The sequence below is a fragment of the Fimbriimonadaceae bacterium genome (assembly GCA_019638775.1).
In the GTDB taxonomy this organism is placed as follows: Bacteria; Armatimonadota; Fimbriimonadia; order Fimbriimonadales; family Fimbriimonadaceae; genus JAHBTD01.
In genome coordinates this window covers 173014-634386 of record JAHBTD010000002.1, presented here as the reverse complement: position 1 = coordinate 634386, position 461373 = coordinate 173014, and the positions used below count along the sequence as shown (strand labels likewise).

Here is a 461373-nt window from a genome sequence, read left to right as displayed (position 1 = left end):
TAAGGTGCAGGGAGGCTCACGGTTGAGGGGTGCCCATCTTATCCGAAAAAGTGAAAGGAAGGGAGTCGACTCTTATTTCCCTTCCAAGAAACCTGCGACATCCTTCTTAAACTTCGCCAGGCACCCTTCGTCGATATACATCATGTGTCCGGCTTCGTAGTACGCCGTGCTGATGTTCTTCCTCAGCGACGGGTCCAGGCCGAGGTGGGCCAGCGTGTACTCGGTCGCATAGTACGGCGTTGCCAGGTCGTAGTAGCCCGACGCCACAAACACCCTCATGTGCGGGTTTTTGGACAGCGCCGACCGCAGGGCCTCGCTCGTGTCTGGGTGTCCGGCAGCCGCGTCGCCGTAGGTCCAGTTCTTCCACAGCTCGCCGGGGTTGAACACGTAGTACGGCACGTCCGATTCCCAGCCCAAATCCCGCCGCAGATAGTCGTTGATCATCGCCGTATACGGAGGCAGGATCATCGACATGGAAGGGTCGTGCTCTGGGTTTTCGGTAGAAGCATTCTCGTCGATCCCCTTGAAGCGACTGTCGAGGCGTCCAACCGTGCGCTTCTGATCGCGCAACAGCTGCTTGCAGAAGCGGTGGATGTTTACGCGCAGGTCGGTGGCTTCGATGTATGCCCGGCTCAACCCGGTCAGCTGAACCAGCTTCTGCACGATCCGCTTCCGTTGTGCCTCGGGGATGGAGTCGCCCTTGGCAAGGGCGATCAGATAATCGTTCTCGACGAAGGCTTCGGCCTCCTTGAGCACGGCTTCGAGCGACCGATTGCCCGAAAGCTTTTTGTGATACCAGGCCGTCGCCGTGTAGGTGGGCAGGAACAGCAGGTAGGGAAGGTCGTTGCCCTTGTTGAAGCGGGCGGTCTGGAAGTTGAGGATGCTGCTCACCAGCACAATGCCGTTGAAGGCGATCCCCTTGTCGATCAGGTGCCCCGAAAGCCCCGCCGCTCGCGTGGTGCCGTAGCTCTCCCCGACCAGGTACAGCGGGGAAGCCCACCGCTTGTAGCGGGTCAGATACAGCCGGATGAATTCGCCGATCGACTCCACATCTCCCTCAAGGCTCCAATACTTCTTGCCGCCGTCCTTCTTTGCCGGGCGGCTGAACCCGGTTCCGACCGGGTCGATGAACACCAGATCGGTGTGCTCCAGCCAGCCTTCGGGGTTGTCTACCAGCTCGAAGGGCGGGGAAGGCATGTCCCCGTCGGGCATCATCTTGACGCGCTTGGGGCCGACCGCGCCGAGGTGGAGCCAGACCGACGACGAGCCCGGGCCACCGTTGAAGCTGAACATCAGCGGTCGTTTGGCGGGGTCCTTCACGCCCTTCTTGGTGTAGGCCATGAAGAAGATGCCGGCTTCCGTCTCGCCGAATTCGTTTTTGAGCGGGAGCATTCCGGCGGTGGCGGTGTACTCCAGGCTTCCTAGCTTGTGTTCGGTGACGACGGGGTCCTTCTCGGTGTCGAGGGGGTAGGTGTCTTCCTTCTTCTCTTCCTTGGCCTCGGCGGGCTTGGTGTCTTCGGGCATGCGTGGAGTTTACTTAGCTCGGCTTCGGATTTGGAACGGCTTGTTCGCTGTGCTTGGTTCTACGTGTTTCCTGTACCATATCTGAGAGTGGAGGATTGGTTGGCAGAACGCTTAGCTTGCTGGACCGTCTGCTAAATGGGAGCCATCATGGGAACTGCCGCAACTGCAACTGCCTGTTTCTTTCTGGCGCTTTCTCAGACGCAGTTCAACGCGGAGGTCGACAATCTCTGTAAGGCGTATCCCAATGACAAGACCGTCGCAAAGTACGGTGCGAAGGCTATCGAGCCGCTTGAAGCAGTACTTCGAGGCACTCGTCCGGGTAAAAAAATTGGCTGCGCCAGAGCTCTCGCCATGATCGGCCCGCCTGAAGCACCCAAGCTTTTTGCCAGTCTTCTATCATCTTCAGACAAGGAAGATCAGCTAGCGGGGATGTGCGGCTTGGGTGTGTTGAAGGACCCACGCGCCGTCCAGATAGCAATTCTCGAACTTGAAGCGGGGCGCAATGAACTGCTGGCGATGGACGTCCTTGCAAATTGCAAAGCAGAGGAGGGCATTCCCTTGCTTATCGAGCGCCTTGCCAGGGACCCTGCTTTCGATACTTATGACAGCCTTCATGCTGTATCTATTTCGCACAGTACAGGCCTTGTCGCAGCTATAGCGCTTGGTCGATACGGCAAAATCGCTGTCCCAGAATTGAGACTTGCTTTGGAAAGCAGGAATAAGACTATTCGCTACCGAGCCGCGCAGGCGTTGCAACATATCCCAGACAGCGGCTTAGCCTCGAAACTGATTGCTCTATATGAGCAAGACCCCGACATACAAGTATCGTCTGCAGCGATCCTGGCAGCAGCAGCTACTGGCGATAAGCGGGTGATCTCTGCAGTGTTAAGGAGAGTGGATAAGCGTAATGTCGGAGCCGACCTCCTTGCCTTAGGAATGGCAGGTGGAGACGAGCAGATTCCGATTTTGGAAGAGTACCTATGGAAGGCTGAGCTTGGTGCGGCAGAAGGACTTGCCGCGATGGGTAGCGACAAGGCGCACAAGACTCTTGAGAAAGCTCTTTTGAACAGTCCAGAAGAGTCAGCGATTGGCAGCCACGTCTCGGACGCACTTGCCCTGTACCCGAACTTCAAACTTGCACCTGCAATGGTACAGGCTTTGCGTCTGGGACGCGGCGATCCTTGGTCCCTCCAAAGGATACTCGCGAATTTTGGGGTCAAAGTCATTCCCCTGCTTCAGCCAATGATCGATTCGTCAGACGAGCAGATTCAATTATTCGCTTGCAATATCGTATGTATGATCGATGACGTTCGTGCTTTCTCAGCAGTTTGGAAGTTAGCTCGGGACTCTAAGCGTATTTACTCGACTGACGCAAGGTGGCGGCTTGGCCAGCTCATTTTTGGGAACAAGCCCTTTCCCGAAGACTGGTTCAGTCGCAAACTCTAGCTGGCTCCAGGGTTGTTAGACCCATGCTGACCCTAGAGACTTTTCTTCACTGTTCTGGTACCATCGCAGCGTTACGATTCACAGCCTTGGAATTCGCTTGAAGCCTTCTGCCTAACGGCCGGTTCTCACTACGAACTCAATGCCCACAGAACCGGAACAATAAAATATCAGGAGGCCATACCATGGCAACAAAGACACTTTACGTCGGAAATCTTCCGTACTCCACTTCCGAGTCCGATCTCGTGAATCATTTCAGCGCATACGGCGGCACAAACGCTCGCATCATCGAGGGTCGCGGCTTCGGCTTCGTCGACATCGATGCCGATCAGCTTGAGGCAGCCGTTGCCGACAAGAACAACAGCACCATTGACGGTCGTACAATCACTGTGAACGAGGCACGCCCGCGCGAGCCCCGATCCGGTGGTGGTGGCGGCTACGGTGGCGGCGGACGTTCGGGCGGAGGCGGCGGCTACGGCGGCGGCGGACGTTCGGGCGGCGGCGGCGGTTACGGTGGCGGCGGACGTTCGGGCGGCGGTGGTCGTTCGGGCGGCGGCGGACGCTGGTAAGTTCCGACACATAGAATTGAGAATCGGGCTGTGCTCAGTAAGAGCACAGCCCGTCTTTTTGTTTGGGAGCGGGTTGCACATTAGCTGTCGGCCAGCAGCTATCAGCTATCAGATATAGAAAGTCTGAGATGGAAAGAAGCTTATCTCTTCCTTTTTCGTAGCAACGCCAATGCGCCAAAACCAAGAACTGCCATCGTAGCAGGCTCGGGCACGGCCTCCACCACAAAAGCCGTGTGAACGGAGCTCGGTGCATTGCCTACGTCGTTCCAGGTTGCAAGTCGGTTATTGCCTTGAGCAAAGAACGAGAGCCAGTCTTCCGCTCCTCCCCAGTTGTTCGGCTCTCCGCCTGCCCAGGAAGAAAAGCCCCAAGCCTCGCCGGTCACCCAAGACCAGCCGCCGATTGGCTCGGAAGATCCGGGCACTTGAAAGCCGCCAAGGTACGGACCTTCGTTGTTGCCTGCGCCGTCGATCGCCCAGAATTGCGGCGCATCGGCGAGCGAAAACACAAAGGCGTTTTCTGCGGCTGAGGTAATCGTCGCTAGAGTTCCACTCATGCCGTTTGGCGCGACCATTCCTTGCGCGGCAGCGCTTGCCGCTCCCCAAGATCGATCAGGGCCAGAGATGAGCACCACGTCGTAGAAGTGGCCGTTGCCCGACCATTGCACCCAAGCTGCCTGCGAAGCTGCCGCAGCGACCGTGCCGATTGCTATCAAGATAACTTTTTTCATAACTCCTCCTCGAAATTCACAAGAACAAAATTCGGCGGTCGCCATCGCCAGCCGCAAGGGCATGTTTGACTTCTGCCTCTGCAAAGGAGTCTACGAACCGACCGTGAAACAGCGTGAAAGTTGCGCGAAGGCGGAGCATGGCATCAAAAAAGCCGGATGCCATTAGCATCCGGCTTTCAAGTGAATTGCAGATTGCTTACTTGCTTCGGCGTCGGCGGATCAGCGCGAGCGCGCCTACACCAAGGATCGCCATGGTTGCGGGTTCAGGGACCGCGTTGAATGTTCCTGAGTAAGTATTCTCGTGCACGGCACCCTGGGCCATCAACTGCGTCAGCGTCTTTCCAGGGATGAACTGTGTCGAAAGCGTCACCGTGTGAGTGTTCGAGTTTACAAACTCGATTAAACCGGCGTTTGATCCTGTGTAGCTGATATTCGACAGGTTAGTGTTTCCGTTGACGTTCAAACCGGACTGCGTGCCGAACGTAAAGACGTCCTGCCAGTTCAGGTCTGCCGTGAGCGTGTCCAAACCATCGAAGATGCTGAAAGATCCCGTTCCGCTGACTGGAGCAGTTTGTACGCTTCCATTGATCGTGATCGCACCAACCGTAAACGTGCCGCCGATATTGCCCTTCAGACCGTTGAGCGCTCCGTTGCTGGAGTTGCCAACGACAAAGTCAAAGCCGTTGCCCGCAGCAGGGAAAGTGATCGTGCGAGCGTTGTCGCCATCAAATCGAATCAGTGCGCTCGGGTTACCCGGCTCGCTCACAAAACTAAAACTCAATGCGTGAGACATTGCCGGCGCTGCGAACAACACCATCATTGCACCAAAAATAAGATTCCTTTTCATATATCCAACCAACCTTTTTAATTCCCACGTCATCGGGGCAATCTAACAGGGTAAGTCTATCAGATTGATAGATGTTCCCGGGAGATTGAGACGCGAACTTCGTGCCAATTGGTCCTTATCGTCGGGGTTTCTGGTGAAATTGCCAGTTAAGATTTGGAAATTGGGCCAGATGCTGGAAAACGAACACAGATAACCTTATGCCGTTTACAAGCTAGACTCATTGAATCTATGATGGGTGTCGTTGTGCCGCTCGTATAATAGTCCAATGGATGGGGCGGTGAACAGAAAGGGACAAAAGAGGAGACTGATTCTTCTAAATGATTCTGCGCTTCGTGTCAATGAAGCGCTTGAGGCAGAACAATTTGAGCTGGAGCGGCGGCTGCAGCCCGTGTGGGAAGCGATTCTTGACCCCAAGACCAAGACACCCTTTTCCGTCATGTTCAGCGGCGGTTGGGGCACGGGCAAGACTTCTGCGATGGCGTGGATGGATGCCTTCCTCAAAGGGAAAAGCAAAGACGCGGGAGTGAAAGTGGACACCTGCTGGTTTCACCCTTGGAAATACCAAGAGCAGGAAGACGTTTGGAAGGGCCTGATTGCGGAGGTCATCATTGCTTCGGTCAAATTCGGAGACTCTAATACCGAGAAAGCGCTCAAAGCCGCTAGGCGTTTTGGGGCCTTTCTAGGTGGGGCATTTGTGCGAACTCTCGGTAGCCTGCAGCTTGAAGCGAAAGTCAGTGACCCTTCCGATTCATTGGGAGCATCGGCCACCCTCGACATGAAGGAAGCCCTCAGTGGCATCATGGATGAATACAGCAAGCACGTCACTCCGCAGGCCGCTTATTTCAATGCTTTCGAGCACGCCTTGGCAGAGTGGATTAAGCTTTACTATTCCGAGAAAAACTCGCGCATGGTCATCTTCATCGACGATCTTGACCGTTGCCTGCCGAACATCGCGCTGCAGGTACTTGAGGCGATCAAACTGTACTTGAACATCCCCAATGTGGTCTTTATCGTTGGCGTGGACAAGTTGGTGATCGACGCCATCGTCACCAAGCGTTATGAGGACATGGTTGGTGAAGTACGCCTGAAGGACGGGATGGAAGCGAAGGCTAAGCAATATCTGGACAAAATGTTCCAGGTTGAGGTTCACATCCCGCCTAGCGACCATGCCGTCGTCAAGTTTGTGACGGCGCAGCTTGAAGGTATGCCTTTCTGGCTTGAGCTTTCTGAGGAGCATCGCGGAATCGTCAAGGACGTGTTGCAGGGAATGGCAGGGCTCAATCCGCGCGCGGTTGTCCGTGCGATCAACTCGGCGATCGTCGGGACGGGCAGACAGGGGGCACAAGATGTGGAAAGCAGCGACCGCTCGCTCCTGCTGGCGCAGGGGATGCAGGATGCTTTGATCCGACAGGTTTGTTCGGGTCTTGATACGAAGAAGCTGTGCACTGAAGCTGGATGTGAAACCTGCCCTGACCCAACTGAACTGATCCTCCATCGATCAGGCCGCAATTTCCTCCGCGCTTGGAGTCGCGCTGTCGCTGGTGGCGGGAAATCGCTTTACTTAGTCCATAGGTCGAGCGAAGTGGCCCGCACCACTCCAGATGAGATCTCTGAGCCTGTTCGCCATAATCAGGGCACGAAAAAGGCGGGTGATAAAGAGTCGACTGAGGCTGAAAACAGAGAGCGGCATCTAGATGCGGTAGCAAAAGCGCACCGCGAATACAAGCCGTTTCTTTATGTGGAGTTGCTCGGATACCTTGCCCGCATCCAGTTTCCTGAAGAAGAAGGTGAGGAGGCTTCGGTCCCTAGAACTCGCGAACTTACGGATGAGGAGAGGCTGGAAATATTGCGTCCATTTCTTGCGAGGTCCTTACAGGTAGCGCCGAGCGTAATCACAGTTGACGATGCCAAGCGCATCATGGTTCTTAATCTTGAGTTCGACGAGGAAGTGTCTGACTCCATTCTTGAGTCATTTTCCTTCCTTAGCCAGTTGCAGACGCTTCACCTTTCCGGGACTCAGGTCTCGAACCTTTCCGGGCTTTCCTTCCTTAGCCAGTTGCAGACGCTTCACCTTTCCGGGACTCCTGTTTTGGACGTTTCCGTGCTTGCCTCCCTGACACAGCTGCAGACGCTTGACCTTCAAGACACGCCTGTTTCGGACGTTTCCGCGCTTGCCTCCCTGACCCGGATGGAGAACCTCAATCTTTCCTATACGCGGGTTTCTGACGTTTCCGCGCTTGCCTCTCTTACCCGGCTGGAGAACCTCGATCTTTCCTATACGCGGGTTTCTGACGTTTCTGCGCTTTCCACCCTGACCCAATTGCGGAAGCTCGATCTTTCCTATACGCGGGTTTCTGACGTTTCTGCGCTTTCTTCCCTAACCTTGCTTAACGAGCTTTACCTTCACAAAACTCGGTTTGCTGATGTCTTAGCGCTTACCTCTCTGACACGGTTGCAGTGGCTTAATATTTCGGAGACTCAGGTTTCTGATGTCACTGCGCTTTCTTTTCTGACCCAACTTATTGCGCTGTCCCTTTCCGGGACATCGGTTTCTGACGTTTCCGCGCTTTCCGATCTGACCCAACTCAGGACACTTTATCTTTATGGTACGCAGGTTACTGACCTCTCTGCGCTCGCATCCCTGACCGAATTAAAGGAGCTTTACCTTTCCCATACCCAGATCGACAGGCTGTCATTGACCGACGGCTACAAAGCCCTCGTCAAGAAAGGCGTCATTATCCATGATATCCGATAATTTCTCTCCATTGCCTCATGCCTGAGCTGCCTGATATCACCATCTACGTCGAAGCGTTGGGGGAGCGCATCGTCGGGCAGCCGCTGGAGCGGCTCCGCATCTTCAGCCCGTCGCTTCTCAAGACCGTTTCGCCTAGCTCGAAGGACCTTGAAGGCCAGTGGGTGACCGGGGTTGAGCGGCTGGGCAAGAAGATCGTCGTCAGCTTCCACAGCGGGAGCCTGCTGGTTCTTCACCTCATGATCTCGGGGCGGCTGCTGTGGTTCGACACGCCGCCAAAAAGCTTCCGACCGGGAGGGAAGAGCACACTCGCGGTGGTCGAATTCCCCAGCTCGCACCTGCTTCTCACAGAGGTCAGCACCCACCACCGCGCCTCGCTCTGGATTTTGAAGAGCAGGGAAGAGCTGCCCGCGCTCGACCCCGGCGGGATCGAGCCGTTGGAGTGCTCGCTCGATGAGTTTCGACATGCATTGACGAGGGAAAACCGAACCCTGAAAAGAGCCCTCACCAACCCCAAAGCCTTTAGCGGCATTGGCAACGCCTACTCCGACGAAATCCTTCATGCGGCGCGGCTTTCGCCTGTTCGGCTGACGCATGCCCTCAAAGACCCAGAAATCGAAACGCTCTACAAAGCGACGCAGGAGACGCTGGTTCACTGGACCGACGTCCTGCGCAGGCAGTTCAAGGGAAAATTCCCAGGAAAGGGGAAGATCACGGCCTTTCGCCCGGATTTTGCCGCGCACGGGAAGTACGGCAAGCCTTGTCCGGTTTGCGGCAAGCCGATTCAGCGCATTCGGTATGCCGAGAACGAGACAAACTATTGCGCCGTATGTCAAAACGAGGGACGCCTGCTCGCCGACCGATCTCTGTCGCGCCTGCTGAAGGACGATTGGCCGAAGACGGTGGAGGGGTTGGTGGGGGAGGGGTGAGCGATCAGACGTGGGGCGTGAGGCCCAAGGCCCAACGCCTAACGCCTAACGCCTAACGCCCAACAAACTTATGAAAGAATTCACCAGCCATTCAGGACCCTGGGTCGGGCAATCGATTCAGGAGGGGTTTCGTCTCACTGAGAAGATCATGATCCTCTTCTCGGGGAACCACTTTGTGGGCGAAGGTACCGATGTCGATGGCGACTTCAACCTTGAGGGTGAATACGACCCTTCGGACCAGATGGTAAATATCGTTCGTCGGTACACACGCGTCACTCGAAACGAAAACCAAGTCGGATATCCGTTCATTTACATTGGAAAGTGGAACGGCTATGAGGTGACGGGACGCTGGATGATGAGCACAAGTCCGGCTCAGGGTGGCCCTTTTGAGATGTGGCCCGAGAGCGAAGAAGAGGCTCAAGAGCGCGCAATTGAACAGCATGTTCTCGAGCAGGAGTTGGTGATTGGCCCAGCGAGATAAGCATGTGCTCGACTTCATCTGTATCCGGCTTGGGCTACGGAGCTAGCCGTTGAATCACCCAGCCGTTTCCGTGCAGCCGATACTCAAAACGGTCGTGCAGCCTTGCTGGGCGGCCTTGCCAGAACTCAAACAGGCTCGGTATGAGCCGATAGCCGCCCCAGTTTTCCGGGCGTGGCACCGAATCTGTGCTTGCCTCACTCAGCTCCTCGACCAACTTTTCAAGCTCTATCCTTGAAGCGATTGGTCTGCTTTGCGGGCTTGCCGCCGAAGCGACCTGGCTTTCGTAGGGTCGGCTCGCAAAGTAGGCGTCCGACTCTGCTGCTGCCACCTTTTCGACACGTCCCTCCACCCGAACCTGCCGCTCCATCTCAGGCCACCAAAAGGTCATGCAGGCTCGCCCGTTGCCGGAAAGCTCCTCCGCCTTGCGGCTTTGGTAGTTGGTGTAGAAGATGAGTCCGTGGTCCAGCCCGCGCAGGAGGAGCATCCGCCCGCTAGGCTGTCCGTCGTGGCTCACCGTGCCCAGGCACATCGCGGAAGGTTCGGGATGTCCGGTCTGACGTGCGGCCTCGATCCATTCGCGGAGCATCAGGATGGGGTCCGGCCCGAGCATAGATTCGTCCAGGCTCAGACTGGCGTATTCCTTCCGCGCGCCGATATAGGCGTCTCCGCTCATGGGGAAAGGGTACCGCTTGTTTGTAAGGGGTGTAAGGAGTAAGGGTGGTAAGGGCGGCGGTTCTGAACGATGAACGATGAGGGATGAGGGATGAGGGGCGAACGATGAACGATGGGTGCGAGCACGAAAGCGATCTGTCGCTGAGCAACCTGCCAACAACTTGCCAACCACCTGTCAGTCTCCCGCCAACTCCCGATAGAAAACCAACTCGCCCGACTCTCCTTCTGCTGAACCCTGGCTCGGCACGAAGTAGGAGACGGCCATACCCGGCTTGCCGTTTGGCAGGGTGAGAGAAGTGACCGACGGATTGGCGAAAGAGGTCGAGCCCTTGTGAGACTTGATGGCAAGCTGCTGCCACTCCCCAGACTCCTTAAGCAGAAGAATTCGCCAGGACGCCCAGTCGTGCTTCCTCAGCTGCCCCTCCAAAATCGTCACTCTCCGACCGCCATAGGCGAACTGGTCGCGGTCCCCGATGTTGCCGCGATAGGTCGATTCCAGCGCCTCATTCCAAACGGCAAACGGCTTGCATTGCCAATCCTTAAACCCAGCCAGCGTGCCCGAAGCCTGACGGTCCACGTCCCGGTTTCGATAGTAGTGGAAGCCGATCTCCAGCAGGGTCTCCTCCCAGGGCAGGTCCCGGCTTTGCGGGCGGATGTTGGGCGTTCCCTCAGCGGCTGGAGAGAGCGTGCGCGGAATGTCGAACGTCTTGGCGGGCTGGGCCGACTGCAGCCGATCCAGGCTGTCGTACCCCGCAACGTGAATCCAGTTGCCTTCCGGACCGTCCTTCTCCCAGGCCAGAATCCACCGCTTGCCGTACCGGTAGATCGTCCCTTGATGCGCGTGGGAGTCGAGAGTGACGACGTGCTTCCAGTTCAGCAGATCGCTCGATTCGACTAGGCGCAGCTCGAACACGCCGTCTTTGAGCGAATGGTGTACGCCGATGTAGCTCTTGGGGCCGACCTGCTCGACTTTGAGACAGTCCAGCCCTGCGCCCTTGTCGTCCTTGGCGGCATAGCGATAGCCGTCGGCCTTGGTCACGTCGCTGAGAATGTCGATGAGGGCTTTCTCGTCCAAGCTTGGCGCGGAGAGCATTAGGGCGAGCAAGGCAAGCATCTTCCTATCTTACTCAGTAGACAAGTGTCCCAGTGCCTTGCTTCGGCGCCGGGTAGTCTCAGCGAACGTATATGAGGGTGATTCTTTGATTCGAAACGGCGGCGGAAGCTCGGGGGGTGAGCAGCCGGCGAAGGTTGACCGCGCGATCATGCGCCGCGTTTTCGGGCTGTTTTTGCCCTATAAGCGCGACGTGATCCTTACCGGCATCGCCGTTCTGATCGGCGTTCTGCTGGGTATCGTTCCGCCCTACTTCGTCCAGATCATCATCGACGACGGCATTCAGTATAAGAACCTGAACGTCATCGCCACCTATTCGCTCATGACCGTTCTGGTCGTCCTCGCGGGCGCGGGCATGACGCTGCTGTACGGCTATTGGAGCGTGGTGATCGGGCAGAAGATCATGTGCGATCTTCGTCTGAAGCTCTTTACCCACCTGCAGAGCATGTCGCTCAAGTTCTTCACGAACACGCGCACGGGCGACATCCAGACCCGCCTCATCAGCGACGTTGCCGGAGTTCAGACCGTCGTCAGCAACACCTTCACCGACCAGCTTTCGAACATCGCGATCGTCATCTCCACGGCAACGGCGATGTTCATCATGGACTGGAGGCTCACCCTGCTGAGCGTGGGAATGGTGCCGTTCTTCGCAGTGATCGGGCAGAAGGTCGGCGACTATGCCAGGAACGTTCGCACGGGTGTGCAGGAACAGACCAGCGAACTGAACTCGATGATGCAGGAGACGCTTTCCGTCAGCGGAATGCTCCTCACCAAAACCTCCGGCGATGCCCGCGTGATGATGGAGCGGTTCGACAAAGAGAACAAGGAGCTTGCGCGCTGGCAGGTGAAGGCGTCCATCGTGATGTACCTTTTCTTCGGGATGATCCGGCTCATCACCCAGCTCGCGCCCGCCTTGGTGTACTGGCTGGCGGGGTTGCTCCTGATCCGCAATGGAGACACGAGCATCACCGTCGGTATGCTGGTCGCGTTTACCGGTCTGCAGGTGCGGCTCTTCTTCCCCCTGACCGCTTTGATGGGCGCGCAGGTCGAGATCATGAGCTCGTTTGCGCTGTTCTCCCGCATCTTCGAGTACATGGACCTCCCGCGCGACGTCAAGGACGTCGAAGGGGCCAGAGACGTGGATATGGATCGCGTGAAGGGCGAGATCGAGTTTCGGAACGTCTCGTTCAAGTACGAGGAGGGGCAGGAGTCGAACACGCTCAGCGATGTCAGCTTCGACGCCAAGCCGGGACAGCTGATCGCGCTGGTCGGGCACAGCGGAGCGGGAAAGACCACGCTCACTTATCTCATCCCCCGACTCTACGACCCGGACCAGGGGCAGGTGCTTTTGGACGGTGTGGACCTGCGCGACTACAAGGTCGATTCGCTGGGCAAGCTTTACGGTGTGGTGACGCAGGAGACCTACCTTTTGCATACCACGATCAAGGAGAATCTGCGCATCGCCAAGCCCGACGCCACCGACGAAGAGCTTGTGGAGGCCTGCAAGGCCGCTGCGATTCATGACCACATCTCTTCGCTCCCCGAAGGCTACGACACGGTTGTAGGCGAGCGCGGCTACAAGCTGAGCGGAGGCGAAAAGCAGCGCATCTCCATCGCCCGCTCGATCCTCAAAAATCCGAAGATTCTTATCCTCGATGAGGCGACATCCGCGCTGGACACGCATTCGGAAAGGCTCATTCAGGGGTCGCTGTCGAAGCTGATGGAGGACCGGACCACCTTTGCGATCGCCCACCGGCTTTCGACCATCGTCGCCGCCGATCAGATTCTCGTTCTGGAGAAGGGACGGGTCGTGGAAAGCGGCACGCATCAGGAGCTGCTGGCGAAGAAAGGGGTCTATGCACGGCTCAGCAAGGATCAGTTCTTCGACGAAGGCGATGAGAAGACGAGCGAGCCTGCGTCGGTGGGTGAGTAGGGGCCATCGACCTCGATGACCGAGAGCCTTTGGACACTGAGGACAGTGTCCCTCCAGCGCAATGGCAAGCAGACGGTCTGCGCCTGCAGATTCCTCTCCCTTGAGGGAGAGGCCGTGAACGAAGAGAACGGGGTGTCGAAGATCCCGCGTGCGGGGAGGGTGCCGAAAGCCTATAACCCCGCCCTCAGTTCGCTTCGCTCACTGGTCCCTCCCCACTGGGGAGGGAAGGATTGGGTCGCTGCATCCTCTGGACTAGGCTGGAGGGTCATCGTCCTCGATGACCGAGAGCCTTTGGACACTGAGGACAGTGTCCCTCCTGCACGTTCAAGATGTCGCGGCAGTCATCCCTTCCCCCTGCGTTTAGGGGGAAGGGACCTGCGAACGAAGTGAACTGAGGGATGGGGGTTGCGCACGATGTGCCGCGAGCTTAGGCCGGAACCCCCACCCCCTGCCCCTTCCCCCTCGCTTCGCAGGGGGAAGGGAAGGATGCCCCCATTCAAAAGACCATAGTCCACGCCTAGAAACTCGGGAAGATAGTATTCTGCAGAGCGACATGCAAAACCCGTTTGCCATCGCCCAAGCGCAGCTAGACCAAGCAGCAGAACTCCTCAATCTTCCCCCAAACGTCCACCAACTCCTGCGCGAGCCAATGATGGAGCTTCATGTGCAGATTCCCGTGCGTATGGACGACGGCTCCACCCGAGTTTTCAAGGGTTTTCGCGTGCAGTACAACGATGCGCGTGGCCCGTGCAAAGGCGGCATCCGCTTCCACCCGGAAGAGACGGTGGATACCGTCCGTGCGCTGTCGGCGTGGATGACCTGGAAGACGGCGGTCGTCGACATTCCCCTCGGCGGGGGCAAGGGCGGCGTGATCTGCAACCCCAAGGAGCTTTCGGAAGGGGAGCTTGAGCGGCTGAGCCGGGGATACATGCGTGCGGTCGGACACAAGATCGGCCCGGTCGTGGACGTGCCTGCGCCCGACGTTTACACAACCCCGCAGATCATGGCGTGGATGATGGACGAGTACGAGAAGATGAACGGACATCATGCGCCTGGAATCATCACTGGCAAGCCTCTTGAGCTCGGCGGTTCTCCAGGTCGAGGAGACGCTACGGCGCGGGGAGGGATGTATACGCTCCGAGAAGCCGCAAAGGCTGTAGGAGTTGATCTATCAACCGCCAAGGTCGCAATCCAAGGATATGGGAACGCGGGTATGCACGCGCACGAATTAGTGACTTCGATGTTCGGTTCTACGGTCGTTGCAGTGAGCGATTCAAGGGGAGGCATTTTCAGCGCGAGTGGTCTTCGACTAAAGGATGTTATGGAACACAAGTCGAAGACGGGCTCTGTCGTTGGGTTCAAGGGGAGCAAAACGATCACGAATGAGGAGTTGTTAGAACTGGATGTCGAAGTCCTCATCCCTGCCGCACTAGAAAACGCGATCACGGCCGACAATGCGGGCGATTTCAAGGCGAAGATCATTGCGGAGCTTGCTAACGGGCCCACAACCCCGGAAGCCGATGACATCCTACACAGTAATGGCGTTTTTGTTATCCCCGACTTTCTCTGCAATGCTGGCGGTGTGACGGTCAGCTACTTTGAACAGGTTCAAAACGCCTCGCTTGATCGCTGGAAGATCAGCTATGTTCACGAAAGGTTGGATGAGATCATGACCGATGCCTTCGGCGCCGTCTACTCCATGCGACAGGCTAAGAATGTCCACACACGTCTTGCCGCCTACCTTGTGGCTGTCGAGCGCGTGGCTGAGGCCTGCAGGATCAGGGGATGGGTCAAGTGATTTTGGATTTTGGATTTTAGATTTTGGAATGTATCCGCATTCGGGCTTTCCGGTGTAGAGTGTTCAGCCAAGCATGACAGACATTCCATACCACTCCCAAACAACCTTTATCCAAAATCCAAAATCTAATAGCCCCCATATTGCCTAGCCCCGCAACCCGTCCCTTATACTGGCCGTAGGCGCAACATCCCAAAGGAGGGAAAGCGATGATCCTGACAAGCTTAATTGCAGCGACAACAATTCTCAGCACAGCTCCCCAAGATACATGGGAGCTCAAATCTCCATTTACAAAAGGTTACGAGGCAACCTACACCTGTAAGGTCAATGTAGATGCCGGCGGGCAACAGCTCGAAGCAAACTTCAATCAGCTCATCAAAGTTGCCGATGGTGGTTCGGGGAAGCCTTGGAAAGGCACGATCACTTGGCTCGACATCATGGTGGATGGCAACGCAGCGGGAGATCCGCCACCTTGGGATGTGAAGTGGTCCGAGGATGGTTCTGTGTTTGCGACTCCAGGAGACATGGGCGATGATATCCGCAGAATGCTCGCGCCATTAACTTTCCTTTACACAGGCAAGCCGGTAGCTAAGGGCAATGCGTGGAAAACCCAAGTCAAGGCGGAAGAGAAATCAGCCCCGGTGGTGGAATACAACTACGAATCCCTCGGGCAAGAGGCTGTCAACGGCAAAGATGCGATGAAGTTTAAGGTGACCATGAAAGAGGTCGCCGACGAGGGCGTTTCCGCCGATGGGACTTGGTGGGTCGCTAAGAACGGCGTCGTCGTTAAGTTCGAGATGAGCATCAAGGATTGGCTGGTACCGATGGCGGGCGATCAGCGTATGGCTGCGAAAGTGGTCGGAACTCTCAAAGGCTGATTTCGATTAGCACAGGCTGGTTCACCGGTAGAATCAGCCCATGCCAGCGCGTGACATCCGGGTCCTCTATGTTGTTCAGTCGGCCCGGATGTACGGCTCTCAGCGCTCCCTGCTGGATATGATCGTCGGCCTGCGCGGGCACGGCGTCGTCCCCTCCGTAGCCATTCCAGAAACGGGACCGCTGACGGACGCGCTCCAAGAGCTTGAAGTCCCCATTCACGTCCTTCCGCTCCGGAACTGGCTGAACAATCGGGGCTATTTCCAAGCCATCCGCAAGCGTATGCTGAACCGGGTTCAGGCAAAAGGTCTTGCCCAGCTTGCACGATCCGAGCGGATCGACCTCATCCACACGAACACGATCATCCTGCCGACCGGAGCGATGGCGGCTCGGGAGCTTGGCATTCCCCACTTATGGCACGCCAGAGAGCAGCTGAGATCACACGGAAAGCCACTCTTCCTCAGGCCTGACGCGCGGGTCCGGGCGTTGGTTGCCGAGACGACCCATGCGGTCATCACCCCATCCCCGACGAACGTCCCATGGCTGAGGCGATACGTTCCGGAGTCGCTAATCCGGGCGATTCCCAACGGGCCGCTCGACGAAGAGGCAAAGCAGCCCTTCGTGCCAAAACCGCCTTTGGAGGGTCGTCCGGCGAAGATCGTGGTGATCGGCAGGCTTGGTCCGCAAAAAGGCACCGAGGATGCGATGCGGGCGGCAGCTCTGCTGAAGGAGCAAGGCATCGCCACCGAGTGGACCTTTGTGGGCTCCGGCGAGCCGAACTACGAAGCCAAACTCGCCGATCTGGTTGGGGAGCTAGAGATCAAGGGCACGGTACGATTTGCCGGATTCCAACGGGATGTAGCTCCTTACTATCGCGAGGCCGACATCGTTGTCATGCCGTCTCACGCCGAGACGTTTGGTCGCGTGACCGCTGAGGCGATGGGGTTCGGCTGTCCGTTGGTGGCGACGCGGATCCCGGCGACTCAGGAGATCGTGGAAGAAGGGCAGACGGGGCTGCTCTATGCCGTGGGTCAGGCGCAGGATTTGGCGAATGCGATCGGGGTGCTGACGGAGAATGCCGAACTGAGAAGTGAGCTTGACGAAGCGGGCTACCGGGAGGCGTGGGGGAGGTTTACACGCCAGCGGCTTGGTCGGGAGATTGCGGGGATGTATGCGGAGGCCCTGGGTTGCAGGCGGTAACCCCTTCCCCTGCCCAGGCTGGAGGGTCATCGTCCTCGATGACCAAGAGCTTTTGGACACTGAGGACAGTGTCCCTCCAGTGTGTTCAGGAAGTCGCGGCAGCAATCCCTTCCCCCTGCATTTAGGGGGAAGGGACCTGCGAACGCAGTGAGCTGAGGGATGGGGGTTGCGCACGGTGTGCCACTAGCTTGGGTTGGAACCCCCACCCCCTGCCCCCTTTCCTTCCTCGTGCTGCTCGGTGGAGCCACCTCGCTTCGCAGGGGGAGGGAAGTCTGTTACCCGCCCCTAAAAGGAATCCCCGCCCCGCGCATCGAATAAACTCTTCCGACCGCCCATGAAACCCTTCCGACTCTTCGTTCCATTGCTCATCGTCTTTCTTGCGACCGTCGCTCCCGCCCAGCGCGTCACCACGGCGTCGCTTCTGCGCGAGATGTCCGACCTCTCCCGACTCTCCACAACACCCAACCCCGCCTACACCTGCGCCCAGGCCAGCAGCTATGATCGGGCCAGCGTTCGGGAAGGGACGCCGGAGTGGTTCGCCAATGCCGACTACGGGCAGTACATCCGAAAGGAGACCAACGCAGGACGGACGGAATGGGTGATGGCGGATTTGCAGGGCCCCGGTGCGGTAGTCCGCATCTGGTCAGCAAACCCCAACGGGGTCGTGCGCTTTTACTACGATGGCGAGGCCGAGCCCCGGCTGACGGCAAAGCTTGACGGCCTGCTGACGGGCAATGTTCCGCCGTGGGGCGAGCCGTTTGCCTACACGGCAGCGCGCGGGTGCAACCTCTACTTCCCGTTCCCCTACAGCAAGAGCCTCAAGATTACCATCGACGAAACGGGACGGAACACCAAGGGGCTCTACTATCACGTCAACTTCCGCACCTACGCCAAGGGCACGGTCGTGGAGACCTTCGATCCCAAGCAGCTCGCGAGCCTGAATCTGCCCAAGTCGCTGACGGCCCCGCCGGACCAGCCAGGAAAATCCAACCCGTTCTCCATCGCGCCTTCGCAGGCGATGGGATGGTCGCAGGGGAACGGCCCAGCCGCGATCCGCCTGCTCCAGCTCAAGATCGACTTTCCCCAGGTTCCCGCTGAGACGGCCTGGACCGACCCGCGCCATAAGCACAATATCCTGCGTTCGTTGGAGCTTCAGATCGACTTTGACGATGAGACCTGCGTCCGCATCCCCATCGCCGACTTCTTCCAGACCGGCACCAAAGCGAACGCTTTCGACACTCTCCCGGTGTCGGTGAGCGGGAGCGAGTTCACCGCGCGCTGGCCCATGCCCTATGCGCGGCAGGCGAACATCCGGCTTGTCAACCACGGAAAGGTCGCCGTGACCGGAAGCCTCAGCCTACGCACTGAGCCTTTGCGCTCCTTTGCCGGACAGATGCACTTTCATGCCCAATGGGGCTACGACTACAAAGGAAGCCGCCCCATGGCGGACATGGACTTCGTGCGCACTCGCGGCGAGGGCCGCTTCGTCGGCGCGGTTTTGACGGTCGCCAACCCGGTCCGGGCATGGTGGGGCGAGGGCGACGAGAAGGTCTTTGTGGATGGGGAGGAGTTTCCGAGCACCTTCGGTACGGGCACAGAGGACTACTTCGGCTATGCGTGGTGCTGCAACCTTCCGTTCGTCAAGCCGTATCACGCACAGCCGCAATGCGACGGCCCCGACAACTTCGGCTATGCCGTCAACTCGCGCTGGCACATCTTCGACGACATCCCGTTCACCAAGAGCCTGCGCTTTGCCATCGAAAAATGGCACTGGGCGAACACATCCTCCGAGTTCTCCTTCGCCGCGTTCTGGTACGCCAAGCCGGGCGGCAAGCCGACCGCCGAGCTCGACCCTGACATGCTGCGCTTCCCCGAGGTGAGCCTCAAGCACGCGCCGAAGGACGCCATCGAAGCCGAGTCGCTGCGATTCTCGGCGAACGGGGGCAAGACGGAGGTTCAGCAGATCGGAGGCCCCTCCGACGAAAAGCAGATATGGTGGATGGATGCTGCGGTGGGGAACCGCCTGACCGTGGCGATACCGAGCCCCGGCGCAGGGAAGTACCGCGTCCGCATGAACGCCTGCATGGCGACCGACTACGGTGCGCACCGGCTCTATATCAACGGCGTTGAGGCGGGGATCATCGACTTCTACAGCCCCGACCTGATGTGGAAGGAGTTCGACCTTGGCGTCTTCGACCTCAAGGCCGGGGAGAACACGCTGACGGTCGACTTCATCGGGAGCAACCCCGCCTCCAAACCGAAGCGAAGCATGTTCGGGCTCGACTGGGTTCATTTGAAGCCCGTGATAGAGGGATGAGAGCGTTCATCGCTGCACGGCTCGACAAGCCTGTGACAGAACGATTGGTCCAAATACAGGGCTTGCTGAAGGCGCCTATGGATGCGGTGGGTTTCAGGCCGACCAAGCCTGAAAAGATGCATCTCACCTTTGCGTTCATGGGCAACCTCGCCGAAAGAGCAGTCGAGCCGCTTCACGCTCGACTTCGAGAGCGATTATCGAGCCTTCAACCTGTGACAGCACCATTTAAGCCTCATGCGGTGGGGCCCTTTGGGTTCGGACACCAGGACCGTGTGATGGTGGCCTGCTTGGAATTTGATGGCGAGTTCCTGACGCTGAGTGCGGAAATCCGGTCTTCCCTCGTTGAGTGCGGAGTTGAGTTTGATCTGAAGCGGTTTTGGCCGCATGTCACGGTTGCCCGTGGCCGTCATACTGTGCGACAAAATAAGTGGTGGGGGCTTGCCGGTGCTATCGATCTGCCGCCGATTCCGGATTTGAAGATTCGAGAGGTCGTGCTGATCCAGAGCGTCATTGGCTCGGCCGGGGCGAACTATTCAGACCTCTTTACGGTGAGTTTGGGTGGAATTCGCGGTCCTGCATGAATCGCGGATTCGACAGATTCCTGTAATCATAGACCGGCAACGATAGAACGTTGCCCTCCCGACGTGGGGCTTCGGCAAGGTACTTTAACTCCCCATGGGCGAAGTAGAACCGGATGTGGTCGTGGTAGGCGCAGGCGCAGCTGGGATTCTTGCCTCACTGCGAGCTGCCGAGCTTGGCGCAAAGGTGCGACTTTACGAGAAGAATAACAGGATCGGCATCAAAATACTTGTCTCGGGGGGAGGGAAATGCAACATCACCCACGATGGAGAGGTTGAGGATGTTCTGCGTGCGTTTCGACCTAAAGAGGCTCGCTTTCTGAGACCCTCGTTCTACCGGTACACCAATCGCGATATCGTGGACCTGCTGGTCAATGCAGGATTGGAAGTTTATACTCGTCCCGATGGTCGAATCTTCCCCACAAAGGGGGATGCAAAGCAGGTTGTGCGTATCTTGGGTGACCGTCTAGTTCAGGCAGGGGTTGACGTGCGGCTAAGTGCGCCAGTAAGCGAAGTCTTATTCGATGAGCTAGGTGTTCAGGGGCTCGTGGCGGGGGGTACTCACATCCTCTGTCCTCGCATTGTGCTTTCAGTCGGCGGTAGCTCCTATCCTGCTTCGGGCACCACGGGTGACGGTTGGCCTTGGGCCAAGGCTATGGGGCATACCATTGAAAAGATTCGTCCTGCACTCGCCCCCATCGTCACTGACCCCGAACCTGCCTTTACTCAAGGATTGTCCCTCCAGGAGGTTTGCCTGAAAGCCCGACAAGCAGGCAAAGTGATTGAGAAATGGACTGGAGACATGGTCTTTACCAGGCATGGAGTCTCGGGTCCATGCGTTCTCGGAGTGAGCCGCGTTGTCGCTGAAAGGATGAGTGAGGGGAAGATCTCACTTGAAGTGGACCTTGCCCAGGCGAATAGCTTTGAGCAGCTACACGCGATACTGGATGCCTTTATCGCTGAGACCCCCAGGAAGACTCTCGGTGAGTTCGTAAGGCGGTTTGCTCCCGAGGCACTTTCGGATAGTGTTCTTGAAAAGGCTGGCTATGTTCAGGGGACTGTCAATGCGAACTTCTCCAAGAAGGTCCGCAATAAGCTAATCGAGTTGATCAAGGCGTGGCCCCTAGGGAATGTCCATCATGTCCCCATTGAAAAGGGGGAGGTCGTAGCAGGGGGAGTTTCTCTTGATGAAGTGGACCCACACACGATGCGTTCGCTCAAGATGAGGGGTCTTTATCTTTGCGGTGAGATACTGGATATTGCCGGCCCGATAGGAGGATACAACCTTCAGGCGGCTTGGTCATCCGGGTATGTTGCAGGCGAAACGGCGGCGAATGATGCTTTGGAAGGATAGTTTGATGCAGAACTCAGGTGAAACGGTTTGACGGAAGACATCAAGCGTCACCAGCTCGACTGGAAAATCCTCATCATTGCGACGTTCTTGTATGCGTTCGGGTTCTCGATCTACGGAGGAGTCTTTACGAACTTCGCCAAAGATATCGTCAATGCGACCCCATTGCAGTACGGCGGTCTGGAATCGATCCGCGAGATTCCAGGATTGTGTGCCGCGCTAATGGCAGGCATCCTGGTGGCACTTGCCGAAGCTCGGGTGGCGGCCTTGGGCTTGGCGATCATGGCCATTGGGATCGGCCTAACGGGTCATTTCACCGATTATTGGCCCCTCGTAGGGATTACCGTTCTTTGGTCGATTGGATTTCATACATGGTCATCGGTCGCACCCGCGATTACCCTGAATCTATCGAAGGGTGCTAACAGCGGGAAGAACCTCGGCAAGATGAACGCCGTGTATGCGTTTGCGAACCTAATAGCGTTGGGATGCGCGCTCATTCTGGCCAAAATCGCTTCGCTGTTTTCGTGGCCTCAGTTCACTCGATACAACGTTTATTATTACATTGCTGGCGCGTCGATCTTAGCTGGGGCCGTTTTGTGCATGACGTTGTCGCACCACTCGTCGGGTCAAAAACGCCAGCCCATTATCGTGCGCCGTGAGTACGGCTTGTTCTATCTTCTGACCTTTCTCGAAGGGTGCCGAAGGCAGATTCTAGGCACTTTCGTGTTCTTTACCCTCGTGAGCGCGTATGGCCTGCCACTGAGGACGATGCTCGTTTTGCAGTTCGTTAGTCTCGTTCTCTCGGTAGCAGTATCGCCAGCGGTAGGCAAACTGATAGACAGGATCGGAGAGCGCAAGCCCTTGACGGTTTATGCTGGGTTGCTCATTCTGGTGTTCGCCGGTTATGCTCTCATCCCCAATGTTTACATCCTCTGCGGGCTCTTTATCGTCGATCGCGTGATCCAAGCGTTTAGCGTGGGTTACAGCACCTATCTGCAAAAAATCGTCCGGCCTGGAGAGCTTACGCCGAGCGTAGCAATGGGCGTCACGATGAACCACATCGCTGCCGTAATCATCCCGGTCACGGGCGCGTGGCTTTGGCAGCACTACAAAGACTATACGATTCCGTTTTGGATTGGAGTTGGCGTGGCTGTGATCGCCTTATTCTCAAATCAGCGACTGCCCGATCACCCCACTAAAAACGACCCCGAGCCGACGCCCGCTTAACCGTTCCGTGATGTCCGCAAGAGCATATCAAGCTGCTTTGCTCGTGGATGATCTGGATCGAGCAGCAACGCTGCGCGCACGAGATCGTGAACAGATTTCATTCTCTCGGCTTTAAAGTCCTTGATCTGCTGTTCGGTGTACTCAGAACCATCATAGTTTTGCTGAACAAGTTGAAGCTTGATGGATGCAAGCTGAGCCATGTACGTTGCCAACGCCCGCCCATAAGCATCGTCGGCTTGATACATTTCCTGGTAAGCCTTCGCAACAGCCTTGTTTCCGTCAAGAAGCGTAACCGCGTAAGTGGCCTCGATTTCGGCTTTATCGTACATTCGCTCCTTTTCAAGAGCGCGCGAACTAATCCAGTGAAGTTCTGCCTCGACAATCTTTAGCCGCTGATCAGGCGCACTAAGTGGGATCGTGCCGATGCCGTCTTGTGCCCATTGGTGGGCCTGCCCGTTCTCGCCCAGAGCCAAGTAGCTCTTGGATAGCCCAACGAACAGCGTGATGGCCTCTGGTCTAAAACCGATAAGACCCTTGGTTAGGGCAGCGCCGCGCTTCAATTGGTCGATATCTTCGGGTGTCAGTTTTTCACCAGAATCAAACTTGGATAGTGGGATTAAGGATAAGTCTTCGGCTTCCTTCACCTTCACTGCGTACTCCGAACCTGACGAAATGACAGGCGCTTGATAGGGGTCGCTCTGACATTGCGAGTTCCAAATAAACCCGACTGCTCCAGCGAACACCAGTATCATCGCAATTGTCTGCCACTTCATACGGACCCTTTATACCGCGCTATCACACAGCGACGATGTTGACCAGCTTGCCTGGGACAACGATGACCTTCTTGATCTCCTTGCCATCGGTGTGAGTCTGGACTTTGGGCGAGGCTTTGGCCTGTTCCTCGAGAACCGCATTGCTTGATCCAGCGGCGACCTCAATGGTGTCTCGAAGTTTTCCATTCACTTGCACGGCGATCTTGAGTGTGTCTTCCACCGCAAGCTCGGCCCGCCATTTTGGCCAGTCGGCGTGATATGTAAAGCCGGACTTCCCGAGCGACTCCCAAAGTTCATCAGCGGAGAAAGGTGCAGCCGGGGAAAGCAGCAGTGTCATTGTCTCGACAGCCTCGCTGAAGCAAAGCTTGGCCTCGTCGCTCGGCGTATCACCCGCCTCCTTGAGAGCTTCGTTGAGCGAATTCAGGCAGGTCATCATCGACGAGACGTAAGTGTTGAACGCGAACTTCTCAATGTCCTGCGTGGCCTTATGGATCGTCTTGTGGACTTCGCGCCGGATCTTTGCACACAACGGATTCGTCGGCGTGTTTGGCATAGACATCCGCCAGTTAGGATCGTACCAAGCCTGAACTTCATGGGCAAAGCGGAACAGCTTGCCAAGGAACCGTACACATCCTTGGGCGTCGTCGCCCGACCACAGCACTTCCTGCTCAAACGGGGCGACGAACAGCAGGTACAGGCGCATAGCATCCGCGCCAAGCACATCGACGGCCTCTTCCGGCGTGATGACGTTCCCCTTCGACTTCGACATCTTCACCCATTTGTAGAAGACCTGATCTTCTGCGAGGGTTTCGGCCTCCGCCTTCGTGATCAAGATTCCGTCTTCCCCGACCTCAAGCTTTTCGTTCTCCTTTGGCTTCCGGTAAGGGGTGTTGGCGAGGAGCATCCCCTGGTTCATCAGCCGCTGGAACGGCTCCTTCACCGTCACGAGCCCGGCGTCGTACAGCACCTTGGTCCAGAACCGCGCGTACAGCAGGTGCATGACCGCGTGCTCGGCCCCGCCGACGTAGCAGTCCACCGGCATCCAATACTTTGCTTTGTTCAGATCCCACGCCTTCTCATCGTTGAACGGGTCGCAGAATCGCAGGAAATACCACGACGAACAGGCAAAGCCGCCCATCGTGTCGGTTTCCCTTCGACCCAGTGTGCCGTCCTTGTCCGTGACGTTCAAAAACTCGGGAATCTGCGACAGCGGGGAAGAACCGTCTCCGGCGGGCTCGTAGTTCTCAACCTCGGGGAGCAGCACAGGAAGCTGATCGTCAGAAGCTGGATGCATCTCGCCGTCCTTTGTGTGGATCATTGGGATCGGGCAGCCCCAGTATCGTTGGCGCGAGATCAGCCAGTCGCGGAGGCGGTAGGTGACCTTGCGTTCGCCGATGCCCAGGCCTTCGATCCATTCGCCGAGTTGATCGGTGCCTTCGGAGAATGTCAGCCCGTCGTACTCGCCCGAGTTGGTCATGCGTCCATCTTTGGACTCGAACGGGAGTTCGGGATCGTCGTCCCCCAACGTGATGACCTTCTTAACTTCCAGCCCGAATTTTTGAGCGAACTCAAAGTCGCGCTCGTCGTGCCCAGGCACTGCCATGATCGCGCCCGTGCCGTAGGTCGCCAGCACATAGTCGGCAATCCAGATCGGTACCTTCTTCCCGTTGGCGGGGTTGATTGCATAGGCTCCAGTGAACACGCCGGTCTTCTCGCGGTTGGTTGCTTGGCGGTCGGTGTCGCTCAGCCGCTTGGCGTTTTCGCGGTACTCCTGCATCGCGGCAACGTGCTCCGGCTCAACCATCTTCATCAGTTGTTCGACCAGCGGATGCTCGGGCGCGAGCACGCAGAAGGTCATGCCAAAGATCGTGTCGATGCGGGTGGTGAAAACGCGGAAGTTGAGCTGGCGTTCCTTGGGGCGAACTTCGAAATCGGCGAGGAAATCGGGCTCAATCTCGGATTTTGGATTTTGGATTTTGGATTCCGCCGGCTGATCGCTGATCGCCGATTGCTGATCGCTCACAGATTCCCCACCCCCTGCCCCCTCCCCATCAACGCTTCGCGTTGACAAGGAGGGGGTGAAAACCTGCATCGCAAACTCAACACCCTCAGATCTTCCGATCCAGTTGCGCTGCATGTTCTTGATGCCGTCGGGCCATTCCACCAGGTCCAGATCGTCGATCAGCCTCTGCGCATATTCGGTGATCTTGAAGAACCACTGCGGGATCAATCGCTTCTCGACGGGGGTGTTGCAGCGCCAGCACAGACCGCCAACGACCTCTTCATCCGCCAAGACGGTCTTGTCTTTCGGGCACCAGTTCACCGCCGCGAGCTTCTGGTAAGCCAGCCCGCGCTCGTACAGCAGCTTGAAAATCCACTGCGTCCACTTGTAGTAGTCCGGGTCGGAGCTGAAGAACGACCGCGACCAGTCGTAGGAGACGCCGATCAGGTCCATCTGGCGATGGTAGGTCTCTCCGTACTCCTGCACCATCGGCGCGGGGTGCGTCTTCTTGGCGATAGCCTCGTTCTCGGCGGGCAGACCGAAGGCGTCGAACCCCATCGGATGCAGAACGTTGTAGCCCTGCATGTACTTCATGCGGGCGAGCACGTCGGTCGGGACGTAGTTGCGGCAGTGCCCCACGCTCAGGCCCGCGCCGCTGGGATAGGGGAAGAAGTCGAGGGCGTAGAATTTCGGATGCCCCGGCTCCTCGCGCGTCTTGAAAAGCTCGGCCTCAGCCCAGCGCTGTCTCCACTTGTCCTCAAACGTCTTCGGCTCGTAGCGTTCTGCCATAGAAGCGAGAGTTTATCTTAGGCTGAAGGCGTTGGGCGATTGGCGTGGGGCGTTAGGAGTGTTTGGGGCGTTGTCAAGTTGCTGTCAATCAGTGCTGTACGCACGTGAATGGCGATCAGCAATGTTTGACAACGAAAGAGCCATGAAGATGAGTATCCGACCACCTGATAACCACTTGATAACAACCTGCTAACCACATGCCAACGCCTTCACTCCGGATGCCACACCACCGCATCCATGACGACCCGACCCTCAACGATCGGCACGCCTTCGCTCTCCAGCAGATTCCGCTGCTCAAACTCCGCATTCGGGTCTTTTTTGTACACGGGCATGGAGCCGTCTTTGGCGACAACGCGCCACCACGGCAGACCAGGGGGACAGCTTGCCATCCACCGTCCAACAATGAAACCACTTACTGGCGTCCTCAAGGCACGCCCAAGGACGGAGTAAGGAACACACCGCCCTTCCGGGATTTGCGCGACGAGCGCGTAAAGCTGGTCGGTAGCTTTTTGCCGAATTTCGCTCAATGAACCCACCTTACCGACCGTGGTGACGCACCTTCAATCAGCTCGGCAGTTGAGTGGCAATCGGCTACGTCCAGTGCGATCAGTGGTCCGTCAAACCCAACCTGCATATCCCACCCTTCGCGCCATAGCGAACGAGCGCCCATCGTCGTTGCCATATTCCAGACTTCTTCATGTGCGAGTCGCTTGTCGCGCAGGCCACCAACTTGCAAGGCAGCCCGCATCTCGGCAAACATATCGATAGCACCGGAACTGGCTGCAGAATCGAGCCCAAGGCCTACGTCGATCCCGTGATCCAGCAGCTCTCGTATGGGAGCCAGCGGGCTCTGAAGGGCTAAGTTAGAGCGTGGGCAGTGCGCGACCGTGACCTGGGCCTTGCTCATCTTTTTGATATCTGGCAACGAAAGGTCGCAGCAGTGAACAAACTGCGCCCCACGTCTGACGAGGCCCAAGAATTCAGCAGTTCCGAAGATTGTCTTACCGAGGTGAAGTACGGGAACGTCAAACTTTCTTGCAAGTTCGGCGAAGGGTCCAGTTCCGTCGTGAGTGAGTTGGCTCTCATAAACCGTTTCACCGATATGGATGCTAAACGGCTCTCCCGACTCTCCGAAACGAACGAGGGTCGATTCTTCATTGGTGTAGATGGCATGCGGCGACATCACAACCTGTCCTTCGAAACTTGCTTTGTTGATATCGGCTTTTGCTGAGACAGCGTTCCATTTCTCATCAGGCGATTCGTGTTCGAGGAACGTGATCACTTCCTGAAAGATGATTCCCCCTATTCCAACCTTCGATAGTGCTTCACCCGAAAACGGACGATCACTGTGCTCGCCGATCAAGCCGACTCCAGTTGCTTTGTTCTCTTCGGCAGCGAGGAGACAAGCTGCACGGACTTCTTCCATTGACTGCGATTGTTTGAGTTCTGTGAGCTTTCTGATCCAGGCAAAGAATTCATTTTCCGCAATCTTGCCCTGCAACCCCCTGTATTCAAGGTGGGAATGAGCGTTGACGAAGGGAACGCTCAGCACATATTCGTCGGGAATTCCTGTGTGCGGTCGTATCTCGACGATGCGACTGCCTTCGCGTACCACTTCAAGACCGATCTCCAAAACACCCGAGACGATGATCCCGTAGGGACGAAGGATTACAGCGGTGTCGCCCATGCTTGTTGAAGTTGGCTCCAGGCAAGCGATTTTACATGGAAATCGGCAAACAACGTTGTGTAGCGATATTGTCTTAGCTTCTTCGTAAAGGTCGCAAAGTCATCACTGGCTCGCAGTACGCCCTCGCTGCCATGCCAATGCCCGGCTGCGTCAAACATCACATTGATATCGACAAGCCTTTCGAGTCCGGTTTGTGAGAGATACCGAAACCCTATCTCTGTCCTGTAGAAGTAACTGGAGCCGTAAGTTGCATACAGACTGGGGGCGCTGGAGAGAACATCTGGGTAGTGGTTGTCGAGCACTTCTGTGCCGTTATCCGCCGGACATTTGAAGAGCTCACGGTTCTTCACGTAGGTTTGCAAAGCCTCATGAAGCATAGGCATGCCTTGGATTCGGGCAAAGTATTCGGGGTTGTGCTGCCAAATGCTTGCGACGTATCGGTCGGAAGCGTCGAGCGCATGGGGGAAGAGATCGTCGTAGTCGCCCATGTACATTGCGATGGATTTTCCGATCTGGCTGAGGTTGCTCACACACGTGGTTTGCTTGGCTGAAGCCTTCGCTCGGGCAAATACAGGAAAGAGAAGCGCGGCAATAATCGCGATGATCGCGATGACAACCAGCATCTCAATGAGCGTGAACGCGCGCCTCATAGCTTTCATTACGTCGAAATAGCCGGGCCATAACGCCCAAACCAACGTAGAATTGTGTCTCTATTATGGGCCATAATTAACGTTCGCGCCGACTCCGGCGCAGGGAAATTGCTTTGGCAAAGACCGTTACCTTCAAGCCAGAAGAATTATTTGCGCGCTCCTATGCGGACCGACTCATTCTGAGTCAGCTCACGCAGATCGAAGCCGCCATCAAGCTCAGCGAGCTTGCCGACCGCTTGTCCAACTCGGGCATGGGGCTGTCGGCTGTTCGTTCGTTGCTTGCATCTAACCCCGACAAGTTCATTTTTCACGAACGTCGATGGGTTCCGACCGCCCGAATCGAGGGACAAGGCAGGCCGTTTAGCGAAGCCGCAAGGCTACTGCTTGAGCGTTTTGGCGGGCCGATGCCCGTCGAAGAGGTCGCCCTTGAGCTTTCGCGAGCTCGCGGCGAATCGTTCGAGAAGCTCGTCGGCATGCTTTTGCCGTACCTGCACAAGGACCCGCAGTTTGTGGTGTCGCCGAAGGGCAACGTGATGCTCGCAGATTGGGGCTTTGTCGCAAACGACGAGTCGATTGAGCGGGCATACCTACTGAACGGTGTCACGGAAGAGGACGTTGAGCCTGCGGAGAAGAAGCTGGCTAAGATCGACTTCCGACAGCCTGGCGCTGTGGCGGAAGCTCTGAAGATTGCCGCTCCGATCTCGCTGAAGGCGCTTGGCGCGGTGGCGTGGAAACAGCTTTCGCCCCAAACTCCCCAGTCGATCCTGCTTTATAACGCAAGCAAGATCGTCGGCGAAGCGATTGACATGGAGAACTATGTCTTTGGCGCGGATGGCATCGTTTACCCGCTTGATGAGGCGAAGAAGTGGGTCAGCATGGCGCTAAAGGTTGCCGATAAGATTGCCCCCACGATTGAGGTTGAGGATATCGCCCCGATCGACGTTAAATCCGACGACGTGACGAAGATGATCAAGAAGATCAACGCGTCGGCAGATTCCGTCACGGCCACCAAACTTCTCGAAGAGTTTTACGAGATCACGCCCAGCAACAAGACCTTCCCCGACGACCTTGCAAACCTCAAGGACGCTCTGACGGCGGACAAGGCGATTTGGTGGGTTGGCGCGGACAGGTTCCGAAAGCCGGATTCTGCGCCGGATTTCATCTACAGCATCCCCGATCCTTTCCAGTACGTTCAAACGGACAATTTGAACGAAGAGGGCGATTTGGTCGATGTGGAGTTGACCGACGACGGTCTCTCCAGCTCTTTGCGCAAATTGCTGCAGCACCCGCTCGCAACCGACGTCTTGGACGAAGACCCCGGCCTTCAGCCCAAGTCGAGCGGAAATGAGACTCGGCTTGTGCTCAAATCGATCCACAGAGAGCTCGGTACTTTCCCGATGTGTCAGTTCCCGCAAGGCTGGATCGACGCGATGCCGAACATTCAGGAGCTCATCTTTATCGACCCGAACGGTCGAGAGCTTCAAGTTTGGGCGAACAACCAGGCAAGGCTGCTTTTCAATTTGATCGACTGGTGGTATGAGCAGGCTATTGAAAGCGGCTCTGTTTTCATCCTCACCAAGACGGCAAAGCCCAACGTTTTTGAGTTCGCATGGGAAGATCAGACCGATCCGCTCCTTTACATCAGTTCGCAGCGGATGGAGCAACTTCGCGAAATCCAGGCGGGCATCGAAGGAAAGAGCACGCTCGATCTTCTCGTTGAAGTAATGGGACATTGGCCAAAGGGCGCTGACTTCCTGACTCTGCTTGCTGAAGTTAACGTCGTGCGTCGAACGACTCGGCGACTGTTGGCATCGCTCCTGAGCAGCTATCAGTGCTTCTACCAGCGAAGCGGCTCGCCGGTGTGGCATTTTGACTCTAAGAAGATCGACCTTGGATTCGATAAGGCGAAGAAGAAGTTTATCAAGAAGGACTAAGTTCAGACCGCATCCTAGCGGTTGAGGTATAAAGCAAACCGGTTCGAACATGGCAAATATTAAATCGAGCAAGAAAGATATCAAGCGCAGCCAAAAGAAGGCTGCACAGAACCAGTCGGTACGCACGGCTCTGAAGACCTACATCAAGAAGGTGAAGACAGCAGCCGACGCCACCACGGCTAGCGATGCCCTCAAGAAGGCAGTGAGCGCGATCGACAAGGCCGCAGAGCACGGCACGATTCACAAGAATCAAGCAGCTCGACGCAAGTCGCGCGTTGCAAAGGCGGCAAACAAGGTCGCAGCCGGAAGCTAAGCACAGGTTCAGATTCTGGATTTGAAAGCAGCCTGCCAAATTGGCAGGCTGTTTTCTTTAGGAGCGTAGTGGATTTGTAGTCTTACTGGCAATAGCGCAGCAATTTTTTCGTTCAGAAGCTTGAATAGGCTGGCGGAAGGGATTTTAATAGTGGATACGTCCAGTTTCGCGTAACATAGGGTTGCATGTGTCGGGCAAAGCCCACGAAAAAGCGAAAAGTAGTCTGCGTTTCGTTTGCAGCGATCCTCATGCTGAGTTGCATTCTGATCTTCACTTCGCAGATTGCGTCCAAGCGCGAACCGACAGGTATGCAACAGGCATTATATGAGCTTTCCAAATCAGATTATCTATCGGCTCCTTTCATTCTCACAAAGGATTTGAATACCAGAGAAATTCGACTGATCAAACCCGATGGCAAACCTGGAGATTCTGGTGAGTTGATCGCACGAATAACTTTCAAAGACTCCGGCTTCAATGAGGTGAATGCAGTATTGCCCGTGAAGCCGATGGATGGTTCAGTCGATCCCAGGCTTGCAGAAAACATCTTTGCGATGTATCAATGGATGTCTGCAGAGATGTCCACGCAACACAAGTATGAAGTGGAGTACTTCGGTTCAGCGATAACGCCCCTCCCAGCCAAGCCCGACGGAAGGTTTTCCCTAAATCTCATTCGTGAAGCGGATGGCACCTACTCTGTGAAATGAGTAAGCACCCTGAGATTGCACCCTCCAGCGTCGTTAGAACCGTTGTATTCTAAGATCAGGGTTACATGAACCGGTTCATTCTGATCGAGAGGTTTGTGATCGGGGTGGTGCTTCTGCTTATCGCATGGGGCGGATTTTGGTTTCTCACTAGGCCAGAGCCGCAGTATGACCCTGAGCTGTACGGTCTGTGGATTCCTGTGCACCCGGAAACGCAAGCGGCGCTGGAAAGAGAGAGACGAATTGCGAAGGGCACGGAAGATCCGGCCGCGTTATTCCGTCCGTTTGAACCCAAATACGCTGTGGACTTGCAAAAGGGAGTAGGTCGCTTTTATGTTTACTGGAAGGAACCGGGTTTGTCTAATCGAAGGGGTGGCCGTCTCATGTGGTACTGCACTGAACCAGGTGTTATGTATATCTCCTCAATAGGCGACCACGGGGAGGTCCAATATCGCAAAGTCCGATACCGCATTGATGGTGACCGTCTGCAGTTTCTAGATGCGCCAGTAGGGATAAGTGTCCTCGACAGCGAGTACGTGAGGGCATCGGCGGCAGAGGTCGCTATTCTCTCATCGGGAACGAAGCCTAAAGTGGGGCCTTGATGTGACCGCAACCTGGAAAGAGTCTTCGAGTTTCGAGACCGATCACCCGCACCCGAAACGGTTACCCAAAGAACTTCGTCAGACCTTCGCTGAGGGCTTTGGCTGTGAAGTTCACCAAGGGGATGCTGCTATCGTAGGGCATTCTCGTCGGTCCGATGATCGCGATCGTGCCTGCCTCGTGCTCTCCAACATAGAACGTCTGTTTCACCACAGATAGCTTTCGTAGCTTTTCACTCCGGTTCTCACGTCCGATAGTGACCGTTCCAGTCTGGTCGCTCGTACCAGAAAGGGCCTCATACAGCGCCTCCGGTTCTGTGAGAGCTGCAAGGAGGTCAGAAAAAGCTTCAGCATCTCGTCGAAACTCCGGCTGACCGAAAAGGAACTCTTCGCCTTCTGTTACCAGCTTGCCGCGAGTGCGTTCTCGGCTGATCGAACGAAGTACTCCCCAGATGATCTGCAGCAGTTTATCGGCTGTCGAATCTTGTGCTCCAATCGGCGCTTTGACGCGCTGTAGTTGTCGCAATAGCTTGCCAGCAACGGATTTGTTCACCAAGGCATTGACACTGCCAAGCTCGTCGAGAGTAAGTCCCGGCGGAATCTCAACCACTCGGTTCTCAATATGACCGTTCGAAAGCACCACGACTAACAATGCTTGCACCGGCCCTATAGCGCTCACGATAACGCTGCGAACGGCAAGATCGCGCTCGGAGTAAGTTATCGCCGCGCTTAGTAGCTGCAAGAACCGACTCAGTGAAGCCGTCGTGTGAGCGAGAACTTGTTGCAGCGTCTCCCCTTCGTCTGCGTGACTGCCTACGGCCTCTTTCGACTTTTTGGGCAGGCTCGACTCAATGAGGTGATCGACATAGAAGCGGTAACCTTTGTCGCTGGGAATTCGCCCCGCACTGGTATGCGGCTGTTCAAGATATCCCTGATCTGACATTTCGGCGAGCTCATTTCGGATGGTCGCGCTTTTTACGCCCAGATCGTACTTCTTCGAGAGAAGTTCGCTCGAAATTGGCTCCGCCCCGTGAACATACTCGATGATCACGGCGCGAAGAAGAAGCTGTTTACGGTCGCCAAGTTCTGACATGTATTCGTTCGTTAGAGTCTACTTCCTGTTTGCAGCATGGGCAGGGAAGGGCTTGACGAGCAAGCGTCGCAAGTTGTGTACCGAATAATGTCTTGTGCGGTTGTTGCGTTCCTGAGCCCCAGGCTATCCCATCTACGGGGAATCGAGGCGTGATGGAAGCCACAAATTTGCGTCAGAAAAGTTCATGGAATATGCCTACAATAGGATCAACGATGTGGATGTCCCTCCTGTTGCCTGTGATCGCAGCATCAACTGCAAGCGCCCAGACAAACGAACTGGATCGATTGGGTGTGCCAGAAGGATGGAAGGAACCTGGATACAACAAAGTTGTTTGGGTTGATTCGCCGAACTACAATGCACGACCGTTAGATATGCCCATCGATACAATCGTCCTACACCACACTGCAAACTCAAGCCTCGGGAGTGTGGTCAAGTGGTTCGCAATGCCCGAGAGTCAAGTCAGCGCGCACTTTACGATAGGAAAGGATGGCAGCATCGTCCAGCATGTCTCTACCTTTATGCGTGCGTGGCATGCGGGGGTTAGCCGTGACTTCTTGGGCCGAACGAGCGTGAACAGCTTTAGCATAGGCATAGAGATGGTGAATCTTGGGGACGGAAAGGACCCGTGGACCAAGGAGCAGGTTGAGGTGACCAAGTATCTAATCCTGCACCTGCGTATGCGATTCCCAGAGTTAAAGTACATCACGAGCCACGAGTTTATCGCAGTCCCGCGTGGACGAAAAAGTGACCCTCTTGGGTTCCCCTGGGATCAGATGAAGGACACCGGCTTGGAATTGGTTTACGATATGTCCAAGCGCACGGACCCGCCAGGAAGCGAGCTCATCGGAGTTTGGGACGAAAAAGCTCTCGCGCTGACTTCAGCCATCGCCGATCGTTGATTGCCGATTTTCCCTAAACCGCAACAGTCGCAAGATCAAAGGCCTGCTCCAGGTCTTTGATCATGTCAGCGGGGTCTTCGAGTCCGCAGAACAGCCGGATTACGTAAGTTTCAGCGTTCCAACCGATCGGCTTAATTAGGAGAGGCACGACTAAACTTTCGTGTCCGCCCCAGCTAACGCCAAGCCGAAAGAGTTTGAGCGCGTTGCAGAGTCGTTTTACATACTCGGGATCTTGATTCGTGGGGACGAACGAAAGGAGTCCCCCAGATCCCCGGCAATACTTCTTATATAGCTCGCGCTGCGGATAAGTTTCGTGGCCAACATGCATTAACTTATCGACAGCAGGCTTGCCAGCAAGATAGTCTGCAACTATGTTTCCTGCGAGCTCGTGCTGCTTGAGGCGTACGCGAAGTGTCCGCAGTCCTCGGTGGACCATCCATCCGTTAAACGGGGAACAAACAGAACCAAAGAAGTTGACTTCCCACTTCGCGAGTCGGTCTACGCGCTCTTGAGTCGTACAGACTGCTCCTGAGCAGGTATCCGAGTGTCCAGCCAAATACTTGGTGCAGCTATGAATCACCATATCAACGCCATGATCGGCAGGATTCATATGGAGGGGTGAGCTGTAGGTGTTATCCAGAAGGGTTGGAATTCCTTTCTCTCTTGCGTACTTCGTGATCGGCTCGATGTCTTGCAGTCGGAAGATAAGGCTGCTCGGAGCCTCCAGGTAGATCATCGAAGTTTCTGGGGTGACGGCATCCAGGACGGATTCAACCGTAAGACCAGAGACATACGTATGGGAGACGTTGAAGCGTGGAAGATACTCTTCGAAAACCTGTCGTGTGGTTCCATAGCAAGTATCGACGGCCACGACATGCGAGCCAGCTTCAATACATGAAAACAGGCATGCCGTGATTGCTCCCATTCCGTTGCCGAACATCTTGCAAGCCTCGGTGTGTTCAAGCGCAGCAAGCTTGTTTTCGACTGCGGCGACGGTGGGATTGCCAACTCGTGAATAGTGCCAAGGCGGCCCGCCAGGATTATCCTGCATCGTCGAAATGAAGGTATCGACGTCGTTGAAGACAAAGGTAGATGTGTGTATGAGGGGTGGGGCTACCGCGCCAAGGTATTTCTCTTCCTCTCCAAAATGCTGCAACAGTGTGTCTGGGCTAGCTTCGCCGTGGATGTCCATATCTCATCTGTTTTGTAGCAGAATCCGTATTTGTTTTTCGCTGAATTTGGGCATCCTGCCGTGAATTCTGCAAAAACACTCAGCCATAGGACTTCGAGCCTCCAGTGGATACGCCGAAATGGTATAATTTCTCGCCTGCCGACGGAACACACTATGCTGCCTTCCCCAGATATCCTCAAGAATTTTCCCGAAGGGAAGTTCGTATTGGCAAACCTTGCCGCCAAGCGTGCGAAACAACTCCGCGAGGGTGCGCCTCCGCTTGTCAGCATCGATTCCAATCACCCGCTCACGATCGCACTTGCGGAGATCGCTGCTGGCAAAATCAAGGCGATTCTGCCTTCGGTCGATGAGATGGGTCGCATTGAGCAGCCAGAGATGGCGGTTCTACCCGATGAACTGGCGCCCGAATTTGGAATGCTTCTGCCTGCCCTTGACGAGTCGGAAGTAGCTCTTGTCGAAACGATTGGCGAAGACGACCACGACGGAGACCACGATTCTGATGGCGACTCGGACGATTCTGCCGAGCCGGTATCCCTGTCCGACCTTGTTGAAGGCACTGACGACGAGATCGAGACTGAGCCCAGCGACGACGACACTCTGTCGCTTTCCGACATCGCCGATCAGGAGACTGGCGAAGAAGAAGAGTCTGAGAGTGATTAAGGCTTTGAGCCGCTAAGGATCTATGCGCGACCCGTACGAGGTACTCAGCGTTTCGCGAGACGCCTCTGCCGACGAAATCAAGTCGGCCTTTCGGCGTTTGGCTCGTGAGCATCATCCCGACGTCAACCAGGGCAATCCCGAATCCGAGGAGCGATTTAAGGAGATCGGACAGGCCTATGCCGTCCTGTCCGACCCCGAAAAGAAGGCTCGGTATGATCAATTCGGCACCGCCGAAGAGATTCCAAGCGGCAATTTCCAAAACTTTGGAGACTTTGCCGACATCTTTCAGATGTTCTTCGGCAATATGGCGGGCGGGCAAAGCCAGCGCAATGTTGGCCGCGATGGCGACGATCTAAGAGCCGACATCAAACTTACTCTTCAAGAGGTCATTACTGGTGTGACCAAAGAGGTTTCATATCGACGGCAAGCCAAGTGCGGTACCTGTGGTGGCAAAGGCACGGAAGGCGGTGTTGAACCCGATGTTTGTACGAACTGCAATGGAGCAGGGATGGTGGGTCGGATGCAACAGACCATCTTTGGAACCGTACAAACTTCTGCGACTTGCCCGACCTGTCGCGGTGCAGGCACGATCATCAAAAAGCCATGTAACGTCTGTCGTGGACAAGGGCTCGTCGTTGAAGAAGCCAAAGCTACGGTCGATATCCCTGCAGGAATAGAATCTGGCACCCGAATTCAAATCCCAGGAAAGGGAAGTGACGGCACCGGATACGGGATGTCCGGCGGGCTGTACGTCTTTATCGAAGTAGAGGAAGACGAAAGGTTTGAGCGTCACGGTCAGGATGTTGCAATGCGTTTAAACCTAACTTTTTCGCAGGCTGCAATGGGTGATGAAATCTCAGTCGAGGGGATTGACAGCGATTACGATGTTGAGGTTCCAGCTGGCACGCAGCCAGGAGAGTATTTGAGAGTTCAAGGGGCAGGTTTGCCACCGCTTCATGGTGGGCGAAGAGGCGATCTCGTACTCGTCACGAATATTGCTGTCCCAGAAAAGCTGACCGAGGGCCAGATTGAACAGATCAAGAAGCTTGCCGAAGCTTTTGGAGAACCCATTCCCAAGGGCAGCAGTGGGGGCGGGCTATTAGGTGGCCTGTTCAAAAAGAAGAGATGACCGTTTGGATCGAGATCAAGGCCGTTCTCGACTCTGCGCCCGAAGATTGGGCGATCCTCGCCGATGCCTTTGACCGCTTTGGCTGCCCCGCAACGATCATTGGAGAGAATCCTCCATCCATCTCGGCTTATCTGGTGTCCGTTGCTGGAACTTCTGCACAGGTTGAAGCTCTTTCAAGGGAGTTGCGATCATTGGGAGCCCGAGAGATCATCACCTCAGAGGTCAACGAAGAAGATTGGGCTGAGGCGTGGAAGAAGCATTTTAAGCCCAGGCGGGTCGGGAAGAGATTTGTCGTACGGCCCACTTGGGAGGAGTTCGAATTCCAGCCGGGCGATATCGACATCGTCCTGGACCCTGGCCAAGCGTTCGGAACGGGCGATCACCCCACGACCCGAATGTGCCTTGAATTGCTGGAAGCCGAGCAAGTAGACGGGTCGCGCGTCCTTGATCTCGGCTGTGGCAGTGGCATACTCGGAATAGGAGCGTTGAAGCTTGGTGCGCAATGCGTTCTCGCTGCCGATATCGACCCTATTTCGGCCGAAGTTACGGCTCAAAACGCCGAAATCAATAATGTGGTCTTGGATGTGGTTTGCGGTGACGGATTCGAACATCCCTCTTCTCAACAACCATGGGATTTGATCCTGAGCAATATTATCAGCGCAACCTTGATCCGCCTAACACCCCAAGCATGGGCACATCTTCGCCCAGGCGGAAATTGGATTGTCTCCGGGATTATCCGCGAAAACTGGCTCGCAGTCCTTGAGATGGCAGAACGCGGTGGATTTCAACTTGTTCGCAAGCTTGACAAAGGTGAATGGGTGGGGGCTACGCTGCAAAAGCCAAGAGTGATGTGATGCCAAAGAAGGGACTCCCCATCCGTGCGCTTCCGAGGTTCTTTATTGAGGGCTTGGACTTGAGTGGACCCTTCGAAATCCCGGCGGAGGAGTTTGCAAAGATTCACAAGGTGCTGCGACTCAGCACTGGCGATGAGATCGCCGTCCTTCCAAACGACGGGCGGCTTGTTCGATGCGAGATTCAAGGACGCTCCGCCGCTCCCATCGAAACTATTCTTCCAAACTCTGAACCGGATATCCAAGTCACGCTTGCTCAGGCGCTTCCCAAAGGTGACCGGATCGACACGATTGTGAGGATGTGCACCGAGATCGGCGTAGCCAGAATGGTTTTCTTTCCAGCTGAGCGCTCGGTCGTGAAGTGGGATGATAAAAAGATCGAAGATCGTTTGCGCCGGATGCGAGCGGTCACGAGAGAATCGGCCGAACAGTGTTTTCGGAGTCGTTTGCCCCAAGTGTCCTTCGCGCCTTCGCTAAAGACCGTTCTGGAGGAGATGAATCAAGCCATCGTCCTGAGTGAGCGTGAAGGGCTTGAAAAGGCATTTGCCACGACTATAAGAGAGCGTATATCTGCTGGTTGTCGGGAGTTCACGCTCGTTGTGGGACCAGAGGGTGGATGGGCCCCAAGAGAGCTCGCCCTGATCGGCGATCGTGGTGTGACATTGGGGCCTCTCGTCCTACGAGCGGACACCGCTGGGCCAGTCGCGGCAGGCGTCGTTCTCCTTGGTCTTGGTTCCTGAGCTTAGGTACCATTCACCTATGCGAATCGATGGCCGAAGGCCCGACCAACTCCGCCCCGTTACCCTCGAAAGAGGCTTTGCCAAGTTTGCCGAGGGCTCGTGTTTGATCAAGATGGGAGAGACCCATATGCTCGTGACTGCGACAGTCGAAGACCGTGTTCCCCCATTTCTCAAGCACTCCGGTAAAGGATGGGTCACTGCCGAGTATTCAATGCTTCCGAGGTCGGGAAGACAGCGCAACCAGCGAGAGATTGGCAAGGCCAATGCAAGATCACAAGAGATTCAGCGTTTGATCGGACGTGCAATGCGCGCCATCGTAGATCACGAGTCCCTCGGAGAGAGAACGATTACCCTCGACTGCGACGCGATCCAGGCCGATGGGGGCACGCGAACCGCTGCCATCACGGCGGCCTACGTTGCCACCTACGACGCGATCCGGTGGATGAAAGATCAGCGTATGCTCAAATCGATGCCGCTTGGAGAGCCGACGGCAGCTGTCAGCGTTGGCATTTGCCGTGGGACCGAACTCCTCGACCTTTGCTACGAGGAGGACAGCACCGCCGACACAGACATGAACGTGGTGATGACCTCTTCCGGCAAGTTCGTTGAGATCCAGGGCACTGCCGAACAAGAGCCTTTTTCTGCAGAGACGCTCGGCAAAATGCTTCGATTGGCAAAGCAGGGCATCGACGAATTGATCGAAATGCAGCGAAAAGTTCTGGAGATATGATCGAACGCTTGGTCATTGCTACTCACAATCTCAAGAAGGCGGGCGAGATGGTTACAATCCTCTCGCAGCGCCTGCCCGGGCTCAAGATTCTGACTCTTGCAGACTTTCCCGGAGCTCCAGAGCCGGAAGAAACAGGGTCCACTTATTGGGACAATGCCGCGATTAAGTCGGCTTCTGCCGCTGATTTCACAGGTGAGTGGTGTATAGCCGATGATGCGGGTTTGGAGGTTGACGCAATGGGCGGCGAACCGGGATTGATGTCGAAGCGATTCGCCGGTGAAGAGACACCGTTTCCGGAAAAGATGGCCATCATCCTTGATCGCCTAAAAAATACGCCGGTCGAGCAGCGAGGAGCCCGTTTTCGGTGCTGTGTGTCGATTACACCGCCGTCCGGAGTCTCGGCACCCGCATGGCAAGACTCTCGCAGGATTGGAGAGTCAGTGGTCTTTGAGGCAACCTGCGAGGGACGCATCGCTAATGAGCCAAGTGGTGGCGGAGGTTTTGGCTATGACCCTATCTTCTTTCTTCCTGAACTCGGTTGCACCATGGCAGACTTAACCGCCGAACAAAAGCACAGTATCTCACACCGTGGAAAAGTGCTGTCGACCGTAGGAGATTATCTTGAGCAATTGATCTCCTCCGTGAACCCAGCAAGCAGCCCGCAATAAGCGCGCCGTTAACCAAAAATGATTCGGCCCCGCAACTTTACGCTGCGGAGCCGAATTTGTTGATTTGCACTGAAAGTCTAGCTGCAGGCCAGATCTTCAGAGTCTCCAATCTGTGTTCCAGGCACACCATGAAGGTCGTTGTAAGGAGCTGCCGGTGTGTTTGGAGCTGCCTCAAGTTGGCTGATCGATTTATAGTAAGGGTTGGACCAACTGTAGTACGGAACGTTCGGGCGGTCAACGCCGGTCGCAGGTGTAATCCCACCGTTTGGAATGCCATTCCATTTGTGGAATTTCGTATGCCCGTCGGCGAAGTTGATGACAAGGCCATCATTATGCCGCGCAACGCCCATAAACTTGTTATAGGTCAAGCCCACTCCCTTCGCGGGATTGGGGAAGCTGGCGTCAAGGATGTAAGCATCAAAGAACATGATCGTTCCGACGACGTCAGGCAGAGCCGTTTGAGTCCATACCGGCGAATACTTTTGTAGAACGCCAGGTAGGAACGGTGAGCACAGATTCTCGCCGAACAGCCCAAGGTTGGGCGCATAACTTGCGAATTGAACGCCCTGAGAGCCTGGGACATTCGTCAAGTTCACCGAGTTCAGTCGCTTTTTCCAGTCCTGCTTTTCAGGGTCGGCTGGGCTCACATAAATGTTGACATTCTTCATGTACGGCATCACTGCGTCGTACACAGAGAACACGATGGGTCTGGGGTCCGGAGCCACAGGTGCCATGATATAGGCGCTGTTTGGATAGTAGTCGTCGTAATCTGGACCATAGAGCAGGCAGCTTGTCGCGATCTGCTTCATGTTTGAAACGGACTGCGTTTTCTTCGCCGCATCCTTCGCCTGAGCAAAGACGGGGAAAAGGATAGCCGCCAAAATCGCGATAATCGCAATGACGACAAGCAGTTCAATCAAGGTAAAAGCTTTCTTCATTCATCCTCCACGCTGATAGATGAGCTGAAGGCCTCGAGGCTACGGTTGCCGCTCTTGCCCTCAGCGGTTGTCTATGATAACGCAAATATTCGTCAAAAGGCACTAAGTAATTACCAGCATTTGTTTCAGGGGGGCTGCCCTATCTGCTGTGTTGCGTACAATTGCGCAATCTTCATGTTCCAGGAAGGCCCGCTGCTTTCAAGACCCAGGTTTCCAACAATGGACTGGCATTCTTCCGAACCTACGGTAAACTCAACTTATGACTTCCTTAACGTCTTCGGGCACGACTGAGCGTGACCGCGTTGAAGTCTTGGGGTTGCCCGTCGATCGCGTCACGATGTCGCAGGCATTGGAGACGATTGAAGGCTTTATTGCCGAAGGCTCTCCACATCTCGTTGTAACGGCAGATTCAAGTGGGATCGTGCAGGCGCAGACTGACCCCGAATGGTTCGGAATCTTTGCCGAAGCCGATCTTGTCACGCCTGATAGCATCGGCGTAGTTTGGGCAGCCAAACGTGCGGGCAAACCGGTCAAAGACAGAGTCAGTGGCGTCGATATGGTCGATCAGATCTGCAAGCTTAGCGCGCTGAAGGGATACAGGATTGTCTTCCTTGGCGCTGCACCAGGTGTTGCCGAGATGGCTGCCGAAGCTTTGCGGCTCCGACATCCTGGTTGCAATATCGTGCACGCGAGGCACGGGTATTTTCCTGCTGATAGCGACGAGGTTGTCGCCGAGGAGATCGCGGAGCATAAGCCCGATGTTCTCTTTGTGGCGATGGGTATCCCTCGTCAGGAGAAGTTTATTCGACACACTCAGGAGATCATCAAAGCTCCGGTAGCGATGGGTGTTGGCGGTTCGTTTGATGTTTTTAGCGGAAAGACAAAGCGTGCTCCCAAGATCATCCAAAAGCTCAAGCTCGAATGGCTGTGGCGAACCCTGCTGAATCCGTCCAAGATCAAGAAAGCCAAGGCCCTGCCGAAGTTTGCCTGGCTCGTCATCAGGAGCAAGCGTTGAAGGTCTACACAAAGACTGGAGACAACGGAACGACGGGATTGGTTGGTGGGCAAAGAGTAGAGAAGAACAGCCTCCGAATCCACGCCATCGGAGAGATAGACGAATTGAATGCTATTGTGGGTGTGTGCAGGGTTTCCGCCTCAGTGAACTCAATCGATAGCGATCTTGCCCGGATTCAGAACCTACTTTTTGACGTGGGCGCAGAACTGGCAACGCCTGACGGCTCAAAATTCAACAACAGCCGAGTCGATCAATCCGATATCGAATGGCTGGAACGCTCGATGGACGAGAATACGGAAAGACTTGAGCCCTTGCGCAACTTTGTGCTCCCCACAGGCTGTCCGCTAGCCGCGAATTTGCATTTAGCCCGAAGCGTATGCCGTCGAGCCGAGCGCGTCATGACGTCATTGCATCAAAAAGAGCCAGTACGATCCGAGCTTTTTGTATTCATCAATAGGTTGTCAGACTGGTTTTTCGTAATCGCACGAATTGCGAACAGCCTTTCAAACGTCGAAGATGTAAAGTGGAGTCCACGAGGGTAATGCATTTATGATCACAACAGTCTTAGTCACGGCGCTTCTTGCGGTGGGCCAAATTCAAGGTGGCGGTCAAGCAGGCGGCGACCAAACGCCGAAAGTGAGCCCATCAGAACTGCTGTCGAAGATGTTCGCGCATTATGCGTCGGCCAAAACTTTGAGTGGGCGAATCACGCTCACGACCACCGCCATGAACCAAAGCGGAAAGATCGTCACAGACGTACAGTACGAATATCCCAACAAGATTTACATTCGCCAACAAAAGAACGTCGGAAATGCACGGTCGTGGCTTCTCGTCTCCGATGGGAAAGCGTTTAGCTACGATGCGCCCGACCTGCCATTCGTAAAAGAAGATCAGCGCCTTGCGGAAAGAACGAAGACCCTTGGAAAGGATTTTGGCGTTAAGGAGATCTACGGCATTGGCGCCGTAAACCTTGGAGACCGATCGACTGCGCTCGACATTCTCATCTCCCGAAACGAAGACCTCAAAATCGCGACACAGCAATGGCAGACCGTTGTGTACAAGGGCATGATCGAGTACAAAGAAGAGAAGGTCCATGTCGTTACCGGCGATTGGCGTCTCAATCAAGCCACCCCCTCAACTGGCCAGTACCGCTTTTATCTCACCGATCAAGGTGAATTGAAGCAGTTTGCCAAAACCGAAAAGGTCGGATCGACAACTGGACAGTCGGTTGATGTTCTCTTTGTTTGGGAAGTTGAGGCTGAGGTCAACGGCAAGGTTGATCAGTCATATTTCAGGATCAAATAAAATAGGACTAAACATACTCGACAAAAGAGTAAAGTTTGGTAAGATGTTCTGTGGTGGCTCAGGTCCCCACAGAACATTTTTGTTTAAGGTACGTTAAAGGTGAGCGTGAACGCTTCGGCAACCTCCATGTTGGATTTCGCAAAGGTCAAAAAGGGCATGCGTGCAAAAGTCGTGCAGGTGCCCAATGACGGACCGCTTGCGAAGCGGCTTCAAGAGATGGGGCTTGTTGAAGGAACTCAGTTCACGGTAGTCAAAGTCGCGCCATTGGGTGACCCCATTGAGATTGACTTGCGCGGATATCGTCTTTGCCTCCGGAAACGTGAAAGCGCCGGCCTTATGGTCGAACTGGTGGAATAGTCTTGAGCGACTGTCACGGCACCTCAACAGCGACTGTACGCGACGTACGACAGCCACTGGTCGCGATTGCAGGCAACCCAAACGCGGGCAAAACCACTCTGTTTAATGCCCTAACAGGCTCTCACCAAAAGGTAGGGAATTACCCCGGTGTCACCGTCGAGAGTGTTACGGGCACCCTCAGGCTTGATGGAAAGGAGATTGCTGCAGTTGACGTTCCTGGTCTGTACAGCATCGACGCCGTTTCAGAGGATGAGCTGGTTGCCGTTGATGTACTGAAAGGCACAATCCCAGGCTCGAGACGGCCAGACCTTATTGTCTATGTCATGGACGCCGGGAACCTCGAAAGGAACCTCTTCTTCTTCTCTCAACTTGCCGAAGCCGACTTTCCGATTGTTGTTGCCCTTACCATGACCGACCTGATAGAGCAGTCGGGTGGCACGGTCGATGTCCAGAAGCTTTCGAACCTGCTCGGTGTTGACGTCATCCCCGTCGTTGCCCACAAGAAGAAGGGGATGCGCGAGCTATTCGAAGCGATTGAGCGGAACATTGCCGAGCCAAGACACGCAAACTGCGAAATCGGTTTTCCGATTCAACTTGAAACGAAAGTTGCAGCATTGAAAGAACGGCTGGCACGGTCGGGGCTTGACTATGGGAAGTTCGAGATTCGGCAGGCACTGCTTGGAAACAATCCCGGATTGTTTGAAGATCTTGCCGAACTGCAAGAGCTCGAAGAGGCCGTTCACCACGCGAAGGATGAGCTTGCCACCGAAAACTTAAACCAACCGACGCTTGACCTCACAAGCAGATACAACTGGGCAGCAATGGTCAAGCTGGCAGTCATCTCTGACGAAGGCCATAAGCCGATGCGCAGCCTAACCGACCGCATCGACAACATCCTAACCCATCGTGTTTTCGGCGTGATGGTTTTCATTGGCGTCATGTATTTGGTCTTCCAGTCCATTTACACACTCGCAGGACCGTTGATGACCGTTATTGAGGACGTGATTGGAGGGCTCAGCGACCTCGTCGCCGGTTGGGTTACCGGAGCTCCGGACTGGGTGCAGTCCCTTATTGTTAAGGGGTTGATCGGCGGCGTCGGCGCGATGCTTGTCTTCTTGCCCCAGATCCTGATCCTTTTTTTATTCATCTCCATTCTAGAGGGCACAGGCTATCTTGCCCGCGCAGCGTTCTTGATGGATCGCCTCCTAGGCTGGTGTGGGCTCAGCGGCCGCGCGTTTATCCCGCTTTTGTCAAGTTTTGCATGCGCGATCCCGGGCATCATGGCGGCAAGGGTCATGCCCGACCAGAAAAGTCGTTTGGCGACGATTCTCGTGGCGCCATTGATGAGTTGTAGCGCGCGCCTTCCCGTCTATCTGCTTTTGATCGGTGCATTCATCGAGCCCAAGTACGGCCCAGCGTGGGCAGGATTCACGCTCTTTGCGATGCACTTTCTGGGGCTGATTGTGGCCGTGCCGATCGTGTGGCTTCTGAATCGTGGTGTGATCAAAGGGAAGCGACTTCCGTTTGTTCTTGAATTGCCGCCCTATCAATGGCCGAAGTGGCGTGATGTGTGGCTCGCAATTTACTTCCGTGGGAAGCTGTTTGTAACCACAGCAGGAACAATCATTGTTGCGCTATCCATTGTCATCTGGGCGACGCTCTACTTCCCACGCAGCGAAGATACTGCAGCCCGGTTTGAAGCTGCATACGTGACGGCTTACCCAGACGCAACGGAGAGCGAGATCAGCCACCACGTCGAGGGCAAATTGATGGAGCAATCGCTTCTGGGACGATTTGGGAAAACAATCGAACCTGCGTTTGCCCCCGCTGGCTTCGACTGGCGTTTGAGCACAGCAATCTTAAGCGCGTTTCCTGCAAGGGAAGTGGTTGTATCTTCAATGGGGATCATCTTCAACCTTGGCGAAGAGCAAGACGAGACTTCAACAGACTTGCGAGATGCAATTCAAAAGGCGACTTGGCCCGACGGCAGGCCGCTGGTTACGCTTTGGAGCACGATATCACTGATGGTTTTCTTCGCACTTTGTTGTCAGTGTATGGCTACTCTGGCGACAGTAAAACGCGAAACGAACTCGTGGAAGTGGCCTTTGTTCATGTTTGTCTACATGTCAGGCCTCGCGTACATCTTCTCAGTTGCAATTTATCAGTTTGGACTTTGGATCGGAGGGTAGGGAAGGGCCGCAAGGTAACTACCGGCAAACCCAGGTGGGGAGTCTCCGGAAGCTACTCATCATCTTCATCTTGCGCGGGATCATCGATGGAGCGGATACCAGGCCCAGGTAGGTCAGGAAGCTGAATTTCGTGGGCAAAGCCAATCTCGGCCTTCTCACGCACACGCAACTCTTCAGCGCGTTTTTCAGCCCCTGGAGAGACGGGCCAAAGCGTTTCTTCAGTCCAATAGCTCTGAAGAAACTCCTCCCAAACCCGGCCATAAACCTTGATCGTTTGTGCAGCAAGGTTCTTCCAGTGAAAGTCGGTCTGTAATCGCTTGCTTGCTGCCGCTTGCAGCTTTTTCGCTCTCGCCGGATCATCCAACACCCTCTGAATGGCCCAAGCCAGCGAGCCCGAATCATCGGCATAGCTGAGAGTTCCGGTCCTGTCGTGAAGCACGACCTCACGCAAGCCGCCCGCATCGCTGGCAACCACGGGCACGCCCGCCGCCATCCCCTCCAACGCTACGATTCCAAATGGCTCATACAAGGAAGGGAAGACAGCAACGTCGGCGCAGCGGTAGAGCTGATGGAGCGAGCGATTGGCCATGAAGCCGGTGAAAAGCACCTTATCGCTGAGCCCATACCAATGCACGAACCTCTCGAACTTTTCTCTGTTACCACCGCCAACGATCACAAATTTCGTGTCGGGATTGTGCGACAGCACTGCGCTTGCCGAGTTCAGCAGGACTTGAATGCCTTTCTCACGCACAAATCGCCCGACGTACATGACGATCTTTTCGTGGGGAAGAGCCAATTTGGCACGCCAGGCAGCCCGCTCATGCTTCGGCCAATCGAAGTCGAACTTTGCAGCATCAACCCCGTTAAAAACGACATCAATCTTGTCCTCTGGCACGTTGAACGAGCGCTGAACCTCACCTCGCATGAACTCGGAGCAGACTATCACTCGCCATGCCTCATAAGTGAGCCAGTACTCTTGCTCATGGATGTACCGCTGAACTTCCGTGTGGATGCCCTGATTTCGACCTTCTTCGGTTGCATGAACGGTGGCGATCATCGGCAGTTTGTATTCGTACTTCAGTTCGCGGGCCGAGTCCAACGAGAGCCAGTCGTGGGCGTGGAAGATCGTCGGCTGTCCGCCATGTCGCCAATCCTCAAGAAGCCGCCTCACGCGCCGTTCGGTAGCACGATTCAATAGTTGAATCTCGTGAACGAAGTTGTCGGGCTCAGCATCAAGATGAACCCGGTGTACGCTAACTCCACTTGGCTCCACCTCTTCATCAGGCGCATTTGGCGTGAACTTGGTGACGACATGGACCTCAACGCCTTGTGCTTGAAGCTGCTGAGACAGGTCTTTGACGTGTGGACTTATGCCGCCCACGATGCGCGGAGGATATTCCCAGGAGAGCATGATCACGCGCATTGGAAACTTGATGTTACTTGATTCAAGGGAGGTCTATCGGGCAGCTTCAAATCAACTAAAAGATGAAAGGAAACACATCAGATCGTGTAGAAGCTTCTAACGAATCTTCAACGAAGGACACATAAATAGATGAAAAAGAACCGTTCACTCGTGATTGCGGCTACGGCCGTGTCCGTTCTCTCCATCGGGCTCTACGCCTACTCAACGGCGCAGGAGACGCGTCCTGATAGTTCCTCGGCGGCCCGAAGCGCAACGATTAAGCGCATGACAGTGAAAGTTGTGTGGGGAGACCCCGAAAAACCCTCTTGTACGACGACGCTATCAATGGATGAAGGCACGTCGGCAAAAAGCCGTCACTATGGCGTTCAATCATACAACAGCTATACAGTTCGGGTTCGTGGGACGTCGAACGCAGATGGCACGATTACGGTCGACATCGACTCCGAAACGTACACAATACAGAACGACATTGAGCGGGTTATCTTCGAAGCAGGGTCGACAATCACGGTGTCACCGAATGTTGAGACTGTGATTAGGGAATCTCCACGACTAGCCATAACCGCCTCAGTGCAGTAAGTCAAAATGTCATAGCGTCAGACTTCAGAACCGACTCAGCTAACCCGAACAAAAAGTATTGGGGAAGTTATGAAAGTTGTTCGATTTCCGTCGTGGGCAGAGCGACGAAGGCGCAATCGGGGCATTGCCTGTATTGCCATACTCTCTGTCGGCCTCATTGCATGGCTGACTATCGGCTTTACAACCAAACAGCCGCTTTGGTTGTACTTTGTAGGATTGGGCGCGATGGCTCTCGCTGGTCGGCTTTCCTCAAGTGTTTTCTCATGCGGACTTGGTGCGTCCGGCGAGAAGCGCGCCGAAACAGCGATCAGCTCGCTCGACGATCGCCATTGCCTGATCCGCAACTGGACGCCCGACGACAGCGGAGGCGACATCGACCTTCTCCTGCTCGGACCATTCGGTACGCTGGTCGTTGAGTGCAAGACCTATTCCGTGCCTGTCCGCTGCGACGGCGACCGCTGGACTTGCCGACTTCATACTGGAGAATGGAGAAAGATTGGCAGCCACTCGCAGCAGCTCGCTCGAAACGTCAGCCGTATCAAAAGGCTCACTGGCGGCCCAGTCTACGGCGTGATCGTCTTCAACGACCGCGCCGACCTTGCTGTCAAGAGTCCGACGGCAGAAATCATCCGACGGCGCGAACTGCTGGATCATGTGAAGGCACTGCCGGAAGCCAAGCATACTGACATATCTCGCATCGAGCAGGCCATTTTCGAAGCCTCACAAACCCAGCCTTACCCTAAAAGTCCAGACCGGAGTCGACGCTCCGCCTTTGCCACACGCAGCGCAGAGCGTTTTATACGCGACGTCGGAAGTCGTGCTGTCTTACTGGTCGTCGCCGCAATCCTGCTGGCAAACATAAAAACCGTAAGTGATGTCATCGGAGGATTCCTTGCTTCGAACATTCGGCTCGCACCTGTAAAGGAGGTGAAGCCGGTAGTCGAAAAGAAGAAGACCGCGACAAAGAAGTCCGAGCCGTCGAAGACAAGGGATAATTCCAGCGCAAAGAACGAGTCAAAGCTGTCGCGGCAGTGAATTCACCCGCAATCCCAACAGGGGAAGCGGCTCTCAGTATGTAATAGTCATAATAATGATTATCGGCACATATATCAGTCTCGAATCTCTTCTCTCTATCACTGCCTCACTTGCTTAATCTGGCTCTTCCCAATGAAAAGCGCCCCAAACGATTTCTCGTCTGAGGCGTTCGGGGCTTTTCGGGATAGAGAGAGCTTTACGCTGTGTGAATATAGAAGTCGTCGCTAAGTCGACGGTCCAACATTGTGGCCGCGCGGTCGCAGCGTTCCAAAAGGTCTACCGCTCGTGCTTCCGGCTGGGCCGCCCGCGACTTCTTGGCCAAATACAGAGCCGTCATTCCGAGACCAGCCGCCAATAAGATGGCTGTGATCGGAAGAGCGCTGCTCTTTTTTTGGCACTTTTCGCTGTTTTCGGGCGCCATATTGATATCACCTACATATAAGTTCAAGAAAGGATCGTTCCTTACTACTCTTTCGGACAGATTTTTTTGCTCTTTAGGTTGCTTTGAGGGCTATTTTCAGGCCTTTTTGCCTGGATAGCATACAGATCGGTGCGTTTTTGGCAAAGGGAGACATGATTTGATGCGATATTAGGGGCAAGAAAGGAGCGTTATCAGGTTGCCGACAAATCTTTAATAGGTGTTGCCAAGTTGGACCCCCGCCTTCCAACCATCTGCCGACAGCATCCACATGCCAAACGGTAAACTTCCCTATCTATGCTCGACAATTTGACGCGGCGTCTATCCGACATCTTTATCGGCCTGCGGCGCAAAGGCCGTCTGAATGAGGCCGACGTCAACGAAATGCTCCGTGAAGTCCGCGTCGCGCTCCTTGAGGCCGACGTCAACTTCCAGATCGCCAAGGACTTCATCGCCAAGATCAAGGAAAAGGCCGTCGGCGAGGAGATCTATGGGAGCCTCACTGCCGACCAGACGCTGATAAAAATCGTCCGCGACGAGCTGATTGAGCTGCTCGGGACAAGCTCCACCCGGTTCAACTGGTCCTCTTCCCCGCCGACGGTCGTGCTGATGTGCGGCCTTCAAGGCTCCGGTAAGACCACAACCACTGCAAAACTGGCCAAACACTTGCAGGACGAAGGCAAAAAGGTGATGCTTGCTGCATGCGACATCCAGCGCCCCGCCGCGATCAAGCAGCTTGAGGTGCTCGGCGAGCAGGTTGGCGCGCCCGTCTTCGCTAAGACCGACGGATCACGCCCCACCGACATCGCGAAAGAAGCCCTTAAGCGATGTCAGCACCTCATGCTTGACGTGCTGATCATCGACACGGCAGGCCGGTTGACGATCGATACCGGACTGATGGAAGAATTGCAGTCCATCCACAAGGCAACAAAGCCGAGCGAGGTTTTCCTCGTTTTGGACTCCACCACCGGCCAGGAAGCGGTGAGCGTTGCCCAAGCCTTCCACGAACGCGTGCCGCTTACGGGAGCGATCTTCTCAAAACTCGACGGCGACACTCGCGGTGGCGCCGTGCTTTCGGTGCGTGAGGCCACCGGCGTTCCGGTTCGATTTGTCGGCGTCGGCGAACAGACCGACGCCCTCGACATCTTCTATCCCGACCGCATGGCTCAGCGAATCCTCGGCATGGGCGATGTCATGGGCATCATCGAACGGGCTGAGCAAGCGATCGACCAGGACGAGGCCAAGCGGCTCGAGCAGAAGTTTAAAAAGGGCGGTGGACTGGACTTCCACGATATGCTTTCCCAGTTCAAAACCATCCGCAAGATGGGTCCGATCCAGAACGTGCTCAAGATGATCCCTGGGCTTGGGGCTCAGATTCCCGAAGACGCCCTCGGCAAGGTCAACGACAAGCAGATTAACCGAATCGAGGCCATTATCCTCAGCATGACGGCTTTTGAGCGTTCAAATCCGGATATAATCAATGGCTCGCGGCGGAAGCGCATCGCGACGGGTTCAGGAACCTCGGTTGAAGAGGTCAACGCCCTGCTCCGTCAGCTTTACGAGATGCGCAAAGGCATGAAGCAGATGATGCAGATGCAGAACAAAATGCAGAAGCGCCGACGCCGATAAGCGATTTGAACGGGAATACCGACCAATTGGAGAACGAACGCAACAGTGGTAAAGATTAGACTGCGACGAATGGGCAACAAAGGCCGACCTTTCTACCGAGTAGTGGTAGCCAAGAGCACGGCTGGCCGAAACAGCAGCTTCATTGAGAATTTGGGAACATACAACCCAATCTTGAAGCCGACCCATATCGAAATCAACGAGGACCGCGCCCTGCATTGGCTTATGCAAGGAGCTCAGCCGACGGAAACGACGGCGATCCTCCTCAACAAAACGGGCGTTCTCGATAAGTTTTTCAGCGAGAGACCCTCGGCAAAGAAGGACTACAAGTTCCTCGACAAGCGCACGGCGGCAACGTCGGTGAAGTCCGTCATGGAAGTTCCGACAGCCAAGGTTGAAGAGGCTGCGCCTGCTCCGGCTCCTGTTGAAGAAGCGCCGGCAGCGGTTGCGGAAGCTCCTGTCGCAGAAGCCGCTGCAGAAGAGCCCGCTGTTGAGGCAGCTGCAGAGGAAGCCCCGGCAGCAGAGGCTGAAGCCGCTCCGGCTGAAAAGGCTGCGCCTGAGGCGACCGAAGAGAACGCATAAGCTCTTCCCTAACAATCCAGGATGGAAATCATGAGCTATCGAGAATTTGTTGAATCAGTGATTAAGGGTGTTGTCGAATATCCCGAGCAGGTGGAGCTCGACGAAGAAGTCTCCGGCAATACCCGAACGTTTATGGTGCGCGTCGCCGCCGAAGATGTCGGAAAGATTATCGGCAAGAGCGGACGTGTCGTCCAGGCGATCCGTCTTGTGGTCAGCGCCGTTGCGGCAAAGTCGCGAGAGAAGGCGTTTGTAAAGATCGTTACGGAGAATTAATCTCCGCCTGAGTAAGGATTGTAAGGGGTAAGGATCGTAAGGCTGCAAGTCCGAAATGAGGCACTAACCCAGATTCTGGGGGCCTCCGAACTTGCAGCCTTTTTTGCTTTTTCGTCGGGTCCTTTTCAGGCTTTGCCTCCTTCCATCCCTTACGCCTTACTATCTTTACAATCCTTACTCCTTACATCCCCCAAACGAGGTGCGCTATCTCCCGCCTAATCCGCGTCGGCCAAATTGTGGGTGCATTTGGCATCAAGGGCCAAGTCAAAGTTTTGCCGCTCACGGACTTTGTCGAGGCCCGATTTGACCCAGATGCTTCCCTCTTTCTGCATGGCGAAAAGGTGGAGATGCTTGACATCTCCGAGCACAAGGGACATCTCATCATCCGCTTCAAGGGAGTAAACGACCGTAATCAGGCGGAAACTCTGCAATGGGAGTATCTGGAAGCGCCAGAGGACGAGCGGCCCGAGCTCGACGAAGACACTTTCATGATCGACGACCTGATCGGGCTGGAAGTGTTTACTTCCTCAGGTGAGCGGCTTGGCAATGTCTCTGAGGTTCTTTTGTATCCGGCAAACGACCTTCTGGTGGTCGGGGAGCACGAAATCCCGATGGTAAGGGAGTTTGTAAAGGAGATTGACCTTGAGAAAAAACGGGTTACGGTTGAGCTGATTGAGGGGATGTGAGCGCGCGTCGCGGTCCCGCAGCGACCCTTAGCCGTCCACCTCCTCCCCGGTACAATTGAACCTATGTTTCTCGATGAAGCCCTTATAGAGATCGCTTCGGGCCGTGGTGGCTCGGGAGCGGTCAGCTTCCATCGGGAGAAGCACGTCCCCCGGGGCGGACCCAACGGCGCCGACGGCGGCAAAGGCGGCGACGTCATCTTCATCGCCGACCGTGGCAAGCGTACTCTCTACGACTTCAGCTTTCAGGCCAAGATTGAAGCCCAAGACGGAACCCACGCCCTCGGCAACAAGAGCGGCAAGAACGGCAAAGACATCAAGATTCGTGTTCCTGTCGGCACCGTCATCACAAACGCTGAGACAGGTGAGGTGATCGCCGATCTTCGGCTCGACCGCCAGAAAGCCCTTGTGGCTAGGGGAGGGCGCGGTGGACATGGAAACAACCACTACGTTTCGAGCGTCCGTCAAGCGCCGAACTTTGCCGAAAAGGGTGAGCCCGAACAGCGGTTTAACGCCAAGCTTGAGCTCAAGCTCCTTGCCGACATCGGTATCGTCGGCTTGCCGAATGCCGGAAAGAGCACGTTCATCGGCGCAGTAAGCGCGGCAAAACCAAAGATCGCCGACTACCCTTTCACCACCATCGTGCCAAACCTTGGCGTGGTCTTCCATGGCGAGAACAGCTTTACCGTTGCCGATATGCCGGGATTGATCGAAGGAGCAAGCGCCGGTGTGGGCCTGGGGCACCAGTTCTTGAAGCACGTCGAGAGGACGGCAGCTCTGCTGCACCTTGTTGAAGTGTGGCCGATGGATGAATCCGATCCGGTAGAAAACTTCCAGAAGATCGAGGCTGAGCTCAAAAACTACTCGGAAGACATCTACAACAAACCCCGGCTTGTTGCCCTTAGCAAGATCGACATCTTCCCCGAAGAGGAGTTGGCAAAGTTGGTGAAGAGGTTTGAAGAGATTGGGGTCGAGGTCTTCCCTATCTCCGCTGCGGCAACTCAGGGCATGGAGCCCCTTCTCTACCGAATGGATGAGTTAGTGCAGAGTGCAACACGACAAGAAGAAGAGTTGGTCATCACCGTCAAGTCTGAACAGAAAGACGAGGATTGGGGCACGTGGGAAGTGGTGGCGACCGATGATGGATTTGAAGTCACAGGCACGAAGGTGGCGCGCATGGTGGCGATGTCCAACCTCGACAACTACGAATCGGTACGCTATCTCCACAGACGCTTGATGAAGATGGGGATTATCGACAAGCTCCGCGACATGGGCGCCGAAGAGGGCGACAGCGTGAACATCGGCGAATTCGAGTTCGCTTTCACTGACTATTAATCATGCGAATCGGCATTTTTGGCGGCACATTCGACCCTCCTCACAAGGGCCATATCCAGCTTGCGAAGGCGGCAAAGGAGCAGTTGGAGCTTGACGAACTTATCCTTGTGCCTGCTCATCGCAACCCGCTCAAGAAGCTGCGCTCCGTTGCAACAGCAAAACAGCGGCTAGAGATGGTCAAGCTTGCAATCGGAAACGAGCCAGGGATTGTGGCCTCGGACATCGAGATTGCACGTGGAGGCGTGAGCTATACCATTGACACGCTGTTCGAGCTTCAGCAGGCGATTCCTGGGGAGTACTGGCTGATCTTGGGTGGTGATACGGCTCGAGGATTTGAAAGCTGGAAGGACTGGCAGAAGATTGCGTCACGCTGTAGGTTGGGGGTTGTCGTTCGTCCGCCAGAGACATGGCAAAGTATGATGATGCGCGTCACTCCGAACCTTCGCGAGAAAATTGACAGGATCGATGCACCCCCGATGGATATCTCCAGTTCAGCAATTCGGGCCGATCTCGCTCGAGGGGAGCGATCGCTTTCGTCTTTGCCAACAAAAGTGCTCCAATATATCCTGGAGAACAAGCTCTATATCGAAAAGCGGTAGCTCGTTCTGTGATAGCCACAGGCTCCAAAACCGGGCCGGTTAGCGAGTCTGAACCCACATTCCAAGGTATAAGAATCAAGCCGTTTCATCAAACGACCCCAACACACGCATGACATCTCAAGAAAAAGTAGACAAGATCGTTGAATTTGCCAACGACATCAAAGCCGAGGACGTCGAAGTTCTCGACATTCGCTCCAAGACGCCGATGGCCGATTTCTTCGTCGTTTGTACAGGAACGTCCGATCGACACGTCAGCAGCATTGCCGATCGTGTTGCCGAGAAGCTCCGAGAGCTTGGCGAACGTCCTTTACGTGTAGAAGGTGAGACGACGAGCTGGGTTCTGCACGATTATGGCGATGTCTGGCTGCACGTAATGCGCGACGAGCAACGGCAGTTTTACGATCTCGAAACGCTGTGGAAGTCTATGCACCCGAATCCCGACCTTCTCTAAATCGGGCGATATGCAAGTCGAATTCAACGAGCAGCAGTTTTGGACCGAGCTCAAGAAGCTGGTCGACACCATCAAACGGACGAAGGATCCGCTCACCCTTTCCGGCCTGAACGAGGCGCTTGATGCTCGGCTAAAGCGAGCCATCGGCAAAGCCACTTACCTGCCGAAATCGGTGAGCGACAATGAGAAGGTCAAAGCTGCTTTTGGCGATTTGCCGATTGAGGACGATACCGAAGAGGTTTCCCCTGTGATGGCTGCGGTTGATGCGGCAGAGAACGCCGAACCACCCTCCAAAGACACTATCGCCGAAGCTGAAAACCTCATTCGTCAAGCCCGAGTCGCCTCGATGCGCAATGATCGCAAGGAGGCTGTCGAGCTTCTACGCAAGGCGGCTTCGCTCGCTCCAACTTCTGCACCGGTTTTAGAGGCTCTGGGAGATGAAGAGGCGGCAAACCGCAACATCGACGAAGCGATGAAGCTATACAAGCGGGCTCTGGAGCTTGACCCCAAGAATATCGGGCTTGATCGAAAGCATGCGAACCTCGTTTTCAACCGCACTCAGGGCGAGTTGGTGTCGTCCGGATTCATCGCCAAGATGGAAAAAGAGGAAGGTTCTGCAAGCCCAAAGGCAGCCATGTTTCTTTCGGTGTTCGTCCCTGGCCTTGGTCACTTCGTAAGCGGGCGCGTGCAGCGTGGGGCCATTTACGTTGGACTTATTCTTTTAGCCTGGGCGATTGTCTTTACCTTCGGTTGGAACAACGTGGCCTATATCTTTTCCGGCCGTCCTGCCAAAAACCACATCTCATTTATTGCCTTCATCATCGCGATTGCCGTGCATTTGGTCTGTATTTTTGATGCGTATGCCGGAGCCAAGGTTGAGGCGGTGACCCGAGTTCGTCCAGACAGGCCAAAGCCACCAAGCGACTTGCCGTTTGAATGAGAAGAAGTAAGGGTTGTAAAGCGCCCGCCCGATTTCCATCCTGTTCTCCTTACAATCCTTACCCCTTACAACCCTTACTGCTATGCGCCTACTTCCCTAACGACTCTCTCGTCGCTTTCAGCTCCCGGATCAACTCCTGCTGTGAGACCGTTGCGGTAAGGTCCGACCGCGTTCGCTCGATCACCGCCCTCAGCGCATCGCAAGTTCGGCGCAGGCCGCCTGTCATCGCGTCGGGATAGTCGAATGTGATGAGATCGTCGTAGATCGTTTCCATATAGCCGAGAATGCGCTCCGCCTCCGCCAACCTTCCATGCCGCATCTCGTCTAGGGCAAAGCGCCGACATTCGCTCGCGGCCTCTCCCATACCGTTCAGGTAGGCCATCGGCATCACGCTGAGGTCAGCTGGGCCTGGAAGTGGCTCGTCCTTGACAATCGCAAGTACAGCAGCGGCCTCAACCATCTCTTTTTCAGCATCGTGTAGAAACCCGGCGTGATAAACCTCGGGCGCGGGGGCCAGGGCATCCTGAGCGCGTTTGGCGATGGCTCGGGCCTCCAGCAGAAGCGCCTCCGCCTCGTCAAACTGGTGACGGTGGATATGTCGGATGCACTTTGAGGAGGTCTGAATGAGCGCTCGCGACGCCTTCAAGCCCTCTTCCCTGCCCTCATGCATGCGTTGAGCGGTACCGCGAATGTTCGTAAGGATCTCTTCCCAGCCAGTTTGGTTCATCTCCCAAGATGTTACCTACCATAAAGCCCCTCCCTCGCCAACTCCGAAGGATTGATGAGGGAGGGGTTGGGGAGGGAGAACTCACTTCATCAAACCCACCTTTCGCAGACTCCGATGATCTCGATAGCCGATGATGATATGGTCATGCACCGGGATATCCAGCCGCGCTCCAATCTCGACCAACTCTTTGGTTATTGCGATGTCTTCCGGGCTGGGTGTTGGGTCGCCGCTCGGGTGATTGTGCGCCACGATAATGCTGCTGGCGCCTTCTCGAATTGCTTCTCGAAAGACTTCCCTCGGCCCAACTACCGACATCGTAAGAGTCCCAATGTGCACCGTCGCTGTTCGCAGGACTATGTTCTGCGAGTCCAGCATCACGACCACAAAGTGTTCTTTCTTCTCGCGTTCCAGATACTTGAGCTGTTCGTAGACATCCTCGGCATCGTCGACCGTCGCAGGATCACCCTTCCCCGCCACTGCCGACCTTCTGCCAATCTCAATTAAAGCCGCCATGCGTGTGGCTTCATAAGGATCAGCAGAAGCATAGTTTTGAAGCTCGGCGACACTCAGTTCGCCCAGCCTTTGTGCTTTGCCGATCCCTGGCAACACCTCAAGCGCGACCTTCTCCATCGCGGGCAGCTGTTCAGGTCGTTGTGCGAAGGCCAGGGTGAGGAGATCAACGACGGTCCCGGCAGAGATCCCCGACCGTTGAACCCGCGAATAGGCAGTTTCCATTTGGGGGATAGTTTATTGCAGTGTGATCGTCGAATGTAAGCACATTGACAGATCAAACGACTACTTAACCTGGTTTCGAGGGTTCTTCACCCCTGTGGTTAGCTTATTACTGACTTCTCGTTTGACCCTGGCGGCTAACCGAGTATTGTGTTTCTCAGTAAAGTCTTGAACGACCGCAGGATTCTTTTTGGCCAATTCTCGCAAGGCCCATGAAAGAGCCTTGATGATCGTATCTTCTCGATCATCCACATGTAGCTCACAGATATAAATCGTCTTTTCGATGAATTCGGGATGCTTCGCAGTCGCGCGGCTCAGCTTGATGGTGCTGACAAGCGAAGTTCTTCGCCACCAGACATCCTGCAAGCGGGCCCAAGCTTCCACAGTCTGATCGGAAATCTGGCCTTTCAGCCACGCGGGGCCTGTAAGCTCGCAGGCAAAAACATCGACGTCCCACCAAGAGGCAAGACCCTCGCCCAGCCTTTCCAGCTCGACCTGATTTAGCAAGGCGAATGCAGCCTTGTGCCGAGCAACGAGCTCGTTCGAGATGAGACGATAGCGATATCCCTCAACGCGTTGGAGAGCGTTGGCGAGCTCAAGCACCTCCCTTCCCGACTCTTGCTTCACTTCCTCCAGGACTTCGCGCATGATGGAGCGCAGGGCGCCGGTCTGTCGCGCTTTTCTGTCTTCGATGCGCTCGACGATCTCTGGAAGTTTGGCCTTGACAAGAGCGCTATCAGTCATCTCACCGCCCAACGTCCAGTTGCTCAATCATTCAATAACGCGCAGGCCGGTCAGCTCCCGCTTGACCGAGCCCGAGCCTTCGGGTGGTTCCGACCACATCCCATCTGCCTTCAGCAGTTCGATCAGCTCGTGAACGCCGTCTTCCTGCGGAATGCCGTTCTTCACGATCTGCTTCTTTCGGTACAGAGTGATCTTGCCACCCGCTGCGCCGACGTAGCCATAATCCGCATCCGCCATCTCGCCAGGACCGTTCACGATACAACCCATCACCGCGATGTCCAGCCCGACCAGGTGCTTGGTGGCTTCACGGACCTCATGCAGCACGGTCGGGAGGTTGAATTTGGTGCGTCCGCAGCTGGGGCAGGCGATGTATTCGACTTTGGTCTTGCGCAGGCCGAGCGACTGCAGGATGTCGTAGCAAACCGGAATTTCGTGGATCGGGTCTTCGGCAAGGGAAACGCGGATGGTGTCGCCGATCCCCTCCATCAAGAGAGTCGCGATGCCCGCAGTGGACTTGATGCGGGCGTACTCGCCGTCTCCGGCTTCGGTCACACCCAGGTGGATCGGGTAGTCCATTCCCTCTTCGTCGAGGCGTTGGGCGAGCAGCCGGTTTGCGGCGACCATGATCTGCACGCGGCTGGCCTTCACGCTGATATTTACGTTCTCATAGCCGTGCTTTCGGCAGATGCGGCAGTATTCGATCGCGCTCTCCACCATCCCTGCCGGTGTGTCGCCATAAGTCACCAGCATCCGCTCGGAAAGCGAACCGTGGTTGGTGCCTACGCGCATGGCACGGCCGTACTTCTTGCAAGCCTCGATGACCGGGACAAAGCTCTCTTCGACCGCCGCAAGCTCCTCCGCCCATTCACTCGGGTCGTAGGCAAGCTCATTGCGGAGCTCATCGACCGTCTTGTCTTCCCCACTTCCCCGCAGGTCGATCTCTTCCCCGGCGCCCGTCTGCTGGGCGCGGGTGCCGTGCCGCTTGAACACGAACAGGCCGGGATTGACGCGGATCTCCTCCACATACTTCGCCGCTTCCACCGCGATCGCCGAGCCCTGGTGATGCACGTCGGCGGTCAGGGGTACGTCGCGGTACCGCTCCTTCAGCTTGGCCTTGATCTCCTCCAAACACTGCGCTTCGCCGAGGGTCGGCGTGGTGACGCGCACCAGCTCACAACCTGCCTGGTGCAACCCGATGATCTGCTCGACGCAGGAATCGACGTTGCGGGTCTCTTCGGTGATCATGGACTGCACGAGGATCGGGTGCCCGCCGCCCATGAAAACCTCCCCGACCTTCACGGTCCGGGTTTTACGGCGGGGATAGAGGATTTCGGGTTGCATTTTGGATTTGCGACTTTGGATTTTGGATTCCCTTTTCTGATTACGGTTCACGAATCACCGTTCTCCCCCATTATGAATGAGTCCGCAGAAGTTGGGAGGGCAACTGCACCCTTTGGGACGGCGCGAATTCAATAGCTCTCCACCGTGGAGTGCCACCAGCCTCGCAATCTAGATGCTAAACAACTGTTATCGGCCTCAGAACAACAGAACGCACTCTGTGAACCTATGCATGGGCCAACTCTGACTAATCAAAAGAACTATGCGTACAGGCTCTCGACGCCTCAATAATTGGCTCGTCAGACGAATAGAAATATTTATACAATAATCGTATAATCGAACAGATGGATGTTGCAACATTTTTTCGCCTGAAACCTCGTGCCAATGTAGCCGACTCCGTGAGTTGCATAAGCGAAAAATTCGGCATCCCATTTAATAACGAGGCTATCGATGTACAGGATGGCGACCGTGTTGGTCGGATCTTTGTGTTCCATAAGGTCGCCCGACCTGACGAACCACAATGGCTTGAGTTCATTGAGTCGGTTGCGAATACAACTTTTCGAAATCGCAGTCATAAGAATGTTGTTCACTCCGCCTTGCTTCTTGTCGAATACAAGGACAGCCTCTTTGCAGTCAGCTTTAGTCATGGTCATCACGCAGCAAAGCGCTTGACCATCGAGCGTAGATTTGGAGTCGTAACTGCCGCTAATTCAGCCACAACAAGCGAGATACGAGAATTCGGTGCCTATTCACACGGTGTTTCCTCAAAGAGTCGTACCGAGCGTCGCTCAAAAGCAGGAAGCTTAAGAGTATTTGATTTTCCAAAATTCGCAAATCGGATCAACAAGTTAGCAGTAAAAGTCGATCTTGAACGCCCGTTCATCATTCAAGGCGGCACTGGCGTGAGATTGCCTGCCCCGACGTCAGTGGAAGCGCTCTTCAACACACTTGATCTACTTGAATCGTGGTGGAACGGCGGCAAACATGCTCATGACCAGATAGAGGAGTTGGATAAGATTTGGGAAGAGGATGACCCTGATATTCTTTCGGTTTTAAACGCGGCCCTTGAGAATTGCATTGCTCAAGCTGATACAGCAACCATAAGTCTCTGGACACCAGAAGATGAAGTCTGGAACGCAACTGGTCATGAACTCATAATTCGGACAAGAAGCAAGGGTCACATACCGCTCGACATCGAGTACTTGCTTAACGCGTACAATAGCTATCTGCCACATGTTAGAGAAAGCGACCAAATCATTCTAAGATCACTTTACGATGATAATAAGCCTCACGATCGTCCGATACGAGAATTGTTCTGTATTGAATTAGAGCCAGGACATCAGATTCCCGAACGCTATATCTTTGAAGACAATACCTGGTTTGGTGTAAAGGAAGGAGTGCTTGAGGGATTGAGACTAGACATAAATAGACTTATCCAACAGAGTGAGCCCATTTCATCGACTCTTGCACTGCCTCACTATATTGAAGAGGATTCCGCAAATGGTGAGGATCTTTATATTAGAAATGCCGAAAATGACGATATAATCGGCACTCATCTTCGTACTTTCCCGATGGAAGGCGGGGTGTCTCGAATAGAGTATTCCGACATGGTGTCCAGACATCGAGCACTCTTGCACATCAAGCGCGGTCAATCATTTGGTCCAGTATTGAAGGTATGCGAGCAGGCTATTGACGCCGCTGAGGAACTTCGAACGAATACACATCAAAGGGAGATATTAACTACGGCTTTTTCGGTCATATTTGGAGAGCAAATTACGATTGAAACCAATGGAACGTGGGTTGTTGGTATTGTATTGATATTGAGGCGACCCGAATTGTTTCTTCAAACTGCGGGATTGAGGACCTTGAGTTGCATCTCAGAGTATGCAGCACAAGTAACGCAAGCAGGATTCGTACCGTCACTGATCCTTGTCAAAGACGATTCTTTGCGTACGGCAAGGCCCTTGGCAAGCTGAACCCACCCTTAACCCAGCCCTCAAAATCCCGCCAGGTATAATCACCCCATTCTCGCCTCCGATTGCCAACGACGCCAGCCGGACCGTTTACCTCCCCAACTCGAGCAATCAAATATGAGCAATCAGCGCGTTTTTCTCTTCCGCGAGGGCAATGCAACCATGCGTGACCTCCTCGGCGGAAAGGGTGCGAACCTCGCCGAGATGACCAACATCGGCCTCCCGGTTCCCCCAGGTTTTACAATCACCACCGAAGTCTGCACCCAATATTACGAAGCAGGCAAGCAGCTCCCCGCCGGACTTTTTGACGAGATCAAGACCGCCGTCGCCGACGTGGAGAAGCATATGGGCCGGAGTTTTGGCGGCTCCACCAAGCCGCTTCTGATGTCCGTACGTTCCGGCGCAAAGTTCTCTATGCCGGGCATGATGGATACGGTTTTGAACTTGGGCCTCAACCCCACCACCCTCGAAGCCCTCATCGCAGAGACCAATAATCCCCGATTCGTGTACGACTCTTATCGCCGCTTCATCATGATGTTCTCCGATGTCGCGTTTGGAGTCAGCAAGCACGAATTCGACGAGCACATCTTTGCGAAGTACAAGGCAAAGGTCGGGGCAAAGAACGACCTTGACCTCACCGCCGATCACCTCAAGGAGATTTCGCAGCAGTTTCTGGATCATGTGAAGGCCAAGGCTGGGCGAGACTTCCCCACCGACCCTTACGAGCAGCTGGCTCTTTCGGTGGAAGCCGTCTTTCGAAGCTGGAACAACGATCGTGCGATCATCTATCGCCGAACGGAGAAGATTCCCGATGAGATCGGTACCGCTGTTACCGTGCAGTCGATGGTCTACGGCAATGCCGGCGACGACTGCGGCACGGGCGTTGCCTTCACTCGCGACCCTTCAACCGGCGAAAAAGCCCTCTTTGGCGAGTATTTGATGAACGCCCAGGGCGAAGACGTGGTTGCTGGCGTGCGTACCCCAGTCCCGATTAGTGAGCTTGAGAAGCAGAATCCGGCGGTCTATGCCGAATTCGTCCGCACGTGTGACCTCCTTGAGGCGCATTACAAGGACATGCAAGACCTTGAGTTCACCATCGAGCACGGAAAGCTGTTTATGCTCCAGTGCCGTGCCGGAAAACGCACCGGCCCGGCAGCAGTGCGAACGGCGGTGGAGATGGTGGGCGAAGGGTTGATCGACAAGGAGACGGCTATCCAGCGCGTCACCGGATCGCACCTTGACCAACTCTTGCACCCCCGCATCGACCCAGACTCTTTGGAAGGTGCAACTCTGCTGGCCACCGGACTTGCGGCATCCCCGGGTGCAGCCGTTGGAAAGGCCGTTTTTGATGCCGATACGGCAGCTGAGCTCGGCGTTCACGGCGGAGCTGGCGAAAAGGTGATTCTGGTTCGCGACGAAACAAACCCCGACGACGTGCATGGCATGCTCGCCGCGCAGGGCGTTCTCACAGCGCGTGGAGGTAAGACCTCCCACGCGGCTGTTGTTGCTCGTGGATTTGGAATTCCTTGTGTCGCAGGTGCGGAAACTCTGGAGGTCGACACTCACAGCAAGCATTTCCGAGTCGGCGGGCACATCGTCAAAGATGGCGAAACCATCACGATGGACGGCAGCAGCGGCAATGTATACCTTGGCTCGCTTAAGCTCATCGCTCCTGAAGTTAGCGGCTCCTTTGGAACGCTCATGTCGTGGGCAGATGAGATTCGTGTGCTGAAGGTTCGGGCAAACGCCGACAACCCTCGCGACTCCAAGCAAGCCCTCGACTTTGGCGCCGAAGGCATCGGCCTTTGCCGAACGGAGCACATGTTCTTTGAGTCGGACCGACTGCCCTTGGTACAAGAGATGATCCTCACCAAGGATGAGTCGGTTCGCAAGGAGATGCTGGATAAGCTTGAAGTCATTCAGCAGCGAGACTTCGAAGGCATTTTTGAGGTGATGGAGGGCAAGCCCGTCACCGTTCGCCTTATCGACCCGCCGCTCCACGAATTCTTACCCTCGCACGAGACGCTTGTTCGAGAGACGACCGAGCTTAAGACGCGATTGGGTTATGCCACGCCCAACGACGACGCTCACTCCAAGATGCGAAAGCAATACGAGGAGAAGATGAAGCTGCTTGCCGAGGTCGAATCGATGAAAGAGATGAACCCGATGCTGGGTTTGCGCGGCGTTCGGCTCTCCATCATCCTCCCCGGACTGGTTGTTATGCAGACTCGGGCGATCCTGCAAGCCGCTGCCAAGCTGATCAAGCAAGGCAAGACGATTCTTCCAGAGATTATGATTCCGCTCGTTTCGACCGTGAACGAGCTTAGGGTTGTGCAGGGTCAGCTTGAGAGCGTTGCTAAAAGTGTTGTGAAGGAGCAGGGCGTCAAAATCCCTTACACCTTCGGAACAATGATCGAGATTCCCCGCGCAGCTTTGACCGCCGGAGAGATCGCCGAGTATGCCCAATTCTTCAGCTTCGGCACGAACGACCTCACCCAGACGACGTTCGGCTACAGTCGAGACGACGCCGAGGGCAAGTTCTTGCAGCGCTACGTCGAGCAGAAAATCCTCCCCGTCAACCCGTTTGAAACCATCGACATTGCTGGTGTTGGACGGCTGATGAAAATGGCGGTTGAGGAAGGTCGCAAGTCCCGCGAAGGCTTGAAGTGTGGCATCTGTGGTGAGCACGGTGGCGATCCACAGTCGATCTACTTCTGCCATGAACTGGGCCTAGACTATGTGTCCTGTTCACCGTTCCGGGTTCCGATTGCCCGTCTTGCGGCTGCTCAGGCAGCGATTCGGGATCGGGTTAAGGTGACGCTGGATAAGTAATTGGTAATGGGGATTCGTTCTCCGTCTAAACAGGCTTCTCCGTGACCCCATTGAGAAGCCTGTTTGCTGTATCCTAAGCCTAATCTAATGAAGCGACTTTTCTTCCTGACACTTCTTACTTCCCTTCTTGTCGCCGGGCTTGGTTGCGGAGGCGCGGCTAATTCCGGTAACGCACGAATCCGTTTCATTCACCTAGTCGCCGATGGCCCTGCGCTGGATGTTTTTGCCGACTTTAGCGGCGATCCTCTTGCGACTGGGAAGGTCTTTAAGGAGGCGGGGAGCTATCAAACCACTAAGTCAGTGGCCCAAAACATCGACGTCCTGGTGAGCGGCACGTCAAATCTGGTCACTTCCCTGCCGATCACGCCCGGTCAAAACGAGAAGCTTTCGTTCTTGCTGGTTGGCACGAACGCCGGAATTGGAACGCTTTTGCTCAGCGATAACACGTCAGCGCCTGCCACCGGCAGCGTGAAGTTAAGGCTTGTTTTTGCGGCACCTGCCGTTGGCCCCGTAGACGTTTACATTACGGCTCCGGCTGACCCTCTTCCACTCAATCCGAATTTCAACGACATGGCTTTTGGCAGTCAAACCGGCTACCTTGAAGGGCCCGCCGGAAGCTATCGTGTGCGTATTACCGGCGCGAACAACCAAACCGTTATCCTTGATAGCGGGACGATTACCCTTGCCGCTGGCAACATCAAAACGTGGATAGCGGTGGATAAGAACGGTGGTGGATTGCCTTTGCAGGGTGTTCTTTATACGGATTAAGTCTCCTGCTTAACTTTGTCCAAGTGATTGGAGGCAGGTGCTGATTTATTGAAAAAATTATCACCGTTTGTTAGTTCTGTTTCTTCCTCCCTCTTCTATTAGATATGCTGGTACTTAGGCATGCACAAACTATTGTGCTACGGTGCCACGGGAGGCAAAATGCCAGAAAAATGTATCACGTTGCCTGATGCCGAGAATGAAGCGCAGGCCGCCCTGAGGGGGGTTCTTCAAGAGCTTAACTGGGGGATTGTCCTTTGTCTTGGTGTGAACGCACAACAAGCCTTCGACATGGCGTGTGGGTTCTGTAAGCAAGACTTCATGCGATGTTCTGCGATGCTTGCCAAAAACCCGGCTCACATTCGACCGATTGTGGAATCCCTAACAGGCGGTGACACGGTCAATTGGGATGAATTTGGACATCGAATCGTCGTTATCGACTGGAATGACAGCGTTGTGAAGCTGCTGAGCATCACGCAAGCAACCAGTGAAATCCGAGTTTTGAACGCCTGCTTGATTGCATCAGGGGGCGGACATTGATGAATCGTCGACTCCAGATCGGCCTACTGACTGCCCTACTGAGTGCTTTCGGCAGTTCGCAGATCGGTCCTGACTACCGCATCCAGTCGATAACGGAGATCACACCAAAGGGTGATCGGATCAAGCTTGCGGATTCTCATGTTATCGATACGAGAACACATTTGGAGGTCGTGATCGATGCCAAAGGGCTGTTTATGGACTTAGCGACCTCAGAACAGAAGCAAAGGGTGTCTCAAAAGCTTGAATACCTGAGCAAAGTGTTGAATCTCGGACTCGTTGGACAGGACGTCATTTCCGAAGCGCTCAAGATCATCAATGAGACATCTCTGAACCCGTTATCTAGTGAACGCCAGTTCTCAGTCGAACAGACTGCACGCATCACGTCGAAGCTCAATGGGTACGTCAGTTCAGTAATCGGCGTGCTCGAAGAAAATAGCGAGCTTGAGACAAAAATCAGCGAGGCTATCCGCAAAGCAAGACTTGCCGATCCGGAAAATGCGGTCATGGCTTCGGTTGCTGCAATTTCAGACACGTTGATCATTGAAGGATCGCAAATCTACTCCGACCTACAAGCTGCTGGTGTCCGGCTTCGTGTTCATCTGCGGCACTTTCGCGACGACGATGCTTCGCGCCGATATGAGGTCAAGGCGCTTGAGCCGCTAACGGCGGCCGATTTGGCAGTGATTGAGAAGCTGCGGCAAGCTTTTCCATCCGACAAGATAACAAGTGTCGACGACTTTGTGAAGTCCTTAGTTGATGGTGTCAAAGGCGAGCTTCAGCAACAGGCGACTGCGCTGAAAGGGCTTGTTGATGGCAACATCAATGCTCAAAAGGCAAAGCTCGACGAACTGAAGACTAAACTTGGCGAGGCATGGGGACTGGTTGAAGGGGCGAAGAAACAGGCGAAAGACAGATACGATAACTTTGTAAAGCGAGTCACTGATCTGCAGACTAAAGCGGAGGATCTCGTCTCAACGATCGGCAAACTGCAAGGCCAGGCTCCAACGAACGATCTCATCCAATTTACTTCAAAAATCAGGAGCGATTTTGAATCGATTGCATCAGAGCTGAAAGGGCTTCCAATCGAAGCAAAGTCTCTTTGGACTGATCTGACGAGCCTACTTCTTACGACCGCAAACGAAGCTGAAATCCAAGCGAAGACCATCGTAGCAGGTTTGCAAAGCTGGGTCAGCGATCTGCCCAACGTTTTCAAGCAAACGATTATCGACGCGACACAGATGATTTCCAAGCTCAGCCGCAACATTCTGCAGCGGCTCAATTTCGCCGCAAAGATGCAGCAGATCGGGGAGTCCTTTACAGACGTCAATTCGCCTATAGTCAGACTGACGAACGACGAAGGAAAGCTTGGATCCTTATCTGACACCCTCGTATCGGGAGATGAACTGTTACTGAATCTACAGGCCATGGGGCAGGATGATGCCGTTCTCAAGGATTACCCATCAATCCGACTCTATTGCTACAAGATCGGAACGCGGTCTGACCGTCTTATCACGATAGGATTCTTTAGCAAGACCGAAGGATCGGGATTGAGATATGGCATCGCCGTCACCGACGTGTTCAAGATGGGCACGCGCAAAAGCCTGCAAGCGAACCGGCTCATGTCATTTGGCATCGGGCCCTCGCTGGCTTTCCTTGATCAGGATGGGAACGACCAGCAAGAGTTTGGTATTGGGCTTGGGGCTTCATTCTTAGACGACCGGCTTATCGGAGGCTACGGATACAACATCGGCCTAGGGCGTGGCTATTATTGGATTGGGTTCCGACTCCCCGTCCGAACCTAATTTTTGGCATAATGACTGAACAGGCAGGACTCCCATTTGGATGTCCCGCCTGTTCTTCTTGGACTTGTTGCGTTAGCTCGTCTAAGCTCAGCACACTTTCCTTCACCGCGATTTTGGCTTATCATGAGTCTGTACCTTTAGGGGAGGACACAAATGACAACCATTCAACAAACTTCGTTCGACGAGGCGCTTGCCGCGTTTCCGTCAAGCGTCCGCGACGATATCGCAACCATCAAAACAACTAACGGCGTCTTGACAGCCGATCGTGTGGAGAAGATTTGCACGACCATCGGTGCGGAGATAGGCACGTTGATGATACAGCTTTTGCCTGTTGCCGCCACTTACGCCATCGTGCCTGTCTCAAACTACCGAGTCGGCGCGGTGTCGCAAGGTATGCCGGTGGGAGGCTGGTCAAGCCTCTACCTGGGCGCCAACTTTGAGTTCGTCGGTCAGGCGCTCAGCTTCACAGTTCACGCCGAACAAGCCGCAACGAACAATGCGTGGCTGAACGGTCAGCAGGGGCTCCAGTCGCTTGCGATCTCTGCTGCACCATGCGGTTATTGCCGCCAATTCCTGTATGAGTTGGTTACACAGCCTCAGTTCAATATTCTGCTGCCCACGGGGCAGGGGGATAACTACACCCTGAACCCACTTACCTATTACCTTCCAGATGCTTTTGGGCCACGCGATCTTGGCCTCACAGGAGGTCTGATGGACCCGAAGTACTGCACGCATGCGCTCAAGCTCCAAAGCGGTTCTAACGATCCGCTTGCACTTGCAGCGCTTGCCGGCGCCCAAGGTTGTTATTCGCCGTACACAAAGAGTTACTGCGGATGCGCCGTGATGACGACGAGTGGCGCGATCTTCCAAGGTCGATATGCTGAAAATGCAGCCTATAACCCAAGCTTGTCTCCTTTGGAATCTGCCTTGTCGTTTATGAACATGAGCCAGGAGAATCCCGGCGCGTTGTCGATTCAAAGGGCAGCTTTGGTGACAGTCCAGTCGCCTCCGGCGGATCAAGTGGGCGCGACGACCGATGTTCTGAGCGCCTATACGAAAGGTCAGGTGAAGTTAGAAACGTACATCGCTGTGCCAGTGTAGTCCAAACGCCTGCATCGCTTTGCATTTCTGAGCAGTCTCTGTAGGATATAAAGAGAGAAGCCGGGGACAAGAACTTGGCGAAGAGGATTCAAGCGATGCAGGCAAAGCTCACCGAAGGCGAAAAGATCCGTCATGTCTTGAGGCGGTTTGGGATCGGGGCGGGAAGATACGTCCGGCAGCCCTATGAAAAGCTCGGATACGACGGTACCGTCCGGGCGCTGCTCTATGACGACACCGTCGATGAGGGATTCCCTGTTAGCCCTTGGTCTTTTGCCACCGACGATACTGGCAAGATCGATCCCGCTGCTTATCGCTTGGCAGCTTGGTGGGGTTTGCGGCTCTTCATGACCAAGCGTCCGTTGCAGGAAAAGCTTGCTGTCTTTTGGCACGATCACTTTGCTTTAGACTATGAAAAGATTGGTGAATTGCCCACAATGGCGAGCTATCTGGAGATTCTGCGGACGCATGGTCGTGGCAAATTCCGCGATCTGCTAAAAGCGATCTTCCACCAGGGAGCTCTGTACGTCTCACTGGATAATCATGCCAGCAATAAGATCGCTCCGAATGAAAACTTCGCCCGTGAGCTATTCGAGCTCTATACGATGGGCGTCGGCAACTATACAGAAAAGGATATTCAAGAGGCCGCCCGAGCACTTACAGGATGGTCATTGCATTATCTCGGCACAGGGATCGAGACCCGATTTGATATTCTTCGCGAAACGGCGGCTCGACACGAAATGGGCGTTCTCAACGTCTGCTATGTCCCGGCTATCCATGACGAGGGTGAGAAGACGATTTTCGGCAAGACCAAAAACTTCACCGCCGAAGAGGTCTTGGACCTCGCTGCCGACCATCCCGCAACGGCTAAGTACATCTGCAGGAAGCTGTGGAATTGGTTCGCGTCGATGGAAATCAGCAACTCGACACTCGAAAGACTGACGAGAGCCTGGAAGCAGTCGGACGGAAACATTCGAGCGGTGTTGACAGCCATCGTGGAGGACCCAGAGTTTTGGTCAACGCAATGCGTCGGACAGTTGCCGAAGAGCCCAGTTGACTTCACCGCGGGCCTCTATCGCTGTTTTGCCTTAGGACCAGGACTGCTAGACGCTTACGGCAAACCCAAGGACGACTTCACACCTGTCCCTAAGACAATGCGTGACGGCGGGGCTGGATTGCACTACTTGATGACCCTGCAAGGAATGTCTTTGTTGCTTCCACCGAATGTCGCGGGCTGGGATTGGGGTGAGGCTTGGCTAAGCACCGATAGCTTGCTGCAAAGAGTGAAGCTCTCTGGAGTGATTTTCTGGGGAGGAGGCGAAGACCGCCCGTTCGCGGTGCTCATGGCAGCAAAGCTCTTAACTGACGATAAGGTCAAAACGCCGGATGACATCGTGGTTGGGCTTGCCGATATTCTGGACGTGCCACTCACAACCGACCGGCGAGCGCTTCTCGTCGAGGCTTGTACCAAGCACGGTGGATTAGCTGCCCTTTCGGAAAAGAATCGCGCAGCAAATCTCTTTGCCCGATTGAGCCAGATAATGTTTGGGATTCCTGAGTTTCAGCTTTGCTAATCTCAGTGACACTTAAGCAGCTTCTTCTTCTGGTGGTAAAGAACCACGGCGAATCTCTGCGAGCTGATCAGGAGAGGTCGCAAGGTAAACTTCGACTACTCTGGGATCAAAATGGGTTCCAGAAAGGGATTTTATGTGTTCGCGCACCTTGGCCTCATTCCAAGCCTTTCGATAAGGTCGGTCTGACCTCAGCGCGTCCCAAACGTCGGCAAGTGCAAAGATGCGAGCCAGCAAGGGAATGCTGTCCCCTTTTAGCCGGTCAGGATATCCCTTCCCATCCCATCGCTCGTGGTGATAAAGGGCTACGGGGAGAGCCTCTTCTATAAACGGGATGTCCTTGAGCATATTGTATGCAAGTACAGGATGTGTCTCCATGATCTTGCGTTCCTCTTGCGTGAGCGGACCTTCCTTGAGAAGGATTGAGTCGGGAATCCCAACTTTGCCAATATCGTGCAGTAGTGCGCCGCGCCTCAGATGGATGAGCTGGTCCTCGGTAAGGCCCATCTGTTCGCCAATGTAGCAAGAAAACTCGGTGACGCGGCGGCTATGCCCCTCCGTCTCATGATCGCGCAGATCAAGCGCCTTTGCCCAGCCCTCAATAGTTGAGTCATAGGCGTTTTGAAGAGCTTCAGTACGTTGAACGACGCGGTTTTCAAGGTCGACATTATGTCGGGCGATGGAGTCGCGTTGATCAAAAAACGCGCGTATGAGGAGTGCAATTCGCGCAAACTCATCGTCCTTTTCGATCATCCTTTTTAAGCGTTCTGGATCGTCGCTCTCTAATCCGACCAAGATGGACTTGAGCGGCCTTCCTACCCAAAGGAGAATGCACAGGAAGACAAGCCCGGTCATCGTTCCTGCAAAGAGGAGAATGATGCTTGTTGCTCTACTCAAACTAGAACGCATTTCCCATGCGAGCTTGTTTGGCGCTGAGAAGTGTACAAATGCGACGGGCTCTCCACTTGGACCAAGCAAGGGCTTTGATTCAGAAGTTGGAATAAGCTTTTGTTGTGCAGATGTTTTGCTCTTGTCTGAGTTTGCGGCGTACTCCTTGAAGCTGACTTCTGCATTTGCAAGCTCCCCAAGTGATGCTAAATCGGACACACGCCAAGGTCGGGAAACAATGAAGTAGCCGTAGACTTTGCCTGATCGCTCAAGGTCATCAGAGCCGTGAATTGATGTCCCTACGATCTCGTCATAGTGGTCTTCGTGCTTGATGAAGAAGCGACTTACATTTTGACGGCTCGTAAACTTGTCCTTGACAAACGAAGGGGACATGGACTTGCCAAAGAGATCGGCAGTGTCCGCAACAGAATAGGAGTGAATGAGTTTTCCGTCGGAGTCAAAAACCCACAATGCCGATGTATGCATCGTGTTCGTAGAGGTGTTAACTTGCTCGGAGATGAACTTTTGGTCACGTGTCGATATATAGTCCGCAAAGTCGTCCCAGAGTGTGTAATCTAGGATCGTTGTGTCAAGCTGTTTTAGCCGTGTATCGAGAACGCTGGAATACACACGCAGTCGTTCTTTGCGCGATGCGTCAACGAGGTGCAAAAGGTTTTCTTGCTCTGACATATGCCAAGCCGTCGTACAAACCGCAAAAGCCGCTGCGACAAGCACAAAAAGCGCTACGATGCGAAATCGCACCGAGCGCATGCCTCTTCCTTTCCGTTCGTCGGTTCCCTCGAATCGAACCATCTTAAGTTACGCATGCTTAGTCATGCGTACGCACCTGCTTTGAGTTGATTCACTTGCAGTTCTTGCAAGTGGAAGCTCTCCCCGCAATATTCTCGGGTTAAAAAGACGTGATTCTCACCTGTTTAAGGACAATTGTTAAGGAATTCATCGCCGAAGTTTCATCTATCATAAGAATGACCAGTGGATATAGACGATGCCATATGTAATTGAACTTGAAATAGATGATCCTGGGGCATTGGCAGTGAAGGCTCTATTAGATCGCGTTGAGGCTTCCGGCCTTCCAACATATATTGAGCGTGTCGGTTACAAGGCGAGCATTCCACTCGCAGTGTTCGGGCAGCTCGACGCATCACATATGCGCTTGGAAATCAAGAGATACGCGATGGGTTTGAAACCGTTTGACTTAAATCTTTCCGGCGTTGGCGCTGGATGTGATCCCCGGATCGCTGGCTTGACCTGTGATGAGACTCCAGAATTGAAACAAGCCCATGTCGGCATATATTCCTTTCTGCGCAAAGTTGGGCAGTCGCCGCGCAAAGAGTACGAGCCCGGCAGTTGGGTTCCGCTCGTGCCCCTAGGCGAGAACTACAACCCCGTTCTGGTTGAGAGGCTACGCCGTTTATCGGAAGATTGGGAAATGCCAATCAAGGCCCACGTTGCGAACGTCCGGGTGTCTAACGTAAACCCTTCGCGCAGTCAGACGATTTTTCACGTCCAATTAGAATCGGGGGCGGTCCGTGACCGCTCATAGCCCCAGCCGATAGAATACAATCATCACTGATGGCCAGTAGCACTGAGAGGACCGAACAGGAAGTACCGCGTTTTCTTGAAGCGCCAACGGTCGTACTCAAGTCAAACTCACTATTCGCGAAGCGGGCCATCATCCTTTGCATCGGAATGATCGTCGCGTCGGTTGGTTTGGTTGCCATCGTTTGGCAGCAGATGGCTGGAAGCACCAAGGGACAACTTTATCTCGGTGTAGCTCTATTGCCGACCGTGTTGCTGGCGATCATGATGATCTTCAGCTATCGTGCCGCTCGTGATCGGAAGCCTATCCTTATCTTAACTCCAAAGGGCTTCATATCCAGTTACAACAATCTTGGAACGGTGCCGTGGGATCGCGTCAAGTATCTCCGAGTAAGTCAAGACAGCCTCTTTCCCGAGATACTGATCTCTTTAACCGATGACGCTCTACGAGAAAGACCCTCAGATGACGCAGCCGTTCAAGCGCAAAGCTCCACTGGTAACGCTCTTTCGATAGGGATTGGACAAATTGCTGGGACAAGGACCGAGGTCATTGCTGAGCTAAAACCCTACCTCAAGGCGTTCGCGAACGATGGTTCGGCGGAGGATCGGTAGCGACGTAGAAATGGTTTGCCCGCGCTGTGCTAAAGAGAACGTGGATGAGAACCGCTTCTGCGGACGATGCGGGCTCGATTTCACACAATATGAAGCCACGCCCGCTGCACCCCTAGAGGACGATGTCTTCTGTTATCGGCACAAAAAAACGGCAACGCGACTGCGCTGTGGGCGATGTGATCGTCCCATCTGCGTCAAATGTACAGTAATGGGACCTGCCGGACCGCGCTGCCCAGAATGCGGAAAGATGCAGATCCCCATTCGAGGGCGGGCAATCCTTCACGACATCAAACGGTCTGTCTCACGCATCTTCCGCGTTAGCCCAATCACCTTCTACTTGATCTTTATCTTAATCATCTTCCTTGGCGGCTTCCGAAGCTGCGGCAGGATGCAAAGGTCAGAGCCGCCGATTCAATACGATCAAGATAGTCAGCCAGTTGAAAGCGACAGGTCGTAACTTCGGCTCAAATCTCACGACAAGATTCAATAGTCGAATTCAGCCACGACGAATGTATGATCGCTTGGCTTTTCGAGCGCTCTCGGTTCTTTGTCGATGATACAGCTTGTGCAAAGATCAGCCAGCCCGCGCGTGGTGTAAATGTGGTCGATTCGCCACCCCAGATTTCGTTCAAAACACTTGGGAATTACAAATTCCCAGAAGCTATAGTGACCTGGTCCTTGGGTGAACTTACGGAACATGTCGCTAAAGCCCCAGTCCGTGATCTTATCTAGAGCGGCAAACTCATCGGGATGATGTCCAACCGTGTTGAGCATCTTAGGAGAATCGAAAACGTCGTCCGGATGCCGCGCGATGTTGATATCTCCCATCCAGAGCACATGCTGAGTAGGAGAGTAATGGCTTGCCACCCAATCGGCAAACTTCGCCAGCCACTTCATTTTGTATTCGAACTTCTCAGAACCGACGGCAGAGCCGTTTGGCACGTACGTATTGATGACCTGAATGCCCTGGAAGTCGACGGCGATGATCCGGCAGTCTTCCGGCATCAGCGGATCGCCAAAACCGGTCGTTACGCCACCAAGGGGCTCGCGTGTCACAAGCGCGACGCCGTTGTAGCTCTTCTGCCCGTGAATCGCCACATGCCATCCTGCATCCTCAAAGGCGCTAACCGGAAACTTGTCATCTTCAACCTTGGTCTCTTGAATGGCGAGCAGGTCTGGTTCGTTTTCGGCTAGCCAATCGAGAGTGATGTCTAGGCGTGCGCGGATGGAATTGGCGTTGAACGTAGCGAACTTCATGGGCTACATTTTACGCTCTGAGGTGCGGAGTATGATCGCGCACCCTTTCAAATCGCAAGGCAGTATGTCAGGTGCGATGAGGTGTGATCAGTTTGTAGCTGTACCAGGAAGAATCAGTGACCCCAGGATCATTCCGGCGGTCTGACAAACGGATTTGGCTTCAGCTCAATCTTCTTCACCGACTGCAGATACGCCACCATCTCGTCTGCCTTCTTCCCTGCCAACTGCCCATGAAAGTGCAGATTGAAGCCGTGCGGTCCCCGAGCATCAATAAGCTTGGGTTGTAGTGTGAGGAATGCTTTGACTGCTTCAAGCTGCCCCATCATAGCCGCCGTAAAGATGTCGATCCGCGCGCCACGCTCAAGAAAAACCTCCACGATGTCGTGCCTTCCCATATGAGACGCTCCACCGAGGCCACTTTCCCAATCTCCGCCGCCCCAGTCGATGAAACCGTTGATCAGCATCGGCTCTTTGTCGAGTAGTTTCTTGGTCATGTCCAGGTCGGAGTGAGCGTAGATGATGAAGTCCTGTATGAGCTGCCGGTTGATCTGTGGCCTCTTCCAGGCCGGTGCGAAACCGGGCGCTGGATAGTCACGCTCAAAAGGCGCTTCTGTGGGACCGGCGGGCTTGGCTTGGTCCTGACCACGCGCCAGGGTCGTCGCCGAGGCAAAGGCTAGCCCTGTTCCGGCTGCGAGCAGAGATCTTCGAGAAATTGAATCAAACATTTTGCATTCCTATGGCTTTGCTTTGTTATACGACATGTAGCAAGCTCCGAGCAGCATCTGCACGACAATCTGCACGTAATACAACCCTTTTAGATATCCCCCAGTTACCTGGCAAATTTAACAGGACTTAACATTTGTACTTTATGTTAAATTTAGAATATCTTTATCGGGGATTTAAATATGAAAAGAGTTTCTCTGTTCCTTGGGGCGATGTTCGTGGTGGCTGGCGCGAACGCACAAATGCTCATCATGCCGGATAGCACGAACAACAGGCTCGTCGCCTTCGATCCATTTAACGGCAGTGTGGTGAACTCAAACATGTTCGCCCTCGCTGGCGGGACTCAAATCCACGCCATGCAAGTCGGCAACGAGATTTGGGTCTCCGAGCAGATTGGTGATCGAGTTTCGCGGTGGAGCTTTACGGGTACGTCCCTTGGTTCCATTAGTGGCGCGCTGGATAACATTCGCGGCATGGGCCTGATCGGTGGCACGGTTTTCGTCACTAATGCAGGCACGGGCAATGGCGCTCCCGGCGCTGCCGTGCGTATGTTCGATACCTCGGGAGGCAGCCTTGGCCACTTCCTTACTCCGAACGCGCCGAGTCCCTTCGGAATCCTTTCTCACCAAGGTGGAATGCTGGTCAGCTCTTCCAGCGCAAACGACGACGTACACCGATATTCGCTCGCTGGATCGTCACTTGGTACCTTCCACAACTCGGCTTCCCTGAACTTTGGTGAGCAGATGGACTACGCGCTGAACGGCGATGTTTTGGTCGCTGGCTTCTCGTCGAACAATATTGTCCGCTTGGACCCCAATACTGGCGCTCTCATCAGCTCCTTTACGGCCTCCGGCGCGCGAGGCGTTCATCAGTTGGGTAACGGAAACATCATGTGGACAAACAGCGCAGGCGCTCACATCTTCGACGTCAACACTGGCGGCTCTTCGCAGGTTTATGCTGGCGGTGGGCGGTATCTGGATCTGCTCGATCCGGTACCAGAGCCAGCGACGATGATCGCGATGATTGCAGGTGTTTCGGCTTTGGCCCTGCGTCGGCGAAAGAAAAAGTAAGAAACCGTTACCGAGCATAGTTTGCTCAGCCGCTTCCTAGATATAGGAGGCGGCTGTTTGCTTTGAAAGCTATATGCGGAGCTTCCTATAGTCGGTACGTACTTTATGGAGTTTTTCTGTAAAACCACCCTCCGTTAAAAACTGCTGTTCCAACTGTCTCAAAAGTTGATTGAGGAGGTAATTCGTTTGGTGGATGATACAGATCGCAGTGTTGGCTGCGTTCGAAGGGCCTTTCTCTTCAATGTATGCCTTATATGTCTTATAGGACCTATCTTCCCTGTATGATAGCTTGCGAATGTACCGTGCCTTGGCGTGTTCTTTGAGCCAGCACTCCAGATTGTTCTGTCGAAGGAAGTCTTCATAGTCCAGAAGAAGCTCTTCGAGGCTGGCGCGTGCTATACCGACCAGTTTGAGTTCGATCTTTTTTGAAGTGCCGGAAGCCATGCTTCCTTCGGCAATGTTCTGTTTGCCGCTTCTTGCGGCCTGCACCATCTGGTCCACCGTGCGTGACTTCTTATCAATGTAGAGCCTGGTGAAAGCGACCGTTGAATCGTAGACCAGTTCTGCCATCTGATAGGCTTTGAGGCCGCGATAACCGCCGTGAGGACCGATCAGAGGCGTGTCGTCTTTCACACTTTCAGGCTATCAGACAGGCAATGAGGATGTCAATATATCAGTAGACATTTGTTTCAAGCGCCTCTAAAAAGGATAAGTCCTATAGGACGTATATGACCTACAGGACTTATTTTCCAGTGTGCTAGCACTCTGCCGAACGTTGAACTTCTCTCTTAGAAATCCATTCCGTCCATGCCGCCGCCGGGCATTGCCGGGGCTGACTTCTTCGGCTCGGGCTTCTCCACAACCAACGCTTCCGTCGTCAGCACCAGGCCTGCAATCGACGCCGCATTCTGCACCGTTGACCGCGTCACCTTTGCCGGATCGACGATGCCGGACTTGACCATATCCACGATCTCGCCGTTTACAGCGTTCAGACCGAAACCAGCCTTCGCGCCGCGAACCTTCTCGACGATTACGGAGCCCTCAAGGCCCGCGTTCTCGGCGATGGTGCGCAGAGGCTGCTCGAGCGCGCGCTTCACGATGTTCACACCGGTCTGCTCGTCGCCCTCCAGCTTCAACTTATCCAGAGCGCCAGCCGCAGCCAGGAGCGTCACGCCGCCACCAGCGACGATTCCCTCTTCAACTGCTGCACGGGTTGCCGAAAGGGCATCCTCGTAGCGGTGCTTCTTCTCTTTAAGCTCGGTCTCAGTGCTTGCGCCGACCTTGATGACCGCCACACCGCCGCTGAGCTTGGCAAGTCTCTCTTGCAGCTTTTCGCGGTCGTAGTTGCTGTCGGTCTTCTCAATCTGAGCCTTGATCTGAGCGATTCGGCCCATGACGTCGGCCTTCTTGCCCGCGCCTTCGATGATCGTCGTCTCTTCCTTGGTGATGATGATCTTCTTCGCGGTGCCGAGCATGTCGATGGAAACGTTCTCAAGCTTCGTGCCGAGGTCCTCGCTGATGAATTGTCCGGCTGTGAGCACGGCAATGTCTTCGAGCATGGCCTTGCGGCGATCGCCGAAACCAGGAGCCTTGACGGCAGCGACCTGAAGGACGCCACGGATCTTGTTCAGAACGATGGTTGCCAGGGCGTCGCCCTCGATATCCTCTGCGATGAGAAGCAGTGGCCTGCGAGCCTGAGCGGCTTTCTCCAAGAACGGCAGGAACTCCTGCGCGTTGCTGATCTTCTTCTCGTGGATGAGGATGATCGGGTTCTCAAGAACCGCTTCCATGCGCTCGGGGTCGGTGACGAAGTAGGGGCTGATGTAGCCTCGGTCGAACTGCATACCTTCGACAACTTCAAGGTTCGTCTCACGGCCCTTCGACTCTTCGACGGTGATAACGCCGTCCTTGCCAACCTTGTCCATAGCCTCGGCCACGTGCTTGCCGATCTCATCGTCGTTTCCGGCGATGGTGGCAACGAAAGCGACCTGCGCCTTGTCCTTGATCGGCTGGGAAGACTTCTTGATGTCGGCGACGACAGCCTCAACAGCCTTGTCGATTCCGCGCTTTACAGCAATCGGGTTTCCACCGGCAGCAACGTAGCGAAGACCTTCGTTAACGATAGCCTGGGCCAGAACGGTGGCGGTGGTGGTGCCGTCTCCGGCAACATCGTTGGTCTTGGACGCAACTTCCTTGCAGAGCTGGGCGCCCATGTTCTCATAAGGATCTTCGAGCTCGATCTCCTTGGCAACGCTGACGCCGTCCTTGGTGATGGTGGGGCTTCCCCACTTCTTATCGAGGACGACATTGCGGCCTTTGGGGCCGAGGGTGACCTTAACTGCATCGGCGACTTTGTTGACGCCGCGCTCAAGCGCACGACGTGCGTTTTCATCATAAAGTAAGTTTTTTGCTGGCATTCTTTTTGTTTCTCCTTGTTTTTGAAATCTCTGTTTGGGTGGTAGAAGTGGTAAAGGTTGTAAGGGGTAAGGATTGTAAGTGACGGAAGTCAGAACCCTCCGTTGTCCGAGCCGTACGTGGCGACTTCTTCTCGGACTCTTCCGACTGTTAGCCGATTCGTCAGGTTATAGAGCTTTCTGCCAAGATCGTCGATGTTCGTTTCGATCCTTGAAATCTCCTCTGCCTGCACCAAATTCAAATCGACCGAAAGGATGAGAAGTGTCTCGACTTCGTTCAGCGACCCTCGGGCAATTCTCAGGAACTGCGCGAAGGAAGCATCCGTGTTTCGCCCCCAACCTTCTGCGATGTTTGAAGGGATCGAGATGGCGGCACGTCGGAGCTGGCTGATGATGCCGTATTGCTCGTTCTGCGGATAGCGAAGTGTGAGTTCGTAGACTTCGGCGACTAACTCGCGTGCGAGTTGCCAAACATCAAGGTCTTTGAATCCTCCCTTTGCTTTCGTACCCTCCATCCTTACAACTCTTACCCTTTACAATCCTTACGCTCACTTCACAACAGCGTAAATCTGATCCTCGCTCAGGATGGTGTAGTCCTCTCCTTCGAGCGTGACCTCATTTCCGCCGTACTTGCTGAAGATGATCTTGTCGCCCTCCTTTACACTCGGCTTCACGCGGTCTCCGTTGTCAAGAATGCGTCCGTCGCCGACGGCGATAACCTTGCCCTCCTGGGGCTTCTTCTGGGCAGAATCAGGAAGGAAAATTCCCCCTGCCGTCTTGTCGCTGGCTTCGACAATCTGCACGACGACCTTATCTCCAAGCGGTCGTAGTTTTGACATATATGTTCATTTCCTCCGAATTGAAATTTTTTAGCAGTCCCAAGTTGGGACTGCTAAATTATACGCTCGCAGACTCTAATCAGGCAAGGTGGAATTGGCAAATTGGGACCGTGAGTGCTAAAGGCCATATCTGCGTTTTTGTTTGGTGTGAGTGTGCGTAAACGTAAGCATGAGTAGATTCACACACTCACAAAACCGGCGGTGACGAGGCGCTGCCCTCCGTGGTCAGCTCCTATCCTTTCAAACCGTCAATCAACTTCTTTGCGGCTTCGGTCCCCACAAAGCTATCCCCAGACAAGCTCTTGAGAGTCTGACCGTAGTATTGCGGCGTGCCAAGCCGAACGTGCATCAGCCTTCACTACGTCTTACTCGCGAGTGATGGTTGCGTGCTGGGTATTGCTCGTAAGTATTTGACAGCAACCTTCATTGAAATCAGATGAGAACACAAACTCGACACATGCACGGCAGGATCGTACAGCGCATGATCGAAGCCGTGACTCACTATCAGTCCGGGCCACTTAATATTCCTGATCTCGCCCTGACCGCAGGCCTATCGCGTTGGCATATGGCCCGAGTCTTCCGCGCTCAAACTGGCGAGGCGCCCTCCGACTTTCTACGTCGTATCCACCTTGAACGCGCGGCTCACCGACTTCTAAACTCCTTCATCTGCATAGCCGAGATTGGCAAGGAGGCAAGCTACAAAAACAGCCCCAGCTTCACGAGGGGTTTTATCAAGGCTTTTGGAATGACTCCCTCTGCATTTCGTGCTTCAAGCCTGTCAGATTGGAGGCTGCCTTCAGCTGCCGAAATCCATTGGCAACCGCATCCCGAGTTTGCCGCTTACAGCCCGGTTGATCTTCAAAAGGATGGAGCGGATGTGGAGATCCTTGGCGCTGATGCCTTCTCCTTTGGCGCACATAGAGTCCATGGAAGCTATCACAAGGCCCATCTGCGATGGAAAGAGCTGTTCGCAAATGAGCTGAAGGACAGAGTCTTGCCTCACGGTACAAGATTCCTAACCCTCTACAATGACTCTCCAGAGAATGTGCCCGCCGACGAGCTCCGAATAGATTTGTGCGTCGTGCGCCCAGATGGAAGGATTGAGCCTGGACTTAAGCCAAGGGTAATGCCAGCCGGGTCCTATGTGCGGACGAAGGAGTTGCTTTGTGCGAAGCCAGCAAGTATGGCCTGGTGCCCAATGCTGCGCCATTGGGTACCTAAGAGTGGATCACGCCCAAAGAATGTTCCATCCTTCGAAGAATCGTTCGTATGTCCAGCGGCAAGCGAGCAGTTCCCGATGAGGCTCTATGTCGGCTTAGAGATCGATCTTGGGTCGCAATGATCATTAAGCGTGCTTGAATTGATTCGCGCAAGAAATGCTAATCGCAAGCCGTAGATGACGGCTAACCTTCCTATGAGATGACCCCAACACGAACCCAAGGAGCCGATCTATGAGAATTCAAACTCGGCACATGCACGGAAGGATTGTCCAGCGAATACTCGACTTCGTCCTCACCCATCCATGTGGGCCTTTGCGAATTCCTGACTTGGCCCACACAGCGGGTTTATCCCGTTGGCACATTGCCCGTGTCTTTCGTGCTCAAACCGGGGAGTCCCCGTCCGAGTTCCTCCGCCGAATCCGGCTCGAAAGGGCTGCTCACAGGCTTCTCAATACGAAAATCGCGATTGGAGCGATAGGTTTTGAAGCAGGCTACCAAGACAGCCCTAGCTTCACCCGAGCGTTTTTGAAAGCCTTCGGAACTCTTCCCTCGACCATGAGAGCCAAAAAAGAGATTGATTGGCAACTCCCCTCAGACTGCGGCTTTCATTGGAGAGCGACATCCGCTGTATCCGCATACAGTCCCGTTGAACTTACAAATCGAGGACCCGAAGTCGAGATCATTGGGGTTGATGGCTTTACGGTCGGACGTAAAAGAATCATGGGAAGCTACTCAAACGTCCGGCAGCGATGGATCGACCTTTACGATACTATCCTAAGAGATCGGAACATGCCCGCCGGGACCCGCTACCTCGCTATCTACCATGATTCGATTGACAGGACACCCATCGAACAGCTACGACTCGACCTGTGTGTGGTACGCCCTGACGGCCTGGTTGAACCTGGACTAGAGTGTGGGAAGATGCCAGCCGGGACATACGTTCGCTCAAAAGACTTTTTCTGTGGAGAGGCTGGAAACGACACTTGGTGTCGTATGTCGAGACACTGGATTCCCTCTATTGGTGCACGTCCTCACAACGTACCGGCTTACGAGGAATCTCTGATCTGTCCCGCACTCCACGCTGACCCGCCCATACGAATCTACATTGGTCTTGAGATCGACTTAGAGCCCGGGCGTTAGGCCATCTGAATCCGTTCGCATGGACTCACCAGATTAGGCTTGAGATGTTCTATCTTCTCCGCGATATATGCTTCGACCTCGTCGTTAAGGTGCGCTCTCGACAGGTAAAGGACATCGTGAGTTGTTTGTAAAAGTAGTGCGACGGGTGTTGATTCCATTTGAACGAATTGATCCCACGGATTGAACCATTCACTTTTGGACGGACTCAACATCCGTAGCCCGGTGTCGTCGATTCGGTAGGTGTACTTCGCAGGAGTCATGTAAAACCGAGACCCATCCTGAGTCTTGCCATAACTTGCCGCAATACCTTGAATGAACGTCACAACAAAGACCGCTATGGCAAACCACAAATACATCTCAGTGGAAAGGGGGTTGCCAGAAAACACGAAAACCGCAGTGAGTGCACTAATTGAAGCAACCGTCGCGGGATAAGTTAGCCAGCTTATGATTCTGCTTGAAAGCAGCAACCGTGAAACGTAGGATTTACCCATCCGCCAGTACAAATCTTGATCGACCAGTACTTCAACCGAAAAGGATTTCTCGGATAACTCGACAGCATCGTCAGACACTCTGTATCTCTTCTGTCATTCGCCAGAATCTCCTTTAAGATATTCCCCCAAGCAACGCTAAAAGCGGCAATCTATGCATCCGCGCACCAGCGGCTAATCAGGATTCGAAATGCGTGGCTAACCTATTGATGCCCGCTACAGACAGCCCCTTAAAAACCAGGATGTAACACGTCTTGGCGGGCATACCGACTGTTGAGAGCTTGATGAACAACGCTCCGAAGGTTAAGTGAAAAATGAAAATTCTCAAATATGGACTGCCAGGGCTGGCAATTCTAATCTCTGCACAAGGAGTGTCGCAGGCATTTATCAATGGTGATTTCGAGGGCGGAACGATGACGGGCTGGAATATCGCTACAACAACCAACGGCACCTATAAATTTCATGCCGTCGTTCCGTTTGATATGAATGATGCCGAGCCTGGGGGCGTGTCCCTTGCTGCTCGATTCAGTGTAGGACAGATCACAAACGAATCGAATATCTATCGTGGAATCACTGTAACTCAGAACCTTCTTCTCGAAGCAGGAACGACGTATCGCTTCTCTCACGACTGGGCTGCGCGCAATTACTTCGTCTTTGACAACTTCGACGGTGGGAAGTTCAACCTGATTGTGGATGGAGCCTCTATCGCTGAGGCGGACACTATGAACATCTTTACGATGACGACCGAATACGGCAAGCTTGAGGGATTCTTTACGGCAACGGAAACTCGACAGTATTCGATCGGTTCACAAATCACCCGCAGATTCCCTATCCCACCTGGATCGGAGTTGATCCTAGGTCAGTACATCGATAACTTTCAAGTTGAGGCTGTTCCAGAGCCAAGCTCGATCTGCCTTTTGGTAGGCGGCATCGGCGTCCTCGCCGCGAGACGACGAAAACGCGCTTTATAGACTGATCATTCAATAAACCCAACCAACAAGGGGCGCCGGCACTTGTGCTTGGCGCTCCCACCTTTTTTACGAAGTTGCAAGTACGCCAAAGGCTCCTGAATCAAAGCGACTGCAGAGTCTGATCCAACCGCATTACCAATTCGTCAATGTCTTCTCGCGTAACGCTCAAATTGGGACGCATTCGCACGGTCCGCTCGCCAGCCCCAAGCAGCAATAGTCCAAACTGTTCACGTGCTGTCTTTATCAACTGACCTTTTAACTCGTCTGTCGTCAAGGAGAAAGCCTGGTAGAGGCCCATGCCGCGAATGTTCATCACTCGGTCGGGATGCATCGCTTGCAGGCCGCGTAGCTTTTCGGCAAGGTATTCCCCATTTTCAGCAGCTTTGGCGATAAGCCCTTCCTCCTCAACGATCTTGTACTCCTGCACGACGCGCACCATGTCGGCGAGTGTGCCGCCCCAAGTAGAGTCGAGCACTCCTACATCCTCCAGAGGTTCGCGCATATACACCACGCCAGAACCGAACTTCTTCCCGGTTGCTATAGCCATTGGTGGATGGGGGAGATCAAAGTGGTCGATGGCGAACATCTTGCCCGTCGCGCCAAGTCCAGTCTGCACTTCATCAAATCCAAGATAAACGTCGTATTTGTGCGCAAGCTCGCTCAAACCTCGGAAGAACTCAGGAAGAGCGACCCGATTCCCCCCAGCGCCCTGCAACGGCTCAACGATAATCCCTACGATCTCGTGGGCCATTTGCTTGAGAGTCATCTCCGCCATCTGGAGCGCCTCTACGGTGCGGCGCATGTTTTCGGCTGGTGTCTCGTCATTGTCGATCGCTGGGAATGGCAGTTTCACATTCCCGCCCGTCATCAGCCCGTGGAAGTCTTTTGTGCCGACCGGATCCATCGTATGGGTCACGCCAAGTGCATAGACTGTGCGCCCGTGGAAGGCGCGATCAAAATACACAAAGCGTCGGTTTGTCACCGACTTCCCCGCTTTCAGCTTCTTGGCGTGGAATTTGGCGACGAAGAACTTCATCATGTTCTCAACCGCCTCCGCACCAGAATTGACCGCATACATCTCAAGGGTCGGTCCCTTCATAGATTCGGGCGCGAGTTTGTGCAGCAGCCGATAAAACTCCAAGCATTGCGGGGTGAGAAAGTCCGGATTGGCGACTTTGTTGTTTGCGGCGAGAGCCAAGCGCTTCACATAATCGGCCTCATAGAGTCGGGGGTGATTGTGCCCTATCAGCTTTGACCCGAAATAGGAGCACCAGTCGCGAAGCTCCTGCCCATCCACGGTCATAACTTTGATCCCTTCGCACTTCTCAAGATCCAGCACGAAGGGATACGGCTCCAAGATGACGTAGCTGTGGAGCTCGTCGAGCATGGCTTTGGAGATTGGACCGGGAAAAGTGGTTGGTTTCATTTCAGCTGCCGGGGAGATCACATCTCTAGTGGTACCAGCCGGGTCAGTGATTCCGGTACCCCCGTGGGGCTAATGGGTGAGCGCCCGATATGGGATTAGTGAGACTGGTAAGGAAAGGGTGATCCCATTTTGGGGGCCACCGTGAGCCGAAAGTGGATACATCACCAAGTGCTTCCTAAAATCGGCTGCTACATCTATGTCCCAGAATCCAAAATCCAAAATCCAAAATCCTAAACTCTACTCCTTGGATTTCCGTTTAAACTTCCACCGCCTCACCACCGGTGTAAAGTACATCCCCACACCGCTGATGGCAAGCGTTAGAAGAATCACCGCAACCACAGGAAGCCAATATGCGTGCATCCAATCGGCAAAAAAGCTAAGGTCATGGATGTCTTCGGAGAGCTGATCGTTTCGGGACGAGACGCTTAGCACCTCTCCCGTCTTGCCATCGACCTGGATTTCATGGTAGCCCCTTTCGCTTAGAACCTTGAAGATGTTCTTCGAGGGTCGATAGTCGACTCGCTCAATATCTGCCCAAACCTTTAACTCTGCTATTCCGAGAGCAAAAACGGCTTCCCCAACTTGGTTCATGGGCACAACCTCTCCAAAGCTCTCCATTTTCGCGCCCTTGGACGAAGGAGGTTTTATCCAGCCAAAGGTGTCTTTGGTGGCGAGCAGAAAGCCGGTGACCGCGATGATTGCGAGGAACAGTGCGGCTATGAGTCCGATGATTTTGTGGAGTGAGCGTGTGAAACGAAACATGATGGAGTTACCCATCAATACTACTCTCTTGGGCAAATCTTCTCCACCCGCTGAACAATTCGTATCCGTGTTTGCACTCAGGCTCAAAGGAAGATCGAATGAACAACAAGTATCGGAATTTGAACCAGCTCAACGTCCAGAAACCGTGCCCAAAGGAATGGGATGCCATGCACGGTGATGACAAGAAACGATTTTGCGATCACTGCCAGAAACACGTCCACAACATCTCTGCGATGAACAAAGAGGACGCCGAAAGGTTATTAGCAAATCGAACGGGAGCTATATGCGTTCGGTACACGCAGGAAGCTGACGGCAGACTCGTCACGACCGATAGGCTCTCAGGATGGCGCAAGTTCGCTTTGCTAGCTTCGGGAGTAGCTGCAATCGTCGGGCTTAGCGGATGTCAAATGACGACAACGGGTGAAACGGCAGGGTCGGCGCCTGATGTCTCAACAAATCGGGCACTCGTTGGCGAAGTCCCCGCTCAGAACACGACGACAATGGGTAAAGTACCCGTCCAACCCGAACCCTCAACCAGCAGTACGACCAATCCCGCACTACAAGACCAGAGTTCAACGACAGGTGTGATCGCAGCCCCAGATCAACCCCTGATAAACAACCCGAAGGAAGTCATAGGCGATGTCGCCCCAGTTCCACCACAGAAACCAGCCAAACCTTAGCCAAGGGCTTTGCCTGCGTTCCTAAATACGAACGCAGGCAAAGCCAACAGGTTATCCTAACCGGGTGTTCCCACGGCTTCTTCTGCGCCCATCTCAACAACCGCACCACTGACGGTAGGCTTCTGAATCACGAAAAGTGTCGGTATGCCCGAGGTGGTCGTTGTCAGATAGTTGTCTTTCCTTGGGCAGATCCACTGTCCCGAGTAAACGTTGTTTGTGATATAGACGGCATCGCCAAATCGAATGACGTTATCTGCCGACTTGTCTTGCTTGTGGATCGTCCACTGCTGTTTGCTATAGCCAGGAGTGTAGTAATAGAGTGCAGGCGTTGCCCATGCCCCGAGTGTGTTGTAGCCGCCTGCCGCACTCTCCGTGGTCTGAATGCATATCTGAGAACCATCGGTGAGCTGCCCCGACTGTCCGCTTGCCCCGACGATCTTCAGAGTTACTGGCTTGGAACCAATGGTGGGATAGTATTGAGCTCCGCTAGACAGCGGGCCAATGTACTGCAAGCCACCCTCAACACTGAGCTGAATCGGCACGCCGTACGTCACCGCAGGCTGTGGTGCAGGCTTCGGCATCGCGTAAGTCTCGGTGTAGATCAGCGTTCCTTGCGGATTGGTCGGGGGCTTGTCATACCAGGACGGGAACTCGTAATATGACACCGACACCGCATCGGTCGGAGTCTTTCGTCCAGCAAAGTCAATGACTCCGTAGCTGTGCGAATAGTAGCCGTATTGGTTCGGTTTGAGCTGATACTTGGTGGGATCAAGGTATGGAACGTTCGGATAGTTGACCTTATACGGAGACTGATCGAACGCCTCTTCAAATGCACTTGCTCCAACCAGTCTTCCCTTCTCCAGTCCGAAGATGCCGTTTTTGAAGAGCACAAAGTTATGCTCGTGCCCCCAAAGCCAAGCCGCTACATTCTTTTTGAAGTACGGTTGAAACACATCAATGAGGAAGGGATTTAAGAATGGAAACTCCGATTCCGATGAGTACATTCCGTTGATCGCTGTGTTAGCCGAGAACACTTGATGGTGCGATAATAGGATCGTTGCACCCCCGAAGTTGTCAAGTTTGTCCCGATGCCAAGCGATCTCGCTGTCTTGCAGCCAGGGCCCAGCATAGTAGGGGTCAACCTGGTTCTTCGGGTTTGAATCTTCATAGCCCGTGTCCATAGCAAGGAACTGCCAACCGTTATCTGCCGTTCGCAGACAGAAATAGCTCGCTGGCTGCATCGCCGTGGGCATGCCTGCATTGAGCCCGGCAAGCATGGGATAGAACCCATAACCAAGGGCGTAATAGTCGTGGTTTCCAGGAATGGTGAAAACAGGAATACGCTTCCCTTTCCCTAACACTTCGTCAAAGACTTTCGTAAACACATCCGCAAAGTTGGTCATGCACTCTGTGGGCGTGCCCGAATAGTAAATGTCACCCACATGGATGATGGCCGCTGGCTTGTGGTTGACCATCATGTCCTTCACAAGCGCAGTCGCATCGGCCATACCGGTTCCCCAGTCGCCAATGATTCCGACCTTAGCGTCGTTCGGGATTTGCCACTTGACGACACCGTAGTTGATGTTGCCACCGCCCTCTTTTTGCCAGTCGTTATAGAGGAATTTGCCGAGATGCAAAGCGTAATACTTTGCGTAAACAGCCGCGCACTCTAAGAACTTAGGGTCTTTGTCGCTGAAAGGCCAATAGGATGCGCTGAAAGCCTTTTCGTCTTCTTCTCGACCCTCTGCCTTAGCATCGCCAATCTCAAAGCAGAGTTGGGACAGATGGGTGTTTAAAGTGTGTGGGTCGCTCAGGTCCTGAGCGGTAAACAAACGCTCGGTCTTTTCATGCCGCGCGGTAACAAAGTCGTTGGTCGCTTTGACCATGGGATGTTCAAAGACATCCAGTGGGCAAGGTTCGGAATTGGTCGTCTCAGCAAGGTCTTTGCGAGCGACTTCTGCCACGGCTGACTGCCATAGCGATAGTTTTTGATTACTGACACGTACGATACTCACGTGCTGCCTCCCCAGCTCAATTCCAAGACGATGTCGGGGATTGAGCCTGCACTCATGGTATCACTCAGTCACGAGAAGGTCAAGACAGACGAATCCTTCGGGCTCAAGGAACCAGTTGGAAGGAATGAATCAGCTGATACGCCCGAGATAATCACAATACTCATAGACTCTGCATAACGAACTCGAAAGAAGGTCCCATCGATTTGTGCCGGATAACTAGGTCTGTTGCTGTGGTCGTAGGCCAAACGATCCCAAGGGATATATACAACTTTGTCAAATTTCCGTTGCTAAATGCACCTTGACTAAATCGCCGCCAAAAAACTGTCGAATAATCAAAGAGGCCTGGTAAAAGAACCGAGGATTTTTCACAAGTTTCCCCCTCATGAGATTATTTGAGCATCGCGTAGCACGCGCTGTTTTGGCTGCTGGATCCCTCATCGTTTTGATTGGGCTTCTGGGTACAAGAATCGCTTCGACAGATGAATTGAAGCGGTTGTTCGATAACATCCACTGGACTGCGGGTTATTCCACAGCCGCTATCCTGAGCTGGATTGGCTACAAAATGGCCGATGAGTTGCACCGAAGGCAACTCATCTTCTTCTCACTTGGCCTGACGTCGTACGTCTTTGGGCAGATCTGCTGGGATATCCAGGTTGCTACCCATTGGAACCCGTTTCCCGGGCCATCCGATCTGTTTTTTCTGCTCTATCCAGGTTTCTTTATCTGCGGTCTTTGGCGCTGCATTAGGCTTTCCGAGCGTGGAAAGCGACGCCTTCCCGTAATCATCGACGCTGCCCTGATGATCGCGGCGATGCTAGTCATCACTTTAACGATCTATCTTCCGCGTCAAGGCGAAACCCCACCATTCAAATTCCTCGTCCTGACTATTTATCCAGTTATCTTTGTTGCAGCAGTCGCCCTCGGCTTGCTGATTATCTTCTATCGTCGTCCAAAGTGGGGGATCGGATGGCTTTGCTTGATTACAGGGGCAGTAATAAATGCTGGCCTGTGGATGCAATGGAATGTAATGACACTGGACGGCACACTTGCCGATGGAACTTGGTTCAACTTCAGCTTTTCAGCCGTGGCGATTCTGATAGGAATCGGAGCCTTCTATTGGCGTATCGAGCCTTCTGAAAGCAATCGATACAGGCGGATTTCGGAATCAACCGTTGCCTTCTTCCCTCTTTTGGCCGTTATCTCGGCAGCGACCGCAATCATCCTTGGATACACTTTGCCTCATCTCACCCCAAACGTACGATTTACGATCGAGATTGGCGGGTTGGCAATCGTGATCCTTGGCGTCGTCGCTCAAGGTCTGCTGACAAGCGATCTTCGCGTTAGCAAAGACCGCTTGGAGCTAGCCGCAAGAGCATCCGCCGATGGTATTTGGGACTGGAATATCCAAGGGGGTGAGACTGTATATTCAGAGGGCTATCGTAGGATGCTTGGCTACGAGAGCAACGAATTCCCGAACGTTGACACCTCATTTTTTAGCCATCTCCATCCGGAGGACGAACCGCATGTGCGAGCTGCCCACCGAGCACATCTAAGAGAACGGAAACCCTACGCAACTCGATATCGCCTACGTACAAAATCCGGCGATTGGCGGTGGTTCCAATCGAAAGGCCAAGCACTTTGGGACGACAACGGAAAGCCTTATCGCATGGTCGGCTCGATCATAGACATTACTGCGCAGATTGAGGCTGAAGCCGAGTTGCAACGTCAGAAAGCTCTGGGTGACTTGATCCGCAGGATTCAGGAAAGCTTTATCCGAGACTCCGATCCGCAAAAGGCACTGTCGTCGCTTCTCCCCGACATGCTCAAAGTCACTGGCTGTGAGTACGGCTTCATCGGTGAAATCCTGTACTCCGCACCCGACGTGCCCTATCTCAAGGCTTACGCACTCACTGACATTAGCTGGAGTGATGAGATCAAAAAATTCTACGAAGAACATGCTCCCAGCGGACTTGAGTTTCACTCTCTGAACACACTGTTTGGCTATTCAATTGTTCAAAAGTGTCCCATCATCTCAAACTCTCCCAAAACCGACCAGCGTAGTGGCGGCCTTCCCCACGGTCATCCTCCCCTCAACGCATTTCTCGGCATACCTCTAATGAGTGGGAATGAAATGGTAGGTCAACTTGGCCTTGCTAACCGAGTCGGGGGCTTTGATGAGGCCTACATCGAGAGTATTCAGCCCCTAGTTCAGACTCTTGGCAGCATTATTGCAGCTTGGCGCGCCGATCGGGCACGTGTCGCAGCTGAAGAAGAGTTGCGGTGGTCAAACGCAACCCTCCTCTCTGCGGAGCGTATCGCGCGTATGGGACACTGGGTTCGCGACCTTGAGAAAGACGAGTCGACATGGTCCGACTCGATGTACCAGTTGATGGGAATTGAGCCAGGCACCGCTCCCAGTCCAGATATTGCCCGCCTACACATCGCCCCCGAGTATGTGGATGAGTTTAATGAAAACCTTGCCAAAGCCCGCGAAAACGGAGTGGGATGGGATCACGAAATTGAGCTTCTAGGCGAGAACGGTCGCAGATTCTGGGTGCGCGGGATTGCAGAACCTATCTTGCGTGACGGCAAACTAGTTGGACTTCAGGGCGTGCTCCAAGACATTGACGACCAGAAGAAGGCAGAGACCGAACTTCAACGAGTGAATACAATGCTCAAGTCTGCTGAGCGAATTGCTAAGCTAGGGCATTGGTACAACGATCTTGTCAAAGGTGAATTGTACTGGTCCGACACGATGTATGAATTGGCAGATCTGGACAAATCTATCCCTGCTTCCGATGCTACGGGCAAATCGATTGTTGTCCCCGAGTACTACGACGAATTCATTCGGCTTGCAGTACAGGGTAGAGAGAAAGGAATCCCGTGGGAATATGAGTTTGAGATCATACGTGGTGATGGCGAGCGCATCTGGGCTCGGGCGATAGCTAGTCCGATCTTGCAGGATGGAAAGCCAATCGCTGTGCAGGGCATTCTTCAGGACATCAACCAGGAAAAGCAGGCAGCGATTGCATTAGCCAAGAGCCGTGAAAGTTACGAGCTTGCTTTGCATGGTGCCGAGCTTGGTACCTGGGATTTGGACTTGCCAACTGGCACAGTGTCGATGAACACTCGGTGGGCAGAAATGGTGGGATACTCAACTACGGAGCTCGGCGCCGAAATCACTGCCGAATCTCTTGAGAGACTCACCCACCCAGAAGACTTGCCGGCAGTTCATGCTGCGATGGAGGCGCATTTAAGCGGTGCGTCGCCCACTTATGAAGTCGAGCACCGCCTTCTACACAAGAACGGGCAGTGGATATGGGTTTTGGACAAGGGCAGAATCTGTGAACGTGACCCGGATGGCAACCCTATTCGAATGAGCGGAACTCATCTCGACATCACAGAACGTAAAGAGGCAGAACATCAGATTCACCAAATGAATCTGATCCTGGAGCAAAGGGTTCAAGAACGAACAGCCGAGCTGCAAGCCGCAAATGCTGAGCTGGAATCCTTTGCCTATTCTGTCTCACATGATCTCCGATCCCCGCTCAGGGCACTGGATGGCTTTGCGAAGGTCCTCGGAGACGATCTTGAGGGTCGAGCGACAGAAACCGAGAGCCACTACTTACGAAGGATTCGCGCCGCAGCTCAGCGCATGTCGAGCATCATCGACAGCTTGCTTGCGCTTTCAAAAACAACACGCTCGCAACTCACTATCGGCGCGGTTGATCTGTCGGGTATTGCCAAGAGCATCGCCAGTGACCTTGCGATTTCTGATTCGGCAAGAGTAGTTCAGTGGGAAATTCAGGAGGGGCTAACGGTGACCGCAGACCCCAATCTGATGAGGAATCTTCTTGAAAACCTTCTTGGAAATGCTTGGAAATACTCTGGTAAGAAGCCAATTGCTGAGATACGGTTTGGCCTTCACGAATCCACTCCAGCGGAAGACATCTTCTTCGTCCAAGACAATGGCGCTGGGTTTGACATGGCTTACGTGGAGCGAATGTTCAAACCGTTTCAAAGATTGCACCGCATCGATGAATTTGATGGCACAGGCGTGGGCCTAGCGACTGTTTATAGAATCGTCCAACGGCACGGAGGTTGCATTCGAGCTGAAGGAAGCGTCGGAGAGGGTGCTACAATATTCTTCTCGATACCTCGACGCTGAAGGCAACAATGAGTTCCGACCCAATACTTCTAGTTGAAGATAATCCAGACGATATCGAACTGACCCTAATCGGCTTTCAGCGGAGTCGAATCGCAAATCCAGTGGTTGTGGCACGGGATGGACAAGAGGCTCTCGACTACCTTTTTGGTACGGGCGAATGGGCCGACAAAGACCCCCAGCCTCTTCCTGTACTCATTATCCTTGATCTGAATCTCCCCAGGATCCCTGGGCTTGACGTCCTCAAAGAACTTCGGCAAAATGAGCGCACGAAGTGGGTGCCCTGCGTCATTTTGACCACATCGGTTGAAGAGTCTGACCTTATTGCCAGTTACAGCTTGGGTGTGAATGCCTACGTCCAGAAGCCGGTAACGTTTGAGGACTTTCAAGAGGCTGCTGGGAGGCTCGGACTGTTCTGGCTGTTGATGAACGTTCCGCCCCCCACCCCGCTGAGACTGTCGGACAGCAAACCCTAACGTGCATTCCGGGTTTTGAACCTAAATACTTGGTGGACCGTGTAGGGCTCGAACCTACGACCCGCTGATTAAGAGTCAGCTGCTCTGCCAACTGAGCTAACGAAGCGATGTAAAAGTCGTGATTTTGAACCTAAATCGGGCGATTTTTCCTCATTTTCGCGCGATTCAGGGGACGAACAAATGACGTTAGAGCAACTTACTCGCCAAAATTCTTTGAACCTGACACTCGACACCGCTTTGCGCGAATTTGACCTTCATCAGAGGGTTTCGCGGCACTCGCCAAGGACCCTTGAATACTACGACTTTGCCCTTGGCCGATTTCGGTCGTGGCTCGAAGCCCGAGGGGTGCAAGCGCTTGAAGAGGTCGGCGCGTCACACATTCGGGAATTCATGCTCGACCTCGAAGGGTCGATGAAGCCGAATAGCGTTCATGCCATCATGCGCGGCGTTCGTGCGCTCTTTAATTTCCTTGAGCGTGAAGAGCTTCTTGTTTCAAACCCTATGCGCAAGGTGAAAATGCCGAAGCTCGACCAAACGATACTCCCGGCATTTACCGAAACCGAGATTGGCCTTCTTATGAAGGCCACCCAGGGGAAAGACTCCAGGGACGTGCGGAACCGGGCGCTCGTTCTGACCCTGCTCGACACGGGCCTCAGATTGGCCGAATGCGCGGCTTTGAAGGTCGGAGACGTGAATACCGACACCGGACTTGCCAAAGTGCTTGGAAAGGGCAGAAAAGAGCGTGTAATGAGGCTCGGGGCCAACTCGCTCAAGGCGTTTACCAAGTACCTGCGTATGCGTGGCGGAAAGGTCGGGGACACGCTTTGGATTGGCCGTCAAGGCCCTATGACGGCACTGGGGATAGCTGAGACGATTGAGAAGCTCGGGAAAGCGGCGGGCGTTCACGCTCACCCGCATAAGTTCCGTCGGACGTGCGCTTTGATGATGCTGAGAAACGGCGCTGATATCTTTAGCGTTCAACACTTGCTCGGCCATGCCGACCTCGGCGTTCTGAGGCGCTACCTCGCTCAAACCGATGCAGATATTGTGAAAGCTCACGAGAAATGCAGTCCGGTGGACGGCATGAATTAGCTCTTGCAGGCATTGAGTTTAGCTACGTTCTCACGCGATGCTGGCAGGTTCCAAAACCCTCGTCAGCATCGCTTCTATGTACGTGTTTTTGTCTTCGACCTGAAAGAGCACGTTCCGGTCTTCGAACTCTCGTTTCTCGTCGCCTGCCCACCACCCAATGGACTTGAACGGAGTTGTTGCGACAATGAACGAGTTCAGAACTACGGATGGGTCATCAAGGCGCACTTCTAACTCTTTGATGGTCTTTGAGAACTCAATCTTGGGGTCATTCAGTCCCGACAATTGGCGGATGCCCTTGGGGTCGATGAAAGTCACAAACTGACGGTCGCCCTCGACCAACCAGAGAATGAAGTCAGGATAGAAGTTGCCAGCCTCGAAAAAGCCTATTCCGCGCCCCCGACTCATATTTCGCAGCAAGTAGAGTTCGCGTCCGTTGAAAAAGTCTCGATTGCCCTCGTAGAACTTGCGTAAGTCCTCGACAAAGTCTTGCTCGCCAACATTAAGTGGCACCGGTGAAATCTCCAAGACCTTATTCTTGAGATGTAAAAGGGGTCGATACAAATGGCGAGAGAAGCCGAGTGCAACGAGCGAATCGAAAGACCAGCCATCTTCTCTCAGCTGGCCGGACTCAATCAACGCCTTCAGCTCGTTGAGCTTTGTAATGACTTCCTCTCGCCCTTGGTCCACCCAAATCCGATATTGCTGGATGAAGTTCGGGTCATCAGGGGTGATTTCCCGATATTGGGTGTGAGGGCGCTCGAACTCCGCCTTTCGGTAGAGATAGAGTCGCTCGACGTACTTCTTGAGAAGCGCGACCGCAATTTCCTGCCAACGGCGCACCCTGCCAAAGTCCGTGAACTCCAGTTCGGCTTCGGGGATATAGAGGGTGTACCAGTCATCCCGCTGGAGCAGTTCAATGACCGACTCGCGAGAGAGGTTGAGGTTGTACCAAGACCGCTCTGCCTTGTAGTTCTGGAGCTCAAACCAAATCTCGTCGAGGTTGAAGAATGCCGTGTGCATTGGGGAGAACTTGTGAGTCTCTAGTGCAATCTCATCCGCAGGTCGACCAGCCCCTTTGCTCTGCTGCGCCTGAATCTTCGGATACCAGTTCAGCGAGACTGGAGCCAATCCGGGGAAGGGCGGTTCGAGATGAGGCTTCTTGCCCTGGCGTTTGAAGTCAACGTCCTTTGGCACATCAAGCACTTTGAGTTTCTTCGACCCAAGGTTGTTGATGACGGGAAGCTCGAACACGTCCTCGAAATCACCAGGAGGTACACCCTCCGCTTCGAGCATCTCCTTGAACTGCGTCATGTAGTCGGCTCGGACACCGAAAACGTTGAGGGTCTCAAGGAACCGCAACGACTTGGGCGGCTTCGGATTCAGGTCAAGCATCGACGAGCGTTTCAAGCTCATCGCGTGACCCTTTAGTCGGACCCCTCGACCAAACAATTGGATGATTTGTGAGCCCTCCGAACGACCGATGTTCATGAGCCCCATCGTCGAAACTCGCCAGCTATTCCAGCCTTCCGTGAACTTACGTGAGCCAATCAAGACGTTGACGCCAGAGTCCTTGTTGTTCAATCGAGCGAAGACCGAACCGCTGAACTGCTTCTCCTCGGTGATAAGTCCAGCCTTTTCGCAAACGGCATGGAGCTTCGGAGCGTCACCGACATTGATGACTCCAAATGGCACGTTATCTCCAAGCCGGAGGGTCAGTTCACCGTCCGAACCCTTGAGCAAGTCGACGTGGAGAGCCGCTTGGAACGGAGCATTGAACATGAGCTCCAGGATTCCCGCAAATGCTTGTTCTGCGGTCAATCCCACCGTGTTCAAGTAGTCGAAGGCACCCGAGCCGAAGACAGGTCTGCCTTTCTGGTCACGCAGTGTACCGTCGTAGTTTAGGAGTCGACTTAGCCTCGATTCTGATACGGACCGGTTCGAGATGAACTCTTTCAGGAACAGCAAAACCGACACCACGTCGGAGGCGTCCCGGTCGGAAAGCGTCTTGGTTACGCTGCCACCAACAAAGATGGCGAGTGGCTTTTCGATGAGAAACTTTGCGAACTCCTCCCGCCTGTCTTTGTGCAGCCGAAGCTGCTGATAGAACGATAGTAGACACGCAGACAGATAGAGACTTCGAATCTCGTCGTCGTCATCGTTGGCGAGATTCAGGATTCGATATTCCTTTCCGTAGCCGTCACGATAAAAATATTTGTACGAGTAATCAAACAAGATGCACTTGGCGTACTCCTGCTCCAGCTTGGTACGGTTCGCACCGGTCGAGGCCCGAATCACCTGTCCGAACGTCGCCGAGTATTCAAATGAGAACCCCTGCTCGGAGAGCCGACGGCGCATTTCCATCCAAGTACCGTCACTACCAGCGCCTCGATGCCCCTCGTCGACCAGCACCAAGTTATTCCCTTCAAAGGCTTCGATGGCGACCGTCTTGTCGCCCATCTCTTCCTTGAGCTTCTGAATCTCGATGATTTCTACTGCGTTACCTGAGAACAGAGATGCCCCATCCTTTCGGAAGATGTCCGCTTCCATGCCAGACAAAGCAAACTCCTCAAGATGCTGCCGCGAAAGCCCTTCGTTGGGCGTAAGAAGGATGATTCGGTTCAAGTCTCGCTCGCGACCGTGTTCCTTCAGATAGTGCTTGTACTGAAGGATGTTGACGTGCATCAATAGCGTCTTTCCAGACCCCGTGGCGCTCCAGAAGGCGAGCTTGCGCAGGTCTTCCAGCTTGTATGGCTCGATGCCCGCTCCGGTCTCTTGGCAGAACTCTCGCGAGAAGACGTTCAGCTCGCTGAGCAGTCCATGTGGGTCGCGGAAATAGCGGTCGAGATAAATTTCTGCGAAGAGCAGGCTCAGATATTGGAAGTATTTCCAGCCTTCGAATTTCTCGTGCTCTGCGACGCTCGCTTGGGTGTGGCGAAAGATGTTGTTGTCATAGCGAGTGAGGTCGTCGTTCTTAACGCCTGAATACTCAACCGTGCGCCGCAGGAGCTGGCTTAGAAACTTGGAGGTGTTGTCTTCTTCCCAACCCTCATGCTCGGGTTGCTTCAGGTCAGCCGCGAGGTCTTCAAACTGCTTGGCGTCGAAGAGCGAAAGCAGCCAGCGCACCAGGACCAGCTTCTGGTCAAAGCGCATGGGAGCGGTCAACATTTGGCGTTGCCCGCCCGACCCTCTTGGGCGGCCGCGAGGCATCAGCGGCCACTCTCCAACGTGGACACATTGGACTCAAGAGCCACCGGCTCAAGAATCAGCATTAAGTCTCGACTGACCGCATAGTCTGACGCGAGTTCTCGAAGCCTCGTGACCATCTGTGGCGGTTCATACTTCGCACGTTGCTCAGCTTCATTCCACTTTTTTTCGAGAAGCGAGGCTAGTTGTTTGAGCCGCCCTGCTTTTTCTCTTACGATGGTCAAGAACGAATGCGCAAGAAAGGGTTCATCCAGCATTTGAAGGGCAACCGCTTCAAGGTGAAATGCAAGCTCTATTCTTCCCAACAATGCTTCTAGTCGCTGTACTTCAAGAGCCACCTCGATGGTGGACTTAACGGGAAACAAAACAGCCTGAATCCAGGTCGGGTCTTCGATTCGCCGAAACTCGGTCTCAAGAAGATTGCGCCAACCGATTCGGAGCTGTCGGAGCTCATCGACCACCGAGCGGCAATTGACCTTGGCATAGTCGTCAAGCGGTGCGCGTGTCCAGCGCAAATACTCGAAGCAGGTTTCGAGGCGAGCCATCTTGTCAGCATCGTCGATGTCCTGAAGTCGCACGACTCCACGCTCGATTCTCTTTGCGGACTTCGATAGCTCGTGATTCGATAGGATGTGAGCTCCTGTCACGAGGATGAGCCAACCTTGACAGGCAATTTGAACTGCGCTTGGATGCACGATTCGGGCGAATCCGATAGACTTGCCGTTTTGAACCGCAACAGCCAGTTCTTGCCCTTGAGACATCATGAGCTGCGCAGCATCACTTTGCAGAAGTGGCTCCACATGGGGAGCAAAGGCAGCGAACCTTGAGCTCAGCGTGATACCGAGCGAAGTGGTCGACGCCAACGCTGATGTAACATCCTTGACGAGTTCTAGCCGTAGGTCAGGGTGCTCAGCAAAGACAGCACCATCCAGACTCGCACGCTTCAGGAAGTCTTCGAATGTCATCGAGACAAGGCGGCTTGGTGTGTGATGAAGCTCCAACTTTGAGACAGCAGAACTTGACATTTCGAGCAACGATGTCTGCTCTGAAAGCTTCTCGTCAAGTGATTTCTGCCCCTCACCAAGCGCCTTCAGATGCTTGAAAGCGACGACGCCGCCTCCAAGAATCGTGGCAAGGAGAATGACAATGACCCAGAGCAGACTGGTCAAATGCCCTCCACATCCCACATTAGACGGTGGAACTCTTCCTCGATGAGGCGGACTTTCCAGGTTTGGTCGTCCTTTCTCAGGTTCTGCAGGTTGTTGTCGCCGTTCACGTAGATGACATCGAACTCCTGGTCGAGCGTGTTGTAGGCTTGCTTGCCAAAGAACTCGTCGAGCTTTTCGTTCGGGTTCTCGGTCGTGTCGCGCCAGATGATGAGCGCCTTGTCGCCGTTCTCGCTGTTGCCTTGCCCTGGCAACCGACCAGTGACAATATGGAAGCCGCGAATCACGTCCATCGTGTGGACGCGGAGCCCGAGAAGCCAGTTGAACGTCTCAACCAGGTCAACGTTGACTTCCCTCGTCTCGCCAACGGTGTCAGCGGCAACCTTAAGCTTGTACTCAAATGGATGGTCGAAGGATTGAATGTTGAGAGTTGACAGACTACCGCTCGTTTCCGCATTCAGTATGTAGCGGAGCATGTAGCCTTCTCGTACGCCATCATTCGAATCCACAAGTTTGGCTTGGTCGGGGTTGGGCGAGCGAAATGACAGGTTAGCCAGTGAGTCCTCGTAAGCTTCAATTCGAAACACTTTTATGAAACCGGACACGCCATCCATTGCCTGCGGCTTGCCCGCAGTCCATGAACTGGAATACATAGCCTTTCTGAGGCGAGGGACAAGAACCGTGTCAAAGTAAGTGCCCATTTCAACCAGCAAGAAGCGTCGCTTGCCTAGGTCTTCACGATTCAAGGCTATGACAGCGTGACCCGTTGTGCCTGAGCCAGCGAAATAGTCGACCACCCAACCGCTTGGCTTACCGCCTAGTGAGGCAAGAACGCTGTCTCTGACGGTATAGAGTGATTTCGGATACGACACCGGGGCATTGGGAATCATCTGGTTAAGCAGCTGAGTTCCGTGGTTGTTTGCCGAGTAGCGGGCGTCGACCCAATTTGACTTGTAGTTGAAGGTCTTCTTCACACGCTTTATGTCAATCACACCTCGTCGCCCGAGCTGATGTACTTTGAGTTCGTGCTTTACGCTCTCAACCGTCTGTCTGGCGAACCTCCACTTGCGTTCGATGCCATTGGGGTCAACGGGGTAGACAGCGATGACACCACCGTCCAGCTCGACATTGATTGGTGGATGGCAGTCCTCTGGGCAAACGTCTCCGAACCCCTCGACTTCACCGTCCTTGACTAAGATTGGGTAGAAGCAATTGGCGGCCGCAGTCCTAAGTGACTCATCGCCAGTGACATCACGGAAATTCCGGTCATCCCAGTCATCTGGATTCTCACGCGTCTGTTCTGCGATGTAACGTCCTGGTCGAGGATAGACGAAGTATGCATATTCGTGGGTAAATGAGAAGTTGTCTCCCTGCTGTCCCGATGGGTTGTGGTTTACGACAATACAGCTCTTTTCAAAGCCTGGGAAAAGATTGGAAATGAGCTGCCCTAGGCGCTCCTGCTCCACTTCGTCAATCGCAACTACCAGCACGCCGTCCTCTTTGAGGAGGTGCTTTGCCGGTGACAATCTGTCTTGCATCAACGAGAGCCAGGATGCATGCTTATAATCGTTCTTGTACAGAATCTCCGATGATTTGGCGTTGTATGGCGGGTCTATGTAGATGCTTGAAACCCTGCGCTTAAGATAGCGCGACGTCAATCTCAAGGTTTGAAAATTGTCACCTTGGATGGCGAAGCCGGTGATAGTTTCATCCAGCGAACTCTGCGCTCCGATTAATCTGACTTTGAAATCCTCACCGAAGTGCCGAGTGTCAATGGTGAGATTAGGGTGCGACTTCAGAAAAGCTTCAGTAACTGGGGTCGAATACCCCTTGGCTTCGAGCGTGTCCTTTAAGTCTTCGATTGCGAAATTACGCAACCAATCTTCGATTTGACACTCGTTCTCGATGATAGCCGGATACAGCTCGATTGGCACTAGGTCGAGAGTGACGAGATAATCGCAGGAAACCACGAACTTCTTCTTGAGCCAGAGCGCCTTTTGGAACTCTTCCAGTTGAGCGAGAAACTCTATGATTTTGCTGGCGACCCGACGAATCGCTCGAACTTTCGCGAGATATTGCTCGACCTTCGGTGCTGCTTCGTTCTCGATGTCGTCGAGGTGCATTACTTCGTTCTTAATGTAGAAATCGAGCTCCCGACGCAGGAATCCGCCTAGGTCTTTGTGGATGAAATAGTCGAACGTGTTTCGGGCGGTGAAGTCGTTCAACCGCTTCGCAAGGATGGTTCGATTCGGGTCTTTGTCGGTTGGTATGGTCAGCAGAGCTTTCCAGCTAGCTGGGGCAGCATCTAAGATGATAGTGATCGCTGCCTCAGACAGGTCTTTCTGCTTTCGATTTGCCGAGTCGTTCCGATACTCGAACCGGATGATGAGCTCGCCGTTCTCTTCGACGACCGGGTTCTCCTCTGAGAGGATGAAGACGCGCTTCTCCTGCTCCTTATTGTTGTCCTTTTCAGTTTGAGCTTCAACCAGCTTGAAGTGCACCCGCCGTTGTCCTTTTTCTGGGCCGACCTTGAAGATGAAGTCGCGGAAGTGCTCGGCGGTCTTGATGTAATACTGGTCGGCGTTTGCCCAGTGGAGTTTGACTTCTTCGCCCTCATAGGGGATGGCATAGACGCCTTCCTTGTACCGGCGCAGGCTCAGGAAATCACCTTCATCGTAGTATCGGCGGAAGAAGCTATAGAGGTGGTTGAAGACTTCTTGTTCAAGCGCCCCAATGTCTCCGCCACCGGCATACTTGGCGCGAAGCTCTTGAACCTTCGGACTGTCATCGGGATTCATCCCTGCGTCACGAATTTGCTTTTCGAGGGTAGTAAGTTCCTCTGCTCCAGCCGTTTCAATGTCTCCCTGAGCAGTTGCGAGAACTGACTTGACCTGCGGCAGCAAATCCTTCTCCAGGAATCGGACAATCTCGTCTCGCTTCGAGTTCATGATTCGGTAGATGCCGAAATCGAGGTCCGCCTGGTCGAGCTGGAACATCTCGGTCAGCTTCGCGAGCAGCTTGTCGTAATTAGAACTCATTCGTTGCCTTCTTCCTGGCCATTATCGTTAAACTCGTCATCCTCGTCGCTATCGATAGCTTGCCGCGCGATTCTCTTGCCGGTTGCCTGCTCGATGTGTTGCAGCAAAGCTTCCTGACGTGCCTCGAAATGAGCCGTGAAGTCATCGGCTCTCATTGCGGCAACATCCACCAAATGAGATTGCAGAATTTCATCTAATCGACCTTCGTCCATCCCCATTGAACTGCTTAGCCTGCCGAGGTATTCGGAGGGCGTCCGACCGCCTATGATTCGATTCGTCTTAGCCGAAAGCGGTGTTTTGTTGACGATGGAGTCGTAGAGCCGAGCGTCGATTCCTCTCTTTCTGCAGTAGTCCTGAGGAAAGATGTGGTGAACGTCGATTTTATCATCAAAGTAGAGCTGGAGGTCGATGGGGTCGCCCGTCCGAAAGTCCAAGCCCCCGTTGCGTATCAGTATCGCCGAGAGCCCCTTGTACGCTGCGCTACGCCTCGTTCTCAATGTATGCAATCTTCCTGGCGAAAAGTTGCACTCTTGGACCGTGCTCGGCTCCTCTCCTCCGTTGACCCAGGCTAAGACTTCCGGCAGGTCCTTTGCAAATCGGCTTTCCACCGTACTGCCGTAGAGCTCGCCAAAGACGCCACACCAGTACCATCGGGTGAGCTTGCTTCGCACAGCATCCGACTCTGCCTTATCTCCGAGCGCAACGTATATGGCAGCCAGTGGGACAAGCTGGGTTGAATAAGGCAGTTGGTCGGAGCTGAATATCTTCTCCCTCATCAGAAACCGAGCCGCGCTCTCGAATCCTTGGGTTACTCGGTCTGCCCACTGCTTGTAATCGGCGAGACGCAATCTCAGTATGTCTGCCCGCTTGCAGCTCACGGCCGATTCAGGGCTGGATTGCTTCCTGTGCCATGTTGATAAAAGGGTGACCGTCGACAGGAAATCGGGAGCTGTGACCCCCCTTAAGACAGGCTGTTTGCGCAGTCTGTCGCCCCTCCCATCCCCGACCTTCTTCCCCGTTGGACTTCGCGCCCCTTCCCAATCCTCCCGAAGGTCAAATTCTTCTGCCGCGAAGGTCGCAGTGACAAGTTCGAATACGGTCAGTGAAACACCGCCGGTATTGACCTTCTCGAAGACCTGACAGACGGCATCCTTGGGAGTCTGCTTCTTTAGGAGAATGACCGGGACTTGGTACTTTCTAAATGCTTCCAAGACATTCTGCTCGAAGTCATCGAAGAGCTTTGTCTTCTCAGGAGCATGCTCCCAATGTTTGTTAAACCCGGCTCGCCAGTTGTAAGTATGGAAGACTTGATTGAGGGGAAACAGCAGCGCCTCATACTCGGAGTCTGCGTTCGAATAGTCCACCAAAACTTCGTTCCGGAAGTTGCGCACCTTTTTGTCGGCAGGGATTCCAATGATGGCTTCTTCACGGTCGCCATCGGGGTCGAGCGATGCTTCCATTTTGATGTAGTAGAGGCGGTCGAGCGCCTTTCCTCTTGCATCCCGAGTCCTCACTGCTTTGGCTAAAAAGACCGATTGAAACAAGGATGTGAGCCGTTGCTGACCATCGAGAATATAGCGGTCTGGATTCACCCCCTGCTCAAGCTCTACGCCTTCGACCGGACGAGGCTTGAACTTGACATCCGGGTTGCCTGTCTCCAACATCATGACCGCACCAATTGGATAGGAGAGCGAAATGCTTGCCAGCAAGCTGCGAATGTGTGAGTCGTCCCAAACCCAACCGCGCTGAAACTCGGGCAGCTGAGTCTTGCCCTCTGAAATGCCCTTAAGCAGGGCATCAAGGAACTCTTTGTCACTAGAGAAAGCAGTGATTTCAGCCATCAGACAACTCTCCAGCGAATAGTGAACAGGTTTGAGCTTTGTGTCTTTTGCTTCATTCGCTTTTCAAGGGCTCCAATGAGCTGGTCACGCTTTTCGATGATTTCGTCCTCAATTTCAAAAATCCTTTGACGTTGCTTGCGTTGCTTCTGCTCAAGGTCCCGGATTTTATTTTGAAGTGTGAGCTGCTCTTCGGTCGTTGGAGCCTGTCGCGCTTGGCGGTTTGTTTCTCGAAGCTGGGCTTTGATGTCCTTGAGTTCCTTCTCAGCAGAGAGAATCATGTCGTCCGCCCAATTCTCCAGCCGTTCTCGTTCCTCGTTCATGAATCGGTTATTTGCCTCGAACGATTGGTGCATCGTTGCTTTCTGGTGTTGGGTGGATTCGGCATTCAGCCGGTCAGGCATTTGCAAGTCGTTTATCTCGTGTACTTGTCCGCGGCAGAGAAACATTTTCTCAAGCACTTCCTGGTCTATCGAGGCACCGTCATCCGAGAACCCGGAAAGCAAAATATATTCCTCACGTTCAAAGGCGTCGATGATGAGTTTATCAAGTGTCATCCAGCCTGACTTACCTCTAAGGTCTTCAACAACGCTCATACGAGTCGGGTGGCTTGAAATATCAAACGTCACGTTGGCAAGTGGCGTTGCCCCGGCCTTTGCTTCGTCAACGACATATTCCCCAAGAGGATGTGAGAGTCGATACAGAAATTCTCCATCCACATTTTCTCTGCTCTTTGAAATGAGGTGGTACTTTCCAGCCTTAATGTCTGGACGTGGTGCACCAGTCAACTCGAACGCCAGCTCGTCGTCATCAAACTTAGCGGAGTCCGAAATAACGTGCTTTGTCAGCAACCAGAATTGCTTCCCAAATCGGTCGAGCTGTTGCTTAGTACCTTCAAGCTGGAGCCGAAGACGCTGGTGAATCTCTTCGTCAAAAAACTCCAGCAATAATTGTCTGGTCGACGTCATACGAGCTTGTATGCTTGATTCAAGTTGCTCGCGAAGGTCTTTGAAAGCCGCTTCAATTTGGTCGGGCGTACGGCACGATTGGTATATATCGTAAACTCGTTTTTCGAAATCGACACCGGACTCAATACTTCCCAACACTTCGTCTGACGCCCCAAAAACGCCATCGAAGAGTTGAAACTTTTCTTCGAGCAGTTCGAATGTGCGTTGGTCGGCTGCATTCCTCTCATTAACAAAGTTGATGACCACGACGTCATGCTTTTGACCGTACCGGTGACATCGTCCGATTCTTTGTTCAATGCGCTGAGGATTCCATGGAAGGTCGTAGTTTACGACCAAGGAACAGAACTGAAGATTTACTCCTTCGGCGGCGGCTTCTGTGGCGACGAGAATTTCGGCGTCATTTTTGAAGTGGTCGATGATGGCCGAGCGAGCGTCAACGTCTCGCGACCCTGTTACGCGACCAGTGCCTCTATTTTCGATGACCCAACGGTCGGCTAGTTTTTTTGATTCTTCATCGTTGTTTGAGCCATTAAAGGTTGCGACCTTTCCAGCGAATCCGTTGGCTTCAAGGAAATTTCGGATGTAGGTTTGGGTGCGGCGTGACTCGGTGAAAATGAGGGCTTTTTTTGCAGCGCCATTTTCCTGCATCTTCGTAAATCCGATTTCAAGTGCGCTCAGAAGCGCCTTTGACTTGGTGTCAACCCCTATACCTCTCGCCCACCGAATGTACTGGTCGAGCTCTTGTATTTCTGCTTCGAGTTTTGCAATATCAATTGTGGGTATGTCGGCCTCGGGCTCTTCTATGTCAAGAGATTCCTCTAGGAAGTCGTCTTCGTCAAGGTCTTCTCCGGCAATGACTTTGTCCACCAAATCGCCTTCGGGGACGCCTGCCTTCAGTTCAATCAGACGCTGTCGTATGATTTCAAGAGTGCCAGCTATTGCGGGAGAAGAAGATGCAAGAATCTTCCTCAATCTCAGGGTCAAGAGCACTCGCTGGCGATGCGGAATACTAAATGTCTCGGCTCGTTGCAGGAAGCTGGAAATAGCTTCATAAAATGCGTGTTCGTCGTCAGTTGGTCTGAACGGTCTGGTTATCGCTTGTCTGTTCGTGTACTGGACGTATTCCAATACGTCCTTCCTAAGCGTTCTTTTGCAGAAACCTCGAAGGCGCGTCTTGAGGTCGCTTAGGTCAGCATCGGCTCCACCATATAGCGACCGGAAAACGGATGGCTCCCCAAACATGTATTCGTCAATTATTGACGACATTCCAAAGAGCTCCATTATTGAGTTCTGGAGTGGTGTTGCCGTAAGGAGAATTTTCCGGGGCTCTTCAACTGCGAATCGGATAGCTTGCCCAGTCTTGTTGCTTGGCTGATGAGCATTTCTCAGCTTGTGTGCTTCATCAATAACGACCAAATTCCACCCTATTGACCGAATCTCGTCCTTCATCCTTGCAGCGAAATTCAACGAACAAATCACTACTTTGCCGCAATCAAAGGGACTGATTGAGCCAGCCTTCTTTGCAAGGTTATAGGCTCGGGCATCCAACAGGATTGAGGGCAAGTTAAATTTTTCATCCAGCTCGTTTGCCCATTGTTTTCTGATTGAAGCAGGACAAATGACTAGAAGCTTTCTCTTGCGCTCAGCCCACAGTTGGCATAACACTAAACTCGCCTCGATAGTCTTGCCGAGCCCAACCTCATCCGCAAGGATAACACCCTTCGAGACAGGGGACCTTAGCGCAAAAAGAGCGGCCTCAATCTGGTGTGGGTTTAGGTCGACGTTGGCGTCAAAAAGCGCCATTGAAAGTCTTTCAAGTCCCTCGCGAGAGGCTTGTCTCGTCAAATTGTGCGCAAAGTACTTTGCGTGATACTCAGTTGTAGCAAAAATGTGGCACCCCAGTCATAGCAATCGGTAGCACTACCGCCTGCCCTGCTGGGGCAAAGATTTGGCTCTTCAAGTGACAGGTCTGATAGAGACCCAGTTTAGTTGAATGCTCGTCTTAAATCTCTTCCCCGTTTACGCAGAACGCCCGAGAGATTACCGAATCAGTTGCTCTAAGGTGAATCTCAAATTGCCCCACGGTTGTGCAGAGTTTCAAAATCCTTCATAGAAGCCAGACCATAGGCATGACTGACAACCCTTGCAAAACCTGACTCTGGCACTCGTGTTTCCACCATCCAGCAGGGCCGTAGAGCCTCTCTTTATGCCTTGCATGAGGCAAATCACCTATCAGTATTTCAAGGCCCTGAGAGGGCCATTCTGGGGCTCTTTCAAACGTCTAAATAGATATGGGCAGTTGGTGCAGCGGGCGGCAATGGACGGCTCGAAAAAGGTGTGTCGAGGAGTGTGCTTCGTTCGATGTGGATTCGCTCGTCGAGACGGTTGAGTTCCTTGAGATTTGCCCTCTTATCTGGTGGCGTTATGACGGTGAGGACCCTCAATGGGGCAGCTGGGTTGAAAGGGACCCCGGCGGGCTGCTCATCGGCCTTAAACGCGGGAAGATTTGCGAAGGTGACGTTTATCCGGTCGAAAGGACTTCCCTGCCGAACGGTGGCTTTCGCAACTGGTGGATTTGTCCCGGTTGCAGCAAGCGCCGAAAGAAGCTCTATCACACACCCGATTACGCGGCTCTTCGGTGTCGAGTGTGTTGGGGGCTTCGTTACCAGTGCCAACGGCAGAACCATCGTTGTCCGCGTTACGCGATTAACGGGCTCGGAACCATGGCGTATGAGCTTATGACCGAAGTTGCGGTGATGGACCGTTTGGAGCGGCGTTGGGCTTATCAGAACAAAAGGAATCAAAGACGGAAAGACCGGCGCGGTCGAGTCTGATGTCGCGGCGATTTCGGTAAATCTGGGAGAAAGTGTGGAGCCACAAAGCAGGCCCGTACAAATTCGTTTTGGCGAATAGACCGAGTGGGACAGTGTAGTTGTTACATATGTCTCTTGTGACTTAAACACTTGTAAAGACAACTTAGGCGTAACAGTAACATGTGTCTACAACTCTCGACACGGGTTATTGAACCTTTAATGAGTTCCGTTAGTGATACTCAGGACGAGCTTTCCTCTACGCAACCCTGCAAATTCTCTTACTGGCAACCAGGACAAATGTCTCAGGTTCACTCAAGTTCACGCTAAGTCCACGTCCAGAGTCATTACACGCCAGTTCGGATGTTAGCCCATCAGCGATGTTTTTCACACAGAATCATGTACCTTCCGTGCTTTTTTCAGAATATCCGAAGAGTCCTTTTCGCATCTTTCTGAGACGCTTTACATTTGTAATGGGGATGGCATATAGTTATAGGTCCGATGGCGTGCCTTTATCGTGGATTTTGCAAAGATTCAAGGTAAACTTACACTTCGTTCAGAACGATTCTTGAATTCAGGTCTCGCAATCTGTTCGACTCGCGCGATTTCGCTACAACAATTTTGACTCTTTGGGTCATGGTGCTGGATAATCGCGCTCCACATCGTGGCCCATTTCTGTTTTTGAGGTGAGGCCCCTGACGAACTAAAAAGCCGACCGGGCCCCGTTAAGGCCCGAATCGGCATGTCTAAAACCCTTCAGGAGCAATAGACATGTTTCAGTGTAATCAAAAAAGTAAAACGAAAACAGCATTTAAGTTCAAAACACGGCATCAGACCCTTCACACTGCGGAGGGTCGAGTCATCGCCCGAGTACAAACCGACGACCAGGGTCGGCTTTATTCGACCAAGCGTATTTCGGTCGAACGCCACCAACTCCGAACGCCACCGGCCTTTGCCATGGACGTTTCGGCATTGAACGAAGCTCAGAAGCTCGGAGTGAAGTATCACCAGCTCCAAGACCGAGAAACCGGCCAATACTTCGTGGCTTGGCACCATGATTTTATCAAGCACGGTTTTCCAGTAAATCGGGGTTTCAATCCTCAAACGGCTTTGGGGCTTGCATGGTGGCAAAAGCGGCCTCAACCCTCCGATTATGGACCACAGCCGAAACCACCGGCGGCGGCGCTTCAACAAGACCTCTTCGGTGATGGTATGGGGGTGGCGGCGTGAGCAACCTCAATGAAGCAAAGAGGCTGCGAAGCCTTGGCCTCAATGTGGTTCCTGTGGCTCACAGAGAGAAAACTCCAAGCATTGCCGACGGAAACGGGAGAATTCGCCGGATAGCGTGGAGCGGTTACCAAGCGAGCATGGTCCCTGAATCGAATCTCGAAAGCTGGTTCTCTCGTGATATCGGCATGGGTGTCATGTGTGGTGAAGTCAGCGGCTTTCTGTGTGTGCTTGACTTCGACCGAGAGGGGACTTATGAGGCCTGGAAGGGCCTCTTCCCCGCTTGGGCGGCTGTACTGCCGACCGACCGACGTGGGGACCGATATCACGTCTATCTTCGCACTGAGGGGCCTTTGCAGTCCTCGACCTTCAGCCTTTGTGGGGACCACCAGTCATGCGGTGACCTCTTAGCGCAAGGGAAATTCGTCGTCATGCCCCCGACCATTCATCCCGAAGGCGAGACTCGCGTTTGGGTGAATCCTATTAAGGAACCGATTCCGGTCGTTTCTTTGGCTGAACTCGGGGTCGAGGTGCCGATACGTGCTTCTGTTAGTCCGGCAGAGAGAGTTCAGGTCGAGAGAGCGCCCGATGGTTCTATGCGGCCAGGAGACTGGTTTAACGAGAACGTTTCTTGGCGAGAAGTCTTAGAACCCCATGGGTGGGACCTCACGGGCATATCAGGTCGAAAGGAGTATTGGCGAAGGCCAGGGGAAAGGGCCGGTACTCATAGCGCGGTTGTAGGGTTCGCAAATAAAAACCCGAATTGGTTTTTCAACTTCTCACCTAACTCTCACCCCTTTGAGCCTAACAACTGCTATTCGCCGTTCGCGGCGTACGCGCTTTTGAACCATGGCGGAGATTTTTCGAAGGCGGCCAAGGCCATCTTTGAGGCTCGAAAATCGACCGTGCAACTTCATCATCCCTCTATAGAAAAAGAAAGTTGGGAAGACCTCGACTTTGCCAACTTTTCTTTTTGTGGTGACTTCCAAGATGAGAATGGCGAGGGCTTGGCAGTCCAGAGCTTTGAGGAGGTTTTTGTGGCTATGCCGGAGTACATGCAGGAGAGCGAGGAGCGTGGCATGGATTGGATAGTTGAAGGGCTTTTGCCTGCTACCTTTCTTGCCCTGCTTGCTGGAGGGTCGAAGGCTGGGAAGTCGTGCTTTGCGACGGCTCTGGCTATGGCCGTGGCTAAGGGTGAACCGTTCCTTGGCCTTCCGACGACTCGGTGTCCGGTCATGTGGTTGGCGGTCGAGGAGAGTCAGACCGAGCGGGCTTTAGTGCTGAAAGAGTATGAGGTGACTTCAAACCTGCTTATCAGCCACTACAAGTTCTGCCTCGAAAAGCCAGCGGACATGTATCTGTTGCGGCAGTGCATCCGTCAGTCAGGGGCTCGTCTTCTGATTATCGACCCTCTCTATGCAGCCACCAATACTGACACGCTCTCAGACGGTCGGCAAGCTCGGAAGGTCCTCACGGGCCTTAAAGAGCTTTGTGCCAGTGAGAGAATCGCCTGTGTGCTTCTGCATCACATCAATAAGAACGTTGCGTCTGGCATGAACCGTGAACGTATGGCCGATTCCAACCAAATTCTTGCGGCGGTCTCTCTTGACCTGCTCATGGAGCATGAAGAGAACTCCGACGGAACCCGCTGGATAACGCTTCATGGCGCGGGTCGAGGCGATTTCAGCCGTCGGGTTTGGACCATCTACTCTTCGGGACCGGCTTCGTACGAGTTGCGAGAAAAGCCCGATGGAGTATCAAAGTCAAAGTACTTTGCTGATGAGAACATCTTGAGTGAGCTTCGAGAATGCCCTGAGGGGCTCACCAAAGATGAGTTAGTAGAACGAACAGGCCAAAACGCCAAAACCCTCGGGAATCGGCTTTCAGAGCTGAAAAAGGGGCGAGCTATCAAAGTCATTGGCAAAAAGCGCCGTGCTGATATCTACTCTCTGAGTGAAGAGCAAATCGCGGCGTAGATTTCGCGGCGAAAACGTGTATCATAGAGCAGCTGATTCGCGGAAAAACGGGGTGTTTTCGAAACGCTTTGTTAAGGAGTCAGTTGCTCCATTTAGGTTCAAAAAAGGCGTTGGTGGACCGTGTAGGGCTCGAACCTACGACCCGCTGATTAAGAGTCAGCTGCTCTGCCAACTGAGCTAACGATCCAACGTGAGGAGTATTATACTCCCAACGGTTTGCAGGATCAATTTCCTCCCCTCCAACCGAGTCGTTAGGACCAATTCCACGCCATGAGCTTCTCCATCCGACTCGCCACCCAGGCCGACGCCATCGCCGCCGCTGAAGTTGTCCGTGCCGTTTACGACGAATACGGCTTCACCTGGGACACCGGTGGCTACCATTCCGATCTCTACAACCTCCAGAGTCACTATATCGACCAAGGTGACTATTTTTGGGTGGCAGAGGATGAATCTGGAAAGATCGTCGCCACAAACGTCCTCACCTTCCATGAAGCTATACCCGGCTCCCACGGACACGTGGTCAAGCATGGTAGCAAATACAGAATTGCGGGCACCGAATGCGCGCTGAACAGGCTTTACGTCCACCCGGATGGCCGCAGGCAGGGGATCGGACAAGCCATGATGCAGGTGACGATGGATGCGGCAGCCGACCGAGGGAAAACGGCCATCGAAATCTGGAGTGACAAGAAGTTCGAAGACGCCCACCGGTTGTACATGCGTTTTGGAGCGCTCATTGCTGGTGAACGGATCTGCGATGACCCCGATGAGAGCCCAGAGTGGGGCTTGTTCTTAGAGCTGTAAACACCCGAACGTGCAACTGATCGGCACAAAAAAATGGGGCCGGATGAACCGGTCCCCAAAAGCATGGAAACGTCCCTTATCTTTCCATGCAAAGCCTAAATTGTCGTGATCGTCAAAAGTCGTTAGAAAGTCGGAGGCTTCTTCCCGCCACCGCCAGCCTTTCCAGTCCCAGCACCAGCTTTGCCAGCTCCTGCTTTCCCGGCATCGCCGCCGCGTCCTGCTCCGGGGCCTCTCTGAAATCCGTTCTCTTTAATCCACTTCTGCCAAGCTTCCTGATACTTTTTGTAGGTAGCTTCGCCCATGACCTTTTTATAGGTTTCTTCGTGGGTCTTACGAGCCTCGCGCATGGTATCCATGGCTTTTTGACGCTGTGCTTGATCCATCTGTTGACCCGGCTTGCGGGCATCTCGGAGCTTCTTCGTAACAGCTTCTTGCTTGTCGTCAGCGGCTTTAAGCTTCGTCATCTGGTCTTTGCTGAGCTTCAGACTGGTGAGAATCTTCGTCTTAGCTTCAGTCATCTTCTTGACCATGGCTTCGCGGTCGGCCTGGCTCATGCCCTGACGGTCACCTTGGCCTTGACCGGGCTTGCCCTGTCCGCCTTGCCCGCCGTTCTTGGGTCCTGCCCCCTGGCCAAATGAAGTCGTCATAGCTGCGGCGAACGCAGCGACTGCACAAATCGTAAGAAACTTTTTCATCCTAATTTCGAACCTCCGATCAGTATCTAACCGGCTAAACGACAAAAGGAATCCAAGGTTCAGTGATATGCTTCAAAGGTTCTAAAAAAAGGACCGTGCCGCAGATTTGGTGATGAGTTCGTGAATTGCATCATTGCGCGATGCCTCAAACTCTGCAGTCGTGCCAAGGAATGTCAGCTTGCCGCCATCCAAGAATGCCACGCGATCGGCAATCCGAAACACAGAACTCACGTCGTGGCTCACCACCAGACTCGTCACGTGATACTTGCTGTTCACTTCGGCAATCATCGAGTCGATGGTATAAGCCGTAATCGGGTCTAATCCGGTTGTCGGCTCATCGTAAAGCATCACTTTAGGACGAAGCGCCAATGCTCTTGCGATGCCAGCTCGCTTACGCATACCACCACTTAACTCAGCCGGCATCAGGTCCTCCGTTCCGCCAAGACCCACCGTCTCAAGAAGCTCCTCACACAGCGCAAACTGCTCGGATTTGCTCAAATTCGTATGCCGGCGAACGCCAAAGAGCACATTGTCACGGACACTCAGATAGTCAAACAGCGCGGCGGATTGGAACACCAGCCCCATCTGCAGCCGTGCTGATTCGGTGTTAGCTGAAACATCGACACCACCCACTTCAATCTGGCCCTCGGTTGGGCTTATCAGGCCAGTGATGCATTTGAGCAGCGTGGTCTTCCCTCCCCCACTGCTGCCCATCACCGCTACGATCTCACCCTCCTTGATGGCCAAATCAATCCCGTCGAGCACGGTCTTCTTGTCAAACCTCTTAATGAGTCCGGTTACAGAGATCGCGCTCATGATTATTCAGTGGTACGCCGCAGACTTGTTGGACTGACTCCAAAGCGCTGTGTAAAGGCGCGGCTAAAGTGTGAAAGTCCTGAAAAACCTACTGTTGCGGCGACCTGAGTAACGGGCACATCACCCTCCACGATCAAGATCTTGGCTTGTTCAAGCCGAATCCCGATCAGATAACGGTGGAAGGGCTGTCCGGTTGCCTTCCTAAAGAGATACCGGAAATGACTCGTGCTAAGCCCAAGCTGCTCGGCTATATCATCGTCCGCTAAATCCTTCGAGTAGTTGCGGTTGATGAGGTTGATCGCGCGGTCCATCAAGCGGTCACCTTCCGAGGAAGGTTCACTCATAGCACTCGTAGCCACATCTTCGGCAACTCTGCGGGCTTCCCTGGCGATGTCAGACAGTTCGGACAGTTCGTCGAAAGCTCGCGCGGTCTGCAACTGAATCCTGTGCATGCTCCTTGAGCCACCCATCTCAAGCATTGAGGCTGTTACAACCGCAATAAAGGTAAGCGCTTCTCCACGAGCCTCGTCGAGATCATTCGCGCTCAAGACCGCATGCTCAAGCTGGTCAAGCGCCCTGCCAAACCGCACACGATCGCCTACCCGCATCACCCCAGGGAGATCCGATAGCGAAACACCACCACCACCAGAATGAAACGGGCAACCGCTTTCACCAGGTTCGTACTCCAAGATAACGTCAAAGAGAACAAAGGATGCTGGCGTCCCCAAGTCACGAAAGTGCATCGTCGTTGGCGCAGGTCCGTCAGGAACATCTACGGATAACTCATCAACCCGATAGGTTTTCCCTGAAATCCTTGCCGAACCCACAGCGCGCAAACTAGTACCATCGCCAAGAATTCGGTCAGCTCTGTCAAGCTCCTTGGCGTCGTCATAATGGCGACGACTCAGCAGGTCGATTCTCAACAGCGGCTTCGCCTGGTCACCGACCGTAAACATCGCCCCTATCGAGCCTGAACCCTCAATCGCCGCATCGGCCCATTGTGCAAAGATGCCAACAAGATAGACCCGTACTAACCGCTCCGGCGTCTCAGGAAGGTCAATCTGTACCGAAAAAGGGAGGGCTCGGTCTGGGTGCCCCCGAGTAGGGCCGCCGTTACTTTTCCATGCGGGCAACCCCGATGGCTCCAAGGGCAATCCTTCCCCACCGTTGTTCCACGAGATATCGGAATAGCCCCTCCCAAATTCGGCAAGTACGAATCGGCTTTTCTTAGGTCGAACTCTCATGCTTAAAGTTAGAAGCCGTGCATCGAAGGCACGGCTTACTCAGGATGACGTCAAGGCACCCTATTTGGGTGCATTTTCAAGCTTCAGCGTGGTGTGCGCCAAGTGCCCAAAGAGGTTGCTACGAATTCCCTTCACGCGCGGGCTGATCAACTCAGCATCGCGTTGGTAGTAGATCGGCACGATTACAGCATCGTCCAGACCAATATCCTCCGCTTGAGCGTAAAGCTGCTTGCGTTTCTCTGGATTGAGTTCGGTATCCGCCATCGCACAAAGCCGGTCGTACTCCGGGTTGTGGTGATTCAGACGGTTCTCAGGCCCGTAGCTAGCCAACAAGAAGCTGAGATAGTTCTCAGGGTCCAGATAGTCGGCGGCCCATCGCATATGCACAAAGGGCTGTTTCTTGGCGTTATTCTTCTCAAGGAATGCGCGCCATTCCATCGTCTGCCCCTTTGCGTCAATGCCAAGGTTCTCCTTGATCATCCCTGTCACAGCAACAGCGACCAACTGAATGTCTGGGTAGCTCTCTCGATAATAGATCGTGAGCTGAGGGAAACCCTTCCCGCCCGGATATCCGGCCTCAGCGAGTAATTGGCGCGCTCTATCGGGGTCATACGGAAGCGCCTTCGCATCCTTTCTGTGCCCAAAAACACCCGGAGGCACCAAGCCATTGGCGACGCTGTTCACGCCCTTCATGAGGCCGTTAACAATCTGATCCTTGTCAATCGACATCGCAATCGCTTGGCGTACGCGCTTGTCGCGGAGCGGAGGAAGAACATCGGCGTTGAGACCGATGTACCAAGTAGAAGGTCGCTCAAAGAGCACCAGGTCACCAGCAATCGCCGGGTCCTTCTCTACACCTTCGATATCTTGCCGCTGAAGCTGCACAAGGTCAATCTCTCCTGCCTTGTACTTGTTCAGACGAGTCGCAGCATCTTTGATAACCGGGCGCTCGATCTTTGCAACGGGCGATTTACCGCCGTGATAGTCCTCAAAAGCTTCTAGAACGGTCACCTGCTCCTGGACATATTCGGTGCATTTGAACGGCCCAGTGCTTACCATCAATTCCGGCTTGTTGATTTCTTGCCCCATCGGAACGATGTCTTTATCGAGCACCGCACTGACGATGAACGTCAGCTTGCCCAAGAAGTAGGGTCGAGGCTTGTCGATGGTGATCGTCAAGGTGTACGGATCAACGACCTTGATGCCAGTGATGTCGTTAGCTGTGCCCGCGCACTTTTCACGGACTCCAACGATATCGGTCAGGTACACACCCGCAGTCTCGTTCGAAAACTTGTTGGGGTCGGTCTTGTAGCAGTTGCGCTCGAAAGTCCACTTAAAGTCCTCAGCCGTCACCTCTCGTCCGCTATGGAACTTCACGCCTTTCTTGAGATGGAACGTATAAACCGTGCCGTCTTCCGATATATCCCAACTCTCAGCCAGTCGGGGCTCAACCGTATTCTCGGTGCTCCATCCGACGAGGCCCTCATAGACGTTTTGCAGAAGGTCGATCGTGTCTCCATCCTGCACAACACCTGGGTCAAGGGTCGTTGGGTTGTTGGGAATCGGATATCTAAAGACGTCTCGTTGAGCGCTCTTTACACGATCCGAAAAGTTGCCTTTGCCACATCCAGCTACAGCCAAGAGAGCGGCGAACACCAGCAGAATTCCTGTGTACCTCATGATTAAGGCTTAGTTTACACTCCATTTGTCGGCAGGTTCGCGATAACCTGCTCGTTTGCCTGTAAAGCGCTTTCGGCAAAGTGCCTCCAAAACGAAAAGAGCGCTCTCAGGCTGTCTTCGGCGTATTTCAGTTTTGGCGGCGGCTCCTCAATCTCAGCGACCTTGGCAAGGCCATAAAGCACCTCAGCGCGCACAAGAAAACGATCTCGGAATTCGGATGCTTCGTCCGAGGTCACATACCCACCGGCAGACGGCGATACAAACGCTTGAGCTTCCTGTACCCCTACTCCAGATACAACAGACAAGTTCCAAACGGGTTGAAAGCCACTCAACTCCATCAGCTTCAGCTCAGCCCAAATTAAGCTCACAATTGGGCGTTCAGCGACCTCGATGTAGCGTAGCGCCTCGACCAAAAATCGAAAAGCCTCGGGAGCTTCTTGCCCGTGGGGTAGCACAGCAGCCGCGATTTCAGTCAGAGCCAGTGCGAATGTGAGTCTGTCGTAGTCCGCGCGCAAGCCTGGGTAGGAGGTGATCGGTTGTGCCTGCGTAACGAACCAGGTCTTGCGCCCCGTGGCCAGATTCATTGAGCAAACCGAAAGAGGCTCGGATATCCCTGCGAGCCTAGACCCGTGCTTGCGAGCTCCCTTGGCAGTGACGTCCATCACCCCAAGTTCGGCAGTCAAAAGAGTAAGACGCCGGTCGCTTTCTCCAGCGTCCCGGCGTCTTAAGACGATTGCATGTACGTTTGCAGTCGCCGACAGGTCTTAGCCTCCCGTAAAGATTCGCAGCAGCGAATCGCGGAACCACTCGATCCACACGAAGTACATGCGGTCGATCAGGAGGGCGAAGCGGGTCATAACGGTCGATCCGAAGATCGCGCCGAATCCAACCATCAACAGCCAGCGCCCCAGAACGGTTGTCTTCACCATCATCTTGTTCTTGATGTCAAAGCTGAACAAGAAGTAGCTCATGACGCTTAGGAGCGTGATGAGGAAGATGATGTTGTTGACCGCTTGGCTGAGGAATACATTCTCGGCGGCGTGTTGCGTGATTCGAGCAGCATCCGCTGCACTTGCAGAGGATGGAGCAATCGGCATTGTCAGCGAATCCCACGCGGTCGGCACAATCGGCTTGAGCGAGTCTTCGATCTGTGGCTTATAGCGCGTGATCCAAGCATCAAGTTGCTGGCCAGCCCAAAGACCGAGGATAACTCCCACCGGGATGCGGCTGATCCAGTTGTTCTTCTTGCTGACAACGAAATACGCCATGATGCCGAGAGGCAGCAGGAGTGCATATGCCCAATATCCTGGCATCGCCTCGTTCCCCTCGCTCACGATCTTCCCGGTCATCTTGTCGTACCAAGTCGCCTTAAGCGTCTCTGCAAAGAGGGCGACCGCGCCCCAGCCTCCAGCCAGGCCAAGGAAGATGTGCTCAACCGTCCTGTAGAACTTGTTCTCTCGGTAGAGAATGCTGTACAGGCCAAAAGTGCAAAGCACGCCAACAGTCAGTTTGATAAAGGTGTAGCTGATCACTTGCGTGCCCCTCTCTTAGTCAAAAACATACCGACGTTGCCAACTATAACGGCTAAGACCATCAGAATCATCGCCGTGTGGAGCGAGCCGTAATAGCTCATTCCCCTGGCATATCCCGCTCCTGGCAAAGGCGGCGCGGGATCACCGGGCACGGTCATCGCCCCGTTGGCTCCGTTGGGATCGATGCCTTTCACCATCATTGCTTCGAGTTCCACGACACCAGCCAACCCAATCGCAAGCCCCTTCACTTGATTCGACTTGTAATAGTTCAGGCTCTCAGGGCCCATAACTCCCGTAACCGTTGCGGCGACCGTCACCTTGTCACCAAGACGTTCGTTGATGATATCAATCGTCTTCGAGCCCGTAAGGTTCAGAAGAAGCGGAAAGTCTCCTACTCCCTTGATATGGGATAGCACCGGCGATTCAAAGACGGGACGACGAACATTGTTTGGATCTAAGTCTGTTCGACCGTTCCAAGCCGTACGAACGTTGTTTGCCATCGCTTTCGCAAGGGCTTCGCCGCTCGGGAAGTAGCCGAGATCCACCCAGTCTTCCCACTTCTTGTACTCCGTTTTCTCCAGGGCTCCTCGCTCAGCGTTGATCCGCTTGATGACGTCACGAGCGACCTGAGGAGCCTGAGGGTCTGCCACGCTGATAAGAGCAAATTTGATTTTTCGCTCCATCAGGATCCGAAGGACCGCTTCAAGCTGACCCATGCTCTCGCCGCGAGTCGACTTAGTAAAGTCAGACTGCAGAATAATCGACGAACCCTCGGGCAGCTTCATCAGCACCCGATAGAGCGATGCCGTGCTCGGCGTAGCTGTGATTGGAATCTCCGTTGGGAAGAAGAGCGGAATCGAGGCCAGAACGATCAACGTCGCATATAGCCACTGACGAGGAATCATCGTCATCTTTTCAACGAAGCTCACTTTGGGAGTGGTCTGTTCTTCAGCCATTAGCTCGTCCCTCCAGTTTTTTCAAGGCTAAGCCACAGTCGCAAGCCCATCGCAAGCGTTCCAAGGCCAATGCCGAAGTCCATCGCCCGGATACTCGGGGTTTGGATGTTATCCCTCACCCATCCTGAGAGCGCGGAAAGTTTTAAGTTGTTTAAGAAGTTGTTGACGTCGCCTCCCGTTGCGCTGTTGATTCCATTGTCGATACCCATCACAAGCGCTCCAAGGAGCGAGAGGATCATCAGCAAGGCGGCAGCGAGAAGAATCGTCGATTCTATCGAACGGATTCTAAAGGCTCGATAAGCCGCGCTAAGAATAAAGAAGGCGATGATAGAGAACATGCCTGCTTCCATCTCTTGCAGCATGCCGTCGAAAAGGAAGTCTTTACCCGCATAGGCCAACGTCGTCGTGATATCGAACGTTGCTGGCGCATTCTGCGTGTACATGTCCATCGTCATGTAGAACGTCGCATAACCGAAACCGATCATCGCGATCATCGAAATCAGCAGAACAAGACTGTATGGCCAGTCAGGCTGCATCTTGAACAGCCGCCGAACGTGAATCCTCGCAAGGGAGAAGATTCCCAGACCAAGGATAAACGCCACAAGAATGTTCGTGAAGTCGTTGACGATCGGAACCGCGTCGCTGATCCAAAAGCCAACGTTTTCAACGAATCCATCAGGCAAGTCATTCGGGCCTCTGAATGCGGGTTTAGGCCAAAGAAAAGCCACAACCCAGAAAGCGCCCGCAACAAATATGAACGCGGCTGTGATTGGACCGCGGGCTCGGGTTGGCGCTTTGATCAAGGCAAAGATCAGAGCGACTCCTATAGCCAGGCCCATCGCAGTTTTCAGCCACAGCGCCGAACTGCCCGCAGGCGCGTTCCACATATTAAGTGCTTGTCCAAAGTACATCAATTGGCGCCTCCTGCGGCTTCAGCGGGTGCCGGTTCGGGAATCTCCTGAAGTCTTGACTTATATTCTCGAATCACACTCACCTCGCCCGTCTCAGCGTCTGTGACCACCAGGTCCTCATAAACTCGTGTGTATACCCCCTCTGAAACGGTCCATGAATGCCACACTCCAGTGACATCTGCGACTGCGTCCTCACCTCCGGCAACCGGGGTGGTCGCTCCAGGAATCTCAGTCGCTCTCAGCCTTGCATAGTCCTCAATCGAGGCGTACTTCTTTTCCCCAGAAACGGGCTGGCCCTTGACGATCGTGGCAGGGTTAAAAAGCATCTTGACCGTCGTTTCGCCCTTGCGCATTTTGTGCGCATCGTCCGTGACCCGGGTGTAATCGGGTGTCACCTTGTATTGGATAGTCGTGTTCAACTGAGCTGTGTTTACGAACGCGCCGATGATGATCATCGCCATGAGCGTTAACTTGCCCCAGTCTTGACCGATTAAACTTCCCACAAGGACCGGCTCTCGGGTCAGGTACGCGCTTGCCGCATAGAACTCGTCCGCAATAAGAACGTAGTCACAAGCCGCGATAAAGAACGGCGTCTGTGTGTTCTGCGTGGAGCCAGCGATCTGGATCGCGCCAATCGCATTTGCCGATTCGGCAAAGATCAGCGATTCAGCGAAGAACTCACCCAGGAAGAACGTTGCCGCTGTTTTTTCACGATTGATAATTCCTGAAACTGCCGCCGCAAAGGCGAACTGCCTGTCGCTCAAGAAGCGCACCGAATCTGGATCGTAGCGATCCATCATGCCCTCGCGCTGATAAACGTCTCTGACGATCTCTTGCGCCACCGTAAAGACTGGAGGCACCGCGCAACACACCCGAATTGGGGTTGCGAATCTTGCCGCCATCTTTGTGACGTGAGCGAAGATGTTGAGCGCTTGCATCGAGTTCGCGTTGAGGTCTCCCAAACCAGGCACCATCAGGACGGGGCGACCCATCTCAGTGGCACGTCCAACAGCTTCCTCAATAGCGTTCAATCCGGAAATACGGCGTATGAACAGATCTTTCCCGCGCTTCGAACGGGCGATATTCACGAGAATAAACGCCGCGATCGACAGCACGATAAGGATTCCAAACCAACCTGTGCTGAGGTATTGCATGACTTACTGACTAACTCCTTCCGCGGGCGCGGGCTTCTTCTCCAGTTCTTGGATCAGCAGCTCCACGTTCTCGCGCTTGGAAAACACTTGACTATAGTTGTCCAGATTCTCAAATCCTATGAGAGGGACGAGGAAAGGTGAAAAAACGATGGAAGTCTGTGCCGCAATATTCGACAGCGGCCTGTTCATCTCCAAAAATAGAATAGCTGGCGCTTCCATATGGCGCTTCTTGATCTCATGAGCCGCCTTGCTTACAAGCTCCTGAACCTTTTCGTCGCTTACTTCCTCAGTCCAAAAGTCCAATTTCTCCGCTCCATCGTTGAGTTATTGCGTTTAGGACGTCTTCCTTGTTCCCATCGAATCGCAAAAAGACACCACGAAACTGGCTCAGTTTCGATTCCTTCTCCAAAGGCGATAGTTTAACACCCAAATCCGATGCCAGAACCCGCTTCACTGCGCTCCACTCCATCGCGGTCGTGCTCAACCCGACTCTTGCCGAAGCGCGGTGATCATCTATCCGATACTTGATTGGCATCCAAAAATCGGCGGTCGCCAGCATGATCGCAACAAACCCGATCACCCCCATGACGAGGCTTTGCAGCAGAAAGATACCGACCAGGCCCGCAAAAAGAGCAGCTGTCAGTACCACCCAGAACTTCTGGGGTTGCTTTTTGTGAAGCCGAATCTCCCACACAAACGCATTCCCCGAAGCAGTAGCTTCAGAACGCGTGTTGTCGGACGTGTGTTCGGCTTGGGTCATAGGCGAAGAATCTCCCTAACTGCGTCTCTTTAACGCCAGTCCTTGAAGAGTGTGCTAATCGAAACGTTGTGGTGAATCCTTCGGATCGCTTCACCGATAAGGGGCGCTGATTCAAGAACGGTCAGCTTTGGAAACTCTTTCTCGGCAGGAATTGGAATGGTGTCCATGCAGATCAGCTCACTAATGATGCTGTCCTGCAATCGCTGCGAGGCGTTGCCGCTCAAAACCGGGTGTGTGCAACATACGACGACATCTTTTGCGCCGCGCTTCATCAAGGCTTCCGCACCCTGAACGACCGATCCGCCGGTGTCGATCATGTCGTCAATCATTACGCACTTCTTGCCTTCAACATCACCAATGATCTCGACGATGTCCACTTTGTTAGGCTCGGGACGTCTCTTTGCAATGATGGCCAAGGGGGAATGAAGCATTTCAGCAAGCGCTCGGGCTCGCGAAACACCGCCCACGTCCGGGCTGACGACGACGATATCCTGCTCTTGATAACCGTGCTCAATCATGTACTGACCGATGATCGGGCCGCAATACAGATGGTCAACTGGGATATCGAAGAAACCCTGAATCTGCTCGGCGTGCAAATCCATACAAACGATTCGATGGGCTCCTGCAACTTGGATCAGGTCGGAGATCAGACGTGCTGTGATCGGTTCGCGGGGCTTGATCTTCTTGTCCTGGCGGGCGTATCCAAAGTACGGCATAACCACCGTAATCCTGCTCGCCGATGCACGACGGAATGCGTCGAGCATGATGACAAGCTCCATGATCGTATCGTTCACGGGTGAGCAGGTTGGCTGGAGGATAAAGACGTCGTTGCCTCTCGCGCTTTCATTCACCATAACCCGCAGTTCGCCGTCACTAAAACGTGTGGATGTGATGTGCCCGAGATCGACGCTCAGGTAATCGGCGACCTTATTGGCAAGGTCGCGATGGGCGTTCCCAGAGAAAATCTTCATTCCGGAAAGTTCCGACGTGCTCAGTCCGTTTGTTTGCGCTTCCGCCATTTTTGTGCCCATTCTTCCTTCACCTCCTGCCGCGCCCGGCCTAAGCCCAGCGCGTCTGCAGGAACGTCTTCGTTGATCACACTGCCCGCGGCAATGATTGCCCCATCACCAATGGCAACGGGGGCGATAAGTGTAGAGTTTGACCCAATAAAGGCCCCCTCGCCTATGGTTGTTCGATATTTTTTATAACCATCGTAGTTGCAGGTGATCGTTCCGGCTCCAATATTGGTCTCCGAGCCAATCGTGGCATCGCCGATATAGGTCAAATGCGACACAGAAGCCCTCCCCCCAAGCTCTGCATTCTTGATCTCGACGAAATTTCCCACCTTAACGCCATCACCCAGCGATGTCCCCGGCCTGATGTTCGAGTACGGGCCAACTCGGACATCATTTCCGAGCTTGGCACGGTTCATATGGCTCATCAAGACGGTGCAGCCAACGCCAACGGTGCTGTCTTTTATCATCGTTGACGGACCGATCTCACAAGATTCACCAATAACACTCGCTCCGAGGATATGTGTCATCGGAAAGATCACAGTTTCCGCCCCTATCTGAGCGTTCGCAGAGATGTATGTGGTGTTGGGGTCCACCACGGTAACTCCGTTCAGACAATGTCTCCGGATGACTTGTTTCCGATAAGACTCTTCAGCTTCTGCCAACTGCCAACGATCGTTCACTCCAAGGAGAATCGATGGTGGGAAACTCCTCGTCTCAACCCTGCCACCAGACTCAAAAACAGCCTCAACGATGTCCGTCAGGTAGTACTCACCCTGGGCGTTTTTGTTGCTGAGCGTCGATAAGAGCCTAAACAGAATCGAAGCATTGACACAGTAAAGGCCGCTGTTGACCTCTTTGATCGCCTTGATTTTAGGATTGGCATCTTTCTCCTCAACGATCTTCGTGGCGCGATTATGAACATCGCGGACAACGCGTCCGTAACCTGAAGGATCCGGGAGATGAGCGGTTGCCATGGTAAGGTCCGCATGAGCCTCGCGATGCTCCTCGACAAGCGCTCTAAGCGTAGCCTCGTCGAGCAGAGGAGTATCGGCAGCACAAATTACCACGGGCCCTTCAAATGTGCCCAGCGCCGACTCCGCCATCAGCGCGGCGTGTCCCGTCCCGTTCTGTTCGCGTTGCCAAACATACTCAAAGCCGTCGCCGAGGGCTTCGATCATCAGATCGCCACCATGCCCGACCACTACCACCACCCGCTCAGCCCCAGCGCTTTTCAAAGTTTCACCAACAAGCTTCGCCATGGGCTGTCCACAGATTGGAAAGAGCCCTTTCGGAAGCTCGGACTTCATCCGAGTTCCCTTCCCTGCGGCGAGAACGATAGCGGCTAGCGCGTTGCTTGGCATAGATTCGGTGACCTGACCTTGACGAAAACTTAACGGTCCCTACAGTTTTATCACGATTGGCCTCTTCTTGGCTTGAAAACGCACCGGTTTGGCCCCGTCTTCGGTAAAAATCTAAAACATGGCCCTGCATCTGGTCGATCATCCGCTTGCTCAGCATCTCCTGACCTGCTTGAGAGACAAGGATACTGACCCGGCATTCTTTCGCCGGTATAGCCGGATTCTCACGACGCTGCTTGTCTTAGAGGCAACTCGTTCGCTTGACACACAGACCAAAACAATCGTCACTCCTCTCGAAAACCATATGGGCTCGCAACTATGTGGAGGCCTTGCCGCAATTCCAATCTTGCGTGCTGGGCTAAGCATGCTCGAACCAGTCGTTGATCTTTTCCCCGATGTCGCGGTTGGATATATAGGCTTGGAACGCAGCGATGCAACTGCCATCGCCCACAGCTATTACTGCAAGCTTCCTAGCCTTGCTCACAGAACGGTCCTTTGCCTCGATCCGATGCTCGCAACCGGCGGCTCCGCTTCCCAAGCCATTTCCCTCATTAAAGCCAACGGAGGCGCGAAAATCGTCATGGTTTGTGTCGTCGCAGCTCCCCAAGGGATAGAGAAACTTTCTACAGATCACCCGGAAGTTCCGATCTACTCCGCCGCACTCGACCGTGACCTGAACGACTTGAAATATATTCTTCCTGGACTCGGAGACTTTGGCGATAGACTCTACGGAACAATGTAATGCTAAACCGACGCGCTCAACTCAGTACAACGGTGCTCTGCACAATCGCAACGTTCGACTTGCTGACGACGATCATGCTCGTTATGGTGGGAATGCGCGAAGGCAATCCTCTCTTCGCCTGGCTTCTCAATTACGGATTTGTAGCCTTCGCTGTCGGAAAGCTGGTACTGCTCATCGGCCCAATCCTCATCCTTGAGTGGGTGCGGACCACCAAGCCCAAAACCGCCGAGCAAGGGACCTGGGTGGCCGTAGGGTTTTATGCATTGCTCTACGGTTGGCAAATCATCACGCTTCGCGCTGGCACAGGTCATTAAGAGTGCACATCAGTACAATCTTCGCAACTTTCGAGAAGCGTGGGAATCCTCAGCATGATATGATTCACCCAAGACGTACAGCGAGCGTCGGGAGAAGTTATGAAGAAACTGATTGGAATTCTTGTATTGTTCACGTCCGTTTTGGTCTCAGCTCAAGACCATATGATGGACATGTCACCACCCAAAGAGGTGTCGAAGCTTGACTTCATGCTAGGCAAGTGGACCGGATCCTACACCTCTTATATGGAGGGCATGGAGATGTCCATGAAGGGCACCATCGTCACCAAGAAAGCTGTAGGCGGTCGGTACGTGCAGAGCGATCACACCTACTCGGGCAAAGGTATGCCGGAGATGTCGGGGATGCATATGGCCTCCTACGATCCCGAGACCAAAGAGTATTTCGGCTATTGGTTCGATTCAACAGCTCCCGGTGCGATGGAGATGCGCGGCAACTTTATGGGCGCAACCTTGCGAATGGTCAGCAAGCCAACCGCCGTGCCCGGAATGCCCGAGCCGATCGTCATGAGAGCTTGGTACACAAAAGTGAGTGCAACCAAAATCGACTTCCTGCTGGAAATGAAAATGGGGAACGATTGGGCTCCGATGATGAAAGGAACAATGACGAAAGTCAGCAAGTAAGAACTACTCTGAGATGTGGTCAAACAAAAACAGCCCCCTCACTTGGTGAGGAGGCTGTTTTGCCATCGGGCTGACCGCAAGTCCAACGATAGAGTTTAATCTTCATCTTCAGAGGGGTTCACAGAGCCTGCGACCGCCCCAGCTGTTGTGCTCTTCGGGACGACGGCCTTCTCGTTTCTTGCGATGATCTTCACACCGCCACCGTAATAGCTTGTGCCAAGCTTCTGCTTCTCAATTTGTACGCCGTCACGAAGAAGAATTCGGTACATGACGATCTGGTGTCCAGCGCTTCCCTTTTCAATCACTTTCTCGGTTCCTGCCGGTACGGTTGCGTCATCGACGTACTTCACCCCACGGCTCCAAGATTTGTGACCTTCGCCCACAATCTTGATTTCGAGCGAATGATCCTTTTGTCCAAGGACCCTGAATGTCAACTTTCCTGGTGCATACGAGCTTGAGATCGCAATCGGATACGACAGGGTGTTCTGGAAGCGAAAGTCTTTCGTGCCCCAATCGACGGTCGCATCCCTACCAACCGGAACATAAGCCACCGGCATAGAATGGTTGGTCCGCTCAACGATCTTGAGGTTGCTAAAGAGAACCGCGTTGTAGAGTGTGGTGCTCACTTGGCAAATGCCACCCCCAATTCCAGTGTCATGCCGTCCATTTACATAGACGCCGGCGAGCTTGTATCCAGCCTTGAGCGTGCGCTGTCCAACTGTGTCGTTAAAGCTGAATGTTTCTCCCGGCATGAGGATCGTCCCGTCAAGCTTCGACGAGGCGAGTTTGAGGTTGCCACAACGAGAGACCTGGCTTGTAGGAAACTTCGTCGAGAATTCTGCCATGACCTCAGTGATCTGGGATAGCTGATCATCGGGCACCCTTTTCGGCGCCTCTTCAATCGGTAAGACGACCGCGCCGTCACCCTTGAGAGCCTCGACGACGACATCATGCAGCGCAGTTTCATTCAACTCATAGCCGCTGACTTCGGGCTCACGAGTGATGATGCCCTCTGCAAAAGTGACACGAGCTGGCCTCGGATCGCCAATAGCCTTCTGGACATATTGCGTCAGAGTCTCAAAGTCCCCGTCGATCTTTACAAACTTAACGTCAAACTCTTGCTTGGGTTCGTCGGTACTCTGGATTTTTCGTTTGAGAGAATCACCAAACGTGTCGAGTGGTAACTCGGCAACGCTCGCTTGGTCGTCAAGCTTGATCCCTAGCTTCGAGAGCCGAACATTCATCGGCTCTTTCTTCGATCCGTCGACTCGCACAGACAATTCGCGTAGCTTCTCGGTCTCCCACCAAACTCGCAGCTTCTTTGCCGCAGCCTGCTTCGACAATCCGCCAACGGCTACGATTCCGACGTACGTGTTCGGCCTAATGACCTCTTCAAACCGAAAGGCCATGACGGTTAGCGAGCCGCCAACAACGAGCACACAAACCAAAGCTCCCAATAGAAATTTTTTCATCCTTGACATCTCAAAAAACGCAATCCTTTTCGGCAACAATCCTTGAACCTATATTGTATGACCGTTGTCTACCAAAGAGTGTTGGCAAATTAGGCACTTTTATCCACTTCTTTGCAAAAACCGTGACCCTGCCGACAGGAAAGCGGTTTCGGTACACTTCACCCATGCCTAAGCTTGTTTGGTTAAACGGTGAAGTGACGCCGCTCGAAGATGCAAAGACGCATGTTTCGGACCATGCGCATCTTTACGGCGACGGGCTCTTTGAGGGAATCCGGTTCTACGGACGCAAGATTTTTAAGTTCCACGAGCACATGGAGCGCTTGTATCACGGGATTGGATATCTCGGCTATAACATGCACATCTCACGAGAGCAGCTCACAGAGATCGTGCTGGATACCTGTAAGCAGGCTGACCTTGTGGATGGCTATATCCGCCTGAATGTAACTCGGGGCTACGGACTTGGGCTCGACCCCAAAGCGGTCGAAACCCCTCCAAGTGTGATGGTGATGGTCTCCACACTCGCGCTCTACCCACGCGAACGTTACGAGACGGGCCTCACGGTAATGACCTCTCCGTTCCGGGTCATTCCACCGGACAGCCTTGATCCTCGCCTAAAATGCATCGGTCGCTATGCCTCCAACATCCTGGCAAAGCAGTATGCCAACCGCATCGGCGCGGGCGACGCGCTGCTGCTGAACCATCAGGGCCAAGTCGCAGAGGGCACAGGCAACAACATCTTCATCGCCCGAAATGGGACTGTGCATACCCCGCATCCTTCTTGTGGAATCTTGCAAGGCATCACGCGTAACTCGGTTATCGAGATGGCACGGAAAGACGGCATAACGGTCGTCGAAGATTTCCTGTCACCGATGGACTTCTATGCTGCCGACGAAGCGTTCTTTACCGGCACCGCAACCGAAGTCATGCCGATGGTGAGCCTTGATGGAAATAAGATCGGTTGTGGTAAGCCAGGACCCATCACCCAAAGGATGATGGAGCTTTTCCAGGAAGCTATTCTTGACGGAACACCGTTCTGATCCATGAGTAGATCGAAAAAACCTTTCTTGCTCACCCGTGATGGCGAGTCCGAAGCTCTGTCAGCCGACGAGTTACGGGCAAAGCATCCCGAACTGTCGCTGACAACTTCCTTGCTGGCAATGCGTCCACCAAGGCGGTTGGCAAACGTTTGTCCATCATGTGGCTGGACCTCGCAAAAGGTCGAAGAGACCGAACGCGTAGGCTGTCCACTCTGTTATGAATCCCTGGATGCGCCGATTCTGCGATCATTCCGGGCGGGTAAGTCGTCCAAAGATAGCGGGCCTGGCTCCAGTTAGGTATCGTATATAGGCTCAGGAGACTCAAAGAATGCGTGGTTGGTGCTTAGCGGCTCTATTTATCTCTTCACTTTTCGCGATTGCCAGTTGTGGCGGTGCGTCCGGCGGGTCAGGAACTCCAGACCCCATGGCTCGCTTCTTCAACGGTAGTTCCGATTCTGGGCCGCTTGATTTCTGGCTCAACGACGATAACAAAGCTCCCTCGATCTCATTTGATACCGCCACCCCCGCGTTCGAGGAAGTTAAACCCGACGAACTCGACGTAATCTTGAATTCTGCTGGAGTTCAGGATCAGCTTGATGCCCTGCTTTTCACCTTTGTGAAGGACAAGGATTACATCATCGCCGCGCTAGGGTTGGAAAACTACGGCAGTGAACCTTTGAAGCGTCTCAGGCTTGTGGTTCAGGAAGTAAACCGAAAGTTCATCAACGGCAACGTTTCACGCCTCGTCATTTTCCACGGCTATAACCGAGAAACTGGATTTGAAACCCCCGAAGTTGATTTTCAGAATCCGGGCAGCAACCCACAATTTAAGGTTTCCGAAATCGCCTTTGCAGCCGCAAAGACAGCGAACATCACGTCAGGCGTACAGAACTTTGAAGTTCGGACATCGGGTACCGAAAACATCATCGTGACGGCCACTCATAACCTTCTCCCCGGGAAGACCTATGCAGTATTCATCCTGGGACAGGAGAACGGCACCGGTGACTTCACCCCCAAAGTCACCTTTATCGAATTGGAAACCCGGCCCTAATCCTCATCATCTTCATCGAGAGATGAGATTGGACGCAGCAGCGAGATAAACCTCGCCACGAACAGGCTCAACAACGCAAGGCCAAAAAACGCCTGTAGGCTGGCTATAAGACGGAGTACACCGGTCGGCCTGAGATCTCCGTACCCAACCGTGAGCTGAGTCACCGCGCTGAGATATAGGGAAGAAAGCGTGTCCTTGCTCGCCCAGGGCGGACCGATGAGATTCCTGTTGATTTGGTAAACGATCGCAAAAGCAAAAATGAGTTCTAAGTAGTTGATGAAGCCCAAGATGATGCTTCTCACTGTGGAGCTGATCTTGTATTCGGATGTGTAATGCGTCTTGTATGGGTCGAAGAGGACGATCCGCCCCGCCGTACACACGATGTCCACAATCCGCCAGACGGCATACCAAAGCGCTATCTGCGAAAAGGTCGATCCTGCTGGATGAGTCTCGACCCACCATGTGCAGGCCCCAGTTGCCACAAGCAGTGTAAACACCATGGCGTCTGTCATCGCCGGCTTGAGAACATTGTCTGGCATTCCGAGGGCTCGACCAAGGCCCATAAAACCACGTTTCAGCAGCAAGCTTGGGTATGTTGCCGCCGTTAGGACATGCCCAATTGCAGGAGTTATCCACCCCCGCTGAGAAAGTTTAATCTCGGTATACGGCTTCCAGCCCATCGCCGCCGCTATTCTAACCCACTCTTGCCTCACCTAAACGGCCCGAGTGTGGAAAACCCAAGTTCATTCAGATTCGGATTCCTGGTAAATTAACCCGAGCGGTGGGGGGACCCTCATAGCTCACAACTCTAAAGCTCGTGCGTCACGAAAAATGCAATTTTGCCTGAATCGCTAGGCGCCCGCATCTTTTCGAAAGACGCACTCGTCCATTCCATGCAAGAGAACGCAAGTCGAGACACGATAGCCGAAAGGCGCTGGTTAGCGGCCTTGGCCAAGGGTGATCCCACGGCCTTGGGGGCTCTATACGAAGTGTATGGAGATCGAATTTTTCGCTACACCTATCGCATGTTGGGGAATCGTACCGACGCGGAGGATGCAACGGCGGAGACTTTCTTGAGAGTGCTCAAGAAGTCAAATGAACTGCGCGCTGATGGCGCTTTTCGGACCTGGTTGTTTCGCATAGCGAGAAATCTGTGCATTGACCGGCTAAGACAGCACAAGCTGATCGAACTGCCGAACGATGCGCACGATTCAGGCTCTGAAGATCGCGCAACGCTCAGGATCACCGTTCATCAAGCTCTTGCCGAGCTCCCTGTGGAGTACCGAGAACCCTTGGTCCTCTGCGATCTCGAAGATATGCCTGCGCGAGAAGCTGCTGACCTTTTGGATATCAGCGTTCCTGCGTTAAAATCAAGGCTATACCGAGGAAGAAGGGCGCTCAAGGATAAACTCGGAGGAGCATTGGAGAAATTAAGATGAGCACAGAGTTCTATCGCAAACTGGTGGATCTCTACGCTGGTGACGAGCTTCCGGAAGAGTTGGAGGCTGAGCTTTTCAAAGCCGCAGCCGAAGACCCGGAGCTAAGAGCAGAAATGAAAGCCATGAAAAGAACGGTTGACCTTCTGCACAATGAACCAGCGCCAGAGATGACTGAAGAGTCGTACCAGCGCATCCTGATCAAACTCTACACCCGAGGTGTAGACGTTCAACCGAAGTCCCCCACCCCGGAGTACTTACAGTACTATCTCCCGATACAGGGGTAAACGATGAGTATGAAGCTCGATTGTCCACGTCGTGAACTATCAGAGGCCCTGAGCCTCACCAGTGCGGCCACTAGGTCGAATTCGCCGACTATGATTCTCCAGAACCTCAAACTTGAGGCTCATGACGGAGGGTTACGCGTTCTTGGATGCGATGGCGAGATGTGGATCGAGCGCGAGTTGGCTTGCATGGTCCACACTCCCGGAGCCGCTTGTGTGCAAGCGCGCCTGCTGAGCGATCTGGTCAGTTCCCTACCAGATGGCGACGTACAGCTTTCCATCCTGGACCATCACGGAATGCTCCTTCAGCAAGGTGCGTCCGAATACCGTGTGCTCACCCAAGACGCCGTAGATTATCCGGAACCCCCGGCCTATGGTGGCGACGGTGAATTGACCATGAACATGGGCACCCTAAGGGCCGCGATCGAGTCTGTAGACTTTGCCGTATCCGCCGATCAGCACCGCCCCATCCTAACCGGAGTTCAGTTTATCTACGACGGTTCTACGCTGACCCTTGTCGCGACCGACACCCACCGACTCGCTGTAAAACGTCTGGAGCAGCCTGGTATTGGATCAAACCTCACCTGCGTTGTCCCCGACAGGGCGTTGAAAGCGATCCGGAGCCTCCCGATTGCCGATGAGGACAACATCACCATTCGTTTTGGAGATGGCAGGCTCGGCATCGACGCAGGCGGTTCAAAAGTCGTCGCTCAGCTCCTCGCCGGAGCTTATCCAGCATGGGAGCGTGTCGTCCCTTCCGAGATCACCAGAACATGGCAGTGCGAAGTCGATCAGCTTAAAGATCGCGTCCGTCGATGTTTGATCTTGGCCCGTGATAGCGCCAACCGAGTGAAGTTCAAAGGCGACGGTACTCACATCCTTATCTCTGCACGGAGCGAGGAGAAAGGTGAAGCCAAGGAAGAGGTCGAAATGATCGCCACAAATGGCGATCTGGAGATCGCATTCAACGGCAAGTACATCCTTGACGCTCTTGACCATGTGCCGGGTCCCGGCGTGAAGATCGAAATGATTGAAAACTCCCGGCCCGCCGTGATTCGCACTACCGATGGCGACGACGGCTACTTCTGCGTCGTCATGCCAATGGCGCTCGGATAAGACATACAAGCTCAACGAAACACCGAAGGATCAAAGTGTCCCTCGGTGTTTTGTTATTTACCGGTCAAGAATTGGCTCAGTTGTCACTCTTCTAGCGGCAAACTTTGTAAACCTGTTCTATACTGAAAATGTCGCTATGGGCAAGGTTGACTCCAAGCAGAAGTTGAAGCTCCCCGCGGCACTCCGCGAGGAAGACCGTCTCGTCAAAGCATTGTCAGATGAGACGATGCCCTTGATTGTGAATCTTCTTGGTCAAAAGTGGGCTCTCCACATCCTCTACTCCTTGCAAAATGGCCCTTGTCGATACAACGGTCTGTGCCGAGAATTCGGCATCAATCCCGCGACCCTCAGCGAACGTTTAGGGGAGCTACTCAAGTACGGCATTGCAATCCGAACCGTGCTCGAACCTGGGCCACCACCCGTCGTTCAATACACACTCACACCTAAGGGACACGAACTCGCTAAGATATTCGAGTACCTGGACGCTTGGACCCACTCTACAGACTTCAAAAAACAAAAATAGCGACTTTTAATAGGCATAGCGCCTTACTTTTGGATTTCTGACGTTCCCTTCTCCCCCTTGCATCATCTAAACTCTCCGGCTCTGCCTCCTCGGGATGGGAAAGGAGCAAGAACAATGAAAGAGATCGAAAACGTACCGGTATGGGGAGACCCCATTGACGAAAAAGCGGTGAAGCAGATTCAGACCTGTGTTCGCGGCGCGTTCGCCGGTGCCCTCATGGCAGACCATCACGTTGGCTATTCCATGCCGATTGGTGGAGTCGTGGCGTATTGGGATCAGATCAGCCCATCCGGAGTTGGATATGACATCGCATGCGGCAATAAGGCCGTTAGGTTGGATATCCCCGCCAAGGAGGTCGTCTCCAATATCTCTCGAATCATGGACGATATCTTTAGTCAGATCTCGTTCGGAGTTGGGCGGTGCAACGACGAAAAGGTGGATCACGAACTCTTTGATGATAGGGCCTGGAAACTGCCAATGATCCGTCAGCACAAGCAGATGGCTTCGAACCAGCTTGGGACTGTCGGAAGTGGAAACCACTACGTCGACCTTTTTGTCGACGAGGAGGATCACATTTGGTGCGGAGTCCACTTCGGCTCGCGTGGAATCGGACACAAGATCGCGTCTTTCTTCACCGAAGCAGGCGGCGGAGCCGACGGTATGTTCGTCGAGCCCGTCATTCTGCATGAAAAGTCCGCGTTAGGAGAGGACTACCTCGAAGGAATGCGACTTGCAGGGCGCTATGCCTATGCAGGACGCGACTGGGTTTGCGACAAGGTCGCCAAAATTCTCGGCGCGAAGGTCGTAGAGGAGGTTCATAACCACCACAACTTCGCCTGGAAGGAAACTCATGACGGTCAGGAGGTCTGGGTTGTCCGCAAGGGAGCGACCCCGGCGTTCCCGGGGCAGAAGGGCTTCGTTGGTGGGTCGATGGGCGACATCTCGGTGATCCTCGAAGGCGTGGAAAGCGAGGAGTCTAAGAAGGCTCTGTACTCGACTGTCCATGGAGCGGGGCGCGTTATGTCGCGCACCAAGGCAGCCGGAAGGTTGAAGAAAGGTGTCCGCCAAGGCGGCGAGGTCACACGCGAAATGATGCACGAATGGGTTGAGAAGCAGGGCGTCGAACTAAGGGGTGCAGGCACAGACGAGTCGCCGCACTGCTACAAGCGACTGCCTGACGTGCTCAAGCATCACGCGCCAACGGTGAAGATTCTGCACACCCTGCGCCCAATCGGCGTAGCTATGGCGGGTGCAAACGAGTTCGATCCGTATAAGGATTGATCTTGGAACGTCGTCAAGGGGTTGGCAGGTGGTTATTAGGTAGCTTTCAGGTTGTAATTGAGGCGACTCATGACAACCTGTCGGCTACTTGTCAACAATCTGCCAACGTCCTAAGATCACCCGGTTGCACGATGTCGCAGCGGAACGGCAGGCAATTCCAGACTCTCTTGGCCAGATGAAGTCACTTTGAGAAGCCGGTCCAGAATCACCTTCACCGCTCCCGCGACCGGAAAAGCGAGCAACATGCCAATGATGCCGAATAACGCACCACCGCTGAATGTCACGAACATGCTGACAAGTGGATTCAAACCCACAGAGCGTCCGACCATCCTTGGATAAATCAACATGTCGAACCCGCGATCAAAGACCAGATAAACCGCAAAGCTGACCATCGCCAAAGTCCACGACGAACTGAACTCAATTCCATAGAGCGTCGTGTTTCCACTCAAACCAATGGTCAAGATCATGATGATCGACGAGATGATTGGCCCGATGTAGGGGATCAGATAGATGGCCCCGAAGAGAATGCCAAGCAGTATCCCGTACGGAACTTGTAGGATGGTGAGAATGATCGCCATCATCACCATGTACAGAGAAATGGAGATGGTAACACCCCGGAGGTAGTTGGTAAACACGCTGCCGATGTCTTGCAGCAGTTCCACTGTCTCTGCGCGAATAGAAGGCGGGATCCACATTGCGCTTCGGCGCTTGAAGCGATCCATGTCCGCGAGCATAAAATACGCGAGCAGAGGCGTAAAGATGAGCAGGAATAGCTGCGATCCGAGACGCCCAATAACCCCAAGAATGCCAGTAAAGAACCACTCAAAGCCCTTGGCGATCTCTTGCTGTTGAGGCTCGATGTAGCGGTCGTAAAGCTCCTGCCGAGTGTGGGGCAAACCCAGTGTGGTGAGAATCGGCTCGACCTGTGTGAGCAGTTGATCGGTAAGACTTTGCCTTGTCTTGTTCTCCGCAATCACGGCTGGGTTCCACTTCACATAGAAGTTTAAGCTCGGGTCTTCCGTGGTTAACTGATGGCTTATCGCCTCAACCTGCGTACTAAAATTGGAAAGCTGCCCACCAATAACCGGGGCCAGATAGAACCCGACGACACCCAATATCCCGAAGAAGATCAGGAACGGCGTCATAATCGCCTTCCCTTTCGACCAACCCCTCATCCTGAGCTTTTTGATCGATGGATCGAGTAGGGAGGCAATAATAAAAGCCAAGATGAATGGCAGGAGAACCATCCGCACCATGTAAAGAAAGGTGACGGTTATGATGACAAGCGCTATCCAAAGCGCGATTCTCCACCAGCCCATCTTGGCTGTATCTTACCTATGCGCCCATTTCTTCGACGAGCTCTTTGGCATTTCTTTTTGCTCTTTGCTCAGAAATCCACTCTTCAGTCTTCCCTTTGAGCTCCTTAAGCTTGCTGGAAAGCTCCTCACGGGTCTCAGATCCCGCCTTTGGCGCAAACAGCATTCCCGCAGCAACTCCAATCAAAGCACCGACCCCTACGCCGGCAAGAAGGTAAAGCATCGCATTTTTTTCTTCAGATTCACTCATAGTTTTTTCTCCTTCGAAAGGTTTGTTCTATTTTACGCCTTTCTGCCCCTTCCGTCACGGTAAATCAGCGGGGCGAGTCTGAAACAGGTCCTTCTCTTCAGTATCGGTAGTCCCTCTCGGCTTGCCTCACCGGTAATCACATCAGAAAAACTCGCACGTTGAATAGTTCGCGGCGCAAAAACCTTGAAACTATCGGATATGATTCTGTAAGAAGCCATGCGTCTAATTCATTTACTCCTCGCCACATCTCCTCTCGCCGTCGCTGCGCTTGCTTATCAGGTGCAGAATGCCCAAGTTTCTGCTCATACCGAAGTTCTGCAAAAGGCCCCATCTGTGATGCTCACAGTAACGGCTCAAAAACTCGGAGGAGCGCCCGATGAATACACGCTCTCTTTCTCAAAGCCGAACCTCCTAAAGCTTGAATCCAGTTCGCGCACATTGGTCAGCGATGGCACGATGGTGTGGGATTACGACAAGAAAGCAAAGACGTACACCGAAGATGCAGCCTCACCCGGGGTTCTAAAAACTCTCTTGTCTGCCGACAACCTTTGGATTTGGTCTGCCTTCTTCGATGCGGATTTTGCAAAGAGCATCTCCTCTGCCAAAGCTGGAGCGAGCCGAAATCTGAAAGGCAATATGGTCAAGGAGCTCACTCTGACCCTTGCCAAGGACCAGCGCAAAGAGATCACATTCTATATTGACGAGAAGCTCAAAGTCGCCCGAGGAGCGATCATCAAGGCCAACGACACCGAGATGATCTACAACGCGATCAAGCTTGAATTGGGCACTGCACCACTGCCCGCTGGCGATTTCACCTTCACCGCACCCACTGGCGCTACCAAACTTGATAAAGCTGCCGCAGCAGCAAATGGCTTGAAGTATGCCGATGTAAGCAGCTTCTTCTCGACAAACTGCGGCCCTTGCCACACGCAAAACATGAGTGGGGGTCTTCGTCTCAGTTCGTATCAAAGCATCATGCGAGGCGGACAACACGGCGCCATCATTGTTCCTGGCGACTCCAAGAATAGCAACCTTTTCAAGTACCTCCGTGCTCAGGGAAGACCCCAAATGCCCCCAGGAGGCATGGTCTCAGATGAGAACATCGCTAAGCTTGAACAATGGGTCGATGCAGGCGCGAAAGAATAGCCGCTATTGAGATCATCAGCCGTTAGGTGCATTCAATTGCATCTAACGGCGATCTGCTCAGCCAGACAGGTAACTCCGAATGGCCCGCGTCCATACCCTTGGCACTGTCCGCGCAAGGCGCAACGCCTCCTTATGGAGTTCCATCGCCTCGTCGTGCTTGTCCAGTTGATCCAAGAACTTGCCCATCGTCGATGCCGCAATCCCAATATCCATCTCAATAAGCCTGCGATAGTAGTTACGTCGAGTCTTGCCAAGCTTCTTGTACAGCACATCCCATCTCGGCAGAATGTGATCTTTCAGTAAGTACCGCTGCGCTTCGTGAAACTTATAGCCCGCATTCGCCAAGGACTCGCTCCGTACCGAATAGCGCACCAACTTCTCAGGCATATGAACAAAGTTGCCCTGCGGACCCAAGATCAGCCACCCGTACCAGTCTGAACAACGCACGGTCTCCGGGATAAAGTTGCCTGCCCTGAGCATCGCCTCACGTTCAAACACAGCCGAACTCGCAATCACCCAGTTCGTCGGCAGTATGTGGTCAAGAACGTGCTCGATCTGAGGAATGATCTTGTCCCGTGGCACGATCTTGCCATTGTCGTAGTGAAACCAACAGTCGGTATGACAGAGCACTGAATTCGTAGCCTCAATAGCTTCGACCTGCTTCTCTATCTTCTTTGGCTCCCAGAAGTCGTCGTGGTCCAAAAAAGCGATGAAGTCACCCCTCGCCTCTTCGACCAGCACTTTGCGACCAGCGCCCAGTCCTGCATTCTCTTGACGGATGACACGGCATCCAAGCCCCTCCGCAATCTCGCCAGACCCGTCTGTTGACCCGTCGTCAACAACAAGGATCTCTTCAATCGGAAAGCTCTGGTCAATCGCCGTTTGTAGCGCATCGGCAAGCGTAGCCGCGCCGTTATAAACCGCAAGGCAAACGCTAACTGAAGGCATAAATGCAGGATACCGCTCGTCAACCCAGCCAACCGTCGATCCGTCCCGGTACAATGCTCGCCAGCAACGATGCTGGCCCGCACTCTCATTCTTAAAACCGCCGCCCTTGGGCCGGTCGAAAAACTTGTTCGCAAGTCTTTTCTATTCAGACCCCTTGTTCGCCGCTTCATCGCTGGGGATACCGTTCAAGACGGGCTAGTCGTCGCTGATGAGTTAATCAAACAAGGCTTCCGAATCTCGCTGGACTACCTCGGCGAGAACACAACTACAGTCGAAGAATCACGCGCCGCTGTCGATGCCTATATGACCATGCTCGGTGAAATCGCCGAAAGCAACTGCACGCGCCCCGTCGAGCGACGAGCAATCTACGCGTCTCAAGGTTCGGAAAAGCCTGTCGAAACCTGCAACGTCTCAATCAAACTGACGCAGTGTGGGCTCGACCAGGGCGATGGATTCGCCGAAAAGAACTTCCGCGAACTGCTTGATCTCGCCAAATCTCTCGACAACTTTGTCCGAATCGACATGGAAGGCTCCGATTACACCGAGCGGACCATCAAAATCCTCGAAAACGTCTTCCCATCCTTCCCAAACACAGGCACCGTTCTTCAGTCTTATCTCCACCGCACACCCAACGACATCCAAAAGATGATCGACCTCCAGATGCGCACGCGAATCGTAAAAGGCGCCTATCTTGAACCTGAGAAAGTTGCGATTCAAGACAAGAAACTGGTTGATAGGGCATATGTCGAAGCAGCCCAACGGCTCATGCTCGAAGGCAACTTCCCCGCTATCGCCACCCATGACGCAAAGATTGTCGATGAGTTAAACGCCTTTGTGGCCGAAAAACGGATCGACAAGAGCCGCTTTGAATATCAGATGCTGTTCGGAATCCGGCGAGACCTCCAACAGCGGCTTAACAACGAGGGTTACAACGTTCGTGTCTATTTGCCCTTGGGCGATAGCTGGTACCCCTACTTCACCCGGCGGCTTGCCGAGCGCCCCGCAAACGCCTTTTTTATCCTCAAGTCGCTGTTCCACAGATAGAGGTTCCCTGGTCCGCGCCCGAGAACTATACAGAGGTACCATAAACCACGGACATGAGCGACACGCCCACCAAGATCCGCCTTCGTATCCTTCGCCAGACATCGCAAAACGCCGAAAGCTTCTGGCAAGAGTTCGAAATCCCTTATCAGCCGAATCTCAACGTCATCTCCACGCTCATGGAGATTCGCAAGAACCCGCAAACCGCGAACGGTGTGCCTGTCGATCCTCCTGCGTGGGAAGCAGCCTGTCTTGAAGAGGTGTGCGGCTCCTGCACCATGAACATCAACGGTGGAGTGCGACAGGCTTGCACTGCGCTTATCGACGATGTTGGCGATAAGCGCGGAGATACCCTCCACGTCACGCTGGAACCGATGAAAAAGTTTCCTCTCGTGCGCGATCTTATCGTTGACCGTTCACGGATGTTCGAAGGTCTTAAGAAGGCGAAAGGCTGGGTTCCGATCGATGGTTCTTACGACCGAGGTATGGCCCCAGCGCAAGACGATCATGTTCGGCAACTGCGATACGCCCTATCGCGCTGTATGACCTGTGGGTGCTGTCTTGAGGCTTGCCCCCAGATCAACGAAAAGTCGACGTTCGTGGGTCCGGCAACGCTCGCTCAATCTCTGCTCTTCAACCTGCATCCGGTTGGGAAAACCCTCGAAGCCGACCGTATGGAGTTTCTCACTTCCGAAGAGGGCATTACCGGCTGCGGAAACGCTCAGAACTGTGTGAAGGTTTGCCCCAAAGGCGTCCCTCTCACCCAAGCCATTGCTCAGCTCAATCGGGACACCACTGTTTACAAGATCAAGAAGTGGATGGGCTTGTCCTAAGAGTTAAAGTTGCTTTCGGCGTAAGGCGCGAAGCGTGTTGGAGCTTCATGCGTCCAACCCAAACACGCCCCAAGGCGGAACCGCCCGTCCCACCCAGGCGTAAAAACACAAGAGGTATCCTATCCCCATGACACGCAGACTCTCGATCCGTGCCGTATTTGCCATGATAGCCGTCGCCGCATCGTTGTTCGTTTTTGCCCAGGTTGGAACCAATATCCCGACCGCCAAAGCAACGATGGACGCCAAGACGACAAAAGCGGGAGCAGTCGCCAAGGGCAAAGTCGTTTTGACTTTTGCTGAGGGTTGGCACGGCTATCAGAATCCGCCGATGGGAGAGTATGAGATTCCTGTGAAGGTTGAGTCTGCAACGAAAGATGTCAAGATCAAAGTGACCTACCCCAAGGGCATCGTGAAGGACTTGATGGGCGCTACCACAGCGGTCTATGAGGGCAGCGTTGATATCCCGTTCGAGTTCACAACTTCGAAAAAACCCGGCGATTACAAAGTCAAGATCAAAATCAGCTACCAACAGTGTAACGATTCATCTTGTCTGCCTCCAGGGTCCATCACGCTTGAAGTACCGGTAAAGGTCGTTAAGTAATGCCACGCGGTCCGTTCTCACTGGGCCGTTACTCGATCGGAGGCCCCCAACTTACGATTGTAGGTGGACCGTGCCTAGCCGAATCTTACGAGGTGTGCTCTTCGGTAGCCCGTGAACTTGCCCGCATCTGCATCGAGCTAGACTTTCAATATATCTTCAAGGCCTCGTTCGACAAGGCCAATCGCACGTCAGCAAACTCACAAAGAGGAATGGGAATTGATGCGGGGCTTGACCTGATCAAACGCGTCGCCGACGAGGTCGGTGCGCCTTGTACGACCGACGTCCACCTTCCCGAACAGGCCGGTATCGTCGCTCAAAGGATCGACCTTCTTCAAATTCCCGCATTTCTCTGCCGCCAAAGTGACTTGCTGCAGGCCTGCGCTGAAACCGGCAAACCCGTCAACGTCAAAAAGGGACAATTCCTTGCCCCATGGGACGCCAAGAACATCGTCGAGAAGCTTGAGGCGTTCGGGGCTAGCGGCATGATGCTCACGGAAAGAGGAACCTCCTTTGGTTACAATACTCTGGTCGTCGACATGCCTGGACTGGAAACGATGCGATCCTTCGGCGTACCCGTTTGTTTTGACGCAACGCACTCCGCTCAGCGACCAGGCGGAGCAGGCTCCTCTTCCGGGGGCAACCGGGAGACGATCCCTGCAATGACGCGAGCAGCTGTTGCCGTCGGTGTTGATGCGTTGTTCCTTGAGGTCCATCCCGACCCCACCAACGCCCTTAGCGACAAAGAAACCCAGTGGCCCCTAGCCGATGCCGAACGGCTACTGAGAATGGTTTCCGAGATTCATAAAGCGACAAAAGAAGTATCAGCCCGTTAAGGCAAGCCCTGCAGCAAACTCTTCGAGAACTGTTCGTACTTCATCAACTCGGTTGCATTGCGTAAGTCGATTCCGTGTCTCTGCGGCTCCAACTTCGCCCTTGATGTACATCGGAACCTGACCACGCAGATGCCGCGTCGCGTACATTTCTGACTCGTCAAACTGTGCTTTGGGCAGCGCCAACGCCTCTTCCCAAGAATCCACTTCCGCTTGATAGGCAACCATCAGCTTTAGATGCTCAATAGCAGTGTCGATCCGCTCTCGGATCGTTGGCATCGGCGGAATCTCCTCACCGGCAAGCCCAGCCTGAATCCGGGCGAGAGTCCACGGATTGGAGATCGCTGCCCGCCCCACCATCACGCCATCCGCGCCCGTCTCGCTAAGCAAACGAACGGCATCCTCCGGAGTCTTGACGTCGCCGTTGCCGATCAGCGGCACGTCAACCGCTTTTCGCATCTCTGAAATGAGCCGCCAATCCGCCTCCCCTTCAAAACCCTGCTTTGCAAAGCGTGCGTGGAGGGTGATCATCTTGGCCCCAACCCCTACAAACCGTTTTGCGAGTTCAGGAGCCGCATAGAGTGAAAAGTCCCAACCCGCCCGCACCTTAACCGTCACCGGCACCTTAACAGATTTGACGACCGCTTCAACAATCTTCTCGGCAAGCTCGGGATCCTTGAGCAAAGCCGCCCCGGAGCCAGTCTTGCAAACCTTCGGTACCCAGCAGCCCATATTGATGTCGATGATGTCCGCCCCGTGAGCCTCGCAAAGCTGGGCCGTCTCCGCCATGATCTCCGGCACCCCGCCAAAAATCTGGATGCCCAGCGGGCGCTCGTCAGGATGGATTTTGAGCTTGCGGAAGGTCTTCTTGGCGTTGTAGTGGATCGCCATCGCGCTCACAAACTCGGTAAACATCAGCCCTGGATTGCCGACCCGCTTGGCGATTAACCGAAACGGAAGGTTCGACACATCCTCCATTGGGGCAAGGATGAGCCGGTTCTGAATGGGGATATCGCCGACGTGGAATGCAGGGGCCATGCGGTCTCTATTATGAAATCATCGGAGATGAGGAGTCGGGATAGAGGACCGCGATAGCGCCACACACTCCTTCCCCACCCCACCACGACTGCACCAGGGCAATGAGGAGGTTGTATGCAGGGTAAAAACAGACCGAGATGGCAAAACAGCTCAACGTCGGCCTCATCGGCTATCAGTTCATGGGCAAAGCCCACAGCAACGCTTACCGCCAAGCCAATCGGTTCTTCGATCTTCCGATCCAGATCGGTATGAAAACGATTTGCGGACGCACAGAGTCCGCCGTCAAGGCCGCCGCCGACAAGTTCGGGTGGCAGGGCTACGAGAATGATTGGCGAAGGGTGGTTGAAGATCCCGCTATCGACATCATCGACGTCTCCACTCCCGGCGACAGCCACCACGAAATCGCCATCGCCGCCGCACAGGCAGGAAAGATCGTGTTCTGCGAAAAGCCACTCGGGAATACTCTTCAAGAGGCAAAGGAGATGCTAGAAGCCGTGCAAAAAGCCGGAGTCTCTCATGCCATCTTCCACAACTACCGAAAAGCCCCAGCTGTGGCCCTCGCCAAAAAGATGGTCTCAGAAGGACGGCTCGGCACGATCTACCACATGCGAGCGACCTATCTGCAAGACTGGATCGCCGATCCCAACTTCCCGCTTGTCTGGCGATTACAAAAGGAAAAGGCGGGTTCGGGGACACACGGAGACATCAACGCCCACATCATCGACCTGGGACGCCACCTCCTCGGTGAGTTTGAGCAAGTGACGGGTCATTTGCACACCTTCATCAAGAAGCGCCCACTAGTCGGTGCAACGGACGACCGTCTCGGTGCTCAGGCAAGTGCCGAGATGGGAGAAGTCACCGTGGACGACGCAGCTATGTTCCTTGCCACGTTCAAAAATGGCGCGCTTGGCACTTTCGAGGCATCGCGCTTTGCCGTCGGCAGAAAAAACTATAACAGGTTCGAAATCAACGGCTCTAAGGGCTCGATCGTCTTTAACTTAGAGCGTATGAATGAACTTGAGTACTACAATAACGACGACCCAGAAGAGACGCATGGGTTTCGAGTTATCCAGGCTACCGAAAGCAGTCATCCCTACGCAGGCAACTACTGGCCGGTCGGACATATTATCGGATACGAGCATACATTTGTAAACCTGGTCGCAGATGCGATCATGGCTATCGACAAAGGAGAACTTCCCTCCCCAAATTTTGTCGATGGTTATGAAAATCAGCGAGTTCTCGACGCCGTCGAAAAAAGTGCCATTTCTCGAACCTGGGTGAACTTGTAACAGAAAGTGAAGTAGAATGTAAAAGATTCGCGTAACGCTGTCAAAGCACAATCGTTTGATGTGTGAGGGCAGCGACCGCTGCAAGGATGGAGCGGCTTTTTGAACCTTTTAGGTTGAGGAATGGGTGCAATTGACCCATTATCAAACGTATAGAGGTTTGGGGACGCAAACGAATAAGGACGAGTTCATGCGTCGAAGTATCAGGGCAATCGCGTTAGGGACAATCTGGGTAGCACCGATCTTGGTGTCTGCGCAGGTGCCTTTTGATGCTGGGACCACCCCAGAAAACTCCGCGAACGACCTCGCCGTCGGTGGAAGACTCACCAGCGACCTCATTCTCATCAAGAGTTCAACGCCCACTATTCCTCTGCGCTATGGCAGCATCGTCGCCAATTCAGAACGCATCGAGTTAGGCGGACGTGAGTTGGTCAGAGGCAAGGATTACTCCATCGACCTTGAATCCGGTGTGGTCTATCTGATGGTGCCGGTCAAGAACGGTCAGTCGATGGTTGCCACCTACCGCTACAGGCCCGACGCACAGAAGGAACTCTCTGGACTTTTCAGCACCGGCGGAGCGCCCACTTTCAAATTTGACCTGATGCCCGGTGGCGTCAAAGCTCTCGTGGGCTTTGGCATGACGGAGCGAGGCAAAGACGGCAACGTCATCAGCTCCAACGTCTACGGCCTCAACAATGCTTTCAAGTTCGGCGGAGCTGGAAAACTCGGTGGACTGATGCTCTTTGCAAGCCGAGAAGAGAACTCTGTTGAATCGAACTACGAATACAGAGAAAAGAAAAAAGCAGAAGACCTGGGTAGCTCAAGCTTCATGCACCAGCAGCTTGAAACCAAGATGCTCGGCGGCAACGTCGTCCTGTCCTACCAGGACATCAGCAAGAACTTCACCGCCTTCAGCGCCGTTGCCGATGCCGGATACGATCAGAAAACAGTCGATCAACTCAAGAAAGAACGCGGTCTTGAACGAATGTCCATGGGCATTCAAGACATGAACTTGGGAAGCTCGAAGTTCAGCGGCGGTTTCAAAACAGTCGGTGACGGCGACAACAGCATCGAGTGGCGAAACTACGGCTTCAAATCGGGCGGACTGCAACTCAACTACAACAGCCAGACCGTCGATAAAGGATTCAATCGATTTAAGGACCTTGCCGAAGCGGACCGCGCCCAGCTTCAAAAAGAAGCAGGCATGTCGCGCCAAACGATGAGCGGACAGTTTGCTCAAAAGACATCCAAGGTCTCGTTCGAAATGAATCAGGTTAGCGATCCGAACGAGAAAGAGATCGTTCGTCGCTCCCTATCACTCGACACCACAGGCTTCAAGCTCTGGATAGGAGACCAAGAGGTCGAAAGCGGATTCAGCCGTATGAGCAGCCTCCTTGCTCCCGAACAAGGCATGTACGGCCGTGAAATTGGCCTCAGCCGTCAGTGGTTCGGAATGGAGACCGGCTTGCTCGGCAAGAATATGCTCGTCCGTTTCGAGCAGAAATTTATCACATCAAAGTCCGGCGACTTCAAGAGCGAAGATGTCTCCTTCAAAGGAAACGGATGGAGTCTTGAACACGCGACCCGCGACGTTAGTGCTGGATTTACAAACCTCAACTCGATGCAAGACGCCGAGAAGAAGGATCATGCTCAAGTCGTCGCCAACATGTACGACCCCAAAGGCGTGGCGCTTCAAGGTGATGACATCAACCGCTTCCTTGGCACACGCGGACTCAGCCGATCGCTTACCCGATTCAATGCCGAGCCCTTTAAAGCTTGGAAGTTCAGCTTTGATGCACTCAAGCTCGAAGGTGCGAAGGACGAGGCGTCCGTAGATACTTACGACGTTCAGGGTCCTGGCTTCAAAGCCAAGTATCGAAAGCAAAACCTGGGGGCTCAGTTCAATGAACTTGCCTCGCTGATGAATGTTGAACGCCAACGACTGGGAACACTGCAAGGGCTCGACCGAACTGATTTCGCCTTGGCCTTCGATTTCAACAAGAAATCGAATTTCAGCTTCTCGAATATGTCTGCCGAGTCTGCAAACTCAGGCGGAGCTTCGCGCACATCCCTTCAGTACAACGATCCGAATCTAAGTGTTCAACTCAATGCTCGGAACGTCGATCCCCAGTTCGATGGAGTCAATAGGTTGGTTGATCCTGAAAAGGACCTTCTCAAGACCATGCAGGGCTTCCAGCAGCGCGATGCTCGCATCGTGTGGAGACTGATGCCCGGACTGAAGCTTGATTCATTCGTATACGAATCCAACAACGGGATGACCGAAGAAGCCAGACTCATCCAAAACACACGAGTCGATTGGGCGCTTGACAAAAACACCGCGTTCACGTTCCAAACCGCCGGTACCAAGAACGCAGATCCTCTGAAAACGCTTTTCGAGAGCAACCTTCAACAATTTGCTGTTAGTCGCACTATGGGATCGGGTGGAAAGTTCACCTACCTGCACGAGACGCAGGATTTCAATGGCGTTGATGCCAACCGGCCCGACTACGATAAGCACTATTTTGCCTACGAAGCCAAGCTTAATCAGAAGACTTCCCTGCGCACAGAGCAAACTCGCACAAGATTCGATAACGGCGATAAAGAGAACGTCAGCACTAACGTTGTCACGACGGAGATTGCCAAGAATGCGGGTGTCAGCGTTACAGATACCCACATCGACCGCGAAGGAGACGAGCGCGACGAGACACGACGACTCTATGGTTTCTATTTCGATCTTCCCAACGGAATGCGCATCAGCTATGGTTATAACCGACAGATGAACGGGGCCAATGGAGCTCTTCAATCCACGCTCGGAGTGACGGCTGGACAGATCGGCGGAATCAGCGTTGACCAGGCCAACTACAACACAAACTCGGTGGACGGACAATACAACAACGCAACAAGCAACTTCCAGATTTCGACCAAGAAACCGCTGACGCTAGGCTTCCTCCACAACTTCCAGATTTCTGCAGGCTCCGATACACAGTCACAGAAGTCGAACTGGGTGAAAGAGAACAAGCAGCTCGCCGTCGGGTTCAACATCGGCTCGACCGCATTCGGCTATGCGTATCGCAGTCAGATGCATCAGTCCGGTTACCGAGCCATCGACAGGGCGTTCAGCTTTAAGACCGATCAAAACGAGAATCGCGTGTTCCGTGCGGCAATTGATTACAAAATCAGAACATTGCCTTGGGGCGAGAACGTGATGATTCGTAATTTCGGTGTCTACCTCAAGCCGGCAAAAGACATTACGCTCAGCAACGTTGTCAGCACAAACCCAGAGGACAAAGCGAATCCGAATCAACTTCTTGGCTCTGTCGCCACTAAGCGACAGGACAATCAATGGAAGCTCGAATGGAAGCGCGATCAGAACTTCACACTCAGCGGTCAATGGCTGGAGCAGCAGAACTATTCTGAGGCTCTCGTTCGACACGCAGGATTGAACCTCACGCTTTTCCAAGGCTCGGGCTCACCGCTCACGCTTTACTACGGAATGCGGCAGAGCGGATGGGATGATCGCAAGACCTCGCAAGAATTCAGCCTTAGGTTCGACCAGCGACCTGGTCCCAACCAGGTTTTCAGCTTCTACGTCGGCAACGTGAGCTATCAGAACTTCACGCCGAACGGCTACAAGAACACCAACTGGACAGTCCGCTTGGATTACCAGTTGAGGCTCAAGTAAGGGCTGGTTAGTTTCCCCAATCGTAAAGCAGAGATCAATTCCAATGCATGTCGCTGTCACCCAGCGCGGCTTGATGGTAGTTTAACTGTCCATCGTGGTAGGTGATGTGGCTTGCACAGTGCGCCGCAAGTTTGAACGGACTCGTCGGTTCGCCATGTGGCAATGGAATCACGCGTTCATACTGGTCTTCTGGTAAGGCTTCCCAGGCATCAAGGACTTCCTGCACCGAAGAATTGAACTCACTCACGGCATAATCCCGATTTTTGTACTCTTCGGGGGCCATAATCCAACCGTCCATTTTGAAGGGCGCAGGCTCCTCACCGCGAATTCGTGCTGCAAATCGACGATTGACGAAAATGACCTCATACGTATAGTCGTAGGGGCTTCTCGCAACTCCCCCGAGAGAGTTCGCAAGCGCCTCCTCTGACATGGCGGCAAGGTCGCCCGCATAGCAAGCGGCAGCAGTTCGAATTCGATCGGATATGTGGGCTTTGATGTCAATGGCCATAGCGCTGTCCTTCATCCCTGCCAAAACAGGTGTCTATGAGCTTACACGATACTGCGCCACCGCCACTCTTTCAAGCCTGATTGGCAGGTAATGTTGGATTGATGAAGCGCGTCCTTCTTGCCGCCAGCGGCGACTCCCGGCTCCCTGCCAACCAGCTTTGCTGGCCCACCCAAGAAGCGATGGAGGCCAAGCTGAAGTCGGTGCTTGCCGGCCTTGGCTGTGAGGTCCACCGCGTCCATGAGTACGACCCCCAGGCCAAGCACGGGTTTTTGGATTCGCAGAAGGCTGGGCTAGCCGCCTTTGCCGAGATCGACCGGACCGCGCCGATCATCGTCGCAGAGAGCGTGTGGCAGTACAGCACCCACATCCTCCCCGGCCTCATCAACCATCGCGGGCCGATCTTGACGGTCGCGAACTGGTCGGGGCAGTGGCCAGGACTGGTCGGGATGCTGAATCTGAACGGGGGTCTGACCAAAGCCGGGGTCAAGTATTCGACGCTCTGGAGCGAGACGTTCGACGATGAGTTCTTCATGCGCGGGCTGAAGGAGTGGCTGGAGACGGGAACCGTCACCCAGGACGCCTCCCACCTGCGCCCGTTCGACCCCGCCTCGGTGTCGGGCGAGGCCGCGTCGGTCGCCAGCCGTCTGCGCGAAGAGCTGCTGAGAGATGGGGCCATCCTTGCCGTCTTCGACGAGGGCTGCATGGGGATGTACAACGCCATCATCCCTGACGAGCTTCTCTTCCCGATGAACATCCACAAGGAGAGGCTGTCGCAGAGCGCGCTCCTGTTTGGGATGAGCCAGGTCACCGACGCCGAAGCCGAAGCGGTCTATCAATGGATCGTGGACAAGGGGTTCACCTTCCACTTCGGACCCGACCCCGAGAACGATCTGAGCAAGAGCCAGGTGATCGAGCAGTGCCGGATGTATATCGCCGCCGCCCGAATCGCCGACGAGTTCGGCTGTGCCGCGCTGGGCATCCAATACCAGCTCGGTTTGAAGGATATGTGCTCGGCGAGCGATCTTGTGGAGGGTTTGCTGAACAACAGCGACCGCCCGCCCGTACACAGAGCCGACGGCTCGATCATCCGGGAGGGCGAACCGTACACCCACTTCAACGAGGTGGACGAGTGCGCGGGGGTGGACGGGCTCTTTACCCAGCGTATCTGGACGGCCCTGAACCAGCCGCCCGAGAACACCCTGCACGATCTGCGGTGGGGCGATATCGACCGGTCGGGGACGGTGGACGACTATGTGTGGGTGTTCGAGATCAGCGGGGCGGCCCCAGCGGAGCATCACGGCGGCTATGGCAAGAGCTTTGGGAAGCGGCAGGCCAAGATGTACTTCCCCTATGGCGGCTCAACGCTGAGCGGCGTGGCCAAGCCGGGAGAGATCGTTTGGAGCCGCATCTATGTGGAGCCGGGCAGGCTGTGTATGGACATCGGGCGTGGGCATGTGGTGGAGCTGCCGGAAGCCGAAACGCGGCGGAGGCTCGACGGCACCACTCCCCAATGGCCGATCATGCATGCGGTGCTGCACGGGATCAGCCGCGATCAGATGATGGCAAAGCACAAAGCGAACCACATCCAGGTGGCGTACGCGCATGGGGCTGAAGAAGCTGATCGGTGTATGCAGGCTAAGGCGGCCCTTGCGCATTCGCTGGGGATAGCGGTCAGTGTTTGTGGGGTGTAGGGGGATAGGACTTATGGGACCGATACGTCCTATAAGCCCTACCTAAAAACATAGAGGCTTACCTTTCCCGGTCAGCTTCTTACTCCCGACCCTTATGCTCCCGAATGAATGTCGGAATGTCCAGATCGGACTCGTCAAATACGCCGCTGGAGTCGATGTTCGACCCCCTCGATGCGCCGGAAGTTCGCTCCACCCCGTTGTTCGGTACAGGAGGAATCTCCCGCTGAGACCGAATCACGGGCTGAGGTGAACTAACCGAACTGCCTGTTCGAATATTGTACGTCGAACCCGTCTCATCGACCTTTGCCTCCGATTCGGGAACAACCGCAGTCGGCGTCGGCTGAACCTCGGAGCTGCCGATCGAGTAGGTGGCATCGGCGACCTTGCGACCTTCAATCGTATACGGGTTAAACCCAGTCGCAATCACGGTAATGCGAACAGAACCGTCCATCTCAGGATCGACCACCGTACCAAAGAAGATATTCGCCTCATCGCCATCGCAAAGCCCGTGGATAAAGTCCATCGCTTCCGTGGCTTCGGCAAGTGTGAGGTCTTCCCCACTCGTGATATTCACGAGGAGGCCCTTAGCGCCATGAATCGTCTGCTCAAGCAGCGGGCTCGCGGTTGCCGATTGCGCTGCCTGAAGCGCGCGCTGATCGCCGACGCCATAGCCAATGCCCATCAATGCCGGTCCTGCATCGTTCATGACCGCTCGGACGTCGGCAAAGTCTACGTTGATCTGACCAGGAATTGTGATGATGTCGCTGATGCCCTGAACGCCCTGTCGAAGCACATCATCGGCTACGCGGAAAGCTTCGCGGAGCGTCGTCTTGCGCTCGACAACGCTGATAAGTCGGTCGTTTGGAATCGTGATAATGGTATCGACACGGCCGATCAGCGAAGTCACGCCGTTCTCGGCGAGTCTTGCCCGTCGGGGTCCTTCAAAGCTGAACGGACGAGTCACAACCGCTACAGTCAGCGCCCCCATCTCCCGAGCAAGGTCAGCGACCACAGCTGCCGCGCCCGTGCCCGTACCACCGCCCATACCGGCAGTGATAAAGACCATGTCGGCACCTTCGAGCATCTTTCGGATGTCGTTTTTGCTCTCTTCGGCGGCCATCTTCCCGATCTCGGGATTGCCTCCCGCGCCCAAACCGCGAGTAAGATCTTTGCCTAGCTGGACCTTCTTTGGGGCCCCCGAAAGGTCGAGGACCTGGACATCGGTGTTCATTGCGACGAACTCGACCCCCTGAATTCCCGCTTCGATCATGCGATTAACGGCATTTGAGCCGCCACCGCCAACGCCGATGACTTTAATGACTGCGCTTTGTGTTTTCACGATTCCGTCCTGGTCCATAGCTAAAGCCGGTAGAACCGACTCCACAATTCAAAAAAACAGCCGCCGAACAAAGTTCGGTCGGGCCCTTTTGTCTTTACATCTTACGCTTTGCCACCCATCAGTGACAAGAACGTTCTTATTTTATCCTTCCAACTACCGTCAACTGTTGCCGGTGCGAACTCATCATGTTGACATTCGAGACCAAAGGTCGATAAGCCCACCGCTGTAGCAAGCTCAGGCCTGTTCAGCCCTTTCTCTCTCTGACCACTCAAATGAGGTTCTTGGCTGGAAACTTTCATGTGCTGAAAAACGCTCTGGAAGAGTTCGGCTGTCCCCGGTATGAGCGATGCCCCGCCGGTCAGTACGATTCCTCCCGGCAACATGCCAAAGAATCCGCTCTTTTCAATCTGCTGGCGAGACATCCTCGCCAACTCTCGCATCCTGCTCTCGATGATCTCCGCAAGTACGCGGCGCTGGAGGTCACGCTTATGAATCTGCCCAAGCTGCAAAACGCCAACGATCTCGTCTTCGTTCGCCATCTTAGCCCAGGACAAACCACCTTCGAGCTTTAAACGCTCAGCCTCTTCTGGGCTCGCCTTCAAGAGCTTGCTAATGTCCGAGGTGACAAGCTGCCCGCCAATCGGCACAGACGCAGAGAAAGCCACGCTCTCGCCGAAGAAAACAGCAATCTCGGTCGACCCACCGCCTATATCGATCACCGCTGCGCCAAGGTCGCGCTGCTCATCGGTTAGCACAGCAAGCCCGGAAGCCAGCGCCTTGGGCACCAACCGCTCGATCTTGCGACCTGACATCTCCACGACCCGCTCCAAATTCTGTATATGCGTGGCCTGACCGCTCACGAGGTAAGTGTTAACCTCGAGGCGTCCGCCACTCATCCCTATCGGCTTTTTAATCCCGCGTTGCCCATCAATGCGAAACTCACGGGGAATCGCCTGAATCTGCTCTCGGTCGGGTGGCAATGAAATCTGACGACTGTGGTTGACAACCTGCAAAACGTCATCGCGTGTGATCGGCCTTGTTCGCGGGTAGATCGGTACGAACCCCTGAGAGTTGATGCCTTCGACGTGCGCACCGCCAATCCCAACGACAAGGGACTCTATGGATTCGTTGGTATCGGATTCGACGGCACGACAAACCTTATCAACCGCCTTTGCCGCTTCTTCCAGATCGGTTACAACGGCTTTGCGAACACCCTTACAATCCGTCGAATGCCAACTTTCGACCTTGATGCGTCCGGTTTCGGTTAGCTCAGCCGCCAGACACACGGCCTTCGTGCTCCCCAAATCTAAAATATGAACGCGCCCTGATCTCATGTTGACTTCTGCTGCTGAATCTGCTCTTTCATTTTGGCGCGTTCGCGATTGTCGCGCCACGTCGTCAGCAAGTATCGCCTGATTAAACTCAAGTTTGTAAAGATACGAGTGCCGAGGATGATCACGGCCGCAAGAGTCAAATTTGCGCCAATCTGATCGCCAAGCCAAGCAAGTATAAACGAAATCACGACGTTTGAGATGAATCCCGTGATAAAAACGTCGTTAGAAAACTTCCCTTCAATTCCTGCGCGAATCCCGCCGGTCACCGAATCAAGTCCAGCAACACATGCGACAGCCAAATAGTTGCCGCTCATGCCGGTGACCGCCCCAAGGCCGATGTACTGCGCCAGGATTGCTCCTAGCAGCAGTGCGACGATGGGGATCAGGATCATCATTACTTCGAATCCTCAGCCTTTACTACCGTTGCGAATTTAGTTGCGGTAGGACCGTTGTAAGCAGGGAGAGAGTGCTTTTCGACCTTTTCAATCTGCACCATATTGGCGCTGCTCTGTCGAATCGTATCAATAACTCGCCCCGGAGTATTCAAAGCGCCGATCAAAAGGTCAGGATCGCCAATTGCTCGAATACGGACGGGAGGAGCGATGCGCACATTGTCAACGAGGATCGTGTTACCAACGCATGTAAACGACGACCTCGCGACGATGCGTCTGTTATTCACGCTCAGAGCCTCTGCACCGCCTGCCCACAGTTCATTCACAACCATCGTCACGTCTTGGTCGTGGATGATATCGTCCGGCACAGCCCCAAGAGCGCTGTTGGGAGACGCGTTGTCGCGCAGGGTCACCGTCACTCCCGGCCCCTCAACTTCTGTGAGACCGGCGAAGTTCTTGATGTCTTGAAGGTTCTCGTTCAGAACCTTGGTCATCTTGGTGTTGTCGCCCATCGCGTTTTCAAGCTGCGTCTTCTCTTTGCGAAGCTTCTCAACCTCAGCCGCAACCTTTTGATAATCCGCCTGCATGTCGATGGTGCCAGCACGGATTCGACTTTGTTGAGAGGGGTCAAGCAAAGGGATGCGTGAACCACGCGACTGCTCGGTCAACCAAGCGGACATCATCATAAACCCGAGCAACAGCGACAAAATGCTGACCGGGATCATCCACGGATTTCGATTCACTTTTGATACAAACGGGTTCATTGCGTTGCTCCTTGGCGCGGTACATACACGGGACGGTCGGGATTTGTTAGCCGAATCTCTCTCGATCGACGAAGCAAGTCGGGATTCTCCTTGAGTTGCTCGTCGAGGACACGAAACTTGTCATCGAGACGGCTCATGTCACCGAGCCAAATCTGGGTACTTGACCCAGTATTTAAGCATACGGTTCCCGATGAATCAAGGACTATGCTCACTTCGTCCCCTATATCGCTCGCTCCTACCCTCTTGCAGACGTCGGCAAGCTCCTTTGCATTCCACGCGCGCAAGACCGTAAAGCTAGGATCCTTCACACTCTCGGGCAAAGAAACCTTGGGCACGGAGAAGGCATAAGGAAGTTCAAACACTTGCCCTTCCGAATCAATAAAAGCCCCGCTCACCCCTTCCAGTTCCCCGACAGGCTTTCTATACTCAAGCTCAAGTGTCGCCCTACCAAAGATGTTGCGGCGAAAATGCGCCAGCCGCACCGCTGGATTCTTTAAAACCTGCGATTCGACACTCCATGGATTCACCGTTAGCGCCGGTCGACCCCGGAACTTTGCCGAGATCGAATCCAGACGCACTTTCTCGTACTCATAAGCGCCTTCAATCCTGACCGTTCGGATAGAGGTAAGCGGACTCAGTGCCAAACCGATAGCGATGCTAAGCCCAAGAAGGAACCAGAGCGCCTCTGCCTTGAACACGAACTTTCTTCGCCGCTTACGCCTTCGCCGCATGTCTCGTCAACGCGTCCCTAACGATCCAATCCACCAAAGTATTAAAGTCGATCCCCGCAGCTCGCGCGCTGTTGGGCAACAAAGAGGTCGGGGTCATCCCCGGAAGTGTGTTGACCTCTAGAATTGCCAACTTGTCCTTGACCACGATCATGTCCGTGCGTGTTGCCCCATCGCAACCAAGCGCTCTGTGAGCTTCCAACGCTTGCCGCTGAGCCTTCTCAATAAGATTGACGGGCAAGCGGGCTGGGACGATTTCCTCCGTTGCGCCGGGGGTGTATTTTGAGTCGAAATCATATCGTCCGCTCACAGGCGTTATCTCCACCGGCGGTAATACGCGGTCGCCCAACACCGGCACAGAGATCTCCATTCCCGTCAGCCACTCCTCGACAAGTACTCCCCCCTCAAAGGCCAAGGCTTTCCGCACCGCATCCTGCAAGTCTGCAAAAGATTCCACAAAACTCAGCCCAACCGTGGAGCCCTGAGAATTCGGCTTGACGACAACCGGTACCTTGACCGTGATCTCTTCTTCAACCGAATGGACTAGCTGGCCCTTCGGCACAAGCAGGCCAGCATGCTCAAGAATGGTCTTTGTCGCCTGCTTGTCAATAGCCATCGCACTGGCTTGAAGCCTGGAGCCGGTATACGGGATATCGAGCAATTCAAAAAGGCCTTGAATGGCCCCGTCCTCAGCATGGGTGCCGTGAACGGCAAGGAAAACGACATCGGGCCGATTTGGACCGACAAATTTGGACAAGTCACCCTTTGAAAGAAGCAAATCCGAGACATCGACCAGCCAGGCGTTATGCCCCATCTCACAAAGTGCAGAGTGGACAGCATTGCCCGAATGAAGAGAAACTTCACGCTCTGGGCTATCTCCACCATAAACGACGGCTATATTGAGCGTCGCCATCCCACCCTGTAGATACCGCTCCACCGAGTCCTTGCCCAACTCCTTGATGAGAGCTCCGCCGAACTCCGAGATATTGCCCGCTCCCATCGCCAAGATAACATCTCCTGGCTGCGCCTTCGCTGCGACAAAGCGAGGAAGCAGATGTCTTACAGGCACATAGTCCACTGAGGCCTGCACCTTTTCAGCAATCCTTGCCGAGCTAACGCCTGGAATCGGCGCTTCCCGTGCGGGGTAGATGTCGGTGATAACAACATGATCTGCCGCGCTCAACGCCTCGGCAAACTGGGGGATCAAATCCTTCGTGCGGCTATAGAGGTGGGGCTGGAACACAGCAATCAACCTCCGCCCCGGATAGCCATCGCGCACAGCGCTCAGGCTCGCCGCGACCTCTGTCGGGTGATGGGCATAGTCGTCAATCACCGTGATGTCGCCATCTTGCAGAACTTGCAACCGTCGCTCTGCTCCATGAAACGACTCCAATCGGCGCATGGCCTTTGCCGTTTGATCAGGGCTCATCCGCAAGTACTTCCACACCGCCGATGCCGCGCCCGCATTCAAACGGTTGTGCTCGCCCGGAATTCCGAGAGGCCAATGAACCTTGGTATACGACTCATGCTTGCCCTCAAAAGCCGTTCCGATCTCCTTAGCCCCCTCGTCATCACCGCAGTACACGAGCAGTCCACCGTCCGGAATGCTGTCCACGAATCGCATGACGCTCGCCTTCAGATTCTCGTAGTCGCCATGAAAGTCGGCGTGGTCCATTTCTAAATTTGTGAGAACTACCACTTGCGGGTGAAGATCGTGGAAGCTGTCATAGGCTTCGCAAGCTTCAACGACGGCATAGTCGCTCGTCCCCGCGACAACCGAGGTTCCAAACTCGGGAATCACAGCGCCAACGACGATTGTTGCGTCGATTCCCGCCGCTTGTAGGCTCGCGCCGATCATTCCTGTCGTTGTCGTCTTGCCGTGCGTTCCCGTGACAGCGATGATCTTCTTGTCCTTCAAAAGCCAGCCAAGAAGCTGCGAGCGTCGATAAAGCGAACATCCGTGACGAATCGCGCCCTGCACTTCAGGATTGGTCTTCAGGTCGATTGCGTCGCTCAAAATAACTTGATCGAAGGGAGAGATCGTGTCTTCCGCGTGTCGTAGGTGGACTTCAATGCCTTCTGTAAGAAGGCGAGTGGTCATATCCGACGGCGTAGAGTCTGAGCCCGCGACCGCGCATCCTTGTGCCTTAAGCATCAATGCCAGAGCGCTCATTCCGGCTCCACCAATGCCTACTAAAAAGAAGCGCTTGTGGGGCGTCAACTCTTCGGTAGAGGCAAACGCGGATTCGATCTCGGCTCTCGTACGCATGGGGTAATAGGATTATGGCATCCGCCAGCTAGTTGGCATCAGCCATCGGCAAATAGCATGTCCCCAACCGTGCAGCACGGTTAACGAATTCCTCTAGTTATCACCAGACAGCAGACAGCCGATTGCCGACTTCAAATCTATCCTCCACAACAAGATACATGGCCCGCATGACTCGCCAAGAAGGTTGGAAGACTCGTCGTTGGCTTAAACGGCGCTCCAGTTCGAGTGATGATCTGCCCAGGACGCTCACTTGTCATCTCACCGTTATTAAGAACAGATCGCCCGTTCACAATCACATAACGTATCCCCTTGGAAAATGATCTGGGGTTCGTCGGTGTAGCCGTGTCGATAATGCTGCCCGGGTCGAAGAGAACCAAATCGGCCCTCATTCCCTCCTTTACCAACCCACGGTCCTTAAACCCAAACCGCTTCGCGGGAAGCGAAGTCATCTTTCGAATAGCTTCCTCTAAGCTAAGGACCCCTGCTTTACGAACGTAGTGTCCAAGCACTCTGGGAAAGGAGCCCGCACCCCGTGGATGGGAACCTCCTATCGCACCGTCCGACGAGAAACTCGTCAACGCCCACTGCATAAACCGAACGATATCGCCCTCTGCCATCGCTGTAACGATGACGCTTGCACGGCCCGACTTGCCTGGCCCGTAAGTATTCAGCACGATCTCCTGGATGATCTCAGCGGGGTCTTGAGATGCGGCATCGGCGATCTCTTGGATCGTCTTCCCTGCCCAGTCTGGCTTATAAGTGCATTCCGCCAGGCGAATTCGGCTGGCGTCTCCAAGATCACGAATCGCCTGCTTCCAAACCCCTATCCGGTCCCAATCACGACTTGGAGTCAAAACAGTGATGCCACTCTGCCAGTAGGTGTAAGGATAGATATCGGCGCTGACATCAACCCCTCGTTTCCTCGCGTCCTCAAACAGTGCAATCGCTTGCTTTGACTGCCCCCAAACCGATGGCAACCCAAGCTTGATGTGCGAAATCTGCGCTGGAATCTTGGCCTCCTCGGCAATACGGATCAACTCCTTGAAGCTCGCCAGGGCATTCGTATCCTCGTTCCGAACGTGGCTGATATAGGAGCCTTTGTACTTGGCCGCGATTTTGGCGAGCTCAATCACCTCGTCGGTGTTGCTGAAAAACCCGGGGTTGTATTCGAGTCCACTGGACAGCCCCAAAGCCCCCGCCTTCAGGTCAGCCTCCACAAGCCCTTTCATCCGTTCGATCTCTTCGGGGTAAGCCCATCGCTCGAAATCATCCCCCCCAAGCACGTGGTTGCGAATGCCACCATGTCCGGTAAACGCAGCAAAGTTGATGGCGGGCTCAGCGTTCAAAATGCGCGTCATCGCATCGGTATAGGGCTCGCTCCAGATGCCGTCCTGACCGACCACAGCAGTGGTGATCCCCTGCCGCACTTGAGATTCGGCGCTGGGGTCATCGGCAATGCCGAAGTCGGCGTGGGAGTGGGCGTCGATGAACCCAGGAACAAGGACGAGGCCGCTGCCATCTATCAGCGGAGATGAAAATTCCGCAAGGTGCACATGCTCAGGACCACACTTTCGGACAAAGACGATGATGCCGTCCTTCACCTTAACGCAGGCGCGGTAGGGTGCACTGCCAGAGCCATCAATCAACGTGGCATCGTGAATGAAATAGTCGTGTCGATCGAATTCTCCCGTAACTCCCAAGCCCAATGAGAGCGCTGATAGCAAACACGTAAGCATCTATTTCTCCAGGTCGATTGAGTCTACTGTGAGATGATAGGAGCGGGCATGGGATAGTAACGCACTCTTGGAAATTCTCCCAAAGTCTCTATGCCAAGAACCTCTGCAACAGAAGGTGGAAGTGATGCGTCCCTGTCTCCCGCTTTGGTGAATACCGCCCGCGATCATAGAATCGCGACCGCAGTCCCTTCTGCACCAACTCCACAATTGCCTCATCCTCCCGCTCAACGCGGTCCAAATCGCCGCCCGCTCCTTGGCCCAGCTTCGACTCATCCCACAAATAGCGGATAAACGACACTTTGGTCAGGTCGGGAGCAAGAGGGCGGACCACGTTGATGGAAAGCCCCCACGGGTAGAAGTTGAACATCATGTTCGGGAAAACCCAGAAGTAGTAAGCCGAGATAAGTTGGCCCTCGTCCGGGTGCCCAGCCGGAAGATCAAACCCCATCTCACCTGACTTCCCCACCCCGAGCTGCAGGTTGCAATAGTCGAACAGCTCGCTCGTATAGTTTCCGTAATCCAAAGTTTCGTTCAGCGAGGCGTGGATGTAGGGGATGTGAAAGCCTTCCAAATAGTTATCGACATACAGCGCCCAATGCCCCCGCACCATGTAATCCCGACCCTGCTCCGGCACATGCTTGAATTCGTTAAAAGGCAAGAATCCGACCCTTTCTTGCATCGGCCTTAGCCACTCTTCAAGGGATGCAGCAGGGTTCGTCGAGACATGCGCAAATTTGTGCCAAAGCTCCATCGGGACGTGTGTGAGGTTGTCCTTGTCGCACGGAAAACCTTCGCACCCTTCAAACTCCGGCATGAACTGAAACTTCCCGTCCAGCCCAAACCGCCGTCCGTGATATCTGCAGCGCAGCGAACGCTCAACCCCTGCGCCCTCGACCACGATGTTTCCACGATGGGTGCACACGTTCGAGAGGCAGCGTAGCTGGTCATCCATATCTCGCGCCAACATCAAGGGTTCGTTCATCAACCCTTCCAACAGGGTAAAAGGCCAGACCTGCCCCGGCACCTTCAGGTTGTCGGTGTCGGTGATGAACTGCCAAGACCGCGCGAAAACCTTCTCCTTAACCTCTTCGTACACGCCAGGATCGGTGTAAAAGTCCGCTGAGGGTGTCCAAGCCTTGCCGATTTCAGGATGGATATCCAGGTGCATCACCCGATTATGGCGTTTCCTGCCAGGTTCAAAAACAGAAATGCCTGCACCGTTTTGAAACAGTGCAGGCATTCAAAATCTTCGCAGGGCCAATTAGACGTTTCGCGAAAGAAGCTGCTCAATCACAGGCTTCGGAGCCGCGCCGTTCATCTTGTCGACGATTTTGCCGCCCTTGAAGACCAGCAGCGTCGGGATGCTCATGATGCCGTATCGCTCCGCAATCTCGGTCTCATTGTCGATATCGACCTTGTAAACCTTTGCCTTTCCTTCATATTCCGATGCCAGCGCCTCAATCGACGGGCCGATGGCTTTGCACGGGCCACACCATTCTGCCCAAAAGTCAACCAGGACAGGAACGTCCGAGTTGATGACCTTCTCTTCAAATTCTGAGGTTGTAAGCGCTAAGTTCGATGCCATTGTGTTGTGAATCTCCTTGATTTCCAGCTTGATAAGGTATACCTTTAAACCAAGACGCCGGGAAAAGTTCCCGCGATTTACGCTGGGACTCGTGACCTATGGGTACAAATGCGCGTCCATATAACACGGAAAGCCAAGCCGACCAAGTCAGGAGGATTCAAGTTTGAAGCTCAAGTGGATAGTATTAGCCGTTAGTGTAGCAACCGTCAGTGGCATGCTCGCATCGGATGTCGTCGCGCAGGCCAAGGCCGCGCCAGCCAAAGCCGCCCCGAAAAAGATCTCCCTCGTTGGAATCTCGCTTTATGATACGGGTGCAACCGTCGTTGCCAAATACGGCAACCCGTTCGAGGTACAAGCCGTATCTCTCGGCGGTGGAGCCATCGGCCCAGCCGGTGGTCCTGGTGGTGGACGCGGGCCGAGCATCGGTACTGCAGGCCCCGGCGGAAGCGCACCAAACGCAGCAATCGGGCGGGAAGATATGCGACCCGGCGGTTTCTTCGACAATGAACTGTTCCGTCAGGGAGCAGCTATTGGCGACGAAGGCAACGGATTCAACATTCCGTCAGGCCGAGGTGGCCCTCCCGTAGGCGGAGCCCCTGGTAGCGGTGGCGCTGCAGGCGGAGACGCGAACAGCGATCGCATTCTCTACACACGATGGATCTACAAAGTTGGCAACAGCAAGTACGCCTTCGTGTTCGATAACAGCAACAAGGTCGTTCAGATCGAAGCTGTTGGAATGAGCGATTCCCGAGTGAAGACCGCTGCTGGCGTAGGCTTCGGAGCAAAATTTGCCGATCTGATCAAAAAGTACGGTGCCCCCGAAGGCTACGAGATGAACGGCGATGCAATCGTCGTCCGATATCTCAAGACCCACAAAGTAGTCTTCCGACTCAATCGTCTTGGCAAAGATAAGCCTCATGTCGTGACAGCAGTTGTTGTCGCCGGCGGTAAGGCGTAGAATAGATGCGTGGCTGACGAGAGAGACGACATCCGTGCAAGGATCAATATCGTCGATCTCGTCAGCGAGCGTGTAAACCTTCGCAAAAGCGGAAAAAATTGGACGGGACTTTGTCCGTTTCACGACGACAAAAACCCGTCCTTTAATGTGTCTCCCGGAGTAGGACGCTACCGTTGTTGGTCGTGCGGAGCTGCCGGAGATATCTTCGACTGGGTGATGAACACCCAAAACGTCGAATTCGGAGACGCTCTCAAAATCCTTGCCGACCGCGCAGGTATCGAACTCAAACGAGGAGCCGGTCCCTCTAAGTCTGTACGCAAAGAGCAAGTCGCCCTCATGGAAGAAGCCCTCGCATTCTTCCAAGAGATGCTCTCCCGAACCCCCGAAGCCATCGCTTACTGTGAAAACAGAGGCCTCACCGAAGCCGTCCTGAAGGAATGGGAGATCGGATACGCACCAACCGACAACACGATGCTCGCCTCACGTTTAGGCAAGGCCAAGCTCAACCTGGCTATGGGAAAAGAGCTGTTCCTCGTTGACGGTGACCCCAATTTTGGTTATCGCGACAAGTTCACCGGCCGACTCATGATCCCCATCCGTGACGAGCGCGGAGAACTCGTCGCCTTTGGTGGACGCATCATCGGCGACGGCATCCCCAAATACATTAACAGCTCCGACACTCCCCTCTACAGAAAGAGCAGAGTCCTGTACGGCATGAACAAGGCCAAAGAGGTGATGTCAAAGTCACGAAAGGCGGTTCTCGTGGAGGGTTATCTCGACGTTATCGCCTGTCATCGTGCAGGGGTGACCACAGCCATCGCCTCCCTTGGAACTTCGCTCGCCGAGGACCACGCTGCCCTCCTCAAGCGTTGGGTCGATCAAGTCACTATTCTCTATGACAGCGACACAGCCGGGCAAAAAGCCGCCGACCGCTCAGCATCCATTCTCCAAGAACACGGCATCAAAGTTCGCGTCGCTCTCATGCCCCCGGGAGAAGACCCGGACACTCTTCTCCGCACAGCCGGTGCTGGCGCCGTGATGCAGGCAGCCGAACGTGGCATTACTCCCACAGAATTCAGACTCAAAGAGGTCGAATCCAAGATTGACCCCAATAGCGATGAGTTCTGGGAAACTGTCGCTCAGGTTCTGATCGCTTCCAAGTCGTTGAAGGAAGTCGAACGGCATGTGACCGAGCTCGCCGCAAAGTACCTTGCTAATCAGCCCGAACGAAGCGCCCGAACCTCCATCTTTGCCCGCATCGAGCAAGTAAGACGAGCCGCTAAACAGAGACGAACGAACGCATCCAGTGTTCCGGTACCCGTTCAAATCGAAACGAAAACACTTACCAACCCCGAGGCTGTGGTTTGCAAAGCCTTTGTAGAAGACGATTTACGCTCCCTCGCATGGCGTGCAATTGTCGATGGTGCGCTCGGACGCTCGTCTGCCGGTATCGCCATCACTGAGGCAATCCGATCCGCCTTCCCCGATGAAGCCCCAGTAGGCCACGCATCTCAATGGCTGCACAAAGTCGAGCCCGAAGAGCTGCGCGTCATCCTATCCGACACCGAGTCCGACCCCTTGCTTGCTCAAATCACGCTGTTGTCATTGCAAACAACGGTAGCCCATCTCAAAAAAGATTCAAACCGCTCAGAGCTCCGCGAACTCAAAGCATCTGAGCCCAGCGACGAAAAATTGAAAAAAATACAGGAAAAATTGGAACAGCTGAAGAATCCATAACAAAAAGCACAATCGCTCTCTTTTTCTTGGAGATCGCAAAAACCTGTTGTACAGTAGGTGTGCTTTGGGCAGTCTTAGGGGGCTGGCAATTGTTTATGGTGGGACGAGCTATAGGCGGTAATACGTCAGAGTTCGAGGAAAACGCTGGAGGCGAGATACGGGTCATTACTCCATCGACTCATTTCGAGGAGTTGCCCACCCAGATAGGAGAAGGCTTTCTGGATGAATCTCAGAATGGTGTAGCGTTTGCCGACGAACGTAGTGAAGATGTTGGGTTGTTCGATGAAGCTTTGCTGGAGGACTCTGTCCGAGCTTGGCTAAAGAAGATCGGGCGAACCTCCCTTTTAACACAAGAGCAGGAGATCGAAATCGCTCGCGCAGCTCAGGCAGGCTGCGACAAGGCAAAACGATTGATGGTCGAGGCCAACTTGCGCCTCGTGGTCAGCATCGCCAAGAAGTTTGTCGGGCGTGGCCTCTCCATGCAAGATCTTATTCAAGAGGGCAACGTTGGACTGATGCGCGCCGTCGAGAAGTTCGATTACACGCGTGGATTTAGGTTCAGCACCTACGCCACTTGGTGGATTCGACAATCCATCTCAAGGGCAATAAGCGACCATTCGCGCACCATTCGTGTGCCGGTACACACCCTCGAAGCCGTCAATAAACTGCTCAAATGCGCCACCCAACTTCAGCAGCAGCTAGGACGAGAGCCAACCGAAGCCGAACTTGCCGACGAGCTTCAAGTGCCCGTTGAGAAAGTTCACGAGTTCCTTCGAGCGATCATGGAGCCTGTGTCGCTTGAATCTCCGGTTGGCGATAGCGACGACGCTTCCCTGATAGAGTTTGTCACCGACACGACGGGCGAGACCCCCGCCGAAGCCGCGATCCGATCAATGGTCAGATCGCGCATCGAGAATCTTCTTGAAACCCTCGGCGAGCGTGAGAAAGAGGTTATCGCCATGCGATACGGACTGTCTGACGGAAGGTCGCACACTCTTGAAGAGGTCGCAAAAGCGTTCAACGTCACCCGAGAAAGAATTCGCCAAATCGAGCAAAAGACCTTGAAAAAGCTCAAGCACCCCTCGCGTGCAAGAAAACTGCTGGAAGTCCTGGAGTGACATCTTCCGCGCAGTTCGCGTCTCAAACTCTATTCAGAAGCGACTTTCGCTTGTTACAATAAGTGTAGAAGGCAATCTCGTCACGAACGAGAATTCAAATTATGGACAAACTTGATGTAATCATCCCCGCTGGGGGCAAATTGGACGATAACTTCGCGCGCGTCGTAGGTACGCACAGCAAAGCGCTCATCAAGTTTGAAAAGCGAACGATCCTTGAGTCAACCATTCAAGCGTTGCGCGAGTCCGACCGGATCGACAGAATCATCGTCGTTGGTTCATCTGAGGTGATTGAAAGCTCCGCCGTTGCCGAAGCTACCGATGTCCTTCCCGAAGGCGGTTCTGGACCGGAGAATATCTTCCGAGGGCTTGATGCCCTTATGGAGACCTCCAAACAGCCGGAACGGGTGATTATCACAACCTGCGATCTGCCCTTTATGACTGGAAAGACGGTTTCGAATTTCCTTGATCTTTGCCCCGATGGGATCGACTTCTGTGTCCCCCTCATCTCAAAGGTCGACTTTGAGGAATCCTTCCCAAGAGCCGAAGCAACTTTCGTCGAACTCCGCGACGGCATCTACACCACCGGGTGTATGTACAACGTCGACACGAGGGCGCTCCGAAAGGCTCTCCACCAAATTGACACCATCTTCAAGCGACGCAAGAGCAAACTCGGAATGGCGAGGGTTCTCGGCTTCACATTCGCATGGAAGCTGATGAACAAACACCTTGTGGTGTCCGACATCGAAAAGAAAGTGTTCGACATGCTCGGGTGCAATGGCCGTGCAATCCACGACAGCCCTCCCGAACTCGCGTACGACGTAGACTACATCGAGGATTACCACTACGCGCTGCAAACGTTCCAGTCGCTGCGCAGCGCTGTGCCCACTTCCTAACGAGCCAGATCAATGGTGATCGTGCCCATGGCTACCATGGTCATGCCCGTGTCCATGTTCGTGGTCATGCCCGTGTTTATGGTCGTGGTCATGGTCGTCGTGATTGTCCAAGACTTTGCACTTGAACAGGTCTTCACTCTCGGTCGCACTGATCAGCGATTTCGACCACTGATCGGCACCTTCGGTAGTTAAGATCGACGGAGCCACCTTGAGCAAGCCCGTTAAAACCTGATCCTCTGGGAAGATCTTCAATCCTGTCACGGCAGTTGCCCGCATCAACTTGAATTGCCCCGTGTTTCGATAGCATAGAGCAAGCCACCGAAAGGCGTCTTCGAGTGTGTCTTGGTCAGCCTCCGTTAGTTTGTCACCCAGTGCAAACCCTAGACGGACCGCCTTTGATAGGAATACGATCGCGTCATCAAGCTCTTGTTGGCGTGTGATCTTGAGCCGTGCTAACTCCACATGCAAAGTCAAACTCTTGGGGTTGTTTCGAATCCCTTCCTCTAAAAATGCCAAGGCCTTCGCAGTAGCGCTATCCGACCTTTCCCGAGCGATGATGGAAGCGCCAACCTGCCAACCTGTCACAAACTGAGGATCGAGCCAGGTCATCAAACGGAACAGAGGCAGCGACTGTTCGGGGTTGTTGTGATGATGCGCCTTCATATCGGTGAAGGCAGAGACCGACCGCTCCACATCCCCAAAAATGCCTCGAAAATCGCGGTCTTTGGTGGGAATCGTGGTGACGTGGGTCTCTTCGTCTCCCATGATCTGATCAGCGGTCCCCACCCCTTTGTGGCCCGCCTTCAGTTCGGCTTCGGTGAGCACCCGCATCTCCACGCCGTTGTGGAGGTAAAGGTCGGCCCGGAGCCAGAGGTACGAAGATGCGCTAGTGCGAAACTGCCCCAGAAGGCTTGTCGAGCCGTGCGTCTCGTGCGCGTCCAAGCCCGACGGTGGCGCGGGGGGCTGAACGGTGTCTTTGAGGCCGGAAACGCCCATGCCAGCGGCACCAATGGCCGTGACTGCGACAATCGGAACGAATATGCCCTTCATCGCTTAAACCGCCTGCTTTCTGAACTTCCACCAGCTCAGGCTCAACATCGCCCCTGAGTAGATCACCATATAGGCGAACAGGAAGCCCATCACCCACGACGGGACCAAGCCCCAGTTCGAGTTGGCAACACGAGAACCAAAATCGAAGAGGTGAACCTGTGGAAGAGCCATCGTGACAAACTTGAAGATGCCCTGGACCGCCGGGGCGGCTCCATCATAGGCCATCGTGAGTCCGCGCAAAATCATCGCCGATCCAAACGCGAGCACGAAACTCATCGTCGCTGCGGCTGCGGGGGTCATGTACGTGCTGAGCATCACGCTAATGCTGCAGATCACGACCAGGCCCATCATTTTGGCGACGATATATTGCAGCATCGTCGCCTCAAAGTGGACATGGAACATCATCAGCGCCAGTCCAGTGAGGGTCGTTAAGATGAGGAATCCGGTCCAGGTGACGATCACCGACCCGATCAGCTTGCCCATTAAGAGGTCGAAGCGGGTGATCGGACGCGAAAGAAGCGGATAGAGCGTGCGGTTCTTGATCTCTTCGGGGAGCATCCGCGAGGCAGTGAGGACTGCAATAATGGTCGAGAACAGCCCCAGAACGGTCGCTGAGAGGTCTTTCGCGAACGCCTCAAGCCCATTTAGGCCAAAGAATCCGAGCGCGCTAGCGCTGACCACAATAAGAAATCCGAGAATGCCGACGACATAGAGGTCCTTGCGGCGGATTGACTCCAGCCAAACTCCTCGCGCCAGCGCTTTCCAAACCTGAATCTTCATGCTGCCCTCCCGATGGTCTCGACAAAATAGTCTTCCAAAGAACCTTCCTGAGAAACGATGTCCTTGATCTGTCCGCCCGAACCCTGAACTCTCGAAATGGCCTCGATCAAGCCTTCTTTTGTGTCGAAGTGAGCTGTATTCCAGCCCTCAGGCTCCGAAGAGATCTGCTGGGTCAAGTCGATAAGGCTCGCATTTCCGGTGAATGACACCGAGAATTGGCGCAACTCGTTCTTCAGCTCGTTGATGTCGCGCTCCTCAATCAGCTTGCCTTGGTGGATGAGCAACAGACGGTCGCACAGCATCTCGACCTCGCTCAGTTCGTGGCTGGAGAAGAAGAGAGTGCTTCCCTGCTTCTGGCGGTCTTTGAGGAGGTTCCTCAGCTCCTTTCTGCCGATGGGGTCGAGGCCGCTGGTCACTTCGTCGAGGATGAGGAGATCGGGGTTTCCGAGCAGCGACTGGGCGATGCCCACACGCTGGAGCATGCCTTTGCTGAGTTGTCGATTCTGCTTCGTCATCGAGTTTTGCAGACCGACCAGTTCCAGAAGTTCTTCCGATTCGTTCAGCAGGGCCTTGCCGCGCAAGCCTTGAAGCTCGCCGTAAAGCCGCATTGTCTCCAAAGGCGTCAGATAGGGGTAATAGAGGGCAACTTCGGGCAGATAACCGCATTGTTTCTTGGCTTCCAGAGAACCTGCCGCAAGTCCAAAGACTTCGCATTCTCCGCTTTCCGGCTGAACAAAGCCCATCAGAGCCTTCAGCGTGGAGCTTTTTCCGGCTCCATTCGGCCCCAAAAATCCAACCACTTCACCCGGTTTGACCTCAAAAGAAAGACCCTGAACGGCGTGAACCCACTTCCCGTTCTTGGCCCGATATTTTACGTGCAGATCACGCACACCGATAGCACAACTCATCCTGGTACAAATATCGGCAAGTTCAAGGATTACTTGAGGGTTTGCGCAAAACTATTGCGTTAAGGACTCAGAACCCCCTCCCTGCCTATACAAAGTCGTGCTTGCTTGCAAGCATGTGATTTGCGGGAACCCCCTCCTTGCCTCGACGAAGTCGTGGTGTGGCTCCACCGAACAGCGTGAGGAAGGAAAGGGGGCAGGGGGTGGGGTAATTGAGAATTCTGCAATACAATAAGTGAATGAACCGGCGGCGTGCTGTTCTACTGCTTGCAGGCCTAACATTGTTCAGCCTCTCAATGGTATGGGCTTCTCGACCCCGCTGGCCTGAAGAATCATGGCTATTCCTCGAGGGACGCAAGCCGACGAAAGTTCAATACTTCGGAAGTGATTCGCCGGCGCTGAGAGAAATATGGCGTAATCCGGTCATCCCTAACAGGACTTGTAGGTTAACCACTTACGAATATTGGACAGACCATCTCACAGCGATGACTACAGACTTCTCCGAACTAGATCCTGGAAATGGACAATTGGAGGCTTTTACAATCGACGGGAAGAAACATCTATTTCCAACTTTCGGCTTGCTTAGTATGGAAGGCTACGAGTCCAAGGGCAACGACCTCCCCAAACATGCCGGCCAGACAAAAGTTAAGATCGTTATTTACCGTATTGCTCCGCCAACTCCCATAGAATCCGCTTGGGCTTGGCTTCGAGACACACTTTGAAAGCAAACGCACCCGATTGCAATAAATCTATGAAACGCTGGAAGATCGCTGTGATCATCTTTGGTTTAGGAGGACTTGCTCTCTTCCTGCGTTGGGGTCTCACTGAGCAACCCGCCGAGCAATCTTGGACGTTTCTGAAAGACGCGAGACAGGTTTCCGAAGAGCGCTACACCCCGATCTATACTCTTGATGGCGACGATATCTTCTTTAATTCATCATCCATGCCCTCTGTGTTTCCAAGGCATCAAGGCCCACCAATGTGGCAGTATGCCCGGAGGACGACCTACGTCGTCCAAACCAACCCTTACGAGGTCATTCGGGAGCTTCGTGGCTTGTTTCCCCCAGACACCTTCAATACTTACGACCTATGGGATACGAACGGGGCTGTTGTAGAGAACACCCAAATGAGGGCATATATCTGGGCCAGCCGCTACGACCCTGTGCGCGGTATGGCGGAAAAGGACAAATCTTGGATTCATGTTGTAGTAACAAGCGGGATTGAGCAGCCACGCCTCCAAAAGCTGTGGTCTTTCCTAACTGAGCGATGATGAACCGAAGAAACGCTGTCCAACAATGAGCAAGCAGGCAAGGCTGTAGCTCCTTTAGTGAGAATCACCCTCATTAACCCGCAACCAGACCCCTTCTCCACTATGCACAGCAGAATTGATAACCCCAAACACCTGTATCGTCGTATAGTAAAAAGATGCGGCTAGATGCTCACCAACACTTCTGGCATTACGACCCCGCAGAGTTCGGCTGGATCGATGATTCCATGTCGACCATCCAACGTGACTTTCTCCCCTCCGACCTCAAACCCATCCTCAAAGAGAGCGGCATCGACGGCTGCGTTGCCGTGCAAGCGCCCCAAACGCTCAAAGAAACCGAATGGCTTCTGGAACTTGCCGACCAGAACGACTTCATAAAAGGCGTCGTTGGGTGGGTCGATCTCCGCTCGCCATCAGTCTGGAAGCAGCTGCACGGCTTCATCAAGAACAAGAAATTCAAAGGCGTAAGGCACATCGTGCAAGCCGAGCCCGACTCCGATTTCCTGCTCAGGCCGGATTTCAGCAACGGCATCGCCGAGCTATCAAAACACAACCTGGCCTACGATATCCTCATCTTCCCTCAACACCTGCCTTGCGCCATCCAATTTGTCGATCACTTCGCCCGCCAGTGCTTTGTCATCGACCATCTCGGTAAGCCGCACTACACCGAAAAGGGGATCGAGCCCTGGGCATCGCAAATGAAAGAGATCGGCAAGAGGCCGAACGTCTATTGCAAGCTAAGCGGCATGACCACCGAAGCTGACTGGAAAAAATGGAAGCCTGCCGACTTCCAGCCGTATATCGACACCGTGCTGGAAGCATTCGGCCCCAAACGCATCATGTACGGCTCGGACTGGCCCGTCTGCCTAGTCGCAGGAACATACGCTCAAACTCTGGACCTCGTTCTAAAAGCGATCAAGAAGCTCAGCGCGGACGAACAGGCTCAAATCCTTGGCGACACCTGTGCAGCCTTTTATCGAATCTGAGTCTTCGATGAAAATCAGCCAACAGCAATCTACAATCTACAATCGTTAATCGCAAACTAATTTGGTGGGCCCGGGGGGGCTCGAACCCCCGACCAAGCGGTTATGAGCCGCCTGCTCTGACCACTGAGCTACGGGCCCACGGCAGAAGCGGATGATACCCCGTCCGACCGAGCTGAGGACAGGAACTCCGCCACTTCGCGGTCGCTCTTCAAATGAACCACAGGCACCTCGGGGCCATGCTGCATTCGCAGCGACTCGATGCGAGGTCGGTTGACACGGTCGAACCTCCAGATAAACGCAATGACTTTCGCAAGCCCGCACAAGCGGTGTGCTTCACCGCGTTTGAATACTCGCTTGATGGCCCGCCAATAACACACGAGCTTTGGAAGTTCCAGCCAAACTATTATCGTGGCACGAGGCAGCCGAATATCGAAGGTCGCAGCCGCAAAGTTTCCGTCGCTGATCCACTTTTCGCGAGCATGCGCTTCCTCCATCAGGGTCCGAAAGGCAGGGACATTCTCATGGCTCCAACCGGGTTGCCAGATCGCATCTAGGCAGATAACGGGCGCATCTATCCTCTCGCCAAGGAGTCGGGAGAAAGTCGTCTTTCCGCTGCCCCCACACCCAAGGATGACGATTCTTTGCATTTCGTCTGGCCTCATGAAGAGATACGGCTCTTCTTCAAGCTTACATCGCCAACTCGGTTCTACGATCTCGGATTACGGATTACAGATCACGCATTACGGATAGCTGGTAGCTGATAGCTCACAGCAGATCGCCACTCACTCCCCTTCTTCGTCCTCTGATCGTCAATCACTGCGCCCTTGCGCATGGGGAATCGGAACAGTCCTTTATCCAACCCCTTCCCTACCGAGATCCACCGAATGTCCTCTTGGGTCAGCGGATCAACCGGTTCAGACACCCAGTCGGGATACTGATTGTGAAGGTCTTGAAAGTACTGCTTGTTGTCATAGGCGATGCGATGAATTCGAGGTTCGCCACCAGATTTGTAGTAGAAAGTGACCGTGCCCGACTTGGTCGATTCGAACGTTACCGCCTCTTCGTTTGGTCCGACCGGAGCCTTCTTGATAAATCCATCCGGCTTGACTAGCTCCTTCATTCCCGCCTCTCCTGCCAGAACAAAGGACAGCAGCGAAACCTCTCCACCCTGCTGATTCAGCCCGACCGATGACTCAAAAATCGTCGACTTCAGGTCCCGATAGACCACAGGAGTCTCGCCATCCAGCCCATCTACGATCACCTTCTCACCGTCAGCGATGTACCGCATTCCCTCGCCCCAATAGCCAAACGTCTCGAACCTAAACTTCGATGGGCTTTCGTACCAAATCTCCCGTCCACTGTCGGGGTACATCGCTCCAACTTCCTCATCTTTCACTGTGCGGACAATGTAGACGTGAACGTTATTGAGCTTTGACCCGGCTTCAAAAATCTTCTTAAGCATGGGCTCAGCCGAGCGGTCGGCGGCTGGCTTCTTCGCCTCATCCTGCTTCACGCCCTCTTGCGGAGCGCTTAGCAGGCCAGAACACAACAGGATGGGGGACAAAAGTGTCGAAACAAGCATTGCATCTACCTATCGAAATCGGTTCTCTGCCGATGGCTGGGAATAAACCCGCTATGGGAATATACTATGATGCATCACGACAGTGTCGTCGAGGTCCTTCCTAAATGAGTTCGCCTGTATCAACTGTTCCCTCCGGCTGCGACTTCTACTCTTCAACGCCCGAATCAATCTTTTCCGTGGAGCAGTTTGGCTCCGACGAGCAGCTGATGATCCAGACGGCGGAGCAGTTCATGCGGAACGAGGTGATGCCACACCTGGAGAGGCTGGACAAGCAGGAGGACGGCCTGATGCCCGAGCTGATCCGCAAGGCCGGAGAACTGGGCTTGACGGGCGTCGACGCACCAGAAGCCTACGGTGGCCTCGGGCTCGGCAAAAACCTCGCCGCACGAATTCTCGAATACATGAGCCTGAACGCATCGTTTAGCGTCACGTTCGGGGTCACCACCGGCATCAGCCAGGTTGGCCTTTCGCTCTTCGGTGCCGAAGAGCAGAAACAGAAGTATCTCCCCAAGCTCATCTCCGGTGAATGGATTGGCGCCTACTGCCTTAGCGAACCGAACTCGGGCTCCGACGCTCTCTCTGCCACTACTCGGGCCGACCTCAAGGATGGCAAATGGATTTTGAACGGCACCAAGATGTGGATTTCCAACGCCATGTGGGCCGAGTTCTTCCTCGTGATGGCCAAAATAGACGGAGACAAGTTCAGCGCCTTCTTGGTCGAGCGTGACTTTCCCGGCGTCCATATCTCCCGCGAGGAGCACAAGATGGGACTCAAGGGTTCCAGCACCGCGAGAGTCGTGTTGGAAAACGCCGAAGTCCCGCTTGAGAACCTTTTATACGAACCTGGAAAGGGCCATCATGTCGCCTTCAACGCCCTAAATCTCGGAAGGTTCAAGCTCAGCTCAATGTCGATCGGTCCGGCTCGAAACGCGATGGAAATCGCCGCCGAGTATGCCAAAGATCGAAAGCAGTTCGGCAAGCCGATCTCCGAATTCGGCCTCATTCGCCAGAAGTTTGCGATGATGGCCACCTGGTTCTACATCGCCGAATCCATGATCTACCGAACTGGGGCGATGATCGACCACGCCTTCGATACTTGGGGCGGAACTATCGACGGCAACCGCGCCGCCGCCGAAGAGTACGCCGTCGAATGTAGCGCCTGCAAAGTCCTCTCCACCGAGCTTGAAGCGCTCATCGTCGATGAAGCCCTCCAATGCTACGGTGGCTACGGATTTACCGAGGAATTCCCCATCGCCAGACACTACCGCGACGCCCGCGTCAGCCGTATCTACGAAGGAACGAACGAAATCAACCGGCTCTTCCTCGCCGACCGCCTCATGCGCCGGGCCCGCGATGGTAAGGCCTCCATGGAGTCGGCCAACGACAGTTTCATCAGCGAGCTTGCAGGAAAAGCGATCCGGACCGAACCCTCCGATCAGATTCGGCTAGGAGCCCTCTCCGACCTCTTGATGCTGCAATACGCAGAACAGTCTGCTCGGCTAAGAGCGGTCCAAACCGGCGGAAGGAATGCTGAGCTGTACAAATCAGCGCACAACTGGCTGAATGTTCAGGCCGCTTCCGCTTTCCAGGTGGTAACCGGAGAAGCGATCAGTCTCCCCAAACCCATAGCCGTCGATCTGGACGCCCTCGGCGCAATATAGCGGCACAACAATACCACGGGTCAACCAGTAAACAGAGGGCCGTAATGCTCTACCAAAGGCTGGTTTGAAAGAACCCGATTGGCACCATCAAAGGACTATCTATAGCTTTAGAGCTATCATTCAATACCATCACAAGCCTCTTAAGACCAACGTAATTGCTATTTCAATAGCGGTTGAAGATCGGCTATGTGTTAGAAACAAGAAAGTGGTCGCGTTCTTCTATCGGTTCGATTAGACTGTATTCGAGAAAGCACAGGCAGGCAAAACCTATGAGCGACATTGGTGAAACACCGACTATTCAATCAGCAGATACAATCGCACAGGAACTGCCTGTCGAAAACACGAAAGCACCGACAAGAGATGAAGTCATTACCGCACAGATCGCCGATGCGATTGACCGGGGGTTTGATGTCAAAAAGTGGATACGTGATATCGTACGATTCATCGGATGGCGTCAGGCCGTTTATCTCCTGTTCGGCTTCGGAGCAGCTTGGGCCCTCGCATATTTCGGCTTTCTGAGCGTTAAACAAACGCCGAAAACGCAAGCCGAAGAGGCACTTGGCGTGTACTCGATTGAAAGAATTGACAGTCGCGACGACAAGAACGCTTCCCCTCCTACAGAGTTTATTGCCGAAGCAAAGAGCTCAGTCCTCATTACCGGCTTTAGCGCCTTTCGAACGGTTGAAAATAACCCCGACACGATTCAAAAGCTCCTCGACGACAAAGTTGATATCTACATGCTAGTACTCGACCCTCGTTCGCCCGACGTTGCCAAGGAGCAAGAGTTAGACCCAAAAGCCCCCGTCAAAAAGAATCAAATGACCGCTATAGAAACGGTGGTAACGAAGTACGCTAATAATCCAAGCTTCCATCTGCGATTCATGAAAGCCATGCCTGGCATCACAGGGATCGTCGTCGATGCTGAGATTGAGCCGCGCTCTGCACGCCCACGATCAACCGGCGGAAAACTTAGGTACCAAATCAAAGGCTTCAGAATCCCGCAGCGCAAGGGATACGTCATTCAGCTAACACAATCTTCAAAAGAAGATAACCCGATGTTCAACCTATTCTGGGAGGACTTTCGCACCCAATGGAAGTGGGCACAGCCAGCTGACGAAGTACTGCCTGCCATCGGCCTCGTCCGCAGACAATGACCAACGAGTGAGTCGTCAAAACAGGCTACATCCCCACATTCCTGCGGACGTAAATAGTTCCACTCTCATACGCATCCACCACCACACTCCCATCCCAAGCCGTGCAATATATGCGTTTACGCACCGTGTAATCGGTAAACACTTTCGACTTTATCCCCGCCTTAACCGTGATCCTTGGCCTCGTGCTGCTGATCGCCCCCTGCAATAGGTCAAGAATCCCGACATTCGGATGCCCATAGCGCCAAGTTGTGAAGGGATTGCTGCTCCCTTCGCCCTCATTCCACTTGCCACACGAAATGAGCGCTGCCTTGGGCGTTACAGCGTCAAGAAAGGATTGTGTTGTCGCATTGCGAGAGCCGTGGTGACCAACAACCAAGATGTCGCTATCCAGTGGACCACCAGAGAGGTACCGCATCTCCAAAAGCTCAAGTTCATGCTCCTCCGCATCACCCGTAATCAGCAATGACGATGCGCCAAGCGCAATTCGAAAGACCATGCTGTGATTGTTCTGGTTCTCAAATTCAGATACAGGCCAGCCTGGGTTCACCCTCATGCTGCTTGCGAGCACGTGAACCCGAGGGTCGCAGTCATCGCAAGTCAAAGGATCAACATCAGCATCTGTGTATCCGTCAGCAGTACCTTGCGTCGTAACTCGGTGATCGTCGACAATTCGCACGACAGTCGCGATGTCGCCATCGCGGACCGCCCGGAGGATCTTATTCAAAGATGAGGCGCCTGAACCAACCACGTCTCCGTTGAACAAAAATCTCTCGACCGTAAACTTCTCAGCCAAGGGCAACAAGCCCAAAGCGTGATCCTTATGGCTGTGCGTTAGCGCCATGACCTTAAGCGTGCGATTCAAATCAGGACGTAGATTGAAGAACCACTCCAGATACGAAATCAGATGATCGACATCCTGCGTGCTGCCCGCCCCAGTGTCAACCAACATCGCTCCACATTTGAATTCAAGCAGCGTGGCTGATCCTTGCCCAACGTTAATGCAATGCACGCGCATCCGCCCTACTTCAAACGCGGATCCAAGGCTTACGAAAAGAAAAAGTACAACGCTCAAAAAGAGTCGAATCGGTCTTGTCATGAAGTCACCACCCCAAAGCTATCGCTGAACCCATTCTAATGGATTCTCAATCGCAAATGAAGTATCTACGAATTCCTTAACCGTCGCTCTGTTTCTTGGGCTAAGATCGACTTTGAGGATTGAGTCATGAAGAAGTACATGCTGGTGTGCGCTGTTCTAACCATAACACTTTTCGGCTGCTCTCAAGAAATTCGCAAACCGAGGATTCCTCCTGCCGAAGTAACGGGACATTGGAAGGGAGAGCTAACCGATGGCAGGGCCAAGGCTGAAGGCGAGTACACCGCCGAGTTCCGAGCCGACGGAACCTTCACCATGAAGCAAGGCTCAGCCCAAACCACAGGCAAATACACCGTCGAAGGCAACCACGTGAACCTAATGATTGAGAACTTGAATGGCATGGCTATCCCAAGCGGTGGAGCAGCCAACTCTCGTGGGCTCGATGTGTCAGCGGATGGAAAGTCAATGGCCGACGCAGGCGGAACAGGGTCGCTAACTTGGGTGAAGCAATAATCTGGGATCGCTGATAGCCGATCGCTGGAAACGACTCCCATTGATGAACAAATCCCCCGCCAAATAGCACCTATTCATTAAGAGGAGCTTCTCATGTCCACAACACGCCTAAATCTCACGCCCCTTATCCTTCTTGCCCTTGCCTCCACCTTCATGCCGGGATGCAGCAAGGCCGATGCCCAAACTTCAACCGAGGTCGTCAAGAACGGACCTCGCCAGATCGAACTTCTGGTCTACGCCAACGACTTTGGCATGGTCCGCGAAACGCGCGACGTCGACCTCAAACAAGGCCGGGTTAAGGTCGGCCTGCAAGACGTCAGCAAAATGCTCGACCAGAATTCGGTCCTCTTCAGCTGGCCCGACAAGACCGACGCCCAGGTCGTTTCCAGCACTTACGACATCGGGATTGGCAACAGCGCACGCCTCCTGGAGCGCTTCGTCGGCAAGGAAATCGATCTCGTCTATCGAGGCGACAACGGCAAAGAGAGCGAGCGTATCACCGGAATCTTACAGGTCGCTGAGCCTGGAAACGTTGTCGTAAAAGCTGGCGACAAGTTCATCGTCAACCCGAACGCCACTATCGAGGCCTCCACCGGGTCGGGAATCGTCGCCATTCCTCAGCTTTCCGCCGAAATCGAGAGCAAGGCCAACGCCACGGCAAAGATGGGCGTGACCTACCTTACAGGCGGCCTATCCTGGCATGCCGATTACACCGCAACCCTCGTTCCCGGCGTGGAAGCGATGGGCCTTGAATGCTGGGCCACGGTGACGAACATGACTGGAACAGACTTCCCCAACGCGAGCATCAAGTTCGTAGCAGGGTCGCCAAATCGCGTCCTGGCTAACCGTTCCTCATGGGGCAGCACCACTGGGGGAGGAGGCTTTGCTACTAATGACCTTGCTAGGAAGGAACGGATAAGTGAAAGCTTCGGTGCCCCCGAAACCATGGGTGAACTCTACGCCTACCCCTACAAATCCACCGCTACCATCAAGCAGGATCAGATGAACCGAGTCCGCATGATGGGCGCCGACAAAGTCACCATCATCCGCGACTATAACATCCGCCTGCCCTACATCTACCGAGAAGGCTTCTACGGAAACCCCGACCAACGCCTATCCGCAACCCTCGCCCTAAACTTCACGAACGACGAGAAGTCGGGCCTCGGACTTCCCTTGCCCGGCGGATCAATGCGCGTCTACGAACCTGACAAGGACGGCAACATGCGCTACATCGGCGCGGCAAGCATCTCCGACACCCAAAAGGATGCCCGCGTAAACGCAACTTTGACGAATGTGTTCGACCTCTACGCCCTTGCCAAGCAGACTGCCGTCAAGAGAATCGACAAAAAAACCGTAAGTCGTCAGCTTGAGGTAAAGCTCTTCAACGAAAAGGACACCACTGTCGAACTGAGACTGGTCCAAGACTTCGGCGGTATCTGGAAGATCACCACTGAATCTGAGCCGAGCACAAGACTCTCGGCGAGCATGGCTCAGTGGAAAATCAAACTGAATCCTGGAGAAAAGAAGACGCTGAGCTACACAGTCGTCGTGGGATAAATTTAGGAAGTGGGGCGATCAGGTTGCTGTCATCTGCCAAGATCGCCCACTCTGTACCCTAGCTACTCACTCATAGCTGCTAGCTGGTTTACTCTTCTGCATCAATAACGTCAGGCTCCATCTTCCCAACCTCGACGTTCCACTCGTCCGCCCAATGTCGACTCTGAGCCGTCGACGGTCGCATACACATCACGACGTGAACCTGTGGTTCTTCAGGGCTCGCCTTGCTTTGTGAAATCTCTATCAGCAGATCCGCCATCCGCTTACGAAAACTATCGGCCTGCGACCGAGAAAGCCGCTTGACGACACGAAGATAGGCAGAAAAGTCGTGGACAGACTTCTCATGCTCCATCAATTCGTACATCATCGCACTCTCACGCGTGATCGTGCGCATCATCGCCGCGAATGCCTTCTGTCGGTAGAAGTTGTACTCGGGTGTTCCATCCTCACCCATATCACGCACTTGAACCCCAGTTCTGACAAAGAGCTTCTCCAGGCGTGCATGACGTTTGCGAGTACTCACGGGAATGATCAGACCGACCCGAAGGAGTTCGTTCACATGATAGTGAATGGTCTGCGCCGACTTGCCCAAATCGCGCGAAACGTCAGATGCCGAGATCGGTTCCTCAGCCGTGAAGGACCAATACACACGGTTCCTCACGGCAGAAGCTAAAACCTTAACTTGATCCAAGTCAAAAACCATCAAGTCTATTTGCCCAGGAAAGAGTGTCATATTAAGTTGTTTCAACCCACCCTGCTCTAATTCCTTGTGCATTTTGGAATACGTATAAGTTCCTTGCCCTCATATGCAGCCTGCCCGAATCAATAAACGGCCCAACTGCTAAAAACGTTTCCAAATAAGCTAAGTTCATCCAAACTTTTGCATCAAAAGACTTATTCCGACGGAGATCGCCAGTTGAACCTATCCCGGCCCGGTTAAGCCTCGGTCGGTATAATCACCTATGGCTTGGGAAAATTTTTCTGATTGGCTGAACCGTCCGATCTTGCAGATTGAGGGGTTCACTCTTACAGCGGCGTTTATCGTCAAGCTTATCCTCCTCCCCATCATCGTGTTCTTCGTCGCCAAAATGGTACGAAAACTGGTGAACCGCTCCCTAAAAAGAGTGCACACACTCGATGACTCCACCCGAACCCTCGCAGGAACGCTCGTTTACTACGTTGCACTTGTACTTGGTGTGGTCTGGGCGTTCGGACAGCTTGGACTAAGCACCAGCGATCTCGCCGTCTTTACAGGCGCTCTTGGACTTGGTATCGGTCTCGGCTTCCAAGACGCTGCCAAGAACTTTCTAAGCGGTCTCATCATGATGTTTGGGCGTATGGTCAAGCCGGGCGACGTTGTCACAGTCGAAGACACAACAGGGCGAATCCTTACTATTGGGATCTATTCCTGCGAAATCATCACAACCGCAAACGGGACCGCGTTTCTCCCCAACGCAAGCATCCTCGGCAGCAAGTTCATCAACTGGTCGCACGACAACGAGGAGCGCTGGGTCGAGATACTGGTCGGTGTCCACTATAACTCTGACCTTGAATTGGTGACCAAACTGCTGCTGGAAGCTGGAGAAGGCCTCGCAAACGTCAATCCAGAAGCAAACCGAGTGGTCTACTTGCGCGGATTCGGCGATAACTCGATCAACTTCTCAGTCCACTTAAAGAGCACAGAAGTGATGTTCCCCAATCGCGTTCTCAGCGCATACAACTACCGGGTCGCCGAGTTGTTTGCGAAACATGGAGTGGTCTTCCCTTATCCGCAGCGCGACCTCTACATTCACCAAATGCCCGGCATGCAAGCCTCCGATACCGAGCCTGTGGCCGTATCGTAGTTCGTGCCGCATCAGCAATGAAAGAAGAGGCCCAAATCCTTGGGCCTCACTGCATCCTGTAAGCCTCACTCCTCGTCTTTACGGTGTCACACCTGATCTACGATGCAACTACTATCGGATCCTAATGCCTGGATTGGTTTGCTCACGCTGACTATCCTTGAAATCGTCCTTGGCATAGATAACATCGTCTTTATCTCGATCCTTTCGGGCAAGCTGCCCAAGGAACAGCAGCCCAGAGCGCGGAAGCTTGGCCTTGGCCTCGCTATCATTACCCGTATTGCCCTTCTGTTCTCAATCGGCCTCATCATGCGCATGAGTGAGCCGTTCATGCACGTCTTTGGCAAGGGCATCTCCGGACGCGATCTGATCCTGATCATCGGCGGTATCTTCCTGATCGCCAAAGCCGTTCACGAAATCCACAACAAGCTTGAAGGCGAAGAGCACGAAGCGGCAACTGTGAAAAAGGGAGGCACGATGCTCAGCATTATCCTCCAAATCCTCGCCATCGACCTCGTCTTCTCTATCGACTCGGTCGTCACTGCCGTTGGAATGGTGCAGTACATCGAAGTCATGATGGCCGCGGTCATCATCTCAGTCCTGTTCATGCTCGCCTTTGTCACCAAGGTCAGCAACTTCATCGACGCGCATCCAACCGTCAAAATGCTCGCGCTGGCGTTCTTGGTGCTCATCGGTGTAAATCTGCTCGCTGAAGGCTTCGGCGCACACATTGAAAAAGGCTACACCTACTTTGCGATGGCGTTCTCAATCATCGTCGAGATGCTCAACATCCGATTGAGAAAGAAGTCGTCAAAACCCGTGGAGTTGCGACACAACTACCCTTCAATCGAGTAGGAGTTGGAATAGAGAGCTGAGAGCTAAGGGCTGGGAGCCGAAGAGTTCTATCCCTGCCTCTCATTCCCAGCTCACAGAGCCAAGCTCCCAGCGACTATCTACCAATCCCTAAGAACTCTGCCACCCGATCCAGCCTATCTTGGTCGTACCGATCAAGCGGCTTCGGTTCTCCACTCAGCGCAAGGTCAGACGCCGTGCCGGAGTGCAGAGAATAGAGGTCGATCAAGGCAAGGTAGAAGGCGTTTTCTGGGTCAAGCTCACTGGCAAGACGCATGCTCTTAATCGCCTCTGCCTTCTTCCCTGCCCCCCAAAACGCGACCGAAGCTCGTAAGTAGAGGTGATCGTCTCCCGGGGATCTATCCACCGCCTCCTTCATGGGCCGCAGTGCATCCTCAAACCGACGCAACTCGATCAGCAAATCTGCAAGCCAAAACCAGTAGAACGGATCCGTCTCGCCAATCTGAGCGGCTTGTTCTGCTGCACGCACCGCCAGCTTGTATTCCCTGATCTCCCGATATGCCTCCGCGAGTTTAAAGTAGTGAAAAGGGTTCTTCGAATCTTTCTTCGAGGCGCTGGTGAGGTTTTCGATGGACTCCCGAAACTTTGCGTTTCTCCGGAGGATGTCGGAGACGCCAACCTGCGCATCGGTTGCGCCTTTGTTAGCGCGAAGCGCGAGCTGGTACTCGGTGATGGCTTCGTCCTCCCTATCGGCGACATCGTAAGCCGCTGCCAGGTTCAAATGCTCCTTTGCATCCGGGTTGGGTGTCTGCTCAAGGGCCTTCTGAAAATGCTTGATCGCAGCATCAAAGTCGCCGTCTTCAAGACACTGCTCTCCAAGTGCGGCGCTCTCGTCAGCGTCGCGCCCAACCTTGGTAGAGGCGACTCCCGGCTTGACGTCACGAACGTCGTCTTCGAGAATGCCAAACAGTTCGTTGATGACTTTGCGAGGATCTTCCATGCTTACTTGGATTTTACGTCCACAAGCAGGATATCAAGCTCGCGAATCGACCTTGTGCTCATGCGGTCGATCGGGCGAATCTTCAGAGTTGCTGGGTAGCTGCTGCCTGAGAGCGGCACAGTTGTAAGCGAAAACTGCTCCGAAGCTCCTGGTTCGAGGCGGTACTTCATCAGTCGTACCTCCTCTTTAGGCTGCAAAAGGGGAGTTCGCACAACCCTCTCACCCATCGCGAACAAGGCTCCGGAATATCCCGCGCTCGCCTCAAAGACGACTTCAACATCCGTCGCCGTGTCCGTCGAGTTCGACAGTCTGGCTTCAATCTTGTAGGTCACGCCAAAGTTGCCATCGAGGTTCGATAGTCCGTCTGCCCGCTGAATCGCCTTTTGTCCAAGTCTCACGAACCCGTAGGCCTTCCCAACCTCATACTGAACGGTTTCGATCTTGAACGGATTGGGATAGATATGAGCCGACGTTGGGGTCTCAAGCTCCACAGAGTTGCCGAGCGGAATGATTCCAACCTGCTGCCAAGGCGTCGGACTCGCAAGCGCAGCCTGCCATCGCGCATCCAGCGCAAAAGGCCAAATCGCATCGGCGCGCACCTGCATCGTTTGGGGGCCGCTCACGATCTTCAGCGAACAAAGCCCGCTCACCGTGTCGTTCACGTTAAACCGACGCAGGGTCAGTGGAAGCGACGATCGCGGCGGAACGATAATCACCTCACCCGAACTATAAATCCAATTCTTGACGAACTGCTCCGCAGCCTGAATACCCGCCAAAACCGGGTTCTTCTCCGGGCTGCTATCGCCAGGGATGACCATGATCCGCGCTGGCTCATCGGAGAGGTTCAAAATCCGAGCCCGGAAGAACAAAGGCCAAGTCGAACTGTTGATATGGTGATAAAGCAAACGAGCGGGCTCGCCCTTCTTGAGGTCGGCAACAAAGAGCGTTCCTGTGGTCTTCACAGTCTCGGGGTGGTTGCAATACCAGAGCTCTGACTCCTGCATCTTGCCTACGTTCTCGTTGCGAACCGTTACGGTGACCAAACCCTCGTTCGTCATGCTCTCCGAGCCCGAAGCTCGAATGCGGATATTGTAGGACTTAGCCTGGCCCGTCAAGATTTGCCCAACTTCCGGAACTTGATAAACCCAGCGCGCATCTGGCTCAGCCTTAAAATTGCTCTCAATCGCCGTCCGAATCGCTCCTTGAACAGTCGCTGTTGTTGCAGGACCACCGCTCACAAACGCACTGAACGTTTGCGGAAACTTTGCTGCCATCGGGACGACACGCACCGGGATGCTCCGAATGTTGTTCTTGATCGCTACCACAACTTCAGCGCTTCCGTAGTTGCCGCCGGTTAGAATGATCTGGCCCGTCTTTCGGCTCACCTTGACAATCTGTTCATCTGAACTTTCAATGGTCGCCGTCGAAGCCAAAGAGCCGACAACGGCAACGGGCTTCGTCATCCCGCCAGTAATCCGAATCTGGCTTGTGTCCAGTTGTAGTTCAGGCAAGGCGATCGCCTCTTTTAGCTGTGCGGACCACTGATTCGCAAGCGCTGGGATCGTCGTCTTATAGGCCGAGGCTTCTGCGCCATCTACCGCCAAAACTGTCTTGCTGCCAATTCGGATGTACCAGCCCTTTTTCGTCTTTGAGACGCTAACAGAACCGGACCCGATAGACTTTTGAAGCGCCTTCTGCAAGGCTGTCGCGTCACCCGATGTGTTGCCCGCCTTAAAAGTAATGACCGGCATTTCATTGACGAAAACAGTAGGGCCCTCTGCGCGCACCGTCGCGGCCCAGCTCGCTGAAACAACGAACTGAAAGATAAAAATAGCAAATACAAATCGTGCGCCGCGCATACCGCTCTCTAACCCCGCACAGGATACCTGTCAAAGTTGCCTGCAGGTTCATTATCGGTTGTTAACGATTCAATAAACATACACTCAAAGGCAGGTTTGTGAAGACTTTCTTGCCGCTGTGTGTTTTAGATTTCTTGAATCTACCTCCCCCTTTAGACTCTGCAAATCCGCTCATATGCTCCAAATATGCAGTTCATTTGAAGAACGTTTCATGATTCGCTTTCCAGGCTAATGATCTTTCAAGCTCAAACTAAACAACCTACATCGTCTCTTCTGGCTCAGCCGAAGAAACCCGCCGTCACGAAGCACAAGTCCTCAGATTCACCGATGCAAAAAATGACCTACCATTTTTCAAGGAACCCGGTAAAATAGGTACAGCGTCGCGGTAAGCATCGCCTCCTAGTTAGCGTCTCCGGTCAGTTCATCCGCGATGCTTCAGCAAAGAGAGTTACGGCTTCTACCGGACCGGAGAATATAGAATGAGCAAGCGCCTATACGTTGGCAACCTGCCGTACACAGCCGGCGAGCAGGATTTGATGGATCACTTTGCTGATTTTCAGCCCAGTTCTGCACGAATCATCGAAGGCCGTGGTTTTGGCTTTGTCGATGTCGAAGACGATCAGATGGACGCTGCAATCGAAGCCAAGAACGGCTCCGATCTTGGCGGACGCGCCCTCGTAGTCAATGAAGCTCGCCCACGCGAAGATCGCGGACCACGCGACTTCGGCGGTGGTGGTGGCGGAGGCTACGGCGGTGGAGGCGGCGGTGGTCGCGGTGGAGACCGTGGCGGCTTCGGCGGAGGTGGTGGTCGAGGCGGCGGCGGTGGTCGCGGTGGAGACCGTGGTGGCCGTGGCGGTGGCGGCGGAGACCGACGACGTTACTAAGCAGACTTAGAACAAGCAGAAACGGACATCGAGTTTTCGATGTCCGTTTTACATTGTCATCCTTTCCCCTAATGCCCGCTCTGCCAGGTGACCTCGCCAACCTCATTCGGCATGACAACGTCAGGATGATGTGGCTTCACACGCACGATATATCCTTTGTGCCCGGACTGCGAGCAGGAAAGCGTGCCAAAGAACGTATGACGGCTGCCTTCGCCCTCAATCCTTTCCAATACCAACGGCTCGATGTTGATCAGATCGCGGTTCGGTCCAACATCCCCAACAAGACCCTCGACACGGACTTCATCAGGACTAAACGGTCCAAGTTCCACCGTTGCCTGAATCTGAATTGAGGTCCCAACTGTCGTCCTCCTGGGAGCATTGTCGTTAACCTCATGAATGCGTACCTTCCCCCACTCTGAATCGACCTTTGCCTGCCATTGGATCGCTGATTTTGCTCGCTCCATTCCGTTGCCCGCAAGGTTGCCATAGCACTCACTCGCCGGTACATAGAATCGTCGCCCATAATCCGATACCATTCTCCCCGTGCAGAACTGAGGTGCGAGAATCATGATCGACCGTTTGATCATCTGAATCCACGCAGTCGGAACTTCTGAGCCCATCCTCGAATAGAACTTCGGTGCGATCTCATTCTCCAAAAGCCAATAGAGCGAACGGCTGTCGAAAAAGTCTTGCTGCCCTTGGTCAGAATAGTCTCGGCGCTCGCCGATCGACCAGCCGACTCCCGGCATATAGCCCTCATCCCACCAGCCGTCGAGTACGGAGCAGTTGAGGCCGCCGTTCGGCACAACCTTCATTCCGCTCGTACCGCTTGCTTCCAGAGGGCGCCTCGGGTTGTTGAGCCACACATCGACACCCTGTACGAGAGACCGTGCCACCGACATATCGTAATCCTCCAAGAACACGATGCGCGACGAAGTCCCCTCATCCCGGATGAAGTGATACAAATCCTGGATGAGCTTCTTTCCGCCATCGTCACGGGGATGGCTCTTTCCTGCGACCAGAATTTGAACTGGCCTTTCTGGGTGAAAGAGAATCCTCTTCAACCGCTCAGGATCAGAAAGCATCAAGGTCGCACGCTTGTAAGTCGCAAACCTTCGCGCAAAGCCGATGGTCAGGAATCGGGGATCAAGAATTTGATCAAATGCGCTCAGTTCAGAACGGTCGCTCCCCCGATGTTCAAGGGCCCTTTGCAGCCACACTCGGGCATTCCGAACCAAATCACCGCGTTGATTCTCCCTCGCCTCCCAAAGCGCTGCATCGGGAATGTCGAGCACACCCTCCCACAAAGAAGCATACTCCGGTCGCCGACGCCAACTTGGGTCAAGGTAACGGTCAAACAGTTCACCCATTCTCCGACTGATCCAAGTAAGTGTGTGGATGCCGTTCGTAACGGCCTCAATTGGTGTCTCATCTTCGGGATAGTTGGGCCATTTCTGCTGGAACATCGAGCGCGATACGCTCGCGTGAAGTTTTGAAACGCCATTGATGTAGTTGCTGTTCTCGATGGCGAGCAATGCCATATTGAACTTCTCACCCTCGTTCTCAGGGTCCATCACGCCAAATGCCACAAACTCCTCAAACGAGATTCCCAGAGCCTTAACCGCACTCGCCGTGTATCGCTCAAGGAGATCAGACGGGAACAGGTCAAACCCTGCCGGAACCGGTGTATGCGTCGTAAAAACGCTGCTCCCAACGATCACCTTGCGCGCGGTCTTAAAGTCGCACTGGTTGTCAGACATGAACTGGCGAATCCGCTCAAGGATCATAAAGCCCGCATGGCCCTCGTTCATATGGCAAACCGTGGGGTTAATGCCAACTGCTCGCAGAGCGCGCATACCACCCACACCAAGAATCATCTCCTGAGCAATGCGCATCTCCTCATTGCCGCCATAAAGCGTGTCGGTAATCTCTTGGTCGCTCGGAGCATTCTCCAGTACGTTGCTGTCAAGCAGATAAAGCTGAACGCGCCCTACGTCTGCCCGCCAAATCTGACAAACGATGGTCCGGTCGGGAAACTCCACCTCCACCCGTAGCGGTTGTTGATTCTCGCCACGCATCAAAGTTAGCGGCATCCGGTAGAAATCGTATTGAGGATAGTGCTCCTGCTGCCACCCGTCCGCCCCAAGCACCTGACGGAAGTAACCCCGTGAATACAGCAAACCCACACCGACCAACGGCAAGCCAAGATCGCTCGCTGCCTTCAAATGGTCGCCCGCCAAAACCCCAAGCCCGCCCGAATAGATCGGCAAAGACTCGGAAATGCCAAACTCCGCGCAAAAATAGGCGATTCGCGTTTCCTCGCGCTTGCCGGGGTAGGCCTTGTCGAACCAGGGCTCCTCATCCAAGTACTTCTGAAGGTCGCCCGCGCAGTAGTTCAGCTCTGCCAATATCGAAGCATCTTGCTGCAAGCGATCCAAACGCTCTGCCGAGAGTGAGTTGATAAGCTGAACCGGGTTATGCTCAACCCTCTCCCAAACATCCTTGTCGATGCTCCTAAAAAGCTCCTGAGTGGGGTGGTGCCACGTCCAACGAAAGTTAGAGGCAAGCGCCGAAAGTTGACGGAGGCTCTCCGGCAATTCCTGGATCACTTCAAACGACTGGGCATACTTGGGATGTTTCATTGTGGTGGCAGCGCCTGCACGCTGATCCTATTATCGGCTCGAATTCAATGTACCTTTGCATCCGTCTGAGCGGTTGTCCCGGTAATTCTTACAGCAATAAGTGTAGGCCGTCCGCGCTGGTTGCCGCCTGTTCACGCCCTTGCCAAGCCCATTCTAGGGTAGAACCACACTTGTCTTATGCTGAAGATTCAAGACTTGAACGTGTATTACGGGGCCATTCACGCCCTCATGGGGATCAACATCGAGGTCAACCAGGGTGAGATCGTTGCCATCATCGGCTCAAACGGAGCGGGAAAGAGCACGACCCTGCGCACAATCAGCGGTCTCCTGCGCGCTAAGTCCGGTTCCATCCACTTCAAAGGCACCGACATCACGTCCAAACCTCCGCACGAGATCGTAAAGCTTGGCCTTAGCCAAAGCCCCGAAGGTCGCCGAATCTTCACCAACATGTCGGTTCAAGAGAACCTACAGCTCGGCTCGTTCATTCGCAAAGATGCAAACATCGGCCCCGACATGGAAGCTGTCTTGACCCGCTTCCCCCGACTCCGCGAGCGCTTCAAGCAGAATGCCGGGACCCTTAGCGGTGGTGAGCAGCAGATGCTTGCCATTGGTCGAGCCCTCATGTCTCGCCCACAGCTTTTGCTGCTTGATGAGCCAAGCCTTGGCCTTGCCCCTAACCTCGTCCGTGAGATTTTTAGCATCGTTCTTGACCTAAACAAAGACGGATGCACCGTCCTCATCGTGGAGCAGAACGCAAATAAGGCGCTTGAGATCGCGCACAGGGCCTACGTTTTGGAAACCGGCAACATCATCCTTGCCGACACCGGAAAAGCCTTGCTCACAAATCCCAAAGTCAAAGAGTGTTATCTGGGCGGTTAAGCGCAATGGCGGTTATACGCTTCGAGCCTTTATCCGACCAGCACATTCCCGCGATCCTGGAGATCGAAAAGGACGCCAATTCTGCACCTTGGTCGGAGCGCTCTTTCAAGAACGAGCTCACCAACGCCCAAAGCGTCTTTGCGGTTGCCCTCATTGGTGCTGCTGTCGTTGGCTACGGCGGGGCATGGATCGTCGTCGATGAATCCCACATCACAACCGTCGCCGTCCACAAAGACTATCGAGGGCAAGGTATCGGCCTCAAGATCATGCGTGAAATCCTCAAAGAGTCGAAGCAGCGCGGGGCCATCTGCTCAACTCTGGAGGTCCGTGCGAGCAACCAAGCCGCGATTCACCTTTACGAAAAGCTCGGCTATGTGCTGACAGCCTCACGAAAGAAGTACTACCCCGACAACAACGAAGACGCCGTGATCATGTGGCTGCACGAAATGTGAGGATGATGAGTCGTGAATAGTGGGTCGTGAGGCGTGAAGCGTAAGGAGTGAGAAGTTGACAGACATCTGATCCCGTACCATAGAATCTCGATTCCCGACTTCCGATCTCTGATCTCGAACTTCCAATCCAAAATCCAAAATCCAAAATCCAAAATCCAAAATCAAGACTCCCCCATGCTCCCCCCGACCTTCGACCGTCCCATCCTCGCCATCGAGACCAGTTGCGATGAAACCAGCGCTGCCGTCCTCGTGGGAATGGACGTGCGCTCAAACATCATCGCAAGCCAGATTGACCTCCATCAGAAGTGGGGTGGCGTGATCCCTGAACTCGCCGCCCGAGCCCACGTCGAAGCCATCCTCCCGACCCTTGAAGAGGCGCTATCCGTAGCAGGCATAGCCAAGGAAGAGCTTGGCGCTATCGCCGTAACCAACCGCCCTGGCCTTGTCGGTTCGCTCAGCGTCGGTGTCACCGCTGCGAAAGCCCTCGCCTACGCGCTCAAGCTCCCTCTCATCGGCGTTCACCACCTCGAAGGCCACATCCTCTCGCCGCTTCTTGCGAAGCCTGACCTTCCCTTTCCCCACATCTGCCTTCTCGTCAGCGGTGGCCACACGGAGCTTGTTTTGGTGGAAGAAGTGGGACGTTATCGGCTGATCGGGCAGACCCGCGACGATGCCGCTGGCGAAGCCTACGACAAGTCGGCAAGGCTCCTCAACCTTCCCTACCCCGGTGGAAAGTCGATCCAGGAGCAAGCCGCAGACGGCAACCCCACGCGCTACTCATTACCGAAAGGGTTAGAACGGGAAGAGACGCTCGATTTCAGCTTTAGCGGGCTCAAAACCGCCGTGCTTAGGCTCGTACAAAACGAAGGGACCGCCCTGAGAGTCCCTGATGCTGCTGCCTCAGTCCAGGAGGCGATCAACTCCATCCTCAGCCGAAGGTCGATGGAAGCCATCGAACAATCGGGGGCTAAAGCGCTCACCCTCGCCGGTGGTGTCGCCGCGAACATGGACCTGCGCAAGAGGCTCGAAACAGAGGCCCACAAACTCGGCATTCCCTTCGCCCCCGCTCCGCTGGAGATGTGTACCGACAACGCCGCTATGATCGGTCTCGCCGCAACCTTCAGACTGGCTCAAGGTGAATCGGACAACTGGGATTTAGACTGTTTGGCTAACGACAATCTGCCGAGGTAGGTTACTTCCGCTTCTTCTTTAGAACGGCCCAAATGATCGCAACGATGAGCACGATCCAAAAGATTCTTCCTGTCCATTGACCGAATTGGTAAGCGGTTTGCGCGAAGAGGATTTCCAACATCCACGGATAATATCCCAGAGCGGTATGGGACAACAAGACACTGAAATAGAACCTCCGCTATTGCTGTCCCCACCATCGCCATTTCAGTCCAAACTCACGTAGAGGATCGTTTTTCTTGGACACGCTAGCTTCACCAACCCAATCAGCAACACTTTCAGGATAGTATTTTTTCTTCGTGGTATGAATGCCAACTCTCTTGAATTTGCCATTTCTAAGCTCAAATTCAAAGAGTTGGTACTTGTGCGGCCCACCATGGGGCTCAACATCTGGAAGATACAGATAATCCCACATGTAAAGCCCTCTTGAAGTCGGCCCCCAGCCACCGTAATCGCTGAAACTAAGATCGTTTGAGGACTTTAAAATCTTGGGACCGCTGGCGGTTAGTTCGTAAGGGACAATTTGGCTGTACCCATAGACTCCAGACTCCTCGGCGAGAGTTACGAAGAGGATCGTCTTGCTGGAGATTACGCGGCTAAACAAGATCGGTCTGAACTTTCGAGATCCATGATCATCAGGCCAGGTCCCCGATGGAAGGGTGAGTTGAATTCGATGAGTGCCCTTCGGGCTTGTCGTGCGGATGGCTACTGTCCCAGTTTTGAACGGAGTATCCGTATAACAGGTTGCCGTAAACCCCTTGCCAGCAACCGTCAACTGTTCATGATAAACCGGTCCCTCAACGGAAGAAGCGGCTACACAAAGCATGAAAACAGCTCCGATCATAACTCAACTCCTGTAAGAAATCTTATTTCTCCAATATCCGTGCGACTCACTACTCACACCTAGCTACTCACGACCCTCAACTCACGCCATCCCTCTTTACGAGCTTTGCTCCTTCGCGCACTTTGAGAGAAATCCCATTTCTCCAATCCCCAGCGACTTACTACTCACACCTAGCTACTCACGACCCTCAACTCACGCCATCCTTTTTTTGCGAGCTTTGCTCCTTTGCGCACTTTGCGCGAAATCCTCTCTCTTCTATCTCCCAGCTACTCACTACTCACTCATAGCTACCCGCTACTCACGACTCATCGTACGTCTCATACGGATCCGGCATCTCCACATATGTCAACTGATCCACCGACACCCCGTTCCAATCAAAAGCGTAATACTTCCGACCCTTCCGCGCCATAACCTCACGCACCAACTTCGCCCGACCCTTGGCCCGAGTGTTTTGCGGCGGGTCCGTCATCGCATCCACGATGTCCAGATCGTCCAGCATCCGCTCGGTCTGCCCCATCTCCTGCAACGCGTGGAACAAGCTCTGATCCGGGTCGATGTTGTGATACTCCAAGTCGATGGATTGGAGGGCGTCATCCTGCCAGCCCAGCCCCTCCGACTCCATATACTGCTCAACCACCTTCTTCTTCGCCACCCAATCGACCTTGTCGGCAAGCGCCATCGGGTCCTTCTCCAAGCCGTCCAAGATCGCCGCCCACTCGTTCAAAATCCAATCGGTCTGTTCGCTCTCCCCCCGAAACCGCTCGGCAAGCTTGAGGTACTCCCGCTGCAGGTCAATCGCCGTGATCGTGGTGCCGTCGGCAAGTTCAACCAGCCACTTGTACTCATCGTCTCTGCTGACTGTCCTGAGCGCAAAAACCGGCTGCGACAGCAGCAACCGCTGCGGAACCGCATTCTCCTCAAGCAAAGCCACCACAAGCGAAGTCGTCCCCACCTTCAGCGCATAGGCATACTCGTTTTGGTTTGCCTCGCCATATAGCAGGTGCAAGCGCGTTCGCCCGCCATAGGTGTAAAAGTGCTCCCACTTCGGGTTGATAATCGCGCGGTTAAACCGCACCCGGCTCGCGATGGTCTTCAGAATGTGGTCGGCGCGCTGGCTGAGCTGATAGTTCACTGAATCGTCGGGCAAAACCCCATAAACGTGGCTCACCCAAATGTAGTCGATTGGGTTGTCCACCACCTCCTGATAGTTCGGCCGAAACGCATTAGCCGAGAGCACATGCCCGCCCACTCGCCCAACGCCCGCATAAATCTGCCGAGTGACCAAGAACGGATAGAACATCTCCACGCGCTCCGTGAGCAATTCGTCGTTCGCCTCAACGAGGTAGTTCTCGTGGCACCCAAAGGTATGCCCGCCAAAGTGGTCAACCGAGTTGTTATAGATGCAGACGTCGTCAACGAGGTCAAGCTCTCGAATTGCTCGGACGATGTGCCTCTGCCCCGCTCGGTCGTTGGCGACAAGGTCTTTCAAAGACCGACATTCGGCAGTGGCGTATTCGAGGTGGCTCCCAACCGCATCGATATACAGCCGGGCTCCGTTCATCAAGAACCCGCCACATTGGGCAGGCTCAAAAACCTCATCCCGCGAATGAATATCCATCGCCCCGAGCTTCATATCAAAGAACACATAATCCTTGATCAGCTCGACAGCCGCCTCGGGCGAGCCAAGATTCTCATCCGCAACTAGGCAGCCGTACTCCGTTTCGACTCCGAAAACGCGATCGGTGCGCGGACGATCCATGAACCTATTCTATGTTGCATCCTGGCCCCGCGTCACGCGATAGGCACAAAAAGACGGTAAAACATCTTCATGATCGAAGAGGCGATGGCGCATCTCAAGAGCGTTGATCCGGTTTTAGGAAAGGTGATCGACGTTGTTGGACCCGCCCAAGGCAGACAGCACATCGGCGTTGGCGACACCTTCGAATACCTGGCCCACGTGATCATCTTCCAACAGCTTGCCGGAGCCGCCGCAAGCACCATCGAAAAGCGTTTCATCGCCCTTTTCCCAGACTCCCCATTCCCCAAACCCGACGACATCCTCAACGCCTCCGAGGAGTACATCCGCAGCGCAGGAATCTCCCGTCAAAAGCAGGGCTATCTACGCGACCTCGCGGCCCGTGCCAAGCAAGGACTGCCCACCATGAAGGAGATGATCGAAATGGACGACGAACATATCCTTGAATCGCTCACCCAGGTGAAGGGGATCGGGCGGTGGACCGTCCACATGCTCATGATGTTCCGCCTCGGCAGGCCCGATGTATTGCCCATCGATGACCTTGGTGTACGCAACGGCGCGAAAAAACTCTACGGAATGGATGGCGGCTGCAGCATCAAACAGCTCGAAGAGATCGCCCAACCATGGCGGCCCTACAGGTCCATCGGCAGCTACTACATGTGGGAAGTCTTGGAGCTCAAGGACTTGCCGAGCTAAGGGCCAAGCAGCTCGTGGCTGGGAGGGATCGTAGATCGTAGATCGTAGATTGTAGATTGCTGATCTCTGATTTCAGATTTCCGATCGCTGATCGCTGATAGCAGATCGCTGATAGCTGATCGTTCATCACTCATCGTTTCTCCCTATCGCCCCCACCCTTCCCCAGGTATCCTGATCCTTCGCTTATGCAAGCCTTCGTCCAGTGCGCGAACTGCAAGAAAATCCTTTTCTCGGTCGAATTCGAGCAGGCCCTACGTGTCTGTCCCCATTGTGGACACCACCACCGCCTCAGCGCCAAAGAGCGCATCGCTTGGACCTTCGACCCCGACAGCTTCCTAGAGGTTGACCAGGAGCTGCGCTCCGGCAACCCGCTCGGCTTTCCCGATTACCCCGAGAAGCTGGAGGGCGCCGAGAAGAAAATGGACATGCACGACAGCATGGTCGCCGGCCTCGCCAAGCTCGACGGACTGCCCGTGAGCATCGCCGTCGCCGACTTCAGCTTTATGGGCGGCTCGATGGGCTCGGTCAATGGCGAAAAGGTCACGCGCACCATGGAACGGGGAATCGACAGCGGCATGCCCGTGATCGTCTTCTGCGCATCCGGTGGCGCAAGGATGCAAGAGGGGCTTTTGAGCCTGATGCAGATGGCCAAGACCACCGCCGCCGTTCAAAAATGCCGCGATAACGGCATCCCCTTTATCACCGTTTTTACCGACCCCACCATGGCCGGGGTCCTTGCCAGCTACGCCAGTGTGGCCGATGTCATCCTCGCCGAACCGAAAGCGCTCGTCGGGTTCGCCGGAGCCCGCGTCAGCAAACAGGCCGGGGTGAGCAAAGTCCCCAACGACTTCCAAACCGCCGAATTCTGCCTTAGCCACGGAATGATCGACAAGATTGTCCACCGCCGCGACATGCGTGCGACGCTTTCGCTCCTAACCAAAATGCTCGGAGGGCACCTAACTCATGGCCGCTAAATCCTGGAAAGAGTGGGAAAGACCGCTCATCGAGCTTGACGATAACTTAGCCAAGCTCAAAGAGCAGCTCCCCAAACTGCCGCAGCAAGAGCGCGCCGCGATGGAAGAGCGCATCGCCGAGATCGAGCAGCGCCGAGACAACTATCTCAACGTGATGTACAGCCGACTTGGGCCTTGGGAGAAGGTCCTCGTCGCGCGAGCCGAAAAACGCCCCTACACCCTCGATTACATCACCGCCATCTTCCAGAACTTCACCGAACTCGACGGCGACCGCCGATTCGGAGCCGATCACGCCATCGTGGGCGGACCCGCGACCTTCGATGGACGCCCGGTCATGATCGTCGGGCACCAAAAGGGTCGCAACATCCAAGATCGGCAGTATCGCAACTTCGCCATGGCGAAGCCGGAAGGCTACCGAAAGGCGATCCGCCTGTTTGAGATGGCCGACCGGTTCCACATGCCGGTTATCACCTTCATCGACACGCCCGCTGCCGACCCCGGAGTAGAAAGCGAGTCGCGGGGCATCAGCGAGGCCATTGCCGCCTCCATGCTCAAGATGTTCGAGCTCACCGTACCGGTCGTTTCCGTCGTCATCGGCGAGGGCGGTTCCGGCGGAGCCATCGGCATTGCCGCGGCCAACCGGGTCATGATGCAAGAGCACGCGATCTATAGCGTCATCCCGCCGGAAGGTTGCGCCGCGATCCTTTGGCGCATGCCCGAAAAAGGCGCGCAAGCCGCCGCCGCGCTCAAGCTCACCGCCCAAAGCGCACTTGAATTTGAATTGGTGGATGAGATCCTTCCCGAACCCAAGGGCGGCGCACACCGCGACCCCGTGGAAGCCGCAGCAACGGTGAAAGATGGTATAGCTCGGTCACTGAAGGTGCTGGACGAGTTGGACGGCGAAGCGCTGAAAGCCGACCGCTATGCAAAATTCCGTGCAATGGGACAGATGAGAGAGGATTGAGGGAAGCTCCCAGCAGCTCACTCCCCGCGTTCTGATGCTTTAGTACTCAAAGACTTAAAGCCCATTTTTTGCCGAAAAGCCTAAGTGCTGATCAAATGGTCCCTAGTTTAAGCCTCAAGACTACATGTCGCCAGAACCCATAATTGACGTATGTGTGTCTTGTGCCCTCAAATCAACTCCCTAAGGTATGCTTATTTCGTCATGTGGCATACTTGCTAACATCGGGGGGTCATCAAAGTGCCAATAACCCAACAGCAATGGGCGGTCATCAATACAACTCAAGATGCTATCGCACATGATGCGGCTACACATATACGTGTCGTTGCAGGTCCAGGCTCAGGAAAATCTCAAGCGATTGAGAAACGCGTCGAACACTTACTTGCATCAGGGGTAACACCTTCCACCATTGCAGTTGTCTCATTTACACGAGCATCCGCACGTGATCTGCAAACACGTGTTCGCAAATCCTGTGAAAAAAAGGGATATCCCCAGGTTGAACAAGTTTCCATATCAACTCTACATTCACTCTGTCTGACTGCACTTCGCTCAGCTGGCCTTCTCAGCAGATTTCCTGTTGATCCAATCGTACTAATGGATTTGGAGTTAAAGAACTTTTACGATCCCGAATTCGGCCAGTGTGCCGGAATACCAAGTACTCGGAGGCGAACAGATATTCGACGTTTTTTTGAAGCATTTTGGAGCACAGGGCAACAGAGTGCTCCAACGTATGTGTTACCGCGAAACGGAATCGCGATCACTACTGACGAGCAACAAAAATTTCAAATATTCCACAATCAATCCGCTCAAGTTTACGCTTGTGTGCTTCCTGGAGAAATTGTTCGTGAGTGCGTTGATCAGATTAACGCAGGAGCACTGGATATTGTCCAAATTCTAAACATCAAGTATATGATAGTTGACGAATATCAAGATCTAAATCCTGCCGATATCGAGTTTATTGACATCTTGGCTACTTCCGGAGTTAACGTCATGGTAGCCGGAGATGATGATCAGAGCATATACAGTTTTCGACATGCTTCTCCACTTGGGATACAAAACTTCGTGGCGAAGTATCCTCAATGTAGCCAGCACGCCCTTAATACATGTGTACGATGCTCAACGGACATTCTTGCCGCTGGTGTGTCGCTAGTAGTTTCATCACCAATACCCAATCGCATTCCTAAGACTCTTGTCTCAGCTCACTCCACAGCAAGTCCAACAGTAAATGGAACCGTTGTCAGAGCGGTTTTCAGGACACACAGAGATGAAGCTACGTTTATTGCCCAAAGTTGTGAACAGTTACTAGCGTGTGGCGTAGCAGCAAACACAATATTGATACTTCTGTCTAACTCGAAGCTGTTATGGTCTCCTATACAGGACGCGTTACTAGAACGCGATATTCCGTTTGAGTATTCGGGAGATGAAACCTTTGCTGACTCAATTGCTGGCATTGTTGTCCAGTGCCTACTACGTATCTCTACATCCTTAAAGCCTACAGGGGTGTCTGACGATTATGTTGCTACCAGAATGTTGTTTGGCAGTCTCTCCGGTGTTGGCATCTCATCTTGTGAACGGCTACGGGATTTTATTTTGCAGACCCCTAACACTAACTACCAGTCTATATTCTACACATCTCAGATAACTAAAACTGGTAATAGCAGACTAGATGGTGCAATATCGCGCTTGAGGAAAGTATTATCGACCATTTTAGCATGGTCCAAGTCTGATACCCTTGACATGAGACGAGATGAAATTGCTAAGGTTCTTCAAGATATTCTTGGCACAGCTTATATAAGTGATTGGATGCAGTTTTGTAATACATTGCCAAGTCATTTTACCTTAGAGGAAACGAAAAATTACACGATGACTGATACTATTGAACAGCAATCAACTTTAGTATCGGAAAGCTATCGGCGAATCGGTGAAGATCAACCGATCGCAGAAAAGGTAGTCCCAGCTATTCGAATTATGTCAATGCACGGGGCAAAGGGATTGACTGCAAACGCTGTATTTATCCCCGGGCTAGAGGATGGCGTTTTACCTAACGACTATCAGAAGCCGTACCCATATCTGATGAGCGAAGCAGCAAGATTACTATATGTATCGATAACCAGAGCAAGAGCATGTTGCGTGATGTCTTATGCACGATATCGGGCTGTATTTGGCAACTTGCAAAATCAAATACCATCTATATTCCTTAATCACACTGGCGGAGGCACAATTGATAGAACTAATGTTCCATTAACTCAGATCGAAATTGCTGCGATATTACGCGACATTAACAATATGCCTCAGTGATGTTTTCGGCTACACCAACACGTCCTCAACCAACTCTCCGAAGACGTCGGTCAGCCTAAAATCCCGACCCTGATATCGGTACGTCAGCCGAGTGTGGTCGATCCCGAGCAGGTGCAAGATCGTGGCATGCAGGTCGTGCACACTTACCGGATTCTCGACGATGTTATAGCTATAGTCGTCGGTCTTTCCATAAGCCATTCCCTTCTTCACGCCTGCACCGGCCATCCAGATGGTGAAGCAGCGCGGGTGATGGTCGCGCCCATAGTTCATCTGCGTCAGTTCGCCCTGACTATAGACCGTACGCCCAAACTCTCCGCCCCAAATCACCAGCGTATCGTCCAGCATCCCCCGCTGCTTTAAGTCCTTCACCAGCGCCGCCGACGCCTGATCGGTATCTCCTACCTGACCCTTAATCGCCTTGGGCAGCGTGTCGTGGTGGTCCCATCCTCGGTGGAAGAGCTGCACAAACCGGACTCCCCGCTCGGCCATGCGCCGCGCAAGAAGGCAGTTGTAGGCGTAGGTTCCGGGCTTCTTCACATCCGGGCCATACATCTCCAAGATGGTCGCCGGTTCTTTAGAGATATCCAAAAGGTCGGGCACCGAAGTCTGCATGCGGAATGCAAGCTCATATTGAGAGATGCGCGTGTCGATCTCCGGGTCGCCGCTCACAGCCTGCTTGATCTTGTTCAGGCCCATCAGATCGTCGAGCATGTCCCGCCGGGTGCTCTGGTCGATCCCGTCGGGATCGTTCATAAACAGCACCGGATCGCCGGTATTGCGGAATTTTACGCCCTGGTGCGCGGTGGGCAAGAACCCAGAACCCCAAAGCCGGTCATACAGGGGCTGATCGTCGGGGCGGCCTGTGCCGATGGAGGTCAGGACCACATAAGCGGGCAGGTCGGCGTTCTCGGTCCCCAATCCATAAGACAGCCAAGAGCCGATGCTGGGGCGTCCTGCGATTTGGAATCCAGTCTGGAAAAAGGTGACAGCGGGGTCGTGGTTGATGGCGTCGGTGTGCATCGAGTAGATGAAGCACAGCTCGTCGACGATCTCGCCCATGTGCGGCACAAGCTCGCTCATATAGATTCCCGCTTGGCCCTTCTTCACGAACTTAAAGATGCTGGGAGCGACCGGGAATGTCTTTTGCCCGCTGGTCATGCCGGTGAGGCGCTGGCCTTGGCGGATGCTGTCGGGCAGGTCTTCCCCGCGCTTCTCGTTCAGGACGGGCTTGTAGTCGAAGAGGTCCATCTGCGAGGGCGCACCGCTCTGGAAGAGGTAGATGACGCGGTTGGCTTTGGGCTTGAAGTTAGGGACGCTGGGCAGCCCGCCAAAGCGCTTGCCGTCGGGGCCGAAGCCGTTCAGGTCGAAGGGGAACGATCCGTTTGTTTTTGGGCCGACTGCGGCGAAACCATCCTTCACAAGGAGTGTGAAAAGCGCACCGAGCCCGAGCCCAGCCGAGCGCTTGAGAAAGGTCCGCCGGTTTACGGCGTCTTGCATGGTGAGGATCTTGATCGGGTCCATATCTATCGGGCTCCTCGATGAGTCAGGGTCAAGGCTAATTCAGACGGATTCTCTCCACGTGAGGAGGAGATTCGGTGGTTGGTCGTCGTGTGCTGCACCATCGTTCTACTCCTTCGTGAGGGTCTCGTCCAGGTTCAAAATCGTGCTCGTCAAGACCATGTAGGCGGCGAGCTCAGCCGTGTCCAAGGCCGGGTCAACTTTGCTCTCGCCGACCATCATCAGCTTCTTAGCCGCGTCTTGATCTTCGCGATACTTCGCAAGTCGCTTCTCCAGTCCAGCCATTAGAATCCTCATTTCATTCGGCTTTGGCGCGCGGCATAAGACGACTTTATAGACGAATCGGATGCGACTCTCTGGGGTCGATCCACCCTGCTTAATCGCTCGCTGCGCAAGCATCTTTGCCGCTTCCAGGTAAGTCGGCTCATTCATCAGAGCGAGGGCCTGGAGGGGGGTGTTGGTGATGGCACGGCGCACCCGGCAAATCTCACGCGTGGGCACGTCAAAGAGGGTCATATTGGGCGGCGCAGCGGTGCGCTTCCAGATGGTGTAGAGGCTGCGACGATATTCGCTGCCGTCGGTAGCGTGTTTGTAGTTCAGAAGGTTTCCGTAAGCCGAGGTCTCATTCCAAAGGCCATCGGGCTGATAGGGATAAACCGACTTTCCTCCGATCTTCTCCTTGAGCAAGCCACTGACCGCAAGGGCGCTATCGCGCAGAATTTCGGCTTGGAGCCTGAATCTTGGACCTCTCGCAAGCAGCCGGTTCTCGGGGTCAATGTTGAGGAGAGCGGGGGTCACATTCGATGACTGTCGGTAGGTCGCACTCATCACGATCTCCTTGATCATCGCCTTCAAATCCCACCCTTTGGCGACAAAGTCGGTAGCTAGATAGTCGAGGAGTTCTGGGTGGCTTGGGAACTCGGCGCGGGTGCCGAAGTCTTCGCTGGTCTCCACAATCCCAGTACCAAACAACCGCTCCCAGAGGCGGTTTACTGCAACCCGCGATGTAAGCGGATTCTTGGGGGACACGATCCACTTCGCTAGCCCCAGGCGGTTGTTTGGGGTTCCGGCGGGCAGACTGCCGAAGACTTTTGGAATGCCTGCGCTTACGGGTTCGCCCAGCTTGTCGTACTGTCCACGAATGAGGATGTGAGCTTGGCGCGGCTTGGGCATCTCCTTCATGACCATCACGCTGGGAATCTGCGATTGGAGCTTTACTTTTTCCGCGATGGCATCGTCGTAACTCTTGGCAAGGGCAGCAAACTCGGGGTCTTTGTCCTGCAGCCACAAACGTGCGATCGTGCGCTTTTGGTCGGCTGTGCGCTGGTCTTTAGGGATGGCCAGAAGAGCGGTTGCGGGGTGGGAGCTTGCCAGCGACGCGACTTCGCTCGCGGTTAACGCTCGGCTGTAGATGGCAAGATCGTCAACCTTGGTCTTAATGAAGGTGCCTGGGGTTCGCCGCCCGATCTTGGTGCTGACAGTGGTCCGGATTGAGCCCTTCAAGCTGTCGCGCTCGGCGTCGTGCCCCACCTCTTTGCCGTTGATATAAATCTTGATCCCTTCTTTTTTGCCGGTGCCGTCGTAGGTGATGAAGACATGGGACCAGGCATTGAGAGGGATTTGCTCTTTGCTGATGACTTTGACGGCATCCTCCGACCAACTGCTGATGAAATGAGGAGCGGGCCTGCGGTCAACCATAAAGAGGTCCCAGCCCCGGTAGTTGTTGCCCTCATCCATACGAGAAACGATGGCGCCATTGGCTTCGATGGGATAGACCCAGGCTCCGTAGCTGAACTTATCGGTGCGGTCAAAGTCGCCGGCATTGCCAAGATCGACGTAGCCTTTGTCGCCCACGGTCACCGAACCTGACACTCGGCCTGGCTCGTAGACCACTTCGCCGCTTGCCTTGGGTTGGGGAGCGGAGCCGGTAGCTTGGAGTTTCGGTCTCAGTTCGTAACGTCCAACAAGGCCGTCGTTGAGGCTCGGCAGAGGCTTGTTGCCAGGGAATGTCCAGTCTTGGGCGGGCTCGATACTGGCGGTGACCCGGGCCTCCATCTGCTTTTCGAGCGTTTCTGTCTTCTGCTTGAGTTCGCGCATCCTTGCAAGTTGCTCAGGATAGGGAGCTTCGATGAAGGGGGGATGATTGACGGCACGCTCTTCTCCCGTGCCCGATTCGGGCACGTTGTTGAAGTAGGAGTACATGCTGTAGAACTCTTTTTGACTGATGGGGTCGTATTTGTGATCGTGGCAGCGCGCGCACCCGGTTGTAAGGGCAAGCCACACGGCTGAGGTGGTTTCTAGGCGGTCGATGACGGTCTCGACTCGCCATTCCTCGGCAATAACTCCACCTTCTGTGTTGATTCGGTGGTTGCGGTTGAATCCGGTGGCGATGACTTGGTCTTCGGTGGGGTTCGGGAGCATGTCACCGGCGAGCTGCTCCAGCGTGAACTGGTCGTACGGCATGTTGTTGTTGAAGGCGTTGATCACCCAATCGCGCCAACGATATTGATAGCGCTCGTAGTCGGCTTGATAGCCGTTGCTGTCGGCATATCGCGCGCCATCCATCCAGTCCATCGCCATCCGTTCACCGTAGCGCGGAGAGGCGAGGAGGCGATCCACGACCTTTTCGTAAGCTTGCGGAGAGCTGTCGGCAAGGAATGCGTCGACTTCTTCAGGCGTTGGGGGTAAGCCAGTGAGATCGAGCGTGACGCGCCGGATCATCGTAGTTCGCTCGGTTTGAGGAGAAGGCTTGAGGCCCTTTCTCTCCAGTTCGGCGAGGATGAAGTAGTCGAGCGGCTTTTTGGGCCATGCTTTGTCTTTTACGGTTGGCAGGGGCGGCTTAACGGGGGCCACAAACGCCCAATGTTGTTTGTATTCTGCGCCCTCGGCAATCCATTGCTTGAGCAACGCTTTCTCCTCGGCAGAAAGTGTTTTCTTGCTACTGGGCGGAGGCATTTGGAAGGGGGCATCGGCATTGATCCGAGTGAGGATAAGACTCTTATCGGGCTTGCCGGGGACGATGGCATGCTGGCCGTTTCCGCGAAGTGCGGTAGCGCTCTCGCGCGTGTCCAGTCGCAACCCAGCCATGAGCGAACCGGGGTCGCTGCCGTGGCATGTGAAGCACTTGTCGGAAAGGATCGGGCGGATGTCGCGGTTGTAGTCGATCTTGGTGCGGAGCTTTTTCGGTTCGGGCTGCTTTTGGGCATCGGCAGGGAGCAGGGCAAAACAGACAGCCCCTAGCGAAGCCAATGCAGGCAAGACTTTAGCAGCGATGCTCCTGGTCGTAATCTTTCTCAACATGAAAGGCGTCCTCGGGCAGGCGGAGATCCCTCGTCGTTGAGCGCCTCTGCTTTTCCCTTATGTTCGCAGATATTGGACGGATAATGGAACCGTTTTGGAGGTTTGTTTGCCTTCCGACAGTTGGAAAGAGCCAGCAGCAAGCGTGAACCGCTTGAGCGGGGTATCTTCCGAACCAGCCATGCCCGAATCGCCCCACCGCATCCAGGTTATCGACTCTCATACCGGCGGAGAACCTACGCGGGTGGTCATTGGCGGCTTCCCCGACCTTGGAGATTTGCCGCTTAAGGCCAAGGTAGAGACCCTACGGTTCGACTATGATCGTTACCGGGCTGCCGTCATCGAGGAGCCTCGAGGTTCGGATGTGCTTGTGGGGGCGCTGCTCTTGGAGCCGGAGAACTCGAACCACACGGCTGCGGTGATATTCTTCAACAACGCGGGATATCTGGGGATGTGCGGGCACGGGACGATCGGACTGATCGAAACGCTACGCCATTTGGACTGGATTCACGAAGGGATACACACGATTGAGACTCCGGTCGGGATCGTAGAGGCGACCCTTGAGAAGGATGGGCATGTGTCCGTCCAAAACGTGCCCGCCTACCGCTTTAAGAAAGATGTGACTGTGAACGTGCCGGAGATTGGGAAGGTCGTGGGGGATATTGCCTACGGCGGCAACTGGTTCTTTTTGGTTTCCGATCATGGGCAAGATTTGTGTTTGGGCAACGTTGAGCGCCTGACAGAATGGTCGTGGCAGGTGCTCCGTGCGCTTGATAGACACGGCATCTACGGCAAAGATCGGGCGCGGATCGACCACATCGAGCTCTTCGGACCTTCAAAAGTCGCCGATTCCAAGAACTTCGTCTTGTGCCCTGGCAAAGCCTACGACCGTTCACCGTGCGGTACGGGAACGAGCGCTAAGATGGCTTGCCTCGCCGCCGATGGCAAGCTGCAACCGGGCGAGATTTGGCGACAAGAGAGCATCATAGGGAGCATTTTTGAGGGCAGCTACTCGGGCGATGGTGGCATGGTAATCCCCACTATTCGGGGCCGCGCCTTTATCACGGGCGAGGCAACATTGATCCTGAATCCTGACGATCCCTACCACTGGGGATTCCGCTGATGGCGGACCGCGTGGTGGTGATTGGGGCGGGGGTGGTTGGCTTATCGTCAGCTTACTTTTTGGCGAAAGAGGGCTTTGAGGTCATAGTCCTTGACCAGAATCCACCGGGAACGGAGAACTGTAGCTACGGCAATGGTGGCATGATCGTGCCCAGCCACTTCACTCCGCTTGCCGCGCCGGGAATGGTGCGCCTCGGGCTCAAGATGATGCTCAATCCCAAAGGCCCTTTTCGCATCAAGCCGAGCCTGAACCCCGAGCTGATTGGGTGGGCGTGGAAGTTCATGCGTTCGGCGAACCAAGCGCATGTGGATCGCTCAATGGGCGTCATCCTTGAGCTTAATGCGGCGAGTAAGAAGCTCTACGAAGAGTTTGCCAAGATGCCCGGTGCAGAAAGTTGGGGCTTCACTCCAAAAGGGTTGTTCTCGCTCTGCAAGGAGGCGGCGACTTTTAAGCACGAGACGGAGATCGCTAAAAGGGCGCAAGATTTAGGATTGGATGCAGTCGCTTTGAGTCCCGATGAGCTGAAGCAAGCTGACCCGAATATCACGATGGACGTAGCCGGGGGAGTGCATTTTCGTGACGATGCGCACATCTCGCCCCACCAGTTCATGACTTGGCTGCGTGGTCAGATGGCGGACTCTATAAAGTTCGTTAGCGGTGAGGCTGTTGCCGGATTTGAACGAGCAAATGGGCGAATCTCGGTTGTGAAAACGACCAAGAACTCTTACGATGCCGATCTGGTGGTGCTGGCAGCAGGCGCATGGTCGGGGCAGCTTGCGCGGGGATTGGACTTGACGATCCCGATGCAGGCAGGCAAGGGCTACAGCTTTATGGTCGAGCATCCGGTTGAGCTTCCCCAGGTTTGCGCAATCTTGGTCGAAGCCAGGATCGCTGTCACGCCGATGGGTGGGCAGTTAAGGTTTGGCGGAACGATGGAGATAGCCGGACTCGACCTCAGCATCAACTCCACTCGCATACAAGGATTGAAAGAGAACATCCCGCGCTACTATCCAAAGTTCAAGCAGGCGGACTTTGGTGGCAAGGTATGGGCAGGGCTGCGGCCTTGCTCTCCCGATGGTCTTCCCTATCTTGGCCGTACCGCGAGAATCCCGAATCTCATCTTCGCCTCCGGGCATTCGATGATGGGGATGAGTATGGGGCCGATCACAGGGAAAATCGTATCTGAGATAGCGACGGAGAAACAAAGTGAGATTGAGATTAGTTTGTTAAAACCAGAGAGGTATTGAGGCGCATCAATCAAACAAGGAGTTACGGCCCCGTTAAGAGCTTCAAGTAATAGAACCAAGCGATCTCGGACTGGTAAAGCCGTGCTAAACTGCCGCACTCAGAAGGAACCTCAAAAGGTAATCTTTAGCCCTCCATGCAGGTTAACTTTTCCGGCGTTTTTCCCGCCATCACAACCCCATTCAAATCCGACGGTTCGGTCGACTACGATTTCCTCCAAAAGCACGTCCGCTGGCTTATCGAAGAGGGCAACCACGGCATAGTCCCCCTCGGTTCTCTCGGGGAGGGCGCGACTCTAACACACCAGGAAAAGCGCGATATCCTCAAGGCCTGCGTCGAGGCCCTGCCGGATTCACCCATCGTCCCGGGCATCGCCGGACTCAGCACCGCCGAAGCCTGCAGCCTGATCGAGGACGCCGCCAAGATTGGATGCAAAGGCGCGATGGTCTTGCCGCCATATGCCTACAGCACCGATTGGCGCGAAATGCGAACTCATGTGGAGATCGTGATGCGGGCGACCGATCTTCCCTGCATCCTCTACAACAACCCCGTCGCGTACAAAACAGATTTCGTGCCTGAACAGGTCGCTGAGCTTGCGGCAGCAAATCCGAACATGAAAGCGGTGAAGGAGTCCAGCACGGATGTGCGCCGGGTCACCGCCATTAAGGCGTTGATTGGCGACAAGATCACGCTAATGGTTGGTGTGGACGACGTGATCGTGGAGGGCATCAGGGCCGGAGCGACGGGCTGGGTCGCGGGTCTGGTCAGCGCGTTCCCGAAGGAGTCGGTGGCTCTCTGGCGGTGGACTCTGGATGGCAAGGATAAAGAGACCGATGAGCTGTATAAGTGGTTCTTGCCTTTGCTCAGGCTTGATACAGTTCCTAAGTTTGTCCAACTCATCAAACTCGTGCAAGAGATGGTTGGATGGGGGTCCGTAACGGTACGCCCGCCCAGATTGGAGTTGACGGGTGCGGAGCTTGCGGAAGCGAGAGCGGTGATCAATGAGGCGTTGAAGACCAGGCCAATGGTCTAATGAGGGGATGGTCCAGTCACGTGGCACGTCCGTCTCAGGCGTGCGTCCCATGGGCGTCTCGCCCATGCACTCGAACCGTGACAGAATAATGTGACAGGTAATTTGCCTGAGCACAAGGCCATGGTCGAGACGACCGTGGGAAACATGGGCGAGACGCCCATGCTATGAAGAGCATGCTAAAAGGACTTTCATTCATCGGAATCAGCCGCGGGTCAGCCGGGGGCCAGCGCTTCACGGTCAAGAGCCGCCTTACTGGGGAGAGCCTATCTGGAGAGTTCCACACTGCCCTGCAAACTGAGGTCGATGACGCGGCGACTCTTGCAGGCAAAGCCTTCCCTACTTTTGCAGCGGCAGGCAGGTTGAAGAGAGCGGAGTTTCTCCGTGCAATTGCGACGCAGATCGAGGCCGGAAAGGAGGCCATCATCCAGCGAGCAACGCATGAAACAGCCTTGCCAGAAGGCCGCATCATGGGTGAGATTGGGCGGACCTGTGGGCAATTGCGATTCTTCGCCGCGATCCTCGAAGGCGGAAGCTACCAAGACGTGCGCATTGACCACGCAGACCCCGACCGTCAGCCTCTCCCCAAGCCCGACGTCCGATCTATGAAGCAACCGATCGGTCCTGTCGCCGTCTTTGGCGCATCGAACTTTCCTCTCGCGTTTGCGGTCGCCGGAGGAGATTCGGCATCCGCTTTGGCAGCTGGGTGCCCAGTCGTTGTCAAGGCTCACCCCGCACATCCTGGTACTTCGGAACTCGTCGCGAACGCGATTGTTGCTGCGGCCCAGGAAACCGGCATGCCCGAGGGTGTGTTTTCGATGCTCTTTGACGAGAGGTACGAGATCGGCCAGGTGTTGGTGCAGCACGAATCTATCAAAGGCGTTGGGTTTACAGGATCGCGGTCAGGTGGACTCGCTATCCAGAAGCTCGCCCAATCACGCCCAACCCCGATCCCGGTTTATGCCGAGATGAGCAGCATCAACCCCGTGGTGGTAATGCCCGACAAGCTCGCAACCGACCCCGAGGGTTTCGCGACGGGACTTCATGCCAGCGTAACACTTGGAGTTGGGCAGTTCTGCACGAATCCTGGAGTGGCGTTCATCGTTGGCATGGAGGGGCTTGAAGCGTTTAAGTCCAGATTTGCCCAACTGATGAGCGAGACACCTTGTGGAACGATGTTGACAGAAGGGATCGGCGAGCACTATTTGAGGATGGTTCGGCGGATCTCCGGCTTAAAAGGAGTGACGCCGATTGTATCGGCGGACAAGCCGGGGGAAACGTCTGTGTTCGAGGTTTCGGCAGCTACGTTCATGCACGAAAGCGAGGTGCGCGATGAGGTGTTTGGACCGGAAACGCTGCTCGTGATTTGTGACTCCATCGAAGAAGCAGCCCAAGCCATTGCGGTCATGGAAGGACAGCTTACGGGCACGATCCATGCGACTCCCACTGACCTTGCCCACGCTGCGCCAATTCTGAATGTACTCACACGAATAGCGGGTCGCGTGATCTTAAACCAGTTCCCAACTGGGGTTGAGGTATGCCAAGCAATGGTGCATGGCGGACCGTTCCCGGCAACGACCGATGGGCAGTCCACATCGGTCGGGGGAAGAGCGATTGACCGCTGGCTGAGGCCGGTTTGCTATCAGAACTTCCCGAGAGAGTTGTTGCCGAAAGAACTCCGTGGGTGAATCGGTACACAAGCACCAACGGCTTGGAATAAGTCTCATCTTTGGGTGTATCACTTTTGCGGCTCTACTATCTGATTGTTCTCTTTTGTTTCATAACGCATGTCATACATCATTCAACATCAACTTAACACTGACTTCAGTGGATAATACGGGCAAGCTTAGATTGCACCATAAACGCTGTCATATAGTACGCCTCACTCTTCCTCGTCAGAGGTCTGGGAGTCTTCATTTGCAGATACGGCTAACCTTTCTCTATTAACATTCATCTTCAGTTCCAGTAAAGACTCTTTAAGCATTTGCCGCCCTATGCTCGCTCTCGAACGCACTGTTGCTGGAGACGCTTGTATCAATTCGGAAGCAGCTTTCATTGTAACTGCCTCGAAATCCAATAAAATTACTGGCTCTCTGTACTTCATTGGAATACTACCGAGCGCTTGATGAACAATGTGCTTTGGATAACGATAGTGGAGTTTATGAACAAAGGGTGCTTCCCGGTCTTCTGCCAATAATTCCCATTGTTGCTCTATCGAGTATAGATACTCGCGCGTTAATCTACCTAGTGCAAGCAATTCTTCCAATATGTCCTCTGTAGGTCTGGAGGGACTTATCTTATGATCTTCCTGCGACAAGATGGTAGCTACAGCGTCATCCAAGTCAGGCCACCACTTTTCAAATACACTGTCAAGAACAGCTGGATCCAGCCTTTGTTCTTCAACTTGCCCATTTATTGTCATTACAACTTTCTTGATTTCATCTTTATTGAATACTGCAACATTTAGGTTAGCTAAAGGACCTGTCAATTCAGATGGCTGCATATCAAAAAGTAGAGGAATTAAACGTGGCTTTCCTATTTTTGTAGCAAGTGCTCCCGCTTCAAAGAGCATCCAAGGTCGATCGCGATTCTCTTGCGTTATGAACATAATGCCCGTCTTGGCTTCCTTGAGATTTTCATTAATTTCTTGAAACCAAAAGCTTCCCTTTTCAATGTCGTCTGGAGAGAAAAAAGGAGTGACTGCTTGTACGACGCTTTGAATCCACTTGTCAAATGCTTCCGCCAGGGCCTTACTTCTATCGCCTGACCAGCTAAGAAATAACTTCATTTTCCAATTCTGTCGAAAAAAATCGGAAAAGTAAACCTGCTGGCATTCAACTCAAATGAAAAGTATTTTCACTTGCTCTTCCTGCGCTACCAAAGCCCATTCATCAAGCCTACCGATAAACGGCAATCGTCATGCTGCTCATTCCGTCCATGGTCATAATCTCAGCAGCACCCAGCATATCGATGCCATTGGGCTACGTTGCACCAGCGATGCTAGAGCCGTCCTGCATCCCCTGCTGCGCATAGGCTCCCTCGATGTTGTAGCCTTCGCCTTGAGTACTCCTCTGGGAGAAGTAGTTCTCATCCTGAAAACGCAGGCCTTCAACAGCGGTCCCCAGACGATCTCTCGAAGAGCCATGTCCCGAGCCTTCTCTTTGGGTTGCATCAGGAGCCAAACCAAGCAAGCGACCGCGACAATGATGAGAAGTCCTCCCTGCAAAGAGAGAAAATTCGCGAGCTAGAATTCCTTCCTCAAGATCGAATTGGACATCGACTTCTTTTGCTCTTCAATGGGCCTTCCTAACTATCGCACAGCCTCCACCATCATCTCTCCCGGTTTGCATCTCACTCGCAGGTGAGCATCAGGCATACCTGCCGGTACTGGCCTGCAACCGTGCCTTCATCAATTATTCTCCCATCACTTTGACAACGACTCGCTTTCGCCTTTGCCCGTCAAACTCGGCGTAGAACACCTGCTGCCAGGGACCAAGGTCCAGTCCGCCGTTGGTGATGGGCAGGATCACTTGGTGGTGCATGATAAGGTTCTTGAGATGGGCTTCTCCGTTATCTTCTCCAGTCTGGTGGTGCCGATAGTTTGCTTTGGGGCACAACCCGTTTAGCCAGTCCTTGATGTCCTCAATCAGGCCATATTCAAGGTCGTTCACGTAGACAGCAGCGGTGATGTGCATGGCGGAGACAAGGACCATCCCCTCCTGCACGCCAGACTCCATCACGATCTTGGCGATCTCGTCGGTGATGCAGACGAACTCTTCCTGCTTTTGGGTCTGAAACCAGAGGTATTCCGTGTGGGCTTTCACGGAGTTGAGGATACTCGGGGGAATTGCAGTGTAAGGGTTGTAAGGAGTAAGGATCGTAAGGATAATTGCCAATTGGCCGCCCGAGCAACGAAACTCTAGTCTCGGAATTTTGGTTTTCGAGACCTAATCTTTACAATCCTTACTCCTTACGATCCTTACCGGTCACATCTTCACTAACCGACGTTTCATAATTCGAGAGTGCTCCGCTCCTTCGCTATTCTGCTGCTCAAACTCGAGTTTTTGGCGTTCTTGGCGGCGGGAGTTGCGTTTGCGAACGTTCCTTTTTCGGCGTTGGGTTTCTTCGGGCTCATCGCCATCCCAGACGCGTGGCAGTCCAAGAGCAAAGGCATGCGCGGTTGGGCAACGATTGGCCTCTTCGGGCTGCTAGGCTGGGCTGCTTTCACAACTTGGCAGTCGCCTGAGCACGCGCTCGGCACGATGTCGGCACGAGGGACGAAGATCGCTCTGCTGGGATTGGGCACGCTGTTCGTGGTGCTGTTCGTCACGCTATTGGTCGTGGCAATGACCAGGCCCAAAAAGCGATCTTGAGCCTGGTACCGGCCGTTTAACCCTTGGTGACAGGGTCGCCCGATGTGAACTCGAAGCTGCCATCGGCAAAGTCAACGCTTAGCGATGTGCCGTCTTGGATTTCTCCCGAGAGCAGCTTCTGCGCGAGCGGGTTCATGATCTCCGTCTGGATCGCTCGCTTCAGCGGGCGCGCGCCATAGACCGGGTCGTACCCGACCACCGCGATCTCCGCCGCTGCCGCATCCGTCAGCGTCAGCTCGATGCGTCGGTCGCGCAGCCGCTCTGCCAGCAGGCCAAGCTGAATCTTCACGATCTGCTTGATCTCGTTCACGCCCAGCGGTCGGAAGACGATCAGGTCGTCGAGACGGTTGACGAACTCGGGCCGGAACGCCAGCCGCACCTCGTCCAGAATCCTCTGCTTGATCTCGGAGAAGCCTGCGTCTGCGCTCACCGGGTCGCTGTAATGGTGCGATCCTAAGTTGCTGGTCATGATGACGATGGTGTTCTTGAAGTCCACCGTGCGGCCCTGACCGTCGGTGAGCCGACCGTCGTCGAGCAGCTGCAGCAGGACGTTGAAGACCTCGGGGTGCGCCTTCTCCACCTCGTCCAGCAGGACGATGCTGTACGGCCTTCGGCGGATGGCCTCGGTCAGCTGGCCCCCCTCTTCATAGCCCACGTATCCCGGAGGCGCACCTATGAGCCGGGCCACCGAATGCTTCTCGCCGTACTCGCTCATGTCGATGCGCACGATGCTGCGCTCGTCGTTGAACATAAACTCGGCGAGGGCCTTGGCGGTTTCGGTCTTGCCCACGCCGGTGGGGCCCAAGAACAGGAAGCTGCCGATAGGGCGGTTCGGGTCGGCGATGCCGCTGCGCGAGCGGCGGATCGCGTCGCTGACGATCTGCAAAGCCTCATCCTGCCCGACCACGCGCTTGCGCAGGAAGTCTTCCATGGTGAGGAGCTTCTGCATCTCGCCTTGAAGGAGTTTGCTGACGGGGACGCCGGTCCAGCGGCTCACCACTTCGGCGATGTCTTCGCTGTCCACCTCCTCCTTCAGCATCTTGCCGCCTGCCTGAACCTTCTCCAGCAGTTTCGTTTCGTCTTCGAGCTGCTTTTGGAGGGTCGGAATGCGCCCATGCTGAATCTCGGCGGCCTTGGCCCAGTCGGAATCTCGCTCGGCCTTCTGAAGCTCCAGCCGGAGGGTGTCGATCTCCTGCTTGATCTTCTGAACGGCGTCGATCTGCTCCTTTTCCTTCTGCCATTCCGCACGCATGCCGACTGCCTTTTCCTGCAGCTCGGCGAGCTTCTTTTCGGTGGTCTTCAGGCGCTCTTTGCTGGGCTCGTCCTCTTCCTTGCGAAGGGCCTCGCGGTCGATCTCCAGCTGCACCAGCTGCCGCTCCACTTCGTCGATCTCTTGCGGAACGGAGTCGATCTCCATCTTCAGCCGCGAAGCCGACTCGTCGACGAGGTCGATGGCCTTGTCGGGCAGGAGGCGGTCAGAGATGTAGCGGTGGGAGAGGGTTGCGGCGGCGACGAGCGCGGAGTCGGTGATGCGCACTCCGTGATGAATCTCATAGCGCTCTTTGAGCCCGCGCAGGATCGAAATCGTCTCCTCGACGCTCGGCTCGCCCACGTAGACGCTTTGGAAGCGCCGCTCCAAAGCCTTGTCCTTCTCGACGTACTGGCGGTATTCGTTCAGCGTGGTCGCGCCCACGCACCGCAGCTCTCCTCGCGCAAGCATCGGTTTCATCATGTTGCTGGCGTCTAATGAGCCCTCGGCCTTGCCCGCACCCACGAGCGTATGCAGCTCGTCGATGAAAAGGACCACGCGGCCTTCGGCATGCTTGATGTCGTCGAGCACCGCCTTGAGGCGATCTTCAAACTCGCCGCGATACTTCGCACCCGCCACCATCGCGCCCAGATCGAGCGAGATGATCGACTTGTTGCGCAGGCTCTCCGGCACGTCCCCGGCGACGATGCGCTGGGCAAGCCCCTCCACAACGGCGGTCTTGCCGACGCCCGGCTCACCGATCAGCACCGGGTTGTTCTTGGTGCGGCGGCTGAGCACCTGGATGACGCGGCGAATCTCCTCGTCGCGCCCGATCACCGGGTCCAGCTTGCCTTGGCGGGCTTTGGCGGTCAGGTCGATGCCGTACTTTTCCAGGGCCTTGTAGCGGTCTTCTGCGTTGGGATCATTGGCCTTGCGCCCTCCGCGCAGGTCTTCGATCGCGGCTTCCAGCTCCTTGGCGGTCACCCCCAACCGCTTTAGGATCTTTCCTGCCGGGCCGGTGTCGCCTGCCATCGCCAGAAGGAAGTGCTCGGTGGAGACGTACTCGTCTTCGTTGGCGTCGGCGAGCTTGAAAGCCTCGTTGAAGAGCTGGCTGATGCGACTGGACATGGACGAGCCGTAAGCCGCCCCGCTGCCGCTGACCTTGGCGATCTGGTCCAGCTCTTTCTGCGTCTCGGAAAGAACGGTGTCGGCGTCGACGCTCAGCTTTTCAAGCAGGGAACGGACCACGCCGCCCTCCTGCCGGATCATCGATGCCAGCAGATGTTCGACGTCGATGGTCGAATGCTGGAGGTCGGAGGCTAGCTGCTGAGCTCCCTGGATGGCTTCCTGCGCTTTGATGGTGAGTTTGTCGAATCTCATCTCGGTTCTGTATACATGAGTCTATAAGACTCAAGTTATCTTATGATATCTATTATAACGCTTTCTATTTTCGGAAGTTCCGGCAGAGTGGGTTAGTCCTGGGGAATTTTGGGGCTTGGGAAACTGAATGAAAGCAACCATGCCACGGACTGTGGCTGTGCAACTATTATTCAACCTAAACCAAGCCAAATCCGTTCTAATATATTGAGAATGAAAATCGGGGAAGCGACTGCTGACAGCTGGGCAAGAGCGCCGCGCCATATCATCAGGCGCGAAGTTTTTGAGCGCTGGGATCTTACGCTCTTCATTTTGCTCCTTTGCTTCTGCGGATATCTTGCCTCGAACCCCGCTCGGATAGGGCTTCCGACGTTCAGCCCAGTGGTGGTCTTTGGCGTCGCATTCCTTGCCAGCGGCTTCGTAAAGCAGACGCTCAAAGCCGCTATCGTGAACAGCGTCAGCTACCTCAGGCTGCCTGAATTGAAGAAGGAGCTGAGAGGGCGCAAGGCGGTGCGTGTCGAACTCAGGATTGTGCAAGGAGGTGTGGTGACGGGCCAAGACAGGGGTTGGCTCGCGATGAATCATGAAGGTTTCATCTTTGTGGGACTGCGTACAAGGGCTGCGGTCTCGCGCTCCTACATCAAGTCGAGCAAATTCAAGCGCGGTCTGCTGGTCGACCGCCTGCGGCTTGAGCTTAACGGTCCAGTGAGGAGGGGTCAGCGGGTGCTGGTGGATTTCATGGGTGACCGTTTTGGAGAGGATACAGCCCTTAGGGATATCAAGTCTGTGAAACCGCTGATGGATGACTTTGTGCCGGAAGAGTACGAGCCGTTCGAGCTTCCGCTAAAGGTGCAGGAGGAGCGTTTGTTCAAGCCGTTCTTTCTAGCAAACGAGATTGCCGCCGGCGTTGTGCTGGGAGCTGCCTATTGGCTGCTCGCGATTCTGGGAGCGGTGGGTAGGAAGCCCTTGGAATCGGCAGATTCCGTACCGCTTTTGGTTACAGCCTGTCTGGTGGGCACCATGCTGACGAGCAGCCACACAATGATCGCGCTGGTGCGAACCTGGCGGCTACGGCGGGCCGGAGTCCAGGTGTAGCTATGGACCGTGCGGTAGCATCGTCAGAATGGAGGCCGGATCGAGAGGAGCGGAAGCGATGGGAGTCGCGATGCAGACTGGCTCGAAGCGTTGTCTTTCTTACGTTTCCGGTAGGGTTTCTGAGTCTGGGAGTTGGGAATATTCTTGAGGCAGACGACTGGATACGTTATGGGCTGACTTACGCCATCTTTCTCTTGATGTTCGCCTTTGCCTCCGGCTTTCTTCTTAGGAATCCTCCGTATGAAAGCGAGGAAGAGGACATCCTGCAAAAAAAGCCAGCGGACGATCTTTCGGCTCTCGCTTGCGTCAACATCGAAATCTGGCAGGGCGGGAGGCAGACCGGCACAGACAAAGGATGGATGTGGCTGGAATCGTCTGTTTTCCGTTTTGCGGGTCTGGTCAGCGACTTGAACCTTGCCAGCAAGGATGTGAACGAGGTTCAGCTAAAAGAGGCAAAGCATTCGAAGCACATGCTTCTTTCCTTGAAGGAGCCTGGAGTCGAATTCAAGATTGAACTCATCGAAATTGGCGAGTACGACGAAAGCTATCGATATCCGGGCCTTGTCTCAGATTTGCAGAACTGGTCGAGACAAGGACACACAACGCTCGCTCGCTCGAGATTTCCTCGTGAAGTGCAGAGGCGATACTGGCTCGGGCGGGAAGACAAGCTGCGGTGCTTGTGGGTTAGCGTGGTCGCGGTCGCTTTGCTTGGTGCTTCGGCATACGTTACTGCAGCAGACCTTGCAACTTCCCAATCGGAGCTTTGGAGATACTTCCTCATTTTGTGGGGAGTCTTATCGTTCCTGGCGATGACGTTCATTTGCTGGGATGCAGTGGTCAAAGCAAAGGCCATGCGTGTATTTCGCAAACTAGGCTTAAACCTGTCGTCGGTTTGAGCCGCAGCGATACTATGAATCAGATTGTTTGTCCAGCCTCTAACCACAAGCTTGTCAATCACCTTACCAATACAGAACGCTATGGATACCTCACACGCCCAGTCAACAAGCTTGCTCGTTGACAAAAACAGTTCCACATTTACTCTGTGATTTACATTCTGTTTCAAGTATTATCTCGTCGTGAGTCAAGTAGACAACAAGTTCATGCATTTACTGAAGACGCATTTGGCGACCGCTTTGGTACTTGCTGCTATTGGTTTATTCGTTCTTCTGACGAGCGCTCTCTTTAAGGCGAATCAGCCAGGACAAGAGCAGACGAAAGAGCTCATCATTCATTTGATGACCGTTGTCATTGGCCTTATCCCCTTGACTATCATCTACTACCTTGAGCGGTTTGTTGGAACCACAACTGCTCTAAAGAAGAAACTTGACGCGACTTCCTACAAGGTGGAAAGAATCACATCTCGACTGGGCATACAGGAAGGAGGTCAGGATGCTGCATCGATGGAGCGAAGTCTTACGATTCTTAGCAACGTTCTCGAACACAACATGTCCGGCGGGTTCGGGACGCTTTTACACAAGACGATGAGAAGCAAGGATTCTGAATTCAGAACCAAGGTCGTCGAACTGTTTTTCGGAAGCGAACACGTCGTATCCGATGTGCCCCCCGATGTGTATTTACGCATTCTGAAGGAGCTAGCCGAGGGTTGCACCTCATACAGAACGATTCAAAAGAACTCCTTAAGCTGGTTTTTTGATAAATCTGGCATCAACTTCTTGTCCGAGTTAGGCAGCATTGCTCATTTGCAGCAGCCCAATGTTGCCTACAGAATTTTTGTTCTTACTAGGGAAGAGTCCGAAAAGATGGACAAGGATATACAAGATCCAAAATATGCAGAAGCGTATCGAGCAGCTTGTGGTCCTTGGACCTCTCGACGCGTTGTAGAAGATGATCTTCGTGAAGAGATTTTGGATGAAGACACCCTTGTATGGCATCGAGATGTAGTCTTGTTAGACGATGTCTTGGAGATCACTTACGACGAGAAGAGCAGGCAACTCACCTGGCGTGGTGTTTATCACAATGACCCAACAGTAACGTTTTTCCGCCGTGTTAAAGAGTATGAAACTGCGATGTCAACTCGAAGCAAGATTATCTCGGTGCTTTAACACTTGATCCAATCTGAAATTCTCTAAAACGCCACACTCTCGCAAGTAATCTCAATTCCTGAGCCGCTTGCTTCCGCAGAATGCTACTCACTACTTCCCAATACAAAAGTCCTTAAAGATCCGGTCGATCATGTCCTCTCCGGCTGTCTCGCCTGTAATCTCGCCAAGCGCTTGAATGGCATCCTGCAAGCCGACCGCGACAAGATCATCCGGGATCTCCTCTGCATCAAGCGTGTCAAGTGCAGTGGTGATTGCGGCGCGGGCGCGTTCGAGATGAATCTCGTGGCGTGGATTGATAAAGATGTGAGAATGCTGTTCCGCGTTGGTTTGGAGACCCCGCGCCCAGCCGCTGAGCTGTTCCAACCCCAACTGCTCAGTTGCAGAGAGAGCAATCCCCTCCTCAATCATCGGCTCCAAATCGGATTTGTTGGCGATGAGGATGTGCGGGCGTGTGAGCTTAGCGAGGAAATCGCGGTCGAGCTGCTCCAATCCTATGCTCGCGTCGTACACATACCACACATAATCGGCGTTCTCGGAGAGCTTTAGGCTTCGCTCGACACCGATTTTCTCCACCTGTTCGTTCGTTTCACGCAGTCCGGCAGTGTCGATCAGAACACACGGCAAACCGCCCAGAACGACCTCTTCCTCCACATAGTCGCGCGTGGTGCCAGGGATGTCGGTGACGATGGCGCGATCCGCCCCGACCAGCGCATTCAGCAAAGAAGACTTGCCCGCGTTCGGCGGTCCAACGATGGCGATGCGCAGGCCTTGGCGAAGAATGCGTCCGAAATGAGCGGTATCCAGCAGCCTGTCGATGCTGCTTCGCACGTGAACCAGCTTGAAGGAGGCTTCGGTGCGGTTGAGCGGCCCGACCTCTTCGCTGAAATCGACGCTGGCTTCGACGGCGGCAAGGACGCCGATGACCTCGCGGGAGAGCTTGGTGACGGCTTCCAGCAGCGCACCATCCCGGATCAAAGCCGCATGGCGCAGCTGAGCTTCCGACCGCGCTTCGATCAGGTCTTTGACAGCTTCGGCCTGGGTGAGGTCGATGCGACCGTTGAGAAACGCCCGCTGAGTGAACTCGCCAGGATCGGCCATGCGCGCTCCTTGACCGATGCAGGCTCCGACCAGGCTTTGCACCGACGCTAGCGAGCCATGAATCTGCAGCTCGACGCTCTGCTCCCCGGTATAGCTCTTCCCTTCAGCAAAGGGAAGCATGAGGCCGTCGTCACCGGTGGACACCTTCCCGTAGACCGCCCTCCTTTCCTCGACCTGCTTGGGCCAAGGCTCGAACACCCGGCTGCCGATCTCCCAGGCCAGAGGACCGGATAGGCGCACGATCGCCACCGCGGCGGGCTGGCTGCCGGTGATCGGGGCGATGATGGTGTCGGTGAGGCTGGGCATGGCTGTATGGAGATTGTGGCTGATAGTGCATCATACGAACATAATGAGAAAGATTGTCATAGATTGACATTCACGGCATAATAGACGTAGGAAGAATCATGCACGTATCTCTAACTCCCGAACTTGATGAATATGTCCTTCAGAAGGTGAAGACCGGACGGTACAACTCCGCGAGCGAAGTCGTGCGTGAGGCGTTGAGGTTGCATCAAGAAAATGACGAAGTGAAACGGATTAGACTGGACAAATTGCGAAACGAGATTCAGCGAGGCGTAGACGATCTGGACGCTGGGCGTTTTGTTGAAGCGTCTGCAGAAGAGCTTGCTGAATTAATCTCGCAACGCGGACGAAAGCGTCTCAATGCCGCAGATAACAAGCGTAATGCCGGCTAATCGTTATCAGCTTTCGGATGCAGCAATTGAGGACCTGGACGCGATCTGGGAGAGCGCTGCTCTGCAGAGCGGAAATCTGGACATCGCCGATCGTTTGGTCAGATCTATTCTTTCAGAACTTGACTTTCTCAGCGAGAACCCCGGAGCCGGGCATCTGCGTGAGGACCTCACAGCAAAGCCGTTTCGCTTCTGGAGCGTTTATAGTTATCTCATCGTCTATCATCCCGACTCAAGACCGCTTGGGATATATCGGGTGTTTCACGGAGCTATGGACGTTGCGGCAATTTTGGCGGGATGACCTAGTTGGCAGACAACACCGGTTCACCGTCATCATTCAACCGACTTCAGCTATAGTGCAACTAGATACTTAGCAAGGAGTGCGGTATGAAGAATCGGCTTTTTCGACCGTCCGGTAGACAAGATTGGGCGAACTTAAGGGGGCCATTTTCCCAACCGAGATTCTGGATTGGACTTGCAGCATCATTGCCAATGGCAGCGTTATCCACCGTTGCAACCTGGCTACTGTTGGCTTCCCTGTTGATCGCACCGAGTGGCTGGATCGTATATTTCTATGCTTGCGTTGTCGCTTTATGGTCTTGGTTTTGGGTGAAGTCATACCGTCGGGTCCTCGACACGATGAGACATCTTCGTGAAGTGGGCGCTCCGTTTCCGCCAATTAACCTAAAAGGAATGTTGGTTACCTTGTCACTTTTCATGGCGATTGCTGCTTTGCTTTTGCCAACGATGTGTACTTTTGCAATACAACCCAAGAACCGTGCCGAGCGGGCTTTTTTGGCAAACGAGTTCAAGGCCAAGACACTGCCGTTCCTCCCCGACCTACGTTAACCCAAGCACCAATTTCCTAGGCACACTCTTCACGTCAATTCCGGGAATAGCGGAGAATATCCTCAGTGCTCGCGACACTCAACATTCTGTTTTGGATTCTGCACACCGGGCTGGTGGCGTTCAACGTCTTTGGCTGGATGTGGGAGCGCACGCGCCGATGGAACCTAGTTACGCTGGGATTGACGCTGGGTTCGTGGGTGGGGATGGGCGCTTTTAAGGGGATCGGCTACTGCCTCTGCACCGACGTCCACAGCAACATCCGCCGGCAGATGGGCATCACCGACGATCCCCCGACCTACGTTGGGCTTCTCATCCGCAAGGCCACCGGGTTCAACCCCAGCACCGAGTTCGTCTACTGGCTTTCTGCAGGGGTCTTCCTAATCAGTCTTATCGCCTCAGTTTCGTTAAACATTCGGGACAGTCGCCGCCGTAAAGCCGCCGCGCTTCGTCCCTAAACAGAGCCACTCATGCCAGCCTATCGCGACAAAGCTTCTTGGTATCTCGGACTCTCGTCCTACTGGTTCGCTACCAGCTACAAGTGGTTCATTCTGCTGCTGCTGGTGTTGCCGGGCCAAGTCGAGAAGATCGTCCCCGGCGGAGAAAAGAGCGCCTATTGGGGGATGATCTTTGCGGTTGGGGCGATTTGGGCATGTGTCGGACCGTCCATTTTTGGCTTTTTGAGCGACCGCGCCAAGGTTGGATTCGGCGCGAGGAAGATGTATATCGCCGTCGGCTGCGGAATGACGCTGATAGCGCTCGGATTCCTTGCCGACGCCAAGAGCATTCTTGCGCTAACACTTGGCTACCTGCTGCTTCAAGTGGCCGACGACGTGGGCACCGGCCCCTACAGCGCGCTTATCCCCGAGCTTGTGCCCGAGCATCGGCGTGGCAGAGCCAGCGGAATGATGGGGATGCTCCAGGCTTTTGGGCAGATCGCCTCGGCGCTCGCCGGTATTGCTCTGGGCGATGCGATGCTTATCTACATCGGCGTCGGTGTGGTGAACGTGATCTGCGCGGTGTGGACCATCTACACCATCCGAGGGGCTGAGCCTATTCGCCACGAGTCAGCCGAGGAGCCACCGGCACGAGAACGAGCTACGTTGAATGGATTTCTGAAGGGGTGGATCGAGCCTTGGAAGCATCGCGATTTCTTTTGGGCGTGGTTCACGCGGTTCTTGAATGCGCTGGGCTTTTACCTGGTCCAAAACTATTTCAAATTCTATCTTGGCGACCGCGTCCTTGATGCGGATCGGAAGGCCAGAGCATTCGGGTTCACTTTCAGCGAGGATATAGTGCCGATCATCATCGCGCTCACGATCTCGTTGATGGCGATTATCGGTTCCATCTATGCGACCAAGGCTGCGGACGTGGTCGGCCGCAAGCGGATCATCTATATCGGCGGGTCGATCATGTCGGCGATGATCGTGCCGTTTGCACTCTTCCCGAATTTTGCCCTGATCTGGGTTCTGTCGGTCTTCTTTGGTCTTGGCTACGGAATGTTCCTTTCCGCAGACTGGGCATTGGTTGCCGACATCCTGCCAAATAAAGAGGCGATGGGCAAGGATATGGGCGTTTGGCAGATGAGCAACTCGGTGGTGCAGATCTTTACCGGCATCACCGGCGTTCTGATTATGTGGGGGAATAACTGGAGCGCCGGGATGGGCTATACGGTTTTGTACCTGATCGCGGCCGGGGCGTTCTTCTTGAGCACAGTGCTGGTGCGCAAGATTCAAGGGTCAACTTAAAGACTCGGAATGGGTAAGGCGTAAAGGTCGTAAAAAGGGTGATCAAGATCGAAAGTTGACGTTCTTGCCGGGTGATTCTTATCCCACTCCTTACCCCTTACCCCTTACGAAACTTCCCTTCCATGCCCATAGGCCGGGAGCCCAAACGCCTCGGCAACCGCCTCCAGCGTCTCCGGGCAGAAGTAGTACGTCCGCAGCTCGGTCACTTCCCCATCCCGGACCGTCAGCCGGGTGACCTCGGAAACCGCCTTGCTACCGTCCTCCAGATGCTTGAGATAGAGCGCCAGCGGCTCGCCGCCATGCCAAAAGACGACGGCCTCGCTGGCGTCTTCGTCCTCAATCGTGTGCTTCATGCTGGAGCCCTTGGCCTCGTTGCGCCCACGCTCTTCGGCGATGCCGACGATGTTCACCCGGACGTCTTCGTGCAACAGCGCGCAAAGGCCGTCCAGATCGCGGCGGTTAAAGGCGTCCACAAACTTCTGCACGACCTCCGGAACATCCTCTTTGCCTGGGAGGCTTTCGGGCGGTGCGGAGGCGAGCGACTGCCGCGCCCGGTGCAGCGCCGCCTTCACGGCCCCTTCGGTCATCTCAAGCATTTCGGCGGCCTCCTTTGCCGTAAACTCGAACGCCTGAGTGAGCAGAAAGACGACCCTCTGTCGCGGGGGCAGGGTCGCCACCATCAGCTCCATCGCGGCGTGGCCCTCGGCGCTCAGCCCTTCGTCCATCGTTTCGGCGGCATCGTCTTCGTGCGGAGGAGCCTGGTCGGGCCGCAGCTGGTCGATCCAGATTCGGCTGGCGATGCGAAAGAGGTAGGCCTTGGGGTTGGTCGGCGACCACACCCGGGCCAGCGCGCCGAACGCCCGCAGCAGGGTCTCCTGCACCAAGTCTTCCCCGTCCCAGATCGACCCGGTGAGCCGGCGGCAGAACCGCCAGAGGTCCGGGCGCAGCGGGGCGATATGGGCGTCAAACGCCCTTTTCTGCTCGTAGATCGCCTTGCGCAGGGCTTTCAGTTCGTCGGGTGCGGTGTCCATCATCGGAAGGCTAAACGGGTTTTGGTGTGGGAAAGGGTACGGTGGTTTAAAAAACCTATCACTTTGGATGTTACTGGGCAAGTCAGCAAGAGAAGACACTCTGGAGTACAAAACATGATCTAAACTAAAGGGACGAAATGGAAGACTTGCTCAAGCGAATCACCGTCAACCCTGCCCAATGCGGTGGGCGCCCGTGTGTGCGTGGAATGCGCATCCGTGTGGTAGATGTGCTGGAACTTCTGGCGAATGGCCTGAAGGAAGAGCAGGTTCTTGAGGAGCTTCCTGACTTGGAGTCTGAGGACATCCGTGCTTGCATCGCTTTTGCGGCCCGCCGAATGAATCATCCGGTACTTGTCGCATGACTCTTTGGCTTGATGCGCATCTGTCGCCTGCATTGGCCCCTTGGATCGACGCCAACTTTGAGTGTAAATGCGTTGCCATCAGGGACTTAGCCTTGCGTGACGCATCTGATATTGAGATATATAATCAGGCAAAGATTGCAGAAAACACCGTCGTAGTCGTCAGCAAAGATTCTGACTTCGTGGATTTGGTAATTAGACTTGGCTCGCCACCACAACTCCTTTGGATCACCTGCGGCAACACCTCTAACGAAGCGCTAAAGGTGATTTTCAAGGCAACTCTGCATCAGGCCATTGAACTTTTAAAACAGGGTGAATCCTTGGTAGAGATCGGGCCTGTTTGAACGGAGTGGCTCTATCGTGGGGACCTCCCACCCCTTTATCCCCTCCCTCCAGTTCCGGAAAAATGGAAGGAGGGGAACAACATAGTTTTAGATGCCTCAGGGTGCGCACACATAATCATTTTTTTCTGCCTCAACATGCAGCCCTGAGGCTAAAACCAACGACTCCACTGCCTGTTGTGTGAATCACCCGATTCTGGTGGCATAACGCTACAGAACCCCCTTCTCGTAAACGACGAAGCCTTCATGAGGAGGGGGCAGGGGGTGGAGAGAATCCGATCTTGTTCTCTCGCAAAGTCGCCAAGACGCAAAGCCAGATCGGCTGACTGTGGCAGTGGATCTGTCTGCGGAGGGATCGGACCTCCCTCCCCTAACCCCGATTCGTCGGGCAGGCTAGGGGAGCAGAATCTCGCTGTCTTCTTCTACGCCTTCTTCAGCCGACGTCGGCGCAAGAACGGAAGCAGGCCAAGACCCAGCACGGCCGCGCTGGCAGGCTCTGGCACCGGCTCCGTCACGTTCACCGTGAAGTAAAGCGGATTCGACTCATGCCAGTTCTCCGACTCGTCCATGAACCCATAGAGCACACGCGGGCTCGGGTCCGTGTCGGGGTTGAAGTCGTGCATCCCGATCTGGTTCGTGGGTTTGATGGTGACGCCAAAGATGTCGCCTGCATAGTTCAGGCTGCCGGAGGCGATCCAATCCATGAACGGCGTCGGCAGAAAGGCGCCGTCGATCGGGTCGGTGACATTCGGCAGCATGGCGCTGTACATGGTGTAGCTCCAGCTCTCTGTACCCCCGACATCCCGAGTTGCCGTTCCGGTGAAGTAATAGACAGTGTCCGAACCGGGCAAAGGAGCAACCAGGTTAGGCTGGTCAAGTGTGATGGTGAAGGCGGCTTGCGCGCCTGCCGACAGCATCATCGCGACGACGAATGGGAAAAGTCTTGCTCGCATAATCCCTCTAACCTCCGAAAACTCCAAAAATTGTATCACTTTGGAGTTAAAGTGCAATATCCTATCGCCTGGCAAACTTGCGGGTTTGCGTTTTCAGCGCCCATGCCTCAGCACGCTTGCGTGTTGAGGTTGCAGACCCCCTCCTTGCCAACGTCGCAGACTTGGTGAGGAGGGGCAGGGGGTGGAGAGAATCCGATCTTGTTCTCTCGCAAAGACGCAAAGCCTGATCGGCTGACCGTGGCAGGGGCTTCTGTCTGCGGAGGGATCGGACCTCCCTCCCCTAACCCCTCCCTCCATTTCGGCTCCGCCAAGATGGAGGGAGGGGAATGCCAAAACTACTTCACCGGCCATTTGGGCAGCACATGCGCCAATGGCTTATCCGACCGATAGCCCAGCTCATATTCCGCTTGCATCAGCGTGTGAATCTCGTGGGTGCCTTCGTAGATGATCGCGCCTCGGGAGTTGCGGAAGTAGCGCTCAACCGGGAATTCGTCGGAGAACCCATATGCCCCATGAATCTCAATGGCCTTGTTCGCCGCGTCGAACGCCGCCGCGCAGTTGGTCCACTTCGCCATGCTGCATTCGCGGGTGTGCCGCAGACCCTCGTTCTTCATCCAGCCAACCTTGTAATACAGCAGCCGTCCGATCTCCCTTCCCTGCACCATCGAGGCGATCATCTGCTGCACGAGCTGCTTCTTGCCGATGGCTTCCCCGCCGACCGTGCGTTCGTTGGCATACTTCACGCAGGCATCCAGACAGGCCGTGATGATGCCCACCGCGCCTGAAGCGACCGTGTAACGGCCGTGATCGAGGGCCGACATCGCGACCTTGAAGCCGTCGCCCTCTTGCCCGATCATGTTCTCCTTCGGCACGCGAAGGTTGTCGAAGAAGATCTGTCCGGTGTTGCCCGCGCGAACGCCGAGCTTGCCCTTAATTGGGCGGCTGGAGAATCCGGTGCGGGTGCGCTCTACGATGAAGGCGGCATACCTCTTCCTCTCCCCTCCCCCTGGACTAGGGGGAGAGGGCAGGGGGTGGGGGTTCGAGGTGGACGTCCCATCCCCTACCCCTTCCCCCTGCGCTTGGCTAGAGGGGGAAGGGTGTCCGGAATCCACAAGCTTGGTAATCACCAAGAACTGGTCCGCATAGTCGGAAAGGGAGATCCAGGTCTTCTCACCGTTGATGACGTACTCGTCACCGTCTCGGCGGGAGGTTGTTTGTAGGTTCGCCGCGTCGGAACCTGCGTTCGGCTCGGTCAAGCCAAATCCCCCAACCAGTTCACCGGTCGCCAGCTTGGGCAGCCAGCGCTGCTTTTGCTCTTCGGTGCCCCATTGAAGAAGCGTAAGGCAGTGTAGGCCGCTATGGACCGACATGACCACTCGGGCGCTGGTGTCGGCCCGCTCAAGCTCCTCACAAACGATGCCGAGGCTGATGTAGTCGGTATCGGACCCGCCGTACTTTACCGGAATACTGACGCCCAGCAGACCCGCTTTGCCCATCTTGGTGAGGCTTTCGCGATCGGAAGTGTGGTTGCGGTCGCGCTCGGTGAGGCCAGGAAGGACTTCGTTTTGGCCAAATTTATAGGCGGTCTCGCGGATGAGCTCGTGTTCGGGCGTCAGGTCGAAATTCATGCTGAATATGGTACCGGGGACAGGCCGCCTGACGTTGGGGCGAAGCGCACTCTCGTATACGGTCTTGTCTGCAATAAAGGCAAGAGGGCTGACAAGTTCTGCCAGCCCCTTTAGTTGAGAGCGCTTGATACGCCCGCTCTATTTGGTCTTGCCGAATTTTGAAGGTGACTTGTAGTTCTTGAGCTCGGAAGCGAGCGTGCTGTCTGGATGGCAAGTCTCCCAACTTGCCCCATTAAACAGCCACAAATCTCCGCTGCTCTTCACCCATAGAAGTGTCACGAGTGTCGTATCACTTTCGAACGTGATCGGGACACCCTTGGAACTCGGCTTACCAGCCACGCCGGTTGATCGGACAACTCCAGCGGTACTTGTGCCGACAAGAGAAAGTTTTCCCTGAGGGATCGATCTCTTGACTGCGGTGACACGTCCTCCAAGAATGTGCTTAGGCAGAATTGAGAGAACTCTGCCACTACGAGCATCCACATCAATGATTTGCGTGACGCGCCCATCATCGAATGTCTGATCAGCGATAGTCACCCTTAGAATCGGCTGAGCGATCCGTTGGTCAATCAGCGTGAGGTGATCTGGCAGCAACTCGTTCGCGACCTGTGGTCCCCAGTTTGGCATTCCAAGCATCAGCTGAGTCTGTACGACCTTGCCAATGGGAAAGGGCTCGAAGCGCGAGTAAGCATTCTTGGCGGCATCAACGCAATCTTCAGCCGTAGCTAACTTACTTAATGCAAGTTTGCTGTGGTCCATCCAAGGTCCAAGATACGCTTCTTTTACAGCTCCTGTAGACCGGCTGACCTCAATTGAAATCAACTGAGTCGACAAAAACTTGCCGTACTGTGCTTGAACATTGAACCTGAAAGTATGATCACCGTTGTGAACCTCAGTGTCATAGCCATCCGCTTTCATACCGATCTCAGCCAGAAAATCAGTAGCAATCTTTTCGCACTGCTCTTCTGTAAGGAGATCGTATAGAGCACGTTTCTCATCAGATCGATAAGAAAGGAGACGGCCATCCCGATTGAATATCGTTACCGACGCATCCCCTAGCCAGACTGTGGTTGTGTTTGCTTCTACTACCACGGATGCCTTGTTCTGCTTAAGCAGCGTAGCTGAACGCAGATCAACTCCCTTTGCAGCGTTGAACTGAACCGCAGTCTTGCTGACTTCAAGCGCTCTTGTTTTGAGCCGATCAGACAACGACTCTTGTCCCCTCGTCTGAGCAATTCCTGCTGAGCAGGCAATGATCAGGACAATTGATAGAGTTATGGTGAATCGAACCAGATGTACCATTCTGTAAACCTCCCCTGTGAGTCCACTCTCGGTGCAACTCTTTCGGCTGCATGAAGATAGACTGATTTCCAAGTTGTAAGGGTATCGCCACGAAGTTGCATGGGCAATGGAAAATTGTTCACGTCTAGCGGAAGATAGAGCGCATTCGCTCTAACACGCGCACCCTCAGCGGCGTGGCCTTGATTCAACATGCTGAACAGCGTCGTGGCATGATTTTCAAAGCTCACAGTAGCTCCTGTTACGACATCCTTACAATCTGTCGTAAGAATTCCCTCGAAACCGAGATACACACCATCGACTGGTCGACGCCGGAAAGCCCAAGAGGGGTCAGCGCCACCGCCTAAAGTGTCACAACCATAGACGATAATCCAGCTGTGTTGAGGTGTCGCCTCATTCGGATTGAATGCGCCTGTTGCAGTCCCTATCTCATTCCATGGCAAAAAGCCGCTTGGGATGATAAGCCCAGTAACAGGATCCCAGTGACCGTAGGAGTCGAAGAGTCCTCCACCAGCTCCGTGCGTATTCACAAAGACCCCAGTAGATTCTCCGAGCTCGGCTAACGCCTGGGCTTTGTTCATCAATGGTCCTCCAGAGACCAGGTAATTCGCGGACGAAAAGTTTGATCGGCCTGTGTTTACTAAGCCGTCAATCCTTGCTTGAAGATTTGGAGGCCAAGACCCTCCATTTACCGTAACTATCGTCTTCCAAGACGCCAGCCTATTGTATGCCTTCGGGTCGATCTGCGTTTCGCACACAGTCGAAGCGATCCACTGCTGGTTCTTGAAGAGCGCGTAATAGCACTTCAAAACAACCGGAACATCGGCATTGTGCGAAAAGTGGTTGCTCGCAAACCTTGCCGGAGGCGGACCGTACAACTGGACTAACTCAGGGTCTTCTGGAACCTGAGCAAACAAATCAGCAAAGTTGAAGTCGTCCGTTGGTGCAAAGGCATAAAGCCCAGCGCCAGCTCCTCCCCCCGGAGGATCGCCAACACCGCCGCCTGTGCCACCCGTACCGCCGGTACCTCCTGTGGTTCCAGTTCCTCCTGTCGTTCCCCCAAGGGGGTACGTCTTGTCATAAATCTCGACGCCGCCAATCTTCAGTGTCGCTCGGAAGAATAGGGCATTGTCAAAGGGTGGGTCGCCCACATAGGCACCGTTCAAACGTGCGCCAGCGCCCGCCCCGACAGGAACAAACGTTCCCGAGATAGGCTTGCCCGCGGCAGTAACGCCGGGGATGGATACCAAAGCCCAACACTTAATGTTGCCAACTACCACTATGTTTTCACCATAGGTGTCAGCGGAGGACCTTGTTATCGCTAAGATAAGCAAACTTGTTATTAAGAAACAAGTAATGGACTGAAGTTTATGTCTCACATTAACCTCCCTGCATGGATTATAAAACCGATAGCGTCATTTTTCAAATCAAATTTGCTCCACTATTCAAAAATGTGGAAAAACCATTAATGTGTGCCTTCTAGTTGCTAAGTAATTGGAACAACTAATGGCACTGCGGAAGCAACCGGTTGACTTCATTCTTCAAGCTCAGACCTCCGAGGTCTTCTTCTCTTGGTGAATGTGGGGGTGGCTATCGGAATCCACGATTTAGTCCAAGTTCCTCTGGCAAGTTAGAAAAGGCCTGACCAACCGTTGTAAAATGGTCGCAGCCAAGATCATGCCGAAGCGCCAGCCTTTCTCAACATCTCGCCCCTGGAATCATGTTCGCCCGCATATCCTCGTCGTTGCATGTTCCGACGGGCGTCTGCAGGAGGCCACCGACGAACTTCTCAACGAGAGGTTTGGCATCGCCCACTACGATCGTTTGTACTTGCCGGGCGGACCGGGTGCGCTCGTGCAGGCCGGGGGGCAGTTCACACGGTCTTCACGCATCAAAGATGAATTCCTCTTCTTGTTGAAGGCGCATGAGATAGAGGAAGTCGTTTTGATGTTCCATGGGCCAGCCGAGGATGGCCCTGATGAAGCGATCTGTGCCGACTATAAGCGTGTGTACTCCACATACAACGCGGAAAGGATCAGGAAACAGCAAGAACTCGACACAGAGGAGATCTTGCGAGGAACCCTTAAGGCCTTCCCGCAAGAGCATGTGTTTGTGTATCGCCTTGAGGTCACGCGATCACGCGGTATTGACGTAAAAAGCATTCTCTGATGCTCGTTTGCGTGTCCTTTCACCTATCCAAGTTTTCAGGCTACTTGCCTTGAACGCAGAGGCAAGAAGATTGGATGCTCATGTCCGCTTTTGCCCAAACTTTGGCGAAGTGTGATTCTGCCGTTGCCGCGGCTTCGGCCTTTCCTTGGGCTCGCAACGCTTGCCCAAGACCAAAAAGCGACCAGCCATTCCCAGGGAGCCGTTTTAGGTCATCTCGATAGACCTGCTCGGCTTCGGCATGTCGTCCAGCCTTCAAAAGCACCGCTCCAAGAGTATGCCGAACGGGCTGAATCCAGTCGGGTGGTTCGTCGTACCGAAGCTGGTCTTCAGCTTTTACGCCCTTTTTCAACTCGGCAATGCTGGCCTGTATTTTGCCCTCGGCAAGCAGGATTTCCCCGTTCATTAGATGTGTCGCAACGGTGAGGATATCCGCCGCCGCATTGTTTCCAAAGGCCGCATCCTTGGGCACTTTCTTACGTGCCGCATAGAACATCGACTGCTCAGCTCTTGCCGCTTCAACCATTCCCATTGCAGCGTAGGACACGCTTCGAGCCTCATGCTGTAGTGACCTCGCAAGCGGAAAGTAATCAGGAACGAGCGGCATCGCAACAATCTCTTCCCACTTGCCAAATCGAACGCGACCCTCGAATGGCGATGCCATGAAGCCATCGACGAGCGGAGCCATCTCCTTCAAGACTTCGTCGGGGAAGATCGTGATCACGTCATCCATCGCCTTGATGGAAAGTTCACTTTGGCCAGTCATCATCGCAGCAAAAGCGAGCATGTGATGGTTGTGCGCCATATAGACTCGATAGAAGCCCTGACGCTGAGACTTAGCGCGGTAACTCTTATCGGCCTCGATTGCACGTAGATTCGCGGCAACGGCTTCTGCCCAACGTCCCGTGCGGACATCGATATGCGAAGGCATGTGGACCATGTGCCCAAGCCCGGGTTGCAGGAACCGAAGCCGGTCGGCTGCCCCAATCGCCTTCTCTGGATTAGGGGAGGCCTCCATTGTGTGGATGTAGAGGTGGTTGGCTAGGGGCTGCTTCGGGTTCAGCTTCATCACCGCTTCAAGGGTTCTCCGTATTTCGCTAGTCCCCGGTTGTGGGCTGCCGTCCGGCTTCCACAAATCCCAGGGCCGAAGATCCATCATCGACTCGGCGAAAAGCGCTCCGACATCGGCGTCTTTGGGGTGGGCTCGCCAGACTGTTCTCATCGCAGCGGCATAGGCCTTGTCGAGGGGGCCACGGTCAGCGGAGGGGTTGGACGAAAAACGCTTCATCGCCGCGCCTATGAGGTCTCGCTCGACCTTGGGAGCTTTTGGAGCTAAAGCGTTGGCTTTTTGGAGAGCATTCCATGCGGTCATGGCGTTGGCAGGGTCCACCATTGGGTTGTTGATGTGCGGGCCGTTTGCCGTCGCTATTCCCCACCAAGCCATGGCGCAGGAGGGGTCGAGATGCGTGGCCTGCTGAAAAGAGCGCGTGGCTTCGTCGTGGTTGAAAGCGAACAGAAATGCGAGCCCCTGATCCACATACTTCTGCGCATCTGGACTCGTTGTCTGGACTTTGCGGTGGAAGCCACCCAGCCCTTCGAACAACGGCTCCAACGATTGAGTTGGTGCCGCAATGGGTGCACCTAAACCAAGGATTGCAACAAGAGACGTCAGCAAGCTCATAATCCCTCCGATATTCAGTTCCGCAATTCAATTCTACAGGAAAGCAGCGACGCCGAGGCCACTGAAAAGCTGAAGCGCTTGGGAACTGTCTCCTGCAACTTGCTGCCAATCCAAAACTCTGCGTGCCCATTGAGTCACGCCGTTACAAGGTTTAGACAATTCGGTACAAGGCAATTCAATCGCCGTGATTGCATCCTGTATCAGCATGAAATTCGTGTCCCTTACACTCGTCGCCCTACTGCCTCTACTTTCTTGTTCACACCGGCCAGACAAACTGGAGCAGAAACCGGGCACACAGGCAAAAAGTGTCCGCATCCTCTTTATTGGCAACAGCCACACAGGGAACTGCGATGTCCCCGGTATGGTGAGGCAAATGATGGAGTCGGACGGGACGGGGACACCGGTTTACACCGAATCGATTTTCACGGCTTTCTTAGAGGACGCAGGTCAGAACGTTCAAACGCAGAATCGCATCAAGAACGGAAAGTGGGACATTGTCATCTGCCAGGCCGTCAAGCTCAGCTCCTCGCACCAGTATTCTTACCCACACGACGGGGCGATTAAGATTGCCAAGCTGGCTGCGGATACCGGAGCGAAGACTTACCTCTTTGCCGAATGGCCGCGAAAGGGTTGGGACGAGACGGAGTACATTCTTGGGGTTTACCAACAGGTCGCACAGGCGTCAGGCGTCAAGGTCATTCCGGTTTGTCGGGCGTGGGACATTGCCCTTAAGAAGAATCCGAATCTTGATTTGTGGCTACAGGACGGTAATCACTCTTCCCCGCTCGGCGCTTACCTAGCCAGCGGAGTGATCTATTACTGGCTCTTGGACGGCATTGGACAGCCTCGATATATTCCAGCCGGGCTTGTGAGCCGCACCGCCACACAAATGCTAGCGATTGCCAAAGAGACGCATCAACAGTACGGGAAGTGAGAAGACTCTGAATCACGATTTACGATTGACATTTACAATTGACGATCGCCCTTTTAGATCCGCGATCTCCAACCTCAAATTCCGCCATAGTTGATGGCCTGCCGCGACTCATTCGCGCTATTATTAAGCCACCTCTTCTGAGGGTGTTTAGCCATGCGCATGACTCGTCGCGACTTTCTAAAAGCTTCTGCTGCAACCACTCTCGCAGCTTCTCCGATGGCCCGCGCACTTGCCCAAGGCGGGTCGGGGCTTGTTCTTGGAAGCGGTGAGTTCCGCTACGAGTGCGTTCACGATTGGCTCACTCCTCCGCCAGGAATGGCTTTTGGCGATACACATGGGGTGGCCCAAGACAGTCAGGGGCGGATTTACGTCGCTCATACCGTTCATGGCAGCAGCAAGAGCTCCGATGCGATCTGTGTCTACACGGAGAAAGGGAAATTCCTTCGCTCTTGGGGTTCGCAGTTCAAGGGTGGTGCCCACGGCCTCGATATCCGACGGGAAGGGACAGAGGAGTTCATCTATCATTGTGATGTCGCACACCGCAAGTTTTCGAAGACAACGCTTGACGGGACGGTCATTTGGGAGATAGACGCACCCAAAGAATCGGACAAGTACGCCCAAGGCGAAGCCTTCATCCCGACCAACGTTGCCTTCTCCCCGAACGGAGATTTTTATGTCGCCGACGGATATGGGTCGAACTGGATTCACCACTACGACCGAAGTGCCAACTACCTAAAATCGTTTGGAGGGCGCGGCAACGCTCCTGGGCGGGTAGCCCAACCTCATGGCCTGTGGCTCGACAATCGCGGGCGAGAGCCTCTGCTTGCGGTTGCCGATCGTGGAAACCGTAGGATTCAATACTTCTCGCTTGATGGAGAGCACCACTCTTTCAGCACTGCAGGCATGCGGCTGCCCTGTCATTTCTCCATCCGTGATGGAGTGATGCTGGTTCCCGACCTTGAAAGCGTCATTACCCTTTTAGACCCGCAGAACAAACCCATCGTGCATCTTGGCGACGGCGCGCCGAGCGGCCTGCGAGACAAGCCAAGGGCGGAATTCATCCCCGGAAAGTTTATCCATCCACACGATGCGATGTTCCTGCGCAACGGCGATATCTTGGTGGCGGAATGGGTGCCGATCGGGAGGGTTACCCTACTACGTCGCATCTTCAGCTAGACGGAGTCTTCGAGCTGCCTTTAAGAGTCAATTTGAAGCTCACCGGGCCTTGCTAATGGCTGGGCGGTATGCCTCAGCGAACGTCTCCTAAAGGGCCCAGTCTGGTATCCTAGAGTTCATCGGGCCGAGAAACATTCTGCTGTCGCGAAGCTTTTTTAGGGGATAATTCGTCACAGAGTTGGCAGCGTCGCCGAAGCTTAAATGTAACGTTCTGGGGACTGTTACAAGCACTCCAAAAACCTCGCTTCCCCGCCGCGAGGAAAGTTGCAATTTCGGGATATTGACTTCTGGGTACCGAGCAAAATCATGACACCAAGAGAGGCCGTACAATTCGTTCTTGATAACGAAGCGCAATTCGTAGACATTCGCTTCACCGACCTTTTTGGAATGTGGCACCACTTCTCAATGAATGCGGGCCACTTCAGCGAAGACATTTTTGAGGATGGTTTGGGCTTTGATGGCTCATCCATTCGTGGCTTCCAGAGCATCAACGAGTCCGACATGCTCCTGGTTCCCGACCCTGCCACCATCTTCATGGACCCGTATACCGAGCTACCGACCGCGGTCGTGATGTGCAACATCGAAGACCCGATGACTCGGCAACCCTATTCTCGCGATCCACGCTATGTGGCCAAAAAGGCCGAGGCTTACCTCAAGTCGTCCGGCATTGCCGACACGGCTTTTGTTGGACCGGAAGCAGAGTTCTTCCTGTTCGACCAGTTGCTCTACAACGCCAATCCGCACGAGATGGGCTTTAAGATCGGAAGCCACGAGGCGCACTGGACGAGCGCGGACGAAGGTTCGGCAGGTTTCACGATTCGACCCAAGGGTGGGTACTTCCCCTGCCCGCCGGTGGATAAGCTGCAAGACGTCCGCAGCGAGATGATGGCGACAATGATCCAAACAGGTTTGGATGTTGAGGTCCATCACCACGAAGTTGCCAGCGCCGGCCAGTGTGAAATCGACCTCCGCTTTAAGCCGCTCTTGGAAATGGCTGACAACATCCAGAAGTACAAGTACGTCGTGCGCAACACGGCCTACCGAAACGGTTTGATCGCCTGCTTTATGCCAAAGCCGCTCTATGGCGACAACGGTAGCGGCATGCACGTTCACGTTTCACTCTGGAAGAACGGCGAGTCGATGATGTATGACGAGACGGGCTATGCCGGACTTTCGGACACGGCTCGCTTCTTTGTAGGTGGTTTGCTCAAGCATGCTGCAGCGCTTTTGGCCTTCTGTGCGCCGACAACGAACTCCTACCGACGACTTGTTCCGGGCTATGAAGCCCCGATCAACTTGCTGTACTCACAGCGAAACCGCTCGGCTTGTGTTCGTATCCCGATGTACAGCAAGTCGCCTAAGGCTAAGCGAGTTGAGTTCAGAGCGCCGGACCCCAGCGCCAACCCATATCTCGCCTTTCCGGCGATCATCATGGCTGGCCTGGACGGTATTCAAAACCGGATTGAGCCGCCAAAGCCGCTTGACAAGGATCTCTACGAACTGCCCGCCGAAGAGCGCGCAGGAATTCCGCAAACGCCAGGTTCGCTCCGAGCGACGCTTGAGGCGCTTGCCAGCGATCACGAGTTCTTGCTAAAGGGCGACGTGTTCACAAAGGACCTCGTTGAGACCTATGTTGAGTACAAACTGAAGCACGAGTGCGACGCGATTGCATTGCGCCCGCACCCGTACGAGTTCTTCCTGTACGGCGACATTTAAGAGCCGTGCTGCGAAAAAGAATGCGCTGGATGCTTATTCATCCGGCGCATTCTTTTGTAAAGGGTAAGGATTGTAAGGAGTAAGGGGGAAGATCTCCAATCTCCAATCTCCAATCTACAATCTACAATCAAAAACTCGTGTCGATCATCTCTTCCCTGCCCGTTTCTGAACTCTTGTACAAGGCATCGAAGATCGCATTGAGGATGAGCCCATTCTCTCCCGGAACAGGTGAGGGCTTGTTCTCCAGAATAGCGTTGACGAAGGCCTGAACCTCGGCAGTGTGTGAAGATTCCACTCGCGGGACATTGATCGGTTTCAGATTGAAAAGCTGCTTATTCTGCTCAGTATAAAGCTCAATGGGATTTTCCCCGTAAGGGTTGACAGTCGCTCCTGACTTTGTCCCAAAGAGGTGAGTTCGGAACGGATCTCCATCGAGGTTCGCCATAAACGAACTCTCCAGATTCACGACCGCGCCGTTGTCGAACTTGATGAGCCCAACCGCAAAGTCCTCTACGGTGTACTTCGTCCGGTCGTAATCGCCCCAGTTGTTAAAGAGGTCGGGGTTTGTGCCGAGCACGTCCCAAGTCTTACCAAACGCCGACACGGGTTTGGGATAGCCCATCAGATACAAAGTCAGATCAAGGATGTGTACGCCAATGTCGATGAGCGGACCTCCGCCCTGCTTCTCCTTGTCGATGAAGACGCCCCAACCCGGAACACCACGCCGACGAAGCGCCCAAGCCCGCGCGTAATAAATGTCTCCCATGTGCCCCGCGTCGATGTACTCCCTCATAAACCTTGCTGGACCGCCAAATCGAGATTGGAGCCCGACCATCAGAATCTTGTTGTTGTCCTTGGCAGCACGGCACATCCGGCGCGCTTCATCGGAGTTCATGGCAAGGGGCTTTTCGCAAAGCACGTGGACACCCGCATTCACCGCATCGACTGTTGGATCGACATGGTAAGCGTTTGGCGTGGCAACTGAAACAGCATCAAGTTCGCCTTCAGCCAGCATCTTGCGATAGTCGGTGGTGACGTTAGGAACGTTAAACTTCTCTGCGGCAGCCTTGGCAGTGTCTGGGTTCACATCACAGACCCATGTCATTTCACAAAGGTCAGGCATGCTTGCATAGCCTGGCATGTGGCATCCTTGGGCGATTCCGCCACTCCCAATAATTCCGATTTTCAGCTTCTTGGACATGAATAAATCAACCCGCGTATGAGGGGCTCCGAACGCAGAGAATACTCGAAAGGAACTCTGGGAATGACATGATTCAACGGAGAATCCATCAAGCTAGTTTGTGGGTTCGGTGGCAGCTTCTTGACCCGACTCTCCAGGCTCGTCGTCGGGCAGTGGTTGGGGTCCTTGACGGAAGGCAAGCCAGCCGCCAATGATAGCGATCAGGGCAAGCCCCGTCCAGAAAACCAGCGGCTTCATTTCGGGAATCGTAAAGCCCAGCGGGTTCAGCGGGTTACGCTCGTTGAACCACCGAACGCAGGTGTGTCCGCCCAGGAACAGTAGTTTTATGCCCGCCCAGCCCACAAGGATGTACGCCACATGGTCGAGCATGGGGTACTTCTCCAAGAGTCGGAGAAACACGTTTGCGATAAATCTCAGCAAGACGATGCCAAGCACTGCGCCGCAGTAAACGACCCAAATCTTATCGCGATGGGGCTCTATGGCAACGGCGACGAGGATGCTGTCGATCGCGAACGCGAGATCAGCAAGCTCCGCGTAGAGGACTGTCACCCAAAAGCTCGCCCCTGCAAGCCCTTTCGCCTTTGCACCACCGCCATTTGTGTTCCAGAAGTGCTTGACCATCAAAAAGATCAAGTAGGCCGCACCGATGAGCTGAACCCACCATAAGCTGATGATGAGGTTAGCAGCGAGGATGGCTCCCAAGCGGAAGGTGAACGCGCCCGCCATGCCATAAAAAAGCGCTTTGCGTTGAAGTGGCTTTGGGAGATGACGGACGATAATCGCCAGGATGAGTGCGTTATCCGCCGAGAGAAGCGCCTCAAGCAGGATCAGAAAGGCAACCTTTCCTAAGTCCGACGTCTCAAAGACCTGGTTAAACATGGGAATACAGACTCACGAAACCGACGAATTCGGCCCGTAATGGCTGACATTCTGCCACAATTCCGCCGGTTGATGGATCAAGCCCCATATTGAGGATACTTATGCCTACGTACGTTTACGAATGCTCATCATGTAATGAAACTTATGAGGTCGAACAAAGAATCACGGAAGACGCTCTGACCGATTGCCATTGTGGAAGCTCAGGCACGGTGAAGAGAATCATCCAACCTGTGGGCATCGCTTTCAAAGGCGGGGGATTTTATGTAAACGATGGGTCTTCAAAAACCCCGACCGCTCCCTCGGACGCTCCTGCCGCCGAAACAAAATCAGCAAAAGCGGAGGCTAAAGAAACGCCCAAGGCCGACGCCACGCCAACTTCAACTTCCAGCGACACAACTGCCCCAGCAAAGGATAAGTAGCCTGTTTCGGCTCGATCCTGGCGGATTCGTTTATCCGATTTTCCGAAGACACTCGTCGATCTTGGGCTGGACCCGCTCGCGCAGGAGTGGATCAAGAGCCATCGACCTGCGGAAATCCTCCAATGCAGTCGCGTAGTTCCCCTGCTTTAATAGGACATCACCCCTTGCGAAGTAGGTGTAAGGGTCGTATGGGTCGAGTCCGATAGCATAAGTGAAGGCATCTACCGCGCCAGCGGTTCGGTCAAGCTGCATTCGGTACAACCCGAGATACTGCCAATAATTCGCTACCATCGGGTTCATGGACACCGATTTTTCGTAGTCGTCGATGGCCTCGGCGAACCGACGCATACTCGCGTATGCCTGCCCTCGAATGGAGTAGGCGAATGCGCTTTCGGGACTGTATTGCACACCCTTGGTTGCGTCGGCTACCGCCCCTTCCGGGTCGGTATCGAGTCGAAGATTTGAGCGCAGGAGATAGGATTCGGGGCTCTTGGGGGCCAGCTGAATCCCTTTGTCCGCCGATGCCCGGGCTTCTTTCAAGTAGCCAAGCGACCCCTGGGCAACCCCCTGCCAGTAGTAGCCGCGCGCGTCTTTGGGCTTGGCCTTGACGTAGCGCTGGGCATCAGTGAGCATGGTCTTCCAATCCTCTTGGTAGAGCGTGGCGCGCATTTTGAGCAGGAGGACATCACTTGCTGTAGGGTTCCGCTTGAGGATTCTCTCAACTTCGGCAGCCGCCCCTTTGTAATCTTTCTTGGATAGCAGGAAAGCGATGGTGCCATAGCGTCCTGATATGATCTCGCCATTGGCAATCTTGTCTCCGTTTACAAACGCGGCAGGTCCGCCAGACGAAATCTTGCCCGTCTTGCTTCCAGCTGCACTGCGAACACCTTTAGCGCGGGCTGCGGAAACCACTTTCGCCGAACCCGCTTGACCGTAGAGGGTCGCGCTGGAAAAGATACCGCCCCAAACATTGACCTCTCGCATCCCTCCATCCTTGACGATCCGCTGCCCGATGGGCGTAAAGGTTCTTTTAAAGTCGTAATGCTGCACAGAGAGTGGAGCAATATTGTCCACCACTTCTTGGACAATGTCCTGACTGGGATCTTGCTTTAAGATCGCGAGAGCTGTTGCCAGTCCAAAGATTTGCCGCAGTTTATTAAGCTGGATTTCGGGATGCTCTTCCTGGATTCTTGCCAAGTGGCGTGTGACATTTGACGCGAGGCTCTCCATCATGCCCCGTCCAGGTCCTGATGAAGCTCCTGTGCCGCCGATTGACATCGGCTCAGTTCGTACCACGGGCTCCGCAGCGAACCAATAGATCGAAAGACCATCGCCTCGCTCGACCTCGATATCCGCCGGAAACAGCTCTTTCGGCACGAACCAAAACCGCGCCGCGAAACCACCGACCGGTCCAACTGCCTCGCTGAGCAGATCGGGCAGGCTTTTTACGCCTTGGGTGCGCAGGTGGCCCATTATCACACCTTTGAGGGCGTAGTCGATCTCAAGCAGTCTTAGCGATAGGAGCGTGTCTTGAAAGGAATCCGGGAGACCGCCGATACGCCCCCTGTGCGGTTGCGTGAAGTCAAATGGGTCGGGATCAATGCTCACGTACGGCGTCGTTCCCAACTTGCCGATGGAGGCGCACAGTGCGATGAGATTATCAGGATCGATGGGAGTATGCCCAGAGACAATGGACCCGATGAGAAGCACATCCCGGCTCACCTTATCGACTGCGACGCCATGAATGTCGGTCAAGCGGTTCAGTTGTTCCCCTCTCGCGAGCTTCTTGATCGATACCACAGCAAATGAAGTGAGTCTGTCGGCGTTCGGTTCTGGGGCTTTGGCGATGGCAGCGGCAAGGTCGGGAACATCCGCACGAACCATGACTCCACCGACTTTCTCCGCAGCGACCTTGCTTGCGTAGGGCGCGACCTCTTTGCAGCGTTTGCCCCACTTTACGAGGTCGATCTCGATCTTTGCGGGGCCGAGTTTCAATCCAATTCCGACCGGTCCCTTCTCATCGTTTCCAATGTTGATGCCGATCGAGTAGAACGTCTCCTCCAAACCGGTTTCAAGTTGGAGCCCCTTGACGTTGTCGTATTTGAACTTGCCACCAACACCCGTTCCCTTGAGATAGATCACACCGTTGCCGGATACCTTCTTCCCGTCGGGGCCGTATTTGAACTCGCCCGCGATCGCGACAGCGGTGCTTTCATTCTTTCCAAGTCCAGTCTCAATGTTCACATTAAGCGTATCGCCCGATTCAAATCCGCTGACAACCTTGAGGTAGGAAGGCAGGGGTCCGGCGGTTGAGGTGAACGCTTTTGGTTCGACTTTGAGGGTGATTCCCCACTTCTGGTAGGTGTTGGCGAGCCCGCGCAATCGCTGACTGTATTTGTCCCAACTCTCGCCTTGGCCTCGGGGGGTAAAGGCGAGCGCCTGACCGGAGATCAGAACCAGCGCTCCGAGAAGCGTCAGCTTGGCGGCGAATCTAAATCTGTAGCGGTTCATGCTTACGTCAAGTGTAAGCCAGAAACAGTCGATTTCCGACCGGATTTGTATGTCTGCAATCGGTGAGGAAGACTACTTGCGATCTCGTTTACTTGGGCAATGAGGCACGGAACTTAGCGAGTTCGTCTTTTGTCGTCGGCACTTTGATTTCGCCCGACTTCACCTTTTCCGCCACAGCATCGATCTTCGCCAGATTCTCATCGCCGATGATCTCCTTTGTAAACCTCATTGGGCTTAGGCCAACTCCACCGCTCGCCAGGTCATAGACCTTGATCTCAGGCGAAAAATTCCCTTCTTTGAGGTCCTTAATCGTTGAGAAAACAGCCTCATCGACGTTCTTGATCATAGAGGTGAGGATGATGCCCTCATAAAGCTCATCCTGATCGCTATCGACTCCAATGGCGTATCTTCCGCGCTCATGGGCAGCGTTGAATACTCCTATCCCGGCTTTGCCTGCGGCGTGATAAACGATGTCTGCCCCTTGAGTGTAGAGCGAGATGGCCGCGATCTTGGCAAGGTCGGCATTATTCCAGCTATCTGCGTACTTATCGGGGAGCATCTCCACGCTCGGATTGGCTAAATACGCCCCGGCAGCGTAGCCGCTGTAAAACTTCTCGATCAGACTGATTCTCTGCCCGCCTACGAAACCGAGCTTGTTCGACTTGGTCATGAGCCCGGCAAGGTAGCCGGCAAGAAAGCTTCCCTGCTCCTCATTGAAAATAAGGGAGCGGACGTTCGGGAGCTCGACGGGAACGTCAACGATGGCGAAGTTTGTCTCGGGAAATTTCGAAGCGCTGGCACGAAGCGCGGTCTCCATATTCACGCCAACGGCGATGACAAGATCGCAGCGAGCCTCGGCAAGTGCGGAAAGGTTCGTCTCGTAATCCTTCTCGCCCTGGCTCTGAATCTCTTTATGCTCGACACCAAGCTCTTTGATCGCCTTATCGATTCCACGAGCCGCGCTGGCGTTGAATGACTTATCGTTCTTGCCACCGGAGTCATAAACGATCCCGATAAGCAGCTTCTTTTCGGCGCTGCCGGTCGAAGAGCCGTTCTGAGCCTCTTTGTCTCCGCATCCGAGCGCACATAAGACGGTCAGTGTGAGCACAGCAAGCCCTATCAAACTCCATCGTTGTGTGTTGTGTCTCATGTTCCTAGCCACCCTTTCACGAGCAAGGTAAAATCTTGTCCAAGTATGGCGCAGTCTGTGTGTTATGATGCACCGGCGTACGCCCGAACGAGGAGTTTTCGTATTGTTGACCTGTCACCTGACAAAGCTTGAAACCGCGGTCGATCAAATTAAGAAGGCCTATCCGAAGATGAAGCCGACCGACGCTGCGCTGATCGCATCGGCGCTCGTCATCACCGGGCGTCACGCTATCGCCCACTACGAAGGCGAGAACTACTACTGGCCCGCCGATTACACCAAGCTCACCTCAGCGATGGTCAGCCACATCAACTCCATCTCTGACGAACTTGAGCCGCCGAAAAAGACCAAGACGGCTGTCGAGGAAGAAGCGGTTGTCGTTACCGTCGGCCTCAGCCCGAACTACACGGCGGGCGAGGAGAGATTGCTGGACCGGAAAGACCTCAAGGCAACGCTTAGCGACGTTCTCCAGGCTGGCGTTGAGTTTGTCTACTCCCCCACCGACGTAGGCTGGCAATGGGCGCTTGAGCGTGCGAATTGGAGCACGGTCACCGGCACCGAGGTAAGCAAGCGGATTAAGATCAAGGCGAGCTTTACAGAAGGTGCGGTTGGTGTTGAAATGGGCGCGACGACCAAGAAGCGTCCGGCAAGCCGAAAGAAGAACATCCCACCACCCCCTCCCACTCAGCCTGAAGCTGAAGAGGAAGCCTCTGGAGACTCTGCTTCGGAAGAGTAAGAATTCTCGTCGCTAACAGCTGGCATCCAAGGCTTAAAGCTTTCGTAAAAACCACTTCAAAATGCGCCGCTCGATCGAGCGGCGCATTTTTTGTCCCGCCGACATATAGCCGAACTCGTGCGTGTCCTCATACTTCTCCAGGGCTTCCAGGACCCGCAGCTGCTTCCAGTACACCAGGAACTTGCTGTAAAAGTGAGCGTGGAAGATGTACGGCTCTACATAGCGCACGGCATGGCGTCGGCACACATAGTTGCATTCGTTGGTGAGCACGTTGCACCTTAGCTTCCCAATCAGCCCAATCCCAGAGTTCATATAATCGCTCTCCTCAGGGGCCAGATAGCCGAAGTTCTCCTTCGCCATCGTGATGCCGATCAGCGGCTCGTCGGGATAAAGCTTGCTCTTGCGCTTGAGGCCAAGCGCGTCGTACTGCGGGATCAGCTCACGCACCTTCTCAATAAAATCCAGGCACTCAGGCGTGCGCTCGTAATAGACAAACCCGCTGTTGATGCGCCCGATCCGCTCGATGCTGTGCTCCTTGAGCATCGTCGGCACGTCGCGATACCAAAAGCCTTCGGTCGTCCAGTGCCCCTGCACGACAAAGCCCTTCCCTTCGCACTCTTCAAACACGCGGTCCATGCGCTTGAAGACCAAGGAATCCGCGTCGATAAAGATCACCTGGTCGGCATCGGTCACGTCCAGTCCGTCCAGCTTGGTGCAGTAGGCGTACTCAATCGGCTTGGTCGGCGGGATCACATAGTCGTAATAGCGCTTCCAATCCACGCCCTCAATGTCGGTGATGATCGCCCGGGGCGTGAGATCACCGATCAATGCCAGCGAACGCGCCAGACCCAGCGCCATCTCGCCGTAGCGCGGATGCCCGATCGCCTGCGTGAGGATCACACGCTTCTTCTCGCTCACAGCTTCCCCGCCATCTTGAGGAGTCGGCGGTCGATGGACCGCCGCAGCTTCATGGTCGGACGCAGAAATCCAAACTCCGTCCGGTCTTCGATCTTCTCCAGCTTCTTCAGCTTGGCCAGCTCGCGCCAATAGATCAGGAAGTTGGAATAGCGCGAGGCATGGAAGATATGGGGTCGGAAGAAACGGGTGTGGTAGCTCCGGCTGACGAAGGAGCACTCAGCTCGCATCACATCCATTTTCAGCTTCCCTTTCAGCCCGACCGCCGTGTTCATAAAGTTCAGTTCCGCCGGAGCGACGTGCCCGATCCCCGTCTCCAGCATCGCGATCAGCACGCAAACCTCTTCCGAGGCATTCCCCCGGAACAACTCAAACCCGGTGCTTCGATAGTCTTCCTGAATCTCCAGCATCCGCTTGAGGAGCTTTTCATAGGCGGGCGTTCGTTCGTAGTAGATCATCCCACCGTTGAACCAAGGGGCTTTCTCAACCCCGAACTTCCGGCAAATCTCAGCAACGTCCGCCCCGTGCCAACTCCCTTCGCTGTGCCAATCGCCGTGGATCATGAAATCGCGGCCCGCGCCGTAGTCGAAGATCGGACCCATCCGGCGAAAGGCGAGACAGTCTCCGTCGATGCTCAGCACCTGATCGGCGTCCAGATGCTCGAAGGCGTACAGCTTGTCCAGCGCAGAGCGACCCCGCAAGGGCGGCAGCACGTAGTCGAAGTACCGCTTCCAGTCATAACCCTCGATATCGGTCACGACGGCGCGGGGGGTGAGGTCCCCGATCAGCGCCAGCGACCGCCCCAAACCCATCGCCATTTCCGCGAATTTGGGCTTGCCCGTGGCGACCGTGTAGATGACCCTCTTCAATTACAGCCTCTTGGTGATGTGGCGATAGACAAACCGGAATGCCTGCCTCGCCCGTACCCGCCACCAGGGTGTGTAGCCCTGCAGATGGCGGTCTTCGTAGCGTTCGAGACGTTTCAGCGCGTCAAGCTGACGCCAGTACACCGGAAAATGCCGCAGCGATAGGGCGTGGAATAGGTACGGCTCGACGAATCGGACCTTGTTCGACCGCACCAGATACCGGCACTCCCCGCGCTTGATGCTGATTCGAGGGAATCCGATCAGCCCGGACGCCGTGTTCTGAAAATCCATCTCTTCGGGGATGAGCGACCAGTTTGGGTCCTGCATCATCGCCAGCATCATCGTGACCTCTTCCGAAACCTTCCCCTGCCGATACCGCTCAAAGCCGTACTTGTCGTAATCCAGCGCGATGTCGCGCATCTTCGCGATCAGGGCTTGAGCTTCGGGGGTGCGTTCGTAGTAGATCAATCCTCCGTTGAACTTGGGGAGCCGGTCCTTCCCAAACCGCTGCATGGTTTCCACAACGTCCCCGCCGTGCCACTTGTCAGAGTTGACGTACCACCCTTGCACCCCCAGCGTCATCCCTTTGCAGTACTCAAAGATGTCGTCCATGCGCTTGAAGGCGATCATGTCGCAGTCGATGGCAAGGACGGCGTCGGCGTCGGTGTGATCAAGGGCCGTGAGCTTTTCCAGCCCGTCGCGGTCTTTGGGCGGTTGAATGACCTTGTCGAAGTAGCGGCTCCAGTCGTAGCCCTGGATGTCGGTCATGATGACCCGAGGCGTCGTGTCGCCAAAGAGGCTCAAAGAGCGCCCCAACCCCATCGCCATCTCGGCAAACGGCTTCCTGCCAAGAGCAACGGTGTAAACGATCCGCGTCATTCGATACGTCAGTTTACCGGGAGTCTCTTTGGGAGCGTTCACAAGTGGCCAGCAAAGGGTTGGCAGGTAGGCGGCAAGTAGCCCATGAGTTGGTGAAATGTAAAAGCAATCCGGAATTTGCCAAAGGAATAGCCGGACTTCCTCCATAACAACCACGAACACCCTGGCAGCCCAGAAGCGTCTACACCACAACAGACCACCTGCCGACCATCTGCCTAAAAAAATGATCATCCCAGCACAAAACGCGTTCTGGTACCCTAGCCCGGTGCGAAAGGCAATCTTTATCGCCGCTTGCGCGGTACTCGCCTCTATCAGCGTCGCCCAAACGCGTCAAGGCATCTACCGCCCCTTAAACAGCGCCGGACTTGCTTGGTCAATCAACGAGCACCACGGTCTGCACTGGGACGGCAAGCCTTACATCCCAGTTGGTGTCCGGCTCGGCCCGGACCTTGCCAATCTCGACGCGATCAAGGCCGCAGGAATCGGCGATGTGATTGTTGAGCTCCCAGCCAATGGCGTAGGCTGGAAAGATACGATCTCGCGGCTTGAAAGGGCAGGCATGCGCTACATGATTGCCATCACTTCGATCGCACCGCTAGCGACTGGCGTTGTCGTGGAGCCCCAGGGCTATCGATTTGTTGGGATCACGGAAACAAAGCGTATACGATTTCCCCTACCTGGCTGCCAGTACGCTTACATGGTCCTCGCGATCCGGTCGGACGGACAGATTCAAAAGACCGGGCGCGTAAAGATCGAAAACGGCTACTTCGATCAAGAGATCACGCCTCCCAACGACCTCGACCACGTCCTTCTTGTTTATCCCGAAACCATTAGCGCCGCTTATGTCGATTATTGGGGCGGAATGGATAACCATCGGGACGGGATTCTTACCGCTCTCAAGACGACGCCTCTGGGGATCGGATTTCGAGGGATTATCAACCCGATGGGGCAAACCGTAAAGCTCAAGTCCGAACGTGGGTTGGTTCCAACCAGTCCTCTCTTCCGATTTGAACTGGCGCAGTATCTGCAAGAACGATATCGGAATTTCCAGACTGCCGTGCGGTCCTGGTCACTCTCAACCCACGATCTGGATACCTTTAACGACCTATCGCGCCTCGTGCCGCTTTGGTCTGGCAATCGCGGTGTGGGGTTGCTTTGGGATACGGTGAGCAATCGCACTTATGCGTGCGACAATCGCAAATCGACTGTCTGGGAAGACATTGAAGCCGTCTTGCGCAATTCTCAATCTCGGCGACTCCAAAGATTGATCACAGCCATCAAGCAGGTCACCGACGTTCCGGTCATTCAAGAGTGGGCAGGATGGGCACCGGCATATGAGATGCAGGCTCCAGCGCTAGACGGGATCGGTGCCGTTGCAGAAGGCACGAGCCCCAGCCAACTGGCAAACTCGGTCGGAGGAGCGAGCAGTTCGATCTTGCGCTGGCGACAGCCGGGTATGTTCTTGCTCACCGATTACAATCTGGACATCGACAAGGAAGCTCCGGCGGCTCTTGGATTAAGCCTCGACGATCTTGCGTCGATGGGAACATGCGGCTGGTTTGTTCGATCTTCCAATCTCAGCGTCATCCAAACCGTCGGACAGGAAGCGCTTAAACGCTCAACCGATGCGAGCGTAATGCAATGGTCGCCGAAACCGCTTTATTATCCTGAGAGCGCCCACTACCCGGCCTCTTCGCAGCGATTGCCGGGTGGCTATTGGTGGCTGCCTGCGCCATTGCCGGGCAACCGGGTTGACTACGGGTCCGAAATATCGGGCTATCGTGTCGAAGCGCCGGACGGGGCATTCTATGTTCTTTGGAACCGCAATGGAGCCAAGCGAATCAAAATTCGATTCTTCGACCCCAAAAAGCCAGTTTTCGTGACGCTCGACGGTTCTGACCCCAAGCCCAAAATTCACCGCAACGCAGTTGAGTTGACGCTTGGCGAAACACCGATCCTCATCAGAGGCACAGACGAGATTCCAATTCCCGAGCCCTCTCTGAACGAGCTCGTCTTTAGAATGGGCCAGCTTTCCGCTCTTGCCGAAGGGATGCGCAACGATGTGCACGACATCATATTCCTGTTCCGTGATGCCTATTCGGGAGTTGATCGGAATCCTGGTGGTTCCTACACTGTCATGCGCGAGCAGTTCAATAAGCTCTCGTTGCGCTTGGCGCGATACAGCTGGATCGAAGCAGAAAGCTGCAAAGAGACGAATTTCAGCGAGGCAAAAAGCATTCCTGGCACAAGCAACGGACTTGCCCTTAGCCTACAAACGCAGATCGTTAGCCCCGACGCTGTGTATACAGCAGAGTACAGCCTGCAAGCACGGTCGCTCGAAGACGTGGATGTGTGGGTGTCGGCAAGAATTCCACGAGAGAATCGCCGCGACTTTTCGGTCGATGTCGGCGGGCAGATACTACGAATCCATAACGAAGGGCTTAGCCCATACAACGGCGGATTCATTTGGTATCGCATGGGAACGACCAAGCTCGCTCGCGGAGTCAATAAGCTGCTCCTTGAGATGCGCGCACCCGAAGGCGTGGACATGGCGGTTGACGCCATCCTCATCACCCAAGGTGGATTCGCGCCGAGAGGGCCGTTTATTCCCGACGCGATTCCGTTCGGTCCTACGCCCGATAAGCCCTTGAACTAAGGAGCCTTGCTCGTTTCGATGAACGGGTTAGGTCGAGTTTTGAACGACTCCTGCGAGAGTCGTTCTTGCTCGGTGTAGAGCTCAGGATCTAGGTCGGCTTTGCCGTAAAAGCAGTTCTCCTGAGCCATGCGAACGGCCCACCCGGCATCACCATAGCTGTAGTGCCACCATTCGTCACGACAGTTAGAAAAGCCTGCACTAAGCATGGCTTCCACGAGGATCATCCGCATTTTTGTCGCCTCTGGTGTTAGCCCATACGAATAGGTCGGAGCAGCGCGGAATCTGTCGTAAGGTGCCCAAACATCGATCTGTTCGCCTTCGTTGTCCAGCAAAACAACATCGACCGCTGCACCTGTGCAGTGCCCAGGCGGAGTAGGCTGATCGATGGGAGCCACAAACCTCAAGATGGTGCGGCGAAGCTGAGCGTAGTCGCGGTTAGGATAAGCAACCTTGGCACAGGCGAGCATCCAATCATAGATTCGAACTTGCCGCTCGAAAGGCCGCCATGCGTCAATGACTCCAAGTCGCATCCCCTCGGGCAGATTTTCACTTGCCTGGTGAAGCATTTCGCAAACGACCTTGCGCAAGTATGGGATGACCGTTGTTCGGAAGATAACGACCTCAGGCGCATATTCCAGAATCGGGACAAGCGGGTCGCCGTTCTCGACTTCACGAATCTTGTTGAGTGCGGAGATCGGCTCGGGTCGGCCTTTTGTGCGGTCCCATCGAACCGTCAACTCTGAGGCTCCTGCATTCCACCGCCACCACCACTGCCGGGAGGATTGGTTGCCGGTCCGGTCGGCTTCTTTACAGGGACGTCGATAGAGTCGTTGGCTTGCAGCACGATGTCTGCTTGTTTACCCTCTCGAATCTTGTTCAGGTCTACCTTCTGGCGCGTTAACGCGCCATTTACCCTACGCATGATCGATATCTTTCCGAGTTCGGCAAGGACAGTTGTTCCACCCGCCGCTTTTATCGCTTCGGACAGAGTCATTCCTTCGCGAAAGTCAAGCAAGCCTTGCTTCTTCACACCGCCATTGATGGTCACATACTGCGGCTCCGGCTTAAGAGGCACGATGACCACATCACCGGACTTGAGAGGAGCGTTGTAGTTGAGTTCAAAGTTGATCGTGTCTACCGGTTTGCCATCCCTTTCGATGCGAATCTTCTCGGCATCCGCACGATTCATCAACCCACCAGCCGATTCAATCGCCTCTTTTGCCGTGATCCCGGCACGGTAAGTGATCACACCGGGCCGATTCACGGCCCCGAGGATGGTGATTTGCGGCACGGAACTCAGTTCGGCGACAAACACCTGGTCGCCGGGCTTTAACTTCGTGTTGCGGGCAGCAGAAGCCGATAACGACGCATCAAGGTAGAGCAGACTTCCATCAATCGACCATATCTCTACATTTTCGAGATCGGCACGGTCAGTGGGCACGGCAAGGCTTAGGAGATCCCCAAGCGTCGCATCACGCCAGGCCTGGACAGAGCCAGCCTTTCTGAATGCCCCAGTAAAGCTGATGGGGTGGTCTTTTGTGACGATGCGGCGAACAAGAACTTCGGAGGGCTTGCCAAGTTCAGCGAGGGCCTTTTCGATCGCCGTACGAGTCTCCACTAATCCGAGTCCACTCACGGGCACGGAACCGAGATTGGGGATACGAATGGAACCATCCGACGTCACCAAAGCCTCGAAGGGCGGCTGGGCAGTTCCTGACAAGAGAATCTCGATGCGGTCTCCCACGTTGAGCGGACGGGATCGGTACCCTGTACGTGGCTCATGGGCTACGGCGAGCCCGAGACAAAACAGCAGTCCTATGAGAATTGAGATTTGCCGCACAGTTACATTTTAACGGATATGGTCGGTCAGTCGTGTCGCGCACAGGCGACTGTATGCACAGCGGGCTTGAATCAGGAGAAAAGGGGGGATGGTGCCGCAAGCCGGACTCGAACCGGCGACCCAAGGATTTTCAGTCCTTTGCTCTACCAACTGAGCTACCGCGGCATCCTTGTTTCGATGGCGAGGATGACGGGACTTGAACCCGCGACCTCCGGCGTGACAGGCCGGCGCTCTAACCACTGAGCTACACCCCCGCGCGAGATCGGATTATACCAGTGCCCAAGAAGATTTGCACAAGCGGGAAGGGCCCATTCGGGACGTATTTCACACCGCTACTGGCTGGGGGGCTTCGTTCAGCAAAAGCCAGTACATCACGACGTTCAAAATGGTCTCAGAGAACTCAGCTGCGGTGTCCGGTTTGAGGATATAGCTGTTGGCTCCTGCGTCGTAACACTCCTCCACCTGCTTTGGAGAGTTTGAAGCCGTTAACACAACCACGGGAATGGTCGCCGTATCGCTGTTAGAACGAATACGTTGGAGAACTTCCAGACCGCTGAGCTTAGGAAGTTTGAGGTCGAGCACGATCAATGAGGGCATGCTGCCGAGGGGGAGCTGTGAAAAGGCTCCACGGCGCATCAGATAGTCCAACGCCTCTTGCCCATCGCACGCGACGACGACCTCGTTGACGACGTTATTCTTGCGCAGGGCGCGCAAAGTCAGTCGTTCGTCATCGACATCATCCTCAATGAGAAGGATCAGTTTATTTTTCGGCGGTACCAGCATTTCTTCTCGGGCGTCTCTTTCGGCGGACAACGTCACCATTTCCGCACCAAGTCCATTATAGCGGTGTTACGCTCCTGAGACTATAGTGCTTTTTGCGACCTTTATGCATATTCTTTACTGCGTAGAAACTCTCGCAGAATCCGTCCTTGGTGTTCGCCGTCCAGCAAAAAGGCGTCATGTCCATACGGGAGGTCAATGTTGTGCCACTCGGCGTAGCACCCCGCATTCTGCGCTAATTCAAGCAATTCCTGGCTCTGGTGTGGTGGGTAGAGCCAGTCGCTACTGAAGCTGGTAATCAAGAATCGGGCATCCGACGGCCCAAACTTACGGCGGTCAAAGTAGTCGATTGCCCGTGTCAAAAATAGCACACTATTGGCATCAAATCTTTTTGTAAATTTGTTACCTTGATAGGACAAATAGCTCTCCACCTGGAACTCAGGTGTGAATGAATATTCAAACTCACTCTTGTCTTGCAGTCGTCTGGCAAACTTAGAATCAAAGGCCGCCTCCGACAAAAACGATAGATGCCCAATCATGCGCGACACCGCAAGACCGTCGGCAGGGGGATCGTCAGGCGCATAATCGCCGCCCTTCCACTTGGGATCACGCATCACAGCTTGCCGTGCGGCTTCGTTGAAGCCGATCTGCATCGCACTGTGCGCGGCACAGGAGGCAGTTAGCCATACGTTCGTCACCCGTCCAGGAAATCTGAGCGCCCATTCCAGAGCTTGCATGCCACCCATCGACCCACCAGCGGCTCCGTAAAGTCTCTGAATTCCCAGGCGATCCATCAGCCGAGCTTGAACCTCAACCATATCGCCAATGGTGATCATTGGGAATCGAGAGCCATAAGGGTTTCCATCTGCGGCAAGAGAAGATGGACCCGTGGTTCCCTGGCATCCCCCCAGCGCATTTGTGCTGATGACAAAGTATTTGTTGGTGTCGATCGGCTTATCGGGACCAACCAAACGATCCCACCAACCCACAGCATGCGAGTCACCCGACAGAGCGTGACAAATGAGGAAAGCGTTGTCCTTGTTTGCAGAAAGCTCTCCCCACGTTTCGTAGGCGACTGTAACGGACTCAAGGCGTCCGCCAGCTTCACAGTCCAGCGCGCCGACGTCGGCATACTGACGCTCGTCGGCAACGGCCGCAAGCCGCTCGTTCTCCTGAAACAGTGCGGGATCGATGTTCACGTGAGAGGATATTTTAGCTGGTTGGCGGGCGGGCGGTCATGAGAAGTGAACCGCGTATGGTGAAGAGACAGTTGTAAATCGCTAAGTGTGAGACAGAGGTCGCGGTGGAATCCTTCGAACTGCTTTCAGACTAGCTCACTGCCCCTAACTACCACGACTCACAATTCACAATTCACAATTCACAATTCACAATTCACGATTCACCATTCACCATTCACGACTCACGACTATCTATCCATCACGCTTGAAAGCGGGGCGATTGGGCTGACCGCGCACGCCCTTGACCTGCTGATGGAGAGGCTTTTGGAGGTCGATATTCTCGTTTGCAAGCTGTTGCGCCGCAGCTTTGCCGACATGCAGCTCCACCAAGCGCTCAAACTCACCAGGGTCTTTGGCCTTCATGCGCGCGTCGTCGTGCTTCACCAATCCACGCTCCACCAAAGTCGCCAGCGACTGATCGAGCGTTTGCATCTTCTGGCGTGAACCGGTTTGGATCATCGAATTGATCTGGTAAGTCTTGTTTTCACGAACGAGGTTGCGTACGGCCGGCGAAGCAACCAGGACTTCAAAGGCGGCAACGCGACCACGTCCATCAGATCGCTTTACGAGCGTTTGGGAAACAACACCCACCAAGTTCACTGACAGCTGCATACGGATCTGCTGCTGCTGGTGAACAGGAAAAACGTCGACAATACGGTCCACCGTTTGAACGGCATCGACTGTGTGCAAGGTGCCAAAAACCAGGTGCCCGGTTTCGGCGGCTGTGATCGCTAGGTGAATGGTTTCCAGGTCACGCATTTCGCCCACGAGAATGACGTCGGGGTCTTGGCGCAGGACGTATTTGAGAGCGTTGGCAAAGCTAAGCGTATCAACATCCAGTTCCCGTTGGTTGATCAAAGATTCTTGATCGTCGTGAACGAATTCGATCGGGTCCTCAACCGTAACGATATGCTCGGCATGATTGCGATTGATGTGGTCGATCAGGGCCGCTTGGGTGGTGGACTTGCCAGAGCCAGCGGGTCCCGTAACGAGGACGAGGCCCCTTGGCCTCTCGACAAAGTCATAGCATGCAGCGGGGAGCTGCAAAGTCTCCATCGTTTGGATTTCGTAGGGGATGACACGAAAGGCCGCTTGAACAACCCCTCGTTGCTGGTAGAGATTTCCTCGAAACCTCGAAAGACCCTTGATCTCCAGCGCAAAGTCGAGCTCAAGTTCAGCTTCGTATCGGGCGATCTGTTGTGGGTCTAGGAGCTTGTAAACGGCAAGCCGAAACTCTTCGGGTTCGTAGTGAGGCATATCCTCGATCTCGATGAGATCGCCGTGAACCCGTAGATAGGCTTTCCCGGTATCGGTCTTGAAGTGCAAGTCCGACCCGTCTTTTTCGACACAGAGCGTCAGGAGGTTCTCAATGGCTAGCACTGGACACCTCCACAAGACCAAGGTTCGTCGCCCGACGTTGGAAGTCGGACGGGTTGCTGCACTTTGCTAAAGCATGCTCGTAATCAATCTGCCCATCCTTTAACAGGTCAAGCAAGCAACCGTCGAGCGTTTGCATCCCAAAGTCGATACCGGTTTGAATGTCCAAATAAAGCTGGTGTGTCTTACCTTCTCGTATCAGCGTTCGGATCGACGGCGTGGCGGTCATGACCTCAAAGGCGGCCACCCGCCCCTTTCCATCGGTGGTCGGCAAGAGCGTTTGAGAGATGACGGCCTGCAAGGTCACGCTGAGCTGAGTTCGGATTTGTGCCTGCTGCTCGGGTGAAAAAACGTCGACAACGCGGTCGATCGTTTGAGCAGCGTCGACGGTGTGCAGAGTCGAAAAAACAAGGTGTCCGGTTTCTGCGGCGGTGATCGCAAGCTGAATGGTTTCCAGGTCACGCATTTCACCGACCAAAATCACGTCGGGATTTTGCCGCATTACATGTTTCAACGCCCCGGCAAAGGAATGTGTGTCCGTTGCAAGCTCTCGCTGGTTCACGATACTTTGTTTATCGGCATGAACATACTCAATCGGATCCTCAATCGTCATGATGTGGAGGCGCTTGTTGACGTTGATCTCGTTGATCATCGCCGCCAAAGAGGTTGACTTTCCTGAGCCTGTTGGCCCCGTAACAAGGACGAGTCCCCTCGGCAACATCGCGATGCTTTTACAAACCTTCGGCATGAAGAGCTCGTCGATTGTACGGATGTTAAAAGGGATGACTCGGAAGACAGCGCCAACTTTGTGGCGCTGCCAAAACATGTTGACGCGAAAGCGAGCCAGACCCGGCACGTGATACGAAAGGTCAAGCTCCTTAAAAGAATGGAGCTTCGCCCTTCGTTCCTCGTTCAGGATTCCAAGCAGGAGTTGCTTGGTCTCCTCCTCATTCAGGGGGGGATAGTCCGCCTTGTGAAGATCGCCGTGGATGCGCATCACCGGGGGATGCCCCGCTTTTATGTGGAGGTCGCTGGCCTCTTTTGACACCAGATCTCTTAGCAGATCATCGATATTCAAACTCAACCAAAGGGCTCCTTTATCGTCGAAGCAACTGCTTCAGCTCCGATCCGACGCCAGCGTAAGCCACCGCCATCTCTTCGGATATCACACCTGCTTTGACATACCGGAGCAGACTTTGGTTCATAGTCTGCATTCCCCAGAACTCGCCTTCGTTCATGTGGTGATAAAGATCGTTGAAGTGTCCGTCCTCAATCAGCTTTGCAATGGTAGGGTTGATGATAAGGATTTCGGTGGCGCAAACGCGTCCGTTTCCGTCTGCCCTTGGTACAAGCTTTTGCGAAACGATGGCTTTGAGTGAGCCGGAAAGTCGTTCGCAGAGGTAATCGCGCTCGTGCGGCGGGAACATGTTCACGATACGGTCCATGGTCTCATACGCGCTCGAAGTGTGAACGGTTGAGAAGACCAAGTGACCGGTTTCACCGGCTTGCATAGCCGTGTTAAACGTCGTAAGGTCACGCATTTCACCGACGAGGATGACGTCGGGAGCTTCACGAAGAGCGGCACGCATCGCGGGAAGGAAGTCGTGCGTGTCGATACCGATCTCTCTCTGAGTTAAAAAGCTCTGCTTGTCGGAGTGGACAAATTCAATCGGGTCTTCGACCGTGACGATGTGGACCGGACGTGTTTCGTTAATCTGGTCGATAACCGCCGCAAGCGAAGTGGTCTTACCGGAACCTGTCGGTCCGGTGAAGAGCACTAGCCCTTGTCTGATCTTCGAAAACTCTTTGACGACGGGCGGAAGTCCAAGCTCTTCGACGGAAAGAATCTGGAGAGGAATAACACGACAGACGATGCCCCATACTCCGCGCTGAAGGTGGATATTGGCACGAACGCGACAGTAGGTCCCGACCGTAAACGCAAGGTCCATTTCGAGATTCTCGTCGAACTGCTTGAGCTGCTTTTCAGTCATCAGTTCCGAGATCAGCCGAACCGCATTTTGTTCGTCGATCACGGGCCATTCACCTGGCAACGGCTTGATCTTGGCGTGTTGCCTCATTACTGGCTTAGCGCCGCCACGAACGAAAACGTCGGAAGCACGCTCGTGATAACCGACCTCGACGAGCTCACGAATATTAATGGTTGACGGGTCACGCATACCTTTATCCTGGGAGTCAATATCTACAAAGCTCCGCTACCGACGAACGGACGGCCGCTTTGCAAGAGCTAAGTATACCAACGCACCGGCTGATAAACCGGCCATGAAAATCGCAATCCAAACATACGTTGGCAATAACCCTGCAGGCTCTGACGGAGTGTCAGACGACTTTGGTTCAACACGTCGATTCGGATACGTAATCTTGTTTGGATCTTGAGTCAGATACTTGACCGAATACTCGATTCCCGGGGCACCCTCTTGAGATGGTGAAGGAACGATAATCGCTTGAGAAAGGAAGGCGTCGGGCAGGTCGTATCGTTTCACCGTGTTTTCGTTCGGAGCCTCACCGTCGAAAAGGATCGTAATCCCCTTCAGCGTGTACGGGGCTGGGGCTCCGGCAAAAGCCTTCAGGATCGGTTCGATGCGCAACTCGCCTACCGATCTTTCAATCAGACCGTCAACGGCAAAACGAGCTTTTAGGAACCGAAGGGCTGGGTTCGTCGGGTCAATCTCGGCATAACCGACGGTAAGACCCCTCGGAGTTGATTTCAATAGCTGTCCGAGTGTGTCGATCTGTTGACGAAGGAGATCCGGCGGGTAGTTAGGGTCCAGAGCCGTGATCTCAACCATGTCTGCGGTAAGCGGATGCTCCGTCACCACGACGTTGATACCAGCATCGACGCTAAGGACGCGGTCCTGCGCCCTCACCGTTTGCAGCAGCATAAGCAGAGCCGCCAAAAAGACGGTGCGGTGAACAAGCTTGCGCATATATTTGGACTCTACCCTTCAAACGAAAATGATACTTTCGACGTTTAGAAACAGAAACATGCAACGAAATGCGGAATCTTACGTCTAAGACGGAAGATTGAACCCAAAAAGATGAGGTTCTAGGCAACATTGGCATTTTGGCCAATAAAGACGTGTGCAAAGCCCGCTTGCCGGGCTATAATTGCGACTCAACAAACAACATGAGCGACCTTAACGAAGCCAAGAGAGCAGTTGAAACAGACTCGGATTCGAGTTCAACGATATTCCTTCTCCCAGAGGGATATAAGCGGCTGCGCGACGAGTTAGAGCATTTGACTCTGACACGACGCCCAGAGATTGCCGATCGCATTCGCGAGAGCCTCCAGCATGGAGAGTTTAGCGAGGACAACAGCGAGCTTGATGAGGTTAAGTTTGACCAAGCGATCGTTGAAAGCCGTATCCAGGAACTCAAAACGATCTTCGGCAACGCTCAAGAGCTCAGCACATCCGACATTCCGACCTCATACGTTGGTATCGGTTCGCGAGTCTCTCTCAACGACGAAGCCTTCGGCGAGAAGTTCACGGTCCGGGTAGTCACGATCTACGAAGCCGACCCGAACGCCGATCTCATCAGCAACGAATCGCCGCTCGGCGTTGCGCTCATGGGTAGCCGCCCAGGCGACAAGATTGAGTTTGAAGCGCCTGACGGCCCACGAGCTTATTCTGTCATTTCAATAAGCCGTTAATTGCGGACCACCAGGCCGTCGAATTCGCCTCTATTTAAGCTGTGCGTACAGTTGACGCAGCCAGTTGTGGCGCGCCTCCGCCAACTCGATCAGATTCAACAGAGAAAGATGTTCAAAGTCTTCCGAATCTGCGGGGGTGCGCACTTCGCGCTTTAATCCTTCGACAAACGATTTGCTGCTTGCCACCCAGCTCTTTACGACCACAGCACGCGACTCTCGTTCGATAAGGCCAAGGAACTGCGTCCTGGCTCGAATAGGATCATGAAGAGCGGCAAAGTCGTCGTAAAGAGGCGTGGAACTTAGCCAAGCGGAAACTTCGGTCTTGCCATCCGGTGTGAGTTCATACTCGGTTCGTTGACGATTGGGGGATCCCGCTCGTCCGCTCTCTCGAACAAGGCCGGCAGTGCCCAAACGCCTCAACGCTCGATAGATTGAGCCGCTTTCGGTGCTCCACTGGCTGCCCCTCATCCGACCCATAAACTTACGCATTGCGTAACCACTTGTGACTCCGTTAGCAATCATTGCCAACACGAGATGTTCTAACTCACTACATTTTGCTGCTATTCGCATCTTGCTTTTGCCCAATCCGACACGCGCCGGAGTTTCTTCAATCTTCAACTATGCAACCTGAAAAGGATAACTCATTGAAGAAACGAAGATCAACTGGAATCTTTGTCCCAATTTTCACAAGATTCTATGATTCGCTGTGTCAGAGAGGTATGATTTTCGTATTCCCCTCTTTGGAGCAGCGTAACAACATGTCAAAAGACAGCCCGTCATCAATACCAATGCCTCGTCACCGACGAGGATTCAAGGCCTTTTGGGTTGAGGTTGTAAGGGAACTGAAGAAGGTCAACTGGCCACCGCATCGTGAAACGAATCGTCTCACGGGTGTTGTTCTTATCGTTTGTGGAATGATCGTGGCTTTTCTGGTCATTTTGAGCAACATCGTTGCCTTCGTCTTCCACTTCATCACGACAGGATAGTTTAGAGATGCCTAAGACTTGGTACGCGGTTCACACCATCGCCGGACATGAAAACCGAGTTCGAGACGTTTTAACTCGCAGAGCTCAGGTTGCCGGACTGTGGAACCTTGACATTTTTGAAGTGCTGATCCCGACAGAGAAGGAGCAGACCACACGCGGCGGTAAGCGCGTCGTGCGTGATCGCAAGGTCTTTCCAGGCTACGTACTGATCCAGATGTCGATGACAGACGACGCCTTTAAGCTCGTCAAATCCACAAGCGGAGTTACAGGATTCGTCCAGAGCGGCAACAAGCCCGTCCCTCTCGAAGAGGTTGAAGTACGCCGGATCATGACCAACCTTGAGGAGAGCCAAGAGGCACCCAAGGTGGCCTGGCACGTTGGGGACACGATTCGAGTTGTCGAAGGACCATTCAGCGAGTTCACAGGAAGGATCGAAGAGGTGAACGCCGACCGCGAGAAACTGAAGGTACTTATCAATATCTTCGGTCGCGATACGCCAGTCGAGCTGGATTTTACAAACGTCGAGAAGCTTTAACAGTTTTTTCTGGGGACGGTAAAATTTCGTCCCCCCTTACGGCGTCCCTTCGTAGGACGCCATTTTTATTACGATGAGTCTACAAACCGAACAAGAGTCTGTATGGGAAGTAGCCGAGGCTGACGAAATCGCCGAAGCCAAGCTTTGCCAAGCTTTGAATATCTCTTCCCTGCTGGCCCATGTTCTGGTGAATCGCGGCTTTTCCGATCCCGAAGCTGCCTATAAGTTCCTGAATCCCAAACTTGACGACTTACACGACCCGGCAAAGCTTCCCGATTACAGCGCAGCGGAGTCAGCGATCCTTGGGGCTATCGAACGCCGAGAGAAGATCTTCGTTCATGGCGACTACGATGTAGACGGCGTAAGCAGCGCCGCGTTGTTTACGCGATTCCTCCAAAAGATCGGGGCGGACGTCACGACCCATGTTCCCCACCGAATCAAAGAAGGCTACGGCATCCACGAATCAGCGGTAAGCGATGCTAAGGCCGAGGGGGCGAAGCTCTTTCTCACGTGCGACTGTGGGATTACAGCATTGGAAGCGGTAGAAGCTGCACGCAGCGAAGGCATGACGGTGGTGGTTACCGATCACCACACCGTCGGCAAAGACCTCCCCGAAGCCCATGCCGTCGTGAACCCGCATCGCGAAGATAGCGAATATCCTTTCCAGAATCTGAGCGGCTCAGGTGTGGTTTTTAAGCTTTGCGCTGGCATCACACGCTCGCTTGGACACCCTTTGGAAGCGTATTACCGCGCTTATCTGGACTTGGCCGTCCTTGGAACCGTTGCCGACGTGATGCCCCTTGTTGACGAGAATCGCATTATCACCAAGTTCGGACTGGAGCGGCTTAAGGAAACAAAGAAGCCCGGATTGCAGGCGCTGATGCGCGAATCAAGAATCAACGTCAGCAACGGCGAGAAGCTTAAGACCTTCCACATCGGATACCAGCTTGGGCCCCGATTGAACGCTGCAGGACGGATAGACGATGCCGACATCTCGCTTCGTTTGCTATTGAGCACGGATCAAAGCGAGTCTGATGGACTTGCGGCGAGACTCGAAGAACTGAATAACCAACGCCGCAACGATCAGCAAAGCCTTGTCGATGAAGCCCGAGAGATGGTTTATAGCATGGGCAAACAAGACGCATCGGTGATCGTCGTGGGCAGCCCAAACTGGCATCCTGGCATTATCGGGATCGCCGCCGGCAAGCTTGTCGATCACTTCCGACGACCAGTGTTTGTTGTCTCGATCGATTCGCAGAAAGGCATCGGAAAGGGGTCTGGAAGGTCCATTCCGGGCTTTAACCTGGCTGAAGCTATTCGGGCACACCCCGACCTCCTATCCGGTGGAGGACACGCCATGGCAGCTGGCTTTGGTGTGGATGCTAATCGACTCGAAGAAGCGGCAGATGCGCTCGCAAAGTATGGTGCCGTGGAGATGGCACAAGCCGACTTCTCGAAGATCTACAAGGCCGATGACGAAGTCTTGGGGCGAGATATCGAACTTGACGCCGTAAACTCCCTTTCCTTGCTGGAGCCGTTTGGCGATTCAAACCCCGAGCCGCAGTTTATCGTTCGCAACGTGGCAATCGAGCAACTGCGTCCATCGAAGAGGCCCGAGCATATGCTTCTGACCGTGCGCACGCCGGACGGAGTGATGGTTCGGTTCACCGCCTTTAACTCAGCAGAGCGGATGGCTGGACATGGTAAGGGTGTCTGGGCGGATATGCTGATCTCGCCCTATGTGGACACTTACTACGGAAGGCCGGAAGTGAAGTGGAAGCTGAGGGATTATCGGATTATCTCGTAGCTCATCGCTGAGAGTGAGCAGCTGCTTACTGCGATTCCTCTAAGATCGACCCAATCCCCAATCCCCAATCTACAATCTACAATCTACAATCTACAATCCACAATCTACAATCAGCCATCTACCCCTGTCCGATTGTAATTTCCAGCTTCAATTCGGCGTTGCTTCGGCGAATCTTAAAAGTCACCTTTGAGCCAACGGCCTGCTTTTGCATCACCTTTGCAAAGGCAAATTGATCCTTGATCGGTTCACCACCGATCTCGGTAATGATATCGCCACGGCGCAAGCCACCTGCTTCGGCAACCGATCCACGCGTGACTTCAGTGATCTGCGCACCCGCGTCCTTAGCGTTGTTGCAGACAATCCCTATCGCCGGATGAGCGGGCTTGTGGCTGGGCGACAAGAACCCTTCAATCACGCGCTCAAGGATATTTGGCGCCACAGAGTAGGCCACTGTGAGTTCGCCCGGACCGTATTGATTGATGCTGACTCCCTTCACGTTTACGCCGGTACCCCCGCCGCCACCGCCAAAAGCGTTCCCGATGGCGTTGTCCTGGTTGATGACTTCGTTATCGGAGAGCGTCGCACCGACGACCCCAACAAGCTCGGCGTCAGATGTAAAAACAAGTGCGCCAGCAATCCGCTGCTGGGAAGCCTCAAACCGAATTTCGCTGAGTGTGAACATTCGCCTGGTCGGATTGATAATCCCAACTCGTTCCTTAGAGACAAGTTCTGCTCGAACCGGGCCCGACGTGAGAACGGCAAGCAAAGAGACTCCTGCTCGTTTATCCTCCACCATCGCTCGTACCGGCTTAAAGCCCGCAGCGACACCCTTTTGCTTCAAAACAAGAAGAGCGAGCTGTGTGGGCTCATCAACGGAGATCACTTCCAACTCCACATTTGCCCCAGCGCTGGTTTGGGCAAAAAGGAGTGGAAAACGGACAGCAGATCGGTGGGCGATAAAGTAGCCCTCTTCGTTGATGCAAGCGGCAACTCCGCGCGGAACCGTACCGTCCATGACCATCACGGTCGATGAACGGATCACGTTCCAGGCGCTTTGCTCAGCCTGAGTGAGCTGCTTTTGCGACCCTGTAAGGGCCGTCGCAAGCATTAAAGTACTAACCACTGATGCTAACATTGCTGCTTGAACTCTGCTCTACCGCCTTACGAGCGCCCGTCTTCGAGTCGTTCTCCGGCGTGATAAGGATAATCGGTTCTGACGCGGACATTGGCATCGGTTCTACCAAGGTCGTCATGTGTGAGCCACGAGCGGCTGCACCGCCCGCTGGCGTTGGGCTCTCATCGAGCGTTGCTGTCTTATTCAAGATCGCGCTCTCAATTCCTGCCAAGACGATCGTTGCCTTCTTGCTGGTGTTGCGCTTGCCTCGTGGGGCTCTACTCTGCGGCTGTTCTGGCGTTCTCATGGCAATGGTTGTCTCGGAGATGATGCCTTCTGGCTTCTCCTTCTGACTCATCGCAATACCCTGAAGGGCCGACATCGCCGGATCCTTGAGGAGCTCAAACGACCGCGCGGGTGTGTTTACCACGAGCGAACCTCCCGAAGGAAGAATCACATTGGGGTCTCCCCCACGGTTCATAACAAAAAGTGTTGCAAAGGTGAGGGCTGCGGCTGTGCCGGGCATCCAAACCCAGGAGAGCCAGCCTGCTTTCTTCTTCGGCCTGTTCAAACCCTTATTGAGAATGGCGTGACGAAGTCGCTCGGTAGAAAGCTGGTGATCCGGCACTTCATTAAGCTGCTTGAGGTCTCTTCGCAGCGCCTCGAAATCGGAGACAAACTTCTCCGCTTCGGTGTCCTTGGCAAGCTCTTGGCGCAACAGTTCGGCCTCGCTTGAATCGAGTTCTCCGAATGCGTATTCAATCCACTTGCTCTCGTTGTTGTTTTTCATGGCTTTTCATCCCCGAGCAAAGGCGCAACACGGTCGCGCAATGCTCGACGAGCCCGTAAAACGCGAAGTTTGGCGCCCCCTACGGTGCAGTCCAAAATCTCCGCGATCTCCGAATATTCTTTTTCCTGTATGTCTCGTAAAATGATCACGTTCCGGTGGTGGTCCGGAAGGGCGTTCAGGGCCTTGCGTAAAGCGAGCACCCTCTCATCGGCGGCAAGGTTGTCCACCGGGTCATCGGCGATGTTCTGTGTCATCCATCCGAGCGCTCCTGAAGCCTCCTGCTGCTCCAAAGCCTGACGTCGGGTCGACATTCGTGCCTGATCGGTGCACAGATTCATCACGATACGCAGCAGCCAGGTCGTAAACTTCGCCTCGTCGCGGTATCGCGGGAGGTTCTGATAAGCCCTGACAAACGCCTCTTGTACTAAATCTTCGGCATCATCGCGCCGGGGCACCATCTGGTAGGTAAAACGGAAGACCATCGTCCGGTGACGCTCGAACAGTCGCTCAAACGCATCGAAGTCGCCATTCTTGGCACGCATTACAAGACCTTCATCGCTGTCGCGGTCAATTCCGATGCTATGTGTTCTTGGTGCGTATTCTGTTGCAGTCAGGCCAGTCACAAGATCTTCCACCTTATCTTTTTCTTGCTGGTCTGACGTCAAAGAAAGCCTCCGGTTACGCTCATTCGCGCAAGGTCCCACTAGGATAATACGTGATTTAGGACGCAGTCTGTACGTGGATCGGTTCCCTGCCCAGGTTCAAGCAGGACCCGGCTCCACCTCTAGCAGGATAGTTACGGGCCCGTCATTGGTCAATTTCACCTTCATATCGGCTCCAAACACTCCCGTTTCAACCCGGTGCCCCAAAGACTTTAACTCCTCGACAAACCTGGCAAAAAGAAGTTCACCCTTCTCATAAGGTGCGGCCTCCGTAAAGCTCGGGCGTCGGCTTTTTCGAGCATCACCGTATACCGTAAAGTTGGAGATTGCCAGAATCCCAACGGGCTCACCGACATCCCTTAGCGCAAGATTCATCTTTCCATCCGCGTCATTAAAGATTCTTAAGCCGCTAACTTTGTCAGCCAGCTTGTTCGCTTCACGCTCGGTATCGTTGGCGTGTGCTGCGCATAGGACGAGGAGCCCTTTTCCAATCTGACCAACCGTCTTGCCTTCAACATCGACTTGCGCTTCGAGAACGCGCTGCACAACGGCCTTCACTTTGCGGCCGTCCTGCCAAAGACGCGCAGGATGCTGATCACGTCGGCGAAGTTGCCGATCTTGTTCATCACTTGGCTAAGATGCTCCGTGTCCCTCAGTTCGATGGTGATGTCGATCTCGGCAGTCTGATTGGGGAGAGTTTTGATGCGAGCGGCAGAAACATTAACACCCGACTCGCCAAAGATTGTGCTGATATCCATCAACAAGCCCTGACGGTTCATCGTCACGATCTGCAAAACCACCGAGTAGAGCCGACCGTCGGAGGGCCAACGCAACGGCAGCAGCCGCTCAGGTTCCACAGATTGATACCGCATCGCGTTAGGGCAAATTCGTCGGTGGATCATGATGCCGCGCCCACGCGTAACGTAACCCACCACGTCATCACCTGGCACTGGATCACAGCACTTGGCCCGTTTGACGAGGACTGTGTCGATGCCATCTTGAGTGAGTGTGAGTTGACCCTCTTTTGTTTTGGAAGTTGAGATCGCGTCGGTTTGACGCTCGTCCGGGATGATGCCGCGCAACTTCGAGGCAACACTTTGAACAGAGATGAGACCAGAGCCGATTTTTGCAAAGACATCGGTTGCGTTTTCACAACCTTCAAACTGATCCATGATCGGTGTGAATTTGTCCTCGCCAATGAGCTTCTTTGGGTCGATCCCCAAGGACTTCAGCTCCTTCTCCAGCGCGTCTTTGCCACGCTGGGCATCGACGGTCTTCATCTGCTTTCTGAAGTGGGTTTTGAGCTTGCTCCGAGCATTGGCAGACTTCACAAACTCCAGCCAGTCCATGCTCGGCTGGGCATTCGAGCGGGTAATCAGCTCAACCACGTCTCCGTTTTCGAGCTTGCGGTGCAAAGGCACCATCACCCCGTTGACGCGTGAACCGACGAGTTGGAGCCCAAGCTGGGAGTGGACACGGAACGCAAAATCGACAGGAGTAGAGTCTTTGGGAAGGTCGATCACGTCGCCTTTCGGAGTGAAGACAAAGACTTGCTCACTAAAGAGATCGGTTGAGATCGTCCGCAGGAAATCGCTGCTCATGCGGGCGTCGGACGACCAGTCGAAGAGCTGTTCGCGAAGCTGTCGCAAATGAATCGCATCCGAGCCCGAACCTTTGCCCTCTTTATAGGTCCAGTGAGCGGCGACGCCGTACTCGGCAATTTCGTGCATTTTGTGCGTGCGAATCTGCACCTCCAACGACTCCCCGCTCGGCCCAACAACCTTCGTATGCAGCGATTGATAGCCGTTTGATTTAGGCTTGGCAATGTAGTCGTAGAACAGGCCGGGAATCGGCATCCACAAGTCATGAACCACGCCAAGCGCGACGTAGCAGTCATTGGATTCCGCGACGACAATACGAACGGCGAGCAGATCGTGGATATCTGAAAAGTCGAAGCCGTGCTTCGCCATCTTGCTGAAAATTGAGTAGAGATGTTTGGGGCGCCCTTGAACCTCAGCCCCTTTGATCCCCTTTTGTTCGAGCCGTTCTTTCAGCAGCAGAATCGCTGTTCGCAGTTCCTCCTCGCGTTGACCTCGTGTCTTAGCAACGAGTTCCGAAACCTTCTTGAACTCCTTCGGATGCAGTTGACGGAACGAGAGGTCCTCGAGCTGCCATTTGATCTGCCAAATCCCAAGTCGGGCGGCTAATGGAGCGTAGACGTCAAGCGTCTCGTTCGCGATTCGAGTTCGCTTTTCAGGCGGGAGTCCGTCAAGCGTCGTCATGTTGTGGAGGCGGTCAGCAAGCTTGATGATGATGACGCGGATGTCCTTGGCCATCGCGAGCAGCATCTTGCGCAGAGTTTCGGCGGCCCGATGGGTTTCTGCCCTCGCGCGTTGGGTGTCTGTCGCCCCTTCGATCGTGCTGAATTTGAGCTTGGTAACACCCTCGACGATATCAACGACATCTTGCCCAAAAGTTTCGGCAAGCATCTCTGCTGTGTATTCGGGATTGTCTTCGAGAACGTCGTGCAGAAGCGCGGCGCAGATGGCATCGTCATCCATCTTGAGCTCGGCAATCGTCATCGTGACAGCCAGTGGGTGGGTCACATACGGTTCGCCCGTGCTGCGCAGCTGCCCTGCATGCGCCTTCTCGGCAAGGTAATAGGCATAGCGAATCTTCGCGAGATTGGCATCAGGCCGAGTGTCGCGAACCATATCGAGGAGCTCAACCAGGTCTTGGGGCTCCTCCCACTGATGGCTAATGTCGTAAGGCGCAGCAGACATACGAAGTCGTGGGTTTCCTCAGGCTCAGCGTTGAGCCCGGAAGGTACTACAGTATATCGCTAATGATCCGCGTGTGAGTCGGTTCGTCGCATACGAGCAGACAGTATTCCCCGCACTTCTTCGGCCTGCTCAGGGGTATCGACCGCAAGCTCACTCTCAATGCCCTCAGACATGGCGATGCCAACTCCATTCTCAAGAAACCGCAGTTGCTCTAAACTCTCAGATTGCTCCAAGTCACCCATTGCCCAATGTGTAAACTGCTCTAAAGCAGGCTGTCGGTAGGCGTAAATCCCGATATGTTTCTTAAGTGGCGCACGCCGTTGATTGCGGGGGAACGGGATTGGATACCGGCTGAAATATAAAGCCCTGTCCTGGCCATCGGTGACAACCTTGACGACAGCTGGATTTTCCTCTTCCTCAGATGGGCACTCACAGTACGATGTTGCAACTTGGCGCTTGGGGTCATCGACCATAAGGCGAGCAAGCCGCCTAATGGTAATGGGATTGATAAGCGGCTCATCTCCCTGGACGTTGACGTAATAGTTGGCTCCCACCGCACGGGCGACCTCTGCAACGCGGTCAGTCCCGCTCGGGTGATCGTAGGACGTAAGCATCGCTTCAGTCCCAAAACCAACACAAGCTTCTATGATTTCCTGGTCGGGAGTCGCTACGATAATCCTGTCTGCCATCCCGGATTCACTTGCAGCCTCACAGACCCACTGAATCATCGGCTTGCCACAGAGGTCAACCAGGGGCTTGCCAGGAAAGCGGGTGCTTGCCATTCTTGCCGGGACGACGATTACACAGTCCATCACGAAGAGGATACTACTCGCCGTTGGGAATTGCTCGAACTTCCGTCTCGACATCTGCCGTTGGCATGATCGGACCTTGCTTGGGCGAAAGGAACTTTGCAATAACATTCCGAGCGACCGGCGCGGCAACTTTGCTGCCGTGTCCTGCAGCTTCGACGATCACCGCAACAACGATTTTCGGCTGGTCGATTGGGGCAATGCCGACAAACCATGAGTGCGTTTGTGAAGCCTTCGCATGTTCCGTGCTGCCTGTCTTTCCGCCCCAGACCACATTAGGAATAGGAGGGATGCCGCGCCCCGTTCCACTTTGCATCACATGAGTCATGGCGTCTTTGAGCTGACGCCAGAAATCACCTGGCAGATCCACCTTCGCAAGCACCTCGGGGTTTTGGACAATTGTCTTATTTTCAGGGCCAGGAAGAATCCGCGCTCTCACCAAATGCGGACGATAGGAAACACCGTTGTTTGCCACAAGCGCAGCGATGCACGCCATTTGAAGAGGAGTCGCCGCAAGAGCGCCCTGTCCAATAGACATGTTCACGGTATCCCCCGGATACCACCTCAGGTCTCGTTTTTCGAGCCATTCTTGAGTTGGGACAACTCCCTCATCCTCTGAGGGCAGATCGATGAGCGTATCCTGCCCAAGTCCGCACTCCAGAGAGGACTTCTTGAGCGCTTCAGGCCCGATACGCATACCAAGGTCGGAAAAGTACGTGTTGCAGGAAACCGTAAAGGCACGATCAAAGCTAACGGCCCCGTGGTTGCCAAGGCACTTGGAGAGCCTATTTCCAACCTTGTAGTAGCCGTTGCAGACGGTGTAGTGCCGTGGATCGAAAAGTCCGTTTTGTGCGGCAGATATGGAGTCGACAATCTTAAAGGTCGAGCCGGGTGAATAGTGGGAAAGAACAGCCCGGTTATAAAGCGGCTTGTCCGGGTCGTTGATGAGTGGCTCCCAGTCTTTCTTTGAGATTCCCCCTTCAAACAGTTTGCTGTCAAAGGTCGGTGCGCTCACCAAACAAAGCACTTCGCCGGTATTGGGATCAAGCGCCACAACCGCTCCCTTCCTTCCCCGCAACTGCTCATAGGCGTACTTTTGAAGCTCATCGTCGATGCTCAGGATCAGTTTTGTTCCGGGTACTGCGTTGTCTCGCTCGACGACTCGTTGAGGTCTCCGACGGGCATCAACCTCCATTCGCTCAAGCCCAGGCACACCCATCAAGGCCGTTTCATACTGATACTCGACACCATTTTTGCCCACGTAATCGGGAGTCTTGATGCCAAGAGCTTCAAGCCGCTGGACATCTTTTTCACTTGGGGTCCACACATAGCCGAGGATATGGCTGTAATTCAGCGTATCCGTGTACGTCCGCATGGGGATGTACTCCACGCCAACTCCAGGCAGATACTGACCAGCCTCGGCGATCTTAGTAGCCTGTTCGATCGGTACGCCGACAAAGATTGGGACCGCGATATAGGGTCGAAATGCGTTGTCGTTAACCTTATCCTGCAGCTTTGTCTTTGACGTGCCGAGCATCTCTGCGATCTTGTCGAGCACCCACGGGTTCTGGTTGATGATGGCTGGCTTAGCGGTAAGGACGATCTGAGGCTTGATTCCCGCAATCAGAACGCCGTTGCGGTCATAGATCAAACCGCGAGGGGCGAGCTTCGCCACGCTTGTGGTTCGCATTGTGACGGCACGGCTTTGGAGTTCGTCGGCCCGAACAACCTGCAAATACCAGAGTCGGAGAAAGATAACGACAAGCCACACCCCAACGACGATGAGAAACCACATCTGTCGCAGGTCAAGTTCAGGCCTTCGGGGGGCGTGGATAACGGACACTCTTCATTGTACTAACGCCGAAGAAGGTACAAGTTGATCCCAGATGGCCAAAATGGGCCTGAAGTACACCCTAAACCGGGGCGCAAGCTAATGCCTGTGCGCATTTGGGCCGTGCAACGGGCACTTCCCTTTTGGCGCTTGGCTCTTCTTAAACTTGCGTGTCACTGTCTCTGGGCAGTAGATCGTCGCCTGCTGACCGCTGTCCACGCAAATCTCTTGCTCAACCGTGGCTTCGACCTTGGGATCGCCGATCGGCTTCACAGGGTCTCGCTTGATCGTCCCTTGGCTTGAGGTTGCCGGAGGCGTTGCGCCATCCCCAGCAGCCGGTGGGGCGGTCGTTCCAGGTCCCGTTGCAGGCGCCGATGTAGTCGTGGGCGGTGCGTCTGCTGGAGCCGGGTCGTTGCCGTTGGTGGCGCCCGCCACGTCATCGACGGGCGGATCCACGGGAACCGGCTCAATGACGTCGCTCACAGGCGGCAGACTATTGGATCTTGGCCGAGCTTCGCCATCGCCGAACTTATCGACGACCTTCTTCATCACGCCAACCCAAATCTGAACAGTGACCTTTCCACCAAAAACGCCAGTCATCGGGTCGTAAACCCAACGGTCGCCGCTGCGCCGTTCGTTGGCGACCCATCCAATTCCGAGATAGTTGTTTGTGTATCCGCAGAACCAAGCGTCTCGGTTTTCCGAGGTTGTTCCGGTCTTACCTCGGGCGTTTGGCACGGACCGGGCGATAGTTGCTGTACCCCCAGTGACGACCTTGCGCAGAAGATCATCCATCCAACCGGCGACTGTGGGATCAAGCTGGTTCTTGCGGATGGTCGGTTTAAAGTCGCGGATAATGCCACCGCTTGGACCTTCGATTCTCGTGATGCCGTACGGCTCAAAACGATCCCCCTGTAGCATGAATACTGAATAGCCTCGGGCCATCTCAAGAGGGGAAACTGCGCTTGAACCCAAGACCAGGGGGAGAACAGGGTCCAGTTCCGAGCGAATACCAAAAACGTCCTTGCCGTAACTTGCGGCAACCCTTGGGGAAACCATCTGGCAAACGTGCGCAGCCGCTGGGTTCAGTGATGCGGCGAGTGCGGTAGTGACCGAAACAGTGTCCCCATACTTGCTGCCCCCTTTGGGCCAGAGAATCTTCCCACGTCGGGGATCGTCTATGACGAGAGGTGTGTTGGGGATGTAGTCCCTCGGTCCGAGAATTCCAGTCGAAAAAGCCGCTGCATAAACGAACGGCTTGAATGCCGAACCGGGCTGTCTCCGACCTTGAGAGATCATGTTGTACTGGTTGTGTTCATAATCCACCCCGCCAACCATTGCGATGATCTTGCCTTCGTAGTCCGTCAGCACAAATGCGCCGGTCGTCACCTTTTGCTTTCGATACTTCTTGACGATTTCTCGAACTTCATCCTCTGCGACCTTTTGAATCTCAGAATTGAGAGTTGTGTAGATCTTAAAGCCGCCCTTTGAGATCTCGTCCTTAATCTCGGGGGCAAGTCGGTCTAGCTGATCGAGAATATAGCGAACATAGTAGGGGGCGCTAATAATGCGCTCACCGCTGCCAAACGATCTCTTGGCGAGCTTTGGCTTGTCCTCAAGCGCCTCTTGGTACTCCTCTTCCGTGATCCAATTGGATTCTCGCATCTCGCGGAGAACATAGTTCCGTCTTTTGATCGAGGCTTCAAGGTCGTCAAAGGGGTTCACTTTGCTCGGGCGCTGCACCAATCCGGCGAGCATCGCCGCTTCGGCGATGGTGAGCTTATCGAGCTTCTTATCAAAGTACACATCCGCCGCAGCTGAGACTCCATAGGCTCCCGCTCCGTAGTAAACCTGGTTGAGGTACAGGGTGAGAATCTCTTCCTTGGTCTTGCGCTTCTCGATTTTCATCGCGAGCGCCATATCTTTGATCTTGCGGTCGAAAGTCTTCTCAGTAGACGTGTACAGTCTCTTGGCGAGTTGCATCGTGATCGTACTTGCGCCAGGGGATTTTCCACCGGAGGCAGTGTTCTGAACCGCTGCTCGTGCCGCGGCAAACCAGTTCACGCCTTGGTGCTCATAGAACGTCTTGTCCTCAGCCGCAAGCGTTGCGTTCTCAAGGACCTTGGGAATCTGATCGAACTCTACGTAGCGTCGAAACTCTTCTTGGAGGCGATAAAGAACCTTACCGTCGGCAGAAACGATGGTCGAAGGTGAGGAGTTCGCAATAAGGGCTTTCTTGCTATCGAGGTCTTGGACGATGGGGTCGGCCCAGCTCAGCGCGGAGTTCATTCGGTAGCCGAAGTAGCTGAATCCGAGGCATGAGAAGATAAACAACCAAATCAAAGTTGCGCGAAGTATTTTCCACCAGCGTGGAATACGCTTCTTGGTTTTTCCGCCTGAACGGACTCGTGTGCCTGTAGCTACGCCCACAACTCTAATATGACGGATTGGCGATGGAACTAGTTTCCGTCGCTCGTTTTAGGCCCACGCGGGGTGGGTGTTAAGCCTCAGGATTCTTAACCTTGTTTTCCCATCGCTCGAACTCGCGATCGGAAAACTGTCCGATGATCACAAAGCTCTTCGATCCCTGAGTCCAGGTATGGATGCGAACCTCTTTCGGGGCCATCCTCTTAAGCTTCTCCATCTCGACCGAGCCAAGTACTTGGAAGAACGTCACGACCTTTTCTTTGTGCCGATATGCCTGGAACAGAGCTTTCTGATCGTCGTGCTGCATCACACGCACGCTCTGCAGAGCGAATCCTTCGGATGCAGGCAAGAAAGCTTGATCAAATCCGTTCTCTTTCATCAGCCGACGGGAAACATCCTCAAGGCTGAGATACTTCGCGCCTTGTCGGCGGATTGGGAAAATGTCTCTTGGGTTAAACCGGGGGCTAAGGTCGATTCTTACAAACTCGAATCGTCCGTCCACTGAACCGACTTGGTTATAAAACTCTCTTTTGAGGAGAATCCCTGTTTTCGGTTCGATCCAGAATCTTTGCAGCGGATTGCCCTTCTTATCGCTAACTTCGACAAGCTCCGTCTTTTGTCCGGCAACCGTTCCTCCGTCGCCAGTGCTAACGTCGACAGAGCCGCTCTTGATGGCCTTAAGCATCCCATAGAGCCGTTCGGTCAATTCGTCGTACCGTGCCGGGGCGACCTCAATCTCATTACGGTCGGGGAAATACTGATGTCTAGTTTTGCCGTCTTCGGCAATGACTTGACCGGCGAACTTGCTATCACGAGGAAAAGTAATTCGCATTCGTGAGCCGTTGCGCAGGATGTACTCGGTATGGCTAATCCATTCGGATCGGCGACGAAACTCCGTTTTACGCTCGCCAGAATAGGTGTTCTTCTGCGCCCGCTCCATCATCTTCCGCAAGATCGGCGGCGCAGATTCGAGCAACTCTTTGAGTTCTTTGTCTTGACTTGACGATCCTGAGTCACGGCCTCCGCGAGAACTCTGGCCATCGAATTGAGCGACAGCCGTGACCGAAACGAAGAGCAGGCAAATCGCGAATACGAGTCGATATAGATCGGAATGACGAATCGTCATAACGTTCCGAGATCAACCTCCGTCCAATCCTCTCGTGGCTGTACCGAGGTTGGGTTGTGATAAGTCGCGATCGTTGAGCCGTTTAATTCGGCGACGGTCGCCGCTTCTTGGTGAGCGGTGATCAACGACATCTCGATAGGCGCTTTGTAGGGTCCAGCCGGGACGGTAGAAGGCTGCTGCACCCAAACCATAACCGCCATAGCGCCCGCCAAGCTCAATCCGACTGCTGGCTTAAGAGCTAAGAATATGCGCTGACGTCGCTTTCGTTTCGCAGACTCTACGACGAGTCTCGAATTCAGATTTCCTCGCCATGCGAGATTCAGCTCTTCTCCGGGAACGCTCTCGACTGCGTGAGACACAGTCTGCTGTGCCTTGCTTTCGAGCAACGCATCCAGCCGCGCCTCTTCCTCACGCGTCAGCTTCGCTTCCTTGAGCATTTTTGTTATCAAGTCCTTTTTCATCGTCTTTCGCTCCCTTCAAAGTTCAAATAAGTCGTCATCACCTGCTGCAGGTGCGCCCTCGCCAGGAAGAGTCGGCTTTTTACCGTGCCGATGGGAATCTTCAAAATCTCCGCGATCTCTTCATATTGTAGGCTTTCTCGGTCGTGGAGCAAGAGTACCGATCTCAGCTTTTCGCTCATTCCGGCGACTCCGTCCTCAACGACTTTTCTCAGCTCGTCGTCAAGCATTCCCGTTTCTGGATTCCAGCGCGAATCGGCGACTTCAAAAGCGTCGTCCGTGTCGGCGAGCCCATCCAAGGCATACTCAATCGGTCTGCGGTCGGCTTTTCTTGCACGATCGATGCACAGGTTGTGTGCAATCCTGAACAGCCACGTCCTGAGGGAGGATCGCCCGTCGAAACGGGAGATGCTTTGGTAAGCACGAATGAACGTCTCTTGCGTGATGTCCATCGCCTCTTCCCGGTCGTGCACCATCCGGCGTACAAATCCGAAGAGCCTATTCTGAAAGACGTCCACCAATTTGGCGAACGCTTCATCATCCTGCTTACGACACCGCTCAACTAACGCCAGCTCGGTAGCACGGTCGTTTGATGAGCCTTGCCCTAAGTCCATGCGCAGACAGAGCTCCATACTTTCATAGGGGGAAGACGAGGACCGATTTGGAATGTTCAATAGTCCCGCTCGAAAAGGGTCGAACCGGTAAATTCACACGAAAAAGCAACTTACCGGTTCCTACGCAAATTGCCTTACAAACGTATCCCGACCGCGAATGCAAATCCGTTCAAGCGGTCGCGTGAGTTGCCAAAGTACTTGACTTCGGCAAAGAGGGGGGACTTGCGCTTCATGAAGTCGTATCCAAGTGTCGCCTGATACGCAAACCTCTCGTCTCGAACCGTGATCGTATCGGAACCGGACTCACGAAAATCCTTGTTCAGAGCGATCCCTGCGCCCACCGACCAGTACCACTCGTCATTGCGGTGGACCCAGTTCAACAAAATCGGGATGGCTCCCATCTTGCCCTTTTGGTAGGCATCCACGGAAAGCGCGAGGCTTGTCGATGACCCAGAATTGGCATCGAAGCTGAGGTCGCGCAACTTCCAGTCAAACCCTCCGAAGAACCAAGACTCTCCCTGGTCTTTAGCGACATTTGTACTGGGGCTAAACGTGCCGATCCGCACCGAGATGCCCACCGGCTTGGTAACTTGGGCAACGATTGACCCCGCCAGAGCCGCGACAATGACGATGAATAAACACTTTTTCATCCTGATAACTTCCTCCTAATGTCGAAAAGACGCGACCGAACATAAAACGACGCGCCGAAGTTGAAAACCCTAACTCGCTGCTGTAACAAGAATCTCATACGCCAGCCGCGCTGTGTCGCACAAATCCTTAATCGCGATGAACTCGTCGTGTGTGTGAATCTTATCCATTCCCGTGGCAATAACGATTGAGGGGACGCCCTTTGTGTTGAAGACGTTTGCATCGCTGCCGCCCAACGTGGTCCGCAAGGTCGGCTCAAAACCCAGCTTCTTGCTTGCAGCCTGCGCGAACCTTACAACGTCGCTGTCTGAGGAGACTTCGTAGGCGCTGTAATGCCGCTTGTAGGCGATCTCACAACCTGCGCCAAATGCCGCAGCAGCCTCCTCGAAGCACGCTCTCATGTGATTCACTTGCGCATCAAGCTCCTCTGTATTGGTGCTGCGCGCCTCACACTTCATCGTGACGGACGCCGGAATGACGTTGGTCCCCGACCCGCCGTTGATCGTGCCCACGTTTGCGGTCGTCTCAGGTCCAATACGCCCGATCTTCATCTTGGCGATTGCATGGGCAGCAACCTGAATCGCGTTGATCCCCTTTTCCGGGTCCTTTCCAGCATGAGCGGGCTTGCCGATGATCTTCACATCGAGCTTGTCATGCGTGGCCGTCCGCGTCACGAATGTGCCGACAGGAGGACCCGTATCGAGCACGTAACCAAAGTCAACGTCGAGGTCCTCGATCTTAAGGGCGTGAGCGCCCAGCAGTCCGATCTCTTCAGCACAGCTGAAAAGCAGATAGACATCGCCGTGCGGGGCTCCTGTCTCCATCAAAGCTTGAACAGCTTCTATTGCGGGTGCCATTCCTCCCTTGTCATCAGCGCCAAGGATGGTGTCCGATTCGCTGAAGAGCACCCCGTCCTTCTCTCCAATAACCAGACCCGCTGTCGGTTCAACCGTATCGAAGTGAGCCGAAAGGAAGATTCTCGGCGCACCCGGTTTATTGCCTGCGAGTTTCGCGATCAGATTGTTTGCGTTTCCGCCAATTTGCTCACCACCGTCATCCTCCCAAACTTCAAGTCCCACCTTCGTGAGATGAGCTTTAACATAGGCGACACAGTCGCGCTCTTGAAGCGATGGGGCGTCGATTAGACAAAGCTCTTTGAAGAGCTTGACGAGGCGTTGCTCATTGATCATTCCCCGAATTGTATCTGGTTAAGCAGTTGTGCGGTTTGTGAGCCGTACTGCCACACTAGTCAAGACCTTGTCACAGCGCATTTCTGACCTAGGAACCGAGGCGTCACAGGTAACATTCTGCGTCCATGGCAAAGCATAAAGTCACGGTTAGTGGATTCGGAACTTTCGACGTTGAGGATGGCGCGAAACTGGCCTACGCCATCGAGCAGGCGGGGTACGACATCAGCCATCGGTGTGGTGGAAACGCCCGATGCACGACATGCCGCGTCAAGTTCGAGACTCCCGAGCCGCCGATGGGGCAGGTCGAACACGACTGCCTTGAAGAGGATGGCGTGCTTGGGCAGTTCCGGCTAAGCTGCCAGTGCCGAGTTCACGGAGACATGTCCGTGAAGGTGCTGATGCCAGTCCACGAGTGCGAGTGGGATAACCCAGGCATTGACCTGGAGCCATAACCACTCGTTGCCCACCGCAAGAGGTTGTTGCGCGTGACCCGAGCAGGGACTATCTGACGCATCCATCCGGCATCCAAGTCAAAATAACACTATGTGGCCCATTCTCATCATCGTGGCTGTCGTCCTAATCGGGGCGATACTGCTGTACAACGGCCTTGTGCAGATGCGCCAGCTCACAAGGAATGCCTGGGCCGACGTTGACGTCTACCTCAAGCGGCGGGCGGAATTGATCCCCAACGTGGTCGCCAGTGTCCAAGCCTACGCCAGCCATGAACAGGCCCTGTTGGAAGGGCTTGCCGAAGCACGCAGCCGGGCAATGGCTCTACCGGGGGCAACTCTCGACCGTGCCGATGCCGAAGCCACTGTGGGAACCAAGCTGGTGAACGTGCTTGCCCTCGCCGAGAACTACCCTAATCTTAAGAGCAACGAAAACTTTTTGGAATTGCAAAGCCAGCTTAAAGAAACGGAGAAGCTGATCGCAAACGCAAGACAGTACTTCAACGCTTGCGTGAGGGATTACAACACAAAAATCGAGGCCTTCCCCTCCAACCTCTTCGCAAGCCTTGGCGGATTCAAACACGCTGACTTTTTCGAGCTCGAATCAGTTCAGGAAAGAGAAGTCCCAACCGTCAACACATGAAGTTCGTTCGCAGCCTCCTAGCATCACTCCTATTCGCCTTCTTGGCGGTCGTTGGGGTCGGTCAGTCCTTTACAACCTCTATCTTTCGCGTTGACGCCGAGATCAAGCAAGACCGCACATTGCGTATCGCAGAGACGATTGAAGTCAACTTTACGAAGGCTTCTCACGGGATCGTGCGCTGGGTGCCCGTCGACTACCGAGCGCGTAACGGCGAACAAAGAAGCATCGGGCACAAACTCATCTCCGTCACTCAGCACAGAGTGGATGAAGAGGACGGCTCGGTTCGGGCGAATCTCTCACACACGATCGACCAAGGTTGGTGGAAGCTTAGGGTGGGTGACGCAGGCGTGGAGCTCCTCGGGCGCGTGCGGTACGAGTTGGTGTATGAACTCACCGGCACGCTTACCGACTTCGAAGCGACCGCTACTTCGGCAGCACACAGTGAACTCGTTTGGAACTTCATTCCCGTCGGTTGGGCCACAGAGATAGACAAAGCAAGCGTGTCCGTTCGCTTCCCATCTGGTGGAGAAATCCCACCGAGAGTCCGGTACATCGTCGGACCGTCTGGCGCGAAGGACGGGGTCGAGATTTACGGTCCTGGCAAGCCTATACAGGGCAAGATCGAGCTCCTCGAAGCTACCCTTACCGCGAACTCAACGGAAGCAAGCGTTATTGGCCCGCTGCCAAAGCAGCATGGAATGATGACCTCCCTTGCGATGAGCAAAGGATCGGTGGACTGGGAAGGCGCCTACGTACCTCAGCAAGGCATAGACGGTCAGCCCACTGCTTCCGATCAAGATGAGTTGGTGGTAGGTTGGGGTGAGCCCATGCCTCCCGGCATGGAGAATCTTTGGAACCCACTCGGACTACTTCCCTTTGGGATCCTGGCGGCCCTAGCCCTCCTCTTTCGCAAGCTCTTGGGGTTGCCCAAGCAAGGTCCCCTGGTCACTCGGTTTGAGCCACCTGATGGCATCGGCCCAATCGAGGGCGGATATCTAATCGACGGCGCTTTCCATGCTCGCGACTTAACGGCGGGCATCATCAGCCTTGCCCAAAAAGGCGTCATCCGCCTCCACCTTCCTGCCAGCAAAACAGAACCAGACTCCACCTCCTACACGCTCGAACTCCTAGACGGATACGACAGGCAAACGCTCACCAATGCCGAGCAGAACCTGCGCGATGCCCTCGAAGGTTTCGGCCCGATGATCACGCCTGAACAGCTTCGCGGCAATTTCCGACTTGGTTATCAGTCAGTTCAGCGGGTCGTGCAAAACAACGCGATTAGCCTCGGCTTGATGCGAGCGAACCATGGCTGTGTTCAGGGTTGCGGTTGCGTCAGTGCGATCCTCGTGGCGCTGCTGTTGGGTGCTTTCACATTTAGCTTTGGTCCGGGCTGGGTGATGCTCGGATCGTTCGTCGGACTGCTTTTGCTTGGCCTTGTTTTCCTCACATCGAAAATGCACACAGCAAAAGGAGCGGCGATTCAGCATGAGCTCAAGGGTCTTCGCGAATTCATCTCGCGGGCCCAAAAGGATGAGCTGAATTCCATGTCGGCAAGGATGCCGCTGCAAGCGCTCTTCGAGACTCTTCTTCCCTATGCCGTTGCTTTCGGCTATGCCCAGCAATGGACGACGGCTTTCCGTGATTTTCACCTGAGTCAGCCGGAATGGATCGCTGCAGAGCCAAGCTACAGCTACGACGCCTTCCTATGGTCTGCGGTGTTAGCCGATACATTCACAACTTTCGATCATGATTGGACAAATGCCATGACGCCCGCCGCGCTCTTCGAGAACAAGGGATTCCCGACAGACAACTCTTGGAGCGATGGTTCGGGGAGTTCCTTCGCTTCGGGCGACTCCTCATTCACAGACTATGGCTCGTCCGATGGCGGCTTCTCGGGAAGCGATTCCGTTGGCGATGGCGGTGGTGGGGGCGGCGGAGACAGTTGGTAGGCAGCGACGGACCGAACCATCGGGTACATTGATCCTCGTGTCGAAGCTCCTTGCCGAGTCCATTATTCGCGATGTCCCCGATTTCCCGAAGCCGGGAATCATGTTTAAGGACATCACCCCGGTTCTCCTCCACCCGCCCGCATTCACCGAAGTCGTCAATGCTCTACGCGACGACGCTCGTTCAAAAGAGGCCGACATCATCGTCGGAATTGAAAGCCGTGGTTTTCTCTTTGGTGTCCCCATCGCGCTCAGCCTTGGCTTGCCGTTCGTGATGGCGAGGAAGCTTGGCAAGCTGCCGGCTGACAAGATTTCCGAAGAGTACGCGCTGGAGTACGGGACAAACACGGTCGAAATGCACTGCGACTCTGTACAACCCGGTCAACGCGCCTACGTCGTGGACGATCTGTTAGCAACGGGTGGCACGGCTGCTGCATCAGCTCGACTTATCGAGCGGCTCAACGGCAGTGTTTGTGGGTTTGGCTTTATGGTTGAACTGGGCTTTCTGGGTGGACGTTCGATTCTCCTCGAATATCCCATCACCTCGCTGATTGAGTACTAACACGGAGCGCCATGCCCGAACACGAGCCTTTGATGATCGCCGTCATGGGCCCGACCGCATCCGGCAAGACAGCTCTCGCCGAGCGTATCGCCGAACGTTACAACGCCCAACTCTTTGCGGCTGATGCTTTTCAGGTGTATCGAGGATTCGATATCGGTACTGCGAAGCCTGCCCAAAAAGACAGATACAGGCTCGTAGACATCAAATCACCCACCGAGTCCATCGCAGTGGGAGAGTGGGTTCAGCTTGCGGTTGATGAGCTTGTTCCCCTCTACGAAAAACGCCGTAATGTCGTCTTTGTCGGCGGCACCGGACTTTACGTCCGTGCCCTCTTCCAAGGCTATGGGGCTCTTTTTCCACCCGCCGATCCCGAGACGCGGGAGAGGATTCGGGAGCGCGAAGCCGCCGGAGGGATGGAAGCGCTCGTTCAATGGTTGCGCGAGATCGACAAGGAGTCCTCAGAGCGGATCGACATTCATAATCCGGTGCGCGTTAGACGTGCCATCGAAAAGGCCCTTTGCCCAAAGGTGGAAACTTTATTCTCTGTTCCACCTTATAAACGGGTAAAAATGAGCCTCCAACCGGATAAAGACGATCTCAATTTGCGTATCAAGAACCGCGTAAGCGAAATGGTGCAAAATGGGTGGGTGGCCGAGGTAGAGGCTCTTCGCAGAGCCGGAATTTCGGACAATGACCCCAGCATGAGGGCAATTGGGTACAGGACACTCCTGAAAGTCTGCACGGGTGAAATAGCGTTAGAGCAAGCGATTGAAGCTACAGAAATCGAAACGAGACAGTACGCGAAACGTCAACGGACGTGGCTGCGCTCGGAACCGGACGTGAGAGTTATTCCCAGATTCGGCGATACTGAAGAGGCTTTCAGCGAAGCTTGCCAATGGATTGAAATTATTTAATGCAGGGATAGAGAATGGCTAAGTCGATTAATTTACAAGATATGTTTCTGAATCAGGTCCGCAAAGAGGGGATCGGAGTTACGATCTACCTAACGAATAGCGTTCAGCTTCGAGGGCAAGTACGCGGATTCGACGCATTTACGGTATTGCTTGATTCTCCCGGAAAACCGACACAGTTGGTCTATAAGCACGCGATGGCGAGTGTGGTGCCCACGCGGCAAATCTCCACCTATCGGCAACCGAACGACAACCACCACGAGGAAGAAAGAGAAGATTGATTCCCTTCGTCAAGATGCACGGAATCGGCAACGATTTCGTTATGCTTGACAACTTCACCGGAAAGCACGGCGACGTTGACTTCCAAGCGCTGGCAAGGGCGACCTGCGACCGACATTTTGGGGTTGGCGCTGATGGCCTAATCGTGGGCGAATATGGGGACGGCGCCGATTTCCGGATGCGAATGTGGAACCCCGACGGCTCCGAGAGTGAGATGTGCGGAAACGGCATCCGCTGCTTCGGATTGATGCTTCACGACAAAGCTTTGTTCGACAAGCGGAGCGTCACCGTAGACACGGGCGCAGGTGTCTTGACTCTCGTCAGCGAAAAGCCGGGGTGCTACACCGTCTCGATGGGCAGCCCCCGATGGACACGTGCCGAGATTGGAATGTCGGGAAACCCCAAAGAGACCTTCATCAACCAGCCGCTTTACAGAACCGATGGCCCCCTTCACGGAACAGCTGTCTCGACGGGCAATCCTCATCTGGTCATTCGCGTAGAGGATGTGCAGGCCGTTGAGTTGCATACGCTGGGGCCGCTGCTAGAGTCTGACCCCTTGTTCATCAATCGAACAAACGTTCACTTTGTGCAGGTCCAAAACCGAGAACACGTCATTCAACGAACCTGGGAGAGGGGTGCAGGGGTTACCCTTGCCTGCGGCACTGGTGCGTGCGCTGCTGTCGCTGCGTTGCACCGGCAGGGTTTTGTTGAACCTAAATGCAGTGTACGACTCCCCGGTGGAGAGCTCACTATCGAACTCAAGGACAATGTCCTCTGGATGACAGGTCCGGCAACGACTGTCTTTGAAGGCGTCTGGTCCGATTAGGCAGCCTTGGACCACTCGGAAAGGTCGGCTTCCGTCATCGTATCGAAATGTACAACGCGGTTCTTGCCCGTACCCTTTGCCATGTAAAGCGCGGTGTCACACCTGCGCAGCAGCGCGGCTCCATTCTCGTCGGGCTGAAGAGTGGCAACCCCAACACTAACCGTGATTTGCCGCGACTCCCAAACGAAATCTGCAATCGCGTTCCGTACATCTTCTGCAGCTCGAATGGCCTCATCTGGTGAAAAGCCCTTTAGCAGCACAGCGAACTCCTCTCCGCCGTAACGCGCAACTGAGCCCCGATTGCCAATCGCTTCATCGGCTAGCTTTGCGACATTACGAAGAACTTGATCCCCAGCAAGGTGCCCGTAGTTATCGTTAAAGCTCTTGAACGAATCGACGTCCATCAGAATTGCTGAGAGCTTTGTTTCCCCTTCGGCAAGCATCCCGTCCAGCAGTTCATACATCTTTCGATGGTTGATGAGGCCCGTTAGCCCGTCAGTCTCGGCGAGCCTTTCAAGCTTGCGATTCGCCTCTTCTAACTTCGACTTCTGCTCGCGAATCTCTTGCATGTGCCATTCGACTTGTCTTTCGGCAAGGACCCTGTCCGTAATATCGATGTTCGCACTGATCGCACCGACGACGCTGCCGGTGCCGCCTGTGAGCGGAATAACGCTACAAACGAGGAAATTCTCTTCACCCTTCGCATTAACGTATGTCCATTCCCGATGGGCGATCTCTTGCCCAGCAAGGACGGCTTCTACCGTCGCACCATTCCACAGTTCCGACGAGCTCTCCCCCATTACATCCCAGATCGTGCGCTCCATGGCTTCGAAAGCAGCAACCTCGAAGAGAACCTCAGCTTGCCGATTCCACTCACGAATCTTCCCTTCGTTGTCAAAGGTAAACGAAGCAACGGGAAGGCCACTAAAAAGCTCCTCGAAACGGCGAGAAGCGATAGTTAGGCTCTTGTTGGCAAGTTCGAGGTTAGCCTGAATCCTTTGAACCTTTCTCTGATTCTCGTACGCTGCCTGCTCCATCTGAGCGATGCGCGCAACACTACGAAGCTTGGCGATGAAATCCTTCTTTTCGAGAGAAGGCCGTGGCGCGGCTCCGAATGCTTCCGCTTGTAAAATGGCTTCGGAAATCTGAGGTGTGGTTCCGCCATAAAGGACAAGGTGACGGCGGATAGGCCCAGGCAATTCTGACAACTGGCGGCTCAGTTCAAGCCCACTCATCTCCGGAAAGAACCGATTTGCCGCAACGATGCGAATATCATCTCGAAGACACAAATCTGCTACTGCGGCAGCATGCTCTGTGTGTTGTACTTCAAATCCCGCATCCTTGATCTCAACGGATAACTCATCTGCAAGCGACAAATCGCTCTCTACTAACAAAATCTTGAACGTATCTTGCGTAGCCAACTCCACCACGAAGCAACCCCTTTCACCCAATCATAAAAACGGCGAGCCATACGACTCGCAGTAATGATGATTGTCGGGTTCATGAACTCAAATCTACAGCCAAAATTGGAACTTGATAGAAGGAGAGACTGCTATGTGCCCCTCGTGTTTCCAAAAAGATGAATGTGCATCCGTGGAGAGATCCTATAGGAGCGCTCTTGGCATATGGGCAACAGCAGCGCTTCCCGCCTTGTGAGCGTCTCTGCAGACGTTCCTTCAGCCATGAGCATCGTGTGCTGACGCGCTTCTTCATGCAGGGTAGCTAAAACCGCCTCGATTTCATCCAGATCGCCAAGTCCTTCGTCGGGGTTTACGACGAACTTGAGCTGGTAGGAATAACCCTCTACCAAGCGTCTCAGCGGTTCGAGATTAGAGCGCAGCTTCTCGTGACGCTCTGTCCAACCAAATCCCGCTTCAATTCCCGGCTTCGAATTCGAGAGTTTGGGGCTGATCGACATCAACCCGCAAGGAACATTACGAAAAACCGTACCCGCTGTCTCAATCGTAATGTGGAATCCCTTCTTGCTCAGCCGCTCACAAAGCGGCTCAATCGCATCAAACAGCATCGGCTCACCGCCCGTAAGCACCACATGTTCGACACAGCCCTTTTCAACGGCCTCTTCGATCTCCGGAATGGACATCGTCGGTCCTTCAGGATTCCAGCTTGCATAGGGAGTGTCGCACCACACACATCGCAGATTGCAGCCACTCACCCGCACAAATGTAGACGGCGTGCCAGCGAGCGTGCCCTCACCCTGAACGCTTGTAAAGATCTCGGCAATCCGTAATTTATCCATTTCGAAGATGCTCGAGCACAGGGTCTTCCATGCCCAGGGTTTGGAAAGCCGCCGACCGTATGAGGCAAGCGTCACATCGTCCGCAAGCTTTGCCATCGGCGTCAGGATCGTAGCACGAGTGAGTCATTCCAAAATCCACGCCAAGCTCGATGCCCGTACGGATAATCTCTGGCTTACCCATATCGATCAGGGGCGCGTGAATGCTGAAGCTATCGCCTTCAACGCCTGCCTTAGTGGCAAGGTTGGCCAACTGCTCAAAAGCTGCGACGAACTCAGGTCGACAGTCAGGATAGCCGCTATAGTCGACGGCATTCACACCGACAAAAATATCCCTTGCACCAATGACCTCGGCGTATCCAAGCGCAATCGAAAGGAAAACCGTGTTTCGTGCTGGTACGTAAGTCACCGGGATGCCCTGCTCCATCTCTTCGCTTGCTCGATCCTTAGGAACGTCGATGTCGTCGGTGAGAGCAGAACCACCGAGCCCGGCAAGGTCAACATGCACCTCGCGATGCTCGACTGCGCCGAGTATCGCCGAGATTCGCCGCGCCGATTCAAGTTCTATCTTATGCCTCTGACCGTACAGAATGCAGAGCGTGTGGACGTCAAAACCCTCCGATTTGGCAAGAGCCAAAACGGTAGCGGAGTCCAGGCCCCCACTCAGGAGCACGACGGCAGAAGGCATGAAGGAAAGGTACCCGCGAGAGCCTACTTAGGGTTGGGAACGTAGGCTCCTCCTCGGCACTGCTTAAGGTAGTTCATCCCATGAACTTGACCCGTCATCTCCAGTTCATCGCGATAGATGTGATCGTGCCAACCTTCGATGTCGATGGCCCCACGGAAGCCACTTTCTCGAAGGATAGAGATGACATCTGTCCAATTCGTGTCGCCAAATCCCGGCGTTCGGTGTTGCACCACGGGCAGCCCAGACCGGTAGCCGTGCTCCTTAATCACATCCCAGTTGATCGTCGCATCCTTTCCGTGAACGTGGTACACACGCTTGGCATACTTGCGCAGGTTCGGGATCGGATCAACAAGGCTGTACATCTGGTGGCAAGGCTCCCATTCCAATCCGATAGTTTCTCCAGGGATTTCATTGAACATCATCTCCCAAGCTCGCGGGCAGTGGGCGATATTCCATCGAGGCGCGCTCCAAGTTCCCCCCATATCACAGTTCTCAAATGCGATCTTGACACCCTCACCTTCGGCGACCTTGGCGAGGTGACCGAAGACCTCTTTGTACTTCGGCATAGATTCATCGATTGGCTTATCCTCTAACGCGCCCGCAAATCCACAAACCACCTTTGCGCCAAAGAGTTTTGCCGACCGGATGACCGTCTCCCAATCCTTCGCAGTCTGCTCATCTTGGAGGGGATTACCATAGATTCCGATGCTGCTGATGATCGCCTTATCGCCCAAGACGTCCGCCGATTGCTTGGCGAACTCTTCAAGGTTGACGTCGTCGATAAACCGCCACAGAGTCAACTCAAACGACTCAAAACCGTGGGGCAAAATAGCCCGCAGATAGTCGATGCCGTTGCTAAAAGGGGCGAGTGTTCCTATACGGATGTCTTGATGGTGCTCTCGGTTCATGAAAGATCGGCTCCGGCGCGATGCTGCGCCGCGCGAAGGTTACCAGAGCTTGGTTTTGAATGGGAACGTCAGACGCGACGAAAACCCATGAAGAGGGCAAACAGTCGCATGGCTGCGGTAGAGGCCCATCGCTGAGTCGTGTCGATAGCCCCGCTCGCCCAATCCGGCAGTTGCCAGTCTCCAATGTATCGTGCCCGTGACTTCGGGGGATTTGTGTTCGCCGACTTGCCAAGCTCACGCAACTTAACGTTGAGCGTGGTTTTGAGTTTCCGCTCTGTCTTCTTCCCGCCCACAACTGCTTCAGATGTGCTGGTTGAATCGGTCACCACCCGAACATCCTTTGCAACGCCTCGCTTCAGGTCGAACTTGATCGTGCCCGTTCCTTGCATCACGGTCGTCACTTTTGCGTAGGCGCTTTGCTTGGTCGCATTGCCACCCGAGGAGTCTTCATAAGTCAAATTCGTCTGGTCCAGCTTTACGTCGAGGTGCAGGGTTTCGCCTTCGAGCTTGGAAGGGGTGACCGTATAAGAGATTTCTGATCCGTTGAACTGACGCTTGAAACTCCAACTCTTCCCGACTTCGATTCCCGCGGCTGGAAACTCGACGGGTAGGTAGCTAATCTCTGGAAAGCGCTTCACGTCGAGCCCAGGAAGGGTTACGGGAGGATTGATGTCCGGTGCGTCAGTCTTTAACACCTTGCCCTGTGGGCTCATAGAAATCGTGGTCTTTGGGAAACTATCACGAACTTGATCAAGACCAAACGGGAGTTCAGCTCCCCCAAAAATCACTTTCGCGCTTGTGAGATCGCTGGATGCTTGCGGGTTCCCAGATGCGTCGCGCTTCTCCCCGACAACCAGCACACCCAGCTGGATTGATGCGTCTCCGTTGATCCCACCCATGATCGGGAGAAACCCCTGGAGATCCACCGTCATGTCAAAGTTCAACTTGGAACCTGGCGGAAAACTGTATGCAGCAGGCGTTATCAAGGCGGCAGCGAGTATCGTTAGCATGGAGATTTCACCCTAATCTGTGTCAATTGTACGAAATATGACGTTCACGGTCCTATTTGATACGCTATACAATATGCGCTAAGTACGAATTCAGGCCTTTCGCCGTCTGAAAGAGAGCTGTTATGCCGTTGCCACCTCTACCCGCAGGAACCGTGTTGCAGGGACGATTCCGTATTGAATCCGTCTTGGGACGTGGCGGGTTCGGCATCGCCTACAAAGCCTTGGATCAAGCTCGTGGCGACATATGCGTGATCAAGGAGCTTGCGCCGGAAGGCGCCCTAAGAGACGCAAAAGGCGTCATCCACATGGAACAGCTTGGCGACGGGCATGACTTGCGGATGCGTCAGACCTTCCTCCAAGAAGCAAAGTTGATGCAAAAGCTTTGCACCAACCGAATTCCAGAGGTCCGAGCCTCATTCACAGAAAACGGCACTGCCTACTACGCATCCGACTACATTGAGTCGGCGTTACCACTATCGGAGCGTCTGGCCCAAAAAGGACGGCTTTCGATTGCTGAAGCCGAAGAGACACTTCGCGACCTCTTAGAGACGCTGGAGGAAGTGCACGACAAAGGCACGCTGCATCGAGACATCAAGCCCAGCAATATCCTGCTTGACCAGCAAGGCAGAGCGTATCTCATCGACTTTGGTGCCGCCCGTGAATGGTTTGCCGACTGTCGCGCAGCCCAAACCGTGATCCTCACGGTGGGCTATGCGCCTCCCGAACAGCTCTCGGAAAAAGCACGACGTGGACCAGCTACCGACTTATATGGGCTTGCCGCGACACTTTATCATGCTCTGACCGGAACGGCTCCCCCCGGCGCTGGCGATCGTATGTCAGGGACGGCTGTTATCCCAATTGAGCGCCTCCGTCCCGATGTCTCCGATGGCTTAAAGCGAGCCATCGAAGCTGGGCTTGAGATGAACTTTAGCGCCCGCCCGCAGACCGCAAGTGACATGCTCGCCATCTTCGAGGGGCGTGTGGGCAGTGGAATGCTGGCAAGCATCGAGGACTTTGATCAGCGACGGCTTGAGCTTAGCAATCTGCGCTTTCACAAGATGGAATGCCCAGAGTGCACAGGCCTGCTGGAAGTGCCCCGCCCCTTAAAAAGGCTGCAATGCCCGGTCTGTCGGGATGGTATGGTGTCCATCCGACACATCGATCCAAAGCTTTGCCCAGTATGCAAAGCATCACCGTTGAAAGAGGTGAAAACACACAGTAGCCTGACCACGTGTCCAATCTGTCGATTCGGTCTGATGATGCCGATCAAAAAGGGGCTCTTCAAGCCTGTCTCTGAATTAGCTTGCCAAGAATGTGAGGCGAGATTCAGCCCAAGCGGCGATGTCTTGACCCTCACCGACCCAGGGAACCACGAAACCAATATTGAGCCCGACACTGCGCTCTCCTTGAGTGAATGGCAAGCTATGGCTCGGCGCAGTGATGAAATCCTCATCTGCCAAGGCTGTGAAGCTCAGTTCGATGCACAGATCGATGGGCGATATACGCTGGTTGTTCCAGAGGCGATGAGCCGTTACAAATCGCTCTATCGCGATGAATGGGCTCGTGTAGCCGCCAACCTGCCTCCTGGAGCGGGCAACTCCGAATGCGACAGCTGTGGGGCCGATTACTTTATCGAAGGCGATCAGATCACGCTTATCGACGCCGCCCACGATCCTTACGATTTCCTCCACGAGTTCCAAGGACGACTGATGGCGATTGAGGGAATGAGGTGGTTTGGTGTTGGAAAGACCAGCCCCCACGGCGGTCTCGTTTGCCAAGACTGCCTGTGTGAGTTTGATATCGACGGTGCTTATCACCGCTTGCAAAGGACGAAAAATCCGGGCATGAGACGCTACTTAGGGCAACCTCTCGTGATGGAAGATTGGCATCGGGCGGCCCGCAACCTGCCGCTCATCGCCCAGGTGACAGACTTTGAGACGGGGTTTGGCCTTGCTATTCGAGCTGCTTACCACGAAGGACAGATCGCCTTTGACGGGCGCGAAGAGTCCAAGTTGATTTGGCGGTCGAATGCGGTTCGCTTCGATCTCGTCGAAGGAGAATGGACCGAGGTCGGGAACGGAAATCTGACGATTGATCTGGACGAAATCACGTTCGGCGGGTTGCTGAAAAAGTGGAGAGTCCCGTTCGACGCCATCGTAGGCGCCGACTTTCAGGACACGGCTTTGATCCTCAACATCTCCGGTGAGGCGAATCCCATCAGCTTCCGAGTTCCCGAAGTCGAACTTACGGCAAGCATGGAATCGGGAACGCGAGTGATCCTTCTGAATGCGAGCGACCTCACAATGCGGCTGCGCAAAGCACAGCAAAAAGTCGCCAACATGGTCTAGACCGCGATATCCGCACTTCACAGCTTGCGAATTTCCCGTATCTTTTGCAGCTTCCATTTTTGCGTTATCTCTTCAATAAAGGGTAAGCATCGTACATGAGCCTTTTGTGGGGCATCGACCTTGGTGGAAGCAAGATAGAGGTGTGTGCCCTTGATCCTGCTGACTTGTCGAACCCACTTATCCGCAAGCGTATTCCAACCGAAGCCAACAAGGGATACGGGCATATCGTCGATGCGGTCGGTGGCCTTGTTCGATCAGCGGCAAAAGAGTTGGGTGAGCCTGAACCGAGGCAACTTGGGATTGGAACTCCTGGGGCAATCGAACCCGCAACCGGGCTGCTCAAAAATTCGAACACAGCTTGTTTGATCGGCAAACCCGTCCGCGAAGACCTTGCCAAAGCTCTACAAGCAGAGGTGCGCATGAGCAATGACGCAAACTGCTTTGCCCTAGCAGAGGCTCACCTTGGGGCTTCACGCGGCTACAAAACATCCTTTGGCGTCATTATGGGTACCGGCGTTGGCGGAGGAATGGTCGTCAACGGGCAAGTGCTGCATGGAGCAAATGGAATTGCCGGCGAATGGGGACACGTCGTTCTCGATCCTTATGGGCCCGCTTGTTATTGCGGGCAGCGCGGTTGCGTGGAAACCTACCTACGCGGTCCATCGGTGGAGCAAAGGCACGAGGAGAGGACGGGAGAGAAGCTTTCGTTGAAGGAGATTTCCGAGCGTTACGATACCGACCTTCAGTGCCGTCGCACCATCGCCGAGATGTGCACTCACTTCGGAAGATCGCTAGCCCTGGTCGTGAATATCTTTGACCCTGAGATCATCGTTCTGGGAGGCGGTGCGGGGCAGGTGCCGCATCTGTACACGTATGGCGTAGAGCACCTGCAAGCTCATGCATTCACGAAAGTATTCACGACAAAGGTCGTGGCTCCTGAGCTCGGCGATAGCGCCGGTGTGTTCGGCGCGGCGATGCTCTGGGCAAGAAGCGAAGAAGCAGAGAACTGACTCCAAGCTAACTAATCACAGGTCACCGATCACCGAATCACTGCGCCTAGCGTCTCTTCGCCGCTTCAAGCTTTCCTTTCGCCGCGACGAAGAGTGGCAGATCGGCATCTCCGCTTTTAAGCGCATCGACAACCATGCGATAAAGCCGCATGGCCTCTTTGCTATCCCCCTTCTTTTCGGCAACCTGGGCAAGTCCGTAGATTGAGTATGGGCTGTTGGCTCGGTCAGTAAGAGCGATATCAAAACACTTCTTTGCCAGGTCAAGCTTCGAAGTTTTTAGCAGCGCCATCCCCATTCCTTCTGCAGCCGGGCGGGCATAGTACGGCGGCTCAGTATAGGGTTGCTTCTTCATCACTGCCTCAAGCTCATCGACGAGAGCCTCAACCCCAGCGCCATCGTTGCTGGCACAAGCCAGATAGGTCTCCGCTTCGATGCGGTAAAACTGATCGTCATCGAACTTGCCTGAGCTTGCTGCCTTCGATTTGATGTCGTCGACGATAGTGGCAGCATCCTCGATTTTGCCCGCTTCAAACGCTGACATGGCTTTGAAGAATGTCGTGGCGAGGGCTCCAGCCCGGATCGATTTAGCTTCGAGCATCTCATTCAGCTTCGAAAAGTCGCTCGTGCGCCAAAGAATGTAGGTCGTGTTGTTGCGTGAAGAGTCAGCGGCTAGTTTGAGAGCCTCTTCCCTCCTGCCGACCTCGACAAGCGCGGCGATAAAGAAGTCGGTGTTGTGAAAGAAATTCCAGTTGCCGCTCGACGTACCAACCAGCTTGTTGTATTTTTCGTCGGCTTTCCGGGCGGCTTCAAAAGAATTGACCGCTTTGTCGTAAAGCCCACACCGATAGAAGATGTGTCCAGGCATATGGATCAGATGCCCGCAATTCCAGGCGATTTTTCCAAGCTTCTCCGCACTGTCCAGCGCATCCTCGGGCTTGGGACTCCCTTCGCATGCGTGAATCCAGTAGTGGTGAGCACCCGTGCTGTTAGGATCTAGTTTGAGGGCTTCCTGTGAAAGCTTGCGAGCTGCGGCCATCGCCCCAATAGGTTTGCCATCCTCGCCATAACCTCTGCTTAGGTTCGTCTGCACATAGATTCCGGCAAGAAGAACCCTTGGCTCAACCTCTTGTGGATTGCGTTCGCAAATGTCGAGCATGGACTTCTCGAACTCTTTAAATGCCTCGGGAGCGCCGGAGGTCCAAATCTTCCAGGACCGTATCAGGTCTTGCTCCAACATAGTACAGCCCTCCATCATCCGCACTGCACGGTCGATCGCCCCTTCACGCTCGGCCTTGTATGTGTTGTTTCGGTACCAAGGATTCTGCAAAACTGCGTGAAGCCCCCACCACCCCATGGCAAAGCTGGGGTCGATCTTCACGGCGTCTCGGAAAGACCGATGGGCTTCTGTCCAATGAAATCCGTGATAAAAACAAAGGCCCTGCTCGAACAGCTTCCTGGCTTCTTCTGACTTTGTGGTGACCTTGAGCGTCGTCTTGCCAATCCCTTCCACCAAAGTTCCCTCAGGAAGCGCGGTGAAATTCTTGAAGTCCATCTCGCCGTGTTGAGCAGTCACCCAGACGGCACATAACAAAGCGGCAACGCAGGGGAGGATTCGTCGCATGTTTTAAGTGTACGAAGAAACGAGCCCTATTTCCTTCCAAAAATCGAGGGCTTGCGCAAAATCACCTATGTACAGACAAAAAAATAGCGGCTTGCGCCGCTAAGAACTTCTTTGTTGTGTTTGCTATCCTGCCCTCTGTAACCGTATTGAACGGTCCGTTGGAATAGTCTTGATACGAGTATCGGAGCGCTTCCCCGTATCTTTAGGGGGGAATGAGTCCAAAGAGGCGATACTTCAAAAAATCGACATTCTAAGGCATAAGAAAAAGCAAAAAAGCCCCGCATAAGCGGAGCTTTCTTAAATCTATCTATCCGGGCAACGTCCTTATCTGGCGGGACCCTGCGGACCAACTACTTCCGGCGCTGAGGAGCTTAACTGCCGTGTTCGGGATGGGAACGGGTGTGTCCTCCTCGCTATGGTCACCCGAATAGAAACCTATTCGGACCTTGAAATTTACTCTCAAGATCTGCGCTTCAAGCGCTTAGAAAGTTGCACATGATTTTATAGGGATAGACCAAACACGTAGTAGCTTCATTAAAGCCCTCGGACAATTAGTATCACTCAGCTCAATACATTACTGCACTTACACATGTGACCTATCAACCAGGTAGTCTTCCTGGGTCCTTACCTTAAAGTGGGAAATCTCATCTTGGGGCGTACTTGGCGCTTAGATGCTTTCAGCGCTTATTACATCCCGACGTGGCTACCCAACGTATGCTCCTGGCGGAACAATTGGTACACCAGAGGTCGGTTCACTCCGGTCCTCTCGTACTAAGAGCGACACCCCTCAAATTTCCTACGCACACAGTGGATAGGGACCGAACTGGCTCACGCCGTTCTGAACCCAGCTCGCGTGCCTCTTTAATCCGTGAACTCCGGAACCCTTGGGACCTTGTACAGCCCCAGGATGAGACGAGCCGACATCGAGGTGCCAAACCATGCCGTCGCTATGAGCGCTCGGGCAAGATCAGCCTGTTATCCCCGGGGTAGCTTTTATCCGTTGAACCCTGGCGTGCCCACGCACCACCAGAGGGTCACTTAGCTCGACTTTCGTCCCTGCTCGACTTGTTTGTCTCGCAGTCAAGCGCACTCTATACCTATACGCTCAACGGCTGATTTCCAACCAGCCTGAGTGCACCTTTAGGCGCCTCCGTTACTTTTTGGGAGGCGACCGCCCCAGTCAAACTACCCGCCTAAGACTGTCTCCACACCGGATGACGGTGCAGGTTAGAAAATCAGATATACAAGGGTGGTGTTCCATTGGTGCCGAAGCTCCCACCTACGCTCTACATGCATAACCAATTCTCAATCTTAAGGTGTAGTAAAGCTCCACGGGGTCTTTCCGTCCTACTGCGTGTAACCCGCATCTTCACGGGTGCTACATTTTCACCGAGCTTCTCGTTGAGACAGTGCCCAAGTCGTTACGCCTTTCATGCGGGTCGGTATTTAGCCGACAAGGAATTTCGCTACCTTAGGACCGTTAGAGTTACGGCCGCCATTCACCCGGGCTTCGATTCAATGCTTTGCTTGCGCTAACATCTCCTGTTAACCTACGGGCATTGGGCAGGCGTCAGCCCCTATACTTCGGTTTTCACCTTAGCAGAGACCTGTGTTTTTGGTAAACAGTCGCCTGGGCTGCTTCGCTGCGACCCTCTTTTTTACGGAGGGCACCCCTTATTGCTAACTTACGGGGTCGTTTTGCCTAGTTCCTTAACGAGAGTTCTCTCGAACGCCTTAGTCTCCTCGACTCACCTACCTGTGTCGGTTTACGGTACGGTCAGATACAAGGTATTGCTGTGGAGCTTTTCTCGGCCCCCCTCAGTCCCACTTTTGTCCCTCCGAAGAGTTTCATTACCCCGACTCAACCTTTATGCCATCATTTCTGAAGGCCCAGTCTTGTCGTAGCCCGCAACAACCAACGGTGCGGGTTGGAACCTCGAGAAGCGTCCCTCCATTGCCCTTGCACTGGGTCAGGAATATCAACCTGATGTCCATCGGCTACGCCTTCTGGCCTCACCTTAGGGACCGCCTAACTTCCGTCTGACGAACATAGCCGGAAAAACCTTAGGTTTTCGGCGGACAGGATTCTCACCTGTCTTATCGCTACTCATGCCTGCATTCTCACTACTGTACGCTCCACCAGTGCTTACGCTCTAGCTTCACTGCATACACTACGCTCCCCTACCGATCATCTTACGATGATCCCGAAGCTTCGGGAGATGACTTTAGCCCCCTTACATTGTCCGCGCGAGATCACATTCGGCCAGTAAGCTGTTACGCACTTTTTAAAGGGTGGCTGCTTCCAAGCCAACCTCCTGGCTGTTTACGCGATCTCACTTCGTTTCACACTTAGTCATCGTTTAGGGCCCTTAGCTGTCGATCTGGGCTATTTCCCTTTTGACCACGGATCTTATCACTCGCAGTCTCACTGCCATGCTTATATCACGGTATTCGGAGTTTATTTGGGTTCGGTAAGCTGGTAGGCCCCCTAGCCCATTCAGTGCTCTACCCCCGTGATACAACGCATAACGCTGCACCTCAATGCATTTCGGGGAGAACCAGCTATCTCTGCGTTCGATTGGCATTTCACCGGACTAACCACAGCTCATCCCGAGATTTTTCAACATCTATGAGTTCGGCCCTCCATGTTGTGTTACCAACACTTCAGCCTGGCCATGGCTAGATCACGCAGTTTCGGGTCTACTGATACCGACTTGACGCTCTATTCGAACTCGGTTTCCCTCCGGCTACGCGTCTAAGACGCTTAACCTTGCCGGTACCAATAACTCGCAGGCTCATTCTGCAAAAGGTACGCCATCACACTTGAATGGATTGCTCCAAACATGGTGCTCTGACTGTTTGCGGGTGTCGCGATTTCAGGTTCTATTTCACTCCCCTCCCGGGGTTCTTTTCACCTTTCCCTCACGGTACTGGATGCACTATCGGTGACAAGCCGTATTTAGCCTTATGCGGTGGTCCGCACAGATTCACGCGGGATTCCTCGTGTACCGCGCTACTCGGGTGCCATCTGAATTCGAAATTAATTTTTAAGATACGGGGCTCTCACCCTCTGTGGCAGAACTTTCCAATTCGCTTCTCATAAATCTGTTTCGTTTCTTTTCTAAGCCTCTCGAATTCAAGGTCACCTTACGGTTCCCTGAATTCGGAAGACTTAGTGATGGTCCCACAACCCCAGCCGGCAAGCCGACTGGTTTAGGCTCTTCCGCTTTCGCTCGCCGCTACTTACGGAATCTCTTCGATTTCTTTTCCTCAGGTTACTTAGATGTTTCAGTTCACCCGGTTCCCTCCACACCGCCTATGTGTTCAGCGATGGGTAGCAAGGTATTGCCCTGCTGGATTCCTCCATTCGGATATCTCCGGATCTTCGCTTTCGTGCAACTCCCCGGAGCGTTTCGCCGCTTGCGCGTCCTTCATCGGCAACTTGTCCCTAGGCATTCGTCGCGCACCCTCAAAAGCTTATTCTTACGAAGCTGTTCTCTACGTGCTCGATCTATTTCCTACAAAATCTCTATGCAACTTTCAAAGGGCTCGGCGCTGGCCACCGTTCGATGCGAAATCGTTCAGCGGCAAGGGGAGATGATACCAGCCCGCGCTCCCAGTGTCAAGGTCCCACCCACAATTCCATGCATTTGGGACCCAAGATAAGGACAATTCGCGCGCACGTGCCCGCGGACGCTAATTTTCACCCTGAAACAAGCACATATCCAACGCTCCGCTGGTCCTATCAAACCCGCTCAAAGCGGCAGAACAGAGTAGGACCGCCACGTCAGAGACCTGCTTAACCCGTCAGGGTTAGCCTCAAGACAGGCTCCATGATGATCGTATGGCTCGCCCCACCGACCGCGAAAACTTTCTTCCCTTTTCGCACCAAATCCACCATTACACGCGCCCAGTGATCATCACGCACCTCATTCGCAACATTCGCCAGTCGGTTCAGATACGTCTTCTCATCGCCAGGCCACATCATCCGCTCATCCATCTTGCGCCAGTCTGGACCGTCGGGAAAGTCCTTCTTCCATAGCTCGTCAAGGTCCTTCAACGTCTTCAAGCCACTCTGAATCCCGTACTCACTCGCCCGACGGCTAAGCATAAAACCCACAATCGTATCGGAAACCCCCTTGTCACCCGCATTGCGGCGATCGCTCAGATATCCGCGCAAGGTGATCCACATCAACGCCCTCTCGGGCGTCTCGGTCTTTGCCAGCGCTGCGCCCTCAGCCTTGGCATCGGGCTCTAAAGAGTAGATCGGAACGCCGCTCCTGTGCGCCAATCCATAAATATAGTAAGGCTCGCCGCGCTTCACCGCGTCCTCAAGGCTGCCCGAAAACGCGCGCAGTCGGCTCTCGACAAGCGCCACATCCGGCTTCATCTCGTTCCACAAGGCTTCGATATTCTTGAACTGGGGATTGGCTGGATCGCTGGTGTGCTGCACACCTATAAAGAGGAGTCGTCCTTTGCCTTGGCTTAGGTCGAGGACATACGGGAAAGTGGTCTTTGGGTAGATCGCGTCGTGTTCAGCGCTGGTTCGCCTTGTGCCCTTAAGCTCGATTGAGGGGTCAGGAGAGTACACGGAAGCTCCGGGGTAGGTTTGTATCCAGCCGCTGAGACAAACTGCCCCAACCGTCCCAACACCCGCCAACAACACACTCCTACGCATAAGGCCGTTACGCTCTGACCACGGGCACGGTTGCGAAAGTCTGGGACATGTGATTGGATTTTGGATTTCGATTCAGTACTGGAGATCACCGATTACGGATTACGGATTACGGATCACGATTCACGATTCACTACTCACAATTCACGATTCACGATTCACGATTCACGGATTACGAATCACGGTTCACAAATCCAAAATCTAAAATCTAAAATCCAAAACCCAAACCTCCCAATGGTTGGCACCGCGTCAATTCAATCCAAAATCCAAAATCGAAAATCCAAAATCGACATGGGTCCTTGCGCCTGCGGCCCCGCTCCGGGCATAATTTGCCGTCCGACTACTTCAGACCCGGCGCTTCCCTGCCGATGGTAAATAGGTCGGGCGACGTTAGATATGCCGATGTAGCTCAGCGGTAGAGCAGCTGTTTCGTAAACAGCAGGTCACCGGTTCAAGTCCGGTCATCGGCTCCATTTCACTCTGTGTCCATTCCGGGCTCAAAAGACTTTATCAGTCTTCGTGCCCAACGTGGATGACCTCAACCGTCGTGGCAGTCAAACCAGAAACTAACCCGTGAATCTGTGGTTGCTGATGCCAGAACTCAGGAATCGGGTCTGTTTGACCTAACCCAAGTGCTTTGCGCACCTGTTCTTCCGTAAGCGCAATGCTCTTGGTATCTCCATCGGGATTCTCCTTGTAGTGGGCCTTTACTGGGAAGTTCATACTTCTAGTGACGGCCTTCGGATAACGCACATTCCCAAGGTAGGACTCATCGCTCGGACCTCACTTCCGGCCAAGCCGATACTCCGCAAGCTCCGCCTTAGCCTTCACCCCGACTTCGGCAAGGTGCGCCATCCAGGACTCTTTATAGGGTCGCAAAGCGCTCACGATCGCCTCTGAAACAGCCAAGTCCCGAAACCACTTCTTATTTGCCGGGATCACATGCCACGGCGCGTGTTCGGCGCTACAGTGGTGCAAGGCATCCTCAAACGCCGTTTGATACTTCTGCCAATTCTCGCGCTCCTTCCAATCGTTCACCGACAGTTTCCATGCCTTGCGAGGGTCCTTTTCGCGTGCAAGAAGCCGCTCCTCCTGTTCTTCGGGCGTGATATGGAGCATGAACTTAAGAATGATCGTGCCTGAATCGGCAAGCAGTTTCTCAAACTCATTGATCCGCTTGTATCGGCTGCGCCACTCCACCTCAGGGATCAGTTCGTGAACGCGCACAACCAAGACATCCTCATAATGCGAGCGGTTGAATATGGCGATCTCACCCTTCGCGGGTGTACGTTGGTGCACTCGCCAAAGGAAATCATGAGCCAGTTCGATTGAAGTTGGAACTTTGAAGGGGTATACCTTCGTGCTTTGCACGTTCACAAACTCAAGAATCTGGTTGATTGCCCCGTCTTTTCCCGCCGTGTCGGGACCCTGAAACACAAGCAGCAGACCGTTCTGTCCAGTCGCAAAAAGCAGTTCCTGCAGCTCTGCCATCTCTTCGCCGAGCGCCTTCGTCAGCTTCTTAGCGGCATCCTTCTCAAGGCCAGCGTCAAAGTTGGGGTCGATTGAACTTAGGTCTACCTTAGCTCCAGGCTCAACCAGAACGGAATAGGGCATGGCGTAGTTTAGCCTTTCAAAGCATCATCGCGGCCTTATCGGGAACACGTAAATGGAACGTTGCCCCCTTTCCGGGCTCGCTCTCACAAGTGACCGAACCACCTATCCGCTGGATGGCCTTCCTCACGATGGCAAGCCCTACACCCGTGCCGGGATAGGCATCCACCCTTTCAAGCCTTTGAAAAATCTCAAAGATTTTCTCGCTGTACTTTTGCTCAAAGCCGATACCGTTATCTCGAACCGTAATCTCACAGACTGGGCCATCAAGGGCGGCTCGAACCACAATACGCGGCGAAGGCTGACCCTTAGAGAACTTCACAGCATTGTCAATGAGATTTCTCAAGGCCATCGCCACCCCATCCGAGTCGGTACATATCTCAAAATCCGCAATGTCAACTTCAATCTCAAACCCGTTGTTCGCTTGAGCGAGATGCAGGTCGTCAAGAATGCGCTCAACAAGAGTGGGAAGATGAATCGTTGTTTCGGTAATTGCACGTCGCTCGAATCTTGAATAGGTCAGCAAGTCCTGAATCAACTGCGACATTGTGAGAACGGCGGCTTCAACTCTTCCGATGTACCCTTGGGCCGTCTCATCCAAGACCTCCACATAGTCCTCCTTCAGCATCTGGTTATAGCCCGCAATGGCCCTCAGCGGCGAACGTAGATCGTGTGACACGGAATAAGCAAAGGTCTCTAGTTCTTGGTTCTTATCTTGAAGCTCCTGAGTCCTGTCGGCGACCCTGGTTTCCAACTCTTCGTTTAGCTTTCGTAGGAGAAGTTCAGCCTCACGCCGTGCAGCTGCTGTGATGAGCTGAGCCACTTGATCGGCGATAATCCCGACGAAGGTCTTCTCATCGGATAGCCATCTCCGAATCTCACCGACATGCTCAAAACAAACAATCGCGACGACTTTTCCTCCCACTCGAACAGGGGCATCGATGAGAGAACTGATCCTTAGTGGCAAGAGATACTCACCCGTCAGTTCAGCAGTGCGCTGGTCCGACATCGCATCGTCAGCATCAATGAACCTCCCGTCGCGAATGCTGTCGAAGTAGCGAGGAAAATCGGAAATCTTTAAGTTCCCTTCCGTATCAGCCTCCTGCCCAGAAAGTAAGTGCAGCACCTGACACTTCAACTCCGACTCGTCATCCTCAAACATCCACACGGATGTTCGTTCAACATCCAAAACCTTGCCCGAAACTTCAGCAAGGACTTTCAAGCCGTTCGCCAAATCTCCCGATGCCACCGCTTCATGCGTTGCTATCTGAATGATGCAGTCGGCTTGCTCCTGTGCTCGGATAGCCGATTCCTGCAGACGTTGAGTCTCTTCCCTAAGCCTGGTTACATCTCGACCGATTGCGAAGGCGTGTTCGAAATTGCCTGGGTCGACAGATATCCGCCAGTTAATCCATCTGGTATTGCCCTCAGCATCCAAAAACCGCAAAAGCCCATCGTCAATGTCTTCTCCACTAGCGATGCGTTTCACCCATGAACGTACTATTTCACGATCATCAGGATGTGTGTAATCTTCAAGAAGATTCCCGCTAACGTCATCGCTGGATTGCCCAACCCATTCTGTAAATGCTTTATTAACTCCAAAAATCGGACCTGATCGATCAAAAACGACGATAGCATCAAGTGAAGCCTCAAAAAATGACTCCATTTCACGTTGTATCTTCTTACGCGTTGCGAGCTCAATCTGAATTTGGCTGAGGTCTTCGTGATGGTTCTTAATCCATATGTACTGGATTACTCCAATCGCCACAAAAGCGATCGCATGTTGACTCAGGTAAATCCAGTCCGATATCGGCACTACCGGCTTAGATAAATAGCCCGTGCTTACTGCCAACACGGTTCCAAGTATCACCACAAATCCACCCAAGAGATTTGCAACGCCAACACGTATCCCAAGCAGCATCGAAGAAAACAAAAAATGGATGATATAAAAGGATACTGTCGAGGCTTGAATACCTCCTTCTCGCACAACAAGGGAAGATATGATGATGAATCCAGCGACAACGCTAACCCAGCTGGCTCCTTCATAATCGCGCTTCTTTACCAACCATAATTGGCTAAAGAAACATAGCCAAATGACAACGGGAACGAGTACGGGTATGTTATGAGGCAATTGCGCCTGAAATATCGTTGCTGTTGCCAATAGCCCGCCAGCGAGCCAGACGAACAGCATCGATCGTAAAAGGTCGTAGCGCCTTTTCTCACTAAGCCCCCTTTCACGCTCCCAAAGCTCTAGGCTTGCTCCATTCTCCAGATCGTTCTTCCCCAAAAACAGACCTCCTGAAACTAACAAGAGTTAATCCGGCACAGCTCGAATGAGCCTGTCATCATGTTACAATACACTATACGTGGAACAAGTTCGTACTTCAAGTCCTAATATGGGGCTCTAAAGTTTTTGTTGAATGCCCAGGGAAGCTTTCGCATTGTCAAACACCTCCTGAATCCCCAACTTATAAACTTGCCTCAAGGCTTCTTCAGCGGGACGAGTACCCATCACACGAAGCTTAAACTCACCCCACAAGGAGTTGTCGCCAAAAGCTGCAAGCAGCTTCCCCAATCTTTGGCCGCCACCAAGCGACATCAGATACTTCCCTATCCAGCTTGACTGAGCATAGGCTCGGTGTACGGCGCGAGACTGGTCAGGGTCGCCGATGGCTCCCATAAACGCCACATCCAAATCATCAGGTCCAAGCCAAAGCTCCTCGTCCTGCTGCGCCTGAGCAGCGTAGTCTCGAATGAGCGAGTCCGAAATTGCCATTGCAATGGCCTCATCGAGCCAAGTTGGGCAAGACTCCTCTGTCAATTGCGAACTGACAACGTGGCAATACTCGTGCTTAATCGCGTGATAGAGCTCATTGGGACGGTCCAGCAGGTTCTCCGGCAGACAGATCTTGTGATACTTCTCTTTCTTGGTGTGGTAGCCAAACCGCCCCGGAGTCCAAGGCGTATCCAACTCATCCAAAATAACCGTCATCAGTACCTTCGGCTGTTCCGCAAACCCGAGAGCCAAGGCCGTTTCTTGGATTGCTCGCTCGGCTACATCACGCAGAGCATCCCACCGCTCCTGCGCAAATCCCTGGCTCATCTCAAGGCTCAGCCAACCGTTCTGGTCCTCCCAGAAGGAGCGTTTACGAGTCTCAAGCTCGGCTTCCAACATGCGCAAGAATCCGACACCTTGTCCGCTCGAGTGGATTCCCAGTGATTGGGCGACCTCCCACGCGACATCAAGGCGGTCGGCTTTGTATTCGGAATGAACCTGCTTCCAGATCATGCCGTCACCCACGCTGCCGTAAGTGAACATGTGATTCTCCCACCAACGATCGTTGAACATCTTTGAATCGACACCTCGACGCTTCCCATTTCGCTCTTGCAAACTCTATGGTAATAAGGACGTCCAAAACGCAGATTCCTTCCCTGGAAGTTGGCCAGACCTGACAGTATTCAGCCAAGTTCAAGCCTGCAGGTTGGGCCAGACGCAAAAAGGATTCGGCGTAGCCACTGCGGAGAAGCTACGCCGTAGAGAAACCGGAACAAGAGTGCACGGTCTGTTACTTGACGATGCCTATGTCAAAATATGCACCGCGCGTCAGGCCGCTGCTATCTCGAAAATTGAAGCCGATCTCGATGGAAGCACGCTTTACTTTCACCTTTTGTGACCTCAGCCACCCATCAACTTCCCCCGGATTCTTAAGGCCAAGCTCCCGAAACCGGGGCTTGAACCAATCGATCAACGCCTCTTGGGCTGATGAGTCAAAGTCCGCAAAGTCCTGCTCTTTGTCGCCAGCCTTGAGGAGTCCTGCCGCTTGGGACAGCCGTGACAAAAGGCCGTTTATCCTCTGATCAATGAGTTTTTCTCGTTCGGCAACCTTCGCACGAATGATTTTCATCGCCTGGTCGACCATGAGCGTCTGATCCGCTCCTCCAACGTTGTAACCCTTTAGAAGGAATACCAAGCTGTCTTCGGTGTATTTCTCTCGTATATTCTCCGGAACACGAACGCTCGGATCGTCGTTCTCAATCTTTTCAAGGAGCTTGGCCCCCTCTACAGATGAAATGACCGACCCATTAACACTCGCTGATCCCTGCCCTGGACGGATTTCTGCCTGATGCATTTTTCCCTGTCCACTGATTTGAATCTCCGCGTAGGGTTCGATGCTTATCTTAGCCTCCGGCGCTTGCATCATATTCCAAGCGATCGGGAGCTTGATGCCAGACTGGCAAACGATATCAACAACGGCTTCCTTCTCTCCCGGGGACATTGAGGACAGCTCAAGTACGATGGGCAGCTTGCCTCTTTCAAGCATTCTAAGTAGGGTTTCGAGGTTACGCTGGCGTTCTGTGTAGAGCAGTCTGTCATCAATGACGAAGGCCGTGGTCTTCCCTTCTTCGACGGTAAACCGAAGACGCCCAGCTTCCTCAGCAAGCTTAGTCTTGTCCAGACTGGAAAGCAGCTTGTCGTTGCCTCACGGTCTCGTGAAGCAACGACAAGCCGGAGCCAAGTACCCGAATCCTGTGCCGAACTTGGGCCGCCCAGCATCAAAAGGACGAAACTCAGAATCGAGAAGGCATGAATACGCATTATCTCCCCCTAAAGTCTATTGCGTATTGTACGAGACAAGCCTTTAGAACTGATGAATCGGGAAGCCCTTTGTGAGCTCGATCACTTCCCCTCTCACCGCTGCAAGCTCAGCTTCATCCTCATGTCCTCGCAGGGTGCGCCCGATCAGCTGAGCGATCCGTTTCATCTCCGGCTCCTTCATGCCGCGTGTGGTGACGGCTGGCGTGCCCAGCCGAATGCCGCTGGTGACGAACGGCTTTTCGGGGTCGAACGGGATGGCGTTCTTGTTGCAGGTGATGTGGACAGTGTCGAGCACGTTCTGCGCGAGCTTTCCGGTGACGCCGAACGGCCTGAGATCGACCAGCATCAGATGGCTGTCGGTGCCCCCGCTAACGATGCGGAAGCCCTCTTCGATCATCGCGGCGGCCAGCGCGGCGGCGTTCTTCTTGATCTGGGCTTGGTAGTCCTTAAAGCTGGGCTGCAGAGCCTCCTTAAAGCAGACGGCTTTGCCTGCGATCACATGCATGAGCGGGCCGCCCTGGATGCCCGGGAAGACCGACATATTGATCGGCTTGCTCAGCTCCTCATCGTTCCAGAGGATCATGCCTCCGCGCGGACCGCGGATGGATTTGTGGGTGGTTGAGGTGACCACATGGCAGTGCGGGACCGGCGAATCGTACTCGCCCGCCGCGATGAGGCCGCTGTAGTGGGCCATGTCGCACATGTGCATCGCTCCCACCTCGTCGGCGATCTCGCGAATCTTCTTGAAGTCGAACTGTCGTGAGTAGGCGGTCGCGCCGCTGACGATGATCTTCGGCTTGTGCTCCACGGCAGCTTTGTGGAACTCGTCGTAGTCGATCAGCTCGTCGCCCTCGCGCACGCCGTAAGGGACGATGTTGTACATCATGCCGCTGAAGTTCACGTGCGAGCCGTGGGTGAGGTGTCCGCCGTGGGCGAGGTTCATGGCCATGAGGGTGTCGCCGGGTTTGAGGAAGGCAAAGTAGACCGCCATGTTCGCCTGCGCGCCGCTGTGAGGCTGAACGTTGGCGAAGTTCGCGCCGTAAATCTGCTTCACACGCTCAAGAGCAAGCGTCTCAACCTCGTCGACGACTTCGCATCCGCCGTAATACCGCTTCCCGGGGTAGCCCTCTGCGTACTTGTCGGTCAGGACCGACATCATGGCTTCCCGCACGGCAAGGCTGGCGACGTTTTCGCTGGCGATGAGTTCGAGGTTGTGCTCCTGGCGCTGCTCTTCCTTGGCGATGAGGTCGGCGATCTGAGGGTCAACCTGGGCTAGGGGCATGCGGTGTGCGGCAAGAGTCGGGGAAACGGTGGCCATGCAGATATTATAGATTGGGCCGGGCACACAACATGTGTGGCACGACAGCACCGCCTCACAATCCACTGTTCAGTGACTTCTGGAGATCCTCCTCATCCTTGGTATAGAGGTCCCCTTCCCCCTCGACGGTGGCTCCGACCGAGCAGCGAGAGGGTGGAAGAGGTCGGGATGGGGGTGGCACCTGGCTACCACGTCGGTACCACGCTTTTCGCTACCCAAAACCTGTGACATACACACTATCTACAAACTGACGTCCCCTTCCCCCTCGACGGGGGAAGGCCGGGATGGGGGTGGCACCTGGCTACCACGTCGATACCGCGCTTTTCGCTACCCCAAACCTGTGACATACACACTATCTACAAACTGACGTCCCCTTCCCCCTCGACGGGGGAAGGTTGGGATGGGGGTGGCAACTGGCCGCCACGCTTGTACCGCGCCTTTCTCAATCCGAGCCTGATGTCGCAGGCCTCGAGGATCGCTTGCACCACAGCCTCAGCATCCTCGTAAACCTCTTCGTTCTTAAACCGAAGCACAAGGATGCCAAGCTTTTCAATCTTCTTCTGACGCGAGGCGTCAGAAGACTCCTGGCCCTCATGGACAGAGCCGTCAAGCTCGATAGCAACCCGCACCTCAGGGCAAAAGAAGTCAACGACGAGCAGATGCTGCTCGCGAAAGCGATAGCCTGCCTGCTTGCCTTTTAAATGATGCCAAAGCATCCGCTCAGCGTCAGTCGCGCTGGCGCGGTTGTCGCGAGCGAACTCGACCAAACGCTTGCTCTTTCTCGGCATGCGTCTATTTAACACCCGTGGCTTACGCCTGTGCCACCCCCACCCCTGCCCTCCCCCGTCAAGGGGGAGGATGACGTTCCTTTGAGGCTGCAACCTCAGGCCGGTGTGCGTCGCCGAGAAGTGCAGTGGCTCACGTCCGAGTATCAGATGAGCTCTTAGAGATCGTCCCCTTCTCTCCCTCTGCTGGCTTAAAGCAAACCGCGCGTCTGCCCCGGCGCTACCGCGCTTTTCGCAACCCCAAACCTTTGAAACACCCTCAATCTATGAACTGAGGCCCCCTTCCCCCTTGACGGGGGGAAGGTCGGGATGGGGGTGGCAACTGGCTACCACGTCGGTACCTCGCCTTTCGCTACCCAAAACCTCCGACACACCCTCTACCTATAAACTGAGGTCCCCACCCCGTCAAGGGGGAGGGAGACCTTGATTCAGAATTTGCGGAACGCAACCAATGACTCAGTGCGCTCGTCAACTCTTCCAACGACCAACATGAGCGACACCGACCCCTACCAAGGCTGGCAACCCCTAAAGCCTGTCACAGCAGAGCTCAACGAATTCAACCTCAGCGCGCCGTATCTTCACAGATATGTAAGTCACAAGCAGTACTACTCGCAGGATGCCCCCAACAAACTCCGCGCCAGCATAAAGATCGAATCCGTGCTCGTCATAACAGCTCAGACCGACCTCTATTCGGCGGGGCTCGTGGGCCAGGCAGAAGACGCAAGCATGAATCTTATGTCCGTTGATGGCAAACCTCTTGGAAAGGTCATCCGCAACGGGTACTGCTGGTCGAAGGGAGTTATCCAGCTCACCGACCTCGGCGAGCACCGATTCCGCAGAAGGCCAGACAAGGGCTGCGACTTCCTGAACCCCAACCTGGAAACCGTGCTCACGTTCTACTCAGCCTGGCAAGACGCCAAGACCGAGCAGGACATTTCTTTTTATGCCCAATGGCCTGCCGAGAAGACCCTGCCCGACCACTATCCCGTTTATGTAGCGGTCGGACTGCTTGTCTATGCGTGGTCGCTCTACGTTGAATCGGATGGAACTTAGTCAGGGAGTAAGGAAACTCTTCCTCGAAACACATTGCATCCGCCAACTCTCACCCTTGCCACAATCGCTCAATACACACAAGACAGTTGCATTCAGACTTCCAAAAAGTGAACAATCGAGCTGGCATGAGAATGTTGATATACTTTTTGGTGGTACTTAGTCTTTTTGCTGTAGGTTTTGCCGACGGTCAAGCGCCTGTGGACAAAACAAAGGCAGAGGACAAGCTCTGGTGGATATTCCTGAACAAGGGTAAGAATCCCAAAGAGGGCGTCTCCCAGGATCAAGTTTCAAAGTGGCAAGCCGAACATGTCGCTAACTTTGGGACGCTCGCAGGGCAGGGTCGATGCTTTGCCGCGGGACCGCTGGGGAGTAATGGCTTTATTCGTGGCACAGTCGTCGTCAAGGCAAAGGATAAGGCCGGTGTGGCGGATTGCTTCAAAAACGACCCGTTTGTCCAAAACGGATTGCTCGATGTGGAGGCTTATGCCATCCTCACGCCCGAATCGTCATTCAAGAAGCCCAAGGAGCCGTTTGCGCTCGCCGAGTTCACCCTTGTGATCTTCAAGAAAGGACCAAAGTGGACGGCGGAGCCTTCCCACGATTTATCAACCCGCCAAGCCGATCATGTCGCACGATTGCAAGCGATGCTAAAGACGGGCGATCTTGCCATGGCAAGCCCTCTGGCAGAGGGTCAAGACAAGCGAGGAATTTGTATTTTCTGGTCGAAAGACGCTAAGGAAGTGGCAAAACTGCTCGACGCGGACCCGCATGTCGTCGCAGAGCACCTCATCTATGAGCTTCACCCGCAGTACATGGCAGATGGGGTCTTTGGCGAGCGTCCGGGTAAAGACTAGCCTGGAATCGGCGTTAATCCTTGGTCTCAGTTGCGGGCGCAGCTGCCCCATCAGGCGTGAGTTTTGCCTTGCGCATCTCCCAAAAAGTGCCGACCACGATCATCAGCAAGGCAACCCCTGCTGCGTAAGGCAACGCTGGCTCGACAAAGATCAGGAACTTGTTCCCCGCCCACAACAGAACACAAGCAATGAGCCCAATGATGCCCCAACGGATGATTTGATTCTTCGGCATGTACTTCTTCATCGTATCACGGATTCTTGGTAAGCGTTAGCAAGTTGTTAGGAACCACCTGCCGACGACTTGCCGACTACTTGCCGACTACTTGCCGACACCCCTAAATCTCAAACTCACACCCATCCCACCCTGGGCTGATCCCGTGCGGGTTGAGCGCTTCTTCTAGCTCGGCGTGGGTGCCGTTGCCGTTGTGTGAGTGGTGCGTCGTGTAAACCGGTCCTTTTTCGGCGAGCGTTCCCATCTCGCGCAGACGGTTTACAACTTCGATGCAGTCTTTGATGTCCAGGTGGCCCCAATACTCGGTCGGCACAAAGCCTTCCGTGCATTCAAGCACCAGCCCATCCAGCTTCTGGCCCTTCAAAAACTCCCAGGTCTCTTCGCGCCACATACCGGTATCGGTGGCGTAAAGCAAGGACTTCCCCTCCGATTCGATGATAAAGTTATGGCTGTCCTGCTCCAAGTCGTGGTAGGCATGGATCGGCGTCACTCGGTAAGCGCAGAAGCTCACCGGCTCAAAGCTTCGAAGGCGCATGACATCCATCGGCCACTCGGGATATTCATACTCAATCGCTTCACACATCGTTTCGTTCGCGTAGATGGTGAACGGGAGTTGATCCAGATCGGTGAACGGGTACAGCGCGTACTGAATCTCTTCCAGGGCGAAGTGATCCGCGTGATTGTGGGTCAAAAGCAGAGCGCACCAGTCCAGGGCGCTCGTGCCGTCCCTCTGGAGCTGCATCAGCGTTTCGGGCGGCAGGTCAATCTTTAAACAGCCGTCAACGATTGCCGCGCTTCGGGTGCGAATGTCTTTGCCCCCATGTTCGCGCGCATAGTTGCTCACCCGGTCCTTGCTAAACATGCCCGGGATGCCATCGGCTGCGCCTGTGCCCAGTAGTCGAATCTTCATACTAAAAGTCTTCGAATGACCACATCACGAGTCCACTGAGGAGCTTCGGATAGTAGTAGGTGCTCTTTTGCGGCATCTTCTCACCGCCAAGAGCGATCAATCTCATGTCTTCATTGCTCGGCGGATTCATCAGGAATGCGGCTCCGCCATCCTTAGCCGAGGCCAGCGCCTCGTCGGGGTCTCGTGTGTATGAAAAGAAGTCAAGTCCACTCAGACCCAACAGTCTCTCAAAAATCACTCTATGTAGGATTGATACGTCCAGAAGCTTCAAGCGCTCAGACTCGGGACCTTCGATCCAGTTCAGAGCCTCTTCAGGGCGGTCCAGCGTCAGCAAAAGTCCCACTCCACCGGGCAAAGCAACTCCAATCACTCGCGTGTCGGGAGCTTGCAATCGCTTGAGTTCAGCCAACAGCTTGTCGTTCGGAACCCTGCGTGTGTTGAAAAAGGCCTGAAATTTTTGGTCCAGCTCCATCAATCCGCACGGGAGTTTGGGGACGATGCGGTGGGTCGGGAGGATCACCAAGCCCGGATCAGCCATCGAGCCGATCGCCATCATCATGAAATCTTCCGCGACAATGCCATCCCTTGCCCCGACGCTCTCCCGAAACGTGCAGGCGGTTTCGTAACGATGGTGCCCGTCCGCGATCCATAGCCGCTTGTCGGCGAGCTGCTGAGTAAAGGTGCGGCAGACCTCTTCGTCTTGGATCAGCTCGAATATCTGCTCGACGTCCTCTTCACTGGTAAGTCTTCCCACCTCGGTTGCAGGAGCCGTAGAAACGGTGTTCTGGATGGAACCGTCGGGGTCCTCATACAGACCATAGATCGACTCCACATGCGTCCGAGTAGCTTCGAGGAGCCTCAGTCGGTCTTCCTTGTGCTTGGGGAACGTCTGCTCGTGGGGGAGAACAACGCCCTTCTCGTAGGGTTCGGTCTTGAGAAGCACAATCACCGACGTCCGCGTCAGCTTCTCCGGCTCGCCAGGAACATTAAATCGTTGAGTGTAGCGGTAATACGTGGGTTTATCCTCTACTTCGAGGATGCCTTCGCGCCTCCAGTCCGCGATACGTGAGGCGCTCCGCATGTACTTGATAAATTTACTGCGGTCGTCATCCTGAGATTCAGGAAGGGTGACAAGCACTGCGTTGTGCTCGTTCTGTGCGGCAAGGGCTTCGCGTTGGGTGGGAGAAATGACGTCGTAAGGTGGCGCGATGAGGCTATCAAGACTGCCGGCCTTCGCTGCGAAGCGTAATCCGCGGAATGGTCGAATCTGAGCCATTGCACAGCCATTGTAACCAAAGGATCGCTACTTCGACTGGTAAACTCACTTTGTGGACGCTGAAACCCTGCTTTGGTCCTACCGAGACCTAACAGATCGGCGTTTGAACGAGCTTCTTCCCCCAGCCACTCAATCGCCCGTCGAACTACACGAAGCGATGCGCTATTCGGGCGCCGCCCCCGGGAAGCGCCTTCGTCCCGCCCTCTGCATGGCGTGCTGTGAAGCCGTTGGGGGCAAGCCTGAAGATGCTGTCGATGCTGGGTGCGCCATTGAGCTAGTCCACGCTTTCTCCCTCATCCACGACGATCTCCCCGCCATCGACGATGACGAACTGCGCCGAGGCCGCCCCACGTGCCATGTCCAGTTTGGAGATGCGATCGCCATTCTCGCCGGAGATGCGCTGTTCTCCCTCGCCTTCGAGGTTCTAAGCCACTGTCCCGGCGAGCCTAGCCGCGTTCTGCGCTCGCTCCAAGTCCTCGGAAGCGCCTCTGGATCGAGCGGTTTGGTTGGCGGAGAGGTGCTCGACGTCCTCAGCGAAGGCCAGCCTGCCACCGCAGAACTGATCGAACGGATCCACCGGCAAAAGACCGGTGCGCTCATCGCGGCAAGCTGTGCCATCGGCGCAATACTCGGAGGTGGCTCCGACAGCCAAGTGTCCGCGCTTGAAAACTTTGGACAAAGAATCGGACTCGCGTTCCAAATGGCCGACGACATCTTAAACGAGACCTCCACGCCGGAAAAGCTTGGGAAGTCGGCAGGTTCAGACCGGGAGCGCCAAAAGGCCACCTATCCAGCAGTCTATGGACTAAGTGAGACACGGGAAAAGGCTTGCCAACTTGTCGAGCAGGCGGTCAATAATCTTCCCGCAGGAATCGATGAGGCAGGGCATTTGCACAGCCTCGCTTGGTATGCGGTTAATCGACTAAGTTGAACCTGACATATCCAGGCAAACACGCCAGTTTTCAGCCAACGAAGCTAGATCGCCAATACCAAATCCGATAATTCGGCTTATGCGTGTTCTATCTTTAATCGCTGTGGCTCTTGCCACCGTAGGTGTGCTGACAGGGTGCAACTCAAAGGAGGCAGCGCTTTCCGCCGCTGACTTTGCATCCAGCGTTTCCAAATCGTCAAACGAGACTTCCTCGAACGGCTTCCTTGTTGGAACCTGGAAGGGCGAAGTTCAGATGCCCGAACTGCCTGCCGACGATCCGGCCGCAGCCATCGCAAAGGGCATGGGTGACATGTTGGCCAGCTCAATGCAGCTGGAACTCATGGATGACGACAAGTTCCGCCTGAGCGCTCTCGGCTTCCCAATCGAGGGAGACTTTGTCCGAGAAGGCAACAAGCTAAAGCTCACTCCCGCCAAGGTCTTGGGCATGACCGTTGACGAGTTCAAAGCGATGTCGGCCTCAAAGGGTCAGGCAACGCCAGACAAGGACGAATTCACAAAACCCCTTACCCTGACAATCAGCATGGACGGAAAGGAGCTTGTTGCTGAGCCCGAAGAAGGCCAAGAGAAGAATGGCTCTCTAGTCTTTAAGCGAGACACCTCGGTAGTCAAGACGGAGCGTCTTACCGAATCGGGAGATTCGAAGAGCGAAAAGACCCTCGTCGCGAGCGGCACCGATATGTCCGTTGTCGGACACTTTGGTGTTGACCTTCGCATCGACGAATCAAAGCTCTCCGAAAAAGACAAGGCTGAATTACCGATGGCAAAGGCCATGATCGAGGCATCGACGCTTGATATCGCATCAGATAAAACGTTCCGCATGACGCTCGTAGTAGAGGCATCCGGAAACTGGACGATCGAAGGCAACATCCTCACGTTGAACATCACTCACGCAATGGGAATGAAAACGACATCAAGCGAGCCGATGAAGCTCAAGATTCTCGACGGTGGACGAACGCTCAAGGCATTGCAGAGCGCTTCGGCAGGCACAGCCTCAAACCCGCTCGAAGATTCTTTCTTCTTTGTCAAGAAATAGGCACCCAATCTTTTACGGCCAGCGGATTGGAAAGATGCCTCTTTCCAATCCGCCTTTTCATGTGCTACCCGAAACCTAACACGGCCTGAGTTCGTCAGTCCCAATGCCATGACAAAACTCGGCCTCTTTGCGGTTGCTATCGCTTTAGCCTCGGTCCTGCTTGCAATTGGAGGCTGTGGAAGCCAAAACTGCGACGACCTGATCGGAACTTGGAAGATCGAAAGGAAGCCACCTAAGGTTGACCCTAATAACCCATTTGGCGCGCTCGCGGAGGGCTTTGGAAACATGCTGACCGAAGCAATGACCCTTGAGATCAAGCCAGAAAACAAGTACACGATGACCTTGGCCTTCTTTACGGTCGAAGGCACAGCCAAGCGCAGTGGCAATACGGTCATTCTCACACCCGAGAAGTTCATGGGGATGGAGATCAATAAGTCGAAAGATAAGGATTCGTCTGCCCTTGCAGCCAAAGACGATGCCGAAAAACCAATGACTTTGCAAGTTGGCGGCGACAAAAGCACTCTGACCATACTTCTTGATAACGGCAAGCCCGACGATCAAGCGGTCTTTAAGCGGCAGACGGAGTAAGGTCGGATGCCCCAAGGCTAACGCTTACCGGCCTGCAAGTATCTCTGCATAAACCGCAGGATCGCAGTTGCCACCACTCACCACACAGACTACTTTCCGGCCCCGGAACCTTTCCGGTTCGACGGTCAACGCCCCGATCCCCAACGCTCCAGTCGGCTCGGCTTTAAGGTTCGCAAGTAAGAACAGATCTCGCGTCGCTTGCTTGATCGCTTCCTCAGGCACTTCAACAATCCCAGTCAAACCGTCCTTCAAGATTTCGTAGTTCAGATTTCCAAGACTGATCGTTCGCGCCCCGTCAGCAACTGACGGCGGTTCAAATTCATTGAAGATCAAGCGCCCCTCTTTCAGCGATCGCGACGCATCGTTAGCCATTTGGGGCTCGGCGGCAAAGACCTCTACCGGATGCCCATTCTCCTTGAAACCAAGCACCAACCCCGAGGTTAACCCCCCACCTCCGACCGGAGCGATGACCGTATCAAAGTCAAGGCCGCTTTCATGAAGCTCGTGGGCAAGGCTTGAATTGCCTTGAATGTCGAGAATATCGTCAAATGCGCTGGCGATGTACGCGTCGGGATGCTCTGCGGCAAGTTCAGCGACGCGCTCAGCACGGCTCTTCTCACGCGTTTCAACCAAGTCCGCCACTGCGCCAAACTCGCGAACACAGTCGATCTTTACCTTTGCCGAAGTTGCAGGCATCACCACGATTGCGCTCTTTCCAAGCAGCTTGCAGGCATAGGCCAAAGCCTGCCCAAAGTTGCCAGAAGACGCGGTAACGATCTTCTGTTGGGGGACATTGAGGGCAAGATTGTAAGCCGCCCGAAACTTGAAGCTTCCCGTGTACTGGAAAGTTTCGCTTGCGATGGTGACGTCAATCCCTAGCGCATCACGAAGTCGGGGCGCTTCGATAATCGTTGTGTGACGAACCATCTGGCGCAAGGGCAAAGGCGACTTCGTTTCCGGCATTGGCGTACGCTATTATGGACTTAAGAAATTCAGAATCATCTCAACCTAATACAAGGTAGGGACGTCTTTCTTAGCAAGATGATAAATCGGCACGATCCTGATAGTGGAAAGGAGATTTCCCTCGGGTGCTTTATCTTCGGAGGAGTGATCGTTTCCGTGCTAGGAGTCTTCTTTTCATTGTTCCTCTATTTCGGAGGAGCCGCACGCTATATGCAGTCGGCAGGGAGCGATCCAGGATTGTGGGCTTTGCGTGGCCTCGGTCCGGGGATGATCTTGCTGGGGCTGCTCTCGACGGGTGGAGCCCTCATCTACGGTTTGCATAAAGCAAAAACCCCGTCGTCTGGCAAAGGCATTCAACAGACGGACGCCCACACTCGTGTCGTCGGCAAGTTCGCTTTTCGCGAAGGTGAGATGCTCACCAGCGATTGGCAGTGGGAAGCCTATGACGATGTCGAGTTCTACGTCAAGCTTCAAATGAGCGATCAAAGGATCATCGAGTTTCGATGTGCGCAAGAGACTTTCGACAACTGCGGTGATGGTCTGTTTGGCGAAGCAGTTTATGATGGACGCTGGCTTGGAAGGTTCGTTGCCTATGTCGGTGGGGCAAGCATGCCCCGCGATCCATTCGTGGATAAAACGCCAGAGTGATCCCCATCCCTCACCCCACGAACTTACACCCCTGCAAAACGATCCAACAACGCGCAATTGACGTACAAGGCAATTGGGTCGGCATAGCCGTACACTCCTTGCATGTCCCTTTCATCGAAATGGCTTGTTCTCGCTGCGGTTTGTGGCGCGGTTTGCATCACACCGTCAGCGAAGGCAAGCTCCTATCTCATCTCCAACTTCACCGGCAACGAGGTGCGCCTGCACAACAACGCCGGTGCGTACGTTCAAAGTCTCACAGGCTTTGCCGTCCAAGGATCGCAGGCGGTCGTAACCGGCCCCGACGGAATGCTCTACGTTGCCGATGAGGGCAACCATAGCGTCCATCGCTACAATCCCGCGACAAAGTCTTACATCAACACCTTCGTCACTTCCGGCCAAGGAGGACTCAACGGCCCTACCGGACTGACGTTCGACTCCTCCGGTAACCTTCTGGTCGCCTCGTTCAATACAAGCTCAGTCCTCAAGTATCAAGCGGGCACCGGCGCAAGCCTGGGCCAACTTGTAGCTCCCGGCCTAGGTGGCTTGAGCGGCCCCGACGTTGGATTGACAGTCGGCCCCGACGGCAATCTCTACATCCCCAGCTTCTGGAACCACCAAATCCTCCGATACAACGCCAGCAACGGCGCTTTCATGGGAGCCTTTGTCACTTCCGGATCGGGTGGACTGACTCAGCCTCGTGTGATGCTCTGGAAAGGCAATCACATGTATGTTTCAAGCGATTCGGGCAACAAGGTCGTGCGATACGACAAGACAACCGGCGCTTTTGTCGATACCTTTGTGACGGCAGGCTCCGGTGGTCTTGCTGGCGCATCGGGAATGATCTTCGATGACAACGGAAATCTGCTTGTGACTTCGTGGCGAAACAACCGAGTCCTGAGGTTTAGCGGTTCCACCGGTGCTTACCTGAACGACTACATCGGTTCGGGCGGTGGCTTGAGCGGCCCGACGTTCATTGCCGCTGTTCCAGAGCCGACCACGATGGGCCTCTTCGTTCTTGGCGCGGCGTTCATTGCAGGCCGACGGCGTGTTGCTTCCGTTAAAAAGTCTTAATGGAAGCCGTCCGAGTAATCTCCAGAAAAGCATGAAAGTGTTCGATATCGGCGAGCATCACGGCCAGCCTGAATATTCGCGACGGGTAGGGGGAGTCCACTTTGCCCTTACCCGTCGTGGCGCGCGTACGACTGTCGCCGAACACTGCCACACGACGGCTACATTCATCGCCCTTATCGGTGGGCAGCACCACTGGACCAGTAACGAAGGCAAGATCAGATGGTCGCTTCCTGGCATCTGGTACTTCCGCCCACCAATGCTTCCCCACACGCACGAGGCCTGCCCCACCGACATCCGCAGCTTGGGCATCCAATTCCCGATTGAACTTTCACCCGCCCTCGCGTCCCATACCGACGCCTACGTCCTTGATCACGCCATCGGTAGAAGCATCATCGACGATATCGCCGAGAACCTCTCCGCCAAAGACGCGGGCTCCGATCATGCTCTGCTTGGATCGTTCCACCGCCTCATCGCCGCATATCTCCGGCACAAACGCCCGCTGCAAGATCAGAACGTCCGGCAATGGCTCGCATCGGCAAGGCAATGGCTAGACGAGCACTATCTGGAGCCTGTCCAACTCGCAACCTGTGCAAATGCGATAGGTTCACATCCCTCCCATCTTGCCCGGGCTTTTCGAGCCGCTTTTGGTCAAACGGTCGGGGACTATATTCGCGACCGCAGGCTCGAATGGGCTTTCGATCAGCTGCGCAAGAACGACAGAAAAGTATCGGAGATAGCGGTTTCGGCTGGATTTGCCGACCATGCCCACTTCAGCCGGGTCTTCAAGGAGCGGTATGGCAAACCGCCTTCCGACTATCGCTTGCGTGATCCAGAACCTGCATCAACGTAACTGACATATCGACAAGCAGTTTCTTATGACCCATTGATTACATTTGTAGTCATTGTGTTATCATGGAGTCATGATTACGCTTGTAGTCGTTCTCACCGGTTTGCTGACTGTCCAAGACTCCGTTCTCGCACGAGAACCGAAACTTAAGGACACTGTAGAGCTTCGATCCGAAGCAGGCAGTATCGGAGAGTTTCTCACGCAGGTAACCGCCAAAACAGGAGTCAAGCTAAAGGCATCTCCAACTGTTAGGGATGACCGCCTGGTTCTTTTTGCCCTTGGTCCTGCGCATGACACTCTGGAGCGAATCGCCAAGCACTTCGATTGGACTTGGGAGATCGACACCGACGGCACGTTAACCCTAACACAGACTCAGGCGCAAAGGATTTCGGAAGCAAAGGCACGCGAGGAGCAGGCCTTGATACCCCTACTGCGCTGGCAAGCCGAGGCGAGAAAGTCGTTGCAAAGCAACGTGGCCACAGAGAAGGATAAAGAAGCGTTTCGCCTCTTCGTCCAGCGGGTGATGAAGCACCGAGAGGGCTACAACCCCGTCGCGATGGAGAAGGAGGAGCATTCGCGATGGCTGCAGGCGGACGTGGAGATCAACAACGAGCGGGTGCGCTACATCCGCCTGTTCAACCCCGCCAACCAGGCTGCCGACGCCTTCGCTGCCAGCCTGTCGCGCGCCGACCTGCTCAGGCTGGATCGGGACGGCAAGATCGTCGGCGCATACTATCCCGGCGTGATCCTGAACCCGCTCCTCAGCAACGCTCAGACGCAGATGGGGCTTCTCGCAGACCGCCTCTCTTCCCTGCCCACGAACGCAGACGGACTCTCGCCGGAAGCCCAGACCGAGCTCGACCTTCTCAAGCTCCGGCTTCCCCTCAACGCCTTCAAAGCAGACGAGATCCGCAACGGACTGATCGAAGTCAGGACGGAGGGGCCGCTGCACCCGCTGGACCCCTCGGGCAAGATTCCACAGCAGGTCATTCTGATCGACAGGCAGGGCCGCCCGCTGTATGAAGAGCGCATCTCCAGCCGCAGCTATAAGGAGGAGACTCCGCTGCCCAAAGTGGTGGCCCAACATCCTGTGCTGGAGGCTCGCATCGACCCGTCCGAAACGCTGACTGGCATTCTGCAGAGCTGGATAGAGTCGAGAACGCTTCTCAGCCGGTTTCGAAGCTCCACGACCAAGGTTCATCCTTCGGCCCAGCTAGCACGGCTGCTTGTCGAGATCGCCTCCTCTGCCAAGGTGAATCTCGTCGCCGACTGCCTGGATACGGAGGTGTGGTCCGCTTCGCCCAAGCTGCCCATCACGATGCTGCGCCATGCGATGGAGGCATTCTGCATCCATGCCCAGGCCGACTGGGATTTCGACGGTGCATGGATTTCCGCCCGAACGAAGTATTGGCAGGCGCTGCGACCGCAGAGCGTCCCGACGGAAACGCTCTGCAAGATCCGCGACCTGCTTGCGGCTGCTCCAGCCCAGCTGAACGCCTTTGCCGATGCCGCCGCGCTGGTGACCTATCGACAGTCGCGCGGCGCGATCGCCTCCACACTGTTCGCGTCGGCAAGCCGCAAGGGCGTCGCGGCCTACACGCTTGAATTCCAGTACCCGCACACGTTCCACTTCCTTCGGTTCTTAGGGATGCTCTCTCCCGCAGTGCGCAGACAGCTTTTGGAAGGCAGCACGCTGAGCTATGGCAGCCTGCCCCCCGACCAGAAGGAAGCGATCCGCCTCTTCCTGCTGCATTTCAGCGTGCAGCACTGGCCGATGATGGGCTACAGCTCAGACCCGGCCAGCCCCGATATGCGCCTGCTCGCGCAGGTGTGGCCCGACTTTGACCCGAAGGAAGCGACAAAAGCGGGCCCGATGGAGCTTCTGAAGAACGGAGTCCCGGGCGGGCTCTCCATCTCGCTGCACCGCAGTCCGGCGGTCGCCTATGAGGTTCGGGCAGGCGGTAGTTCGGCGGGCCATGTTGCGACCGAGAATATGCTGCGGATGTTCGCTCTGTCTGAGCAGTACCGGCAGGACTACCGCCTTGGACAGCGAGATACGATGGAGGTCAGGAGCGCACAGATGGATCGGTACACCTTTACGCTGCGCCCGAGCGCCCGCGAGACGATCGGTATGCAGCTGCAGTTCGGGCAGCCAGGGTCGGGGAGCTTTACGCCCTATTCCCAGCTGCCAGAGGAGTTTCGCAAGAAGTTGGAGGGCGAAGGGGGTTAACACGGGTCAGTGTCGTCGCCAGACTCATCATGAGGCTGACGTTGAGGGGAGAGTCTCAAGCAGCGCTTGCGACGCGTGATAAGTGCAATAGATCGCGTACGCCGAATAAACTGGCGCAATGAAGAACTTGCTTCTCGGCGTTTGTCTAACAGTTCTTGCCTTTACCGGCTTCTCTGCCTTCGCTAAGGAACCAGAGGCTCAACAATACAAACTTGAGATGACTGTAGAGTCCTCGCTGCCTTTCGACCAAACAATCGAGGCTCTCAAAATGGCTGGAGCGGCTGAGAAGTACGGCTTTCAAGGGCTTCATCCGCTGTCGGACATCTTGGCAACGAAAGGCTTCCCTCGCGAAAAGCTATACATCCTCGAGATTTGCAACCCGAAGTCGGCATCAGATTCATTGAAGAACGATGTCATGACGGGCTTGATGATGCCGTGCCCGATCATGATCTGGATGAAAGGCGATAAAGTCATGGTCACCACTTTTGATACACGAGCGATGGCCAAGATGTATAGAGGAAAAGACATGGCTTCCATCGGCGATAAAGTGTACAAAGACCTGAGGCTCATCCTTTCCGCGGTCGCAAAGTAAACAAGCTCTCCATGCCTTGTAGCGCGGAGAGCTTGAATCTTGATGATGCAATCTTAGCCTAACTTTCGAACCGCCGCGAGCACATCCTCTTCGTTCGGGATGCACTCGAGCTCCAGCACGCGCGCATAGGGCATCGGCACATTCAGCCCGCCCACACGCCCAACCGGAGCATCCAAATCGTCAAAGCAGTCTTCACTGATACGAGAAGCAATCTCCGCCCCAAAACCACCGCTCTTCCAGTCTTCATAGACGACCACAGCACGGTGTGTCTTGCGGACCGAGTTGTAGATGGTCTCAGTGTCGAGCGGAAGCAGAGAGCGAACGTCCACAACTTCGGCGTCGATACCGTCCTTCTCCAACTGTTCCGCAACCCGAAGGCAGACGTGAACCATACGGCTGTAGCAGACCAAAGACAGGTCCTTCCCTTCCTTCACGACGTTGGCCTTGCCGAATGGGATCGTGAAATCGCCGTCTTCGGGAATCTCGCCCTTCAGGCCGTAGACGCCGGGGTTCTCGGTAAAGACGACCGGGTTGTTGTCGCGTACCGCCGTCTTGAACATGCCATAGGCGTCCAGCGCGGTCGCAGGAGCGACGACCTTCAGGCCGGGAACGTGGGCGTACCACCCCTCAAGCGAATGGCTGTGCTGAGCAGAAAGCTGGTTGGCTGCGCCGCCCGGTCCGCGCAGGACCATAGGAACGGTCACCTGTCCGCCCGTCATGTAGTGAATCTTGGCGGCGTGGTTAATCATCTGGTCCATCGCCAAGATCGAAAACGACATCGTCATCATCTCGACGATCGGTCGCAGACCCGTCATCGACGCGCCGATCGCCATGCCGACGATTCCCGGCTCAGTGATGGGTGTGTCGATCACTCGGCGGCCCACGCCATCCTGAATCTCAGGATGCGGGGGCTCCAGCAGCCAGTCTTTGGGCTGGATGCAATATCGGTCGAAAAGCCCTTCCGTCACTCGGAAGGTGCCTTTGTAGGCGCCGATGTCCTCACCCATGATGAAGACATTCTCGTCGCGATCCATCTCCTCAATGATCGCCTGACGCAAAGCCTCTCGGTAAGTCAACGTAGCCATCAGTGCCCCACCTCCGGCGACATGTCATCGTAAACATCGGTATAAACCTGGTCGATATCGGGGAACGGCGACTTGTCGGCCTCTTCATAGACCCAATCGGCTCGCTCCTCCTCCTCAACGTCAATCGCTTCCAGCTTCTCGTCGGTGGCGATCTTGTTGTCAATCAAATACTTGCGGAATCGGGGAAGCGGGTCCAGCGGATCCCACTTATCCTCTTCTGCCTTTGTTCGATAAAGCGTGCGGTCGTTGTCGGCAGCGCCGTGACCCATGTAGCGATAGGTGATCGCTTCTACCCAGACCGGCTTTTGCTCCGTTCGAACGTAGTCGATAATGCGCTTAGAATCTTGCAGGCACTGGACCAGGTCCATACTGTCCAGCCTCTCGCATTTCATATCAAACGGGATGCCGCGCTTGCTGAGGTCAGGATCGGCTGCGTGTCGCTCAAGCGCCGTGCCCATCGCGTACTGGTTATTCTCGACGATGAAGATGATCGGCAGGTCCCAAAGACCGCACATGTTCATGGTCTCAAAAACAACACCCGCGTTTGCTGCGCCATCACCCAGATAGCAAAGCGTGACGCGATCCTCTTTGCGGTACTTGGCAGCAAGGGCCAGTCCGCCTCCGAGGGGGATGTGCCCGCCGACGATGCCCCAACCACCGAAGAAGCCCTTCTCGATGTCGTAAAGGTGCATCGAGCCGCCCTTGCCACGGCTGAGACCGCCGGAGCGACCCATGATCTCCGCCATGCAGGCCACTGGATCGGAGCCGAGTAATAGCGCGTGTGCGTGGTCGCGGTAGGCCGTGATGACGTAGTCATAACCCTTGCGGATGTTGTTGAGCCAGCCCACGGCTAACGCTTCCATGCCGATATAGACATGAAGATAGCCCCCGGCTTTGCCCGTCCGGTAGGCGATGTTGCACTTCTCTTCGAAGCGCCGGATGAAAACCATTTCTCGGTAGAACTGCTCCAACTCTTGGGCAGAGTAAGGCAGCTTGACTTGCGCTTGTTTGGCCACGATGTTCCCTGTGTGTTCTCCCTAATGGAGGTTATCGGTAGAATTGCGGATTCGCCCAGGTTCGCTGCGCCATTGAAGCGCTGGCCGACTGGGAAGTTATACCCGCTCAGCCGACTTCGCGGAGGTTGGGGACCGGGCCCGAGTTCTTCGCCAGTGTCGAATAACTGGAATAGGGGACCGTCTTCGTTGGGAGATCCAGTCTAGTCCCAGCCGCCCCAAGGTCGTCGACCATCTTGTCCAGAGCCGAAAATAGCAGGACCGCATGGTGCCGGTCGTGGATAATGTAGTTTAGATACAGTGCGAGGCCCTAAGAAATGGCAACCCGTAGAAGAAAGAGCGCCCACGAAAAACTGATTATTGACCGCGGCCCCGAGATCGCAGTCATGGACAAACCTTATGCCGGAGTCCCTGCCGGCAAAAAGGTGTTGGTGCCTACCCCAATGCAGGTCAAGGCATACATCGAAGCCATCCCCGCCGGGCAGATGCGAACGCCGACGGAGATGCGCGAAGACTTGCGACGCGAATTTGATGCTGATGCAACCTGTCCGCTCGTCTGTGGTATTTTTATCCGCTTGGTCACGGAAGCGGCGATGATCGATCTCTCGGAAGGCAAAACCCTAGACGATGTAAGTCCGTTCTGGCGAATCGTAGATCGGAAGTCACCTGTGGTGAAGAAGCTGAACCTTGATCCAGATTGGCTGGATCAGCTGCGGGCGAATGAAGCTAGTTAGGTCAAATCGTCTGGCTCTAATGGTTTTCGAGCACCGTGCCGGACGCTTAAAACATGAACTTCTTTCTCGGTCTCTAGGATTCTAAAAATTACTCTGTAGACGCCGGATCGCTTTCCAAATAGTAAGTGGCGAAGATCAAATCCTAGTTTGATCGATTCAGGGGCGACCGAACACCGCCCAGGCATCTCAGACAAGGTGCCAATCTCCATACGAAGTCTACGAACCCACTTATCAGCGGCTTCCGGGGCCCGCTCTGCAATGTAGTCATGTGCTTCAATGATTCCGACTTCCGCACTCGGCTGAAGAATGATCTTATAGCTCATTTTTGGCTTCAAACTCGGCGAAGAATTCCTCGGCAGGTCGTCCTTTGCCTTCGAGCGATTCCTTTAGGCCTTGTCGAATCGCTTCCAGATCTTCAGTGGCCTGCACTTTGTCCAACAGAGTCTGATAAGCCTCGGCATCCTGCACAACAAGCTTAGCCTTGCCGTTCACAGTCAGGACGAGAGGCTCTTTGCTTGCCTCAAGCTTCCCGACGAATGCTTTCGAGTTCTTCTGGAAATTGGTCAATGAATCAACGGCTGTGGCTTTAATCATATTCGCTCCATCATGGAATAATCTGCTTATTCCATGATACGCCAATTATTGCGCCCGGATTCGGCGGCCCAACATCAGTTTTTACAAAGTGGCTGAAGAAATTGGGCGCTGTCTCGGTCCTTATATCAAGAACCGTCATGGACGCCGAGGCCGCCGCTATCGAACGCACACTACCCCTCCGCCAAGAACACGATGCCAGTACCGTGATCGAGCGCAGACGGGACTACGTATACAGGCTTGCCCTCGCCATCGTTTCGAACCCGGACACGGCGCAGGACGTCGCCCAGGAGGTTCTCTTGCGCATCAGCAAGAACCGGAACACTCTGCGTGACGAGCAGGCTGAGATCGCTTGGGCGCGGAAGATCTGTGTCCGGTGTGCCGTCGATGCGCTGAAGGTGCGCAAGTACGAGGACCTTTCGGATGTTCATGAAGATACGAACAACCTTGAGCGGCCCATCCACGTTGCCGACGTGCTGAGACGGCTCCCCGAAGAGAGTCAAGCCATCCTCGCCCTTGCCTACTTCGAGCAGCTCAGCTATCGGGAGATGGCGGAGGCACTGGGGGTGCCTGAAGGAACCGTTGCCTCGCGTCTGAACACCGCAAAAGCCCAGTTTAAGAAGCTGTGGGAGGAATCCTGATGCCAAAAAAGCCATTTGAAGAAGCTCTCAAAGCGCACTACCGCTCCATAGAGGACGCTCCCGTGCCGTCAATGACACTGCCTGAGACCAAACGCCGGACATCCTTGTGGCTCTCCATCGCTGGTCCTGCCCTTGCAGGTTGGGCGGCGGCTCTGCTGCTGGCGTACTTTGGCAGCGCTGCTCCGGCAACGCGTGAACCTTCGGGCAACCCGATCTTGAGCCACCAGATGGCCCAACTGCGCATTGATGAACCAGCAAAACTCGGAGGCCGATCTTGAAGCCCCTATACAAAGCCATCCTTTTCGCACTAAGCGCATTCGTAGGCATCACTCTCCTTCCCCAGACTCGTGTGATCACACTCAAACAAATTGCGATGGTGAATCGCCCCATCCCACCGTCGGAACAGGTGTATGAACATGCACTCTGGTACGCAGAAAACATCAATCAGGTCGAATTCGATACATCGACGGTTGACGGTCAAGCAGCCAAGGCACTTGCAAATTCTGGAACTTTTGAACTTGGCGATCTTCTAGGCATCATCGAAGCCAACCCCGATCGTTCAGACCTCAAGAGAATGTTCACACGGCTCGCTTCGATGCCTATTCGGACACAGTCCCAGATCGACAAGATGTCCGAAGAGAACCTTGCCCAGTTGAAGGGCAACGCAAGCAGGATCCTTCTCTTCGCCGATGAAGCGAAAACTACCGATCCCAACGACGGCTTTTGGTTCATTCGTAAGGCAAATGCACTATGGATACTGGGGCGCTACGATGAGGCGAAAGAGGCTTGGATCAAAGCGAGCGAATGCACTGAATACAACGACGGAACTTCCGAACAAGCCAAGCTTATATCTGAGCAGCTAAGAAAAGCAGGATACGAGAGTGCAGACCACGAGGCCGCTGCCTACGCCATGGTTCTGCTTCCTCATCTTTCCGATATCAGAAAACTGAGCGAAGAACTCCCAGAAGACAGCACCGATGACATGCTAGCAACTGCGAAGATCGGCAAACTGCTGACAATCAAAGCGCCAAATCTGATTACTTCATTGGTTGGCACCATCCTCATTGCCGACATGGCTAAACCAAGCGCGAAGGAAAAGCCCTCAATGACCAAAGCAGAGGAACTCGACAGCATGACTTCCTCAGACATTTTCACATGGGGAGTAAAGGCTCACAAATCACTATCGGGAAGCACGATCTTCCCTGTTGACGAGGCTACATTCGAGAGGACTGTCGTGCATTCACGATGGTCTTCGCTTTCATTTCTTGGTCTTGTCTGGGGTGTTCTGTTTGTCTTGCTAAGTGGCCGCTTCGCGCAGAAAAGGAGCGAGGATTTTAAGCCCTACTGGATCATGAGTCTCTGGCCGCTAACCACTTGGCCTTGGGCTGTTGAGATGATGGACCCTACGCGCTATATGTTTTTTTGGCTATCCCTTGCCGTCTGGATTGCTCTTGTTGCGGTCATCAGTCGATTCTCATCGCTCCATAAGTTCGAGATATGGATAGCACTTTCGGTAGCGGCTGTTTGTAGTCTTCTAGTTGGCGGTGGTTTCCCACTCGCAGGCATGGTTCTTTGCTTTGTCCTGATTGCGCTCTTTCGCTTCGAGCCTATCCACAAGAATCTCAGAAACCCCATATTGCAGGCGACAGTGATTTTGGTTGCGACCTTTTTTGCAGTGCTCGTGTATGCGGGAATACTTGAAGGACGAAACTTCGAGGTTATCATGGCCCAGATCGCAGGCTTTTCCTTTGGAACGTTTTTGATCTGGCTCGGAGCCTCAAAACAAGCTCCTTGGAATGGCCGAGCCCCAGCCCTTGCGATTATTTTCTTAACAATCGTATATCTGGGAGGAAGCTTTATGGAAATGCGTGTCCAAGGCCAACTTCGGGCATGGATTACTGACGAGCAAGTTAGGCTCGCCAAGTTCAGAAGCGAGATCGGCGGATAGCCGATTACACAACATCCAGCGCTTCTTTAAGATCGCTCAGAATATCCCGCACATCTTCAATTCCCAAACTCATCCGCAGACCACCAGGCGCGATGCCACCCTTGATCTGCTCCTCTGGCGGAATGGCAGAGTGCGTCATCGAAGCTGGATGCTCGATCAGCGTGCGTATTTGTCCCAACGACACGGCAAGCGTCACCGAAAGCGCGTTCTCCGCGATATGGTTGATCATCTTCACCGCCCGCTCATACGATTTCTCCGGTGCGCCAACCAGCTCAAAGTACAGCAGCGAACCAGGAGCAAAGTCGCCATCGATATCGCGCATCTGCTTCTGGGCAAGCGCATATTGGGGGAAGCTCTCAAGCCCTGGATAGCGCACATCCTTGACTTTGGGATGCAGCGAAAGGAATTCAGCCACCTGCTGCGCGCTCTCCTGCTGACGCTCCATGCGTAGCGCTAATGTGGGGATGCCATAAACCAAAACGTCCCAAGCCGCTTTGGGCGATAGCGACCCGCCAAAGTCCTTTCTGAAGAGCAAAACATCCGTCTCCTTCTCCCGCGGCCCAATAACGACCCCGCCCATATCTGCACCAAAACCGCCCAAGTTCTTTGTAAGACTGTGAACAACGAAATCGATACCCAACAAGAGGGGACGCTGACAGTAAGGTGTCGCAAAAGTGTTGTCAAGGATCGTGACAATCCTCTCCTCCTTTGGCCGACCCTCATTCGCCTCCTTAACCGCCTCCACAACCGCCTCGATGTCAATTAGATCAAGGTTCGGATTACACGGAGTCTCGAAGTAAACGACGCGAGTTTCCGGCTTGATCGACTGCTTCAGCGCCTCGATATCTCGAAAATCGGAGAGCGTATGATCGACTCCGAACCGTGCCATCCAGTTCGTGACAAAGCCGAACGTACAGCCATAAACCGTGCGATGCATGGCAATGTGGTCACCCGCCTTCACGTGGATGCCAATCGCTGCGCTAATCGCCGCCATCCCTGTCGCAAAGCTCACCGCCGTCTCACCCTTCTCAGCAAACGCCAAGGTCTCCTCAAGAAGCGCTTGCCCAGGCTCATCGAGGCGCCCGTAGATATAAATCGGGTGAATGGTCTCACGGTCGAGCTCCGGGTTGGCAAACTGTTGGAATCCCTGAGCCCCACGCTGAGCGCTTCGAAGCCGGAATGCGACGGAAGTGGTGATCGGAGGAAGGATATGATCCTCGAAGTCCCATTTCTCGCTTTTGAACTTGCCGTGGATTAAAACTGAGCGGTCTCGGTATCGGTTTTCCATGATTGCCTCGTCATTCATTTTGACGCGCCAGCATCCGATTATTTCATGGGATCGCTATTTTTCCTAATATTATTCTGCTACTAAGTCATTCTTCCTAATTAGTAGAAACTGCATACATCAAAAGCAAAGATGCCCCCGAACACTCGGAGGCATCAAAAACGAAATGGCAGAAACGATTACTTTTTCTCGGGTGTTTCTTGGTTCTGCATCTGGTTGCCATAGCGGCGCATAAACTTCTCGTACCGGCCTGCGGTATCGACGATGCGCTTCTGGCCCGTATAGAACGGGTGGCTAAAGGCGGAGATATCGACATTCACCACGTAATGCTCAATTCCGTCAATCACTTTCGTGTTGTTCGTCTGTTGTGTCGAAATGCCTGTCCATTCATGATCGCCGTCCACAAAGACGACCGGATAGACTGTTGGGTGGATTCCTGCCTTCATCGATTCAAACCTCTTGCCGTAGAAGCGGATTATGGCATACACCAGAGAGCTTCGGCAAGCCGGTCCTAAGCGTCCTGGGCAAGGAGTTGCGCGAGTTCGCCCATATCGTCAAAGGGCGTCGCCCCAAGCGCCGACAGCCGCATCGGATCGGCATAGCCGCGATAGGCCAAAACCCGCATTCCCGCCGCTATCCCCGCCTGCACTCCGGCTTCAGAATCCTCCACCACAACACAACTTTCCGGCTCAAAGCCCATCCGCTGCGCCGCATAAAGGAAAAGATCGGGAGCAGGCTTCCCGTGCACCACATCCTCCGAGCTAAAGATTCGGCCTTCAAACAACGGTAACAGCCCAACCGTATTCAGCGTATGCCGCAGCTTTACATGCCCGCTGCTTGAGGCAACGCAGAAAGAGCAATCAAGGCTTAAGATAGCCTCCCGTACGCCGTGGACCGCTCGCAACTCCGTCACAAAGGCCTGGCAAACGCGGTCATGATATTGCTCGCCAAACTCGGCAGGCAGCTGCCGACCAAGGTGGGCCTCAATCTCAGTAATGCAAGAAGGCAACGACCGCCCTACAAAGCGCTGAATCGTCTCCTCAAGGGTAATCGGCCAGCCGTTTTCGCGAATGAGTTCGGCAAAGACTCGGTTTGCAATCGGCTCAGAGTCGACGAGAACGCCATCACAGTCAAAGATGACGAGTTGTGGTCTCATGCGGAGCCCCCAAAAATGCAGGATGCGTTGCCGAGATCGGCAACGCATCCTTGTTTATTCAGTTTCGCAATCACGGGACAATCTTCATGGAGATTCGGCTTTGGAATCTCTCTTCTTGTAGGGCTTCATTCTGCAAGTCCGTAATGAAAATGCTGAAGCCGCCCGAAGATGTGCCATTTGCTCGTATCGTCTTAAAAGTCTTGGGATCCAAATCGAAATCGACACTCGCCTTGAAGTTAAGAGGAATCTCTTTCAGACCCGTAACCGACGACTTGACATTGAAGCTCTGGTGAATGAACTCGGCAAGGTCGGACTTGAGCAGAATGTCAGCCGTAATGCGCTGATACTTCTGACCGCTGACGTCCACAATCCCTTTGTAGGTGTAGGTGTAGTCCATTCGCTGGACGGCCATCTTCTCGCTTCCCTGTTGCTTTTGGGGTGAGTAACCCACAGTTCGCTTCCAAGTTTCGCCGACTTTCGTCTCGTCATAGGGCATCTTCGGGTTGAAATCCAACGAAGAGTCTAGCGAACCCGCAAACATCGCCAACCGATAAATCTCACCAACAAACTGATTCAGGAATCCTCCGAGCACATCCTGTCGCTCCTTGCCTCCTGCCCGCATCGCGGCGATAAAATTCACTGTTGGTGGCTTCTTCGGGTCCTTCTTCGGCGTGAGGTCCTTCACGTTGAGAAGTTCGTTTGAGGGAGAAACCGTAAGTTCCAGGTTGTAATCAACCTTTTCGGTGGTCTTCTTGGCCGGAGCGTCTGCCGTTGCACCCTTGATCTGGGTCATCGTCGGCCTCAGGTATCGCATCACGCAGATGCCGTCAGCCTTCATCTCCACCACTTCATAGCTGTACTGGTAAATCAGATCGAGATCGTCGGGAATCCAGGTGTCCAGCCCAACTTGTCGCGACTCTGTCGTGAGCTTTGAATGAACCTCATACTTGGCTTTTTCACCCTTGGTGTAAACCCGGCCAAGCTGAATAGGCTCTGCCTGCTGCGCAGGCATTCCGATGACGAGACAAGCTAATGCGGCGGTGATCATGATGTTCCTAACAAGTCGTTAACGCTGAGCGTTCGCCATAGTTTAACGGATAACCTGCTTCGCGATTACCATACGCTGAATTTCGCTGCAACCTTCTCCGATCTCGGTCAGCTTGGCATCACGCCAAAGCTTCTCAACCAGGTACTCAGGAACCATGCCGCGCCCACCGTGAATCTGAATCGCGCGGTTTGTGACCCGGTTCGAGGTCTCACTGGCATACAGCTTCGCAAAGGAAGCTTCCTTGACCACGGGAAGACCCTTGTCGTACATCGTCGCCGCCTTGTGGAGCAGCAAGCTCGAAGCCTCAATCTCCATAGCGCTGTCGGCGATCATGTTCTGTACCGACTGCATATCGCAAAGCCTTCGATTGAACTGTTCGCGGTTCTTCGAGTAGTTCACACAAAGCTCGAACGCTCTCTCGGCGATGCCGAGCGCCATGCCGGCAATGCCAATGCGTCCGCGATAAAGCAGACCGATCGCTTGCTCGAAGGTGCAAGGAGTGTGCCAGCCCACCGCGTTGTTCAGCTTGAAGTGGGCTGTCCAAGATGCTCTCACACCCACCGTCGGGATGCGCCCGATCAGCTCAAATCCGGGCTGATTCGTCTCCATAAAGAACGCCGAAAGCTCCTTCTCGGAGGTGCGGGCGATCATGATGATCATGTCGGCAACTCCCCCGTTGGTGATGAACATCTTCTCGCCGTTGAGGTGGTAATAGCCGGGCTTGTCGGCGATCGGGGTCGCCATCGTCTTTACTCGGCGCGCATCCGAACCCGCATCCGGCTCGGTCAATCCCCAGGCGAGCTTGATATCGCCCTTGACGATGCCGGGAAGGTAGGCGTCGCGTTGCTCCTGGCTGGCAAAGTCGATAAAGTGAGCCACACACAAAGCGTTGACAGCCGCGACATTCATCGCAAGGGCAGGATCGCCCTTGGCAAGCTCACGACATGCTTCAGCATAGGTAACGCACGAGTAGCCCTTGCCCCCCAACTCTTTCGGCAAGGTCATCGAGAGCAAACCGAGCGAGCCGAGTCTGGTCCAGATATCGGACGGGAAAAGGGCTTTCTCTTCCCAATCCCGAGTGCAGGGCCAAACATCACTCTCGACGAATTTACGAACACTATCAAGAAAGGCCGATTCCTCGGCAGAAAGATGAATCTCCATAAAGGTGCAATCCTCGACGCTGAGACAACGCAACTGATAGATTCTACTTCGGATCAGCGTTCTTCGGTTGGGGCTCAGTAGGAGCAGCAAGGAATCTCAAGCGAGGTTTCTCGAATTATAGACACGCATCAAGAATTGCTGATATATTCAAAGGGTTACCCATGGCAAACATCTTCGAGGAACTGGGGGAAGAGTCGAGACGGCGCATCCTGTATTGTCTCGTCGAAGGCCCTAAGAACGTCGGAGAGATTGTCGACGAGGCGGGCCTTCGACAGCCCAATGTCTCCAACCACCTTGGAAGAATGCGTGCCAAAGGGATCGTCTCCTCACGCAAAGTCGGACGCGAAGTCTTCTACTCGCTTTGCTCGGCGGATATCACAGAAACAGTTCGCATGGCGGTCATTTCCCCTTCCAGCGGGGATGTCCACATCGACGAAGAGCAGAGCGTCAAGGATTACGCCCGTTACGGCGTCAACGGCGATAAAGCTGGCTGCGAGCGCGTCGTCGATGAATACTTGCGGGCGAACATGTCGCTCGCCGACATATACCACAACCTCCTATGCCCAGCTATGGAGCTCGTCGGCGTTTGGTATCAAGTCGAAGCCATTGATGAAGGACAGGAGCATCTCGCATCCTCCATCACCGAACGCTTGATGTCGCACATCATTTCGCAAAGACCGCCCATCAAGAGATCGGCGAATGTAGCAGTCCTTGGCTGCGCCCCGGACAACTGGCACGTCATTGGACTGCGGATGATCGGTGACATTCTCCGACAACATGGCTGGAACACCTACTTCCTAGGCGCAAACGTTCCCCAAAGATCGTTCCTGAGAGCCGTCGAACGTCATCGCCCGAATCTTGTGCTCATCAGTGCCTCGACACTCGGAACAGAAGAGCGAGTGGAAAAGCTTGTTAGCTCGATTTCGGGACTGCGCTCAAAGAACTTTCCCTTCTCTATTTGTGGAGGAGGAAGGCTCGTCGTCGAGTCCCCAGAGCGATACTGCCGCCAGGGTCTCGATCTTTGGGCGTGCGACATCAAAGAGTTTTCAACGAAGTTGCTTCCGGCTATCGAGAAGCACGGGCTGTAATTCACCCAAGCCTATGAGTGCAGATTAGCGTCTCGCAAAGCCGCCAGGTTTGTTATTCTTAAAGAACTCCTTGAGTATCTCCATCAGGGTGAGGAAGGGCCATGAAGAAACTTGGCATGTCTTTGAGCTTGCTGACCTGCTTGCTAATATTGGGATGTGGTGGACGCACCGAACCTGAACGCTTAGATCACGAGATGATCACAGCGCTGGGGCAGGCCGCCACCGTAAAGATTTACTCCTATGGCGACATCACGTTGACTGGCCCCTATGACGTCAAGCTAAGAACATCCACGTCATTCAACTCTTACACCTTCTACACCACTCAAAGAACAATTCTCGATAATCGGGTTAGCGAAGACCGCTCAAAAGGTCTTGTTCCAGATGGAATGGTCGACTCCGAGTACGCATTCCGAGTACTCACAAAAAGCCCAGATGACTTCCTTGAACCGACGCTTCAGTCCGATGAATTCGAGATGAAAAATCGACCCTACTCGGAAGGGAGTGGCGTTGTTGTCGATCCCAGTGGTGTCATCCTCACGAATAAGCATGTTGTTGCCGATGGGCAGATTCCGGCCGATTCCATCGTCCTTGCCGTAGCCCAAGTCGTCATTAAGGACCTGGAGGATCGATATTATCTAAAACCAAGCTCAGCAACCAGGCAAAACGCGATCTACGCGGTCGCTCAATGGCTTAGCCCACAAATCAAGGCCACCGTGAAGTTCAGATCAGTCCGAGTGCTTTTTCCCAAGAAACGCCCCCTCGAAGATCTCCCTGAGCGTGAAGAAGTTACAACCTCCTCTTTGGCTGAATTCTTCCCGAGCCACGAAGAGTCGATTATCCAAAACACTTCCGAAGCCAAGGTCTTGGCAAGCGGGACGATCTATCCCGGAAAAGATGTCGCCGTTTTGAAGTGCGAGGCCAAGAACCTGATCGCCATAGAACTGGGCGATTCGAGTCAGGTGAGCGCCGGGGCAAACGTTTACTGTTTCGGCTTTCCCGGAGCCGCAGTTGATACGGGAATGCGTCTGCGTGCAACTTACCTGTGCGTCATTCACGATGGACGTGTCGGGCAGATCATGCCAATGGAAGGTAACTGGAACCTAATCCATATGACGGCAGGCATTCACCACGGAGATAGTGGCGGTCCAGTACTCAACGACAAGGGAAAGCTCATCGGGCTCAACGTCGCAGGAAAGGAGGACGCACCCGAACAAAACTACGCGATCCCGATTGAGGTTGCCAAAGAGTTCTTAAAAGAGGCAGGCGTAGAACCCAAACCAGGCAAGGCTGCAAAAGAATGGCGTGAAGCCCTGCTGGACTTCTATTCAAACGACAAGAACTCGGCTTACGACCGGCTAGTAAAGATCGACGAGATGATCAATGGCAAACTCGGGCCGATGAAAGGCACCGCCGACCAAGTACGTACGATGAGCGAGAATCGCTACGTTCACGAAAAGCTGGTCCAGGCAAAGCAAGCCAGCAAGCAGTAGCTAAGAGCTTATCCACCGCTCATCATGCTGTCAAGCAGACCCTTGTACTGCTCGGCAAAGACGGGGTTCGTGATCTCGATCTTCGCCTTTGCACGGAAAGCCTTCATCTCCTCAGCGAGGTTATTCTTGTTGATTCCACGATCAAGCATGATCCTTCGGCGAAGCAGCCTCTTGGTGTCGGCATCGTAAGCTTGAAGCTCCTGTTGCTTGACTTCAACGAGGAAGAATTTCACAGAAGACGACTTCCCAGCAATCCAGTTTGTGGCCTGACCTGCCTTAATCGCTTCAAGCTCAGCACGTACAGGGCCCGACAGCGCCCCAAAAGCCTGCCAGCCAATATCGCCGCCAACGCTCTTGGTGACGTCTTCGCTGTACTGCGTCGCCAAATCCTCAAACTTCTTCCCTGCTTTAAGCTCAGAATCGATCTTAGCGCGAAGGTTGATATCGGAACAAACGATCATTCGAAGGCGCGCACGCTTAGGGATCGTGAACATCGTCGGGTTCTTTTTGTAGAAGTCCTCGACCTCTTGGTCGGTGATGTTGATACCAAATGTTTGAAGCTTGAACTGGCTCATCTCGTAGCGCATCTGCGCCATGAGCTCTTCCTTCGTCCGCCCCGTTCGCAGCCAGTTTTTCTCCAGATCGGGATTCGACGTTGTGGCGTCTTTGTATTCGGTCTGAAGCTCCGCATCGCTCGGGAAGCAGCCTTTTTGCTTGGCGAGCTGCATAGTGAGTCGCTCAGTCACAAGCTGTTCGATCGTGAGAAATCCGGGAGTAAACCGAACCGCCATGTCGCCCAGGCTTTGGTTCACTTGGAGGTACTCCATGCGCCGGAAATATTCATTCGCAAGAACTTTCTCGCCGTTCACCGTGACGACGACCTGGTTCAGGTCAACCGTCTGCGCTGTTGCCATAACGGAAAACAGCATGCCCGTTGCAATTGCGATCGCTTTCACTCTCAAATCAACTCTCCCTGTGGGGACAACCCCAAGTAATAACGTTCAGTCATCGCCAAAGTGTTTCTCTCCGCCGCCAAAAGGGGGAAAAGTCACGATCTCAGCTTCTGCATCAGCTCAGGAACCGCGTCGTAAAGGTCCGCCACAATGCCCAGATCGGCAAACTCGAAGATCGGAGCGTCGGGGTCTTTGTTGATCGCGACGATGATCTTGGAGTCTTTAATACCGGCCATGTGCTGCGTCGACCCGGAGATCCCGGCAGCAATGTACAAGTCCGGGGCGACGACCTTTCCGGTCTGCCCAACTTGAAGCTCGTTTGCGGCAATACCGCTATCGACAGCCGCTCTTGTCGCACCAGCCGCGCCACCGAGGATATCGGCAAGCCCGCCAATCAGCTTCTCGTACGTTTCCGCGTCCTTGAGGGGCCGTCCACCGCTCACAACGACCTTGGCCTGCGTCAGGTCTGGGCGGCCTCCCGCCTTCGCGCTGCGTTCAATTCTTTGGGTGCTGCCTGTACCGTTCAAGCTCACCGATTCGCTGGCGGAGCTTCCCGCGCCCGCTGAGGCCGGAAAGCCTGCCGGACGCACAGTCAGAACCACTGGCGTGTGCAAGACCTCAACCGTTTGGATGAGCGAACCCGCAACGATGGGTCGTTTGAAGACGGTCGGTGATTCGAGAGCAATGACGTCAGTCACCATCGAAGCTTCGAGCAAGCCAGCAAGCCGGGCCAAAACATCCTTCGATGCCATCGACGACACTGAGGCGATGTGTGTGTATCCGCCCGCCTGACCTTTCAGGCCAGAGGCCAAAGCGTCGGCTGCGGGCACGTCGCTGAAGCCTGCATTTAAAACCTTCTCAGCACCAAGATCGGCAGCGCTGGAACCGGTCAGCAAAAGCAAATCCCACGGCAGGCCAAGTTTTTGGGCAAAGCCTGCGCCCTGCATCGCCTCAGCCGGATCGTTTGCGATCATCAGAAGTCTGCTCATGCCAACACCCCCTTCGATTTCAATTCACCGATCAGTTCGTCAACCGAGCCGACCTTCTTCCCTGCCGTCCTGGCAGGAGGCGCCTCCACCTTCAAAACTCTTGTCAACGGCGTGGCGTTGTGGGCGGCCGGACGCTTTTCGAGCGGCTTGCTACGGGCCTTGATAATGCCGGGAAGCGCCACATAACGCGGCTCGTTAAGGCGAAGATCAGTGGTGATCACACACGGAGTCGGCATCTCCAGCGTCTCCGTTCCGGTGTCGGTCTCCCGTCCCACCTTGACCGAACCCTCACCTGGCTCAACCTTGCAAGCAAAGGTCGCTTGGGGCCAACCAAGCCTTGCCGCAAGCATCTGCCCCGCCTGATTGCAGTCGTCATCGGTGGCCTGCTTGCCCATAAGGATGATGTCCGGCTGAAGCTCGCGGGCGATGGTCTCCAACTCCTTGGCTACTCCGGGAGAATCCAACAGAGAAGTCGTTTCAACAAGAATGGCCTTATCCGCCCCGATCGCCAATGCTTTGCGAAGTTGATCCTCACACTCCGGCCCGCCCACGCTGACGGCGACAATCTCAGTCGAAGGGTCTTTCTCTCGAATGCGAACCGCCTCTTCAAGCGCGATCTCATCGAACGGGTTGATTTCAAACTTGACACTGCCGGTATCTATTCCGGACCCGTCGGGCAACGCGCGGACCTTGGCATACGGGTCAATGACCCTCTTCACGGGAACTAAAATCTTCATTCTTGGCTCACTTCGTCGGGAACGGAGTACTCAGAAAATGTGGGAACACAAACTCCGAATTCGGAGGCCCTACATTCCGGGTGATTTTACTTGAGACAGCGACACCTGACTGGCCCGAACGGCCTTTGCAGAACTGAGGGCATCATTGAACATGAGCGTTTCGATCAATCACAAATCACGAAAGCGCTTGTATCATTGGGGCAGGAATCGATGATAGGAGATCAGCAAAGCATCCATAAACAGGCCGTCCGCAAGGCAATGGAACACATTCAGCGCTGCAGTGACCGGCCGCTGACGGTGAGAAGCTTGGCAGCCATCGCCTGCTTTTCTCCTCAACACTTCCAGCGCATCTTCGCGTCTGTCACCGGCGAATCCGTTATGGACCACGTGCGACAGAAACGGATTGAGCGGGCGGCGCTCCAACTCGTAGATACCGACTTGGCGGTTGCTGAAGTTGCGAACTCAGCAGGCTACAGGACGCACGAGGCATTTACGCGCGCCTTCAGGAGCGTTTACGAACGGTCGCCAAGTGAGTTTCGCACTCAAGCAAGTCTTTGCGCGTATCACCGTTCCAACGCGGACCCGTTGGCATGGTTGATGGGCGAAGTCACGTCGCTCGCGAAGCTATCGACTGCGATATCCATTCAGAATCCGGAGGAAAGAAATATAGCTATGAATACATTGACAGTCGACCACGAAGTCGACGCCATCGTTGAAGAGATTGAAGTACTCAAGAAGAAGTTGTCGGAAGCTCAGCGCCGTCGCCCCAGCGAAGATATGCCGGAGTATCTCTTCGAAGATTGGGACGGGAATAGCATCACGCTCGCTGAGTTGTTCCAGGGCCGTGACGATATGATCCTTGTCCACAATATGGGCACGAGCTGCCCCGATTGCACACTCTGGGCAGATGGATTTAACGGATTCACGGACCACCTCAATAGCCGCGCGACGTTCGTTTTGGTGTCGAACGACAAGCCAGAAATCCAGAAGAAGTTTGCTGAAAAGCGCGGATGGAGATTCAGAATGGTCTCCTCTCACAGCACCTCGTTCTTCAAAGATCTCGGGTTCGAAAAGGAAGATGGATTTTGGCCGGCTGTGTCGACGTTTAAGAAGGACGCGACGGGCAAGGTTTCGCGAGTCGGGCGAGCGATCTTCTGGCCAGGAGACGAGTATTGTGCGATCTGGAGCCTTCTGGATCTGCTTGATGGCGGAACGAAGGGCTGGGAGCCAAAATACGATTACTCTTAGGTTAAGGCAAAAAGAAAGGCCGGGGGAGGATCCGGCCTTTTCTATATCCAGTTAGGGGTGGTAACTGTAAAGGGCTTGAACGAAGGATGGGAGGACGTTCAGCTTGTTTCCCTTATGCCATCTCTTGTTCGCAAGAGTCGTGCCAAATGCCACCGGACACAAAAAAATAGCCGCCGCGGTGTCGCAGCGGCTATTCAATTCTCATTGATTACTTCGAAGCTTTCGCCGTATCAATAATCTGCTTCAGCTTTTCCTCGGTGAGCTTGTCGGCCTTCTCGCCTGGGAAGCCCTGCCATCGAACGATGCCGTCCGGTGTGATGATCATCACGTGCGGGATGCCCTGAACGCCAAGCTCTTTGCTCGTTCGCTTCTGGGTATCGATAGCCACGTGATACTTCATCTTCGTGCCCTCCATAAACTTGGAGACGACTTCAGACTTTTCGTCGCTGATGCCGATCATCACCATGTCGTCTTTGAACTTCTCAGCCCACTCGTTCATCTCAGGGATGAGAGCTTTGCACGGACCGCACCATGTCGCCCAGAAATCAATGAAGATCACCTTGCCCTTCATCGCCGGAGCTTTGCCGGTGAGCCATTCCTCAACCTCAAGCTTGGGTGCTTTCTTGCCTCGAAAGTCGTTCTTGGCGTAGAGCGTCTTCTCGGTCACGATCGCAGGGTAGCCGTCGTCTTTGGGCTGCGCGATTACGGGTAATGCAACGACGATTAAACCGGCGACAATCGCCGCGATGTATCCAGTTCCTTTTCTCATGGTCCCTTTATGATACGCGGAAAGCAGGATCATGTTGTCGATCAATCGTGATGCACGTGCCAACCACCTGCCGACTACCTGCCGACCACTTGCCAACAACCTGCCGACCACTTGCCAACAACCTGCCGACCACTTGCCAACCACCTGCCGACCACCTGCCGACCACCTGCCGACGCACCTAGCTAGTTCCTCAACGGCTTCCCAATCTCGATCATGTGTTTGATCCTCGCTTGGCTCAGCCCCTGCTTGCAAAGATCGACAAATCCTGCCCTCTCAACGGCAAGCGCATCCTCAAAAGAAGTCGCCTTCGCAAAGACGGCCTTCATCTTGTCGCCAATCACCTCGTCGTGATCGCTCATCTCGCCCTTCGCTTTTGCTTCGTTCTGCAGCTGGTCAATCATGCCGACCAAGGGACCGCTCAGCGTAAGCCATTCGGGCGACCCAATCGGCTTGACAGTAGTCGCAAGCTTTTTGGCTTCGGTTAGCAATCGGTCAGGATGGTAAACCGTGACATCCGTGGGCCTCAAATAACCCTTCGCCCGCGCTTCGTCGGCATTGGCAGACGTATAGCCTTGACTCAGCCGAAGGGCCGCCTCAGCAACGCTCTTCAACCCGCCCGCTTGTGTATTCACACGGAGTCTTGGCGTCCCCGCCCCACCTGGGAGCAGTCCAACCCTCGCCTCAGGCAATCCGATCTGGCTCTCAGGATGCGCGGCAATCTGCGAACATCCCATAGCAAGCTCAAAGCCACCACCAAAGGTATAGCCAAAAACCGCAGCCACGCTGGAGATCTTCGAGAGTTGCACGCCAAGCTGCTGAAGCTCGATGATCGAGCGCTCGATCGCATCCCAATCAGAGTTGTCGATGGACGCTTGGAAGAACTTCAGATCGTATCCAGCCGAGTAGCACTTGGCCTCGCTCGTCAGGACGATTCGATCCAGTGTCCCGCCCTCGATCAACTGCGTCATCTCACGCACGATTTGCGGATTGACGGTTCCCATCTTTGAGGTCAGACACACAGCGGTCACGCCATCGCCAAGGTCACGAGTTTGGAACCCTTCGTATGTATTCTTGATCGCAAAGTCCGAAACCGTTGCGTACTCGGGTTCTGGCTTGATGATGTTGAAGCCACCGTCGAAGTCGCGCATCGAGATACCGTCATAGAATCGCGGTACGTCGATGCCAAGCGACGAAGCTCCGATTGAGTCCATCATCTCAAAAGGCCCCATCTCCCAAGCAAAGCCCCACTTCATGACACGGTCGAAGTCCTGAACGCTGTGGCTGATCTCCTCCTTGAGCTGGTTCGCATACTGCAACGCAAGCACGAGGTACTCGCGCAGGAAGTCGGCAACTTCATCCGTGCGCTCCAGCGCCTTCCTGATCCGCTCTCCCAAGGGCAATTTGGCAAACTCAGTAAGGCTGCCGAACTGGACTTCCTGAATCTGCCGATAGGCCTGAGTGTTCAGGTCGAGAGCAAGAAACTCTTTGCCCTCACGTCGGTAATAGCCTTGCCCGGCCTTCTGACCGATCCACCCCTTCTCAAGGAGGTAGCTGAGCGAGTCGGGCGGTGTGAGCACTCCAATCTGAGGATCCTCTGGGCATCGTTCCCGCAAATTGCGGGCGATGTCTTCCATGATGTCAAGCCCGACAACGTCGTTCAGCCGGAAACTTCCCGAACGTGGACGCCCCAAGAATGGGCCTGTAATCGCATCGACCTGCTCAACGCTGAGTTGCAGCTTCTCTGCCACATGAACGGCGTGGAACATCGCCCACATGCCGTAGCGGTTGGCGATGAAGCCGGGCGTGTCCTTGGCAACGACAACCCGACGCGCAGCCCGTTCTTCCAAGAACCGAGTCATCCATTCGACGGCCTCGGGCGCAGTTTCGTCCGTCGGGATGAGCTCCAATAGCTTCAGGTAGCGCGGGGGGTTAAAGAAGTGGGTACCCAGGAATCGCTCGCGGAACGACGCAGACCGCCCCTCAGCAAGCAGACCGATCTGCAGCCCGCTCGTGTTGGTGCTGATCATCGCGCTCGGGGAGATCAGAGAATCCAGCTTTTCAAAGAGGGCCTTCTTCGCGTCCATCTTTTCGATGATCGCTTCACACACCCAATCGGCATCACTCACCCAATCGAGGTTCTCCTGAATGCTCCCCAGGCGGACCTTGCTCGCCGTCCCCGGCACATAAAAGTGGGGCGGCTTAGCCGATCTTGCCCGCTCGAAGGCGGCGTCCACGCTGTCCTGCGTGAGATCGAGGAGCGAAACATCAAAACCGATGTTCGCCAGATGGGCGGCGATTCCGCTGCCCATGGTGCCCGCTCCAATCACGACAACCTTCTTCGCTGAAGGCCAATGAGAATAGTCTTGCGATGCCATGTTTATCCTGCGAGCATGCGCGCACGCTCTAGTTGCTCGTCTCCATGCAAGATGCAGTCTTTTAGACTGCCAGTACATGACGGCAGACCGGATTTCAGGCTAAAAGCCCTTCGGCTACATTTAAATCGAATCCTGATCTGCGGGGCGCTGAGACGAAACGAACCTCCGAATATCGGAAGCTCGACCGTAAAGATACCTGCCAGGAACGGCAACACAAAGGAGGAACGGTGCGTCTAATGAGGAATTAAGGACCGGGCCCTATGTTTGACAGACCGAAGAGCCCACAGATATACTAGACCGAAGATTGTATCGTGCGCGTTATTGCGCATCACAGGAGAACACTATAGCAAGATTTAGGAGAGATTTCCGTGACCGTGGTCGAGACCATGGTCCCCTCATCAACCGGCGCATCCTGCGCTTTCCAGAAGTTCGATTGGTCGCCGCTGATGGCTCCCCCGTAGGAGTCGTAAGTAGCCGAGAGGCCCTCAATAGGGCTGAAGACGAAGGCCTTGACCTGGTTGTCGTCGCCGCCACTGCTCAACCGCCCGTGTGCCGAATCGTCGATTACGGCAAATTCAAGTACGAGCAGGGCAAGCAGAAGAAGGACCAAAAGCGCAAACCGCAGGAAGTAAAAGGTATAAAGATAAGCCCGCGAATTGCTGAACACGACATCGGCCATTTGCTGAAGAACGCCCTGCGTTTCTTGGAAGAGGGGCACAAGGTCAAGATCACCTGTCAGTTTAGAGCCCGCGAAGTTGCGCATCCCGAACTCGGGAAAAGAAAGCTCGATGCGATGGCAGAGAAGTTGTCCGAACTCGGAGTTGTTGAAAGACAACCGACACTGGACGGAAAGCTAATGATCATGGTTTTGTCACCGAAACCGCAAGTAGGAAAGAAAAAAGATGCCAAAGCTGAAGACAAACAAGACGGCGGCAAAGAGGTTCAAGATAACCGGGTCGGGAAAGATAACCCGCCGGAAAGCGTACAACAGCCACCAGTTCCTGCACAAGTCGAGCTCGAGAAAGCGCCGACTGGAGAAGGAACCGACCCTGTTTAAGGGTGAGAACAAGCGCGTAAAGCGCCTGTTGGCAATGTAGCCTCGCCGCATAAATCTGTACATCCCCTACCGCTACCGCCGAAAGGCTGGGACCCGGTCAGAACGACAAACGAGGAGTAAACAATGGCAAGAATTAAACGTGGCATTATGCGCCACAAGCGCCACAAGAAGATTGTGGAGAAAGCCTCAGGCTACTGGGGCCGTAAAAAGAACGTATTTCGCCGTGCTCACGAGCAGGTGATGAAGTCGGGACAGTATGCGTTCCGCGACCGCCGACAAAAGAAGCGTGATTTTCGACGACTTTGGATCGTCCGTCTTTCCGCAGCATGCAACCAGTGCGACGTGAAGTACAAGGATTTCATCTTTGGTCTTCACCAGAACGGCGTTGCCGTCAACCGAAAGATGCTCAGCGAAATGGCGATCCACGATATGGATTCGTTCAAGAAGCTGGTTGAAAAGGTTGTTGTCAAGAGCTAATCTGATTCAGCAAATTTCTGATAAAGCGGCTCCAAATGGAGCCGCTTTTTTGTTTTCATGGGGTTGTAGGTAGTTGTCTGGAAAGCCCTCCCTTGTCAAGCCGAAGGATTGATGGTGGCTCCACCCAACACCCGACTCCCGACTCCCGACTCAAGGTATCTTCATTCCACCCCATGGTCACCATCGTCGGAGTCGGTCCGGCAGGCCCCGAATCCTGCCCTCCCCAAGCCATCCAACAGCTCAAGGGCGCCAACATGCGCATCCACGCCATGCCCTGGCACGACTCGTTCCGGTGGCTCGCCGACATGGGCCTCCCGTGTCAAGCCATCGGACCGGAGGGTGCCCCGGAGGGTTCAGTACTCGTCATCCCAGCTCTACTTGAAGAAAGCAGCCAGAACGAGCGTGCCAAACGCGCAGAAGCGTTGGATCGGTTGGTGCAAACGATGGACCGCCTGCTTGGACCCGGAGGGTGCCCGTGGGATCAGGAGCAGACCCACGAGTCGCTTAAAAAGTATCTTCTTGAAGAGGCTTATGAGGTCCTGGATGCGATCGATTCTGGCGACCGAGACAAGTTAAAAGAAGAGCTCGGCGACCTTCTCCTCCAACCGATCTTCCACGCCCAAATGGAGCGACGGGACGGCCATTTCGACATCGCCGATGTTGCCAATGGGATCACCGAAAAGCTCATCCGTAGGCATCCACACGTTTTCGGGGACACAAGCGTAAACGACGCCGACGAAGTCCTCCGCAACTGGGACCGCATCAAGCAAAAGGAAAAGGCTGGCGAGCCCAAGTCGATCCTTGCCGGAGTACCGGTCGGAATGGCTTCCCTGCTCCGTGCCCACGAAATCAGCAAGCGCGCCGCGCGGGTTGGATTTGAATGGCCCGACATAGAAGCCGTCTTCGACAAGCTGCACGAGGAAGAGCGTGAGCTACATGAAGCGCTGTCATCTAAAGACGCAGAGAGGATCGAATCGGAGATCGGCGACCTGCTGTTCACAGCCGTAAATATCGCCCGGTGGGCGAAGATCGAGCCAGAAGAGGCCCTTCGCAAGATGCTGAATCGTTTCACGGCACGATTCATGGAGATGGAGCGTGTCTCCCCCAAACCCCTAAACGAACTCAGCCCGGATGAGTGGGACGAATTGTGGAATCGGGCAAAGGCCGACTTAGGCAGATAACGGACTACACCACAACACAGTCAAACCGTACTTCCACAGGCTCCTGACACTCGCTTTCTGTGCAAGCCTGATAGGTCAGCTTCAGCTCAAACTCCTTTTCCTTACCCTCCGCTCGCACCCGGAAAGGAACCGACACGCTTCCTTCATAGCCAATCTCGTCAGCGGCCGGATAATCGACCTCAAAGGGCAACGGCTCTATCGAAATCTGGGTCGGAATGAGCCAGCGCATGGGAGGATCGTTGGAATTGATATGCCACTCGCTGGGAATCGTGATTTGAACGGTGCCCGCTGCCCAGCCATCCGCACCCGCAGACAGCTCACGAACCGGCATCTTGACGGTCACTCTCTCGATCGTGACCGCCGGCGGCGCTGGGGGAACCGATTCAGCGACGACCGAGGCCGGATCGGCAACACCATTTACACCCTCCGCGCTATCGATTGACGGACCCGCCTCCGTGGCTTGCTCCATCGCTCCGGCGATCTCCAGCGCCTCCAAGAACTCTCCAGCAGCAAGATACAAGCCTTCGGATGCATGGGGAGCCTTCTCCATCCACCCGTAAAGCGACTGCAGGCTTCGCATGCACTCCTCAACTTGCCCAATACCCAGCAGCAAACGCACGGCCATCGAGTTTGCGCTTGGTATGGGCTGGTCGAAAAACGGCTTTGTGCGTCCGAATAGCTCCTCGTACCCTTCCCCAGTCGAGAAGAACCCGCCCTGCTTTGTGTCGTAAAATCGAGCAACCATCTCCGTCGCAATTCGTTTGGCTTGTTCGGCATATTCACGGTTTTGCAGGGCGATAGCCAGCCGCAATACGCCGTAGCCAAAGCAGGCATAGTCCTCAAGAAACGCCGGGCCGACTGGTGTGTTTTGAGCAATCTGGTGGGGCAGTTCACCCAGCTTCGTTTCATAGCTCAAGATCGCCTTCACTGCTTTCTCGGCAAGGTCCACTCGACCAGCTTCAACCAGTCCGACAATCGCGAGCCCGTTCCATCCAACGAGCGCCTTATCGTCGAGCCCAGGACGCACTCGCTTCTCACGTGCCAACCGCAACGCCTCAAGCTCTTCGTCAAATGTCTCGTCGGTAGTGGTTGTGCGATACGGGATATTGACGCCCAATTTCTGCCCAGTGGCCTCGTCGGCAAAGTTTCCTGAATCTTCAAAGTTGAAGACCGTGAGGAAGTGGTCTGCCTTTTCGCCAAGAACGACCCTCACTTCATCGGACGACCAGAAGTAAAACTTCCCTTCTTCGCCCTCGCTGTCGGCATCAAGGGCGGAATAGAAAAGACCCTCAGAAGACATCATCTCGTCCTCAAGCCATCTCACGATGCCATTCGCTGCGCTCGTGAACGTGGTAAGCAGTGGGCTCTCGATCATCTTTGCTATTCGTGCCCCACGCACATAGTTGCCAAGCAGCAAGGCATTGTCGTAGAGCATCTTCTCGAAATGGGGGAGAAGCCAATAACGGTCCGTAGAATAGCGGTGGAAGCCCCCGCCGACGTGATCCCTCAATCCGCCCAGGGCCATCGCTTCGAGCGTCAGGAAGGCCATCTGAGCGGCTTTCTGGCGCTTTGTCGCATCGGTGTGTGGTGATTCGACCAGCCAAAGAAGCAATTCGATGGCGCTGTGGGGCGGAAACTTGGGAGCTTCGCCAAATCCACCGAGTTCAGGATCGAACTCAGCCCCAAGGGAGTCGATAACGCCAACTACGGCGTTCATGTCGAGCTGAGCAAAAGTCTGTGGTGCCTGCCGAGACAGGGCGATCTGGATTTGCCTTCCCATCTCTGCCGCCGCTTCGACCACATCCTTTTCACGCGTCTTCCAAAGCTGCACAACGCTCGCCATGACCGACAAAAACCCGGGAATCTCGCCGCGGTCTTGCTTGGGAAAATAGGTCGCACCAAAAAACGGCTGTCGATCGGGCGTCATAAAGACGCTCATCGGCCAGCCCCCACGCCCAGATTGCAGCTGAACCGCCACCATATACGCTTCATCGATGTCGGGGCGCTCTTCTCGATCCACCTTGATGCAAACGAAGTCGGCGTTCAGCCTCTCCGCAACCTCAGCATCCTCAAAGCTCTCGTGCTCCATGACGTGGCACCAGTGGCACGAAGAGTAACCAACGCTAAGAAAAATCGGCTTGTTCTCTGCCTTGGCTTTCTCAAAAGCCTCCGGCCCCCAGGGATACCAATCCACCGGGTTGTTCTGATGCTGAAGGAGATAGGGCGACGTTGAGCCGGAAAGGCGATTCGGCATAGCCGAGTATAGAACTTCCCTCTCCAGTCTGACCGGTTGCAGGCTGCTTAGGCCATCAAGATGCAGGCCTTCGAGCAAAAAGAAAATCGGGCCCAGACGTTAGGTCTGGACCCGACTCCAATTCTGCCTTAGTCGCTTACGAGGCTTGCTTAATCTGCTCTGCCGTCAACAGGATTGGCGGCGTCTGCTCAGAAAGGACACCATCGGGAATGATCACACGCTTGATGTCGCTGCTGGGAACTTCATACATCGCATCGAGCATGATGTTCTCAACGATGGCACGGAGTGCACGAGCGCCCGTCCCACGCTTGATCGCTTCATTAGCGATCTCGCGCACGGCTCCATCTTCCACGATGAGTTCCACTTCGTCCATCGAGAAGAACTTCTTGTACTGCTTGACGATGGCGTTTCTCGGCTCGGTAAGGATTCGAACCAAAGTCTCCTCATCAAGCGGATCAAGCGTAGCCAGCACGGGAAGACGTCCGATGAACTCGGGGATCAACCCATACTTCAAGAGGTCCTCAGGCTGAACCTGTCGCAGCACGTTCGGATCGCGCTCTTTGTTGCTCTCGGGGTTTGCCCGGAAGCCCATCACGTTCTCCTTCATGCGGCGGCGAATCTGCTCTTCCATGCCATCGAACGCGCCTCCACAAATGAAGAGGATGTTCTTGGTGTCGATCTGCAGATACTCCTGCTGAGGGTGCTTGCGACCACCCTGCGGGGGAACGTTGGCAACCGTGCCTTCAAGAATCTTAAGAAGAGCCTGCTGAACGCCTTCGCCGCTGACGTCTCGTGTAATCGATGGGTTATCGCTCTTGCGAGAGATCTTGTCGATCTCGTCTACATAGATGATGCCCCTCTCACAAAGCGCCTTGGCGTTGTTCGGGTCGATGTTCTCAGCGGCCTGATAAAGTCGAAGGATGATGTTCTCGACGTCTTCGCCGACGTATCCGGCTTCCGTGAGCGCGGTCGCATCGGTGATCGCGAACGGGACGTTGAGCATCCGAGCCAAAGACTGGGCAAGAAGGGTCTTTCCGCATCCCGTCGGTCCGAGCATCAAGATGTTGCTCTTCTGAAGCTCCACGTCGTCGCTTTCGTCGGTAATTCTCTTGTAGTGGTTGTATACGGCAACCGAGAGAGCACGCTTTGCACTCTCCTGGCCGATAACGTATCCATCCAAGAATTCAACTATGTTCTTGGGCTTCGGCGTCTCTTCGCTGGCCTTGATGCCTGCGTGCCGTGCAGCCGAAGCAACCGAAGCGGCGGTTGTGCCCAAAGTCGTTCTGTCGATCTCATTGCTGAGAATGTCGTTGCACAGGTCAATACAGTCTGAACACACCGCTCCGTGGAGTCCCACAATGAGCTTCTTAACCTGCTCTTTACTTTTGCCGCACAAGCAACACTGGTCGCGCCTTTCCAAAGTCCTCGCCATCGTTTCCTCAATCCTATTATCGTGCGGTGGGACTGATAACTTTATCGACAATCCCGTAATTCATGGCATCTTCGGCAGATAACCAGTAATCCCGATCCACATCCTGACGCACTTTGTCTTCGGGCTGGCCGCTGTGGTCGGCAAGAATCTTCATCAGCGTGTCCATGTAATGCTCGGTTTCTCGAACCTGAACACGGATATCTGCTGCCGTTCCTCGGAAGCCAGCGCTAACCTGGTGGATCATGACTCGGGCATTCGGAAGGCAGTATCGTTTGCCCTTTGCGCCTCCAGCCAATAGGACCGCACCCATGCTCGCCGCCATACCGACACATGTCGTGGCAACGTCGCATTTGATGAGCTGCATCGCGTCATAAATCGCAAGCCCCGCCGTAACCGATCCTCCCGGACTGTGGATGTAGAAGTCAATGTCCTTGTCGGGGTCCTCTTTCTCCAAGAAGAGAAACTGTGCGATCAGCAGATTCGCAACATAATCGTCCACCTCAGTACCGAGGAAGATGATCCGATCCTTGAGCAATCTCGACCAGATGTCGTAGCTGCGTTCGCCACGCGAAGTCTGTTCGATGACATAAGGGACACCCATTCCTTTGATTTCCATATCCATAAATCCTAAGTTAGTCCGATTTCTTCTTACTACGGCTCTTTTTGGGAGCCGCACTGCGTTGGTCCCCTTCGAGGCTCATTTCCGATAGGACCGCGTTGTCCCGAAGGAAGTTCGCGACCTTGTGGAAGACAGCCCGGAATTGAAGTTCGTCCAACGCTTTGTTCTTCTTCAAAATCTCCAGCATCTCTTCCGGCTTCACCTCGTATTCCGATGCCATTGAGACCAACTGCATATTTAGATCGGCATTTGTGAGCTCCATCTTCTCCCGTTTGAAGATTTCTTGGATCGCAACTGCTCGCGTAACGTGCATTTTTGCTTCATTACGCCAAGATTCTTCGAGCTCAGCAACTGTCATACCTTGCTCTGTGGCATAGGCTTCCATCGACTTACCCTTGTCTTGCTGCTCAACCGCAAGCTCATAAAGTCGTCGACTCGCAACCTGCTCCCACATCGTGTCAGGAACGTGAATCGTGCTTGATCCAAGCAAGGCCTCAAGCAACTGCTCATTGAGAAATTCAATCGCCATCTGCTCTTTTGCGCCAGAAAGAAGCTCTCGCATCCGTGCACGAAGAGCATCCACACTGTCCGCTTGCAGGGTTTGAGCAAACTCGTCGTCAACCTCGGGAAGTTTCACCGAGCTAAGCGACCTCACCGTGACGTGGCACTTTTCTTTCTTGCCCTTCCAGTCGGCTTCTTGGAAGTTGTCGGGGAAAGTCAGCTCAACAACCTTGACCTCTTCTGCCTTCATTCCGCTAAGCGCCTTGTCAAGCTGCGGGAAGGTTTGTCCGGCAATGGTCATGAAGGTTCGGCCTTCGCCCGCTTCGCCGTCGATCTTGATATTCACGACGGTGACATCGCCATCCTGAACGCCACGATCGGTGATGGCCTCGCGAGTGGATTTGCGCTTGCGCAGCTCCTCAATCTGGTGATCAATGTCCTCGTCGGTGACATCGACCGGAGGAACGCCTGCGGCTAGACCCTTATACTCGCCAAGTTCGACGACCGGGGCCAACGGCACCTTGACCGAGAATTCGCACTTGGCTTCCTCCTCGTTGATCAAAGTAAGTTCGACCGAGGGCTGGCTGGCTGGCTCCAACTCCTGCTCTTTGAGAGCATCGCGGAAGGCTGCCCGCACAATGTTGTCCGCTGCCGAATCATAAAGGTCATCCTTCGGAATCGACTGGGCAACCATGTGCTTGGGAGCATGGCCGGGTCGGAATCCGGGAACCTTAATTCGCTTTGCGAACTGTTTGTAGGCCTTATCGAAACCTTCTCGAACCTGGTCTTCCCCGCAAACGACGGTCAGCTTGATGGTGCAGGGATTCAGATCTTCACGTGTGACTTGCATATTAAAAAGAGTTTCCTCGAGGGTTGGCGTAGCGCAGAGATTTTACCTGTCGGACTCAATCGGCGTCAGGTCGCACGATCCAGCCTCTGCTTCAGCTCTCATACGAAGGGCGCTATCGGTTACTCAGGTCCCTCATCGGTTGCCTTCGCCGGTGGACGCAGCACAGACAGCAAGATCGAAGTGCTCAGGATCGCAACAATGATTCCAAGCGACAAACCGATGGGAAACTTCTCATAATCACCTACGGTCAGCCAATCCACTTTAACGGCGTAATTGAAGAGCATCTTGCCACCGACAAAGACGAGAATGATCGCCAGGCCATAGCTCAGATAATGGAACAGCTTGACCAACCCGGAGATTGCGAAAAATAGGGCTCGGAGACCGAGAATCGCAAAGACGTTCGAAGTGAAGACAATAAACGGATTCTGAGTGATGGCGAAAATCGCAGGGATAGAATCGACGGCAAAGATGATATCCGTGAATTCAATAACGATCAGGGAGATGAACAAGGGGGTCGCCCACAGCTTCCCGTCTATCCTTGTAAAGAAGCTTTGCCCGTGATAGCCGGGGGTCACGGGCATGAGTCGCTTGAACCATCTCACGAAAGGGATGCCCTCTGGGTCGAGATGCTTGTCCTTAAGGGTAATCATCTTAATGCCGCTGAAGATCAACAGCCCGCCGAAGATAAGCATCGTCCAAAAGAACCTCTCCAACATCGCCGCTCCAGCCGCGATGAATGCCGCTCGAAAGATGAGCGCGCCCAGAATCCCGAAAAACAGCACACGATGCTGATACTTCGGGGGCACATTGAAGAAGGCAAACACCATGATAAAGACAAAGATGTTGTCTATACTCAGCGCCTTCTCGATGAGGTAGCCCGCCAAGAACGCCATCGCCGCATCCTTGTTCGAGTAGATGGTTCCATCGGCAGAGACCGCCGCGTGACTAACGCTGTCCCAAAAGAGGTAAATGCCCAGGTTAAACAGAAGGGCAATCCCAATCCAAACGGCGCTCCAAGTCAGCGCCTCTTTCATCTTTACCTCGTGCGACTTTCGATGAAAGACGCCGAGATCTAAGGCCAGCATCGAGAGGACAAAGGCAAGAAAGCCGCCCCAAACCCATATTGAAATACCTGCAAGTTCCATCTTTGATCTTCCCTTTTATGGGGCGGTTCATAGCCGCTGCGCATCACGCTTCAGCGGATTCGCATGTTGTGAGGGCGCGCGTGCACACCCGGTTGACGTGTGGGATTTCGGCTGCCTAAAAGTCGAACAGGTCTCCCAAGAAACCGCCCCGCTTTCGTTCACGCTTGTCATCGTCGTCATCGAATCGATCGCTGCGATTCTTCCCCGGGGCGCTTTGGTCTTCCAAAGAACGTTCGATGATCTTGTCAAGCTCACCACGGTCAAGCCATACGCCCCGACATTTGGGGCAGTAGTCAATCTCAATCCCTTTGCGCTCAGAAAGGAGAAGGTCTGTGTTGCATGTTGGACAGGTCATTTTTCAGTGGGTTCCTAGGTTCTATTCAAGGCCAAGAACCGAATGTGCCTTCGGTTCTTGGCAGTAACGACGGGGCATTCCGAATCTGCATTTCCAACTCAGCGGCTCAATGCCATGAGTCGTGAAATGCGATCCTCGGTCGTGGGGTGGGTTCGGAATAGGCTGGATATCCCACCCCTCATTCCGAACGGATTGATGATATAAAGGTGAGCCGTGGTAGCGCTCGCCCTCGTCGGCAGCTTTCCTGCCGTCGATTCAAGCTTGCGCAAAGCGTTCGCCAGCCCATGGGGCGATCCGGCAATCTCAGCTCCAAGCCGATCGGCTTCATACTCCCGTGCTCGCGAGATCGCCAACTGAATGATGATCGCCGCGAACGGCGCAACGATGCTCATCACAATAAGCGCGAGCGGGTTCATACCGTCCTCGTCGCCCCCGCCAAAAATGGCGAAGATGCGCATGAAGTCGGCAAGAAGCATGACTGCGCCTGCAACCGTCGCAACCACTGCCATCGTGAGTGTGTCGCGGTGGCGGATGTGAGCGAGTTCGTGGGCGATAACCCCCTCAACCTCGGGCTGATCCAGAATCTGTAGCAGACCCGTATTTACGGCGACGATGCCGCGTTCTGGACTGCGCCCGGTGGCGAAGGCGTTAGGCGTCGGGTCATCGACGACGTAGAGTCCGGGTTTGGGAATACCCGCTCGTGCCGATAGCCGCTCCACCATGGCATGAAGCTCGGGAGCCTGTTCCGGGGAGACCGGACGGGCCTTCGTCATCTTCACGACGAGCTTGTCGCTAAACCAGAAACTCCCGAGGTTGAGCACGATCGCGAGCCCAAGGGCGATGATGGCCCCGGTTGCCCCGCCGAGCGCTCGTCCAATCAGGACAAGGATCGCGGTTAGGGCGACTAACAGGATTCCAACTTTGACTGTGTTCATCATGATCATTCTCACCAGGAGTAACAAAAAAGACCTTCATCGCAACGAAATGCGATGAAGGTCTTGCGATTTTGGGATCACCGGCTTTTCAGCGTCTTGACGATGATCTCCCCCTGGTTGCCCAGGGCGCTACTCCCCTTCTGGGTTGATTTGTTTCTCTGTCTATTCTAACGCCGAGCGCAGCTCGTTTGTTTCGGACCTCCCAACAGTCCTATCAACCGCCCCGTCATCGACCTAGTCAAACAGCGATGGTCCCTCGTGGCGGATGATGTTCGCCGCTTCTTCGGTTACGCTGTCCAAAGGCGGCAATTGATCCAGCGCCTTCAGATTGAATTGATGCAGAAACTGCTGGGTCGTGCCATAAAGGACAGGACGTCCAGGAGCGATCTTCCTGCCTACCTCTCGAATAAGTCGCCTCTCCAGCAATGCCCGGATAGAGTAGTCGCTCTGCACGCCCCGAACCTTCTCCACATCGCCCATGGTCACCGGTTGCTTATAAGCAACGATGGCAAGCACCTCCATCAGCGACCGGCTTAACTTCTGCCGCTGAGGGCTCAGGAAGCTGCCGATAAGCTCGGCAAACTCCGGCTTGGTCGATAGCTGAAATCCTCCCGCAAGTTCGACAAGCTGGATTGAGCCATTTGCATGAAGTCGCTCGGCAAGGATTTCAAGCGCTTGGCTAACCTGGCCCTGAGTCACGCCCAACTCTCGCGCCAGCACTTCCAGAGCGACGGGCGAATCGGCCACAAACAAGATGGCCTCAAGACTGTCGACTATGTTCGCCTTGGGATCGGAATTCGCTGCCATAGCTTCAAAAGCGTTCAGAGATTGTGCCCAAAGAGGACACACGATTGCTTGCAAGGGTCGAAATCTTCAAAGGCATCTGCAGAGCATCAAACCTTGCGACGGAACTGCACGTCCTCTTCACTGACCTGTACATTCACCTGCCCAAGCCGAATCAGTTCAAGCAAAGCCAAGAACCACCACACCGCTTCTTGCCGAGTGAAGGGCTCTTTCACCAAACTATCCAGGCTCGCCCAATCCGTAGTCAGTGCGGCAAGCACAAGCTTCATCTGCTCGGTGAGAGATCGGCGCGGGCCGCCCAAAACTTCGGGCTTCTCCGGTGTCGCTCGCGAAAGCAACCGAGCCAGCGCACGGGCCAAATCAGCGGGCTCGATCTCTTCCAATGTATATGGCAGTTCGTAAGGATCTGGCCCAGCGTCCTGGGGTCGGAAGAACTGATGAGTGCGCTCTTCATGAAGGGTGCGCAATTGCTCAATGGCAAGCGCAAACTCATGGACATAAGGCTCCATGAGCTCCATCGGATCGTCAAACTCAGGTTCGGGTTCGGCGACTGGCAAGAGCGCCCAAGCCTTACGCTCAAGCAAGTACGCAAGCGCGGTGAGAGCGGCAGCAGCCTCATCCAGACTGATCTGCTCGGATTCTGCAAGGTAAAGGAAATATGCAGAGCAGATTGGAAAGAGGGGGATGTCCAGAAGATCGACCTTTCGGTCGCGGACACAAACAAACAGCGCCGCCAGCGATCCTGAAAACTTTGGAGACTCGACCTGGATGGGAGGAGGCGCAATGACACCCACCGACGACAGAGTCGCCAGCGCCTTTTCATTGGGATCGCGGCGTGGAGCCATGCTTGGAGTCATGACGTTTGAGGAGAATCGGGCGAAGCCGATACTTTTCCCCATTGTAACTCGGCACGAGAGTTTCAACCGTGCTCGACCTGCCCGATCCTGGCAACTCTTACAGGACTCGGCGCTCTGCCCCTCACTCACGCGTCAGCGTATATAGCCAGATCGCGCCCTGTTCCCACCAGCTAAACTGTCTGGCATGCGGGTTTTGCGCTATGCCTTAGTTTCAGCTCTCGTCCTCATCGCGACATTCGTTCGTGCCGATGCACTGGATGATCTTGTCAGCGCGGAGATGCAGACCGAACACATCTCCGGGATCGCGATTGGCATCGTCAAGGACGGGAAGCTGATCGAGCGGCGCAACTACGGGCTGGCAAACCGTGAGACCTGCGTACCCGTTGGCAGCCAGACCGTCTTTCGCATCGCAAGTCTCTCGAAAGCTTTCACATCCGCCGCAGTTCTGATGCTGGCTGACGAGGGGAAGGTCAGGCTCGATGAGCCTGTTAAGACCTATGTTTCAGACGTCCCAACAGAGTGGGCAGGTATTACCGTTCGGCATTGCCTCAACCACATCAGCGGCATTCCCGACGTTTCTCGAACGAAGTGGGATATCACCAAAGACTATACGGAAGCAGAGTTTTTTGAGCTGTTTAAAGGGCTTACGCTGGAATCGAAACCTGGCGAGAAATACGCCTACAGCAACTTTGGCTACTCGACGCTGGGAATTCTTGTTCATCGCGTAAGCGGGAAGCCGCTATGGGAGTTCGTCAAGCAGAGGATCTTCGAGCCACTGGGCATGACGAACACCTATTACTATCAACCCGAACTTTCCTTGAAGCCCTTTGCCGTGGGCTACGAGTACGAGGAGGGCAAGTTTGAGCTTGGCGTTACAAAGCGCCCCATGATCTACTCGGGCAGCGGGGGCGTGATGTCTTGCGTCGAGGACCTTGCAAAGTGGGATGCGGCGTTGAGGTCGGGCACGCTTATCAAACAGTCCATCAAGGATCCCTGGTGGACAGCCGGCAAACTCAACGACGGGACTTCCACGAGCTATGGGATGGGCTGGATGCTATCGAATCGCAATGGGCTCAAGAACGTTCACCACACCGGCACAACCCCCGGCTTTACCGCGATGATTTGTCGCTATCTTGAAAATGGCATCACGGTGATCGTTCTTCGGAACGGGTTAGGCACCAAGATTCGCGAATTCTGCGACTCGATCGCTAAGCTATATCTGCCCGAAACACGGCAGACGTTGCTCGCTTTTCCAAGCGCACAAGAGCCGCTCTATGCCCTCATTTTTGAATCCATGAAGCCTCATTTGCAAATTTCAGTGTTATGATAGATGCATGGCGCAGACCAAAGAAGCCACTCCCATACAGCAAGAGCACACCGAACCTTACCCCTGCCCGGCATGTGCAACCTTTGTGGCAGCAAAGGAGGCTATTTGCCCGAGTTGCGGTGAGGTTTTGCGTCATTCCCCGAGGTTCGCAGTCGTGCAAGCTACCCATGCCGATTGGCGGGATGTGGGATTGCCCTACATGGCGGCATTTTGGGTCCTTCTCCAAGCAGGCGGCTTGTTCGTACTCAACGGCACGGCTTATCTTGGCTACGTCGTTACTGGGCTGAGCGCGCTGATGTTCGTGCCCATCGTTGGACGCATGGATTGGGCAAGCGGAATGACCAAGTTTGTTTGCGGCGTCACGGCCGTTAGAGGCGGATTTCTAATCTACGATAGTCTCGCGCACGGACCCCAGTCTCCCTGGGCAGCAGTGATCGGGGGTGTTCTGATGGTTGCTTCACTGATCCTCGGTTGCATGATCTATTACAACGAAGAGTGACCCCACGCTTCGTGCATTCTGTTGGGCTGAGAGTCCAAATCATGCGCTTGACTTTCGAGTAGCGCTTTTAATTTACGACTAACGCGCTAATCATTCTCTAAATGTTCAATCTAATTTGAACATCAACACCATAACCTGACAATAATCCTTGAAATACTGCATCCCTGCTTGCACATTTTCGTAGTTGTATTGTCGATTTATCTTATAATCGACCATCAGGTTACAAATGGATACTCAGGCTCCCCCCACCGACAACCCACATATGATGGGTGATCAGTGCTATTCGCAAGGCGACTATGCAGCTGCGGTCGAAGCCTATCGTCAAGCTGCGGAAAAGAACCCCGCTAACGCGACTGCATGGAAATCTCTAGGGCTTAGCTTTATTGCACTTAAGCAATTTGACGAAGCGATTGAAGCTGGCAGAAAAGCATCGGAGCTTCAACCAGGAAACGCGGAGGCGCGTTATACCTATGGTTACGCCCTCGGTGCGGCAGGCCGCTATAACGAGGCTATCCGTGAGCTTGACGCGGCCCTGCATCTCCAGCCGAACAACGCCAACGCAAAACAGGCGCTGATCTACTCCCTCGTGCAAGTCGGCATGAAGGCTTTGAGCGACGACCCCTACGACGCTGAAAAAGCGTTCGATAGGGCTCATAAGCTCGACCACAAAAACCCGCATGTGATCGCCCAACTCCTTGAGCTCTACTTGTTCATGGGGCAGAAGGGTAAGGCTATCCAACTTGTGAAAGGCTTAACGGACAACCAGAAGGCAGAGTCGGGAATCAAAGCCGCTATTGAGAAAATGGAGCAGAATGCGGAGTTCAAAACGGCCCTTCAACAAGCCGCGATGCAGCAGCACGTCACTGCACAGCCTCCTCAAGCTGCCAAGCCAGCGCCCGTGATCCAGCAGATACCGTGCCCAAACTGCAAGCAGATGATCATGGATTACGCCGCGATCTGCCCTTACTGCAACTTCCAGAACCGGCAGTACGGATCATTTGCCGGCATCAAAGCCTCTACGCCTTCGACCACATGGCAGGAAGTCACCTACATGATCCTTTCTGTGATCTGGTGTTTGCTGTCGATACTGAACATTATTCTTGGATTTCAAATTCAAGTTGAAGGCTTCAAAGCCTTTGCTGTTACTATTGGAGTCGTAAATTTGGGCGTTGGTATTGGCCTGCTGTGCCGAACAGAATCGCTGATGTTCATCGCGAAGATTTTCTGCTATTTGAACCTACTGCGATGCACCCTGTTCATGATGATCGAGCTCTTTGCCGGATCACCGCTGTGGGGTGTTTTTCACATGGTGCAGCTCGGTATGTACGGCCTTATGGTCTATCTCATCAACTACGAAGGCGGGTAGGACCGCTTCCGGTTCGATCTAGGACCCTGTCTACCGCAGGCTCACCCTCGGTTTTGCGCAGTGTCGTCTAACGAGGTGTTATGAAACCTTTAAAGATCGCATTCGCAGGATTGCTTGCTGCCACGATCTGCGTTTCAGCAGCAAAGCCAACACCTAAATCGACACCCGTTACGGTGACGATCCACCGGGTCAAACAAGATGACGACCTCGATAAGCCAACGTTTGGCATCACCAAAGACCGTGCCGACTTTTACGTCAAGATTTGGATCGACGGAAAGCGCTGGGTCAGCAAAAATTTCTCAACCGACGACGGAAGACCGAAGGACTGGCGCTTCACGGTTCCTGTAACCAGCAACACCACCAAGATAAGAATCAAACTATGCGACGATGATGGTGGTCTTGAAGAGCAGGACGACTTTGTCGACATCAACCCGAAGGACAAGAAGAAGGACCTCGACCTTGTCTACAATATCAGCCGAGGAACCATCTCGGGTGACCTCAAGGGTTCAAGAGGCAAGATCATTCACGCCAAAGGAAAAGGAGACAGCAGCCAGGGCGAACTCTGGTTTAGCGTAAAGTAACACCATCCAAGCTTAAACTCAAGAGCCGGACGCCTTGGAGACGCGTCCGGCTCGTTTACTTAAGCCGTTGCCATCTTCCGCAACGCTTCCAGCTTCGGCAAACGGCTTTTTGGGCTATCAAGACTGAATGATCGAACATCGCCAAGCTGTTCTTGAGCAAACTTCTCAGTCCTTGCAACGGCATCCTTGATTGCTTGCGTTGCAGGCTGGAAAGTATGCCAAACCAGTTCCTGAGCCTCACTGTCAAACTCCCACAGCCCCACCAAACGCCCGCGATCTACAATTGCGTTGCAGTAAATGTCCTGCAGGCCCGTAATCGGAACGACCGACTTATCGGTGAAAGTCTCGCGGTCCCTATCCTCCGGCCCCAACAGACACCCAACCTCCCGCCGAAGCAGCAGAACACTGTCGAGGCTCGCAACGAGTGCGATCCTTTCGTCCTTTGGCGCGGCAAAGTCATCGAACTCCGCTTTCAGCTCATCTGGCAGCAGATAACCTTCACCGATGTCCACAAGCTTCAACGAAGAGATCGCATCCTGTGATGCCCTCACTCCCAGCCCACTAAACCACTGAAAGTGCTCTCGTTTCGCAGGGCCAATCCACCCGAAGTACAGGCGAGCCAACTCGGCTCGGGCCTCCTCAGCGCTCATCTTAAAGCCGTCAAGCGGCGATGGCGACCAAAGCGCGTACTTATAGCGTTGAGAGTCAAGCCGACCCCCTATCGGAAGCCTTCTAATCTGCCCACGCGCTTGCAAGAACCCTAGCGACAGTGGAAGGGTCGTCGTCTGCCCTCGCTTCTTCCCCTCATCCCCCAGGTTCCGTACGGCATCGCCCACCGCCTTTTTCAGCTCAGCAGGATCCAATTCGCCCTTTTGAAGAGCTTCCAACACCTTATCGCCCAACCGATCAATCTCCGCATCGGTAACTCCCAAAAACTTCCGAGCCGTCTGCATCGCCGCCTCTTCACTAAACCCCTGCCCTACTTTGAGCCCAAGAGCATAGTGATCGTGAGGCAAAAAGTGGGTACAGCCACGTGCTGACGGGAGTTCATGAATCTGTACTTCTGCGACCGCCCTTTCCGCCTCTTCCTTGCCGATTCCGGTTCGGGCAAACAGCGTAATGTAGGGGTTCGCCCCACCGACGGAGCGTGCCCACCCAACCTTCGCAAGCGCTTCGCTCGCGCTCATCCCAACCACCGAGCCATCGAGACCTTGACGATGCGCCCACCAGGCTTGCAATCTTGCCCAATCCATGCTCTCAACGATACTTGAATCCGCCGAGCATCGCTTCTCGAAAGTTGCGCTTTCTGAGCGCCGATCTGTGGGTATACACCTGAGCATGACTGCCTTCCGATGTTTGGTGACGGACGTTGACGACGCGCTTAAGTTCTATGTCGATCTACTCGGCTTTCAACTTGTCGAACGTTGGGGACCACCGTTCGCGATGATCGAACGGGATGGTGTGACCGTTTGGATTAGCGGCCCCGGCACATCGGCGGCTCGCCCTCTCGCCGATGGAGCTCAGCCAGAACCCGGCGGTTGGAATCGGTTGGTGATTGAGACCGACGATCTCGATGCCCTAATCGCAAAGCTCAGAGGTGCTGGCGTGGCCCTAAGGAGCGATCCGATAAGCGGACCAGGAGGAACTCAGGTGCTTGTTGAGGACGGAGTCGGAAATCTGGTCGAGCTCTTCTCCAGCGCCTGAATCGGGCTCTGAGCCTTGTGTCGCGGCCCCTCAAGGCAGGATGCAGTACCCTCTTAGACTCTCTATGCGTCGCTTATTCGCCCTCCTTGCTGTGTTGTCGGTCGTTTGTGGTTTCGGCTGCTTGCCCAGCCACGCCCAAACAATCTGCATCGACCCTGGCCACCCCTCCGAAGTCGGAAGAGGAGCTTCGGGAAAGCGCATCACAGAGATCAAAGCGGTTTGGCTCGTTGCCGTCGAGTTGCAAAAACTGCTCGAAAAGGAAGGCTACAAGGTGGTGCTGACGAAGAAGTCAGAGGATGAATTCGTTCGCAACCAGCGCCGAGCCGAAATCGCCAACAACGCCAAAGCCGACCTCTTACTTCGCCTGCACTGCGACGCCGCGCCCACCTCAGGATTTGCGAGCTACTACCCCTCCAAACAAGGCACCGCCAAAGGCAAAACCGGACCGTCCAAGGACGTCATTAAGAAAAGTGGCGAAGCCGCCAAGATGTTCCATCCCGCTGCCATCAAGGTGTTGAAAGGCAAGCTGAAGGATCGCGGGCTCAAGACGGATCTGCATACCGCAGTCGGTGCAAAGCAGGGAGCCCTCACCGGGTCGATCTTCTCCAAAGTTCCGGTGATCCTGGTTGAGATGGCGGTCCTGTCGAACGACAGCGACGATAGATTCATGTCGTCAAAGGCCGGGCAGCAGCAAATGGCAAAGGCGCTGCTTGCCGGAATCAAAGCCGCAGTGCCACGGAAGAGGGCCTGAAGTTTTAGGTCGCTGTCAGGAACTAGTGCAGATTTTCTTGCATATAGAGAGAAAGTGTGCAAAAATATCTGCATGTCCATTTCAGGGCTCAGCAAAAGAGAACGCCAAATCCTTGAAATCCTCTACCGACGGGGGAAGGCAACGGCAAACGACGTTCACGAAGAGATGCCGAAGATGACGTACTCGGCAGTCCGCGGGATGCTCCGAGTGCTTAGCGAGAAGGGTCTCGCCGTGCATGAAGCCGACGGCGTTCGCTATGTCTACTCGCCAGTCGTGCCTCGTGACGAGGCCGCCAAGTCCGAGCTGCGAAATGTCCTCGACACCTTCTTTGGGAATTCGGTGGAACAGGTTGTAGTGACGCTCTTAAGCGAACACGAGAACGACCTTTCCGACGCAACCCTTGACCGTCTGTCCGCGCTTATCGAACAGGCAAAACAGGAGCGCAAATGAACTGGGTGCTTGAGCTGGCTTTGCGCGTCACGGCTTTGCTGGCCCTCGGAATCTGTCTGCGCTGGCTGATCGGACGCTCATCGGCAGAACGACGCGTCACGATATTGCGAACTTGCATCGCAAGTCTGGCCGTGTTGCCGCTCGCGATGATCCTGCTGCCGAGCGTATCCATCCCCATTCTTGCCCCCGAGAGCCAAACACTGCCGACAAGCGCCAACGTCGCGGTGGAGCTTCTTGACTACACAACGCCAACCCCCAACCCCTCAACGATGCAGAACACGTTTGCTGGGACGTTCAACAACTCAGAAGCCTCCCCTGCGTCCAGCGCTTCCAACCTCCCCAATCAAGCTCTGAATTGGAAAGTCGCGGCTATCTGGCTCTGGCTCTGCGTTTCTGCGTTGCTACTTTCCACAACCGGAATCCGGCTTTGGCAGGCCGCAAGGTTGAGACGCAGTTCCCAGGCTTGCATAACACCCGTTCAAGAGGAGTGTGAAGCGGCTCTTCAGCGCTTACGCGTTCGATCAGCGGTGGATTGCCGAATCGCCGATGTGCGGTCGCCGATGACCTTCGGGGTTGTCCGACACACCATCCTGCTGCCCAGAGATTTTCACACTTGGCCCGACGCAGACCGGAATGCGGTCCTGCTGCACGAGGCCGCACACATTCAACGTTTTGACTGTGCATGGCAATGGCTTGCCAGCGCTGTACGCGCAGTCTATTGGTGTCATCCGTTCGTTTGGTTTACGTCACGGGCCCTAAGGGACGACTCTGAACTTGCGGCGGACGAGAGGGCGGTGAGGTCTGGGATCGAGGCGACGGACTACGCCGCGTCACTGATCGCCATCGCCCGAAACATACAGCTACAGAGGGGTTTAGTCCGCCCCCAAGGAGTGACATTCATGCAAAAAGATCAACTCGAAAGGCGGGTGCAGAACATTCTGCGTTCCCGAAAGCGCGGATTCTCCTCGCTCGGACTTCTCTCCCTTTGCGCCGCAATGTGCAGCAGCGCAGCAATGATTGGAGCCATGCGCTTCACGACCATGAAGCCGGATGTGGTCGTGGCCCAATCTGCACCGCTGGCGCCAATGCCTGGCGAAGTCGTGGAAGACATAGCGCCGGTTTTAGCCGTCGCACCGACAGTCGATGAGCTGCCCCGGCTATCGAAGATTCGCGACTACACACAAGAGCTTCCAGTGGAAGAGCACGCGATCGCCACAGTCGAACTTCCCACAGAGTGGGCGAGCGACCAGAGCATAGACTTCAACAACCTTCCTAAGTCGGTGACACCAGTGCAGAGGGAGATCATCGAAAGCCGTGGCTACCTTTTGCCAGAGGACCTCACCAAGGATCAGAAGGCGATGCTTGGCAAACTGCCAGAGAATATGGATTTCAGCTTCTCAATCAGCTTGAATGGTCAAGTCTTTGCGCTGAGAGCACGCCGACCGTCAAGGACATCGACCGGATTGCCCTCCATGACGCGCACATACAAGTGGGATCCTGCGAAGCAGGCCTACATCCGGCAAACCGCCGTCGAGACGACACCGAGTCCAAATGTAGCAACCACCTATGTTCAAGGGGTTGCCAAGCTTCCGAAAAGCGCAAACGCTGCCCCGAGCATCGCGACGACTTCCAAATCAGGAGCCACCGTCTTTTCTGGTGTAGCCCCAGTGACAACGAATCCTAACAGCAAAGCAACTGTTGCAACCGGCCCGGCTGTTGCCGCCAAAACGGAGTACGTAACAGCGGTGTCCCCCAAGGCTCCAACCGCCGTTGCTGGCGTGTCGTCGGCAACCGTACCAACGGTTGCCAGTCCTCAGACCTATGTCAAAGGCGTGGTTGCGCCCTCAAGCGGTAGTCGTTATGCCACTACGGTGGCTGAATCCACTAAGATTAAGCCAGATTACTACTACATCCACCAAGGTAATCCGCTTGGATCTGGCAAGGGCAACTGGTCGGTCTCGTTGACCAAAGGGACCCTCGTTGTATGCGATCCACAAGGAAACGTGAAGGAGTACAAAGTGCCAGAAGGATCGTCGGTGACGCTTACCAGTAATGGCGTTATCACCGTAAAAGGCCCCGACGGCAAAGTGATTGACCTTAAAATCCGCAGCGGAAAGTAGCCGCAACGGCACAACGCCTGTCCAAGATAGCCTTCTCAAGGACAGGCGTTATCCTCATCCAAAGCCCTAGGAAGCGTACGGTCATTTCGAATAGATGTCCTATACTCCGATGCAATGGTCCGCACCGACTCCATCAGCAAGACCTTCTCAGGAACCAAAGGAAATCGCGTCGAAGCCGTCAAATCAGTCTCCATCCAAGCCGAACCCGGCAAAGTTTTCGGACTCTTGGGTGTCAACGGCGCAGGCAAGACAACCCTGCTGCGAATGCTTTCCACGGTCCTCGAACCCACCGCAGGCACGGCAGAAGTCGCCGGTTTCAGCGTCCAGAAGGACCCCGGCAAGGTTAGAGCAAGCATCGGCTTCATGTCCACCTCGACTGCGCTCTACGGTCGCCTTACCGGAAAAGAACTGCTGGAGTACTTTGGCGGGCTCTACGGACTTTCGAATTCTCAACTCAAGACCAGAATCGACTACGTAACCGACAAGTTCAAACTCGACAGTTTCATCGGGCGGCTCTGCGACAAGATGTCAACCGGACAAAAGCAGCGCATCTCCGTATCACGAACGATCCTTCACGACCCTCCTGTCCTCTTCTTCGACGAACCCACCGCCGGGCTCGATGTCGTCACCAGTCAAACCGTCATGGAGTTCATCGAAGAGCAGCGAACGCTGAACAAGACCATAGTTTTCAGCACCCACATCATGAGCGAGGCCGAGCGCATATGCGATCAAATCTCGATCATCCACGACGGCGTAATCTGCGGCGAGGGCACAGTCGGACAGATTTTGGAAAGCGCAGGCGAACAGACGCTTGAAAAGGCGTTCCTAAAGCTGGTTGGCGCTGATCGCAAGAATGAAGAGGTGCCCGCATGAAGCCGGCCATCCTCATCCTTAAGAAAGAGGTCTTGGAGATGCTGCGCGACAAGCGCGTCGTCTACAACGCCGTATTCGGTCCCCTCTTCATCATCGTCCTCATGGTCTTTGCCCTTGGCTTCGTGATGGAGACGGTGAAAAAAGATGTACCCAGTAAGGTTCACGTCATCTACGAAGGCGAACTGCCTGCCTACATCCAATCGCCCGACGGTGAAAAAGGGCCAGAGATCATCCGTGTGCCCGATGTAGAAACCGCACAGAAGCTGGTAGAGGATGGTAAAGCCGATGTCGTGCTTGAGATCGTTCCCCTCAGCACAACCGAACTCACCCCTTACCACCAACAGATAATCAATGCTTACTTCGATCCCGACCGCGAGCGTAGCGGAGTGATCCTAAGTCAACTGCAAAGGGGCATTCAGGAGCAGAACGACAAAGCGGTTAAGCAACTGCTGGCCTCGAAGGGTGTTCCCGAACAGATGGCTGAGCCGGTCAAGCTTGAACGCAAACCGATCGAGCGACAAAAGGGCCTCGGTGGATTCATCGCAGGATTCCTCCCCTATATCATCGTCCTGTGGGCGTTCTACGGAGCATTCGGCAGCGCATCCGAGATGGTTGCCGGAGAGAAGGAAAAGAACACACTGGAAACGCTTCTCATCTCTCCAGTGGAGCGCAGCCAGATCGCGCTCGGCAAGTTTTACAGCCTGATGCTGCTCAGTATCGTCAGCATGCTCAGCGCGTTCGCTGGCATCGTTTTGGTTGGCGTGCTGAAAGTGAAGGGGACGCAGGAGATGTTCCCCGACGGCCTCACGATCACATTTGCCTCGGCAGTCAGCAGCGTGCTTGTCATGATCCCGCTTGCCGCGATGCTCGCCGGTATCCTGCTGGCCGTCAGTACACGAGCCCGCAACACGCGAGATTGCCAAACCCAACTCTCGCTCGTGAGCTTCGTGATCTTGATGCCCGCCGTCTTCAGCCAGTTTATCGGACTGACATCTTACGCTCAGGCAAGGTGGGTGAACTTCGTTCCGATCCTCAACTCAGCGACAACGCTAAAAGCCGCGTTGCTGAACAAGGTTGATTGGACCGCAATCGCCATCACCGTCGCCATCAGCCTGGTGTTGGCATGGGCGTCGATGTCTTGGTCGGTAAGGCTCTTCAAGCGCGAAGAGGTCCTCGCGAAGATTTAGCGCCGCATCATAGCAGCAAGCTGAGACTGCTGCTGCTGCATGCTTGAGATGGCTTGCTCCATGGCGGCAAACTTCGTCCGAAGTTCGGTAGCGTGCGAGTTCGCCGAATCTTGGATGCGCTTAATGCGCTCCTCTATCGAATCAATCTGAGCTTGAAGCTCCTTATCGTTCGTCGACATCAGGCCGCTCGTAATGTCGGTATACGTTCCGATAAGGCTTTGCATCTGCGCACCGATACCCCTCGTCAGAGTAACGTTGCCAATCAAGCCCAACGTGTTTCCGGTGTATCGAACTTGAAGGCCGTCGGTGTTGGCATTGCCGGACTTTCCTGTCAAGAACTGCCCAGCCCCCGTCGCGAGCTCACCATTAATCGTCCCCGCGACGTCAACTCCCGTCGTATAGGTGCCCGCCGATGAGGTGCCAATGCCGCTGTTATCGGTGGCGGCGGCTTTATCGCTCACAACCGTAAAGTTCGTATTCGATCCGTACTTCTTCGTCGTGATGACGAGCGAACCGTCCACATCCTTGCTCGCCACGATCAGGTCCTTGAGTTTGGCGTCGTTATTGAGCTGACTGATCGTCGCATCGACGTTGTTGCCGATCGCGACAATAACGTCGTAATTCGTATTTCCGAAGAGCGCACCCGAGAACGTCAGCTTCTCGGTGCCTGTGCTGACCTGGGTCTGCACCATCTCCGACTTGTAAGCCGACTGCGCGGCAAGCTGAGTGATGTTGACTTGGTAAACCCCGCCACCTGAGCCTATCGTCTTGTCCGTGCTCGAAATGAAGGAGAGTTGATCCGATGAGGTCGAGCCCATCGCTCGGAAGATCTTATTGACCGCAGAGGGGTCCTCATCAAGCGCCTTGCTTAGCTGAGCGTCATCAACGACCATCTTCCCATCGGTATTGTAGGAGAAGCCGAGCGCGGCGAGGTTGGTGTAGTTTCCCGTAAGCCCAGGCACGTTGTTGAACAGCATCGTCCCGATCTGTCCCTCGATCTGCCGCGCCACGTTGTCACCAAAGAGCGGGCCTGTTGCAAAGGTGTCTTTGTCGAACGCGCTCGCTGACTTGATGAAGTCGTTCACCGCATTCACTGCATCGCCAAACTGTTTGATCTTAGATTTGACGGCTTCCTTGTCACCCTTAACGGTGATCGTCGACTTTTCGGGAGTGGTCTCGTTGGCTTTCAAAAGTGTAAATGTCACACCAGGAATAGCCGTCGTCACCGTGTTCGACTTGCTCGTCATTGAGATACCATCGAGCGTGTAGGCCGAGTCCTGAGCCGCAACAAGCTGACTTCCGTAATCGCGTTGCAGAACGCCCATCGCCGTAAGAATCCCATCGGTGTCAGTAAAGGTCGTCGCTCCCGTCAGGTCAAGTCGGTACGAGGTGACGTTATTCTCCGTGACCGTCCGAACAGTTGCATTCGCCCCAGTACCAGCCGCATTGATCGCGTTGGCAATCTCCTGAAGGTTTTGGTTATCTGGATCGATGGAAACGGCAACGCCGTTGATCTCAAAATTCTTTGTTCCTAAGCCGGAAACTGCCCAAACCGTACTCAGCTTCTCGGTCGAACTCTTAAAGCCAGCGCTTGTGTATCCGTTGGTAATCGACTCGCGAGGTGTCGCGGCGCCCGTTACCAATCCGAGGGTTTGGACGATGCTGCCTGTCAGATCAGCTAACTGAATCTTGCTCTGAGCGCCGGTTCCGTTCGCGCTGATGCTGATGTAGGAGTTGCCAGCACCACCATTAAGCACGCTCGCTGTGACACCGGAATTCGTACCGTTAATCTTCTGGGCTACCGAGGTGAGCGTGTCAGTGCTGGAAACCGTCACAGATTTCCCGTTCACCACGAACGTTCCCGCCAAGTTCAACGCTTCACTCACGCTCGCCTGAGCAGTAGAGCCGATCTTGTGGGCCTGCGCGAGTTTGGATACCGTCAAATTAAAGAGACTCGGCAGGGCTTCTCCCGAAATCGATACGCTGGCGACCTCAGGCGCAGACGAAGTCACAGAAACCTGATTGAATGCGGAAGCAGTATTGAGAGCTCCCGCGATTGAGGAAAGCGAAGTCAGCCGACCCTTGAGTTGGCCGAGAGCATCAATCCGGGTACTAATTTGATTCTGCTGTGCCTGCAGCCGCTGGATCGGGGCGACCTCAAGCTGAAGCAGTCGGCTGATAATCGAATCTGTGTCGATGCCGCTGCTCAATCCTGCAAATGTAATGCCCGATAAGCTGTTGCCGATACTCAATTTGCTTTCCCTAGAACCCGTGGGGCCTAGTAATGTTATTGGCAGGGACGCGTAAAAATTCACTGCGACCCTGCCCAAGCGAGCCGATTAGGCCGCCATCATCTGATACATCTCTTGGAAATTCGACATTCGTTGTCCGATCGTCTCTTCGATCGCTTGAATCTCCGCCTCATCAAATCCGAGCCAGTTGTCGACATAACCGTCGATCTCGGCATTGATTGCTCCGCCCTTCATCACGCGCTGCGCCAGCTTGTCGCTCACGTGTACTGCCATAACCCCCGAGTCACTGTTGGCATCAAACGGTCCCTCGTGCTCCGACATATACATGACGAGCTCCTTCGGAAACTTCCAAAGCGATCCCAAGGCCAAACCGATATCGGTGTGCGTCACCCCAAGCGAAGCCTCTTCCTGAGCGATCAGTGAAAGACCTGTCTTCTGAGCTTCCTTCTCTGCGTTCTGATACTGGTCCGTAAAATTTGTGTAGAGGAAAAGCCGGCCAAGGTCGTGAAGAAGACCACCGACGAAGATCAATTCCGACGTTGCCGCGCTAAAGCGTTTCTTCTGCGCGATCACTTGTGCAGTCGATGCCGTCGCAATCGAATGCAGCCAGAACTCGCGCTGCAACTGCTGTTGTCGAGGATTCTTCGCATTCAACATTCCAATCGCGCTTACGCTAAGTACAAGATTACGAAGCTGCTGGATGCCGAGAATGACGACGGCTTGGCTCAGGCTTGAAACCTGTCCCTCAAGTCCGTAATATGCCGAGTTGACAACACGCAGAGTCTTCACTGCGAGCGCCTGGTCAGACGACAACAACTTCTCCAGAGTAGACGCAGAAACGTCCTCTTTCTGAGTCTCCTCGAGAATCTTTGTGATCATCGCAGGCAGAGGCGGCAAGTCCTGCACAGCCTGCATGATGTAACGTTTGACGGCTTGGGCCCTTAACGATTGCGAATCCATAATTTAACTACTGTTCTCCTTCGCGATAATCCCGTTTACATCGGTGATCAGCGCAACATTTCCATCCCCAAGGATCGTCGCACCGCTAACGCCACGGACATCTCCGCAGAACCTATTGAGTGATTTGATGACGACCTCTTGCTCCCCAACCAAACTGTCAACAACTAAGCCAACACGTTGCTCAGCAAGGCCGACAATCACTACAAATTCTTGGTCTTTTTTCTCCTCAGCCGTATAGTTACGGGAAGAAAAAACTTTTCTTAATCTTACGAGCGGAGTGGTCATGCCACGAATGACAACAACCTCCCTCTTAGCCACGCTCTGAATATCTGCTTTGTCCATCAGCATCGTCTCGATGACGCTGCCAAGCGGAAGCACATAAACGACTCCAGAAACCCGAACGAGCAGTCCGCGAATAATCGCCAGAGTCAGCGGAAGTCGAAGGCTGAATTTGGAGCCCTCACCCATCGTCGTCTCAAGGTCGATAATTCCGCCAAGCTTCTGAATGTTCGATCGCACGACGTCCATGCCAACGCCGCGGCCGCTCACATCCGTAACCTTCTCAGCCGTGCTCAACCCGCTTGCAAAGATAAGTTGAAGCGCCTCTTTCTCCGACATTCGGTCGGATTGGTCTTTGGTAATCACGCCGGTCTGAAGCGCCTTGGCCTTAACTCGCTCGACGTCAATGCCCTTTCCGTCGTCGGTGATCTCAATAACGATATGGTTCTCTTGGTGTCGCGCCGAGACCACGACTTTGCCCTGAGCTGGCTTTCCTGCCTTCGTTCGATCCTCGGGCATCTCAACACCGTGATCGACGCTGTTTCGCAAAATGTGCATCAGCGGGTCGCCAATAACTTCGATGACACTTCGGTCAAGCTCGGTCTCACCGCCTTCGAGCTCCAGCTTGATGTCCTTACCGATCTTGTGGGCAAGGTCGCGCACCATTCGTGGGAATCGGTTGAAGACCGTCTCAATCGGAAGCATTCGCGCCTTCATGATCTGGTCTTGAAGGTCGCTGGTAATGCGAGCCACATGCCCAACCGTCTCGGCGAGAGCTTCGATGTTCTCGTCGAAGTCATACTTTGCCGCAAGCACCGCTCCAATCTGGGCAACACGCGTTCTGTCGATAACCAACTCGCCGACAAGATTCATCAACTCGTCGAGGCGCGCAACGTCCACACGCACGGTCTGGCCCGTGTCGTACTTCTTCTGAGCCGGACCAGCCGGTTTAGCGGGCTCGGGTGTCTTGGTTTCCGCAGCCTCCGGCTTCTCCTCTTCCACTGTCGGTGTGGATGCGTCGGCAGTAGCCGTAGCTTCTACTTCTGCACCGGACTCCGAGAGCCAAGGCCGGACGTCGTACCATACGACCTCCCCAATCCCGGCAAACTTCGACTTGATGAGTTCGGGGGACTCTGTTGATTGGAAGAATAGTTCGAATTCGTTGTCGAACTTCTCCTCTTCGAGCTTTTCCTGATCTGGAAGTGTGGCGAGCAGTTCCCCGCTCTCCTGAACCACGCTGATCGCCATGAACGATCGCACGTACTTCATCACGCACTCTTCGGAAAGGACAAACCGCGCAATATACACCGGAGCTTGAGTCTGTGCCTGCTTCAGCGCATCAAGCACGCTGTCGTCTAGCTTTTCCGTAAACCTTGCGTCGTAATCGTTGGATTTCTCACTCTCAGCCGGAGCCGCTGCCTCTTCCTTCGCTTTGGACTTCTTTGCTTTCGGGGTGGGAGCCTCTGCTCCTCCCTCTGCGATCAGCACCTGCAATCGCTCGACAAGGTCATTGCATTCGAGCTTGTCGCTGCCACCCTCGGCAATCGCATCCTTCATCTGACCCAAACGGTCCAAACATCCAAGCAGGACGTCGGTAACGTCGGTGGTGACTTCCTGTTGTCCAGCACGAAGCCGGTCCAGAAGGTTCTCCATTTCATGCGTGAGCTGGGCAAAGGAATCGAATCCCATCGCACGGCTCGAACCCTTCAGGGTGTGTGCCGCTCGGAAAATCGACTGGAGGCGCTCAAGAGCAGGGTCGGTCTCAAGTTTGAGAGTTTCCTGCTCAAGGACTTCCAGCATCTCATCTGCTTCTTGCAGAAAGAGATCACGATATTGGGACATATCCAGTTCGGTGCTCATAAGAGTGTGCTCGCTGTCGTAAGAGGTCGGTATTCAGTTGAAGGCTTGCCGCTAGGCTGCAAGCGCTTGGTCAAGGTTGAGGAGGGTTACGAGGTGATCGCTGTGCTTGGCAACGCCACGTACAAACTCCATATCCACTGTTGAGATAAGGGCCGGAGTGTTTTCCACCTGTTCGGGCTGAACAGTAAAGACTTCACGAACGGCATCGACGATGATGCCGACATTGCCAGACTCCATCTCGACAACGATGATGCGAGTGCTGTTCTTCTCTTCAAATTCGGGCATCCCGAACCGTACTCGGAGATCAACCACGGGGATTGTCTTCCCTCGAAGGTTCACAAGGCCGCGGATGTGTGCATCTGTCCCTGGGATGGGCGTGATCTCACGCAAACGAATGATTTCGTTAACTCGGAAAATGTCGATACTGAAGAGTTCGGTGTCGAGTTGAAAAACGACCATCTGCTCTTCTTGAGATAAAACGCTGCTTGCTGACATTCAAAAATCTCCCTTAGAAGTTCCCCGTAAAAATCCTTGGTACATGAGGCCAGCAATCTTATGGGTGTCCCACCTTGTGGGCAAAAAATGCGGAGTTTTGGTCAAATCTCACACGGTCGCCCTTCTAAAGTTGGAGCAAATCGGGTTGTACATCGCTCTGGAGTGGGGCAGAATGAGGACGTGCCGAATCGAAAGCGCCTCTTCATCGGCCTGCTAGCCGTCATTCCCTACGCCATCGTCGTGGGAGGCCAAACGACGACTCCAAGGGCTAAGGTGGACTTTGCCCGAGAGATCGCCCCAATCTTTAAGGCTCACTGCACTTCATGCCACAGCAGCACCCAGCAAAGCGGTTCGCTCCGACTCGATACGGCTGCTGGCATCGCCAAAGGGGGCGTCAGCGGAAAGCTCTTCACCGCCGGAAAGGGCGCTCAGTCCCTGCTTATCGAACGCATAGAAGGCAAGGGCGGCAAACCGCGAATGCCGATGGGCTTTGCCCCGCTAACCAAGGCACAGACCGATCTGATCGTCCGGTGGATAAACGAAGGTGGGGTCACTTCTGAAGCCGCCGACCCTGCCAAGCATTGGGCTTACCAAAAACCCGTGCGACCTGCCGTTCCGCCTGTAAAGGACCCGGCTTGGGTGAAGAACCCGATTGATAACTTCGTCTTGTCGCGATTGCAGAAGGGAGCAATCTCTCCCTCGCCCGAAGCCTCAAAAGAAACGCTGATCCGCCGCGTCACTCTTGACCTCACTGGGCTACCCCCAACCCTGAGCGAGATCGACGCATTCCTCGCCGATAAGCGGCCCGACGCGTACGAGCGTGTTGTCGATAGGCTCCTCGCCTCACCTCACTATGGCGAACGACAAGCACGGATTTGGCTTGATCTAGCCCGATACGCCGACACCAATGGTTACGAGGCCGATTTCATCCGCACCGCCTACAAATACCGCGATTGGGTGATAGACGCTTTCAACAAGAACATCCCCTACGACCAGTTCACGATTGAACAGATCGCGGGCGACCTCTTGCCGAACGCAACTGTCGATCAACTTGTCGCAACCGGTTTCAATCGCAACACGATGTTCAACAGTGAGGGCGGAGTCCATCCCGATGAGGCGATGTACGAAACCGTCATCGACCGCGTTGGAACAACGTCAACCGTCTGGCTGGGCACGACGATGGCGTGTGCAAGGTGTCACGATCACAAGTACGACCCGTTTAGCCAAAAAGACTTCTATCGCATGTACGCCTTCTTCGGCAACAACGAGTACACGCAAGGCGGCGATTACAACGTTGGCTCGAAGAAATACTACGAGCCAACGATCCAGGTCCCCGGTCCAGAAACAAAAGCAAAGATCGCCAAGCTTGAGGAGGAGATAGGAAAACTGGAGTCGGTTTTGCAGACGATGACGCCAGAACTGGCTGAGGCCTACCAGAAGTGGGCTTCAGCGCTCTCAGTGTCTTCTGGTTGGCAAAAGCCCGACAACTTACAGGCAGCTTCAGCCGGTGCGACGCTCCTCGACGGCGATACGGTCGTGGCGACGGAAACGGCAAAGCAACCCATCACTTTGCGACTCTCAAGCAGTCAAAAGCCGATCACCGCTATTCGCATCTACGCCATACCCGACGACTCGCTCCCCAAAGGCGGCCCCGGGCTTTCCAGCGGCGGCAACTTTATCCTGTCGAAGGTTGAATTCGTCGTCAACGGTCAACCCGTTAAGATCGAAAAGGCAACCGTTGACTTCATCCAGGACGGCTACTCTGTCGATGGATTATTTGACGACAATGGCGACACTGGATGGGCTATCTATCCACAGGCAGGAAAACAGCACGAGCTCATGCTTATCCTAAGCCAGCCGGTCCCAGCAGGCCAAACCTCCGAGTTAAGACTCGATCATAGTTCGCCAAGCTGGCCCATGCACATCATCGGCAGAATGAAGATCCGTGTGATCGACGCAACCGATCCCATGGTCTTAAACGCCCCTCCAAATCTATTCGTTCGTATAGCAAACCCCACTCGTTCTGGCAGGGAACGTGAGGAGTTTCTCAAAGCATTTAGAGAGCTGACCCCCCTCCTCAAGCCGACGAGGGATCGACTTGCTGCCGCAAAGGCCGAACTGCAAACGATCAAACAGAACATCCCCGTGGCCATGGTCATGCGCGATAAGCCATCCCAAGGCCCCCTCAAAGCGTTTGTCCACCATCGAGGCGAGTTCCTGAGCAAAGAAGAGGAGGTCACAGCGGGGACGCCGACAATCCTGCCGCCCCTCCCACCGAATGTCCGTGCCGACCGGCTCGCCCTCGCCAAATGGCTCGTGAACAAATCTAATCCCCTCACGGCCCGGGTGCAAGTGAACCGGATGTGGGAACAGTACTTCGGGCATGGCCTGGTCGAAACAAGCGAGGACTTTGGCACGCAAAGCTCCCCGCCAACTCACCCAGAACTTCTCGACTGGCTGGCAACCGAGTTCATGGCAAACGGCTGGGACATGAAGAAGATGCACCGTCTGATTGTAACGTCGAACACCTACCGACAGTCTTCATCTTCCACACCCTATCTCCTCAGCCGCGACCCCCAAAACAAGCTCTACGCCAGGGGTCCACGTTTCCGTATGGAGGCTGAGATGATCCGAGACACCGCCCTGACCGCCAGCGGCCTCATCAGTCTGGAAATCGGCGGTCCGAGCGTCATGCCCGAGCAACCGGCTGGCATCTGGGACAGCCCCTATAGCGGCGAGCGTTGGCAAAAGGCAGCAGGCGAAAACCAATACCGCCGCGGACTCTACACCTTCTGGAAGCGCACATCGCCCTACCCCAGCTTCATGGCCTTCGACGCCACCAGTCGGGAGTCATGTACGGTTCGCAGAATCCGCACCAACACACCTCTCCAAGCTCTTGCCCTCCTCAACGACAAGGCTTATCTTGAGGCAGCAACCGCGCTGGCAAATCGGATGGACAAAGCGGACCCCGAGATCAAGAAAAAGCTCAACTTTGGCTTCCGACTGTGCACGGGAAGACATGCCCAAGCCGCCGAAATGAATCGACTCATTGCAGCCTACAACCAGCTGCATGACCGCTACAAAAAGAGCCCCGAGGAAGCAAAGAAACTCGGGGGGTCGCCCGAGATGGCGGCCCTAACCATGATCGGAAACATCCTCCTCAACCTCGACGAAACCATCACCAAAGGATAGACATGCAAGACCGAGAGCTCGAAAAAGAGATTCTAAAGCAAATTACCCGCCGGACCTTCTTTAAGGAGGTCGGTTATGGGGTCGGCGGCCTTGCGCTCTCCAGTCTACTTCTGAACAATGGTTACGCAGCAGAGATGATCCAGCAAGCCGGACGCCAGGACCGGAAGGATCCGCTATCCCCCAAACAGCCGCACCATAAAGCAAAGGCAAAGAGCATCATCTACCTCTTCATGGCGGGTGCGCCATCGCAGGTCGATCTCTTCGATCCTAAGCCAATGCTCAATAAGCACGACGGCGAGCCCTGCCCCGAGGAGTACCTCGAAGGCGAGCGGTTCGCGTTCATCCGAGGCGTTCCCAAAATGCTCGGCTCACCCTATAAGTTTGAGAAGTGCGGGCAGAGCGGGCAGATGGTGAGCGAGCTCCTTCCTCACTTCAAAGAGATCGTCGATGATGTGGCTATCGTGCGGTCGATGAAGACCGACCAATTCAACCACGCCCCCGCCCAACTCTTCATGAACACCGGGTTCCAACTTCCCGGACGCCCCAGCATGGGCTCATGGCTAACCTACGGCCTGGGGACGGAGAGCGCCGATCTGCCCGGCTTCGTTGTGCTGCTTTCTGGCATTAGCAACCCCGATGGCGGGAAATCGTGCTGGGGAACCGGCTTCCTCCCCAGCGTTTATCAGGGCGTGGAGTTCCGCTCTCAAGGCGATGCCGTTCTATTCGTCTCCGATCCCGATGGAGTAACCAGAGAGATTCGCCGCGATACCCTGGATGCTCTCCGCGACCTGAACGCGATCCACGGCAAGCAAACCCTCGACCCCGAAATCGAGACGCGGATCGCCCAATACGAACTCGCGTACCGGATGCAAACGAGCGTGCCCGAACTCATGGACATCTCAAATGAGCCCAAAACCATCCATGAAATGTACGGCACCGAACCCGGCAAGAAGAGCTTTGCCAACAACTGCCTCCTCGCCCGAAGACTCGTCGAGCGCGGTGTTCGCTTTGTCCAGCTCTACCACCGAGGCTGGGATCACCACGGCGACGCGATGAGCAACGACATCAAGCACGGGCTCCCCGACATGTGCCGTCAGGTCGATCAAGCTGCCGCCGCACTAGTGAAAGACCTCAAACAGCGCGGGCTGTTGGACGAAACGATCGTTATCTGGGGCGGCGAGTTTGGACGAACACCCATGAACGAGGCCCGAGGCGGATCGCCTTATCCCGGACGCGACCACCATCCCCGAGCCTTCACGATGTGGATGGCAGGCGGCGGCATCAAGCCCGGGCTCGCGCTGGGCATGACCGACGAACTGGGCTACAACATCGTTCAAGACCCGATGAGCATCCACGACCTCCACGCAACACTCCTGCACCAAATGGGCATCGACCACACACGTCTCACCTACAAATCGCAAGGACGCAACTTCCGGCTGACGGATGTGTTTGGCGTGGTCCAGCAAAAGCTGCTTTCCTAAGAAAGCCCTCCCTCGTCTCCACGACGAAGTCGGGGTGATTGGGGAGGGTTGGGAGGGGGTATAAGCAACTCAGCGCCCGAAAGCCCGAACGCCCCAATGTCCCAACCCACCACCCAAGTACACTGACCCCACCTCCCCATGCCCCAAATCAGACTCCTCGCGCTCGACCTCGACGGCACCCTGCTTGACCCCGAAAGGAAACTCACCCAGGTACACATCGACGCCGTACGTCGAGCAAGGGATGCGGGCATCGTCATCGCCCTTGCAAGTGGACGCAACGTCGCCAGCATTGAAGCCTTTGCAAAGGAGCTTGAGATCGAAGGGCCGATGGTCTGCTCAAACGGCGCTCATGTCCTATCCAGCCCGACTCACGAAATCGCCCACACCAGCCTTTCGCAAAATACGGCAAGCCAGCTAATGGCATACGCCCTGGGCAATAACCTTCACCTCAGCATCTATGCACGGCACGACGTCTTCTTCCCCCATCGAAATCGGTGGAGCGATATCTATACAGAACGGGTACGCCATGTCGTCCCCAAGATGATGGAGCAACAATCAACAGCGGGAATCGAAGTCACGAAGATGCTTTTTGCCGACGACGCTAATGTCATTGAAGGACATGTGGGAAGCATTCAAACTCTGCTCAAAGGCCAGGAAGTAAGCATCGTTCGATCCGAAGCGGATTACCTGGAGATATTGCCGGGAGGAATCAACAAAGGGCTTGGGCTGTCTCAAGTTGTCGAATACTTCGGCTTAAAACCTGAGGAAATTGCTGCTATTGGCGATTATTACAACGACTTGGAGATGCTCCAGTACGCGGGATTCAGCGCCGCAATGCAGACTGCACCCCTCGAAGTTCAGGCTGCAGCGAACTTGGTGGTTCCATCAAGCGTCGAAGGTGGGGTAGCCTGCTTCATTGACGCCTTTTTGCTAAATGAGCGAAAATAGAGGCGTTGTGCTCGTCTATGGAGTACTTGAGGTGAATATTATGAAAAGGATCGTTCTACGAACAGCAGCGGTCTGCGGCCTTATTATCGCGGCATTGGCCGGGTATGCCCAGACATTGACGGTAACCTCACCGAACAACGGAGACTTTCTTGGTCTCAGCAACCAGCTCAAGTTTAACGTAACTGGGGCCTCGACCCAGGTGAATATTAAGGCCACGATCACGGGCCCTGGCGGAGTTCAGTTCACCTCAGAAAACGATTTCACGCCCGATGCGGACGGAAAGATCAACGACCAGCTTCCGATCAACTTTAACCAAGGCGCTCCCGAAGGAGCCTACACGATCGACGTGGTCGCCAAGAGAAAGAGCGATAACGGAGTTTTTGGCAACGTCTCGATCAACGTAACGGTCGACGTGAACAAGCCCAAATTCTTGCAGTTCAACCCGCTTAACAACAGCTTTGTCAAAGGAATCGTACCGATCACCGTCAAGGTATTGGAGCCCAATTTTAAGGACTATCGCGTACAGATCAATGGGTCAGACATTCCCAACAACACCGGCACGTCGCTCGTAAACGACAGCTTTACCGTGCTTTGGGATACGACAGGCATCCAGTTCGACGGAAGCCAAACGGTGTCTATCCGACTGAGAGACGAGGCAAACAACGAAGAGACGAAGACGATCACGGTCACCCTTGACCGAGTCGCTCCCGTCGTCGGTATCGTGCAGCCCCTCTCCAATATCAAGCTTTCGATGAACTCAAGCGTGTCGGTTGCAATCGACATGCAGGATGGCTCAGCAAACTCGATTGACGTCACTGGCGTTGACGTTGTCGTCCGAAAACTGGACGGTACGTTCTTGGCCCGTGTGCCACGGTCGTCGTTCAAAAACACCGGTGGAAACAACTTCCGCTGGTCCGGAAAGCTCAGATTCAACAGAGGATACGGAAAACAGTTCAAAATAGTCGTGAACGTCGTGGATCGTGCTGGCAATGCCAGTACGACCCAGGAAGTCGTCGTTACGTATAAGTAGGAGACCTATGACAGTCGCAAGGAAGCTCTCGTTTGGCTTGATGGCCGGAACTCTGGTTCCGGCCGCCGCATTGGCACAAGTGCCCGATATGTTGAACGCGTTCGATGCGGGAGGCCGTGCGATGGGCGCGGGCAGCTCGATGAACGCCACCGGCTCGGACACGATGTCCATTCTTCATAACCCGGCTGGGCTTGGATATATCCGACAGCCTACGTTTGGTTTGGCGTCGAGGACACTGCCAACAAGCAAAACCGTGGTCACCGGCTCGCTTGCCGACAAGCGTCTGGACACTACGGCGGACAAGGGCGATTACAGTCTTTCCCACTTGGGCTATGCCACACCGCAAGGCGGCGGAGCTTTTGGAATCTCCTACCAGCTTGGGGGATGGTTCAACGACACCGAGCGCGGTAACAACCTCGGCGGCGGAATTGCGACGTACTTCGATTTCACCCGTGTACGAACAAGCTTCATCACGCTAAGCTATGGCCGAGCCTCTGCCGACGGACAGACGGCTTGGGGCGTTGGCGTGGTTGGCGCATCGAACGCTATTCGCAATCACCAACTCATCACCTTCAACGATAACCAGATTCCACCGCAAGAGGCAGAATCTGAGGGCACCGGCACGGGCATCGGCGCTGTGGCGGGGTTGATGTTCACTCCTTCGAATCAGTCGAACCTTACGTTCGGCATCAGCGCCCGTACGCCGATCAAGCTGACAGGGGGAGATTCAAACTCGCTGTATAGCCAAATCCCCGGACTGATCTCCGCCGGTGTGGCCATCCGACAAGATTCGGTGGGCCGAAGAAGCGACTACATGATTCTTGGGGCACAAGTGGACTACTTCTTTGAAGGCAAAGGGACTGACCGACTGATGCGAAGCGACTTCACCGCGATCGGGGCTGGGTTGGAATACAACTACGGCATCGGCGGGGGAACGATCCCCATCCGAGTCGGGTTCCGAGGGGTGCCAGCTGGAGGGAACGGTTTTGACGACCGCAATACTTTCACCTACGGCTTTGGATACCGTCCGAACAACCAACCTTGGTCAATCGAGCTGAACTTTGCCAAGCCAACCGGTGGCGGCACAGATACTTCGCTCTATTTTCAGTACCGGGTGGGGAAATAACGAATGATGCGTCGTTTGATTTTTGCTGCAGTTTTGTTTGGGGTTGCCGCTTCTGCGATGTCGCAGTCGTGGAGCAATGCCTATGAAAAAGGGTTGAGTGAGGCAAGAGCCGGAAATTGGGCATCTGCGCGCACGGCGTTCAAGCAAGCCGCCGCTTACAGGCCCGACGATGTATCCGGTCCGACCTTTTTGCCAGGCCCTGCAACCGAGCGCCGTCAATGGCGTGAGGGTGCATCCTACTCGCCGAACTTCTTAGGCGCTTATTCGGGCTATCGTCAGGCTGCTGGAATGAACCCCGGTCCCGAGAGAACAGACCTTTATCAAAAGGTTGCTGCAGAGTTTGAAATTCTGATCACAAAGGGTCAGCACAGCTACGAAACCTTCTACTTCCTCAACGTGATCTACGGCTCTACCGGCGAGCGCCAAAAGCAGGAGCAATTGGACACCAAGTTTGGCGAAGTCCAAAGCAAAATGAGCTGGAAGGTCGATACCGAAGTCGTCGCCCCTGAAGAGATGGGCGAGATCGGCAGGATGAAAGGCCAAGCTCCTCCCCAACAACCGGCAAATACCGGCGGGGCTGGAAACACAGGAGGAACAGGAAACACCGGTGGTGCAAACACGGGTGGCGGAACGGTCTCGAATCCCGGCCTCGGCATGAAGGTCGCCCCACTGGCAAACAAGTATGCGCTCGTGATCGGCAACTCCGAGTCCAAACTGGCTGGCAATTCCGTACCGTTTGCATCCGCAAATGCCCAGGCGATCCGACTTGCGCTCACCACCAACGGCGGTTATGCAGAGGCAAACGTTGACGTCGTTCTAAACGCCACTGCTGCACAGATTAAGACCAGCGCAGAGGCGTTGGCAAGCCGCATCCCAGACGGCGCAACGATCTTCATCTACTTTGCAGGTGCAGGCACGAACATCGAGGGCAAAGACTTTCTTGCCGGTGTCGATACCGAACTGAGCACCGACACTTCGTCGATGGTGGCAAAGTCCGATATCTATCGATTCTTCCTCCTCAAGGGCGCACGTATTTTCGCGTTTTTTGAAGCCAATCGTCCAATCAACGGTGGGCGATACTTCGGAATGGAAGTTCCGACCTTCGGATCGGTTGCGCAGGGTCAAGCGACCATGCCCGGAGAGAATGTCTTCTCTTACGTTCGCAACGGTCAGGAGATCGGCATCTATGCCGACTCGATCACCCACGTCCTTGGCGATTTCCGTTCGAACCGCATTCCGATCTCGGAGTTCGGTTGGCAGGTGTTCTACCGGATGAAGGGCGGTGGAACGTCGGCACGGGGCGGTGGCGGTTCCCCACAAACGCCAACCCTGCCGTACCTGACGCTAATGAGTTCGGACGCCCAGTTCTAACTTTTGAAAAAGCGTAAATCAAACCTTCCATAGCTGTGGCTATGGAGGGTTTCTTTCTGTCTCGCATCCTTATCAAGCTTCGGAGCGTATGCATGATTGTCCCAATCATGCGCACCGGCACAAAGCTCGCAATCGGAATCTTTGCTACCCTCGCCTTTCTGGCTCTTGGAATAGTCGTGGCATGGCCCTCCCTCGAAGTTCGGTTTAGCTCCGATGACCGGCTTGCACAAAAGCTAAGTGAGATCAAAGACACGCAAGCCGACGCAACATTTACGATGCAATGCCTGAACTTGCGGAGCAAGAACATTCGTCTTGATGCCTTGGCGCGGATTACCGGATTCAAACGCGATGAAACAAGGACTTACTTTAGGGACAACAGCTCAGACACTGTTCGAGGATTTCTATCCGATCCCGATCCCGTCACGAGAGCGATCGCCCTTGAGACTTGTGGTCATCTATCTCTCCTGACAAAAACCGACGTCGATAACTTCCTAGATGATCCTGATGAGTTTGTTCGGACAGTCATCTGCGAACTCATTCGAGAATACAAACTTGAATACTCGGGAGAGAAAGTGTGGCGCATTGCGAGGACCGATACATACAGGTCTGCCGTCAGAGCGACAAGGATTCTGGCTGAGTTAGATGCCAAGAATTTGCTTACTCTATCCACCGAAAAGGGGCACAAGCCTGATCGCAATGACATCGCTGCTGGCTGCTTAAGCCTGTTGTCAGACAGCGACTACCTCATGATGATCTCACGACACAAGGAGTGGGTGAATTCGAGAGATGCGGCAATGAACTGTGTCCGATCAATTGGAGCGAAGAGCCACCTGCTCGATAAAACTGAAGGGTTTCTTCACGAAATTGCTGAGCCATACACGTTCGTTCAGGAAAGACTAGCAGAGGAGTTAGACTTTGTGAGGAGGCATCCCGAGACAGTTAAACCGAGCGGGAAGTAAGAGCAGGACTCTGCTCATTCGCAACCGAAAAGCCTGATGCCGCGTACAATTTCGATGTGGGGATACAACAAAAACCGGACAAGGATACACGTGCGGAGATGCTTGAAGAATTCAAAGTTCTTCGCTCAGAACTTCAAGGGCATCAACAAAGTCGCCTCGCAATCTTGGGCTTTACACTTGGCGCAGTTGGCACAACGGGCGCAATAGCCATTGTCCAATCAAAGCCTGCCGAGAGTGCTCAACACCTCCAAGCTCAACTCACTATCTCTTGCTCAGCGTTGTTTTTTGCCTACCTGATTATCATCATTGCACTCTTGATGACATCAGGCTTAACTCAATCCATCGACCACTTGGGCAACTACATTCGCACAAGGCTTGAGCCTCATTTGGAAGGTCTCAATTGGGAAACTGAGTGGTCGCATCGCCGCGCAGTCCGAAAACCGAACGGCAGATCCAAGTTGTTTGGTGTTTCAAAAGCCTTCGCTCTGTCCTATGGAATGCTGATCCTCGGCCTTTCGGTGATCATCGTTAGTCTGATACTTGGGATGAGTATTGGTAATGTACCGTTGGCTTTGTGGATGTGTTTAGCTCCTTTCGGTGGAGCTGTGTTCCTTTGCCTGGACCTATGGTTTCGTTGGAGACGCAGTTGGGAGAGTACGTGGACTTCAGAGTCAAAACCAATCTAAGCACTTTCATCCCTCCATCCGCTTGCGGTGGAGGGTCTCAAAGTCAGTAGAGTACAAGATCTCTACAGCAAGTGAATCGAGGACCACAAGCCTATCTGACCTGGATTGCAGAGGCCAATCGCAGCCCCTCAAACGTCAAGAACGGATCGAAACTCTTCAACAACGGACTGTGTTCCGCATAAAAAGCCGCTCTGCCGCCCGTACAGACGATGGGTGGCTCCTGCCCAGGTTTGACTCCTAACTCAGCACAAACTTCCAGCAACAGCCCCTGAACCGCTTTTAGATGTCCTTTGACAACCCCCGACTGGATCGCCGACACCGTGACCCTCCCCAAAACCGAGTCCTGAATCTCCACCGGCACTTCCGGCAACTGCGCCGTTCCTTGGTTCAGCGAGCGGATTTGTAAGTCGACTCCCGGCAAGATCGCGCCCCCTGCGAACTCTCCTTGAGCATTGATCGCCGTGATGGTTGTTGCGGTGCCAAAGTCCACCGCAATGGCTGGCGAGCCAAATCGATCCTTTGCGGCGAGGACGTTGGCGATGCGGTCTGCGCCGGTGGTTTCGGGGATAGAGTTGCCCAATCCGAGCGAGTTGTAGACATCGCTAGTCAGTTGGCAACAGGGGATTCCTTCGTCATTGAGGAATTGTTCGACGATTGGAGTGACCGATGGAACAACCGAAAGAAAGGCTGCCTTTTCGGGCGCCGAAGGCAGGCTACAAATGACATTATTATGATACCACTTTGATAGTATTTTGATGTCATTTGTAGCGTAGGTTGGAAGAGCCCACGGACCATGCCACCGCGCCCCATAATGGGCCGCCATTTTGAGATTTGTATTTCCGGCGCTAATCGCCAAGAGCATGCGTCAAATCTACCCGGCTATAGATCGAACCGCCGGAATGCTCCATTAAAGCGTTGACAATCGCATCGGTGACTTGGTCACGCAAGGGGTATTCATCCGCCTCGACCATCACGCGAACCATCGGCTGGGTGCCGCTTGCCCTAACGACAAGTCTTCCCCGCTCTCCCAATGCCTTTTCGCCGTCTTGCAGGGCCTGCTGGACTGCCGCTGGCTCTTTCCAAGTGTCCTTGTCCGCCACGCTGACGTTGACCAAAAGCTGAGGCCAAGGCTCGTAGTCGGCAGAGAATGCCGACGCGGGGCGGTTCTCACGCTTGAGAACACGGAGCACTTGAAGGAGGGTCACCAAGCCGTCGCCGGTGGGGCCACACTCTGGGAAGATGATGTGCCCGCTCTGCTCTCCACCGATCTTGGCTCCAGTCTCGGCGATCTTTTGGGCCACATACTTGTCTCCGACAGCAGCACGGATCAGTTCAATCTCTTGGTCTGCCATGTATTTGGCGAAGCCGCCATTGCTCATGACGGTGCCAATGACAACGGCTGGCTCTAGACCGCCGAACTTGCGCCAATGGGCGCTCCATAGTCCGAGGGTTCGGTCGCCATTGATCAATGCGCCTTTCTCGTCGCTAAAGATCGCGCGGTCGGCATCGCCATCGAAAGCCACGCCAACATCGGCTCCGACCTCTTGGGTGAATACTTGGATCGTCGAAGGCTTGGTGGCTCCGCCCTCTTCGTTGATGTTCATCCCGTCGGGCTCGGCTCCAGTGAGGAAGACCTCCGCGCCGAGTCGGATCAACACTTCGGGAGCAAGCTCATAGGCTGCGCCATGCGCTGCATCCACAGCGACTTTCATCCCAGTCAGCTTTTCGGGCACGAGACCAACCAAGAAGGAGAGATAAGCCTCCACACTGGCCCGGCTCGACTTGAGATAGCCGACTTTATCGCCCACGGGACGATTCTCGATCCGGCTCTCCATCAAAGACTCAATCTCGATTTCGACTTCGTCGGGGAGCTTTTTCCCGTCATGTCCAAAGAGCTTGATGCCGTTGTCGGGGGCGGGGTTGTGACTCGCTGAGATCACCACGCCCATCCCATAATCTTCGTTGCGGACGATGTATGAGATGGTGGGGGTTGGCACCACGCCAACGGCCGTGACGTTCACACCCACCGAACAAAAGCCAGCGCCCATCGCGGCGCCAAGCATAGGACCGCTTTGGCGTGTGTCTCTGCCCACGACGATGTTCCGGCTCAGCTTTTTGGAGATGAGATAGCGCCCGGCGGCTTGACCCAGGTCGAAGGCGAGCTCGGGAGTGAGCTTGACATTGGCAACACCACGGATGCCGTCCGTGCCGAAATGCTTCTTGCTCACGGCCTTTTCGTCACCTTGACGCGTGCCGGACGTATTACCGTGTCCGACATCGTGTACCCCGCTTCAAGCTCCTGCAAAACGGTGTTATCGGGATGGTCTTCCGACTCCTCGACGGCAATCGCTTCGTGCTTGTTCGGGTCGAAAGGTTGACCCATCGCTTTGATTCGCACAAGCTGTCTGCCTTCGAGCACGTTTCTTAGCTGGCGATCCACGTTCAAGACCCCTTCGGTGATCGATTCGACGCTAGCCCCTGCTGCGAGAGCGGCAAGCGTCCTTTCAAAGTTGTCAAGCACCGGAAGGAGGTCGCGAATCAGATCCTGTGTGGCAAGCACACGATCCTTCTCTCGCTCCTGCATGATCCGCCGTCGAAAGTTTTGGTGGTCGGCCATTCCCCGCAAGAGCTGATCCTTCATGTCATCGCGCTCTTTGGTAAGGTCTTCAATCTGTTTGAGCAACGCGGCAATCGTTTCGCTCTCGGGCGTCGAATCCGGGGCGGTTTGCTGCTCTTCGGGCTGGGTTTCTTCGATAGGAACTGTTTCCTCAGACATAAGTGAGAGAGTCTCCGTTTCAGGCCAAATCAGATAGGTAGCGGCCCGTTTCTGTGCTCAAATTGTACCTACGCGGGGTCAATACAGCGGGTTCGGTCCTACGCCTTCGGCGAGGGTCGAATCGAAGACGCCATAGGCTGCCTTCGCCCCTTCGGCGACAATCATCATGTGTTCACACGGATCGTATTGCTCGTACGTGAAGCCGGGCAGTCCACCAAGATCACGCGCCATTCGTGAGATCGTCCCAACCAGGAACGGCAGTTCTTGCTTCCCAACTCCGAGAAAGACCGGACACTTGACGTCATCGCGGCGAAGTGCGCTGGAAGGTGCAAAAAGAGCCACCGCAGAAGGATTGATCGTGCCGATGTTTGCAGCTGCGTAGGCCCCGCCCATGCTGTGACCCATCACAAAGACCTTGCCAATCTTGAGCTTTCGCACGTTTGTGAGCCAGTCGATGACATCCTTGTGTGCCGTTGTTCCGACTCTGGGCGCGACGAAAATCCAGCCCCGGTGTATCGCTTCTTCGACGGCAAGCCCCCTACCGTACCCTTCAAAAAACAGGTTCTCCGATCCCCCCGCGCCGTGATAGGCGATCACAACGTTCACGGGCTTGGACTGCGATGGGTCAACACGCGACGTGTTTGGAAAAGCTGCCCTGAAGAATGTTTTGCCGTGCTCAATCCGCCACAGATCGCGCATTTGCCAAAGCTTCATCGTGCCTTCTTCTAGCCGCTCGGCGAGAAGGAGCTGCTCGGCGATGGGGATATCCATCTCCATCGTTTCCGGCTTCTCGACCGCGTCAACAATCAGATCACGGAGCCCAATGGCAGTGGGATTCTTCGCTTCAGCGAGGTCTTGAATCCGTTTCCGTGCGTTCTTGACAACGTTGAGATAGGCGGTGCGTTGAAGACTTCCCACTTGAATCGCGATGATCGTTCCCCCTTCGGTCATCATCGCCAGTTCACGGTCTATCTTTTGGGGGTTGATCGAAATTGTGAGCGTCCGCCCAGGTGCACAGACGACAGATCGACCCGCGACACGGATGGTGACGGGCTTGGCGTCGGCCCTTTGGTAAGTCCACCAAATTCGCAGGGTGGCCTCTTTGCCGGGCTCGCAGATGGCGGGGATGAACCGGACGCTGATCCCAGCTTCGGGTAGGGCTTCCCTCCCTTGCAGGACGGCAGCGGCCATATCCAGCGCTTGCGCGGCCTCTGTCGGCCTTTGAGAAAAAAACGCGGTCACAGCCCTCGTAATCTGGGGGACGGCTGCAGAACGGCGAGCTTTGTCCGTCGTCTCCATCCAGCGCACGTCGAGAACCTTCAACCGCTCGCCAAGCTCGTAGCGCGCTGCATCCATGTTAGCTGGAGTCTGGAAGAGGGTTAGGGCCACGAGTGCCGTTAGCATGCGCTGAGTTTACTTGAGACGCCTCAACAACAATCTGATGGGCTACGTCGTTGAGGTTACAGGTTCGACAAGCTTAGCCGCGCCGCGAGCTCGTGCGCGGTTTGCCATCACAACCCCAAACAGAATCAGCGCGAAGCCGAGGAACTGAAGCGGGGCAAGCCCCGTGCGCAAGACCAAGAATGAGAAGATTGCCGCCACCGGCGGAACGCAATACTGATAGAGCATCGCGCCGGGAGCGCCGATTCGGCTCACGCCAGCATAGAAGCCGACAAATCCCAAAATCCCCGCAAACACAACGATGAAGAACAGATGAACCCACGTGACGCTCGTGAACGCTCCGAACTCCGTCGCTAAGGAGGGTCCGATTCCAAAAACTAGCCATACCGGCAAAGCGCCCCACATGGAGACCGTGAGAGTGGTGAAGGGGGAGTACTTGATAACCAGAGGGCGGCTCAAGGTGGCGCTGACGGCCCACAGAGCCGAAGACAGAAGCAAGAGCAGGTTTCCAGCAAGGTGGCTTTGGCCCTTCTCGCCGAATCCAGCCGCCCCACCTATCACAACAAGGGCAACACCGGCAAAGGCAACGACCGCCCAGCCCAAAAGCAATGGATTGAGCTTCTCCTGTCGGAATGCAGCGGCACACAACGCGGTGAAGATCGGGGCAGTAGCCAAGATGATCGCAGCTTCGGCGGGGCTTGTCATGGACGCGCCTTGCAAGAAGACGATCATATAGAGGCCCATCGAGAACAATCCCTGAACAAAGGCCAGGGGAAAGTCTTTCTTTTCTACCTTGAGGGGCACTCGAATGATCAAACATAGGATGACCATGCCCGCCATTCCGAGAACCCACCGAACCAAGCCGAGGGCCATCGGCGTCATCTGATTGTTGACCAGCTTGAGGGCGACGAAGTTGTATCCCCAGAACACCACGGTCATGACCATGGGCCAGCAGATTCTGGCAGGAGGATGAGCGCTCACATTACGAGTATGAATGACGCCTTCGTCGAGGGCTGGGCCTCAAAAAATTTGTGGGGTGTGTTCGGTGCGCATGGCTTGTCAGGGGCTGCTGCGTGTAAGATGAGCCGAACGGATTAGTGAAACCATGCAGGACATGTCTCAGGGCAACTTCGGCGCGGCAAAGCGCTTTCGATTGATTCTTCGTGAAGCGGGCGTTCAGCGCGAAATGGGCGGCGAAGAGCAATCTCTGGCCGTCGGTATCGTCGACAACATCTTTATGAACGCGCTCGAAACGGGAACGAGCGACATCCACCTTCAGCCGGAGCGCGATCAGCTTCGTATCCGCTACCGACAGGATGGAATTCTCCACTCCACAGGATTCTTGCCGCCCGAACAGGCACAGAACGTTTTGGCGCGCTTGAAGCTCGCCGCGGGCATGCGCATCGACGAAACGCGCGAACCCCAAGACGGGCGTATCGACATGGAGTACATGGGGCGGCGGCTCTCCGCTCGTGCCTCGTGTGTGCCGTGCTTGAACGGTGAGAAGTACGTTATGCGTATTCTCGACCCTCAGGCGATGAAGGTCGATCTGACCAAGCTCGGGATGCCGGAGGAGATGCTCAAGGACTGGCAGCGCGCTGTTCAGGTCCCATACGGCATGATCATCGTGACCGGGCCGACGGGTTCGGGAAAGACCTCCACGCTTTATGCTTCGATCAACCAGCTTGACCACAAGACGAAGAACATCGTGACAGTCGAGGACCCGATTGAGTACGAATTCGAGACGAATATCGCTCAGGTTCAGGTCACGGAAAAGATGACCTTCCCACGCGTCATGCGCTCGTTCCTGCGCCAAGACCCCGACATCATGCTCGTCGGAGAGATGCGCGACCCCGAATCGCTTGGGATTGGCATTCAGGCGGGTCTTACAGGCCACCTTGTTTTGACAACGCTTCACACGAACAATGCCGTCGAAACTATCGGTCGTATGGTGGATATGCACGCGGAGCCTTACTTGATCGCCGGTACGGTTGTTGGAATCCTCGCTCAGAGGCTAGTGAGGTTGAACTGCAGCAAGTGCCGCGAACCCTATAAGCTGGACCAGGATGAAGTGAAGATGCTGGCCTATACGCCTGAGGAGATGGAGCGGGCCACGTTTGTGAAGGGCAAGGGCTGTTCCGAATGTCGAGGCACGGGGTACAAGGGTCGAATTGGTCTCTTCGAGCTCATCCTTGGCACCGCTGAATTCCGTCACGCTGTATCGCAGGGCGCGGACTTCCGACGCATTCAGGAAGCGGCGCGCGCTCAAGGCTATCGAACGATGCTTGAGGACGGTAAGCACAAGGTTATGATGGGCTGGACGACGCCAGATGAGGTCTTGCGGGCGGTTTACACGCAGGCGTTAGACTAAGGGCGAGGTGGTGTTGGGGAGCTACGGTGTGATAGGACATATAGGACTTATAAGACCTATGCTCCCGCTCTTTCACCATAACTCTGAACGCCTCTTCCCCCGCCAAATCACCAGCTTCCCCTGAGGCGTATGCTCCGCTATAATTGAAGCGGGGAGACGCCTCATTGAGGATTGCTATGCTTGCCGCCCTGCTTTCAACGTTCGTTATCCCGATTGTCACCCTTGAACCGATTCTGGTTGAGGGGCAACTGTGCCATCCCAGGCATATCGTCATTGAGACAACCGAAGAGAAGCGGGCGCTGAGAATTGCGGGAAAGAATGCCAAGGTCGTCAAGCGATACCCGCAGGTTGGGTTTATCGTTCTTGACGTGCCGACAAAGCAGTTGGCGAGCACCCGACGGAAGCTAGCCGATTCGTTCGGCGAGAAGTACGTCGAATACGATGGCGCAGGCCGCCCGGCCTACGAACCCAACGACACGCTATGGCCCGATATGTGGCACGCCAAGGCGATCAAGGCCGATCTCGCCTGGGACACAAGCTTTGGGAGCGATAACACGATTGTCGCGATTATTGACACGGGCGTGAACGTGAATCACCCGGACCTTGCCGGCAATATCTGGAAGAACCCCGGTGAGATTCCGGGCAATGGGATCGACGACGACGGCAACGGCTACATCGACGATATCGTGGGCTGGGATTTCAACTATAACGACAACGATCCAAACGACGTCAATGGTCACGGGACCGCCTGCGCGGGGCTGGCAGCGGCTGTGATGGATAACAATGCTGGGGTTTGTGGCATTGCGCCACGGGCAAAGATCATGTGCCTGAAGTCCTCGACCGATTCGGGATACTTTTACGACACCAACGACGCTGATGCCTATATCTATGCTCTGACGATGGGCGCGAAGGTGATCTCTTGCAGCTTCTTCTCCGACCGGGTGTCCGGACTCGAAAAGAAGGTGATTTATCACATCGCCGATATGGGAGTTCTTCCTGTCGTTGCGGCGGGCAACGCGTCGAACGTTTACAGCTACTATCCAGCGGCTTACGAGGCCTCGCTGGCCATTGCTGCCATCGACACGAACCTCAACAAAGCCGGATTCTCGAACTTCGGTTCGTGGGTCGATGTGGCTGCTCCCGGGGTTTCGTTGAGGACGACGACCGCGAGTGGTGGATACACGAGTGGATTTGGTGGGACGAGCGGGTCCACGCCCCAGGTCGCGGGCATCGCGGCTTTGCTTTTTGGTGCGGTGCCGGGAGCAACGAATGTGAGCGTTCGACACGCGATTGAGGACTCCGCAACCCAGGTCAGCCAGGCACCTTTCGGTGAGTACTGCAATTACGGGATCGTGAATGCCCAGCTAGCTTTGCAACTGTTGATGTCCGGCACGGAGCCAGCTCGGGACGGCGTTGTGCGCTGGATATCGCCGTTTGGCAAGAGATCGGTGCCCAACAAGGCTTACATGCGAGTCTATGGGAGGAGGATCGGGCGAGGTTATGGCACGTTCAGCATGAATGGTGGTGGTTTTGAGTTTGATCCTACCGGCCCCAGCCGAGACTATACAGACATTGCTGGACCGGTGTCACTCATGAACTCGTTCCACGCAAGCTATCCGGGGGGAACGCTTGATGTGGATACAACCAATGTCCCGTTCTGTTTCCCGATGATTGAGGGGGCCAGCCCAGGCGCGAGCGTTTTTGGCGGTTTTTGGGACGCGCTCATGGACGATGGCGTTTATGTGCGATGCACACGTCGGTCGGACGGGGTGATCCGCTATTACAGCACGTTTCGGATGATCGACCGCACCAACCTCACGCTCACTTTCAAGCGTCGAATCACAGGCGCAGCCACCGGCAACGAGCGGATCAAGATTTATGATTGGTCGACGGGGTCCTACCCTTATGGCAGCTACGTTACACTCCGCGATGCGCCCATCGTGAGCGGTTGGCAAACCTTTACAGTCCCGTTGAGCAACGTTCAAAACTACATGGACGAGGAAGGGACGATCTACTTCCAGGTGGAGTCGGATAACGGGCAACCTTCGGGAAGCGAGCTGCAGATTGATGTATTGCGGCTGTTGATTGTGGAGTGAGGGGCGTTGGGAAGTAAGGATTGTAAGGAGTAAGGGTTGTAAGGAGCGGATAGGTGCGTGCCCAACGCCCAACGCCCAAAGCCCAAAGCCCAAAGCCCAACGCCCAACGCCCAACGCCCAACGCCCAACGCCCAACGCCCAACGCCCAACGCCCAACGCCCAACGCCCAACGCCCAAAAAAAGTATCCTATCATCCATGTCCGCACTTGCTCCGATCCCCTCTCCTCAGGCCGTACGATCCCAATTCCCTGCCCTCGAATCCGGCTTCGGGTTCTTTGAGAATGCGGGGGGCTCCCAGGTCCCAAAATGTGTGATCGATGCGATGTCGGGGTTCATGAAGGACTCCTACGTGCAGGTTGGCGCGGGCTATCCCGCAGCTGATCGTGCCACCGAAGTCGAAAGCCAAGCCCATGAATTCCTGCTGAGGATGTATGGCGGCGAGAGAAGCGGCTATATGGCGATTGGGCCGAGCTCCAGCGCACTGCTTTATATGCTTGCAAACTGCTTCGGCGAGAAGCTGCAGCCCGGTGATGAGATCGTCCTCCACGAGAGCGCTCACGAGGCTAACGCCAACCCTTGGAAGCGGCTCGAACGGTCTGGGGTGAAACTGAAATGGTGGACCGTCGATCCTGAGACGGGCATGAGCGATCTGGAGTCGTTGCGAAGCGTGATCACCGACCGCACCAAAGTCGTTTGCGTCACCCACACGAGCAACCTACTCGGCGATGTCGTGGATGTTGCGGCGGTGGCGAAAATCGCTCATGAAGCGGGTGCGCGTGTTGTGGTCGATTCGGTGGCTTTTGCCAGCCACCGCTGGCTCGATGCCGACGCGTGGGATGTCGATTTTATGGTGGCGAGCCATTACAAAATCTATGGGCCTCACATGGCTGGACTTTACGGCAAGAAAGAGGCATGGGCGGAGCTTGATGGCCCGAATCACTTCTTCTTGCCCAACGTCAAAGCCAAGAAATTTGAGCTAGGATGCTTGTCCTATGAAGGGCTGGCTGGAATCTTAGCCCTGCAAGATTATCTGTGCTTTCTCACGGGTGACTCCTCCTGCACACGCGAGACAATCATCAAAGGCTTCGACGTCATGCATGCTTTGGAGCTGCCCGTACAGAACCGATTTTTGGATTATCTGAACAGTCGATCCGACATCCGTCTTTTCGGCCCGTCTCATCGCGACGAACCGCGCCATCCCACATTTGGCTTCGTCCACAAGACCAAAAAATCTTCGGAGATTGCGGCTTACGTAAATCGTCGCAACTTCGGCATTCGATACGGGCACATGTACGCCTATCATCTTTGCGAAAAGCTCGGTCTGAACGTGGATGAGGGGGTTGTGCGAGTGAGCATGGTCCACTACAACACGGTCGAGGAGCTTGACCAGTTGATCGAGATCTTGGATGAGGCGATGTCGCGGTAGAAGATTGCAGGGTGAGTTTGATATTCGAAAACGAGGGGATCACCCTTCACCCTGTTCGCTTTACTCACAGCTTTCCCTTAAGGGAGAGGATTCAAAGTTACATGGTTTTCGGAAGCACTGCCTAAAGCCTGCGGCTACTGGGTCAACCTTGGAGGAACAACACAGGCCAAACGCCTACACTCAAGGTCGCCACAAACCGTATAATTCCCTCGATGGCGAAGAAGGTCTTGCGCCTTGTTTTGATACTTGTTCCGCTCATGGTTCTCGGCATTGCTGGGAACTGGGTTTACCGGGTGTCCAAGTCGTTCGCGGGAGAGAATGCCGGAATCGTGGACGTTTGGAATGGGTTGGCGAATCCTCGTGGTCAGTTCCCTGACGTCGATAAAATGACCCTGCTCCTGATTGGGCAAGACTACAATCACGACAACAAGGGCAATCAGTATTCCAAGAACACCCGGGCCGACACGATCATGCTGATGTCGGTTGACTTGAAGAGCAAAAAGATTTCTGCGGTATCTATCCCACGCGACTCCAAAGTGACAGCCGAAGACGGCAAGAGTGGAAAGATCAACGGCGTTTATGCTCGTGGTGGCGTCGATTTGCTTGAGCGAACCTTAGAGGCGATGTTTGACATCACCATCGACCACCACGTCATCATCAAGCCCGATGCCGTTCCTAAGATCGTCGATTCTCTGGGAGGCATCGAAGTCGAAACTATCGACGAGATGAACTACGACGACAATTGGGCTGACCTCCATATCCATCTGCCCGAAGGAAAGCAGCGGATCAATGGCAAAGAGGCTGTCGGCTTTGTGCGCTTTAGAGAAGTCAATCGCTACCGGTTGGATGAGCGAGGGAGAATGATTCCGTTACGCGGTGTCAAAGGCTCAAAGGAAGAGGGCGACCTGCGGCGCGTAGCACGACAGCAGCAGTTCATTCGAGCGTTGATGAATGAGGCGAACAAAGCCAGCAATCTTTGGCAGGCTGACAGAATCATCAATACGGGCTTTGAGCAGATTGAGACAAGCCTAACCAAGATGCAGGTGCTTGCCCTCGCCACGATCTTTAAGGGCACAAGCGGCGAGACGATGGGAGGAGCGACCTTGCCGGGAACCGACGATATGTCGGGCGACGCCTACTATTACGTCCTCGACGAAGAGCGATCCAAGGCAACCGTCGATTGGCTCATCAAGGGTGACGAGTTTGCAGCCAAGAGTCTCGTGCGTATCGCGATCAAGAACAGCACGGACGTGAAAGGTGCCGCAAAAACGGCAGCCGACATCCTTACTCAGGACGGCTATCGAGCGTGGAGCGACGGGAACGATCCCATTTCTCAACCACTGACTGAAGTGATCTATTATCGGGCTGCCAACGAGGCCCAGGCTAAGGCAATACAAGCCTTGCTTGGCATCGCTGTGGTTCGAAAAGGCACGGTCACGCCGGACTACACCGGTCCTGAGATCACCATCACGCTAGGCACGGATGTGGCTCAATCGATAGCCGATCGGAAAGAAAGCCTTAGCATAAGGACCCCGTAGCGCATCGCCCGGGAACGCAACCCCAAGGTTTTGTTGTAAAGTTCTCGACGGAGACTTGATTGACCATGCATTTGCGCATCCCTTTTCTCGCTATGGCCCTTGCGGCCTCTTTTTGTGTTAGCGGCTTTGTCCTCGCCCAAGAACCACCACCCGCCGAAAAAACAAAGCAGGAGACGCCAAAGAAAGACACCAAGGTTGAAGAGTTCGAGAAGGCGATCAAGGACCTTCCCCGCTTTGAAGGGGCGATCACGCTTTACAAGAGAAAGAATGAGATTCTTGCCGAGCTTCCGGAATCTCGAATCGGCGAATTGATGTTTGTGCAAGGACAGTTCAACACTGGATTCTTGCCCGACACGATCGCACCCGGCTTTCCTATCGGTGATTTGGCTCTTGACGTGTTCCGCCTTCAGCGCAATGAGAACAACCTTTGGCTCGTGCGCCCTCCGATAAACCACCGCTGGAGCCAAGACAACCCACTTAAGACGGCTGCGGAGAGGAACTTCCCAGAGGCGATTCTCGCATCCTATCGGATCGAGGCCACCCACCCCGAGAAGAAGCTCCTTCTTGTGAACGTAACCCCGATCTTCATGGGCGAACTTTTGAGACTCAATGAAGCTGTACCCGCGATTTTGGGCGGACCGTACATGCTCGACCGCGAGAAATCGTCAACTGACGAGATCAGGGCATTTCCTGACAACACGCTCGTCAGGATGAAACTGCATTACTTTTCACAACGTGGAGGACAGGCTGGCGGCAATCCACTCGCCGCACTGCTCGGGCTTGCCCAAAACCATCTTGAGGATGATCGCAGCGCCCCTCTGACCGTCACCTATAACGTTTGGTTTCGGCGAGAGAGCGACTACAGCCCGCGGCTATATGATCCGAGAGTTGGGTTCTTCCACCAAGAGTTTTTCAGTATCGACCGGTTCTTTGAGAACGACCGCAAGCAGCGCTTCATCTTCCGATACAACCTGAAGAAGAAGGATCCCACAGCAAAGCTCTCTGAGCCCGTCAAGCCGATCGTTTGGCATATCGACCCGAGCGTGCCGCACGAATACAGAGAGGCTTGTCGAGACGCCGTTTTGATGTGGAACAAGGCGTTTGAAGAGATTGGATACAAGAATGCCTTGGTCGTGAAGATCGTTGACGAGAGCGACAAGGAATATTCTTTGGGCGATGCGCGCTACAACACGATCAGTTGGAGCATCAGCGAGAATCAGTCGTACGCCATCGCCCAGCCGAGGATTGATCCGTTCACCGGCGAAGTTCTGAACGCGTCGGTGATCTGCGACGCGAACATGCTGTCGTTTACGCTGCAAGAGCACGCTCGCTCTATCGCCCCGTCTTTGGCGCGGCTCAAGCGGGCTACCGACGTTTTTACGCACGACGAGCATCGGGACAAATACGGTCCGGCGGATCGATACATCGAACATGGCGACCTTCCCCAGCACGTTCAAGACACAAGCCGCAAGCTTGCGGCTCTGGGCTGGCGCTCGTTCGATTGCAGCTACGCCCGAGAGGCTTCTGGCTATGCAGCGGAGGCTTTGAAGGGGTTGGAGGCTGTCGGTTCGAAGGTGAGCCCCAAGGACTTTGCCCTGCAATTCTTCAAAGAGATTGTGGGCCACGAGGTTGGGCATGCGCTCGGGCTACGGCACAGCTTCGCGTCCTCGACCTTTTTGACGACGAGCCAGCTTGACGACGACGACCTGACGTCAAGAGTTGGGACAACCGCCTCGATCATGGACTACACGCCGACGAATACTTTGGCGGTTCTGAAGGGTCGTGGCAACTTCTTCTCTCCGACCATCGGTGTTTACGATAAGTGGGCGATCAAGTACGGCTATGTCGATGGCCCGAACGTGACAATGCCCGAAGGTGAGCGATACTTCCTTTCGCGTATCGCGTCGCAATCGGGGATGCCGGGCCTGAAGTTTATGACCGATGAGGACGCGGATACTTTCGATCCTTACGCCGTCCGGTTTGACGACGCCAAGGACCCGCTGAACTTCAGCACGAAGAACCTACAACTTGCCGACAAGGTTCGCAAGTGGGCGATCACCCAGCTCCCGAGACCGGGTGAAAGCTACGGCGAACGCACAGAGATCATTCTTGGCACTATCGCTCGGACATTCCGAGAGGGGCGATATGCCGCTCGATTCGTCGGCGGCATTGCGGGCAATCGAAACTTCGCGGGAGATCGAGGCCAGACGGCGACCCTGCCTCCCGTACCTAGCGCTGACCAACGGCAAGCAGTTCAGATGATTGCTCGATACTGTTTCTCGTCGACTGCGCTTGACCTTCCAGAAAGCGTTCTTTTGAACTTGCGACAAGAGGACAAACCTTATGAGGACAACACTTGGACAGCGCCGGTTCGGCAGATTATTGGGCAGCAGCAGAGCCTGCTTTACGCTTCGCTGATGAGCGCTCAGAAGTTGAATATGATCGCGGAGAACGCTTACAAGACGAAGGGCCAAAAGGGTGCCTACACTCTGGAGGAGCACTTCGCGACTCTGCTGGGGGCGGTGTTCTCGGAAGTTGGGCAAAACAAGAGTATCGCTCCGGTACGCCGTGATCTTCAGAGGTTTGCCATCAATGGGCTTATCATTCAAGCATCGGCTGGGCAGGGAGCTGTGAACGAGGACGTTCGGATATTGGCTTCGGACAGCCTTCGGCGGCTCTCGATTCGATACGGAACGCAGATGAAATCTCCCAAAGGGCTTGACTCGATGACCGTCATCTACCTACGCGATACGAAGGAGACCATCGACCGTTTCTTGAACCGGACGCAGGTGATCGGTCGGTAGAGCTGGACGTAGCTGTGGGGCCGGGGGAGCAGTCCCGACTCCACAGCTATCGAAGGTGCAACTCGACACCCACAGGTTCCGTAACGGCATAATAGAGCTATGCCCAATGCGCCCTCGGCTGAACTGGCGGAACAGCTCGCCAAAGACTTGCAGGCATACATCGACGCGTATGTCGATGCCCACGGCGGCTCCACAACCTCGGTAAAACCCGGACACCGGGTGCCCTTTCATTGGCCTCCCCATCCGATCAGCTACAAGTATCACGTTTTGCGAAGTGATTGGAGCGGGACGTCAACCGTAAAGATGTACGGTGAGGAGTTTGATCTGCAAGTGGCGCGCACGCCGCATGGGGTGTTTGTGCGATGTGACGATATTTGGCACGAAGAACGCGGCGAGACCCTTGAACAGGCGACACAAAACCTGATAGAAACCAGCAAACCTTACTTCGACCGTCAATTTGCTATCGCAGAGTCGCTCGGAATGAGCACGAGATTTAAGGGGCATATCAGCGAGCTCGACCCGCTTTCGCTGATGAAGCTGCTGTACTGCACGGACCGCGACGTGGCAAATGAAGCCCGCACCGTTATCGAGCTTCATGGCAGCGATCATATCTTCCTTCCGGCTTTGCTCATTGTTTTGAACGGACGCAAGCACCCGAACAGGCGATCTGCGCAATGGTGTGTACTCGACTTGTTTGAGGATATGAGCAGCTTCTGCAAGACTCAAGAGGAGATCGATTCCGCCGTGGCGGCGATACGGAGTCTCATTTGGGATGCCGAAGACGACTATGCGAGGACGATCTATAAGGCGGGGGTTGTAGTGGGGGGGCATTTGCCTGGAACCATCGGCGGGCCGTTGCTGATCGACTGTTTGAATGCGCCATCACGGATTGCGCGGCGCAGCGCCATTCACGGCCTTTTTCATGTGGTTGAGTGGAGCCAACAGATGCGCGAGTCGGTGGTCGCGGCAATTCGGAAAGTCGCCAAACACGATCCCGAGCCGCTTCTGCGGGAGTATGCCGAAGCGATGGCGAACGATATCGAAAGCGCGGCTTTTGATCACATCGCTGAGCCGGTCTTTGAAGACGAAGAATAATCGCGGCTGTGATGCTGTCGTGCTGAGTATTCTTGACACATGCTCGCATCGCTCACGTTCGCGCTCATCGCCTACTCCACCCCATTCGATGTCGTTCTGGATGCGCCCGAGCTCTCGGGGGCTCTTGTGTCGGCGGTTGTGGCGAAGGCCGACGGAACGATTCTGTACGAACGGAACTCTGGTCAAAGGGTGATGCCGGCGAGCAATCAGAAGCTGCTAACGACCATGTTTGCGATGAATCGGCTGGGGCCGAATTTTGTGCCGAAGACGAGATTCTGGAAGGAGTCGGACCGGGTGATTGTGGATGCGCCGGGCGACCCGACGATGACTTCAGCGCAGCTTCTTTCGGCGGCGAAGAAGTTGGGGATCGATAAGATCATGCCGATTTTTGTGCGGCAGGCATACCGCCCGCAGTTTGGACCGAATTGGGAGTACGGCGATCTTCCGGAATACTACGCCGCCGCCGTCACAGCCTTCACGATCGACAAAGGCGTGTTCAAGGTTTGGGCGAGCGACGGACAGGTTGAGCCGCTTCCAGATTTTGTGGATGTCTGGTTGAGGGTTTTGCCCGGTATCACCGCCAGTGCTGAGTACGACCCCTTTCAAAAGATTGTTACGGTGCGCGGTCCCTTGCCTGCTGAACGCAAGGAGCTGATGACTTGCGCGTTTAACCAACCTGACAGGGCGGCTGCTCGTGCCCTGGGCGGACCGCTCTTTGTGTCGCACTCATTGCCGTCTCGTGCGCCAGACTTCACGCTGGATGGCAAGCCGCTAAAAGAGATTATCGCTGAGTGCTTGACCATCAGCGACAACCTGTATGCTGAGAACTTGCTTTTGATGGCGACGCAGCAAGGCAAGCCGGCGGAAGACAACCCTTACCCAGCCGCGCAACAAGGGCTCAAGAAGTTCTTGGTGGAGACGGTGGGCTGGGAGGCCAATGATGTCCGGCCCGACGATGGCAGCGGGATGAGCAGGCACAACAATCTGACAGTTCGTGGCGTTGTCAAGCTGCTGGTTTGGGCGCAGAAGCAGCCATGGTTTGAGGATTGGCGGGCGGGTCTCGCCGTTCCCGGAAAGGGAACGCTTCGGTCACGTCTTGCCGGTTCGAGTATTCAAGGCAAGACGGGCACGCTCGATATGGCCTCGGCGATCTCTGGCTATGTGACGAGGAAGTCTGGGGAGCGGGTCATTGTGAGTGTGATCTTCAACCACTACGCATGCAGTTCTGCAAAAGCCCGTGAGATTGCAGATCGGTTTGTGAAATTGGCTGAAGAGACCCCGATTTCTGGCACAAATTATGCTTCTATTTTATAGTGATGCGTGTACTCTTTCCGTCCCGAAGCATAGCTCTCCTCATGCTGATTGGTTTCACCGATCTGGTGATGACGGCTTGGCTTCATGCGGCTGGCATGATCAGTGAGCTGAACCCCCTGATGAAGCCACTCATCGAGCGCAATGAATTGCTTTTCGTGGCGGTGAAGGGGATGACTCTTGTCTTGGCGTGGTTTGTGATGGCCCACTATTGCAAGACAAATCGGGAGTTCGTGCGCAAAGCCGCGATTCTGGCAAGCATCGCTTACGTCACGATCTGGACGGCTTGGGTCATCACTGCGCATATTTGAAGTCAGCGATCAGTTGTCGGAAATCAGAGATCAGAGATCAGAGATCGGCTATCGGTGATCAGCTATCGGCGATCAGTTTCAGAAATCGGAGATCAGAGATCTGCTATCTGCTATCGGCGATCGGCGATCGGCGATCGGCTATCAGCTATCGGCTATTGGCTACCCCAGTTAGTGCATTTCGGTATCGCCGAGCATGAGCTGGATTGCATTGATTTGCCCCAGGTGATAGACCATATTCCAGCGGTGCAGGTCCAAAATATCGGCCATCGTCATCACCATTCCGCCCCCGAACGGCAGCGTCATTTCTTCGTCCAGCCGACTCTCGGGAAACTCGGCTATCGCTTGGCAAAACTCAGATGTTCCTACTTGCGCGGCCTCGAGGCACTTCTCCACCGTATCGTAAGAGGCGCGGGTGCGCTCCATTTCATTGCGTGCATGTTCGTCGAACTCTGGCAATTCTCGCCTTTGGACGATGGGCAGAATCCACGCGGCTGACATAGCGATCTCCTGCATTTGGCTGAGCACCGATCTTGCGTTCCCCATCGGCACCCAATCGACCTTATCCTGGGGGACCGCCAATGCAGAGCGGCTGATATCGTCGAGGGCTTTCTGGGTCGCTTTCACAAGCTGATCCTGGTAACGCATGGTTCATTCTATCCGAGCCCATGCGACGATAAGGAGGAATCCCCTTGCGCGAGCGCGAAGTTAGGGGATTGGAGGAAAGAAGCAAGCATGCCACTGTCCACACTACTTATCGCCGCTTCACTCGGCATCATGGATACACCCAAAAGCTTTGCGGACGATGTCCGCTTTCTTAGCAAGTACAAATCGACCATCGTTCTCCGACAAGGGAACGCTGCCGTTGCTGTTGTCGCCGACTATCAGGGCCGCGTGATGACCAGCACCGTTGACGCTGCCAAGGGTGTTGGAAACGGCTGGATCAACTACGAGCATATCGCGAGCGGGAAGTTGGTGCCGCATATGAACGCGTTTGGTGGAGAGGAGCGCTTTTGGCTGGGTCCGGAGGGCGGGCAGTTCTCCGTTTTCTTCAAGGGTGGCGATCCTTTTAATCTGGAGCATTGGCAGACACCCCCACTGATCGACACCGTGAGCTACCCGGTTGCCAGCAAGTCGGCAAGCCAGGTCACTTTCAAGAAAAGCGCATCCCTCCAAAACTATTGGGGCACGACCTTCAATATGGATATCACACGGAAGGTCCAGATGCTTAACTCCTCAGCTGTTACAAAGGCTTTGGGTTTTGCCCCGGGTTCGGGCGTGAAAGTGGCGGCCTACGAAACTGTCAACACACTGAAGAACACCGGCAGCGACGCTTGGAAGAAGGACACAGGTTTGCTTTCGATCTGGATTTTGGCGATGCTGAAGCACTCCTCGACAACAACGGTTGTGGTTCCTTACAACGCGGGAGACGAATCCACGATGGGTCCGATTGTCAACGACACCTACTTTGGCAAGGTCCCCGATGACCGTATCAGCGTCAGCGATAAGGCGGTCTACTTTAAGGCTGACGGGCAGTTCCGAAGCAAGATCGGCCTCAATCCACACCGGTCAAAGGGTGTGATTGGGAGCTATGACCCTGTTCGAGGAATGCTCACCGTCGCACAATACACGCAGAAAAAGGGTGTGACCGACTACGTGAATTCGATGTGGGAGTTGCAGGCTGATCCGTACGGTGGCGACGTGGTCAACAGCTACAACGATGGTCCGCCCGCGCCTGGAAAGAAGCCGCTTGGGCCTTTCTATGAAATCGAATCCTCTTCTGCGGCAGCAGCTTTGCAACCCGGTGGATCGATCACGCACGTCCATCGAACGATGCACTTCATCGGATCAAAGGCCGACTTGGACAAGATCGCCCGCAAGACGCTTGGAGTAGGTTGCGATGAGATTGCGAATGGGTTGAAGTGAGTTGATTGTAAGGGTGGTAAGGGGGGCAGAGGTCGGCGAGCCGATTTCAAAACTGCGAACTGTAATCCACCCGCCCTCGGTTCACTCCGTTCACCGTCCCTCCCTCTGAGGGAGGGAAGTTCATAGCGAAGCGTGAACAGGGAGGGTGAGACTGGCTCCAGCTATCAGCTATTGGCGATCAGTTGTCAGAAATCAGAAATCGGAGATCGGCGATCCGAGATGGGAGATGGGAGATCGGATATCGGATATCGGATATCGGATTTCTGATCTCTCAACTCATCCCTCCGCTTCTGCCCTTTTCTTGACCTCTCGCAGTACGCGCAGATGCACATCGTGGACGATCTTATCGGTCCACAAAGTCCAGTACCAACGCGGTCCAAAGCGATGCTCATAGACCGATGTCCCGACAACTTTCGTCCTTCCGTCGGCTAGCGGAATCAACTCAAACCGTCCGATTCGGCACTCATAGAACCCCTCCAAGTGCGCGGCATGAACCTCTCCAAACGGGTTCATCTCAATCATGCTTGGAGGCGTCTTCAGCACCTTGAACTCCAGCAGCTTGTTCGGCTCGTAGCGAGTGATCACCTCTGGCATGTCGCCCGTTGAAAGTTCACAATGCCGCTCTGCTCCAACTCCGCTCCCCAATGTTCGCGTCGAAACCGGGTGGGCAACCCCTGCTCTGAACAAAAGCTCATTTGGCGCAGGGATATCTGGCAGGTTGTTTAAGTAAGGCCAAATCTTGTTGGCAGGTGCGTCAATGATAATCGCTGTCGAAGTCGTGTTCTTCTGAGGCGGTGGAGCAAGCTGCTGATTTAGTACGGACACAAACGGCAGCGCGAGAATCAGTACCGCAACGTTCATCCTTTGTCTCTTGAAGTCATCAATGTAGTTATAGATGGCGCAGCCGATCGCGCTTCCCACAAACATAGAGATGAGGATGAGGGGCGCTGCCATCAGCAGACATATGGCCCCTTCGAAAGAAAACACCAACAGGCCAAAAGAAAGAAGTACACAAGCGACAAGGCCAGCACCGAGATGCTTATCGAACCCAAAATACCCCCAGATCGAAAGAACGCCCGAGGCGATCATTCCCACGAGCAGGGGTAGAAGTGCAAAGAAATATAACGAATACTCAAGGTTGATTCCTCCAATGGCAAAGGCAACAAGCCCGAGGATCAACCCAACCGCAGCCGCAGTAATCGCGCCTGCACGCCACACACAAGCCGCATCGTTTCTCTTTCGCTTCAGCTTGTTGTCTTCCATCTTTTATTAAGGCTAAAAGATGCTTAGCCCGGCCTTATTCCAATCGTCCAAGAATCTCTTCAAACCGCTATCGGTCAACGGATGACCAAACAGTTGCTTCATGATCGAGAACGGCATTGTCGCCACGTGGGCGCCGACCTGCATCGACTGCACCACATGTTGGGGATGTCGAACGCTCGCAACCAAAACTTCGCTGTCGAAATCGTAGGTGCTCACCATGTTCACCGTCTCGGCAACCGCTTCCATGCCATCGCCGGAGATGTCGTCGACGCGGCCCACAAAGTTGCTGATGTAGGTCGCTCCCGCTTTTGCGGCGAGGAGGGCTTGGGTGACGGTGAATACGAGGGTGACGTTTGTGCGGATTTCCTTCTCGGTGAGGGTGCTTACAAGCCTCACTCCAGGCGAGATGAGCGGAACTTTGACGACGATCTGAGGATGCCAGCTTGCGATCTCTAGCGCCTCTTTGAGCATCGTGTCGTAGTCAGTTGCGACGACCTCAGCGCTGATGTCGCCACCAGGGACGAGTTCGCAAATCTTGAGAACGGTCTCTTTGAACCCTTTGCCGGACTTGGCGATGAGCGTGGGATTGGTCGTCACGCCGTCCAAAATCCCCCACTCCGCAGCCTGACGTACCTCTTCAATATCCCCAGTGTCGACGAACAACTTCATGTGTGGGAGTTTACTTGAGTGGTCCTGTGGCGTATGGAGCTTTAGCTCCGTTGTGGAGCGCCACCCGTCATTCTTTCTTTGCAGCACCGTTGCGAGAAGAGAACTTTGGCAGAACACACACGATCCCATGCCCGATTGACACTCCAAGAGAGGCGGGCAGCAAACCAATCATCAGGCCGAGGGCCAAGTACTCTATTCCTGAAATCGAAAAAAACCATACAACGAACGTCAGCACGAAAAAGGAGAGCGCTCCCGCCAGCAACTGATCGACAGATCTGCGCTCCCCAAACGCGGCAAGTGCGATGACGGATACGACTCCAAGGACAATCATGGATACTATCAAGATAACAGGGCCATGTGCGTTAAAGAATTCCTCTACCCACAGCTTCATGAACAACCATACAAGAGAAACAAAGATCGCGCCAATTCCACTCGACAAGACGATACGCATCGACCGCTGTCTACGCTCATCGTAGTGATACGCTTGCAGTCGTTCGTCGTTAACTTCGTCCCACTCTCTAGGCGGTTGAGTTTGGGCCGTCTGTTTTTCGTCGGTGCTCATTGGGTTCCTTACCCAGCTTTTCTTACTTCCAATCCTTCAAGATCGCACGGGCCAGTCGTCCAACATCCATGCCGTTTGTGTTGCTCATCACGGCTACGCTGATGTTTCGCTTAGGGTCGATGAGGAGATATGCCGAGCAGCCTTGTTGTCCTCCGCTGTGCTGGATCATCCCATCGGCGCCGATGCCCCAGCCCAAGCCATAGTTGACCTCTTTACCGTCGCTGGTTTTTTGCTTGGTCCACATCGCGTCGCGGCCTTTAGGCGTTACAACCTCGGCTTTGGCAACCATGTAGCCGAACTTGGCGAGGTCGCTGGCTGTGGATTCCAACCCGCCGCCGCCGAACTTCCAACTGTTGTCTTCGCGCTTCGTTTCAAGCACCGGTTTCTCTTTGTTCTTTCGATAGAGCTGAGTTCGGGCGGGCTTTGAATCGCTAAGCAGCTCACAATCGAGCGTCGATCCGCCGGAGATGTTCTTGCGGACGTAATCGGTGTATGACATGCCGGATGCTTTCTCAACCGCTGCGACGACGACGGTGAAGGCATGGGTGCTGTAGGAGTATTTCTCTCCGGGCTTCCCCACTCGTGGGTCGTTCATAAACATTCCGAGCGCCTTATTGGTTGGAGTGAACTCGAAGAGGTTCTCCCTTTTTAGAACTTGATAATGTCTCATTCCAGACGTGTGGCTGAGGAGTTGCCTTAGGGTCACGGTTCCATCGGGTTCTGGGAACCCGGCCACGTACTTCGTGACGCTCACATCAAGGTTGAGCTTTCCTTGGTCCACCAGTTGGATTGCCGCTGTGCCGGCGATCTGCTTGCTGACTGAGCCGAGTCGAAAGACTGTTGTCGCTTGGACTGGCTTCTGATTTTCTCGGTCGGCCCAGCCTGAGGTGGCCTGCCATTGGTGGTTGTCGGCGACGACGGCAACGGAAACCCCTACGGCGCCCTCGTCGGCGAGCCATTGGGGCAGGAGCTTCATGAGGTCGGCGTTTGAGGTCTGGGTTGTAGATAGGACAGCGGTGAGGAGAAAGGTTGTAAGCATTGAGTTTAGTTTACGATGATCTTGGATGCAAGGTGCATTGGTTTTACGATGAAGTTTGTTGTGAGGCGATGACGGAGTGTTGTCCTCCCTTCACGTATTTCCTGCTATTCGCTAATAGCGGGGCGTTGCTTTCGCCGTGCCCATCCAAAGTCAGTATTCATTACTCCTCGTTCATCGTTTCCCAATTCGCCCCAGCCGGTCCTGTTATGCGCGTGGTACCCTCAAACCCTTCCATGATCGATCGCTATTGCACCCCCGCGATGTCTGCCATTTGGGACCGGCAGGCCAAGTATCAGCGCTGGCTCGAAGCCGAACTCGCCATCTGCGAAGTCTATTTTGAGGACGGGGTCATCCCCGCTCCCGACTGGGAAGACATCCGCACGAAGTCCAAGTTCAGCATCGAGCGATGCGACGAGATCGAACTGGAAACCCGCCACGATCTGGTGGCTTTCGTACGCAATCTGGAAGAGAACGTGGGCCCAGCCGGACGCTGGATTCACTTCGGCGTCACCAGCTACGACGTGATCGACACCGCGCTTGGCATGATGCTCCGCGACTCGTGTACGGTCCTTCTGGAGTCGGCAGACAAGCTGGGCAGGCAGATCGCGCGCCTTGCCGACGAGCACAAGGACACCCCCTGCATCGGGCGCACCCATGCCATCCACGCCGAGCCGGTGACCTTCGGAGCGAAGGCGGCGGGGTGGTGGCACGAGCTTCAACGCAATATTGAGCGCATCAAGGCTTGCCAAAAGGATGTGGCGGTTGGGAAGATCAGCGGCGCGGTCGGCATCCATGCCCACGTCTCGCCGGACATGGAGAAGCGGGTGCTTGCCAAGCTCGGTCTTGAGGCCGACCCCATCAGTACCCAGATCGTCAACCGTGACCGGCTTGCGAACCTGCTTTGCACCATCGCGGTGATGGCGGGCGGCTTGGAGCGGATTGCTACCGAACTCCGCAACCTTCAGCGCACGGAGATTTTGGAGGTTCAGGAGGAGTTTGCCAAGGGTCAGACGGGAAGCTCGGCGATGCCGCACAAGCGCAACCCGTGGAACTCCGAAACGGTCTGCGGGCTGGCCCGCATCGTGCGCGGAAACGCTCATGCGATGCTGGAAACCATCGCGACCTGGCACGAGCGCGACCTTACGAATTCGTCGATGGAGCGGATCATCCTCCCCGACACCTTCCACCTTGCCGACTTCATGCTGAACCGCCTCACGCGCATCCTCACTGGACTCGTGGTGATGCCGGAGAACATGAAGACGAACCTGCGCAAGATGGGCGATCTCGTCTTTAGCGAGCACATCATGGTCGCGCTGGTCGGCAAGGGGATGCCTCGGGCTGACGCTTACAAAGTAGCCCAACGAAACGCGGCGAAGGCATGGGACGGTGAAGATTTCAAGACCAGTGTGGCGAACGACGAGGATATGAAGTCGCGCTTTACGCCAGAAGAGATCGACGAGCTGTTCAGCTTGGAGCACCACCTGCGCAACGCGCATCACAATCTGCCTCCTGTGGCGTAGCCGGTTTGGACAGTTACGCTTTGGCGCTACATTCATTTCGGTGGAGTAGCAGGGTCGGGTCCTGCGTGGCATAACACCCGGACAGTAAAACAGAATCCAAACTCCCTACTGGCTCTTGGGCCGAATTTCGTTTCGGTACTATCTGTTTGTAGCAAGGCCATGGACTCAACCGTCGTCACCGAACAAGAACCTGAAGAGTCCAAACCTCCTGCCCCGCCCCTGAACTACGGCTACATTCTCAAATTCTACGTTCCACTCGGGCTATCGTGGATGCTGATGGCGATTGAATCGCCGATCTCTATTCGGGTCATTGCCGAGCTCCCGAATGACATCATCCTGACCGCTGCCTTTAACGCGATGATGGCGCTCGCGCTTTTTGTGGAGAGCCCCGTAATCGACCTCCTTTCAACTTCGACGACCCTGGCACGGAACAAACAAGCCTTTGCCGAACTGAGTCGATTCGTGTGGTACTTGATGATTGGGGTAACAGCGGTTCACGCGATAATCGTTCTTACGCCAGTGTATGGTCTTGTTGCTTACACGATTCTGGGGCTGGACCGTCCGGTTGCCGAGGCGACGCGCGTTGGTCTGGCGATCATGATTCCGTGGAGCGCGTTTATTGGCTGGCGAAGATATCTGCAAGGTGTGCTGATCCGCAACGGGATGACGCGTTTGATCAGTTATGGAACGGGGTTGCGGCTCTGCACCATCGCATCGGTTGCGATAGTGCTTCTATTGACGAGTTCATTTTCCGGGATTGTGATCACCGCGACGGCACTCGTTGCGTCGGTTCTCGTTGAAATGGTCTATGTCCACATCGTAAGCAGGCCAGCCGTTGCCAAGCTTCGGGAGATTCACCCAGAGCCGGGCGAGCAAGAGCTAACGATTGCGCAGTTGGTGCGGTTTCACTCTCCGCTTACGCTCACCACGATGATTGCACTCGCCGCCTTTCCGATCATCGTCGCGGCGATCTCGATGATGCCCAACAAGACGTCGAGTCTGGCGGCCTGGCAAGTTGCGATGACGCTTGGATTCCTTACGAGGAGCTTTGTTTTTGCGCTGCCGGAGGTTGTGATTACGCTTGGCAAGACGGCGGAAGAGCGCGAGACGCTCCGGCGCTTCTGTCTACTGGTTGGGCTTTATGCTACGGGTGCAATCGTGTTCCTATGCTTGTCCGGGCTGGACAAGCAGTTCTTCATCCACATCATGAAGAAACCCGCTTTGGCCGCAACCGCGCATATCGCCTTTTTCGCGCTTTGTTTGCAGCCGCTCATCGGTGCGCTGCAGTCTTATCTCCGAGGGGCGCTTACGCTTTACCACTACACAACGTCGCGTTTTCAGGCGAATATCGTTGGCGTAGCAACACTGATCGCTTCGCTGGCCATTGGCGTTCAGACATCTCTGCCGAGTGTAGCGGTCGCCGCGATTGCGATGACCCTTTCGTTGGCGGCTGAGCTCTTTGTGCTGGTTGGCGCTTGGCGAACGGCTCAGGCTCGCGGGCCAAAGATACTCAGAAACGATCCTCTAAAGACAAGACGGCTGCGATCTTAGATCGCAGCCGTCTTGAGGTCGTTGCTTTCGGCTTACTTCGCGCGGAAGCTTGCTCCTACGAACCAGCCGTTATTGTTGACACCCTCAACTTCCGGCATGAAGTAGTAGCCAAAGTTCAGGCTCCACATCTGGCCCTGCGGGGTCCATGTGAGAGCAGCTTGACCACCAAGAGCCCACTTGTCGGCCTTTGCGCTGCCCTGCTTCAGCTCGGTGTTGTAATAACCAAGCTGGGCTGATGCACCCAGAGCAGATGTCTGGCCGCTGTTGCCGAGGGGGAAGCGAACGCCATAGTGGACGCCCCAGGATCGTGTATCGAGATCAGAGTCGCCGCTGCCGAACATGTAGCCAAGGCCAACATAGGACGTGCCTTGCGAGCCATAGCTCAATGGGCCAAGATCCATGTCGACTCCGACCATGATCTGCGTATCCACGCCGAGATCTTTGTGGTCTCCGGCCGGGAATCCGATACCGACGTTGATGGTCCACTTGTTTGTGCCCATCATCATGTTTGGCTTAGCCGACTCTGCGGCCATGGCCGAACCAGCGACGACAGTCGCGGCGGCCAGAAATGCTAATTTCTTCATTTAGAACCTCCTGTTCTTTGCGTGCGCCTTGCCTTCGTGGCTAGGCTGTCCATTGTTTCGCCTTGCCTCTGTGGCTAGCACGTCAACAAGTATAAGACGTGCGTTCCCGCAAGAAACTACGCGGGGACTTTTGGTCCCTATCGGAAAAAACGGACGAATCAGCCCGAAAGTTTCTCTCGGCTACAAATTAGACCGATATTCAACCTCGGTTAGGTTCAACAGTTGGCGGCTAGCGTTACGAGCGGGCTCGAACTCTGGGTGTACGTTGCAATAGGCCTTTATAACTTCAAAGACGGCGATTGCCGCGGCGGTGCTGACGTTGAGCGAAGGGATCATGCCGTACATTGGAATGCCGACATGAGCGTCGCAGAGCGCGGCGACCTCATCGCTTATTCCCTTCTGCTCTTCACCCAAGACCACTGCGCATGGAAACTGCCAATGCACACTTTGAATGGCCTGGGCGGTGGGGGTTAAGGTCAGCCCGTAGACGGTGTACCCGTTCTCTTTGGCCTGCTCAATGGCGGCTGAAGGGTCGATCCACCGATGCGGCTGCCATGTTTCCACGCCGCTTGCGGCAGTGAAATCAAAGGGTTCGCCATAGGGCGGCTCGTAGTCGACGGCCTCCAGTCGAAACGCCTCAGCAAGTCGGAGGATCCCGCCTTGGTTGACGTCCTTTCCCAAAGCGCAGCAAATCAGACGGACCGCAGCCCGAGGCAGATCTTCGTACACCTCACGCAAACCGGGGTCTTGCACGACGTGTTCGAGGTTCCAAGCCTCCTTGATTTCGGCGAGAGCTTGTCTGCGCCGATCCATATAGTTCAGGTGTTTGCCTTCGACTTCGTCCACAACCAAGTAATTCTAACCGGACCGGACCCGGTTGTTTTACGGAAACACCTTTACGGCGAGCAATGAGCCTTGACGGTTTGGCTCCAAATTGCGCTCAGAGGGTGTGCAAAATGGCACGAAGAAATCTTAAAATTGTCCGGCTGCTGGAGCCGGAGTTGTGTATGGACTGCCGTTTTGCAAAGATGGCGGACGTTGAAGCTGCCGACGGCGGTACCCAGCGCATGATCTTCTGCAAGCGCCTTGATTGCGACAACTGGGATTTCCAGAGCGCTGAGCCAGCTGGCGATGTTCGAATTGACCCCATCGAAGACGAAGCGGCGTAGGATTGCGATCGGTGATCAGCTATCAGCTATCAGCTATCAGCTATCAGAGATCGGAAATCGGAAATCGGAAATCGGAAATCGGAAATCTTCGATCCACGGATCTATGGTTAGATCCGATTGATTCCTCAGGTACTCGGCGAAACATCTTCATTGAGCGAAAAGACTTCGACTTCCACACCCGGGGAAAAGGCCAGATGGGTCCATGACCGGCCGGGAAATCCAATGCGATCTGTCACATTCTGCTGACACTGCAAGAGTTCGACATTCTGCAACCGGTAGGGCTGGTGCCAAACCTGACCTGTGTAGAGCTTGTCTCCGCGCCGGGAATAGAGCAAGTATCGCTCGATAAGGAAGAACTCGAAAGTTCCTGGCGTTGCCGTTTCTAGTTCTCCTGTTGGCTTTGCTTCGATCTGAAGGTCGGCGGGTTTGGGAGATTCCAGCCTTCGGTTCTGATACTTGATGAAGCCGCTGTGCTTCTCAACGGACATTTTTGAGTTGTAATAAGGCAGTTTGAAAATGAGGCGCGCATACTTGCATGCCAGCCACCTCGCCGCTTCCAGGCTATAAAACCAAACCCCCGGCCTCTTCCCGTCTCGGTGGACATACGTTCGGACGTTGGTTTCTGGGAATGCACTCAGCCAAGGCAGGGCGGGCGTTCCTGGCCATCTTATGCCGCTCATGTGAAACGGGACAAGCCCGATCCAGGCCATCTCTTGGCCATTTTCGTCGGGGTAGGTGTCTACCGTGAGGCTGCTCGGGAGGGACTGCTGGACAAGTTCGGGCGCTACGGCGAAATGTAGAAAGGTGAGATCGTGCCAACGCTGGAAGAGCTCTGGGCGGCCTTGTGGGCGAAGCCGCAGGCTTTCGTATTCGGCAAGCTCGACCATAGGGTGAGGTTACCTTTAGTCGCGTCGTTGCTCAAACTCCTGCAGCAAGTGAACTATCCCATATCATCAGGTGACACTCCTCCTGGAGGGCCATCTGGAGCAGGTTCCCCATCGCTGGAAGGGGCTTTGTCTGTACCTGATCCCGTCTGGTTGCTTCCTTGATTGTCTTGCCAGGCCTTCACAGCCGCTTTGCCGATGTCCTTAAGAACTTCAAGAACTTTGTTCAGATTCGCCTGTGCCTCTTTGCTGCCTGCTTCTGCTGATGCTGCCAGCGATTTGGCTAAGTCGGCTAAGCTTGCTGTACCTAAGGGATCGGGCCAAGTCTGTGTCGTAATCATTGACGTAGGTGTGACAAATGCGAAGTCCGAAGGCTTAACGCCACTACCGGTCATCGAAGTCACATCCTTCAAGTCGGGAGCAGATGAACAAGGCGCGTCGTCCCACTTCCAGAATCGATCATTTTCAATCTTTTCGCATGAGTTGCATGAGCCAAGCAGGGCTTCTGAGAACACGCCAGGAGATGGAACTGCAAGGTCAACAATCTCCTTCGGTACGGACGGGTCAGGAACCACGACAGACCCCTCTTCGGCCATAACCAACCAATAGTCGTTCCCCACATGAACAACTCCAAGCGGTTCGCCTTGGATCATGGGGACTTCTCTCCCTTCTGCATGGCAAGAGCACCATTCTGCCAAGATGTGACCATGGTCAATGTTTGATAGCAAGAGGCACATATAGTGTGCTTTGTTGCCGTTGATGTGCCTCATCAGGTTTTCGATGCAGCACTTTGCTTCATCACATCCCTCTTCTTCTTGTTTGGGCGGGGACACGATGGAGATGTTATCAGTCCAAGTTTGTGAAGCGTATACCGGAACACTGCTAGCCTGAGACAACCCCGTCCAATTGGAGCTGCTTGAAGCTTGGTACTCAACCTTAATGTTCGAAAGAAGCACAACCGGAGATTCAAAGAGCGGTACTCCTTGAACTTGCGTTCCAATTTCGATAGCCGTTACATTCGATGGATCCGTTGCACCGATCAAGTCAAAAACAGTAACATGTTCCGTTCCTGGAACCCAACTATTTAGTGTAAGGTTTTTTTCTAAGAATGTCCCATCCTTGAGTTTAAGGCGAATCCAAACTGTACCTCCCGTATGACGGTTCCCTAAAGTCATTAAGACTCTCAGCTTTGCTATCTGCGGCACTGTTGACTTCGCGCAACAGAAGTATTCCTCGAAGACATCCATACAGCCTTCGAGCGCTGAATCCAACAAGTTGCCCTTCAAAAGGTGTCTTGATGCAAAAACAGCTTCTACATTGATGTCGATAGGATTGATCCGTATAAAAACTACTTTTCTTGAACCGACATACTCCGTTACTACTCTGTAATTTTCATTGAGAGCGTAGTACATCACATTAAGCATGTGACAATGGTTGTTATTTGTCAGGATTCTGGTCTGGACACTGCCTGACTCCGATTCTGAAAGCTCAAATATTGAGGTTGAAAGATAGTCAAATGAAGCTGTCGCGCTTCGTATCACACTATCGCTAAGTGAGGTGATGGTGCTCTTTGGTGTTTGCACAGTGGGTTGCCCAAAGCCTACAGAGACTGGCACACCCTTAATCACAGCCCCCAAGCTAACATTCCATCCACGCTTGACAGCCCAATCAACTGAATTTGTGGTAGTGGCATGTCGACTGTTTGAGGCCGATTCTGATTGGCTCTGGGTTAGACTATCGTTCTTAAAGGAGTTCAAGCCTTTGAGGCGCGAATATGAACCGATTTTGATCTGCTCACACGGCGCTAGTGAGAATGAGTTCAAAAGTCCCCCAAGAGAAAACCCTTTTGGTTGCCATGTTTGTCGGTAAGTGTGTATTTTTCCTCTCTGAATCACTTGGTCTCTTCTTGTACCAATGCCACAGATCACACCAGCTAATGTCCCACACTCGAATTCAACTGACATAAAGGTATATCTACGTGTTGTCAGACTTGAAGGGATAAGTTGACTGCACAAACCAAAAGGCGGATATGGCCTAGGCAGCACTGAAAAGGACGCGGGGGAGAGATTGTGGTCTATATGATCGGCATCAATAATAGACGGAAAGGAGCCCGATAGACGACTGGGTTCAACTGCAGCCACATTCACCGGAATTTGCCAAGCCGAAGAAAAGTCAGAAGTCGGCGAGACCATGAGATCGGCAGCGCCTCCTCCTCTTACTCTCACAATAACTTTTTGGGTATCCGGTGGGAGTTCAGCCTTTAGGGATGTATAGCCTGTGTGATCACTCGCGAGTGAACCAAGCGCACGCTCCTGTTCTTGCGCATCCAAAAAGTAGAAGTCGAGTATCTGTCCTGCTACAGGCTCACCGTTGTCACGGTTCTGAATGAATGTCCGAATAGCAATAGAGATTGGCTTTCGTACGCCTTTAGGATTGTTGTCGTCAACTTTTTGAGATGCTTTATTCAATGCCGCCTCCCGATCATCAATCGCATCATACAGAATCTTCAAGCTAAAAAGCTATCTCTATATAGATTTGTAGAATATGTAACCTCCAGTCTCTGAGTATGGCCGTTCATTAGGCGCCCACAATAATCGGGCATAAGTGGGGATTGTAATTTAACTAGCTACACAGTACCGTACTCTAAAAACCACTTCTCAAAGACCTTGTTCGCCTGCTCCAGCTTCCAGGCCCGCTTTTGGCCCTTGTCGCGGATGGGGGTTTCGGGTTCGGGAAAGAGTCCCCAGTTGATGTTCATGGGGGCGAACTCGCGCTCGGTGTCGTCTTGCAGGTGCGACACCAGCGAGCCGTAGGCGCAGGAGCGCGGCGGGATGGCGGGCTCCTTCCCTGCCAGCTTTTGCAGGACGCAGAGTCCGGCGTAGATGCCCATCGCTGCGCTTTCGACATAGCCTTCGACTCCGGTGAGCTGTCCGGCGATGAAGAGTCCGGGGACGTCCTTCATCTCCAGGTTCGCGTTGAGGGTTTTAGGGGCTTCAATGTAGGTGTTGCGGTGGATGACGCCGAAGCGGACGAACTCGGCGTTTTCCATTCCCGGCACCATCCGGAAGATGCGCTTTTGCTCGCCCCACTTGAGGCGTGTTTGGCAGGCGACCAGCGAGTAGAGCGTCTTTTCCTTGTTCTCGGGGCGGAGTTGGAGGGCGGCCCAAGGGCGGCGGCCTGTGCGGGGGTCGGTGAGGCCGACGGGTTTGAAGTTACCAAAGGCCAGCGAGCGGGCGCCCTTTTCGGCGATGGCTTCGATCGGGGTGCATCCGGCGAAGTATTTGATCTTTTCGAGATAGCGCTCTTCGGTGGATTTTGGGTTTTCGATTTTGGATTTTGGATTGGATGCCCCTCCTTCCATTTTTCCGGAAATGGAGGGAGGGGTTAGGGGTGGGAGGTCACCCCTCCCCTGTTCACTTCGTTCACAGCCCTCCCCCTCAAGGGGAAGGGATTCTGACAAGGTCTCGGAGCGAGGATTGTGGATTGGCGATTGATGATTGTCGGAGGGCTCTTCAAGGTCGGCATTAGCCGTGTGAGCTGAGACCGTGGAGTTCCCACCCCTCCCCTGTTCACTCCGTTCACAGCCCTCCCCCTCAAGGGGAGGGGATTCTGACAAGGCCTCAGCTTGTTGATCGATGATTGATGATTGCTGATCGCCGATAGCCGTTAGCCGATCACTCTTCAACCGATACCCGTCATCCACCACGGCGTCGCCGCGTACTCCGCCAGCCTCGAAAGCGTGGATCGGCGCTCTTTCCGCCGCGACCAGCTCCCGCACAAACGCCTCGTACTCTTCCTTGTTAAACGGGCAGTTCAGGTAGTCGTCGCCCTCCCCTTTGTCATAGCGGCTTTGGGCGAAGATGATGCTCCTATCCAGGCTGGATGCCTCGACGGTGGGGCTGACCGCATCATAGAAATAGAGATGCTGGCGGTCGGACATTTGGGCGAGCCATTCGGCCATTTCGGGTGAGGTGAGGGGTCCGGTGGCGAGGATTAGGGCGGAGCATTTTGGATTTTGGATTTTGGACCTCCCTCCCCTAACCCCTCCCTCCATTTCCGGAAAAATGGAGGGAGGGGAAAATGCCTGTACAATCTCGTCCGCCATTTCGGGCGTGAACTCTTCCCTGCGAATCTCGATCAGCGGGTGCTCTTCCAGCTTCTTGGTGATCGCCGCGCCGAACGCCTCCCGATCCACCCCCAGAGCCTCGCCCGCCGGAACCTCGTGCTCGTAGGCCGTCGCAAGCACAATCGACCCAAGCGCTTCCATTTCTTTTTTCAGTTGGCCCGCTGGAGAGGTTGGCGATTTGGATTTGAAGGAGTTTGAGCAGACGAGCTCGGCGAAATGGTCGGTGGTGTGGGCGGGGGTCATGCGCTGGGGTCGCATCTCATAGAGGATCACGGGCACTCCACGCGAAGCCAGGGCCCAAGCCGCCTCAACCCCCGCAAATCCAGCGCCGACGATCACAACCATAGGTCGATTATGAAGGCTTACACAAGGCACGATCCTGCCGACTCTGATCTTGTGCCTACGCTCATTGAATTCGGCGCATTTTCGATCTCAACTGGCGGGGAATCTGGTCGAGGGTCGCCAAATAATGTTCGTCAAAGGAGTAAACACCGTCATTTCCCCCGATCTGTTCATCTAATTCAACTGCTTCTTCGACAGCCAAAGGGGCGATTGTCTCCTTTTCGAAGGGTCGGACATACTCCAGCCCCTCCTCTACCGATACCGCTTGAACCCAATAGACACGCATAAAGGGCAAGTCGCGAATCGGTCCGCTGGAGTGCTGGACCGAATGCCGTCCGACAACCATCAGTCGGTAACGCTTGCTGCCCTCCGATTTTCGGCCTGTGATCTCCCGGATAACTTCGAGTGCGTACTCTTGGGGTTCACTCAATTCGACGACTTGCCAAGCCAATCTAAGTGCTTCTTCACTTTGCCCAAGCTTCATCCGAGCGTACGCTTCGTATGCCAATAGATCTTTATGTGCCTCATGCTTTTTCAGCCGATCCTGCGCGAAGTCAATCGCCTCGTCCCAGGACGCTTCCAAAATCATTGCCCAACACTTAACACCAGCAATGTTATGTTCATGATCAGCACTCACAGGCACAACGCCCTCAATGGACTGCGCTGCACCGGCTCCGTCCCCTGCACGTGCGTAAACGACGGCGACGTTATAACGGGCCATGTTCGGGTTGCAGCCCGCCATCTCCGATCGGCGAAATGCCGCTATGGCATCCTGATAGCGCCTGACGTTGGAATAGTACTCACCGAGGTAGCTCCACAAAAGGAAGATGCCAGGAGCCTTCTGGACACCCAACTCCAGCACTTTAATCGCTTGGTCAGGCTCCCCACTTTGATAAAGGGCCCGTGCCTTGACTTCGTAACCGCCCGTATAGTGACGAGCAATAAGCTTGTCACCTGTCTTGATGGCCATGTCGGCATCTCCTCGATCCAAGGCGGCCAATCCACGCTTCATGAGTCGCTGAGTGACATGATTGCGCCACCCCCTAGTCCAAGCCGTCATCCATTCACACCAGTCATGCCTGTCATTCTGAAGCACTCAGTTCTAGTCCAGCGTATAAAACGAATACCCGCCGCGGGCACGGTAGACACCGTCCGGGCCCTCGACTTTCTCCCCTGTTGCGACAGCCTTGGCAACGGCCAGCGAGCCTTGCGCTCGGGGCTCGAATGGCCCGACGAAGTCAAGGGCCGCGTCTTCATCAACCGCCTTCACAAAATAGACGGCGAAAAACCCCAACCGCTCAACTCTGCCGGGGCGTCTCTCAAACTCCCTAACGCCCTCGACCAAGATTTCAAAGCACCTGGAACCCGGCGACTCCACGCCATGGAGTGCTCGAAGTACTTGAGACGCCAGGTTGTCGGTCTTGTCACGTGCCAGTGCCTCAAGGGCGTAGTCCCGAGCTTGAACGGAGTCGTCATGCTCGAATCTCGCAACGGCGGCGTAACCGTAGAGTTCCGCACAGTCTGGAAATCTGAGAAGCGCTTGCTTACAGAGCGCGTTAAGGTCAGCGTATTGTTCGGTATGAACCATAAGCCAAGCCCTCGACTTCGTCTTGGTCAACTCATCTTCTTCCGAGTCGGGTTCTAACCCATCGATAAACTGAAATCCCAAGTCGTACTCACCCATTCGACCGTAGATCATGCCGATATTGAGGTGTGACCAAAAGGTTCCGCCACCAAGCATTTCGTGACGTCGGAATGCGGCAATCGCTTCTTGGTGGTTCCCTAAATTCGACTCATACTCGCCAAGATAGCTCCACAAAATATAGTTGGTTGGAGCCAGATCCAGACCAGCCCGGAGAATGACGATAGCTTCCTGAGTTCTGTCGTCGGCCGCCAGTGCTCTCGCTTTGACCTCATATCCGCCTGTAAAACGTCTCTTGATCAAGCGATCCCCGATCCGATTGGCTTCTTCGTATTCGTAGTTATGAAGCGCCTTAATGCCTCGATCCATCAACTTGTGCGTGATTTTTCTTCTAATAAATCTTGTGACTGAATTCAATCAAGCACCCTCACCCGGTCGTGCCATTCTAACCCACCGGGAAGGTCGAACGCGGCAAATTCGATATGGATCACGCGGCGGTGCCCCGGCTTGCTGGCTTTGGAGGAGGCATGGAGGATCAGAGGCGACATCGCCAGGACTCCGCCCGCGTCGCAGGTGCACAGAACCTCTTCCCTCACCTCTTGGAGATGCTTCACCGCATCCTTGTCGAGCAGGCCATTGCGGTGCGTTCGGGGCAGAATGCGGACAGGGCCGTTGTCCGGGCCGCAGGGATCCAGGTGAATCCTGAGCGTCGCCATCGACTCCAACACCCAAGCAGGCGGGCGCACGTGCAGGACTCCGTCCTTCACCGAAAACGTCTTAAAGCCTTCGGCTTCGGCGCGGTTCTTGACGGCGATGGAGACGTCCTGATGGTAGGGTACGACCCAATTCTTCTCCGGGTTTTTGTCGAAGAGGATGGCGCGGACGGCAAATGCGCCTTCGCCGAGAAGGGTTGTGGCGAGCTTGCGGATGGACGGGTGGCGCACTAGGGCGCGGACGGCTTCCTCGTCGAGGAGGTTACGCACTCCGGCGGGGCTTCGGTGGCCGAGGAAGCTTTCGGTCCAGGCGGTTAGGGTTTGGACTTCGTCAGGCGAAAGGACGCCTTCTTGGATGAAGAATCCGTTCGTCCGAAACTGCGACTTCAACTCAGGAAGGTGAATCATGGAGCTTTCTCGTTCAAGTGCAAGAAGGCTTCGCAAAACGCGGCGTACTCTTCCCGCCCCCACAGCGCGAACACAATACGCTCCAGCGAGGAGTCCGGCTTCACTTCATGCCAAGAATATGCGGTCGTCAGGGCGATCTCTGCCGCCTCCGGCAGAGGATAGCGGTAGGCTCCGGTAGAGATCGAACAAAAACCGATGCTTGCCACCCCAAGCCGGTCGGCTTCCGCCAGTGAGTTGCGGTAGCAAGCCTGCAGCAGTTCGGCCTCCCCTTCGGCGCCGCCACGCCAGATCGGCCCGGGCGTGTGCAGGATCGCTTTGAACGGCAGGTCATGTCCGGCAGTCACGACCACTTCCCCAGTGGGGCATCCTTTGGGCGCGACCTTTTGCAACTCCCACAGAAGCCGTTGTCCAGCTTTCTGGTGGATCATGCCGTCGATCCCGCCACCGCCGCGCATCATCGTGTTCGCGGCGTTAACGATCACCTCAACGCTTTGATCTAAGAGCGATCCGTGGACGATTTCGACAGTTGCCATGGCTGGAAGATCCGTTTAGGTTTCGTTTTTCTCGCAAAGGCACAAAGACGCAAAGCCCATCCTTTGTGCCTCTGTGGTTCTTTGTGCCTTCGTGAGAAATCTTACTTCCCTGCGTGCATGTGTGGGGAGGGGCGTTCGCGAGCGAAGGTGTAACGGAACCGACAGAGCGGTTCCCTCCCGGATGGTCGCCACGGGCGAGACGCCTATGGGACGCATGGGGACCTCCCTCCCCAACCCCTCCCTCCATTTCGGAAAATGGAAGGAGGGGCTAGCTATGGTTCCGCCCTATCCTGCGACTTTGGCGGCGATGGCATCGCCCATCTCGCTCGTCGAGACGAGTTTGTTGCCGGGGGTGAAGATATCGGCGGTGCGCAGGCCGTCTTCGAGAACGGCATCGACTGCATCCTCAATCCGCTTTGCGGTCGCCGTGTCTTTGAAGCTGTACTGCATCATCATCGCCGTGCTCAGGATCGTGGCGATCGGGTTCGCCTTGCCCTGACCGGCGATGTCTGGCGCGGAGCCGTGGATCGGCTCGTACATGCCGAAGACGACGTCGCCCTTCATGTCGGAAAGCGATGCGCTGGGGAGCAGTCCGAGAGAGCCGGTGATCACCGACGATTCGTCGGAGAGGATGTCGCCGAACATGTTTTCGGTGAGGATCACGTCGAACTGTTGGGGGTCGCGGATGAGCTGCATCGCGCAGTTATCGACCAGCATGTGGGTGACCTTGACGTCCTTGTTCTTCTCGCCGAGCTCGGTGACGACCTCGCGCCAAAGGCGGCTGGTTTCCAGCACGTTGGCCTTGTCCACGCTCACGACCTCGCGCCTTCGCGTTCGGGCGATGTCGAAAGCCATGACAGCGATCCGCTCCACTTCATGCCTGGAGTAAAGACAAGTATCCACCGCCGTGTTGCCATCGTCCCGACGCTCGCGGGGTCTGCCGAAGTAGATTCCGCCGGTCAGTTCGCGCATCACAACCATATCCACCAGACCGCGCTCGCCCTTCAGCGGGCTTGCGGAAAGCAGCGGTCGGAGCGTCTTGGCGGGGCGGACGTTTGCGTAAAGGTTCAGTTCGGAGCGGAGGGGCAGGAGCGCGCCGACCTCAGGGCGCATGCTGACCGGCTCGACCTTGTCCCACTTGGGTCCACCGACCGCGCCGAGCAGAACGGCATCAGACTTCTTGCAGAGGTCGAGGGTCTCGGGGGGCAGCGGGTGGCCTTTGGCGTCGTAGGCAGCGCCCCCAACAAGCGCGGGCTCAAACTCAAGCGAAGCCCCGGCGGCTTTCAAAACTTTGACGGCTTCGTTGACGACTTCAGGGCCGATGCCGTCACCGGCAAGGACCGCAATCTTGAATGGCATGAGGAGGATTATGGCGGATTTGGGAGGCGGGACATTAAGCTCTCGCTCGAAGAAGACGTATAGGTCCTATCGGACTGATATGCACCAAGTGCCAGCCTGCCTTAACCCTTCAAGTACTCTGGGCCATAGAAGGCGGCTTGCGGGGAAACCGTATCCGGCGTGTTAGGGGCTATCACAATCGCGAACTTTATTGGAAACTTTCCGTTCGGAGGATTGGGGGTGTATGTTCCCTTGCCCCATGCCGTGGCATTGACGAACCCTTTGAACGCGGTGACGCGCTCTCCATTTACCCGCACAATCGCTTCGAGACTTCCCTCAAGTCCTCTGGCCTGGTTCCCAGTAGCCATCGCAAACTTGCCGACGATTTTCAGCTCGCCGGAAGACAGTTTCGTTATGGAAAACTCTTTTGACTTAATCTCTCCAGCCGACCAGAAATCCGGCTCACCACGGATCGCGTCGACGAAGACAAACCGACATAATCTCGCACTCAACGACTCGGGCACTGAGTTGGAGGTGGACAAGGCGGCTACTTCCTGCGGCAAGAGCCAGAAATGGTCTCTTTGGACGTTCTCGTTAGCAGTGTCTGCGCCCATCGGAACCGGTTTTATCCGTGAATAGATGCGCAAAATCGTTGTCCCGGCTGGAGCCTTTCTTTGCATATCTGGCGCATCTGGGATATCTGCTTTTGCCGGTGGGCTGGCTTTGAACGCCTTTAAACCTCTTTGCAGAAAGTCTTGCACACGCTCGACGCTGCGGTTGTTGTTGTAAACATAGGCGGATCCATCGGCTCCGATAACGTAGAAACCTTGGGTGGTCTGTCCCTGATTCGCTCGCGGATTCACCTTGGCGACTGTGGACATGAACCATTTCCCAACGTCGTGATTGCGTGTTTGCCAATCGTGCGTGTTGCCCACGACGGGAATAAAATTCTTGAGCTGGTCGATGATCAAATCGTCGGCGAAGAGGAACCTACGGTCCCACAGGCCGTTGTTTCACGTACAGCCGAAAGGGTGCCCGTTCATGATCCACATGAAGATCGGCTTGCCTTCGCTTTGGGCAACTTTGCGAGCTTCGTACAGGTTCGTTCGCCAAGGGATGCTCAGCCATTTCTCCTCCTGCTTTGTTGGGAGGATTTCGGCAATTCGCTCATCGAGAGTTGGACCGGCGAGCACAAAGGCAGCAATGGCAAGCGACGCGAGCATGCTCCTATTGTAACAGCGTCTTTCTCCACATGTGACTCATTGTTCTACCCCGGTAAAACTACCAGAAGGCGGATGCTTCCGGCGCGGCGCGGTTGGTTAAAAGTTGACTTCTTTGTAGAATGGTGGGGACGCCCGGGCGGCCTGTGGGCGCAAATCAGATGAGGATGTGAAGGCTATCAAACGCAATTTATTCGTTTTTGCCATGATCGCTGTGGCAGCCAGCAGCCAAGCGGTCATGGGTAATTTGCTCAGTGCAGCAGCCCCTTGGGATAACGTCGGAATGGTGCTGACCAGCGGAGGTTCGGGGAGCGGTGTGCCAATCTCGAGCCGATGGGTTCTTACTGCCGGACACGTGGTTCGAAGTGGAAGCGGGACGATCACGGGCACCGGCACCACCAACTTCAGGTTGGGAAGCCTTAGTTCGGGCACCAACTACGCTATCGATCAGATCATTCCGCACGCAACGGACGACGTGGCGCTCATTCGTACGACTACCAATCTTCCTGGGTGGTACGGAATGAACCTTAACACGGTCGCGAATCAGACGCAGTTCGATATCGTCGGATTCGGAATCACTGGCACCTACAACGCGGGCACCTGGACAACGACTGGAGGCTCCTACGGTACGCGAAGGCGTGGCCAGAACGTGGTCAGCAACACCTTTAACGTTGGACAGAACAGCGGATTCAACCGATGGACGCAGGTTTACCGTTACGACTTTGACGGCGACGGCGTGGATTTTTTTAACGACGGCGGTCCGGTAAGCGGTGGCGACGCGCTTGGACTTTCGGGAGATTCGGGCGGTGGAATCTTCGAGAACGGCAACGTTTTTGCGCTGCATGTCGGAAGGTTTGGAGGCAGTGGCGGCGGAACGCAGTTCGGCACGATTGGTGTGGGAATTCGGCTTTCGCATTATTCCGACTTCATTCGCACGACTACTGGCGTACCGGAGCCGGGGACGGTGGCAGCGGTGGCGTTTGGAATTGGTGCTCTTGCCGTGCGTCGGCGGAAGCGCTCGAAAAAGTAAGCCGCCTGAAGAGGCTTTGAAGGATCGAAGCCTCTTCCAGTTAACCTGTTCCCTTTCGCCCCAAGCGCGTGTAAACTCGGCGCATGGCACCGCGACGCTTGTTCCTCCCTCTGCTTGTCGTCTTTGCGCTCCAACCCCTCCTCAGCGCGCAAACACCGTACAAGCCTTCTTCCGAACAACTGCTCGAAGCTTATCGACGAGCGGACCAGTGGGGTGGACGAGCCAGAGATGCCACCTTCAATCTCTCGCTGAACGCCACTTGGATCAATAACGAGCTCTTCTGGTACCGCAAGGAGTTGAAGGGTAATTCGCAAGAGTTCATCTTGGTCGAAGCGGCAAAGGCGGCGAAGAAACCGGCATTCGATCATAAGCGGTTGGCTGAAGCACTGAGCAAGACACTTGGAAGAGCAGTCGAACCGACGAAGCTGCCATTTCAGACGATTCGACTTGCCAGCGACCTCGGGCAAGTCGAGTTCGATATCCAGAGCAAACACTATCGGTGCAATCTTGGTACTTATGTTGTCTCTGAGTACGAAGCCGAGTCGCGACAGAATCCGAATCGTGGGCAGGGTAATCGCAACTCTTCGCCTGACGGAAAGTGGACGGCGAGGATCGTGGATGGAAAGGTCGAGGTTGAGCCACGCGATGGAACTCCTTTCACCTTGGGAGCAGACGGCTCGTTCACGCAGGTTCGCTGGGCCCCCGATTCCAAGCGTCTCGTAGGATTTCGACTCATTCCTGGCGACCGCAAGCAGGTATCGATCCTGCAATCTTCGGCGACTAATACGACGCGCGGTCAGGTCCGGACGCGCAACTACGACCAGCCAGGGGACAAGCTCGACACCTTCGAGCTATACGTCTTTGACCCTGCCTCAAAGTCAGAAAGGAAGGTAGGTATCGATCCAATCGTGGGTGGTGGGCAACCTTGGGCCGGGGCTCCGGGGATCGACTGGCGGAACAACGGCAGTTCGTTTATCGTGGACTACTCGATACGCGGCTATCAGGCATATCGTGTCGACAAGGTTGACGTAGGCACCGGCAAGGTAACGACTCTGGTTGATGAGCGATCTCCCACCTTTGTGGATACGACCAGCATCATCATGCGGCTGCTATCCAAGACGGATGAGTTCATTTGGCGGTCCGAGCGCGACGGCTGGGGGCACCTCTATCTCATCGACGGCCGCACGGGAACGGCCAAGAATCAGATCACCAGCGGACCTTGGGTCGTGCGCAGCATCGAATGGATCGACGAAGACAAGCGCGAGCTTTGCTTCACCGCGAACGCGCGGGACTTCGGGAATGTGGGCGCAAGCGTACCCCTGTCCGCCAAAGACCCCTATCTCATCCGCTGCTACCGCGTCGGCTTCGACGGCAAGGGCCTGACCGAGCTAACGCCCGGACCCGGCACCCACACCATCCAATGGTCGCCCGACCGCAAGTTCTACGTCGATACGTATTCGCGGATCGACATGGCTCCCGTGCATGAGCTTCGACGAGCGTCCGACGGAAAGCTCGTGTGCGAACTGGAGAAGACCGACATCTCCGAGCTGCTCAGCCGAGGGGTCAAGCTCCCCGAAGTCTTCATGGCGAAGGCCCGCGACGGTCAGACCGACATCTGGGGCATCATCGTTCGCCCCAGCAACTTCGACCCCAGCCGAAGCTATCCAGTCATCGAGAACATCTATGCCGGACCGCACGATTCCCACGTCCCCAAGCGGTTCTTCCCGATCCTGCGCATGCAGAGCCTTGCCGAGCTTGGCTTCATCGTCGTGCAGATCGACGGCATGGGCACGCGCAACCGCGGCAAGAAGTTCCACGACGTCTGCTGGAAGAACATCGCCGACGCCGGATTCCCCGACCGCATCCTGTGGATGCAGGCGATGGCGAAGAAGTATCCGCAGGCCGACATCGGTCGCGTCGGCATCTACGGCACCTCCGCCGGAGGCCAGAACTCGACCGGAGCGCTGCTGTTCCATCCCGACTTCTACAAGGTCGCCGTCTCTTCGTGCGGCTGCCACGACAACCGCATCGACAAGATGTGGTGGAACGAGCAGTGGATGGGCTACCCCGTTGGGCCGCACTACGACGAGCAGTCGAACATCACGAACGCCGGGAAGCTCCAAGGGCGACTGCTGCTGCTCGTGGGCGAGTTGGATACCAACGTTCCGCCGGAGTCTACGATTCGGCTCTGCGACGCGCTTATTAAAGAGAGGAAGGAGTTTGAATTTGTGATCTTGCCGGGGATGGACCACACCGATGGCGGGTTCTACGGCGAGCGCAAGCGCAGGGACTTCTTCGTGAAGCACCTTTTGGGAGTTGAACCGCCGAATTGGAACTCCCTGCCACTTTCGCGCGAGCCACTGGTGCAGGAAACTTGGGATCGATGAGATTGCAAAGATGTAACAATCTGTGCCTTGGTCACATAATAAAAACTATGATCTGGCGATCACTTTGCTCAATAGCCGTCTTGGCGGGCTTGCTCTTTGTTGTTGGCTGCGAGGACAACAAGCAGACGATCAAGCCGGGGGACAACAAAATCACGATGTCTGCTGCCGAAGCTCAAGCAGCGGCTGAGGCAGCGGGACAAGAAGACCCTACTCTGACATTGCGGTCGGAAGAGGGCACGACGACCGTGAGCAACGCTGGCCCTACTGAGCTGCAGCTTGGCGTTCCTTTCTACCCTGGTTCCAAGGCAGTGGAGAAGCAAGGGCTGGTCACGGGGTCTGCCGATGTGCGCATGTATCACTCGAAGCGCACCGCCATCGCAAAGCCGAAGTCGGTGATCGAGTGGTACAAGGAGCACGTTCCAAGCGCTGAGGCGGTTGGGGAATCCACCCTTCTTTTCAAGATCAGCGAAGGGATCAGCGGCACGATCAGCGTTAAGGATCACGAAGGCGGATCTGAGATCAGTATCGTCACCATCCAGACGACAAAGATTGCAATCCCCCCACCTGTCGACACTAAAAAATAAGCTTGCCGCTGTTTTTGGCTATCTTGGTATGGCTAAACTTGGCGCATGCGTCCTTTAGCGTTTTTGGGTTGCGCCCATATTCACACTCCTGCATTCGTCGATAGCACGGTCAAACGCGGATTTCCCGTTCGGGGAGTTTGGGATCATGATGCGGCGCGAGCGCAAAAGAATGCCGATAAGCTCGGCTGTCCGGTTCGGACGATGGATGAAATCCTTGGTGACGCAGCGGTTGAAGCGGTTGTCATCTGCAGCGAGACGAATCGGCACGAAGAGATCGTCTTGCCAGCGGTGGAGGCTGGGAAGCACGTCTTTATCGAGAAACCGATCGGGCTCGGCGCTCGGGATGCGAGCATCATCGCCGATGCAGTGACCCAAGCGAGCGTTACCTTTCAAACCGGCTATATGATGCGCGGAGAGGCCAGAGTTCGGCGTATCAAGCAGCTCATCGACGACGGCTCTCTCGGCACAATCACAAGGGCACGGGCCTGCGTCAGCCACAACGGAGCGCTGGGCGGCTGGTTCGATGGCGAGTGGCGCTGGATGGCTGATGTGAGTCAGGCTGGAATTGGCGGCTTTGGCGACCTGGGTACGCACGCACTTGACCTGCTGCTTTGGCTATTTGGTGAGGTCGATAGGGTGACTGGGTGCATTGCCAACGGGACAGCGCGCTACCCCGATTGTGACGAAGTGGGAGAGGCGATCCTGCACTTCAAGAGCGGAGTGATCGCGACTTTAATGGCCTCGTGGGATGATCACAGCAGTCCAAACCGGCTGGAAGTTTCGGGCACCGGTGGACACGCAACGCTTTATCGAAACGAACTGTATCTTACGATCCCGGAGAAGTCGGACGGACAAACCGCCGAAGCGGATTTTGGCGACCCGGCCCCGGCAGGGTTTAACGCATTCCTAGACTGGTGTGAGGGCAAGCCCGCCGAGCTTGTGGATATTCGCCACGCCGCTTACAGCTGCAAGGTGACCGAAGCGATTTATCGTGCGGCAAGCGAGCAAACTTGGGTGAAGGTGGGTTAGGTGTTGGGGCGTTCGGGTGTTCGGGTGTTCGGGTGTTCGGGCATTCGGGCGTTCGGGTGTTGGGGCGTTCGGGCGTTCGGGTGTTCGGGCGTGGGGGCGTATAAGTCCTCATCTGAACTATCGGACAACCCACGCTATCGTTGCCGGGTCGGAACCCAGGCCGTGGTTCTTCCTCCGACCGGCTCCCTGACAATCGCCTGTCCTTGGATGGTCTCGGCGCCCTTTGCTCCGCCCCAACGATGGCTAAACAGCCAGTCTTCGGGATACTTCTCGCTATCCGCACCGACTTCCACTGCCAACTTCAGCACCATTGCAATCGCGTCAATCAGGGCTTTGACTTCTTTGGTGTCAAGTTCGGAGCCCAGCCGTTTTGGTGAGATCCGCGCGTGATAGAGGACTTCGTCGGCGATCCAGTTCCCGACTCCGGTGAAAAGCTTTTGGTCAAGCAGGAGCGCCTTAATGGGGGCATTTCGCTTTCGCAGAACTGCGCTTAGCGCATTCACCGTGTACGGTTCGTTGAACATGTCGGGGCCAAGCTGCTTGACTCGCTTGTCCTTCTCTGCCGATTCGCCCAGCCAAAGCCTCGCCAACCTTCGACCGTCGGTGAGCACGACTTTGCCGCCATCTTCGGCTTCGAGGAGGAGCTTTAGAAAGCGCGGCCTGCCGTCGGCGTCTTCAAAGGGGGCATTCCCGTGCTCGCGCAGACGAATCGAATGGGCTCCAATCTCTCGAATCCAACCCGCCATGCCCAGGTGCCCAAACACCACGGGCGGCTCATCAAGTTCAATCCACCAATACTTCCCTTTCCTGCCGATTCCGGTGACGGTGCGGCCCAAGAGCGCCTTTTCGTAAGCCTCTTTCGGAGCCTTTGACAAAACCAAATGATCGTCGGCAACTTCGACCGATTTAATGCGTTTGCCTTCGAGAACGCGACGCATTACGCGACAGACAGTTTCGACTTCGGGAAGTTCGGGCATGAGTGAAAGGATACTCGGGGGGAGGAGATGGGAGCTGGTGGCGAGGAGCTCGGGGCTATGAGCTGGGAGTGAGCAGCGGGGGGTTTTGCCGTACAGGACACCATGGTCCTAACTGTAAGGATTGTAAAGAGTAAGAGTTGTAAGGATCAGATAGATTTACAGACCCTAACACCCGAACACTTTCGCTCAGCTCGTCAGGGCTTGCATCGCGCTTCCACAGCACCCAGCTTCCTGGTCCAAGCTCACAGCTCCCAGCTCATAGGTAAGCACGCATTTCCCGATACACCCCGCTTTGGCACGCGGAATGATACAATGACCTTATTGATTTCTCCCGATGGGAGACTTTTTGGAGTTCTGCGATGGTTACAAGAAGAGTTTGTTCTACATTATTTTTGAGTCTGATATTGGCGGCATCTGCGCTATCGCAGACATCGACGGATAGTCCGCAACAGCCCCTCGAACCGACAATAGAGAAGGTTCGAGCGAGGCTGCTTGACCTCTACAAAGAGGCGGATATGCCGGGCATCAGCGTCGCTTTTGTCCTTGAAGATGGACGGTCGGGTGCGGCAAGCGCGGGTTATGCGTCCTTGGAAACGAAGGCTGGCCTTCAGCCTCTTGACCGGATGTTGAGTGGGAGTGTCGGCAAGACGTTTGTATCGGCGATTGCTCTCCAACTCGTCGCCGAGCGCAAACTCAACCTGAACGACAAACTGTCGAAGCATCTTGGAAGCGAAATCTGGTTCAAACGATTGCCGAACTCTGGCAGCATTACGCTGAAGAGCCTCATGAATCATACGAGCGGAATCCCTGAGCACGTTCTCATGCCGGAGTTCATCGCGACGCTCAAGGGTAATTCAGACAAGGTTTGGAAACCGGCGGATCTCGTCATGTTCGTTCTCGGCAAGGACCCTCTTTTCGAAGTCGGCAAGGGTTGGTCTTATGCAGATACAAACTATGTGCTGCTTGGGATGGCGATTGAGAAGGTCACGAAGGAACCGCTTTTTGATCTGATCGCTACCCGCTTGCTTGAGCCCCTTGCCCTCACCGATACCGCGCATGCAAACTCGGCACGGATCAACGGACTCGTGCCCGGCTATGCGGGGCGCAACAACCCGTTCGTCCCTGCCGGATCGGTTCTTACCGATGGCAAGCTGCCGTTCAACCCTCAGATGGAGTATGCGGGCGGTGGGCTGGTAACGACTCCTGCCGACCTTGCCAGGTGGGCAAAGTTCCTCTACGAAGGCAAGACGTTCCCGCCCAAGCTAATGAAAGATCTGCTCACCACCGTTCATGCCAATGGCAGAATTGAGGGGGATTATGGTTTGGGTGTGGAGGTCCGCAATTCAACCTGGGGCAAGACCTGGGGTCACGACGGTTGGTTTCCCGGCTATCTAAGCAGCGTGATCTACCTGCCTGACAAGAAAGTTTCCATCGCGGTGCAGATCAATACCGACGATATGCGAGCGGCTAAGAGATCGCCTTATGCCTATGCGTTGGAAGTTGCCAAGGTCCTATTTAGTAGCTGAGAGCCTACGGCGATAAGGGACTATTGGGGTCTTAGACTTGACGAAATTGGGAGTCGTTGTAAACTGAACCTGTGAGTCAGTTTCCGCCCCCCTTTTCGCCTCCGGCGCGTAAGTCGAACAACACCGTTCTGATTGTGATTGTCTGCGTCGTCGTTGGTATTTGTCTGGTCTGCGGTATCGGCGCTGTTGCCTCTGGCCTTTACGCCTTCAACAAAGTCGGTTCTACTTTGGCTTGCGTCGTGAATGTCGAAGCCACCCGTCAAGGTTTGATGGACTACGCTCGGGCCAACGATGGCACGCTGCCCAGAGCTGAGACATGGCAGGACGACATCAAGCAATATGTCGGGGCGCACCTCCGAAGAGATGACATGGGCCCGATCGAGGTGATGGACCCCAATGGTGAGTGGTACTGCGATACCGAAGGCATGAAGACGGGCATCGCTTTCAATAGCGACCTGTCGGAAAAGAAGCTTGCGGATATCGCTGACAAATACGCAACTATCGCGATTTTTGAGATTGAGCAACCTCGTCGAAACGCAAACGAGCCCTTTAAGCGACGTGACCATAACACGTCCCCGAAGATGTTTGGCGAGCACCGTGGCTGGTTTGTTATGCCTGTGGAAGGAGAAATGCAGGGCATGAGCAGCGGAGGATCCGGGCGAGTTAAGGTGAGCACCACCGGCTCAAGTGACTCTGGCGAGTGAGGGCACGAAGAGGCAGACAGTTTGTGGTTTTGCTAGGACTTGGCAAATATGGAATGAACACCGTACGAGCCATTGCGTCAGTGGCTAACGTATACTAAGGGTGTAAGCGGAGTCTTCATGAATCAACTTTTCGCAATCGGTCTGGGCGGACCAGAGATCTGGATTATTGTCGGTCTGGTCGTTCTTCTCTTTGGGGGCAAGAAAATCCCCGAACTGTTCCGCGGCGTCGGCAAAGGCGTTGGCGAGCTCCAGAAGGGTCTTGAAGAGGGCAAGAGGAGCATGAAAGAGACGATCGAAGAGGGCAAGCGCAGCGCTGAGAAAGCTGACAGCAAGAAAGACGACAGCGAGTAGCTAGTTGCAAGGCACTTTCGGCTGGTACGGCTTTCAAGTTCGACACCCCATTGACTGGGCTCCGACATCAATTTCGGGCGCACGTAACGAAGGTTACGTGCGCCTTTCGTCTACGGGGGTGCAGGCTCTCCAGATTAGGTGGAAGCTGCAAAAGGGCGCTTTTGACGGGGAGGCGTTGATCGACGGCTACTTCTCGAAGCTCAAATCGGACGCTAAGCGCTTCAAAGTTCCCTTCCGTAGGGAGCATAAAGAGGTCGGTGAGTTCGAGCATGAGTATCGCTGGGTCGGTCAAGGCCAGGGGCGCGGTGTCCTCTTTCTTGAGCCCATTTCGAACCGGGTTTTCTTTCTTGAAGTTACGGGTGACCGATCGGCCAGTCTCTTAAGCCAAGTGCGTGCAGCACGATCAAGTTTTCAAACTGCGGCAGATTCGAGGGAGTTGTGGAGCGTTTTTGGGTTGCAAGCCCTTATCCCGTCGGGGCTGGCGTTGGACTCGAAGAGATTTGAATCTGGACGTACGCGGCTTATGTTCAAACACCGATTGACGAAGGTCGAGGTCGAACGGTGGGCGATGGGTTCTCAGCTTGTCGCCAAGCATGGGCTTGAGTCGTGGGCGAAGTCGAATCTCGGCTGGGAGAGCGCAGAAACGGTCGAAGAGGATGGTGGGCTAAGGCTTGTTGGGAAGGCTCGACTGGGCCAAAGGCGGGAAGCTATCGTCCAGCTTCAACCCGAGCCGAATCAGATTTGCATCGTCAAAAGCTCGTTTCGTGATGCACAATGGAGACCGGAATGGGATTGGTTACCCGACTTCGAGGAATCGTAGAGGGTCGGCGTGGACCGTCGGCGAAGACCTTCCGTGCATCCAAGCCGATGCGAAATCCAGTTGTGACCATCGCGGCTCAGACGGATGAAGGCACGGTGCTTGAGTGTCCGGTGAAGGAGGATCGTGGCTGGGTTGGAAAACTGGCACGGGTTTCGAAACACCCGGCAACCAAGCGGTTTGAGCTAGAGCCCGTTGGCGCTTATGTGTGGGAACTTTGCGATGGCAAGCACACGTTCGAAGGTATCGCGCGGAAGATCGGCGAACGGTTTAAGATGAATCGGCTTGAAGCAGAGACGGCCCTTGCTGCCTTCCTTCGAATGCTCGGTCAAAGAGGGCTGATTACCCTTAAGCTGCCAAAGTCATGAGCAAAGAGAGCCACCCCGCCGTCAGACCGCCCTTGTGGGTTGCCTGGAACCAAGCTGTCTCCGGTATTCGCGTTCGGCTTATGCGTCAAGCGCTAACTTCGGCAGGGATTATGCTGGGTACGGCATTCTTTGCGTCAATGCAGACGCTGCGAACAGTTGAGTCGGCAGCGGGCAACCTCGACCAGGCGGGGGCATCACGCCTCACCTGGCTGGTGGTGACTTCCCTTCTGATGTGCCTTGTCGGGATCACGAACGCGATGCTGATGTCGGTTGCCGAGCGCTACCGTGAGATTGGAACGATCAAGTGTTTGGGCGCACCCGACGGGTTTATCGTGATGGTTTTCTTTATGGAGTCGCTCATCCTCGGCGCAATTGGTTCTGGGTTGGGCTCGCTTGTCGGCTCGGCCTTCATGGGGATTATGCTGAGTGTGCAGGGTTACTCGGTAACTCTCTTTTCTGTGTTGCCGGTCTTCGCGCTCTCCGTGACGATTGGGATCGCGATCACCGTCGTCGCGGCGATATTGCCGGCTGTTCAGGCTGCAAAGATGCCCGCAGCGGCTGCGCTTCGGGTGGAGGTTTAGCTTGGCCCGAAACGTCATCGTTCGAACTCTCGATCTCGTGAAGCAGTATGGCGAGGGGGAGGCGGCGGTTATGGCCGTGAACGGCATCTCTTGCGAGATCTACGATGCGGAATACCTCAGCATTGTGGGTCCGTCGGGCTCGGGGAAGAGTACCCTGTTCAACATGATCGGAGGGCTGGACAAACCCACGCGGGGCAACGTGTTCATCAACTCCGTGGACATCTCCCAGCTCACGGCCGTCGAGTTGGCGTATCTGCGCTGCCATATGATTGGCTACGTCTTCCAGACCTTCAACCTAATCACCGTTCGGACCGCGTTGGAGAACGTGACCTTGCCGATGCTCTTTGCAGGGACGAACCCTGAGGAAGCAGATCAAAAGGGGATGGAGCTTTTGGAGATGGTGGGGCTTGGGCACCGGTATCATCACCGCCCCACGGAGCTATCTGGCGGGCAGCAGCAGCGCGTCGCGATCGCGCGGGCTTTGGCGAACAGCCCCAAGATTGTGCTTGCCGATGAGCCCACGGGCAATCTTGATCTCAAGACGGGCACTGAGATCATTGAGCTTTTGAGAATGCTGAACAAGGACAAGCAGGTCACGATTATCGCCGCGACTCACGACCACAAGATGCTGGATGTCTCGGACCGGATTTTTCATATTCGCGACGGAGCGCTTGCCGAAATCCAGGAAAGTGTCGCTCAATCCTGACGCAAGTCCTCTTCGGTGGGCTCGCGAAGGCGCTTAACTAGCTGAAACCAAGACATGCACTCTTCAAAGCCTAGCCGCTCGTTCAGGTTGAACATCGGATTGTTTTCTTCGTTTTCGGTTTGGATAATCTTCATGCCCAACTCTTTCGCGGCGATTAGAGAGTTGACCTTGAGCGCGGTGGCAACGCCGCTTCGGCGGAATTCCCTTCTCACGCCAGTAAGCCCTGTATAGCCAATCGTCGGGTCTGCCTGATTGTCGATGACCGCCGTTTGTCCGATCATCTTGCCATCCTTTTTGGCGTACCACCGGAGCCGACGGTTGTATGGCATGGTTTCGATCCGCCGCTTGAACGTCTCAAAACTGTCCATGCTATGGGCATCTGGTTGGGGGACGTCGTGGAAGAGCGCCTCGGCGAGGTCGTAGAGATCGCGCAGGATCGATTCATCGCCTGTGTCCATGGTGGTGAATGGGACAAGCTCAATCTCTTGCTCGGCGACTTTTGGAAAGATTCCCTGCCACTTTTCAGGGTGAAAGCTATCGAGCTTGAGCAGGCTCACGCGTTCGCGCTGCCGATGCTCGAACCCCCACTCCTCAAAGAGTTTCAGCAACGAAGTCTGGTTACTCTGAACGAGCGTTACGACCTCGTACGGGTCCCACTCCAACACTCGCTTGTACAGCCAGTCGAAGAATTCGCGTTCGGCGGGTGTGTCGTGGGTTTCTTTAAGGCCGTTCGGATAAAAGTAGCGTCGTCCACGGCGGTGGATCGTTTCTGAATGGCCTACTTCTCCGATGAAGGAGACTTTCCCATCCATATACCCAACCCACTTTTCCAGCACAAACCGTGGGTCACGATAGCCGTCCCAACGCTCAAGCTCAGCCGCTGTGAGGGGCCATATCAGGTGCACATCGTTGTACACCGGAACGGAAGCTTCATAGGCTTCCGGGCTGGGTTCAAAACGTTTGATCTCAAGCATGGAGACACTCTCGCAGGCGCAAGAGTGTACTGCCATTATCTGAGCGGGCTGATGCTATTGTGGGACCTTGGTCTAACTGCCGTCTTGAAGCTTCTTGACAGCGCCCTCAGTCTTTGCAAGGCGGTCTTCCATCTTCTTGATGGTCGTCGTATGCTCTCCGACGGTCTTGTTGAGTGTGTCGATGGTCTTCTCTTGCAGCTTGACGGTGTTCTCAAGCTTGTCGACGCGCTCCATGGTGTGGCGCAGGTACTCCTCAAGAATAATCACGCGATCTTGAATGACGGGCGGCCCGCCCTGAGTTCTGACCTGTGTGACGCCCATTGGGGCAAGGGACCATACGGCGATAGAGGCAAAGACGAGTGTCGAGGCAATGGCTGTCCAACGTTTCATAGAGTACTCCTGCTTTCTTGGACGATGAAAAGCCGGAGATTGTTGGGAGTCCTACTTGGATTTGGCTTTTGAGAAGTACTGCCAGACCTCGGTCTTCATCTCTTTGGTTGCTTTGAAATCACCTTTGCCCCACGACCAACGGTCGAACTTGTAGTTAAAGCCGACCTCACGACTGCGGCCTTTATCATTCTCAAAACGAATCCAGGTGCCTGCCTTCCAACCGGCGGGTTTTTCTCCCTCCGTTCGATTGAATGCCTCTTTGAACATCTTCTGCAGCTTCTTGATGGCGTCCTTGTCCTTGAGGTCGTGCTTTCGTGGCGGCTTGATCTGATCGCCTTTTGCGTCGATGTAGTAGGTGATGACGGCTTTTGCTGCTACGAACTCGGCTTCTTTCTGCACAGGTTTCGTTTGTTGTTGGAGCCCGGCAAAGAGCATGACCAGTGATATCAACGCGGCGTTCATGGCTATGAATACCTTACTAAGGCGCACCCAGTTCCATACAAGGGTCTGGGCGCGTCTGATCTTTACCTAGTCTGGACGGGTGAAACCCGCGCTGCTATTGTTTTCTCTTTGTGCTCTGTGCTGTGAGAGTGTTTCCCTGCAGCTTCTTAAGCTGAGCCGCTTGGGCTGAGTTCGTCTTCTTTAGACTCTCAATGCTGGCTTCGTGCTGCTTGACCGTTGCTTCGAGCCGTTCGACTCGGTACAAAGTCTGCTTGAGCACATCTTCAAGCAAGAACACACGATCATGGATGATCGGAGGTTGGCCGATAACACGGACCTGAGACACACTTTGCGCTGAAAGAATCCAGATTGCAAACGCTGCGAAAAGGATTGTAGCGGCTAAGGCTTTCCAATGTTTCATGAGATACCTCCACCCCTTTCGACGCTCTGAAAGCAGTGCGTGTTTTTGGGGCCCTGAGCCCCTATAGAGGTATCGCTAGCTCAGGCAGCTTCGGCGGCGAGTTTGGCTTCGTCGGCGTCAATCACGGCTTGAAGAGCAGCCATGGAGACTTCGATCTGGCTCTCATCCGGCTCCTTCGTGGTGATGTATTGCGTCATTAGGCCGGGCCAGAACAGCCAGGTCATCAGCTTCTTGTTCTTCATCCGACCGGCAAGTCGAATAGCCTCATAGCTGATGCCAGCGATAATCGGCAAAAGGGGGATTTCGACGAGAAACCGAGCGATAGAGGTAAGGATTCGAGAGCCTTCGATCTCCGGCTTGGGCATAAAGGTGAAGAGGATCATCCCAACGATGAGAACGATGATTGCGAAGCTCGTTCCGCAGCGAGGGTGAAGCCTTGTTTGGGCTTGGCAATTCTCTATCGTGAGGTCTTGATCCGCCTCCAGAACATTGATGGCTTTGTGCTCGGCGCCGTGATATTGGAACAGGCGCTTAATCTCACCCATGAGGCTGATGAGATAGAGGTAGCCGAGGAAGAAGATGACTTTGATCACTTCCGTCGCGAAGTTAATGGCGATCGGGTGGTTGATGTTTGCGCTCTTGAGTTGGATGGCGAGGAAGTTTGGCAGATAGTTAAAGAGAAAAAGTCCAATCGCCAAACCGCCGATCATCGCCCCGCCGACTGCAATGCTTGTCAAGCTGTCTTTTTTTGCAGATCCTGGCTCGCCACTGTCATCCACGACATCATCGGTGGTTTCGGCCTCGGTTGACGGCTCCGGCGTCGCTGACGCTTCTGCGGATTCGTCGCTCTTGCCTTCTTCTGGCGCGGCGTACTTGGGGTCGATCTGGATGTTTCCGGCGAAGCGCAGGGCCCGATAGCCTAGCGCCATCGCGTCGAGGATGCCAAGAGTCCCTCGTAAGAATGGCAGTTTCAACCATTTTTGACGACCGATCCAAGTCTTCTCAAGCGGCTCGCAGTGGATGATGATTTCCTTGTTTGGAGCCCTCACTGCAACTGAATAATGATGCGGAGAACGCATCATCACGCCCTCGATGATGGCTTGCCCGCCATATTGGAGATACTCGCCGGTCGGCACGAGCGCAATTATACCGGGTGAGGTAAGCGCCCTCACGGTCCGATCTATTATTCGTAGCGAGTTAGTGCAGCGTGAGTGGGCGCTGAGAGCAAAGCCAACGGGCTCGCGACAGAGGACTTTCGGGTCTTCTCTCCTAGGGATGGGACGGCAATTGCCAGGTTTCTCAACCCTTAACGTGAATTTGCCGGATCGGTAGGAACAAAAGTATGTCGCACATCGTCAAGTATCCCGTAGCGAATCCAGGAGGTGCTATGACCACTAGCCTAAAGCAGGCTGGTCTGGACCTTACCGAGGAGGAAGCTTTGGCCCTCTTGACGATGTGTCTGACGAGCCCTAACGGGTTTGACAAAACTTCTGAAGCGGCGCTAAAGAAGCTGGCTGAGTACTGTGTTCGAGAGTTCGGACCAGAATGTATCGATCGAGAAATGCAATTATTCCCGCTTAGCCAGACCGCCTCTTAAGGGGCCGGATCGTTCATATATAAAACGAATGCGCGGCGAAGTCGAATGACTTCGGTCGCGTTTTTCGTTTAGAATTGGGCATGTCCACGGTTGGCGACGTCCTGAAAGCCCTCGAAACCATCGCACCCCAGCGCTTTGCCTTCCCGTTTGATAAGGTTGGGCTTCAGTTAGGCGATCCCTCTTGGACAGTCCGCAAAGCGTCGGTGTCGCTGGATTGGTCGGAGGGTCTTTGCGACTTTATGGATTCCAACGGTTCGGAGTTGGCGATCTGCCACCACCCGTTGATTTGGGAACCCCTAACGACCGTGACGTCAAACAGCCGCTCGGGGCAGATTGCTCTGCGATTGCTGACTAGCAAGCGAGCCTTTATTGCATGCCATACCAATTGGGACAGTGCGGTCGGGGGAGTCAACGATGCCTTGGCGTCAAGACTGGGCTTGAAGGATGTTCGCGCATTTGGATCGGCGTCGGACGTGAAGCAGCTCAAACTCGTCACCTTTGTCCCTAAAGAGCACGCTGAGAGGCTCATAGACGCGCTTTCGATGGCGGGGGCAGGTTCTATTGGCCTCTATGAGCGTTGTGCGTTCCTATCGGCAGGTGAGGGGACTTTCCGTCCCCAAGAGGGCTCTGCGCCGACAATCGGGTCGGTCGGCAATACGGAGACCGTTGAAGAGGTGCGGGTTGAGATGGTTTTGCGGGCCGAGCATAAAGTTGGTGTGATAAACGCACTTAAGGAGAACCACCCCTACGATGAGCCCGCCTTTGATCTGTATCCCATTGAGCCGCTGCCGGAGCAGCCCGCAGGAAGGATCGGCGAGCTTCCTGCCGGGATGCCACTAGCTGAGTTCTGTGCTTTGGTGGATGTGCAGCTGGGCACCAAGACATTGGCATGGGGCGCCCCCAAGAAAACCGTGCGGAGCGTTGCGGTTGTTGGTGGGGCGGCGGATGGGGAATGGAAGAACGCAAAGTCCGCCGGTGCAGACGTGTTTGTGACGGGAGAGGTCAAACAGAATGTTGCCCTGGATGCTGCTGAATCCGGTATCGCCATCCTCTCATCGGGCCACTTTGCAACTGAACAGCCAGGGATGGAAGCGCTCACTTTGCGCTTGCGCGATACAATGCCAAGTGTCGATTGGAGTTTGTACGTGCCGGAGATTGGGTCGGGGGGAAGGGCCTTTTGAAAGCGTTGGCAGGTAGTCGGCAAGTAGTCGGCAAGTAGTCGGCAAGTGGTCGGTAGATTGTAGATTGGAGATTGCAGATTGCAGATTGCAGATCGCTGATTACTGACCGCTGATTGCAAATCGTTGATAGCTGATAGCTGATAGCTGATAGCTACAAAAAGAATGGTAGCCCGGACGGGACTCGAACCCGCGATCTCCGCCGTGAAAGGGCGGCATCCTAACCGCTAGACGACCGGGCCAGAAGCGTATCTCTATCTTGGCAACGACGCTGCGTTGCCCTCCCTTGCGGGTTGTATAGTGTGCCCGATCAAAACAAAAGAACACAAGTCCCAAGGGTCTTGTGTTCCTTCAGTCTCGGGCTAAAACCCTACTTTCCGATATCATCCACGCCGCCTGTCGGCGCGGTCGGATTCTTAATAGCGGGCTCCGTTGCGGGAGCGTCCGCTGGCTGTGTCGGCTCCATGTCCTTGTCGGAAGTGGTGATCTCCTCAACCGCCTTGGTTGTGATCTTTGAAGCACCCGACACGCGTCGTGCCGTCACATACTTGCGGCTGTAGTAACCATCGTTGATCGAATCGATCCGAACGCTGCCCTTTCCGCTGCTCGAGTGAATGAACTTTCCGCCGCCCATGTAGATGCCGACGTGGTTGATTCGCGACGAGCGTCCAGTGTGGAAGAAAACCAGATCACCGGCTTTGAGCGCGCTTTTGCTCACAGCCGTTCCGATTTTTGATTGCTCTCGGCTTGTCCTGGGAATCTTTATCCCGTGCTTTGCAAAGACCTGAGTTGTAAAGCCCGAACAGTCCGTTGCAGAACGGCTCATGGCTCCGTATCGGTAGCGGGTTCCGAGCATTGAGGTCGCGGTTTTGATGAGCGGGCTTGCGGATGCGTAGGCGCCGCCAGCCTTGCCAGAACTCTGAGCAACTACCCTTGGCTTCGACAACATCTTCTTGGTCGAACTGGCGACTTGAGTAGCCGAAATCGACTTCATCATATCGCCGCGGACCCAACCTACCGTCCCGTGTGGGAACTTCAACTTGTACCAGCCGTTCAGGTGGTCGAGAATTGTAGCCTTGGTACCGGCGCTGACCGTCGTGATTTTCGGTCTGCTGGTGGATGCGCCTGTTCGAACGATTACTGAATCCTTTGTAATCTGGGCGTATCGGCTTTTCACTGGCGCAGAGGCTGTTTGTGCCTTTGCCGTGCCGGGTTTGTTGATCTTCTGTCCTATCTGAAGCTTTCGCCAATCCACTTTGGGATTTGCCGAGTGTAGCTGCGATACTGTGATGCCAAGTTTGCGGGCGATAATCCAATCGTTGTCGTTCTTGACGACCGTGTAGCTGCCGTCAGAATAAGAGACGTTCTTGGCTGGAGCTGACTTGGAAGTCGATTTTGAAGTGGATTTCGAGCTTGTTTTGGAGGGGACGTTAAGGATTTGGCCAATTTTAAGTTTATGAGTGTCAATTTTTGGGTTGGCGGCTTTGAGTACGTTCGAATCGATTCCGAGTCGGTGTGCGATTTCGATGAACGTGTCGCCGCTCTTAACCTTATAGGTTCCCGCAAATGAACTTGAGATAATCGCTAACGCGCCGATTATCGTAAAAACTGTTTTCCGCATCCTTCCTCCATCCCCCTCGCAGAGTCGCAACTCTGCCCTTTCGTGCCCTCTGGACAGGCTAAATACTACCTTCCGAGGCTACCCTCAGTCAACCGCCGTGAACTCGAAATTGTCCACATATGCCCTTCTGAAAGGACGCTGACAACCTATATACGATTCAGCAGCTAGCTTATGTTGCGCGCATTTGCGCAGATTCCTTTGGGGTACTCTCGGCCCACCTATGCTGAGCGTTCTCATCGTGAATTGGAACACGAGAGACCTTCTCCGCACTTGCCTGGCTTCAGTCTACGCAAACCCACCCCGCGAGCCGCTCGAAGTCATCGTCGTGGACAACGCAAGTTCGGACGGCAGCGCTGAAATGGTTCGCGCTGAGTTCCCCCAAGTCCTATTAGTTGGCGAGAATTCTAATCTCGGTTATGCCAAAGGAAACAACTCTGCATTTTTACGGGCAAAAGGGGACTTTCTGCTTACACTTAACCCCGATACTGAGGTGTTGGATGATGCTTTACAAACCGCGATAGACCTGCTGCATCAGTATCCTGGCTATGGTTGTTTAGGCGCTAAACTTATCGACCGAGATGGGAGCACCCAACAATCGGTACGCGGATTCCCCACACTCGCCGGAATAATGGGAGATGTCACTGGCCTTGCACGTCGAATGCCGCACTCACGGTTTGGCTCCTACCGACTCCCCGCTTTCGACTACGAATCTGAGCAAGATGCCCCGCAACCTATGGGCACGTTTTTGATGTTTCGACGCGAGGCGCTTCAGGCTGTTGGCGATCCAAAACAACCTTTCGATGAGCGTTTCCCTATCTTTTTTAACGAGGTTGATCTGCTTTATCGACTCAAAGAAGCGGGGTTCCCAACGCTCTACTCGCCCAAGGTCCGAATCTTGCACTTGGGAGGAGCAAGCACACGCCAAGTCAAGAAAAGCATGATCTGGGAATCGCACAAGAGCCTTCATCGTTATCTTGTGAAGCACTATCGCAGGCCGTGGAACGCTGTGTTCTTCCCTTTGTTGGCGCTTGTGCTGTATATTGGAGCGCTGTTGCGGGCCAAGGGATATCATGCCGGATTTCGACCTTAGCGTTACGATTTGTTCTTGGAACACCCAGGACGATCTTCGCGCTTGCCTGCAGAGCCTTGCCGATGTGCGCGACGAATGCTCGTTTGAGGTCATCGTCGTTGACAACGCTTCGCATGACGGCTCTCCTGAGATGGTGAAATCGGAGTTTCCCTGGGTACGCCTGTACGAGATCAAGGAGAACCTGGGCTTTACGGGAGGGCACAACTTTGCGATGTCGGAGCGTAAAGGCCGCCACGCTTTCCTTCTCAACTCAGATGCAACGGTCCATCCTGGCTGCTTGAAGACGCTGCTCGACTACGCGAATTCGAATCCGAAAGCAGGCATTATTGGGCCAAAGATTCTTAATCCTGATGGATCGCTACAGCTCAGCTGCCGCACCTTCCCTAACCCTGTTGCAGCCCTCTTTCGCAATACGATCGTGGGGCGTCTCTTCCCGAACAACCGCTTTACTCGCGAGTATTTGATGGCGGATTGGGATCACGACAAATCGCGAACCGTGGACTGGGTTTCCGGCGCGGCGATGCTGGCAACGGAGAGTTTGATGGAGAAGGTCGGCTTTATGGACCCGGCTTTCTTCATGTATTGTGAAGATGTGGATTGGGCTTGGCGGGCATGGGAAGCGGGATTCGAGGTCGTTTATCTGCCCCAAGCTGTCTGCACACACGCTATCGGCAGGAGCACCGACAAGGCCGCGAACCGCATGATTCGGCGATTCCATCGGTCGATGCTGTACTTTTACAGAAAGAACATGCTGCCCACCAAGTTCATCCTGCTCCGCCCCATGTTATGGCTTTTTGCCGCTGGGGGGCTCGGGTTGCGCGCGTCCATGTTCATCATCAAGAACTGGACCGATGAACTGAAACGGAGGATGGCGCGATGAGCAAGCCAATTGCAGGACAGGTCATGCTTGGAATCGCAATTCTGCTTGCGGCGGTGATCGGCGGCAACTTCCCCACCGATGCAACCCAACTCTCGCCCGACTCACTCTGGCAGAATCTGCTTGCAGGCAACCCGGCGTTGTTCTGTTCCGGGCTTGTGGCGTTGCTCGCTTGCGGGGCATTGGTTTATGCCCTTTCGACAAGGCGTGTTATTCAGGTCCCGTTTCAGCAAACTCTGTTTGTTTGTGTGTTTTTTGTCGCGGCCATTCTCATTTCGATGATGTTTTCGAGCTACCGCTGGCCTGCGATGTACACGAGCCTGCAGTGGATGACCTACGTGATCGCGATGGGGGCAGCAGCAGCCTTAGCAGGAAGACAACAGGGCGCCATCGGAATCCTCGGGGCTCTGACCGTGGGCTGTACGATCGTGTCGCTTCAGGGTGTCCTTGAGTATGCGGGTATGCGCGCGATAGACCCCAACTGGCGAATCTTTGCAAGCTGGATGAATCCCAACGCGCTTGCCGGAATGCTCCTGCTGGGCTTCTTCTCCGCCCTTGGACTCTTATCGGCCTTAAAGCGCGTCCAATCGCTCCTTGCGGGCATTGCAGCTACGTTCATCGGCGTCGCGATCCTGCTCACGCAATCGAAGGGTGGACTGCTTGCGATGGGGGTCGGAATCGTTGGATTTGCAGCGCTAACTCTCGGCTGGACTTGGACCCACCCACCGCGACTGAAGCGGTTTGCTCCGATTGCCGTCGTGCTTGTGGTGGTCGTGGCGTTTACGAGCCTTTTGCAGATGACTGCCTCCCGACCTGCCGACAGTCAGGGTGGATCGATGCTGGGCAGGGTGAGTGCGGCGGGCGCGCAATCGGGGCAATCCTCTGGATTTCGCAAGCAGTTATGGAAGGGCTCCATTGAGCTGATGAAGCAGAATCCGCTTGGCACGGGGGGTGGCTCTTATCAGTTTGTCTCGACCAAGCCCGGCCTCACGACGGCGACGCCTGTGGCCCACCAATCGTTTCTTCAGATCGGAGTCGAATTTGGGGTGCTTGCGCTTGCGGCGTTCTTGGCGCTTGGGGCGCTTTGGTTTAGGGATATGTTTCGAGGAGCGCGCAAGCTCCCGCCCGAGCAGAACATTCTGCGAGCGGGAGTTGTCGCCGCAGTGCTTGCTTCAGGCGTCCACAGCTTGATCGACAGCGATCTCAGCTACTACGGCAGCGGGCTGGCCTTCTTTGTCCTGTTGGGTGTTGGCTTGCAGCTTTGCGCCGATGGCGTCACTCCAGAGGCGATTCCCAAAGGCCCACGGATCATGGGCATCCTTACGGCGACAGTCGTGCCCTTGGCGTTGCTGTGGTTTGGCTATCAGGAGGCCTTGCAGGCGGGTGTGCGGGGAGCCATCGCCGAGCAAAAGTATGAAGCTGCGCTGAAGGGCGTGGAGGGGCTTGAGCAATCTGCGAGTGCGGACGGCGAGACTTGGTATTTGAAGGGGTTCGTAAGCCGGAATGTCAAAGATCGGGTTGAGGCGTTCCAAGCCGCCGCCGACCTTTCGCCTTGGCCCAAGTACTACCGCGCTCTCGCCCGAGCGCAGGCTGAGGCAGGAACCCCGGCAGGGGCGGTCTCCAGCCTCGAACAGGCCCTACGGGTCGACCCGAACAACATGTTGGCACTCAAGCAGCTCATCGACGTACACCTCATGATGGGGAATCCGCGTGAGGCCAAGATTGCAGCTCAGCGATTGGTTGACGTGGAAAAGAGCACTTACTACACGGTTCGCGCGATTCCCGAGGACATCCCCACCGAAACCTTCGAGGCAAGGCTCTACCTCGCCAAGACGGAGTCCGACCCCAGGAAACAGATCGAATACCTCAGTCCTGCGATGGAGGGATTCCGAAGATATATCGGCAACACCCTGCCAAATATCCTTCAAGGGCGATTTCCGGGAGAGACGAAGGATAGCGCTCGTGCCGCACTTTTCAAGGCCCAGGAGATTGCCGATATACTCGTTCAAGCAAGCCAAGAGGTTCGTGATGACGTGACGCTCAAGGATGCTGGCACTTTCCAAGAGGAAGTCTTAAAGGGACTTGCAACGACGGAGTGATGGATGCGGGGGACTTGTAAGGGTTGTAATGGGTAAGGGTTGTAAGGCCTGCTATCGGCGATCAGCGATCAGCGATCAGCGATCGGCTATCAGCTCCTTGGATAGTGCAAACCGCGCTTGAGCCGTCTCAAGCGCGTTCTTTTGACTTCCCGAGGAGACTGGGTTCATGACAAAACCCGTTTCCACCCTCGGACGCGGGAGCTAAAACCCAGCGTCACCTCGGTGTTTAGGTTTACTTGACATGTAGCTGCGCCACCTCCTGGTTTTTTAAAGATTTACTCTGCGGAATGCAAAGCTATTCAGAGAGACGCTTTTTGCAGCGAAAGAGTTTTCTGCCTACTTTGAAGCTTGCTTGTTCTTGGCGGCCTTTGCCGCATCCTCAGCCCAAGCTGTATCGGCACGACCCTTGTCAAACTCGGCCTTAGAAGGCATCATCCGCAGAGCATCCATGATCGAAACGTCGCCGAGAGCAAGCGTGATGTCGATGCCACCCTTCCGGCTTTTGGTGCCACAGATCATGAACCTGTGCGGGCCGTTCTGCCAAAACCAAAAGCTGGCCGTGGCGCCTTGGATAACCGTCGGTTCAATTCCACTGAACAAGCGGGTGTATTGCTGAACATAGTCGCGTTGAAGATCGCCGTCCTCAAGGCGACGAAGCGTTTGCATCACCAGGACGGCTTGTCCGCTGTAGCTCACCCAGCCTACCGATTCGTCTTCGGTTTCCCAACCCCTCGACAGGTAGTCCTCCGTAAAGCCAGGGGGGAGTTGCCGAATCTCGGTCGCCTTCTCTGGCTTTGGGAACATCTCTCTCAACAGTTCGGCTCCAATCCCCACGGTGACGTTTTTCTCGCCAGCGCGCATGAAGAGCGCCGACTTGCCGTCAAGATCGGGTGGGCGTGTGGGGCCGTCGTAAACAATGCGATAGGTGAGTTCGTCCGTCGTGGGAGCGGCTTTGCCCGCATTGCCGCAGCCGATCAAAAGGCATGCAGACGTCGCCGTTATCGTTGCAAGGAGTGCAAACCGCATCAATCACAGTCTACTACGCATCGGCTGGTTTTAAGCCGGGTCGTGCGAGACACTTTTGATCCTGTAGCGAACTTCACCGGCAGGCGCGGTGTACGACACTTCGTCGCCTTCGGACTTCCCGAGAATCGCTTCGCCAAGCGGGCTTGCAATTGAGATCATATCGTTGGCAGGGTCAGCCTCGAAATTGCCCACAAGCGTGATCGTAAGCTCATCGCCAAACTCCAAATCGAGCAGCGTGACTTGTGATCCCAGATGAGCCATATCGCCCGCACCCTCGGGACGCTCGACAATCTTGGCAATTTGAAGTACTTTTTCCAGATCGGCAATGCGTCCGTCGTTGCGCTGCTGGTTCAGCTTGGCCTCGTGGTACGCGGCATTTTCGCGCAGGTCTCCGTGCGACTTCGCTTCGCGGATCGCGTCGGCGATGTTCGGACGTACGACTGTCTTAAGCTCATCGAGCTCCTTTTTGATCTTGTCGTAACCGGCTGGGGTCAGCAACACTTCGTGTGCCATAGTAAGGCGATATTGTAGCATGGCGACACCCTTACCGTCTGCGCATCCCGCGCCCATACCCATCGCAAAGCACATCCCGGCGGAGGAGCTTGACCCGTTGCCAGTGTCGGTGGTAATCGTCAGCTACAACACCCGTGACAAGCTTCGGCAATGCCTTTATCACCTGCAAGAAGATCAGCAGAGCACAGGGGTTGGATACGAAATCATCGTCGTCGATAACAACTCTAACGACGGGTCGGCTGGTGTCGTCAGCGAGGATTTCCCTGAAGTACGGCTTATTCGGAATGCTACGAATGTAGGGTTCGGCACGGCGAACAACATAGGGATTCGGGCGGCCACTCGCGATCTCGTTCTCCTTTTGAACAGTGATGCTTATGTTGACAGCGGCGCAATACAAAGGCTTGTGGAAGTCTTTGATCCGCTTCATACACAAGAAAAGGCTGGAGGGTTATCGTCCTCGATGACCAAGCAACACTCTGCGCATTCTCAAGCTGAGGTCACTGAGGACAGTGACCCTCCACGGGACGCAATTCCAACAGTGGAAGTCTTTGATCCGCTCCATACACAAGAAAAGGCTGGAGGGTCATCGTCCTCGATGACCGGGCAACACTCTGCGCATTCTCAAGCTGAGGTCACTGTGGACAGTGACCCTCCACCCAATGACCCTTCACCGGGCGCAAATCCAGTCGTCGCCGCTGGAGCCAGACTCCTTAATCCTGACCGCACCCTCCAAGAATCCAGCTGCAACGAACTGACGCTGTGGGCGGTTTTCTGCGAGCAGTCCTACCTGGAAAAGCTCTTCCCCAACTCCCGACTCTTTTCGCCCTACTGGAACTCACGCAAGCACAACGGGACTGCGGAGGTCGAGCAGGTGATGGGTGCCTGCATGATGATGCGCAAGGGATTCGAGTTCTTCGACGAGCGGTTCTTCCTCTACTGCGAAGACACCGAACTCTGCAAGCGCTTGCGCAAGCAAGGGAAGATTCTTTACGTGCCGTCGGCTCAAGTAACCCACGATCTAGGCTCCAGCAGCGATGCCTCCCGCTGGCGGGCGGTCGCCTTCTACAACCGGGGCAAGGAGCTGTATTTTGAGATTCATCACGGGAAGACCGCTGCATTCATGTGCTGGTGGCTGAACCGCTGGGGCGCGTTCCTGCGCGGACTGGTCTGGACGCTGATTGCCGTTCTCAGCCTCAACAAAAACCCGGAGTGGATCGAAAGAGCCAAGCTGTTTTGGAAGGTCTTAGCCGCACCTAAGCTGGGTCCGCCGGATCCCCGTTCAAGCCGAACGCCGCCTCATACCGAGGGATGATCTCGTCGGCTTTGCCCTGAGCTTCGATCTGCCCATCCTTGAGCCAGATCACCCGGTCGGCAACGCGGCGCACCGAATCCATGTTGTGCGACACGAAAAGGATCGAACCACCATTGTTTCGGAATTCATCGATCGTGCGGTAGCACTTTCGCTCGAAGTCCAGGTCGCCCACTGCCAGCACCTCATCCACCAGTAGGATGTCGGCATCGACGTGGACGGCGACCGAAAATCCAAGCCTTGCGAGCATCCCACTAGAGTAGGTGCGCACCGGCGAATCGATATGGGAGCGCAGTTCAGAAAACTCGATGATCTCGTTAAGCCGCTCTTTGATCTGCTTGCGCGTCAGGCCCAGGATGATGCCGTTGAAGAAGACGTTCTCGATGCCGCTGAGGTCTGGGTGGAACCCCGCGCCAAGCTCCAGCAACGGCGCAATGCGGCCTTTCACTTCGATGGAGCCCGACGTCGGCTTGTAAACCCTCGCCAGCAGGGAAAGAAGCGTGCTCTTCCCCGCTCCGTTGCGGCCCACCACTGCGACGGCTTCGCCCGGATGCACGTCGATATCGATCCCCTTCAGCACCTGCAGATGCTCCAGCTCCCGCTTCTTCCACCACAGCAGCATCGTTTTGATGCTTCCGATTCCGGAGTGGCTCAGCAAGAACTCTTTCTTGAGGTCTTGGATATGGATTGTCGGCTGGCTCATGGGCGCTCCACGAACCTCCACTTCATGCGGTTAAACAGCCAGTACCCATAAACGAGCAGTCCGAACGATATTGCAGCGGCTACGCCGATCTGCCCCCAATCCAGCGGCAGCGCCGGAATGATCTTCTCGGCTTCGCCACGCCCCGTCACCACGTCCTGCGGCGCAACGAGGACCTTGCGATAAGCCGTCGAAAGCGCGGCTACCGGGTTCAGATGGTAGATGTTGTACATCAGCCCAGGGTTGGTGCTGTTCTGCGAGGCCTCCCAAACCGTCTCGCTGAAATACATGACCGGGCACAGGAAGAACATCAGGTACATCAGCACGCTCACGATGTACTTCACGTCCTCGTAGAACGTGTTGAGCGCGCTGACGATAAACGCCACGCCCGTCGCCAGGGCGAAGTTGACCACCAGCAGGATCGGCAGATAGAGCGTGGTGAGCTGGAACGGCACCTGTCCGGGGTTGAAAATCCACACCGCCAGCAGGAACCCGAAGAATACGACCAGCGCGAGCAGAAAGTGGATGAAGTTGCCGATCACCGCCGCCAGCGGCAGGATCTCCCTCGGGAAGTAGATCTTCTTGATGAGCTGCAGCGAAACGATCACTGATTGGGACGAATCCAGCACCGACATCTGGAAGAACAAGAACGGCAGATACCCGGCGAGGAGATACGCGCTGAGGTTGTCGGTCTTGAACCCCATGAAGTTTCGCGAGACGAACCAGAGCACGAAGATCGTGATGAGGGGGTTCAGGAGCGACCAGAAGAATCCGATCACGCTGTTCTTGTAGCGGATTTTGAGCTCGCGCTCGACCATGCTGAACAAGAGCTCGCGGTATTTCCAAAGCTCTTTCAGCTCATTCAGCATGGGGGTGATGATACCTTGGGAGATGGAGTCTGAGCATTAGACGTTGAGGTTCGATACGCCCCAAGCGCCACGTGCGTAAAGGCTAACACACCGCACCGAAGATGCGTTCCCCTTCATCCCTTCTTGATGACGACGGTCTGGGATTCAGGCCGGGTCGCTGGAGCCGCCGAGATCACCTGAATCTTGGCCATCAGAGTTGTGCCTGAAGGAACTACTCCGGGCACGCCATTCTCACCAAAGTAAACGTCGGAAGGGAGCATGAGCCTTCGCTCTCCGCCTGCGCGCATTCCCGATAGCATCGTGGCCCAGAAGGAGTCGCCAACGCGAAACTCAATCGAATATGGGAGCCCGCGTTTGTGGGTATTTGCTAGTTCGCGACCCTCGGCGGTTTCCACTTGAAAATGGATCGTGACGAGATCGCCAGGCTGAATGGAACGCCCAGAACCGGGACGTACTTCGGTTATCGTCACCTTTGGATTGAGGAGATCGGCGGAAGGCAACGCAATGGGCGCTGCTTGAGGAGACCCCAACAGGCTCAAACCGACTCCCAGCGCACCCACAATATCGCCTTGCATATCAGAACGGACGATTGCCCTCCCCAAAATGCGCCGCGACCGGGACCCTTTCTTATTGTGCCTGGTCGGTTTGGTGGGATTTCGCGATCTGCTCTAGCTTACCCGTAACCATGAAGTGAACACGCTCGGCGATGTTCGTTGCGTGGTCGGCAATTCTTTCCACATGATGGATGGCGAGAAGCATCCAGCTGGCGCTGACCACCTCGTCGGGATGGGTGCGCATGTGGTTGTGAATCTGCTCACGAAGTTGGCGGTAGAGTTCGTCCACCTCATCGTCTCGGGAGCAAATCTCCTGCACAAGTTCGAGGTCATGCTTTACAAAAGCCTGTAGCGAATCGACGAGCATTAAGCGTGCCACGTTCGACATCTTTCGAATGTCGATGAACTCCGTCGAACCGAGTTCCTTTTCGATCTTGAGCCCACATTTGGCAATATCGACGGCAAGATCACCGATGCGCTCGATATCCGCGATCACCTTCATCGCCGTGCCGATAACGCGCAGATCGGTCCCCATCGGTTGTTGGAGGGCAAGCAGACGCAGACATCGACTCTCGATGTCGACATCTTTTTCGTCGATCGCATCGTCACGCTCGATGACCTCGATGGCGAGTTCATGATCGAGTCGAACGAGAGATTCGACGGCCTGGGCTACCATTGCTTCTGCGAAGCTGCCCATCTCTAGCAGGTCATGTTCAAGCTCTCGTAGAGAGTCGTCGAACGCCTGCCGCAAGTGATGTGGAATATCCATTTCCGCACTCACGAACCCTAACATAGCGACCTCCTGTCGCACTCATTAAGGACTGTGATTGTTAAGACTCCTATTAAGGCACATTCGCCGCGAAGAAGTTTTAACTCAAAATTGGCTAAGCGTTAGTTCGCGATGGGAAAGTGGCATCGAAACTTGCGCTGGCCTTCCTCAGTTACCCCAGGATCATCGACCAGGCACGACTCCTGAGCGTGAACGCAGCGGGCTGCGAACCGACAACCCGCAAACCTCTCCCGAGGGTCGGGAAGTTCGCCCGGCAAAGCTTCGGGGAGCTGCCGCAGTTTCTCAAGCGTTGGAGCAGAATCGAGCAAAGCCTTAGTGTAGGGATGTCTTGGATTTGTGAACACCTCTTCAGTGGGCCCCTCTTCGACGATGCGACCGAGATACATGACCGCGATTCGATCTGCCAAGAAGCGAACGGTCATCAGGTCGTGCGAGATGTACAGAATCGAGCACCTCACCTGACCTTGAATCTGCCTGAGCAAGTTCAGGATTTGGGCACGGATGCTGAGATCAAGCGCGGCCGTAGGCTCATCGCAGATAAGCAGCGGTGGGCGCAATGCGATTGCACGAGCGATGGCAACGCGCTGGCGCTGGCCTCCACTAAGCTGATGCGGATAGCGCGACCGCATTGACGGATCGAGTCCAACCTCTCGGAAAAGGGGGTCAAGGTCGATTTTCCGCTTGGTCAATGCGGCGGGTTCGTTTGCGCTCTTGCCAACTTCCCATCGAGGATCAAGGCTGGCATAAGGGTCTTGCCAGACCATCCCTATTCGCTCGGCAATCCCTTTGGTAACTCCGGTGACGGCTTCCCCTTTGACGACGATCTCGCCGCCGACTGTTTTTTGCAACCCAAGAACGGCGCGGGCAAGCGTTGTCTTTCCGCAGCCCGACTCGCCAACGACGGCAACTGTTTCGCCCTGCTCGACCGTCAAGCTCACATCATCCATCGCCCGGATGATCCCCCCCGGTGAATCAAACTCAACGGTCACGCCCTTAATCTCTACGACAGGACCTTCAAACATCTCGGCTGCGTCTTCGTTCATCGCTGCTTCTCTTTAGCGATGCTGTGTCCCCAGAACAATCGCTCGCTGAGTTTTACCAAAAAGTCTTGAGCTTCGACCGTGACAAGTCTCGTCACGCGCTCAGAGCGCGTGATGCGCACCTCGTCGCCGCTGAGCAAATGTAAACGGCTCTGGCCATCGGCAGACAGTACGGCGTCCCCTTCGGCATGCAGCATGAGCATGACGACGGAGTCTGCTCTGAGCAAAAGTGGGCGTGCGCTTAACGTGTGGGGCGAGAGCGCAGTGAGGGCGATGGCTTGGAGATTGGGGTCCATGATCGGGCCACCAGCGGAGAGGTTATAGCCCGTCGAACCGGTTGGCGTGCAGACGATGACGCCGTCGGCTGGATAGCTGGTGACATCAATGCCGTCGATCATGACGCCGAAGATCATCATTCGAGCCGTTACCGACCGTTGGAGCACGACTTCGTTCAGTGCATGAATGGTCGTCACGACATCGCCATTTCTGAGCAGGTCGGCCTTGAGCATCAACCGCTCTTCACATGACAGCGAGCCATCTGCCATTGCGCTAATGGCGGCTCCAACCTCGTCACCCTTGCACTGGGTGACGAACCCAAAACGTCCGAAATACACGCCGAGGATCGGAGTGCCGCGCTCTGAACACAAATGTGCGGCGCGCATCAATGTGCCATCCCCACCGAAGCAAACCACAAAGCTGGCGTGAGAAATCTCCGCCCCTTTATATTCAGGGACTTCGATCAGGTCGGCGACGTCGGGTTCTGCGCCGACGCTAATGCCATGAGACAAACAATAAGTCTTCGCCTTTTGGGCAGCCTCAATCGCATCGGGCCGATGTGTGTTGACGACGAAATTGATATGCACTGCGGCGATTATAGGCCTCTGAGCCGCTGTAATTGCTCTTGTGCTTCCTTGAAATTCGGATCAAGCTTGACGGCCTGCTCCGCCGCCTTGATCGCTTCGGGTACGCGGTTGAGCCTGGCGAGGACACTGCTTAAGTTATTCCAAGCTACTGCGCTGCTGCGGTCGAGCTGTACCGCCAGTCGTAGCTCCTTCTCAGCTTCTGCAAGCTTGTCTCTCTGCAGCAGGTCGACTCCGATACCCATGTGGGCCGCGCTGTTCTTGGGGTCCTGCTTTAAGACTTCGCGGTAGTGATACAGAGCGTTGTCTTCTTCACCGGTCACCCACAGTGATTGAGCAAGCCAAGTGCGCACAGGAACGTTGTTTGGCTCCGCGCGAACCACCTCTTTCCAAATCTCGATGGCGGTTTCGTAATCCTTGGTCTTGGCACAGGCGGCAGCAAGGTTTAGCTTTGCTTCTCGGTTCCCGGGTTTGAGACCGTTGAGTTTCGAGAAGGATGTCTTGGCGGCCTCATAATCGCCCATTTCGTACTGCAACAAGCCGATGCTGTGCATTGCTTGAAGGTCCATCGGATCGATGTCGAGCGATCTCTTGAAGGCTTCTACAGCGCCTGCGGTGTCGCCAGAATCTCGACGGACACAAGCAACGTTGTACCAAAGCCGGCTGTTGTCGGGCATGCGCTTGACAGCCTGCTCATAGAGTCGCCCTGCGTCGGCCTTTCTGCCCGCTTTGAGATAGGCGTTCCCCAGAGCCACGATCAGTTCGGTGTCATCCGAATCGCTCGCGTAAGCCCGCTCCAAATAGACAATCGCTTCCTTTGTGCTTCCCGCGTTGGCGTAAGCAAAGCCTGCGTTGCGGGCGAAGGGGCGGCTTTCGCGGCGAAGGTCGGATGCTCGTGCGTACCGACTGGCAGCTTGGGCGTATTGCTTTTGGGCTTCGTAGCAGGCACCAAGATTGACTTGAGTGAACGGATCGCTCGGTCGAAGATCGGCGGCCTTCAGGCCAGCTTCAATAGACTTCGGATACTCCTTTCGGCGCATGTGGATGACGGCAAGGTTGTACCAAGCGTCGAACATTTTCGGGTCCAGGCTTGCGACCTTTGCGAAGCTCTCGTAAGACTTCTGCAGATTGCCGATGCCCAAGTAACCGTTTCCGAGGTTGTTCAGAATTGCCGGATCGTTCGCTCGCTTGCTGTTTGCCTTTTCAAGCAGAGGCACCGACTCTTGGTACTTCTCAGCCTTCACGTACAGAAAACCGAGCCATGCCAGAACGTCAACGTCTTCCGGTCTCTCCTTATAGAGCGCCTCGAACGATGCCGTGGCTCCGGGCACGTCGTTACTCTCTGTAAAGAGGGCTACCGCTTTCGCGACTGAGTCGTGAAACTCCTTCTCCGACATTCCTTGAGCCGTGCCCAAGGCCGCCATGGCGAACGATGCCGCCACGGTCAACAATATCCAAACATTCCTCAGTTTCATCGCAAGCTTCCTTCAACAATAATCTCGATCAGGCTTCTGCCATTACGCGACCGATCGAGCCATAGTAAATCTCTGCCAATTCTTCAACGTTCGACGATAGAGCCGCGTCACCGCCATCTTGAATCGAATAGCGCTTTAGATCGGCGCCGTACGCTCCGATGACATCGCAACCAAGCCCGTAAGCCTCAGCAAGAGTGGCGAGCTCGTGTCGGTTTGCCTCCTGAACGCCGACGACAACTCTGCCCGGAGCTTCTCCGAACAGCTTGCTCTGTATACGTCCAGTATAAGCGAATGCAAACGACTTGGCGACATCAACCGATACACCGGTCTTACCTACAATCGCTATCTCTGCAAGAGCCACGCCAAAACCGCCATCACTGCAATCATGGGCGAAATCTAATAGGCCTTTGTTCGCTGAATCTACCAAGAATTCACACAGTTTTCGTTCCGCTGCCATGTTTGGGGCCACGGGCAAGCCGTCTTCAAGACCGCAGCACTCTGCCAGATACTCCGAAGCCCCGAGCCCTTCATGACGAACTTCATCTAGACGCGTCCAGATAAGGGCAACTTCCCCGGCGGTGCGGCTGGGAACCATGGAGACACGCTTTTCTGCGTCATCGATGACGCCAAGCATTCCGATCAGAGGCGTGGGCAGGACTTCCCCAAGATCGCTTTCGTTGTAGAAGCTGACGTTGCCTGAGATGACGGGCGTGTCCATCGCTTCGGCAGCATCGGCGATTCCCCGCACCGATTCTCTGAACTGCCAGTAAACATGGGGTTTTTGTGGATTGCCGTAGTTCAAACCATCGGTGACGGCCTTTGGCATCGCTCCCGTGCATGCCACGTTTCGGGCGGCTTCGGCGACGGCAAGCTGGCCGCCTACATAGGGATCGAAGTAGACCCAGCGACCATTTCCGTCGAGCTTCACCGAGATTCCCTTCTTCGTGCCTCTGGGCGCGAGTACGGCAGCATCACCGGCTCCGGGAAGAACCACCGATTGAGTTTGAACCTGTTGGTCGTACTGTCGATACACCCAAACCTTGCTGGCGATATTTGGGCTTGCGAGAAGCTTTTTGAGCGCCGTTACCGGCTCTGGGTGATTGACCGAATCTGGATCGAACTGTTTGGCTTTGCCGTAGTATTCGGGCTCTTCGGCGTCGGGCTTGTAGGTTGGGCAATGGTCGGTAAGGAGCGTGGGATCAAGGTTTGCGACTACTTCGTTGTGTCGGGTTACCGTCGTTTGATCGTCGTTGGTGACCTCGCCAATGATCTCGGCATGCACACCCCACTTGCGGAAAACGTCGAGGACTTCCTGCTCGCGACCCTTTTGAGCGACACATAGCATGCGCTCCTGACTTTCGCTGAGCATCAGTTCATAGCCGCTCATGTCCGATTCACGCATGGGGACTTTGTCGAGATCGACGGTCATCCCAACTTTGCCTTGGCTCGACATTTCTACCGTGCTGCATGTGAGGCCCGCAGCGCCCATATCTTGAATTGCAACGACCGCGCCCGTATCGAGGGCTTCAAGCGTGGCCTCAATCAAGAGCTTTTCGGCGAACGGGTCTCCAATTTGTACGTTTGGACGCTTGGCGTCGCTGTCTTCACCCAGAGCTTCACTCGCAAACGAGGCTCCGTGGATGCCGTCTTTGCCGGTCGCCGAGCCTAGGTAGATCACGGGATTGCCGACTCCCGATGCAGCGGCGGTAGTGACTTTACTGAGGTCGAGCAGGCCTACGCACATCGCGTTCACGAGTGGGTTTCCGTTGTAGCGGGCGTGGAATCCTACTTCCCCGCCGACCGTTGGCACGCCCACGCAGTTGCCATAACCGGCGATTCCGGCGACAACGTGCTCGAAAAGATAACGGTTGCGTTTGACCACCTCTGGATCGCCTTCTCCATCTCGAATCGGGCCGAATCTTAGCGAGTTCAGGGAGGCGATGGGACGCGCGCCCATCGTCAAAATGTCTCGAATGATGCCGCCCACTCCAGTAGCCGCGCCTTGATAGGGCTCCACCGCAGATGGGTGGTTGTGGGATTCGACCTTCATCGTAATGCCAAGACCGTCTCCAATATCAACGACCCCGGCATTCTCCAGGCCGGAACCTTCCATCGCCTCTTTGTATTTCTTGAAGTAGGCGAGCACTGGGCGCGAGTACTTATAGCCACAGTGTTCGCTCCACATGACGGCAAACATTCCGAGTTCGGTGTAGCTTGGCTCGCGCTTGAGAAGGTCGAGGATCAGCCCGTACTCATAATCGTTCAAACCCATTGAGGAGTACACTTCGGAGGAGATGGCAGGCATCGGTTCGATTATATCCTTGCGGGGAACTTGGCTCCGGGTACTTGTTCCGATGGTTTGTGTCGCCGGATTCCTCGCGATTCTCCTCGCAAGTTGCGGCGGTGGAGTCACCTTCGACTATGTTGGGACTTGGGAAGGAATGCGAAAGATCGAGGCTAAGCCCGGGCAAGATCAACTCATCATCAACTCGCTCGCGATGATTAAGGTCCAGGTGAACACCGACGGAACGTTCGATATGTTTGAGGGAGGCTTGAAAAAGAGCGGAACCGTCTATTTTGGGAGCGACCAGGCAACCCTGCGTGTCACGAGGATCATGAACCAAACGCTTCGTGAATACTTTCCGGGCGGGGTAGACAAATATATCGATATCGCTTTGATCCCCCAGCCTGACGGGACCGTGAAGTATATTGACCCCAACGGTTTTGAAACCGATCCCGTGATCTTGAAACGGGACGCGAAACCTTGACCCCTATCCATACGTACCCGTAAGATAGGCATGAATAAGGAGAAAGGAATTTGATCTGGGTACTCATCGGTTTACTTGTCGTTCTGTTGGTTTTCATCATTGCGACTTACAACGGCCTCGTTTCGATCCGGCAACAAACGTCGAATGCTTGGGGACAGATTGATGTCCAGCTAAAGCGCCGGTACGACCTGATCCCGAATCTGGTCGAGACGGTCAAGGGCTATATGAAGCACGAGCAAGAGACGCTGACCAAGGTCATCGAAGCTCGAAATCAAGCTTTATCGGCCACGGGTGTGAAAGAGAAAGCAAGGGCTGAGACGGCTGTGAGCCAAGCCGTGACCGGTCTTTTTGGTCTGTTTGAGTCCTATCCTGATCTCAAGGCCAATCAGAACATGCTTTCCCTTCAAGAGGAGTTGAAGAGTACGGAGAACAAGATTTCGTTTGCACGGCAGTACTACAACGACATCGTGACGACCTACAACACGAAGCTTGAGGCATTCCCGTCGAACATCTTCGCAAGCATGATGGGATTCAAGCCGAAAGATCTCTTTGAGATTGAGAACCCAGTCGAGCGTGAGAACGTGAAGGTGTCGTTCTAAGCGGCTCGGCGGACGTCTTCGACATCGGAAGATCGTGATTCGATATAGCGCGTGAGGTCGATCAGTTCGGCTTCTCGCGCTCTTTCTTTTTCAAGCGAGGTCACACCGACGATCTCCTGTTCGTTGGGCGCAAGTTTGACCGCCCACACGTAGATGGCATAAGCAAAGCACATATATCCGATCACTCCTAACAATGTCATCATCGTAGACGCCCCATTCGTGAAGACTCAACATGAGAATTCCGTCATGGATAGGCGTGACCATCGCTAAAAATACTATGTATGCGCAAAATCTGCCCACCCACCTTGGCGGCAGTGCATTCTGTGGAATGACCCTGATGTACCCGCAATAATCCGAGGGTCAGGCTCGCAAGAGATGACGAAGAAGAGAAAGCGAAAAATATCCGGCCCAGTCAAAACCTTGATAGCCCTATTGGCGCTAACAGGAGTGCTTCTTATCGTCGACCGCGTCCGGGAAGCTCGGGAGATCGCACTTGCCACCGGTCCGGCGAGTGAGGCGCAGCGCAAATACTTCGTCGAGTCGGCTGACCGCCCCGGAGTCGAACTCTTTTACAAGGGGCTCTCGACCAAAGAAAAGGTCGCGATGGCAAAGCGACTTGCCAAATACTCCGATGCAAAGTCGATAGCTCTTACCGGCAAGCTATTGGACACGTATGACAGCGCGGCTTACAAAGAGCTGACGCATACGCTCACGGTGCAAGCCAAATCCAACCCCAAGGACGCGATCCCACTTATCAATATCGGAGCGACGCAACCCAAGTTTGCGATTCGCAAAGCCCTTTTGGACGCAACACCAACAATTTTGCCAGAGTTGGCGGCGGCACTTTCCGACAAGGCGTTGCAGGGCAGCGCAAAGCGCCTTCTGCTGGATGCTGGCGCACAAGCCGAGCCCTACGTTCGTCCGCTTGTGAAGTCAAAAGAAGCCAGCGTTCGATTGGAATCTGCCTCGCTCCTGGGGGAGTATCGTAAACCAGAAAGTCTGGACACGCTTAAGGCCGCCTTCAAAGTCTCTAAACCTCCCGAGCGAATACAGTATCTTTCCGCCATTGTTGGGATTGGTGTGCCGCAAAATCGACCCTTCCTAGAAGGTGTCTTTACCTTTTCTCAGTTCACCGACGATGAGCGCTATCTGGCGGCAAGGGGGCTGGCAAAGATTGGCACTCTTCAATCCACTGCTCCGCTTGCCAAGGCACTCCTTAAAGCCAAAGGGCCAGAGCGCGACCGGATCATTAACGCGCTTGCCGAATCCGGCGATAAGACGCTTGAGCTGACAACGCTGCGAGCGCAGGACCGCGTGATCCTTGCGACTCGGCTCTCTGGGCCGAAGGCAGATGCTTTGCTCTCCTCAGCAATCGACAAGGTTGGTTTTGGGGCAGTACCCTCGCTCGATCTGCTTTATGGGCGTGAGGCGTTGACGCCCGCTCTACGAAAGCTGGCGCTCCAGATTGACCCGAAGAAGGAGAGCTACAAGATCATGCAGGTTCTGCGAGCCCTGTCATCGACGGAGTCTGGCCAGAAAGCTCTTGCCCAGCTTCAGCAGGACTCCCGAATCGGGGGGCTGGCAATGCGCACTCTACGACTGACGAGTGGGGTGTAAATGCCGCATTCTCAGGGAGTTTGTATTGCGGTTGTCCCACCGGCTGGATTTCGTTCCTTTTGATCCTGCCTCGCCTTGCGTACACGATCTATCGCCGTTTGCTCAAGCGCATGCTCAAAAGACCGAAATCCTGCAAGCTCAAAGCCGTGCTTTGCTGCCCAATCCCTGGTCTCTTCGACCTGCTTGACCGTTACATCTTTGCCGAGGGTGTAGTGCTCTATCCTATTTTCCAGCGCGAGCATCATCGTCTCACTCATACAGGCATAGGCCGTTTTCTCGGGAAAACCGAAGTCCATACCAAAGTCCACATCACCGGGCACGGACACAACTCCCCCCTCGATCACCAAGACGTCGGGACGTTCTTTCACAACCTTGGCTTGAACATCGCGCGGACGTGCGACATCGCACACAACCGAGCCCGTTTTCAGATGCTTCGGCTCGATGATCTCTGCATCCGCCGAGGTCACGGTTATCACGACATCGGCTTCTCGGAGCATGTTGAGATCGGTTGTAGCGATTGAGCCGGGGATCTGGTCTGCGACGGCTTGGGTTCGCCCCTGGTCGCGCCCAACGAGCAGTGTTCTGGCAAACTGTGGGGATAGGAGCATTGCTGCGGTCTTCCCGATTGAACCGGTTGCTCCAACTACCGCAAGGGTCGATTCGGATGGGATAATCCCGATCAGGTCTGCTGCCTTCATCGTGCCCTCAATCGCGGTGGCGACGGTGTAGCTGTTGCCTGTGGTCACGGGAATGGGCGAGTGCTTTGAAAGTGTGATGCCGCCGTCGCCAACGACAGCCGTAAAAGCTCCCAGACCCACAACCTGGGCACCGAGCTCTGCAGCGAGTTGGGCACATTCTAAGAGCCTCTGATTGGCAAGGTCGGTCAGCGACTTGTCGTTAAGCTGTCTGGCGGTGAGCGGACAAGCGATGAACCAGCCTTCGGTTTTTTCACCGGTGAGCGACGTTATGCCCTTGATCTCGCTCATGATGATCGGCTTCTTGGTCTTGAGAAATTTTTCGACGAGGAAGTCCGGCACGATGCGCGCGATGGGATACTTTCGCGCAGCGTCCTTCGCGGTCATGGGGTGAATGATAAATGCAAAGCGATTCAAGGCCGTTTCCTTTGCGAGCGAGGCAGGACGTATCCTACCTTACACCGTCTCCTGTATCTTCAGTACGTTGGGATGCCAATTCAATTTGGCTAGGGTGTCCAAATAGTCCTTCTCGGTCAATTGTTCGGGACGTTTTCCAAGAAGCGCGACCACCACACCTTCCATGACGTTTGTCGCAAACGTTTCGCCACCCATGACCGGAGTGGTTGTGATAATCCGGCTGACGCCCGCTGAACGGAAAAAGTCGATCGTGTGCTTGCGCAGCGTTTGCGTGATGATGGTCTTTCCGTACATTTTGTCGGGCGCATAGCGCTTGACGAAGTGGGTATCTCCAGCGATGACGGTTGCTTCGTCGAACGCCCATTTGAACTTTGGGGTTCGCTTGTCCTGCTTCTCGCCGGTTGGATAGAACCATTTGAAGGGGAGCTTCGTGATGATGGGGAGCGAGAGAGCGCCTATGAGCTTGACGGTGCTGTAGCGCCTCACGCGCAAGGGGAGGCCGATTCCGAACATAAGGTCGCCGTAGACGACGTTCGGACACAGTTCGGAAAGCGCCTGAGCCATTCCATAGCGGTCCACCGCTGAGACGAGAAGCACCTTCTCATCGTTGAACCTTACAGTTCCCTCTTCGTTCAACGCGTAGATGGTCTTGCGCTCCAGCGTATGCTTGAGTCCACTTCCATCCACAACTGGGGTTTGCTTGCACTGCCGAGCGATCTTCTGAATCTGCCGAAAAGCATAGCGCTTCTCTCCGATGACGAGGTAGATATCGGCTCCGCCGACGCCAATCGCATCCACCTTGCCGTCAAGCTCCCGGAACATCGCGGAGAACTTGTCCATGTCGCCATCGGTGCCGATCCGCTCAATGCGAAACTGCTCACCGAGGATTTCGACCTCGTGCTCTTTATTGCCCTTGGAGGAACCAAGGCTGATGGAAACGACGCGTTTCATAACGATTGGAGATTGATGATTGTAGATTGTAGATTGGAGATTGGCCTGCGGTCCTTACAAGAGCTTAGTCCTCGTCAGACCAATCTCGAATCTCCTCTCGTACAACATTCTTTTGGGGATGATTTGCCCTAAGCGTCTTGAGACTGGCAACTGTCATCGCGACCACTTCATTGCATTCGCGATACAAGTGATCTATAGCCATAGTTTCGAATATCTCGACTTCTGCTCCAACCTCAAGCCAGTACATGGTCTCATCTGCCTCTTCAAGCACAATACTGAGCTTCGCAATCTTTTCTGCGGCTGAGCGAGATCTGCACGCCGCACGATAGTTTGCACCGACAGAAGTCGAGGAGCGAATAACCTGCCTCAAAATAACCGACGATTCAATGGATGGCTTCACTTCGCGGACTAGACGAATCACTGACACTCCAAGCGCTTTCGTCCTGTTCTTGAAGGTCTCTTGATCCACTTTTAACCCTGTTATAATCACCAATCTACAATCTACAATCTACGATCAGTAAACAGCAATCACCTCAATCTCAACGTCCACGTTCTTCGGCAGTCCGGCAACGGCGACGGTTGAGCGGGCGGGCGGGATGTCGCCCATATACGCCCCGTAAATCTTGTTTACAGCGGCAAAGTGATCCATTGAGCTGAGGAAGATTGTTGTCTTGACGATGTTTGCGAAGCTGAGACCAGCGGATTCCAGCATCCCTTTTATGTTTTGCATCACCTGCTCGGTCTGCGCTTCGACGTTGCCTTCAACAAGGTCGCCCGATGGGGTGAGCGGAATCTGTCCGCTGCAGAAAAGAAAGCGGCCCTCAGCGCGGATGGCCTGACTGTAAGGACCGATCGCACCAGGCGCACGGTCGGTGGAATGAACCTCTCGGAGCATGAAGGGGATGTTACCTTGGCACAATGGGACGTGACTGAGATGGTGGGTGCACCTAATCAGCAGATAGCTTGGGAACATCGTAGATCGATTCGTACTGCCGTGTTCCAGTACTAAATGGACGGCTTGCTGCGTCGCCTGAAGTTGCGGTGTCGCCCACCAGTATCGGATGTGGATTGCGGGAATATCTCACGGCTGCAACTGCAGCATGCTCTGTTACAGAAACAATTTCAAGGTTAGCTTCCCTGGCTTTTACGAACATGACCAGTCCCACGAATAGACGATCTTCAGAGCCCTTATCCAGTTCAAAACGGTCGTCGGTTCGATGTCGTATTACTCGCGCAACGGCAGGACCGTTTTTGTAGAAATCCATGTAAGCGCTTGGGAGTTCTGGATCGCCCTGCCGTACACCGATGTAGTAGTTTTGAAGGCGCTTCACAAAATCAGGCCGCACCTCGCGACTCTTGCCGGTGTAGATTCCTGCGGTATCGTTTGCGGTCTTAGCCCAAACTGCAAAAGCCGCCAGCTGGTTGCGATCGACGAGATATCTGCGCTCACCCCAGGCGATTGGGACAAGGAGGCTGTCAGGCAGCCCTTTTAGGTCCTGAGACTGGCTCGGGCGCAGCCGCAGAAATCCGTTCTCGAACTTCCACTGCCCTACAGGCCCTTGTACTGGATGTCTGCTCACAGCGTATGATCTGTAACTCCCGTCACTTTCGATGTTCAGGTGCTCGGTCGCGTACCCACGATCAATGAAGTAACTGCCAGCGAAGCCGTCCTTTTCCGCATCCTGGTTAGCCGTCACGAGACCGGGAGCAACCAAGGAGATGAGAAGAGAAAACACGCCTAACATTGTTTCTTACGGAAACTGACGACTCGCCAACTGGACAGTTATTCTGAATGTTGACAGTTTTTGATGCCTCAGGATGCGCATAGCTCAATCCTTCTCCTGTCCCGATCCACAGTCCTGAGGCTACAGCCGACAACACTCAGACTCACACTCCCAGTATTGTACAACGGCTCCAGACGATGCTCAACACATCATTCTAAGCCTCAGCACTGCGTGTCGAGATGGACTACGATTGGGGTGGCTCGTACTGAGGCATCAAAAACGTTCGGATGGAACGACACGCGAGATACTGCCTACTCTATCATGAAACAGGGCGTATATTAATCTAATTTCTCAGCGCTTAGAGTCATATACTACCTACTCCCGCAAGCGCAAGTAACGTGCTCGTTTCAAGATCGAATCCAATTCTACGTCGCTCCATTTATCTGAAGGACTACTCAGCCTTTGATTTAATGTCTCTGAGATTCGTTTCCTTAAACCATCATCTGTGTACAAAGAAGTTGCATTCATACCTGCAATGATGGCCTTCGGCTGAGAATTTGATGCAATAATATAAAGCACGTACTCTATGTCTTGTTCGTTATTGGGCCGACAAAGAATACTTATAGACAGTTCAATAAAAGTAACGTCACTTTTCAGTGACACCGCTTTGCATTTCTCGATTAAACTATCCTTATCTTCTAAATGAGCTAATATCGATAGGGCAGCATACTGACCAAACACATCGCCTGTATCAATTAGTTGCTGGTTCAAAAATGAAAGATCGGGTTCTGCAGATAGCTTTTTCCGATATGCATCAAGCTCGGAAGCTGGCGGACTATCCTCAGCTTGCTCGAAAAACTTACGAGATCGTGCAGAGTACTCTGCGAACAAGGAGCGGTACTCTTGACCAGAAGAACGGCATCCTATTGCTATCATCACGCTGACAAGTGAAACTATTGTGATTGAAGCTAAGTAGATCTTCATGATTATTTATGCTCTTTGATTCAAGCCATAGCGACGACAATTACAAACAGTATCCTCCACCCAGCCGTCATCCGTATAAGTCGCGGCATTACATTCACGTATGCAGTCCTCCCTTAACACTCCGGACATGTAGTAGCAATTGCTAAGGCATTTTGATGCCTCAGGGTGCGCACTCCTCATTCGCTCTCCTGTCCCGATCCACAGTCCTGAGGCTACAGCCGACAACACTCACACTCCCAGTATTGTACAACGGCGCCAGACGATGCTCAACACATCATATGTAGCCTCAGGACTGCGTACCTCGGTCAGCAAAATGATCGAGCCCGCGCGTCCTGAGGCATCAAAGTCTCTCTAAATTACGCCTGGTAATTGCAGGTCACGGATACAGAACTCTGCGCGACGATGAACGAGAATTCGTTCGGTGTGTCGGTGTGGCTCGTCCAGCTATCCGTAGAGTAGGTATAGGTTGCCTTGAGGTAAACGGCGTCATCAACGCCGAACTGTATGGTGACGTCACCCTTTAATGAGATTGTAAAGGATTTTCGCACTTGACCCACTGTGCATGTCTCATTAATGACACCTTCCGAATATATATTCCAGCTTTGATCTGCCTTAGTGCCGTTGTATAGAAACAAGGTTTTATTTCGCATTATTGTTCACCTTCCAACGATTTGCCAATAAATCGTTTAATGATCAATCTATGTCTTAATAGAAATAAGATTAGATTTGGTGAATTATAACTCATTAATTATAATGTAACTCTACTTCTATCATTGGGCATGGTGTGCAGCTGGGCAAAATGCGCTATTGGCAGGAGCAACATTCAGACACAGAGAAGCCCGGCGGGGTGGGATCGCCGGGCATTACTCTTGGTTAGCGGATTATCTCCGCCCCTTTAGGGGAGGGTCATTACCGCTTCATATTGATTAAGTCTTGCAACATCTCATCGACCGTCGTCACAACTCGAGTGTTGGCTTGGAAGCCGCGCTGAGTGATGATGAGTTCGGTGAACTCGTTACCAATGTCGATGTTCGACTGCTCAAGGAAGCCCGAGCTGATTGTGCCACGGCCACCGCTGACCGGGGGGCCGACGACAGGAACGCCCGAGTTATCGTTGTTGCGCCACAGGTTGTTGCCCATGCGCTCCAGACCGTTCGCGTTCGGGAAGATCGCCATACCGAGCTGCCCGAGGGGGCGTGCAAGGCCGTTCGTGTACAGACCGGTAATGACACCGTCCTGACCGATCGAGAACGACTGCAGCGATCCGGGAGGGAAACCGTTCTGGCTAGCTGCCTGAACCTGAGTTTCCGACGCCAGCTGAGTAACTCCACCAAAGTCCATCGAAACATCGAAGGGGGGAGCACCGCCTGCTGCCGGAGTGATGGTTACGACTGCTGGGGAACCAGACGCGAGAGCGCCAGTCGTCGGGTTGAAAACAAGATCGCCGCTGCCTGTGATCGTTTCGCCGTTATTGCCGGCCATGGAATAGTTCCACGTATTTGCGGCCGTCTTGATCAGGCGCAGAGTGATGTCGTGCTGTGTGCCCAAGCTGTCGAAGACACGAATCAGAGTCTCTCGGTAGCCGGGATCGGGATAAGCTGGGGGTCCGGGGCTCGCGACTTCCTGAGCGTCCAGATTTCCTGCCCATCGAGCGGTCGTTGTGACCTGGACAGCCGTTCGTGCGCCAATCGGCACTCTCAGAATCGAGTTCGCGCCAATCGGTGCGTTGGTGTCGATATTGCCGGTCGCGGAGTCGGCAGTCCAGCCCAAAAGCCTCTGGCCTGTTGCACGGTGGACAAGGTCGCCGTTACCGTCAAGGTCGAACGCCCCGTCTCGAGTGTAGGAGACTCCGTCGCCGTTGCCGACCAGGAAGAATCCATTGCCCTGAATCGCCATGTCTGTCGGGCGGTTCGTGGCGTTAAGCGATCCCTGCTCGTTGCTGATATCTGTACCAGAGATCAAAACACCGAGTCCGTATTGGATGGGGTTGAGACCGCCTGCGCTTGCCGTCGGGCCTGAAGAGCCTCGAATGGTCTGCGCGAGCATGTCTTTAAAAGTGACGCGGCTTCCCTTATAGGCCGTCGTATTGACGTTGGCCAGGTTGTTACCGATGACGTTCATTCGGGTTTGCTGAGCTTTGATACTCGCAACACCAGCTAGCATAGCCTGCAACATGGTTTATGTTTCCTCCGATGTTTGCGGGCAGGTGGGTCAACGCTTCTGGTCTTCCCGGTGCATCCGAAGATCTCTCTTCAGTCCTGCTCTTCTTGCCCGCGCTCTATTTGTCCTGTCAGCCCTTTTGCGTTTCGAGCGCTCGTGGCTGCTGTTATCCTCTCTCAATAATGTATCGGTTTACTCTTTTCCGTTCCTTATAGAGATTTATACAATTACTGCACTATCGATATTTGTGAAGACATTGTCCTTCAACATCTGCTTATCGACAGCAGTAATAACCGTACGATTCTTCACGCTGACGACAAGGGCAACGTCATCTACCATCACGAGAGACTCTTTAGCTCCCTTGACAGCAGCCTTTTCGACGCCTTGCATCACACGCTCCCATTGATCTCCTTCAAGCTGAATGTTTCGGCTTTGAAGTCGGGTTTCTGCATGCCCACTAAGCTTTAGTCGATCTTGAAGGACGGCTCGGAAATCTGCCCCAAGCTTTTCTCTTTGCTCGACTGTTGGCTGAGGAGCACGGGTGACTTGCTGGCCTGTCAGCAAGTCCGCTATTTTATTGTTTTGGATACGGTTATCCATAAGTGTTTTCAACCTTTAAAAGTTAGCGACTGATTGCACCTGATTGACTCTAACATCTACGAGACCACCGTTCGCTTGCATCAGCTGCAGGTAATAGTCTCCGTTTCGAGTGAACACCTTGTTGACAAGGCCTTCCACAATCGTGTTGAATCCATCGCCGGTTTCGGTCATGGGGCGGAACGCCGTCACGACCTTGCCGATCATACCGCTCGCTTGTGCGACTTCCATCGAATCGTTCAATTTATCCATGCCCTGAACCGTACCGAGCTGGGCCATCTGCGCAAAGAAGTCGCGGTCGCCCATAGGCTCAAGCGGGTTCTGATTGGCAAGCTGGACTGTGAGGAGCCTCAGAAAGGTCTCCATGTCCAGTTCCGATTTCGGCTTCGCTTTATTCGGTACGTAGTAGTACGGATTGATGTCGGTTGCACTGATTCCGTCTGCCATAGCTTTCTCCTAAATCCACAGGTTTACGCCACCGGTGGCCTTGGCCACGTAGTGTCGATTTTCTGTGATTGTCGTTGTGTTCAGTCCTGACTGCTGGGCTCCCCATGTGGGCGCCGGTTGCGATTGCGCATTCATTTGCCCGTGCTGTTGTCGCTGGGGCATATCCTGAGTCAGTGTCTGTCCTGAGACATCGACATTGACGAGGTTAATCCCGCGCTGATCGAGAGCTTGCTGAAGCATCGGCCGGTTGCTTTCAAGGGCAACTCGAACGGCTTCGTTGCTTGCTGAGATTTGAGCATCCACGTCGTGGCCGCTGGACTTAATCGTCATGGTGATCTTGCCCAGATCGAAAGGCTCAAGATGGATCGTCACGCCGTTTTTCGGCCTTGCTGCTGCAAGAGCCTCAAGACGGTCGGCTACCTGTCGGATGACATGGTTCGTCGTGACCGGATCCAGCGTTCTGACTTCTTTTGCGGCTTCTGCCTTAGAAATTTGCTGAACGCTCGAAGTTGGGTTCATCGCGGCGATTGTGGAAGCGTCCGTCTTAGAGACGGGCTGCACATCCTCAATCTTCGTAAACGCCTCGGCTCGTGAGACTCCCTTACTCGACGTGATAGCTTCGCTTGCGTTTCCAGAAGCTCGCTTGTACTCTGAATTTGGGTCACCTGGCTTTACCGTTGCGTTTGGATCATTTGGCTTGGTCGAAGCGTTGGGATTGTCTCCGGCCTGACCATTTTGACCCTGGGCAGCGTCGTGCTTTGACGTCGCATTTGCACTGCCGTAAACCTCTGCCTTGGAGGTTGCGGTGGTATCCATCGAAGCGTCCAGTTTGCTAACTGCGGCTTGTGCCTCGACCTTGGAGACCTGCTCTACACCGATTGCGCCTTGAATGGGCAAGGTGCTCTTTGCTGTTTCGTCGGTTTTTGAAGCGCCGTAGAAATCGGACTTGCTAACAGGTCCGGTGGGCGGCTTGACCTCTTCGGAAGGCTTGGGCATGGGTGCGACGTAGTCGCTCTTGCTGACGCCCTTTGGCGAACCGCCGATATCCGTTCTGCTGCTGCCTGGAACACCTTCAGCGGGTTTTGGCAACGGCTCAACGTAATCGACTTTGCTTTTGTCCTTCGGCTGAGTCGAGTTGAGATCCGTTCTGTTGTTCGGATTGATCTCCGGTTTGGGAATGGGCCCTGACACAGGCTCGGCGGGCTTGCGTTCGCCTTTGCGTACCCGATTGCCCTCGGCATAGAACTCAGCCTTGCTGAGACTGGCATCGGGCGGGAGAGTTGACTTCGACTGCTCCAAAAGCTTCTTCTCAAGGTCAGTCAGCTCAATTGGGTCGACAAACTTTTCGCCCAACGCCTCGGTGTTCGCGTCGGCTGTCGATGCGTATGCCTTCGATGTCGCCGACATCATCTCCGCTTTGGAGGTGTAACCAGCGGCCGTGTTCGCATTTTCGGCAGTGTCGATGATTGCCGCCACGGATTGCCCGTTCCCTTCCGCGACCGCAATGTTCAGACTCTCGTCTGGAATCGTTGTGGTTGGGAACATGGCCATCGCCATGGCACCAGCGCTCAAGAAGAGCTTGACGTCAGTGTTGCTTGGGTTGGCATCTGCCGAGGTTGCCGTGTTGGCGTCCTTGGGGTTAATGCTTGGCATCGGTGCATCGATCGGTGCGCCGTCGAAGAATCCTTCGGTGAGGTTCTTCATCGTTGCCAGGAGGTCCAGTTCTTCGAAAGGAGCGATCGGCTCAGTCTTTCCAACTTCCCCCGGCAGCGTCTTCGCGCTGATCCCCGGTGGGGGCTCAGGGCCTGGCGGCGCCTTCGACTGCACCGATGTGATAGCTGTGGCAAAGCCCGCACCCGCAACAGACGTTTCGGCCTGTGCGGCGGTGGGGTCTACCATCGCCATTAGAATCGGTGAAATACTCATAACTTTGAACTCCATTGAGGGCTCAATAGGATGATCGGCAAGTTGCCGGTAAAAACTACAGGAAAAATGTCAGTAGTCCCCACGGGTGGTATCAGAGCGATCATGACCCGCCTGTTGGATAAAGGAGTGCGCAAGCAAAATCGGCTTACTGCCAATCGCCTCAAAAAATAGGTTCCTTGCAGTTCAATCTGTCATACTGGCAAGCGTAGTGACAGTTCCCGTTTCGCTCTCCCGATACGACGGTGTCCTCTTTGATGTAGATGGCACACTCGTCGATTCGCTCGGGATGATCGTCGCCGGACTCGGCGATATGTTCGAGCGTTACGCCGGGTTACGTCCGGCAGATGAGGAACTGAGATCGATCATCGGACTCCCCCTTGCGGCGCAGCTTCGACTCTATGTCGAAGAGGAACCCACATCCGAGTTTCAGCGAGAAGCGCTGGCCTTCGCGATTGGCAGGTTTGAGGCACACAAGGCCAAAGAGTCGCTTTTTGAGCCAGCAGTCGCTGCCCTATCTGAGCTGAGCAGGCTCGGATATGGAACCTGCCTGGTCACAAGCAAGACAACAGTGGAACTCGACCAATTTATGGAGAGGTTCCCCGCCGCAGACGCCATCACTGCTACCGTTTGCGCCTCAGACGTGCCGAACCCCAAACCCGCCGCCGACAGCGCTCTGTTGGCCTGCGAGAAGCTTGGGTTGAGCACGGACAGGGTTCTGATGATCGGCGATTCGATTTTTGATCTGCAATGCGCCCAAGCCGCTGGCATAACCGCTATTGGCGTCGCCTATGGAGCGACCCCGTATGACAAGCTAGCCGCGATGAGCCCTGACTACGTTTTTCGACGACCTGAAGACTTGCTCGTATGGATCGAGCAGTCCGCGACACCACGCCATGTTACGCAAGAAAGATTCATCTCAACAGCCTGAGGCCAAGCCTCAATCGTCCCCTGAAGCAACCAAGACACGGAAAGCGTCAGCCAAGAAAACAACTGCGGCTGCGAAGTCTAAGACGGACGCTTCAACGCCAAAGCCAAAGACCGCAAGCAAAGCAAAGGCAACAGCCAAAGCTGCGCCAAAGGCACCGGCTAAAAAGCCTACTGCGAAAGCAACCCCTGCCAAGGCCGAGCCGGTAAAGAAGCCAACCCCAGCCAAGGCAAAAACATCTGCTAAGACATCGACTAAGGCAAAGCCATCCGCCAAAAAGGAAGCAGCGGCCAAGCCTGCTATCGAAGCGGAAGCAACGGTAGCTGCGACCGTAATCCAGGCTCGCCGCTCGGGCAAGAAGTCAGCGCCAACGACCGACGTTGTTCAAGAGCCCACACGCTCGAAGCGAGGCGGCAAAAAGCCTGCGCCAAAAGATGAGGCAGAGGCACACATCCCGCAAGCTGAGCCCACTCTCATTCCTGAATTTGAAGAAGAGGGCTGGACGCTCTCGTGGCGTGAGCCGCAGAGAAGGTCCAAGTCTCGCCCAGCCGAGGCCGGACAAACCGATTCTGAAGAAGGGGGCGCGCGTCGTGGGCGTCGCCGACGACGGCGTGGAGGCGGGAGAGGCCGCGAGGGTGAAGAGGCTGCGCTTGAGACCGTTGAGACGGCTGTTCAAGAGTTCTCAGAACCCGTCGAGCTCCTCGACGACGAGGAGATGCCCGAGATTACTTTCCGACCTCGCGACGGGCAGGCAGAAGCGCCGAAGGGTCGACGAGAGCCCTCCAGGCGTCAAGGCGGACGCCAAGATAAGGCAGCGGCGAAAGAACCCGAACCGCAAAAGGTCACGGTTCCCGAGCCACCGCCAAAGCCAGTCAAACCGCTTATCCCAACACCGAAAGACGCTCCTCAAGTCGTTTTGCGAAACGGTATCCCGACAATCGTCCGCAATCACAAGGTCTATCCGCCAGTGTCGTTCTTCGGCAGCGCTTCGGACGAGCGACGTGCAAACAACGTCCTCGAACAGATTAAGAGAGCAGGCGAAGCCGGAATCCACCTTCATTCGCATCTGATCGAATTTGAAGTCGATCCCGCGAATGTGGCGAGTGATGTTTCGCTTGCGGCTTATTTGCTCGCAAAGACCGTTGAAGTGGACCCTGAGGCACAGGTCATCTTCCGAATGGCTTTCATCGCACCAGCGGGATGGCAGAACGCTTTTCCCGATGCGAAGTATCTGAATGAATCGGGGCGCACCGCTGAGCCAAGTGTCTGTGACGACGAATTCTGGGGAGTTGCACGCGAGTGCCTTGCCGAGTTTATCAGTGCGGTTCGTGAGCTCCCTCAGAGCGGACACATCATGGGTGTTCACCTGGAGCGCGGAGAGTGGTTCCATCCTGCCGAGGAGGGCTATGACACGTCCAAGGCGGCTGTTCAAAAGTTCCGCGACTGGGCTGTTACGCGCTATCGCAACGACATCATTGCCTTGCGCGCTGCTTGGTTCGACGGTACATCCGACTTCAAAACGCTCGACATTCCGCCCTTTATGGAAGCGCAAGAACTTGGTGAGAAGTTTATGCGCGTCAACCGTAAGGAGCGTCGCTGGGTGGACTATCACCTCTTCCTGAGCGATGTCACGGTTGAACGCATTGCCGATCTTGCCTACACTGCCAAGGAGGCGAGCGAGGGCAATTTCCTGGTTGGCGTGAGCTATGGATATACGTTTGAGTGGACACACCCATCGAGCGGACACCTTTCGCTTGGCAAACTCCTGCGAACGCCAGAAGTTGACATTATCGCCGGGCCACCGAGCTATCGAACGCGCGAAGCGGGCGGAAGCGCCGCCTTTCCCACCCCGATCGACAGCTTCCCGCTCAACGGCAAGATGTACTTGAGTGAAGAGGATTACAAAACCTCCATCAGCAACTACAAAGAGCCCGACGACTTCAACCCCGTTATCAAGACTCCTCAAGCGCTTGAGAGCGTCCACTGGCGAGGCATCGGCATGGCGCTGGCTCACGCCTCTGGCGTGTGCTGGATGGACCTTTGGGGCAATGGTTGGCTGAACACTCCGGCGATCTGGACGCGAGGCGAACAGGCCGAAGCAGCTTTGACCACACGCATGGGGGCAAATCTAACGGCTCCGGACGTTGCCGTCTTTATTGACGAACGCTCGCTTGCCTATCTTGTCGATCAAGATTCGTTTGCCCTGCTCGTGCAGAACGTGCGCGAGTCGGTTCTGCGATCAGGCTTGTCTGCTGGCTTTTATCTGCTGAGCGATCTTACACACCGAGAGCAGTTCCCCGAGTCGAAGCTGTATATCTTCTTGAACGCTTGGGATATCCGCCCAGAGATGCGCGCATCCATCAAGAGCCGCCTTCAACGGGACAACAAGGTGCTGTTCTGGCTTTACGGCGCGGGGATATTTGATTCCGGTCGCGAGGCTCTCGAAAGAGCAAGGGAGATTACGGGCATTGCCCTTAAGCCGCAACCCTTCTCAAGCCGTACGGGAACGACTCTGCTGAACCGTCGGCATCCGCTTTGCGAAGCTTTTGGCGACCAGGGCATGATCGGAGGAGTTCCGCTCCACCCGAGCTATTTTGCCATTCCCGAAGAGGCAACCATCCTCGGCGAATACACGCAGACGGGCTTGCCGAGCTTTGTCATTCGTGAGTTCAACGAGGAGCCGGACCGCAGCTTGCACTGGACATCCGTGTTTATGGGCGAGCCGGTGGTTACGCCCGCGCTTGTGAGGTCATTGGGCCAACTCGCAGGGGCGCACGTTTGGAACTTCCAAGATGACGTCGTCCACGTCCGAGCGCCGTTCTTGACTGTGCACTGCACGGGTACAGGACCGAGAACGATTACACTGCCCAGCAATTGGTCGGCTTACAACCTGTTGCGCGATCAATGGGTTCAGATGGAATCCACAAGCATTAAGTTCCACGCCATCGATGGATCGACCCATGTCTTCCTTGTCGGCGTGAAGAGCGAATTGGAAGCGCTATTGGCGACACCTCCCGAAGAGCTTCTCCACATGGAGGACATCCCAACACAGGATGAAAACACACTTCGTCACGATCTGATGACTTTCGACGTGCAAGTCATGGCGCTTAACGATTGGATGGAGGGTGGTTTGCCTGAAGAGGTTTCTGAAGACTGGTTCTTGCCACGCAACCTCTTCGATGCTCAGGAGCAGGTGGAGGCGGAAGGCGAAGAGCCGGAAGTCAGCGTTGGGCGTCACCGTCGCAAGCGGCGGCAGAGGGGTCGTGGTGGCAACAATGAAGGCGGAGCCGGAATGCCGTCCTTCACTTTCCGAAGCTCGGGGGCTTCTTCAGGTTCGCCAGAGCCTAACCGTGAAGCGGCTGGAACGGACATCGAAATGAACGTGATGTTCCGCAAGAGAGATTAACGTATGAAGTCCGGCCATGTAGCACTCATCGGAAAGCCCAACGTTGGCAAGAGCACGCTTCTGAACGCCTTTGTGGGGCAGAAGGTAAGCATCGTCAGCAACCGCCCGCAAACAACCCGCAGGCGCGCCCTGGGCATCGCACAGGGTGAGGGTTATCAGATCGCCTTCGTCGATACTCCAGGCATCCACGAGCCTCACACGGAGCTTGGCAAGACGATGGTGCGTCAAGCGCAGTCGGCGCTTGCGGACGTCGATTTGATTTTGATCGTCGTGGATTCCTCAAAGAAGCCCGACGATATGGATCGTCGGATCGCAAACCTGGTCGCGCCAGATGTCCGTGGAGACACCGCTGTCATTCTTGTCCTGAACAAGATGGACGTCCTCCATGCCGAACACGTGGAGGAGCGCATCTCGGTGTACACAGAGATGTTTGCGGTGCCGGAAGAGGCTTACATGCTTACGACGGCAACCAAGGGGCACAATCTTGAGAAACTGCTTGCCATGATCCTTGAGCAAATGCCCGAGGGAGAAGCGACCTTTCCGTCTGATGAATTCACGGATCAATCGACGCGGTTTTGGGTGTCAGAGCTGATTCGCGAGCAAGTCGTTAGCGCCACGAAGCAAGAGCTTCCTCACGCTACCGCTGTGCGGATCGATGCTTGGGAAGAGACCGAAAAGCTACTTAGCATCCGCGCCACGATTCTTGTGGAGAAACCCAGTCAACGGGCCATCATGATTGGCAAGGGTGGGGCCTTCATCAAGAAGATCGGCACTCAGGCCCGCGTGCAGATTGAAGAGCTGCTTGGGCAGAAGGTGTTCCTGGACCTGCATGTTGCCCACGCTGCAGAGTGGCGTATGAACCGGCGCGTGCTGCGCGAACTGGAATATTCAGACTAAGCTCGGAGTGTTAAGCGCTGAAAACTCAGCGCTTAACACTCCACTCCGATCCTTACTCGTCCTCATCAAGATCGCGGCGGCCTTGCTGGCTTACGCTTGTCCGTTTTCGCTTGACCTGTCCATAGCCTGCAGAAGAGTCATCGACTGTTGTGTGGCTAGCCTGTTGGGCAAGCATCCGCATCTTCTGTCGCTCTTCGGTTGCGATAGCCATCAGACCCGCCTTCTCGCCACTTCTCTTCATGATCCATCGGTCGATCACATACAGGATCGGCGATGCGTTCCAGATGGAAGAGTAAGTTCCTGAGACGATGCCGCAGAGCATGATGACGTTGAAGAAGCGCAGTTCGGGAGTTGCCGAACCGAACCAGATCAAGATAATCAGCGTGACGATAACGGTCGAAGACGTATTGATCGAACGGGCGATGGACTGAGTGATCGAACGGTCGATCAAGCCCTCAAGGTTTTCACCCGACGTTCCTTTACGCAGGTTCTCACGAATTCGGTCAAAGATGACGATCGTGTCGTGGGTGGAGAAGCCGATGACCGTCAACATCGCAGTGATGAACAACGCGCTCACTTCCCATCCAAAGATGGAGCCAAACACGGCGGCAAGACCGATGACGACCATGATGTCGTGGACGAGGGCGCCAATCGCGGAGCTGCTAAATCGCAGACCGACGTTGAATCCACCCATGCTCACACCAAACCGAATGGCGAGGTAAACGATGATAAGCAATGCGCTAAAGATGA

426 protein-coding genes, 6 tRNA genes and 2 rRNA genes (1 of these 434 only partly in view) are annotated in these 461373 nt (G+C 54.6%); 209 read left to right on the top strand and 225 right to left on the bottom strand.

The genetic code is table 11. From position 1 onward, the window contains the following. Positions 1-72: 72 nt before the first annotated feature. Positions 73-1524, bottom strand: a complete 1452-nt coding sequence (locus tag KF784_09135; protein MBX3119216.1) for a hypothetical protein — start codon at positions 1522-1524, stop codon at positions 73-75. Between the two features lie 147 nt (positions 1525-1671). On the opposite strand from KF784_09135, the gene KF784_09130 reads away from it, so the two are divergent. After that, a complete protein-coding gene (locus KF784_09130) occupies positions 1672-2970 on the top strand; it encodes a HEAT repeat domain-containing protein (protein ID MBX3119215.1) in 1299 nt (432 codons plus the stop codon). Between the two features lie 182 nt (positions 2971-3152). After that, the gene (locus KF784_09125; protein ID MBX3119214.1) at positions 3153-3536 is read left to right on the top strand and encodes a hypothetical protein; all 384 of its coding nucleotides are present in this window, start codon (positions 3153-3155) and stop codon (positions 3534-3536) included. 140 nt (positions 3537-3676) lie between these two features. Here KF784_09125 and KF784_09120 read toward each other — a convergent pair whose 3' ends face one another. Genes KF784_09120 through KF784_09110 form a run of 3 tightly spaced genes read right to left on the bottom strand, consistent with a single transcriptional unit; the run spans position 3677 to position 5111 of the window. Further along, positions 3677-4264 (bottom strand): PEP-CTERM sorting domain-containing protein, encoded by a 588-nt coding sequence (locus KF784_09120; protein ID MBX3119213.1) that lies wholly within the window; start codon positions 4262-4264, stop codon positions 3677-3679. 16 nt (positions 4265-4280) lie between these two features. Continuing rightward, complete coding sequence (locus KF784_09115; GenBank protein ID MBX3119212.1) at positions 4281-4427, bottom strand: hypothetical protein; 147 nt, start codon at positions 4425-4427, stop codon at positions 4281-4283. 33 nt (positions 4428-4460) lie between these two features. Further along, on the bottom strand, positions 4461-5111 hold the full coding sequence (locus KF784_09110; GenBank protein MBX3119211.1) for a PEP-CTERM sorting domain-containing protein: 651 nt from the start codon (positions 5109-5111) through the stop codon (positions 4461-4463). A 265-nt stretch (positions 5112-5376) separates the two neighbouring features. Between KF784_09110 and KF784_09105 the strand changes: the two genes are divergently transcribed. The 3 genes from KF784_09105 (at position 5377) to KF784_09095 (ending at position 9273) form a co-directional block, all read left to right on the top strand. Next, positions 5377-7866, top strand: coding sequence for a leucine-rich repeat domain-containing protein (locus KF784_09105; protein ID MBX3119210.1), 2490 nt, complete (start codon positions 5377-5379; stop codon positions 7864-7866). 17 nt (positions 7867-7883) lie between these two features. Then, the gene (locus tag KF784_09100; GenBank protein ID MBX3119209.1) at positions 7884-8792 is read left to right on the top strand and encodes a hypothetical protein; all 909 of its coding nucleotides are present in this window, start codon (positions 7884-7886) and stop codon (positions 8790-8792) included. Between the two features lie 70 nt (positions 8793-8862). Further along, positions 8863-9273: a hypothetical protein gene (locus KF784_09095; protein ID MBX3119208.1), complete on the top strand. Its 411-nt coding sequence runs from the start codon at positions 8863-8865 to the stop codon at positions 9271-9273. Between the two features lie 34 nt (positions 9274-9307). Here KF784_09095 and pdxH read toward each other — a convergent pair whose 3' ends face one another. Beyond that, the gene (gene pdxH / locus KF784_09090) at positions 9308-9946 is read right to left on the bottom strand and encodes a pyridoxamine 5'-phosphate oxidase (GenBank protein ID MBX3119207.1); all 639 of its coding nucleotides are present in this window, start codon (positions 9944-9946) and stop codon (positions 9308-9310) included. Positions 9947-10120: 174 nt separating this feature from the next. Continuing rightward, a complete protein-coding gene (locus tag KF784_09085) occupies positions 10121-11059 on the bottom strand; it encodes a hypothetical protein (protein ID MBX3119206.1) in 939 nt (312 codons plus the stop codon). A gap of 85 nt (positions 11060-11144) precedes the next feature. Here KF784_09085 and KF784_09080 point away from each other — a divergent pair, with 85 nt between their 5' ends. The 8 genes from KF784_09080 to KF784_09045 all read left to right on the top strand — a co-directional run bounded on the left by KF784_09080 (position 11145) and on the right by KF784_09045 (position 22333). Beyond that, positions 11145-12989 carry an ABC transporter ATP-binding protein gene (locus KF784_09080; GenBank protein ID MBX3119205.1) on the top strand — a complete coding sequence of 615 codons (1845 nt, stop codon included), beginning with the start codon at positions 11145-11147 and terminating at the stop codon, positions 12987-12989. Between the two features lie 553 nt (positions 12990-13542). Next, positions 13543-14787, top strand: a complete 1245-nt coding sequence (locus tag KF784_09075; protein ID MBX3119204.1) for a Glu/Leu/Phe/Val dehydrogenase — start codon at positions 13543-13545, stop codon at positions 14785-14787. Between the two features lie 206 nt (positions 14788-14993). Continuing rightward, positions 14994-15662 (top strand): hypothetical protein, encoded by a 669-nt coding sequence (locus KF784_09070; GenBank protein ID MBX3119203.1) that lies wholly within the window; start codon positions 14994-14996, stop codon positions 15660-15662. Between the two features lie 40 nt (positions 15663-15702). Then, entirely contained in the window at positions 15703-16860 is a 1158-nt protein-coding gene (locus KF784_09065; GenBank protein ID MBX3119202.1) for a glycosyltransferase, read from the top strand. A 334-nt stretch (positions 16861-17194) separates the two neighbouring features. Beyond that, positions 17195-19177, top strand: a complete 1983-nt coding sequence (locus tag KF784_09060; GenBank protein ID MBX3119201.1) for a DUF2961 domain-containing protein — start codon at positions 17195-17197, stop codon at positions 19175-19177. Further along, entirely contained in the window at positions 19174-19758 is a 585-nt protein-coding gene (thpR, locus tag KF784_09055) for an RNA 2',3'-cyclic phosphodiesterase (protein MBX3119200.1), read from the top strand. Before KF784_09060 ends, thpR begins: the two co-directional genes overlap by 4 nt. Before the next feature lie 94 nt (positions 19759-19852). Continuing rightward, the gene (locus tag KF784_09050; GenBank protein ID MBX3119199.1) at positions 19853-21109 is read left to right on the top strand and encodes an aminoacetone oxidase family FAD-binding enzyme; all 1257 of its coding nucleotides are present in this window, start codon (positions 19853-19855) and stop codon (positions 21107-21109) included. Between the two features lie 27 nt (positions 21110-21136). Continuing rightward, positions 21137-22333 carry an MFS transporter gene (locus KF784_09045; protein ID MBX3119198.1) on the top strand — a complete coding sequence of 399 codons (1197 nt, stop codon included), beginning with the start codon at positions 21137-21139 and terminating at the stop codon, positions 22331-22333. On the opposite strand, the gene KF784_09040 is transcribed toward KF784_09045, so the two are convergent. From KF784_09040 to KF784_09020, 5 genes are all read right to left on the bottom strand, one after another. Then, positions 22330-23106: a hypothetical protein gene (locus KF784_09040; protein ID MBX3119197.1), complete on the bottom strand. Its 777-nt coding sequence runs from the start codon at positions 23104-23106 to the stop codon at positions 22330-22332. The two genes, KF784_09045 and KF784_09040, sit on opposite strands and share 4 nt — an antisense overlap. A gap of 22 nt (positions 23107-23128) precedes the next feature. Further along, positions 23129-25897: a leucine--tRNA ligase gene (gene leuS, locus KF784_09035; GenBank protein ID MBX3119196.1), complete on the bottom strand. Its 2769-nt coding sequence runs from the start codon at positions 25895-25897 to the stop codon at positions 23129-23131. A 209-nt stretch (positions 25898-26106) separates the two neighbouring features. Then, positions 26107-26424 carry an MGMT family protein gene (locus KF784_09030; GenBank protein ID MBX3119195.1) on the bottom strand — a complete coding sequence of 106 codons (318 nt, stop codon included), beginning with the start codon at positions 26422-26424 and terminating at the stop codon, positions 26107-26109. Next, the gene (locus tag KF784_09025; protein ID MBX3119194.1) at positions 26421-27584 is read right to left on the bottom strand and encodes an amidohydrolase family protein; all 1164 of its coding nucleotides are present in this window, start codon (positions 27582-27584) and stop codon (positions 26421-26423) included. Before KF784_09025 ends, KF784_09030 begins: the two co-directional genes overlap by 4 nt. Continuing rightward, positions 27566-28234, bottom strand: a complete 669-nt coding sequence (locus tag KF784_09020) for a prepilin-type N-terminal cleavage/methylation domain-containing protein (protein ID MBX3119193.1) — start codon at positions 28232-28234, stop codon at positions 27566-27568. The genes KF784_09025 and KF784_09020 overlap by 19 nt, the downstream gene beginning before the upstream one ends. 113 nt (positions 28235-28347) lie before the next feature. On the opposite strand from KF784_09020, the gene KF784_09015 reads away from it, so the two are divergent. The 4 genes from KF784_09015 to KF784_09000 all read left to right on the top strand — a co-directional run bounded on the left by KF784_09015 (position 28348) and on the right by KF784_09000 (position 31784). Next, positions 28348-30168: a hypothetical protein gene (locus tag KF784_09015; GenBank protein ID MBX3119192.1), complete on the top strand. Its 1821-nt coding sequence runs from the start codon at positions 28348-28350 to the stop codon at positions 30166-30168. A 49-nt stretch (positions 30169-30217) separates the two neighbouring features. Continuing rightward, a complete protein-coding gene (rpsT, locus tag KF784_09010; GenBank protein ID MBX3119191.1) occupies positions 30218-30481 on the top strand; it encodes a 30S ribosomal protein S20 in 264 nt (87 codons plus the stop codon). 377 nt (positions 30482-30858) lie between these two features. Further along, on the top strand, positions 30859-31185 hold the full coding sequence (locus KF784_09005; GenBank protein MBX3119190.1) for a hypothetical protein: 327 nt from the start codon (positions 30859-30861) through the stop codon (positions 31183-31185). Positions 31186-31250: 65 nt separating this feature from the next. Next, positions 31251-31784 (top strand): hypothetical protein, encoded by a 534-nt coding sequence (locus KF784_09000; GenBank protein ID MBX3119189.1) that lies wholly within the window; start codon positions 31251-31253, stop codon positions 31782-31784. A gap of 61 nt (positions 31785-31845) precedes the next feature. On the opposite strand, the gene hrcA is transcribed toward KF784_09000, so the two are convergent. Next, on the bottom strand, positions 31846-32874 hold the full coding sequence (hrcA, locus tag KF784_08995) for a heat-inducible transcription repressor HrcA (protein MBX3119188.1): 1029 nt from the start codon (positions 32872-32874) through the stop codon (positions 31846-31848). Between the two features lie 212 nt (positions 32875-33086). Here hrcA and KF784_08990 point away from each other — a divergent pair, with 212 nt between their 5' ends. Continuing rightward, positions 33087-33773 carry an N-acetylmuramoyl-L-alanine amidase gene (locus tag KF784_08990; GenBank protein MBX3119187.1) on the top strand — a complete coding sequence of 229 codons (687 nt, stop codon included), beginning with the start codon at positions 33087-33089 and terminating at the stop codon, positions 33771-33773. Between the two features lie 13 nt (positions 33774-33786). Here the strand turns inward: KF784_08990 and KF784_08985 are convergent, their stop codons facing one another. After that, the gene (locus tag KF784_08985; GenBank protein MBX3119186.1) at positions 33787-34965 is read right to left on the bottom strand and encodes a PLP-dependent transferase; all 1179 of its coding nucleotides are present in this window, start codon (positions 34963-34965) and stop codon (positions 33787-33789) included. A gap of 153 nt (positions 34966-35118) precedes the next feature. On the opposite strand from KF784_08985, the gene rpoZ reads away from it, so the two are divergent. The 6 genes from rpoZ to KF784_08955 are packed head-to-tail and all read left to right on the top strand — an operon-like array spanning position 35119 to position 39743. Beyond that, complete coding sequence (rpoZ, locus tag KF784_08980; protein ID MBX3119185.1) at positions 35119-35625, top strand: DNA-directed RNA polymerase subunit omega; 507 nt, start codon at positions 35119-35121, stop codon at positions 35623-35625. Between the two features lie 22 nt (positions 35626-35647). Then, positions 35648-36754, top strand: coding sequence for a molecular chaperone DnaJ (dnaJ, locus tag KF784_08975; protein ID MBX3119184.1), 1107 nt, complete (start codon positions 35648-35650; stop codon positions 36752-36754). After that, on the top strand, positions 36751-37608 hold the full coding sequence (gene prmA, locus KF784_08970) for a 50S ribosomal protein L11 methyltransferase (protein MBX3119183.1): 858 nt from the start codon (positions 36751-36753) through the stop codon (positions 37606-37608). The genes dnaJ and prmA overlap by 4 nt, the downstream gene beginning before the upstream one ends. Next, positions 37608-38345 carry a 16S rRNA (uracil(1498)-N(3))-methyltransferase gene (locus KF784_08965; GenBank protein MBX3119182.1) on the top strand — a complete coding sequence of 246 codons (738 nt, stop codon included), beginning with the start codon at positions 37608-37610 and terminating at the stop codon, positions 38343-38345. The genes prmA and KF784_08965 overlap by 1 nt, the downstream gene beginning before the upstream one ends. Positions 38346-38364: 19 nt before the next feature. Then, on the top strand, positions 38365-39075 hold the full coding sequence (gene rph, locus KF784_08960) for a ribonuclease PH (GenBank protein MBX3119181.1): 711 nt from the start codon (positions 38365-38367) through the stop codon (positions 39073-39075). After that, positions 39072-39743, top strand: coding sequence for a non-canonical purine NTP pyrophosphatase (locus KF784_08955; protein MBX3119180.1), 672 nt, complete (start codon positions 39072-39074; stop codon positions 39741-39743). The genes rph and KF784_08955 overlap by 4 nt, the downstream gene beginning before the upstream one ends. Positions 39744-39820: 77 nt before the next feature. On the opposite strand, the gene KF784_08950 is transcribed toward KF784_08955, so the two are convergent. Then, positions 39821-40681, bottom strand: a complete 861-nt coding sequence (locus KF784_08950; protein ID MBX3119179.1) for a prepilin-type N-terminal cleavage/methylation domain-containing protein — start codon at positions 40679-40681, stop codon at positions 39821-39823. A 259-nt stretch (positions 40682-40940) separates the two neighbouring features. Here KF784_08950 and KF784_08945 point away from each other — a divergent pair, with 259 nt between their 5' ends. From KF784_08945 to feoB, 5 genes are all read left to right on the top strand, one after another. Beyond that, positions 40941-41696, top strand: a complete 756-nt coding sequence (locus KF784_08945; GenBank protein MBX3119178.1) for a WecB/TagA/CpsF family glycosyltransferase — start codon at positions 40941-40943, stop codon at positions 41694-41696. After that, entirely contained in the window at positions 41693-42238 is a 546-nt protein-coding gene (locus tag KF784_08940) for a cob(I)yrinic acid a,c-diamide adenosyltransferase (protein ID MBX3119177.1), read from the top strand. Before KF784_08945 ends, KF784_08940 begins: the two co-directional genes overlap by 4 nt. A gap of 7 nt (positions 42239-42245) precedes the next feature. After that, the gene (locus tag KF784_08935) at positions 42246-43001 is read left to right on the top strand and encodes a hypothetical protein (protein ID MBX3119176.1); all 756 of its coding nucleotides are present in this window, start codon (positions 42246-42248) and stop codon (positions 42999-43001) included. Between the two features lie 99 nt (positions 43002-43100). Next, positions 43101-43358, top strand: a complete 258-nt coding sequence (locus KF784_08930; protein ID MBX3119175.1) for a ferrous iron transport protein A — start codon at positions 43101-43103, stop codon at positions 43356-43358. A gap of 2 nt (positions 43359-43360) precedes the next feature. Beyond that, positions 43361-45547 carry a ferrous iron transport protein B gene (gene feoB, locus KF784_08925; GenBank protein MBX3119174.1) on the top strand — a complete coding sequence of 729 codons (2187 nt, stop codon included), beginning with the start codon at positions 43361-43363 and terminating at the stop codon, positions 45545-45547. A gap of 52 nt (positions 45548-45599) precedes the next feature. On the opposite strand, the gene KF784_08920 is transcribed toward feoB, so the two are convergent. Continuing rightward, positions 45600-46970, bottom strand: coding sequence for a glycosyltransferase family 4 protein (locus KF784_08920; GenBank protein ID MBX3119173.1), 1371 nt, complete (start codon positions 46968-46970; stop codon positions 45600-45602). A 129-nt stretch (positions 46971-47099) separates the two neighbouring features. Between KF784_08920 and KF784_08915 the strand changes: the two genes are divergently transcribed. Together KF784_08915 and KF784_08910 are read left to right on the top strand one after the other, a co-directional pair. After that, positions 47100-47546 carry a hypothetical protein gene (locus tag KF784_08915; GenBank protein MBX3119172.1) on the top strand — a complete coding sequence of 149 codons (447 nt, stop codon included), beginning with the start codon at positions 47100-47102 and terminating at the stop codon, positions 47544-47546. Positions 47547-47615: 69 nt separating this feature from the next. Next, positions 47616-48581: an NERD domain-containing protein gene (locus KF784_08910; GenBank protein ID MBX3119171.1), complete on the top strand. Its 966-nt coding sequence runs from the start codon at positions 47616-47618 to the stop codon at positions 48579-48581. A 196-nt stretch (positions 48582-48777) separates the two neighbouring features. On the opposite strand, the gene KF784_08905 is transcribed toward KF784_08910, so the two are convergent. Next, positions 48778-49002, bottom strand: coding sequence for a hypothetical protein (locus tag KF784_08905; GenBank protein ID MBX3119170.1), 225 nt, complete (start codon positions 49000-49002; stop codon positions 48778-48780). Between the two features lie 294 nt (positions 49003-49296). Between KF784_08905 and ffh the strand changes: the two genes are divergently transcribed. From ffh to KF784_08865, 8 genes are all read left to right on the top strand, one after another. After that, the gene (gene ffh, locus KF784_08900; GenBank protein ID MBX3119169.1) at positions 49297-50628 is read left to right on the top strand and encodes a signal recognition particle protein; all 1332 of its coding nucleotides are present in this window, start codon (positions 49297-49299) and stop codon (positions 50626-50628) included. A 69-nt stretch (positions 50629-50697) separates the two neighbouring features. Continuing rightward, entirely contained in the window at positions 50698-51207 is a 510-nt protein-coding gene (gene rpsP, locus KF784_08895) for a 30S ribosomal protein S16 (protein ID MBX3119168.1), read from the top strand. A 30-nt stretch (positions 51208-51237) separates the two neighbouring features. After that, entirely contained in the window at positions 51238-51480 is a 243-nt protein-coding gene (locus KF784_08890) for a KH domain-containing protein (GenBank protein ID MBX3119167.1), read from the top strand. A 236-nt stretch (positions 51481-51716) separates the two neighbouring features. Further along, entirely contained in the window at positions 51717-52166 is a 450-nt protein-coding gene (gene rimM, locus KF784_08885; GenBank protein ID MBX3119166.1) for a 16S rRNA processing protein RimM, read from the top strand. 63 nt (positions 52167-52229) lie between these two features. Continuing rightward, complete coding sequence (obgE, locus tag KF784_08880) at positions 52230-53498, top strand: GTPase ObgE (protein MBX3119165.1); 1269 nt, start codon at positions 52230-52232, stop codon at positions 53496-53498. A gap of 2 nt (positions 53499-53500) precedes the next feature. Next, on the top strand, positions 53501-54097 hold the full coding sequence (gene nadD / locus KF784_08875; GenBank protein ID MBX3119164.1) for a nicotinate-nucleotide adenylyltransferase: 597 nt from the start codon (positions 53501-53503) through the stop codon (positions 54095-54097). A 109-nt stretch (positions 54098-54206) separates the two neighbouring features. Further along, on the top strand, positions 54207-54548 hold the full coding sequence (rsfS, locus tag KF784_08870) for a ribosome silencing factor (protein MBX3119163.1): 342 nt from the start codon (positions 54207-54209) through the stop codon (positions 54546-54548). A gap of 10 nt (positions 54549-54558) precedes the next feature. After that, positions 54559-55488: a tetratricopeptide repeat protein gene (locus KF784_08865; GenBank protein MBX3119162.1), complete on the top strand. Its 930-nt coding sequence runs from the start codon at positions 54559-54561 to the stop codon at positions 55486-55488. An 88-nt stretch (positions 55489-55576) separates the two neighbouring features. Here the strand turns inward: KF784_08865 and KF784_08860 are convergent, their stop codons facing one another. The 4 genes from KF784_08860 to ispG all read right to left on the bottom strand — a co-directional run bounded on the left by KF784_08860 (position 55577) and on the right by ispG (position 59032). Continuing rightward, positions 55577-56215 carry a hypothetical protein gene (locus KF784_08860; protein MBX3119161.1) on the bottom strand — a complete coding sequence of 213 codons (639 nt, stop codon included), beginning with the start codon at positions 56213-56215 and terminating at the stop codon, positions 55577-55579. An 81-nt stretch (positions 56216-56296) separates the two neighbouring features. Then, the gene (gene radC / locus KF784_08855; GenBank protein ID MBX3119160.1) at positions 56297-56950 is read right to left on the bottom strand and encodes a DNA repair protein RadC; all 654 of its coding nucleotides are present in this window, start codon (positions 56948-56950) and stop codon (positions 56297-56299) included. Between the two features lie 60 nt (positions 56951-57010). After that, a complete protein-coding gene (locus KF784_08850; protein ID MBX3119159.1) occupies positions 57011-57691 on the bottom strand; it encodes a DNA alkylation repair protein in 681 nt (226 codons plus the stop codon). Positions 57692-57718: 27 nt separating this feature from the next. Further along, positions 57719-59032, bottom strand: coding sequence for a (E)-4-hydroxy-3-methylbut-2-enyl-diphosphate synthase (gene ispG, locus KF784_08845; protein MBX3119158.1), 1314 nt, complete (start codon positions 59030-59032; stop codon positions 57719-57721). Between the two features lie 341 nt (positions 59033-59373). Between ispG and KF784_08840 the strand changes: the two genes are divergently transcribed. The 7 genes from KF784_08840 to KF784_08810 all read left to right on the top strand — a co-directional run bounded on the left by KF784_08840 (position 59374) and on the right by KF784_08810 (position 69613). Then, entirely contained in the window at positions 59374-61005 is a 1632-nt protein-coding gene (locus KF784_08840) for a TIGR04141 family sporadically distributed protein (protein MBX3119157.1), read from the top strand. 114 nt (positions 61006-61119) lie between these two features. Next, the gene (gene ppdK, locus KF784_08835; GenBank protein MBX3119156.1) at positions 61120-63834 is read left to right on the top strand and encodes a pyruvate, phosphate dikinase; all 2715 of its coding nucleotides are present in this window, start codon (positions 61120-61122) and stop codon (positions 63832-63834) included. 87 nt (positions 63835-63921) lie between these two features. Beyond that, positions 63922-64602, top strand: coding sequence for a DUF4397 domain-containing protein (locus KF784_08830; GenBank protein MBX3119155.1), 681 nt, complete (start codon positions 63922-63924; stop codon positions 64600-64602). A 159-nt stretch (positions 64603-64761) separates the two neighbouring features. After that, a complete protein-coding gene (locus tag KF784_08825; GenBank protein ID MBX3119154.1) occupies positions 64762-65139 on the top strand; it encodes a hypothetical protein in 378 nt (125 codons plus the stop codon). Continuing rightward, a complete protein-coding gene (locus KF784_08820; protein MBX3119153.1) occupies positions 65139-66941 on the top strand; it encodes a hypothetical protein in 1803 nt (600 codons plus the stop codon). Before KF784_08825 ends, KF784_08820 begins: the two co-directional genes overlap by 1 nt. A 153-nt stretch (positions 66942-67094) precedes the next feature. Beyond that, positions 67095-68042 (top strand): cytidine deaminase, encoded by a 948-nt coding sequence (gene cdd, locus KF784_08815; GenBank protein ID MBX3119152.1) that lies wholly within the window; start codon positions 67095-67097, stop codon positions 68040-68042. A 74-nt stretch (positions 68043-68116) separates the two neighbouring features. After that, the gene (locus KF784_08810; GenBank protein ID MBX3119151.1) at positions 68117-69613 is read left to right on the top strand and encodes a DUF1800 domain-containing protein; all 1497 of its coding nucleotides are present in this window, start codon (positions 68117-68119) and stop codon (positions 69611-69613) included. Between the two features lie 12 nt (positions 69614-69625). On the opposite strand, the gene KF784_08805 is transcribed toward KF784_08810, so the two are convergent. Continuing rightward, complete coding sequence (locus KF784_08805; protein ID MBX3119150.1) at positions 69626-71269, bottom strand: HD domain-containing protein; 1644 nt, start codon at positions 71267-71269, stop codon at positions 69626-69628. 235 nt (positions 71270-71504) lie between these two features. Here KF784_08805 and KF784_08800 point away from each other — a divergent pair, with 235 nt between their 5' ends. The 3 genes from KF784_08800 (at position 71505) to KF784_08790 (ending at position 73127) form a co-directional block, all read left to right on the top strand. Next, the gene (locus tag KF784_08800) at positions 71505-72062 is read left to right on the top strand and encodes a hypothetical protein (GenBank protein ID MBX3119149.1); all 558 of its coding nucleotides are present in this window, start codon (positions 71505-71507) and stop codon (positions 72060-72062) included. A 29-nt stretch (positions 72063-72091) separates the two neighbouring features. Then, a complete protein-coding gene (locus KF784_08795) occupies positions 72092-72670 on the top strand; it encodes a hypothetical protein (protein ID MBX3119148.1) in 579 nt (192 codons plus the stop codon). 247 nt (positions 72671-72917) lie between these two features. Continuing rightward, complete coding sequence (locus tag KF784_08790; protein MBX3119147.1) at positions 72918-73127, top strand: hypothetical protein; 210 nt, start codon at positions 72918-72920, stop codon at positions 73125-73127. 26 nt (positions 73128-73153) lie between these two features. Here the strand turns inward: KF784_08790 and xth are convergent, their stop codons facing one another. Both xth and KF784_08780 read right to left on the bottom strand, forming a co-directional pair. Continuing rightward, on the bottom strand, positions 73154-73927 hold the full coding sequence (gene xth / locus KF784_08785; GenBank protein ID MBX3119146.1) for an exodeoxyribonuclease III: 774 nt from the start codon (positions 73925-73927) through the stop codon (positions 73154-73156). 128 nt (positions 73928-74055) lie between these two features. Next, a complete protein-coding gene (locus KF784_08780) occupies positions 74056-74652 on the bottom strand; it encodes a hypothetical protein (protein ID MBX3119145.1) in 597 nt (198 codons plus the stop codon). Positions 74653-74832: 180 nt separating this feature from the next. On the opposite strand from KF784_08780, the gene KF784_08775 reads away from it, so the two are divergent. Next, positions 74833-75720 (top strand): PEP-CTERM sorting domain-containing protein, encoded by an 888-nt coding sequence (locus KF784_08775; GenBank protein MBX3119144.1) that lies wholly within the window; start codon positions 74833-74835, stop codon positions 75718-75720. A 69-nt stretch (positions 75721-75789) separates the two neighbouring features. Here KF784_08775 and KF784_08770 read toward each other — a convergent pair whose 3' ends face one another. From KF784_08770 to groES, 4 genes are all read right to left on the bottom strand, one after another. Then, a complete protein-coding gene (locus tag KF784_08770; GenBank protein MBX3119143.1) occupies positions 75790-76353 on the bottom strand; it encodes a four helix bundle suffix domain-containing protein in 564 nt (187 codons plus the stop codon). A gap of 155 nt (positions 76354-76508) precedes the next feature. After that, positions 76509-78137, bottom strand: coding sequence for a chaperonin GroEL (gene groL / locus KF784_08765; GenBank protein ID MBX3119142.1), 1629 nt, complete (start codon positions 78135-78137; stop codon positions 76509-76511). A gap of 89 nt (positions 78138-78226) precedes the next feature. Then, positions 78227-78649, bottom strand: coding sequence for a four helix bundle protein (locus KF784_08760; GenBank protein ID MBX3119141.1), 423 nt, complete (start codon positions 78647-78649; stop codon positions 78227-78229). A gap of 33 nt (positions 78650-78682) precedes the next feature. Then, a complete protein-coding gene (gene groES / locus KF784_08755) occupies positions 78683-78973 on the bottom strand; it encodes a co-chaperone GroES (protein ID MBX3119140.1) in 291 nt (96 codons plus the stop codon). Between the two features lie 457 nt (positions 78974-79430). Between groES and KF784_08750 the strand changes: the two genes are divergently transcribed. Both KF784_08750 and KF784_08745 read left to right on the top strand, forming a co-directional pair. Further along, entirely contained in the window at positions 79431-80315 is an 885-nt protein-coding gene (locus KF784_08750) for an AraC family transcriptional regulator (GenBank protein ID MBX3119139.1), read from the top strand. A 109-nt stretch (positions 80316-80424) separates the two neighbouring features. Continuing rightward, positions 80425-81333, top strand: coding sequence for an AraC family transcriptional regulator (locus KF784_08745; GenBank protein ID MBX3119138.1), 909 nt, complete (start codon positions 80425-80427; stop codon positions 81331-81333). Here the strand turns inward: KF784_08745 and KF784_08740 are convergent. Further along, entirely contained in the window at positions 81330-81902 is a 573-nt protein-coding gene (locus tag KF784_08740; protein ID MBX3119137.1) for a hypothetical protein, read from the bottom strand. The two genes, KF784_08745 and KF784_08740, sit on opposite strands and share 4 nt — an antisense overlap. 233 nt (positions 81903-82135) lie before the next feature. Between KF784_08740 and KF784_08735 the strand changes: the two genes are divergently transcribed. Further along, positions 82136-82792 (top strand): PEP-CTERM sorting domain-containing protein, encoded by a 657-nt coding sequence (locus KF784_08735; protein MBX3119136.1) that lies wholly within the window; start codon positions 82136-82138, stop codon positions 82790-82792. Positions 82793-82892: 100 nt separating this feature from the next. Here the strand turns inward: KF784_08735 and KF784_08730 are convergent, their stop codons facing one another. After that, the gene (locus KF784_08730; GenBank protein MBX3119135.1) at positions 82893-84218 is read right to left on the bottom strand and encodes an aminotransferase class III-fold pyridoxal phosphate-dependent enzyme; all 1326 of its coding nucleotides are present in this window, start codon (positions 84216-84218) and stop codon (positions 82893-82895) included. 237 nt (positions 84219-84455) lie between these two features. Continuing rightward, on the bottom strand, positions 84456-84980 hold the full coding sequence (locus KF784_08725) for a PepSY domain-containing protein (protein ID MBX3119134.1): 525 nt from the start codon (positions 84978-84980) through the stop codon (positions 84456-84458). 98 nt (positions 84981-85078) lie between these two features. On the opposite strand from KF784_08725, the gene KF784_08720 reads away from it, so the two are divergent. Then, on the top strand, positions 85079-85660 hold the full coding sequence (locus tag KF784_08720; protein ID MBX3119133.1) for a hypothetical protein: 582 nt from the start codon (positions 85079-85081) through the stop codon (positions 85658-85660). A gap of 56 nt (positions 85661-85716) precedes the next feature. Here the strand turns inward: KF784_08720 and KF784_08715 are convergent, their stop codons facing one another. Then, a complete protein-coding gene (locus tag KF784_08715; protein MBX3119132.1) occupies positions 85717-87675 on the bottom strand; it encodes a metallophosphoesterase in 1959 nt (652 codons plus the stop codon). Between the two features lie 382 nt (positions 87676-88057). Here KF784_08715 and KF784_08710 point away from each other — a divergent pair, with 382 nt between their 5' ends. From KF784_08710 to KF784_08700, 3 genes are all read left to right on the top strand, one after another. Continuing rightward, positions 88058-91843, top strand: a complete 3786-nt coding sequence (locus KF784_08710; protein ID MBX3119131.1) for a PAS domain-containing protein — start codon at positions 88058-88060, stop codon at positions 91841-91843. Between the two features lie 8 nt (positions 91844-91851). Beyond that, entirely contained in the window at positions 91852-92316 is a 465-nt protein-coding gene (locus KF784_08705) for a response regulator (GenBank protein MBX3119130.1), read from the top strand. 180 nt (positions 92317-92496) lie between these two features. Further along, positions 92497-93408: a tyrosine-type recombinase/integrase gene (locus KF784_08700; GenBank protein MBX3119129.1), complete on the top strand. Its 912-nt coding sequence runs from the start codon at positions 92497-92499 to the stop codon at positions 93406-93408. Positions 93409-93438: 30 nt separating this feature from the next. Here KF784_08700 and KF784_08695 read toward each other — a convergent pair whose 3' ends face one another. Genes KF784_08695 through KF784_08675 form a run of 5 tightly spaced genes read right to left on the bottom strand, consistent with a single transcriptional unit; the run spans position 93439 to position 105425 of the window. After that, complete coding sequence (locus tag KF784_08695) at positions 93439-96615, bottom strand: DEAD/DEAH box helicase family protein (GenBank protein MBX3119128.1); 3177 nt, start codon at positions 96613-96615, stop codon at positions 93439-93441. Beyond that, complete coding sequence (locus KF784_08690; protein MBX3119127.1) at positions 96615-97781, bottom strand: hypothetical protein; 1167 nt, start codon at positions 97779-97781, stop codon at positions 96615-96617. The genes KF784_08695 and KF784_08690 overlap by 1 nt, the downstream gene beginning before the upstream one ends. Next, positions 97778-100816, bottom strand: a complete 3039-nt coding sequence (locus KF784_08685; GenBank protein ID MBX3119126.1) for a site-specific DNA-methyltransferase — start codon at positions 100814-100816, stop codon at positions 97778-97780. The genes KF784_08690 and KF784_08685 overlap by 4 nt, the downstream gene beginning before the upstream one ends. Next, positions 100813-102657: a DUF262 domain-containing protein gene (locus tag KF784_08680; GenBank protein MBX3119125.1), complete on the bottom strand. Its 1845-nt coding sequence runs from the start codon at positions 102655-102657 to the stop codon at positions 100813-100815. Before KF784_08680 ends, KF784_08685 begins: the two co-directional genes overlap by 4 nt. Next, positions 102657-105425 carry a DEAD/DEAH box helicase gene (locus KF784_08675; protein MBX3119124.1) on the bottom strand — a complete coding sequence of 923 codons (2769 nt, stop codon included), beginning with the start codon at positions 105423-105425 and terminating at the stop codon, positions 102657-102659. The genes KF784_08680 and KF784_08675 overlap by 1 nt, the downstream gene beginning before the upstream one ends. Before the next feature lie 560 nt (positions 105426-105985). On the opposite strand from KF784_08675, the gene KF784_08670 reads away from it, so the two are divergent. The 3 genes from KF784_08670 to KF784_08660 all read left to right on the top strand — a co-directional run bounded on the left by KF784_08670 (position 105986) and on the right by KF784_08660 (position 109635). Next, entirely contained in the window at positions 105986-106456 is a 471-nt protein-coding gene (locus tag KF784_08670) for a hypothetical protein (protein ID MBX3119123.1), read from the top strand. A 747-nt stretch (positions 106457-107203) separates the two neighbouring features. Further along, positions 107204-107662, top strand: a complete 459-nt coding sequence (locus KF784_08665) for a hypothetical protein (protein ID MBX3119122.1) — start codon at positions 107204-107206, stop codon at positions 107660-107662. Next, entirely contained in the window at positions 107659-109635 is a 1977-nt protein-coding gene (locus KF784_08660; protein ID MBX3119121.1) for an AAA family ATPase, read from the top strand. Before KF784_08665 ends, KF784_08660 begins: the two co-directional genes overlap by 4 nt. A gap of 111 nt (positions 109636-109746) precedes the next feature. Here the strand turns inward: KF784_08660 and KF784_08655 are convergent. Beyond that, positions 109747-109822: transfer RNA gene (locus KF784_08655), tRNA-Lys, on the bottom strand. A gap of 83 nt (positions 109823-109905) precedes the next feature. On the opposite strand from KF784_08655, the gene KF784_08650 reads away from it, so the two are divergent. Then, a complete protein-coding gene (locus KF784_08650) occupies positions 109906-110436 on the top strand; it encodes a GNAT family N-acetyltransferase (GenBank protein ID MBX3119120.1) in 531 nt (176 codons plus the stop codon). Positions 110437-110558: 122 nt separating this feature from the next. On the opposite strand, the gene KF784_08645 is transcribed toward KF784_08650, so the two are convergent. From KF784_08645 to glmU, 13 genes are all read right to left on the bottom strand, one after another. After that, positions 110559-111131: a hypothetical protein gene (locus KF784_08645; GenBank protein ID MBX3119119.1), complete on the bottom strand. Its 573-nt coding sequence runs from the start codon at positions 111129-111131 to the stop codon at positions 110559-110561. Between the two features lie 81 nt (positions 111132-111212). Continuing rightward, positions 111213-111947, bottom strand: a complete 735-nt coding sequence (locus tag KF784_08640) for an ATP-binding cassette domain-containing protein (GenBank protein ID MBX3119118.1) — start codon at positions 111945-111947, stop codon at positions 111213-111215. A 2-nt stretch (positions 111948-111949) separates the two neighbouring features. Further along, on the bottom strand, positions 111950-113191 hold the full coding sequence (locus tag KF784_08635; protein ID MBX3119117.1) for a helix-turn-helix transcriptional regulator: 1242 nt from the start codon (positions 113189-113191) through the stop codon (positions 111950-111952). A 60-nt stretch (positions 113192-113251) separates the two neighbouring features. Next, complete coding sequence (locus KF784_08630; protein ID MBX3119116.1) at positions 113252-114871, bottom strand: peptide ABC transporter substrate-binding protein; 1620 nt, start codon at positions 114869-114871, stop codon at positions 113252-113254. A 14-nt stretch (positions 114872-114885) separates the two neighbouring features. Then, entirely contained in the window at positions 114886-115632 is a 747-nt protein-coding gene (gene recO, locus KF784_08625) for a DNA repair protein RecO (protein MBX3119115.1), read from the bottom strand. 3 nt (positions 115633-115635) lie between these two features. Continuing rightward, positions 115636-116403 (bottom strand): hypothetical protein, encoded by a 768-nt coding sequence (locus KF784_08620; protein MBX3119114.1) that lies wholly within the window; start codon positions 116401-116403, stop codon positions 115636-115638. Then, the gene (locus KF784_08615) at positions 116400-117359 is read right to left on the bottom strand and encodes a hypothetical protein (protein MBX3119113.1); all 960 of its coding nucleotides are present in this window, start codon (positions 117357-117359) and stop codon (positions 116400-116402) included. The genes KF784_08620 and KF784_08615 overlap by 4 nt, the downstream gene beginning before the upstream one ends. Continuing rightward, the gene (locus tag KF784_08610; GenBank protein MBX3119112.1) at positions 117359-118270 is read right to left on the bottom strand and encodes a hypothetical protein; all 912 of its coding nucleotides are present in this window, start codon (positions 118268-118270) and stop codon (positions 117359-117361) included. Before KF784_08610 ends, KF784_08615 begins: the two co-directional genes overlap by 1 nt. After that, entirely contained in the window at positions 118270-119424 is a 1155-nt protein-coding gene (locus KF784_08605) for a hypothetical protein (protein MBX3119111.1), read from the bottom strand. The genes KF784_08610 and KF784_08605 overlap by 1 nt, the downstream gene beginning before the upstream one ends. Positions 119425-119427: 3 nt before the next feature. Continuing rightward, positions 119428-119727, bottom strand: a complete 300-nt coding sequence (locus KF784_08600) for a hypothetical protein (protein MBX3119110.1) — start codon at positions 119725-119727, stop codon at positions 119428-119430. Continuing rightward, positions 119711-120184 (bottom strand): hypothetical protein, encoded by a 474-nt coding sequence (locus tag KF784_08595; GenBank protein ID MBX3119109.1) that lies wholly within the window; start codon positions 120182-120184, stop codon positions 119711-119713. Before KF784_08595 ends, KF784_08600 begins: the two co-directional genes overlap by 17 nt. A 29-nt stretch (positions 120185-120213) precedes the next feature. After that, entirely contained in the window at positions 120214-121203 is a 990-nt protein-coding gene (locus KF784_08590; protein MBX3119108.1) for a ribose-phosphate pyrophosphokinase, read from the bottom strand. Next, the gene (gene glmU, locus KF784_08585; protein ID MBX3119107.1) at positions 121176-122561 is read right to left on the bottom strand and encodes a bifunctional UDP-N-acetylglucosamine diphosphorylase/glucosamine-1-phosphate N-acetyltransferase GlmU; all 1386 of its coding nucleotides are present in this window, start codon (positions 122559-122561) and stop codon (positions 121176-121178) included. The genes KF784_08590 and glmU overlap by 28 nt, the downstream gene beginning before the upstream one ends. 118 nt (positions 122562-122679) lie before the next feature. Between glmU and upp the strand changes: the two genes are divergently transcribed. The 3 genes from upp to KF784_08570 all read left to right on the top strand — a co-directional run bounded on the left by upp (position 122680) and on the right by KF784_08570 (position 124253). Continuing rightward, entirely contained in the window at positions 122680-123300 is a 621-nt protein-coding gene (upp, locus tag KF784_08580) for a uracil phosphoribosyltransferase (GenBank protein ID MBX3119106.1), read from the top strand. Further along, positions 123300-123614, top strand: coding sequence for a hypothetical protein (locus KF784_08575; protein MBX3119105.1), 315 nt, complete (start codon positions 123300-123302; stop codon positions 123612-123614). The genes upp and KF784_08575 overlap by 1 nt, the downstream gene beginning before the upstream one ends. Before the next feature lie 99 nt (positions 123615-123713). Continuing rightward, complete coding sequence (locus tag KF784_08570) at positions 123714-124253, top strand: DUF1579 family protein (protein ID MBX3119104.1); 540 nt, start codon at positions 123714-123716, stop codon at positions 124251-124253. Between the two features lie 95 nt (positions 124254-124348). On the opposite strand, the gene KF784_08565 is transcribed toward KF784_08570, so the two are convergent. Beyond that, entirely contained in the window at positions 124349-125725 is a 1377-nt protein-coding gene (locus KF784_08565) for a VanW family protein (protein MBX3119103.1), read from the bottom strand. A gap of 164 nt (positions 125726-125889) precedes the next feature. On the opposite strand from KF784_08565, the gene ilvE reads away from it, so the two are divergent. The 3 genes from ilvE (at position 125890) to KF784_08550 (ending at position 127813) form a co-directional block, all read left to right on the top strand. Next, positions 125890-126762, top strand: a complete 873-nt coding sequence (gene ilvE, locus KF784_08560; protein MBX3119102.1) for a branched-chain-amino-acid transaminase — start codon at positions 125890-125892, stop codon at positions 126760-126762. 3 nt (positions 126763-126765) lie between these two features. Beyond that, positions 126766-127059 (top strand): hypothetical protein, encoded by a 294-nt coding sequence (locus KF784_08555; protein ID MBX3119101.1) that lies wholly within the window; start codon positions 126766-126768, stop codon positions 127057-127059. Between the two features lie 127 nt (positions 127060-127186). Further along, positions 127187-127813, top strand: a complete 627-nt coding sequence (locus KF784_08550; protein MBX3119100.1) for a DUF4397 domain-containing protein — start codon at positions 127187-127189, stop codon at positions 127811-127813. On the opposite strand, the gene KF784_08545 is transcribed toward KF784_08550, so the two are convergent. Next, positions 127810-128493 (bottom strand): two pore domain potassium channel family protein, encoded by a 684-nt coding sequence (locus KF784_08545; GenBank protein ID MBX3119099.1) that lies wholly within the window; start codon positions 128491-128493, stop codon positions 127810-127812. The two genes, KF784_08550 and KF784_08545, sit on opposite strands and share 4 nt — an antisense overlap. Positions 128494-128706: 213 nt before the next feature. Between KF784_08545 and KF784_08540 the strand changes: the two genes are divergently transcribed. The 5 genes from KF784_08540 to KF784_08520 all read left to right on the top strand — a co-directional run bounded on the left by KF784_08540 (position 128707) and on the right by KF784_08520 (position 132453). Then, positions 128707-129252: a sigma-70 family RNA polymerase sigma factor gene (locus tag KF784_08540; protein ID MBX3119098.1), complete on the top strand. Its 546-nt coding sequence runs from the start codon at positions 128707-128709 to the stop codon at positions 129250-129252. Beyond that, positions 129249-129536 carry a hypothetical protein gene (locus KF784_08535; GenBank protein MBX3119097.1) on the top strand — a complete coding sequence of 96 codons (288 nt, stop codon included), beginning with the start codon at positions 129249-129251 and terminating at the stop codon, positions 129534-129536. Before KF784_08540 ends, KF784_08535 begins: the two co-directional genes overlap by 4 nt. 3 nt (positions 129537-129539) lie before the next feature. Next, positions 129540-130649, top strand: a complete 1110-nt coding sequence (gene dnaN / locus KF784_08530; GenBank protein ID MBX3119096.1) for a DNA polymerase III subunit beta — start codon at positions 129540-129542, stop codon at positions 130647-130649. A 136-nt stretch (positions 130650-130785) separates the two neighbouring features. Further along, complete coding sequence (locus tag KF784_08525) at positions 130786-131172, top strand: helix-turn-helix transcriptional regulator (GenBank protein MBX3119095.1); 387 nt, start codon at positions 130786-130788, stop codon at positions 131170-131172. Between the two features lie 114 nt (positions 131173-131286). Further along, positions 131287-132453 carry an RtcB family protein gene (locus KF784_08520; protein ID MBX3119094.1) on the top strand — a complete coding sequence of 389 codons (1167 nt, stop codon included), beginning with the start codon at positions 131287-131289 and terminating at the stop codon, positions 132451-132453. 116 nt (positions 132454-132569) lie between these two features. Here the strand turns inward: KF784_08520 and KF784_08515 are convergent, their stop codons facing one another. Continuing rightward, entirely contained in the window at positions 132570-133772 is a 1203-nt protein-coding gene (locus KF784_08515) for an AI-2E family transporter (protein ID MBX3119093.1), read from the bottom strand. 16 nt (positions 133773-133788) lie between these two features. Beyond that, positions 133789-134019 carry a YtxH domain-containing protein gene (locus KF784_08510; GenBank protein MBX3119092.1) on the bottom strand — a complete coding sequence of 77 codons (231 nt, stop codon included), beginning with the start codon at positions 134017-134019 and terminating at the stop codon, positions 133789-133791. A 216-nt stretch (positions 134020-134235) separates the two neighbouring features. Between KF784_08510 and KF784_08505 the strand changes: the two genes are divergently transcribed. Beyond that, positions 134236-135165: a hypothetical protein gene (locus KF784_08505; GenBank protein ID MBX3119091.1), complete on the top strand. Its 930-nt coding sequence runs from the start codon at positions 134236-134238 to the stop codon at positions 135163-135165. Between the two features lie 57 nt (positions 135166-135222). On the opposite strand, the gene KF784_08500 is transcribed toward KF784_08505, so the two are convergent. After that, the gene (locus KF784_08500; GenBank protein ID MBX3119090.1) at positions 135223-136113 is read right to left on the bottom strand and encodes a glycosyltransferase family 2 protein; all 891 of its coding nucleotides are present in this window, start codon (positions 136111-136113) and stop codon (positions 135223-135225) included. Positions 136114-136182: 69 nt separating this feature from the next. Between KF784_08500 and KF784_08495 the strand changes: the two genes are divergently transcribed. From KF784_08495 to kdsA, 4 genes are all read left to right on the top strand, one after another. Beyond that, positions 136183-137157 carry a proline dehydrogenase family protein gene (locus KF784_08495; GenBank protein ID MBX3119089.1) on the top strand — a complete coding sequence of 325 codons (975 nt, stop codon included), beginning with the start codon at positions 136183-136185 and terminating at the stop codon, positions 137155-137157. Positions 137158-137210: 53 nt separating this feature from the next. After that, the gene (sdhB, locus tag KF784_08490) at positions 137211-137987 is read left to right on the top strand and encodes a succinate dehydrogenase iron-sulfur subunit (GenBank protein ID MBX3119088.1); all 777 of its coding nucleotides are present in this window, start codon (positions 137211-137213) and stop codon (positions 137985-137987) included. Between the two features lie 127 nt (positions 137988-138114). After that, complete coding sequence (locus KF784_08485) at positions 138115-138588, top strand: hypothetical protein (protein MBX3119087.1); 474 nt, start codon at positions 138115-138117, stop codon at positions 138586-138588. Further along, positions 138588-139421, top strand: coding sequence for a 3-deoxy-8-phosphooctulonate synthase (kdsA, locus tag KF784_08480; GenBank protein ID MBX3119086.1), 834 nt, complete (start codon positions 138588-138590; stop codon positions 139419-139421). Before KF784_08485 ends, kdsA begins: the two co-directional genes overlap by 1 nt. On the opposite strand, the gene dusB is transcribed toward kdsA, so the two are convergent. Further along, a complete protein-coding gene (gene dusB, locus KF784_08475) occupies positions 139410-140456 on the bottom strand; it encodes a tRNA dihydrouridine synthase DusB (GenBank protein ID MBX3119085.1) in 1047 nt (348 codons plus the stop codon). The two genes, kdsA and dusB, sit on opposite strands and share 12 nt — an antisense overlap. 137 nt (positions 140457-140593) lie before the next feature. Here dusB and KF784_08470 point away from each other — a divergent pair, with 137 nt between their 5' ends. After that, positions 140594-141745 carry a Gfo/Idh/MocA family oxidoreductase gene (locus tag KF784_08470; GenBank protein MBX3119084.1) on the top strand — a complete coding sequence of 384 codons (1152 nt, stop codon included), beginning with the start codon at positions 140594-140596 and terminating at the stop codon, positions 141743-141745. A 187-nt stretch (positions 141746-141932) separates the two neighbouring features. After that, positions 141933-145424 carry a hypothetical protein gene (locus KF784_08465; protein MBX3119083.1) on the top strand — a complete coding sequence of 1164 codons (3492 nt, stop codon included), beginning with the start codon at positions 141933-141935 and terminating at the stop codon, positions 145422-145424. A 34-nt stretch (positions 145425-145458) separates the two neighbouring features. Here KF784_08465 and KF784_08460 read toward each other — a convergent pair whose 3' ends face one another. Then, on the bottom strand, positions 145459-145932 hold the full coding sequence (locus KF784_08460) for a DinB family protein (protein ID MBX3119082.1): 474 nt from the start codon (positions 145930-145932) through the stop codon (positions 145459-145461). A 101-nt stretch (positions 145933-146033) separates the two neighbouring features. On the opposite strand from KF784_08460, the gene KF784_08455 reads away from it, so the two are divergent. Beyond that, complete coding sequence (locus tag KF784_08455; protein ID MBX3119081.1) at positions 146034-147623, top strand: hypothetical protein; 1590 nt, start codon at positions 146034-146036, stop codon at positions 147621-147623. Between the two features lie 79 nt (positions 147624-147702). Here the strand turns inward: KF784_08455 and ftsZ are convergent, their stop codons facing one another. The 9 genes from ftsZ to trxA form a co-directional block, all read right to left on the bottom strand. Then, positions 147703-148962, bottom strand: a complete 1260-nt coding sequence (gene ftsZ, locus KF784_08450) for a cell division protein FtsZ (GenBank protein MBX3119080.1) — start codon at positions 148960-148962, stop codon at positions 147703-147705. Between the two features lie 101 nt (positions 148963-149063). Then, on the bottom strand, positions 149064-150296 hold the full coding sequence (gene ftsA / locus KF784_08445; protein MBX3119079.1) for a cell division protein FtsA: 1233 nt from the start codon (positions 150294-150296) through the stop codon (positions 149064-149066). Then, positions 150293-150691: a small basic family protein gene (locus tag KF784_08440; protein MBX3119078.1), complete on the bottom strand. Its 399-nt coding sequence runs from the start codon at positions 150689-150691 to the stop codon at positions 150293-150295. The genes ftsA and KF784_08440 overlap by 4 nt, the downstream gene beginning before the upstream one ends. Continuing rightward, positions 150691-151452 (bottom strand): DUF881 domain-containing protein, encoded by a 762-nt coding sequence (locus tag KF784_08435; GenBank protein ID MBX3119077.1) that lies wholly within the window; start codon positions 151450-151452, stop codon positions 150691-150693. The genes KF784_08440 and KF784_08435 overlap by 1 nt, the downstream gene beginning before the upstream one ends. Beyond that, positions 151449-152183, bottom strand: a complete 735-nt coding sequence (locus KF784_08430; GenBank protein ID MBX3119076.1) for a hypothetical protein — start codon at positions 152181-152183, stop codon at positions 151449-151451. The genes KF784_08435 and KF784_08430 overlap by 4 nt, the downstream gene beginning before the upstream one ends. Further along, entirely contained in the window at positions 152167-154449 is a 2283-nt protein-coding gene (locus KF784_08425; protein ID MBX3119075.1) for a D-alanine--D-alanine ligase, read from the bottom strand. The genes KF784_08430 and KF784_08425 overlap by 17 nt, the downstream gene beginning before the upstream one ends. A gap of 137 nt (positions 154450-154586) precedes the next feature. Further along, positions 154587-156185: a D-aminoacylase gene (locus KF784_08420; protein ID MBX3119074.1), complete on the bottom strand. Its 1599-nt coding sequence runs from the start codon at positions 156183-156185 to the stop codon at positions 154587-154589. An 88-nt stretch (positions 156186-156273) separates the two neighbouring features. Further along, positions 156274-157353, bottom strand: coding sequence for an aromatic ring-hydroxylating dioxygenase subunit alpha (locus tag KF784_08415; GenBank protein MBX3119073.1), 1080 nt, complete (start codon positions 157351-157353; stop codon positions 156274-156276). 93 nt (positions 157354-157446) lie between these two features. Beyond that, a complete protein-coding gene (trxA, locus tag KF784_08410; GenBank protein ID MBX3119072.1) occupies positions 157447-157770 on the bottom strand; it encodes a thioredoxin in 324 nt (107 codons plus the stop codon). 163 nt (positions 157771-157933) lie between these two features. On the opposite strand from trxA, the gene KF784_08405 reads away from it, so the two are divergent. The 4 genes from KF784_08405 to KF784_08390 all read left to right on the top strand — a co-directional run bounded on the left by KF784_08405 (position 157934) and on the right by KF784_08390 (position 162476). Continuing rightward, the gene (locus KF784_08405) at positions 157934-158728 is read left to right on the top strand and encodes a hypothetical protein (GenBank protein ID MBX3119071.1); all 795 of its coding nucleotides are present in this window, start codon (positions 157934-157936) and stop codon (positions 158726-158728) included. A 9-nt stretch (positions 158729-158737) separates the two neighbouring features. Continuing rightward, a complete protein-coding gene (gene dnaG, locus KF784_08400; GenBank protein MBX3119070.1) occupies positions 158738-160465 on the top strand; it encodes a DNA primase in 1728 nt (575 codons plus the stop codon). 26 nt (positions 160466-160491) lie between these two features. Continuing rightward, positions 160492-161583 (top strand): sigma-70 family RNA polymerase sigma factor, encoded by a 1092-nt coding sequence (locus KF784_08395; GenBank protein ID MBX3119069.1) that lies wholly within the window; start codon positions 160492-160494, stop codon positions 161581-161583. Between the two features lie 101 nt (positions 161584-161684). Then, entirely contained in the window at positions 161685-162476 is a 792-nt protein-coding gene (locus KF784_08390) for a nucleotidyltransferase family protein (protein MBX3119068.1), read from the top strand. 9 nt (positions 162477-162485) lie between these two features. On the opposite strand, the gene KF784_08385 is transcribed toward KF784_08390, so the two are convergent. The 3 genes from KF784_08385 to KF784_08375 are packed head-to-tail and all read right to left on the bottom strand — an operon-like array spanning position 162486 to position 165214. Next, positions 162486-163526, bottom strand: a complete 1041-nt coding sequence (locus tag KF784_08385) for a hypothetical protein (GenBank protein ID MBX3119067.1) — start codon at positions 163524-163526, stop codon at positions 162486-162488. 3 nt (positions 163527-163529) lie between these two features. Further along, positions 163530-164306: an ABC transporter permease subunit gene (locus KF784_08380; GenBank protein ID MBX3119066.1), complete on the bottom strand. Its 777-nt coding sequence runs from the start codon at positions 164304-164306 to the stop codon at positions 163530-163532. Further along, positions 164303-165214, bottom strand: coding sequence for an ABC transporter ATP-binding protein (locus KF784_08375; GenBank protein ID MBX3119065.1), 912 nt, complete (start codon positions 165212-165214; stop codon positions 164303-164305). Before KF784_08375 ends, KF784_08380 begins: the two co-directional genes overlap by 4 nt. A 748-nt stretch (positions 165215-165962) precedes the next feature. Between KF784_08375 and KF784_08370 the strand changes: the two genes are divergently transcribed. Both KF784_08370 and KF784_08365 read left to right on the top strand, forming a co-directional pair. After that, complete coding sequence (locus KF784_08370; GenBank protein MBX3119064.1) at positions 165963-166481, top strand: hypothetical protein; 519 nt, start codon at positions 165963-165965, stop codon at positions 166479-166481. Between the two features lie 155 nt (positions 166482-166636). Further along, positions 166637-167464, top strand: coding sequence for an amidohydrolase family protein (locus KF784_08365; protein ID MBX3119063.1), 828 nt, complete (start codon positions 166637-166639; stop codon positions 167462-167464). A 62-nt stretch (positions 167465-167526) separates the two neighbouring features. Here the strand turns inward: KF784_08365 and KF784_08360 are convergent. From KF784_08360 to KF784_08350, 3 genes are all read right to left on the bottom strand, one after another. Next, positions 167527-167602: transfer RNA gene (locus KF784_08360), tRNA-Ile, on the bottom strand. Continuing rightward, on the bottom strand, positions 167593-168111 hold the full coding sequence (locus KF784_08355; protein ID MBX3119062.1) for a hypothetical protein: 519 nt from the start codon (positions 168109-168111) through the stop codon (positions 167593-167595). The genes KF784_08360 and KF784_08355 overlap by 10 nt, the downstream gene beginning before the upstream one ends. A gap of 86 nt (positions 168112-168197) precedes the next feature. Beyond that, positions 168198-169046: a hypothetical protein gene (locus KF784_08350; protein ID MBX3119061.1), complete on the bottom strand. Its 849-nt coding sequence runs from the start codon at positions 169044-169046 to the stop codon at positions 168198-168200. Positions 169047-169150: 104 nt separating this feature from the next. Between KF784_08350 and KF784_08345 the strand changes: the two genes are divergently transcribed. Further along, complete coding sequence (locus KF784_08345) at positions 169151-170707, top strand: acyl-CoA dehydrogenase family protein (protein ID MBX3119060.1); 1557 nt, start codon at positions 169151-169153, stop codon at positions 170705-170707. A gap of 173 nt (positions 170708-170880) precedes the next feature. Continuing rightward, positions 170881-171861 carry a hypothetical protein gene (locus KF784_08340; protein ID MBX3119059.1) on the top strand — a complete coding sequence of 327 codons (981 nt, stop codon included), beginning with the start codon at positions 170881-170883 and terminating at the stop codon, positions 171859-171861. Positions 171862-171886: 25 nt separating this feature from the next. Here the strand turns inward: KF784_08340 and KF784_08335 are convergent, their stop codons facing one another. Next, entirely contained in the window at positions 171887-172957 is a 1071-nt protein-coding gene (locus KF784_08335) for an MBL fold metallo-hydrolase (GenBank protein MBX3119058.1), read from the bottom strand. A 126-nt stretch (positions 172958-173083) separates the two neighbouring features. Between KF784_08335 and KF784_08330 the strand changes: the two genes are divergently transcribed. Together KF784_08330 and KF784_08325 are read left to right on the top strand one after the other, a co-directional pair. Beyond that, a complete protein-coding gene (locus KF784_08330) occupies positions 173084-173467 on the top strand; it encodes a hypothetical protein (protein MBX3119057.1) in 384 nt (127 codons plus the stop codon). Positions 173468-173560: 93 nt separating this feature from the next. Continuing rightward, complete coding sequence (locus KF784_08325; GenBank protein MBX3119056.1) at positions 173561-175024, top strand: DUF4139 domain-containing protein; 1464 nt, start codon at positions 173561-173563, stop codon at positions 175022-175024. Between the two features lie 88 nt (positions 175025-175112). Here the strand turns inward: KF784_08325 and KF784_08320 are convergent, their stop codons facing one another. Beyond that, positions 175113-175715, bottom strand: a complete 603-nt coding sequence (locus KF784_08320) for a helix-turn-helix transcriptional regulator (protein MBX3119055.1) — start codon at positions 175713-175715, stop codon at positions 175113-175115. Between the two features lie 271 nt (positions 175716-175986). Between KF784_08320 and KF784_08315 the strand changes: the two genes are divergently transcribed. Further along, entirely contained in the window at positions 175987-176868 is an 882-nt protein-coding gene (locus KF784_08315; protein MBX3119054.1) for a mechanosensitive ion channel, read from the top strand. A gap of 102 nt (positions 176869-176970) precedes the next feature. Beyond that, entirely contained in the window at positions 176971-177720 is a 750-nt protein-coding gene (locus KF784_08310; protein MBX3119053.1) for a TerC family protein, read from the top strand. Between the two features lie 94 nt (positions 177721-177814). On the opposite strand, the gene KF784_08305 is transcribed toward KF784_08310, so the two are convergent. Together KF784_08305 and KF784_08300 are read right to left on the bottom strand one after the other, a co-directional pair. Next, positions 177815-178678 (bottom strand): tetratricopeptide repeat protein, encoded by an 864-nt coding sequence (locus tag KF784_08305; protein ID MBX3119052.1) that lies wholly within the window; start codon positions 178676-178678, stop codon positions 177815-177817. A 2-nt stretch (positions 178679-178680) separates the two neighbouring features. After that, positions 178681-180429, bottom strand: a complete 1749-nt coding sequence (locus KF784_08300; protein MBX3119051.1) for a hypothetical protein — start codon at positions 180427-180429, stop codon at positions 178681-178683. 587 nt (positions 180430-181016) lie between these two features. On the opposite strand from KF784_08300, the gene KF784_08295 reads away from it, so the two are divergent. After that, positions 181017-181421: a hypothetical protein gene (locus KF784_08295; protein MBX3119050.1), complete on the top strand. Its 405-nt coding sequence runs from the start codon at positions 181017-181019 to the stop codon at positions 181419-181421. Between the two features lie 68 nt (positions 181422-181489). On the opposite strand, the gene glgP is transcribed toward KF784_08295, so the two are convergent. Beyond that, positions 181490-184063: an alpha-glucan family phosphorylase gene (gene glgP / locus KF784_08290; GenBank protein MBX3119049.1), complete on the bottom strand. Its 2574-nt coding sequence runs from the start codon at positions 184061-184063 to the stop codon at positions 181490-181492. A gap of 177 nt (positions 184064-184240) precedes the next feature. On the opposite strand from glgP, the gene KF784_08285 reads away from it, so the two are divergent. The 3 genes from KF784_08285 (at position 184241) to tsaD (ending at position 186585) form a co-directional block, all read left to right on the top strand. Beyond that, positions 184241-184942 (top strand): ABC transporter ATP-binding protein, encoded by a 702-nt coding sequence (locus tag KF784_08285; GenBank protein MBX3119048.1) that lies wholly within the window; start codon positions 184241-184243, stop codon positions 184940-184942. A 5-nt stretch (positions 184943-184947) separates the two neighbouring features. Then, on the top strand, positions 184948-185394 hold the full coding sequence (gene rimI / locus KF784_08280; GenBank protein ID MBX3119047.1) for a ribosomal protein S18-alanine N-acetyltransferase: 447 nt from the start codon (positions 184948-184950) through the stop codon (positions 185392-185394). Positions 185395-185568: 174 nt separating this feature from the next. Next, the gene (gene tsaD, locus KF784_08275) at positions 185569-186585 is read left to right on the top strand and encodes a tRNA (adenosine(37)-N6)-threonylcarbamoyltransferase complex transferase subunit TsaD (GenBank protein ID MBX3119046.1); all 1017 of its coding nucleotides are present in this window, start codon (positions 185569-185571) and stop codon (positions 186583-186585) included. A gap of 178 nt (positions 186586-186763) precedes the next feature. Here the strand turns inward: tsaD and KF784_08270 are convergent, their stop codons facing one another. Together KF784_08270 and KF784_08265 are read right to left on the bottom strand one after the other, a co-directional pair. Continuing rightward, complete coding sequence (locus KF784_08270) at positions 186764-187426, bottom strand: hypothetical protein (protein ID MBX3119045.1); 663 nt, start codon at positions 187424-187426, stop codon at positions 186764-186766. Between the two features lie 298 nt (positions 187427-187724). Then, positions 187725-189185: a proteasome accessory factor PafA2 family protein gene (locus tag KF784_08265; protein ID MBX3119044.1), complete on the bottom strand. Its 1461-nt coding sequence runs from the start codon at positions 189183-189185 to the stop codon at positions 187725-187727. A gap of 69 nt (positions 189186-189254) precedes the next feature. Here KF784_08265 and KF784_08260 point away from each other — a divergent pair, with 69 nt between their 5' ends. The 4 genes from KF784_08260 (at position 189255) to KF784_08245 (ending at position 194111) form a co-directional block, all read left to right on the top strand. Continuing rightward, positions 189255-189878: a DNA-3-methyladenine glycosylase 2 family protein gene (locus tag KF784_08260; GenBank protein MBX3119043.1), complete on the top strand. Its 624-nt coding sequence runs from the start codon at positions 189255-189257 to the stop codon at positions 189876-189878. A 185-nt stretch (positions 189879-190063) separates the two neighbouring features. Continuing rightward, entirely contained in the window at positions 190064-190852 is a 789-nt protein-coding gene (accD, locus tag KF784_08255; GenBank protein MBX3119042.1) for an acetyl-CoA carboxylase, carboxyltransferase subunit beta, read from the top strand. Next, a complete protein-coding gene (locus KF784_08250) occupies positions 190842-191816 on the top strand; it encodes an acetyl-CoA carboxylase carboxyltransferase subunit alpha (protein MBX3119041.1) in 975 nt (324 codons plus the stop codon). Before accD ends, KF784_08250 begins: the two co-directional genes overlap by 11 nt. 237 nt (positions 191817-192053) lie before the next feature. Then, complete coding sequence (locus KF784_08245) at positions 192054-194111, top strand: ATP-dependent helicase (protein MBX3119040.1); 2058 nt, start codon at positions 192054-192056, stop codon at positions 194109-194111. Positions 194112-194120: 9 nt separating this feature from the next. Here KF784_08245 and KF784_08240 read toward each other — a convergent pair whose 3' ends face one another. Both KF784_08240 and KF784_08235 read right to left on the bottom strand, forming a co-directional pair. Then, positions 194121-195632: a DUF1501 domain-containing protein gene (locus KF784_08240; GenBank protein ID MBX3119039.1), complete on the bottom strand. Its 1512-nt coding sequence runs from the start codon at positions 195630-195632 to the stop codon at positions 194121-194123. A gap of 105 nt (positions 195633-195737) precedes the next feature. Next, the gene (locus tag KF784_08235; GenBank protein MBX3119038.1) at positions 195738-198929 is read right to left on the bottom strand and encodes a DUF1553 domain-containing protein; all 3192 of its coding nucleotides are present in this window, start codon (positions 198927-198929) and stop codon (positions 195738-195740) included. A gap of 106 nt (positions 198930-199035) precedes the next feature. On the opposite strand from KF784_08235, the gene KF784_08230 reads away from it, so the two are divergent. From KF784_08230 to KF784_08215, 4 genes are all read left to right on the top strand, one after another. Continuing rightward, the gene (locus tag KF784_08230; protein ID MBX3119037.1) at positions 199036-200049 is read left to right on the top strand and encodes a 4-hydroxyproline epimerase; all 1014 of its coding nucleotides are present in this window, start codon (positions 199036-199038) and stop codon (positions 200047-200049) included. Continuing rightward, complete coding sequence (locus tag KF784_08225) at positions 200049-201296, top strand: FAD-dependent oxidoreductase (GenBank protein MBX3119036.1); 1248 nt, start codon at positions 200049-200051, stop codon at positions 201294-201296. The genes KF784_08230 and KF784_08225 overlap by 1 nt, the downstream gene beginning before the upstream one ends. A 134-nt stretch (positions 201297-201430) precedes the next feature. Next, complete coding sequence (locus KF784_08220; protein MBX3119035.1) at positions 201431-202327, top strand: dihydrodipicolinate synthase family protein; 897 nt, start codon at positions 201431-201433, stop codon at positions 202325-202327. A gap of 173 nt (positions 202328-202500) precedes the next feature. Next, entirely contained in the window at positions 202501-204012 is a 1512-nt protein-coding gene (locus tag KF784_08215) for an aldehyde dehydrogenase (NADP(+)) (GenBank protein MBX3119034.1), read from the top strand. Positions 204013-204206: 194 nt separating this feature from the next. Here KF784_08215 and KF784_08210 read toward each other — a convergent pair whose 3' ends face one another. The 3 genes from KF784_08210 to KF784_08200 form a co-directional block, all read right to left on the bottom strand. Further along, complete coding sequence (locus tag KF784_08210) at positions 204207-205112, bottom strand: TIR domain-containing protein (protein MBX3119033.1); 906 nt, start codon at positions 205110-205112, stop codon at positions 204207-204209. Positions 205113-205305: 193 nt separating this feature from the next. Further along, complete coding sequence (locus KF784_08205; GenBank protein MBX3119032.1) at positions 205306-205515, bottom strand: hypothetical protein; 210 nt, start codon at positions 205513-205515, stop codon at positions 205306-205308. 222 nt (positions 205516-205737) lie between these two features. Then, on the bottom strand, positions 205738-206148 hold the full coding sequence (locus tag KF784_08200) for a secondary thiamine-phosphate synthase enzyme YjbQ (protein MBX3119031.1): 411 nt from the start codon (positions 206146-206148) through the stop codon (positions 205738-205740). Between the two features lie 198 nt (positions 206149-206346). Here KF784_08200 and KF784_08195 point away from each other — a divergent pair, with 198 nt between their 5' ends. Next, positions 206347-206697: a hypothetical protein gene (locus KF784_08195; protein MBX3119030.1), complete on the top strand. Its 351-nt coding sequence runs from the start codon at positions 206347-206349 to the stop codon at positions 206695-206697. Between the two features lie 16 nt (positions 206698-206713). On the opposite strand, the gene clpB is transcribed toward KF784_08195, so the two are convergent. Continuing rightward, entirely contained in the window at positions 206714-209326 is a 2613-nt protein-coding gene (gene clpB, locus KF784_08190) for an ATP-dependent chaperone ClpB (GenBank protein MBX3119029.1), read from the bottom strand. A gap of 210 nt (positions 209327-209536) precedes the next feature. Between clpB and KF784_08185 the strand changes: the two genes are divergently transcribed. From KF784_08185 to KF784_08175, 3 genes are all read left to right on the top strand, one after another. Beyond that, the gene (locus KF784_08185) at positions 209537-210418 is read left to right on the top strand and encodes a hypothetical protein (GenBank protein ID MBX3119028.1); all 882 of its coding nucleotides are present in this window, start codon (positions 209537-209539) and stop codon (positions 210416-210418) included. Positions 210419-210420: 2 nt separating this feature from the next. Next, a complete protein-coding gene (locus KF784_08180; GenBank protein MBX3119027.1) occupies positions 210421-211314 on the top strand; it encodes a hypothetical protein in 894 nt (297 codons plus the stop codon). Between the two features lie 180 nt (positions 211315-211494). After that, positions 211495-212481 (top strand): hypothetical protein, encoded by a 987-nt coding sequence (locus tag KF784_08175; protein MBX3119026.1) that lies wholly within the window; start codon positions 211495-211497, stop codon positions 212479-212481. Positions 212482-212571: 90 nt separating this feature from the next. Here KF784_08175 and mnmE read toward each other — a convergent pair whose 3' ends face one another. Next, positions 212572-213885: a tRNA uridine-5-carboxymethylaminomethyl(34) synthesis GTPase MnmE gene (mnmE, locus tag KF784_08170; GenBank protein ID MBX3119025.1), complete on the bottom strand. Its 1314-nt coding sequence runs from the start codon at positions 213883-213885 to the stop codon at positions 212572-212574. Positions 213886-213983: 98 nt separating this feature from the next. Here mnmE and KF784_08165 point away from each other — a divergent pair, with 98 nt between their 5' ends. The 5 genes from KF784_08165 (at position 213984) to KF784_08145 (ending at position 216865) form a co-directional block, all read left to right on the top strand. Next, positions 213984-214274: a type II toxin-antitoxin system ParD family antitoxin gene (locus KF784_08165; GenBank protein MBX3119024.1), complete on the top strand. Its 291-nt coding sequence runs from the start codon at positions 213984-213986 to the stop codon at positions 214272-214274. Continuing rightward, a complete protein-coding gene (locus KF784_08160) occupies positions 214264-214572 on the top strand; it encodes a type II toxin-antitoxin system RelE/ParE family toxin (protein MBX3119023.1) in 309 nt (102 codons plus the stop codon). Before KF784_08165 ends, KF784_08160 begins: the two co-directional genes overlap by 11 nt. 86 nt (positions 214573-214658) lie before the next feature. Beyond that, positions 214659-215120, top strand: a complete 462-nt coding sequence (locus tag KF784_08155) for a hypothetical protein (protein ID MBX3119022.1) — start codon at positions 214659-214661, stop codon at positions 215118-215120. A 65-nt stretch (positions 215121-215185) separates the two neighbouring features. Next, positions 215186-215575: a DUF2784 family protein gene (locus KF784_08150; protein ID MBX3119021.1), complete on the top strand. Its 390-nt coding sequence runs from the start codon at positions 215186-215188 to the stop codon at positions 215573-215575. Positions 215576-215587: 12 nt separating this feature from the next. Then, complete coding sequence (locus KF784_08145; GenBank protein ID MBX3119020.1) at positions 215588-216865, top strand: MFS transporter; 1278 nt, start codon at positions 215588-215590, stop codon at positions 216863-216865. 104 nt (positions 216866-216969) lie between these two features. Here the strand turns inward: KF784_08145 and KF784_08140 are convergent, their stop codons facing one another. After that, entirely contained in the window at positions 216970-217995 is a 1026-nt protein-coding gene (locus KF784_08140; GenBank protein MBX3119019.1) for a sigma-70 family RNA polymerase sigma factor, read from the bottom strand. Positions 217996-218033: 38 nt separating this feature from the next. Here KF784_08140 and KF784_08135 point away from each other — a divergent pair, with 38 nt between their 5' ends. Further along, positions 218034-218258 (top strand): DUF433 domain-containing protein, encoded by a 225-nt coding sequence (locus tag KF784_08135; protein MBX3119018.1) that lies wholly within the window; start codon positions 218034-218036, stop codon positions 218256-218258. Further along, positions 218255-218599: a DUF5615 family PIN-like protein gene (locus tag KF784_08130; protein MBX3119017.1), complete on the top strand. Its 345-nt coding sequence runs from the start codon at positions 218255-218257 to the stop codon at positions 218597-218599. Before KF784_08135 ends, KF784_08130 begins: the two co-directional genes overlap by 4 nt. A gap of 419 nt (positions 218600-219018) precedes the next feature. Here KF784_08130 and KF784_08125 read toward each other — a convergent pair whose 3' ends face one another. The 4 genes from KF784_08125 to KF784_08110 all read right to left on the bottom strand — a co-directional run bounded on the left by KF784_08125 (position 219019) and on the right by KF784_08110 (position 223756). After that, a complete protein-coding gene (locus KF784_08125; protein ID MBX3119016.1) occupies positions 219019-219549 on the bottom strand; it encodes a hypothetical protein in 531 nt (176 codons plus the stop codon). A gap of 335 nt (positions 219550-219884) precedes the next feature. After that, positions 219885-221177, bottom strand: a complete 1293-nt coding sequence (locus KF784_08120; protein MBX3119015.1) for an acyl-CoA dehydrogenase family protein — start codon at positions 221175-221177, stop codon at positions 219885-219887. Positions 221178-221315: 138 nt separating this feature from the next. Continuing rightward, positions 221316-222386 carry a hypothetical protein gene (locus KF784_08115; protein MBX3119014.1) on the bottom strand — a complete coding sequence of 357 codons (1071 nt, stop codon included), beginning with the start codon at positions 222384-222386 and terminating at the stop codon, positions 221316-221318. Positions 222387-222451: 65 nt separating this feature from the next. Beyond that, the gene (locus tag KF784_08110; protein MBX3119013.1) at positions 222452-223756 is read right to left on the bottom strand and encodes a hypothetical protein; all 1305 of its coding nucleotides are present in this window, start codon (positions 223754-223756) and stop codon (positions 222452-222454) included. Between the two features lie 379 nt (positions 223757-224135). On the opposite strand from KF784_08110, the gene KF784_08105 reads away from it, so the two are divergent. Next, positions 224136-224645 carry a hypothetical protein gene (locus KF784_08105; GenBank protein MBX3119012.1) on the top strand — a complete coding sequence of 170 codons (510 nt, stop codon included), beginning with the start codon at positions 224136-224138 and terminating at the stop codon, positions 224643-224645. Positions 224646-224685: 40 nt separating this feature from the next. Here the strand turns inward: KF784_08105 and KF784_08100 are convergent, their stop codons facing one another. Further along, entirely contained in the window at positions 224686-226323 is a 1638-nt protein-coding gene (locus KF784_08100; protein ID MBX3119011.1) for a hypothetical protein, read from the bottom strand. Between the two features lie 205 nt (positions 226324-226528). Between KF784_08100 and KF784_08095 the strand changes: the two genes are divergently transcribed. The 3 genes from KF784_08095 to glnA all read left to right on the top strand — a co-directional run bounded on the left by KF784_08095 (position 226529) and on the right by glnA (position 230149). Beyond that, complete coding sequence (locus KF784_08095) at positions 226529-227257, top strand: hypothetical protein (GenBank protein MBX3119010.1); 729 nt, start codon at positions 226529-226531, stop codon at positions 227255-227257. Between the two features lie 153 nt (positions 227258-227410). Then, entirely contained in the window at positions 227411-228433 is a 1023-nt protein-coding gene (locus KF784_08090; GenBank protein ID MBX3119009.1) for a twin-arginine translocation signal domain-containing protein, read from the top strand. Positions 228434-228739: 306 nt separating this feature from the next. After that, positions 228740-230149 carry a type I glutamate--ammonia ligase gene (glnA, locus tag KF784_08085; GenBank protein ID MBX3119008.1) on the top strand — a complete coding sequence of 470 codons (1410 nt, stop codon included), beginning with the start codon at positions 228740-228742 and terminating at the stop codon, positions 230147-230149. A gap of 127 nt (positions 230150-230276) precedes the next feature. Here glnA and KF784_08080 read toward each other — a convergent pair whose 3' ends face one another. Together KF784_08080 and KF784_08075 are read right to left on the bottom strand one after the other, a co-directional pair. After that, positions 230277-231350, bottom strand: coding sequence for a Gfo/Idh/MocA family oxidoreductase (locus tag KF784_08080; protein MBX3119007.1), 1074 nt, complete (start codon positions 231348-231350; stop codon positions 230277-230279). Positions 231351-231443: 93 nt separating this feature from the next. Further along, a complete protein-coding gene (locus KF784_08075) occupies positions 231444-232229 on the bottom strand; it encodes a hypothetical protein (GenBank protein ID MBX3119006.1) in 786 nt (261 codons plus the stop codon). Positions 232230-232330: 101 nt separating this feature from the next. Here KF784_08075 and KF784_08070 point away from each other — a divergent pair, with 101 nt between their 5' ends. Further along, entirely contained in the window at positions 232331-232648 is a 318-nt protein-coding gene (locus tag KF784_08070; GenBank protein MBX3119005.1) for a hypothetical protein, read from the top strand. 30 nt (positions 232649-232678) lie between these two features. Here KF784_08070 and KF784_08065 read toward each other — a convergent pair whose 3' ends face one another. Together KF784_08065 and KF784_08060 are read right to left on the bottom strand one after the other, a co-directional pair. Continuing rightward, on the bottom strand, positions 232679-235159 hold the full coding sequence (locus tag KF784_08065; protein MBX3119004.1) for a tetratricopeptide repeat protein: 2481 nt from the start codon (positions 235157-235159) through the stop codon (positions 232679-232681). A gap of 88 nt (positions 235160-235247) precedes the next feature. Then, on the bottom strand, positions 235248-236309 hold the full coding sequence (locus tag KF784_08060; GenBank protein ID MBX3119003.1) for a BMP family ABC transporter substrate-binding protein: 1062 nt from the start codon (positions 236307-236309) through the stop codon (positions 235248-235250). A 103-nt stretch (positions 236310-236412) separates the two neighbouring features. On the opposite strand from KF784_08060, the gene KF784_08055 reads away from it, so the two are divergent. After that, positions 236413-237042 carry a hypothetical protein gene (locus KF784_08055; protein ID MBX3119002.1) on the top strand — a complete coding sequence of 210 codons (630 nt, stop codon included), beginning with the start codon at positions 236413-236415 and terminating at the stop codon, positions 237040-237042. Positions 237043-237075: 33 nt separating this feature from the next. On the opposite strand, the gene KF784_08050 is transcribed toward KF784_08055, so the two are convergent. Genes KF784_08050 through KF784_08040 form a run of 3 tightly spaced genes read right to left on the bottom strand, consistent with a single transcriptional unit; the run spans position 237076 to position 239702 of the window. Beyond that, entirely contained in the window at positions 237076-237960 is an 885-nt protein-coding gene (locus KF784_08050; protein ID MBX3119001.1) for a hypothetical protein, read from the bottom strand. Next, positions 237957-238826 (bottom strand): hypothetical protein, encoded by an 870-nt coding sequence (locus tag KF784_08045; protein ID MBX3119000.1) that lies wholly within the window; start codon positions 238824-238826, stop codon positions 237957-237959. Before KF784_08045 ends, KF784_08050 begins: the two co-directional genes overlap by 4 nt. Next, entirely contained in the window at positions 238827-239702 is an 876-nt protein-coding gene (locus tag KF784_08040; GenBank protein ID MBX3118999.1) for a hypothetical protein, read from the bottom strand. Between the two features lie 265 nt (positions 239703-239967). On the opposite strand from KF784_08040, the gene KF784_08035 reads away from it, so the two are divergent. Then, a complete protein-coding gene (locus KF784_08035) occupies positions 239968-242358 on the top strand; it encodes a hypothetical protein (GenBank protein MBX3118998.1) in 2391 nt (796 codons plus the stop codon). Here KF784_08035 and KF784_08030 read toward each other — a convergent pair. The 10 genes from KF784_08030 to KF784_07985 all read right to left on the bottom strand — a co-directional run bounded on the left by KF784_08030 (position 242355) and on the right by KF784_07985 (position 250538). Continuing rightward, complete coding sequence (locus KF784_08030) at positions 242355-243095, bottom strand: D-alanyl-D-alanine carboxypeptidase family protein (GenBank protein MBX3118997.1); 741 nt, start codon at positions 243093-243095, stop codon at positions 242355-242357. The genes KF784_08035 and KF784_08030 overlap by 4 nt on opposite strands. Continuing rightward, on the bottom strand, positions 243092-244198 hold the full coding sequence (locus KF784_08025; GenBank protein MBX3118996.1) for an SLBB domain-containing protein: 1107 nt from the start codon (positions 244196-244198) through the stop codon (positions 243092-243094). Before KF784_08025 ends, KF784_08030 begins: the two co-directional genes overlap by 4 nt. A gap of 89 nt (positions 244199-244287) precedes the next feature. Further along, positions 244288-244363: transfer RNA gene (locus KF784_08020), tRNA-Phe, on the bottom strand. Positions 244364-244376: 13 nt separating this feature from the next. Next, positions 244377-244452, bottom strand: a tRNA-Asp gene (locus tag KF784_08015). Between the two features lie 70 nt (positions 244453-244522). Then, on the bottom strand, positions 244523-245020 hold the full coding sequence (locus KF784_08010) for a response regulator (protein ID MBX3118995.1): 498 nt from the start codon (positions 245018-245020) through the stop codon (positions 244523-244525). Positions 245021-245082: 62 nt separating this feature from the next. After that, positions 245083-246177 carry a homoserine O-acetyltransferase gene (locus tag KF784_08005; GenBank protein ID MBX3118994.1) on the bottom strand — a complete coding sequence of 365 codons (1095 nt, stop codon included), beginning with the start codon at positions 246175-246177 and terminating at the stop codon, positions 245083-245085. A 231-nt stretch (positions 246178-246408) separates the two neighbouring features. After that, on the bottom strand, positions 246409-247596 hold the full coding sequence (locus KF784_08000; GenBank protein ID MBX3118993.1) for a type IV pilus twitching motility protein PilT: 1188 nt from the start codon (positions 247594-247596) through the stop codon (positions 246409-246411). Further along, on the bottom strand, positions 247583-248671 hold the full coding sequence (locus KF784_07995) for a type IV pilus twitching motility protein PilT (protein MBX3118992.1): 1089 nt from the start codon (positions 248669-248671) through the stop codon (positions 247583-247585). The genes KF784_08000 and KF784_07995 overlap by 14 nt, the downstream gene beginning before the upstream one ends. 19 nt (positions 248672-248690) lie before the next feature. Continuing rightward, entirely contained in the window at positions 248691-249770 is a 1080-nt protein-coding gene (locus KF784_07990; protein ID MBX3118991.1) for a PilT/PilU family type 4a pilus ATPase, read from the bottom strand. Between the two features lie 36 nt (positions 249771-249806). After that, positions 249807-250538 carry a hypothetical protein gene (locus tag KF784_07985; GenBank protein ID MBX3118990.1) on the bottom strand — a complete coding sequence of 244 codons (732 nt, stop codon included), beginning with the start codon at positions 250536-250538 and terminating at the stop codon, positions 249807-249809. Positions 250539-250738: 200 nt separating this feature from the next. On the opposite strand from KF784_07985, the gene KF784_07980 reads away from it, so the two are divergent. Next, positions 250739-251263 carry a transcription elongation factor GreA gene (locus KF784_07980; GenBank protein ID MBX3118989.1) on the top strand — a complete coding sequence of 175 codons (525 nt, stop codon included), beginning with the start codon at positions 250739-250741 and terminating at the stop codon, positions 251261-251263. Positions 251264-251293: 30 nt separating this feature from the next. On the opposite strand, the gene KF784_07975 is transcribed toward KF784_07980, so the two are convergent. After that, on the bottom strand, positions 251294-251785 hold the full coding sequence (locus tag KF784_07975) for a PadR family transcriptional regulator (GenBank protein ID MBX3118988.1): 492 nt from the start codon (positions 251783-251785) through the stop codon (positions 251294-251296). A 266-nt stretch (positions 251786-252051) separates the two neighbouring features. Here KF784_07975 and secE point away from each other — a divergent pair, with 266 nt between their 5' ends. The 3 genes from secE (at position 252052) to recJ (ending at position 254591) form a co-directional block, all read left to right on the top strand. Beyond that, positions 252052-252249 (top strand): preprotein translocase subunit SecE, encoded by a 198-nt coding sequence (secE, locus tag KF784_07970; GenBank protein ID MBX3118987.1) that lies wholly within the window; start codon positions 252052-252054, stop codon positions 252247-252249. A gap of 7 nt (positions 252250-252256) precedes the next feature. Then, the gene (gene nusG, locus KF784_07965; GenBank protein MBX3118986.1) at positions 252257-252784 is read left to right on the top strand and encodes a transcription termination/antitermination factor NusG; all 528 of its coding nucleotides are present in this window, start codon (positions 252257-252259) and stop codon (positions 252782-252784) included. Between the two features lie 73 nt (positions 252785-252857). Beyond that, on the top strand, positions 252858-254591 hold the full coding sequence (recJ, locus tag KF784_07960; protein ID MBX3118985.1) for a single-stranded-DNA-specific exonuclease RecJ: 1734 nt from the start codon (positions 252858-252860) through the stop codon (positions 254589-254591). A 118-nt stretch (positions 254592-254709) separates the two neighbouring features. Here recJ and KF784_07955 read toward each other — a convergent pair whose 3' ends face one another. The 13 genes from KF784_07955 to KF784_07895 all read right to left on the bottom strand — a co-directional run bounded on the left by KF784_07955 (position 254710) and on the right by KF784_07895 (position 269043). Beyond that, positions 254710-255699: a PDZ domain-containing protein gene (locus KF784_07955; GenBank protein ID MBX3118984.1), complete on the bottom strand. Its 990-nt coding sequence runs from the start codon at positions 255697-255699 to the stop codon at positions 254710-254712. A gap of 7 nt (positions 255700-255706) precedes the next feature. Beyond that, positions 255707-256495 carry a hypothetical protein gene (locus tag KF784_07950; protein MBX3118983.1) on the bottom strand — a complete coding sequence of 263 codons (789 nt, stop codon included), beginning with the start codon at positions 256493-256495 and terminating at the stop codon, positions 255707-255709. Further along, positions 256492-257118 (bottom strand): sigma-70 family RNA polymerase sigma factor, encoded by a 627-nt coding sequence (locus KF784_07945; protein MBX3118982.1) that lies wholly within the window; start codon positions 257116-257118, stop codon positions 256492-256494. The genes KF784_07950 and KF784_07945 overlap by 4 nt, the downstream gene beginning before the upstream one ends. A gap of 138 nt (positions 257119-257256) precedes the next feature. Continuing rightward, positions 257257-257715 carry a D-tyrosyl-tRNA(Tyr) deacylase gene (gene dtd / locus KF784_07940; protein ID MBX3118981.1) on the bottom strand — a complete coding sequence of 153 codons (459 nt, stop codon included), beginning with the start codon at positions 257713-257715 and terminating at the stop codon, positions 257257-257259. Beyond that, on the bottom strand, positions 257712-259940 hold the full coding sequence (locus tag KF784_07935) for a bifunctional (p)ppGpp synthetase/guanosine-3',5'-bis(diphosphate) 3'-pyrophosphohydrolase (GenBank protein ID MBX3118980.1): 2229 nt from the start codon (positions 259938-259940) through the stop codon (positions 257712-257714). The genes dtd and KF784_07935 overlap by 4 nt, the downstream gene beginning before the upstream one ends. A 59-nt stretch (positions 259941-259999) precedes the next feature. Continuing rightward, on the bottom strand, positions 260000-260752 hold the full coding sequence (kdsB, locus tag KF784_07930; protein MBX3118979.1) for a 3-deoxy-manno-octulosonate cytidylyltransferase: 753 nt from the start codon (positions 260750-260752) through the stop codon (positions 260000-260002). Between the two features lie 13 nt (positions 260753-260765). After that, positions 260766-262592 (bottom strand): penicillin-binding protein 2, encoded by a 1827-nt coding sequence (gene mrdA / locus KF784_07925; protein MBX3118978.1) that lies wholly within the window; start codon positions 262590-262592, stop codon positions 260766-260768. Positions 262593-262679: 87 nt separating this feature from the next. Then, entirely contained in the window at positions 262680-265010 is a 2331-nt protein-coding gene (locus KF784_07920; protein MBX3118977.1) for a transglycosylase domain-containing protein, read from the bottom strand. A 70-nt stretch (positions 265011-265080) separates the two neighbouring features. Further along, entirely contained in the window at positions 265081-266133 is a 1053-nt protein-coding gene (locus tag KF784_07915; GenBank protein ID MBX3118976.1) for a hypothetical protein, read from the bottom strand. Next, positions 266130-266594, bottom strand: coding sequence for a hypothetical protein (locus KF784_07910; protein ID MBX3118975.1), 465 nt, complete (start codon positions 266592-266594; stop codon positions 266130-266132). Before KF784_07910 ends, KF784_07915 begins: the two co-directional genes overlap by 4 nt. Next, complete coding sequence (locus tag KF784_07905; protein ID MBX3118974.1) at positions 266591-267205, bottom strand: sigma-70 family RNA polymerase sigma factor; 615 nt, start codon at positions 267203-267205, stop codon at positions 266591-266593. Before KF784_07905 ends, KF784_07910 begins: the two co-directional genes overlap by 4 nt. A gap of 134 nt (positions 267206-267339) precedes the next feature. Then, a complete protein-coding gene (locus tag KF784_07900; GenBank protein MBX3118973.1) occupies positions 267340-267855 on the bottom strand; it encodes a hypothetical protein in 516 nt (171 codons plus the stop codon). A gap of 69 nt (positions 267856-267924) precedes the next feature. Beyond that, positions 267925-269043 (bottom strand): M20/M25/M40 family metallo-hydrolase, encoded by a 1119-nt coding sequence (locus tag KF784_07895; GenBank protein ID MBX3118972.1) that lies wholly within the window; start codon positions 269041-269043, stop codon positions 267925-267927. Between the two features lie 125 nt (positions 269044-269168). On the opposite strand from KF784_07895, the gene KF784_07890 reads away from it, so the two are divergent. The 7 genes from KF784_07890 to KF784_07860 all read left to right on the top strand — a co-directional run bounded on the left by KF784_07890 (position 269169) and on the right by KF784_07860 (position 274662). After that, positions 269169-269495: a (2Fe-2S)-binding protein gene (locus tag KF784_07890; GenBank protein MBX3118971.1), complete on the top strand. Its 327-nt coding sequence runs from the start codon at positions 269169-269171 to the stop codon at positions 269493-269495. A gap of 91 nt (positions 269496-269586) precedes the next feature. Next, positions 269587-270135 (top strand): LemA family protein, encoded by a 549-nt coding sequence (locus KF784_07885; GenBank protein ID MBX3118970.1) that lies wholly within the window; start codon positions 269587-269589, stop codon positions 270133-270135. After that, positions 270132-272087: a DUF2207 domain-containing protein gene (locus KF784_07880; GenBank protein ID MBX3118969.1), complete on the top strand. Its 1956-nt coding sequence runs from the start codon at positions 270132-270134 to the stop codon at positions 272085-272087. The genes KF784_07885 and KF784_07880 overlap by 4 nt, the downstream gene beginning before the upstream one ends. Next, positions 272053-272646, top strand: coding sequence for an adenine phosphoribosyltransferase (locus tag KF784_07875; GenBank protein ID MBX3118968.1), 594 nt, complete (start codon positions 272053-272055; stop codon positions 272644-272646). The genes KF784_07880 and KF784_07875 overlap by 35 nt, the downstream gene beginning before the upstream one ends. A gap of 11 nt (positions 272647-272657) precedes the next feature. After that, complete coding sequence (gene miaA, locus KF784_07870) at positions 272658-273560, top strand: tRNA (adenosine(37)-N6)-dimethylallyltransferase MiaA (protein ID MBX3118967.1); 903 nt, start codon at positions 272658-272660, stop codon at positions 273558-273560. A gap of 14 nt (positions 273561-273574) precedes the next feature. Next, the gene (gene hfq, locus KF784_07865; GenBank protein ID MBX3118966.1) at positions 273575-273838 is read left to right on the top strand and encodes an RNA chaperone Hfq; all 264 of its coding nucleotides are present in this window, start codon (positions 273575-273577) and stop codon (positions 273836-273838) included. Beyond that, positions 273835-274662 carry a diaminopimelate epimerase gene (locus KF784_07860; GenBank protein MBX3118965.1) on the top strand — a complete coding sequence of 276 codons (828 nt, stop codon included), beginning with the start codon at positions 273835-273837 and terminating at the stop codon, positions 274660-274662. The genes hfq and KF784_07860 overlap by 4 nt, the downstream gene beginning before the upstream one ends. Here the strand turns inward: KF784_07860 and KF784_07855 are convergent. The 5 genes from KF784_07855 to KF784_07835 all read right to left on the bottom strand — a co-directional run bounded on the left by KF784_07855 (position 274659) and on the right by KF784_07835 (position 279444). Further along, on the bottom strand, positions 274659-276038 hold the full coding sequence (locus tag KF784_07855; protein MBX3118964.1) for a sensor domain-containing diguanylate cyclase: 1380 nt from the start codon (positions 276036-276038) through the stop codon (positions 274659-274661). The two genes, KF784_07860 and KF784_07855, sit on opposite strands and share 4 nt — an antisense overlap. A 176-nt stretch (positions 276039-276214) precedes the next feature. Next, on the bottom strand, positions 276215-276919 hold the full coding sequence (locus KF784_07850) for a 7-carboxy-7-deazaguanine synthase QueE (GenBank protein ID MBX3118963.1): 705 nt from the start codon (positions 276917-276919) through the stop codon (positions 276215-276217). Next, positions 276912-277604 carry a 7-cyano-7-deazaguanine synthase QueC gene (queC, locus tag KF784_07845; GenBank protein ID MBX3118962.1) on the bottom strand — a complete coding sequence of 231 codons (693 nt, stop codon included), beginning with the start codon at positions 277602-277604 and terminating at the stop codon, positions 276912-276914. Before queC ends, KF784_07850 begins: the two co-directional genes overlap by 8 nt. A 23-nt stretch (positions 277605-277627) precedes the next feature. Continuing rightward, positions 277628-278512: a sugar phosphate isomerase/epimerase gene (locus KF784_07840; GenBank protein ID MBX3118961.1), complete on the bottom strand. Its 885-nt coding sequence runs from the start codon at positions 278510-278512 to the stop codon at positions 277628-277630. Between the two features lie 68 nt (positions 278513-278580). Beyond that, positions 278581-279444: a hypothetical protein gene (locus tag KF784_07835; protein MBX3118960.1), complete on the bottom strand. Its 864-nt coding sequence runs from the start codon at positions 279442-279444 to the stop codon at positions 278581-278583. A 200-nt stretch (positions 279445-279644) separates the two neighbouring features. Between KF784_07835 and KF784_07830 the strand changes: the two genes are divergently transcribed. Together KF784_07830 and KF784_07825 are read left to right on the top strand one after the other, a co-directional pair. After that, positions 279645-281870, top strand: a complete 2226-nt coding sequence (locus tag KF784_07830; GenBank protein MBX3118959.1) for a serine/threonine protein kinase — start codon at positions 279645-279647, stop codon at positions 281868-281870. Between the two features lie 95 nt (positions 281871-281965). Next, positions 281966-282880 (top strand): ROK family protein, encoded by a 915-nt coding sequence (locus KF784_07825; GenBank protein ID MBX3118958.1) that lies wholly within the window; start codon positions 281966-281968, stop codon positions 282878-282880. 46 nt (positions 282881-282926) lie between these two features. Here KF784_07825 and KF784_07820 read toward each other — a convergent pair whose 3' ends face one another. The 4 genes from KF784_07820 to KF784_07805 all read right to left on the bottom strand — a co-directional run bounded on the left by KF784_07820 (position 282927) and on the right by KF784_07805 (position 289179). Beyond that, entirely contained in the window at positions 282927-284501 is a 1575-nt protein-coding gene (locus KF784_07820; GenBank protein MBX3118957.1) for a tetratricopeptide repeat protein, read from the bottom strand. Between the two features lie 310 nt (positions 284502-284811). Then, positions 284812-284928, bottom strand: a 5S ribosomal RNA gene (rrf, locus tag KF784_07815). A 104-nt stretch (positions 284929-285032) separates the two neighbouring features. After that, positions 285033-287982: ribosomal RNA gene (locus tag KF784_07810) — 23S ribosomal RNA — on the bottom strand. A gap of 318 nt (positions 287983-288300) precedes the next feature. Continuing rightward, positions 288301-289179 carry a hypothetical protein gene (locus KF784_07805; protein ID MBX3118956.1) on the bottom strand — a complete coding sequence of 293 codons (879 nt, stop codon included), beginning with the start codon at positions 289177-289179 and terminating at the stop codon, positions 288301-288303. Positions 289180-289574: 395 nt separating this feature from the next. Here KF784_07805 and KF784_07800 point away from each other — a divergent pair. Beyond that, positions 289575-289649 (top strand) — tRNA-Thr (locus tag KF784_07800). Between the two features lie 37 nt (positions 289650-289686). Here KF784_07800 and KF784_07795 read toward each other — a convergent pair. From KF784_07795 to KF784_07765, 7 genes are all read right to left on the bottom strand, one after another. Continuing rightward, positions 289687-289899, bottom strand: a complete 213-nt coding sequence (locus KF784_07795) for a hypothetical protein (GenBank protein ID MBX3118955.1) — start codon at positions 289897-289899, stop codon at positions 289687-289689. Between the two features lie 60 nt (positions 289900-289959). Further along, positions 289960-290790 carry a hypothetical protein gene (locus KF784_07790; protein ID MBX3118954.1) on the bottom strand — a complete coding sequence of 277 codons (831 nt, stop codon included), beginning with the start codon at positions 290788-290790 and terminating at the stop codon, positions 289960-289962. A gap of 16 nt (positions 290791-290806) precedes the next feature. Then, positions 290807-292720, bottom strand: a complete 1914-nt coding sequence (locus KF784_07785; GenBank protein ID MBX3118953.1) for a PAS domain S-box protein — start codon at positions 292718-292720, stop codon at positions 290807-290809. Between the two features lie 471 nt (positions 292721-293191). Beyond that, positions 293192-294136 (bottom strand): hypothetical protein, encoded by a 945-nt coding sequence (locus KF784_07780; GenBank protein ID MBX3118952.1) that lies wholly within the window; start codon positions 294134-294136, stop codon positions 293192-293194. 217 nt (positions 294137-294353) lie between these two features. Beyond that, on the bottom strand, positions 294354-295109 hold the full coding sequence (locus tag KF784_07775; protein ID MBX3118951.1) for a hypothetical protein: 756 nt from the start codon (positions 295107-295109) through the stop codon (positions 294354-294356). Positions 295110-295427: 318 nt separating this feature from the next. Then, positions 295428-296666 (bottom strand): serine hydroxymethyltransferase, encoded by a 1239-nt coding sequence (locus tag KF784_07770; GenBank protein ID MBX3118950.1) that lies wholly within the window; start codon positions 296664-296666, stop codon positions 295428-295430. A gap of 392 nt (positions 296667-297058) precedes the next feature. Next, the gene (locus KF784_07765) at positions 297059-297490 is read right to left on the bottom strand and encodes a DUF559 domain-containing protein (GenBank protein MBX3118949.1); all 432 of its coding nucleotides are present in this window, start codon (positions 297488-297490) and stop codon (positions 297059-297061) included. Between the two features lie 420 nt (positions 297491-297910). On the opposite strand from KF784_07765, the gene KF784_07760 reads away from it, so the two are divergent. Further along, on the top strand, positions 297911-298540 hold the full coding sequence (locus tag KF784_07760) for a hypothetical protein (GenBank protein ID MBX3118948.1): 630 nt from the start codon (positions 297911-297913) through the stop codon (positions 298538-298540). A gap of 149 nt (positions 298541-298689) precedes the next feature. Further along, positions 298690-299394, top strand: coding sequence for a hypothetical protein (locus KF784_07755; GenBank protein MBX3118947.1), 705 nt, complete (start codon positions 298690-298692; stop codon positions 299392-299394). Positions 299395-299407: 13 nt separating this feature from the next. On the opposite strand, the gene KF784_07750 is transcribed toward KF784_07755, so the two are convergent. The 3 genes from KF784_07750 to KF784_07740 all read right to left on the bottom strand — a co-directional run bounded on the left by KF784_07750 (position 299408) and on the right by KF784_07740 (position 301812). Continuing rightward, positions 299408-299626 (bottom strand): hypothetical protein, encoded by a 219-nt coding sequence (locus tag KF784_07750; protein MBX3118946.1) that lies wholly within the window; start codon positions 299624-299626, stop codon positions 299408-299410. A 103-nt stretch (positions 299627-299729) separates the two neighbouring features. Beyond that, positions 299730-300536, bottom strand: a complete 807-nt coding sequence (locus KF784_07745) for a hypothetical protein (protein ID MBX3118945.1) — start codon at positions 300534-300536, stop codon at positions 299730-299732. A gap of 1 nt (position 300537) precedes the next feature. Next, on the bottom strand, positions 300538-301812 hold the full coding sequence (locus KF784_07740) for a DUF1015 domain-containing protein (GenBank protein MBX3118944.1): 1275 nt from the start codon (positions 301810-301812) through the stop codon (positions 300538-300540). Positions 301813-301864: 52 nt separating this feature from the next. Between KF784_07740 and KF784_07735 the strand changes: the two genes are divergently transcribed. The 3 genes from KF784_07735 (at position 301865) to KF784_07725 (ending at position 304385) form a co-directional block, all read left to right on the top strand. Further along, on the top strand, positions 301865-302743 hold the full coding sequence (locus KF784_07735; protein MBX3118943.1) for a polyprenyl synthetase family protein: 879 nt from the start codon (positions 301865-301867) through the stop codon (positions 302741-302743). A gap of 79 nt (positions 302744-302822) precedes the next feature. Continuing rightward, positions 302823-303797, top strand: a complete 975-nt coding sequence (locus KF784_07730) for a hypothetical protein (GenBank protein MBX3118942.1) — start codon at positions 302823-302825, stop codon at positions 303795-303797. A gap of 108 nt (positions 303798-303905) precedes the next feature. After that, positions 303906-304385, top strand: a complete 480-nt coding sequence (locus tag KF784_07725; protein MBX3118941.1) for a hypothetical protein — start codon at positions 303906-303908, stop codon at positions 304383-304385. A gap of 24 nt (positions 304386-304409) precedes the next feature. Here the strand turns inward: KF784_07725 and KF784_07720 are convergent, their stop codons facing one another. Continuing rightward, complete coding sequence (locus KF784_07720; GenBank protein ID MBX3118940.1) at positions 304410-305348, bottom strand: pyridoxal-phosphate dependent enzyme; 939 nt, start codon at positions 305346-305348, stop codon at positions 304410-304412. Positions 305349-305504: 156 nt separating this feature from the next. Between KF784_07720 and KF784_07715 the strand changes: the two genes are divergently transcribed. The 5 genes from KF784_07715 to KF784_07695 all read left to right on the top strand — a co-directional run bounded on the left by KF784_07715 (position 305505) and on the right by KF784_07695 (position 310736). Then, a complete protein-coding gene (locus KF784_07715; protein MBX3118939.1) occupies positions 305505-305996 on the top strand; it encodes a hypothetical protein in 492 nt (163 codons plus the stop codon). Between the two features lie 102 nt (positions 305997-306098). Continuing rightward, positions 306099-307067 (top strand): PEP-CTERM sorting domain-containing protein, encoded by a 969-nt coding sequence (locus tag KF784_07710; protein MBX3118938.1) that lies wholly within the window; start codon positions 306099-306101, stop codon positions 307065-307067. A gap of 31 nt (positions 307068-307098) precedes the next feature. Then, positions 307099-307917, top strand: a complete 819-nt coding sequence (locus KF784_07705; GenBank protein MBX3118937.1) for a helix-turn-helix transcriptional regulator — start codon at positions 307099-307101, stop codon at positions 307915-307917. A 70-nt stretch (positions 307918-307987) separates the two neighbouring features. After that, entirely contained in the window at positions 307988-310144 is a 2157-nt protein-coding gene (locus KF784_07700) for a hypothetical protein (GenBank protein MBX3118936.1), read from the top strand. Positions 310145-310262: 118 nt separating this feature from the next. After that, entirely contained in the window at positions 310263-310736 is a 474-nt protein-coding gene (locus tag KF784_07695) for a DUF302 domain-containing protein (protein MBX3118935.1), read from the top strand. Positions 310737-310789: 53 nt separating this feature from the next. Here the strand turns inward: KF784_07695 and KF784_07690 are convergent, their stop codons facing one another. Beyond that, on the bottom strand, positions 310790-311821 hold the full coding sequence (locus KF784_07690) for an alpha-ketoacid dehydrogenase subunit beta (protein ID MBX3118934.1): 1032 nt from the start codon (positions 311819-311821) through the stop codon (positions 310790-310792). Continuing rightward, positions 311821-312837 (bottom strand): hypothetical protein, encoded by a 1017-nt coding sequence (locus KF784_07685; protein MBX3118933.1) that lies wholly within the window; start codon positions 312835-312837, stop codon positions 311821-311823. The genes KF784_07690 and KF784_07685 overlap by 1 nt, the downstream gene beginning before the upstream one ends. Positions 312838-313151: 314 nt before the next feature. Between KF784_07685 and KF784_07680 the strand changes: the two genes are divergently transcribed. Beyond that, positions 313152-313568 carry a hypothetical protein gene (locus KF784_07680; GenBank protein MBX3118932.1) on the top strand — a complete coding sequence of 139 codons (417 nt, stop codon included), beginning with the start codon at positions 313152-313154 and terminating at the stop codon, positions 313566-313568. Here KF784_07680 and KF784_07675 read toward each other — a convergent pair. Further along, positions 313565-313891, bottom strand: coding sequence for a type II toxin-antitoxin system RelE/ParE family toxin (locus KF784_07675; protein ID MBX3118931.1), 327 nt, complete (start codon positions 313889-313891; stop codon positions 313565-313567). The two genes, KF784_07680 and KF784_07675, sit on opposite strands and share 4 nt — an antisense overlap. Then, positions 313881-314162: a type II toxin-antitoxin system Phd/YefM family antitoxin gene (locus tag KF784_07670; protein MBX3118930.1), complete on the bottom strand. Its 282-nt coding sequence runs from the start codon at positions 314160-314162 to the stop codon at positions 313881-313883. Before KF784_07670 ends, KF784_07675 begins: the two co-directional genes overlap by 11 nt. Positions 314163-314299: 137 nt before the next feature. Here KF784_07670 and KF784_07665 point away from each other — a divergent pair, with 137 nt between their 5' ends. Genes KF784_07665 through KF784_07655 form a run of 3 tightly spaced genes read left to right on the top strand, consistent with a single transcriptional unit; the run spans position 314300 to position 316748 of the window. Continuing rightward, on the top strand, positions 314300-314800 hold the full coding sequence (locus KF784_07665; protein ID MBX3118929.1) for an RNA polymerase sigma factor: 501 nt from the start codon (positions 314300-314302) through the stop codon (positions 314798-314800). Then, positions 314800-315078, top strand: a complete 279-nt coding sequence (locus KF784_07660) for a hypothetical protein (protein ID MBX3118928.1) — start codon at positions 314800-314802, stop codon at positions 315076-315078. The genes KF784_07665 and KF784_07660 overlap by 1 nt, the downstream gene beginning before the upstream one ends. Next, positions 315075-316748 (top strand): hypothetical protein, encoded by a 1674-nt coding sequence (locus KF784_07655; GenBank protein ID MBX3118927.1) that lies wholly within the window; start codon positions 315075-315077, stop codon positions 316746-316748. Before KF784_07660 ends, KF784_07655 begins: the two co-directional genes overlap by 4 nt. A gap of 4 nt (positions 316749-316752) precedes the next feature. Here KF784_07655 and KF784_07650 read toward each other — a convergent pair whose 3' ends face one another. From KF784_07650 to KF784_07630, 5 genes are all read right to left on the bottom strand, one after another. Continuing rightward, complete coding sequence (locus KF784_07650; GenBank protein MBX3118926.1) at positions 316753-318054, bottom strand: aminotransferase class I/II-fold pyridoxal phosphate-dependent enzyme; 1302 nt, start codon at positions 318052-318054, stop codon at positions 316753-316755. Between the two features lie 158 nt (positions 318055-318212). Next, positions 318213-318479 carry a 50S ribosomal protein L31 gene (gene rpmE, locus KF784_07645; protein MBX3118925.1) on the bottom strand — a complete coding sequence of 89 codons (267 nt, stop codon included), beginning with the start codon at positions 318477-318479 and terminating at the stop codon, positions 318213-318215. 65 nt (positions 318480-318544) lie between these two features. Further along, the gene (locus tag KF784_07640) at positions 318545-319189 is read right to left on the bottom strand and encodes an HAD family hydrolase (protein ID MBX3118924.1); all 645 of its coding nucleotides are present in this window, start codon (positions 319187-319189) and stop codon (positions 318545-318547) included. A 70-nt stretch (positions 319190-319259) separates the two neighbouring features. After that, the gene (locus KF784_07635) at positions 319260-320237 is read right to left on the bottom strand and encodes a hypothetical protein (protein MBX3118923.1); all 978 of its coding nucleotides are present in this window, start codon (positions 320235-320237) and stop codon (positions 319260-319262) included. A 42-nt stretch (positions 320238-320279) separates the two neighbouring features. Beyond that, the gene (locus KF784_07630) at positions 320280-321431 is read right to left on the bottom strand and encodes an acyl-CoA dehydrogenase family protein (protein ID MBX3118922.1); all 1152 of its coding nucleotides are present in this window, start codon (positions 321429-321431) and stop codon (positions 320280-320282) included. 128 nt (positions 321432-321559) lie between these two features. Here KF784_07630 and KF784_07625 point away from each other — a divergent pair, with 128 nt between their 5' ends. Continuing rightward, entirely contained in the window at positions 321560-322486 is a 927-nt protein-coding gene (locus tag KF784_07625) for a metalloregulator ArsR/SmtB family transcription factor (GenBank protein MBX3118921.1), read from the top strand. Positions 322487-322587: 101 nt separating this feature from the next. Next, positions 322588-323976, top strand: a complete 1389-nt coding sequence (locus KF784_07620) for a trypsin-like peptidase domain-containing protein (protein MBX3118920.1) — start codon at positions 322588-322590, stop codon at positions 323974-323976. A gap of 8 nt (positions 323977-323984) precedes the next feature. Here KF784_07620 and KF784_07615 read toward each other — a convergent pair whose 3' ends face one another. The 3 genes from KF784_07615 to KF784_07605 all read right to left on the bottom strand — a co-directional run bounded on the left by KF784_07615 (position 323985) and on the right by KF784_07605 (position 326655). Next, on the bottom strand, positions 323985-324932 hold the full coding sequence (locus tag KF784_07615) for a peptidylprolyl isomerase (GenBank protein ID MBX3118919.1): 948 nt from the start codon (positions 324930-324932) through the stop codon (positions 323985-323987). Positions 324933-325024: 92 nt separating this feature from the next. Continuing rightward, positions 325025-325918, bottom strand: coding sequence for an FAD-binding protein (locus KF784_07610; protein MBX3118918.1), 894 nt, complete (start codon positions 325916-325918; stop codon positions 325025-325027). Beyond that, on the bottom strand, positions 325915-326655 hold the full coding sequence (locus tag KF784_07605) for an electron transfer flavoprotein subunit beta/FixA family protein (GenBank protein ID MBX3118917.1): 741 nt from the start codon (positions 326653-326655) through the stop codon (positions 325915-325917). The genes KF784_07610 and KF784_07605 overlap by 4 nt, the downstream gene beginning before the upstream one ends. Before the next feature lie 90 nt (positions 326656-326745). Between KF784_07605 and KF784_07600 the strand changes: the two genes are divergently transcribed. After that, positions 326746-327903: a helix-turn-helix domain-containing protein gene (locus KF784_07600; GenBank protein MBX3118916.1), complete on the top strand. Its 1158-nt coding sequence runs from the start codon at positions 326746-326748 to the stop codon at positions 327901-327903. A gap of 208 nt (positions 327904-328111) precedes the next feature. On the opposite strand, the gene KF784_07595 is transcribed toward KF784_07600, so the two are convergent. The 3 genes from KF784_07595 to KF784_07585 form a co-directional block, all read right to left on the bottom strand. After that, positions 328112-328672 carry a TlpA family protein disulfide reductase gene (locus KF784_07595; protein MBX3118915.1) on the bottom strand — a complete coding sequence of 187 codons (561 nt, stop codon included), beginning with the start codon at positions 328670-328672 and terminating at the stop codon, positions 328112-328114. Positions 328673-328854: 182 nt separating this feature from the next. Continuing rightward, a complete protein-coding gene (locus tag KF784_07590; GenBank protein MBX3118914.1) occupies positions 328855-331047 on the bottom strand; it encodes an enoyl-CoA hydratase/isomerase family protein in 2193 nt (730 codons plus the stop codon). A 328-nt stretch (positions 331048-331375) separates the two neighbouring features. Beyond that, positions 331376-331726 carry a hypothetical protein gene (locus tag KF784_07585; protein MBX3118913.1) on the bottom strand — a complete coding sequence of 117 codons (351 nt, stop codon included), beginning with the start codon at positions 331724-331726 and terminating at the stop codon, positions 331376-331378. A gap of 223 nt (positions 331727-331949) precedes the next feature. On the opposite strand from KF784_07585, the gene rpmI reads away from it, so the two are divergent. The 3 genes from rpmI (at position 331950) to mazG (ending at position 333762) form a co-directional block, all read left to right on the top strand. Continuing rightward, positions 331950-332144, top strand: coding sequence for a 50S ribosomal protein L35 (gene rpmI / locus KF784_07580; GenBank protein MBX3118912.1), 195 nt, complete (start codon positions 331950-331952; stop codon positions 332142-332144). 83 nt (positions 332145-332227) lie between these two features. After that, the gene (rplT, locus tag KF784_07575; GenBank protein MBX3118911.1) at positions 332228-332581 is read left to right on the top strand and encodes a 50S ribosomal protein L20; all 354 of its coding nucleotides are present in this window, start codon (positions 332228-332230) and stop codon (positions 332579-332581) included. 173 nt (positions 332582-332754) lie between these two features. After that, entirely contained in the window at positions 332755-333762 is a 1008-nt protein-coding gene (gene mazG / locus KF784_07570; protein MBX3118910.1) for a nucleoside triphosphate pyrophosphohydrolase, read from the top strand. 4 nt (positions 333763-333766) lie between these two features. Here mazG and KF784_07565 read toward each other — a convergent pair whose 3' ends face one another. The 9 genes from KF784_07565 to KF784_07525 all read right to left on the bottom strand — a co-directional run bounded on the left by KF784_07565 (position 333767) and on the right by KF784_07525 (position 343502). Then, a complete protein-coding gene (locus KF784_07565) occupies positions 333767-336016 on the bottom strand; it encodes a DUF255 domain-containing protein (GenBank protein ID MBX3118909.1) in 2250 nt (749 codons plus the stop codon). A gap of 136 nt (positions 336017-336152) precedes the next feature. Beyond that, positions 336153-337448 carry an ATP-dependent Clp protease ATP-binding subunit ClpX gene (clpX, locus tag KF784_07560; GenBank protein MBX3118908.1) on the bottom strand — a complete coding sequence of 432 codons (1296 nt, stop codon included), beginning with the start codon at positions 337446-337448 and terminating at the stop codon, positions 336153-336155. Between the two features lie 16 nt (positions 337449-337464). Next, positions 337465-338049, bottom strand: a complete 585-nt coding sequence (locus tag KF784_07555; protein MBX3118907.1) for an ATP-dependent Clp protease proteolytic subunit — start codon at positions 338047-338049, stop codon at positions 337465-337467. Between the two features lie 31 nt (positions 338050-338080). Then, positions 338081-339418: a trigger factor gene (tig, locus tag KF784_07550; GenBank protein MBX3118906.1), complete on the bottom strand. Its 1338-nt coding sequence runs from the start codon at positions 339416-339418 to the stop codon at positions 338081-338083. Positions 339419-339537: 119 nt separating this feature from the next. Then, positions 339538-340563 carry a TerC family protein gene (locus tag KF784_07545; GenBank protein MBX3118905.1) on the bottom strand — a complete coding sequence of 342 codons (1026 nt, stop codon included), beginning with the start codon at positions 340561-340563 and terminating at the stop codon, positions 339538-339540. A gap of 115 nt (positions 340564-340678) precedes the next feature. Further along, positions 340679-340918: a zf-TFIIB domain-containing protein gene (locus tag KF784_07540; GenBank protein ID MBX3118904.1), complete on the bottom strand. Its 240-nt coding sequence runs from the start codon at positions 340916-340918 to the stop codon at positions 340679-340681. A gap of 98 nt (positions 340919-341016) precedes the next feature. Next, positions 341017-341856 (bottom strand): zinc metalloprotease HtpX, encoded by an 840-nt coding sequence (locus tag KF784_07535; protein ID MBX3118903.1) that lies wholly within the window; start codon positions 341854-341856, stop codon positions 341017-341019. 231 nt (positions 341857-342087) lie between these two features. Beyond that, positions 342088-342660, bottom strand: coding sequence for an SMC-Scp complex subunit ScpB (gene scpB, locus KF784_07530; protein ID MBX3118902.1), 573 nt, complete (start codon positions 342658-342660; stop codon positions 342088-342090). Positions 342661-342746: 86 nt separating this feature from the next. Further along, on the bottom strand, positions 342747-343502 hold the full coding sequence (locus KF784_07525; protein ID MBX3118901.1) for a hypothetical protein: 756 nt from the start codon (positions 343500-343502) through the stop codon (positions 342747-342749). 196 nt (positions 343503-343698) lie between these two features. Here KF784_07525 and KF784_07520 point away from each other — a divergent pair, with 196 nt between their 5' ends. The 4 genes from KF784_07520 to KF784_07505 all read left to right on the top strand — a co-directional run bounded on the left by KF784_07520 (position 343699) and on the right by KF784_07505 (position 347287). Then, the gene (locus tag KF784_07520) at positions 343699-344841 is read left to right on the top strand and encodes a beta-lactamase family protein (GenBank protein MBX3118900.1); all 1143 of its coding nucleotides are present in this window, start codon (positions 343699-343701) and stop codon (positions 344839-344841) included. A gap of 7 nt (positions 344842-344848) precedes the next feature. After that, positions 344849-345340: a hypothetical protein gene (locus KF784_07515; protein MBX3118899.1), complete on the top strand. Its 492-nt coding sequence runs from the start codon at positions 344849-344851 to the stop codon at positions 345338-345340. 226 nt (positions 345341-345566) lie between these two features. Next, positions 345567-346706, top strand: coding sequence for a tetratricopeptide repeat protein (locus KF784_07510; protein MBX3118898.1), 1140 nt, complete (start codon positions 345567-345569; stop codon positions 346704-346706). 80 nt (positions 346707-346786) lie between these two features. Further along, positions 346787-347287 carry a hypothetical protein gene (locus KF784_07505; GenBank protein MBX3118897.1) on the top strand — a complete coding sequence of 167 codons (501 nt, stop codon included), beginning with the start codon at positions 346787-346789 and terminating at the stop codon, positions 347285-347287. A gap of 59 nt (positions 347288-347346) precedes the next feature. Here KF784_07505 and KF784_07500 read toward each other — a convergent pair whose 3' ends face one another. Beyond that, positions 347347-348540: a winged helix DNA-binding domain-containing protein gene (locus KF784_07500; protein ID MBX3118896.1), complete on the bottom strand. Its 1194-nt coding sequence runs from the start codon at positions 348538-348540 to the stop codon at positions 347347-347349. Here KF784_07500 and KF784_07495 point away from each other — a divergent pair. From KF784_07495 to KF784_07470, 6 genes are all read left to right on the top strand, one after another. Continuing rightward, positions 348539-348991 (top strand): VOC family protein, encoded by a 453-nt coding sequence (locus tag KF784_07495; GenBank protein MBX3118895.1) that lies wholly within the window; start codon positions 348539-348541, stop codon positions 348989-348991. The genes KF784_07500 and KF784_07495 overlap by 2 nt on opposite strands. A 64-nt stretch (positions 348992-349055) precedes the next feature. Next, positions 349056-349742 (top strand): N-acetylmuramoyl-L-alanine amidase, encoded by a 687-nt coding sequence (locus tag KF784_07490; GenBank protein MBX3118894.1) that lies wholly within the window; start codon positions 349056-349058, stop codon positions 349740-349742. 72 nt (positions 349743-349814) lie between these two features. After that, positions 349815-350192 (top strand): BlaI/MecI/CopY family transcriptional regulator, encoded by a 378-nt coding sequence (locus KF784_07485; GenBank protein ID MBX3118893.1) that lies wholly within the window; start codon positions 349815-349817, stop codon positions 350190-350192. Further along, positions 350189-352312 carry a hypothetical protein gene (locus tag KF784_07480; GenBank protein MBX3118892.1) on the top strand — a complete coding sequence of 708 codons (2124 nt, stop codon included), beginning with the start codon at positions 350189-350191 and terminating at the stop codon, positions 352310-352312. Before KF784_07485 ends, KF784_07480 begins: the two co-directional genes overlap by 4 nt. Positions 352313-352426: 114 nt before the next feature. Next, positions 352427-353185, top strand: a complete 759-nt coding sequence (locus tag KF784_07475; protein ID MBX3118891.1) for an ATP-binding cassette domain-containing protein — start codon at positions 352427-352429, stop codon at positions 353183-353185. Further along, entirely contained in the window at positions 353182-354372 is a 1191-nt protein-coding gene (locus KF784_07470; GenBank protein MBX3118890.1) for an ABC transporter permease, read from the top strand. The genes KF784_07475 and KF784_07470 overlap by 4 nt, the downstream gene beginning before the upstream one ends. Here KF784_07470 and fliD read toward each other — a convergent pair. The 4 genes from fliD to KF784_07450 all read right to left on the bottom strand — a co-directional run bounded on the left by fliD (position 354369) and on the right by KF784_07450 (position 360218). Beyond that, positions 354369-356624: a flagellar filament capping protein FliD gene (gene fliD / locus KF784_07465; protein MBX3118889.1), complete on the bottom strand. Its 2256-nt coding sequence runs from the start codon at positions 356622-356624 to the stop codon at positions 354369-354371. The two genes, KF784_07470 and fliD, sit on opposite strands and share 4 nt — an antisense overlap. Positions 356625-356711: 87 nt before the next feature. Next, positions 356712-357584, bottom strand: a complete 873-nt coding sequence (locus tag KF784_07460; GenBank protein MBX3118888.1) for an HDOD domain-containing protein — start codon at positions 357582-357584, stop codon at positions 356712-356714. Between the two features lie 3 nt (positions 357585-357587). Then, positions 357588-359723 (bottom strand): chemotaxis protein CheA, encoded by a 2136-nt coding sequence (locus KF784_07455; protein ID MBX3118887.1) that lies wholly within the window; start codon positions 359721-359723, stop codon positions 357588-357590. 51 nt (positions 359724-359774) lie between these two features. Continuing rightward, positions 359775-360218 carry a purine-binding chemotaxis protein CheW gene (locus KF784_07450; protein ID MBX3118886.1) on the bottom strand — a complete coding sequence of 148 codons (444 nt, stop codon included), beginning with the start codon at positions 360216-360218 and terminating at the stop codon, positions 359775-359777. 180 nt (positions 360219-360398) lie between these two features. On the opposite strand from KF784_07450, the gene KF784_07445 reads away from it, so the two are divergent. From KF784_07445 to KF784_07410, 8 genes are all read left to right on the top strand, one after another. Continuing rightward, positions 360399-363410: a PSD1 domain-containing protein gene (locus KF784_07445; protein ID MBX3118885.1), complete on the top strand. Its 3012-nt coding sequence runs from the start codon at positions 360399-360401 to the stop codon at positions 363408-363410. A gap of 2 nt (positions 363411-363412) precedes the next feature. Next, complete coding sequence (locus tag KF784_07440; protein MBX3118884.1) at positions 363413-364891, top strand: DUF1501 domain-containing protein; 1479 nt, start codon at positions 363413-363415, stop codon at positions 364889-364891. A gap of 138 nt (positions 364892-365029) precedes the next feature. Continuing rightward, positions 365030-365839, top strand: coding sequence for an HAD family phosphatase (locus KF784_07435; GenBank protein MBX3118883.1), 810 nt, complete (start codon positions 365030-365032; stop codon positions 365837-365839). A 40-nt stretch (positions 365840-365879) separates the two neighbouring features. Then, positions 365880-366869, top strand: coding sequence for a hypothetical protein (locus tag KF784_07430; protein ID MBX3118882.1), 990 nt, complete (start codon positions 365880-365882; stop codon positions 366867-366869). Between the two features lie 7 nt (positions 366870-366876). Beyond that, positions 366877-367995 carry a hypothetical protein gene (locus tag KF784_07425; GenBank protein MBX3118881.1) on the top strand — a complete coding sequence of 373 codons (1119 nt, stop codon included), beginning with the start codon at positions 366877-366879 and terminating at the stop codon, positions 367993-367995. 3 nt (positions 367996-367998) lie between these two features. Then, a complete protein-coding gene (locus KF784_07420; GenBank protein ID MBX3118880.1) occupies positions 367999-369366 on the top strand; it encodes a caspase family protein in 1368 nt (455 codons plus the stop codon). A gap of 92 nt (positions 369367-369458) precedes the next feature. After that, positions 369459-370325 carry a hypothetical protein gene (locus tag KF784_07415; protein ID MBX3118879.1) on the top strand — a complete coding sequence of 289 codons (867 nt, stop codon included), beginning with the start codon at positions 369459-369461 and terminating at the stop codon, positions 370323-370325. 56 nt (positions 370326-370381) lie between these two features. Further along, entirely contained in the window at positions 370382-371011 is a 630-nt protein-coding gene (locus KF784_07410; protein ID MBX3118878.1) for a hypothetical protein, read from the top strand. 91 nt (positions 371012-371102) lie between these two features. Here the strand turns inward: KF784_07410 and KF784_07405 are convergent, their stop codons facing one another. From KF784_07405 to KF784_07385, 5 genes are all read right to left on the bottom strand, one after another. After that, positions 371103-371873 carry a type III pantothenate kinase gene (locus tag KF784_07405; GenBank protein ID MBX3118877.1) on the bottom strand — a complete coding sequence of 257 codons (771 nt, stop codon included), beginning with the start codon at positions 371871-371873 and terminating at the stop codon, positions 371103-371105. Next, positions 371857-373239, bottom strand: a complete 1383-nt coding sequence (gene glmM, locus KF784_07400; protein MBX3118876.1) for a phosphoglucosamine mutase — start codon at positions 373237-373239, stop codon at positions 371857-371859. Before glmM ends, KF784_07405 begins: the two co-directional genes overlap by 17 nt. Continuing rightward, entirely contained in the window at positions 373236-373787 is a 552-nt protein-coding gene (grpE, locus tag KF784_07395; protein ID MBX3118875.1) for a nucleotide exchange factor GrpE, read from the bottom strand. The genes glmM and grpE overlap by 4 nt, the downstream gene beginning before the upstream one ends. 78 nt (positions 373788-373865) lie before the next feature. Beyond that, positions 373866-375191, bottom strand: a complete 1326-nt coding sequence (locus KF784_07390) for a hypothetical protein (GenBank protein ID MBX3118874.1) — start codon at positions 375189-375191, stop codon at positions 373866-373868. A 42-nt stretch (positions 375192-375233) separates the two neighbouring features. Further along, entirely contained in the window at positions 375234-376169 is a 936-nt protein-coding gene (locus tag KF784_07385) for a DMT family transporter (protein MBX3118873.1), read from the bottom strand. 124 nt (positions 376170-376293) lie between these two features. Here KF784_07385 and KF784_07380 point away from each other — a divergent pair, with 124 nt between their 5' ends. The 8 genes from KF784_07380 to KF784_07345 all read left to right on the top strand — a co-directional run bounded on the left by KF784_07380 (position 376294) and on the right by KF784_07345 (position 388140). After that, positions 376294-377559: a type II/IV secretion system protein gene (locus KF784_07380; GenBank protein MBX3118872.1), complete on the top strand. Its 1266-nt coding sequence runs from the start codon at positions 376294-376296 to the stop codon at positions 377557-377559. A 164-nt stretch (positions 377560-377723) separates the two neighbouring features. After that, positions 377724-379655 (top strand): S8 family serine peptidase, encoded by a 1932-nt coding sequence (locus tag KF784_07375; protein MBX3118871.1) that lies wholly within the window; start codon positions 377724-377726, stop codon positions 379653-379655. 196 nt (positions 379656-379851) lie between these two features. Continuing rightward, positions 379852-381081 (top strand): cysteine desulfurase-like protein, encoded by a 1230-nt coding sequence (locus KF784_07370; GenBank protein ID MBX3118870.1) that lies wholly within the window; start codon positions 379852-379854, stop codon positions 381079-381081. A gap of 212 nt (positions 381082-381293) precedes the next feature. Then, a complete protein-coding gene (locus KF784_07365) occupies positions 381294-382619 on the top strand; it encodes an LCP family protein (protein ID MBX3118869.1) in 1326 nt (441 codons plus the stop codon). Positions 382620-382684: 65 nt separating this feature from the next. Further along, positions 382685-385423: a zinc-dependent metalloprotease gene (locus KF784_07360; GenBank protein MBX3118868.1), complete on the top strand. Its 2739-nt coding sequence runs from the start codon at positions 382685-382687 to the stop codon at positions 385421-385423. Positions 385424-385522: 99 nt separating this feature from the next. Beyond that, positions 385523-386518 (top strand): hypothetical protein, encoded by a 996-nt coding sequence (locus tag KF784_07355; GenBank protein MBX3118867.1) that lies wholly within the window; start codon positions 385523-385525, stop codon positions 386516-386518. 39 nt (positions 386519-386557) lie between these two features. Next, complete coding sequence (locus KF784_07350) at positions 386558-387832, top strand: D-alanyl-D-alanine carboxypeptidase (GenBank protein MBX3118866.1); 1275 nt, start codon at positions 386558-386560, stop codon at positions 387830-387832. A gap of 2 nt (positions 387833-387834) precedes the next feature. Next, positions 387835-388140, top strand: coding sequence for a hypothetical protein (locus tag KF784_07345; protein MBX3118865.1), 306 nt, complete (start codon positions 387835-387837; stop codon positions 388138-388140). Positions 388141-388308: 168 nt separating this feature from the next. Here the strand turns inward: KF784_07345 and KF784_07340 are convergent, their stop codons facing one another. Continuing rightward, positions 388309-388785, bottom strand: a complete 477-nt coding sequence (locus KF784_07340) for a hypothetical protein (protein MBX3118864.1) — start codon at positions 388783-388785, stop codon at positions 388309-388311. An 87-nt stretch (positions 388786-388872) separates the two neighbouring features. Between KF784_07340 and KF784_07335 the strand changes: the two genes are divergently transcribed. Beyond that, positions 388873-390063 carry a hypothetical protein gene (locus KF784_07335; protein MBX3118863.1) on the top strand — a complete coding sequence of 397 codons (1191 nt, stop codon included), beginning with the start codon at positions 388873-388875 and terminating at the stop codon, positions 390061-390063. 276 nt (positions 390064-390339) lie between these two features. Here KF784_07335 and KF784_07330 read toward each other — a convergent pair whose 3' ends face one another. The 4 genes from KF784_07330 to KF784_07315 form a co-directional block, all read right to left on the bottom strand. Continuing rightward, on the bottom strand, positions 390340-391326 hold the full coding sequence (locus KF784_07330; protein MBX3118862.1) for a hypothetical protein: 987 nt from the start codon (positions 391324-391326) through the stop codon (positions 390340-390342). Between the two features lie 12 nt (positions 391327-391338). Next, entirely contained in the window at positions 391339-391995 is a 657-nt protein-coding gene (fsa, locus tag KF784_07325) for a fructose-6-phosphate aldolase (protein ID MBX3118861.1), read from the bottom strand. Between the two features lie 67 nt (positions 391996-392062). Continuing rightward, positions 392063-392557 carry a hypothetical protein gene (locus tag KF784_07320; protein ID MBX3118860.1) on the bottom strand — a complete coding sequence of 165 codons (495 nt, stop codon included), beginning with the start codon at positions 392555-392557 and terminating at the stop codon, positions 392063-392065. Between the two features lie 22 nt (positions 392558-392579). After that, positions 392580-393596, bottom strand: a complete 1017-nt coding sequence (locus KF784_07315; GenBank protein MBX3118859.1) for a beta-lactamase family protein — start codon at positions 393594-393596, stop codon at positions 392580-392582. Positions 393597-393829: 233 nt separating this feature from the next. On the opposite strand from KF784_07315, the gene KF784_07310 reads away from it, so the two are divergent. Next, positions 393830-395116 (top strand): adenylosuccinate lyase, encoded by a 1287-nt coding sequence (locus tag KF784_07310; GenBank protein ID MBX3118858.1) that lies wholly within the window; start codon positions 393830-393832, stop codon positions 395114-395116. Between the two features lie 159 nt (positions 395117-395275). Then, positions 395276-396667 (top strand): hypothetical protein, encoded by a 1392-nt coding sequence (locus KF784_07305; protein ID MBX3118857.1) that lies wholly within the window; start codon positions 395276-395278, stop codon positions 396665-396667. Positions 396668-396699: 32 nt separating this feature from the next. On the opposite strand, the gene KF784_07300 is transcribed toward KF784_07305, so the two are convergent. Both KF784_07300 and KF784_07295 read right to left on the bottom strand, forming a co-directional pair. Continuing rightward, complete coding sequence (locus tag KF784_07300; GenBank protein MBX3118856.1) at positions 396700-397251, bottom strand: hypothetical protein; 552 nt, start codon at positions 397249-397251, stop codon at positions 396700-396702. A gap of 180 nt (positions 397252-397431) precedes the next feature. Next, positions 397432-398097 carry a hypothetical protein gene (locus KF784_07295; protein ID MBX3118855.1) on the bottom strand — a complete coding sequence of 222 codons (666 nt, stop codon included), beginning with the start codon at positions 398095-398097 and terminating at the stop codon, positions 397432-397434. Between the two features lie 110 nt (positions 398098-398207). Between KF784_07295 and KF784_07290 the strand changes: the two genes are divergently transcribed. Beyond that, complete coding sequence (locus KF784_07290; protein MBX3118854.1) at positions 398208-398420, top strand: hypothetical protein; 213 nt, start codon at positions 398208-398210, stop codon at positions 398418-398420. 125 nt (positions 398421-398545) lie between these two features. Here KF784_07290 and KF784_07285 read toward each other — a convergent pair whose 3' ends face one another. The 10 genes from KF784_07285 to KF784_07240 all read right to left on the bottom strand — a co-directional run bounded on the left by KF784_07285 (position 398546) and on the right by KF784_07240 (position 409629). Then, positions 398546-399307, bottom strand: coding sequence for a DUF2071 domain-containing protein (locus KF784_07285; protein ID MBX3118853.1), 762 nt, complete (start codon positions 399305-399307; stop codon positions 398546-398548). A 53-nt stretch (positions 399308-399360) separates the two neighbouring features. Then, positions 399361-401814 (bottom strand): hypothetical protein, encoded by a 2454-nt coding sequence (locus KF784_07280; GenBank protein MBX3118852.1) that lies wholly within the window; start codon positions 401812-401814, stop codon positions 399361-399363. A 116-nt stretch (positions 401815-401930) separates the two neighbouring features. Then, positions 401931-403775, bottom strand: coding sequence for a methylenetetrahydrofolate--tRNA-(uracil(54)-C(5))-methyltransferase (FADH(2)-oxidizing) TrmFO (gene trmFO, locus KF784_07275; protein ID MBX3118851.1), 1845 nt, complete (start codon positions 403773-403775; stop codon positions 401931-401933). A gap of 61 nt (positions 403776-403836) precedes the next feature. Beyond that, positions 403837-404742 carry a tetratricopeptide repeat protein gene (locus KF784_07270; GenBank protein ID MBX3118850.1) on the bottom strand — a complete coding sequence of 302 codons (906 nt, stop codon included), beginning with the start codon at positions 404740-404742 and terminating at the stop codon, positions 403837-403839. A 132-nt stretch (positions 404743-404874) separates the two neighbouring features. Further along, positions 404875-405783, bottom strand: coding sequence for a hypothetical protein (locus tag KF784_07265; GenBank protein MBX3118849.1), 909 nt, complete (start codon positions 405781-405783; stop codon positions 404875-404877). A 44-nt stretch (positions 405784-405827) separates the two neighbouring features. Next, positions 405828-406535: a phytanoyl-CoA dioxygenase family protein gene (locus KF784_07260; GenBank protein MBX3118848.1), complete on the bottom strand. Its 708-nt coding sequence runs from the start codon at positions 406533-406535 to the stop codon at positions 405828-405830. Next, a complete protein-coding gene (locus tag KF784_07255) occupies positions 406532-407068 on the bottom strand; it encodes a macro domain-containing protein (protein ID MBX3118847.1) in 537 nt (178 codons plus the stop codon). The genes KF784_07260 and KF784_07255 overlap by 4 nt, the downstream gene beginning before the upstream one ends. 285 nt (positions 407069-407353) lie before the next feature. Continuing rightward, the gene (gene leuB, locus KF784_07250; GenBank protein MBX3118846.1) at positions 407354-408427 is read right to left on the bottom strand and encodes a 3-isopropylmalate dehydrogenase; all 1074 of its coding nucleotides are present in this window, start codon (positions 408425-408427) and stop codon (positions 407354-407356) included. Between the two features lie 101 nt (positions 408428-408528). Then, entirely contained in the window at positions 408529-409287 is a 759-nt protein-coding gene (locus KF784_07245) for a hypothetical protein (GenBank protein ID MBX3118845.1), read from the bottom strand. Between the two features lie 132 nt (positions 409288-409419). Next, positions 409420-409629, bottom strand: coding sequence for a hypothetical protein (locus tag KF784_07240; protein MBX3118844.1), 210 nt, complete (start codon positions 409627-409629; stop codon positions 409420-409422). Positions 409630-409795: 166 nt separating this feature from the next. On the opposite strand from KF784_07240, the gene KF784_07235 reads away from it, so the two are divergent. From KF784_07235 to KF784_07220, 4 genes are all read left to right on the top strand, one after another. Then, the gene (locus KF784_07235) at positions 409796-410656 is read left to right on the top strand and encodes a trypsin-like serine protease (GenBank protein MBX3118843.1); all 861 of its coding nucleotides are present in this window, start codon (positions 409796-409798) and stop codon (positions 410654-410656) included. Between the two features lie 83 nt (positions 410657-410739). Further along, positions 410740-413043, top strand: a complete 2304-nt coding sequence (locus KF784_07230) for a S9 family peptidase (GenBank protein MBX3118842.1) — start codon at positions 410740-410742, stop codon at positions 413041-413043. Positions 413044-413090: 47 nt separating this feature from the next. Then, positions 413091-413627 carry a hypothetical protein gene (locus KF784_07225; GenBank protein ID MBX3118841.1) on the top strand — a complete coding sequence of 179 codons (537 nt, stop codon included), beginning with the start codon at positions 413091-413093 and terminating at the stop codon, positions 413625-413627. Between the two features lie 45 nt (positions 413628-413672). Further along, positions 413673-414656: a Gfo/Idh/MocA family oxidoreductase gene (locus tag KF784_07220; protein MBX3118840.1), complete on the top strand. Its 984-nt coding sequence runs from the start codon at positions 413673-413675 to the stop codon at positions 414654-414656. A gap of 134 nt (positions 414657-414790) precedes the next feature. Here KF784_07220 and KF784_07215 read toward each other — a convergent pair whose 3' ends face one another. Then, the gene (locus KF784_07215) at positions 414791-415633 is read right to left on the bottom strand and encodes a hypothetical protein (GenBank protein ID MBX3118839.1); all 843 of its coding nucleotides are present in this window, start codon (positions 415631-415633) and stop codon (positions 414791-414793) included. Positions 415634-416025: 392 nt separating this feature from the next. On the opposite strand from KF784_07215, the gene KF784_07210 reads away from it, so the two are divergent. The 7 genes from KF784_07210 to KF784_07180 all read left to right on the top strand — a co-directional run bounded on the left by KF784_07210 (position 416026) and on the right by KF784_07180 (position 420686). Beyond that, on the top strand, positions 416026-417159 hold the full coding sequence (locus KF784_07210) for a beta-lactamase family protein (protein MBX3118838.1): 1134 nt from the start codon (positions 416026-416028) through the stop codon (positions 417157-417159). A 71-nt stretch (positions 417160-417230) separates the two neighbouring features. After that, on the top strand, positions 417231-417863 hold the full coding sequence (locus KF784_07205; GenBank protein ID MBX3118837.1) for a hypothetical protein: 633 nt from the start codon (positions 417231-417233) through the stop codon (positions 417861-417863). Between the two features lie 117 nt (positions 417864-417980). Next, complete coding sequence (locus KF784_07200) at positions 417981-418214, top strand: twin-arginine translocase TatA/TatE family subunit (protein ID MBX3118836.1); 234 nt, start codon at positions 417981-417983, stop codon at positions 418212-418214. A 97-nt stretch (positions 418215-418311) separates the two neighbouring features. Then, positions 418312-419034, top strand: coding sequence for a hypothetical protein (locus KF784_07195; GenBank protein MBX3118835.1), 723 nt, complete (start codon positions 418312-418314; stop codon positions 419032-419034). Continuing rightward, complete coding sequence (locus KF784_07190; GenBank protein MBX3118834.1) at positions 419001-419399, top strand: PqqD family protein; 399 nt, start codon at positions 419001-419003, stop codon at positions 419397-419399. The genes KF784_07195 and KF784_07190 overlap by 34 nt, the downstream gene beginning before the upstream one ends. After that, the gene (locus KF784_07185) at positions 419396-419980 is read left to right on the top strand and encodes an FtsX-like permease family protein (protein MBX3118833.1); all 585 of its coding nucleotides are present in this window, start codon (positions 419396-419398) and stop codon (positions 419978-419980) included. The genes KF784_07190 and KF784_07185 overlap by 4 nt, the downstream gene beginning before the upstream one ends. Before the next feature lies 1 nt (position 419981). Next, positions 419982-420686, top strand: a complete 705-nt coding sequence (locus KF784_07180) for an ABC transporter ATP-binding protein (protein MBX3118832.1) — start codon at positions 419982-419984, stop codon at positions 420684-420686. Here the strand turns inward: KF784_07180 and KF784_07175 are convergent. The 5 genes from KF784_07175 to KF784_07155 all read right to left on the bottom strand — a co-directional run bounded on the left by KF784_07175 (position 420677) and on the right by KF784_07155 (position 424048). After that, positions 420677-421660 carry a GNAT family N-acetyltransferase gene (locus KF784_07175; GenBank protein ID MBX3118831.1) on the bottom strand — a complete coding sequence of 328 codons (984 nt, stop codon included), beginning with the start codon at positions 421658-421660 and terminating at the stop codon, positions 420677-420679. The two genes, KF784_07180 and KF784_07175, sit on opposite strands and share 10 nt — an antisense overlap. A 72-nt stretch (positions 421661-421732) precedes the next feature. Continuing rightward, the gene (locus KF784_07170; protein ID MBX3118830.1) at positions 421733-422050 is read right to left on the bottom strand and encodes a SlyX family protein; all 318 of its coding nucleotides are present in this window, start codon (positions 422048-422050) and stop codon (positions 421733-421735) included. Between the two features lie 51 nt (positions 422051-422101). Next, positions 422102-422512 carry a hypothetical protein gene (locus KF784_07165; GenBank protein ID MBX3118829.1) on the bottom strand — a complete coding sequence of 137 codons (411 nt, stop codon included), beginning with the start codon at positions 422510-422512 and terminating at the stop codon, positions 422102-422104. Between the two features lie 94 nt (positions 422513-422606). After that, positions 422607-422912, bottom strand: a complete 306-nt coding sequence (locus tag KF784_07160) for a hypothetical protein (protein ID MBX3118828.1) — start codon at positions 422910-422912, stop codon at positions 422607-422609. Positions 422913-422992: 80 nt separating this feature from the next. Further along, positions 422993-424048, bottom strand: coding sequence for a DUF1385 domain-containing protein (locus KF784_07155; protein ID MBX3118827.1), 1056 nt, complete (start codon positions 424046-424048; stop codon positions 422993-422995). Positions 424049-424299: 251 nt separating this feature from the next. Between KF784_07155 and KF784_07150 the strand changes: the two genes are divergently transcribed. Together KF784_07150 and KF784_07145 are read left to right on the top strand one after the other, a co-directional pair. After that, positions 424300-424509 (top strand): hypothetical protein, encoded by a 210-nt coding sequence (locus KF784_07150; GenBank protein MBX3118826.1) that lies wholly within the window; start codon positions 424300-424302, stop codon positions 424507-424509. Between the two features lie 80 nt (positions 424510-424589). Next, positions 424590-425690 carry a Nif3-like dinuclear metal center hexameric protein gene (locus tag KF784_07145; protein ID MBX3118825.1) on the top strand — a complete coding sequence of 367 codons (1101 nt, stop codon included), beginning with the start codon at positions 424590-424592 and terminating at the stop codon, positions 425688-425690. A 163-nt stretch (positions 425691-425853) separates the two neighbouring features. Here KF784_07145 and KF784_07140 read toward each other — a convergent pair. After that, a tRNA-Glu gene (locus tag KF784_07140) sits at positions 425854-425929 on the bottom strand. 128 nt (positions 425930-426057) lie between these two features. Further along, entirely contained in the window at positions 426058-427308 is a 1251-nt protein-coding gene (locus KF784_07135; protein ID MBX3118824.1) for a C40 family peptidase, read from the bottom strand. A 220-nt stretch (positions 427309-427528) separates the two neighbouring features. On the opposite strand from KF784_07135, the gene KF784_07130 reads away from it, so the two are divergent. From KF784_07130 to KF784_07120, 3 genes are read left to right on the top strand one after another with little or no spacing between them, the layout of a single operon-like run. After that, a complete protein-coding gene (locus KF784_07130) occupies positions 427529-428398 on the top strand; it encodes a glycosyltransferase (GenBank protein ID MBX3118823.1) in 870 nt (289 codons plus the stop codon). After that, positions 428379-429278: a glycosyltransferase family 2 protein gene (locus KF784_07125; GenBank protein ID MBX3118822.1), complete on the top strand. Its 900-nt coding sequence runs from the start codon at positions 428379-428381 to the stop codon at positions 429276-429278. Before KF784_07130 ends, KF784_07125 begins: the two co-directional genes overlap by 20 nt. Then, positions 429275-431374, top strand: coding sequence for an O-antigen ligase family protein (locus KF784_07120; GenBank protein MBX3118821.1), 2100 nt, complete (start codon positions 429275-429277; stop codon positions 431372-431374). The genes KF784_07125 and KF784_07120 overlap by 4 nt, the downstream gene beginning before the upstream one ends. Positions 431375-431710: 336 nt before the next feature. Here the strand turns inward: KF784_07120 and KF784_07115 are convergent, their stop codons facing one another. Together KF784_07115 and greA are read right to left on the bottom strand one after the other, a co-directional pair. Further along, the gene (locus KF784_07115; GenBank protein ID MBX3118820.1) at positions 431711-432400 is read right to left on the bottom strand and encodes a hypothetical protein; all 690 of its coding nucleotides are present in this window, start codon (positions 432398-432400) and stop codon (positions 431711-431713) included. 30 nt (positions 432401-432430) lie between these two features. Beyond that, positions 432431-432913, bottom strand: a complete 483-nt coding sequence (gene greA, locus KF784_07110) for a transcription elongation factor GreA (GenBank protein ID MBX3118819.1) — start codon at positions 432911-432913, stop codon at positions 432431-432433. A 19-nt stretch (positions 432914-432932) separates the two neighbouring features. Between greA and KF784_07105 the strand changes: the two genes are divergently transcribed. After that, positions 432933-434225: a glycosyltransferase gene (locus KF784_07105; GenBank protein ID MBX3118818.1), complete on the top strand. Its 1293-nt coding sequence runs from the start codon at positions 432933-432935 to the stop codon at positions 434223-434225. On the opposite strand, the gene KF784_07100 is transcribed toward KF784_07105, so the two are convergent. The 8 genes from KF784_07100 to purL all read right to left on the bottom strand — a co-directional run bounded on the left by KF784_07100 (position 434167) and on the right by purL (position 442815). Then, the gene (locus KF784_07100) at positions 434167-434925 is read right to left on the bottom strand and encodes an ABC transporter ATP-binding protein (GenBank protein ID MBX3118817.1); all 759 of its coding nucleotides are present in this window, start codon (positions 434923-434925) and stop codon (positions 434167-434169) included. The genes KF784_07105 and KF784_07100 overlap by 59 nt on opposite strands. After that, complete coding sequence (locus KF784_07095; GenBank protein MBX3118816.1) at positions 434922-435791, bottom strand: ABC transporter permease; 870 nt, start codon at positions 435789-435791, stop codon at positions 434922-434924. The genes KF784_07100 and KF784_07095 overlap by 4 nt, the downstream gene beginning before the upstream one ends. Positions 435792-435904: 113 nt before the next feature. Beyond that, positions 435905-436366, bottom strand: coding sequence for an FKBP-type peptidyl-prolyl cis-trans isomerase (locus KF784_07090; protein MBX3118815.1), 462 nt, complete (start codon positions 436364-436366; stop codon positions 435905-435907). Positions 436367-436418: 52 nt separating this feature from the next. Next, positions 436419-437138: a phosphate signaling complex protein PhoU gene (gene phoU, locus KF784_07085; protein ID MBX3118814.1), complete on the bottom strand. Its 720-nt coding sequence runs from the start codon at positions 437136-437138 to the stop codon at positions 436419-436421. Positions 437139-437236: 98 nt separating this feature from the next. Next, positions 437237-438178: an ABC transporter ATP-binding protein gene (locus KF784_07080; GenBank protein MBX3118813.1), complete on the bottom strand. Its 942-nt coding sequence runs from the start codon at positions 438176-438178 to the stop codon at positions 437237-437239. After that, positions 438175-439038 carry an NAD(+)/NADH kinase gene (locus KF784_07075; protein ID MBX3118812.1) on the bottom strand — a complete coding sequence of 288 codons (864 nt, stop codon included), beginning with the start codon at positions 439036-439038 and terminating at the stop codon, positions 438175-438177. Before KF784_07075 ends, KF784_07080 begins: the two co-directional genes overlap by 4 nt. Positions 439039-439046: 8 nt before the next feature. Continuing rightward, positions 439047-440510 carry a tetratricopeptide repeat protein gene (locus KF784_07070; GenBank protein ID MBX3118811.1) on the bottom strand — a complete coding sequence of 488 codons (1464 nt, stop codon included), beginning with the start codon at positions 440508-440510 and terminating at the stop codon, positions 439047-439049. Positions 440511-440538: 28 nt separating this feature from the next. Continuing rightward, positions 440539-442815, bottom strand: a complete 2277-nt coding sequence (gene purL, locus KF784_07065; protein ID MBX3118810.1) for a phosphoribosylformylglycinamidine synthase subunit PurL — start codon at positions 442813-442815, stop codon at positions 440539-440541. On the opposite strand from purL, the gene KF784_07060 reads away from it, so the two are divergent. After that, entirely contained in the window at positions 442805-443278 is a 474-nt protein-coding gene (locus KF784_07060; GenBank protein MBX3118809.1) for a hypothetical protein, read from the top strand. The two genes, purL and KF784_07060, sit on opposite strands and share 11 nt — an antisense overlap. 50 nt (positions 443279-443328) lie before the next feature. Continuing rightward, positions 443329-443877, top strand: a complete 549-nt coding sequence (locus KF784_07055; protein ID MBX3118808.1) for a LemA family protein — start codon at positions 443329-443331, stop codon at positions 443875-443877. On the opposite strand, the gene KF784_07050 is transcribed toward KF784_07055, so the two are convergent. Continuing rightward, positions 443874-444080, bottom strand: coding sequence for a hypothetical protein (locus KF784_07050; GenBank protein ID MBX3118807.1), 207 nt, complete (start codon positions 444078-444080; stop codon positions 443874-443876). The two genes, KF784_07055 and KF784_07050, sit on opposite strands and share 4 nt — an antisense overlap. Positions 444081-444252: 172 nt before the next feature. Between KF784_07050 and KF784_07045 the strand changes: the two genes are divergently transcribed. Continuing rightward, positions 444253-445494 carry a hypothetical protein gene (locus KF784_07045; GenBank protein ID MBX3118806.1) on the top strand — a complete coding sequence of 414 codons (1242 nt, stop codon included), beginning with the start codon at positions 444253-444255 and terminating at the stop codon, positions 445492-445494. 11 nt (positions 445495-445505) lie between these two features. On the opposite strand, the gene KF784_07040 is transcribed toward KF784_07045, so the two are convergent. The 11 genes from KF784_07040 to KF784_06990 all read right to left on the bottom strand — a co-directional run bounded on the left by KF784_07040 (position 445506) and on the right by KF784_06990 (position 455395). Continuing rightward, positions 445506-446576 carry a hypothetical protein gene (locus KF784_07040; protein ID MBX3118805.1) on the bottom strand — a complete coding sequence of 357 codons (1071 nt, stop codon included), beginning with the start codon at positions 446574-446576 and terminating at the stop codon, positions 445506-445508. Positions 446577-446645: 69 nt separating this feature from the next. Beyond that, positions 446646-447557, bottom strand: a complete 912-nt coding sequence (locus KF784_07035) for a hypothetical protein (protein MBX3118804.1) — start codon at positions 447555-447557, stop codon at positions 446646-446648. 64 nt (positions 447558-447621) lie between these two features. After that, positions 447622-447978: a four helix bundle protein gene (locus tag KF784_07030; protein MBX3118803.1), complete on the bottom strand. Its 357-nt coding sequence runs from the start codon at positions 447976-447978 to the stop codon at positions 447622-447624. Positions 447979-448071: 93 nt separating this feature from the next. Continuing rightward, a complete protein-coding gene (locus KF784_07025) occupies positions 448072-448452 on the bottom strand; it encodes a RidA family protein (protein MBX3118802.1) in 381 nt (126 codons plus the stop codon). Between the two features lie 52 nt (positions 448453-448504). Next, positions 448505-449293: a hypothetical protein gene (locus KF784_07020; GenBank protein ID MBX3118801.1), complete on the bottom strand. Its 789-nt coding sequence runs from the start codon at positions 449291-449293 to the stop codon at positions 448505-448507. 363 nt (positions 449294-449656) lie between these two features. After that, the gene (locus KF784_07015) at positions 449657-450265 is read right to left on the bottom strand and encodes a hypothetical protein (protein ID MBX3118800.1); all 609 of its coding nucleotides are present in this window, start codon (positions 450263-450265) and stop codon (positions 449657-449659) included. Between the two features lie 356 nt (positions 450266-450621). Continuing rightward, a complete protein-coding gene (locus tag KF784_07010; protein MBX3118799.1) occupies positions 450622-450813 on the bottom strand; it encodes a hypothetical protein in 192 nt (63 codons plus the stop codon). 361 nt (positions 450814-451174) lie between these two features. Next, positions 451175-452440, bottom strand: a complete 1266-nt coding sequence (locus KF784_07005; protein ID MBX3118798.1) for a flagellar hook protein FlgE — start codon at positions 452438-452440, stop codon at positions 451175-451177. A 204-nt stretch (positions 452441-452644) separates the two neighbouring features. Beyond that, the gene (locus tag KF784_07000; GenBank protein ID MBX3118797.1) at positions 452645-452989 is read right to left on the bottom strand and encodes a hypothetical protein; all 345 of its coding nucleotides are present in this window, start codon (positions 452987-452989) and stop codon (positions 452645-452647) included. A 51-nt stretch (positions 452990-453040) separates the two neighbouring features. Then, positions 453041-453469, bottom strand: coding sequence for a hypothetical protein (locus KF784_06995; protein MBX3118796.1), 429 nt, complete (start codon positions 453467-453469; stop codon positions 453041-453043). A gap of 9 nt (positions 453470-453478) precedes the next feature. Further along, a complete protein-coding gene (locus KF784_06990) occupies positions 453479-455395 on the bottom strand; it encodes a flagellar hook-length control protein FliK (protein ID MBX3118795.1) in 1917 nt (638 codons plus the stop codon). A 208-nt stretch (positions 455396-455603) separates the two neighbouring features. Here KF784_06990 and KF784_06985 point away from each other — a divergent pair, with 208 nt between their 5' ends. Genes KF784_06985 through era form a run of 3 tightly spaced genes read left to right on the top strand, consistent with a single transcriptional unit; the run spans position 455604 to position 460623 of the window. Further along, positions 455604-456323 carry an HAD family hydrolase gene (locus tag KF784_06985; protein ID MBX3118794.1) on the top strand — a complete coding sequence of 240 codons (720 nt, stop codon included), beginning with the start codon at positions 455604-455606 and terminating at the stop codon, positions 456321-456323. After that, the gene (locus tag KF784_06980; GenBank protein MBX3118793.1) at positions 456289-459726 is read left to right on the top strand and encodes a hypothetical protein; all 3438 of its coding nucleotides are present in this window, start codon (positions 456289-456291) and stop codon (positions 459724-459726) included. Before KF784_06985 ends, KF784_06980 begins: the two co-directional genes overlap by 35 nt. Positions 459727-459729: 3 nt before the next feature. Next, the gene (gene era, locus KF784_06975) at positions 459730-460623 is read left to right on the top strand and encodes a GTPase Era (protein MBX3118792.1); all 894 of its coding nucleotides are present in this window, start codon (positions 459730-459732) and stop codon (positions 460621-460623) included. A gap of 52 nt (positions 460624-460675) precedes the next feature. Here the strand turns inward: era and secD are convergent, their stop codons facing one another. Next, positions 460676-461373, bottom strand: partial view of a protein translocase subunit SecD gene (gene secD, locus KF784_06970; GenBank protein MBX3118791.1) — the 3' end only. 1813 nt of this gene lie beyond the right edge of the window; only the last 698 of its 2511 coding nucleotides appear in the window; its start codon lies off the right edge, out of view — the gene reads right to left on this strand; its stop codon occupies positions 460676-460678.

Coding starts and splice junctions, on each gene's coding strand:
- KF784_09110 (MBX3119211.1), bottom strand. CDS start 5,111: ATGAAAAGGAATCTTATTTTTGGTGCAATGATGGTGTTGTTCGCAGCG.
- KF784_09085 (MBX3119206.1), bottom strand. CDS start 11,059: ATGCTTGCCTTGCTCGCCCTAATGCTCTCCGCGCCAAGCTTGGACGAG.
- KF784_08575 (MBX3119105.1), top strand. CDS start 123,300: ATGCTAAACCGACGCGCTCAACTCAGTACAACGGTGCTCTGCACAATC.
- KF784_07895 (MBX3118972.1), bottom strand. CDS start 269,043: ATGATCAATGAGCAACGCCTCGTCAAGCTCTTCAAAGAGCTTTGTCTA.
- KF784_07165 (MBX3118829.1), bottom strand. CDS start 422,512: ATGAACGCCGCGTTGATATCACTGGTCATGCTCTTTGCCGGGCTCCAA.
- KF784_07765 (MBX3118949.1), bottom strand. CDS start 297,490: ATGCCGAGAAAGAGCAAGCGTTTGGTCGAGTTCGCTCGCGACAACCGC.
- KF784_08125 (MBX3119016.1), bottom strand. CDS start 219,549: ATGCGAGCAAGACTTTTCCCATTCGTCGTCGCGATGATGCTGTCGGCA.
- KF784_07485 (MBX3118893.1), top strand. CDS start 349,815: ATGTCCATTTCAGGGCTCAGCAAAAGAGAACGCCAAATCCTTGAAATC.
- KF784_07565 (MBX3118909.1), bottom strand. CDS start 336,016: ATGCCGAATCGCCTTTCCGGCTCAACGTCGCCCTATCTCCTTCAGCAT.
- KF784_08335 (MBX3119058.1), bottom strand. CDS start 172,957: ATGACAAGACCGATTCGACTCTTTTTGAGCGTTGTACTTTTTCTTTTC.
- KF784_07450 (MBX3118886.1), bottom strand. CDS start 360,218: ATGTCAGCAAGCAGCGTTTTATCTCAAGAAGAGCAGATGGTCGTTTTT.
- KF784_08325 (MBX3119056.1), top strand. CDS start 173,561: ATGTCCACAACACGCCTAAATCTCACGCCCCTTATCCTTCTTGCCCTT.
- KF784_08300 (MBX3119051.1), bottom strand. CDS start 180,429: ATGCCGGTCATTACTTTTAAGGCGGGCAACACATCGGGTGACGCGACA.
- KF784_08705 (MBX3119130.1), top strand. CDS start 91,852: ATGAGTTCCGACCCAATACTTCTAGTTGAAGATAATCCAGACGATATC.
- miaA (MBX3118967.1), top strand. CDS start 272,658: ATGCCCGAACACGAGCCTTTGATGATCGCCGTCATGGGCCCGACCGCA.
- KF784_08775 (MBX3119144.1), top strand. CDS start 74,833: ATGAAAAGAGTTTCTCTGTTCCTTGGGGCGATGTTCGTGGTGGCTGGC.
- KF784_08165 (MBX3119024.1), top strand. CDS start 213,984: ATGCACGTATCTCTAACTCCCGAACTTGATGAATATGTCCTTCAGAAG.
- KF784_08330 (MBX3119057.1), top strand. CDS start 173,084: ATGAAGAAGTACATGCTGGTGTGCGCTGTTCTAACCATAACACTTTTC.
- KF784_08425 (MBX3119075.1), bottom strand. CDS start 154,449: ATGCGTACGAGAGCCGAGATCGAATCCGCGTTTGCCTCTACCGAAGAG.
- KF784_08890 (MBX3119167.1), top strand. CDS start 51,238: ATGAGCTATCGAGAATTTGTTGAATCAGTGATTAAGGGTGTTGTCGAA.
- KF784_07495 (MBX3118895.1), top strand. CDS start 348,539: ATGCTCTCAACGATACTTGAATCCGCCGAGCATCGCTTCTCGAAAGTT.
- mazG (MBX3118910.1), top strand. CDS start 332,755: ATGGTCACCATCGTCGGAGTCGGTCCGGCAGGCCCCGAATCCTGCCCT.
- clpX (MBX3118908.1), bottom strand. CDS start 337,448: ATGGCGAGGACTTTGGAAAGGCGCGACCAGTGTTGCTTGTGCGGCAAA.
- KF784_08850 (MBX3119159.1), bottom strand. CDS start 57,691: ATGACTGATAGCGCTCTTGTCAAGGCCAAACTTCCAGAGATCGTCGAG.
- KF784_07360 (MBX3118868.1), top strand. CDS start 382,685: ATGCATTTGCGCATCCCTTTTCTCGCTATGGCCCTTGCGGCCTCTTTT.
- KF784_08790 (MBX3119147.1), top strand. CDS start 72,918: ATGCAGATCCCCATTCGAGGGCGGGCAATCCTTCACGACATCAAACGG.
- dnaJ (MBX3119184.1), top strand. CDS start 35,648: ATGCGCGACCCGTACGAGGTACTCAGCGTTTCGCGAGACGCCTCTGCC.
- KF784_08185 (MBX3119028.1), top strand. CDS start 209,537: ATGAAAATCGGGGAAGCGACTGCTGACAGCTGGGCAAGAGCGCCGCGC.
- KF784_07415 (MBX3118879.1), top strand. CDS start 369,459: ATGATTGTCCCAATCATGCGCACCGGCACAAAGCTCGCAATCGGAATC.
- rpmI (MBX3118912.1), top strand. CDS start 331,950: ATGCCAAAGCTGAAGACAAACAAGACGGCGGCAAAGAGGTTCAAGATA.
- KF784_08830 (MBX3119155.1), top strand. CDS start 63,922: ATGAAGCGACTTTTCTTCCTGACACTTCTTACTTCCCTTCTTGTCGCC.
- KF784_08090 (MBX3119009.1), top strand. CDS start 227,411: ATGCGCATGACTCGTCGCGACTTTCTAAAAGCTTCTGCTGCAACCACT.
- KF784_07005 (MBX3118798.1), bottom strand. CDS start 452,440: ATGTTGCAGGCTATGCTAGCTGGTGTTGCGAGTATCAAAGCTCAGCAA.
- glmU (MBX3119107.1), bottom strand. CDS start 122,561: ATGCCAAGCAACGCGCTAGCCGCTATCGTTCTCGCCGCAGGGAAGGGA.
- KF784_09095 (MBX3119208.1), top strand. CDS start 8,863: ATGAAAGAATTCACCAGCCATTCAGGACCCTGGGTCGGGCAATCGATT.
- KF784_07160 (MBX3118828.1), bottom strand. CDS start 422,912: ATGAAACATTGGAAAGCCTTAGCCGCTACAATCCTTTTCGCAGCGTTT.
- KF784_07700 (MBX3118936.1), top strand. CDS start 307,988: ATGATTACGCTTGTAGTCGTTCTCACCGGTTTGCTGACTGTCCAAGAC.
- greA (MBX3118819.1), bottom strand. CDS start 432,913: ATGGCACACGAAGTGTTGCTGACCCCAGCCGGTTACGACAAGATCAAA.
- KF784_08220 (MBX3119035.1), top strand. CDS start 201,431: ATGCAGGTTAACTTTTCCGGCGTTTTTCCCGCCATCACAACCCCATTC.
- KF784_08635 (MBX3119117.1), bottom strand. CDS start 113,191: ATGAGAGTTCGACCTAAGAAAAGCCGATTCGTACTTGCCGAATTTGGG.
- KF784_07585 (MBX3118913.1), bottom strand. CDS start 331,726: ATGGCCGATGTCGTGTTCAGCAATTCGCGGGCTTATCTTTATACCTTT.
- KF784_07305 (MBX3118857.1), top strand. CDS start 395,276: ATGGACTCAACCGTCGTCACCGAACAAGAACCTGAAGAGTCCAAACCT.
- KF784_08840 (MBX3119157.1), top strand. CDS start 59,374: ATGGATGTTGCAACATTTTTTCGCCTGAAACCTCGTGCCAATGTAGCC.
- KF784_07185 (MBX3118833.1), top strand. CDS start 419,396: ATGAGCAAAGAGAGCCACCCCGCCGTCAGACCGCCCTTGTGGGTTGCC.
- era (MBX3118792.1), top strand. CDS start 459,730: ATGAAGTCCGGCCATGTAGCACTCATCGGAAAGCCCAACGTTGGCAAG.
- upp (MBX3119106.1), top strand. CDS start 122,680: ATGGCCCTGCATCTGGTCGATCATCCGCTTGCTCAGCATCTCCTGACC.
- KF784_07220 (MBX3118840.1), top strand. CDS start 413,673: ATGCGTCCTTTAGCGTTTTTGGGTTGCGCCCATATTCACACTCCTGCA.
- KF784_08510 (MBX3119092.1), bottom strand. CDS start 134,019: ATGAGTGAATCTGAAGAAAAAAATGCGATGCTTTACCTTCTTGCCGGC.
- queC (MBX3118962.1), bottom strand. CDS start 277,604: ATGCCTTCTGCCGTCGTGCTCCTGAGTGGGGGCCTGGACTCCGCTACC.
- KF784_07190 (MBX3118834.1), top strand. CDS start 419,001: ATGGGATTGGTTACCCGACTTCGAGGAATCGTAGAGGGTCGGCGTGGA.
- KF784_07095 (MBX3118816.1), bottom strand. CDS start 435,791: ATGCTGAATGAGCTGAAAGAGCTTTGGAAATACCGCGAGCTCTTGTTC.
- KF784_07200 (MBX3118836.1), top strand. CDS start 417,981: ATGAATCAACTTTTCGCAATCGGTCTGGGCGGACCAGAGATCTGGATT.
- KF784_07100 (MBX3118817.1), bottom strand. CDS start 434,925: ATGAGCCAGCCGACAATCCATATCCAAGACCTCAAGAAAGAGTTCTTG.
- KF784_07315 (MBX3118859.1), bottom strand. CDS start 393,596: ATGCTTACAACCTTTCTCCTCACCGCTGTCCTATCTACAACCCAGACC.
- KF784_07750 (MBX3118946.1), bottom strand. CDS start 299,626: ATGCCGAAGAATCAAATCATCCGTTGGGGCATCATTGGGCTCATTGCT.
- KF784_08865 (MBX3119162.1), top strand. CDS start 54,559: ATGCAAGTCGAATTCAACGAGCAGCAGTTTTGGACCGAGCTCAAGAAG.
- KF784_08010 (MBX3118995.1), bottom strand. CDS start 245,020: ATGGTGACGTTGTCCGCCGAAAGAGACGCCCGAGAAGAAATGCTGGTA.
- KF784_07515 (MBX3118899.1), top strand. CDS start 344,849: ATGGCGCAGACCAAAGAAGCCACTCCCATACAGCAAGAGCACACCGAA.
- KF784_08860 (MBX3119161.1), bottom strand. CDS start 56,215: ATGAACCAAACTGGCTGGGAAGAGATCCTTACGAACATTCGCGGTACC.
- KF784_08565 (MBX3119103.1), bottom strand. CDS start 125,725: ATGAAAAAATTTCTATTGGGAGCTTTGGTTTGTGTGCTCGTTGTTGGC.
- dusB (MBX3119085.1), bottom strand. CDS start 140,456: ATGGCCCCTGCATTCCACGTCGGCGATATCCCCATTCAGAACCGGCTC.
- KF784_07440 (MBX3118884.1), top strand. CDS start 363,413: ATGCAAGACCGAGAGCTCGAAAAAGAGATTCTAAAGCAAATTACCCGC.
- KF784_07070 (MBX3118811.1), bottom strand. CDS start 440,510: ATGAAACTGAGGAATGTTTGGATATTGTTGACCGTGGCGGCATCGTTC.
- KF784_08270 (MBX3119045.1), bottom strand. CDS start 187,426: ATGATCGGAGCTGTTTTCATGCTTTGTGTAGCCGCTTCTTCCGTTGAG.
- KF784_07825 (MBX3118958.1), top strand. CDS start 281,966: ATGAGCCTTTTGTGGGGCATCGACCTTGGTGGAAGCAAGATAGAGGTG.
- KF784_07875 (MBX3118968.1), top strand. CDS start 272,053: ATGGCGGTGGTGGGGGCGGCGGAGACAGTTGGTAGGCAGCGACGGACC.
- KF784_08825 (MBX3119154.1), top strand. CDS start 64,762: ATGCCAGAAAAATGTATCACGTTGCCTGATGCCGAGAATGAAGCGCAG.
- prmA (MBX3119183.1), top strand. CDS start 36,751: ATGACCGTTTGGATCGAGATCAAGGCCGTTCTCGACTCTGCGCCCGAA.
- KF784_08065 (MBX3119004.1), bottom strand. CDS start 235,159: ATGAACCGCTACAGATTTAGATTCGCCGCCAAGCTGACGCTTCTCGGA.
- KF784_08495 (MBX3119089.1), top strand. CDS start 136,183: ATGCTGGCCCGCACTCTCATTCTTAAAACCGCCGCCCTTGGGCCGGTC.
- pdxH (MBX3119207.1), bottom strand. CDS start 9,946: ATGAGCGGAGACGCCTATATCGGCGCGCGGAAGGAATACGCCAGTCTG.
- KF784_09020 (MBX3119193.1), bottom strand. CDS start 28,234: ATGAGGCGCGCGTTCACGCTCATTGAGATGCTGGTTGTCATCGCGATC.
- KF784_07175 (MBX3118831.1), bottom strand. CDS start 421,660: ATGCTTGAGATCAAACGTTTTGAACCCAGCCCGGAAGCCTATGAAGCT.
- trmFO (MBX3118851.1), bottom strand. CDS start 403,775: ATGGTTGTGATCGTCGGCGCTGGATTTGCGGGGGTTGAGGCGGCTTGG.
- KF784_08920 (MBX3119173.1), bottom strand. CDS start 46,970: ATGCGCGTGATCATGCTCTCCTGGGAATATCCTCCGCGCATCGTGGGC.
- KF784_08470 (MBX3119084.1), top strand. CDS start 140,594: ATGGCAAAACAGCTCAACGTCGGCCTCATCGGCTATCAGTTCATGGGC.
- KF784_07775 (MBX3118951.1), bottom strand. CDS start 295,109: ATGCTTGAAAGAGGCAAGCTGCCCATCGTACTTGAGCTGTCCTCAATG.
- KF784_08135 (MBX3119018.1), top strand. CDS start 218,034: ATGGAAGACTTGCTCAAGCGAATCACCGTCAACCCTGCCCAATGCGGT.
- KF784_07835 (MBX3118960.1), bottom strand. CDS start 279,444: ATGACGGTGGATCTCCAGGGGTTTCTCCCGATCATGGGTGGGATCAAC.
- KF784_08420 (MBX3119074.1), bottom strand. CDS start 156,185: ATGCTTACGTGTTTGCTATCAGCGCTCTCATTGGGCTTGGGAGTTACG.
- KF784_07505 (MBX3118897.1), top strand. CDS start 346,787: ATGAAACCTTTAAAGATCGCATTCGCAGGATTGCTTGCTGCCACGATC.
- KF784_08985 (MBX3119186.1), bottom strand. CDS start 34,965: ATGGACATCCACGGCGAAGCTAGCCCAGACACACTGTTGCAGCATTTT.
- KF784_07240 (MBX3118844.1), bottom strand. CDS start 409,629: ATGCTCGCGTCGCTTGCCATTGCTGCCTTTGTGCTCGCCGGTCCAACT.
- KF784_08800 (MBX3119149.1), top strand. CDS start 71,505: ATGCCATATGTAATTGAACTTGAAATAGATGATCCTGGGGCATTGGCA.
- KF784_08180 (MBX3119027.1), top strand. CDS start 210,421: ATGGACCGTGCGGTAGCATCGTCAGAATGGAGGCCGGATCGAGAGGAG.
- KF784_08105 (MBX3119012.1), top strand. CDS start 224,136: ATGGTCGCAGCCAAGATCATGCCGAAGCGCCAGCCTTTCTCAACATCT.
- KF784_07950 (MBX3118983.1), bottom strand. CDS start 256,495: ATGAAAAACAACAACGAGAGCAAGTGGATTGAATACGCATTCGGAGAA.
- KF784_08285 (MBX3119048.1), top strand. CDS start 184,241: ATGCTGAAGATTCAAGACTTGAACGTGTATTACGGGGCCATTCACGCC.
- KF784_08725 (MBX3119134.1), bottom strand. CDS start 84,980: ATGTTTCGTTTCACACGCTCACTCCACAAAATCATCGGACTCATAGCC.
- leuS (MBX3119196.1), bottom strand. CDS start 25,897: ATGGCAGAACGCTACGAGCCGAAGACGTTTGAGGACAAGTGGAGACAG.
- KF784_08485 (MBX3119087.1), top strand. CDS start 138,115: ATGACACGCAGACTCTCGATCCGTGCCGTATTTGCCATGATAGCCGTC.
- KF784_07555 (MBX3118907.1), bottom strand. CDS start 338,049: ATGGGTGTCCCTTATGTCATCGAACAGACTTCGCGTGGCGAACGCAGC.
- KF784_07985 (MBX3118990.1), bottom strand. CDS start 250,538: ATGCGCAAGCTTGTTCACCGCACCGTCTTTTTGGCGGCTCTGCTTATG.
- KF784_07625 (MBX3118921.1), top strand. CDS start 321,560: ATGGCAAACATCTTCGAGGAACTGGGGGAAGAGTCGAGACGGCGCATC.
- KF784_07320 (MBX3118860.1), bottom strand. CDS start 392,557: ATGAGCACCGACGAAAAACAGACGGCCCAAACTCAACCGCCTAGAGAG.
- leuB (MBX3118846.1), bottom strand. CDS start 408,427: ATGCCATTCAAGATTGCGGTCCTTGCCGGTGACGGCATCGGCCCTGAA.
- rpoZ (MBX3119185.1), top strand. CDS start 35,119: ATGCTGCCTTCCCCAGATATCCTCAAGAATTTTCCCGAAGGGAAGTTC.
- KF784_09100 (MBX3119209.1), top strand. CDS start 7,884: ATGCCTGAGCTGCCTGATATCACCATCTACGTCGAAGCGTTGGGGGAG.
- KF784_08355 (MBX3119062.1), bottom strand. CDS start 168,111: ATGCAAAGAATCGTCATCCTTGGGTGTGGGGGCAGCGGAAAGACGACT.
- KF784_07840 (MBX3118961.1), bottom strand. CDS start 278,512: ATGAACCGAGAGCACCATCAAGACATCCGTATAGGAACACTCGCCCCT.
- kdsB (MBX3118979.1), bottom strand. CDS start 260,752: ATGGACTGTGTAATCGTCGTCCCGGCAAGAATGGCAAGCACCCGCTTT.
- rpmE (MBX3118925.1), bottom strand. CDS start 318,479: ATGAAGGCAGGAATCCACCCAACAGTCTATCCGGTCGTCTTTGTGGAC.
- KF784_08210 (MBX3119033.1), bottom strand. CDS start 205,112: ATGAAGTTATTTCTTAGCTGGTCAGGCGATAGAAGTAAGGCCCTGGCG.
- ppdK (MBX3119156.1), top strand. CDS start 61,120: ATGAGCAATCAGCGCGTTTTTCTCTTCCGCGAGGGCAATGCAACCATG.
- KF784_07830 (MBX3118959.1), top strand. CDS start 279,645: ATGCCGTTGCCACCTCTACCCGCAGGAACCGTGTTGCAGGGACGATTC.
- clpB (MBX3119029.1), bottom strand. CDS start 209,326: ATGAGATTCGACAAACTCACCATCAAAGCGCAGGAAGCCATCCAGGGA.
- KF784_08460 (MBX3119082.1), bottom strand. CDS start 145,932: ATGGCCATTGACATCAAAGCCCACATATCCGATCGAATTCGAACTGCT.
- scpB (MBX3118902.1), bottom strand. CDS start 342,660: ATGGCAGCGAATTCCGATCCCAAGGCGAACATAGTCGACAGTCTTGAG.
- KF784_07520 (MBX3118900.1), top strand. CDS start 343,699: ATGCGGGTTTTGCGCTATGCCTTAGTTTCAGCTCTCGTCCTCATCGCG.
- KF784_07675 (MBX3118931.1), bottom strand. CDS start 313,891: ATGAGCTATAAGATCATTCTTCAGCCGAGTGCGGAAGTCGGAATCATT.
- KF784_08225 (MBX3119036.1), top strand. CDS start 200,049: ATGGCGGACCGCGTGGTGGTGATTGGGGCGGGGGTGGTTGGCTTATCG.
- KF784_08465 (MBX3119083.1), top strand. CDS start 141,933: ATGCGTCGAAGTATCAGGGCAATCGCGTTAGGGACAATCTGGGTAGCA.
- KF784_08730 (MBX3119135.1), bottom strand. CDS start 84,218: ATGAAACCAACCACTTTTCCCGGTCCAATCTCCAAAGCCATGCTCGAC.
- KF784_08390 (MBX3119068.1), top strand. CDS start 161,685: ATGGACAAACTTGATGTAATCATCCCCGCTGGGGGCAAATTGGACGAT.
- ffh (MBX3119169.1), top strand. CDS start 49,297: ATGCTCGACAATTTGACGCGGCGTCTATCCGACATCTTTATCGGCCTG.
- KF784_07690 (MBX3118934.1), bottom strand. CDS start 311,821: ATGGCTACGTTGACTTACCGAGAGGCTTTGCGTCAGGCGATCATTGAG.
- KF784_07915 (MBX3118976.1), bottom strand. CDS start 266,133: ATGACGATTCGTCATTCCGATCTATATCGACTCGTATTCGCGATTTGC.
- KF784_08965 (MBX3119182.1), top strand. CDS start 37,608: ATGCCAAAGAAGGGACTCCCCATCCGTGCGCTTCCGAGGTTCTTTATT.
- KF784_08295 (MBX3119050.1), top strand. CDS start 181,017: ATGAGCAAGCGCCTATACGTTGGCAACCTGCCGTACACAGCCGGCGAG.
- KF784_07720 (MBX3118940.1), bottom strand. CDS start 305,348: ATGCCGGAAACGAAGTCGCCTTTGCCCTTGCGCCAGATGGTTCGTCAC.
- rimI (MBX3119047.1), top strand. CDS start 184,948: ATGGCGGTTATACGCTTCGAGCCTTTATCCGACCAGCACATTCCCGCG.
- hfq (MBX3118966.1), top strand. CDS start 273,575: ATGGCTAAGTCGATTAATTTACAAGATATGTTTCTGAATCAGGTCCGC.
- KF784_08720 (MBX3119133.1), top strand. CDS start 85,079: ATGAACAACAAGTATCGGAATTTGAACCAGCTCAACGTCCAGAAACCG.
- rpsT (MBX3119191.1), top strand. CDS start 30,218: ATGGCAAATATTAAATCGAGCAAGAAAGATATCAAGCGCAGCCAAAAG.
- KF784_08160 (MBX3119023.1), top strand. CDS start 214,264: ATGCCGGCTAATCGTTATCAGCTTTCGGATGCAGCAATTGAGGACCTG.
- KF784_08945 (MBX3119178.1), top strand. CDS start 40,941: ATGACTTCCTTAACGTCTTCGGGCACGACTGAGCGTGACCGCGTTGAA.
- KF784_08385 (MBX3119067.1), bottom strand. CDS start 163,526: ATGAAGGGCATATTCGTTCCGATTGTCGCAGTCACGGCCATTGGTGCC.
- KF784_07540 (MBX3118904.1), bottom strand. CDS start 340,918: ATGACCTGTCCAACATGCAACACAGACCTTCTCCTTTCTGAGCGCAAA.
- KF784_08240 (MBX3119039.1), bottom strand. CDS start 195,632: ATGGACCCGATCAAGATCCTCACCATGCAAGACGCCGTAAACCGGCGG.
- KF784_07980 (MBX3118989.1), top strand. CDS start 250,739: ATGAGCGACCTTAACGAAGCCAAGAGAGCAGTTGAAACAGACTCGGAT.
- KF784_08950 (MBX3119179.1), bottom strand. CDS start 40,681: ATGAAGAAAGCTTTTACCTTGATTGAACTGCTTGTCGTCATTGCGATT.
- KF784_07345 (MBX3118865.1), top strand. CDS start 387,835: ATGCGTGTACTCTTTCCGTCCCGAAGCATAGCTCTCCTCATGCTGATT.
- KF784_07790 (MBX3118954.1), bottom strand. CDS start 290,790: ATGCCCTATTCCGTTCTGGTTGAGCCTGGAGCTAAGGTAGACCTAAGT.
- KF784_07620 (MBX3118920.1), top strand. CDS start 322,588: ATGAAGAAACTTGGCATGTCTTTGAGCTTGCTGACCTGCTTGCTAATA.
- KF784_08550 (MBX3119100.1), top strand. CDS start 127,187: ATGGCTCGCTTCTTCAACGGTAGTTCCGATTCTGGGCCGCTTGATTTC.
- KF784_07665 (MBX3118929.1), top strand. CDS start 314,300: ATGGACGCCGAGGCCGCCGCTATCGAACGCACACTACCCCTCCGCCAA.
- accD (MBX3119042.1), top strand. CDS start 190,064: ATGCAAGCCTTCGTCCAGTGCGCGAACTGCAAGAAAATCCTTTTCTCG.
- trxA (MBX3119072.1), bottom strand. CDS start 157,770: ATGGCATCGAACTTAGCGCTTACAACCTCAGAATTTGAAGAGAAGGTC.
- KF784_08155 (MBX3119022.1), top strand. CDS start 214,659: ATGAAGAATCGGCTTTTTCGACCGTCCGGTAGACAAGATTGGGCGAAC.
- KF784_08665 (MBX3119122.1), top strand. CDS start 107,204: ATGTTTCAGTGTAATCAAAAAAGTAAAACGAAAACAGCATTTAAGTTC.
- KF784_08615 (MBX3119113.1), bottom strand. CDS start 117,359: ATGGCTGAAGAACAGACCACTCCCAAAGTGAGCTTCGTTGAAAAGATG.
- KF784_09105 (MBX3119210.1), top strand. CDS start 5,377: ATGGATGGGGCGGTGAACAGAAAGGGACAAAAGAGGAGACTGATTCTT.
- KF784_08905 (MBX3119170.1), bottom strand. CDS start 49,002: ATGGCGCCCGAAAACAGCGAAAAGTGCCAAAAAAAGAGCAGCGCTCTT.
- KF784_08910 (MBX3119171.1), top strand. CDS start 47,616: ATGAAAGTTGTTCGATTTCCGTCGTGGGCAGAGCGACGAAGGCGCAAT.
- KF784_08120 (MBX3119015.1), bottom strand. CDS start 221,177: ATGAATTTCGACCTGACGCCCGAACACGAGCTCATCCGCGAGACCGCC.
- KF784_07900 (MBX3118973.1), bottom strand. CDS start 267,855: ATGAAAAAGTGTTTATTCATCGTCATTGTCGCGGCTCTGGCGGGGTCA.
- grpE (MBX3118875.1), bottom strand. CDS start 373,787: ATGTCTGAGGAAACAGTTCCTATCGAAGAAACCCAGCCCGAAGAGCAG.
- KF784_07060 (MBX3118809.1), top strand. CDS start 442,805: ATGGCAGGCATCGGTTCGATTATATCCTTGCGGGGAACTTGGCTCCGG.
- KF784_07650 (MBX3118926.1), bottom strand. CDS start 318,054: ATGAATGACGAGGCAATCATGGAAAACCGATACCGAGACCGCTCAGTT.
- thpR (MBX3119200.1), top strand. CDS start 19,174: ATGAGAGCGTTCATCGCTGCACGGCTCGACAAGCCTGTGACAGAACGA.
- KF784_08365 (MBX3119063.1), top strand. CDS start 166,637: ATGCGGCTAGATGCTCACCAACACTTCTGGCATTACGACCCCGCAGAG.
- KF784_09065 (MBX3119202.1), top strand. CDS start 15,703: ATGCCAGCGCGTGACATCCGGGTCCTCTATGTTGTTCAGTCGGCCCGG.
- KF784_08380 (MBX3119066.1), bottom strand. CDS start 164,306: ATGAAGATTCAGGTTTGGAAAGCGCTGGCGCGAGGAGTTTGGCTGGAG.
- KF784_08535 (MBX3119097.1), top strand. CDS start 129,249: ATGAGCACAGAGTTCTATCGCAAACTGGTGGATCTCTACGCTGGTGAC.
- KF784_07640 (MBX3118924.1), bottom strand. CDS start 319,189: ATGAGACCACAACTCGTCATCTTTGACTGTGATGGCGTTCTCGTCGAC.
- KF784_08650 (MBX3119120.1), top strand. CDS start 109,906: ATGAGCTTCTCCATCCGACTCGCCACCCAGGCCGACGCCATCGCCGCC.
- KF784_07380 (MBX3118872.1), top strand. CDS start 376,294: ATGCAGGACATGTCTCAGGGCAACTTCGGCGCGGCAAAGCGCTTTCGA.
- KF784_07245 (MBX3118845.1), bottom strand. CDS start 409,287: ATGTCCACAGTCGCCAAGGTGAATCCGCGAGCGAATCAGGGACAGACC.
- KF784_07955 (MBX3118984.1), bottom strand. CDS start 255,699: ATGCTTGCGACGGCCCTTACAGGGTCGCAAAAGCAGCTCACTCAGGCT.
- KF784_07535 (MBX3118903.1), bottom strand. CDS start 341,856: ATGATGAACACAGTCAAAGTTGGAATCCTGTTAGTCGCCCTAACCGCG.
- nadD (MBX3119164.1), top strand. CDS start 53,501: ATGCGAATCGGCATTTTTGGCGGCACATTCGACCCTCCTCACAAGGGC.
- KF784_08215 (MBX3119034.1), top strand. CDS start 202,501: ATGCTAAAAGGACTTTCATTCATCGGAATCAGCCGCGGGTCAGCCGGG.
- KF784_08080 (MBX3119007.1), bottom strand. CDS start 231,350: ATGTCCAAGAAGCTGAAAATCGGAATTATTGGGAGTGGCGGAATCGCC.
- KF784_07125 (MBX3118822.1), top strand. CDS start 428,379: ATGCCGGATTTCGACCTTAGCGTTACGATTTGTTCTTGGAACACCCAG.
- KF784_08345 (MBX3119060.1), top strand. CDS start 169,151: ATGAGTTCGCCTGTATCAACTGTTCCCTCCGGCTGCGACTTCTACTCT.
- rplT (MBX3118911.1), top strand. CDS start 332,228: ATGGCAAGAATTAAACGTGGCATTATGCGCCACAAGCGCCACAAGAAG.
- KF784_09025 (MBX3119194.1), bottom strand. CDS start 27,584: ATGGGCGACACCGCTGTAATCCTTCGTCCCTACGGGATCATCGTCTCG.
- KF784_08760 (MBX3119141.1), bottom strand. CDS start 78,649: ATGGAGGGTACGAAAGCAAAGGGAGGATTCAAAGACCTTGATGTTTGG.
- KF784_07460 (MBX3118888.1), bottom strand. CDS start 357,584: ATGGATTCGCAATCGTTAAGGGCCCAAGCCGTCAAACGTTACATCATG.
- KF784_08935 (MBX3119176.1), top strand. CDS start 42,246: ATGATCACAACAGTCTTAGTCACGGCGCTTCTTGCGGTGGGCCAAATT.
- KF784_07335 (MBX3118863.1), top strand. CDS start 388,873: ATGCCACTGTCCACACTACTTATCGCCGCTTCACTCGGCATCATGGAT.
- KF784_07670 (MBX3118930.1), bottom strand. CDS start 314,162: ATGATTAAAGCCACAGCCGTTGATTCATTGACCAATTTCCAGAAGAAC.
- KF784_07025 (MBX3118802.1), bottom strand. CDS start 448,452: ATGCTCCGAGAGGTTCATTCCACCGACCGTGCGCCTGGTGCGATCGGT.
- KF784_08990 (MBX3119187.1), top strand. CDS start 33,087: ATGTGGATGTCCCTCCTGTTGCCTGTGATCGCAGCATCAACTGCAAGC.
- KF784_08370 (MBX3119064.1), top strand. CDS start 165,963: ATGAAACGCTGGAAGATCGCTGTGATCATCTTTGGTTTAGGAGGACTT.
- KF784_07420 (MBX3118880.1), top strand. CDS start 367,999: ATGATGCGTCGTTTGATTTTTGCTGCAGTTTTGTTTGGGGTTGCCGCT.
- KF784_07225 (MBX3118841.1), top strand. CDS start 413,091: ATGATCTGGCGATCACTTTGCTCAATAGCCGTCTTGGCGGGCTTGCTC.
- hrcA (MBX3119188.1), bottom strand. CDS start 32,874: ATGTCAGAACTTGGCGACCGTAAACAGCTTCTTCTTCGCGCCGTGATC.
- KF784_07260 (MBX3118848.1), bottom strand. CDS start 406,535: ATGATTCACCTTCCTGAGTTGAAGTCGCAGTTTCGGACGAACGGATTC.
- KF784_08260 (MBX3119043.1), top strand. CDS start 189,255: ATGATCGAAGAGGCGATGGCGCATCTCAAGAGCGTTGATCCGGTTTTA.
- KF784_08805 (MBX3119150.1), bottom strand. CDS start 71,269: ATGCGCTCGGTGCGATTTCGCATCGTAGCGCTTTTTGTGCTTGTCGCA.
- KF784_08640 (MBX3119118.1), bottom strand. CDS start 111,947: ATGAGCGCGATCTCTGTAACCGGACTCATTAAGAGGTTTGACAAGAAG.
- KF784_08070 (MBX3119005.1), top strand. CDS start 232,331: ATGCCTACGTACGTTTACGAATGCTCATCATGTAATGAAACTTATGAG.
- KF784_08305 (MBX3119052.1), bottom strand. CDS start 178,678: ATGGAAGATCCTCGCAAAGTCATCAACGAACTGTTTGGCATTCTCGAA.
- KF784_09125 (MBX3119214.1), top strand. CDS start 3,153: ATGGCAACAAAGACACTTTACGTCGGAAATCTTCCGTACTCCACTTCC.
- KF784_08695 (MBX3119128.1), bottom strand. CDS start 96,615: ATGCCTCGCGGCCGCCCAAGAGGGTCGGGCGGGCAACGCCAAATGTTG.
- fsa (MBX3118861.1), bottom strand. CDS start 391,995: ATGAAGTTGTTCGTCGACACTGGGGATATTGAAGAGGTACGTCAGGCT.
- KF784_07340 (MBX3118864.1), bottom strand. CDS start 388,785: ATGCGTTACCAGGATCAGCTTGTGAAAGCGACCCAGAAAGCCCTCGAC.
- KF784_07150 (MBX3118826.1), top strand. CDS start 424,300: ATGACCACTAGCCTAAAGCAGGCTGGTCTGGACCTTACCGAGGAGGAA.
- KF784_07015 (MBX3118800.1), bottom strand. CDS start 450,265: ATGAAGATCTACTTAGCTTCAATCACAATAGTTTCACTTGTCAGCGTG.
- cdd (MBX3119152.1), top strand. CDS start 67,095: ATGACAACCATTCAACAAACTTCGTTCGACGAGGCGCTTGCCGCGTTT.
- KF784_08915 (MBX3119172.1), top strand. CDS start 47,100: ATGAAAAAGAACCGTTCACTCGTGATTGCGGCTACGGCCGTGTCCGTT.
- KF784_07045 (MBX3118806.1), top strand. CDS start 444,253: ATGACGAAGAAGAGAAAGCGAAAAATATCCGGCCCAGTCAAAACCTTG.
- KF784_07745 (MBX3118945.1), bottom strand. CDS start 300,536: ATGAAGATTCGACTACTGGGCACAGGCGCAGCCGATGGCATCCCGGGC.
- tsaD (MBX3119046.1), top strand. CDS start 185,569: ATGCTCCCCCCGACCTTCGACCGTCCCATCCTCGCCATCGAGACCAGT.
- KF784_09115 (MBX3119212.1), bottom strand. CDS start 4,427: ATGGCATCCGGCTTTTTTGATGCCATGCTCCGCCTTCGCGCAACTTTC.
- KF784_08630 (MBX3119116.1), bottom strand. CDS start 114,871: ATGAGGTACACAGGAATTCTGCTGGTGTTCGCCGCTCTCTTGGCTGTA.
- KF784_08455 (MBX3119081.1), top strand. CDS start 146,034: ATGAAGCGCGTCCTTCTTGCCGCCAGCGGCGACTCCCGGCTCCCTGCC.
- KF784_07885 (MBX3118970.1), top strand. CDS start 269,587: ATGTGGCCCATTCTCATCATCGTGGCTGTCGTCCTAATCGGGGCGATA.
- KF784_08685 (MBX3119126.1), bottom strand. CDS start 100,816: ATGAGTTCTAATTACGACAAGCTGCTCGCGAAGCTGACCGAGATGTTC.
- KF784_07605 (MBX3118917.1), bottom strand. CDS start 326,655: ATGAAGATTTTAGTTCCCGTGAAGAGGGTCATTGACCCGTATGCCAAG.
- KF784_09000 (MBX3119189.1), top strand. CDS start 31,251: ATGAACCGGTTCATTCTGATCGAGAGGTTTGTGATCGGGGTGGTGCTT.
- KF784_08795 (MBX3119148.1), top strand. CDS start 72,092: ATGGCCAGTAGCACTGAGAGGACCGAACAGGAAGTACCGCGTTTTCTT.
- KF784_08955 (MBX3119180.1), top strand. CDS start 39,072: ATGATCGAACGCTTGGTCATTGCTACTCACAATCTCAAGAAGGCGGGC.
- KF784_08545 (MBX3119099.1), bottom strand. CDS start 128,493: ATGGGCTGGAAGCCGTATACCGAGATTAAACTTTCTCAGCGGGGGTGG.
- KF784_07470 (MBX3118890.1), top strand. CDS start 353,182: ATGAAGCCGGCCATCCTCATCCTTAAGAAAGAGGTCTTGGAGATGCTG.
- KF784_07370 (MBX3118870.1), top strand. CDS start 379,852: ATGTCCGCACTTGCTCCGATCCCCTCTCCTCAGGCCGTACGATCCCAA.
- KF784_08415 (MBX3119073.1), bottom strand. CDS start 157,353: ATGCACCTGGATATCCATCCTGAAATCGGCAAGGCTTGGACACCCTCA.
- KF784_08520 (MBX3119094.1), top strand. CDS start 131,287: ATGAAAGAGATCGAAAACGTACCGGTATGGGGAGACCCCATTGACGAA.
- KF784_09040 (MBX3119197.1), bottom strand. CDS start 23,106: ATGAAGTGGCAGACAATTGCGATGATACTGGTGTTCGCTGGAGCAGTC.
- KF784_08735 (MBX3119136.1), top strand. CDS start 82,136: ATGAAAATTCTCAAATATGGACTGCCAGGGCTGGCAATTCTAATCTCT.
- rpsP (MBX3119168.1), top strand. CDS start 50,698: ATGGGCAACAAAGGCCGACCTTTCTACCGAGTAGTGGTAGCCAAGAGC.
- KF784_07265 (MBX3118849.1), bottom strand. CDS start 405,783: ATGGATCGAGGCATTAAGGCGCTTCATAACTACGAATACGAAGAAGCC.
- KF784_08375 (MBX3119065.1), bottom strand. CDS start 165,214: ATGAGTTGTGCTATCGGTGTGCGTGATCTGCACGTAAAATATCGGGCC.
- KF784_07705 (MBX3118937.1), top strand. CDS start 307,099: ATGAAAGTGTTCGATATCGGCGAGCATCACGGCCAGCCTGAATATTCG.
- KF784_07480 (MBX3118892.1), top strand. CDS start 350,189: ATGAACTGGGTGCTTGAGCTGGCTTTGCGCGTCACGGCTTTGCTGGCC.
- KF784_07595 (MBX3118915.1), bottom strand. CDS start 328,672: ATGAGAAAAGGAACTGGATACATCGCGGCGATTGTCGCCGGTTTAATC.
- recJ (MBX3118985.1), top strand. CDS start 252,858: ATGAGTCTACAAACCGAACAAGAGTCTGTATGGGAAGTAGCCGAGGCT.
- KF784_08645 (MBX3119119.1), bottom strand. CDS start 111,131: ATGAAAAAGTTTCTTACGATTTGTGCAGTCGCTGCGTTCGCCGCAGCT.
- KF784_07660 (MBX3118928.1), top strand. CDS start 314,800: ATGCCAAAAAAGCCATTTGAAGAAGCTCTCAAAGCGCACTACCGCTCC.
- KF784_08095 (MBX3119010.1), top strand. CDS start 226,529: ATGAAATTCGTGTCCCTTACACTCGTCGCCCTACTGCCTCTACTTTCT.
- KF784_09050 (MBX3119199.1), top strand. CDS start 19,853: ATGGGCGAAGTAGAACCGGATGTGGTCGTGGTAGGCGCAGGCGCAGCT.
- KF784_07725 (MBX3118941.1), top strand. CDS start 303,906: ATGACAAAACTCGGCCTCTTTGCGGTTGCTATCGCTTTAGCCTCGGTC.
- KF784_07880 (MBX3118969.1), top strand. CDS start 270,132: ATGAAGTTCGTTCGCAGCCTCCTAGCATCACTCCTATTCGCCTTCTTG.
- KF784_07430 (MBX3118882.1), top strand. CDS start 365,880: ATGAAAAGGATCGTTCTACGAACAGCAGCGGTCTGCGGCCTTATTATC.
- KF784_08745 (MBX3119138.1), top strand. CDS start 80,425: ATGAGAATTCAAACTCGGCACATGCACGGAAGGATTGTCCAGCGAATA.
- KF784_08235 (MBX3119038.1), bottom strand. CDS start 198,929: ATGTTGAGAAAGATTACGACCAGGAGCATCGCTGCTAAAGTCTTGCCT.
- KF784_08680 (MBX3119125.1), bottom strand. CDS start 102,657: ATGGCTGAAATCACTGCTTTCTCTAGTGACAAAGAGTTCCTTGATGCC.
- KF784_07490 (MBX3118894.1), top strand. CDS start 349,056: ATGCGTCGCTTATTCGCCCTCCTTGCTGTGTTGTCGGTCGTTTGTGGT.
- groES (MBX3119140.1), bottom strand. CDS start 78,973: ATGTCAAAACTACGACCGCTTGGAGATAAGGTCGTCGTGCAGATTGTC.
- KF784_08710 (MBX3119131.1), top strand. CDS start 88,058: ATGAGATTATTTGAGCATCGCGTAGCACGCGCTGTTTTGGCTGCTGGA.
- secE (MBX3118987.1), top strand. CDS start 252,052: ATGCCTCGTCACCGACGAGGATTCAAGGCCTTTTGGGTTGAGGTTGTA.
- KF784_07850 (MBX3118963.1), bottom strand. CDS start 276,919: ATGGATAAATTACGGATTGCCGAGATCTTTACAAGCGTTCAGGGTGAG.
- obgE (MBX3119165.1), top strand. CDS start 52,230: ATGTTTCTCGATGAAGCCCTTATAGAGATCGCTTCGGGCCGTGGTGGC.
- KF784_08750 (MBX3119139.1), top strand. CDS start 79,431: ATGCACGGCAGGATCGTACAGCGCATGATCGAAGCCGTGACTCACTAT.
- KF784_08315 (MBX3119054.1), top strand. CDS start 175,987: ATGGCTTGGGAAAATTTTTCTGATTGGCTGAACCGTCCGATCTTGCAG.
- xth (MBX3119146.1), bottom strand. CDS start 73,927: ATGAAGTTCGCTACGTTCAACGCCAATTCCATCCGCGCACGCCTAGAC.
- nusG (MBX3118986.1), top strand. CDS start 252,257: ATGCCTAAGACTTGGTACGCGGTTCACACCATCGCCGGACATGAAAAC.
- KF784_07215 (MBX3118839.1), bottom strand. CDS start 415,633: ATGCCCGAACTTCCCGAAGTCGAAACTGTCTGTCGCGTAATGCGTCGC.
- KF784_08780 (MBX3119145.1), bottom strand. CDS start 74,652: ATGTTTGATTCAATTTCTCGAAGATCTCTGCTCGCAGCCGGAACAGGG.
- rph (MBX3119181.1), top strand. CDS start 38,365: ATGCGAATCGATGGCCGAAGGCCCGACCAACTCCGCCCCGTTACCCTC.
- ilvE (MBX3119102.1), top strand. CDS start 125,890: ATGCCTAAGCTTGTTTGGTTAAACGGTGAAGTGACGCCGCTCGAAGAT.
- KF784_08555 (MBX3119101.1), top strand. CDS start 126,766: ATGAGTAGATCGAAAAAACCTTTCTTGCTCACCCGTGATGGCGAGTCC.
- KF784_07695 (MBX3118935.1), top strand. CDS start 310,263: ATGAAGAACTTGCTTCTCGGCGTTTGTCTAACAGTTCTTGCCTTTACC.
- KF784_09130 (MBX3119215.1), top strand. CDS start 1,672: ATGGGAACTGCCGCAACTGCAACTGCCTGTTTCTTTCTGGCGCTTTCT.
- KF784_07730 (MBX3118942.1), top strand. CDS start 302,823: ATGCGTGTTCTATCTTTAATCGCTGTGGCTCTTGCCACCGTAGGTGTG.
- KF784_08595 (MBX3119109.1), bottom strand. CDS start 120,184: ATGACCCAAGCCGAACACACGTCCGACAACACGCGTTCTGAAGCTACT.
- KF784_07890 (MBX3118971.1), top strand. CDS start 269,169: ATGGCAAAGCATAAAGTCACGGTTAGTGGATTCGGAACTTTCGACGTT.
- glgP (MBX3119049.1), bottom strand. CDS start 184,063: ATGAAACATCCCAAGTATGCCCAGTCGTTTGAAGTGATCCAGGAATTG.
- KF784_07115 (MBX3118820.1), bottom strand. CDS start 432,400: ATGCGGTTTGCACTCCTTGCAACGATAACGGCGACGTCTGCATGCCTT.
- KF784_07310 (MBX3118858.1), top strand. CDS start 393,830: ATGATCGATCGCTATTGCACCCCCGCGATGTCTGCCATTTGGGACCGG.
- KF784_08505 (MBX3119091.1), top strand. CDS start 134,236: ATGCGTCTAATTCATTTACTCCTCGCCACATCTCCTCTCGCCGTCGCT.
- KF784_07475 (MBX3118891.1), top strand. CDS start 352,427: ATGGTCCGCACCGACTCCATCAGCAAGACCTTCTCAGGAACCAAAGGA.
- KF784_08515 (MBX3119093.1), bottom strand. CDS start 133,772: ATGGGCTGGTGGAGAATCGCGCTTTGGATAGCGCTTGTCATCATAACC.
- KF784_07590 (MBX3118914.1), bottom strand. CDS start 331,047: ATGGCATCGCAAGACTATTCTCATTGGCCTTCAGCGAAGAAGGTTGTC.
- KF784_07050 (MBX3118807.1), bottom strand. CDS start 444,080: ATGATGACATTGTTAGGAGTGATCGGATATATGTGCTTTGCTTATGCC.
- KF784_08440 (MBX3119078.1), bottom strand. CDS start 150,691: ATGATGATCCTGATCCCCATCGTCGCACTGCTGCTAGGAGCAATCCTG.
- KF784_07525 (MBX3118901.1), bottom strand. CDS start 343,502: ATGGCTCCACGCCGCGATCCCAATGAAAAGGCGCTGGCGACTCTGTCG.
- KF784_08060 (MBX3119003.1), bottom strand. CDS start 236,309: ATGAGACACAACACACAACGATGGAGTTTGATAGGGCTTGCTGTGCTC.
- KF784_07435 (MBX3118883.1), top strand. CDS start 365,030: ATGCCCCAAATCAGACTCCTCGCGCTCGACCTCGACGGCACCCTGCTT.
- KF784_07500 (MBX3118896.1), bottom strand. CDS start 348,540: ATGGATTGGGCAAGATTGCAAGCCTGGTGGGCGCATCGTCAAGGTCTC.
- KF784_08130 (MBX3119017.1), top strand. CDS start 218,255: ATGACTCTTTGGCTTGATGCGCATCTGTCGCCTGCATTGGCCCCTTGG.
- KF784_08250 (MBX3119041.1), top strand. CDS start 190,842: ATGGCCGCTAAATCCTGGAAAGAGTGGGAAAGACCGCTCATCGAGCTT.
- rsfS (MBX3119163.1), top strand. CDS start 54,207: ATGACATCTCAAGAAAAAGTAGACAAGATCGTTGAATTTGCCAACGAC.
- KF784_07300 (MBX3118856.1), bottom strand. CDS start 397,251: ATGAAGAAATTAGCATTTCTGGCCGCCGCGACTGTCGTCGCTGGTTCG.
- KF784_07035 (MBX3118804.1), bottom strand. CDS start 447,557: ATGAAACGCGTCGTTTCCATCAGCCTTGGTTCCTCCAAGGGCAATAAA.
- KF784_07425 (MBX3118881.1), top strand. CDS start 366,877: ATGACAGTCGCAAGGAAGCTCTCGTTTGGCTTGATGGCCGGAACTCTG.
- KF784_08350 (MBX3119061.1), bottom strand. CDS start 169,046: ATGCTTGTTTCGACACTTTTGTCCCCCATCCTGTTGTGTTCTGGCCTG.
- KF784_07080 (MBX3118813.1), bottom strand. CDS start 438,178: ATGAACGAAGACGCAGCCGAGATGTTTGAAGGTCCTGTCGTAGAGATT.
- glnA (MBX3119008.1), top strand. CDS start 228,740: ATGACACCAAGAGAGGCCGTACAATTCGTTCTTGATAACGAAGCGCAA.
- KF784_08145 (MBX3119020.1), top strand. CDS start 215,588: ATGCCAGCCTATCGCGACAAAGCTTCTTGGTATCTCGGACTCTCGTCC.
- KF784_07405 (MBX3118877.1), bottom strand. CDS start 371,873: ATGCTCTTGGCGATTAGCGCCGGAAATACAAATCTCAAAATGGCGGCC.
- KF784_07710 (MBX3118938.1), top strand. CDS start 306,099: ATGTCCCTTTCATCGAAATGGCTTGTTCTCGCTGCGGTTTGTGGCGCG.
- KF784_07120 (MBX3118821.1), top strand. CDS start 429,275: ATGAGCAAGCCAATTGCAGGACAGGTCATGCTTGGAATCGCAATTCTG.
- ftsA (MBX3119079.1), bottom strand. CDS start 150,296: ATGAGATCAGGGCGCGTTCATATTTTAGATTTGGGGAGCACGAAGGCC.
- KF784_07805 (MBX3118956.1), bottom strand. CDS start 289,179: ATGCGTAGGAGTGTGTTGTTGGCGGGTGTTGGGACGGTTGGGGCAGTT.
- KF784_08610 (MBX3119112.1), bottom strand. CDS start 118,270: ATGTACTTTGGACAAGCACTTAATATGTGGAACGCGCCTGCGGGCAGT.
- purL (MBX3118810.1), bottom strand. CDS start 442,815: ATGCCTGCCATCTCCTCCGAAGTGTACTCCTCAATGGGTTTGAACGAT.
- KF784_07510 (MBX3118898.1), top strand. CDS start 345,567: ATGGATACTCAGGCTCCCCCCACCGACAACCCACATATGATGGGTGAT.
- KF784_08500 (MBX3119090.1), bottom strand. CDS start 136,113: ATGCCTTCAGTTAGCGTTTGCCTTGCGGTTTATAACGGCGCGGCTACG.
- KF784_06990 (MBX3118795.1), bottom strand. CDS start 455,395: ATGAGTATTTCACCGATTCTAATGGCGATGGTAGACCCCACCGCCGCA.
- KF784_08430 (MBX3119076.1), bottom strand. CDS start 152,183: ATGCGGCGAAGGCGTAAGCGGCGAAGAAAGTTCGTGTTCAAGGCAGAG.
- KF784_08040 (MBX3118999.1), bottom strand. CDS start 239,702: ATGACGCGGATCGTTTACACCGTTGCTCTTGGCAGGAAGCCGTTTGCC.
- KF784_08310 (MBX3119053.1), top strand. CDS start 176,971: ATGCAACTACTATCGGATCCTAATGCCTGGATTGGTTTGCTCACGCTG.
- KF784_07255 (MBX3118847.1), bottom strand. CDS start 407,068: ATGGCAACTGTCGAAATCGTCCACGGATCGCTCTTAGATCAAAGCGTT.
- KF784_07090 (MBX3118815.1), bottom strand. CDS start 436,366: ATGCAAGGCGATATTGTGGGTGCGCTGGGAGTCGGTTTGAGCCTGTTG.
- KF784_07975 (MBX3118988.1), bottom strand. CDS start 251,785: ATGATTGCTAACGGAGTCACAAGTGGTTACGCAATGCGTAAGTTTATG.
- radC (MBX3119160.1), bottom strand. CDS start 56,950: ATGGAAACTGCCTATTCGCGGGTTCAACGGTCGGGGATCTCTGCCGGG.
- KF784_07990 (MBX3118991.1), bottom strand. CDS start 249,770: ATGCGTGACCCGTCAACCATTAATATTCGTGAGCTCGTCGAGGTCGGT.
- KF784_08700 (MBX3119129.1), top strand. CDS start 92,497: ATGACGTTAGAGCAACTTACTCGCCAAAATTCTTTGAACCTGACACTC.
- dnaN (MBX3119096.1), top strand. CDS start 129,540: ATGAGTATGAAGCTCGATTGTCCACGTCGTGAACTATCAGAGGCCCTG.
- KF784_09060 (MBX3119201.1), top strand. CDS start 17,195: ATGAAACCCTTCCGACTCTTCGTTCCATTGCTCATCGTCTTTCTTGCG.
- KF784_07290 (MBX3118854.1), top strand. CDS start 398,208: ATGGCACGAAGAAATCTTAAAATTGTCCGGCTGCTGGAGCCGGAGTTG.
- KF784_09070 (MBX3119203.1), top strand. CDS start 14,994: ATGATCCTGACAAGCTTAATTGCAGCGACAACAATTCTCAGCACAGCT.
- KF784_07905 (MBX3118974.1), bottom strand. CDS start 267,205: ATGGACTTAGGGCAAGGCTCATCAAACGACCGTGCTACCGAGCTGGCG.
- KF784_06995 (MBX3118796.1), bottom strand. CDS start 453,469: ATGGCAGACGGAATCAGTGCAACCGACATCAATCCGTACTACTACGTA.
- KF784_07365 (MBX3118869.1), top strand. CDS start 381,294: ATGGCGAAGAAGGTCTTGCGCCTTGTTTTGATACTTGTTCCGCTCATG.
- tig (MBX3118906.1), bottom strand. CDS start 339,418: ATGCAAGTCACACGTGAAGATCTGAATCCCTGCACCATCAAGCTGACC.
- KF784_07230 (MBX3118842.1), top strand. CDS start 410,740: ATGGCACCGCGACGCTTGTTCCTCCCTCTGCTTGTCGTCTTTGCGCTC.
- KF784_09075 (MBX3119204.1), top strand. CDS start 13,543: ATGCAAAACCCGTTTGCCATCGCCCAAGCGCAGCTAGACCAAGCAGCA.
- ispG (MBX3119158.1), bottom strand. CDS start 59,032: ATGCAACCCGAAATCCTCTATCCCCGCCGTAAAACCCGGACCGTGAAG.
- KF784_07820 (MBX3118957.1), bottom strand. CDS start 284,501: ATGCGACGAATCCTCCCCTGCGTTGCCGCTTTGTTATGTGCCGTCTGG.
- KF784_08605 (MBX3119111.1), bottom strand. CDS start 119,424: ATGCAATACCTCAGCACAGGTTGGTTTGGAATCCTTATCGTGCTGTCG.
- KF784_07795 (MBX3118955.1), bottom strand. CDS start 289,899: ATGAACTTCCCAGTAAAGGCCCACTACAAGGAGAATCCCGATGGAGAT.
- KF784_08820 (MBX3119153.1), top strand. CDS start 65,139: ATGAATCGTCGACTCCAGATCGGCCTACTGACTGCCCTACTGAGTGCT.
- KF784_07910 (MBX3118975.1), bottom strand. CDS start 266,594: ATGAAAAAGGACTTGATAACAAAAATGCTCAAGGAAGCGAAGCTGACG.
- kdsA (MBX3119086.1), top strand. CDS start 138,588: ATGCCACGCGGTCCGTTCTCACTGGGCCGTTACTCGATCGGAGGCCCC.
- KF784_07330 (MBX3118862.1), bottom strand. CDS start 391,326: ATGGAAGACAACAAGCTGAAGCGAAAGAGAAACGATGCGGCTTGTGTG.
- KF784_08435 (MBX3119077.1), bottom strand. CDS start 151,452: ATGAACCCGTTTGTATCAAAAGTGAATCGAAATCCGTGGATGATCCCG.
- KF784_07780 (MBX3118952.1), bottom strand. CDS start 294,136: ATGTTCAACGATCGTTGGTGGGAGAATCACATGTTCACTTACGGCAGC.
- KF784_07680 (MBX3118932.1), top strand. CDS start 313,152: ATGGCAACCCGTAGAAGAAAGAGCGCCCACGAAAAACTGATTATTGAC.
- KF784_07355 (MBX3118867.1), top strand. CDS start 385,523: ATGCCCAATGCGCCCTCGGCTGAACTGGCGGAACAGCTCGCCAAAGAC.
- KF784_07610 (MBX3118918.1), bottom strand. CDS start 325,918: ATGAGCAGACTTCTGATGATCGCAAACGATCCGGCTGAGGCGATGCAG.
- KF784_08590 (MBX3119108.1), bottom strand. CDS start 121,203: ATGGCGGAAGCGCAAACAAACGGACTGAGCACGTCGGAACTTTCCGGA.
- phoU (MBX3118814.1), bottom strand. CDS start 437,138: ATGTTAGGGTTCGTGAGTGCGGAAATGGATATTCCACATCACTTGCGG.
- KF784_09120 (MBX3119213.1), bottom strand. CDS start 4,264: ATGAAAAAAGTTATCTTGATAGCAATCGGCACGGTCGCTGCGGCAGCT.
- KF784_07270 (MBX3118850.1), bottom strand. CDS start 404,742: ATGGCCATCAAGACAGGTGACAAGCTTATTGCTCGTCACTATACGGGC.
- sdhB (MBX3119088.1), top strand. CDS start 137,211: ATGAGCGACACGCCCACCAAGATCCGCCTTCGTATCCTTCGCCAGACA.
- KF784_07145 (MBX3118825.1), top strand. CDS start 424,590: ATGTCCACGGTTGGCGACGTCCTGAAAGCCCTCGAAACCATCGCACCC.
- KF784_07350 (MBX3118866.1), top strand. CDS start 386,558: ATGCTCGCATCGCTCACGTTCGCGCTCATCGCCTACTCCACCCCATTC.
- KF784_08100 (MBX3119011.1), bottom strand. CDS start 226,323: ATGAGCTTGCTGACGTCTCTTGTTGCAATCCTTGGTTTAGGTGCACCC.
- KF784_07170 (MBX3118830.1), bottom strand. CDS start 422,050: ATGAAACGTTGGACAGCCATTGCCTCGACACTCGTCTTTGCCTCTATC.
- KF784_07040 (MBX3118805.1), bottom strand. CDS start 446,576: ATGACCGCGAAGGACGCTGCGCGAAAGTATCCCATCGCGCGCATCGTG.
- mnmE (MBX3119025.1), bottom strand. CDS start 213,885: ATGCCCAGCCTCACCGACACCATCATCGCCCCGATCACCGGCAGCCAG.
- KF784_07770 (MBX3118950.1), bottom strand. CDS start 296,666: ATGCCCCTAGCCCAGGTTGACCCTCAGATCGCCGACCTCATCGCCAAG.
- KF784_07285 (MBX3118853.1), bottom strand. CDS start 399,307: ATGGTCGAGCTTGCCGAATACGAAAGCCTGCGGCTTCGCCCACAAGGC.
- KF784_08570 (MBX3119104.1), top strand. CDS start 123,714: ATGAAGAAACTGATTGGAATTCTTGTATTGTTCACGTCCGTTTTGGTC.
- KF784_07390 (MBX3118874.1), bottom strand. CDS start 375,191: ATGCTAACGGCACTCGTGGCCCTAACCCTCTTCCAGACTCCAGCTAAC.
- KF784_07135 (MBX3118824.1), bottom strand. CDS start 427,308: ATGCGGAAAACAGTTTTTACGATAATCGGCGCGTTAGCGATTATCTCA.
- KF784_07105 (MBX3118818.1), top strand. CDS start 432,933: ATGGCGACACCCTTACCGTCTGCGCATCCCGCGCCCATACCCATCGCA.
- groL (MBX3119142.1), bottom strand. CDS start 78,137: ATGCCAGCAAAAAACTTACTTTATGATGAAAACGCACGTCGTGCGCTT.
- KF784_08525 (MBX3119095.1), top strand. CDS start 130,786: ATGGGCAAGGTTGACTCCAAGCAGAAGTTGAAGCTCCCCGCGGCACTC.
- KF784_07935 (MBX3118980.1), bottom strand. CDS start 259,940: ATGTCTGCTGCGCCTTACGACATTAGCCATCAGTGGGAGGAGCCCCAA.
- KF784_08540 (MBX3119098.1), top strand. CDS start 128,707: ATGCAAGAGAACGCAAGTCGAGACACGATAGCCGAAAGGCGCTGGTTA.
- KF784_07635 (MBX3118923.1), bottom strand. CDS start 320,237: ATGATCACCGCCGCATTAGCTTGTCTCGTCATCGGAATGCCTGCGCAG.
- KF784_09135 (MBX3119216.1), bottom strand. CDS start 1,524: ATGCCCGAAGACACCAAGCCCGCCGAGGCCAAGGAAGAGAAGAAGGAA.
- KF784_08075 (MBX3119006.1), bottom strand. CDS start 232,229: ATGTTTAACCAGGTCTTTGAGACGTCGGACTTAGGAAAGGTTGCCTTT.
- KF784_07545 (MBX3118905.1), bottom strand. CDS start 340,563: ATGGAACTTGCAGGTATTTCAATATGGGTTTGGGGCGGCTTTCTTGCC.
- KF784_07740 (MBX3118944.1), bottom strand. CDS start 301,812: ATGGCTCAGATTCGACCATTCCGCGGATTACGCTTCGCAGCGAAGGCC.
- KF784_07130 (MBX3118823.1), top strand. CDS start 427,529: ATGCTGAGCGTTCTCATCGTGAATTGGAACACGAGAGACCTTCTCCGC.
- KF784_08675 (MBX3119124.1), bottom strand. CDS start 105,425: ATGGCGCTTTTTGACGCCAACGTCGACCTAAACCCACACCAGATTGAG.
- KF784_06980 (MBX3118793.1), top strand. CDS start 456,289: ATGTTACGCAAGAAAGATTCATCTCAACAGCCTGAGGCCAAGCCTCAA.
- KF784_07455 (MBX3118887.1), bottom strand. CDS start 359,723: ATGAGCACCGAACTGGATATGTCCCAATATCGTGATCTCTTTCTGCAA.
- KF784_08265 (MBX3119044.1), bottom strand. CDS start 189,185: ATGGATCGTCCGCGCACCGATCGCGTTTTCGGAGTCGAAACGGAGTAC.